This window comes from Sphingomonas sp. NBWT7 (assembly GCF_014217605.1).
GTDB lineage: Bacteria > Pseudomonadota > Alphaproteobacteria > Sphingomonadales > Sphingomonadaceae > Sphingomonas.
Window position 1 is genome coordinate 680,075 of the sequence record NZ_CP043639.1, and the last position, 446,350, is coordinate 1,126,424.

Sequence of the window (446,350 nt, forward strand, 5' to 3'; positions counted from 1 at the left end):
ACTGGGAAGGCATCGTCACACTCATGGTCGCCGACGGCAGCATCAGACAGGCCCTCTGCGGCATCACGCTGGTGCGCGGCCTCGGGTCCACTCGCGCCTTCACCCATCTGAGCGACATCACCGAACGCGAGCACACGCGCGAGATGCTCATGGAGGCGAGGGAGGAGCTCTCGCGCGCCAACAGGGCTCTCACCGTAGGCGCTCTTTCGATGTCGCTGGCTCACGATCTCGGCCAGCCGATCAGTTCGATCGCCATGGACGCGACGGTCGGGCGGCGTTCCCTCGCCAGGACGCCCTCCGATACTGCGACGGCAAGCAAGGCTCTGGACCGCGTTATCTCGTCCGCCCGTCGCGCGGCCGAGCTGCTAAATCGCGTTCGCGAGACGTCGTCCCGCAGGGAGCGTTCCGTCGAACCGGTCGGCCTAGCCGAGATCATCCGCGTCAGCGTGGGCCTTCTGGAGCACGAGGTGCGCCTTCAGGGCTGCAGCGTCCATCTGAATCTTCCTGCCGGGGCGGCACTCGTCGCGGCTGACCGGGTCGAACTTCAGCAGGTCCTCATCAACCTGATCCTGAACGCGCTGGCGGCAAGCCAGTGCTCGTCCCTGAATGATCGGACCATCGAGGTGAGGCTGACCGAAGGCGCGGACGAGGTTGTCGTCGAGGTCAAGGACGGTGGCGTCGGGCTGCCGGCGGGAGAGGAGTCACGCATCTTCGATCCTCTGTTCTCGACCCGGGCGGGTGGAATGGGGATGGGACTGGCGATCTGCCGGACCATTATCCAGGGCTTCGGCGGCGACCTGACAGCCCGCAACAATCCGCATGGTGGCGCAACCTTCGAGTTTACGCTGCCGCGGTCACGCTAGCGTCCAGAACGGCCCGTTCGTGGTCGGGTACGGCGCGCAACATCGGGCTGCGGCGAACGGCAGACCGAGATGACGGACACGAAGAGCAGGCCGCCTAGAATGATCGAGATGGCCGCGTCCTCGAACGCCTGCATCGCACCGAAGCCGGCAGCGGCACACGCGGCGGCCAGTACGGCCATTAAGGTCAGGGAGATGTCTCCACCCTGTCGAAGCATAGGGCGCTCCTGCATTCACGATCTGCACCGGCCTGCGGCCGCGAAGTGACCGGAACGGCAGGCCGACCATCTGCGGAGAGGAGGCGGTGTGGCCGGCTCGGGGGGGGGGGGCAGGGGTGCCGTCCCGGTCATCCAGAACATGTGGCCTCGATGCGTGCTGGGACAGTCGTCAGGAGGTGTGGTCGCCACCTTCCTTGGTAGGTGGCGGCTTAGACACCAGGAATGGACTTTCCTCTTGCTGAGCACGCTTCTGGCTCCAGCGCCCGCCCCGAATGGCAGGACCGCCCGCTCGGGCACGTCGCGTGACCCGCTCACGCTGCGGCGGCGGCGAGACTCCCTTCCAGCCTGTTCGCCTGAACGTGCGCCGCCTCGATAGCTGCACGACGGGCGTCTTCGCCACGACCAGTTCCCTCTGCGACGATCACCTCCACATTCGCTCCGACGAAGTCGAAGACGGATCGAAGCAGCGTCTCGGCGTGCTCGTAGGAGGCGAACGGCGAACCCTCGCTATAGACGTTGCCCCGAGCCAGCGCGATGATGACGCGCTTGCCCTTCGCCAGCCCAACGGGACCGTTTTCGCCATAGCCGAACGTCTTGCCCCGCACAGCGACGCGGTCGATCCACGACTTGAGCTGGCTCGGGATCAAAAAGTTGTAGAAGCCGGCGCCGATCACCACGACCTCCGCCTCGAGAAACTGGCTCACCTCCTCGCCGCGCTCGAGGGCGACATAGGTGTCCAGCGTTAGGTGCGTCAGAGGATCTTTCACCAGATCGCGGTAGGTGACCTCTAGATCGGAATGCGTCGTCCGGAAATGCTCGACGATTGCGGCGGAGATCGCGCGGCTTGCGGAGCCGTCGCCGGTGATGCTGGAGTCGAGATGAAGGAGCTTCATTGCACGTCCTCGGTCTGGAATTGTGACCTGGACCAGCTATGGGACCAGCATTCGTTCGCCAAGAACGTATATTTCTAGGATCAGGTCACATGGATATGCCCGCCTCCCACGGCGTGACCGAGCGCTGCCGCAGGATGAGCGGCGTGCTCACGGTCATCGGCGACAAGTGGACGGTGATGATAGTGATGGTGCTCATCGCGCGTCCACGTCGCTTCAACGAGATCAAACGCACGATCGGCGGCATTTCACAGCAGATGCTAACGCGCACGCTCAAGGCGCTCGAACGCGACGGAATGGTCAGCCGGACGGTGTATCCGACCGTTCCTCCGCAGGTCGAGTATGCGCTGACGGACCTAGGACTTTCGCTTTCGAGGCCGCTGCGGGATCTGGGCGCGTGGGCGGGTGCGCATCTCGAGCAGATCGACGAGAACCGACTGCGCTACGACGGCGAGAAGAGTGCTGGCTGAAGCCACGAGAGCGTTAATTGGCAGCCGATAAGCTACCGTTATCATCTCAGACATTCCCGGGTCGGTGTGCCAGTGTCATCGTCTGGATGCCCACCAGACGAAACGGGAGGTTTACTGCGCCTGGCTACCATGCCGGGTGGCCTGAAATGGCTACGATCGTGCCAGTTGCCGGCAGACTGCCGGAGCAAGCGCCCTCCGGCAGAACCAGCCTTGCCAAGCGTCCGCAACCCTTTTTATTCGCCGTTGTCAGTCCGTTTTGATGATGGATGCTCGACCGCACTACTTCTATGTCCGCGAGCGATCGCCTACTCGCCTGACCGACGGTCCCCGATCCGCGCACTGTCTGGACGAAGCGCTCTTCTGTTCGCTCAGGCCTCGAGAAACAGGCGCATGTGAGCCAGGAACAGCTCGGGGTACTGGAAATGCGGGGCGTGCCCCGAGTCCGGGTAGATGATCAGCTGCGCGTTCGGCAGGTGCTGCTGTAGATGGAAAGAGTTCGTCGTGTTCAGCATCACGTCCAGATGCCCGTTCGCCACCAGCGTCGGCATCGTGATCGCGGCGAGATCCGCGAAGCGCTCGCCATGCGGCTCGAGCCAGTCCCGGCCGGCGGCGACCTGCGCCATGATCGTCTGCATGCCGCTCGGCGGATCGACATCCTCGGTGCGCGCGTGGCGCCGCTCCCAGTACCTGGCCGCAGCCGCCCGCCCGGCATCCGACTGACCGAAGAAAAGCCAGGCCATGTCTTCCAGCCCGGCGTTGCCCCGCGCGCGCTGCGAAACCTCGGCAATGTACGGTGACGGATCGCCCCCGCGCGGACTTGTGCCGACCAGTACCAGACGCCGGACGCGATCGCCGTCCTTCTTGGCGAACGCCTGGGCGACCATGCCGCCCATCGAGAAGCCCAGCAGATCGAAGGTCCCGAGCTCCAGCGCGTCGACGAAGTCGCGGACGCAGTCCGCCATGCCTTCGATGGTGTTCGGGGCATCCCCGGTCGAGGCGCCCACGCCCGCGTTGTCCACGAGGATGATCTCGCGGTATTGAGCCAGACCGTTGGTGAAGGCTGGATCCCAATGATCGAGCCCGCCGGTGAAGTGCTGGAGGAGCACGATCGGCGTGCCGGTCGAGTTGCCGAACCGGCGATAGGCGTAGCGGTTCGGGCCCGCTTCGATGAACTGCGTGGGTGCGTTCTGGTGCGTCAACATGGTACGAGCTCCTTGAAGAGACCGTGGCTCACGGCGGCGTCGCTAGCGATACGGACGTCGGTATGACCTCGGCGCACCCGCGTAGGAGCCAGGGCGACGACGACGGGCTTCAGGCGCCTCGTGCCAGATCGGGGTCCGCGCGAGGCAGTTCGAACGCGAAGCTGGCGCCGCCGCTCGGCAGGTTTCGCACGGTCAGCTGTCCACCCATCGCCTCGACGGTCGCGCGGCAGATGTTCAGACCCATGCCTATGCCGGTCGACTTTGTCGTGAAGAACGGATCGAACAGTCTCGACAGGTGCTCGTCGGGAATACCCGGTCCTGAGTCCGCGACCTGGATTCGGACCGCAGCTGCCTCCGCGGTGATCTCCATCGTTATGCGGCGATGCCCTGGCTGGTCCCGCATCGCGTCGGCAGCATTGTTCACCAGGTTGACGAGAACCTGCTGCACCTCGATCGGGTCTCCCATGATCGAGGGTACGCCTTCAACGCAGGCGATCTGCAGATCCGCTCCCGCTCGCGAGAGATCGTCGCGGAGGAGATCGCGTGTCTCCTTGGCGAGACGGCAGACATCGATGGCCTTCGTAGCCGGCCGACCTGCGACGATGCTGTTTCGCGTCCGCTGCACGATGCCGGCGATGCGCTCAGCCGTCTTGTCGACGCGCTGAAGGATGCGGGATATCGCTTCGAAGTCAGGGTTCTCGCGACCTACAAGGCGCAGTCCCGTCGACGCGTCCATCAGCATGGAGGCGATCGGCTGGTTAAGCTCGTGGGCGATGGAGGCGGAGAAGGCGCCGACCGTGGCGATCCGGTTCGCGCGCGCAAGCTCCGCCTGGGCGGCTCGGCGCATGCCTTCGATCCGCTCCTGCTCCGAGAGGTCGACGTGGCTCGACAGGTGAAGTCCGTCCGGCAGCCGGGTGACGGTGAAGTAGACCGGTATTCGTCGGCCACCCTTGCCAACGAGAACGGTCCGACCATCGATGTGACCTAGTCCGTCGAAGTACATCTCAAGCTGGCGAAGCAGCACCTCAGGACCGTCGTCGGCGTTCTGAGCCGGCGGGTTGGCGACGAGCTCGGCCACGCTCTCGTAGCCCATCATGCGCGCCAACGCGTCGTTGACGCGGGTGGTCCGGACGACCGCCAGCGTGCGGGCCAGCTCGTCCGCGTGCGCCGTCATGTACGCGCGCAGATCGATGACGCCGCGCCCTTTGAGGTCATCAAGGATCCTCTCTGCCGCGCTGAAGTCCATTTCCGCAAAGGTCATGTTGCTGACGTCGAACAGCCCGGAATAGCGGCGCTCCGTGCGCATCAGCTCGGACGTCCTCTCCGTGACGCGCTGTTCGAGCGTCTCGTTGAGCTCGCGAACCTTCTGGTGCGCCGACACCTCCTCGTGGATGTCCGACAGGCCACCGTACCAGCGCAGCTCGTCCGAACCTTCCACGACGGGCACCGGGCGACCGACGTGCGACATCCAGCGGTAGCTGCCGTCGGCGTGGCGCAGCCTGTACATCGTGCGAAGCTCGGTCCCCGCCGCCATTGCCCGCTCCAGCAGCGAAACGAACGTCTCGCGGTCCTCTGGATGAAAGTCGGCCAGGTAGTCGTCGCGTTCGACCCGTTCGCCGAATTGCCGGCCCGTGAGCTCGGGATACCTGCGATTATAGAAGTCGAGAGTGCCTCGGGCATCGGCGCGCCAGAGGATCTGCGGCACGGAGTCGGTTATGTTGACAAGCTCGGCCCTGCTCGCTTCCAGCTCGCACTGTACCTTCTGCAGCTCCTCTTTGGCGACTACCTCGTCGTGCACGTCCGAGAGGCCGCCGAAGCGCTCCACCTTGCCGGTGATAGGAGAGAACGCCGGACTGTCGTAGATCTGCATCCAGCGGTAGGAGCTGTCCCGCTGCCGGACCCGGATCTTCAGATTGGTCATCGTTCGCGTGGCGACCGCGTACGATACAGATTCGTTGAGGGCGGGTATGTCCCCCGGATGGACGACGTCGTTGTAGCGCTGGTCCTTCAGCACGCTCCACCGATCGAGCCCGGTGACCGCCGTCCAACTCTCGTTAAGGTACTCGATCTCGCCTTCCGGGTTCGAGCGCCACAGGACGAAGGGCACCGAGTTGGCGAAGAGTTCGACCTCGGACCTGCTGCGGTCGAGGTCGCGCCTAATCGCCTCGAGCCGTTTGCGACTAACCAGCAGAGCAGCAGTGACGCCGATGGCGATGCAGGCGAATAGAGACCGCAGGGCACTCGCCGGAGAGGCCTGGTCGAGGTGGACGACCGTCCATGCCAGTATCGTGAGCGCTACGCAGGCCTGAGCCGCGCGAAGGACCGTTCTCTCGCCGCCTGCTGACGAGACGAGCACCAGGACCGCCAGGTAGAGGATGGAGATCGCGAAGTCGTACTTCGCGACGATGTCCACCAAGAAGACCAGCGCAGCGAGGAGCGCGGCTGCCATCAGCAGAACGGGTGTTCTTAGTCGCTCGGTCATGTGACGCCGCCCCGTTACGGCGCCGCTAATCGCGCGCCGCTTGAAGGATCATACCGCGTCAGCCTACCTGCGTCGCCATGTGATCTTGCGGGCCGTGCCGGTGGAAAGCAGCTGCGGCTGATCTCAGGAAGTCGATCCCGCCGCGAAGGATCCCGAACCTCCCAGCGGTCTGTTGGAAGCAGCCCGGGCCTCACCGCCACTATGAGGGTCATACCGCCAGCGACCCAGACGATGATACGAAGCCGGATATGTTGTCGTGGAGCCATCGGCTTGTGGAACGGGCTTCCCTGCCGGTGAGCTCGGCGACCGTGGTCGTCGTCTCCGCAAGGACGCCTTCCAGAAAGATGCGATCGAGCCCGAGAAGTAGGTCGGCGACCATCTCGCCCGTGCCGGAGGCGATGAGCACATCACGGTGCTCTTCGGGCGTTCGATGCGCGTAGGGGACGGGGCGATGAACTAGACTGGACAGTTCGTCGGCTATATCGGGCATGCTCACCGCTTTTGGTCCGGTAAGATGATAGGCTCGCTGTGAGGTGAGGAACTGCCCGTCGAGAAGGGCGATGCGTGCGACATCGGCCACGTCCCGGGTGTCGATCAGGTTGACTCGACCAGCGCCGGCCGTGCCGCCCCAAGTGCCCTTCGAGACCGGCTCCTTGGCGCGGGCGAGGACGTCCACGAAGCAGCTTGGCCGCAGGACCGTGTAGCCGATGGCCTGCTCCGCCAGATGCGCCTCGACCCGCATGTGCCAGTCGAACGGATGCAGCCTGGTCGGCGGACCCATCGCAGAGAGCTTCACGATATGCGAGACGCCGGCAGCGACCGCCGCGTCGATCATCGCAATCTCGTTTCCGACCTGCTGGTCGGACGTTCCGTGCGCGAGAAACAGGCGCTCGGTCCCCGTCAGTGCATCCAGAAGGGAGGCGGGCCGGTCGAAGTCGATCTCGACGATATTCGTGCCGACCGGCAGCCGGCTGGAGGAGCCGCGGCGCGAAAGCGCCACGATGTCGACCGCGTCATAGGCCAGGCCACCGACGAGTGCCGCTCCCACTCGGCCCGTAGCGCCGGCCACCGCGATCCGAGGTCGAGCCGTGATTGGGCCGTGACTGGACATGATCTGCCCCCTTGCATCCTTGGAAGTCGATGCAAGTTAGCCGGTCGTCGCGCCCGTTACTCACTGCACGATGGTATGGGGCAGGGCGTGCCATTGTAGAATTGGAGGAAGACGCGTCGACCGTCATCAATCGGGAAGTCCGGCAGATGCCGTAAGCTCCCGAAAGGTGTTCAAATGGTCCTTAGTTCGTGCAGCTCGGCGCAGACGGAACCGGAGGCGCGCCCCTTCGGCGGCACGTCCGCAGCGCCGCGGTCTACATCGGATGTTTCCCGGACGGAGGAATCGGTCCGACTGAACGGCGCGCGACAGGAGCTGGGACGATGACCGGCGCAGTTGGCGGTTGGTCGATCGATCTCTCCCGGCGCGAGACGCTGGCAGGGATGCTTGCCGCCGGCATCCTCTCGGGCGCGTCCCCAAGCCCCCTCTTTGCCCACCAACCCTCGATGCACGGAGACAATAACATGGCTACCATCACGACCAAGGACGGAACGCAGATCTTCTACAAGGACTGGGGATCCAAGGATGCGCAGCCGATCTTGTTCCATCACGGCTGGCCGCTCTCATCCGACGACTGGGACAACCAGATGCTGTTCTTCCTGTCGAAGGGATATCGCGTCATCGCCCATGACCGTCGCGGACACGGACGCTCGACCCAGACCGACATCGGCAACGACATGGACACGTATGTCGCGGACGTGATCGAACTAACCGATCACCTGAACCTCAGGAACGCGGTCCATATCGGCCACTCCACCGGCGGCGGCGAGGCGGCGCGGTACGCTGCCAAGGCCAAGCCGGGCCGGGTCGCCAAGGTGGTGCTGGTCTCTGCCATTCCGCCGGTCATGCTCAAGTCCGAGAAGAACCCGGGCGGACTGCCAATTTCGGTCTTCGACGGCTACCGCGAGGCGCTGGCCGCCAATCGTGCGCAGCTCTATATGGATATCGCCAGCGGACCGTTCTACGGCTTCAATCGCGAGGGCGCGAAGATCTATCCCGGCACGATCCAGAATTGGTGGCGGCAGGGCATGATTGGTAGTGCCAAGGCACATTACGACTGCGTCGCGGTCTTTTCGGAAACCGATTTCACCGAGGACCTGAAGCAGATCGCGGTGCCCACGCTCGTGATGCACGGCGACGACGACCAGGTCGTGCCCATCGCCGACGCGGCGCCCCTGGCGGTAAAGCTCCTCCGGCATGGTCAGCTCAAGGTCTACAAGGGCTACCCGCACGGGATGCTGACAACCCACGCGGACGTGCTGAATCCTGACCTACTCGCCTTCATCAAGAGCTGAGGAGCGGGAGGATGACAGTCGAAAGGTTCGACATCATCGTCTTCGGCGGCGGCAAGGCCGGGAAGACCCTTGCGATGGATCAGGCAAAGGCCGGCCGCCGCGTAGCGATGATCGAGCGTGGCCTCATCGGCGGCTCTTGCATCAACGTCGCGTGCATCCCGAGCAAGACGCTTATCCGCAGCGCGCAGGTTCGCGCTCTGATCGGAAAGGCGAGCGATTTCGGTGCGCACGCGGCGCCCCCGTTGGACATGGCGGCAGTCGCCCGCCGAACGGCTGACGTGGTCGGCGAGATGGTTTCGATGAACCAGCGGGCCTTCGAGAGCTCCGGGCTCGAACTCGTCCAGGGCTGGGGTCGCTTCGTGGGGCAGCGGATCATCGAGGTCGGTACGGCGGACGGGCCGCGCCTCCTGACGGCTCCGGCCATCTACCTCAACACAGGAACGACTGCGGACGTGCCCTCGGTCAAGGGCATGGCCGAAGCGCACCCGATCACGCACGTCGAGGCGCTTACCCTGGGCGATCTCCCCGAGCACCTTCTCGTTCTTGGCGCCGGCTACATCGGCCTGGAACTCGGGCAGGCGTACCGTCGCCTTGGGGCTGCGGTCACCATCGTCGAGCAGGGACCGCAGATCGCCGCTCGCGAGGACGCGGACATCGCATCGGCGATGCGCGCGGCCCTTGAGGAGGACGGAGTCGTCGTTCTGACCGGCTTCGAAGTGGCCGAGATTACCGGTCGCTCAGGAGATTCGGTGTCCATGGTACTCAGCGACGGCACCGTAATTTCAGGCTCTCATCTTCTCGTGGCAGCGGGGCGCCGGCCGATGACGTCAGGCATCGGACTCGAGCTCGCCGGCGTCGAGATCGACGACCGGGGCTTCGTAAAGACCGACGCGCAGCTGCGCACCACCGCCGACGGCATCTGGGCGCTCGGCGAGATCGCCGGCACGCCGATGTTCACCCATGCATCGCTAGACGACTATCGCGTGATCAAGAGCGCCATGTCGGGGGGTGGCTACCTGACGACAGGACGGCTCATTCCATATTGCGTCTTCATCGATCCGGAACTGGCGAGGGTTGGATTGAACGAACGGGAGGCCACTGCGCTTGGCGTAGACTATCGCCTCTTCTCCCTGTCCATGGACGTGGTGCCTCGGGCGCGCACCCTGGGGGAGCGCAAGGGTTTGATGAAGGCGCTGGTCGGAACCGACGACCGGATACTTGGCTTCACGATGCTGGGAGCGCAGGCGGGGGAGGTCATGACCGCCGTTCACCTGGCGATGCTCGGATCCCTTCCTTACACAGCAGTCCGAGATGCGATCATAGCCCATCCTACGCTCGCCGAGGGTCTTGGAATGCTGTTCGCGACGGTTCCAGCAAGCCGGTAGCGGCAATGGGAGACGGTGCGCTGACTGCAGCTGCCGTGGCGCATGTGGTGCAGACGGCGCTCGCGCCCGTATTCATGCTCTTGGGGGTCGGCGTGATCCTCAACGTCTTCGCGACGCGCCTGGCCCGGGTGTCCGACCAGGCCGACGACCTCTCAAAAGAGCCGTGCATTGGCGACGTTGCGGAGCGGCTTCGCAATCTGCGGTTGAGGTCTCGGGTGCTCGACTTCTCCGTGCTTGCAGCAGCGCTTGCGGCCGCACTGACCTGCACCTCGGTCTTCGTTCTGTTTGTGGGCACGCTTCTGGAGCGACCCGCCGCCGCACTGCTCTTCGGTCTGTTTGGCGGCGCGGTCCTTCTGACCATGCTTGCTATAAACGGCTTCGTGATCGAAATGCTCCTGGCTACCAGGAGCGTACGTAGTCGGGTCGACAGCCGTATGTTCTCATCTGACAGCGAAGCCCCACCCAGCGATCCCCTAGACGCTTGCTGAGTTCAGCCTAGCACCCGTATTCCGGACTGACGCTAGTCCAGCAGTTCCTCGATCTCGTCGATGAGGTTGTCGGGCGCGAATGGCTTAAGAAGAAATCTGCGGACCCCTGCGCCGTAGGCAGATCGCTCCAGCGCCGGCGTCGGATAGGCGGTCATGAGGATCACGGGCGGGCCGGCCCGCGAGCTCAGCCTCATGGCGAGCTGGATACCGTCGGTGCCAGGCATCTGCACGTCGCTAACGATGCAGGCGGCATGGGAAAGCACTGGCGAGCCGAGCAGATCGTCCGCGGACTCGAACAAGACCACGTCATGGCCGATGCTGCTGATCAGCGCCTCCAGCGAGACCCGCACGTCCTCGTCGTCGTCGACGACAGCGATCAGAGCGGGTGATCCAGACATAAATTCGCCTTCGTTGCCGCCGCTACGCTCGGCGGCGGTGAACCGGAACCTCGGAGGCCTGATTACTCCCGGGACGAGATCCTGGTTCCTGCCAACGTTAGTCGCGGCCGCATGCGATGCCGATGGGGCCACACCCCATACCCATGTATGTACGTTGTTTGACGATCCGAGGTGGAACGAAGCTGTCCGGAGCGCTAAGCAGAGGGTGGATCCGGCATCAAGCGGAGGCTGGAAGAAATGATCGCCACAAGCAACCTGAACGCGAGAGTGGTCGTCCCCGACGATGGTTCTCCCCTGCCGCTCGTGATCGTCGTAGACGACGATCCGGACGTGCGTGCGAGCCTGACGGACATGTTCCTGTCGGTAGGTATGGCGACCCTGACTTACGGATCCACCGCGGAGCTGATGACGGCGGGACTACCGGATCGGCCGAGCTGCCTCATTCTCGATCTCCGCCTTCCCGGTGCCAGCGGTCTGGAGCTCCAGGCACAGCTGTCCGAGCTGGGCATCCGCGTGCCAATCATATTCCTGACCGGCTATGCCGACGTTCCCACGTCGGTGCGTGCAATGAAGGCGGGAGCCCTGGACTTTTTGCCCAAGCCGTTTCGGGAGCAGGAACTTTTGGATGCGGTGGCAGAGGCGCTTCGGTTCGACGGGGAGCGCCGGCGAGACGACGAGGAGGTCAATGGAGTTCGCGCTCTGGCAAGCCATCTCACGCCACGCGAGCGCGAGGTTCTTCGGGGTGTCGGCAAGGGGCTGCTGAACAAGCAGATCGCCTTCGAGCTCGGCATCACCGAGATCACCGTGAAGATGCACCGGTCGAGCGCCGGCAGGAAGCTCAAGTCAGTCTCCGTTGCGGACATGATCCGCAAGATCGAGCGGCTCGGCCTGTAGTCGCTGCCGACACGGCGTCGACGGTCGGCTCGCAACTGCCTTCGTCAGCTCACCTAGTCGCCGGCCGCATCCGCCGCTTCGACGAGGGGTAGCGAAAGCGTCGACGTGACTCCTCGCCCATCCGATCGGTCCTGCACCTTGATGCTTCCGCCGTGCGCCTCGGCGATGGAACGGCAGATCGTAAGCCCCATCCCCAGACCGTCCGGCTTGCTCGTCCGGAAAGACTGATATGGAGCTGACAAGAATTCGCTCGATAGTCCCGGTCCGTTGTCAGAAACGGACACATGGACCTCGCGTTCGTCAGAACGGAGGCCGAGATCTATCCTGCGGGTCGGTCGAGCAACGTCGTCAAGCGCCTGGATGGCGTTCATCATCAGGTTCGCGAGCACCTGCTGGAGCTGAACGCGATCTCCAAGGACGGCCAGGTTTCCCGGCCCACAATCGAGGACGACCCGCACGCCTTTTTCGTTGAGCTCCTGACGAAGAAGCACCCGCGTCTCCGACAGGATATCCTCAAGGGAGAGACGTACCATCGGAACCTCGCGGTTCGCCGCCACCGCGCGTAGGCGCTGGATGATGTCGCCGACCCGAACCGCATGCTGACCGATCATGGACAGGATGTCTGCGAGCTTGTGCTTAGGCGGCTCGGGCAGGCGGGCCAGCCGCTCGGCGGCTGCGGCGTGGTTCGCGATGGCGGTGACCGGCTGGCTCACCTCGTGAACGATGGAGGCCGTCAGCTGGCCGAGCAGGGAGATACGGGACGCGTGCGCGATCTGCTGACGCATGCGCTCCACTTCGTCGCGGCCGCGGATCTGCTCCGAGATGTCGATCTGCGCGACCAAGACGTCGCTGCGGTCGGGATCCGGGTTGGACACCCGGCAGAAGAGAGTGTCGACCGGACTGCCGTCTAGACGAAACATGCGCATCTCGGACTGGAATACTGGCTCGCGCACGAAGGAGCCCTCGATCGACCGCCGCATGACCTCGCATCCGGGCGCTATGATCCCGGTCATGCTGCGATCGATGAGCTCCTTCGCCGAGGAGGCGCCGAACAGGCGCACGGCCGCCTCGTTCACCGAAGTGAGGCGAAGGTGCCCGATGACGTAGTCGATGAATTCGGGATGGCGGTCGATGTACGGGTGCAGGTCGGTCACGCCTTCCGATCGCAGCCGACGAAAGGTCACCGCAATCTCCGGTGCAGCCAGCTCCGACAGCGCGATCGTGGGCACGTCCAGGAGCATCTGCCTTCGCGCACTGACGTCCCCGAGCTGACGTGCGGCCTGGACGCGATCCGAAATGTCCGTGAAGCCGACGAGGAGCGTACCGCCGCCCACTGTTCCGGGCAGGAACGATACCGTGAAGAGTACGTCGAAAAGCCGCCCATCGAGCGCCCGCATCTTCGTCTCCGCGACGTGACGGGGCCTGTTCGTGATGGCTGAGATCACGCTGTCGGTGAAGTCGGCCGTGCTTTCCTGGGGCCAGTAAAAGTCGAGCGGCGTGGCCAGCAGCTCTCGCTTGGTACCCGGGCCGAACATCTCCAGCGAGCGGTCGTTGGTGTCGATGATGCGGGTGACACGCATCAGCTCGCGCGACATGCCGGGGTTCATCCGCAAATAGGCAGGAAGGTCGCTGATCCCGCTCCTCGCAAGCCCCTGTATGATCCGGCCGACTTCGGAGAAGTCCAGTTCCCAGAAGGAAGCCGCTACAGCACCGAACAGATTGCGATACCGGTACTGACTTGCCGCCAGGGCGCGCTCGGCGGGATGTTCCGCCTCCAGAAGGGACGATACCTCAAGCCATTCCGGCTCTTCCGGTTGCGAGCAGCGCGCCAGCCGGAGCCGTACAGTGCAGACGGAGCCGTCGCGGCGGCGGCGCTCGACCTTTCCCTCCCAGAGACCTGTAGCGCCCGCCTCTTGAGTCGCGGCTTCGGAATAGGTCCCGAGAACATCCGCGAGCTTCCGACCGACGACTTCCCGGGGCTGCCAGCCGTAGAGCGATGTCGAAGCGAGGTTCCAACTCGTGATCATGCCATCCGCCCGGCTCGAGACCATGCTCTCGCTCGACAGGTCAAGCATCTCTGCGGAGATCTGCCGCAAGTCGCTGCCTCGCCCGTCGCGCCCGTCGGCCGGGGCAGTCACACCGGCCCTGAGGGGCGCACGAAACTCAGGCCTGCAACATGCTTCACTGCTTCAACTCCGCCGTCCGGGACGCCCGCTGTAGAGGCCGTCTTCGGCAGGACAAAACAATACCTTGGTAGGGGCCAGGCGATGTCGGTCCGCGATCATGGTCGGATGCGATCAACGAGCCGACATCTGCCAATGCCCTCGACGGGCGCCACCCTGTCGATCAGCGCTTCCAGCTGATCCTCGGACCAGCCTGCGCGAAGGAAGGCAGCCATCTCGACGGGCGGAACGTGCCAGCCCCACTCGCTCGCAGCCGCGGCCATCCGGCGCAGCTCCTCGAGTCTGGCGTTGGCGAGCTGATTGGGCTGATGCCAGCCGAACAGCCTGCCGACCGCCTCCAGAAGGGGGCGGGATGGCGCGACCGAGAGCCCGTCGCGTTGCCCGATGGCGATGACCAACCATTCGAGCGGGCCGAACGTCCGACCCGAGGGAGTGTCATCGTCATCCACGGCAACGCTGCCACCTTCGGCCACTTCGAGCGGTCCCTCGCCCGATCGATCGAGGGCCAGGATCGGGGTGAAGGCGTTCATCGGCCTGCTCCTTGATACGCACCGATATTGGCGGTGCGGTGATCCTGCCCCCTGGGCAGCTCTCACGAAATCCTACGGAGGAAGCGCCCGATCCTACCTGGGTATTGGGCTGTCCAGATGCCTGACGAGCTGGTCGTCAGCCGAGAATCTTCTCCAGCTCGTCGATGAGCACATTTGGATCGAAGGGTTTGGTCAGGAAGCGGTGTACCCCGGCATCATGCGCTCGACGTTCCACGTCCTCACTCGCAAAGGCAGTAATCAGGATCACCGGAGCCGACGTCGCTAGGCGGAGCTTCCGGGCCAGCTGGACGCCGTCGGTCCCCGGCATCTGAACGTCGCTGATGAAGCAGGAGAAAGCGTTTAGGCCGCCGGCGGCAAGCAGCGCATCAGCGGATGTGAACAGCATGGCATCATGCCCGAGGCTGCCGATAAGCATCTCGAGCGAGATCCTCACGTCCTCGTCGTCGTCAACCACGGCCACAAGCGATGGGGCGCTCAAGTCGGCAATCCTTCCACCGCAACTATTCCGACCAGACGCTAGACCCGGGGCTCGGCCTCTACAAGCATACCGAGGTACGTGGTCGAAAGCCGAAGTAGCGGTGTGCTATCGTGGCAATCGGCGGTACGGGAAGGTCGAGGCGCCTTGACGTGCGCTTGGGGAAGAAGTCGACAGCTTGCCAAAGAGTGACAGCCTCGAGGGAGCCGGTCCGGACATGAGGTCGCTCGAGGTGCCAGGGTCTCAGTCCGATCCGTACGATATGCTAAACGAGAGCGTCGTGCGGATCGACGCTCGGGGCGTGATTGTCGGTTGGAACCGAGCTTCCGAGGAGCTGTATGGCCTCGTTCGCAGCTCGGCTATCGGCCAGGGCCTGGCAAATCTTCTCGATGAGGCGGAGAACGACTGGCGAGATCGACTACAAGGTGTCGACAGCTGGGAAGGGGAAGTGATCCGCTCCACGGCGATGGGCCCAATGCTGATGCAGCTGCGCTGGAGAGCGCGTCGCGATCCGTGCGGGGCCATCTCCGAGATTATCGAGACTGGGCGCAGCGCGCCGGAACTCGGTCGGCTGCGGGGGCAGCTGCGATCCGCCACTCACCGTTTCGACAACCTCTTTCAGGCTCTCGCAGTCAGCTTCTTCGAGACCGACTTCCGGATGGTCGGTAGCGAGCTGATGAGGATGCGTGATCTAGGCGTCACCGACCTCCGGGAATACCTTCTCGCCGACTACGGCAGGGTGCGTGCTCTCATGGAGCTGGAGAACGTCGTCGACGTCAATGTGGCCAGTCTCAGGCTCTTCGGCGCGAATGAGCGATCCGAGCTGATGGGTCGTCGCAGCAGCCGCCTCTGGCCCGACGAGAGCATCCCGGACTATGTCGGCGCGCTGGTCGCGGTCATGGACAAGCAGCCCCACTTCGTATGCGAGACCCGGCTGCGTGCGCTCGATGGCTCGCTCATCGACGCGCTCTTCACCGTCGCCTGGTCGCCCGAGAGCGCGAAACGTGGGATCATGGTAGTCGGCGTGGTCGACCTTCGAGCGCAGAAGCAGGCTTTCGCGGAACTGCAGCGCAGCGAGGAGAAGTTCAGGCGGCTGTTCGACGCGATGTCGATCGGCCTCCTCGAATACGACTTCTCCGAAGCCGACAGGCTACTCGCCTGCTATCGCGATGCCGGCGTGTCGGATCTTGCCGCCCATCTTCTTGCCAACCGCGCGCGGATGCAGGAGATGATCGATGCGATGCGGGTCGGAGCCATAAACGACAGGGCCCTGGAGATCTTCGGTCTTGCCAGGGAGACGGTGAGGCCGACGGGAGTTGGCTGGCTGTGGCCGCCTGAGACATGGGAGATAGTCGCCCGCGCGGTGAACGGGCGCTTCCACAAGCGGACCATTCCCCCGGAGGACAACCGCATCCGCCGGCCTGATGGTAGCGAAGTCGACATCAACATCACCCTTTGGGCGGCACCTGAGCGTCGCCCCAGCCAGCCGGTGCTGTGCGGTGTCATCGACATCAGCGCGCGGATCGCTGCACAGCAGCGGCTGGAGCTGATCCGGACCGAATTTGCCCACGCATCGCGGATTGCCACACTCGGTGAGCTAGCCGCTTCGGTCGCGCATGAAATCAGCCAGCCGCTCTCTGCGATTATCGCTAACTCGGGAACGGCGATCCGCACGCTCCACCGGGATGCTCCAAGACTGCCCCTGCTGCGGTCACTGGCCGAACACACGCTCGGCGCTGCGAAACGGGCCGCCGAGATCGTGGCTCGCATACGCTCCGTCGTCGCACCGGCAACGCAGGAGCGGCAGCCGCTTTCTCTCGAGACGATGGTCTCTGAGGCGCTGCCGTTCGTACGGCACGAACTGAAGCACGGACTGGTCGAACTGACCCTTCGCTTCGAACCGGGGTTGCCGCTTGTGTCCGGCGATCGTGTGCAGCTTCAGCAGATCGTGGTTAATCTCGTGCTCAATGCCGTCCAGGCCATGCACGAAGTTCCGGAGGACAAGAGGCGGCTGGAGATTTTCACAGGATGCGTCGACGACATGGTGACGCTCACGGTCGATGATAGCGGTCCAGGCTTTGTCCGGGGGACGGAAGAAAGACTCTTCGACTCCTTCTACACGACCAAGCCGCTTGGGATGGGAATCGGTCTGGCGGTCTGTCGCTCGATCGCCGAGTCTCACGGCGGGACGATCGCGGCGATTACCCGCCGATGCGGAGCACGGTTCGTGCTCTCACTGCCGCATCTCGCAGCGGCCGAAGACGAACCGATCTCAGCCGGAGTTCCAAGTACGCCGACGATCAAAGAGGCGATGACAGGCGTGACGTCGCCGATCGTGAGCTGAAGGTAGGCGAGGGCTCCTCGTCAGGCACTCGGCTAGTGGAACCTGGCGATCGGTCGGGCCGGCTCTAGCACATGGTGGCGACAGCTTCGGTGCAGCCGTAGAGCGTAGGAGCGTTGCATTAGTCGGTACACCGCAGCCGGACCGATCCGCTGGCGCGAGATCGCTGAACAGGCCACGGGAACCCCGTCGGCTCCCGTGCCCGCCGCTCAGGAGAAGGCGTAGTTCGTAAGGTCGATGGAAACGATGAGCGGCTCGCTCGCAGGGAGGTTGTTGGGCTGACGAGGGTAGATCCTCATTCTGCCATATAGTGTCAGTCCCTGCACATCGACGGGTCGCGACAGATAGCGCGCCGCCGGATTGCTGCCCTGAATGTCCACCTCGTAGTCGTGTCGACGCAGATGCCCTTTCCCGTCGAAGTAGTAGGTCTGGATCTTGCTGTGAGTTGCAATCTCCTCGGGGAACTCCGCGACTAGCCGGCGCCAGGTCTCTCCATCCTCGGTCCAAGGCTCAATCTCTCTTGTCGTTATGCCGGGCCGGGCCAGGAGAAAAGGGGAGGTAAGATAGGTCCACATCGTATAGCCGGCGAAGTAGCCGACCTGCGGAGCGCTCCACGGCGTTTCCATCTCGTAACCATGGAACGAAGCGCGAGGATCGAGGAGCTCCTCCACGACTTCACCCCCCGGCGTCTCGATGGCCACACGGCCAGGCGTGAAATTGGAACGGTTCTGCGTCGGGGCGAACGGCCAGTGGGAGACATGCTCCTTTCTGAGATCAATGCTGACGTGGGCGTGCTCCAGCACGGTAGGTTGGCCTTTCAATGCCCAGAGAACGCCTCCTTGGACGAGATCCGCCCGCAGATGTTGGAAGCGTTCGAAGCGTTCGAGGCCGCCGTGCGCCCTGATCGCGAAATCGAGAAGGTCGGTCATCACAGTTCTCCAGTTCTAAATCGGGCGGCGATGCCGGCGCCGCTCCGGCAGCGTCCGATCACGTATGTGCTTGGCGGCAGTCAGTGGCGGGCGGACCTCGTGGTGCGTGCGGGTCGGTGATGCGTGACGTGGCCGTCGTTGCAGTCCGCGCTCCTACCCACCGCGCCCGCTTCGGCCCGTTCACACGCTCAGAAATGCGTTCACGTCCCGGCCGAACTCAAGATTGTGCTGGAAGAGGAATCCGTGGCCGGCGTCGGGGTAGATCTTGACGAGTGCGTTCGGGATCAGACCGCCTAGCAAATGCGACAGGCTCGGCGGGATCATGGCGTCGGCGTCACCGTTCGCGACGAAGGTGGGCTGGACGATGCCGCGCAGTCGCTGAAGCGCACCGTGATCAGGGATGCCCCACTCACATACTGCGTCGTAGTGAGCGTCGCGCGTCTGGAGCGTGCTCACCACGTCCCGATCATCGGCCCTGGCGAGGAAGCGCCCGAGATACGCCTGACCCGCGGCCTGGCTGGTCTCGGTCGCCTTGAAGAAGCTGTAGAGCAGCTCCGCCGCTCCCGGTTCGTCCTGGCGCACCGCATCGGCAATGTCTTTGCGCCAGCCGTGCATGCCGGGACCGCCGCGTGGTGCGGTCGCGGCCAGCACTAGGCGGTGGACCAGATCCGGCCTAATCAGCGCCACATCCTGAGCGACGAAGCCGCCAAGGGAAAAGCCGAGGAGGTCGATCGAGCGCAGGTCCAGCGCCTCGAAGAACGAGATGATGTCGCGAGCCATTTCCGCGATGGTGCTAGGCGTGGTTCCGGCCGTCGAACTTACGCCACGGTTATTGACAAGCACCAGTTCGCGTTCCGCGGCCAGAGCATCCAGAAGTTCGGGATCCCAGGTATCGAGGTCGCCGCGGAAGCGGGGAAGAAGCACAAGTGGCACGCCCGTCGGGTTTCCGAACCGGCGATATGCGTAGCGGACGCCGTTCGCCGCTTCGACGTATCTCGTCGGAGCAGTCAGGCTCGAGTTCGAGGCATCGAGTCTCGCATGCTGGGTCATCGCACGATTCCTTGCGACTAGAGGTTGATCCCTGCGTCGGCCCCTTGCAGCCAAGCGAACCGACGCCGTCCGGGGGTTTTCGTCGAATCCGCGTAACGGTGAAATTGGACGAAGGGATCGAGGGCCGATGCCATGGTATGGGTCGCCGAACTCAGACCGGTTCGAGGTCCGCGAGATGCTGGTGAACTGCCGAGATCACGACCGATCCCTCGCCTACACCGGAGGCGACGCGCTTCACGGACTCGGAACGCACGTCGCCAACGGCAAAGACGCCGGGTAGCATCGTGGAGAAAGGAGACGTGAGCGGAGACCCGTCCGCCGCGTGACCCGTCCTCACGAAGCCTTTGACGTCGAGCGGCACACAGCCGTCGAGCCAGGCCGTATTCGGATCGGCGCCAATCATCACGAAGAGACCGGCCGCCGGACAGAGTTCGCTGACTGCTGTCAGCCGATTGGTCCAGGTTACCTCCTTGAGAAAGGGTTCTCCCTTGACCGCTGTCACCTCGGTAAAGGGATGCAGCGAAATGTTACGGGAGTCGTCGATGCGCTGCACGAGGTAGTCGGACATCGTGGAGGCGAGTCCCTCGGAGCGGACCAGAACGTGGACGTGACTGCAGGTCCGCGAGAGGAACACGGCGGCCTGACCCGCCGAGTTGCCGCCGCCGACGACGACGACCTCCTGGTCGCGGCAGAGCTGGGCCTCCATCGGCGTGGCCGCATAGTAGACGCCTCGCCCCTCGAGCCGTTCGTAGTCGGGCAGCGACAGCCGCCGATAGCGCGCGCCGGTGGCGATCACGACCGATCTTGCTCTGACCGTCTCACCACCGTCGAGCGTCAGGACGAACGGCCGTTCGGAGCAGTCAAGTTTTGCGACCCCGCGCGAGACCGCCAGCTGTGCGCCGAACTTCTGAGCCTGCACCTGAGCGCGGCCAGCCAGCGCCTGACCGGATATGCCGGTTGGAAAGCCAAGGTAGTTTTCGATGCGGCTGCTCGTCCCGGCCTGCCCACCAGGCGCCTCGCTCTCGATCACGATCGTATCTAACCCCTCGGACGCCGCATAGACGGCAGCGGCCAGCCCGGCCGGCCCGGCGCCCACCACGGCGACGTCATGGAGGCGGTCAGGACCTCCAGTCCCATCCACGCCCAACGCAGCGGCGAGCGACTGCGTGCTAGGGTTCCTGAGCGTGGCGCCTCCAGGCAGCAGGACCACGGGAAGCTCGGTATCCGCCAGGGAGAAGCCCGCGAGCGCTTCCAGCGCGGTCGCATCCGTGTCGAGATCGAGCATGCGATGCGGGTGCGCGTTGCGGGTGAGGAAGGCCCGGAAGCGGTGGACATCGGCCGACCGGGCGGAGCCGACGAGCGTCACACCGCCCTGACCCTGCGCGATCAGTTCCACGCGGCGCAGGATGAAGGCTCGCATCACCATCTCGCCAATGTCGGCCTCGGTCGAGATCATGCGGCGAAATTCCGGTCTCCGAATGCGGAGCACTCGCGTTCCTGCTGCTGTACGTCCGGTAACCAGGAGGTTGCGGTCATTGAAGAGGTGGAGTTCGCCGGTGAACTGTCCGGCGTCATAGGCGCGGAACACGGTCGTCCGATCGGTCTCCTCCTGCTCAAGGAGCTCGACGGCACCCTCCATGACGACGAAGAAGTCGACTTCGCGCTCCCCCCGCCGGAACAGGATCGTTCCGGCGGCTGGGGTCTCGACATCGCCATAGGGCAGCAGTCTGCCGATCGTCTCCCAGTCCAGACGCGGAAAAATCTGCGCCTCTCGGGCATGCGGGGCGGGCGTACGGGAAGATGCTGCCACGGGACGGTTCCTCGTCGCGTTACTTGAGAACAATGTTATCGAGATCGATCGAGACGACGAGCAGATCTGTGACCGGCTGACCGTCGGGCTGCCGAGGATAGATGCGCCGCCTGGTAGGAACTTTGATCCCCTGCACCTCGACGTAGTCGGAGACATAGTGGGCGCCCGGCGTGTTGCCTGCGATCTCGACATCGTAGTCGTGACGCTTCAGCAGACCCTGTGCGTCGACGTAGAGCGTCTGCTCTGCGCTGTGCGTCGCGATCTCAGCGGGGAAGCGGATACGAAGTCGACGCCAGGTCTCGCCCTGCTCGTCCCAAGGAGCCACCTCCGAGCTTTCGACGCCCGGGTTGGCCAGGAGAAAGGGCATATTGAGATAGGTCCACATCGCGCACCCTGCGAAATACGCAAGCTGGAGCTCGTTCCACGGGGTCTCTAGCGTATGGCCGTGGAAGGAGGCCCGGGGCGATGGCAGGGCGTCGAGCAACTCTCCTTCACGGCTCTGCAGTTCGACCCGATCGGGGCTGAACGAGGATTTCCTGTCCGCATCGTCAAAAGGCGCGTGCGACGCATGCTCGCGCCTGAGGTCGACCGTCACGTTCGTGTCGTCCAGGACGCCTGCCTGTCCTTTCATCGCCCACAGAGCCCCGCCTTGGAGCAGGTGGGCCGTAAGAGTTTCGAAGCCGCGCCAGCGGTCGAGTCCGCCATGGGCGTCGATGATTTCTTTCGCGAGGTCGTTCACAGAATGTCTCCAGCAAGGTGCATGTCGCAACTTGCCGGCTGGCCAATCCGGGGGGAACGACTACGATGGTAGGTAGAGCCCATCCTATCGGGGCGGTACGCTTGCGGCGTGTTTTCAAGGATCAGGTAACCGATCCCGAGCGAAGCCGGCACGGAGCGCGTCGAGGGTGACGTCTGCTAGACAGACGAAAGCGACGCAGATCTCGCAACCGGGCCATTGGTCGGGTGGGATGACTGGTGCGTAGCGATCATGCCGCCGTTATATGATCGAGACGGGAGACGATGGTGCGCCGCTGATGACGTGTCGTCTCCCGCAGCGATGGTCAGTTCGCCACTGCGAGGTAGCGGGGTGCAGGCTCGGCATGAGCGAGCTCGCCGGAGATACGCAGCCGCATGTCCTCGAACGCGGTCCAGAGGTCACCGTTCTGAAGCGGTGGGATAGTGACGATCTCACCTTGGTCGAGACCGGTGAGGGCGGCGTCTACCATCGCCCCGCCCCGCATGACTTTCGGGCTGTCGGCATAGGCGCCGAAGCCCGCGATCTCCCAGAAGTCGGTCGCAGTCCCGCCAGGAAGAACTGCCTGGACCCGCAGACCCTTGGGAGCGAGCTCATGATGGAGCGACTGGGTGAACGCGAGCACGAATGCCTTCGTGCCTCCGTAGACGCCGTTGAGGATCTCGGGCCCGATCGCCGCGATGGAGGAGATGTTGATGATCGTTCCTTCGCCGCGTGCAACGAAGCCAGGCGCGACGGCGTAGGACAGGCGCATGAGCGCCGTTACGTTTAGGTCGATCATGAGCTCCATTCGATCGACATCGCTGCCGAGCAGCGGGGTGACTCCTCCAAATCCCGCATTGTTAACAAGCATCGTGATCGCCGCGTTTTCCCGCAGCACCCGCTCGACGGTGAACAGGTCGTCGTGATCGGAAAGGTCGGCAGTGAGGACCTCGACCGAGCGGCCGGTCTCTTCCGAGACCCTCAAGGCAACCTCGTTCAGCTTCTCAGTATTACGCGCCACCAGTATCAGATCGTGCCCGCGGCGGGCGAGCCTATCGGCGTAGATCGCCCCGATACCGCTCGATGCACCTGTGACCAGCGCCACTTCCTTAACTGTCATGATTTGCCTTTCTCGCTGCCTGAAAGCTGCTGTCTCGTACGTCGCAAAGTTCGACCGCGGTCGAAGTAAGATCCGCACGCCTCACTCAAAGATTGGGCAGAGCCTGGCGGGCACCTGAGCATCGCATGTCCCGGCAACTAGCCGGAATCTGGCATCTAAAGACACGCCGGCCAGCGTCCGCAACGATCGTCTCCGTTCCTCATTTACGCCAGAACTTCCCAGGCGAATTGCGTCGGCTGTGGCCCCAATCAGACGCAAGCATGGAAGCACTGTTGTATGGCGAACAGCCGTGCAACGGTGTGGTACTCACCACCCTTGGTATGTGAACAGGATCCTGAGCGGTTCGGCTCGGGTGACATGATCCGGTGTTACGACAAACGAAGAGCCACCAGTCGCTCGATCCTACGATGCACGTTAGGAATTGGGTCGCACGGCATTCCAGGCAGGCAAGCTCAACGGGAGCGGATCGCTGGCTGGGAAGGACTCCGCGAGCGCCTCGTCGAGCTGGTCCTCACGATGGCGGACCGCATCGTCGTCATCTTCGTCATCAACCGGATCTAACATGGTTCAAGCCTTTGCTGTGCGGTCCAGCCGCATGTCAGGGCGCCCGAAGTTGGCCAGTCCTTGGGAGGGTAGGAATTGGCCTTGTACTTTGAGCTGCGAATCGGATCAGAGAAACTGTGCAAGCGCAGGGCGAAATTGGCGCCGCATCAGACGACTTCGGTCTAGCCGGTTCAGCCTGCGGTTTCTGCGCCCGGCGGAGGCGAGCCGGCCGGCGAGACGGCCAGCAGCTTCCAGTTAACGAACTCGCCAAAGCCGAGCTGACTCAGCTCGCGCCCGTAGCCGGAGTTCTTCACGCCACCGAACGGCATCTGCGGCGTCGACCAGGTCGGGCTGTTGACGAACGCCATGCCGCTTTCGATGGCGAGCGCGACGCGCTTGCCGCGCTCCAGATCGGCGGTGAACACCGACCCGCCCAGGCCGAAGGGCACGTCGTTGGCCAGCGCGATCGCCGCGGCTTCGTCGGGAACCACGTAAAAGGACAGGACCGGGCCGAACAGTTCTTGGCGGTAGACGGGATTGTCCGGCGTGATGTCCGTGAGGATGGTCGCTTGAAGGTAGCTGCCCGGCCGATCGATCCGCTCGCCGCCCAGCGCCACCGTCGCGCCGCCTGTGTGCGCCGCCTCGACCTGCTTCAGGAGCCCTTGCAACGCTCCTTCCGACGAGACCGGGCCGAGCGTGGTGGATGCGTCCAACGGATCGCCCGGAGTCAGTGAGGCCATGGCCGCGGTCATCGCCTCCAGGAACTGGCGGCCGCGCTCCTCGCCCACGACGATCATCCTCTTGGTGGCGACGCAGCTCTGGCCTGTGTTGTTCATGCGGCCGACCATCGCGTTCAGCACGGTGGTATCGAAGGGCGCGTCCTCCAGCACGATCATCGGATCTGAGCCACCGAGCTCCAGCACGGACTTCTTGAGACTGCGCGCAGCGCGTTCGGCGACGGTGGCACCGGCCTTCTCGCTGCCCGTCAGAGTGACGCCGCGGATGCGCGGGTCGTCGATGATGGTGCCCACCTGATCGGTGGTCGCGAAGATGTCGGCGTAGGCACCGGCAGGAACGCCGGCCCGGCGCAACACGTCCTCGAATGCCAGCGCGCTCTGAGGCACGTTGCTGGCGTGCTTGGCGACGATGACGTTGCCGACCATAAGCTGCGGCCCGGCCACGCGGGCGAGCTGGAAGAATGGGAAGTTCCACGGTTCCACCGCGAGCAACGCGCCTAGCGGCTGCGCATGTAGGGTCGCGGCCAGCGCGCCCGGCGGGGCCTTCGGCGCCAGGAAGTTGGCGGCTGTGTCGGCATAGTAGTCGAGGATGGCGGCCGATAGCTGCAGCTCGCCGATCGCCTGCGCGATCAGCTTGCCCATATCACGGGTCATGATTTCCGCGATCGACTGCTGTTCGTCGCGGATGATCTTCGCCGCCCGCTTCAGGATCGCCGCGCGCTCCGCGATCGGGCGGTGCGGCCAGTCTTCGCGAAAGCAGCAGACGGTTTCGTCCAGGATGGCACCGAGCGCCGCGTCCGAAAGCGTTTCGAACGTCTTCTCCACCTTGCCGGTAGCCGGGTTGGTCGTCGCGTAGGCCATCTGATGCCCCGTCTGGTCGCCGCTTGGCGCGTCGGTCGTGCAAAGGATGAGCTTCATGAAGCGCCCCGGCCATTGGAATGGCGTATGGGGTGACCTCGACCTTAGCGTGGGTCGGTCGCTGCGCGGCGATGACCCCATACGCAGGTACGTCTGTGCCGCCCTCCCGCTTGGCCGCTAGCGTCGTCCCGAGTGGAGGTAGCGATGACGACGATTGAGGTGAACGGCCAGGCGCGCGAGGTGACGGTCGACCTGGACACGCCGCTGCTGTGGGTCCTGCGGGACGAGCTCGGCATGACGGGCACCAAGTTCGGCTGCGGCATCGCCCAGTGCGGTGCATGCACCGTCCATGTCGAGGGTGTTCCGACGCGGTCCTGCCGATTGCCGGTGGGGCAGGTCGGCGCACGGGCAGTCACGACCATCGAGGGGATCGGCGCCACGTCGTTGGGGGCTCGGGTGCAGAAGGCTTGGCTAGACCTGGAGGTGATCCAATGTGGCTACTGCCAGTCTGGACAGATCATGACGGCCGCTGCCCTTCTGGCCTCCAATCCCTCACCTGACGACGAGGCGATAGACGCGGCGATGGCGGGCAACATCTGCCGATGCGGCACCTACGTTCGCATTCGCGAGGGCATCAAGCAGGCGGCCCGTCATGGCTGAAGCTGCGCTCACTCGTCGCCAGCTGCTGGGCACGGGCGCGCTTGGGATCGGCGGACTTCTGCTAGGCGTGAATCTCAGATCTGCAGAGGTGCAGGCTGCGCCTCTGGCAGGCGGTTTGTTCGCGCCTGACGCCTTCATACGCATCGCCTCTGACAGTCGTGCTACGATCATCATCCCGCAGACCGAGATGGGGCAGGGTATCTACACCTCGCTCACCATGCTGATCGCGGAGGAGCTCGACCTGCCGCTGGCCGGCGTAACCATCGAAGCTGCTCCGGCCAACGACGCGCTCTATGGCAACCCCATACTGAAGGTGCAGTCGACCGGCGGTTCTACGTCGATGCGGGCCTACTGGCCATTGATGCGCAAGGCCGGGTCCAGCGCGCGGTCGATGCTCCGCTCAGCAGCCGCCCGACGCTGGAAGGTTGATCCGGAAAGCTGCCGCACTGAGGCGGGAGAGGTCATTCACGACGCAAGTGGTAAGCGGGTGGCCTATGGCGCCATTGCGGTCGCAGCCATGCGGGAGCGCCCTCCGATCGATCCGCCGTTGAAGAAGCCATCGGAGTTTCGCCTGATCGGGCGATCGCAGCACCGCCTCGACACTCCCGGCAAGACGGACGGCTCGGTGCAGTATGGGATAGATGCGATGCCGGACGGCGTTCGCTTCGCGACTCTGGCCTGCTCCCCGGTGCTCGGTGGCAAGGTCGCGCATGTCGACGACAGTCAGGCGAAGGGTCTTGCAGGCGTGCGCCAGATTATCGTCATGGACGATATGGTCGCCGTGGTCGGCGAGACCAGCTGGGCCGCGATGCGGGGTCTGGCCGCGTTGGACGTCACGTGGGACGACGGGCCCAACGCATCGCTTTCCACGGAGGATCTGCGCGAGGATCTCGTCAGAGCGGGTCGGCAGGACGGGCATGTGGCTCATGACACCGGCGCGCGTGCGAAGCTGCCTGGCGATGGCCTGATCGAGGCGCACTACGAGCTTCCGCTGCTTGCGCATGCTCCGATGGAGCCGATGAACTGCACGGTGCATCTGACGCCGGGCAGATGCGAGGTTTGGGTCGGAACGCAGGTAATGACCATGGCCCAGCGTGCCGCCGCTGAAGAGGCGGGGCTGACTCCAGAGCAGGTGGTCGTCCACAATTACCTGATCGGAGGCGGCTTCGGGCGTCGGCTGGAGGTGGACGGCGTACGCAAGGCCGTCCGGATCGCCCGGCACGTCGACGGCCCCGTAAAGGTGACCTGGTCGCGTGAGGAGGACATTGGGAAGGCACCTTATCGCTCGCTTTATGGCGGCTGGCTGAAGGCGCGTCTTCAGAACGGCATGCCCGTCGCCTGGTCTCACCGCGTTGCGGGCCCGGCGGTGATCGGTCGCTGGCTGCCGCCTGCTTTTGACGGGAAGGTGGACATCGACGCGGTCGATGCGGCATCGGAAACGCCGTACGACCTGCCTGCAATGTTCGTTGATTGGGTTCGTCACGAGCCCCGCGGCATCTACACCGGCTTCTGGCGTGGGGTCGGTCCTAACATGAACGTGTTCGCCGTAGAGAGCTTTGTGGACCGGCTGGCGCACGAAGCGGGACAGGATCCGCTGCAGTTCCGTCGCGCGCTGATCGGCAAGCACGCACGTGCCCGCACAGTGCTCGACTTAGCGGCGACCAAGGCCGGCTGGGGAACGCCGCTGCCAGCTGAGAGCGGACGGGGCATCAGCCTGCAGTGGGCGTTCGGAACATATCTTTGCACGATCGCAGAGGTGTCGGTGGCGGACGACGGGGCGGTGACGGTCAGACGTCTGACGAGCGCGGTCGATTGCGGCACGCCTGTCAATCCTGACGGCATCATCTCGCAAATTCAGGGTGGTCACGTGTTCGGGCTGTCCGCCGCTCTGCATGGCCAGATCACCTTGGTGAACGGACGCACCCAGCAGAGCAACTTCCACGACTATAGGGTGCTCCGCATCGACGAGGTGCCGCTCATCGACGTCCACTTGGTGCGCAGCTCCGAGGAACCAGGGGGCATTGGCGAACCGGGCACCGTGTCCGTTCAAGGCGCGGTGAACAATGCCATCTACGCGGCAACTGGTGTCCAGCTGAGCCGGATGCCGGTCGATCGAAGCCTGCTACGCAAGGAGGTGCGCGCATGATCGCCCGTCGTCCCGCCCTGCTGCTGCTGGCAGCAGCCGTCCTGATCTTCCTGGCAGTGGTCGCGTGGCGGCTGCTGGTCTTGCCATCCGCGCTGTCTTTCGCGGGGGGCACTGAGGTCGATCTGTCAGCCTATGTCGGCGCTTCCCCGACCGGCGTGCCGGCCGAGCTGGCGGGCGCCGACGAGCTGACCAAGGGCAAGTATTTGACGGAGGCGTCGGACTGCGCAGCCTGTCACACCGCGAAGGAAGGCAAGCCATATGCGGGCGGTCGACCCTTCAAGCTCCCGTTTGGCACCATCTACACGCCCAACATTACGCCCGACCGTGAGACCGGCATCGGCGCCTGGACCAATGCGGAATTCCTGCGTGCCGTCCACAAGGGCATTGGCCGACGAGGAGAGCGGCTCTATCCGGCTCTCCCTTACGCATCCTACACGTTGCTCACCGACGCGGACGTGCTGGCCATCCGGCGCTATCTGGCGAGTCTTCCGGCGGTGCGGCAGGCCAACTTGCCGAACACCTTTTCCTTTCCATTCAGTCAGCGCTGGCTGATGGGTCTCTGGAGCGCCTTCTTCAGCCCGAACAAGCGTTTCCGACCAGTGGCCGAACGGGACGCGCAGTGGAACCGCGGCGCCTACCTGGTGGAAGCAGCCGGCCACTGTGGTGAATGCCACACGCCGAGGACGGTCGCGCAGGCAATGGACACGCGACGCAAGTTCGCCGGTGGACAGGCAGAGGGCTGGAACGCCTACAATATAACGGCCGATCGCCTCAGTGGCATTGGAGCCTGGGCGGCGCAGGATCTGTCCACCTATCTTACGACGGGATACGCTCCGGGCCACGGTGTCGCATCGGGGCCGATGGCAGAGGTGGTGGAGTTGAGCACCAGCCGAATGACCCCGTCCGACATCGCAGCGATGGTGGCCTATCTCAAAACCGTGCCGCCGGTCAGCACGAAGGAGGCACCGGCAATGGCTGGTCCCGCGCCGACAATCGCCAGCGCCGGATCGGCAGGTGGCGATCCGGCGGGCAGGCGCCTGTTCGAAGGCGCCTGTGCCAGCTGCCATGCCTGGACGGGGCGCGGCGCGATAACGCCAGACCAGCAGCTTACCGGCAACCGCGCGGTGAACGACCGAACGGCGGCTAACGTGGCGATGATCATCCTGGACGGGAGCGGCTCTCCGCAGCACGCGCGCGCTTACATGCCGAGCTTCCGCTCCTCGTACAGCGATGCCGAAATCGCTGCGGTGTCGAATTTCGTGACCGCCAGATTTGGAAGCCGGCCGTCGAGAATCGGTGCGGCAGACGTGAAGAAGATGAGGGATCAATGATGAGCGATGCGCATACGGGCGAGATGCGGAAACTTGGTCGGAAGCTCTCGTGGCTGATTACCGGCTGTTCTCGTGGACTGGGCATGGCCATGGCGGAGCGGGTGCTCGCTGAAGGCGATCTGCTGCTGGCCACGGCTCGTGATACCTCAACGCTCGAGCCACTCGCCCGACGTTTTCCGCAAACGCTGAAGAGATACACGCTTGACGTGACCGACGCCCAAGCAGCTGACGATGCGGTCTCGTTGGCTGTTGAAGCGTTCGGCGGCTTGGACGTCCTCGTCAACAATGCCGGCTACGGGCACATCGCACCGTTCGAGCAGGTTGAGGCGGATGACTTCAGAGCGCAGATCGAAGCGAACCTGTTCGGCGTCGTGAATCTTACGCGTGCCGTTTTGCCGATCATGCGGTCCCGACGCGCCGGACACATAATCAACATCTCGTCGATCGGCGGGCGGATCGGTGCTCCCGGTCTGACCGCCTATCAGTCGGCGAAGTGGGCGGTGAGCGGTTTCACCGAGTCCCTGTCGCAAGAAACTGGCGCGTTCGGTGTAAAGGTGATCTCCATCGAGCCTGGCGGGATGCGGACGGATTGGGGAGCCACCGCCCGGGGCAAAACCTTCGATATCCTTGCGGATTATGAGTCGACGGTCGGTGCGTTCCTAGCGAGAATGGACGATTTCGTCGGACAGGAGGTGGGCGATCCCGCCAAGATCGCTGGCGTCATATTCGACCTGTCCAGGCGTCAGGACCTCCCGCAGCACCTGATCCTCGGCAGCGACGCCTTGGCGGTCTTCGAGCGTGGCGACGCGGCGCGCAGAAAGGCCGCGGAGGAATGGTTGCCGGTAAGCCGATCCGTGGACGTGGACAACGCTGCCATCTCCTGAGTCGAGGGCTCCGACTTCTAAGCTGTCGCTTGTCGGACCGAACGGCTGAAGAGCGAATGCTACCGGTGGTGAATTAGGAGCGCATGTACAAGCCGATGTCATTCACCGAGCTTGGCACTCTCGCAGGGTCTCGTAATCTGTCGCAACTTCGCGGACGTCTTCGACGGACGGTTAACGGCGCCCAGTGCACCAGGCTGCGGCGCCGTGCTCCGCGTCAACCTGCGTGGCGGAGAGTGCGCTAGGGGGGCGCCAATGGCGAGCTCACAAGGCTGTATTCTGACCCTTACTCGACGGGTGTATGCCCCAGCCAATACCGACTGACGTATGGGCGCATCCCGCCTCAGGCGTCAGGGTTGGCGCAACTTTTCAGGATGAGCCACCATGACTGTCGACGCAACTTCCTCCGGCCAGTTTGCCATCGGCGGTGACCTGACCGTCACCCGCCTAGGCTTCGGCGCGATGCGGATCGTTGGCGCCGGCGTATGGGGCCCGCCCGACGATCGCGATGAAGTGTTGCGCGTACTGCGGCGGCTGCCGGAGATCGGGATCGACCTCGTCGACACGGCAGACGCTTATGGGCCCTTCGTCAGCGAGGACCTGATCGCCGAAGCGCTGGCGCCCTATGATCGCGTTACCGTCGCCACCAAAGGCGGCTTGGTCCGCTATCCAAATAATCCATCGCCCTGGCCCCAGATCGGTGATCCGCATTACCTTCGTCAATGCGTTCACATGAGCCTGCGTCGCCTCCGGGTCGAGCGACTCGATCTCTGGCAGCTGCACCGCGTAGATCCGAAGGTGCCGCAGAAGGAACAGTTCGACGTCATTCGCTCGTTTCTTGACGAAGGATTGATCCGTCACGCTGGGCTCAGCCAGGTCACCGTCGCGCAGATAGAGGAAGCGCGCACCTTCTTCCCGGTGGCCACAGTGCAGAACCGCTACAACATCGCCGACCGCTCCAGCGAAGACGTACTAGACTACTGTACCGCGCACGGCATCGGCTTCATTCCCTGGCGTCCACTCGCCCCGGGCGACCTGGGCACGCCGAATGGCGCCGTGAGCCGGATCGCGGCAGCGAAAGGGGCAACCGCCGGGCAGATCGCGCTGGCTTGGCTTCTACGGCGCAGTCCGGTCATGCTGCCGATCCCCGGCACTAGCAGCGTCTCTCATCTCGAGGAGAACGCCGCTGCCGCGTCGATCGAACTCAACGATGCGGAATTTGGGGAACTTACCGCAGGAATCTGATCGTCGCCTCGAGCCGCTCGCCCGCGCGTAGCTCTGCGTCACCTTCGATACTTAGATAAACCCACATGCATACTCTTGATCAGGCAAACGCTCGCGGATCTACCGGCGCGGCGACCACGTTAGATCTGACTACAGTGCGCGCCTATTCCGCCGCCGACGCGACCAGTCCGCGCAAGGAGGTGACCATCCGGCGCCACCCGCCTGCTCCGATGGATGTCGTGCTGTACGTGCCGTATTGCGGTGTCTGCCATAAGGACGTTCATCAGGTCCGCGATGAGTGGAATGACATGCAGCCGACTAAATATCGCAGCGCGCGGGGACATAAGATGGTCGACCGTGTGGCGGCTGTCGGCAACCACCGCTCCTCGACTCATGCAACGGTATTTCGGGTGTAGCTATATCGCACCTGTTGATGATCGGGCCACCGGGGGCCGGCAAATCGCTGATGGCGTCGTGCCTGCCGGGTATCCTGCCGCCGCTCGATCCCGGCGAGGCGCTCGAGGTGTCGATGGTGCAGTCGGTCGCTGGCACGCTCGACGGTGGGAGGCTGACACGAACGCGGCCGTTTCGTGCGCCGCATCATTCGGCATCGATGGCGGCGCTGACCGGCGGCGGGCTGAAGGTGCGGCCGGGCGAGGTAAGCCTCGCGCATCTAGGGGTGCTGTTCCTCGACGAGCTGCCGGAGTTTTAGCGCGCAGTGCTCGATTCGCTGCGCCAGCCGCTCGAATCGGGCAGCGTCAGCGTTGCGCGGGCGAATGCGCACGTCACCTTTCCGGCACGCGTCCAGCTCGTCGCCGCGATGAACCCGTGCCGCTGCGGCTATCTCGGCGATCCGGGGCTCGCCTGCGCGCGCGCGCCGAAATGCGCCGCCGACTATCAGGCCAAGGTGTCGGGGCCGCTGCTCGATCGCATCGACCTGCACGTCGAAGTGCAGGCGGTGAGCGCCGCCGATCTGATGCTGCCGCCGCCAAGCGAGGGCTCCGCCGACGTGGCGGCGCGCGTGGCAGCGGTGCGCGCGATGCAGGCCGAACGATACCGCAATCACACAGTAAGGACCAACGCGGAAGCGGAAGGCGAACTGCTCGAGGCGGTGGCGACGCCAGACGATGCGGGTCGCGCGCTGCTGGCGCAGGCGGCCGAGACGATGCGGCTGTCGGCGCGCGGCTACACGCGCATCCTGCGCGTCGCGCGGACGATCGCCGACATGGCGGGTAGCGACGCCGTTACGCGCATCCACATCGGTGAGGCGTTGAGCTACCGTCGGCAGCCGCCGCGCAACTAGCCTGCGAGGCGCCGGTCGGTGGCGGTCGGCGCCGGCACGTTCCCGAGCAGGCGGCGCTCGGCGAGCAGCCGGCGGGCGTTCGCGCCGCTCATCGGCCGACCATAGAGATAGCCCTGGCCGCGCGCGCAGCCGAGCGCGCGCATCCGCTCCTCGATCTCCTTGTCCTCGATGCCTTCCGCCGTGACGGGCAGGTTGAGGCTCGCGCCGAGGCTGGTGATCGCATCAACGATCGCCGCGCTGTCGGCGTTGTCGGCGACCGCCTGGACGAAGCTCTTGTCGATCTTGATGCGATCGAACGGCAGCGCGCGCAGGTGCGCGAGGCTGGAATAGCCGGTGCCGAAATCGTCGAGCGCGATGCGGATGCCCTGGTTCTTAAGGCTGCCGACGATCGATTGGGCAAGCGCGAGGTTTTCAAACAAGGCGCTCTCCGTCACCTCGATCTCCAGACGCTGGGCCGGAAAGCCGGTTTCGAGCAGCAGCTTGATAATCTTCTGCGGCAGCCAGGCGTCGCGCAGTTGAAGCGGAGAGACGTTGATCGCGAGCGACAGCTCGGGGGCCCAGTCGCGCGCGGCGACGAACGCTTGGCGCATGATCGATAGCGACAGATCGGCGATGAGCCCGGTCTGCTCGGCGATGGGAATGAAGCGATCGGGCGCGATCGTGCCGTGAACGGGATGCTCCCAACGCGCGAGCACTTCGAAGCCGTGTAGGCGGCCGGTGGCCAGATCGATCTGCTGCTCGAAATACGGCACGATGTGCCCGGCGGGAATCGCGTGACGCAGGCCGTTTTCGAGCTCGTTGCGGACATGCAGCGCGTGCGCCATCGCAGGATCGAACCAGACGTAGCGGTTCCGCCCGCCGTCCTTGGCGGCGTACATCGCGATGTCGGCGGCGCGCATCAGTGCATCGATCGAGCCGCGTTCGAGATCCGAGCGCGCGATTCCGATCGAGGCGGAGACATGAATCGCGGTGCCGGCGACCTGCGCCGGTCCGGCGAGCCGGCTGACGAGATCCTCGGCGATGCGCTGCACCACCGAAGGCTGCCGCGGATCGAAGACGAGGGCGCAGGCGAATTCGTCGCCGCCAAGCCGCGCAGCAAGCGCGGCGGCGGGCAGTGCCGAGGCGATGTCCGCCGCGACGCGTGTCAGGACCGCGTCTCCGGCGGCGTGGCCATGAAGGTCGTTGATCGTCTTGAAGCGATCGAGATCAATCAGCAGCAGCGCCACCGCTTGGCCGCGGCGCGCCGCTTCCTGGAGCAGCGCCGCCCCGTCCTCCAGCAAACTGCGGCGGTTGAGGAAGCCGGTCAGCGGGTCGCGTGTGCTGAGCATGCGGACGCGTTCGTTGCTTTCGACGTGCTGTTCGAGCGCGCGGACGAAGTCGCGATGCCGCCGCCAGCCGATCAGGATCAGCGCGATGTTGAGCATCAGCGCGATCAACAGGGATCGATCGAGCGCTTCGGTGCCACCGAACCATTGCCGCACGAGCGTGCTTCCCAACGTGCCGGCGATTGCAACGAAGAGCAGGATCGCGGCGCCGGTGACGAGCGTCGTCGCCGTCGCGCGTCGCGCGGTGCGTGCGTCGTCGGGCTTGCGGTTGCCGCGCTGCATCAGGTTTGCCTCCACACCGACGAAGCAGTGCGCGGCGGGAGTGTAGAAGGCGTTAAGAGCGCGGTGGGTTGCCCTGGGCGGGCGATTGACGTAGGGACCGCGCCACGTTCCGTGTTGAACGCTGAAGGAAAGCGCCCACGTGGTGCACGCTGGCCGGCGAGGTTTCGCCCGCCGGCGCTTTTGCGTTTGGCGCGGGAAGATGGAGTTTGATACGATGTTCGACAGCCTGAGCGATCGTCTTGGCGGCGTGTTCGACCGTCTGCGCGGTCGTGGCGCGCTGACGGAAGCGGACGTGCGCCAGGCGATGCGCGAGGTGCGCATCGCGCTGCTCGAGGCGGACGTGGCGCTGCCCGTCGCGCGCAAGTTCGTCGACGAGGCGACCGAGAAGGCGATCGGCCAGAACGTGCTGCGCTCGGTCACGCCGGGGCAGCAGGTCGTCAAGATCGTCAACGACGCGCTGATCGCGATGCTCGGCGGCGAGGATCCGCAGGCCGCCGAACTGAACCTCGGCGTGACGCCCCCCGCCGTCATCATGATGGTCGGCCTCCAAGGGTCGGGCAAGACGACGACGACGGCCAAGATCGCCAAGCGCCTGTCGGCCGGGCAAACGGTGCTGGGCGGCGGCGGTGCGCGCGATCGCAAGAAGGTGCTGATGGCGTCGCTCGACGTCAATCGCCCGAACGCGCAGGAACAGCTGGCGACGCTTGGCACGCAGGTCGACGTGCAGACTCTGCCGATCATTGCCGGGCAGCAGCCGGTGGATATCGCGCGGCGCGCGTTGCAGGCGGCGAAGCTGCAGGGCTTCGACGTGCTGATGCTCGACACGGCGGGGCGCCTGCACGTCGATCAGGCGCTGATGGACGAGATGAAGGCAGTCGCGGAGATTTCCCGGCCGCAGGAAATCCTGCTCGTCGTCGACAGCCTGACCGGTCAGGACGCCGTCAACGTCGCGCAGAATTTCTCCGAGCAGGTGCCGCTGACGGGCGTCGTGCTGACGCGGATGGACGGCGATGCGCGTGGCGGCGCGGCGCTTTCAATGCGGGCGGTGACGGGCAAGCCGATCAAGTTCGCGGGCACGGGCGAGAAGATGGACGCGCTGGAGGCGTTCCATGCGGAGCGTGTCGCGGGCCGTATCCTGGGCATGGGCGACGTCGTCAGCCTCGTTGAGCGGGCCGCCGAGTCGATCCAACAGGAAGACGCCGAGCGGATGGCGGCGAAACTGTCCAAGGGGCAGTTCGACCTCGACGATCTGCGCAGCCAGCTGGCGCAGATGCGCCGCATGGGTGGGCTCGGCGCGCTTGCCGGCATGATGCCGGGGATGAAAAAGGCGCAGGCGGCGATGGCGTCGGGCGCGGTCGACGAGCGCATCCTGCTGCGCATGGACGCGATGATCACGTCGATGACGCAGAAGGAGCGATCGAAGCCCGAGCTGATCAATGCCAAGCGCAAGATTCGCATCGCCAAGGGCAGCGGCACGACGGTGCAGGACGTCAACAAGCTGCTCAAGATGCACCAGGAAATGTCCACCGCGATGAAGAAGATCCGCAAGATGGGCGGCCTCAAGGGCATGCTCGCGATGCTGGGCAAGGGCGGGCCGGGCGGCGGCATGGGCGGGATCGGCAATGCGATCGGCGGCCCGGAACTCGGCGAGATGCTGGGCAAGGCGGGCGGCGGGCTGCCAGGGCTTCCCGGCGGCGGGCTTCCGCCAGGTTTTCCGAAGTTCAAGAAGTAACGTTTTCATCTATTTGGAAGGAAGAGAATACAATGGCACTCAGCATTCGTCTGTCGCGTGGTGGCTCCAAGAAGCGTCCCTACTACCGCATCGTCGTTGCCGATGCGCGCAGCCCGCGTGACGGCAAATTCATCGAGAAGATCGGCAACTACAATCCGCTGCTGGCGAAGGACGACGCGCAGCGCATCGTGCTCGATTCGGATCGTGCGAAGCACTGGCTGGGCGTCGGCGCGCAGCCGACCGATCGCGTCGCGCGCTTCCTCGATCTCGCCGGCGTGAAGGAGCGTCCGGCGCGCAACAACCCGAAGAAGGCCGAGCCGGGCGAGAAGGCCAAGGAGCGCGCCGAGGAGCGCGCCGAGAAGCTGAAGGCGCAGCAGGAAGCGGCCGCCGAAACGAGCAATGACGGTGCGTCGAGCGAGGCCCAGACGGCGGACGCGTCGGCCGAGTAAGCATCCGATCGGGTCATGGCGCGTTGCTTTGATTGGAAGGAATACGCCATGACCAATGATCCCGATCCCCGGACCGCGAATGACGACGAGCAGAAAGTCGCCAGCAACGAAGGTGTCTCCGCGACCGAACCGGTCGAAGGCGCCGACGACACCCCCGCCGGAGACGAGAACTCTCCCGAGGGATAGGACGCGCGTCGTCGTCGCGGCGGTTGCCGGCGCGCACGGCATCGCCGGCGAGGTGAAGTTGAAGCTCTTCGCCGACGATATCGCGGCGTTCGACACATTCAATGACGGGGCGCTGACGTTGCGCACCGTGCGCGGCAATATCGCGCGCTTCGCGGAGATCAGCGACCGCACCGCGGCGGAGGCGCTGCGTGGGACCGAATTGACGGTGCCACGCGCGTCGCTGCCCCCGCTGGCGGAGGGCGAATATTATCACGCCGACCTGCTCGGCCTGTCGGCGATCTCCGACGCGGGGGATACGCTCGGCGAAGTCGTCGCGGTCGAGAATTTCGGTGCCGGCGACGTGATCGAGATCGAGCGGCCGGGTGGCAAGCGCTTCATGGTGCCGATGTCGCCGCAGGCGGTTCCGGAGTGGAATACCGACCGCATCGTCGTAGCCGCGGCCTTCGCGGCGGATTGAGCGATATCAGCGCCGCAGCGGTCGGCGATCGGCGAGATCGTTGCGTATCGTCGTCGCCGCAACCCCGGCTTGCCCCATCGCGTGGCTAATCTGATCGAGCCCGCGCACCACATCCCCAGCGGCGTAGAGGCCAGGCAGCGTCGTGCGCTGATGCTCGTCGGTGACGATGCAGCCATCGTCGGTACCGCGCGCGCCGGCGGCTAACGCGAGCTCGGAGCGGATGTGTGAGCCGAGCGCGGGATAGACGCTGTCGAACGCCATCCGCCCGCGCGCGGTATCGAGCGCCAGCCGATCATCCTCGATTGCATAGCCGCCGCACGGCCCGTCGACGCGCGTCACGCCCGCGGCGTCGAGCGCGGCGGCGCATTCGGGGTCGAGCATATGCTCGGCGTCGGGCGCGATCAGCGTCACGTCGCGCGTAAAGCCGCGCAGGAAGATTGCCTCCTTCATGCCATGCTGCCCGGTGCCGATCACGCCGACGCGACGATCGGTCACCTCGTAGCCATCGCAGATCGGGCAGTAGCGCAGCTTGCCGGCCGCGAGCGCGGCGTCGTGCAGCGGATCGTCCATCTTCGGGCGATTGTTGACGACGCCGGTCGCGAGCAGGATCGTTCGCGTCTCGAACCGTTCCTTACCAGCGCGAACGGTATAGGCGTCGTCCGACGGCTCGATCGCCGTCACCGTCAGCAGGCGGCGATGGAGGCCGAAGGTGCGCGCCTGCTCGCCCATGCGCGCGAGGAGATCGCGGCCGCTGATCCCGCCCGGATAGCCGGCGTGGTTGTGCGTGCACGGAATCAGCGCAGCGCGACTCGACCCGTTGTCGAACAACGCGACATCGAGGTGGAAACGCGTCAGATAGATGGCTGCGGTGAGCCCGGCCGGGCCGCCGCCGATGATGATGCAATCCTTCATGCGCAGCGGGACGTTCGCCGCGGCGAGTGGTTCCGAACCAGGGGGCAACGGGTGATCTGGCTGTTGATGACCATAGCTGCAGTGGCGGGCACGACCGCCGGGGCCGCGTATCTGATCGTCGGCCAAGGGATAGCGGCGTCTACTATTGGTCAGGTGCTGCTGTCGGCTGCTGCCTTCCCGATCGTCACCGCGATCGTCGCTGCGCTGCTGATCGCGCTGCAATTCGCGCAACGTACGCCGCAGACGCACGGCGGTAGCTTCGGCATGACGATCTTCGCGATCTGCATGTTCTGGTTCTACGGCGTGATGGCGAGCGCGGTGATCGGCGTGCCCGCGGCGGTGATCGCGGTGCGCGCGTTCCGCGGTTGACGCCGGGTGGGGCGCGGCTAACCCGACTGGCGTAGAAGGGGATGCCAATGATCCGCGCACTGACTGCCGCCCTGATGATCGCGACGCCGGTCGCGGCGCAATCGCCAGTGGCAGCGACAAAGACGCCTGCCGCGCCAGGCGCCGCGTCGATGCAGGCGATCGAGCCGCGGGTGACGGCGGCGTTCGACGCGTGGATGCGCGAAGCGCACGTGCCCGGCTTGGTCTACGGCATCGTCAAGGACGGACAGCTCGTGCTAGTGCGCGGGTTGGGAGAGCAGGACACCGAAAGCAAACGGCCGGTGACGGCGGACAGCCTGTTCCGCATCGCATCGATGTCAAAGGCGTTCACCGCGCTCGCGATCCTGAAGCTGCGCGACGAGGGACGCGTGTCGCTGGAGGCGCCGGCGGAGACGTACGTGCCCGAGATGCGCGGCTGGCGCTATCCGACGACGGACAGCCGGCGCGTGCGGGTCGCCGACTTGCTGCATCACACGGCGGGCTTCGTCGAGGACAACCCATGGGGCGATCGGCAGCAGCCGCTGTCAGAGGCTGGCTTCACCGCGATGCTGAAGGCGGGCGTGCCCTTCGCGCAGGCACCGGGGCTGAGAATGGAATATTCCAACTTCGGCTATGCAACGCTCGGCCGGATCGTCAGCAACGTTTCCGGCCAGCGCTACCAGGATTATATCCGCGGCGCGATCATGACGCCGCTCGGCATGACGGCGACGGGCTATGACGTGCTGCGCGGCGCGCAGGATGTGCGGGCACTCGGCTATCGCTGGCAGGACGAGCAGTGGGTGCGCGAGCCGGACATGGCGGACGGCACGTTCGGTGCGATGGGCGGCGTGCAGACCAGCGCGAACGATTACTGGCGCTGGGTCGCCTATCTCTTGTCGGGCTGGCCAGCACGCGACGGCGCCGATGCGGGACCGGTGAAGCGTGCGACGCTGCGCGAGATCGTCGAGGGATCGAACTTCGTCACCGTGCAGGAACGCCGCCGGGCGGACGGCAGCATCTGCCGCGCGCCGAACGCCTATGCGATGGGCTGGTCGGTGGTGGAGGATTGCAATCGTGGGCGCATCGTCCAGCACAGCGGCGGCTATCCCGGCTATGGATCGATCGTGATGCTGCTGCCCGATGCCGGGGTGGGCGTGTTCGCCTTCGCCAACCGCACCTATGCGGCGCCGTCGCAGCCGGTCTTACAGGTGTTGCTGATGCTGCGCGAGGCCGGGCTGGCGGTCGATCGGACGATACCTGTCTCGCCCGACCTGGCGCGTGCCTACGGTGTCGCGCAGCAGGTGTGGCGGACGGGTAGCCTCGACGCGGCACCGCTGGCGGAGAATGTCGCGCTCGATCGCGACCTCGCGCGGCGGCGGCACGATCTCGCGGAGCTCAAACAAAAGGTCGGCATGTGTCGTACCGATGCGCCGATCGCGCCTGTCTCGGCGATGGAGGGTCGGTTCCGCTGGTCGTGCGAGCGCGGCACGGTGACGGGGCGGGTGCAGCGCGCGCCGACGCCGGCGCTGAGCCTGCAGGTGCTGTCGTTCGAGGCCGCGCCGCAGTGACCTTCGCCGCGACTGTCCTGACGCTGTATCCCGAGATGTTCCCCGGGCCGCTCGGCCACGCCATCGCGGGGCGCGCGCTTGCCGAGCGACGCTGGTCGCTCGACGCGGTCAATATCCGTGATTTCGCCACCGATCGGCACCGCACCGTCGACGATACGCCGGCCGGCGGCGGCGCGGGCATGGTATTGCGCGCCGATATCGTCGCGGCGGCGGTCGATGCGCAAGGGGCGGGGCGCCCCATATTGGCGATGACGCCGCGCGGGCGGCCGCTGCACCAGGCGCGCGTGCGCGACCTGGCATCGGGGCCCGGCGCGATCATCCTGTGCGGCCGGTTCGAGGGCTTCGACGAGCGGATCTTCGAGGCGCGCGCGATCGAGGAAGTGACGATCGGCGACTATATCCTGTCGGGCGGCGAGACCGCTGCGCTGGTCCTGCTCGACGCTTGCGTTCGGCTGCTGCCCGGCGTAATGGGCGCCGCTTCAAGCGGGATCGAGGAAAGCTACGAGAGCGGCCTCCTCGAATATCCGCATTATACCCGACCGCAACAGTGGGAAGGGCGCACGATCCCCGAAGTGCTGCGATCGGGGGATCATGCGAAGATCGCCGCCTGGCGCCAGCGCCGGGCGGAGGACGATACACGGCTACGGCGGCCGGACCTGTGGGAGCGCCATGTCGGCGCTCGGGTCGACCGCCCTCTGGCGCGCAGCGACGAACGGGACTGAGTTGACATGAACCTGATCCAGACGCTCGAAGCCGAGCAGATCGCGAAGCTGACCGCGAACAAGAAGCATCCGGAATTCCGCCCCGGCGACACGCTGAAGGTCGGCGTGAAGGTGGTCGAGGGTGAGCGTACCCGCGTCCAGAACTACGAGGGCGTGTGCATCGCGCGCGCGAACAAGGGCATGGGTTCCTCGTTCACGGTGCGCAAGATCTCGTTCGGCGAAGGTGTCGAGCGCGTTTTCCCGCTCTATTCGCCGAATATCGATTCGATCGAGGTTGTCCGCAAGGGCGCCGTGCGTCGTGCGAAGCTCTATTATCTGCGTGGCCGGACCGGCAAGTCGGCGCGTATCGCCGAGCGCCGCGACAACCGTCCGAAGGCTGCCGTTGCCGCCGAGTGATCGGACAGACGATCGCCGGATAACGGAGGGCGTTGGCGGGAAACCGCCGGCGCCCTTCTCTTTTGCGGCTCAGGTGATGGCGGCGCCGCGGACGATCTCGACGATACGGTCGCCGGGCTCGACGCGCGCTGCCTCGGGCTGATCGTAGCCGATGCAGCGACCGGCGCGGAACAGGCGCACGCCGAGCCCCGTGGCCAGCCCGGTGAGCGGGCGGCCGACATCGTCGGGTGTCGCGTCGCGCTCGCGCAAGGCGACGCGGCCGTAGGCGGCGGCAAGGTCGGTGAGGTAATCGGCGACATGCGGCCCGTCGGTCGAGCCGGCGAGGAGGAGGCCGGCGAAGCTCGCCGGATTGATGACGACGTCCGCGCCTGCCTGGCGCGCGAGCGGCTCGTTGTCGTCGGACCGGATCACCGCGCTGATGCGCACCTTTTCCGACAGGCGGCGGGCGGTGAGAACGATCAGGATCGTCGTATCGTCGCGTCCCGCGGCGACCATCAGCGTGCCGGCCTGCGCGATGCGCGCGGCCTCGAGCGTCGCGTCGCGCGTCGCGTCTCCGTCGAGCACCACCGCGCCGCTTTCCTCGGCATGGTCGAGCGCGTCGCGGCTGCGGTCGACGACGACGATCGTCGCTGGGTCAACGCCGCGGCGGATGAGCTCGCGCAGCGCCTCGGTGCCGCTGCTGCCGTAGCCGGCGATGACGACGTGATTGGTCAATTGCCGCTGGATCACCGACATGCGCCACCGCTGCCACGTGCGTCTGAGCAGGAAATCATAAGCGGTCCCCAGAAAGATGAGCCACACGAACAGGCGGATCGGCGTCACCACGAACGTGTCGAACATCCGCGCGCTGTCGGTGACGGGCACGATATCGCCGTAGCCGACCGTGGTGACGGTGATCATGGTGAAATAGAGCACGTCGGTGAAGCTGATGTGGCCGTCGATATTATCGCGCAGCCCCTCGCGATCGAGCCAGTGCCCGCCAAGCGCGATACTGACGAGCGCCAGCGCCAGCGCAACGCGCAGCGCGAGGCTCGCCCAATCGGGCAGGCGGCTGCGGCGGCGCAGGTGCAGATCGTGGCGAACGCGAAGGCGGCGCAGCATCGCGGTACCTTGCCGGCTCGCCGGACGCGTGTCACCCGAAGACGCGCTTTGCGCCCGCGCGCGTCTCCAGCTAACCCCCCGAACCTTCACATCAGCCGGGACGAGTGAATGCGGATATGGGTGGCAGTGATCGGGGCGGGGCTGGCGATCTGGGCGAACGGCGCGGTGGCTGAGCCAGGGATCAAGCGCTCGGCCGGGGCAGCGGCCGGGCTGACGCTGGAACGCGTGTTCGCGAGCCCGGACCTGAACGGCGACCAGCCGCAGGCGCTGCGCCTGTCGCCCGACGGCACGCTGCTGACGTCGGTGCGGCCGCGCGCCGATGAGCGCAACCGCTTCGACCTTTGGGCGACCGACACGCGCACCGGCGCGTCGCGGATGCTGGTCGATTCGCGCAAGATCGGCAGCGGGGCGGAGCTCTCCGAAGCGGAGAAGATGCAGCGCGAGCGCGACCGTTCGAAGACCGGCAAGGTCGGCATCCTCGACTACGATTGGTCGCCCGATGGCCGGACGATTCTGGTGCCGATCGACGGCGAGCTGTTCGTCGCGACGCTCGACGGCGCGGTACGCAAGCTCGAAGGCACCAAGGGCGCGCTCAACCCGGTGATCAGCCCGCGCGGCGGGCAGGTGAGCTTTGTGCGCGACCAGAATCTATGGGTGCGTGGCGCCGACGGCGGCGAAGCGCGCGCGATCACTACCGGCGGCGGTGGCACGGTACATTTCGGCGAAGCGGAGTTCGTCGCGCAGGAGGAGATGGGACGGCGCACGGGCTATTGGTGGTCGCCCGACGATCGCCTGATCGCCGTCGAGCGCTTTGACGAGGCACCGGTGCAGGTGTTCACCCGCGCATCGATCGGCGCGGCGGGGACGAGCATCTATCAGCAGCGCTATCCAGCGGCCGGCGCGGCGAACGTGCTGGTCGATCTTTTCATTTCCAAGCCCGACGGCAGCGGGCAGGTGAAGGTCGATCTGGGGCCGAACCGCGACATCTATCTGGCGCGCGTCGATTGGCTGCCCGACGGGTCGGCGCTGCTCGTCCAGCGCCAGTCGCGCGACCAGCGGATGCTCGACATGCTGCGCGTCGATCCGGCGACCGGCAAGACGACGGTGATGTTCACCGAGCGGGCGGGCGAGAAGAGCTGGGTCAACCTCACCGACGCGTATCGCGCACTGCGCGACGGCAGCTTCATCTGGCGCTCCGAACGCGATGGTTTCGGCCATCTTTACCGCTGGAAAGCAGGCACCTGGACGCAATTGACGAAGGGTGACTGGTCGGTCGAGCAGCTGGTCGCGATCGACGAGCAGACGGGCCGGCTGTTCTTCACCGGCAACCGCGACGGCGTGCTCGAACGCCACCTCTACGCGCTCGACCTCGATAGGCCGGAAGCGATCACGCGGCTAACCGAGCCTGGCTGGTGGCTCACCGGCGCGACCGCGGATGCCACGGGCACGCGCTTCATCCTCTCGCGCTCGAACCCGGATCAGCCCAAGCAGACCTATCTGGCCGATGCGAGCGGCAAACGACTGTCGTGGATCAACGAGAACTCGCTTACCGGAGTGCATCCCTACGCCCCCTATGTCACAGCGCATCGGCCGACGCAGTTCGGAACGATCAAGGCCAAGGACGGCACGACGCTGCATTGGCAGATGATCACGCCGGTGATGGAGAAGGGGCGGCGCTACCCCGTTTTTTTCCAGCACTATGGCGGGCCGCATAGCCAGGACGTCGCACGCGACTGGCCGGGCACGATGCCGCTGCGCCAGTATCTGGTGCAGCAGGGCTGGATTTTCTTCCAGGTCGACAATCGCGGCTCGGCCAATCGCGGCAAGGCGTTCGAGGACGCGATCTGGCATGCGATGGGATCGGTCGAGGTCGACGATCAGCTGGCGGGTGCGGCGTATCTGAAGACGCTGCCGTTCGTCGATGCGAGCCGGATCGCGACCTATGGCTGGTCGTATGGCGGCTATATGACGCTGAAGATGCTCGAGGCGCATCCCGGCGTCTTCGCGGCGGGCATTTCCGGTGCGCCGGTTACCGATTGGGCGCTGTACGACACGCATTATACCGAACGCTACATGGGCGATCCGACGCGCGACGCGGCGGCCTATGCCGCGTCGAGCGCGCTGCCCGATGCGGCCAAGGTCAGCGATCCGCTGCTGCTGATGCACGGCATGGCGGACGACAACGTGTTCCTCGACAACAGCACCGCGTTTGCGGCGCGGATGCAGGGGGCCAACCGGCCGTTCGAGATGATGCTCTATCCGGGCAAGGCGCACGGCGCGGCGCGTGACATCCATCCATGGACGACGATGCTCGAATTTCTCGATCGCCACGTGAAGGCGAAGGGCGCGAAGTAAAGCTTGTTGGCACGGCCGCCGCGGCGGCGGTAAGGCCGCGCACGATCTGAGTGAAGGACGGGTTCGATGGGTTACCGGGTGGTGGTCGCAGGCGCGACGGGCAATGTCGGGCGAGAGATGGTCAACATCCTCGCCGATCGCGAATTTCCGGCGGACGAAATCGCGCTGCTCGCCTCGTCGCGCTCGGTCGGCGAGCAGGTCGAATATGGCGACAGCGGCAAGATGCTCAAAGTGCAGAACATCGAGCATTTCGATCCCGCCGGCTGGGACATCGCGCTGTTCGCGATCGGCAGCGAGGCGACGAAGGTCTATGCGCCCAGGTTCGCCGCGGCGGGCTGCACCGTGATCGACAATTCGTCGCTCTACCGGATGGATCCGGACGTGCCGCTGATCGTGCCCGAGGTGAATCCGGAGGCGATCGATGGCTACCGCGCGCGCAACATCATCGCCAATCCCAATTGCTCGACCGCGCAGATGGTCGTCGCGTTGAAGCCGCTGCACGATGCGGCAAAGATCACGCGCGTCGTCGTCTCGACCTATCAGTCGGTATCGGGAGCGGGCAAGCAGGGGATGGACGAGCTGTTCGAGCAGAGCCGCAACATCTTCGTCGGCGACCCGGCCGAGCCCAAGAAGTTCACCAAGCAGATCGCATTCAACGTGATCCCGCACATCGACAGCTTCCTTGAGGACGGATCGACCAAGGAAGAGTGGAAGATGGTGGTCGAGACGAAGAAGATCCTCGATCCGAAGATCAAGGTGACGGCAACGTGCGTGCGCGTGCCGGTGTTCGTCGGCCATTCCGAGGCGATCAACATCGAGTTCGAGAACGAGCTGTCGGCGGAGGACGCGCAGAAGATCCTGCGCGAGGCGCCGGGTATCATGCTGGTCGATAAACGCGAGGACGGCGGGTACGTGACGCCGATCGAGTGCGTCGGCGAGTATGCGACCTACGTCAGCCGCGTGCGCGACGATTCCACCGTCGACAACGGCATCGCTCTGTGGTGCGTCAGCGACAATCTGCGCAAGGGCGCGGCGCTCAACGCGGTGCAGATCGCCGAGCTGCTGGGGCGGCGGCATCTGCAGAAGGGCGACTGACACTCGAGGGGAATAGGGCGGGGTGCGGTGCCGCAGCGGCGGCGGCACCCGCGCTACTCGCTATGGACGACCTCGACCTTGCCCTTGGGCTTCTGGAGCAGGAGCACTAGCGGCACCGCGGCGAACGAGATCCAGCTCATCAGGTAGAAATCGTCGAGATAAGCGATCATCGCCGCCTGCTTGTTGACCATCCCATCGGCGAACGAGACCGCCGCGTCGGCAAGTGAGCCGAACCGGTCGAGCTGGCCTAGGTCGAGACCTGCGACGACGTTGCGCGTCACGTGCTGCGACAGATCGGCGTGGCTCGTCTGGATGTTGCGCGCGAGCAGCACGGTAACCATCGAGATGCCGGCGGACTGGCCGATCGAGCGGAACAGGTTGAGCAGGCTTGCCCCGTCGGTGCGGTACTTGCCGTCGAGCGTCGCGAAGGCGAGCGCGTTGAGCGGCATGAAGACGAGCCCCATGCCGAGGCCCTGGACGAAGCCTGCCGTGACGACCGGCCAGTAATCCATCTCGAGCGAGTAGCTTGCCATCTGCCGCAGTGAGATCGCAAAGATGACGAGGCCGGTCATGATGACGAGCCGCGTATCGACCTTGCCCATCAACTGCCCGGCGAGCCACATGGTGAAAAGCACGCCGACGCCGCGCGGCGCCATCATCATCCCGGTATCGACCACCGGATAGCCGAACAAATTCTGCAGCATCGGCGGCAGCAACGCCATCGGTGCCATCGTCGAGATGCCGACGACGAGCATGAAGAACAGCCCGGTGACGAGATTGCGATTGTGGAACAGCGCCCGGTCGAACAGCGGCCGTCGCGCAGTGGCGAAGTGGACGATTGCCATCCAGGTGAAGGCGAGTGCGAGCAGCGCCTCGACGATCACCTCCCAACTGTCGAACCAGTCTTCGCTCTGCCCGCGGTCGAGCATCAGCTGGAACGCCGCGACCGCGACGCCGAGATAGACGAAGCCGGCGAGATCGAACGATCGCCGCGCCTTGGGGCGGCTCGGCAGCAGGAACCATAGGATCGCGAAGGTGAGGATGCCGACCGGCACGTTGACGTAGAACACCCAGCGCCAATTGTAGCTCTCGGTCAGCCAGCCGCCGAGCACCGGGCCCATGATCGGTCCGACCATGACGCCCATGCCCCACACGCCCATCGCCTTCGCCGCGCGCTCAGGCGGGTTGATATCGAGCATCGAGGTTTGCGAAAGCGGGTTGATGAACGCGGCGAACACCCCCTGAAAGACGCGGAACACCACCATCTCCTCGAGGCTGGTGGCGATACCGCAGAGCATCGAAGCGACGATGAAGCCGCCCACCGCGACGAGGAACAGATTGCGGCTGCCGAACCGGTCGGACAGCCAGCCGGTCGCGGGCAGCGCGATCGCGGTGGCAACGATGTAGCTCGTCAGCACCCAGGTGACGGTGTCGACGGTCGCGCTAAGGCTGGTCTGCATGTGCGGCAGCGCGACGTTGGCGATCGTGGTGTCGAGGATCTGCATGATCATCGCGCCCATGATGCCGATCGTCAGCAGCCCGCGGTTTGTGGTCGCGAGCAGTGGCTGCCCCGGCGCGGGGGCGGCTGGCGTCGCCGCGCGCGACGCGGCGGAGGGCGCGGCGGCGCTCGCCATGTCAGCGAGCCCCGGTGTCGATCTTTACGTCGGTCGACAGGCCGGCGATCAGCGGCCGCGCGGGCTTGCCCTCGATCGCGATGCGCACCGGCACGCGCTGCGTCACCTTGACCCAATTGCCGTTGGCGTTCTGCGCCGGAAGCACCGAGAATTCACTTCCCGTGCCGGCACCGATCGACTGGACGCGTCCGCGCACCGTCATGCCGGGATAGGCGTCGAGCGTGAGCTTGGCAGGCTGGCCGACGCGCATGTGATCGAGATCGGTCTCCTTGAAGTTCGCCTCGACCCACGCCGCGTCGCTAACGACAAGGCTGAGCGCCGGAACGCCCGAGGGCGTGATGTTGCCGATCTGCAGCCGGCTGGTCTGGCTGACGACGCCGTCCTTGGGCGCGCGAACGGTGGTGCGCGCGAGATCGAACGCGGCCTTCTCACGCTTCGCCAGCGCGACCTGGATTGCGGCAGGCTGACCCGTGCCGCCGCCCGAGCCGAGCTGCTGCCGCGCGCGGGCGGCTGACGCCTCGGCGGTCGCGATCTTCGCCCGCGCCGCCGCGACATCCTGAACCGCGGCGTCGAAACTGGCGCGCGTCGTGAAGCCGCGCTTCATCAGCGCGTCCTGCCGCGCATAGGTCGCCTGCGCGAGCGTCAGTTCGGCGCGCGCGCTCTGGATGTCGGCGGCGGCGCTGCCCGTGTCGGTCGCCATCGTCGCGACCTGGACCCGCGCGGTGGCGAGATCGGCGTCGGCCTGCGCGAGCGCGATGCGATAGGGCTCGGGATCGATGCGAAACAGGACGTCGCCTGCCTTTACCCGCTGGTTCTCGCGCACGTTCACCGCGACGATCCGTCCCGACACGTCGGGGCTGACCGAGACCATGTCCTGCTGCACATAGGCGTTGTCGGTCGAAATGTAGCGACCCGACGCGAGATAGAAATAACCGCCGAGTGCCGCGATCAGGATCGGTATCGCGAACATGAGCGCGAGCCGCAGCCAGCGCCGGCGCGGTGGCGACGTGGCGGGAGCGACGGGATCGAGCGTCATCGGCTTGTCCGCGACGAATTCGCGGGCGGGATCGGCATCAGCCATTGGCAGCCTCCATCGCGTCGACCGGATCGAGCAGGTTTTCGCGAATACGATTGAGCAGCATCGTCATCTCATCGACCTTCGCGGCGGGGATACCGCGAAGCGTCTGGTCGGTCAGATCGCTCGCGGTCGCGCGCAGTTCCTCGATCACGGGATGCGCCTTGGCGGTGAGGAACAACTGCCATGCGCGGCGATCGTTCGGGTCGCGGCGCCGCTCGACCAGGCCGGCATCCTGCATCCGATCGATCAGGCGGCACAACGTTATAGGCTCGACCTCGAGCAGATCGGCCAGCCCGCCCTGATTGATCCCCTCGTGCCGGCTGATGCCTAGCAGCGCCTTCCACTGCGCGCGCGTAGCGCCGTGCTGCCGCGCGCGCTCGTCGAACCTGCGCCGCAGAAGGCGCGCGGTATCGCTGAGCAAAAAGCCGAAAGTATCTGTCATGCGCCCGCATATAATAAGCACGCTTATCGATGGAAAGGTGTTTGACGTGGTGGGGCTTTGCGCGTGGCAGGCAGAACGGACAGCGGCGCTGGGCGTGGTAACGGGCGGCTGCCTATGCGGCCGCGGGCGCGACCGCCGAGGCGGCCGATGTTGACGATTACTTTTGCCGTTCCCGCATGTGTCAGTGCGCGGCCCGGAACGTTTCTAACGTGTTCAACAGCAACCAGGCCGGCGCGCCCGTCTGGGAGACCGGGCCCGATTAGTATTAGTCTTGGCCGATCACTCGGCACCCGTTCTGCGCGCAGTGCGGCACGCCGCTGGGCCTCGCGTTCCTGGCCGACGCTGAGAACGTCAGCATCACCGTCGGCAGCTTCGACGATCTGTCGCACCTCCGTCCGACGCACCACTACGCCGCGGATAACAGGTACAAAGCCTGGATCGAAACGCGAGACTTGCCACGGACGCGTCGCGACTAGAATGTGGCGGCCAACAAACGCTGGATCGAGGCCTGTGGCAGACTTCCCGACCGAAAAGCATGTGTTCGCGAGCTTCGACGGCGTCGAGCTCGCCTGGCAGGAAATGGGGGCGGGGCGCCCCGTCATCCTCATTCACGGCTATTTCTCCGACGCGGACACGAACTGGATCCGCTACGGCCATGCGGCGGCCGTGGCGGCCAAGGGCTTCCGCGTCATCATGCCCGACCTGCGCGGACATGGCGCGAGCGCCAAGCCGCACGATCCGGCGAGCTATCCGCCCGATGCGCTGGCGCGCGACGGCCACGCGCTCGTCGCGCACCTCGGGCTCGAGGATTATGATCTCGGCGGCTACTCGCTCGGCGCGCGCACGACCGCGCGGATGCTGGCGACGGGGGCAACGCCGCGCCGCATCGTCTTCTCGGGCATGGGGCTGGAGGGATTGACGATGGCGGAGCGCCGCGCCGGACATTTCCGCCACATCCTCACCAACCTTAGCAAGCACGAGCGCGGCAGCCCGGCGTGGCTGGCGGAAGCGTTCCTGAAGACGACCGGCGGTGATCCGGTCGCGCTGCTCGGCGTCATCGACACGTTCGTATCGACGCCGCCCGACGTCGTCGCCGGGTTCGACCAGCCGGCGGTGGTCGTCAACGGCGTCGACGACGACGATAACGGTTCCGCTGCGGCGCTGGCGGCGCATCTGTCCGACGCCGCGCTGGTCGAAGTGCCGGGAAACCACATGAGCGCGGTGGTCAAGCCAGAACTGGGGCAGGCGATCGCGACGTTCCTCGCGGGTTGACCGCCGATCGCGGCGGTTCCAGTGTGTCGGCATAACGCCACACCGAGGTTCTTCATGAAGCGTCACATCGTATCGGTCGCCGCGCTCGCGGCGGCACTTGCCGCGCATTCCGCGACGGCCCAGGGGCAGCAACAAGCGCAGGGGCAGGCGCAGCCGCCCGAAGCGACTCGCGCCGCCGCGCCTGTCACCGCGGCGCAGGCCGACGCCTTCGTCGCCGCGGCGGAGAAGGAATTCGCCGACACCAGCGTCGAGCTCGCGCAGATCAGCTGGGTCAACGCGACCTACATCACCGACGATACCGACGCGCTCGCCGCCAAGGCCGGCGGGCGCTTCACCGAACGACAGGTCGCGCTGGCGACCGAAGCGGCGAAATATCGCGCGGTGCCCGGCCTGTCGGCGGATACCGAGCGCAAGCTGATGATCCTTGCCAGCGGCATCACGCTGCCCGCGCCGAACCGCCCCGGCGCGGCGGAGGAGCTGTCGACGCTGACGACGCGGATGTCCTCCGCCTATGGCAAGGGGCGCGGAACGCTCGACGGCAAGCCGATCAACGGCTCCGATATCGAGGCTGCGATGGGTGACAGCCGCGATCCCGCCAAGCTGAAGGAGATGTGGGTCAGCTGGCACGACAATGTCGGCGCGCCGATGCGCGGCGACTATGCCCGCATGGCGAAGCTTGCCAACGAGGGCGCGGTCGGACTTGGCTACAAGGACACCGGCGCGCTGTGGCGCGCAGGCTACGACATGAAGCCCGACGATTTCGCCGCACTGACCGACAAGCTGTGGGGTGAGGTGGAGCCGCTCTACAAGGCGCTGCACACCTACGTCCGCGCCAAGCTCAACGAGAAATATGGCGATGCCGTCCAGCCGAAGACGGGGCCGATCCGCGCCGATCTACTGGGCAACATGTGGGCGCAGGAATGGGGCAACATCTATGATGTGGTCGCACCAGCCGGCGCCGGCGATCTCGGCTACGACATCGGCGACCTGCTGAAGGCGAAGCAGTACGATCCGATCAAAATGGTGAAGACGGGCGAGGGCTTCTATTCCTCGCTCGGCTTCAAGCCGCTGCCCGAAACCTTCTGGCAGCGATCGCAGATCGTGAAGCCCGCCGACCGCGAGGTGATTTGCCACGCCAGCGCGTGGGACGTCGACAATGTCGACGACATCCGCATCAAGATGTGCACCAAGGTGAATGCCGACGACTTCGTGACGATCCACCACGAACTCGGCCACAATTACTATCAGCGCGCCTACAACCAGCAGCCGTTCCTCTACAAGAACGGCGCGAATGACGGTTTCCATGAAGCGATCGGCGATTTCGTCGCGCTGTCGATCACGCCCGATTATTTGGTGAAGATCAACCTGCTCGATCCCGCCAAGGTGCCGGCGGCGGACAAGGATATCGGGCTGTTGCTGCGCCAGGCGATGGACAAGGTGGCGTTCCTGCCGTTCGGCCTGCTGGTCGACAAGTGGCGCTGGCAGGTGTTCTCCGGCGCGATCCCCGAGGGGCAGATGCAGGCGGGCTGGGACAAGCTGCGCCTGCAGTACCAGGGTATCGTGCCGCCCGTTGCGCGCGACGAGACCAAGTTCGATCCCGGCGCCAAATATCACGTGCCGGCGTCGACACCCTACACGCGATACTTCCTTGCACGGCTGCTGCAGTTCCAGTTCTACGAAGCGGCGTGCCGGCAGGCAGGCTGGAAGGGGCCGCTCCACCGCTGCTCGTTCTACGGCAACAAGGCGGTGGGCGCGAAGCTCGACGCGATGCTCAAGATGGGCCAGTCGAAGCCATGGCCAGACGCGTTGCAGGCATTCACCGGCTCGCGCGAGATGTCGGGCAAGTCGATGGTTGCCTATTTCGCGCCGTTGAAGGCGTGGCTCGATCAGCAGAACAAAGGTAAGCCAAGCGGCTGGTAAGCGGACACGCGAAGGGGCGCCGAACCAGCGCCGGCGCCCCTTGGACCATCGGTAAACGTATCGCCGCTCACTCCGGGATCGTGTTCTCGTCGGCGATTCCGGCGTTGAACGACTTGGTGGCGTCGGTGCCGTCGGGCGTGTGGGCCTGACCGGCGGTGTTATCAACAGGCTTGGCTTTGTCGCCATTCTTACCCGCGGTGGACGATCGCGGGGTCGAACCGCGCAGCGACAGGAGCGCCGCCGTCGCCGCCGCGCCCACTGCTGCTAGCCCACCGGCGATCGCCGCCTTGTTTTTCCAGCCGGCGCCCTTCTCGGGAGTGGCAGCCGCTTTCGGGCGGCTCGGGCGCTTGGGGGCGGGGGTTGCGCGCTTGCTCGACCGGGGCTTGGGCGGCGCCACAGCGGTCTTCTTGGTCGTCGATGCCGTACCGGACGCGGCGGCTGCGGCGGGCTTGCGGCGCGATTTCGGCGCGCTGGCCGAAGGCGTGCCGGCAGACGATGCCGTAGCGGACTTCGCCGGGCTCGTCTTGCGCGGCGCGCGGCGGGCACGCGGCTTGGGCGTGTCCGCGGGCGGTGTATCTTCGGTATCGGCCATCACTTGCTCCCCTTTTCGAGCTTCGTCGGCGGGGTAACGCAACGGCACGGCGAAACGTTTCCTCCGGCGCGTGCGCAGGAACCATCCGCGCCCGCGCCGCAAGGCCCGATCAGCGGAACGGCGGCTCGTTGAACGCGCGCAGCTTGCGGCTGTGCAGCTTGGCGCCCTCGCGCCGCAGCTCCTCGCAGGCCTGGATACCGATCCGCATATGTTCGGAAATCGCGCGCTCGTAGAAACGGTTCGCCTGACCGGGCAGCTTGAGTTCACCGTGGAGCGGCTTGTCCGAGACGCACAAGAGCGTGCCGTAGGGCACGCGGAAGCGGAAGCCCTGCGCCGCGATCGTTGCCGATTCCATGTCGATCCCGACCGCGCGGCTGAGCGAGAAACGCAGCGCCGAGCGGCTGTAGCGCAATTCCCAATTGCGATCGTCGGTGGTGACGATCGTGCCGGTACGCAGCCGGCGCTTGAGCTCGTCGCCCGATTGGCCGCTGACCGCCTCCGCCGCGCGCGCCAACGCCTGCTGCACCTCGGCGATCGCGGGCACGGGAATTTCGGGCGGCAGCATGTCGTCGAGCACGTGATCGTCGCGCAGATAGGCGTGCGCGAGGACGTAGTCGCCGATCCGCTGCGAGGGGCGCAGCCCGCCACAGTGGCCGATCATCATCCACGCGTCCGGCCGGGTGACCGCGAGGTGATCGGTGATCGTCTTGGCGTTCGACGGGCCGACGCCGATGTTGACCAGCGTGATTCCCGTGCGATCGGGCGCCATCAAATGGTAGGCGGGCATCTGCAATCGGCGCCATGCGGTATCGTCCAGAATCGCGGGATCGTCGCCCGGCTGGAACAGCACACCGCCCGGGCCCGACAGCGCGGTGAATCGGCTGCCCTCGTTGACCTGCGCCGCTGCCCAGCGGACGAACTCGTCGACGTAGCGGTGATAGTTGGTGAACAGCACGTAGCGCTGGACGTGCTCCGGCGGCGTGCCGGTATAGTGACGCAGCCGCGCAAGGCTGAAATCGGTCCGTAACCCATCGAACAGCGCAAGCGGACGTGTGCCGTCGATCGAGGCCCAAAGCCCGTCGGCAATCTCGTCACCAATATGCGCGAGCTCGGTCGCGGGGAAGTAGCGGGCGAGTTGTGCCGCCGATACTTCGTCTAGGCTGAGCGCGTGGCCGGCGTCGAGCACGTAGGGGAAGGGGATCTCGGTCGCGCTCGGCGCGGCGGTAACGGTGACGTCGTAATCCTCGATCAGCAGTTCGAGCTGCTCGATCAGATAATCGGCGAACAGCCCCGGCTTGGTGACCGAGATGCGATATTCGCCCTGCGTCACCAGTCGGCCGAACGAGCGAAGCGGGGTCGGCCGCTCGTCGCTGCCGCGGAAGCTGAGCCGGATTTCAGGGTAGGCGAACGAGCCGTCGCGGCGCATCTCGGCTGGCGGCGGGGTGCCGGTGGTGAGGTAGGTGTCCAGCGCGGCCTGAAGGCGCGACACGGCGCCGGTATACAGCCGATCGAGTTCGGCAACGATGTCCTGTGCAGTCATCGCGGATGGTTAGGTCGCGTCGAAGACGCTGGCAAGACGCCGCTTCGCGCGCAACGGCGAAGCGGCGTCTGACTCTATCCGGAGCGTTACTGCGCCGACTTGGGCTTGCTGCCGGGGCCGTCGTCGACCGAATCGCTGAGCTTCGTCGCGGCGTAGGCGGCACCGCCAACGGCGGCGGCGACACCCGCGACGATCCCGGCGGCGGCATAGGGGTGGTCCTTAGCCGCCTCGACCGTCGATGACGCAGCGGCGGCGACCTTCTCGCCGGCACTGCTTGCCGCCTCGCGTGCACGCTCGGTCAACGATGCGGCGTCGTTCGCGCCACTGATTTTCTGCGCGTTGGTCATGACTAAACTCCTTGCGTTACCGTCACGACCAACGCGCTCTTTCGTCAGAGGTTGCCGAGCAGGTGGTCGGCGGAGCTGACCTTGAACTCGCCGGGTGCCTCGACGTTGAGCTGCTCGACGACCCCGTCGTTGACGATCATCGAGTAACGCTGGCTGCGCTTGCCCATGCCGAACTTCGACCCGTCCATCGTCAGCCCAAGCTGTTCCGCAAAATCGCCGTTGCCGTCCGCCAGCATGGTGATGTCGCCCGCGTTGCTCGACTTCGACCAGGCGCCGAGCACGAACGGATCGTTGACCGAGGTGCACGCGATCTCGTCGATGCCCTTCGCCTTCAGATCCCCGCCCTTCTCGACAAAGCCGGGAAGATGCTTGGCCGAGCAGGTCGGCGTGAACGCGCCCGGCACCGCGAAGAGCGCGATGCGGCGGCCGGCGAAATACTCTTCCGAATCGATCGCCTCCGGACCGTTCTCGGTCGCCCTGACCAGGGTTGCCTTGGGCAGCTTGTCGCCGACGTTGATCGTCATATCGAAATCTCCTGAAGCACGCGAAGGTGCGGCGGCGGGTACGTCGCAAGGCTGGCGGGCGTTTTCAAGCGTGGCGAGCGTGCACAGAGCAACCTAGATGGAAGCAATGGAGACCGCGACCTTTCTTACCGGCCAGTTCCTTCTCGCGATGCCCGGCATCTGGGACCCGCGTTTTGCGCAGGCGGTGATCGCAATGTGCGCGCACGACGAGCAGGGTGCGCTCGGCATCGGCATCGGCGTGGAGATTGCCGGACTCGGGCTGCACGACGTGCTGAAGCAGGTCGATATAACGCCGGGCGATGTGCCGAATGCGCCGATCCACTTCGGTGGCCCGGTCGAGACGCGGCGCGGCTTCGTACTTCACAGTCGCGACTGGGCGGGGCAGGATACGATCGACGTTGCTGGCAAATGGTCGCTGTCGGGTACGCTCGACGTGCTGCGGGCGATCGCGGACGGCAAGGGACCGGCGCGCTGGCTGGTTGCGCTTGGCTACGCCGGCTGGGGTGCCGGACAGCTCGACGCTGAGATGACGCGGCATGGCTGGCTCAACGTCGACGACGACGAGGGTATGCTGTTCGACAGCGCGGCCGATGGCCGGTGGACGCGTGGCTTCGCGTGCGCCGGCATCGACCCGCGGCTGCTGGGCTCGGAAAGCGGACACGCCTGAGCGTCAGTGTACTCAATGAAGGCCGGTTGTTCCCTCGCGCATCCCGCGTGACGATCGCTCTTGCGCGTCTGTCTTTAAAATGACACACTCCCGTCACAAAGCTGAAACCTCGGCGTCACGAGGTTGTCATGCGGGAGATGTGGCATGCGCAAAATGGCACTGGCAGGGACGATCATTTCGGCAGCGGTCACAGCGCCGGCGGTCGCTGCGGATCGGGCGGCGTATCAGGCGATCGCGGCCGGCGATTACGCGACGGCCGAGCAGGCGCTGACGACCGAGCGGCGGATTTTCCCGCGTCGGCCCGAACTGATGATCAACCTGGCGGCGGTCTATGCGCGCACCGGTCGCTCGACCGAGGCGGCGTCGCTGTATCGTGCCGCGATCACTGCCGAGGACGTGGAGATGGCGATGCCCGACGGCGCGGTCGCTTCATCCCGCGCGGTCGCGCAGCGCGGGCTCGATCGTCTCGGCGGCGTGGCGCTCGCCGGGCGCTAACTGGGGATCAGTGCGCGCGGCTTCTGCCGCCGCACCCCCGGGCATTACAGGCGCGGCAACGTGACGCCGCGCTGACCCATGTATTTGCCCGCACGATCCGCGTAGCTCACTTCGCACGGCTCGTCCCCTTGCAGGAACAGGAACTGGCACGCGCCCTCATTGGCGTAGATCTTGGCCGGTAGCGGCGTAGTGTTTGAGAATTCCAGCGTCACATGGCCCTCCCAGCCCGGCTCCAAGGGCGTGACGTTCACGATGATGCCGCAGCGCGCATAGGTCGATTTGCCGAGGCAAATGACCAGCACGTCGCGCGGTACGCGAAAATATTCGACCGTGCGCGCGAGCGCGAAGCTGTTGGGCGGGATGATGCACACGTCGGTCTTGCGGTCGACGAAGCTGTTGGCGGCGAAATCCTTGGGGTCGACCGTTGCCGAATCGACGTTGGTGAAGATCTTGAACTCGTCGGCGACGCGCGCATCATAGCCGTAGGAGCTGAGCCCGTAGCTGATGCAGCCGTCGCGCCGCTGCGCCTCCACGAACGGCTCAATCATGCCGTTGGCGAGCGCCTGCGCGCGGATCCAGCGATCGGATTGGACGGACATGGTGGCGGCCCCTTTCTTGGCCGCTCTTCGCCGCCCGCCGGGTGCTTGGCAAGTCGCGCCGTCAGCCGGCGGCCTCGCGCCGAGGCAATGCGATCGTCGCGGCAAGCCCGCCGCCTTCACGGTTGGCCAGCGTCACCTCGCCGCCGGCATCGTGCACGATCGCCTGTGCGAGCGCGAGGCCGAGGCCGATCCCGCCGGTATCGCGGTTGCGCGACCCCTCAAGCCTGGTGAACGGATCGAACACCGCGGCGAGCTTGTCGATCGGAATGCCGGGGCCGCGATCGGCGATGCAGACGACGACGCGGGGGCCCTCGTCGTGCACCGACACCTCGACCGCACCAGCGTACTTGACCGCATTCTCGATCAGGTTGCGTACGGCCCGCCGGAACAGCGTCGGCCGCAATCGCATACGAAGCCGCGGCGACTCGTCGAATGAGACAGCGGCGCCGAGATCGCGAAAGTCGTCGACCACGGCGTCCACCAACGCGGCAAGATCGACCTCGGTCACCGCCTCGCTCGGCCGGCCGAGTCGCGCCAGTGAGAGGATATCGTCGAGCGTGCGGCTCATCTCCGCAATCGTATCGGCCATGCGGGCGCGATCGTCCTCGTCGTCGACCGATTCGATGCGGACGCGCAATGCGGCAAGCGGAGTGCGCAGATCGTGCCCGATCGCGCCGAGCATCCGGTCCTTCTCGTCGAGCATCGCCGTCATACGCTGGGTAAGCGCATTGAACGCGACGATCAGGTCGCGAACGTCGCCCGGCCCTTCGACGGTGAGCTGCGGCGGCGTCGTACGCGGTGTAAACTCGCGCGCCGCGGTAGCGAGCGCGCGCATCGGGCGCGATATGCGGCGCGCAATCCACAGGACAGGCAAGAGGATCAGCGCGTAGATGATCAGCGTCTGCCCGAGCAACGCCCAGAAAAGGCGCTGGTCGCCGCGCGGCCACGGCGCGTTGGTGACGATCCAGCCGTCGGCGCGCTCGACCGCGATCATCAGCGTATCGCCGTTGCGCATACGACGGCCGGGGCGGCGGGGCCGTGGGCGGTCCTCTAGTGGCCGGACGCCGGTATCGATCCGCCGCGCGGTGACACCGAGTTCGGTTAGCTGGCGCCGCAGTTCATCGGCGACTTCCGGGTGCCGTTCGAGCGTCGCGGGGATCGGGTTGGCGGCGCGACGACGTACCCGCCCGCGATCGGGCGCAAGCGGGCGATCGCCGGCGCGCTCGATCGCGTCGGCGATCCTGATTGCGGCGGGCCGCGTCGCCTGGGCGAGCCGGAAGTCGGCGCGGTCGCGCAACACCAGTGCGAGGTTGATCGCCTGCGCGGCAAATAGCGCGAGCGCGAGCAGAAGCGCGAGCTGCCCCGACAGGTTGCGGGGGAAGGGCACCCTCACAACCGCGTGACTTCGGCCGCCAGCGTGTAGCCGCCGCCCCACACCGTCTTGATGAGCTGCGGGTTCTTGACGTCGGGCTCGATCTTCTTGCGCAGCCGGCTGACTTGATTGTCGATCGCGCGATCGAACGCCGCCGCTTCGCGCCCCTGCGTCAGATCGAGCAACTGATCGCGGGTGAGCACCTGCCGCGGGCGCCTGACGAGCGCGTGGAGCAGATTATATTCGCCCGTCGACAGCGGCACCGCGACGCCCTCGCGATCGACCAGCGTGCGCTCGCCGCTCTTCAGGACCCAGCCAGCAAAGGTATAGGCGCCGCCCTCCGGCGCGTGCTGCCGGGTACCTCCGGCCTGGACGCGCCGCAGCACGACCTTGATTCGCGCCGCGAGCTCGCGCGGCGAGAAGGGCTTCACGACGTAATCGTCGGCACCCATCTCCAACCCGACGATGCGATCGGTCTCTTCCGTCCGTGCGGTAAGAAGAATGACGGGCACTTCGCTCGTTTCACGGATGTGACGGCACAGGCTGAGCCCGTCCTCGCCCGGCATCATGATGTCGAGCACGACGAGATCGATGGCATAAGCGCCGAGCCGCGTGCGCGCCGCTTCGGCATCGCCGACCTGCGTGACGCGGAAGCCCTGCTTGGTAAGATATTGTGCCAGCGGCTCGCGGATCGAACGCTCGTCGTCGACGAGCAGCAGATGGGGCACATCGGTCATGGGATCGACGTCTAGCATGTCGCTTTTCCGCAGGAAGCACCGGGCGGCGCGAATGGCCGCCCGGTACGGTATGGCTTGTCAGAGCCCGGTGTCGGCCGCCGCCGGGTCCGCGCCGCGACGCTGCTTCATGCGGTCGGTGATCGCGCCACGTTCGGTCTGGTCGATGCGTCCGTCGCGGTTAGTGTCGATCCGGTCGAACATCGTCTGCGTCGCTGACACAGCCTCGGCCTTGGTGATGACGCCGTCGCGGTTCGCATCCGCCATCATTAGCATGTGGCCACCGCCGCCGCGCATTGCTGGCCCGCCGCGCCGGCCGCCCTCGGCCATGCGCTTGCCGCCACGGCCGTGAAGGCCGGCGCGCTCGCTCTGTTCGATCCGGCCGTCCTTGTTGGCGTCGGCGCGATCGAAGCGCGCGACCATGCGCTGGCGCAGCTGATCACGCGTTACGTCACCGCCGCGCATATTGGGTCGCTCAGCGGCAGAGACGGTGCCGTCACGATTTTTGTCGAGTGCCGCGAAACGGGCGTCGGCCGCCTGGACGACCTCGGCGCGAGTAATGACGCCGTTCCTGTCCAGATCGAGCGCCGCGCTGCCGCGCTGGGGGCGATCCGCCGCAGCGGGTTGAGGTTGCGGCTGCGCGGCGGCGATGCCGGCGAGCGTGGTGCCGGCGAGCGCCACAGCGAGCAGAAAGCGATTCATGGACTGATCCTTCCGTGGTGGCGGGATGATCCCCACCGTCACGTCCGCTTTTCTACGCCCGATGTCGCGATATTGTGCCGTCCCGGCAGCAAAGTGTCGCAAATTGTCTTCGGATCGCTCCGCCTACGCGAACACGGCAACCGACTGCATCTGCTCCGCCACCATCTCGCCGCGACTGTTCCAGATCCCCATCAGCTGCGACGAGCTGCCGGCGCGCGCGTAATCCGCGTTCGATCGCAACAGCCACCAACCGTCCTCGGTGGACGGCGTCGGACCGAGGACGTTGAGGATCCAGGTGAGTGAGCTCATAGGTACGTTGCGACCGATTAGGCGCAGCGCCGCGGGGGGCAGGCAGTCGCCCACCGCCATCAGCTCGACGATCGGATCGAGCCCCTCGCGTTCGTTGAGGCGGGTCCAGCGCAGCCATTCGGCTGGTTGCAGATCGGGTCCGTCACGGCGATCGAGGAACTCGAAATTCTGGGTGAACGCGACGTGCGGATTGCCCTTGAACGTCTTCTCGCCGGGCTGCGGCTGCGCGAAGTCGGGCACCGACGTCACCGCATAATCCAACTCGCTCTCGATCGCGCGCATGAACACGAAGGTACAGCGCAGCCCGAGTCCAGCCTCGCTCTCGATGTCGGCCTGGATGAAGGCGGCGTTCTTGCCGCGGCGCAGGCGATGCGCGGTGACGAGGATCGGCCCGGCGAGCGGGCCGATGAAGCTGACCTGCGCCGAACGCAGCGGCGGCAGATCGGTGTCCGACTGCATCGCGCAGTGCAGCGCGATCGCGGCGGACAGCCCGCCATAGCCAGTGCGGCCCTGCAGCCACCCATCGGGGATCGTGCCGCGCCATCCCGGACCGTCGCCGAGCGGCTCGAGACCGTCGAGAATTTCCTTGAGGCTGGTCATGCAAATTCCCCCGCGGCGATGCGATCGCGCAACTCGCGCTTCAATACCTTGCCGATCGCGCTGCGCGGCAATTCGTCGGCGACGTAGAGTTTCGACAGGCGCTGCGTCTTGCCGAGCTTGGCGTTGACCGCGCCGCGCACTTCCTCCGCCGTTTCGGACGCGCCCGTGCACGGGACGTAGAAGCCGACCGGCGTCTCGCCCCATTCGTCGCTCGGCACACCGACAACGGTGCAGTCGGCGACGGCGGGATGCTGCGCGAGTATCGCCTCAAGATCGGACGGGTAGATGTTGAACCCGCCCGAAATGATCATGTCCTTCTTGCGATCCATCAGGATCAGAAAGCCGTCCTCGTCGATCCGGCCGACGTCGCCGTGGCGGATGTAGCGGTTGCCCTCGGCATCGTAATATTCGGCATCGCGCGTCGCCGCCTCACGTCCGTGATAGCCCGTCATCATCGTCGGCGAGCGACCGACGATCTCGCCCATCTCGCCCGGCGCGACCTCCTGGCCGTCCTCGTCGATCAGGATCGTCTGGTGACCGGGCGACAGCTTGCCGACGGTGTGGAGCTTGTCGGGAAACTCATCCGCGACGAGGATGAACGACGCGCCGCCCTCGGTCATGCCGTAATATTCGACGAGCTTGCCCGGCCAGCGATCGAGGATGTCGCGCTTCAGTGCTGCCTTGAACGGCGCAGAGGTGCACGTCTTGAAGCGGAATGCCGAGAGGTCGAAGCTGTCGAACTCGGGTAGCGCCATGATGCGCTGGTATTGCACCGGCACGAGCATCGTGTGGGTGGCGCGATATTTCTCGGCGAGCGCGAGATAGGTGCGCGCGTCGAACTTCTTCATGAGGACGACGGTGCCGCCCCAAGCAAGCGTCGGCAGGAAACTGACGAGCGTGGTGTTAGAGTACAGGGGCGTAGCGAGCAGCGTGACGGCGGTATCGAAGCCCGCGCCGGTGTTGCGCGACAGATGCTGCCAGCGCATCGCATGGCTCTGCACGATCCCCTTTGGGATGCCGGTGGTGCCCGACGAATAGATGATGTTGAAGCCGTGCTCGGGGGCGATCTCAACCTGCTTCGGCATCGCTCCAGCGGGCTCGAACCAGTCATCGAGCACCTCGAGCATCACGACGCGTGCCGCCAGTTGTTCGCCCTCGAGCGCTGCGGCGTTGGCGGCGTCGAGGAAGACGAGGTTCGCGCCGCTGTCGCCGATCATCCCGGCGATCTGATCGGGCGTGGCGGACGGCTGGATCGGCGCAGCGATCGATCCGGCGCGTAATGCAGCGAGGAAGATCACCGCCTGCGCGACGCTGGGGTAGCTCGCCATCGCTACCGCCTGCTGCGGATTTGTATTGTCGCGCTGGAGCGCGGCGGCGGCGCGGTCCATCAGGGTGTCGAGTTCGCGGTATGTGACTTGCGCGTCGCCATCGGCGATCGCGATCTTGTCCGGCTGGACGGCGGCGTGGTGGCGGATCAGATCGGGCAGGGTCCCGAACGGTTCCGCGAGCAACTCGTCAATGCGCTTCATGAACCATGTCGCTAGCGGCCCGGTCCGGCAAATGCCATACGCGACCTTCGAAAATTTAAGGAGCGTCAAAATGGACGGAGGGGTTGCGATCGTCACCGGCGGCGGGACGGGGATCGGCGCTGCCGTGGTGCGGCGGCTGGCGGCGCGCGGGGTGCGATCGGTGATCAACTACGCGCACAGCCGCGACGAGGCCGAGGCGCTGGCGGCGGAGGTCGGCAACGGCTCGATCGCGGTGCGCGCGGACATCGCGGACGATGCGGCGTGCCGCACGCTGGTAACCGCGGCGACCGACGCGTTCGGGCGGCTCGACTTCCTCGTCAACAATGCCGGGCGCACCAAGCATGTCGCGCACGAGGATCTCGACGGGCTCGAGGCGGACGACTTTCTCGATATCTATCGCCTGAACACCGTTGCCGCCTTTCAGATGGTCCGTGCGGCCGCGCCGGCGATGCGCGCGGGGCAGATGAGCGCGGTCGTCAACGTCGCCTCGATCGCGGGGCTGCACGGCGTCGGCTCGTCGATCGCCTATGCCGCGTCGAAGGGCGCGCTGATCACGATGACGCAGAGCCTGGCGCGCGTGCTGTCGCCTGCGATCCGCGTTAACGCCGTCGCGCCCGGCTATGTCGGCACTGGCTGGTTCGAGAAGGCGCTTGGCGCGGAGGGCAAGCTGAAGCTCGACGCGAACGTTGCCAAGCGGACGCCGATGGCGATGGCGCCGCAGGCGGAGGATATCGCCGGGCCGATCGAGATGCTGCTCGACCCCGCCGCGCGCGCGATCACCGGCGAGACGTGGCGCGTCGACGCCGGCTTCCACCTTGATACCGGGGGCAGCCGGCGGCCGGGGCGCGAGGGCTAGCGGCGATCGGTCGACAGGCGAGTGTGCGCCGTCACGCAAGCTGTCCGCGGCGCAGGACGACGCCGAACAGGAAGATCGCGAAGGTGACGACGCATAGCACGGCGGCGAGGAGGAAGCCGCCGCCGCCGAACGATCGCTCCGCGCCATAGGCGAGCGCCTGCGTCATCGCCAGCGGGCCGACGATCGCCGCGATGCTCGCCAAGCTGGCCATGCCGCCCTGCAGCGCGCCCTGGTTCGACGCATCGACGCGCGCGGAGAGAATCGCGTTGATCGACGGGAAGACGAGGCCGGTGAGCGCGCCCGCCGCGATCAGCGCGTAGATCTGCCATCCCTCGCGCGCGACGCTGTAGCCGCCGAAGACGATCGCGCCGGCGGCGAGCCCGATCAGCACGGTGCGCTCCTCGCCAAAGCGCCGGATCGCCTGGCCGGTAAGGAAGATCTGCGCGAGCATCATCGAAACCCCCGACGCGGCGAGCGACCAGCCGATCGCCCGCGCGTCCCACCCCAGCGCGATCTCGGCGAAGAACGACCAGGTTGACGGATAAACCATGTGCGCGATCTGCCACATCACCGCGCCGGCGAGCAGCGCCTTGGCGCCCCCAGCATGCAGCAACGGAGCGAACGCACCGATTGCATTGGCGCGTCGCCAGTCGAACGCGCGGCGGTTCGCCGGCGCGAGCGTCTCGGGCATGAAGGCGAGGATGACGAGCGCGTTGACGAAAGCGAGCGTGGCGGCCGCGACGAACGGCGCGCGCGCACCGTAGTTGACGAGCAGCCCGCCGATCGCGGGGCCGATGATGAAGCCACCGCCGAACGCCGCGCCGAGCAGCCCGAAGGCCTGACCGCGCCGCTCGGGCGGCGTCACGTCGGCGATCACTGCATTCGCCGGACCGTAGGTCGCCCCCGCGACCCCCGCGATCGCGCGGCCGAGGAACAGCCAGGCAAGCGTCGGAGCCACCGCCATCAGGGCATAGTCGATACCGAAGCAGGTGAGGCTGATGAGAAGGACGCGGCGACGGCCGTACCGGTCCGACAAACTGCCGATCACCGGGCCGGCGAAGAAATGCGTCACGGCGTAGACCGCCAGCATGTAGCCGCCGATCCGCGACGCTTCCGCTAGCCCCACGTTGCCCAGCTTGACGATCAGCGAGGGCAGGACGGGCAGGACGATCCCGAACCCGACCGAATCAATCAGCATCGCGACCAGCGCGATTGGTACGGCGCGGTGATCAAATCGCATCGGCTAGTCTCCCCCTGCCACCAGCCTAGCCGATCGCCGCGATGTTGTCGCTTTGCTTCGCGCCCGGAATGTGCGATGGCGCGGCCATACCCGATCTTCAGAATCGGTTTCGGAGAAGCATTAGATGGCAACTGCCGCCGAACTCGACCGCCCGACCGACACGCTGGATGCCTTCCGCCAGGAAGCGCGCGCCTGGTTGGAAGCCAATTTCCCGCAGAGCCTGCGCGGCAAGGACAATGCGATGTCCGCCGTCGATGGCCCGACCGAAGAGACCGCCGAGCAGAAGCAATGGCGCGAGGCGATGGGTGCCAAGGGCTGGGGCGTGCCGACCTGGCCGAAGGAACATGGCGGCGGCGGGCTGAGCCGCGCCGAGGCGCGCGTTCTGGGCGAGGAGATGATGCGCATCGGCGCCTGGAACCCGATCGGCGGCATGGGCGTGATGATGTTCGGGCCGACGCTGCTCGAATATGGCAACGAGGCGCAGAAGGCGCAGCATATCCCCGGCATCGTCCGCGGCGAAGTGCGCTGGTGCCAGGGTTATTCGGAGCCCGGCGCCGGATCGGATCTTGCCTCGCTGCAGACCTTTGCCGAGGACAAGGGCGACCATTATCTCGTCAACGGCCAGAAGACGTGGACCAGCGGCGGGCAGTGGGCGGACAAGTGCTTCGCGCTGGTGCGTACCGACAAGACGCAGAAGCATGCCGGCATCAGTTTCCTGCTGATCGACATGGATGCCGAAGGCGTCGAAACGCGGCCGATCAAGCTGATCTCCGGCGCGTCGCCGTTCTGCGAAACGTTCTTCACCAACGTGAAGGTGCCGAAGGAGAACCTCGTCGGTCGCGAAGGGCAGGGCTGGGAGATCGGCACGCGCCTGTTGCAGCACGAGCGCAACTCGCTGTCCGGCGGTGGCGGCTCGCAGGGCCGGATGAACCAGGGCGAGCCAATCGTGTCGATCGCCAAGAAGTATCGCGACGTCGATGCCGACGGCAAGCTTGCCGACAGCGACCTGCGCACGCGCATCATCAAGCACGAGATGGATCAGCGCGCCTTTGCGCTGACACTGCGCCGCGCGGCGCTCGAGGCGAAGGGCAACGCGGGCCCGTCCGCAGCGACCAGCGTGATGAAGAACGTCGGCGCGCGCATCACGCAGGATCGCGCCGAGCTGGCGATCGAGATCATGGGGATGCAGGGCCTTGGCTGGGAAGGCGAGGGCTTCAGTAACGAGGAACTGGCGCAGACGCGTACGTGGCTGTGGGGCAAGGCGGTGTCGATCTACGGCGGCTCGTCCGAAGTGCAGAACAACGTGATCGCCAAGCGCATCCTGGGTATGCTCGATCACCAGTAATCCATACGAGATCAACGGTTAGGCGCGGCGCAGACACGCGTCGGAGAGGGCCGGGTCGAGGAGGGGCGCGCAACGACGCTCCTCCTCCCCGGCAAGTCCTTCGAAAAGGGGTTCGGTTACATGGCAGCGTTGAACGACGAACAGGTGATGCTCCGCGACATGGCGCGCGAGTGGGCCGATAACGAATCGCCCACCACTGCCTTTCGCAAGCTGCGCGAGGCGGCGCCCGCCAAGGGGTTCGATCCGGAAGCATGGAGCACGATCGGCCAGATGGGCTGGGCCGGCGTCGTCATCCCCGAGGAGTTCGGGGGATCGGCGTTCGGTTATCTCTCGCTCGGCCTCGTCGTCGAGCAGCTCGGTCGCAACCTGGCGGTAAGCCCGCTGTCGTCCACCGCAGTCGCCGCAACGGCGATCGCGATGGGCAGCGTCGATGGGGCGAAGAGCGAGTGGCTGCCCAAGCTCGCTTCCGGTGAGGCTGTAGCGACGCTGGCGATCGACGAAGGCCCCAACCATGACGGCAAGGTGACGACGAGCGCGTCGGGCAGCACGATGAGCGGCACCAAGAAGTTCGTCGCGGAGGGCGACGGCGCCGACGTCTTCGTCGTCTCGGCGACCGACGGGCTTTACCTCGTCGCGAAGGGCGACGGCGTCACCGTCTCTACCCGCAAGATGGCGGACAGCCGCAGCCATGCCGACGTGATCTTCGCCGATGCGCCGGCGCAGAAGCTGGGCGGCACCGACCTGACGCAGGCAATCGTCGATCGCGCGACCGCGGTGACGACGGCCGAGATGCTCGGCATGGCGGAGAGCGCGTTCGAGCAGACGCTCGACTACCTCAAGCAGCGCGTCCAGTTCGGTCAGGTACTGTCCACCTTCCAGGCGCTGCAGCACCGCATGGCGAAGATGAAGACCGAGCTCGAACTGATGCGCTCTGCGGTCGAAGGCGCGCTCGAGGCGATCGATGCCGGGCGCTCTGACGTCGATCAGGCGGTCAGCCTCGCCAAGGCGATCGCAAACGATACGCTGCGCGTTGTCAGCCGCGAGATGGTGCAGCTGCACGGCGGCGTCGGCATGACCGACGAATATGACGCCGGCCTGTACCTGAAGCGGGCAGCGACGCTTGAGACGATGTGGGGCACGGCGTCCTATCATCGCGATCGGTTCGCGAAGCTGAACGGCTACTGACGCTCGTTTCATCGGAAACGGTATGGCGGCGGACATCGGGTGATGTCCGCCGCTTTTTCCACTTGCGCCCGCAACTCGCCACGAAGTCGCTTGACGCGGCGAGAAGGCCATCGTCTATTCGAGGAACCGGTACGGCACGCATAGATGCCGATCGGCAACGGGAGAGTGATGATGGCGAAGGCGACTTTCGCCCGAGCGAGCGCGTCGGCTGCGCTTGCCTGGGCTATGGCGATCGGCACGGCACACGCGCAGATCGGTGGCGATCCCCAACCGGCACAGGCCGCCACGGATCAATCCTCCAACCCCGACATCGTTGTGACCGGTACGCTGATCCGCGGCACGCCGGAGAACCTCGCGGTGCCGGTCGACGTGATCTCCAGCGAGGAACTGTCCAAGCAGGGCGCGCCGTCGGTGGTCGACCTTCTGAAAAACCTGACAGTCGCCAACGGCACGGTTGGTGACGCAAACCAGTTCGACACCCGTGCACAGGGCTCCGAAGGCGTCGCGTCGGTCAACCTGCGCGGCCTTGGTCCGCAGCGTACGCTGGTGCTCCTCAACGGCAAGCGCATGGTGCCCTCGGGGCTCGGCATTCCGATCGTCGACGTCAACATGTTCCCGGCGGGCGCGATCGGGCGTGTCGAAATCCTGAAGGACGGTGCGGCAGCGACGTACGGATCGGACGCGATCTCGGGCGTCGTGAACTTCATCACCCGAACCGATCAGGAAGGGTTCCTGGTCTCCGGCGACTATCGTTACATCGACGGATCGAAGGGCGATTATGGCGGTGCGGCCTCGTTCGGGCACAAGCAGGACGGCTTCCGCGTCTTCGGCGCGGTCGGCTACCAGCGCCGATCCGAGCTGCGCTTCACCGATCGCGATTTCGCGGTGCAGCCTTATCAAACCAACCCGCAGGGCGCCTGGACGGGCGGCGGCAATCCCGGAAACTTCGATTTCAACGGTACCGTCGGCGGGATCAATCTGACGACCGATCTTGGTTGCGCCGGTCTCGGCGGCTTTCGCAGTGCGCCGGGTTCCAATACCGACCGCTGCTTCACCAACTTCGGACAGTTCGACAATCTGGTCGAGCCCGAGGAGCGGTTCCAAGCTTATGTCGAGACCGAATTCGACGTGACCGACAACGCCACGTTGCGTTTCACCACTCTTTATTCGTTCACCAACACGCGCGTGACGAGTTCGCCGAGTTATCTGCCGACATTGCCGCCATCGGCCAATTCGGCGTTCGGCAACGGGGCTTTGTTCATCGTGCCGGGCTACGCGCCGGCGCTGCGCGATTATTGTACGCTCTACGGCGCACAGGCGGGCTGCACGCGCAATGCCGCCGGCACGCTGGATAGCGCGGCGGGCTTGCCCGTGCTGTTCCGTCCTTTCCTGCTCGGAGGCAACCCGCTGTTCGATAACGGCAGCAACGATCGTGGATCGGCGGTGTCGCGGCGCGATACCGAGGCGCTGCGCTTTACCGCCGAAGCTAACGTCAGGCTTACCGACAATCTCGATTTTTCGACCAGCTTCACCTTCAGCGAATACAACCGCGACTATGACGGCACCGACACGTTCGGCGATCTGCTGCAGAACGCGCTTGCCGGCTTCGGCGGGCCGAGCTGCGCTTATAGCTCCACCGCGTCGCGCGCAGGGTTGAGCGCCGCGCAGCTCGCCGCTTTGGCGGGCACCAACGGTTGTACGTACTTCAACCCGTTCTCGACCGGCATCCCGCGTAACGCGGTGAGTGACGTGGCGAACCCGAACTATGCTGGAACGCGCAATCCTGCTGGGTTTAATCTTGCGCCGGGGGCGGGGCTGATCAACGATCTGTCGACGATCGATCTGTTCTTCCGCACGCCCAACACGCAGGTCCGCACGCGTCAGTTCGTCGGTGACATAGCGCTGTCCGGGCGGACCGGGCTGCGGCTGTGGGCGGACGAGGATATCGGCTTCGCCGTCGGCGCGCAGTATCGCAAGAATATTTTCCGCACGCAGCTCAACGCCGATGCGAACCTTGCGACCAATCCGTGCCCCGGCACGCCGCTCAACCCCAATGCGACGTGCAATCCGCTGACTGGCGCACTCGGCTTCCTCGGCACCAATTTCGAGCGGTTCGCGGCGGCGGATGTCTACGCGCTCTTCGCCGAGCTGCAGATCCCGATCATCGACGCGATCAACCTTCAGCTGTCTGCGCGATACGAGGATTATCGCGGCAATGTGGGATCGACCTTCGATCCGCAGGCGCGCGTGAAGATCGAGCTGACCGACTGGCTGGGCCTGCGCGGCGGCGTCGGCAGCAGCTTCCGTGGGCCGCCGCCGCAGAACCTGTCGGGTTCGGGCGTCTCGTTGCAGGTGATCGGCACCGGCTTCCGCGCGGTCGAGGTATTCGGCAACCCCAACCTCGAGCCGGAGAGCGCGACGACCTATAACGGGGGCGTCCTGATCGACAGCGGGCCGTTCAATGCCAGCCTCGATTACTGGCGCTACGACTTCAAGGGGCCGATCGAATCGGAGCCGGTGTCGGGCCTTGCCACCGCGCTATTCGGCGCCAGCGGCACCGCCAATTGCGGCAATCCGGCGTTCGCCGCACTCCAATCGCGCTTCACCTTCAACGCTGCCGGCTGCGGGATCAACAACGTCAGTCGCCTGCGGACGCAGGTATTCAACAGCGCGAACGTGAAGACATCGGGCCTCGATTTCACCGCCAGTTATCGCGGCGAGCTAGGCCCGGCGCGTATTACGGTCGGCGGCGCGGCGACCTATGTCATCGATTACAAGATCGATGACCTGAACGTGGAGAATATCCTGGTGCAGCCGGCGTTCAACGCGGTCGGCCTCCTGAACTTTCAGACGACGGCGTATCCGATCCCGCAGTGGCGCGGCAATTGGTACGTGCAGGGCGATGCGGGTCCGCACTCGCTGCGGCTGCAGTTCAACTACGTGGACGGCTACACCGATCAGCGCGGCGCCGCGATCTACGGTCCGAATCTCGGCGCGCTCGGCGGCGCGTCGGTGACGCGTGGCAAAGAGATCGGTTCTTGGCGGACGTTCGACGCCACCTATCGCCTCGCGCTCGAGAGCGGCACCACGTTCACGCTGGCGGCGGTCAACATCTTCGATCGCGATCCGCCGTTCGCACGCCTTGATCCGAACTACGACAGCTTCACTGCCTCGCCGCTCGGCTTCACGCTGAAAGCGGGCGTGTCACAGGCGTTCTGACGCAAGGGTGGGGCGGCATCGTGACGAAACGTTGCCGCCCCCTCGATGCATACTGACGATTGGGCTGGCCGCCGATAGGCTGGCGTACACAAGACGTTGAGTTAGGAGAGATCGCATGGATGCCAGCACCACGTTGTCGCCCGAGGGGCGCGACGCGCGGGCGCTCCGCCGGCGCGGTTGGACACTGGCGCTCCTGACCACGGCCTATTTCTTCAGCTTCATGGATCGTCAGATCCTCTCGATCCTGCTCGAATCGATCAAGGCCGACCTCAAGCTTTCCGATACGCAGTTGGGGCTGCTGTCCGGTCTCGTCTTCGCGCTGTTCTATGCGACGCTCGGGCTGCCGATCGCGCGGCTCGCCGATCGATCGAGCCGAAGCAACATCATCGCCATCAGCCTCGCCTTCTGGAGCGTGATGACCGCGGTGTGCGGACTGGCGCAGAATTTCGTCCAATTGATGTTCGCGCGCATCGGCGTCGGCATCGGCGAGGCGGGGTTCGGCCCGCCGAGCCAGTCGATCATCGCCGACCTCTATCCGCCCGAGAAGCGTGCGAGTGCGATGGCGATCTACTCGCTTGGCGTGCTGCTGGGCGGCGGATTGGGCATCGTCATCGGCGGGTTCGTCGCGCACTCCTACGGCTGGCGCGTCGCGATGATGGTCGTCGGGCTGCCGGGCGTCGCGCTCGCGATCATCATGAAGCTGTTCGTGGTCGAGCCGCGCCGCGGCCTTTCCGACGGACCGGCGGCGACGCCGATCGCCGATCAGCCGGCGGTAAGCCTGTGGCAGGGGATCGGCGAGATGTGGCGCAACCGCGCCGCCTTCCACTTGGTGGCGGCGATCACCGTCACCTCCCTGATCGGCTATGCCGTGACGGGCTGGGGCCCGAGCTACATGCAGCGCTCACTCGGCATGTCGATGCTCGACGTGTCGAAATACGTTGCGCTTCCCGCCGCCTTTGTCGCCGGGGGATCGGCGCTGCTCGGCGGGTGGCTGTGTGATCGCGCGGCGAAGCGCCACGGCATCTTTGCGCAAAGCTACGTCGTCGCGATTATGAAGATCGTCGCATTTCCGTTCGCGCTCGCCTTCTATTTCGTCGACGATCTGTGGCTGGCCCTCGGTTCGTACTTCGTCGCGGCGATCTTTGCCGGCGCGTATATCGGGCCGACCTACGCGATGATCCAGCACTTGGCACCACTGCGGCTTCGCTCGACGTGGGCGGCGCTGACGCTGCTCGCGACGAGCCTGCTCGGTCTCGGTCTCGGGCCGTTCATCGTTGGGCAAGTAAGCGACATCCTGCGGCCGACCTATGGCGCGGAGTCGCTGCGCTGGGCGATGTTCTCGGTCGCGATGCTGACGCCGCTCGGCATCTTCCACTATTGGCGCGCGGGTGTGCTGATGCGGCGCGCCAATGTCTGACGGGTAGATAAAGGAGGGCGGTTCGCCGCCCACCTATCGGGCAACGGTAAGGGAACGGCTGAAAGCTAGCCGTCGATCACGCGATCGTCGAACATGCCGAACGCCAACGTCGAGGCGTAGAGTGCGATCGCGCGCTCGGTCGGCATCGACCAGGCCCATTTGCGCATGTCGAAGGCGGCGTTGAGGAACGCCATGACGAGCTGGCTCGCTACCAGTGGATCGACCGCGCGCAACGTGCCCTCGGCGATCCCGTCCGAGATCGTCCCTGCAAAGCGGCGCGCGATGCGGTTGGAGCGATCGACCATCGTCGCACGCTCGGCCATCGGCAGCCCGCTGAGCGCGGTCGTGCGTAGGAGCGGACCCAGTTCGGAGAATTGCACGCCGAGCAGCGTCGCGAACATCGCCGACAGCCGTTCCCACTGCGTGCCACCCTGCTCGTCGGCGAGCCGTTGTGCCGCCGAGATCGTATCGAAGCTGCGCCGGTAGCAAGCGATGACGAGATCGTCCTTTGCGTCGAGGTGATGGTAGAAGCTGCCCTTGGTGACGTTGAGCGCGCTTGCGATGCGCTGTACCGACGCGCCGCGATAGCCGAGCTCGTTGATCAGCCGCGTGGCGGCGAGCAGGAAGGCGTCGCGACCCTCGGCGGGATCGCGCGGCAGGTCCACCGGATCGGGCGCCCAGCGCGCGCCCGGGATCGCTAGGCCGTGGCGGAACACCTCCATCACGCGCGCCTCGACACGGCCGAGCTGATCGGGTTCGTACCGCGGCAGCCACACGGGCAGCCAGAAGGTGTTCTCCATCAGCACGTGCGCGCGCGCGCCGTTGAGATCGGTCTGCGCGCGGCCGTGGACCGGGCCCCACAGGCCGCGGGCGCGTCGAAACACCTCGCGCCAGCTTGCCATCAGCCGCCCGCGAACGGGCTCGTCCATGGCGCGCAGGTCGGACAGGCCGGCGATCTGGCGTTCCTCGCCGCGACGCACGCGTGCCAGCCGCGCCATGTTGAGCGCGAGATACCGCTCGACGCGGGCCTCTGGCGTCGGCGCTTCCATCGCGGTGTCGAGCATGATGAGGAGGTAATCGAGCGTATGCTCGAACGCCGCCGCCGCGAGGTCCTCCTTGCGCTTGAAATAATAGGTGACGCTGGTGGTGTTGAGCCCGACGCGGCGCGCGACGTCGGCGAACGTCATGCCCTTCGCGCTTTGTTCGTTGATCGCGTCTGCAGCGGCGGCAAGAATGGCTTCGCGCTTCGCTCGGAAGCGGCGCGTGCCGATCTCCTCTCCGTCGCCGCCCGGTTCCCCCTGAGCCTGCATCAAACAACCGTAGCAGTGATTTTTCGAAGAACCAGTCCCTTTCGCGCTTGCTCGACGCAAAGCGAGTTTCTGGGCGATCGCGCCTAAATCAGGTGCTTTACCGAAGATGCGGTACGCTTTACAGCCGCGTCAAACAGCGAGCGGAGGGATGCCATGGATTTCACCCTGACCGAACGCGAGACCTATTTCCGGGATCGCGTCCGTGCCTTTATCGAGGCGGAAATCGCGCCGCGCCAGGCCGAATATCACGAACAGGCGCATCACGGCGATCGCTGGAAGGTGATCCCGGTGATCGAGGAAGTGAAGGAAAAGGCCAAGGCCGCGGGCCTCTGGAATTTCTTCATGCCGCCGCATTCGGGGCAGGAGCATGTCGACGACACGTTCGAGTTCGAAGGCACGCAGCTCACCAACCTCGAATATGCGCTGTGCGCCGAGGAGATGGGCAAGATCGGCTGGGCGAGCGAGTGCTTCAACTGCTCGGCGCCCGATACGGGCAACATGGAAGTGCTGCACCGCTACGGCACGCTCGAGCAGAAGGAAAAGTGGCTCCGTCCGCTGATGAATGGCGAGATCCGTTCGGTATTTTTCATGACCGAGCCAGCGGTCGCCTCGTCCGATGCAACCAATATCGAGACGCGGATCGAGCGTGACGGCGACGAATATGTCATCAACGGCCGCAAGTGGTGGTCGTCTGGCGTCGGCGACCCGCGCTGCAAGATCGGCATCCTGATGGGCAAGACGAGCTTCGAAGGCTCCCGCCACCAGCAGCAGAGCCAGATCCTGGTGCCGATGGACACGCCCGGCATCAAGATCGAGCGCATGCTGTCGGTCTACGGCTACGACCACGCGCCGCACGGGCATGGCGAGGTGAGCTTTACCAACGTCCGCGTGCCGGTGGAGAACGTCCTGCTCGGCGAAGGGCGTGGCTTCGAGATCGCGCAGGGGCGGCTCGGGCCTGGCCGCATCCACCATTGCATGCGCACGATCGGCGTCGCCGAGGTCGGCATCGAGAAGATGGCGAAGCGGCTGTTGAGCCGTGTCGCGTTCGGCAAGCGCATCTCGGACCATTCGGTGTGGGAGCAGCGGATCGCGCAAGGCCGCATCGAGATTGAGATGACGCGCCTGTTGTGCCTCAAGGCGGCGCAGACGATGGATCACGCCGGCAACAAGGCGGCGCTGCAGGAAATCGCGATGATCAAGGTGTTCGCGCCCAACATGGCGCTGCGCATCCTCGACGACGCGGTACAGGCGCACGGCGGCGGCGGCGTTGCCGAGGATTACGGGCTCGCGCACGCCTGGGCATCGCAGCGCACGCTTCGCCTCGCCGACGGGCCCGACGAAGTGCACGCACGCACGATCGCGCGCAACGAGTTCGGCAAATACGGTGACTGGAAAGCCGAGACCGCCAACGATCGCGGCGCGCCGCGCACCGCCGAGGTGTCGAGCGGCGATATCGGCGTCTCGCGCTGAATCGGATGGAATAGGGTCCGTCGGTTCGAACCGTTCGGCGACCTGCTCTTCCCGCCCGGTGGGGCGACGAGGAGCAGGCCGTCGGCGGGTTTGCCCGGACGGCAGCGAAGGGGAATGAGGGTGAAGGCCGCAGTAATTTTCGAAACCAAGGCGCCGCTTCAGATCGAGGACGTCGTCGTCTCCAAGCCCGGCCCGCACGAGGTGCTGATCCGCACCGTCGCATGCGGCGTGTGCCGGTCCGACCTCCACTTTGTCGACGGCGCCTATCCACATCCGCTGCCGGCCATTCCGGGCCACGAGGCGGCCGGGATCGTCGAGGCGGTGGGCGACGAAGTGCGCACCGTGAAGGTCGGCGATGCGGTCGTCACCTGCCTCAGCGCTTTCTGCGGCCACTGCGAATTTTGCATCACCGGCCGCATGTTCCTGTGCGTCAGCGCCGAGACGCGCCGCGGGCAGACCGCCGAGCCGCGGCTGCGACTGGCGAACGGCGGCAACGTCAATCAGATGCTCAACCTGTCGGCCTATGCCGAGCAGATGCTGGTGCACGAGCATGCGTGCGTCGCGATCGACCCGGAAATGCCGCTCGACCGCGCGGCGCTGATCGGCTGCGCGGTGACGACGGGCGCCGGCGCGATTTTCAACACCACTGACGTGACACCGGGTGAGACAGTGTGCATCGTCGGCTGCGGCGGCATCGGCCTTGCAGCCGTCAACGCGGCGAAGATCGCCGGCGCCGGCAAGATCATCGCGCTCGATCCCGTGCCGGAGAAGCGCGCCGTCGCCGAGAAGCTTGGCGCGACGCACACCTTCGATCCGATGGCGAACAACGTCGTCGAGGAAGTAGTGGAGCTGACCAAGGGCGGCGTGCATCACGCGATCGAGGCGGTCGGGCGCGCCCAATCGGCGCAGACGACCGTCGACGTGCTTCGCCGCGGCGGCACCGCGACGATCCTGGGCATGATGCCGCTCGATCAGAAAGTCGGCCTCTCCGCGATGGAATTGCTGTCGGGCAAGAAGGTGCAGGGCGGCATCATGGGATCGAACCGCTTCCCGGTCGACATTCCGCGCCTGGTCGACTTCTACATGCGCGGGCTGCTCGATCTCGACACGATCATCGCCGAGCGCCTGCCGCTCTCGCGGATCAACGACGCGTTCGGCGAACTGCGCAAGGGTGATGCGACGCGCAGCGTGATCGTGTTCGATCAATGACGACGGCGATGGCGCAGGACACCAGCCTGCAGACGGAGGTTAGCGAGCGCGATCGGCTGGACACCGATCGCCTGTCAGCCTGGATGGCGGATCAAGTACCCGACTTCGCCGGTCCGCTGAGCTACGCGAAGTTTGCCGGCGGGCAGTCCAACCCGACGTACAAGCTGATGACGCCGGGTCGCAATTATGTGCTTCGGCGCAAGCCGATGGGCGAATTGCTGCCATCGGCGCATCAGGTCGATCGCGAATATCGCGTGATGGCGGCGCTCCATCCCACCGGCTTCCCGGTGCCGCGGCAGTACGGCCTGTGCGAGGACGATAGCGTCATCGGTTCGGCCTTCTACGTGATGGAGATGGTCGAGGGGCGTACGATCTGGGACGGATCGTTCCCCGGGATGGATGCCGACACCCGGCGCGCGCACTACCATGCGATGATCGACACGCTGGCGGCGCTGCACAACGTTGACCTGAAGGAAACGGGGCTCGAGGATTTCGGGCGGCCGGGCAATTACTTCGAGCGGCAGGTCAGCCGCTGGACGAAACAGTATCGCGGTGCCGAGACCGAGCATATGCCGGCGATGGAGCGGCTGATCGAGTGGCTGCCGCGGACGATCCCCGAGCAGACGCGCAGCACGATCGTGCATGGCGACTATCGCTGCGACAACATGAAGTTCGCGCCAGGATTGGAGCCGCGCGTCGCGGCGGTACTCGATTGGGAATTGTGCACCACGGGCGATCCGCTGGCGGACCTCAGTTACTTCCTGATCAGCTGGGTGACGCAGCCCGAGGGGCGTTCGGGCGTGATGGGGCTGACCGGGCCTGAGACGGGCATCCCGACGGTCGACGAAGTCGTCGCGCGCTACTGCGAGAAGACCGGGCGCGACGGCGTTCCCGATCTCGACTGGCTGCTGGCGTTCAACCTGTTCCGGCTGGCGTCGATCGTCCAAGGGATCCGCAAACGCTTCCTGATCGGTACGGCTTCCAGCGCGAGCGCCGAGGCAACCAGCGCGCGGGTGCCGATGCTTGCCGACGCAGCGTGGGACTTCGCGGTCAAGGCAGGCGCCTGAGCGGCAGCGACGGGAAGGGCGCAGCCTCTCACGGCAGCCCGTTCCCGCGTCGCCATTCACTACAATCAGCTAGGGAACAGGGTTGATGAGCCTATTCGATCTGACGAGCAAAGTCGTCGTCATCACCGGATCGTCGCGCGGGATCGGCAAGGCCAGCGCGATCGCCTGTGCCGAGCAGGGCGCGAAGGTGGTGATTTCGAGCCGCAAGCAGGACGCGTCGCAGGCGGTGGCGGACGAGATCAACGCGCGCTTCGGCGATGGTACCGCGATCGCGGTCGCCGCGAACATCTCGGACAAGGCGGCGCTGCAGAATCTCGTCGACGAGAGCCGGCGCGCGTTCGGGCGGATCGACTGCCTCGTCTGCAACGCCGCGTCCAACCCCTATTACGGGCCGCAGGAGGGGATCGCGGACGAGCAGTTCCGCAAGATCCTCGACAACAACATCCTGTCGAACCACTGGCTGATCACGATGGTCGCACCCGAGATGAAGGAGCGGGGAGAGGGATCGATCGTGATCGTCTCCTCGATCGGGGGCTTGCGCGGATCGACGGTGATCGGCGCCTATTGCATCAGCAAGGCAGCCGATATGCAGCTCGCGCGCAACCTCGCGCACGAATATGGCAAGCACGGCATCCGGGTGAACTGCATTGCGCCGGGCCTGATCAAGACCGATTTCGCCAAGGCGCTGTGGGAGGACGAAGCGGCGGTGGCCGAGCGCAACCGCACCACGCCGCTGCGGCGCATCGGCGAGCCCGACGAGATCGCGGGCGCGGTCGTCTATCTCGCGTCCAAGGCGAGCGGGTTCCTGACCGGGCAGACGCTCGTCATTGATGGCGGGGTGACGATCTAGCATCGTGCTGGCGCTGTTGGCGCGGGACGGAGGATCGGCGAAATGGAGGGTTGAATGGCAAGGTTCGAAGGTAAGTCGATCATCGTCACCGGCGCAGGGTCAGGCATCGGCCGTGCCGCCGCGACGCTGTTCGCCGCCGAGGGCGGGCAGGTGATCGTCGCCGACAAGAAGGGCGCTGACGCGACCGCGGAAGCGATCCGGGCGAGCGGCGGGGCGGCGCATGCGATCGAGATGGACGCCGGCAGCGAGGAGGATGTCGTACGCACCGTTGCGGCGGCGTGCGAGAAGTTCGGCGGGCTCGACGTGATGTTCGCCAACGCCGGGATCTCGGGCGGCATGGCCAACATCTTCGATACCGATGCCGCGCTGATCACCGAGGTGCTTCGCGTCAACGTGATCGGGCCGTTCCTGGCAATCAAGCACGCTGCGCCGCGGATTGCGGAGCGCGCGGCCCGAAATGCAGGGGGGGGCGCGATCATCCTCACCGCCAGCGTCGCCGGGATTCGCTCCGGCGCGGGATCACCGGCCTATTCGGCGTCCAAGGCAGGCGTCATCAACCTCGCGCAGGTGTCCGCGCAGCAATTGTCGGGATCGAACGTGCGCGTCAACGCGATCTGCCCGGGGCTGACCGAAACCGGCATGACCAAGTCGGTGTTCGACTATGCGCGTGATGCGGGGAAGATGGATCGGGTCGGCCGGCTCAACCCGCTGCGTCGCGGCGCGCAGCCCGAGGAACTGGCGCGCGTCGCGCTGTTCCTCGCGTCGGATGAGGCGAGCTATGTCAACGGGCAGGCGATCGCCGTCGACGGCGGGCTATCCTCCAGCCATCCGGTGACGCGGCAGGAGTACGGTCGCACCACCGCCTGACCGCAACACGGGGCGGGTGATCGATCACCCGCCCCGGTTGCCGCACGATGTTAAAGGCGCCGTCAGCGCGCCTGTGACGCGACCCAGCGGTCGACGATCTTGCCGAGCACGCCTAGCGGCATGCCGCCCGCCTGCACCACCACGTCGTTGAAGCCGCGCACGTCGAAGCGGGCGCCGAGCCTCGCCTTGGCATCGTCGCGCAGCCGGTTAATCTCATTGTGTCCCGTCTTGTAGCCGAGCGCCTGACCGGGCCACACGCAATAGCGGTTCACCTCGGACCGCGCGCGGCTCTCGGTGAAGCCGGTGGCGGCCATCAGCCAGCGGGTCGCCTGGTCCGCGGTCCAGCGCTTGTGATGCAGCCCGGTATCGACGACGAGTCGCGCGGCGCGGAAGTTCATCGATTGGAGATAGCCGATCCGGCCGAGCGGATCGTCCGCGTAATAGCCGAGCTCGTCGCCGATCTGCTCGGCATAGAGGCCCCAGCCTTCCGAATAAGCGTTGAAGCCGAGCAGCGTGCGGATCAGCGGCAGATCGAAGGTATATTCGCCCTGCCAGATATGCCCGGGGATGCCCTCGTGGAAGGTCAGCGAGGGAAGGCCGAAACGCGGCCAGTTCGCCATGTCACGCAGGTTGATATAATAGATACCGGGCGTTGACCCATCGAGCGCGCCGGGGCCGGCATAGCCATTCGGCGCGCCGTTCTGGATCGCCGGCGGAACGCGCTTGATGACGAGATTGCCGCGCGCCAGCTTGCCGAACGCCTGCGGCAAGCGTGGCCGCAGCTTTGCAACGATCGATTCGAGGTAGGCCAGCAAGGCCGCGCGCCCGGCGTCGCTGTCGGGGAATAGCAGGTCGGGGCGCTGGCCCAGTGCGGTTAGCCGCTCGCCGGCGGTGCCCTTCGACAGGCCCTGCGCGCGGAGTAGCGGATCGAGCTCGGCGGCATAGGCGCGGCACTGGTCGAGCCCCGACTGATGGATTTCCTCGGGTGTCCGCTTCGTGGTGGTGCTCGCCTCGACCAGCCAGGCGTAACGTGATGCGGCATCGGGCTGACGCCACATGCCGACATCCGCGGGTGCGCGGGCGCGCAACTCCGCGATCGCGTCGGCCTGTGCCGCCAGGGCAGGCGCGATGCGGCGCTCGACGATCGTCGTGGCGCGTGCCTGCCAGTCGGAGCCGAGCCCGGCAGCGGCGGTCTTCTCGCCGAAGCTGCGGATCATGCCCTGCTCGCGCGCCGGCTGCGCGGCGCCAGCGCGCAGCTGCGCCACGGTAATGTCGTTGAACGCCGCGGGGAGCAGGACGCCGCGCGCTGCGTCGGCGCGCACGCGCTCGGTCTCGTCGGCGAGCTGGACGGCATAGGCCTCGAGCCGCGCGATATAGGCTTCCGCATCGGCGCGACTGGCGACCCGGTGCTTGTTTTCTAGCAGGTCGGGCGTGTCGACGAACGCGCCGTTGCCCTGCGTTACGATGTAGGGTGTCGAGCGGAAGTTGTTGTTCGACAGCAGCGCCATGTCGCCCACCGGCATCCGGCGCCAACCCTCAACCCCGATCTCGTGCGCGGCAGCGACGGTTTCGACGTGAACCGCGACTGCGGGGCTAAGACCGCGCAGATCGAGCCGCCGGAGCTCTGCAAGTCGCTGCTCCGCGCCTTCGCGCCGCGCCGCGTCGGCGCCCGCGCTACGGTCGGTAAGCTTCGCCTTGAGCGCGGCGCGCTTTCCGCTGTCGAGGCCGAGGTACGCGGCGCTTTCGGGATAGTCCGCGAGCAGCGCGTCGGCGTGACGGTCGAGCAGCGCCAGCGCCTGCGTATCGGCGGTTGGCGCGGAGGCCTGTGCGCCAAACGGCGTCGTCGCAGCGAGCGCTGCCGCGCCGCCGAGGAAGCCGCGTCGATCGAGGCTCATGCGCTCACCTCGGGCTTGGGCGCGCGCTGCCGGATCAGCCCTTCCTGCGCGACCGTCGCGACGAGGCGCCCGTCGCGGGTGAAGATCTGGCCGCGGTTCATGCCGCGCGCATGGCCCGCCCACGGGCTGTCCGTGGCGTAGAGCAGCCATTCGTCGGCACGGAATGCCTCGTGCAGCCAGATCGAGTGGTCGAGGCTCGCGCTCTGGAAGCCGGGCGTGGTCCAGTTGACGCCGTGCGGCAGCATGCACGTGCCGAGCAGCGCCATGTCCGATGCATAGGAGAGGATCGCGCGGTGCATCGCAGGATCGTCGCCGATCGGCGCGACGACGCGGAACCAGCTGTGCTGGATCGGCTCGGTCGGCGTGGGATTGAACCACTTTCGCGGATAGACCGGGCGGATTTCGATCGGGCGCGGGCGGGTGACCATGCGGCGCTGCTTCTCGGGCAGATGCACCGCGTCACGCGCGCGTAGCTCCGCCTCGGTCGGCAGGCTTTCGGGCGCTGGCACATCGGGCATCGCGTCCTGGTGATGGAAGCCTTCCTCCGGCGTCTGCAGCGAGCAGGCGAGGTTCAGGATCGGCGCACCGCGCTGCATCGCGATCACCCGCCGGGTGGCGAAGCTACGCCCTTCGAAATCGCGCACGACGCGGTAGATGATCGGGAAGTTTTCATCACCCGGGCGCATGAAATAGGCGTGCAGCGAATGCGCCACCTTCGGCGCGTCGGTCGAGCGCTGCGCCGCCTGGAGCGCCTGAGCGATCACCTGGCCACCAAAGACCCGACCGACGCCGCCGCGCGATCGGCGGCCACGATAGAGGTCGGTGTCGATCTCCTCGACGTCGAGCAGATCGACGAGGTCGGCGGCGAGCGCCTCGGCGGTGGGCGGCGTATCAGTCAAGTCTTCTCTCCCCGATACGGGGAGGGGTACCACGCGAGGCAGGGTGGTGGGGAGCCACGAGCGCTTCGCCTGGGGACAGCCCCTCCACCGTTCCCTGCGACCGCGATCCTCCCGCCCGCATACGGGAAGGAGGATCGATCACGATCAGTAGCCGGCAGCCTGTGCGAGGCGATCGGCGTGGTAATTGGCATCGCCGAACAGCTCGGCGAGCACGCGCTGGCGCTTCATGTAGAAGCCGATGTCATATTCGTCGGTCATGCCGATGCCGCCGTGCATCTGGATGCCTTCCTGAACGCTGAGCATCGTGGCGAGCCCGGTCATCGCCTTGGCGACCGAGACAGCGGCGTCGGCCTTATCGTCACCCGCATCGAGCAGCTGCTGTGCCTTGAGGACCGCGGCGCGCGCCACTTCCATTTCGCTGTAGAGGTGTGCCGCGCGGTGCTGCAGCGCCTGGAAGCTGCCGATCAGCGTGCCGAACTGCTTGCGCTCCTTGATGTAGCCGATCGTCATGTCCATCGCGCCGGCACCGACGCCCAGCATCTCCGCTGCGGCGCCCGCACGGCCGGCGCGCAGCAGCCGATCGAGCGGTTTGCGGCCTGCGTCGACCTCGCCGATCACCGCGTCGGCGTCGACCTCGACGCCGTCGAACTCGATCCGCGCGGCAAGGCTCGCGTCGGTCAGCCGCTCGGCGCGCGCCGTCATTCCGGCGGCGTCCTTGGGCACCGCGAAGAGCGTGACGCCGTCCTGGTCGTCCGCCGCGCCGGCGGTGCGTGCGGACACAATGACGAAGTCAGCGACGTGGCCATGGTGGACGAACTGCTTGGCGCCGGTGAGCTTGAACCCGTTGCCCGAGCGCTCCGCCTTCATGCTGACCGAGGCGCGGAACTTGGCGCCCTCGTCGAGCGCGAGCGCGGCGACGGTTTCACCTGCGACGATGCCGGGGAACCAGCGCTCCGCGTGCGGCGTGCCCTTCAGCGCCTCGACCGCGGCGACGGCGGTCTGCAGGAAGGGGGAGGGCGACAGGTTGCGGCCGATCTCCTCAAGCACGACACCCGCCTCGACGTGGCCGAGGCCGAGCCCGCCGTGATCCTCGCCAACGAGAATGCCGGTGAAGCCCATGTCGGCGAACTGCTTCCACAGGTCGCGGCTGAAGCCGGTCTCGTCCTTGCTGTCACGCAGCTTGCGCATGTGGCTGACAGGGGCGGCATCGGCGACGAAATCGCGCGCGGTGTCACGCAGCATGGTCTGATCGTCGTTCAGGAAAAGAGGCATTTCGCACTCCGAAAAAAGAGAATGTACCAATCAGCCGTTCGTGGTGAGGAGGCGCTGAGCGAAAGCGAAGAGGCGTCTCGAAGGGCTGGTGCTTCGAGACGGCACTTCGTCTAAGGCTCAGCACCTCCTCAGCACGAACGGGTAGGGGGGTTACGCCCCCGGCAGCTCGAGGATGCGCTTCGAGATGATGTTGAGCTGCACCTCGCTGGTGCCGCCCTCGATCGAATTCGCCTTCGTGCGCAGCCAGTCGCGCGCCGGGGCGCCGCCGCGCGACCGCTCGCTCTCCCATTCGAGATTGTCCGAACCGCCCGACGCCATGATCAGCTCGTGACGCGACTTGTTGAGCTCGGTGCCGTAGTATTTCATCATCGACGGCTGCGCGGGGTGCGCGCGCCCGGCCTTGAGCTCGTCGATGAACCGCTCGGACTGCGCCGCGAACGCCTTCGAGCGCACCTCGAACTCGGCGATCTTGGCGCGCAGCAGCGGATCGGCCAGCCGGCCATCGTGGTCGAGACCGATCGTGGCGATCGCGCCGTCGATGAGCGGGTTCTTGCCGCCGCCGCCGAGGCCCATGTTCGAGATCATCTCGCGCTCGTGGCCGAGCAGATATTTCGCGACGTCCCACCCCTTGTTGAGCTCGCCGACGAGGTTCTCCTTGGGCACCTTCACATTGTCGAAGAAGGTCTCGCAGAACGGCGAATAGCCGCTGATGAGCAGGATCGGCTTGGTCGAGACGCCGGGCGTCTGCATGTCAAACAGGACGAAGCTGATGCCATTGTGCTTGTTCGTCTTGTCCGTGCGGACGAGGCAGAAGATCCAGTCGGCGTAGTTGGCGTAGCTGGTCCACACCTTCTGGCCGTTGACGAGGAAGTGATCGCCCTTGTCCTCCGCGCTGGTCGCGAGGCTGGCAAGGTCCGAACCCGCGTTGGGCTCCGAATAACCTTGGCACCAGCGGATCTCGCCGCGCGCGATCTTGGGCAGATGCTCCTTCTTCTGCTCCTCGGTGCCGTATTTCAGCAGCGCCGGCCCGAGCATCGAGATGCCGAACGAGGACAGCGGGTTGCGTGCGCGGATGCGCGCCATTTCTTCGCGCAGCACCTTGGCCTCGGCCGCCGAGAGGCCGCCGCCGCCATATTCCTTGGGCCAATCGGGCACCGTCCAGCCCTTGGCGCCCATGGCGTCCATCCACTGCTTCTGTGCCGGCGTCATCGCGCTCTGGTCGCGGCCGCCCCACACGCTGTCTTTCTCGCTGCGGATCGGCTCGCGCATTTCGGGCGGGCAATTGGCTTCGAGCCAGGCCCGCGTCTCGCTGCGGAAGGTTTCGAGATCGCTCATTGGGTCGCTCCTTGTCGGGATGGGTCCCGTACGTACTGGATGAGTTCTAGCGTATGTCCCTCGGGGTCGTCGAGGAAGGCGATGCGCATGCCGGGCAGTTCTTGCGGTGGACGGACCGCGACCGCGCCAGCAGCGATCGCGCGGTCCCACGCCGCCTGGATGTCGCGCGTCGAAAGGCCGAGTGGGCCGTGCAGCTCGCCGCGCGTTAGCGGGCGGCCGTCGGTGTGGTGATAGAGGACGAGCGTGAAGGGATCGTCGGGCAGGCCGATCAGCACTTCCTCCATCCCCCGCAGCGCGATGCGGTTGCGCTCGACGAAGCCGAACGCCCGCTCATAGAAGGCGAGCGCGGCGGGGAGATCCGCGACGACGAACTTGACGAACAGTATGCGCCCGACGCTCATCGCGCGTCTCCGGCAATAGCATCGTGCGCCGCGCGGGCGACGGCGATTGCCGTACGATCGGCGTAGAGGTCCGCGATCACCTGCACCCCGATCGGCATTCCGTCTCCATCGCGCCCGATCGGCACGCTGGTGGCCGGCAGCATCGGGAAGGTGGCGAGGCCAGGGAAGGCGAACTGGTGGAAGAACTGCGTATCCTGCCCGTCGACGTCGAGCCGGCGGGTAGCGAGCGGCGTCTCGTCGTGCGGGAAGGCGGTCATCCCGACGGTGGGGGCGATCACCGCGTCATAGGTTTCGAACAGACGACGCCACTGTCGCTGGATGCGGGCCTGTTCGTCATGGAGGTGGAACCAGCTTTCAAGCGGCGGCGGCTCCTGGCCGGGTGGCAGCGTCGCGCGGCGCGACATCGCGATGTTGAGCATCTGCCAATAGCCGGCGTGCTGGCGCTCGAGATCGGGCATTGCGTCGCTCGTCGTATCGATCACGGCGCCTTCGGCGGCGAGCCGCTGCCCGAGCGTCTCAAGCGCGGCGACGATCGCGCGCTGCACGCTCGCCATCGGGTGGCTCGTCAGCAGCAGGACGCGCCACGCGTCGCCGTGCCGCCTGGCGGGGGCGAGCGGGTGATCGGCGACGAGGCCGAGGGCCGTTTCGAGATCGTCGGGATCGCGCGCCATCGGGCCGAGCACCGACAGGACGGTACGCGCGCTATCGGTGCCAGGGAAATAATGTCCTTCGGTCGGGATCACGCCCCAGGTCGGCTTGTGCCCCCACACGCCGTTGAACGCGGCCGGCACGCGAATCGAGCCGCCGATATCCGAGCCGAATTCCAGTGGCACCATGCCCGCGGCGAGCGCCACCGCCGAGCCGCCCGACGATCCGCCCGCGACGCGATCGGGGTTCACCGCGTTGTTGGTGCGGCCGTAGACCGGATTGTTCGATTGGAGATCGGACAAGGCGGGCGGCACGTTCGTCTTGCCGAGGAAGACCGCGCCGGCCGCCTTCAGCCGCTGGACGACAACGGCATCTTCGCCTGCAACAAAATCACGATGCTCGGTGAAGCCGAACGTCGTCGGCAATCCGGCGACATCGTAGCTTTCCTTGATTGTCATCGGTACGCCGAGCAGCAGCGCGTCGAACCCGTCGGCGATCCTAGCGTCGACCGCGCGCGCCGCCTCGCGCGCTCGATCGAAGTCACGCACGACGACCGCGTTGAGAGCACCGTCGCGCTCCTCGATACGCGCGATCGCCGCCTCCGTCTCGGAGAGCGCCGACGTGGCGCCGCTGCGGATTGCCTCGGCGGTTTCGAGCGCGGTGCGTTCAGTCATGCAGCCGTCCTTTCGCTAACCGGCAGCCGCACGATCGCGCGTGGCCCGGGGCGTACCCCGGCTAGCATTGATCGTGCGGTGCCGCGGCAGATCACTTCAGCGCGGTGCCGCTCTCGGCGGCGCTCTTGAGGCTGTCGGCGACCTTGAAGCCGTGCTTCTCCAGCCCTTCGACGATCTTCTTCAGGCCGACTTCATTCTGCGCCCAGAACATCGGGCCGCCGCGATAGACCGGCCAGCCATAGCCCATGATCCAGACGACGTCGACGTCGCTCGCGCGCTGCGCCTTGCCCTCGTCGAGGATCAGCGCGCCCTCGTTGACCATCGGGTACAGCGTACGCTCGACGATTTCCTGGTCGGTGATCTCGCGCTTCGGCAGGTTCGACTTCGAGCGGAAATCCTCGATGATCTCAAGCGCGCGGGGACTCGGCGTCGCGTTGCGCTTCTCGTCATAGTCGTAATAGCCGGCGCTCTTTTTCTGGCCCCAGCGCCCCTCGGCGGCGAGCGCGTCGCGGATACTCTCGATGCGGCTCGGGTCGCGGTGCCAGCCGATGTCGATGCCGGCGAGGTCGGCCATCTGGAACGGGCCCATCGGCATACCGAAATCAAGGTGCACCTTGTCGATCTGCGCCGGCGTCGCGCCTTCCATCAGCAGCTTGTTCGCCTCGATCTGGCGCGGCGAGAGCATGCGGTTGCCGATGAATCCGTGGCAGACGCCTGCAACGACCGCGACCTTCTTGATCTTCTTGGCCAGCGCCATGACGGTGGCGAGCACGTCCTTCGCGGTCTTCTCACCGCGCACCACTTCGAGCAGGCGCATGACGTTGGCCGGCGAGAAGAAGTGCATGCCGACGACGTCCCCGGGCCGCTTCGTTACCGCGGCGATCTCATCGACGTTGAGGTAGCTCGTGTTCGAGGCGAGGATCGCGCCAGGCTTCGCAATGGCGTCGAGCTTGGTGAACAGCTCCTTCTTGACGTCCATGTTCTCATACACCGCCTCGATGATGAGATCGCAATCGGCGAGGTCCTCTAGGTTGAGCGTCGGGGTGACGAGGCCCATCGCCTTTTCCGGCGCGTCGGGCTTGATCCGCCCCTTGGCGGCCGACGCCTCGTAATTTTTCCGCATCACGCCCGTGCCGCGGTCGAGCGCCTCCTGCTGCATCTCGACGATCGTGACGGGGATGCCCGCCGACAGAAAGTTCATCGAGATGCCGCCGCCCATCGTGCCGGCGCCGATCACGCCGACCTTGTTGATCGGGCGCAGCGGCGTTTTGGGATCGACGTCGTCGATCTTGGCGGCCTGGCGCTCGGCGAAGAACAGGTGGCGCTGCGCGGCTGACTGCGTACCCTCCATCAGCTTGACGAATTCGGCGCGCTCGAACTTCATGCCCTCATCGAACGGCAGCTCGCTCGCCGCGACCACGCAGGCAATGTTGGCAGCGGGGGCATCGAAGCCGCGCATCTTGCGGCCATGCTGCTTCTTGAACGCCTCGACCGCCTCGGGATCGGGCGCCACCGTCTTGTCTCGCACGCGCGGAATCGGCTTCTTGTCGGCGACCTCGCGCGCGAAGGCGATCGCATCTGCCTCGAGGCTATCCTCGCCGACGACGCGGTCGACCAAGCCGACCTCCGCCGCCTTCTTCGCCGGAATCGGGTCGCCGATCGCGACCATTTCCAGCGCGGCCTTTACGCCGACGATGCGCGGTAGCCGCTGCGTGCCGCCGGCGCCCGGCAGCAGGCCGAGCTTCACCTCGGGCAGCCCCATCACCGCCGAAGGCACGGCGACGCGATAGTGACAGGCGAGCGCGACTTCGCAGCCGCCGCCCAGCGCGGTGCCGTGAATCGCCGCGACGATCGGCTTCTCGCTCGAATCCATCATGTTGATCACTTCGTGCAGCGACGCGCCCTTGGGCGGCTTGCCGAATTCGGTGATGTCGGCGCCGGCGAAGAACGTCTTGCCGTCACAGCGGATCACCATCGCCTTGATCGCGGGATCGTTGATCCCCTGGCTCACGCCCTCGTTCAGCCCGTCGCGCACGCCCGCGCCGAGCGCGTTAACCGGCGGCGAATCGGAGATGATGACGAGGACGTCGTCGTGGCGTTCGAAGCGGACGGGGGAGGTCATGTGAGAAAGTCTCCAATCAGATCGTAGGGTCGCACCGTGCGCAGCCGTGGTCGGCCAGCGAGAGCGCTGGTTTCAGGTCATTGCCGAGTAGATCATCGTCTTGAGCTCGCGGCGGATGGGATAGATCATGCTGGGTGACAGCTGGGTCATGAACACCATCGTCACGCGCTCGACGGGATCGATGAAGAAGGCGGTCGAGAACATCCCGCCCCAGTAATATTCGCCGACGCTGCCCGGCATCATCGAGCGCGCGGTGTCAATCGTGACGGCGAAGCCGAGGCCGAAGCCAGTGCCGGCGTTCTGCGTCTCGCTGAACAGCGACTTCGACATCGCGGAAAGGTCCGCGCCGCCGGGAAGATGGTTCTGCGTCATCAGCTCGATCGTCTTGCGGCCGAGCAGACGCACCCCGCCAAGTTCACCGCCGTTGAGGCACATCTGGCAAAACTTCTGGTAATCGAGCGCGGTTGAGACGAGCCCGCCGCCACCCGAAACGAGCTTGAACGGCGTCGACCACATGCTCTCGCTCGCCCGGTCGAATATCACGCGCCCCTTGCCGGGCACCAGCGTGTAGCAGTCCACCAGCCGGTCGAGCTTGTCAGCGGGAACGGTGAAGCCGGTGTCGTTCATGCCGAGCGGCGTGAAGATGCGCTGCTCGAAGAACTGCGGGAGCGTCATGCCCGACACGCGCTGGACGACCGCGCCGAGCACGTCGGTCGAAACCGAGTAATTCCAGCTGGTGCCCGGCGAAAATTCGAGCGGCAGCTTGCCGAGCGCGGCGACGAAGCTGTCGAGATCGTGATTGCCGTGCCAGTTCTCGAGCTTCAGCTCGCGGTGCGCGGCATCGATGTTCGACCGGTTCTGAAAGCCGTAGGTGAGGCCCGAGGTGTGGCGCAGCAGATCGACCATGCGCATCGGCTCGTCGGTCGGCTTCGTCATGAACGGCACGCCTGCGCCGCCACCGGCGTAGACGCCGAGTTTCTTGAATTCGGGCAGCACGTGATGAACGGGGGTATCGAGCGCGACCTTGCACTCCTCCACCAGCATCATGAACGCGACCGAGGTGATCGGTTTCGTCATCGACGCGATGCGGAAGATGCTGCCCTCGTCGATCGTCTTGCCGCCGCCCTCGCGCGCTGCACCTTGTGATGAGAAATGAACGGTTTCGCCGTCGCGCGCGACGAGCAGCTGGGTATGTGGCAGGTTACCCGTATCGAGGTACCGTTCTTTCAGGAACGTATCGATGGCTGCCAGGCGCTTGCCGTCGAACCCGTGCTTGTCGGGTCTCGCGATCTTCATGGCCCCTCCGTACCCCCGTTTCTAATTCCAAGACTCCCCTATCGCTTGAGCGGCAGCGGAATCAATCCTAACATGCAGCATCCGCGTGTTCGACTTTCCAGTCGTTCGACCCAAAAGCTCAAGAGAGGATCGCCGTGGCGACGCAACCTTCGGCCGCATCGTGGCCCGCGATGACCGTCAAGCAAGCCGAAGCGGCGCTGACCGCGCCGGGCGCTAAATTCGAGATGGAGACGATCGACATCCGCGGCGTGCCGACGCGCGTGTGGAAGAACGCGCCGCCGCACATGGCCGCGCTGATCGCGCTGTCGCGTACGCACGGCGATCGCGTGGCGACGATCTACGAGGACGAGCGTGTGAGCTACGACGCGCAGTTTCGCGCGATCGCGGCGCTCGCCGCCGATCTCGCCGCCGGCGGGGTGGGGAAGGGCGACCGCGTGGTGGTGGCGATGCGTAACCTGCCCGAATGGATCGTCGCGTTCTTCTCCACCACCGTGCTCGGTGCGATCGCGGTGCCGCTCAACGCGTGGTGGACGGGCGAGGAGCTCGCTTATGGCCTAGCCGATTCGGGCGCCAAGGTGCTGATCGCCGACGAGGAGCGGTGGCAGCGGATCGCGCCGTTGCGCGATACCCTACCGACGTTGCAACGCGTGCTCGTCAGCCGGGCAGCCAGCGTGCTTGACGGCACGGAGCGGCTGGAGGACGTGATCGGGACGCCGCACGACTGGACGGGCCTGCCCGCGCAGGACCTGCCCGCGTCCATGCTCGCACCCGACGACGATGCGACGATCCTCTATACCAGCGGCACCACCGGCAAGCCGAAGGGCGCGTTGGGCACGCATCGCAACTTCATGACCAATATCCTGTCGACGGGCTACGCCGCCTCTCGCACGATCCTGCGCCGCGGCGATCCTTTGCCCGAGCCGACGCCGAAAGTGGCGCTGACGGTAATCCCGCTGTTTCACGCCACTGCGCTGTCGGCCGGGCTGATGGGATCGATGGCGGGCGGACACACGATCATCTACATGCGCAAGTTCGAAGCCGTCCGCGCGATGGAAATCATCGAGCGCGAGAAGGTGAACTCGACGGGCGGCGTGCCGACGATCGCGTGGCAACTCCTCGAACATCCCGAGCGTCACCGCTACGACCTCTCCAGCCTCGAGACGATCGGCTACGGCGGTGCGCCGTCGGCGCCCGAACTGGTGCGCAAGATCGCCGGGGAACTAAATTCCGCCCCCGGCAACGGCTGGGGAATGACCGAGACGACCGCGACGGTGACGACGCATTCGGGGGAGGATTACATCAACCGGCCGGAAAGCTGCGGCCCGGCGGTGGCAGTGGCGGACCTCAAGATCATGGACGCCGACGGCCAGCGCGAGCTGCCGGCGGGCGAGGTCGGCGAGCTGTGGGCGCGCGGGCCGATGATCGTGAAGGGGTATTGGAACAAGCCCGAGGCGACCGCGGCGACCTTCGTCGACGGTTGGGTGCGGACGGGCGATCTGGCGCGCCTCGACGAGGAGGGGTTCTGCTTCATCGTCGATCGCGCCAAGGACATGGTGATTCGTGGCGGCGAGAACATCTATTCGAGCGAGGTCGAAAACGTCCTCTACGATCACCCCGCCGTCACCGATTGCGCGCTGATCGGCATTCCGCATCGCACCCTGGGCGAAGAGCCGGCGGCGGTGGTGCATCTCGCGCCGGGTACGTCCGCAAGCGAAGCCGAATTGCAGCAATGGGTGCGCGAGCGTCTCGCGGCGTTCAAGGTGCCGGTCGCGATCCGCTTCTGCGACGAGATGCTGCCGCGCAATGCCAACGGGAAAATCCTGAAGCGCGATCTCAAATCGTATTTCGAGGATCGTGCCGCCGCCTGAAGCGTTGCAAGCGCGTAACGAAAAGGGATTGATCGTGCGAACCAAGGATTTCCTGCGCGGACGGCGTCGTTCCGAGCTGTCGGAGGAAGAACTCGCGATCCTGGAACGCGCGATCGAGCGGACCGAGACATTGCCGGCCCGGCGCGTGCTGTCGCGCCGCGGCGAGGTATTGCGGCAGAGCACGCTGCTGATCGACGGCTATGTCTGCCGCTACATGGATGCGCGCGACGGTTATCGCCAGATTCTGTCCTATCAGGTGTCGGGCGACTTCGTCGATCTGCACGGATATCCGACGCGGGTCATCGATCACGACATCGCGACGATTACCGAGGCGACACTTGCCTATGTGCCGCACGAGCGGCTGGACGAGATCATGGCGTCGCATCCGCATCTGGCGAAGTTGCTCTGGTTCAGCACGCTGCTAGACGCGGCCATGCACCGCGAATGGATCTTCCGCATCGGTCGGCTGGATGCCGTCGGGCGGCTCGCGCACTTTCTATGCGAAACGCACGCCCGCATGCTCGCGATCGGGCGTGCGGATGGCGGCAAGTTCGCGCTTCCCATGACGCAGCAGGATATCGGGGAGGCGTGCGGCCTGACGAGCGTCCACGTTAACCGCGTGGTTCGCCGGTTGCGCGAAGATGGGCTTGCCTCGGTAAGCCGCGGGATGGTCGATATCGCTGATCTCGAGCGGCTCGCGCGCGTCGGTGAGTTCGACGCGAGCTATCTGTATATGCAGGACGGGCCGTGGCAGCGCCAGATGGCTGCCTGATCGACGTGCAACGCCGCTGGCGGTTGGGCGGAACCCCGGCTAGCATCGTTGCATGGCCGAAACACCGCCCCCTGGCATACCGCCGCTACCACTCGCCATCGCCCCGTCGGCCGACCTGCCGCCGGAAGATCCGCGGGTGGCGCTGCGACGTGATCGGCTGCTCGCCGCGCTGACACTAATTGCAGGCGCCGGGCTGATCGTGGGATTGCCTTTTGCGCTGAAGTCAGGTGCCGAGTTCTTCGTGCCGACGACGACGGCGCTCGTCGTTTCGATTGCGCTGATCCCGCTGCTCGAGTGGCTGGAAGCGCGACACGTCCCCTCGGCGATCTCGGCGCTTTTCTGCGTCCTACTCTTCCTCGTCGCCGCCAATGTCGCACTCGCGGCAATCGTTGTCCCGGCGACGGACTTCTTCCAGCTGCTGCCGTCGCGGATCGGGCGTATCCAGGACAATCTGGCGCCACTGCTCGATCTTTATTCGAACCTCGAACGCTACGCGAACCGGACGCTCCGCCAGCTCGCGTCGACGCCCGTCCGCCAGCCCGCAACGGCGGCGGTGTCACCGCCAAGCTCGATCCTCGAGCTCGCCGCGACGTCCGCCCCGGCAGTGATAATTCAGGTCCTTTACGCCGTCCTCGTCACCTTCTTCTTCCTCTCCGGCTGGACGACGATCCGCAAGAAGCTGATCACCAACCGCGAGAGTTTTGGCGGCGCGATGGCGACGGCGCGCGTGATCCAGGACGTCGTCGACGACGTGTCGAGCTATCTTGGCACGATCACCGCGATCAACATCGTGCTGGGGCTGGTTACGGCGGGCGCGCTCCATCTGCTTGGCATGCCGTTCCCGCTGATGTGGGGCGGCATCGTCGCGCTGTTCAACTACATTCCCTATTTTGGCCCGGTGATCGCCGCGGTGCTGGTGGCGGTAGGCGGACTGATGACCTTCTCCGACATCTGGACCGCACTCGCAGCGCCGGCGATCATGTACGGGCTGCACCTGTTCGAGGCGAACGTCGTGACGCCGCTGATCGTCGGGCACCGGCTGACGATCAATCCGGTGATGATCCTCGTCTCACTTAGTTTCTGGGGCTGGGTGTGGGGCACCGTCGGCGCACTGCTTGCCGTGCCGCTGCTGATCATCATCCAGACGATTATCAACGCCGCGGGCAAGCCTGACATCGCCGGCTTCCTGTTTGAACACGGCACGTTGGTGCGCCCGACGCGCGGTCGTTTTGCCAGAAGCGAAAAAACCGACGGATCGAGCGTTGACAGCCCCGCGCCGGTCGCATAGTGGCGCGCCTCCACGATGATCCAAGCGATCTACGCGGGTGTAGCTCAGTTGGTTAGAGCGCCGGCCTGTCACGCCGGAGGTCGCGGGTTCGAGCCCCGTCACTCGCGCCACCCTTCACCAAAGGGTGGCGCCTTCGGTGGTCAAACCTCAAAGTTGAGCTTGTCTTATCGGTGCATCCGTTGTGACGCATTGCGTCTGCCGCGCATCGGTGATCGGGCATCCCGCAAGGGCTTACCTCATACGATTTAGTCGCTAGGGTTCCGGCGTCGGGGCGGCGGGAGTTTGCGTATCATGGCCGATGCAGTGGCGCGGGGCGGGTTCGGCGCGACGGTTGCGCCGTATCTCAGGCCGCGGCCGGTCGCGGCATTCCTGCTCGGCATATCGAGCGGCTTTCCGCTGACGCTGCTACTCGGCACGATGACCTTCTGGTTGGCGAAGGTCGGCATCGACAAGAAGACGATCGGCTTCGCGATCGGGCTGACGACGCCTTATACGCTGAAGTTCCTGTGGGCGCCGCTGATCGATCGCATCCGCCTGCCCGGATTGACCGCGCTCGTCGGGCAGCGCCGGGCGTGGCTGTTCGTCGTGCAAGCGCTCCTATTCGTCTCGGTGTGGATGCTGGGCGCGAGCCAGCCCGAGCTGCATCTCGGCGTCTTCGCGTTCTGGGCGATCGCCACCGCCTTCCTCTCGGCAACACAGGACATCGTGATCGACGCCTATCGGATCGAGATCCTGCCCGATGCCGAACTCGCGCACGGCACGGCGATGAACCAGTTCGGTTACCGCACCGGGAATTTCATCGCCGGCGTCGGGACGATTGCGCTCGCATCGTCGGAAGGGTTCGGGCTCGGCTGGGCGCTGGGATACGGCCTGACCGCGCTGTGCGTACTGCCGGCGATCTTCGCCGCGCTATGGGCCGGGCCAGGGCTGCATGAGAGAGCGATGCCCCGCGATCGCGCCGGATGGTTCGCCGATACGGTCGTCAGCCCGTTCCGCGAGTTCTTCCGGCGGCGCGGCGCGATCCTGATCCTGCTGTTCGTGCTGATCTACAAGCTCGGCGATGCAATGGGGCAGGGCATGCTCAACCCGATGATCGTCGAGCTCGGCTTCTCGGACACCGAGTTTCTTGCGATCAACAAGGTCGTCGGGCTGTGGGGGCTGCTGCTCGGCACCGCGCTTGGGGCGCCGTTCCTAGCGTGGCTTGGCATGGGGCGTGCGCTGTTCGTGTCGGGGCTGCTGATGATGCTGTCCAACGTCTCCTTCGCGATCCTCGCCGCGAAGGGCCATTCGAACACCTGGCTGTTCATTGCGGTGGCGACGGAGCAGGTGACGAGCGGGATCGGCCTTACCGTGTTCGCGACGTACCTGTCCGGCCTCGCCAATCTCGCCTATACCGCGACGCAGTTCGCACTGCTGACGTCCTTCGCCGCCGTAGGGCGGACGTGGCTGTCGACGCCATCGGGCTATGTCGCGGAAGCCTATGGCTGGGTCGGGTTCTGGGTGGTTACGATGATCGTCGCGTTGCCGGGACTGGCGCTGCTGTGGGTGTTGTGGAAGCGCGGGTTCGTGGTCGATCGCGCCCGGCAGGTGCCGGCTGGCGCCAGCGAGTGGGTGGCGGAGGCGGACGCGCGCTAACCCACCCGAAGGCTCAGGCGCAGATCGGCCGCCCCTCGTCGGCGAACGCCACCGCAACGGCAGCTGCGCTGGCCAGCACACCATCGACCCGGCGCAGGCTGAGCATGTCGCCGAGCAGGAAGCGTGCCGTCTCCGGCGCCGTCTCCACGCGGCTCAGGACCGTCAGCAGTGCGGCTTCGGCATGTGTCACGCGTGGGCAGCAGCACGGCGCGATCGCAATCGGATTGGCCGCCGCGCCGGCCATATCGGCCATCAGCGCACGGATCAGCATCAGCGGCCGCCGAAAGCCCTCACCGAACGCCGTGAACAAGGCATGCGCCGCGCGTGCATCGGCGAGGCCGTGACCGCCCATCCGCCGAATCGCGAACAGCGACAGGCGTGCGTTCGGGCAGTCGGGCAGCGAATTCGGCAGCGCACTGAGGCTGATGGTAGCCGGCATGGTCATGGGTCACTCCTTCGACGTGACCAATCTTCCCCATACGCTATTGCAAGTCAATCGCAGGTTTCCGTCAGGTCGGGATCTCGTCGTTCGCTGCGAGCACTTCGCCGGCTAGGTAGAGCGACCCGGCGATCAGCACACGATCCACGGCGAGCGTACCGGCGACACGCATCGCTTCGGTGATCGAAGATGCCGTCAGCGCCGATGCCGCCCCCTCGGTCCCTGCTAGACGCGCAAGTGCGGCGGGATCGTGATGAGCGTGGCGCGGCACGGGAACGGCGATGACGTGAACCGTCCGCGCGATGCGAGCGAGATGATTCAAAACGCCTGTGGCATCCTTGTTGGCGAGCATACCAAGAATGATGACCGTAGGCCGGTCCTCAGACCAAGCATGCGCAATCGCGGCAGCGGCCGATTCGTTGTGCGCGCCGTCGAGCCATACTCCCGCCGATGGCGGATGCGGCAGGAGCGCGGTGAGTGGCCCCGGCCGCAACCGCTGAAGTCGGCCCGGCCAATGCGCGTTCTGCAGGCCCCGCCTGAACGCGTCGTCTTGAACGCGAACGGTCTGCTGATGGCGGAGCATCGCGATCGCGAGGCCGGCGTTGTGCGCCTGATGCGGCCCAAGGAGTGAGGGCAGGGGTAGCATCAGTCGTCCGCTGGCATCGACGTAGTTAAGCCTCTCAGCGCTCTCTGCGTAGTACCAGTCGCTGCCCTCGGCCATCAGCGGTGCGCCGCGCTCGCGGGCTACGGCATCGATCGAGGCGGCGGCGACGTCCGAATGGCGCTGCGTCACGAGCGGTACGCCAGACTTTGCAATACCGGCCTTTTCGAACGCGATGCGCGCCATCGGCTCGGCCGGCGTGCCTGCTTCTTCCGCCAGCAGGAACGCCTCGTGATCGATGCCGAGGCCTGCGATCCCCGTCACCAGCGGGTGGACGACGTTGGTCGCGTCGAGCCGCCCGCCGAGCCCGACCTCGACGATGCACGCGTCGGCCGGCGTGCGCGAGAAGGCGAGGAACGCGGCCGCCGTCGTCACCTCGAAGAAGCTGGCGCCGAGATCGCCGCCTGCGTCGAGCACTTCTTCGAGCAGCGCCGCCAGCGCTGGGTCGTCGATCAGCGTGCCGGCCACGCGGATACGCTCGTTGAAGCGCACCAGATGGGGGCTCGAATAGACGTGAACCCGCCGGCCGTCGGCTTCGAAGATCGCGCGCAGGAACGCGCAGGTCGAACCCTTGCCGTTGGTGCCGGCGACGTGGAACACCGGCGGCAGCCAATCCTGCGGGTTGCCGAGCCGGTCAAGCAACGCGGTAATGCGGCCGAGTCCAAGCACATCGGCGCCGGGCGACAGCGACCACAGACGGTCCAGTTGCCGCTGCACCGCGGCGTCGGTCGAGATCGCGTGATCGGGCATCAGCTCAGCTGCTCTAGTTCGACACGCGCCAGCGTGCTGTGCAGGCGAGGGAGGTTAGGCCGCCTTACGCTCCCAGCACATATAACCGATCACCGTTGCAAGCTGGTCGCGCAATTCCTTGCGGTGGACTACCATGTCGATCAGCCCGTGCTCGAGATAATATTCGCTGGTCTGGAAGTCCTCGGGCAGCTTCTCGCGGATCGTGCTCTCGATCACGCGGCGGCCGGTGAAGGCGAGCGTTGCGCGTGGTTCGGCGATGTGGATGTCGCCGAGCATCGCATAGGCGGCCATGACGCCGCCCGAGGTCGGGTCGGTCAGCACGACGATGTACGGCAGCCCGGCATCGTGAAGCATCTGGATCGCGACGGTGCTGCGCGGCATCTGCATCAGGCTCAGGATGCCTTCCTGCATGCGCGCGCCGCCGCTTGCGGTGAAGACGACATAGGGCGCGCGATCGGCGATTGCCGCCTCGACGCCCTGGACGAAGGCTTCGCCGACCGCCTGCCCCATCGAGCCGCCCATGAAGGCGAAGTCCTGCACACCGATAACGACGCGGCGATCGTGGATCCGGCCGCGCGCGTTGACGAACGCGTCCTGCTCGCCCGTCTCCGTCCGTGCGGCCTTCAGCCGATCGGCGTAGCGTTTCGAATCGCGGAACTTGAGCGGGTCTTCCGCAGCCTTCGGCGGCGTCAGGATCTCCGCACTACCGGCGTCGAGCAGCTGCTCGAACCGTGCCGCGGGGCCGATCCGCCCGTGATGGTCGCACGACGGGCAGACGGAGAGGTTCTCCTCCCACTCCTTGGTGAAGATCATCGCGCCGCACCCCTTGCACTTGTGCCAGAGATTGTCGGGCGTCTCCTTGGTCGTCGGAACGACGAAGGACAAAGCGTTGCGAACGCTGGAAAGCCAGCTCATGCGTCTTCCTTCTGTGCGGCGCGGACGGCGGCCGACAAGCTCTCAACATAGGCGCGGACGTGCTGCGGCGCATCGGCGCCGTGTGCGGCGACGAGCTCGACGATCGCCGAGCCGACGACGACGCCGTCCGCCACCCGCGCGATCGCCGCGGCTTGTGCAGGAGTCCGCACGCCGAAGCCGACCGCGATCGGCAGTCGCGTCGACGCCTTCAATCGCGCGACCGCGTCGACGATCGAGGCTTGCGCCGCCTGCTGCAGCCCGGTGATTCCGGCGACCGAGACGTAGTAGAGGAAGCCCGACGCGCCGTTCAGCACCTGCGGAAGGCGTGCCGCGTCGGTTGTCGGTGTCGCGAGGCGGATCGGATCGATCCCCGCATCGCGTAGCGCCGGCCCGAGCGCGTCGTCTTCCTCCGGGGGTACGTCGACGCAGATCACGCCGTCGACGCCGGCATCACGTGCTGCCGTGGCGAACCAGCTTGCACCGCGGCGGAGCATCGGATTGGCGTACCCCATTAGCACAAGTGGTACGGCGGGATGACGCGCGCGGAAGCCGTGCGCGATCGTCAGAATGTCCGCCGTCGTCGTGCCCGCGCCGAGACTGCGAATGTTGGCGGCTTGGATCGCCGGGCCGTCCGCCATCGGATCGGTGAACGGCATGCCGAGTTCGATCACGTCCGCGCCGCCTGCGACTAGCGCGTCGAGGACGGCGGCAGTATCGCCGTCGCCCGCCGTCACGAAGGTGACGAGCGCAGCCCGGCCTTGACCGAACGCCGCCGCCAGCCGGCTCATATCGCGACGCCCAGCGCGTGCGCGACGGTGAAGATGTCCTTGTCACCGCGCCCGCACAGATTGGCGAGGATGATCTCGTCGCGGGCCATGTCGCGCGCTTCGCGCGTCACCGCCGCGATCGCGTGCGACGGTTCGAGCGCCGGGATGATGCCTTCGGTACGGCAGAGAAGCTGGAACGCGTCGAGCGCCTCGTCGTCGGTGACGGCGGTGTAGGTAACGCGCCCGATGTCCTTCAGCCACGCATGTTCCGGACCGATGCCGGGATAATCGAGCCCCGCCGAAATCGAATGCGCCTCCGCGATCTGCCCGTCGTCGTCCTGCAGCAGATACGTCTTGTTGCCGTGGAGCACGCCGGGAAAGCCGCCCGCCAGGCTTGCCGCATGCCGACGATCGAGGCCTTCGCCGGCCGCCTCTACGCCCAGCATCGCCACCGCGTCATCGTCGAGGAACGGATGGAACAGGCCGATCGCGTTCGATCCGCCGCCGATCGCCGCGACCAGCAGGTCAGGCAGGCGCCCGGTGCGTGCCAGCATCTGCTCGCGCGCCTCGCGGCCGATCACGCTCTGAAAATCGCGGACGAGCTCGGGATAGGGGTGTGGGCCGGCAGCGGTACCGATGATGTAGAAGGTGTCGTGGACGTTGGCGACCCAGTCGCGCATCGCCTCATTCATCGCGTCCTTCAGCGTGTTCGCGCCGGACGTCACCGCACGCACTTCGGCGCCAAGCAGCTTCATGCGAAAGACGTTGGGCTGCTGCCGCTCGACATCCTTCGCGCCCATGTAGATCACGCATGGCAGGCCGAAGCGTGCGCAGACCGTCGCGGTCGCGACACCATGCTGGCCCGCGCCCGTCTCGGCAATGATCCGCGTCTTGCCCATGCGGATCGCGAGCAGGATCTGGCCGATGCAATTGTTGATCTTGTGCGCGCCGGTGTGATTGAGCTCGTCGCGCTTGAACCAGACTTCGGCACCCTTGCCATCGTCGGCATCACGCCGCAGCGCCTCGGTCAAGCGCTCCGCATAATAGAGCGGGGAAGGGCGGCCGACATAATGTTCGAGCAGATCGTCGAACTGCGCCTGGAACGCGGGGTCGGCTTTCGCCGCGCGATATTCACGCTCGAGATCGAGGATCAGCGGCATCAGCGTCTCGGCCACGTAGCGGCCGCCATAATCACCGAAATGACCGCGATCGTCGGGCTGGGCCCGGAAGGTATTCGGAGCGTTCATGATGCGGCGACCGATTGCAGGAAGGCGGTGATCTTGTCCACGTTCTTGATGCCCGGCGCCGTCTCCAGCCCCGACGAGGCGTCGACGAGTGGCGCGCCGGTGCGGCGGATCGCCTCGCCGACGTTGCCGGCATCGAGGCCGCCGGAGAGGCCCCACGGCATCGTGTGGCGGTGACCATTGAGCAGCGACCAGTCGAACCGCACCCCCATGCCGCCGGGAAGGGCCGCGTCGTCCGGCGTCTTGGCGTCGAACAGGATCGCGCTCGCCGCCCCATCATAGGCCGACGCCTGCGCAACGTCGCCGTGTGTCTTCACCGCGACGGCGGCCCAGGTTTCGAGCCCGGTCGACTGGCGCAGGTGCGCGACGCGCGCCGGTGCGGTCTTGTGCAATTGGAGGACGGTGAGGCCGGCAGCGCCTATCGCCCGCTCGATCAACGCATCGTCCGGATCGACGAACACGCCGACGCGCGCCACGTGCCCCGGGATCGCGCGGCATAGATCCGACGCTTGGTCGAAGCCGACGGCGCGGGGCGAGGGTGGGAAGAAGACGAAGCCGAGGTGGCTGGCGCCGTTCGCGACCGCCGCCTCAATCGTCGGGTGCGTCGACAGCCCGCAGACTTTGGCTTGCGTCATATCCGGCCGGTACGAACGATGGGAGTAGAGCGCATCGCCTCGCCATGCGCCGCCTTGGATGCGGCGGCAACCATCGTGCTACAGCGTCGCGGCGATCGCGCGTGCGGCGGCGTCGGGATCGTCGACCTGCGTGATCGGCCGGCCGATGACGACGATCGAGGCGCCGCCGTCGAGCGCCTGGCGCGGCGTGACGACGCGCTTTTGATCGCCAACCGCGCCATCCGCCGGCCGCACGCCGGGAACGACGAAGAAACCCTTGGGCCAGATCCGGTGCGCCGCCGCGACTTCCGCGCCCGAACAGACGATGCCGTCGATGCCCGATGCCATCGCCAACTCGGTCAGCCGCAGCACCTGATCGTGCGCGCTGCCGCTCACCCCGGTTGCGCGCAGGTCGCCTTCGTCGAGGCTGGTCAGCATCGTCACCGCGACGACCTTGGTACCCGTCGCTGCGGCGGCCTTGGCGTCTTCCAGCATCGCGCGCCCGCCGGCCGCGTGGACTGTAAGGATCGCCGGCGCGAGGCCGCGCAGCGCCTGCACCGCTTTCGCCACGGTATTGGGGATGTCGTGCAGCTTGAGGTCGAGAAACACGGGCAAGCCGAGCTCCGCCATCTCGCGTACGCCATGACGGCCGTTGGCTGCGAAGAACTCGAGTCCCAGCTTGATCCCGCCGACATGGTGGCGGACGCGCGTCGCGATCGCCTTTGCGCGATCGAGATCGGGCGTGTCGAGCGCGACGTAGATACGATTCGACATCGGTCAGGCCACCCCCGGCGGCACCGCGATCGGTGCCGCCACCGGTGGCGGAGCGGGCACAATGGCCGCGTCGGATATCGTAGACGATCGCAAATCCGACACTGACCGCTCAATGGCGCTCAACCGCTGCCGCAGCCGCCATCGGATCGTGCGCTGATAGAGAAAGGTCGGCACGAACCCGAGCAGAAAGGTGATCAGCAGCAGCAGCGGCAGATTCACTTCCGCCACCAGGTTGCCGAACAGCTGGATCGGGACCCATTTCCAATTGCCGAAGGTGAACACCGCCGCGACGAAGGCGATCAGCGCCCAAAACAGGATCTTCAGGAACTGCATCGGTAACGCTCCGTCATGGCGGGCACGCTATCGCGCGGCGGCCATCTTGACTAGCCTCAGCCGATCTCGGTGCGCAGCTGTGCGATCAGCGTGGCGGCGGTCGACAGGCGCGACTCTTCCTCGTCGAGGATCGCGACGAACGCTGCGCGCTTCGCCGCCGCCACCTGGCCGGGCCGCAACCGCATGTCGGCCGGCAGCGCGGAGACGATGATGTCGATCATCCGTTCGGCGCCGTGCAGCCGGCCCCACAGATAATCGTTCTCGCGATAGGCGCGGCTGAAGAAGGCGCCAAAGTTGCTGAACTGGATGCCCTTCAGCGTCGCCTCCGCTCCGCCGCTCCTGATCGCCGTTGAGTCGTCGGGTGAGATACGGTCGACCTTGATCGGATCATATTCGTCGATCCCTTCGCCTTGCAGCAGCGGCAGCGTGGCGAGATCGAGATAGGGGAAGCCGAGGTAGCGCAGCAGCAGCGCGCGTCGCGGGTGACGGGGCAGGGCGGCGAGCGCAGCGGCGAGACGCTCGTCGGTTTCGGCATCGAGCCGCGTCAGGTCCATCGACGCGGCCAGCCGATCGAGCAACGCCGACATATCGCCGCCGCGCCGCCGCGCGGCGCTGCGCAGCGGCTTGTGGCTCGTCGCTAACTTGCAGTCGAGATATGCCGACAATGACTGATAGATCGCGTCGCGGATCGGGCGTAGCGCCGCCTCGTCATGCTCGCCCTCGAGCTCGACCAGCCGGCGGGCGAGCAGGCGGAGGCGGCGGATGCGGAAATTGAGATCGAAGGTGCGCAGGAACGCGATCGACGCGTTGCTCGACGCGTCGGACGGCTGCGCCTCGTCATAGCCGCGCGCGAGCAACGCCGCCTCTATCCGTGTACGGATGCCGCGCCACCGCTCGGGCCCCGGCTCACCGCCGATGGCGTGGAGCAGCGCGGTGACCGTCTCGACGACGCCGTTGATCTTGAGATGCGCATATCCTGCGTAGCTGAAGCCGGCGCGTTCCGCGGCGGCGATCTGCGCGCGCCGGCGCCATGCAACGAGCCGCGCGGCGGTGGGCCGATCGAGGAAAAACGTGCGGCCGAACAGTGCCTCGACCTCGCTTTCGACCTGCGGGCGGATCGCAGCGGTGATCGCGCGCATCCGCTCGATGCGGCGCGAACGCGCGGCGATCGCGTCGAGATTGTCGCGGATCGGCTGCTTGCGCGGCAGCTCGCTGATCGCGCCGAGGATCGTCTGGAAGAAGCCGGGCGGCGCATCACCGCCGCTCGTCAGGCGAAACTTCATGCCGGGCGATGGATCGACGTAGACGAAGCGCCGATCGACCTGCCGCCGTGCCGGGCGCTGCTCGAGCGCGTCGATCGCTGGGCGGAACGGCGCGTTGGCGAGTACCGATCCGTCGATCAGCACGGCCTTCTCCGCGGCGTTGGCGGCGGCATGACGTGGCAGCGCCGACCGCAGGAACTCACGCCGCGACGGCCACGCGCGATCGCGACCGGCCAGGATCGTGTCGAGCTCGGTGACGGTGAAGGCAGGGAAGGCACCGGGGAAGCTCGACGTCGCGCGCGCCGCAAAGGCGAGTTCGGGTACCGGCGCCAGGCTCTCGCTCGCCATACCGTGATCACTGAACGACAGCACGACGCGGTGCTCGGTCTCGACGACCTCCGCGGGCGAGTGAAGCTCGAGCCGTTCGGGATGGCCGGTGAAGTCGGTTACGGTGACGAACAGATCGAGCGGTTGCCCGTCAGGCAGCAGGCGCGGGCCGCGCGGGGCGGCGGCCATCGCGTCGAACGCGTCGAGCAGCATCGCGGTGAAACCGGGGCCGTCGAACGGCGGCTCGAACCAGCGCGAGCGGACGAAATGCGACAGCTTGGCGCGCACTTCGTCGCGCGTCTGTTCGTCGAGGCTCTCCAGCTTGTCCGCGCTTCGTCCCGCTGCCATCCAGGCGAGCGGGATTGCCCACGCCTTGGACAGGCGCGACGCCGGCGCTGCGTCGGGTGCGATCAGCGCCTCGACGTCGGCGCGCTCGAGCCACAGCTCGGTCAGCGGATCGAGCGACTGACCGGCGCTGAGCGCCTGCGCTAAGAAGATGCCGTTGATCCCGCCTGCGCTAGCTCCGGCGATGATATCGGGGAGGAGGCGCAAACGCGTCACGCCGTCTTCGGCGATACTGTCGAGCAGCGCGGCGTAGACCTGTGCGCTGCCCGTCAGCGGCGTACCTTCGTGGCTGGCACGGCTGGCGCGCGCTGCGTGCCATACTTCCTTGGTAATCCCGTGCATATAGACGGCGAGGCTGATGCCGCCGTAGCAGACGAGCGCGAGCCGCAGTTCGATCTCGCGCATCATGCGGGCGACAGGTCGGCCCAGATCGGCAGGTGATCGCTTGCCTTGCGTGCCGCCGCAGTCATGTGGACGCCGCAGTCGACGATCTTAAGCCCCGGCGACACCATGATGCGGTCGAGCCGACCCACCGGCCGCCGCGCGTGAAAGCTCGGCCCGGTATCGGCGAAGGCGAAGTCGCGCGCAAAATCGCGCAGGCAGCCGGCGGCGCGGGTCCATTCGTTGAGATCGCCCATCATCACTGTCTCGCAGGGCCGCGTACAGCCTTCGACGTGCGAGAGAACCGCGGCGGCCTGTTTGCGCCGCCACAGCCCTGACAGGTCGAGGTGCATGCCGATCGCTCGCAGCGTGACGTCACCGACCTTCAGATCGGCCGACACCGCCCCGCGGGGCTCCAGCGCGGGAAGGTGGATCGTCTGGCATTCGAGCACGGTCGACGATTTGCGGACGAGCAACGCGTTGCCATGCCAGCCCATCGAACCATTCCGCACGCCGAAGGCGATCGCCTTCCAGTCGCTATGCTCGTCGAGAAGATGCGGGGTGATCACCGCCGCGCGCGCGCCGAAGCGACGGTCGGCTTCCTGCAACGCAATCACGTCGGCGTCGATCTCGCGCAACACTTCAAGGATACGTTCGGGGTTGCGGCGGCGATCGGTGCCGATCGCCTTGCGCATGTTATAGCTCGCCACCCGGATCATTGTGACAGGAAACGCCGTCGCGGCTGGCTGGTTGCCGCGAGTCACAGTTGAGAAGACAGTCCGCGAGCGATGCTAATGGGCTTTGGCTGGTGATAGGAGCCGGCGAGCAAGCTGGGTGGAGACAACAGTGCGGCTGGATTATTTTACCGGAGCGTCGGACCGATGGCGCACCGAAGCGAAGATCAGGGCGCGTCAGGTGATCGGCGACCATGCCGACGATCCGATGGGATATGTCGATCGTCGCCTCGGCATTGCGCGGTTTGGCACGTTCAAGCAACGACGGTGGCGGTACATCCGCACGCTGATCGTTGCGCATCTCGCGGCGGAGGGCCGGCGGCTCGCCCCGCCCTCGCGCAAGCGCTGATGGTGCCGGTTGCAGGAATCGAACCCGCGACCTTCGGTTTACAAAACCGCTGCTCTACCAGCTGAGCTAAACCGGCGCGTGGCGTGCCATGCGTCAGTCGACGCCGAACGTCCAGCCTTCTGTTCGTCTGACCGCTTCGGTGAGGCCAGAGGGGTGCCACAGGGACTGGTCGTTGGCGTAGGCCCGAAGCCAGGCGGCGGTTAGAATGGCGTCGGTGGCGTGATCGTCGTACGCCGACAGCCAGGCGTGCGGTGCGCTGCCGAGTGCGGCAAGCGCCTGATCGAGCGCTTCGGGCGATCGCAGCTTGCTGCGTCCACGCGGCACCCCGGCGGCACGCGCCGCGATAGTGGTGTAGATCTCGACCAGCAAAGCGCCGGTGTCCGAGCGCGGATCGAATGGCCACACCGGGACACGGCCGGCGAGATGGTGAAGCAGCCGCATGCCGGCGAAGCTCGCCTTCGCCACCTGCGCCGCCCCGATCGCGTCATAAACCGTGGTCGGCTTGGTGGCTCCGTCCGCCGCGAGTTCGCACATACGCCAGTGCAGGAAATCGCGCTTCACCCCGTCCGCCGCGCCAAGGTAGAAGTGTGTGCCGCGCCTTTGATCGAGAAAGGACGCAGCGCCGAGATCGTCGTCGCCGCTGTGCGCATCGACATAGGCCCACAGTTCGCGCGCACTCGCCGTCGTCGTTTCGCCCGGCAGGTGTGCACCGCGCGTAACGAAGGGCGCGGAGAAGCTGCAGTCGATGCCGATTAGCAGCGGCTCCTGCGCCCGGTCCACCAGCCATTCGAGAACGGCACGGCGCGACCAGTAGCGGCCGGGTGGCGTAACGAGTTGCGGCGCGTCCGATCCTGCCGCACAGATCGCGACCGCAATCCCCTTGTGCGCATTCCCCTTCGCCCCCGACCAGTCGATCGCGGCGAATTGCTCGAAGTGGGTCACCGCTGCGGTCAGAGGCTTGGCCGCGTAATGACGGACGACGAGCCGAGATCGCGGATCACGTCGGCGGTGAAGCGCGCGATGTCGAACCGCGCGGTGCCCGGATCCTCGCCGCGCCGCACGACGACCAGGCGTTCGGACGGCACGACCATGACATATTGGCCGCGATTACCCTGTGCAGAATAGCTACCGGCGGGCAGCGCCTGACTAGGCCCGAAGAGCCACAGCGTCGCGCCATAGCCGGGCCCGCTCGCCGGCTGCGGCCCCGCCGGTGTGGTCATGTAGCGCATCCACCCGGCGGGCAGCAGACGCTTGCCCTGCCACACCCCGTCCTGCAGCCAGAACTGGCCGAGCCGCGCGAGATCGCGCGCCGTTGTCCAAACCTGGCTCGACAACATGAAGTTGCCGCGCCAGTCGGTCCCGGCGGTCGTGTGCGCCATTCCCAAAGGGGCGAAAAGCTGAGCGGTCGGCCAGGCGGCGTATCGGGCGTCGTCATTGAAGGTGGCCCGGATGCCACGGATCGCGAGCAGAATGTCGTTATTGGCGTAGCGGAAGCGCGTGCCGGGCTTCACCTCGATCGGCCACGCAGTCGCCTGCTCGGTCACCGTGGTCCCGCCGAAATACAGCGCGTCGGTGCGATTGCCGTAGTGATCGCTGTGCAGCCCCGAGTTCATTCGCAGCAGGTTGTCGAGCGTGATCGACTGGCGCGGATCGCCCGGCGCGCGCCATTCCGGTACGGCGGCTGGTTGCTTAGGATCGATCCGAAGGTCACGTACCGCAATGCCCGTCAGCGTGCCCGCGATGCTTTTGGCGACCGACCAGGTGCGGTTGGGCACGAACGGGCCGAAGCCGTCGGCATAACGCTCACCGATGATCTTCCCGTCGCGCATCACGATCACGCCGATCGTCTCGCCCTTGCCGAAGCTCGTCCGATCGAACGCGCGCTGGATCGTCGTGGCGAGCGCAGGGAAGGGGCGCGGCGCGATGCCGGCATCACCCAGCGGCCAGTTCCGCGGATCGGCGCCGAGCGGCGTCTTCACGTCCGCCGGCCGGACGGAGCCCGGCCGCGCCGGCTGACCGATCGGCGCCAGAACGCAGCCGACGCGCGGTCGCCAGTCGGCGCGGCGCGGGGGCAGGTCGGCGCCGAACGGAACGGAGACGGTGCGGCGCGAGCGATCGACCGTCGCGCGCAGCCGCGGCACGATCGCGTCATATTCGGGGTAGATGCTGCGCAGCTCGACCCCTGCGATCTGTGCCTCGGTGCGGCCCGCGGCGAAGATGCCTTCACACAAGGTGAGTGCCTTGTAGCCCGCGGCGAGAGCATGCTGGTACGACGTCGACGTATCCGCCGCGATCTGCTGCGCCGAGGCTGGCGTCGCCACGCAAAGTGCTGCGAGGCTAACCGCCGCTGTTCTTTGCAGCGCGCAAATCGTCCCAGTGCGCCATCCGCTCCGCGATGCGGTGTTCGAAGCCGCGCCCGGTTGGCGTGTAATAGGATTGCGGGGGGAGGCCGTCGGGCCAGTAGCGAGCGCCGGAGAAACCATCTGCATCGTCATGGTCATAGGCGTATTTCTTGCCATAGCCGATATCCTTCATCAGCTTCGTCGGCGCGTTCAGGATCGCGACGGGCGGCATTAGCGACCCAGTCTCACGCGCGCTCCGCCACGCTGCCTTCATCGCGGTGTAGGCAGCGTTCGATTTGGGCGCCGTCGCGCAATAGAGGCACGCCTGCACGATCGCGAGTTCGCCCTCGGGCGACCCAAGGAACTCATAGGTGTCCTTGGCGGCGAGGCATTGCTGCAGCGCCTGCGGATCGGCGAGCCCGATGTCCTCGCTGGCGAAGCGTGTGATCCGCCGGAGGACGTACAGCGGCTCCTCGCCGGCTGTGAGCATTCGCGCGAGGTAGTATAGCGACGCTTGCGGATCGGAGCCGCGCATTGCCTTATGCAGCGCGCTGATCAGATTGTAATGCCCCTCGCGATCCTTGTCGTACACCGCGACGCGCCGCTGCAGAAAGGCGGACAGGCCGGCCGGATCGAGCGGCGCGGTGAGGTCGACCGAGAACAGCGTCTCGACCTGGTTGAGCAGGAAACGGCCGTCGCCGTCGGCACTGGCGATCAGGGCATCGCGGGCTGCCTGATCGAGCGGCAGGGCGCGCCCGACCGCCGTCTCGGCGCGTGCGATCAATTCCGCCAGCGCCGCCTCATCGAGCCGCCGCAGGATCAGTACCTGCGCCCGGCTGAGCAGCGCCGCGTTGATCTCGAACGACGGATTCTCCGTCGTCGCGCCGACCAGCGTCACGGTGCCATCCTCGACATAGGGGAGGAAGCCATCCTGCTGCGCGCGATTGAAGCGGTGGATCTCGTCGACGAACAGCAGGGTGCGCTTGCCTGAACGCGCGGCGTCGCGCGCCTCGGCGAACGCCTTCTTCAGATCGGCGACACCGGAGAATACCGCAGAGATCGCGACGAAGCGCAGGTCCACCGCCGCGGCGAGCAGCCGCGCGATCGTCGTCTTGCCGGTGCCGGGCGGCCCCCACAGGATCATCGACGACAACCGGCCGGCCGCCACCATCCGACTGATCGTGCCTTCAGGACCGGTCAGATGTTCCTGGCCGACGACCTGTGCGAGATCCGCCGGACGTAGCCGATCCGCCAACGGGGCGTCGGATGCTGGCGACGGCAAAGGCGGTTCGAGCGAGGCGAAGAGATCGGCCATTGCAGCAAGATAGGCGGCGTCCTCGATAATCACAGAAGCGCCTTGAAAACATTACCTCAAGATATATCTTAGAAGCAGGATCAGGAGACGAAGAATGAGTGATGAAACAGGCGATATGCCCCGCGGCGGCGGGCGTTTGGGTGGCACGGGTCCGAACGGTCCGCGTGCTGGCGGTCCGCGTGCTGGCGGTCCGCGAGCCGGCGGCCGACCCGGTGGTCCCGGACAGGGATTGGCTGGCGCAGCGAATCGCGTAGCTCGTGGTCCCGGCGGCGGGGCTGGCGCAGGCGTTGGTGCGCGTGCTGGCGCAGGGCCGAATGCCGGTCCCAAGGCAGGCTCGATAGGGCCCGGCCGCGGACCGGGGCGGGGCGCCGGTGGCGGCGGGGTGCACGCAGGTGCGGCGCGCGGTGCCGCGGCTACAGCGGCCGGCGCCGGCCGCACGCGACAGGGGCCCGGGCAGGGACCGAAGGGGGCTGGGCAAGCGGGCGCGGTGCAGCGGCGCAAGCGCATGTTCGATCCGGGGGAGTTGCGGCTCGTTCTCCTCAAGCTCGTCGGCGACGAACCGCGTCACGGATATGATGTCATCAAATCGCTCGAGGAGTTGACGAGTGGTGGCTACGCGCCGTCACCCGGCATCATCTATCCCACCCTCACGATGCTGACCGAGACCGGTCAGCTATCTAGCGCGGAGGATGGCGAAGGACGCAAGCGCTTCACCATCACCGATGCGGGGCGAACTCAACTCGCTGAGAACGGCGACGCCGTGACCAAGCTCATGGGGCGATTGTCGACGTTCGGCGAGCGTCACCAGCAAGGCGGCGGCATGACGGTTCGGCGTGCGATGATGAAGTTGCGATCGGCTGTACAGGATCGGCTCGACCGCGGAGAAGCTGACGATCAGCTGGTCAAGCAAATCGCGGCGGTGATCGACGACAGCGCCAAGAAGGTTGCCGAAATCGCATGATCGGCAGTGGCTCGGCGCGGCAACGCGCCGGGCTATTCCTGCGGCGGCACGGGCGGTGCCGCTTCCCCCGGCTGAAGGCCGTGGCGCATCAGCATCGGGACGTTCGCCAGCGCGAAGCCGAAGGTGAGGGGGATCGCGCCCCATAGTTTGAAGCCAACCCAGAAATCCGTGCTGGTCGAGCGCCAAACCGCCTCGTTCAGCACCGCCATGGCGGCAAAGAATATCGCCCAGTTGCGCGTCAACTTACGCCAGCCCATCGGCGTCAGCCCTGGATAGGCGCTCTCGAGCAGCATCTGGAGCAACGGCCTTCCTGTGGCGAGGCCGAACGCCAATGTGGCAGCGAAGATGCCGTAGACGAACGTCGGCTTCATCTTGATGAAGCGCTCGTCGTGAAACCAGATCGTCAGCCCGCCGAAAACGACGACCAAGACGGCGGAGATCAGCAGCATCGGCGGCAGATGCCGCGTCTTCCACCACGACAGGCCGAGCGCGGCGACCATTGCGACCATGAACGTCGCCGTTGCCGCGACGATGCGCGCGATCGCCGGCCCCGGCGCAAGGAAATTGACCGCGAAGAAGACCAGCAGCGGCCCGTAATCGATCGCCAGCCGAAGGCCAGGCGACGGCTTGTTCGCTACACTCACATCATACTCCGTTCGCCGTCTTGCCAGAACCGTGCAGGCCGCCTGTCCGAACGATCAGGCCCCGCCCGGGTTCACCGGCGCTCGTCGACCCCGGCGATGATCCGGCTGACCTCGTTCGCATCGAACGGACGCAGATCAGTCATCCCTTCGCCGACGCCGATCGCGTGGATCGGCAGCCCGTAACGCTCGGCGGCCGCGACGAGGACACCGCCGCGTGCCGTACCGTCGAGCTTGGTCATGACGAGCCCGGTCACCCCCGCAACCTCCTTGAAGACCTCGATCTGGCTCAGTGCGTTCTGACCCGTCGTAGCGTCGAGTACGAGGACGACATCATGCGGCGCAGCCGGATTGATCCGGCCGAGGACGCGGCGGATCTTGGCGAGCTCGTCCATCAGCTCGCGCTTGTTCTGCAGCCGCCCGGCGGTGTCGACGATCAGCACGTCGATGCCGGTCTCGGTCGCCTTCTTCACCGCGTCCCACACGACGCCCGCCGCGTCGCCGCCCTCCGGTCCGGTAACGATCGGCACGCCGACGCGGTCCGCCCAGGTGCGCAACTGACCGATGGCGGCGGCGCGGAATGTATCCCCCGCGGCGAGCATGACGCCGTAATCCTGCTCCATCAGCAGATGGGCTAGCTTCGCGATCGTCGTCGTCTTGCCCGAACCGTTGACGCCGATGACGAGGATGACCTGCGGGCGGGGAAACGCCTCGATCTCGAGCGGGCGCGCGACGGAGGCGAGCACCTTCTCCACCTCTTCGGCCACCACAAGGCGGATGCCGAGCTCTTCCATGTTCCGCTCGAAGCTGCCCTCGGACAAGCGTTCGCGTATCCGCCCCGCCGTCTGTGGGCCGAGGTCCGATCCGATCAGTGCCTCCTCGATATCGTCGAGCGTCTGCTCGTCGAGGCGCGCGGTGCCGAGGCCAGCGAGATTGCCGACGAGCCGGTCGGACGTGCGACGGAAACCGCCGATCAGCTTGTCGTGCCAGGAACGATTGTCGGTCATGCAGGGATTCCGATCAGGTGATCGTCGGCCGCCGCGACGATGCGTACGTCGGCGCAGGCGCCGATCTGGGGAAGCGGGCGGGGCAGGCGGACTTCGGCGAAGGCGGGTGTGTGGCCGCGATCGCCGGGCTTTTCCACTACGATCGTTTGCGTGGAGCCGACCAGCATGTCGAGCCAGGCGCGGCTGCGATCCGCCGCGCGACTGCGCAGGGTGGCGGCGCGCGCCCTCACGATCGACGGATCGATCTGCGGCATGCGCGCTGCGGGCGTGCCCGCGCGCGGCGAAAAAGGAAAGACGTGCGCGTGGACGATTCTGCAATCGTCGAGCAACGCCAGGGTGTTGGCAAAGGCGGCCTCGCTCTCGGTCGGGAAGCCGGCGATCAGGTCCGCGCCGATCGCGATGTCGCGTCGCGCCTTCAGCCGCGCGACCATCGCCACCGCGTCGGCGCGCGCGTGCCGCCGCCGCATGCGCTTGAGGATGAGATCGTCGCCGGACTGGAGCGAGAGATGGAGGTGCGGCATCACGCGCAGCTCGCCCGTGAGCAGGTCGAACAGTCGATCGTCGATCTCGATCGTGTCGAGCGACGACAGGCGAAGCCGCGGCAACGCCGGCACTGCGAGAAGGATCGCCTCGACCAGGGCGCCGAGACCACCCTCGTAGCTCGTCAGATCGACGCCCGTGAGGATCACTTCTTGCACGCCGCCGTCCGCGAGCGCCGCTATCCGCGCGACCACCTCACCCACGGGACTGGACCGGCTCGATCCGCGGCCGCGCGGAATGGCGCAGAAGGTACAGGCGTGGTCGCAGCCGTTCTGGACGCCGACGAAGGCGCGTGCGTGGCGGCGCGGCGGCTGACGATTCAGAAAGCCGCCCCACGTCGCAGGAAGCAGCTTTGCGGCATTGGGGACGATGCGGTCTACCTCGGGCATCGCCGCGAACGCCGCCCGATCGATATCGGAGGCGCAGCCGGTAACCACTATTTCGGCGAGCGGGCGATCGCGCCGTGCACGGCGCAGCGCCGCCCGCGTCTGCCGCATCGCCTCGTTCGTCACGCCGCAGCTGTTGACGACCACCATGTCGCGATCGCCAGCCAGCGCGCGGATCGACTCGCTCTCGGCGAGGTTGAGCCGGCAGCCAAGCGTGATCACGTTGGTCGAACGGGAGGCAAGCATCGCGGCGATCTAAGGTCCGCATGGCGGATAGTCCACGCCGGGGTGACGATCGCCATGCGCGACGAATGCACCCGCTCACCGATCGGTGATATGGAATCCGATCTTTAGCCGACTGCGACGCGTATCACCGGCCGCGGAACACCGCCTCGCGCTTCTCGAGCAACGCGTTCACGCCCTCGCGGTGATCGTCAGTCGCGTGGCTCACCGCCTGTGCGGTGGACGCCGAATCGAGCGCCTGATCGTAACTGCTCGTCTGCCCCTGACGCAGCAGCGACTTGGTAAGGCGCAGCGAGTGTGGCGGCAGCGCGGCGATCTTGGCGGCAAGAGCAAGCGCCTCGTCCATCAGCGCGTCGTGCGGCACGACGCGGCTCACGAGACCCCAGTCGGCGGCGGTCGCGGCGTCGATAACGTCACCGGTGAAGAACAATTCCGCCGCGCGGCTCATGCCGATCGTCCGCGGCAACAGCCACGAGCCACCGTCGCCGGGCACGAGGCCAAGCTTGAGGAAGGTGACGCCGAACTTCGCCTTGTCTGATGCGATGCGGATATCGGCCATACAGGCGACGTCGCAGCCGAGGCCGACTGCCGCGCCGTTGACCGCCGCAATCACCGGCATGTCGAGCGAGAAGAGCGCGCGCGCGATCCGGTGAATGTTGCGCTGATAGTGGCTGCGGATGCCAATTCCGGCGCCCGCGAACGGCCCTTCCGGATCCGCCATCTTCTTGACGTCGCCGCCGGCGGAGAAGGCGCGTCCTTCGCCGGTCAGGATGACGCAGCGGATCGACAGGTCGGCGTTCAACGCATCGCACGCTGCGCGCACCGCCTCACCGTCGCCATCCGCGCCGAGGGCGTTCATCGCATCGGGGCGGTTGAGGCGCAGGATTGCGATCGGGCCGCGGATTTCGGTGGTGACGACAGTCATTTGGATATCTCCGGATCAGCGAACGCCAAGCCCGCGGGCGATGATGCCGCGCAGGATCTCGCGCGTGCCGCCACGCAGCGAGAAGCTGGGTGCGTTGACGAGGTTATGGCCGAGTACGGCGAGGAAATCGGACGTCGCGGTATTGCCGGGCGCGGTATCGACCAAAGTGCGCGCGATGTCGGCGATTTCCTGCTCGAACGTCGCGCCCAGATCCTTGACGATCGCGGCGTGGGTATTGGGGTTCTCCCCCGCCTCGAGCATCGTCGCGACGCCGCGTGACAACCGCCGCAGGGTGATGAGATGCGCCGTCAGCCGCCCGATCGCGAGCTGCGCTGCCTCGCTATCGGCACCTTGCAGCACGCCGATGAGTTCGATCAGCAGTTGCATCGAAGACAGAAAGCGTTCGGGGCCGCTGCGCTCGAAGGCGAGCTCACTCATCACTTGTTCCCAACCGGCGCCTTCGCTGCCGATCAGCGCGTCGGCGGGGATGAAGGCGTCCTCGAAATGCACTTCGTTGAAGTGATGTTGCCCGGCGAGATCGATGATCGGCCGGATGGTGATGCCGTCGGTCGCCTTGAGATCGACGAGCAACTGGCTCGTGCCCGCCTGCCGCGATTCGACGCCGCCGCTCGTGCGGCAGAACAGGATCATATAGTCGGCGTGATGCGCGCCGGTGGTCCACAGCTTGGTGCCCGTGACGCGCCAGCCGCCGTCGACCGGCACTGCGCGCGTGCGGGTGGCCGCGAGATCCGATCCCGAGCCAGGTTCGCTCATGCCGATGCAGAACACCGTCTCGCCGGCGGCAATGCCGGGTAGAATCACCTCCTTCTGCGCTTCGGTGCCGTATTTGAGCAGGCTCGGCCCGCTCTGTCGATCGGCGATCCAGTGCGCGGCCACCGGCGCGCCCGCTGCCAGCGTCTCCTCGACGACGACGTAGCGCTCGAATGCGCTGCGCTCATGCCCGCCGTAGCGCTTGGGCCACGTCATGCCGAGCCAACCCTGCTGTCCGAGCCGGCGGCTGAAATCGCGATCGAAGCCGTTCCAGCTTTCCGCCCGCGACACCGGCCTCCGACTCGCCAATGCGTCGGCAAGAAAGGCGCGTACCTCGCCGCGTAGCGCTTCGGCAGCATCGTGACGCGGCGGGCGGGGGAAACGCAGGTCGGTCATGCTGCCACCACCATCGGCCAATAGCCCTCTCGTCCGCTGCGAAGCGCGTGCTCGCCCAGCCGGAGCGTCCAGTAGCGCTGCGAGCCGAAAGCGTCGCGCCACGCCCACAGCGCCTTGGTGTAGCGATGGAGCTGATGCTCGCGCGTGAAGCCGATCGCGCCGTGAAGCTGATGCGCGATATTGGCGGACTTGCCCGCCGCCTCGCCGATCCGCGTGCGGGCGACGGCGATCGCGAGCGATAGATGGCGGCCGTCCTCGAACGCGTCGGCGGCAAGATCCGCGGCGGCCGACGCCGCCGCCACTTCGCCGGCCAGCTTGGCGAGCTCCTGCTGGATCGCCTGGAATTTGGCGAGCGGGCGGCCGAATTGTTCGCGCGTGGACACGTGATCGACGGTCAGCTCGAGCAACCGCTCCAGCGCACCCGCGATCTGCAAGGCGCGGGCGAGTGCGCCAAGCTCACGCACCGTAGGCGCGCCTGGCGCCAACTCCCGCGTATCGCCAACATTGGTTTCAAGCAGATCGCTCGGCTGATCCGCGAGGTCGGTGCCTTGTTCCCGCACCGTCGGCGCATCAACGCGGATCAGCCGGTCGCCATCCGCGATCACCGCGACGCGCGCGTGCCGCCCCCATGCCACCGGCTCGCCGGCGACGCCGATCGCAGCCGGACCCTCGGCGAGCGGCAGACCGGCCGCGGCAAGCAAGGCATTGGCGACGATCGTATCGGCGAGCGGCAGGGCCAGGGCGTGACGGCCGGTCTGCCGGATCAGCGAGAACGCCTCGCTCGTAGGCACGCCGAAACCACCGTTCGCTTCGGGCACGAGGACGAGCGGCAGGCCGCTCTCTTCGATCGCCGCCCAAGCATCGCCGGGCCACTGTCCGTCCGACTGGGCGCGCGCGATCGCGTCACCATGGTCAAGAAAGAGCCGCTCGGCGGTATCCGCCAGCATCGTGCCGATATCGCTCATCGCGTCGGCGCCCGCTTGTCCGCTTTGCGCATGATATTCCTCTCCGCTCGCGATTGCCGCTAAAGCAGAAGCGACGGCATTGTCCACGCATGATCCCGCAGAATGCGGCATCATGGCGTTTGTGCAATATCAGACGAAGAGGGTGGTGGACGCACTTGGGCTCGAACCAAGGACCCGCTGATTAAGAGACAGCGGTTTTGCCTCGTAATTTTCCGACATTTTCACGCTCTGTACCCTGTAGCCCCCTCTGGGCGAATGGAACATGTCGGAAAACGAAAGATGATCATAAATCTATAATCTGGGACGGCTGTGCAAGGACGTGGCGATCATTCTCTGGTAGCGCGCGAGGGGGCATTTTGCCGGATGGGGGGAAGTAAGTGGTGAATTTCATTCCTAAAGCGTCGGATGACGAGCAGGTCGAATATGATCTCGCGTTCGCAAGCGGGATCATGCGCGATCTCGGCGCCGGCTACGATGTCGTGCGTTTTCGCAATCAGACAACGACCTACAGCCAGGTCCGGTTGACGTTCACCAGCGCTGAAGTTGGTAACGGTAGCGCTAATGACTCCAAGACGCTGCCAGGTCAGGACGGCCTCCTGGCGGTCCGCGTACAAGCCGAGGGGGCTGACGGTCAGGTTACCGGCCAGACGGCGCGCTTTGACGACGAGGGCATCAGCTTCGTTTCGGACGGCACCTTCACCTTCGACGTCCGTGACCTGAGCGGTACCCAGCGTGGTGACCAATTCTCGATCGTACGGCTCGGCACTTCGGGCGTCGATGTCTACAATGAGGGTAGCGAAGCGCGGAACGTCTACATCAACGGCGGCCGCGGTAACGACAATATCACTGGTGGTGCTGGAAACGACTTCCTGGTCGGCGGCGTCGGGAATGACCGACTGATCGGCGGCGCCGGGAACGACAGCCTCCTTGGGGGCGCTGGAAACGACTTCATCAGCGGCGGCGCGGGCGACGACGTCGCGATCTTCAACGTCGATACGGACGGTTTAGACACCGTCAATCTCGGCGCGGGCAATGACAACGTCGTCGTCTCAGCTAACAACACGAGGGCGATACGCCTCACCTTCACCAGCAGTGAGGTTGGGAATGGCGTCGCTACTGACAGCGGGCTACTCGCTAACCAGGACGGCAACCTTGCCGTGCGGTTGCAGGCTGAAGAAGGAATGGATGTTCCGACAGGCCCGGTTAGCCGTTTCGACGACGAAGGCATGACGTTCATTACCGGGACCGCTGGAACGTTCTTCGACGTCGTCGATCTTGTCACCGGCGAAGAAGCCAGGTTTCGGAGCGACGCTGTCCAGCTGGGGACGTCCCGTGCCGACGTGTATGATCACACTGGCGAGACGATCAGCTATTACATTAACGGTGGGCAGGGCAACGACCGCTTGATCGGTGGCCTCGGCGACGACAACCTGATCGGTGGCGAAGGAAACGATCGCCTCATCGGCGGCGCCGGGATGGACACGTTGAATGGCGGCGCGGGAAATGACACCATAAGCGGTGGCTTGGGCGACGACCTTCTGATCTTTGATGGGCTGACGGGTGGCGCGGACACCGTAAACCTTGGAGCAGGAACCGATCAGATCGAGCTGCGGGGCATCTACACGCGGTACGAATTGAGCTTTGACGGCTCCAGCGTTGGAAACGGCAGCGCGTTGTCAGCTGCGAACCCTGCCGCAAACGCAGTATCGATCACATCGTACGACATATACTCCGGTATCACGTATGCAAACGGAAGCGCCGATGACGAAGGCACGGTGTTCACTGCTGAAGCAGGATACCTGAGATTTAACGACGGCACGTCCTCTGCAGAATATAACGGCTTGTATCTAGGGTCGGCCGGAGATGACGTCTTTGGCTTCACCGGCGACGCCGGCGCTTGGTACATGAACGGTGGTAGTGGAAACGACACCCTCCTTTCCAGTTCTGGCGGCGGGATAACTCGTGGCGGTGACGGGAATGACACCATTCGCGGCTACGGTCTTGTGCTCGGTGATGCCGGCTCCGACACCTTTGTTTATGACGCCACAAGTTCTTACAGCGGCGCCACCATCGGCGACTTCACGCGGGGCGAGGACAAAATGGATCTAAGCGCGCTTGATATAGACTACAATAATCTATCATTTATCCGGGCTGAAAACTACTTAGTCGTTTTTGTGGTAGACGATGCTGGGAACTATACCGGGCAGGGTTTCGCCGCGAAAGATGTTCCTTTCCTTTTGGAAAGCGACTTCCTGTTCTAGAGGCTTCAACGGAGCGGGGTGAAAGCCCCGCTCCGGACGCCGCTCGATTAACAGTCGAGAGGAAAGGTCGCGTTTACAGTGTCGGCTATCACATATTCTCGTTCTACCCCCTCACGGTAGTCTGCTGCGTCCAGAAGTTTGTCATAACGCCGTCCGGCCGGGCGCAGCGGCACGGGGAGGGCCGCCGGCGCGCTGCCACGCGTCGAGCGCTGAATAGAACAAACGCGGAACATAGGGTATAAGCAACGTCGCTCGATTCGGAGGATGACGCGGTGCCTGAGCAGATGATGCAGATGTTCGAAGCCAAGCAGCCGTTCGGCGCCTGGCTCATCAATCAGCGGAAGCGGGGAGGGTGGCTCGGTGACTTCGCGCTTGCCGCGTCGGCCGACAGCCGATTCCCGCGCAACGGCGACGTCGAGGCGGTGAAGGGCTGGCTCAGCACCAAGATGGCCAGCGGCGACGACTGGGCGGCGCTCGACGACGCCGAGACCGACTGGCTGTGCATCTGATGTCGGGCGAGCCCCGGACTGTCGTCCAGCGGAAGGCGGAAGAGCAGGGCACGTCGCTGCACGCGCTGTCGCTGAAGATCGGCCGTAATGCCGCCTACCTGCATCAGTGGGTGCATCGGCGATCGCCCAAGCGGCTGCCGGACAACGATCGCCTGCATCTCGCGATGGCGCTCAACATCGACGAGCGGCTGCTCGGCGCGCGCGATCCGTGGAGCCCGCCGGTATAAGGGAGGCCGATCGCGACAAGCTGATTGATCTTATCTAAGCGGAAGGCCACATGTCCGCACGAAGCTCCGCCGGGACCGAGTAGCCGCGCTTGAGCAGGCGGACGATCATGTCCTCATAAGCTTTGATCGGGCTCTCGCCCCATGGCTTCGGATCGGCAATCGTGTAGCTCGCCCAGTATCCCTCGAGGACGCTTCGGTCCTGCAGGTGAGGGTAAAGCGCCCGTAGCGCGAGCCGCACCGCCTCTACCGGCACAGACGGCCGCGATCCGCTAAACGATGCGCGCTTCAGAATATGCAGGGCCAACTCGATGGTGATCATCGCCGCGCGGCGCCGGCGAAGCTCCGGCAGGCCCTGACCGAACGCTTCGATCTGCACCTTTACGTCGTAGCTGGCACACTGCGGACACCTCAGCTCCCGGCATATTACGGCCCAGTCGCTGGACTCGCCGATGCCGCGGCGCATGATGAACTCCTCTCGATCGAGGAGCGTCCTGCGCTTACACTCGCGGCAGGTGACCCGGATCGCTCCCTCGACCTTGCGCAGGTCGTATATCGTTTTCGGCGGCCCAACCACGCCCGCGACGATAGCGGAACAGAGCGGGAACGTAAGGGCTGGCGGATGTCGTTATCTCGCGTCATGCACGAATGATTCGGGGTGCCGCTGGGTGAGTTATCCACGGCTTCCACATCGGCGAGCGGAAACCCGACTCCGGCGGTTCGCGTCGGTTCGGGATGGCTACAGTAGTTGCCCCAACCACTAGCTAGGAGATCCGCGATCTGCTCGCGCACCTCCTAGCTGGGGTGACGGACGCAAGCGAAGCGACTTGGCGCCGGCGGATCGGCGCGATCGAGCGCTACCCGACATGGAAGTACGTGCGGTTCAACTGGGGCGTCACGGCCAGCAAGAGCGCTGCTGAGCGGCAAGCTATTGAGAAGGCAGTTGAGATCGTCCGAGCCGAGCACCCCTACATCAATGACCCGTTCCCGACGGACGTCGACTGGTTGCGCCGGTGACTTGCGCGCGCTGCTCCGCGGGCCGATGGTTCGCCATGGCAGCGCGAGGACAGATCGATGGACGAGGAACTGCAGACCGCGATCGAACGGCTTCACGTCTTCAGCCAGTCGTGGAATGACGATGATCTCGTCGACGAGGTTGGCCACCTTACTGGCAAGGATCTCCGCCTTGTGGTCGAGCATCTACGCGGGACAGAAGCGGCTACCGCCACCGGCATCACCGACTAGCCGTTTACCCGCATCAGCTGCGCCGGGTAGGGCGCCACCAGCTGCATCGCCTCCTCGATCGGCGCGCGCAGCCACGTCTCCTCATCCTCATCATGCAGCAGCACCGGCATCGCCTTTGGATGGATCGGCGCAACCAGTGAGTTCGGCTCGGTCGTCAGGAACGCGAACACGGCGCCGCCCTCGGCCGGGCGCCAGATCCCGGCGAAGCTGACGATCGGCCGGCTGGGCACGTCGAACCAGTGCAGTGGCAGCTTGCCGTCAGCGTCACGGGTCTGCCCGTATTCGCTGAAAACGGTGAACGGCACCAGGCAGCGGCGCTCCGGCTTCGCGAGCGCGCTCCTCCAGAACGGCGACGTGTAGTTGCGCACGTTCGTCACCTTCTTGTCGATGAGCAGCGGCTTGCCCGTCTCTTTGTCCTTCCGCTTGCCCGGCACCTTGTGCGGAAAGCCCCAACTCATCGTGTCGAGCTTGCGCGCGCCGTCCGCCTCGCGGACGACATACGCCGGCTTGTCTGGGAACAGCTCGGGTGGCGGGATCGTCAGATCGTCAGGGTAGGGCGCGACGATGCCGTAGCGGCCGGCGAGCTCGGCTTGCTTCGCTGTCATGCGGTAGCGGTTGCACATCGATCAAGCATGACGATGCGAAGAGCGCATGGAAAGGCAGGTCTGATTGATCGGTTGCATCGCTAACTGTGGATCAACTTCTGCGCGGTAGGGCCGTTGCGGCCGCAAGGAGGCAAAGCTAACGTGAGTTAAAGCTGCGTTGAACAGCTGGGGGAGGCGAGTGATGGGCGACGGCAAAAGCTACGTGACGGCCGGTACGCGGATCCACCGTGGGTTGCTTGCCGCTATGTCGGCCGTGGCACTCTTCTGGTCGGCGGTTATCGCCGAAGGGCTATCGTTGGCTCATCTTCTTTGACACCAGGCAAGCAGGCGTCTGAATAGCTTCCGCTTGTCCAGATCGAGTCGGCGCAGGCCCACAGCCGATTGTTTCCGTTGATCCGGTTGTTGCCGCGCTCGACGGCCCCGATCGCTTCCGCCAGTCGCTCGTAGACCTCCTCAAGCACGTTCCGACTGATCGTCACCTCGTCTCCGACGCGCGGCGTCGCGGTCAGCGGCTTCAGCCGCTCGGTGCGCGTGAGATCAGTCGGGCGCGCCGGCAGCGCCGGCCGCTCGGTTCGCACGCGCGACGCTTTCGTTGAGGCGGTCGCGCACGCGGTCGACAGGAGCGGCAGGGAGAGGGCGAGAATCAGCGCCGACAGGCACCGGTACGGCTGGGATCGCGTCGAACGCATCGCGGATGTCCTTTGTCACGAGATCGATGTTGATGTTGGCGTCGCGGTTGGCCCTAGCCGCCACCCCCACACCGTCCGTCTCACCGGACCCTGCGGGAGAGGAAGCATGAGCGCGGCCGAAACCGTGGCCGCCGCGATTGCCCGCGCCAAACCATTCATTGATGACGGGCCTATCGACGAAAATGCTTGGCTGCCTTCCGAGCTTCTAACGATCGGTTTCGCCATGATTGAAACAGGCCGGGGAGGCATGGAAGCGGCCGTGGCCTTCGTGGACAGTATGCTTGCCGAGGCGCGCGACCGATATGCGGCGGGTTTTTGGGCGAACCCGTTCATGGAGCCGGTGCGCGTTCGCGTAGGCCGGTCATCACAAGAGGATCGGCAATCGTGACCGCCGCATACCCGCTCCATTGGCCAGACGGGCTGGCGCGAACGAAGAACCGCGCCACGTCGCAGTTCAAGACGCAGCTGTCCGCGGCGCTGACGAACGTGCGCAAGTCACTCGAGGCGTTCGGCCGCGACAGCGGAAAGGCGGTGACAGGCATAGTGCTGTCGTCGAACGTCACGCTGGGCGAGAACACGCCGGCCGATTCCGGCGTCGCCGCCTGGTTCGTCTGGGATGGCGAGCAGCGTTGCATAGCCGTCGATCGCTACCCGAAGGTGCAGGACAACCTTCAGGCCATTCATCACATCGTTGAGGCGCGCCGTACGGAAATGCGCCACGGCGGGCTTCACGTCGTCCGGCAGACGTTCAAGGGCTTCGTCGCGCTGCCGGCGCCCGCCGCCGGCCAATGGCGCTCGTTCTTCGGCTTTGGTGAGACCGAGCCGGTCGGCATGAGTGAGGTTGAGGGGCGCTTCCGCTCCAAAGCCGCGACGGCCCACCCGGATAAGGGTGGTAGCGAGACGGCGATGATGGAGCTCAACGCTATGCGCGCCGCGGCGAAGCGGGAGCTCGCCTGATGACGGCCGGCGTTAGCGAAAAGAGAACTGACGTGACGAGCCCCCGGCGGCGCGACAATCTGCTGCGCCTTCGTGGTCAGCATCAACGCGCGCGCCGGAGTGCCGATGCAGGCGACGCGCGCGTGTTTCGAAAGGATCAGCGGTGCCGGCGGTAGTGGCGCGGCGCGCGGTGATGCCGCGGACCGCGGTAATCACGATAGGCACGGGCGTAGCGCGGCCGATCGTAGCGGCGATAGCTGCGGTACCCGCGCGAGCCACGGTAGTTGCGGTAGTTCCGGTAGCCGCGATTGCCACGGTAGCTCGGGTACCCGCGACGCTGATTGCTGTAGCGACGACCGCGATCGCGATCGTAGCCACGATCCGACCGGTAGGACTGGGCCTGTGCCTCTGTCGGCGCGGCGACGCTTACGCCCAACCCCGTGAGGACCATCGCCAAGGCGGCGAAGAAGCCCATCAGCTTTTTACGCATGAACATATCTCCCGGCGCTCTGCGCGCATGGGGAACCTAACTGCTCGCCGCCGGACATTGATCCGGGCCGGAGCGGACCTGCCTTCGAACGGACTTCGTAATGCCTGCTGACTTGCCGCCCCCATTCGTCTGTCAGGTCGTGAAGGTGCACGACGGCGATGGTCCGCTTTGGTGCGCGAACGGCCGCAAGGTGCGGGTCGCGGGCGTGCAAGCGCCGGACTACGAGAACGCCGAGCCATGCCGCCGCCGGAAGGCAGCCTACGTGTGCGATGACGCGGAGGCACGCGCGAGCCAGCGCATCGCTGCCCGCCTCACGCTCAACAAGCGCCTGACCTGCCAGCCGGTCGATCGCAGCTACACGCGAGTCGTAGCCCGCTGCACGCTGCCGGACGGTCGATCGCTGACCTGCGCGCTGCTCGCCGCCGGCGCCGCGACGCGCTGGGATAGCTACTGGCGCCGCTACAAGATGGGGGAGTGCCGCTGATGGGACTGGCGCTGAGCCGCCTTCCTGATTGGCCGGCCGGCATGAACCGCGAGATGGCGCTCGCTTATACTGGCGTCGCCGACGGGCAACTGCGTGAGTGGGAGCGCCGCGGCGTGGTGCGCTTTCGTCAGCGCGGACCGCGCGGCGCCGCAATCGCGCCGCGTGCAGATCTCGACAAAGCGCTCGCAACGCTGTTCGGCGCCGCCGACGGCGACGACCCGATCGAGTTCGACTGATGGCTCGGCCACGCGGATGGGTGCGCCTGCCGGCCTACGTGAGGGCAACGAAGCGGGCAGGGGGCGAGGTCGCCTATTATTGGGAGTTGCCCCCGTGGGCGCGTCCTGTGCGCAATCCAGACGGTACGGTCACGCCTGCGCTCCGTGATGGCCGCCGACACGCGCTGACGAACACATCGCTTGGTACCGACCTAGCCGCCGCGATGGCCAAGGCGGAAGCGCTCAACCAAGCGCTCGCGCACTGGCGCACCGGTGAGGGCGGCGACGCCATGGCGAGGGGCACTGTCGAGTGGCTGTTCGCCTGGTACCGCGAGCAGGCGCGCTTCAAGAAGAACGCAGCCAAGACGCGCAGCGACTACCGCAGGCTCATGGACATGCTCGCGGTGTTCGAGACGAAGGCCGGATCGCCGCCGCTCGGCAAACGTATGGCAGCCAAGGTCGACGCCAGCGTCGCAGACAAGCTCTATGCGAAGCTGCGCCTCCGCGGCGAACGCCAGGCTACCTACGCGATGCAGGTGTGCCGCCTCGTCTGGACGTGGGCAGTTCGGCACCACCGCGTCACCGGGGTGAAAGAGAACCCGTTCGCAGGCATGGGGCTCAAGAGCACCTCAGTGAAGGGAAACCGCGCGACGTCGCGCGCGGAGTACGACCTCTACCGCGCTACGGCCCGCAAGATGGGCTTCCAGTCGATGGCTACGGCCGCAGCTTTGTCGTTCGAATGTTGTCAGCGCGTCTGGGACGCTTTCGGCTTCGCCGATTCGGACGGGCAGGAGCACCGCGGCATCGAATGGGCTGGGTACGAGCCCGGCAAGCAGATCGCCCTCGTGCAGTCGAAGACGGGCAACAACGTCGTGCTGCCACTCACGATCGCCGTCGGTGGCGAGCTGGTGCGTCTCTATCCCGACCTGGAGGACGAGCTCGAGCGCACGCCGCGCACGGCCAGCGTCATCGTCGTCGAGGAGCGCAGCGGTGAGAAGTACAAGGAGCGTCGCATGTCATCCGTCCATCGCGCGATCTGCGAGAAGGCTGGGCTGCCGAAGGATATGACATTCACCGGCTTCCGGCACGGCGGCATCACCGAGGTCGGATCCGTCAGCGCTGACGTGCGCCCGATCTCAGGCCACGCAACGCTAGATGTCACTCGGATCTACAACAAGGCAACGGCCGACAAAGCGCGCGAGATCGCCGTCGCCCGGCGTGCTCATATCGCTGCTTTAGGCGGCGATTTGTCGGAAAACGTATCGGAACATGTCGAATAGACGCACCGCGCCCATCGAAGAAAATGGCTGTTTTCTGCGATGGAGGGTGGTGGACGCACTTGGGCTCGAACCAAGGACCCGCTGATTAAGAGTCAGCTGCTCTACCAACTGAGCTATGCGTCCGTGACCGGGAGGGCTGCTGCCCGCGATCGGGAGGCGCCGGGTACCATCGTTGGCGCACGATGCAAGCACTTTTTGTGCTTAGCGGCGCCGTTCGCCGCGATTTGCCCGATCGATCGACATCAGGATGCCGAGGCAGAGGAACGTCGTCATCTGCGCCGAGCCGCCGAAACTGACGAGCGGGAGCGGGATGCCGACGACCGGCGCTAGGCCCATCACCATCATCAGATTGATCGCGACGTAGAAGAAAATCGTCGTCGCGAGCCCCGCGGCGGCGAGCTTCGCGAAGCGGCTCCGCGCACGCATTCCGACGTCGACGCCCCAGCGGATGACCAGTAGATACGCGCCAATGATGAAAAGGCCGCCGAGCAGGCCCCATTCCTCCGCCATCGTCGCGAACACGAAATCTGTATGTCCCTCAGGCAGATAATCGAGGTGGCTCTGCGTGCCGTTGAGGAAGCCCTTGCCCGTGACGCCGCCGGAGCCGATCGCGATCTTCGACTGGCTGATATGGTATCCGGTGCCGAGCGGATCGCTTTCCGGATCCATGAAGATGAGCACGCGGTTGCGCTGATAATCGTGCAGCGCGAAGTTGACGGCGAGCGGAATGCAAACCGCGAGTGCGAGCCCGCCGCCGACGAACAGGCGCAGCGGGATGCCTGCGAGGAACATGACGGTGAGGCCGCCGGCAGTGATCATCAGCGCGGTGCCGAGATCGGGCTGGAGCATCACCAGCGCTGCCGGAAGCCCGATCAGCAGGGCGGCGGGCCAGATCGCGCCGAATCGCCGGGTCTCGTTCGGCGGCAGCATGTCGTAGAAGCGCGCGCAGGCTAGGACGATCGCCGGCTTCATGATTTCCGACGGCTGCAATCGAATGAAGCCGAGGTCGAGCCAGCGCTGGCTGCCGCCGCGCACCGCGCCGAGCAGCTCGACCGCGAACAGCATCACCACGATCACGACGTATGCGGGGAGGGCGCCCTGCCGCCATACGTCCTCGCGCACACGCGACAGCGCGATCGCGCCGACGAAGAAGACGAGGAAGCGAACACCCTGCGAGAGCGCCCAGGGGCGCAGATTGCCACCGGCTGCCGAGAACAGCACGACGAGGCCGAAACCGGCGATGCCGATGACCAGCAGCAGCATACGCCACGGCAGTGCCGCCAGCGGGGCGGGGATGATCGAGGGGCGGCTCATAGCGGGTCCGATGGCTCGGTGGTGCCGACGCTTGCGGGCCCCGCACCGTTGGCGATATCGCTGACGGTGGCTTCCTGCGTAGCGTTGGAGGCGTCGGTCGCGTTCTCGACCGCGGGCGCGCTGGTCGGTGCGGGCGCATCGGTCTCGGTCGCGGCGGCTTGCGCGGGGGGCGGTGCCTCGGTGGCGGCGCGATAGGCCGCCTCCTGTGCTGCCATGCGCGTGCGGATGTCGCCGCCCCACGTCGGCTCGACCTCTTCGAGCGATTTCAGCGCGCGCGGCTTGTCGAACAGATAGGTCATGATGTCGCGGCCAATCAGGGGCGTATCGAGATTGCGTACCGTATGGCCGTTGTGTTCTAGCACCACGGCGGCGGCGTAGCGCGGCTTGTCGGCGGGGGCGAAGCAGACGAACAGCGCGTGATCGCGCAGTTTGAACGGCAATTGCGCATTGCCGAGCACGCCCGAGCGTCGCTCCGCCATCGTGATCCGGCGAACCTGCGCGGTGCCTGTCTTCGCTGCGAGCTGGATACCCGGAACCTGGAGCCGCGAGGCGCCGCCCGTTCCGCCGCCGTTGACGACCTTCCACATCCCTTCGCGGACAATGCGCAGGTTCTCCTCGTCGTAAGGCAGCGGCGGCGCCGCACGCGGGATGCGATCCATCAGCAGGCTTGGCTTGAGCATCCGGCCCGAACCGAGACGCATTGCCATGACGGCGAGCTGCAGCGGATTGGCGAGAACATAGCCCTGGCCGATCGACGCGTTGAGCGAATCGGCCACCGTCCAGTTCGTCTTGTATTTCCGCTGCTTCCAGGCGCTGTCGGGCACCGTGCCGTAGCGCTGGGTAGAGAACGGCAGGTCGAACTTCTCGCCTAGCCCGACGGCGCGCGCAATCGGCGCGATGCGATCGTAGCCGAGCCGCCTGACCATCTCGTAGAAATAGATGTCGCAACTCTGCGCGATTGCCCCGCGCAGGTCGAGCGGTCCATGGCCGCGCCGTTTGTGGCAGTGGAACACGCCGGTGCCGACACGCATCGCGCCGCTGCAATAGACCCGATCATTCGGATCGACACCGGCTTCGAGCAGCGCGAGCCCGTTCATCGGCTTGACGGTCGATCCCGGTGGATATAGCCCCTGCGTTACCTTGTTCATCAGCGGCACGTGATCGTCGCCAGACAGCATCTTCCACTCGAAATGGCTGATGCCGTCCGAGAAGCTGTTGGGATCGTACGCCGGCATCGAGACCATGCAGAGCATCTCGCCCGTCTGACAGTCGAACACGACGGCGGAGCCCGAGTTGGTGCCCAGCCGCCGCGCAGCATATTCCTGCAGGCCGACGTCAATTGTCAGCCGCTGAGACTTGCCCGGCACATCCGGCCGGGTAGCGAGTTCGGCCACCAGCTTGCCGCGAGCGGTCACTTCGATCCGCTTCGCACCGGGTTTGCCGCGCAATTCAGTTTCTAACGTCTTCTCAAGCCCGTCCTTGCCGAGCTTGAAACCGGGTGTCAGCAGCAGCGGGTCGCGCGTCTTGCTGAACTGCTCCGCGGTCGCGCCGCCGACATAGCCGGTGAGGTGCGCGACCGCGGCGCCTGCCGGATAGTTGCGCGCGAAGCCGCGGGTCGGTGCGACCCCCGGCAATTCAGGCTGGCGGACCTGGACCGCGGCGAAGCGTTCCCAGCTGACGTTTTCGGTCACCTTGACCGGCTGAAACCCGACGGCGTGCTTCAGATCCGCGCGGATACGCAGGATATCCTCGTCGCTTAGCGCGAGCAGCTGGCGCAACGTCGCAAGCGTCTTCTCCTCGTCGACGATCCGGTCGGGGATCAGGTCTACGCGGAAGTCGGTGCGATTATCCGCGATTGGATGCCCGTGGCGGTCGAGCAGCCACCCGCGCCGCGGCGGGATCAGCGTCATGTTGACGCGATTGCTCTCGCTGAGGAGATTGTAGCGCTCGTTCTCGGCGATCGAGAGCCACGCCATGCGCCCCGCGAGCAGCCCGCCGACACCGAGCTGCGCCGCGCCGAGCAGCCATGCGCGACGCGAGAAGGTGTAGCCCTGTTGCGCCTCCGTGGCGATCCGCGGCGGCCGCTTCATTCGGCGACCCGCTTGCGATCGATCCACGCTACGACGCGCGCGGCAAGGGGGAAGAGCAGGGCAGTCACCACGATCTGGATCAATAGCACGCCATCGACGTGCGCGCCGAGCGGCGTCGCGAATACCCGCCCGCCGATCAGGCAGAAGGCGCTGATCGCTGCGGCAATCAGCCAGTCCTGCACGAAACCGCGCACCAGCGTGCGCTGATCGAACAGGTCGATGAGGAAGAAGCTGAGCGTCCACAGCAGCATCGCGCTGCCGAGCGGCTGCCCGCTAAGGCAATCGTCGAACAGGCCGAGCAGCGCCGGCGCCCAGCGCCGCAGTGACAGCGGTGCGAGCAGCCGCCAGGCCAGCAGCATCAACAGGCCGCAGGGCGGAAGCAGCGGCAACGTCGCGCCGACCGGGATGATCGTCACCAAGGAGCCCGCCATCACGCTTATCCACGGCAGCGCGCGCGCGCGGGCGGGGGGCAGGGGCGTCTGGAACGCCTTGCGCGCGACGATCACGGCGTGGCGCCTGCCGGGGGCGTGGGGGCTTTTTCAGGCGGCGGCGGGGGTGGTGGAGGGGGGAGGAAGGGGGCGCTGACGATTGCGAAGTCGAAGGTGTCGGGATGTGCGAAGGGGGTGGCGGGCGCACTGTCCGATCCCGCGCGATCGACGCGCGCGACGAGGACGCCAGGCGCGAAGATGCCGCCGGTTCCCGAAGTGATGAAGCGGTCGCCCGGCTTGAACGAAGCATTCGCGGTGCCGACCGAGCGGATCTCGACGGTGCCGTCACCGCGGCCGGCCGCGAGCGCGGGAAGCCCGTCGCCGATTCGGCGGACGGGAATGACGCTCTCCGCATCGGTGGCGAGCAGGACGCGCGCGCTGTTCGGCCCGGTCTCGATGACGCGGCCGATCAGCCCGTCGGGGCCGCGCACCGGCATACCCGGCCGCACGCCCTGCCAGCGGCCGGCGTTGAGCACCCCGAAGCGCCGCGTGCTAGACGCGGTCGAACTGACGATACGCGCCGTCGCGACGATCTGCGGCGTCGCCTCGCGCAGCTTGAGCAGTCCGCGCAGGCGACGGTTGTCGCGCACAAAGATCCGCGCCTGGACGAGGGCATCGTGCGTCCGTGCCACTTCCGCGCGCAGCGCTGCATTCTCGCCGTGGACGCGGAAATAGGTACCGATCGTCTCCGGTATCGCGGCGATCCCGCGAACGACGCTGCCAGCGCCGCTGGAAACCGGCGCGGTCAACTCGCTGGTGGCGGCGCGCAGCGCGGCAAACGCGGGCGGATTGAATTGCGACAGGACGAGCAGCACCGTTCCCACGACCGCACCGGCGATCGCGAGAATGTAGCTCAAGAAGAGCGAATATTGCGCCCGTCGCGAGAAACCCGGGCGCCGGTCCCGCGACGACGCCATGCGTAGGTCTCCGATCAGCCGCTCTGCAGGACGCCGCGGTAGAGCGGATCCTCGAGCGCGCGCCCGGTACCGAGCGCGACGCAGGTGAGCGGGTCTTCCGCCACCGTGACGGGCAGGCCGGTCTCATCACGAAGCACCTCGTCGAGCCCCTGCAGCAGCGCGCCGCCGCCGGTCAGCACGATGCCTTGATCGACGATGTCGGCGGCAAGCTCGGGTGCGGTATTCTCGAGCGCGACGCGCACGCCCTCGACGATCGTCGCTACCGGCTCGGACAGCGCCTCGGCGATCTGCCCCTGGTTGATCTGGATTTCCTTAGGCACACCGTTGACCAGATCGCGGCCCTTGATGTGGATCGTCACGCCGATTCCGTCGAGCGGCGGCTTGGCGATGCCGACTTCCTGCTTGATGCGCTCCGCCGTCGCCTCGCCGATCAGCAGGTTGTGATTTCGACGCACGTAACTGACGATCGCCTCGTCCATCTTGTCGCCGCCGGTGCGCACGCTGGTGGTGTAGGCAAGGCCGCGCAGCGACAGCACGGCAACCTCGGTCGTGCCGCCGCCGATGTCGACCACCATGCTGCCGATCGGCTCCGTCACCGGCATGTCGGCACCGATCGCCGCGGCCATCGGCTCCTCGATCAGCCACACCTGGCTGGCGCCGGCGTTCGACGCCGCGTCACGGATCGCGCGCCGCTCGACCTTGGTCGAGCCCGACGGCACGCAGATTACGATCTCCGGCCAGCGCATGAACTTGCGCTGCCCGTGCACCTTGCGGATGAAGTGCTTGATCATCTCCTCGGCGACGTCGATGTCGGCGATCACGCCGTCGCGCAGCGGACGGATCGCCTCGATCGAGCCGGGCGTCTTGCCCATCATCAGCTTGGCGTCCTCGCCGACGGCCTTGACCTTCTTGATCCCGTTCACCGTTTCGACGGCGACCACCGACGGCTCGTTGAGCACGATGCCGCGGCCGCGCAGATACACCAGCGTGTTCGCGGTCCCGAGGTCGATCGCCATGTCGTGCGACATGAACTTGAAGTAACGCGAGAAGGCCATGTTCAGATAGATTCCGTCCCCGAATCGCCAGAGGCGATTACGCCACATTCATCCCGCGGCCTCGGCCGCAAGTCGCTTCTTGGGCGGGTATCGCTGCTATCACGGGGTCGCGGGATGGCGCCGATTGGGCTAGGGCACCGGCCGTGTCAATACGCCGCCTGCCCGAACAACTGGTCAACCGCATCGCTGCCGGTGAAGTGGTCGAAAGACCGGCCAGCGCGTTGAAGGAGCTGGTCGAGAATGCGATCGACGCCGGCGCGACGCGGATCGCCGTGCGGCTGTCCGACGGGGGAATCGGACGGATCGAGGTGGTCGACGATGGCTGCGGCATGGCGCCCGCCGACATGGCACTCGCGCTCGAACGCCATGCGACGTCGAAGCTGCCGACGGACGATATCGACGCGGTGGCGACGATGGGCTTTCGCGGCGAGGCGCTGCCGTCGATCGCGAGCGTTGCGCGGCTGACGCTCGAAAGCCGGGTGCGAGGTGCCGACGGCTGGTCGCGCATCGTCGACAACGGCGAGCTCGTCGCGGAAGGTCCGGCCGCGCTGCCGCCGGGGACACGAATCCTGGTGGAGGATCTGTTCGCGCGCGTGCCCGCGCGGCGCAAGTTCCTGCGCTCGACACGCAGTGAGTATGCCGCGTGCCTCGATGCGGTGCGCCGGCTGGCGATGGCGCGGCCCGACATCGTCTTCACGCTCGAGCATGACGGGCGGCGCGCGCTGGCGGCGATGCAATCGGAAGATCGGCCGGCACGCGTCGCGGCGCTGACCGACCGCAACCTGCGCGACAATGCGGTGGCGATCGATCTTGAGCGCGCGACCGACGCAGGTGTTGTGGTGCTCGGCGGCGTCGCCGGCCTGCCGACGTTCCACCGGGGCGTGGCGGATCACCAATATTTGTTCGTCAACGGGCGTCCTGTGAAGGATCGCCTGCTGATCGGCGCGATCCGCGGCGCCTACGCCGAGATGATGCCGCGCGATCGGCACGCGGTGGTGGCGCTGTTCCTCGACGTGCCGCCCGCGCTGGTCGACGTGAACGTGCACCCGGCGAAGACCGAAGTGCGCTTCCGCGACCCCGCGATGATCCGCGGTATGATCGTGAGCGGGTTGCGCCGCGCGCTCGACGCGGCGGGGCACCGTGTCGCGCATCGGGCACCAGCGGATGTGCTCGCGATGTTTCAGGCCGAGCCGATCGGCGCCGGCGGGGAAGCGCCGGGCAGCTGGCCAACCCCTCCCGGTGGCGCCTCATTCGAACCTGGCGAGGCGTTTCCCGCCGCATCGTTCGGTGCCGCGGTGCACGAGCGCCGACCGAGCTTCTTCGCGCCCCCGCCGCAGGCACGTGCCGAGCCGGCTTGGGCGCCGCCGCCGGCGGGCGTCGCGCATCCCCTGGGCGTCGCGCGTGGACAGGTGGCGAAGACCTATATCGTCGCCGAGGCAGAGGACGGGCTGGTGATCGTCGATCAGCATGCGGCGCACGAGCGGCTGGTACTGGAACGGATGCGCGCCGCGCTTGCGGACGGGCGCGTCGCAAGCCAGGCGCTGCTTATTCCGGAAGTGGTCGAGCTCGACGAGCCGGCGTGCGACCGGCTCGACGGGCGGCTGGCGGAGCTCGCCGATCTCGGGCTCGAGATGGAGCGGTTCGGGCCGCGCGCGATGCTGGTCCGCGCAACGCCCGCGCTGCTCGGCGGGGGTGATCCGTCGGGGCTGGTCGTCGATCTGGCGGACGAACTGGCCGCCTACGATGACGCGCTGTCGCTGCGCGAGCGGCTTGACGCTGTCGCGGGAACGATGGCGTGCCACGGCTCGGTTCGTGCCGGGCGGGTACTGTCGGTCGCCGAGATGAACGCGCTGCTGCGCGAGATGGAGGCCACCCCGCACTCGGGCCAGTGCAATCACGGCCGCCCGACGTGGGTCAAACTGGCACTGGGCGATGTGGAGCGGCTGTTCGGGCGGCGTTGAGCGCGACGGACAAGCTAAGTCGTTCAGCTTACGCGGAAACCTTTGCAGATCACGGCGTTCGTCGCGCAACGTTCCTGCAAGGCGCTCGCATGAAGCACATCGTACCGCTCGTCTTCGCCCTGATCCCGTTTTGCGCCGTCGTCGGCGCTTGCGTGGCTGTGCCGTAAGCTGACTGGAGCACTGCTGCCGCACGGTAGAAAGCGAAAGGCCCGCCCGGCATGATTGCCGGGCGGGCCTTGTCGTTGCGGTCGGTGTCGTCGAACCGGAGGGCGATCAGCCCTGCGCCGGCTCCTGACGATCGTCGCGCTCGTCGGCGCTCGCGCCTGGCTCCGCGTTCGGATCGAACGCCTCGACGAAGCCGCCCTGGTCACGGCCTTCCTCGAAGACCTGCGCCATGACGTCGACGCCCTTCGCCTGCATCTCGGCCTCTTCAGGCGAGCGCGCGATGTTGACCTTCACGTTCACCGCCACCTCGGGGTGAAGCGCGACCTTCACGTCGTACAGGCCGATCGCCTTGATCGGCTTGTCGAGCACGATCGACGACTTGGCGACCTTGTGGCCGGCCTCGTTCAGCGCCTCGACCAGATCGCGCACCGCGACCGAGCCGTAGAGCTGACCGACGTTCGACGCCTGGCGAATGATCGTGACCGACGCGTCCTTGAAGGACTTCGCCTCGATCTCGGCTTCGCCGCGACGGTTGGCGTTGTCGGCTTCGATGCGGGCGCGGTTGGCCTCGAACACCTTGCGGTTCGATTCGTTGGCGCGCAGCGCCTTCTTGTTCGGCAACAGGTAGTTGCGGGCGAAGCCGTCCTTCACCTTCACCACGTCGCCGATGGCGCCGAGCTTCTCGACGCGCTCAAGCAGAATGACGTCCATCTGCTTCTCTCCTTACTTAACGACGTAGGGCAGCAGGCCCAGGTGACGGGCGCGCTTGATCGCCTGGGCGAGCTCGCGCTGCTTCTTGGCGCTCACCGAGGTGATGCGCGACGGCACGATCTTGCCACGCTCGGACACGAAGCCCTGCAGCAGGCGCACGTCCTTGTAATCGATCCGGGGCGCGTCCTTCGCGGAGAAGGGGCAGCTCTTGCGGCGGCGGAAGAAGGGGCGGGCCATTATGCGTTCTCCTCTTCGCGGCGGCGACCACGCTCGCGATCGCGCTCCTGCTTGCGCATCATCACCGACGGGCCGGCCTCATGCTCGTCGACCTTGACGGTCATGTAGCGGATCACGTCCTCACTGATCGAATGCTGACGCTCGATCTCAGCGACGGTGTCGCCCGGCGCGTCGAACTCGATCATCACGTAATGCGCCTTGCGGTTCTTCGCCATGCGATACGCCATCGACCGCAGACCCCAGGTCTCGGTCTTGACGACCTTGCCCTTGTGATCGGTGACGATCTTGCCGACGGCTTCCGCCATCGTATCCACCTGCGCCTGTGCCAAGTCCTGGCGCGCAAGGAACACGTGCTCGTACAGAGCCATGTACTTGTCCTTCCTTGGCCGATCGCTGACATGGCCCCGTGCCATGCCCCTCCGGCTGTCGTCCTCAAACGGCAAAGGGCGGGGAGACGCTGCTCCCCGCCCGTGCTGCCGGCTCCCATACGCGGGGGCCAGGAAAATGCAAGCCTTAGCGCAGCGCGTTGGCGATGACGCTGAGGATCAGCCCGTTGTTGCCGATCAGCACCGCGTCGTTGCCCGAGCGGACCCACTGCTGCCCACGACGCGGCGCGTACAGGCGACGCTGGCGGTACTGGCGATAGTCAATCACGCGATAGTTGGTGGCGTAGCGCCGGTCGAAGCGCTGGCCCTTGCGCCAGGCGCGATAGTTGTTGCGGTTGACCGTCTGGCGCTTGACCACCGTCTTGCGCACTACCGTGCCGTTCGGCCGCTGCTTGATCGTTGTCACCGTCTCGCGGCGCTGTTGCGCCTCGGCGCTGGCGGCGATCATCGGCGTGGCGACGAGCGTGGCAGCGATTCCGGCCTGGATCAGCTTCTTGAACATGATGTGGCTCCTTGATGAACTCGATACTGGCGGCGCCGTGACCGCGGCGTCGAGAACCTATCTGGGCGCCGGTTGTATCCCGCGCGTGGCATGGACGCGGTCAAATGGTCGCGAATTGTCGCAATAGTCGCGTGGCGATGAACCGCGGTTCAGGAAGCAAGCATTTCTACACGCGCGGCTGGTACGCCGCTAACATGACGACGATGCATCACCCGACCCTCCAACCTGCGACATCTGATCGCCAGCGCCTTCGCCGCGGGGGCACGCGTCCTGTGTCGACCCGCATGTGGCTCACGATCGTGGCGGTGGCGATGCTGGCGTCGCTCTATGTCGGCTGGGTCGGATTCATCGCCTCGGACGATTCGCTCTATCATCAAGGCGCGATGCGCTGGCTGACCGATCCGCCGTTCGCCGGCAGCGATCACTGGTCGACGCGCTTTCCGCTGACGCTGACCTTCGCGGCGGTGCTGGCGACGCTGGGGCAGACTTACGTCGCGTTCGGCGTGACGGCGATCCTGTTCTATGTCGTGCTGGTGGCAGTCACGGCACGGTTCGCGAGGAGCGTCGCAGGCGCGCGCGCAGGCTGGATCGCGGCGCTGCTGACGGCGACGCTTCCCGTCGTGGTCAGCCATGCGACCACCGTCAGCGTCGACCTGCTCGAAGCGGCGGCGCTGCTGGCGGGGGCGCTGCTGGTCGGCCGCGCCGGGGATGATCGCGCCGGTTGGCTGCGCGCCGCGGCGGGCGGCGGCTTGTTCGGCGTCGCGATCCTGTGCCGAGAGACGAGCGTGCTCGCGCTCGCCATATTAGGCCCGCTGCTGCTGATCGGACGGCCGATCCCGCGCCGCGTGCTGATCGCCTGTGCCGTCGGTGCCGGCGCCGTGCTGATCGGCGAGGCGCTGTTCCAATATGCGATGACGGGCGATCCGCTGCGGCGCTACACGATCGCGTTCAATCACGACGAGCACATCGACCGCGCCGCCAACAAGGAAGGCAACTTCCTGCTGTGGCCGCCGATCGATCCGCTGCTGGTGCTGATGGTGAACGACGATTTCGGCCTGCTGTTCTGGCTCGCCGGTGCCGCGATCGCGGGCGGGACGTGGCGGTCGATCGATCCGTCTCGCCGCTGTCCGCTCGCCCTGCTCTTGTGCATGGCCGCGGCAGGATTTGTGCTGGTATCGGTGCTCTACTCGAAGCTGGTGCTCAACCCGCGCTATTTCATGCTGGCCGCGCTCGCCGCGATCGTCGTGCTCGCGATCTGGCTCGATCGGCTCGAGGCGCAATGGCGCACCCTGATCCTCGCCGCATTCGTCGCGAGCAACCTTTTGCTGATGAGCGTCGGCAACGCGCACCCGCGCTGGTCGATGGAGGCGCTGGTCGACGCTGCCGCACGGTATCCGGGGGAGACAGTGGCGGGCGAGGCGAGCGACGTGCGCCGTGCCGACCTGCCGATGGCGATCCTCGGCCAGACGAACCTTCGCGGGCTGCCGGCGGCGCCCGGCGGACTTGCGGTCGTGCCCGCAGATGCCGCGCCGACGCACGGCGTGATCGCGCGCTATCCTTCGCCGCCGACGCGGCTTGGCGCGCTCCTCCGCACGCTAGGGCTCGAACCGTTCGTTCCAGCGCCGATCGCACGCCGGATGTTCGCGCCCAGCCCGGAACAGGTGCTGATCCGCACGACGGGCGGTTGACCACGACGCATCGCCGCGCCTACCGCGCGCCTCTTTGCAATGGGAGAGGCCGGTGCGCGCGTTCATCTTTCCGGGTCAGGGCAGCCAGGCGGTCGGCATGGGCCAGGCGCTCGCCGCCGCCAGCCCGATCGCCCGCGAGGTATTGCAGGAAGTCGACGAAGCGCTCGGCCAGAACCTGTCGCGGCTGATGGCGGAAGGGCCGGCGGACGAGTTGACGCTGACCGAGAATGCACAGCCCGCGATCATGGCGAATGCCATCGCGACGCTGCGCGTGCTCGAGCGCGAGGGCGGCATTCGGTTGGCCGAGAAGGCCGACTTCGTGGCTGGCCATAGCCTTGGCGAATATACCGCGCTGTGCGCCGCGGGCGCGATCGACCTTGCGACGACGGCGCGGCTTCTGAAGCTGCGCGGGCAGGCGATGCAGGCCGCCGTGCCGGTGGGCGAGGGATCGATGGCGGCCCTGCTCGGCGCGGACCTTGCCAAGGCGCAGGCGATCGCGGAAGCGGCGAGCGAGGGCGACGTTTGTACCGTCGCGAACGACAACGATCCGACGCAGGTCGTGATCTCGGGTACGGCAGCGGCGATCGACCGCGCGATCGCGATCGCCAAGGATCACGGCGCTAAGCGCGGCATCAAGCTGCCGGTGTCGGCACCGTTCCACTGCCCGCTGATGCAGCCCGCCGCCGACGCGATGCGCGATGCGCTGGCGAAGGCGCGGATCGACGCGCCGCTCGTGCCCGTCTACGCCAACGTCAGCGCCGCGCCGGCGAGCGACCCCGACACGATCCGGCGGCTCTTGGTAGAGCAGGTGACGGGCATGGTGCGCTGGCGCGAATCGGTGCTGGCGATGGCCGAGGCCGGCACGGGGAGCTTCGTCGAATTCGGCGGCAAGGTGCTGGGACCGATGGTGAAGCGGATCGTGCCCGACGCCGAAGCGATCAGCGTCGTCACGATGGACGACGTCGAAGCGCTGCTGAAGGCGCTGTAATCCAAGCCTGCATCAAGGAGCATTAATGATGTTCGACCTTACGGGCATGACAGCGCTGGTGACGGGCGCGTCGGGCGGGATCGGATCGGCGATCGCGAAGGCGCTGGCGGCGCAGGGCGCGCGGCTCGCGGTATCGGGATCCAATGCCGAGAAGCTCGACGCGTTTCGCGATACGCTAAGCGGCGATCATGTTGCGTTGCCAACCAATCTCTCCGACTCAGCGTCGGTCGATGCGCTGGTGCCGGCGGCGGTCGCGGCGCTGGGCGGGCGGCTCGACATCCTCGTCAACAACGCCGGGGTGACGCGCGACAATCTGGCGATGCGGATGAAGGACGACGAATGGTCCGACGTGATCCGTATCAACCTTGAGGCCGCGTTCCGGCTGGTACGCGCCGCCGCCAAGCCGATGATGAAGCAGCGCTTCGGCCGCGTCGTCTCGATCACCTCGGTCGTCGGGCAGACGGGCAACCCGGGACAGGCCAACTATGCTGCGTCGAAAGCAGGGCTCGTCGGCATGTCCAAGGCGCTCGCGCAGGAACTGGCGAGCCGCGGCATTACCGTCAATTGCGTCGCCCCCGGCTTCATCCGCTCGGCGATGACCGACGTGCTGCCCGACGCGCAGAAGGCAGCTTTGCTCACCAAAATCCCCGCCGGTGATCTCGGCGCGGGCGAGGACATCGGCGCCGCGGTCGTCTACCTCGCATCGCGCGAGGCGGGGTATGTGACGGGTCAGACGCTGCACGTGAACGGCGGCATGGCGATGATCTGACAGGGATTTGATGGGGACCCACCAGGCGTTGATCGGGAACTGATCGGGATCAGATGCCCCGGCGGCGGGACCGAACCACCCTTGTCACGACACGAACCCCGTTCTACCTGCGTTCAGGAATACCAACCCCCCGATCGAAAGAGGGACTGATTTATGAGCGAGACCGCCGACCGCGTTAAGAAGATCGTCGTCGAGCATCTCGGCGTCGAGGCCGAAAAGGTCACCGAGGACGCCAGCTTCATCGACGATCTGGGTGCGGACAGCCTCGACATCGTCGAGCTGGTGATGGCGTTCGAGGAAGAGTTCGGCGTCGAGATCCCCGATGATGCCGCCGAGAAGATCACCACCGTGCGCGACGCGATCACCTATATCGACGAGCACAAGGGCTGATCCTCGGAAACGGGGCGTGCCGGCCGGCCGCCCCGGTCTGGATTTTGAACGGCTCCCCGTCCCCGGCTAGAGGGCGGGGGGCCGTTTCGTTTTCGATTGTACATGGAGTAGCGCGATGCGCCGCGTTGTCGTCACCGGTCTTGGCCTCGTCACCCCGCTGGGTGCGGACGTCGAGACAGCCTGGGCCAATATCATCGCCGGCAAGTCCGGCGCCGGCCCGATCACGCATTTCGACGCGAGCGAATACAAGTGCCGCATCGCGTGCGAGGTGAAGCCGGCGGATCACGCCTACGGCTTCGACCCGGGCAAGCGCGTCGACCACAAAATCCAGCGGCAGGTCGATCCGTTCATCGTATTCGGGATCGACGCGGCGGGCCAAGCGCTCGAGGACGCCGGGCTGACCGAGATGAGCGGGGCTGAGCGGCTGCGTGCGGGCTGCTCGATCGGATCGGGCATCGGCGGGCTGCCGGGGATCGCGAGCGAATCGATCGTACTGCACACCAAGGGGCCGGGCCGCGTCAGCCCGCACTTCGTCCACGGCCGGCTGATCAATCTCATCTCGGGGCAGGTCAGCATCAAATACGGGCTGATGGGTCCCAATCATGCGGTCGTGACCGCCTGCTCGACGGGCGCGCACTCGATCGGCGACGCCGCGCGAATGATCGCGATGGACGATGCCGACGTGATGCTGGCAGGCGGCGCGGAGGGCGCGATCTGTCCGCTCGGCATCGCCGGGTTCGCGCAGGCGCGCGCGCTCAGCACCAATTTCAATGACACGCCCGAGAAGGCGAGCCGTCCGTACGACCGCGACCGAGACGGCTTCGTGATGGGCGAGGGCGCAGGCGTCGTCGTGCTCGAGGAATATGAGCGGGCGAAAGCACGCGGCGCGAAGATCTATGCCGAAGTCATCGGCTATGGCCTGTCGGGCGATGCTTATCACGTGACGGCGCCGCACCCCGAGGGATCGGGCGCGTTCCGTTCGATGGAGATGGCGATGCGCAAATCCGGGCTGCGGCTCGAGGACATCGACTATGTCAACGCGCACGGCACCTCGACGCCGCTCGGCGACGAGCTCGAATTGGGCGCCGTGCGGCGCTTGTTCGGCGAAAACCTCGGGTCGATGTCGATGTCGTCGACCAAGTCGGCGATCGGCCACCTGTTGGGCGGCGCAGGCGCGGTGGAAAGCATCTTCTGCATCCTCGCGATGCGCGATCAGATCGTGCCCCCGACGCTCAACCTCGACAATCCGAGCGAGAATTGCGTCGGCGTCGACCTCGTGCCGCATGTCGCAAAGAAGCGCGAGGTGCGCGCCGTACTAAACAACAGCTTCGGCTTCGGCGGCACCAATGCGTCGCTCGTCATGCGCGCGATCTGATCGATCGCGCGGAGAGGCGTGATGCGTAGAATCGGGTGCCTCGGGCTGCTGATCGGCGTCGTGGCGATCGCGGCGCTGTTCTGGGCGGCGCGCGATTGGTCCGGCGGAGGGCCGTCGAACAAGCCGGTCACGCTCGTCGTGCCGCAGGGCGCGAGCCTCGCGCGCGCGGCGGCGACGCTTGAGCAGCAGGGCGCGATCCGCTCGGCGTGGCGCTTCCGCGGCTACGCCCGCGTGTTCGGATCGGGCACGCCGATCAAGACCGGCGAGTATGAGATACCGGCTGGCGCCAGCGCCGCCGACATCCTGGCGCTGCTCGAATCGGGCAAGGTTCGGCAGCGGCTGGTGCCAGTCCCCGAGGGGTATCCTTCCGTTCTCGTTCACGACGCGTTGACGCGCGCCGAGGGGCTGACGGGCACGGTTGCGGTGCCGCGCGAGGGTTCGGTACTGCCCGATAGCTATGCCTATCAGCTCGGCGACACGCGCGCGGCGGTGCTCGGCCGAATGCAGAAGGCGATGCGCGATTATCTCGCGGCGGCGTGGAAGCAGCGCAAGCCGGGCATCGCGGTGACGACGCCCGATCAGGCGATCGTCCTTGCATCGATCGTCGAGAAGGAGACCGGCAAGCCGGGCGAGCGCCGCACCGTCGCCGCCGTCTATTCGAACCGGCTGAAACGCGGCATGCCGCTGCAGGCGGACCCCACCGTAATCTACCCGATCACCAAGGGGCGGCCGTTGGGCCGACGCATCCTGCGGTCCGAACTTCAGGCGCGCAACGGGTATAATACCTATGCCAGCGCGGGTCTGCCGATCGGCCCAATCGCGAACCCCGGCCGCGCGTCGATCGACGCGGTGCTCGATCCCGCGGCGAGCTCGGCGTTGTATTTCGTGGCCGACGGCACGGGCGGGCACGTGTTCGCCGACACGCTAGACCAGCACAACGCCAACGTGCGCAAATGGTATGCCATCCGGCGCGCGCGCGGCGAGATGTGAGGATAAGCTGTTCCCTTTGCGGGGCGGCAGCGTAGAACGAAAGCGTTCGTTTACGGAAGCGCCCCGTCCTTGCTGACCACCCCCATGTTGATCGCTGCCGGCGTCGTTCTGCTGCTGCTGATCGTCGGCGCGGTGATGGCGTTGCAGCGCGGCCTGGCGGCACAGGGGGCGGCGGCGCGCGAGCAGCGTGCAAGGATCGAGGCGCAGGCGCTACTTTCGGGCGCGCCGATGCAGGCGATGCTGGTCCGCGCCGATCGGCGGATCGAAATGCCGCCGCGCGTCGCCGATTTGTTTGGCCTCGTCCAACCGGCGACCGATCTCGACGGCTTGAACGCTGGCCACTGCGGCCTCTCCTCGCTCGACGCCGGGCGGCTGACGAGTGACGTCATCGCGCTGCAGCGCTCCGGCCGGCCATTCGTGCGGCAGGTGCGGCCACTCGGCGCGTCGCGCACCGTGACGCTACGCGGCGAGCGCGCGCCGCTCGGCATGAGCAGCGGCGACGTCGTCATATGGGTGAACGACGCGAGCGAGGAACACGCCGAGGTCGAACGCCTGGCGGGGGAGGAGGCGCGGATCCGCGCCGCCTACGATTCGCTGACCGGTCTGATCGAGGCGGCGCCGCTGCCGATGTGGTATCGCGGTGCTGACCTTCGGTTGGCGATGGTCAACACGGCGTACGTCCGGGCCGTCGAGGGCAGCGACGCCGCCGATGTCGTCGGGCGCGGGCTGGAGCTGATCGAGGGGTCGGGGCAGGGCGGGCCGCTGGCGGGCGCGACCAGCGCGCGCGACGCCGATCGGCCGCAGGTGCGCACGCTGCCTGCGACGATCGGAGGCGCGCGACGCACGCTGCAACTCCACGACGTACCGCTGCCGAGCGGCGGCGTCGCCGGCTTCGCGATCGACATCGAGGAGCTGGAGCAGGCGCAGGCACGCGAGAAACGCTATGCCGACGCACAGCGCGCGATGCTTGATCGCCTGTCGGCCGGGGTGGCGCAGTTCGGGCGCGATCGCGCGCTCGTCTTCTGCAACCAGCCGTTCCGGCGCATGTTCGCGATGCGCAGCGAGTGGCTGTCCGATCGACCGGAGTTCGATCGCATCCTCGAGCGGATGCGCGAGGCGAACCGCCTTCCCGAGGTGCGCGACTTTCCCGGCTGGAAGAGCGAGCGGCGCGACTGGTTCGTACGCACCGACGCCGAGACCGAGGAGACATGGCACCTGCCGGGCGGCGCTTATATTCGCGTCGTACCGCAGCTTTTGCCCGACGGCAGTTTGCTGCTGATCTTCGAGGATCGTACCGAACAGGTGCAGCTGGCGTCTGCGCGCGACACGCTGCTGCGCGTGCGCACGGCGACGTTCGACAATCTGTTCGAAGCGCTCGGCGTATTCGCCGCCGACGGGCGGTTGCAACTGTGGAACAATCGATTCCGCGCCCTGTGGGAGCTGGAAGAAGAATTTCTCAGCGGCCACCCGCGTGTCGGTAGCGTCGCCGAGAAGATCGCGCCGAAGCTGCGCACGCCGGGCCGGGCAAAGCTGATCACCGAGCTCGTCCGGTCGGCGACCACCGATCGCCAGCAGCGCGGCGGACGGGTGGCGCTAGCCGATGGGCGCCACTTCGAATTCGCCGCCGTGCCGCTGCCCGACGGCAATGCGCTCTTCACCATGCTCGACATCACCGACAGCCGGCGCGCCGAGCAGGCGCTGCGCGACCGGGCGGCCGCGCTCGAGGCGGCGGACAAGGTGAAAACCGCGTTCGTCGCCAACATGAGCTACGAATTGCGTACCCCGCTGACGTCAATCAGCGGCTTCGCGGAGATGCTCCAGGCGGGCTACGCCGGCAAACTGCCAAAGCAGGCTGACAGCTACGTCGATGCGATCCTCGAGTCGGTGGGGCGGCTGGGGCTGCTGATCGACGATGTGCTCGATCTGACGCAGCGCGACGATGCCGCCCCGTTGGCGCGCGTCGACGTCGATCTTGCGGCGACGGTCGAGGCGGCGGCCGAGCGCCTGCGCAGCCTCGCCGAGCAGCGGCGCATCAACCTCGTCGTCGATACCGCGGTGTATGCCGGCAGCATGATCGGTGACGCGCGTCGCCTGCAGGAGCTGGTTGAGCATCTGCTGCGCCATGCCTTCGACGCCGCGGGCGCGGACGGACGCGTGCTGCTGCATGTCGAGGGGGATACTGCACGGGTCCGGATCGTCGTGTCGGACGATGGGCCCGGACTGGACGCCGACGCGGCGCGGCACGCGTTCGATCGCTTCGGATGGCACGGGGCCGATGCGCGTGGCGAGCGACCGACCGATCTGGGACTGCCGCTCGCCAAGCAACTGGCCGAGGCGCATGGCGGGTCGATCTCGCTGGTAAGCGAAGTGGGGGCGGGATCGCTCGTTACCGTGGATATCCCACGGCGATGAGCGTCGATCTGCGGCTCGGTTCGCTTGCCGACACGACGGCCTTCGGCGCACGCCTCGCCGCATTGGTCGAGGCGGGCGACGTCGTCACGCTTGAAGGCGCGTTGGGTGCGGGCAAGACGAGCATCGCGCGCGGCCTGCTGGCCGCGCTGGGCCTTGAGGGCGAGGCGCCGAGCCCGACCTTCGCGATCGTCCAGCCCTATGCGCCGCCTGAGACGCGGCTGCCGGTGCTTCACGTCGATCTCTATCGCCTCGACGATCCGGCGGAGCTCGACGAACTCGGCCTCAACGATGCCGGTTACGATTCGCTGCTGATCGTCGAATGGCCCGATCGCGCCGGCGACGACGCATGGCCCGACGCGCTGCGCCTCACGCTGGCCACCGAACCGGACGGCGCGCGGCGCTTGACTTGGATCGTCCCGGCGGCATGGGAGCGGCGATGGCCGTTTCGATGACACCGCCCGCCAGTATGGACGAATTTTTGGCCGGTTGCGGCTGGAGTGATGCGGACGTGCAGCCGCTGGCCGGCGACGCGTCGTTTCGCCGCTATTTTCGTGTCGCCCAGGGGGCAAAGCGCGCGATTTTGATGGATGCGCCGCCCCCGCACGAGGATCCAAGGCCCTTCCTCGCGGTGGCGCGCTGGCTCACCGAACGCGGGTTTGCCGCGCCGGCGATCCTGGCGGCCGATGCCGAACGCGGTCTCATACTGCTCGAGGATTTCGGCGACGCCCGGATGCGCGAGGCGATTGACGCCGACGAAGCGGCGGCGCCTGGCTTCTATGCCGCGGCGGTCGATATCCTCGTCGCGCTGCGTGATCATCCGGCGGGCGATTGGCGGCCATACGATCGCACCGAGCTTCAGCGCGAAGCCGCGCTGTTCGTCGACTGGTATTGTCCGGCGATCGGGCTCGCGGTCGATACCGAGGGCTATCGTGCGGCGTGGGACGCCGTTCTCGGCGAGGTGGATGCGGATCATCCCGTCACCGTGCTGCGCGATTATCACGCCGAGAACCTGATGCTGCTCGGCGACGAGCGTCAGCTTGGGCTGCTCGACTTCCAAGACGCGCTGGTCGGCCACCCCGCCTATGACTTGGTGTCGCTGCTGCAGGATGCGCGGCGCGACGTTGATCCGGCAATCGAGGACGCGATGATCGCGCGCTATCGCTCGGCGACCGGGGAAGGCGATCGCTTCATGCGGGCCTATCACGTGCTCGGCGCGCAGCGGAACGCCAAGATCATCGGTATCTTCACACGGCTGTGGCAGCGCGACGGCAAGCCGCGCTATCCGGCGCTCTGCCCGCGCGTCTGGGCCTATCTCGAGCGCGACCTGAGCGTCCCCGTCCTCGCGCCGGTCGCGCATTGGTTCGACGCCAACGTACCGCCGGAATATCGCGGCGATCCGCTGATCCTGTCCGACCGATGACAAAGCCGCGCGCCATCCGGCCGGCGCCCGCCGCCGCCGTGCCGAGCACCGCGATGGTGATGGCCGCGGGGCTCGGCAAGCGCATGCGCCCGCTGACTGCAACGCGGCCCAAGCCGCTGATCCCGGTCGCAGGCAAGACGCTGCTCGATCACACGCTCGATCATCTGCGAGCGGCGGGTGTGAAGCGCGCGGTCGTCAACGTGCATTATCTGGCCGACACGCTGGAAGCGCATCTGCGCTCGGTCGACGGCGTCGACATCGTGGTGTCGGACGAGCGCGCGGAACTGCTCGAGACGGGCGGCGGGCTGATGAAGGCGCGATCGCTTCTGGGCGACGCGCCGATCTACGTCGTCAACAGCGACAATTACTGGCTCGACGGTCCGGTCGACGCGCTCAGCCTGCTCGCGGCACGCTGGAACCCGGCAGAGATGGACGTGTTGCTGCTCGTCGTGCCGCTCGCCCGCGCGCACTGCCACCGCGGGCAGGGGGACTTTCACCTAGCTGCCGACGGGCGGATCGCTGGGCGCCGGCGGCACGGCCGCATGGCGCCGTTCGTCTATATCGGCGTCCAGATCCTCAATCCCGCGATTCTCGTCGATGCGCCGGCGGGACCGTTCTCGACAATGCTGTTCTGGGAGCGCGCGATCGCTGCCGGACGTGCCTACGCCGTCGTGCATCAGGGTCTGTGGGTCGACGTCGGCACGCCCGAGGCGATCGCCCGGGCGGAGGCGCTGCGGCAGGATGGCTGAACCGCGCGGGCCGCGGCTCTACACGATTCCGGCGCATCGCGCCTTCGCCGATGCGCTGGTCGCGGGACTGATCCGGCGCTTCGGCGGCGAGCCGCTTGCGCTCGCGCGCGGCTTGGTGCTGCTGCCCAACAATCGCGCGCGCCTAGCGGTGACCAACGCTTTCGTTCGCGCGAGCGGCGGCGCGCTGGTGCTGCCGCGCCTCGTTGCGATCGGATCGGACGATCTGGGCGAGGCAATCGGCACGGCGCTAGACCCGATCGATGCACCCGATCCGCCCCCGCCGGCGATCGCACCGCTCGCGCGCCGTATGCGGATCGCCCGACTGGTACAAGCGGCGCAGCCCTCGCTGGACGCGGTCGAGGCGGTGCGGCTGGCGGGCGAGCTCGCGCGCGTGCTCGACCAGCTGATCGTCGAGGAGGTCGATCCGGCGCGGCTCGCCGATCTCGATCTGGGCGAACTGACGCAGCATTGGCGCGCCGCGCTGGCGTTGTTCCAGACGGTGATCGATCGCTGGCCCAACGAACTGGCGCAGGCGGGCTTGATCGATGCGGCGACACGGCGTGCGCTGCTGCTGCGGCGCCTAGCCGCGCGCTGGCGCGACGATCCGCCCGCCGGCTTCGTCTGCGCGGCTGGCATCACCGATGCCGCGCCGAGCGTCGCCGCGCTGCTCGCGCGCGTCGCCGCGATGCCACGCGGTCTCGTGGTGCTCGCCGGGCTCGATCGATCGATGGCCGACGAGGAATGGGACGAGCTCGGCCCGCACGCGCCTGATCCGACCACGGGCCGGACGAAGCGGGCGATCGAGGTGCACCCGCAGTTCCACCTCAAGCAATTGCTGCGACGCATGAACCTGCGCCGCGAGGACGTGGCGTTGTGGGTTGACGGCAGCGAGCATGACGCGTCCGCCGCGCGCGGCCGGGCGATCGCCACCGCGCTCGCCCCCGCCGCCTATACCGCGCGGTGGACGCAGCTGCGCCCGCAGCAGCGCCAGCTCGCCGGCGTGCGGATCGCGGAACTCGCGAAACCGGCGCAGGAGGCGCAGACGATCGCGCTGGCGCTGCGTCAGGCGCTGGAAACGCCGGGGCGAACCGCGGCGCTGGTCACGCCCGACCGTGCGCTCGCGCGGCGGGTGGCGGCGCATTGCGCACGCTGGGGCATCGACGTCGACGATTCCGCCGGACGTCCGTTGTCGATCACCCCGCCGGGCACGTTGCTGACAGCGATCGTCGACGCGGCGGCGGACGGCTTCGCGCCCTTGTCGCTGCTGACGCTGCTCAAGCATCCGCTGGTGCGCGCGGGTGAACGGCGGGGCGCGTGGCTCGAAGGGGTGCGGCGGCTCGATCGGCGGCTGCGCGGGCCGCGACCGGTTCCCGGTCTTGACGGTATCGCCGTGCGGCTGGGCGATCATGGCGGCGACTGGTGGCAGGAGGTCCGTGCGCTGCTCGATCCTCTGGCAGCCACTTTCAGTGGAGCTGATCGCCCGCTCGCGGCGCTTGTCGCCGGCGTGCGCGATGCTGCGAGTGCCCTTGCTGGCGATGAAGCTTGGCGCGGGGCGGCGGGGCGCGCCGCGGCGGATCTGCTGACCGAGCTGGAGGCTGAAGCGGCGAGCGGCCCGAGTGGCTTTGCAGCGGATAGCCTGTCGGCGCTGCTTCGGCTGCTGATGGACGGCGTGGCGGTGCGGCCGCCGCAGGGCGGGCATCCGCGGGTGGCGATCTACGGCCTGATCGAGGCGCGGCTGCAATCGGCGGACCTGATGATCCTGGGCGGGCTCAACGAGGGCGTCTGGCCGGCGCGTGCGGCGCCCGACCCGTGGCTGGCGCCGCGCATCCGCACGGCGCTTGGCCTGCCGGGGCTCGAGCAAGCGATCGGCGTTGCCGCGCACGACTTTGGTCAGGGGCTTGGCGCGCCGGAAGTCCTGATCACGCGCGCGCGCCGTGATGCGCGCTCGCCCGCGATCGCCTCGCGACTATGGCTGCGACTCGCCGCGATGGCCGGCGACGAGTTCGAGCGGGTGCGCGACACGGCGCTGGTCGACTGGTCGCACGCGATCGACGACGGTGGTACGCCGCAGCCTGCCGAGCAGCCCGCGCCCTGTCCGCCGGCGGCGCTGCGTCCGCGCGAAATTTCGGTGACGCAGGTCGATCGGCTCAAGGCCGATCCCTTCGCCTTCTACGCGCAACGCGTGCTTCGGCTCGCCGCGCTCGACGCGGTCGACGCCGATCCGAGTGCGGCCTGGCGGGGCGATGCGGTTCACAAGGTGTTGGAGGCCTGGGCGCGGGAGGACGGCTGCCGTGTCGACGCGCTGCAGCCGCGTGCCGCAGCGATGCTAAGCGCGCAAACGACGCACCCGCTGCTGCGCGCGCTATGGCAGCCGCGGCTATTCGCGGCGATCGGGTGGATCGCCGAGCGGATGCGCGCTGACGGTGACGCGGGGCGCGCCGTTCTCGCCGCGGAAGGGTCGGGCGCGATCCAGCTCGCCGGGGTGACGCTGTCGGGGCGCTTCGACCGCATCGACCGCTTGGCCGATGGCACGATCGGCGTCGTCGATTACAAGACCGGTAAGGCGCCGTCGCCCGCCGCCGTGCGCAACGGCTTCGCGATGCAGCTCGGCTTGCTCGGCGCGATCGCCGAGGCGGGCGGGTTCGCGGGGATCGATGGCGACGCTGCGGCATTCGAATATTGGTCGCTCGCTAAGCAGCGCGACACGTTCGGCAGCGTCACCTCACCTGTCGATCCGGCCGGACGGAACGACCGGATCCCGACGGCGGAGTTCGTCGGCCGCGCGCGCGCTGTTTTCGCCGAGGCGGCGGGCCGATGGCTCACCGGAGATGCGCCGTTCGAGGCGAAGCTGCATCCGGAATACGCCCCCTATGCGGATTACGATCAGCTGATGCGGCTCGACGAATGGTACGGCCGCGATGGCTGACGCGCTTCGCCCGCTGCCGCCGCTGCGCGGCAATCAGCGCCGCGCGAGCGCGCCCGATGCGCACGTGTGGCTCTCCGCCTCGGCGGGTACCGGAAAGACGCAGGTGCTCGCGGCGCGCGTCTTCCGCCTGCTGCTGCGGGGGGTAGATCCGTCGGCGATCCTTTGCCTGACCTTCACCAAGGCCGGCGCCGCGGAGATGGTGCATCGCATCAGCCAGCGGCTTGCCGCATGGGTGAGCATGAAGGACGCCGCACTGTTCGACGATCTCCAGGCGCTCGGTGAGCTCGCCGATCCGGTCCAGCGCGATCGCGCGCGCACGCTGTTCGCGCGCGTGCTCGATTCGCCCGGCGGCGGCCTGCGCATCCAGACGATTCATGGATTCTGCCAGAGCCTGCTGGCGGCGTTCCCGAGCGAAGCGCGGCTGACGCCCGGCTTCCGGCCGATCGAGACGCGCGAGGAGGCGGTGCTGCTGCGGTCGACGCTGGCGGACCTGCTGGTACTGGCGGAACGCGAGGGGCGAACGACGCAGATCGAGGCGATTGGCGAGCTGAGTATGCGGCTGGGCGAGGGCGGCGCGGAGCGCTTCCTCCAGCAATGCGCGCGCGCCGGACGTGCCCTCGATGCGCTGCCGAGCGGCATCCAGCCGTGGCTGCGCCGCGCGCTCGATCTCCCCGCGGGCGATATCGACGCGCATGTGCGGGCGGCGTGCGAGGACGCGGCGTTCGACATCGATGCACTGCGCGGCGTTGCCGACCGGAATCGGGCATGGGGGACAAAGAGCGGGATCGCGCGCGCCGAGACGATCGGCACGTGGCTGGCGGCCGACGCCGACGAGCGGGCGGCGACGCTGGCGCAGCTTCATCTCGTATGGGCGAAGGCCGACGGTGAGCCGCGCTCTTTCGGCAAGGGACAGGCGCCGGCCGATCCCGATTATGCCGATCTCGCGAGTCGACTGTACGCGCAGTGCGGCGCGCTGCTCGCGCTGCGTACCCGCGCCGCCTATGCCGATCTGCTCGCCGCGGGGCTCGCCGTCGGGCGGGAGTATGCGCGCGCCTACACTACGGTGAAGCATCGCGCGGGGCTGGTCGATTTCGACGATCTGATCGCCGCGACGGTCGATCTGCTCGAGACGCCGGGGATCGGCGAGTGGGTGCGCTTTAAGCTCGACCAGACGACCGAGCACGTGCTGATCGACGAGGCGCAGGACACCAACATCGCGCAGTGGCGGATCGTACGTGCGCTGGTCGATGAATATTTCGTCGGCCGCGGCATCTACGCGCCGTCGGTGCGCACCCTGTTCACCGTGGGCGACCACAAGCAGGCGATCTTCGGCTTTCAGGGCACTGATCCGATCTATTTCGCCGCCGCCGAGCGGCATTTCGCGGGCAAGGCCGCTGAGGTCGCCGGCGACGATCGCATGCCCGACGCCGAGCGCGGACTGCCGTTCGAGCAATTGTCGCTCGTCTCCTCGTTCCGCTCGACCCGACCGATATTGCAGTTCGTCGATGCCGCGATCGAGGGGCTCGGCGGTGACGCCCTGGGGCTAGGCGACGACGCGCCCGCGCACGCCAGCGAAGTGCCAGGTCCGGGCACGGTCGAGCTTTGGCCACCGATCGCCTCGGGCGCGGCGGACGACGATGGCGGCGCGGAGGAGTGGATCGACGACGCCGTGCGCGCCAATGCCACGCGTATCGCGCGGCGGGTGCGCGCGTGGCTGGATCGCGGCGCGATGCTGGAGAGCCAGGGGCGGCCGATCAGGCCGGAGGACATCATGATTCTCGTCAAGCGACGCGGGGAGCTCGCGCGGCTGATCGTCGCGCGGCTCTATGCCGAGGACGTGCCCGTCGCTGGCGTGGATCGGCTGCGCCTCAACGCGCCGCTCGCGGTACAGGATCTGCTGGCGGCGATCCGCTTCGTGCTGCAGCCGGACGACGATTTGAGCCTTGCAAGCCTGCTCGTGTCCCCGCTGATCGGATGGACACAGGACGAGCTGCTCGCACGCGCCGTCCCACGTGCCGGCAGCCTGTGGCGACACCTGTCGGCGGAACACCGCGGCCTGCTGGCGCCGCTCGACCGGATGCTCGCGCGCGCCGACTTCACGACGCCGTATCGCTTTCTGGAAGAGATCCTGTCCGGTCCGCTTGATGGAAGGCGCCGGCTGCTGGCACGGCTCGGTGAAGAGGCGCGCGATCCGATCGAGGAGTTGCTGAGCGCGGCACTCGAATTCGAGTCGACCGCGACACCCTCGCTCCAGCGCTTCCTCGACTGGTTCGATCGCGGCGAGGTGGAAGTGAAGCGCGAGGCGGAGGGCGCGCACAATGCCGTGCGCGTCATGACCGCGCACGGCGCGAAGGGCTTGCAGGCCCCCGTCGTCATCCTCGCCGACGCGACCGCCGATCCCGACGCGACGCGTAGCAGCATCCTGATGTGGACGCCCGAGGATATGCCGCTGCCAATCCCGGTGTTCGCCCCGCGCGCCGCGGAGCGGATTGGGCCGATCGAGGAGGTCGTTGCCGATGTCGCCGGGCGCGAACGGCAGGAGCATTGGCGCCTGTTCTACGTCGCCGCGACACGGGCGGAGGAGCGGCTGGTGATCGCAGGCTCGCTCGGCGTACGGCATCGCGGTACCCCGCCGGAGAGCAGTTGGTATGCCGCTGCCGACCGGGCGTTCGGCCTGCTCGGCGTTGCGGGGGAGGGCGAGCGGACGTTCGTCGGCGATCCGCCACCCGATCCCGTGCGGATTGCGCGTTCCGTGCCGGCTGCTCCCGCGCCGCGCGCGACGCTGCCCGACTGGGTTCGCCAGCCAGCGCCGGAGGAGGCGCGACCGCCGCGTCCGCTGGCACCGTCTGCGATCGGCGATGATGAAGTCGCCGATGCCCCCCCGACCCCGGCGATGCGCGCCGCGGCGGAACGCGGGCGGCTGCTCCACGGCCTGTTCGAGCGGCTACCCGCGCTCGCGCCGACCGACCGCCCGACTGCGGCCGATCGCTGGCTCGCGACGGCGGGACGGCTGGCGGACGCGCGCGAGCGCCGGGCGCTGATCGACACGGCCTGCGGCATCCTCGCCGATCCCCGTTTCGCCGACCTGTTCGGCCGCGATTCGCTGGCCGAGGCGCCGATCAGTGCGGTCATCGATGGTGGGCTCGTCATCTCGGGAACAGTCGATCGCCTGCTCGTCGAAGAGTCGCGGGTGCGATTCGTCGACTTCAAGACCGCGCGACAGGTGCCGGCGGGGATCGATGACGTGCCCGCCTATCATCTGCGCCAGATGGCGGCTTATGGCGCCGCGCTCGGCGTGATCTTTCCGGGCCGCTCGATCGAGGGCGCGCTGCTGTACACCGCCGGCCCGACGCTGATCGCGCTGCCACCCGACGTGCTCGCCGCATACAAGCCCGTCTATCGCGATGCGGAGCAAAGCTTGGTGACGGGCCGTTGAGGCGGAAGCACCGGCCCCCTAGATTGGCGGCAAGAGGAGAATAGAGCGATGGCTACCAAGAAGATCACCGACGACAGCTTCCACACCGACGTCATCCAGTCGGACAAGCCGGTTCTGGTGGATTTCTGGGCGGAGTGGTGCGGCCCGTGCAAGATGATCGGGCCGAGCCTCGAGGAAATTTCGGACGAGCTGGGCGAGCAGGTGACGATCGCCAAGATCAACATTGACGAGAACCCGGACGCACCGGGCCGCTACGGCGTGCGTGGCATTCCGACGATGATCCTGTTTAAGGGCGGCAATCCGGCCGCGACCAAAGTCGGCGCCGAGCCCAAGGGCCGGATCAAGGCATGGCTCGAGGGCGAGCTCGCCTGACCATCATCGGCGGCAATCAGCTGCCGAAAACTGCCGCGGCGCGCGCCCAGAGTTCGGGTGACGCCGCGGCGAGCAGGCCGGTCGCTGGATCGTCGATGCGATACGGACGGTCATCGAGCTGCGCGACTTTTCCGCCGGCTTCCTCGACGAACAGCGCGCCGGCGGCGTGATCCCAGGGAAAGACGCGTTCGAAGAGCGCGGCATCGTAATGGCCGTCGGTGAGCGCCGGATATTGCGCGGCCGCGCATTTCATACCGTCCTTGAGGGCCAGCCTGCCTTCGACGCGCTGTTCCAGCTGCTTGGCTTTGTCGGCCGACATCCAGTAGCGCGAGAAGGCCGCGACAGGCAGCGGGCGCCCTGTGCCGGTGGCACTGATACGTGCTCCATCGACGAATGCGCCCACGCCGCGTGCCGCATAACACAGTCGGTCCGCGACCGGATCGTACAGCCAGCCCGACTGGACGACGCCATCCTCGACAAGCGCGACGATCATGCCGAACGGCGTGCGGCCCGCCGCGAAATTGTTGGTACCGTCGAGCGGGTCAACCAGCCACAGCCGTCCGGTCCCGATATCATCAAGCAGCGACAGGGCGAGCGCGCACGCCTCCTCGCCGATCACGCGCGCGTCGGGATCGATCGCGCGCAATCCCGCATCGAGTAGCGCTTCCGCCTCTCGGTCGGCGACCGTTACCCAGTCACCGGGCGACTTTTCCTCCCGTTCGGCGTCGGCGAGCAAACCGAACCGCGGCAGGATTGCCCGGCGCGCGACGTTGGCGAGCAGGGCACGGACTTGAACGTCGAGCGCAGTCAACTGCGGTAATCGGCGTTGATCGAGATGTAGCCGTGCGTCAGGTCGCACGTCCACACCGTCGCGCGGCCGTCGCCGAGCCCGAGATCGACGCCGATCTCGATCTCTTGTCCCTTCAGGTGATCGGCGACGGGGCGCTCGTCATACCCCTCGACTGCGAGGCCGTCGCGCGCGACCTGCGTTGCGCCGAAGCGGATTGCTAGCTTGTCGCGTTCGGCCGGTTCGCCCGCCTTGCCGACTGCCATCACCACCCGGCCCCAATTGGCGTCCTCACCCGCGATCGCCGTCTTGACGAGCGGCGAGTTGGCGATCGAGAGCGCGATGCGGTGCGCGGAGCGATCGCTGTCGGCGCCCTCGACCGCAATCTCGATCAGCTTGCTCGCACCCTCGCCGTCACGCACGACGAGCTGTGCGAGCTGGTGACACAGATCCGCGAGCGCGGCGGCGAAGGCGTCGGCACCTGGCGCACCCTCCGACAACGGCTCGTTACCCGCAGCGCCCGTTGCAAACGCGAGCACCGTGTCGCTCGTCGACGTATCGCCATCGACGGTGATGCACGAAAAGGAACGCGCGTTCGCGGCGGACAGCGCCGCCTGCAGATACGCCGGCTCGACCGCGGCGTCGGTGAAGATGAAGCCGAGCATCGTCGCCATGTCGGGCGCGATCATGCCCGATCCCTTGATGATGCCGACCAGCGTCACGCGGCAGCCATCGACGATCGCGGTCGTCCGCGCGCCTTTCGCGAAGGTGTCTGTGGTGCCGATCGCATCGGCCGCGTCGCGCCAGCTGCCGGGCGATGCGGCGAAGGCGGCGTCGAGCCCGGCCTCAGCCTTGTCGATCGGCAGCGGCACACCGATCACGCCAGTTGACGCGACGAAGACGTCGGAGGGAAGGCAGCCGAGCCGCGCGGCGGTGCGCGCGGCGATCGCCTCGACCGCCGCCCGCCCGCGATTGCCGGTGAAGGCGTTCGAATTGCCGGCGTTGACCACCAGGGCGCGCGCGCGCCCGAGCACCAGCGCCTTGCGGCACCATTCGACCTCGGGCGAAGGGCATTTCGACTGCGTCAGCACGCCGGCTACAGCCGTGTTCGCGGGCAGGCTAACGAACGTCAGGTCGCAGCGATCCCAGTCCTTGTATCGCGCGCGGGCGACGCGCGGTTCGACCCCGGCGACGGGGGGAAGATCGGGAAAGGGGAGGGCGAGCGGCGAGACGGTGGTCGACATGCCTCCCGCTTAGCCCGGCATCGTCGAACCACAAGGCCGTTCCGACGCGCCGGCCGCATCGATGCGGCGCGGCTTTGGGGTTGGCCCGCTCGACGCATCATCCTATGTCGGCGGCGATGAGCCTGCTGCTGCTTCTTTCCGCGCTGCTTTCCGCGCTGACGGGCGTCGGCGCGGGTGCGCGTGCGCCGGACCGGGCACAGACCGTCGCCGAGGCATCGATCGGCGCGGTGCAGGCCGCGACGGTGCGGCGTTCGCCCGCGGTACGTCCGCTCGCCGTCTTACCGACGATCGCGGCCATCGCTCCCTTGCGTGCTGCGTGTGCTATTGCACCAGTCGCTGTCGAGCCGATCTTCGCGACCCGCCGGCGCGAATAGCGAGCCGCGCTCCGCTGCGGGCGGACCTTCACGCCTTATCTCGCGCATGGTGCCAGGGGGCGCCGGCGCTCTCCCCCTATCAGGAATCCGCCCATGTTCGGCAGCATCGCCAAATCGCTCTTCGGCTCGTCCAACGAACGCTACGTTCGCTCACTCAATCCTATCCTCGCCAAGATCGCCTCTTTCGAGCCCGCGCTCCAGGCGATGGACGATGCGACGCTCGCCAACCAGACGGTGCTGTTCCGCGAGCGTATGGCGAACGGCGAGAAGCTTGACGATCTCCTACCCGAAGGTTTCGCCACGGTGCGCGAAGCGGCGCGCCGCGTGCTCGGCCAGCGGCATTATGACGTCCAGATGGTCGGTGGCATCGTGCTTCACCGCGGCGAAATCGCCGAGATGCGCACCGGCGAGGGCAAGACGCTGGTGGCGACGCTCGCCACCTATCTAAACGCGCTGCCGGGCGAGGGCGTGCACGTCATCACCGTCAACGACTATCTCGCCGCGCGCGACGCCGAGTGGATGGGCCGGGTCTACCGCTTCCTCGGGCTCACCGTGGGCGTCATCGTGCCCAACCTGACCGACGAGCAGCGGCGCGAGGCCTATGCCGCCGACATCACCTACGGCACCAACAACGAATTTGGCTTCGACTATCTGCGCGACAACATGAAGTACGAGCGCAGTTCGATGGTGCAGCGCCCGTTCGCGATGGCGATCGTCGATGAGGTCGATTCGGTGCTGATCGACGAGGCGCGCACGCCGCTGATCATTTCCGGCCCGACCGACGACAAGAGCGACCTGTACATGCAGGTCGACGCGATCGTGAAGCAGATCACGCCCGACGATTACGAGAAGGACGAAAAGCAGAAGACGATCGTCCTGACCGAGGATGGCACCGAGCGCGTCGAGCGGCTGCTTGAAGCGGCGGGGTTGCTGGAAGGCGCGAACCTCTACGATTTCGAGAATACGCAGGTGGTGCACCACCTGAACCAGTCGTTGCGCGCGAACGTGATGTTCAAGTCCGACATCGATTACATCGTCAAGGACGGCAAGGTCATCATCATCGACGAGTTCACCGGCCGCATGATGGACGGGCGGCGCTGGTCGGACGGTCTGCACCAGGCGGTCGAGGCGAAGGAGGGTGTGCAGATCGAGCCCGAGAACCAGACGATGGCGTCGATCACCTTCCAGAACTATTTCCGCATGTACCCCAAGCTCGCCGGCATGACGGGCACGGCGGCGACCGAGGCGGCCGAATTCTTCGACATCTACAAGATGAATGTCGTCACCATCCCGACGAACAAGCCGATCCGGCGCGTCGACGAGGAGGACGAATTCTACAAGGACACGCAGGACAAGTTCCGCGCGATCGCCAAGCGAATCCGCGAGCATGCCGAGAAGGGCCAGCCGGTGCTTGTCGGCACCGTGTCGATCGAGAAATCGGAGCTGCTGAGCGAGTTCCTGCGCCAGGAAGGCGTCGACCATTCGGTGCTCAACGCGCGCTACCATGAGCAGGAAGCGCATATCGTCGCGCAGGCCGGACGGCTCGGCGCGGTGACGATCGCCACCAACATGGCCGGTCGCGGCACCGACATTCAGCTCGGCGGCAATCTCGAATTTCGCGTCGAGGACGAGCTTTCCGGCATGCCCGAGGGGCCGGAACGCGAGGCGGCGATCGCGCAGATCGACGCCGAGATCGCGGCGGAGAAGGCGCGTGTGCTCGAGGCGGGCGGCCTGTTCGTGCTCGGCACCGAGCGCCACGAGAGCCGGCGTATCGACAACCAGCTTCGTGGTCGTTCGGGACGCCAGGGCGATCCGGGGCTCAGCCGTTTCTACCTCAGCCTCGACGACGATCTGCTGCGTATCTTCGGGCCGGACACGCTGTTCGCGAAGATGATGCGCAACAACATCGAGGACGGCGAGGCGATCGGCAGCAAGTGGCTGACCAAGGCGATCGAGACCGCGCAGAAGAAGGTCGAGGCGCGCAACTACGACATCCGCAAGCAGGTCGTCGAATATGACGACGTGATGAACGATCAGCGCAAGGTGATCTACGAGCAGCGCGCCGACATCATGGATGCCGATACCGTCGGCGACGTGGTGGAGGACATGCGCGCCGAAACGGTCAATGCGATCGTCGGCGAGGCGTGCCCGGTCGGCTCGTATCCCGAGCAGTGGGACGTCGAGGGGATGAAGGCGCGGCTTGCCGACGTGCTCAACGTCCAGCCACCGATCGACTCGTGGCTGAACGAGGATGCGATCGATCCCGAACTGGTGACCGAACGCGTACAGGCTGAGGCGGACACGCTGGTCAACGGCAAGTCAGGCGAGCTCGAGCCCGCGACGTGGACGCAGATCGAGAAGTCGATCCTGCTCCAGAACCTCGACCATCACTGGAAGGAGCATCTCGCGACGCTCGATGCGCTGCGCCAGGTCGTTCACCTTCGCGCCTATGCGCAGAAAACGCCGATCAACGAGTACAAGCAGGAGGCGTTCGCGCTGTTCCAGCGGATGCTCGACAACATCCGTGAAGATGTGACCAAGACGATCGCGCATGCCGAGTTCCGCTTCCAGCCGCCACCCGAACTGCCCGAGCTGCCCGATTTCATCACCACGCACTTCGATCCGTTCACCGGTGAGGACAATTCCGCGGACGTCGATGCGGGCACGATGGGCCTGATCCAGACGCAGCTGCCCCCGCTGCAGATGGCGCCGCTGACCGAGGCTGATCTCGGCACCGATCCGGCTGGCTGGGAAGGGCAGGTCAGCCGCAACGCTCCGTGCCCATGCGGATCGGGGCGCAAGTACAAGCATTGTCACGGCGCGGTGTGACGATCACGGCGCGACCTACCGGTCGATAGATACAAAAAAGGCCCCGCTGGTCGCAGCGGGGCCTTTTCCTTTGAATGCTGCGCGGTAGGTTAGCGGCGCTGCTGCCCCGGCAGGACGATCGTCGGCCCGAGCCGTTCGGCCACGTCGCGGGCGTTGAACGCGCGGACTTCGTCGCGCGGCGGCGTGCCCTTGCGCATCACCACCTCAGCCGATGCCTCGTACCGATCGACGGTGCGAACGTCGAAATCGTTGAAGCCGCCGCCCCAACCGCCCCAGCCACCCCAGCCGCCCCACGGGCGACCGTAGTAGCGCCACGACGGACCCCAATACCCGCCGAATCCGCCGTAACCCCAGCCCGGCCCGAAACCGCTGCCGAAGCCTGTGCCAGTGGAATAGGTGCGCGCCTGGCGATCGGTCTCACGATCGACCATCACGAAGTAATCATAGCCGTTCTGCAGCGTCAGCTCGGCGGCGCGGAACAGCAGATACCGCTCGACCGTGTCGCGATCGGTGACGGTGTTGCCGGCGAAGGTGACGAGAAAGCGATTGGCTTCTACCTGGCGCTCGCTGAAGCCGGTACGGTTGAAGCCCGATCCGGTGGCGGGCCGATACGGCGTTTCGGTCGCGCAGCCTGATACCACCAGCGCGCCAGCGGCGGCCGCCGCCATCAACAGGCCGCGACCAGAACGGAAAATGTTCATCATATTGTCTCCGAGGCCGCCGATACGGCGGAGCGTGATCGGTTTAGAGCACCACAATGGAACGCCAGATGAACGAATTGGCTCCCGCACGCCTCGTTTCGCCGCAGTTCGAGTGACTTACCCGGTATTTTTCGGGCCGTCCTCGAGCACGTCCACATACGATTGCAGGACCGCCTCGTTGATCGTGTCCCAACGGTAGCCGGCGGCCTTGACGGAGCCCGCACGACCCATGGCGCAGCGTAGATCGTCGTCGGCGACGAGCGCCGCGATCGCATCGGCATATCCCGACACGTCGCGCGGCGCGACGAGCAGGCCGGTCTCGCCTTCATCGACCAGCCCGACTGCGCCCGACGCACGAGCCGCGATGATCGATACGCCCGCCGCCATCGCCTCCAGCGTCACGTTGCCGAACGTCTCGGTGACGCTGGGATTGAAGAACAGGTCCATCGAGGCCACCGCCCGCCCGAGATCGTTACCCGACTGAAAGCCGGCAAAGACCGCCTCGGGCACCTGTTCGGTGAACCAGTCGCGGGCCGGGCCATCGCCGATGACGAGCACGCGGTGCGGAACGCCGCGGCGCTTCAATTCGGCGATGACGTCGACGAAGATGTCGAGGCCCTTCTCCTTTACCAGACGGCCAAGGAAGCCGACGGCCACTTCCTCATCGCCGATCCCGAGCGAGCGGCGCCAGCATGGGTCGCGGCGATCCGGCGAGAAGCGGGCATGGTTCACGCCGCGCGACCAGATGGTAACGGGCGTCGTGACACCCCATTCGTGCAGGATGTCGCCCAGCAGCGGACCGGGGACGAGAACACGATCGGCGCGATTGTAGAAGCGCGTCAGGAGCCGCTCGAACACAGGCTCGATGAAGCCGAGACCGTAGTAGCGCGGATACGTCTCGAACCGTGTATGAAGCGAGGCGACACGCGCAATGCCGTTGCGCCGGGCATAGCTGAGCGCGCGATGCCCGAGGATATCGGGCGCGGATACATGGACGAGATTGGGCGCGAAGGCGGCAAGGTCGCGCTTGATCCGGCGCGGCAGACCGCGCGCGACGCGATATTCGCTCCGCCCGCCCGGCAGCGGCAGCGCGGGCACGCCGACAAGATCGCCAACTGCCGGAAACGCCGGCGTGGCGACGGTAGGCGAATAGACGCGGACGTTGACGCCGCGCGACAGGAGGTGGCCGACGAGCAGGTTGAGTGCCTGGCTCGCGCCGTCGCGGATATAGTTGTAATTGCCGCTGAACAGCGCAACGCGAATATCAGACGGCAGCATGGTGGCACCGCCTAGCTACAGATTGGGGCGATCGCTAGGCAAAGTCGCGCCCATTTCTCCAGCGGACGTCGAGAACTTCGTCGGGTATAGCAACAGACATCAGCAGCAGCTTCGGCCCGCGATCGGCGGCGATTGGTTGCCGTCCCCTATAGCGTGCCGAGTTCGTCCTTGCGACGGAGTCGCCTGATCCGGGGCTCGCGGTCGAGCTCGGCCTGCGCGCGGATCGTCTGGCGCAACTCGTCGCGCTTCTCGTGGATCGAGGCGATCACCGGTCCCATCGCGACGCCAAGATCGACGAGCACGGCTTCGGACAATTGCAGCGAGCTTTCGAGCGTCTCGGGCACGGCGTCGGTCACGCCGGCGCGGTACAGTTCGGCGGCATGCGTCGCATCGCGTGCGCGGGCAATGATTGGCAGCTCCGGCGCAAGCGCGCGAACGCGGCGAGCGAGGCGAACGGTCAGCACCGGATCGTCCATCGTCAGGATCAAGGCCCGCGCCTGATCGAGATCGAGCCGGTCGACCAGTTCCGGCCTGATGACGTCGCCGAACATTACGGGCTGTCCCGCGGCGCGTGCGGCTTTGACGACATCGATGTCCGCCTCGACCGCGACATAGGCGATCTGATGCTTGGTCATCATGTCCGCGACGAGCTGACCGACGCGCCCGAAGCCGATAATCACCGCGCGGCCTGGGTCCCGTGCCGGTTCCGCCGCGGGTTCGCCACCATATTCAATACGCCGCGATAGTGCGTTGCCGACCTTTGCGAGCAGCGGCGTGATCGTAAGCCCGATCGCGGTGACGGTCTGCCAGAACGCCGCCGTCGAGGGGAGGATAAGTTGCGCCTGCGCGGCGGTGGCGAGGACGATAAGGGTGGTCTCGGACGGACTACCCATCAGCAGTCCGGTCTCCGCCGCGACGCCGGCGCGCGCATTGGCGACACGAAGCAGCAGAAAGGTGACGACCGTCTTCACCGCGACCACGCCCGCGACGGCGAGCAGCAGTGTCGACCAGTTCTCCGCGATCGAGCGCAGATCGAGGCTCATGCCCACAGTGATGAGAAAGACGCCGAGCGCGAGCCCCATGAACGGGGCGGTCATGATCTCGACCTCGGTATGATATTCGGTCTCGGCGATCAGGAGGCCGGCGAGCAGCGCGCCGACGATCGGCGAGAGGCCCGCCGCCGTGGTCGCAACGCTGGCGACGATTACCACCAGGAGCGATGCGGCGAGGAACAGTTCTGGGCTCTTTGTGCGTGCCGCCTGCGCGAACAGGCGCGGCAGGACGAAGCGGCCGCCAACGTACATCGCCACTACCGTCAGCCCACCGCGCAGCGCAACGAGCCCGATCGAAGCGCTTCCGTCCGCGCCCGCCGTCGGCGCGAGCGCGCCGAGCGCGAAGATGATCGGAACGAGCGCAAGATCCTCGAACAGCAGCATCGCGAACGCCCCGCGACCAACCGCGCCGGTCGTCCCGACCAAAGGAAGGACGAGCGCCGTTGAAGAGAGAGCGAGCGCCAGGCCGAGACCGATCGCACCTGGCCATTCCTGGCCCAGCAGGTGCAGCGCGGTACCGATGATCATCGCGGAACCAATGAGTTCCGCCGGGCCGGTGCCGAACACCAGCCGCCGCATCGTCCACAAGCGGCGGAACGACAGTTCCAGCCCAATCGAGAAGAGCAGCAGGATGATGCCGAATTCGGCGAACGGCTCGATCGATTCGGGATCGGAAATCGTGACGTAATAGAGCCAGGGTGCAAGATCGACGTGCGCGCCGAGCCCGGACGGCCCGACAAGCAGCCCCACCAGAATGAACCCGATCACTGGGCTGACCCTGAAGCGGGCGAAGGCCGGAATGACCAGGCCGGCCGCCCCCAGGATCACCAGCGCGTCCGAAAAACCCTCATTGTCCAATCGTAGCGCCATAACGCTTCCGTATACGTGAATGGCGCCGCTTGTCCCGGCCCGCATGCCACTTTGGTACGAAAAAGGGCGGCCGGAACATGCCGACCGCCCCGATCCGTGCTTGACGCGGGAGCGTTAGGCCCAGTTGGCCATCTTGTTTTCAAGGTTCTGGCGAACCGCTTCGAAGAACTGCTCGGTCGTCATCCACTTCTGGTCGGGACCAATCAGGATCGCGAGATCCTTGGTCATGTCGCCGTTCTCGACCGTCTCGATGCAAACCTGCTCGAGCGTCTCGGCAAAGCGCGTGACGTCGGGCGTGCCGTCGAACTTGCCGCGATACTTGAGCCCGCCGGTCCAGGCGAAGATCGACGCGATCGGGTTGGTCGACGTCGCCTTGCCCTGCTGGTGCTGACGATAGTGGCGCGTGACGGTGCCGTGCGCCGCCTCGGCCTCGATCGTCTTGCCGTCAGGCGTCATCAGCACCGACGTCATCAGGCCGAGCGACCCGAAGCCCTGCGCGACCTGATCCGACTGAACGTCACCGTCATAGTTCTTGCACGCCCACACGAACTCGCCGCTCCACTTCAGCGCGGAGGCGACCATGTCGTCGATCAGACGGTGCTCGTAGACGATGCCAGCTGCCTTGAACTTGTCGGTGAACTCCGCCTCGAAGATCTCGGCGAACAGATCCTTGAAGCGGCCGTCATAGGCCTTGAGAATCGTGTTCTTGGTGCTGAGGTACAGCGGCCAGCCGCGGCCAAGGCTGTAGTTCATCGAGGCGCGGGCGAAATCGCGGATCGACTGGTCGAGATTGTACATGCCCATCGCGACACCGGCTTCGGGGAAATCGTAGACGTCCTTCTCGATGACGGTACCGTCCTCGCCCTCAAACTTCATCGTCAGCTTGCCCTTGCCGGGCACCTTGAAGTCGGTCGCGCGATACTGGTCGCCGAAAGCGTGACGGCCGACGACGATCGGGTGCGTCCAGCCCGGGATCAGGCGGGGGACGTTCTTGATCACGATCGGCTCGCGGAAGATCACGCCGCCCAGGATGTTGCGGATCGTACCGTTGGGCGACTTCCACATCTGCTTGAGGCCGAATTCCTCGACGCGCGCCTCGTCGGGCGTGATCGTGGCGCATTTCACCGCAACGCCGTACTTCTGCGTGGCGTACGCGCTGTCGATCGTGATCTGGTCGTTCGTCTCGTCGCGCTTCTCGACCCCGAGGTCGTAATAGTCGAGTTCGATATCGAGGTACGGCTTGATCAGGCGCTCGCGGATCCATTCCCAAATAATCCGCGTCATCTCGTCGCCGTCGATCTCCACGACGGGCGTTTTCACCTTGATCTTGGCCATGTTCGCTTGTTCCTTCGAGGGGGAGGGTTGGCGCGGCGATAGGGGGAAGGGGGCAGGGGATCAACCATCGGGCGCTGGCGATCGCACGGATGGCGCCACCCTTTCGTTGTGCGCATCGGATCGCATCGCTACACGCAGCGCCATGCCATCGCTCGAGAAACCCGAGGCCGCCGGCCTTCCCGTCACCACCACCGTAAAGTGGCGTTTCCCCGCCGTGCACCCCGAGGGGCAGAAGTTCGTTGCGATCGCGTTCGGCATCACGCTGCTGATGACGATCGTGCACAACGTATTCTTCTGGCCGCTGCTGGGACTGACGATCTGGGTCGCGGCGTTCTTCCGCGATCCGATCCGCACTACGCCGCGCGGTGAGGACCTGATCGTTTCCCCGGCGGATGGACTGGTGACGATGATCGCCGACGTACCCGTGCCCCGCGAACTGACGGGCGAGCTCGGTGAAGGCCGGCTGACGCGCGTGTCGGTGTTCATGAGCGTGTTCGACGTGCACATCAATCGCGCGCCGATCGCCGGAACGATCCGCCAGGTCGTGTACATTTCGGGCAAGTTCCTCAACGCCGATCTCGACAAGGCGTCGGAGGACAATGAGCGCCAGCATTTCGTTGTCGAGGGGCATGACGGGCGCAAGGTCGGCTTCACGCAGATCGCGGGACTGGTGGCGCGCCGCATCATGGGCTTCGTCAAGGTCGGTGACATGGTCGCCGCAGGCCAGCGCGTCGGGCTGATCCGGTTCGGCAGTCGCGTCGACGTCTATCTACCGGCGGGCTATGCGCCGCAGGTCGCGCTCGGCCAGCGCGCGATCGCCGGCGAGACGATCCTGGGACGCGCAGGCGTCGCGCCGGCGTCGGGCGTCGCGCAGTGAGGCGACCGATCCGATCGCGCCGCGGGCTGCCGCTGCGCGCCGTTGCACCGAATGCCGTCACCGCGCTCGCGCTGTGCTCGGGCCTCAGCGGCGTGCAGTTCGCGATCAAGGCCCGATCGATGGAAAACGATCTTCCGCTGCATACGGGCGTCGACCTGGTGACGCTCGCCGAGCGCGCTGCGATGCACTGGCAGCTCGCGATCGCGTTCGTGCTGCTCGCGGGTGTTCTCGACGGGATCGATGGCCGGATCGCACGCATGCTGCACGGCGAGAGCCGCTTCGGCGCCGAACTCGATTCGCTTGCCGATGCGATCTCCTTCGGCGTCTCGCCAGCGCTGATCCTCTATCTCTGGTCGCTGTCGACGCTGCCGCGGTTCGGGTGGATTGCGTCGCTGATGCTGGCGGTGTTCTGTGCGCTTCGGCTCGCGCGGTTCAACGCGGCGATCGATGCCGACGAACAGCCACACAAATCGGCCGGTTTCCTCACCGGCGTGCCGGCCCCCGCCGGCGCCGGTCTCGCCTTCCTGCCGATCTTTCTGTGGTTCTGGACCGAAGAGCCGATCCTGCGCTCGCCCTATTTGGTGGCGCCGTGGACGGCGTTCGTTGCGATCCTCATGGTGTCGAGCATCGCGACTTGGTCGTGGTCGTCGCTGCGCCTGCGTCGCAACATCCGCTTCGAAGCGCTGGCAGTGGTGGTGATTGCTGGAGCCGCTGCTGTAACAGCCCCGTGGCACACGACTAGCGCGCTAAGCCTCGGCTATTTGCTTGCGATACCGTTCAGCATCGCGAACTACGCTCGGGTCAAGCGGCTGCGCGCAACCGCTGCGACGGAACGGGGCGTGGCTGCGCCGCCCACCGCCTGACGGCGATGCGCCGCTCTGCCTGCACCAGTGTGGCGAGCGGATGGAATTGCGTCTGCGACTGCCCGCGCAGAGCGGCGACGATGCGATCGACGCGCGGCACAACGGTCGCGGCGATCGCGTAGGCGGAGATGCCGAACGTGCCGGCGAAGACACCAAAGCTAACCAACGACATCATTGTTCGCCTCCCTTTTGCCGCGAACCAGAACGCTGAAATTCGCTCAGCGAAATTTGGTTCCCTAAAATTCCGTCAACATTGAACCATTTACACGTGAAACCTGAAATTTGTTGGCTCATCGCGCTCGGTTCGCGTTCTGTTCCGACGCTTGTTCCACTTATGTTCGGGTCAGTCAAGCGTTGCATTCAGCCTGCGATCTGCTACAGGCGCGGCCCTCAACTCCGCATGGGAAGCATCATCAACCGGTGCGCCGCCTTTCAGGCTCGCGTCATCCGCTTCCCAGAGGCATAACCGGAAGGAACACAGACTATGGCGGCACCAGTCGTCACGATGCAGCAGCTTATCGAAACCGGCGCGCACTTCGGCCACCAGACCCACCGCTGGAACCCGAAGATGAAGCCGTATTTGTTCGGTGACCGCAACGGCGTCCACATCATCGACCTGTCGCAGACCGTGCCGTTGTTCGCGCGCGCGCTCGAATTCATCAGCTCGACCGTCGCCGGCGGCGGCAAGGTGCTGTTCGTCGGCACCAAGCGCCAGGCGCAGGAGCCGGTCGCCGACGCCGCGCGCCGCGCGGGGCAGCATTTCGTCAACCACCGCTGGCTGGGCGGCATGCTCACCAACTGGAAGACGATCTCCAACTCGATCAAGCGTCTGAAGGCGCTCGAGGAGCAGCTGTCGGGCAACACTGCCGGCCTTACCAAGAAGGAAGTGCTGCAGCTTACCCGCGAGAAGGACAAGCTCGAAATGAGCCTGGGCGGGATCCGCGACATGGGCGGCGTGCCCGACATCATGTTCGTGATCGACGCCAACAAGGAAGAGCTGGCGATTAAGGAAGCCAACACGCTCGGCATCCCCGTCGTCGCGATCCTCGATTCGAACGTGTCGCCGGACGGCATCGCCTTCCCGGTGCCGGCGAATGACGACGCGAGCCGTGCGATCCGGCTGTATTGCGAGGCGGTGGCGATTGCCTCGACGCGCGGCAGTAACGAGCAGCAGCGCCGCGGCGGTGTCGATTTCGGCGCGATGGCCGAGCCGCCCGCGGAGGAAGCGCTCGGCAGCGATCCGGTCGTGGCCGACGCCGGCACCGAGGAATCGCGCCAGGTCGACGCGTAACTGAAACATGGCCGGCCTAACCGCCGGCCGCCGAACCAGTCGTGCCGTGCGCGTCGCCGCCCGTCCCGCCGCTATCTGGTGGCCGGGGGAGCAGCGGCAGGCACGGCACGATCCGTTACAGACACAAGGATAGCGAAGATGGCCGATATCACGGCAGCGATGGTCAAGGAGCTGCGCGAGAAGAGCGGCGCCGGCATGATGGATTGCAAGAAGGCGCTGAACGAGACCGGCGGCGACATGGACGCAGCGATGGACTGGCTGCGCACCAAGGGCCTTGCGGCGGCCGCCAAGAAGTCGAGCCGCACCGCGGCCGAGGGGCTCGTCGGCGTCGCCACCAGCGGCACCAAGGGCGCGGCGGTCGAGGTCAATTCGGAAACCGACTTCGTGGCCAAGAACGATCAGTTCCAGCAGTTCGTTCGCGAAGTGACGCAGATCGCGCTCGCGACCAGTGGTGACGTCGATTCGCTCAAGGCACAGGCGATGCCGAGCGGCAAGACCGTCGAGGAAGTGCTGACGAACAACGTCGCGACGATCGGTGAGAACCAGTCGCTGCGCCGCGCGAAGACACTCGAAGTGTCAAAGGGCGCGGTTGTCGGCTACGTCCACAACCAGCAGTCGCCGGGCCTCGGCAAGATCGGCGTGCTCGTCGCGCTCGAGAGCGACGCGTCGGACGACGTGCTGCAGAGCTTGGGCAAGCAGCTCGCGATGCACGTCGCCGCCGCCTTCCCGAAGGCGCTGAACGAGGCGGATCTCGACGAGGCCGAGATCGAGCGCGAGCGCGCGATCGCTGCCGAGAAGGCGGGCGAGAGCAGCAAGCCGGCGGACATCATCGCCAAGATGGTCGAGGGCTCGATCGCAAAGTACCGCAAGGAGCATGCGCTGGTCAGCCAGCTGTTCGTGATGGACGGCAAGACCAAGATCAGCGACGTCGTGGCGAAGGCGGGCAAGGACGCCGGCGCGACGATCGTGCTCAAGGACTATGTCCGCTTCCAGCTCGGCGAAGGCATCGAGAAGGAAGCATCGGACTTCGCGGCGGAAGTCGCGGCTGCCTCGGGCGTGCCCCAGAACACGCAGGCCGTGCCGACGGCGTGACGCCCGTGGCGGGTCGCTCCGCCACGTAGACGAGAGCGGGTCCGGCTGCATCGTCGCACAAGCGCCGTTTGGTGCCTGTGTGGCGGTGTGGTTCGGGCCCGTTTTCTTGTTTGGTCGACCGCGCGCCGATCGCACACGCGTAGCCACACAATGGACCGAACAGCTGTTGCGGGGATTAGGCCTGATCCCTAAAGGTCTCCACCGCTTTACCTATTGATCGAGACGCATGACCGACCGGCCCTACAAACGCATCCTCTTGAAGCTGTCGGGTGAGGTGCTGATGGGCGAGGGCGGGCTCGCGATCGACCCCGCTGTCACGGCGCGCGTGGCAGAGGAGATCGCCGACGTTAAGGCGCAGGGCTACGAGCTGTGCGTCGTCGTCGGCGGCGGCAATATCTTCCGCGGGCTCGCCGCGGCGGCCAAGGGCTTCGAGCGCGCTACCGCCGATTACATGGGCATGCTGGCGACGGTGATGAACGCGCTGGCAGTGCAGAATGCGCTCGAGCAGATCGGCATCGACACGCGCGTGCAATCCGCCATTCCGATGGAATCGGTTTGCGAGCCGTTCATCCGCCGCCGCGCCGTCCGCCATCTCGAGAAGAACCGTGTCGTGATCTTCGCTGCGGGCGTGGGGTCGCCGTTCTTCACCACCGACAGCGGTGCCGCTCTGCGTGCGGCCGAGATGAACTGCGATGCCTTGTTCAAGGGCACCAGTGTAGACGGCATCTATGACGCCGATCCCAAGAAGGTGGCGGACGCCAAGCGGTACGATACGATCTCGTACGACACCGTCTTGTCCAAGAACCTCAAGGTGATGGACGCGAGCGCGGTGGCGCTGTGCCGTGATTCGAATATTCCGATCGTCGTCTTCAACATTCGCGAGCACGGCAATTTCGCCGCGGTTCTGGGTGGCGAGGGTGTGTCGACGATCGTCCAGGAACGAGCAGGAGACTGAGCATGGCCGCCTATGACAAGGCCGATCTGGAGCGCCGCATGGCAGGGGCCGTCGAGGCGCTGAAGGGCGACCTCGCGGGGCTGCGCACCGGCCGCGCGTCGACCGCGCTGCTCGATCCCGTCACGGTCGAAGTGTACGGATCGCACATGCCGCTCAACCAGGTCGCAACCGTCTCGGTGCCCGAGCCGCGAATGATTTCGGTGCAGGTGTGGGACAAGAGCAACGTTGGCCCGGTGGAGAAGGCGATCCGCTCGGCAGGCCTGGGGCTCAATCCGATCAACGACGGGCAGACGCTTCGCCTCCCGATCCCCGATCTGACCGAGGAGCGGCGCAAGGAGCTCGCGAAGCTTGCCGGCTCCTATTCGGAGAAGGCCAAGGTGGCGGTGCGCAACGTGCGGCGCGACGGGATGGATAGCCTGAAGCTCGACGAGAAGAAGGGCGTGTTCGGCGAGGACGATCGCAAGCGTCTCGAGACCGAAGTCCAGAAACTGACCGACGCGACAATCGCCGAGATCGACGTCGCCGCGAGTGCCAAGGAAAAGGAAATCCTCGGTAAGTGAGCCGAGGCTCGGCCTTCTGCCCCGCCGGGTCTTGGTCGCCGCGCCGCATTCGTGCCGCGTGGAGCGAACTGCCGCGCCGCGTGTCGCGCCGCGCTGTTGAAGGTACCCGAGGGTGAGCACGGCGCCGAAGCTCGTTGCGGGCGGGGGCGCGCTGCCGCGTCACGTTGCGATCATCATGGATGGCAACGGCCGCTGGGCGAAGAAGCGCCTGCTACCGCGCGCCGCCGGGCACAAGGCGGGTGTCGAGGCGGTGCGGCGCGTGACGCGCCACGCGCGCGCGATCGGCATCGAAGCACTCACCATCTACGCCTTCTCGTCGGAGAACTGGCGCCGGCCCGAGGAGGAGATCGGCGACCTGATGGGGCTGCTGCGGCTGTTCATCCGCAGCGATCTTGCCGAGCTCGTGCGTGAGAACGTCCGATTACGCATCCTCGGCGATTACCGCCGCTTCCCGACCGACGTCGTCGCGCTGATCGACGACGCGGTGGCGCGGTGCGCGGGCAATAGCGGCCCGATCCTGGCGATCGCGCTGAACTACGGCGCACAGGCGGAATTGGTACGCGCGGCGCAGAGCGTGGCTGCGCGCCTGGCACCCGAGCAGATCGACGCGGCGTCGATCGAGGCCGAGCTCGAGACGCGCGACCTGCCGCCGCTCGATCTGTTAATCCGTACCTCGGGCGAGCATCGCCTGTCGAACTTCCTGCTGTGGCAGGCTGCCTATGCGGAGTTGCTGTTCGTCGACACGCTGTGGCCCGATTTCGGCGCGGCGGATCTTGACGCGGCGGTTGCGGCGTTCGGCAATCGTCAGCGCCGGTTCGGAGGTTTGTGACGACACCTGACGCCAAGGTGCGCACGCCGTCGAACCTTCGCCTGCGGATGATCGCCAGCGTCGCGATGATCGCGATCGCGAGCGCGGCGCTGTGGTTCGGCGGGATCGCCTTCTGGCTGCTCGCGGTCGTGATTGCGCTGTTCATGATGGCGGAATGGTCCGATCTCCAGCATGCGCCTGCGCGGCAGAAGCGGATTACGCAATATAGCCTGTCGGTGCCGCTTGCGGTGATGGCGCCGGCATCGCTGGTGCTGGTGGTGCACGATTTCTTCTCGCTCGGTCTGCTGGCGGGCGCGGCGTTCTTCGCCGCGGCGGTAACGCGGCGCAGCGCGCTCGGCGTCGGTGTGATCTATTGCGGGCTGCCCGTTCTTGCGCTGGTGTTCCTGCGGCGGCAGGAAGAGGGGCTGCTCTGGGCGTTCTGGGCGCTGTCGCTGGTGTGGGCAACCGATATTGGAGCGTTCTTTAGCGGCCGCTCGATCGGCGGGCCGAAACTCGCGCCGAAGCTGTCGCCGAACAAGACATGGGCGGGGCTGATCGGCGGCGTGGCGGCGGCGAGCGCGCTCGCGGCGATCCTGCATGTGCGGTTTGGTCTGCCATGGCGGATGACGCTGGCGACGCCGGTGCTCGCAGTGATCGCGCAGGGCGGCGACCTTTATGAGAGCTGGCTCAAGCGTCGCGCGGGCGTCAAGGATTCGGGCAACATCCTGCCGGGGCACGGCGGCGTGCTCGATCGGCTCGACGGCGTGGTTCCCGTCGCGCCGCTCGCAGCGCTGCTCGTCGTCGCGCCCTACCTCTACCGATGAAAACGATCACTATTCTCGGCGCGACCGGATCGATCGGTACGTCGACGCTCGATCTGGTCGAGCGATCGCCCGACGCTTTTTCCGTCGTCGCATTGACCGCCAATTGCGACGTCGATCGGCTCGCCGCGGCGGCGATCCGAACGCGCGCCAAGAGGGCCGTCGTGGCAGACGAGACGTGCCTGTCTGCCCTGCGGACGGCACTCGCCGGTACGGGCGTCGAGGCAGCGGGAGGCGAGGCAGCTGTTACTGAGGCGGCGGCGATGCCGGCGGACGTCACGGTCGCGGCGATCGTCGGCTGCGCCGGCCTGCGCCCGTCGATGGCGGCGGCGGAGCAGGGCAATACGCTGGCGCTTGCGAACAAGGAGGCGCTGGTCTCCGCGGGCGACGTGATGAACGCCGCGGTCGCGTGCCACGGCGCGACGCTGCTGCCCGTCGACAGCGAGCACAGCGCAATCTTCCAGTGTCTTGATCGCGCGCTTGCCGATCGCGTGAGCCGGATCATCCTGACGGCGAGCGGCGGGCCGTTCCGCGATCGACCGCTCGACGCGATGCGCGATATCACGCCGGCGCAGGCGGTGGCGCATCCCAACTGGTCGATGGGCGCGAAAATCTCGGTCGATTCGGCGACGATGATGAACAAGGGGCTCGAGTTGATCGAGGCGTTCCACCTGTTCCCCGTCGCAAGCGAGCAGATCGAGATCGTTGTCCACCGCCAGTCGGTGATCCATTCGATGGTGGAATATGTCGACGGCTCCGTGATCGCGCAGCTCGGCACGCCAGACATGCGCACGCCGATCGCCTGCGCGCTCGCCTGGCCCGATCGCATGGCGACGCCGGGCGAGCGGCTCGACCTCGTCAAGGTCGGGCGGCTGGACTTCGAGGCGCCGGACCTCGTGCGCTTCCCCGCACTCGCGCTGGCACGTGCCGCGCTCGAGGCGGGCGGCGCACGCCCGGCGATTCTCAACGCCGCGAACGAGGTGGCGGTGGCGGCGTTTCTCGCGGGGCGGCTCGGGTTCCTCGAAATCGCCGCAATCGTCGCCGATACGCTGGCATGCTACGATCCGGCGGCACCGGATACGCTCGACGCGGTGTTGCACGTCGATCGCGAGGCGCGGGTGCTGGCGGAAGAGCGTGTGAAGGAACGCGTTGCTTGATTGAAACCCCCGGCCTGCTGCTGACGCTGCTCGCCTTCGCGCTGGTGATCGGACCGCTCGTGTTCGTTCACGAGATGGGCCATTATCTCGCCGCGCGCTTCTTCGGCGTGAAATCCGACGCCTTCTCGATCGGCTTCGGGCGCGAGATCGCCGGCTGGACCGACAGGCGCGGTACGCGGTGGAAGATCGGGTGGATGCCATTGGGCGGCTACGTCCGCTTCGCCGGCGACATGAACGCGGTCAGCCAGCCGTCGGCCGAATGGCTTGCGCTGCCGGCCGAGGAGCGCGCGCAGACCTTCCAGGCGAAACCGGTGTGGCAGCGCGCGATCATCGTCGCGGCCGGACCGATCGTCAATTTCGCGCTCGCCATTCTAATCCTGTCAGGCTTCGCGCTGGCCTATGGCGATACGCGCACGCCGCCCGTCGTCGGCGAGGTCATCGCCGGCAGCGCGGCGGCACGCGCCGGGTTGCAGGCGGGCGATCGCATCGTTCGGCTTGGCGACCGCGATATCGCGATCTTCGAAGACATGCTGTCCTACACGCGGATCCATCCCGGCGAGGCGATCGACGTCGCGTTGGAGCGCCGCGGCCAGCCGGTGACGCTGCCGGTGACGCTCGGCGTGCAGGAGCAGGTCGATCGCTTCGGCAACCGCTATCGCATCGGCATGCTCGGCATCGGCCGCGGCGAGCGCGTCACGGTGCCGGTCGGTCTGCTCGAGGCGCCTGTCGTCGGGCTGCGGCGGACGGGAGAGATCGTGTCGATGATGGTCGAGACGATCGGCCAGATCATCAGCGGGCGACGCTCGGTAAAGGAGCTTGGCGGGCCGCTGTCGATCGCCAAGGTATCGGGCGAGCAGATCACGCTTGGCCCGGATGCGTTCGTCTTCCTCATCGCGCTGGTTTCTATCAATCTCGGGTTCATCAACCTGCTGCCAGTCCCGATGCTGGATGGCGGCCACCTTCTCTTCTACGCAATCGAGGCGGTGCGACGCCGCCCGGTCGGCCCGGCAGTGCAGGAATGGGCATTCCGCGGCGGGCTCGCCGCGATCCTTGCCCTGATGCTGCTGGTGACGTTCAACGATCTTGGGAATTTCGGCCTTTGGCGCAACCTCGCCCGCTTGATCGGTTGACGAATCAAGGGCAGGGCGCGCGCGCAGGGGCTTGTTTGGGCTTACCGGGGTGGGATTGGTGACTGTTTTGAACACTTCGTCTGCTCGTTCGCGCTCGGCAGCATTGCTGCTCGGCTGCACCATGCTCGCTGGCGTACCGTCGGTCGCCGTGGCGCAGAGCGCGGCGCCTTCTGGTGCGCAACAGGCGACGCCGGCACCCGTCGCGCCGCCGGTACAGCGGGTAATCCGTTCGCTGCGCGTCGAAGGGTCGCAGCGTATCGAGCCGGAAACCGCGCTCAGCTATACCAAGCTGCGGATCGGCCAGACCTATACCAACGAGTCGCTCGATCAGGCGATCAAGGACCTTTACGCCAGCGATCTGTTCGCCGACGTGACGGTGGCCGGCGCCGAGACGGGCGACATCGTACTGCGCGTGCGCGAGAACCCGATCATCAACCGCGTGATCCTTGAAGGCAACAAGCGCCTCAAGGAAGATAAGATCACCAAGGAGATCAAGCTCAAGCCGCGGCAGGTGTTCACGCGTAGCGCGGTGCGGCAGGATGTCGCGCGCATCGTCGAACTCTATCGCCGCCAGGGCCGTTTCGCCGCCAGCGTCGATCCGAAGATGGTCGCGCTAGACCAGAACCGCGTCGACGTGGTGTTCGAGATCAGCGAGGGGCCGAAGTCCAAGGTCCGCCAGATCAACATCATCGGCAACGAGGTATTCTCCGACGACAAGCTGCGCGAGCAGATGGTGACCAAGCAGGCGCGCCTGTTCCGTCTGCTGTCGTCGAACACGACCTACGACCAGGATCGCCTCGCCTACGACCAGCAGAAGCTGCGTCAGTTCTACCTGACTGAGGGCTATGCAGACTTCCGCGTGACGAGCGCCGTCGCCGAGCTGACGCCGGACAAGGAAGACTTCATCATCACTTACGTGGTGGAGGAAGGCCCGCGCTACAAGTTCGGCGACGTGACGGTCGACAGCGATATCCGGGACTTCGACGACAAGGCGCTCGCCAAGACGCTCGCGGTGAAGAAGGGCGACTGGTACAACGCCAAGCTGGTCGAGGACACCGTCGACGGGCTGAGCCAGACGACCGGCCTGTTCGGTTACGCCTTCACCGAGATCAACCCCGAGTTCCAGCGCGACAAGGACGCGCTGACGATGTCGATCAACTTCCACATCGCGGAAGCCAAGCGCTCGTACATCGAGCGGATCGACATCACCGGCAATACGCAAACGCAGGACAAGGTGATCCGGCGCGAGATCCGCCTGGCTGAGGGCGACGCGTTCAACAGCTTCCAGGTGAAGCGCTCGCAGGACCGCATCAACAGCCTGGGTTACTTCCAGGAAAAGTTCGAGATCAAGCAGACGCCGGGCACGACGCCCGATCGCGTCATCCTGGGTGCGAACGTCGAGGAGAAGGCAACGGGCGAGCTGCAGCTGTCGGCCGGCTTCTCAAGCCTCGAGCGGTTCATCGTCCAGTTCAACATCACGCAGCGCAACTTCCGCGGCAAGGGCCAGGAATTGCGTCTCGGCGTCAATTATTCGAGCTATTCGAAGTCGGTCGAGGTCGGCTTCACCGAGCCGTATCTGTTCGACAAGAATATTGCTGTCGGCGTCGATGTGTTCCGCCGTGACTTCAACGCGTTCAACTTCGTCAACAACAACCGCGAGACGACCTATAGCCAGGTCTCGACCGGGTTCCAGCTCCGCGCGGGCGTGCCGCTGACCGAATTCTGGTCGCTGTCGGCGCGCTACGGCCTGTCGTACGATGAGGTCGGCCTCGATCGCGACACCTTCTTCCGCGACGGGCAGTGCGATCGTATTCTCGCCGGCCGCTATCTGTGCGAGGCGCTGGGCAACCGCCTGACGTCCTCGATCGGCTACTCGCTGATCTACGACAGCCTCAATAGCCGGCTTCGTCCGTCGGCGGGGCAGCGCTTCACCTTCAGCCAGGATTTCGCCGGCCTCGGCGGTGACGTGAAGTATCTGCGTACGCGCGCCGATGCCGCGAAATACTGGGGGCTGGGCGGCGGCTTCATTCTGTCCGCGCTGGCGGAAGGCGGCTACATCTTCTCGTTCGAAGGTGATCGCGGCGAAGGCGTCGACGCGGTGCGCATTACCGACCGCTTCTATCTGGGCGAACCGCAGTTCCGCGGGTTCGACATTCGCGGCGTCGGGCCGCGTGTGCAGCGTCTGCCGTACACGACCGATGCGACCGGCAAGCAGATCCTGATCACCGATCGTCAGCAGATCACCGACGACGCGCTGGGCGGCAAGGCCTATTACCTTTCGCGGCTCGAGCTCGAGATCCCGCTCGGCTCCGGCGCGCGCGAACTCGGGCTGCGGCCGTCGGTCTATGTTCAGGCGGGCAGCCTGTTCAACATCCGGCGCCCGCTGCCGACGGTGACCTTCCCGACGACGACCGATGCCGCGGGCAATACCGTCGTGCTGCCGCTGCCGATCACCGATACCGCGGGTAACCCGTTGTTCTCCTATGCCAATGCGCAGGGGTTGGCGGTGACGACGACCTGCGCTGCCGGCCTTCCCGACGGCAACGGCAATTGTAACGGCATTCTGCCCAACACGCCGCAGATCCGTGCGCAGCCGTTCCTCGAGCGGTTCCTCGGCGATTCGCCGTCGCCGCGCATCTCGGTCGGCTTCGGCGTCAACTGGACGTCGCCGTTCGGCCCGCTGCGCATCGATATCGCCCGCGCGCTGAAGAAGCAGCCGGGCGACGACGACAAGCTCATCACCTTCAACGTAGGGACTCAGTTCTGATGACCAAGATCAAGACCATGCTGCTCGCCGCCGCGCTCGTCGCGCCGGCCGCCATTGCCGCCGGTTCGGCCAGTGCGCAGGTGTCGGGCATCGCCGTCGCCAACCCCGAGCAGGCAGTCGCGAATTCGCGCGCCTGGACGGCCGCGCGCGGCCAGATTCAAACGCAGTACAAGACGCAGATCGATCAGGCGACCGCGCGCCGCACCGCGATCGAGAACGAGCTGCGCCCGCTCGTCACCGCTTATCAGACCGCCGCACGTGCGCCCGGCGCAAGCGAGGCATCGCTTCGTCCGCAGGCGCAGGCGATCCAGACCAAGCAGCAGGCAGCGCAGCAGGAGCTCGGCCGTCTGACGCAGCCGGCGCAGCGCGCCGAGGCGTATGCGATCGAGCAGATCAGCGCCAAGCTGAACGACGCCGTCCAGGCGGCGGTGCGCGCGCGCAACGTGACGCTGCTGCTCCGCCCGGAAGCCGCGCTGTTCGCGCAGCCGGCAGCCGACGTGACGCCGGCGATTACCGCCGAACTCGACAAGCTCGTCCCCAGCGTCGGTATCACCCCACCGGCGAACTGGCAGCCGGGCCAGCAGGGTCAGCAGAGCCCGGCCGCTGCCGCCCCGGCGCAGCAGCGCCAGCAGCCGCAGGGCCGCTGAGCGATAGTCGCATGAGCGAGACGACGACCAAAGCCGCCATCGGCCCGTTGGACGTAACGCGCGTGATGGCGGCGCTGCCGCATCGCTATCCGATGCTGCTCGTCGATCGCGTCGAGCGGCTGGTGCCTGATGAATCGATCACCGCGATCAAGGCGGTGACGATCAACGAGCAGTTCTTCCAGGGGCATTTCCCCGGCCGTCCGATCATGCCGGGGGTACTGATTGTCGAGGCGCTGGCGCAGGCCGCCGGCGTCCTCGCGGTCGAGAGCCTAGGGCTCGCGGGGACCGGCAAGCTGGTTTATTTCATGTCGATCGACGACGTGAAATTCCGCAAGCCGGTGGAACCGGGCGTGCTGCTGCGGCTGGAGGTGTCGTTCGTGCAGAAGCGCGCACGGGTGTGCAAGTTCGCCGGCAAGGCGCTGATTGACGGCGAGCTTGCCGCCGAATGCGCCTTCACCGCGATGATCGCGGATCCGCCTGCGGCGGCGTGATGGATCGGCTGACCGCGTTCGGGTTGGTCGCGGTCAGCCTGATGCTCGTCTGCTACGCACTGGAGGATCGATCGCGCTGGTGGGTGCTGGGGTTCGCCGGCGCCTGCGCGCTCGGATCGACCTACGGTTTCCTGCAGGGCGCATGGCCGTTCGGCGTGGTCGAAGCGATCTGGTCGCTCGTCGCGCTGCGCCGCTGGGCTACCTTGCGCTGACATTGCGTGCGCCGCGCGGCTCTGCTAGGCGCGCGCCTTCCTTTCGGCTGGTCGGTAACCAGCCATCCCGGAGACAGAATGTGAAGAAAGATACCCACCCCGATTATCACATGATCAAGGTGCAGATGACGGACGGCACCGTGTACGAAACGCGATCCACGTGGGGCAAGGAAGGCGACACGATGACGCTCGAGATCGATCCGCTGGCGCATCCGGCGTGGACCGGCGGCAAGGGTCAGATGCTCGACAGCGGTGGTCAGGTCGCGCGCTTCAACAAGCGTTTCGGCGGCGGGCTCACGCTGCGCAAGTAACCATCGATTAACCACCGCGGGCGTAGCGTTCGGCCATGTTCGCGGCGGAATTCGAAACAGCGGAAACGAATGGCCGGCGCCGCAGCCCGCGTGCGCCGGTCTCGTTCGATGCGAGCGTGGGGCAGGGCGGGCTCGGGCGTACCTTGTGCAAGGTCGTCGACATCTCGCTCCACGGCGCGCGCATTCAGAGCTATTCGGCGCTGCGTCGCGGCACGACGATCTGGCTCAACCTGCCCGAGATCGGACCGATCGCCGCCGACGTGCGCTGGGCGGATGATTTCACCGCCGGCTGCCAATTCCAGAAGCCGCTCGACAAGATCGCGTTCGAACGTCTCGCCGCCCGCTGACTGGCTGGCGGATGGGGTGGGATTCGAACCCACGGTGAGCTTCCACCCACGACGGTTTTCAAGACCGTTGCCTTAAACCACTCGGCCACCCATCCGTGCGACGCCCTGTGCCGCGGTGCGATGATACGTGCAAGCCCGGCGATGATTGGCGGTTCCGCGCGAGCCCGCCGTGTGTCACACAGCGGGGGTGAGTGGTATCAGCACAATGTTCCGTCGCCTGCGTATCGGCATCGCCGCGTCCGCGCTCGCGCTCGTTTCGGGATCCGCCGGCGCGCAAACCGACGTTTCGCGCAGCGAAGCAGGGTTTCAGGCGTATCTTTCGCAGCTGCGCGCACAGGCGCTGCGTGAGGGCGTACGCCCGGCGACGGTCGACGCCGTCCTGCCGACGCTCACCTACAATCAGCGCGTCGTCGATCTCGACCGGCAACAACCGGGCAACCCCGGCTCTACCGCCACTCCGCCGTTCGCACCGTACAAGGCGCGCCACGTCGATGCGGCGCGGATCGGCCGCGGGCGCACCGCCTATGCTGCCAATCGCGCGCGCCTCATGCGGGTCGAGGCGGAGACGGGCGTGCCCGAATCGATCATGGTCGCAATCTGGGGGCATGAAACGAACTACGGCAGCTACACCGGCAATTTCGACCTGCTGCGCAGTCTTGCGTCGCTCGCCTATGACGGGCGTCGCCGCTCGCTGTTCGCGGGCGAGTTCGTCGCGACGCTCAAGATCCTCGATCGCGGTATCCCGCGCTCGACGCTGGTCGGCAGCTGGGCCGGCGCGACGGGCAATCCACAGTTTCTGCCGTCGATCTACATTCGTCTCGCCAAGGACGGCGACGGCGACGGGCGGGCGGATATCTGGAACAGCCAGGCGGATACGCTCGCTTCGATCGGCAATTACTTCGTCAACGCCGGATGGCGGCCTGGCCAGCCATGGGGCATCGCCGTCAGCGTGCCCGCCGGCTTCGATCGCAGTGGCCAGACCAACCGTCTCGTCTCGCCGCGCTGCCCGCGCGTGTTCGAGCGGCACAGCGGGTGGCGCACGATGGCGGAGTGGCGCGCGCTCGGCATCGTGCCGCAGGGTGGCGGCTGGCCCGGCGACAACGTACTCGCGACGCTGATGGAGCCGGACGGTCCGGGTGCGACGGCGTATCTTCTTACCGGCAATTATCGTGTGATCCTCGATTATAATTGCTCGAATTTCTACGCGCTCTCCGTGGGGCTTTTGGCGGATGCCGTCGAGCGCTGAGCGTGGGGGCAGCGCTGCGGCGCTGCTCTTGCTGACGGCTTGTGGCGGCGCGCCGAGCGTGCCGCTCGCACCTGCCGCGGCAGTTGATAGTGCGGCGGTACCGGTCCAGCCGATTGCCGTCCCCGCTGCGCCGATCCGCTACGACGCGGTCGGCTATGCCAGCTGGTACGGCGAGGAGGTCGCCGGCAACGACACCGCATCGGGCAGTCGTTTCGATCCCGGTGCCATCACGGCGGCGCACCGCACTCTGCCGCTCGGCTCGTTCGTCGAGGTGACGTCGCTGGACAGCGGGCGCACGATCCTGGTGCTCGTCAACGATCGTGGCCCTGGCCGGATTGATCGCGAGATCGATCTGTCGCGCGGCGCGGCGCAGGCGCTCGGTACCAGCGATCGGGCGATGGCCCCCGTACGGGTGCGTGCCAGCGCGGCGAACGCGGCCGATGCCGCCTCACTCGCCGCGGGCCGCTCGGCGAATTTACGCCTCGATGCGCCCGCTGCGCTGCTAGGTGCGCTTCGCGCCCGTCTGCCGAGTTACACGCCGCCGATCGAACGCCCCGACATGCGCCGTTCGCTTGGCGTCGTGCCCGCCGCGATCGGCGCCGACACGCGGGTCGTCCAGGTCGCCGCTTTCTCCAACGCCGCCCGCGCGCGGGCATTGGCGGATCGGCTGCGCGGTTTGGTGACGGGAGAGGGCGGCGTGTATCGCGTCCGCCTCGGCCCGTTCGTCGACCCCGTATCCGCCGAACGCGCACGTGACGCGGCGGCGCGGCGCGGCTATGGCGATGCCACGATCATCGTCGAGCCGTGAGCGTCCCAGTTCAGTCTTCACCGTCCAGCTTCCACCGTCCAGCCCGAGTAGAGCGTCCATGTCCAAGCTTCTGTCGTATCTCGCGTTGCCCGCGATCGCGCTGTCGGTCGCCTATCCGTCCGCCGCTTCCGCCCCGCAGTTCCAGACAGTCGCGCCGGTCGCGTTCATGGAAGACCTGTCGTCGGGCGCGGTGCTCTTCGCCAAGGATGCCGACCGTCGCATGCCGCCGGCGTCGATGGCGAAGATGATGACGGTGTTCGTCGTGTTCGACATGATCAAGCGCGGCGAGCTCAAACTCGACACCGAGTTCGAGGTGCGGCCGGAGACCTGGCAGCGCTGGCACGGCCCGGCGGCCGGATCGACGATGTTCCTGTCGGTCGGCGAGAAGGTGTCGGTGGCGAACCTGCTCTACGGCATCGTCGTGCTTTCCGGGAACGACGCCTGCGTCGTGTTGGCGGAAGGGATCTCGGGAACCGAGGAAGCCTTCGTCCAGCGGATGAACGAGGTTGCCAAGCGGATCGGGCTCGACAACAGCCATTACGGCACGTCGAACGGCTGGCCCGACAACGGCGTCACCTATGTGACGGCGCGCGATCTGGCAAAGCTCGCGGCGACGACGATCCAGGAGCATCCGAGCCTCTACAAGCAATTCTATTCGCGGCGTGAATTCACCTGGGGCAAGACGCTCGGTTCGGGCAGCGACATCACGCAGGCGAACCGCGATCCGCTGCTTGGCCGCGTCGCCGGCGCCGACGGGCTCAAGACCGGCCATACCGAGGAGGCGGGCTACGGCTTCACCGGTTCGGCGGAGCAGAACGGTCGCCGTCTCGTCATGGTGCTTGCCGGGCTGACCAGCTTCAACCAGCGCATCTCCGAATCGGTGCGCTTCATGGATTGGGGCTTCCGCGCGTGGCAGGCCAAGCCGATCGTGAAGCAGGGCCGCAAAGTGGGCGATGCCGAGGTTCAATTGGGCGGCGCCTCGACCGTCGGGCTCGTCGCGCCGCGTGACTTGAAGGTTGCGCTGCCGTCGGGCGCAGTGCCGACGATGTCGGCGAAGGTCGTATATCAGGGGCCGATCAAGGCGCCGATCAAGGCCGGCGCACACGTCGCCGATCTCGTCGTCACCTCGCCCGGTCTCCCCGAGCAGACGCTGCCGCTCGTCGCGGAGGCGGATGTCGCGGAGGCGGGCTTCTTCGGCCGCGCCTGGGCCGGCCTGACGGGCATGTTCGGATGACGGGTCGCTTCCTCTCGCTCGAAGGGGGCGAGGGGGCGGGCAAATCGACACAGGTGCGCGCACTCGCGGCAGCGATCGAGGCGTGCGGCGCTACCGTGGTCGTCACCCGCGAGCCGGGCGGCAGCGAGGGGGCGGAGGCGATCCGCGGCCTGCTGATGCAGGGCGAGGTCTCACGCTGGGATGCGCGTGCGGAGGCGCTGCTGTTCGCCGCTGCGCGCGCCGACCATGTCGAGAAGGTGATCCGCCCGGCGCTGGCTCTCGGTCACTGGGTGATCAGCGACCGGTATCTCGATTCGACGCGTGCCTATCAGGGGCTCGCAGGCGGGATCGACGACGCGGCGATCATGGCGCTGCACGCATTCGGCAGCGGCGGCCTGCTGCCCGATCGGACGATCGTGCTCGACCTGCCGGTGCAGGAGGGCGCACGGCGCGCGGCGCTGCGCGACCAAGGCTTCACCGATCGGTTCGCGCAGCGCGGCAACGATTTCCACCGCCGTGTCGCTGAGGCATTCCGCGGGTTCGCCGAGCGCGAGCCGGCACGCGTGCGGATCGTCGACGCGGCGCGGCCTCCGGAGGCCGTCACCGCTGCGATTCTCGTTGAACTGGCCGACCTGCTACCATGAGTACGATCCGTGGTCATGCAGCGGCGCAGGCCGCCTTCGATGCAGCCGCCGCGAGCGGGCAGATCCACCACGCGTGGCTCCTCACCGGTGCGCAGGGCATCGGCAAGGCGACCTTCGCGCGGGAGGCGGCGATCGGCCTGCTCGCCCGAAGCGCAGGCCACGCCGCCAACGATCGCACGCGATCGCTGATCGATGCCGGCGCGCATCCCGATTACCGCATCCTCGAACGCCTGCCGAAGGACGGCAAGCCCGACGGCGATCTCGCGCGCAGCATTACCATTGCGCAGGTCCGCAGCCTCCAGCCGCTGTTCGCGACGACCCCATCGCTCGGCCCCCGCCGCGTCGTGCTGATCGACGCGATCGACGATCTCGAGCGCGCCGGTGCGAACGCTTTGCTCAAGAACCTCGAGGAACCGCCGGCGGGCACTGTGTTCCTGCTGATCAGTCACGCGCCCGGTCGCCTGCTGCCGACGATCCGGTCGCGCTGCCGCCTGCTGCGATTCGAGCCGCTGGCCGAGCGCGACATGCGCGCGGTGCTCGGCGACCTTCTGCCAGAAGCATCCGTGGAGGAGCAGGACGCGTTGGTTCGTGCCGGTTGCGGTGCCCCGGGCCGCGCGCTGCGCTTCGCCGGGCTCGATCTCGACAAGATCGACGTGGCGCTCGGCACGATCGCGCGTGACGGCGACCGCGCGAACGTTGAGCGCGTCAAGCTGATGCGCGCCTTGTCGCTCAAGGCGGCGCAACCGCGCTACGAGGCGTTCCTCGATCGCGTGCCGACGTTCCTTGCCGAGCAGGCGCCGTATCGCGCCGGTGCGGCGCTGCGCGATGCGCTCGACGCCTATGACGAGGCGCGCGCGATCGCCGCGAGCGCGCGCTCGCTGTCGCTCGATCCGGGTGGCACGGTCTTCGAACTGGCAGGGGTGGTCGCGCGGCTCGCGCGATAGTAGAGGCGCTGCCCATGGGCGAGCCCTTCTATATCACCACCGCGATCAGCTACCCCAATGGCAAGCCGCATATCGGCCACGCCTATGAGGCGATCGCCGCCGACGCCATCGCGCGTTTCCAGCGCCAGGCGGGCTGCGACGTCCGCTTCCAGACCGGGACCGACGAGCACGGGCTGAAGATGGTGCAGACCGCGCGCGACCGCGGTGTCGCCGTCGCCGATCTGGCGGCGGAAATGTCGTCGCTTTTCCGCGCGATGTGCAACGATCTGGGGATTTCCTATGATCGTTTCATCCGTACCACCGATGCCGATCACTATCGCGCGAGCCAGGCGATCTGGCGCGCGATGGAGGCCGCGGGCGATCTCTACCTCGATCGCTACGAGGGCTGGTATTCGGTGCGCGACGAGGCGTTCTACGACGAAAAGGAACTCGTTGTGGGGGAAGGCGGCGAGAAGCTGTCGCCGCAGGGGACGCCCGTCACCTGGACGGCCGAGGAAACGTGGTTCTTCCGACTGTCGAAATATCAGCAGCCGCTGCTCGACCTGTACCGCGACAATCCCGACTTCATCCGTCCTGAATCGCGCCGCAATGAGGTGATGCGCTTCGTCGAGGGCGGGTTGTCCGACCTGTCGGTCTCGCGCACCAGCTTTGACTGGGGGGTGCCGGTGCCGGACAGCCCGGGGCACGTCATGTACGTGTGGGTCGATGCGCTGACCAATTATCTGACGGGCGCCGGCTATCCCGATGAGGCCGCGCCCTATTGGCCTGCCGATCTTCATTTGATCGGCAAGGACATCGTCCGGTTTCACGCGGTCTATTGGCCGGCGTTCCTCATGTCGGCGGGCATTGCGCTTCCCAAGTCGGTGTTCGGCCACGGCTTTCTACTTCATCGCGGCGAAAAGATGTCGAAGAGCCTCGGCAACGTCGTCGATCCGGGCGATCTGGCGAGCGCATTCGGTGTGGATGCGCTACGCTACTTCCTGCTGCGCGAGGTGAGTTTCGGGCAGGACGGCAGCTATTCCGCCGAGGCGATCGTGACGCGCGTCAACGCTGAACTCGCCAATGCGTTCGGCAATCTGGCGCAGCGAACATTGTCGTTCATCGCCAAGAACCTCGCGGGCGCGCTGCCCGAGGCGGGGCGGGCGGATGACGCCGATGGCGCGCTGATCGAGGAAGTCATCGTCGCGGCAGCGGGGCTGAAGGCGGCGTTCGGCGACCTGATGTTGAGCCACGGGATCGAAGCGTGGATGCGCGGTGTCGTCGCGTGCAACCAATATATCGACGTGCAGGCGCCGTGGAGCCTGCGCAAGACGGATCCCGATCGCATGCATGCCGTGTTGCGGACGCTGGTCCGCGCGATCCGCATCCTCGCTATTGCCATCCTGCCCGTTGTGCCGAACGGCGCCGGTACGATCCTCGATCAGCTGGCCGTCGAAGAGGGCGAGCGTGATCACGCGGCGATCGACGATGACGACTGGTACGCGCGCCGTTCCGCCAGCGGCGTGCCGCTCGCGGCACCGTCGCCCGCTTTCCCGCGCCTCGAACTGCCGGCGGACGTCGCCTGATGCTCGCCGACAGCCACTGCCACCTTAACTACAAGGGACTGGTGGAGGAGCAGCAGGCGGTGCTCGCCCGCGCTCGTGCGCGCGGCGTAACGGCGATGCTCAACATCGCGACGCGCGAGAGCGAGTGGGACGACGTCCTCGCCACCGCGGAGCGCGAACCCGACGTCTGGGCGACGGTGGGTATCCACCCGCACGAGGCCGATCAGCATCCGCACGTCGATACGCAGCGCCTCGTCGCACGCGCCGCGCATCCCCGCGTCGTTGGTGTCGGGGAGAGCGGGCTCGACTATTATTACGACCATTCCGATCGCGCGCGGCAGCAGGCGAGTTTCCGCGCTCATATCGCCGCCGCGCGCGAGGCTGGGGTGCCGATCGTCGTCCACACGCGCGATGCCGAGGAGGATACCGCGGCGATCCTGCGCGACGAGCTGGGGAAGGGGGCGTTCACCGGCGTCATCCACTGTTTCACCGGCACAGGGGCCTTTGCTGATGTCGCGCTCGATCTCGGCTTCTATATTTCGCTGTCGGGCATCGTGACGTTCAAGAGCGCGCGCGATCTGCAGGAGACGGCAAAGCGGCTGCCGCTTGAGCGATTGCTGATCGAGACCGACGCGCCGTTCCTCGCGCCCGTGCCGCATCGCGGCAAGCCGGGCGAACCTGCGTTCGTTGCCGATACCGCCAGCTTCCTGGCAATGCTACGCGGTGACGATCTTGAACAATTGCATGAGGTTACCACGCGTAACTTCCATGCGCTGTTCAGCAAAACGGCGGCTACACACGGATGAAGGTGACGATGCTCGGCTCGGGGACGTCGTCGGGCGTACCGCGGATCGGCAACGATTGGGGCTCATGTGATCCCAGCGAACCGCGCAATCGCCGCACTCGCGTATCCATTCTCGTCGAAACGGCGGATACCAAGATCCTCGTCGATACCGGGCCCGACATGCGTGCGCAGCTTCTGGCGGCGGATGTCGGCAAGATCGACGCGGTAATCTGGACGCACGAACACGCTGATCACGTCTTCGGCATCGACGACCTGCGGCAGGTTTATCATCTGCTCGGCCATCCCGTGCCGGGTTATGCGCGGGTGGCGACGCGAGAGCGGCTAGAAGCGATGTTCGGCTATGTCTTCCACGGTCGCAGCGGCTACCCGCCGACGGTCGCGCTGCATGAGCTTCCTGATCAGCTCCGGATCGGATCGATCGACATCAGCGTGGTCGATCAACCGCACGGATCGATTACTTCCGCAGGTTTGAGGTTCGAACATCAGGGTGTCTCGGCAGGCTACGCGACCGATATCTCCGCGATGACCGCGGCGATGCGCACGCACTATGCAGGGCTCGACCTGCTGATCGTCGATGCGCTTCGCGATCGACCGCATCCGACGCATCCCGATCTCGGCCAGGCGCTCCGCTGGATCGAGGACTTGAAGCCCGGTCGTGCAGCGCTGACGCATATGGATCAGTCGATGGATTATGCGACGCTCGTCGCGAGGCTGCCGCAGGGCGTGGAGCCGGGCTATGACGGTTTGTCGTTCGAGCTATGACCGGCGGCGCACAGATCGTGCTGGTCGCGCTCACGTTGGTATTGCCGCTAGCGGCTCTGATTTCACGCCGGCCGCCGCTCGGCACGACGATCAAGCTTGCCGCCATCTGGATTGCGATCTTTGCGGTGGTCGTTGCGGTCGCGGCGCTGGTCGGTAGCTGACGCATCTCTCCCCTACTCACGACGGATTTAACATAATGATTATTATCGGCGTACTGTATGTTTGATCGGCAGACCCCCCTGAACCGTCTGCGCGAGATCATGGTGCGACTGCGGGATCCGGTAATGGGTTGCGAATGGGATCGCGCGCAAACCGTGCAGACGATCGCACCCTATACGATCGAGGAAGCATATGAGGTGGCCGACGCCTGCGCGCGCGGCGACATGGCGGATCTGAAGGACGAACTCGGCGACCTGCTGCTCCAAGTCGTGTTCCACAGTCGTATCGCCGAGGAAGCCGGCGCGTTCGATTTCGGCGACGTCGCAGCGGCGATCGGCGACAAGATGGAGCGGCGCCACCCGCACATCTTCGGCGAAGCGTCCGACGGTGGGCATCACCTATGGGAAGCGATCAAGGCGGAGGAACGCGCGGCCCGCAGCGATCCGAGCGCGCTCGCCGGTGTTGCGCTCGGGCTGCCTGCACTGATGCGCGCCGAGAAGCTCCAGAAGCGCGCGGCACGCGTCGGCTTCGACTGGCCGGACGCCGATGGCCCGCGCGCCAAGATCGACGAGGAGTTGGCCGAAGTTGCCACCGCATCCAGCGCTGACGCCGTGACCGAAGAAGTCGGCGATCTGCTGTTCGCGGTGACGAACTGGGCACGCCATCTTGGCGTTGATCCCGAGGCAGCGTTGCGCGCGGCGAATGCCAAGTTCGAGCGACGCTTCCGCACGATGGAGGACGTCGCCGGCGGGTCGATCGACGGCTGCGATCTCGCCGCGCAAGAGGCCCTGTGGCTTGCGGCGAAGCAGCGCGAGCGCGACGCGGGCTAGGCGCCGTCGATGTCGCGCTGCTCGCCGTGGCGCTCGACGAAGCGGCGATGATCCGCCGGGGACAGGCGCACGTCATAATGCGCCCCCGCCTCGTCCACGCTATGATCGATCACCTCGCCATGCTGATGCAGCCAGGCGGCAGCGGCACCGTTAGCGGCATCGAGCGTCAGCGCGTAGCGCCGATGCCCTTGGGTCAGTCGATCGGCGAGCGTTCGCAGCAGCGTGTCGACCCCTTCCCCACTCAGCGCCGAAAGGGCTACGACATCCTCGCGGCGGGTCGCCTCGGCAACCATTTCGTCATGCGCCGCAGGATCGAGTAGATCGACCTTGTTCCACGCCTCGATCATCGGCGTTCCTTCGGGAAGGCCGAGATCGGCGAGAACGCCTTCGACGTCGGCCTTTTGCGCCAACGTGTCGGGGTGCGCGACATCGCGGACGTGGACCAGCAGATCCGCCGAAACGACCTCTTCGAGCGTCGCCTTGAACGCGGCGACGAGCTGCGTCGGCAGTTCGGAGACGAAGCCGACGGTGTCGGACAGGATCGCCTTGTCGATGCCCGGCAGGCTGATCTGCCGCAGCGTCGGATCGAGCGTGGCGAAGAGAAGGTTTTCAGCCATCACATCGGCGCCGGTCACGCGGTTGAACAGCGTCGACTTGCCGGCATTGGTGTATCCGACAAGCGCGATCACCGGCCATGGCGCGCGCTGGCGCCGCTCGCGGTGCAGCCCGCGGGTCCGCGTCACTTGCTCGAGTTCCCGGCGCAGTCGCGCCATGCGATCGCGGATCAGGCGGCGATCGGCCTCGATCTGTGTCTCGCCCGGGCCGCCGAGGAAGCCGAAACCGCCGCGCTGCCGCTCGAGGTGGGTCCAGCTGCGCACGAGGCGGCCGGCCTGATAATCGAGGTGAGCGAGTTCGACCTGTAAACGTCCCTCAGCGGTCGCCGCGCGCTCGCCGAAGATTTCGAGGATCAGCCCGGTGCGATCGATCACCTTCGCTTCCAGGGCGGTCTCCAGATTGCGCTGCTGGATCGGCGAGAGCGATGCATCGAACACGAACAGCGATGCCTCGTGCTGGCGCCCGAGCGTCGCCAGTTGCTCGACCTGCCCCGAGCCGATCAGCGTCGCGGCGCGCGGTGCACGCACGCGCACCGCCTGCCGCTCGACAACCTCGACGCCAATCGCCGCGGCGAGCCCAGCGGTCTCTTCAAGCCGCGCCTCATTGTCGCGCGACGAGCCGCCAAGGTCGGGGAAAACAACGATGGCGCGTGCGCCGCGCGAGAACTCCTCGCGATCGCGATCGAATCCCTGGGTCAATCTTCGTCCGACCCGCTGGTCTCTTCGGCGAGATTGAGCGGTCGCGCCGGCTGAATCGTCGACACGGCATGCTTGTAGACGAGCTGCGAGGTGCCGTCGCGCTGGAGCAGCATGCAGAACAGATCGAACGCGGCGATCTGGCCCTGCAGCATCACGCCGTTGACGAGGAACATGGTGACCGAATCATCGGACTTTCGCACCGCATTGAGGAAGATCTCCTGCAACAGCGGCTGCTTCTTTCCCGTGTCGCCGAGCTGATCAACGATCGCGCCGACATCGATCTGCGCGCCCGGCATGATCGTCGAGATCGCGTGCTTGTAGATCAGCTGGCTCTGCCCGTCGCGACGCAGCAGGACAGAGAAATTGTCGAACCATGTGACGATGCCCTGGAGCTTGACACCCTTGACCAGGAACAGCGTGACGGGGGTCTTCGATTTGCGCAGTGCGTTGAGGAACAGATCCTGAAGCGAGCTCTGCTTTTCGGCCATGCCGTGATGCCCTTCGTTCTTGGCGGGGTTTGCCCCGCGATGCGCCGGTACCCGGCGTCGGATTGCGGCCCATGCGGCCTGCCAATCGCAATGTAGGAAGCCGGACCGCGCCGGTCCAGCACCTCAGTCGTCGCGCGTTTCGGTGATCCCAAGCAGCTTCAGCTTGCGGTGCAGCGCCGAGCGCTCCATCCCGATGAAGGTAGCGGTGCGCGAAATATTCCCCGAGAAGCGCCGGATCTGGACCTTCAGATACTCGCGCTCGAACGATTCGCGCGCCTCGCGCAGTGGGGCGCCCATGATCGCGTTGCCGCCCCCCCCGCTCTGCTGATCGCCCAGCACCTCCGCGGGCAGCAGATCGATGTCGATCCGGCCGATGCGATCGCCCGGCGCCAGGATGATCGTGCGCTCGACGACGTTACGCAGCTGGCGCACGTTGCCTGGCCAGTCGTACGATTGCAGCGCCACCATCGCATCCGCCGCGATTTCCGGCGTGGGAACGCGGCGGTCGGCGGCGTAGTGCGCGACGAAATGCTCGACCATCGGCGGGATGTCTTCGCGCCGCTCGGCGAGCGACGGGATCGTTACCGGCACGACGTTGAGGCGGTAGTACAGGTCCTCGCGGAACCGCCCCTCGGCGATCTCGTGCGTCAGATCGCGCCCCGTCGCCGACACGACCCGCACGTCGACCTTGACGACGCGCGTGCCGCCGACGCGAGTGAAGCTCTGGTCCGTCAGCACGCGCAGGATACGCCCCTGCGTGGTGATCGGCATGTCGGCTATCTCGTCGAGGAACAGCGTGCCGCCGTGCGCCTGTTCGAGCAGGCCGGGGCGAACGAGATCCCCGCCCTCCTCCACCCCGAACAATTCCTCCTCGACGCGCTCGGGCGTCATGTTCGCGGCGCTCACGATTACAAACGGCGCCGTCGCGCGCTGGCTCCAACCGTGGAGCAATCGTGCTGCGACTTCCTTGCCGACGCCCGCCGGACCGTTGATCATCACGCGGCTGCCCGTCGCGGCGACGCGCTTCAACGTCGCGCGCACGCCGTTGATCGCGCTTGAGCTGCCGGTGAGATCGGTGTCGCGCCCGCTCGACGCGCGCAGGCTCGCCACCTCGCGCCGCAGCCGCTCGGTCTCGGTTGCGCGCTCGACCATCAGCAGCAGCCGCTCAGCCTGGAACGGCTTCTCGATGAAATCCGCCGCGCCCTGCCGGATCGCGGCGACCGCGGTGTCGAGGTTACCGTGCCCCGAGATGACGAGCACCGCCACTGACGGATCGCGGCGCTTGATCTCAGCCAATAGCTCAAGTCCGTCGAGCCGCGACCCTTGCAGCCACACGTCGAGCAGGACGAGGCTGGGTCGGCGCTCGGCGATCGCGGCGAGCGCGGCGTCGCTGTCCGCCGCGGTACGCGTGTCATATCCCTCGTCCTCGAGCACGCCCGAGACGAGTTCACGGATGTCGAGCTCATCGTCGACGACGAGAATGTCTAGCGCCATGATTATGCAGTCCGATTGCGAGTGAGTGCGGCGATCCCCCCGCCGTCGCCGTCGGCGTGATTGTCGTCGCGCCCGTCGAGCGCGGCGAGCATCGCCATGTCGAAGGTCATCGTCACCAGCGTCCCCCCTTCTGGACGGTCGGCAAAGGTGATCGTTCCGCAATGTTCTTCGACGATCTTCTTGACGATTGCGAGCCCGAGCCCTGTGCCGCGCGCGCGCGTCGTCATATACGGCTCGACGATCCGGTCGCGTTCCACCGGCAGGCCAACCCCAGTGTCAGCGACGGTCACGATCGCGCGCGGACCCTCCTCCGCGATTGTCATGGTCACCGCGCCGTTGCTGCTCCCGGTCGCCTCGATCGCCTCAACGGCGTTCTTGACGATGTTGGTCAGCGCCTGGCCGATCTGGCGGCGATCGCACACCAGCGTCGGGCCGGGATCGTCGTGAACAATTGAGAAGCGCACGCCGGCGTGCGCCACTTCGTGGAGAAACACGGTGTTGCGGGCGATATCCACCAGTGACTCTTCGCGAAACACGGGCTTGGGCATGCGCGCGAACGACGAAAATTCGTCGACCATGCGGCGCAAATCGCCGACCTGACGGACGATCGTCTCGGTCAGCCGGGCGAACGTCGTGTCCCCGGCCTCTATCTTGTTTCCGTAGCGCCGTTGTAGGCGCTCGGCGGCGAGCTGGATCGGGGTGAGCGGGTTCTTGATCTCGTGCGCGATGCGGCGCGCGACGTCCGACCAAGCGGCGCGGCGCTGGTCGAGCAATTGCTGCGTGATGTCGTCGAAGGTCAGGATCGGTCCGGTGCCGTCCCGCGCGATCCGCACGGCAAGCGTTCGCGCCTCGCCGCCGGCGGAGATCTGCACGATCGCCTCGCGCGCCGGGCCGTCGAGCAGCGCAGCGAGCTCTGGCGCAACCGTCGCCAGCGGTTTGCCCACTGGCGGTTCGGGCAGCGCGAGCAGCGTCTCGGCCGAACTGTTGATCAGGCGAATGGTGCGATCAGGCGCGATCGAGATGACACCCGCCGACACACCTGACATGACCGCCTCGATCAGAGCGCGGCGGCTGTCGAGCTGCGCATTGGCGGTAACGAGCGCAGTATTTTGCTCCTCCAGCCGCTCGGTCATGCGGTTGAAGGTATTGGCGAGCGTACCGACCTCGTCACGCTCCTTCGTCTCGGCAACCCGCGCGGACAGATCACCGCGCTCGACCCGCCGCGCGGCGTCGACCAGCTCGCCTACCGGCCGCACGAGGCGGTCCGCCACGGCCAGCGCGATCCACACGGCAACGCCGACGATAAGGAGCGAGAGCAGCAACAGGGCGGCGTTGAAGCGAATTTGGAGAACGCGCGCGCGCGCCAGGAGCGCGCGGTAATTGGCCAGCGCTGCCTCGGCGCGCTCGGTCTGCGTCGTCATCTCCTTGGGATCGGTGACGCGGGCGGCATAGAGATAGACGCGTGCTGAGCCGGGAAGCTGCGTCACCGTCTGGATCCGGTCTCCGGTCACGGTCACGACGCTGCGCTGCCCGCGTCGCAGCTGCCCGACCGCGTCGGCCGACACCTGCCGCGCAAGGTCGAGGTCGTAGGGATTGACGAAGGCCAGCGTCTGCAACTCGCCGCGTGGCGACACCTGAAACAGCAGCGCTTCGGAGAGGCTGCGAAAATACGTCTGCTGGAACAGGAAGGCGCCGAAGCGTGGATCGTCGATCGGTCGGTCCTGCAGCTCGCGCGACACGTCGGTCGCCATCGTCACCGTCGCCTCTTCCCAGCGCTGCAGGATCTGGTTGTACGACGCGCGGGTCAGCGTGGTCGCGTTCTCGAACACGCCGCGCGCGCGATCCGAATACCAGAACTGCACGCCGTACTGGAACAGCAAGGAGGCAGCGATCGTGACCAGCACCATCGGCACTGCGGCAACGACCGAGAACAAGGCGACGAGGCGGACATGCAATCGTCCTTCCCCACCGACAGGCGAATTGGCGGCGCGGCGGCGTGCGATCCGGCGGCCTAGCAGCATCATCAGCGCCACGCCGGGAACGAGGTTGGCGACGAGCAGCAGCGCGACGACGCCCGGCGAGATCAACCCCTCGGGACGTCCGGTATGGCTCACCACCATATAGGTGCCGATCGCGACCGCTACCGCCGCAAGAAGGACGGCGAGCTCGATCAGCGGCGTCACGGAAAAACGGCGCGCCGGCAGCGAAAAGGCGGTGGCTGGTGCCGTACCGGCGTTCATCGAGATCGCTTTACAACAAAGGTGTTGCAGCGAAAACACATAATTGTGGCGTTCGCCGCCCCTAGCGGACAGCCTGCCGTGCGACCGGATCGATCCCCAGCGTGTCGAGCCGCTTGCGGAGCGTGTTGCGATTGAGGCCGATCGCGCGGGCAGCGCGTAGCTGATTGCCGCCATGGCGCGCCAGCATCGCCTCGATAAGGGGCCGCTCGACCTCGGCGAGCAGGCGGTCGTAGAGCGTGCCGTCATCGAGCGCCGCAGGTTCCGATCTCGCCAGCCGGTCGACGAACGCGCGTACCGCGGAATCAATCGCGATATCGGCAGGCTGCGCGGTTGATGCCGCCACGTCACCAAGCATCTGCGCGATCTCGCCCGCGGCGATGCGATCGTCGCGCGACAGCGCAGCAAGGCGGCGCATCAAGTTTTCTAGCTGGCGCACGTTGCCCGGCCAGTCGTGCTGCTCGAGAAGCTCAATTGCTCCGTCGTCGAGCGTCTTGCGCGGCAGTCCGGCCTCCGCCGCGCGATCTAGGAAGTGCCGCGCGAGCATCGCGATGTCGCCGCGTCGCTCCCGCAGCGACGGCAGCGTGATAGGCACGACGTTGAGACGATAGAACAGATCCTCACGAAACTGGCCGCTCGCCACCGCCGTCATCAGATCTCGGTTGGTTGCCGCGACGATGCGCACATCGGCGCGGATCGTCCGCACGCCGCCGACAGTCGTGAATTCGCCCGACTGAAGCACGCGCAGCAACCGCGTCTGTGCCTCGATCGGCATGTCGCCGATCTCGTCGAGGAACAGCGTGCCTCCGGCTGCCTGCTCAAAGCGCCCCGCCGCCCGCTGCGCCGCTCCGGTAAAGGCGCCGCGCTCGTGGCCGAATAGTTCCGCCTCGATCAGATCGCGCGGAATCGCCGCCATGTTGATCGCGACGAACGGCGCCGCGCGGCGGGGCCCGAGATCGTGGATCGCGCGCGCGACGAGTTCCTTGCCCGTTCCCGACTCGCCCGCCACCAGCACCGTCAAATCGTTCGACACGACGCGCGCGACGACGCGATACAACTCCTGCATCGCCGGCGAACGACCGATCAGCGGCAACGCGGGATCGTCGTCGATCTCCACTGCCGGCTGTGCCGCGCCTGCGCGCTGCAGGGCGGCTGCGACGGTGCGCGTCAGCGTCTCGAGATCGAACGGCTTTGGCAGATAATCATAGGCACCTGCCTCATTCGCGCGCACCGCGGTGGTGAGCGTATTGCGGGCAGACAGCACGATGACGGGCAGCTGCGGCAGCTCGGCCGCCATGCGCGCCGCGATGTCTATGCCGTCGCCATCGGGAAGCACGACATCGGTCAGCAGGACGTCCGGTGTCGCCTGCGCGATCTCACGCTCGAACTCGCCCAGGCTCGCCGCGGCGCGCACGCGGTGCCCGGCGCGGCGCAGCGCGTGCGCGATGACGGTGCGGATCGCATCGTCGTCGTCGACGAGCAGGACGTCGCCCGTCGTCACGAGGCGCGCGGCAGCAGGATGCGGAACACCGTCTCGTTCGGCGTCCCCTCACGCGAATATTGCACGATGCCGCCCATGTCGCGCACCAGCTTGTCGACCAGCGCGAGCCCGAGCCCCTTCCCCTCCGGCCGACTCGAGACGAAGGGGTCGAACAGATGTTCGGCGATGTCTTCGGGCGCGCCGGCGCCGGTGTCGACGACGCAGATCTCGATCGGCAACGGTGAGCGGGGGCGGCCGGGTCCGGCCGCGACCGCCATGCCGTGGCGGTACGACGTGGTCAGCGTGATCCGCCGCTCGCCGCGCTGGCCAAGCGCGGTGGCGGCGTTCTTCATCAGGTTGATTAGCACCTGGAGCAGCGCATCGCGATTGGCCAGCGCGCGCGGCAACGACGGATCGAAGCGCTCCTGGATGTCGATCCCGCGCGCGAAACCGGCGAGTGCCGCATCGCGCACGTGTGCCAGCAGCGGATAGATGTTGAGCGGTTCGACCGGCAGCGGGCGCGTGTCGGTGAAATCCTCCATCCGATCGATCAGCGCGGTCACGCGATCGACTTCGTCGATGACGAGCGTGGTGAGATCGCCCGGTTCAGCGCCGTCGGCGATCAGCTGCGCCGCCCCGCGGATGCTCGACAGCGGGTTCTTGATCTCGTGCGCCAGCATCGCGGCCGCGCCGACGGCCGAGCGCGCCGCCGCTGCCCGGTCGGCGGAATGGCCGAGCCGCCGCGAATTTGCCGCATGGTGCAGCGTGATCGCGCGCCAGCCGGGATGGTCGACGAGCTCGACGGCGGCGAGGTCCACCCGGATGCGCAGCCCGCGTGATGTTTCGAGCGCGAGATCGAATGCCGTGAACGCCCGCCCTTCACGGATCGCGGCTTCGTCGGGCAGCGGCAGGACGTCGCCGATCGACCGGCCGCGCATCGCGCGTTCCGACAGGTTGAGCATCAGCTCGCACTCGGCATTCGCCTGCGCGATCCGTCCGTCAGCATCGACGACCATCACTGCGACCGGCAGCGCGGCGAGCAGTTCGGCCGGCTCGGGCCCCCGCCGCGCCAGCATCACGCCGCCTGGCGGCTGCGCCACGGGGCGTAGAAGTCGGCCAGCATCGCCTTCACGCGCCGCGCATCGGGCTCCTGGTTCACCGCGTTGCGGAACTCCGCCGACCCGATCAGCCCCTTGGTGTACCAGCCGATGTGCTTGCGCGCCATGTTGACGCCGGTGACGGTGCCATAATGATCGAGCATCGCATCGTAATGTTCGGTGATCACGCGATATTGCTCGTCGAGCGATGGGTCCGGCCGGGGCGCCCGCCCGGCAAGCGCATCCATCACCTGGCCTAGCAGCCACGGGCGACCGTAGGCGCCGCGCCCGATCATCACCCCGTCCGCGCCCGACTGATCGAGCGCAGCGCGTGCGTCCGCGACCGAGCAGATATCGCCATTGACGATCACAGGCACGCTGACCGCCGCCTTTACCGACGCGACGAAACGCCAGTCGGCCGACCCCTTGTACATCTGGTTACGCGTGCGTCCGTGCACGGTAATCATCCGCGCGCCCAGATCTTCCGCTATGCGCGCGAGTTCGGGCGCATTGAGGCTTTCGTGGCACCAGCCCATGCGCATTTTGACGGTGACGGGCGCCTTCACCGCCTTCACCACCGCATCGATTATCGCGCCTGCGTTCTTCAGATCGCGCATCAGCGCCGATCCGGCGTCGCCGCTCGTCACCTTGCGAACCGGACAACCCATGTTGATGTCGACGATCGCCGCGCCCTTGTCCTCGGCGAGCTTCGCAGCCTCCGCCATCTCGTACGGCGTGCAACCGACCAGCTGCATCGACACCGGCTCTTCGGATAAGTGCCACGCGGCCTTCTGGATTGACTGACGCGTCTCGCGGATCGCCGCTTGGCTCGCGATCATCTCGGTGACGTTGAGCCCCGAGCCGTAGCGCCGGACGAGGACGCGGAACGGCTGGTCGGTGACGCCCGTCATCGGCGCGAGCACGACCGGCTCGTCGATCCGCACCGGCCCGATCTGTATGGGGGAAAGCGTACGCATAGCCATTGCCTGAAAAAGAGGCAGATACTCCGCGCTGCCCGCGCTGGCAAGGATCGCGCGATGACGCTACGGCGCGCGCGATGAGAAATATCGCGTTGATCGTCGCTGCCGGCCGCGGCGAGCGCGCCGGTGGCGGCGTTCCCAAACAATATGCCATGTTGGCGGGCCGTCCGATGATCGCCTGGAGCCACGACGCGCTCGCAGCGCATCCGGCAATCGACGAGGTCATCGTCGCGATCGCCGCAGGGCAGGAACATGCGTTTGAGCAGACGCTGCCGCACGCCGACTTCGTCATCGGCGGCACGACGCGTGCCGATACCGTTCGACGCGCGATTGGGCAGATCGAACCGGCCGATCGCATCCTGGTGCACGATGCGGCGCGCCCGTTCGTGACGGCCGCCGTGATCGATCGCCTGTTCGCAGCACTCGACGCGGCGGACGGCGCGATCCCGGTTCTGCCGGTCGCCGACACGCTGGTCGCGGCGGACGGCGGCATCGTGCCCCGTGACGGCCTGTCGCGCGTTCAGACACCGCAGGCGTTCCGCTTCGGGATGCTGGCCCGTGCCCATGCGGCCGAACACGATGGCAGTGCGACCGACGATGCGCAATTGGTGCGGGCGCTTGGCGGATCGATCGCGCTGGTGCAGGGCGATACGATGCTCGAAAAGGTTACCTATCCGGGCGACGTCGCCGCCGCCGAGGCGCGGATCGAGTGGGAAACGCGCACGGCGACCGGCTTCGACGTGCACCGGCTGGAAGACGGCGAAGAGCTGTGGCTGGGCGGCGTGCTGATCCCGCATCATCAGGGATTGAGCGGGCACAGCGATGCCGACGTCGCGCTTCACGCGATCACAGATGCGCTGCTCGGCACGATCGCGGCCGGCGACATCGGCCAGCATTTCCCGCCGAGCGATCCGCAGTGGCGCGGCGCCGAGTCGGGCCAGTTCCTGCGCCACGCCGCTGACTTAGTGCGTACGCGCGGCGGCCAGATCACCTTCGTCGACCTGACGCTGATTTGTGAGGCGCCCAAGATCGGGCCGCATCGCGGTGCGATCCAGGCTCGGATCGCGGAACTTCTCGCGCTCTCGACCGATCGCGTTAGTGTGAAAGCGACGACAACAGAGCGGCTCGGCTTCACCGGTCGCGGCGAAGGCATCGCGGCGCAGGCGGCAGCGACCGTTCGCCTGCCGGGCAACCTCGTATGAGGCGCCTCGCCTTACTCGCCGCTACGCTGCTCCTGCCGGCGCAGGCGATGGCGCAGACGCCCTGTCTGACGACGAGCGAGGCGGAGGCGATCACGCAGGTCGCGCTCCCCGACGTCATTCTCGAGACCGGCCGCATCTGCACCGCGCTCCCGGCCGGCAGCATCGTTCGCCAGACGTCGGGCGCCTTCCTGGCCAAGTATCAGGCGGAGGCCGACCGGGCTTGGCCCGCCGCACAAGGCGCGATCGCCAAGCTCAGCGACCCGCGCGTGTCGCTGCTACTGCTCCAGTCCGAATATGCTCGCCCGTTGATCACCGCGATCCTCGCCCCCCAGATCGTCGGCCGCGTCCAGCCCAGCGACTGCCCGACGATCGATCGCATCGTGACGCTGCTCGCGCCGCTGCCGCCGCGCAATGTCGCCGGCGTTGTCGTCGCTGGCCTGCAGCATCTCAAGGCGGAGAAGGCGCGTGGCAAGGCGGTGGTCGCCGACCTGCCCGACCTGCCGGTCTGCGCCGCGGGGCGGCGATGAGCGACAGTCTCCTTCCCGCCGAGCTCGTAGCCGCGGCTGAGCGCGTCGTCACCGCGAACCGCGCCGCCGGGCGACGCGTCGCAATCGCAGAGAGCTGTACCGGCGGGCTGGTCGCCGCGGCGCTGACCGAAGTCGCCGGGTCGTCGGACGTCCTCGAAGCTTCGATCGTCAGTTATTCGAACGAAGCGAAGCACGCGCTGCTGCGCGTCTCTACCGATGTCGTGGAAACGTTCGGTGCGGTCTCGATCGCGGTGGCGTGGAGCATGGCGCAGGGCGCGCTCGAGGCGACCGACGCCGATGTCGCCGTTGCGATCACCGGCATCGCTGGCCCGGGCGGCGGCAGCGAGAAGAAGCCCGTCGGTACCGTCGTTTTTGCCCGCGCCGAGAAGGGCGGCAATCCGGCCGACGTCGTTGCCGATCGGCGTCAGTTCGGCGATCTCGGCCGCGCCGGGATCAGGCTTCAGGCGGCGTTGTGCGCGCTCGAACTGCTGATGCCTGTCGAGCCGCTGCCGTAGAGCGCGCGCGCACGATCTTCGAACGCGCCGATCATCTTGCGCAGCGCCATGGTGAAGACCTGGCCCGCCAGCATCTCGAACACGCGGTTCTTGAACTGGAAGTCGACGCTGAAATCAACGAGGCAGCCGTCGCCGTCGGGGCGGAAGCGCCAGTCGTTGCGCAGATATTTGAGCGGCCCGTCGACGTAATCGACGTGAATGCGCTCGGGCGCCTGCTTCTCCACGCGCGACGTGAACGTCTCGCGCAATCCCTTGAAGCCGACGATCATATCCGCGAGAGTCTCATTCGGCTCGTCCTTGCGGACGCGCATCGCGACCACCCACGGCAGGAATTGGGGATACGCCTTCACATCCGCGACGAGATCGAACATCTGCTCGGCGGAATACGGCATCCGCCGCGTCTCGCTATGCTTTGGCAAGCTGCGCCTCGCGTGCCGCCTTCATCCGCGCGAAATCCTCACCGGCGTGATAGCTCGACCGCGTCAGCGGCGAGGCCGCGACAAGCAGGAACCCCTTGGCGCGCGCGATCGCGGCATAGGCGTTGAACGCCTTGGGTGCGACGAACTCCATCACCTTGGCGTGGCGCGGGGTTGGCTGAAGATATTGGCCCATCGTCAGGAAATCGATGTCGGCCGAACGCAGGTCGTCCATCACCTGATGGACCTCAAGCCGCTCCTCGCCCAGCCCGAGCATCACGCCAGACTTGGTGAAGATCGACGGATCGTGACGCTTGACGCTTTCGAGCAGGCGCAGCGACGCATAATAGCGCGCACCGGGACGGATCGTCGGATAGAGCCGCGGCACCGTTTCCAGATTGTGGTTGTACACGTCAGGTCGCGCCTCGACGATCGACTCGACCGCGGCCTGCGCCTTGTTGCGGAAATCGGGCGTCAGGATCTCGATCGTCGTCGCGGGGGTGTTGCGACGAAGCGCCTCGATCACCTTGACGAACTGCGACGCACCGCCGTCCGGCAGATCGTCGCGATCGACCGAGGTGATGACGATATGTTGCAGCCCGAGCTCGGCCGCGGCGACCGCGACATGCTCGGGCTCGAGCGGATCGACCGCGCGCGGCATGCCCGTCTTCACGTTGCAGAAGGCGCAGGCGCGCGTGCACGTATCGCCCAGGATCATCACCGTGGCGTGCTTCTTGGTCCAGCACTCGCCGATGTTGGGGCAGGCCGCCTCCTCGCACACGGTGGCAAGGTTGAGCCGGCGCATCAGCTGCTTGGTCTCGGCGAAGCCGACCGACGTCGGCGCCTTGACGCGGATCCAGTCGGGCTTGCGGATCCGTTCGGGCCGCGCGAGCGTAGTGAGGTCGTTCATGACCGCGGCGAGATAGCGACTGCGGCCGTCCGAAACAACGCTACGGAGGATCGATGACCGTCTTTACCGATATGATCGCCGGCTACGGCCGCTTTCGCGCGCACGGTTGGGCGGAAGAGCGCAGTCGCTGGGCGGCGCTGGCCGAAGGGCAGTCGCCCAAGGTGATGGTGATCGCCTGTTCAGATAGCCGCACCGATCCTGCGACGGTGTTCGACACGTCGCCGGGCGAGGTGTTCGTCGTGCGCAACGTCGCGAACCTCGTGCCGCCGTTCGAGACGGGCGGCGGACGGCACGGCGTGTCGGCGGCACTCGAATTCGCGGTGACGCAACTCAAGGTGGCCGAAGTCGTCGTGATGGGTCACGGCATGTGCGGCGGCGTCCACGCGGCGCTGACGCAGCGATTCGGTGATGCAGCGCCAGGCGAAGGCGGCTTCATCGCACACTGGATCGACCTGCTCGACGACGCGCGCGACCGGATCGTCGCCGAGCACGGCGAAGGTGACGAGGCGATCCGCGCGCTCGAGCTCGAAACGGTTCGCGTCAGCATCGCCAATCTGCGCACCTTCCCGTTCGTGCGCGAGGCGGAGGCGGCAGGCACGCTGGCGCTGCGCGGCGCGTGGTTCTCGATCAAGGAAGGCGTGCTGTACGTGATGGACGAGCGCGGCGAGTTCGCACCGGCCTGACCCGAATCAGGGGATGATTGCGGTCCAGCGCCGCGGGCGTAGAACCAGCAGGTAATAGCCCGCGGCGATTGCGATCTGCACCAGCGTCGCGATGATCGCGGGGCGACCCTCCTCAGGATCGAACCACGTTGCCCAGGTGATCAGCGCTAGTGCGATCAGTGTGACGATCGGCGCGAGCGGATAGAGCGGCATGCGATACCGCCCGTGGCCCGTCGTGCCCTTGCGTCGACCGACGATCGCCGCGAGGGCGATACCGGCGTAGATCGCAATCAGCCCCGCCCCGCTCCACACTTCGAGCAGTCGGAGCGGCAGGAAGCATAGCAGCATGCCGACGCCGCCGACCATCAGCGTGCCGATCCACGGGCTCTGCCAGCGCGGATGGATCGCCAGCATCCACGCATCGAACGGGCGTCCCCACGAACCGTCGCGCGCCGTGCCGTAGAAGAAGCGCGCGCAGGCCAGCACCCAGGCGATAATTGCGTTGACGATCGCGAGCGCCACGCCGAACGCAATCAGTTGCCCCGCCCGCCCCCCCCCGACGCGCGTCGCCAGCTCGCCGAACGGGTTGGACGAGGCGAGCACGGCGGGCAGATCGACCGCGCCCATCAGCGCGGCGAGCAGCGGCACCCCTTCGAGCAGCAGCGTCCAGACGAGCGCCCATAGGATCGAACGCGCGATGCGGTTCGGCGCCTCGTGCATCTCTTCGCCGAAGTAAACGGCGGCACCGTAGCCGTTGAAGGCGAAGATCGCGATCGACGCGGCGACACCGATCGAAGTCAGCGAAGCGGGCACCAGCGCGCCGCCGGCACCGAGCATCTGCGGATCGGTGAGGAATCCGAGCGGATTGGCCCCCGCCTCGACCAAGCCGAAGGCGGTAACAGCGAACAGCGCCGCGATTTCGATAAGCAGAAAGGCGCCGGTGACGATCGCATTGATGCGGATGTTGAGCAGGCCGATTAACGTGCACGCGCCGACCACGACGATCGCGGTCGGCACCTGCGGCAGGCCGGGGATCACGCCCACCAGAACCTCGCGGATGCCGAGCCCGGCGACGGGCAGAAAGATCAGGTTATTGAACACGTTGATGCCGAGCATGACGAAGCCGGCGAGCGGCCCCAGCGTCTGCGCGACCATCACATATTCGCCGCCGGCGACGGGCCAGGCGGACGACAGCTCGGCGTAGATGTACGCCGTCGCGACGCAGACGATGCCGGCGATCAGCGTTGCCCAGATCGCGCCCGTTCCGGCGACCTGAAGCATCCCGGGTACGATGACAAAAACCGAGGAGGCCGGCGTGGTGACCGACAGCGTCAGGAACAGCACGCCGGCGACACCTAGGCTGCGCGCAAGCGGCGTGGGGGACGCGGGCTGCATCCGATCTTCTAGCATCACGTCCCCCCTTGCCCCGGCGGCGTGATGACATGGTTAAAGGGTGGACGCTAGTTGACGGGAACCGGGCCGCATATGGTGGTGAGCAGTCGCGCGAGCCGATGCTCGATCGCGCGATCCTGGGCATGGTTGGCGCCAAGCGCGGCAAGCATCTCGGGCGCCTCGCTACCCGCCAATGCCAGTGCGGTTTCGATCGAGACGATCTCTGCCGCCTTTGCCTTGCGCAATGCGCCGATCAGTGCGGTATCGAGAATAGCGCCGGGCAGATGGCTTCGGGCGTCACGGTCGGCATCGTCCAGGATGCCGGCCATCCACAGGTTCGCCGGCGGATGGGCAAGGTCCGCCAGATCGTCGAGCCGCGCGGCGTGCTGGCGCGCGTTGGCGCGATCGCGTTCGATCGTATCGCGCAAGCCGAGGTCCGTCGCGGCATCCGCAAGGTTGGGCAAACGGTCGATCAGCAGCGACTTGCCGGCGCGTAGATCCTGGAGGGCGACGTGGAGCAGCGCGGCGCGCGAGGCGGTAAGCGTCATCTGCCGACAGCGCGCCCGCCGCCCCGAGGTTCCGTTTCGCGGCTCAGCCAGCGGCTGGCGTAACCGACGCCGTCACCTCCTTGGCGGTATCCGCCGTGACGCGGATGTTGAGCTCGCGCAGCTGCTTGGTAGTGGCGAAGTTGGGCGCGCCCATCATCAGGTCTTCCGCCTTCTGCGTCATCGGGAAGACGATGACCTCACGGATGTTGGGTTCGTCGGCGAGCAGCATGACGATCCGGTCGATGCCCGGCGCCGATCCGCCGTGCGGCGGCGCGCCATATTTGAACGCGTTGATCATGCCGGCGAAATTGGTGTCGACGTCCTGCTGGCTGTAGCCGGCGATCTCGAACGCCTTGTACATGATCTCCGGGCGATGGTTGCGGATCGCACCCGACGACAGTTCGATGCCGTTGCAGACGATGTCGTACTGATAGGCAAGGATATCGAGCGGGTCCTTGCTCTCCAGCGCTTCAATCTCGCCCTGCGGCATCGAGAAGGGATTGTGGCTGAAGTCGACCTTCTTCGCGTCCTCGTCATATTCGAACATCGGGAAATCGACGATCCAGCAGAATTCGAACCGGCTCTTGTCGATGAGATCGAGCTGCTCGGCAATGCGGGTTCGCGCAAGGCCGGCGAGCTTCGTCGCCTGCGCTTCCTTGCCCGCCGCGAAAAACACGCCGTCGTCGGGGCCGAGCCCGAGCGTAGCGGCGAGCGCGTTCATCTTGTCCTCGCCGTGATTCTTGGCGATCGGGCCGCCCCACTCGCCGCCCTTGCGCGTCGCATAGCCGAGTCCCGCGAAGCCCTCACCCTGTGCCCAAGCGTTCATGTCATCGAAGAACTTGCGGCTCTTCTCGGCGGTCGCGGGCGCCGGGATGGCACGCACCACGTCGCCCGCCTCGACGATCGAGGCGAACCGGCCGAAGCCAGAACCGACGAACTGCTCCGATACGTCGGAAATCACGATCGGGTTGCGCAGATCGGGCTTGTCGTTGCCGTATTTCAGCATCGATTCGCGATACGGGATGCGCTTGAACGGCAGTGGGCTGACGGTACGGCCCTTGTTCTGCCAGTTGGCGAACTCCTCGAACACGCCGTGCAGCACCGGCTCGATCGCGGCGAACACGTCGTCCTGCGTGACGTAGCTCATCTCGAAATCGAGCTGGTAGAACTCACCGGGCGAGCGGTCAGCACGCGCGTCCTCGTCGCGGAAGCAAGGCGCGATCTGAAAATAACGGTCAAAGCCCGCCACCATCAGCAACTGCTTGAACATCTGCGGTGCCTGCGGGAGCGCGTAGAACTTGCCCGGATGGACGCGGCTGGGAACGAGATAATCGCGCGCACCCTCCGGTGACGAGGCGGTGAGGATCGGAGTCTGGAACTCGGTGAAGCCCTGGTCGACCATCCGGCCGCGTATCGAGGAAATGACCTTCGAGCGCAGCATGATGTTGGCGTGCAGCTTCTCACGGCGAAGGTCGAGGAAGCGGTAGCGCAGGCGGATGTCCTCGGGATAATCCTGCTCGCCCGCGACGGGCATCGGCAGTTCCTGCGCGTGACTCTGCACCGTGGCGGCACGCGCGAACACTTCGATCTCGCCGGTCGCGAGGTTCGGATTCACCGTCGCCTCCGAACGCGCCTTCACCGTCCCGTCGATCGTCACGACTGATTCGACGCGCAGGCTCTCGAGCAGCGGAAGCGCGGGCGAATCGCTGTCGGCGACGATCTGCGTAATGCCGTAGTGATCGCGCAGATCGACGAACAGGACGCCGCCGTGGTCGCGCTTGCGGTGGACCCAGCCCGAAAGGCGGACATCCGCGCCGACATGATCGGCGTCGAGCTGGGCGCAGGTGTGCGAGCGATAGGCGTGCATGTATGTCATCTCACAAGCACCACCCCGGCGACGGGGCCGGGGTCCAGCAGCGGAAAGGCCCGCTACCGGGCCCTGGCCGTGGCCAGGACGGTAGGTTTTGGATGGCCCGCGCCCTCCCCTCCCGCCCCCTCTTTGTCAACCCGCGCCCGCGCGGCTATGGGCCGGCGCTTATGCACGTACACCCGCTCATCACCGACAGCGCGACGCTCGCCAATCTCTGTGCCCGCCTCGCCGACGCACCCTTCGTCTGCGTCGACACCGAATTCATGCGCGAGAATACCTATTGGCCCGAACTGTGCCTGATCCAGATCGCCGATACCGAGGAGGCCGCGGCGATCGATCCAAAGGCGCCCGGGCTCGACATGACGCCGCTGCTCGATCTGCTGACCGAGAACGACGACGTCCTGAAGGTCTTCCACGCCGGCGGGCAGGATCTTGAAATCATCTATAATCTGACCGGTAAGACGCCCTATCCGCTGTTTGACACGCAGGTTGCCGCGATGGCGCTGGGACAAGGCGAGCAGATCGGCTATTCCAACCTGGTCGACAGCTGGCTTGGCATCCAGATCGACAAAGGCGCGCGCTTCACCGACTGGTCGCGCCGCCCGCTCGACGATCGCCAGGTCGATTACGCGATCGGCGACGTGACGCATCTGTCGAAGATCTTTCCGCGCATGCTGGAACAACTGAAGAAGACGGGCCGCGGCGCGTGGCTCGATCAGGAGATGGAGCGGCTGGGCGATCCCGCCAATTACGCCAACGATCCCGATCTCGCGTGGAAGCGCGTGCGCATATCGGGCCGCCGCGCCGACGTGCTCGGCCGGCTGAAGGCGATCGCCAAGTGGCGCGAGCTAGAGGCGCGGTCGAAGGATTTGCCGCGCGGCCGCATCGTCAAGGACGAGACGATCGCCGACCTCGCCGGTCATCCGCCCAAGCGCCAGGCCGACCTCGCCAAGGTCCGCGGGCTTTCCGCGACATGGGCAAGCAACGACATCGGCAAGCGGCTGATGACCGCGATCGAGGGTGCCGCCCCGCTTTCCGCGGAGGAGATGCCGCCGCGCGACGATCGCAAGCCCGGGCTCGGCAAGGAAGGTGCGTTGGTCGCCGATCTGCTCAAGCTGTTGCTCAAGATCCGCGCGCGCGACATCGACGTCGCGCCGCGCCTGCTCGCGCGCGGTGAGGAGCTCGAGGCGCTGGCGGCGGGGCAGCGGGGTGATCTCGCGATCCTCGGTGGCTGGCGGTTCGATCAGTTTGGGCGCGATGCGCTCGACCTTGTCGAAGGGCGGCTGGCCTTCGCGGTCAGCGGTGGCAAGCTGACCATGACACGGACGGAGCGATTGGCATGAAGCGCATTCTGATCCTCGCGACGGCGCTGGCCGGCTGCGCCACCGCTACGGGCACGCCCCCGTCGCCGTCACCCGCTGGTGCATCCGCGACCTGCGACGCCGCAGCCGTGCAATCGCTCGTGGGTACGCCCGCCGCCGCAATCGTCGATGCGGAGGTGAAGCGCCAGACCGGCGCGGCGCTCGTCCGCCGCTACGCCACCGGCGCAATGCTGACGATGGACTATCGCGCCGACCGGCTGAGCATCGAGAGTGATGCCGCGGGTACGGTCGTCAAACTCTCCTGCGGCTGAGGCTTACGCGGCGGTAACGCGCGCCGGGAGCCCGAGCGCATTGCCAAGCGCTTTCAAACGCTTTTCCACCGCTTCTCCGGCGAGTGCGCGATCCTCGTGGTTCCAGCGTAGCTCGATCGCGTCGGTACGTCGGGCTAACGTCGTCCGCTTGAGCGGGGCGGCCACCCCGCCGGACAGGCGCTGCGCCAGGCGGATCGCCAAGCCCCAGCCGGTAGCACGCGCCAGGTCCGCCGCGGAAGCCAGGTGCGGCAGCGGCGCGGGATAAGGCGACTGTGCGCCAAGGCTTGCGGCGAGCGCCACAGCCATCATCGCGCGACCGCGGGCATCGACGCCGACCCAGTTGCCGTGAAGCGCTGTCTCGATCCCGAGCTCGACGCGAAACTCCGGATTCGCGCGCCAGCTCGTATCGGCGAGCAGGCAGGCCGCCTGCCGCAAACGCGCATCGCTTGGCGCATCGTTGTCGAACAGCGGTGCGATCCAGCGGTCGATGAGGTCGCCGTGCTCCGGGAAACGACCGAGAAGCTGCCCTTCCTCGCGCGCCGCGACGATGAGCGGATCTTGCGCCGCCTCCTCAGGGGAAAGCCGCCGGTGCAACAACCCCTCGCGGAGCCCGAACGCGGACACGATCGTCTCGGTCGCAGCGAGTACCGGCAAAATGGCTGCAAGAATGTCCGCGCCGGCTGAAAGCGTCGGAATACGTCCGCTGGACAGGTGCGGGATCACGCGGAGCGACGCCTTGTCGGCATCGCTGAGCCGCGCGCGCAGGCTATCGATCCGCACGCGCGACATGCGATAGCCGTGCAGGATCGGCAGCGGGTAGTGACAATCATACATGTCGACACGAGCGAGGGAGCGCCACGAGCCGCCAACGAGATAGAGCGGCCGCTCGACACCAGCGCCGGACCACCCAGCGTCGCTCAGTGCCTTGGCGATGCGCCGATCGAACCCGCCCTTCGCTTTAAGCGCCGCCAGCCGCAGCACGCCGAACGGAAATGAGGCGTGCTGGTGGACGGCGCCGTTGGCGACACGAACGAGCTCCAAACTGCCCCCGCCGAGATCGCCGACGATCCCGTTGGCATCGGGAAAGGCGGAGAGCACGCCGTGGCCGGCGGCATAGGCTTCGTCCTCGCCCGACAGCAGCTCGACGTCGAGCCCCGCCGCCGCGGCGCGCTCAATCAGGACGCCGCCGTTGCTCGCATCGCGCACCGCGGCGGTCGCGACGGTACGCACCTCGTCGCATTCCATCTCGCGCGCGAGCGCGGCGAAGCGGGTCAGCGCGGTGGTGGCGAGCGCCAGCGCCTGCGCGTCGATGCTGCCCGTTTGCGCAAGGCTTCGTCCTAGCCCGGCAAGCACCTTCTCGTTGAACAGGATCGCCGGCAAACGGCGCGGCCCCTGATAGACAACGAGGCGGATCGAATTGGAGCCGATATCGATGATCGCGGTGCGGGGGGTATTCAAGCGCCTCAATCCCGCAGCGTCAGTGTCGGTACCTCGCCGCCGTCGGCCAGCGCCGCGCCGCGTCCAGAAAGGGACGGGTTGGTCATAAAGTATCGGTGAAGATTGAATGGCTTGTCGCCCGCTTCTCGCCGCGTGTAGGAGCCCTCGGCGTCGAGGTCCCAGCTCTGCTCGTTATCGATCAGGTTCGCCACCATCACCTGGTCAAGCACCTGATCGTGCACCGCACCAGTATCGAGCGGCAGCAGATATTCCACGCGGCGGTCGAAGTTGCGCGGCATCCAGTCGGCCGATGAGATGTAGACGTGCGCATCGTCATTCGGCAGCGCCGCCCCGTTGCCGAAGACGGCGATGCGGCTGTGCTCCAGAAAGCGCCCGACGATCGATTTCACGCGAATGTTTTCGGAGAGGCCGGGAAGGCGCGGACGCAGGCAGCATATGCCGCGGATGATGAGGTCAATCTGCACGCCAGCGGCGCTCGCCTCGTACAGCTTCTCGATCACCGCTGGATCGACCAAACTGTTCATCTTCGCCCAGATCGTCGCCGGCCGACCGGCACGGGCGTGCGCGATCTCCGCGTCGATCTCGTCGAGCAGGCGGGTACGCAGCGAGCGCGGCGACAGGACGACGCGCTCCATGTCGTCCGGCTCGACATAGCCGGTGATGTAATTGAACATCCGCGCCGCATCGCGCCCCAGAACGGGATTGGCGGTGAAGAAGCTCAGATCGGTGTAGATCTTCGCGGTTACGGGATGGTAGTTGCCTGTACCGAAATGGCAGTAGGTACGGAACTGCCCCGCCTCGCGCCGAACGATCATCGACACCTTGGCGTGGGTCTTCCAGTCGATGAAGCCGTAGACGACCTGTACGCCGGCGCGTTCCAGCGCCGAGGCCCAGAACAGATTCTGCTCCTCGTCGAACCGCGCTTTCAGCTCGACGATCGCGGTGACCGACTTGCCTGCCTCCGCCGCCTGAATCAGCGCGTTGATCACCGCTGATTGCTTGCCCGCGCGGTACAGCGTCTGTTTGATCGCGACGACGTCAGGATCGTTCGCCGCCTGCTTGAGAAAGGCAAGCACCACGTCGAACGTCTCATACGGGTGATGAACGATGATGTCTTTCGCGCGGATCGCCGCGAAGCAATCGCCGCCGAACTCGCGCACACGCTCGGGAAACCGCGGTGTGAACGGCACGAACTTAAGATCCGGCCGGTCCTCCTCGACGATCTGGTCGAGATCGCCGATACCGAGGAACGATCCGCTCTCGGTGATCAGCGCCTGCTCGCCGAGCTCGTCGCGCAGTTCGGTCGCGAGCGATTCGGGCATGCCGATCTCGAGCTCCAGCCGGATGACGCGACCGCGACGCCGACGCTTGATCGCATTGGCGAAGTAGCGGACCAGATCTTCGGCTTCTTCCTCGATCTCGATATCGCTGTCGCGCAGCACGCGGAATTCGGCCGCACCTTCGATGCGATAGCCGGGGAAGAGGATGTCGGAGAAACGCTTGATCACCGATTCGACAGCAACGTACCGCGCGCTAGTCCCCGGCAGGCGCACGAACCGCGCCATGCCGGCGGGCACCATCACTAGTTCGCGGATCGGCTCCCCGTCCGACGTGCGGACGAGGTCGAACATCACCGCCAGCCCCTTGTTGGGCATGAACGGGAAGGGATGCGCGGGGTCGAGCGCCTGCGGGGTGAGGACGGGAAAAAGCTGCTCGCGAAAATGTGTCTGAAGCCACGCGATCTCATCGACGGTCAGTGCGCCGTCGATCTGGCTTGATCCCAGCACCTGAATTCCTGCTTCGGCCAGCGCCACGCGGATGTCGCGCCACACGCTCTCCTGCGACGCCAGCAACTCGTCCGCCGCATCGGTGATCGGCGCGAGCTGCTGCGATGGTGTCAAGCCATCGGCAGAACGCGCCTCAACGTCCTGCAACTGCTGGCCTTTTAGGCCAGCCACGCGGACCATGAAGAATTCGTCGAGGTTCGAGCCCGAGATTGACAAGAAGCGCAGCCGCTCGAGCAGCGGGTGCGCCGTATTACACGCTTCCTCGAGCACACGGCGGTTGAAGGCGAGCCATGACAGCTCGCGATTGAAATAGCGCCCCGCGCCGCGCTCCTCGAATGGATCGTCGTCGCTATCGAGTCGGGCTTGGCGGACGGATCGGGTCATCAGGGCTCCGGCAGAGGGGGGATCAACGCCGCACTTGCCAGCGTCATCCGTGCCAGAGGAATGGACAGTCGCTTGCGACGTTCCATCACCTCCTGATCGAGTGCATCGACCGTTCGCATGACAGCCACGTGACTGCGTTCGATCCGCGTCGTCAGCCAGTCGATTAGGTCGGGCCTGGCGTCCAGACCGCGGCGCGCGAACTCGCGCTCCAGTAGCGCTGCGACGAGCGCATCGTCGGGCGGCTCGATCGCCGCGATCGGCGTCGCCGCAAGCCGCGATCTAAGGTCGGGCAGCGCGACCGGCCAGTGCGGCGGCGCCGCCTCTGCAACCATCAGCAAGGGGCGGCGCTGTTCCTGCGCGCGATTCCAGGCGTGGAACAGTTCAGGCTCGGGGCGGCGTTCGGCATCGTCGATGATCGTCCCGCCGCTCTTCGCCGCAAAGATCCGCGCGAGCAGACTGCGCCCCGACTTGCGCGGGCCGACGAGCAGCGCCGCGCGTACCGGCCACGTCGCCCAATGCTCGATCATGTGCACCGCCTTGGCGTTCGACGCACCGACGACGAACGCGTCGTCGCGCGGATCCGCGGGCCAGGTCAGCGGCAGCGCGATCTGCCTCATCGCCGGGCGATCGTCGGCCGCGGCGCGATCGTCCGCGCGGTTCTTATCCGGCGGTCGCATTGTCCGGTGCCAGATCCGGCGGCAGCAGGCGCGGCGCGCGGCGGATGCGCAGCGTCGTACCCGAGCCGAACACCTGCCAACCACGAGCCTCCAGCGCGGCCTTGAACGCGGCGGGATCGCCGGCATAGCCGACCGACATCACCGATATACCGCCGAGTGCCAGACTGCTGGTTGTCGCGGACGACACGCCCGGTACCGCGCGCATCGCCCCCTCGCCCGCCGTCACGGCGCCGACGCCCGGCGTGTCGAATTGTACCGAGATCGCGATCGTCGGGGCGGCGGCAGCCACAGGCGCGTCGGTGACCACGCTCTCGCCGACCTCGTCGTCGACCGCTGGCACCTCACTGGGTGGCACGTAGGAGAGCCCGGGATCGCTGCGCAGATAGCCAGCGCGAAGCGCCCCCTGATAGGTCTCGTCGAGCCGCTTCACCCCGGCATCGAGCAGCGCCGGGATCGCGCCGACCGATCCGACGCGCAGCGTGAATTGCGACAGGACGCGGTTGTCCGGCCCCTGCCGCGCCTGAAACACGCCGATCACCGGACCGCCCGGCCACTGGCGGTAGAGCTTCACCGTCGGCACGAGCACGTCGCTGCCGCCGTACTGGTCGAGAATCGTGCGCCACCATCCGCGCCCGGGACGCTGCGTCTGCCCGAAGTTGAGCAAGAGCGGGTCGGGGCCGCTCCCCGACGGCCTTATATAGTCGATCGCGCTGCCCCCGGTGCGGTAGCGCGCCCAGGCTTCCTGCCACAGTGTGCGCTGCTCGAACCCCGTCGCGACGCCGCCCGACCAGACGAGGGGGATCACCACCATCGGCGGTGAGCGCAGCACATAGTTCGAAATGCCGAGGATAGCGCTAGCCCGGTCGCGGTCGAACAGCACGCCGAGCTTGGCGACGTAGCGCGTCGGCCCGATCTGCTCGTTCTCGACCACGATGCCGGTGACAATCGAATCGAGCGTCGAATCGCCGACCGCCCCGCCCCCAGCACCCAGGCGACGAGAGAGCTGCGCCCAGGCCTTGCGCTGCGCAATGCGCCAGCCGCCGAGCCGCGCGGTGTCCGCGTCCTTTGCCGCGACGTCGACCGCGACACCCGACACCTCATAGTCGCTCGAGCTGTCGACGGGCGCGACTCCGCCCCCGCCCCCCTCGATCTGCGCGACGCCGACACGCGCGGCGAGGACCAGCGCGAGGGCGGCGGGGACGAGGATGAGGGGTTTGACGCGCATAAGCCGGCCGCCTTTTGGCGAAGCAGGCGTGGAAATCCAAGCGCGTTGTGGCTAGGCGACCGGCATGAGCACCGATCGCCGCAACGAACCCTACACCTACGCCGACGCCGGCGTGTCGATCGCGGCAGGCAACGCGCTGGTCCGCGCGATCGCCCCGTTGGCGCGCGCGACGCGGCGGCCGGGCGCCGACGCCGATCTGGGCGGGTTCGGCGGGTTCTTCGATCTCAAGGCCGCAGGCTTCGTCGATCCGTTGCTGGTTGCCGCCAACGACGGTGTCGGCACCAAGCTGAAGCTCGCGATCGAGCACGACCGGCACGACGGCGTCGGCGTCGATCTCGTCGCGATGTGCGTCAACGACCTGATCGTGCAGGGCGCGGAGCCGCTGTTCTTCCTTGATTATTACGCCACGGCGAAGCTCGAACCGGCAGTGGCGGAGCGGGTGGTCGCATCGATCGCACACGGCTGCAGCCTGGCGGGCTGTGCGCTGATCGGCGGCGAGACTGCCGAGATGCCGGGCATGTATGCGCCGGGTGACTATGATCTTGCCGGCTTCTGCGTCGGCGCGGTCGAGCGTGACGCTGTGGTCACCGGGCAGACGATCGCGGCGGGTGACGTCGTCCTCGGGCTTGCCTCGTCGGGCGTGCATTCGAACGGCTTCTCGCTTGTCCGGCGGCTCGCGGCGGACAAGGGGTGGAAGCTCAATCGGCCGGCGCTGTTCGATCCCGAAACGCTGCTGATCGACGCGCTGATGGCGCCGACGCGCATCTACGTCAAAAGCCTGCTGCCGCTGCTGAAGCAGCACCGGGTGAAGGGGCTGGCGCACATCACGGGCGGCGGCCTGCTTGAGAACATTCCCCGCGTCCTTCCCGAGGGGGTACATGCGCGGATCGATGCCGATGCGTGGCCGCAGCCGCGGCTAATGGCGTTCCTTCAGGCGCAGGGCGCGATCGAGCCGGGCGAGATGGCGCGCACCTTCAACTGCGGAATCGGCATGGCAGTCATTGTCGCAGCGGACGAAGCGGAGGCGGTTGCGGAGGCTTTGGCGCAGGCCGGCGAGACGGTGTGGCGCATCGGCGCGATCGAGGCGGGCACCCGCGGGTGCACCGTCGTTGGTTCGGACGAGACATGGAGCGCGCGCGCCGCGTGGCACGCCACGCACCACGCATGACCGCGAAGCTCGGCATCCTCATCTCCGGGCGCGGATCCAACATGCAGGCGCTCGTCGCCGGTGCGGGCGCGGCGTACGAAGTGGTGCTGGTCGCATCCGACAATCCCACGGCGCCGGGCCTCGAATGGGCGCGCACGCACGACATCGCCACGTTCGCGCTTGCGCCGCGCGATGTCGGCAAGCCGGCGTACGAGGCTGCGGTCGATGCAGCGCTGCGCGAAAGCGGCGCGACCCACCTCGCGCTCGCCGGCTATATGCGGTTGCTGTCGGACGAATTCGTCGCGCGGTGGCGCGGACGGATCGTCAACATTCATCCCTCGCTGCTGCCGAAGTACAAGGGGCTCGACACGCATGCACGTGCGATCGCGGCGGCTGATCGGATTGCCGGATGCTCGGTTCATCTCGTCACCGAGCAGCTCGATGCGGGCGACGTGCTGGGCCAGAGCGAGGTGGCGATCCTTCCGGACGACACGCCCGAAACGCTCGCAGCGCGCGTGCTGCAGGAGGAACATCTCCTCTATCCTCGCGTCGTGCAGGCATGGTTGACCCGATGAGCCACGCTGCCGCCGCCGCGCTGCCCGAAACCGCCGAACGCTTGTCGCACGGCTCACCCGGCTTCCACATCGTCAAGGGACGCTTCTTCGCCTACTTCTGGGACAACCATCACGCTGACGGCGAGATCGCGGTGCTGGTGAAGACGAGCGGGACCGCGGAGCAGGCGATGCTGATCGAGGCCGATCCAGACTGCTACTTCAAACCGGCCTATCTCGGCCCGTCGGGGTGGGTGGCGATGCGGGTAAATGGCGCCGACACCGACTGGGACCGTGTAGAGGATCGCATCGCCGTGAGCTGGGAAATGATCGCGCCGTCGCGGCTGCTCGAGATCGGCGGCCGGTGAGCGAGAGTGCCGATCAGGCGCGCACGCGCCGCCGCTGGATTACGCTGGCCGAACTGGTCGCGGTATCGGGCGTCATTATCGCCGCACTGACTTTCTGGATGAATTGGTCCGATCATCGCGCGAGCGAACGCGATCGAGCGGTCACCGAGGAAAAGACGCGCGCCGCCGAAGCGCGCTTCGCACTCCGCGCCGAGCTGGCGAGCGACGGCGACGAGGTCCGGCTGTCCGATCCACGCCACGAACTGCTCGACACCTCGGTGATCTTTCCTGCCGCGCTGAAGCTCACGGCGCGCACGCCGGCTACGGCGCGGATCGAGCGTGACTGGTTCGCGGATGCGGTGCTGAAGGCGACCGACGGCGGTGTGGACGAGCGCGAGGGGCGGCTACCCGTCCTCGTCACCGCGAGCTATCGCGTCGGCGAGGCTACGCGCACCGGCCGGGCGATCGTCGATCTCGTTTGGCGAACGCACGGCCGTATGATCGGTGGGCGGACACTGACGATCGAGGCGGCACGGGTGCGCGAGACCGGCGGCAGCGCCGCGCGGATCGATGCTCTATGGGCCGCCGAACTGAAGCGTTAAAGCGAGCGCGCGTAGATCACGTCATCGTACCAGCCGGCACCGACATTGAAGCGCCGCGTGCCGACGAGCGCGAACCCCTGCCGCTCGTAGAAGGCGCGCGCGACATGGTTGGTGCCAAGCACGCCCAGCAACATCCGCTTTGCGCCAAGGCGTCGCGCGTCGGCGATCGCCCGCGCCATTAGGGCATGACCGAGCCCGGTGCCGCGCGTGTTCGACAGCGCGTAGATCCGCCGCAGCTCGATATCGGTGTCGAACAGATCGACTGGCAGATCGGGGGTCGTCACCACCGCATAGCCGACCGGCGCTCCGCCATCGGTATGCTCGGCGAGCGTCACCGCGCTGCGCGGATCGCCCGCCCAGGCGGCGAAGGTTTCGGGCGAACTCTTGCGCGTGCAATGCGCGACGATGTCCGCGCCCGGAAGGATACCAGAGAACGTTTCAAGGAACGTGGCAGCCGCGACCATCGCCAGCGCGTCCGAATCGGAGGCCTGTGCCGGTCGAAGCTGCCACGCGGGCATCAGCTTAGCCGACGATCTCTTCGGGCTTGAAGAAATAGGCGATCTCGATGGCGGCATTCTCGTCCGAGTCCGAGCCGTGGACGGTGTTTGCCTCGATCGATTCGGCGAGCTCCTTGCGGATCGTGCCGGGCTCTGCGTTCGCCGGGTTGGTCGCGCCCATGATGTCGCGGTTGCGCTGCATCGCATTCTCGCCCTCGAGAACCTGCACCACGACCGGACCCGAGGTCATGAACGACACGAGATCAGCAAAGAACGGCCGCTCTTTGTGGACGGCGTAGAAACCCTCGGCCTGCTCCTTTGTCATCTGGATGCGCTTCGACGCGACGACGCGAAGTCCGGCGTCCTCGAGCATCTTGGTGACGGCACCGGTCAGGTTGCGGCGCGTCGCGTCGGGCTTGATGATCGAGAAGGTACGATTGGCGGCCATGGCGGTCGCTTGCTCCTGTATCTGAGAATGTGCGTGAAAGTGCCGCGCGCGTTAGCGGGGCGATGCGCCGAGTGCAACCGCAGGAGGCATGGCGCTAAGCCGCCTGCTCCCAGCGGCCGGCATCGTTCTGCTTCCAATAGCGCCGCTCGACGCCATCGCGATCGGCGAGCGCCATCCAGGCGAGGCGGGCGTCGCGGATCGCTTCGTCGTCGAAGAAATGGAACGCGCGCTGGAAGTCGAGGGCGTCGTCGCGCCATTCGCCATCTACGAGCGCGATATGCCGCGCGCCGTTCGCCGCATTGACATCAGGCGCGATCAGCACCGGCTGCGCCCGGTCGTTGCCCGCGCCGAGCCGCGCATGCGGCAGGAAGCTCTCCGGCGCATAATCCCACAGCACCTTGTCGATCGCCGCGCGCTGCGCCTCGTCGCGCGACACGACAAGCAGCCGTTCGCCCGCCGCTAGCACGCGCTCCGCAATTCGCGGCAGCGCGCGCTCGAGCGGCATATGCGTCAGGTGGTAAAAGTCGACCTGCATCAGCCCTCGTGCTGATCGGCGATGAAGCGGTCGAGCAGGCGCACACCGTAGCCGGTCGCACCCTTGCCCCACGTCGGGCCGTCCTTCTCGGACCAGACCATCCCGGCGATGTCGAGGTGCGCCCAGGCGACGCCCTCGTCGACGAAACGCGCGATGAACTGCGCCGCCGTGATCGAGCCGCCGCCGCGCGGGCCGACGTTCTTCATGTCTGCGATCGCGCTGTCGATCAGTCTGTCGTAAGCCTTACCCATCGGGAACCGCCACAGCGTGTCGCCGCTTGCCGTGCCTGCGGCGAGCAGACCCTGCGCCAGGGCCTCGTCGTTCGCGAACAGCCCGCCGTGCTCGTTGCCGAGGCTGATGATCATCGCGCCGGTTAGCGTCGCAAGATCGACGATTGTCTTTACCTTGTGCTCGCGCTGTACCCAGGTGATGCAGTCGCACAGCACCAGCCGACCTTCGGCATCGGTGTTGATCACTTCGATCGTCTGGCCGGACATCGACGTGACGACGTCGCCCGGCCGCTGCGCATTGCCATCGGGCATGTTCTCCACGAGGCCCATGACGCCGATGACATTCGCCTTCGCCTTGCGCAGCGCGAGCGTCTTCATCGCGCCGGCCACCGCGCCTGCGCCGCCCATGTCCCACTTCATGTCTTCCATGCCGGCCGCGGGCTTGATCGAGATGCCGCCGGTGTCGAACGTCACCCCCTTGCCGACCAGTGCCACCGGCGCTCCGTCGCCCCCGCCCTTCCAGTGCAGCGCCAGGATGCGCGCCTCGCGCCGCGAGCCCTGCGATACGCCGAGCAGCGCCCCCATGCCGAGTTCGCGCATCGCCGCTTCGTCGAGCACGGTGATCTCGAGCCCAAGCCCGTCGACTTCCTTCGTCACCAGCTCGACGAAGCTCTCGGGATAGAGGATGTTCGGTGGCAGCGTGACGAGCGTCTTGGTGAGCGCCAGCCCCTGCGTCAGCGCGTCGCGCGCCGCCCACGCCGCGTCGGTGTCGTCGGGCGCGCCGACGACGGTGATCTGCTCCAGCGTCGGGCGCGCTTCCTCAGGCAGCTTGGTGCGATAGACGTCGTATCGCCACGCGCGCTGCGCCGCGCCTGCCGCGAGCCGTGCCGCGGCCTGCGGCTCGCCCGTTGCGCCCGAAAGATCGACCGTCACCGCCTTGGCGCCCGACGTCAGCAGCCGCGCAGTCAGCGCGCCGCCCGCCCGCTCGAAGTTCGCATCGTCGCCGTTGCCGACGCCAAGCAGCAACACCCGCTGCGTCACGCCATTGGCACTCACATAGGCTTCGGCCACCGTTCCTTCCGCCCCGGTGAACCGCTGACCTGCCGCCGCTGCCGTCAGCGTGGCACGCGCCGCCTCGTCGAACTCGGCCGGTGCGAGCGCCGCCACGCCGTCCTTCGCCACGGGCAGCGCGAGAACGGCGGTATCGGCGGGACGGGAGGCAGCAAAGGTGACGTTCATCGGAGATCCTTCTGGTATGACACCGCATGTAGGTGCTCGGTCGGCTGCTGGCAAAGCGTTGCAGGCTAGTGCGCACGATGCGATAGGGTCGGCTACCGACGCACCACTCCGGCTGCGAGGCGGGGGTATGGCTTTGCGGGTGACTGAGTGACGCGTCTCGACCTTTTGGCCGGTTGCGCGCTTCCGCTCGCCATGCTGCTCGCCCCCGGGGCCGCGGGACAGGTGCTGCAGGATCGCCCCGTTGCGCCGCCGCCCCCAGCCACGACGCCGCCTGCGCCCGATCAGGTCGATTTCAGCGCCGGCTCGCTCGAATACGACTATGAGGCGGACGTCGTCACCGCATTGAGCGACGTCAGGATGTTCCGCGCCGGCGAGCGGCTGCGGGCCGACAAGGTCGTCTGGAACCGCAAGACCGGCAAGGTCGTCGCGACCGGCAACATCGCCGTTACCAACCCGCAGGGCGACACCGCCTACGGCGATTCGATCGAACTCACCGATTCGCTCAAGGACGGCATCGTCGACAACATGCTCGTCGTGCTCGATCGCGGCGGGCGGCTCGCCGCAGATCGCGGAACGCGGCGCGAGGACGGCACGATCTCGCTCGATCGCGCCGCCTATACCGCCTGCTCGGTCACCGATTCGGAAGGCTGCCCGAAGGAGCCGACGTGGAAGGTCACGGCAGTGCAGGTGCTGTACCGCCCCGATCGCGAGCGGGTCTATTATACCGGCGCGCAGGTCCATCTGTTCGGCCTGCCGTCGATCCCGCTGCCGAAGTTCTCGCACTCGGTCGGCGAGGGAAATGCGAGTGGGCTGCTGCCCCCAGTGATCCGTTACGACCGCGTCAACGGCGCCGAACTCGCGACGCCCTATTTCTTTCGGCTGGCCCCGAACCGCAGCGTCACCGTCACGCCGCATATCTACTCGGCGGTGCTGCCGCTGATTCAGGCGAATTACCAGGAGCTGAGCGAGATCGGCGCGTTCAGCATCACCGGTTACGCCACGTCGAGCCGGCGCAGCGACGATCTGTCGAGCGGCTTCACTACCACCACCGAGCGCGCCTTCCGCGGCTATCTGGAGGGGGTCGGTCGCTTCCAGCTTGATCCAAACTGGAGCCTGTCAGCCTCGCTGCGCATGGTGACCGACCGCACCTTCCTGCGCCGCTACGATATCTGGGGCGGCGATCGGCTGCGTACGACGCTGGCGCTCGAGCGGATCGATCGCGACAGCTATTTCTCGCTCGCCGGCTGGGCGGTTCAGACGTTGCGTGTCGGCGAGCGGCAGGGCCAGCAGCCGGTCGCGCTGCCCGAACTCGACTATCGCCGGCGTTTCACCGAAGGGCTGCTTGGCGGCACCGTGCAGTTTCAGCTGAACTCGCTCGCGCTCGGCCGAAAGGCGGGTCAGGACACGCAGCGCGCGTTCGGCAGCGCACGCTGGGATCTGCGCCGTCTCACCAATTGGGGGCAGGAGGTGACGTTCACCGCCTTCGCCCGCGCCGATGCGTATAACACCGACGATACTGCGGCGACCGCGGTGGTGAATTATCGCGGGCTCGACGGCTTCCAGACACGCGCGATCGGCGCGCTCGCCGTCGACGTTCGCTGGCCCTTCATCGGCAGCTTCGCCGGCGGGACGCAGCGGCTGACGCCGCGGTTCCAGATCGTCGCTACGCCCAAGGTCGCCAATCTGCGCGTTCCGAACGAGGATTCGCGCGCGATCGATCTGGAGGACTCGAACCTCTTCGCGCTCAACCGCTTCCCGGGATACGATCGCTGGGAGGATTCGAGCCGCGCGACCTACGGCCTCGAATGGGGCTTCGACCTGCCCGGCTTCACTGCCGCCACGGTCGTGGGCCAGAGCTATCGCCTCGACGATCGCCCGACGATCCTGCCGCCAGGCACGGGCCTCAGCGATCGCTTCTCCGATATCGTCGGGCGCACGACAGTGCGGTTCCGGGACTTCGTTTCGCTCGTCCATCGCTACCGGCTCGACAAGGACGGGCTCGGCGTGCGTCGCAACGAGATCGACGCCACGATCGGCTCGCGTTCGTCCTACGTCCTGCTCGGCTATCTGCGGCTGAACAGAGACATCGACGAGGTCGAGGATCTGCAGGATCGTGAGGAGGTGCGCCTTGCCGGGCGCGTCCAGTTCAAGCGCTTCTGGTCGGCCTTCGCGTCGGGCGTGGTCGACCTTACCGATCGCAGCGAAGACATCTTCTCTCAGTCGGACGGGTTCGATCCGATCCGCCACCGTCTAGGCGTTCAGTACGAGGACGATTGCTTGACGCTGGGCGTGACATGGCGGCGTGACTATCGCACCACGGGGGATGCACGCCGCGGCGACAGCTATCTCTTGACGCTGGCGTTCAAGAACCTCGGGCGCTAAGCCTTGGTTCAGCTAGATCGGGGCAGTGCCGTGCGGGGCGCGACGGTGCGCAAGATGGGATTCCGGAACACGTGAGCACGATCGGGATTAAGACGGCGCGAATCGCTCGTCTGTCGGGACTGGCGTTGGCCCTCGCGGGCGCGACCGCCGCGGTGGGCCAGCAGGTGCCGCCGGCGACGGTTACCGACCAGAGCGTGCCCGACAATGCCGGGCTCGACATTCCGCAAAATCTTCAGATTTTCGGGAAGGTCGATCCGAACATCCGTAAGGCGACGGCGATCGTTAACGACAACGTCCTCACCGGCACCGATGTTGATCAGCGTCTTGCGCTGATCGTGGCGGCCAACAACGCCAAACTGACTACCGAGGAAGCAGATCGACTTCGCTTTCAGGTGCTGCGCCAGCTGATCGACGAGGTGTTGCAGATTCAGCAGGCAAAAAGTGCCGATGTCACCATCACGCCGGCGGAACTCACGCAGAGTTTCGATCGCCTGGCGAAAAACTTCAAGCGTACGCCCGAGCAGTTCCGCACCTTTCTCGTCGCGCAGGGATCCTCCGAACGATCGATGCTGCGGCAAATCGAGGCCGAACTTGCGTGGCAACGCTATCTCCGTCGCCGTGTCGAACCGTTCGTCAATGTCAGCGAGGAGGAAGTGAAGGGCATCCTCGATCGGCTTGAGGCAGCGAAAGGAGCCGACGAATTCAAGCTCAACGAGATCTATCTCGCTGCAACGCCCGACCGGGTCGAGCAGGTCTATGCCAATGCGCGTCAGCTGATCGGCGAGATCCAGAAGGGCCAGGCGCCGTTCGGCTATTATGCGCGCAACTTTTCCGAAGCGTCGACGCGCGGCGTCAACGGTGATCTCGGCTGGGTGCGCGCGGCGCAATTGCCGCCGGAGCTGGCGACTGCTGCCGCGCAGATGCAGGTCGGCCAAGTCGTCGGTCCGGTGGAGGTGCCAGGTGGCTTCTCGATCCTCTATCTCGAGGACAAGCGGCAGGTGCTAACTGCCAACGCCCGCGATGCGCGGCTTAGCCTGAAGCAGATGACGATCAAATTCCCGGCCGGCACCACGCAGGCGCAGGCATCGCAGCGTACCGCCGATTTCGCCACCACGATTCGCAAGCTGCAGGGTTGCGGCAGCGTCGAAGCGGTTGCCGCCGGCATCAATGCGGAGGTCGTTCAGAATGACGCGATCCGCGTCCGCGACCTGCCCGCGCCGCTACAGGATATCGTTCTCCAGTTGCAGGTCGGTCAGGCGACCCCGCCGTTCGGCAATCCGCAGGAGGGCGTCCGCACGCTCGTCATCTGCGGGCGCGACGACGTCGCGAGCGGGCAACTGCCCGGTGCCGAACAGATCCAGAATCAGCTAGAGCAGCAGCGCGTGAACCTTCGTGCGCAACAGGCGCTTCGCGATCTGCGGCGCGATGCGGTAATCGATTATCGCTGAGCCGCGCTCCATGCTGCCGCTAGCAGTCTCGATGGGCGATCCGGCAGGCGTCGGCCCGGAGATTATCGCCAAGTCTTGGGAAGCGCGACACGAGCGAGCGCTGCCCCCTTTCTTCGCCGTCGGCAATCCGGCGGCGATCCGCGCGGTGTGGGGCGGCCCGGTCGCGGAAATCGGTGATCTGGCGGACGTCGCCGGCGTCTTCGCCGACGCTCTGCCGATCCTTGCGGTCGACGCCGGCGGTTCGGTCACGCCGGGGACGCCCGATATCGATGGAGCACGCTGCGCGCTTCACGCACTGGAGCTCGCTTCGGGGCTGGCGCGGTCGGGTGCGGCGCGTGCGCTGGTCACTGGCCCGGTGTCGAAGGCGCAGCTGTACGCGATCGGGTTCAACTATCCGGGCCAAACCGAGTTCGTGGCGGAACGCTTCGGCGTGGCGCGCGACAATGCGGTGATGATGCTCGCCGGTCCGTCGCTGCGCGTCGTGCCGATAACCACGCACGTGCCGCTCGCGCAGGTCTCCGCGCTGCTGACGGTCGATCTTATCGTCGCCAAGGCGCATGCGACGGCGCGTGGGCTGCAACGCAATTTCGGCATCGTCGCGCCGCGCCTCGCCTTTGCCGGCTTCAATCCGCACGCCGGTGAATCGGGCGCGATCGGGCAGGAGGAGATCGACGTGATCGAACCCGCGGTCGCGCAGCTGCGCGATGCTGGCATCGATGCGACCGGCCCGTTCGCGGCGGATACGATGTTCCATCCGCGCGCACGCGAACGCTACGACGCGGCGATGTGCTGCTACCACGATCAAGCGCTCGTGCCGCTCAAGACGCTGCATTTCGACGAGGGCGTCAACATCACGCTCGGCCTGCCGATCGTGCGCACCTCGCCCGATCACGGCACCGCCTTCGCAATTGCCGGGCAGGATCGGGCGGAGCCCGGCGCGATGATCGCGGCGATTGCGATGGCGGGCGAGGCCGCGGAGCGCCGCACGGCAGCGTGCCGCCCCGCGCCATGACCGAGCTGCCTCCGCTGCGTGAGGTCATCGCGCGGCACGGGCTGACGGCGTCGAAGGCGCTGGGCCAGAATTTCCTGTTCGACGCCGGCCTGCTTGCGCGAATCGCGCGAGTTCCCGGTCCGCTCGACGATGCCGAGGTACTCGAGATCGGCCCGGGCCCGGGCGGGCTGACGCGCGCGCTGCTCGCCGCCGGCGCGCGCGTGTCGGCGATCGAGATGGATCGGCGCTGCATTCCAGCGCTTGCCGAACTCGCCGAGGCCTATCCCGGCAAGCTGACGGTGATCGAGGGTGACGCGCTGCGTATCGATGCGCGCGCGTTGTTCGCCGGCCGGCCGCACGTCGTCGCCAACCTGCCGTACAATGTCGGTACCGCGCTGCTCGTCGCCTGGCTGTCGGCGGACTGGCACCCGTGGTGGCAATCGCTGACGCTGATGTTCCAGCGCGAGGTCGCGGACCGCATCGTCGCGGCGCCGGGTAGCGACGCATACGGCCGCCTGTCCGTCCTCGCGCAATGGCGATCGACCGCGAAGATCGCGTTACCCGTTCACCGCTCCGCGTTCACGCCGCCGCCCAAGGTGATGTCGGCGGTGGTTCATATCGTCCCCACGGCGCAGCCCGATGGGGTACGGCTGGCGACGCTGGAGGCGGTAACGGCAGCCGCCTTCGGCCAGCGCCGCAAGATGCTGCGACAGAGCCTGCGCGGCGTCCTCGGCGCGCTGGCGGCGCTCGACGCGGAGGGGATCGATCCGACGCGACGGGCGGAGACGGTCAGCGTTGACGAATATGTCGCGATCGCGCGCCGCCTCGATCGCTGACCCAGCCTATTCCTTGGCGGTCGCGGCCTTCGGCGGCACCACCTGCGCAGTCGTGACCGGCGGTCCCTTCGCGATCACCGCCGCCAGCGCATTAGCCTGCGCGCAACCGCCCTTGCACAGCACCTTGACGCGCGCGAGGTTCTGCCGCGCGCGCGCAATTGCACCCTTGGCGACCAGCGCCTCCCCCTGCCCCTGCAACGCATCGACGTCGTTCGGTTCGAGCAGCAGCGCTTCGCGGTAGAGCCGGATCGCCTTGCCGGGCAGGCCGCGCGCTTCGGCCACTTCCGCCATGACAATGAATGCCTGTCGATTGCGCGGATCGACGACGACGGCGCTTTCGAGCAGATCGGTGGCGCCTTCCAGATTGCCCGCCGCACGCGCCGCTTTGCCCTGCTGCAACAGCGCGAGCGACTTCTCGTTGATCTGATCGTCGGGGCGCTGGCCGTGAAGCGATGTAGAGATCGACACCATCGTCAGGGCAGCGGCGACGGCGACGGACGTATAGCGCATCAGGGGCTCCAGCTTCGGCACGGCGGCTAAATCGCTAGCATGGCGCCAAAAGCCGCGCGACGAAAAAACCGTCGGTATGGTCGCGCGCCGGGTTGAGGCGCCGGCCCGCCCCGTGCGGCTCGCCGAACGGCCGCGCAATCGTATCGGCGTGCCACCCTGCGTGCCGCGCGAGGAAAGCGTCGACCTGCCCGCGGCCCTCGTTGTCGAGCAGCGAGCAGACGACATAGATCAGCGCGCCGCCCGGCCGCACCAGCGGCGCGGCGACATCGAGGACGTGCGCCTGCGTCTGCATCAGCCGTTCAAGCCGCGATGGCGTCAGCCGCCAGCGCGCCTCCGGATTGCGCCGCCACGTTCCCGTTCCCGAACATGGCGCGTCGACGAAGACGACGTCGGCGGCGGCGCGCAGATCGGCGAGACCCGCCATCTCGCGACCCGGATCGAGTAGCCGCGTCTCGACGGACGACAGGTCGGCCTGCTGCGCGCGCGGCGCGAGCCGGGACAGTCGCGCGCGATCGACGTCGCAGGCGATGAGGCGCGATTGCGGCGCTGTCCCTGCCGCATCGGCTTCCGCGATCGCATCTCCGATCGCCAGCGTCTTGCCCCCCGCCCCAGCACACAGATCGACGATCGTCATGCCGGGCGCGGCCTGCGCGGCGAGTGCGACCATCTGACTGCCGGCGTCCTGGATCTCCGCCCGGCCGGCGAACGCTGCCATGTCGGTCCCGGCGGGCAGGCGCCATCCGTGTTCGAGACCGGCGATGCGCGCCGCGTCCGGCACCGCCGCGATCAGTTCGGCGGACGACACATCGTGGCGCAGCCGAACGTCGAGCGGCGCACGCGAGACAAGCGCGGGCCAGCTCTCGACGTCGATTCCGGCATCCCGAAGCAGCGCGCCGATCCATGCGGGGGCGGCGGCTTCGGTCGCCACCGGCTCATCCGCGACGATCGGCGCCGGCGCATGAGCCGAGCCGTCGAAGGTCGCTGCCAGCGCCGCATCACGTCGCGCGAGCGCCAACATCGCGGCCCGCCCGCTCGGCGGCAGCTCGCCGCACGCGCGGATCGCCGCGTAGACGAGGTCGCGCACCGCACGCCGATCCTTCGATCCGGCGTAGCGGCGCGCGGCGAAATAGCGCACTATCAGCGTGTCCGCCGCCGCCCCGCCCTCGCGCGCCGCGGCGATAATCGCATCGAGCAATTCGATCGCCGCCTGCGTGCGTGCCGCGGGTCTCATCGAAGGTCAGCGCGTCGGATAATTGGGCGCCTCGCGCGTGATCGTCACGTCGTGCACGTGGCTCTCCTTCAGCCCCGCGCCAGTGATGCGTACGAAATCGGCGCGCGCCTGGAGGTCGGCGATCGTCGCCGATCCGGTATAGCCCATCGCCGCCTTAATCCCGCCGACCAGCTGATGGATCACCTCGCGCGCCGGCCCCTTGTACGGCACCTGCCCCTCGATCCCCTCGGGGACGAGCTTGAGCTGATCCTTGATCTCGCCCTGGAAATAGCGGTCAGCCGAGCCGCGCCCCATCGCGCCAACGCTGCCCATGCCGCGATACGATTTGTACGCGCGCCCCTGATAGAGGAACGTTTCGCCCGGCGCTTCCTCCGTTCCGGCGAGGAGCGAGCCGACCATGCAGGTCGCTGCGCCGGCAGCCAGTGCCTTGGCAAGATCGCCCGACGTGCGCAGCCCGCCGTCGGCGATCACCGGCACGCCCGTGTCCTTCGCCGCCTCGGCGCAGTCGAGCACCGCGGTCAGCTGCGGCACGCCGACGCCCGCGACGACCCGCGTGGTGCAAATCGAGCCCGGCCCGATGCCGACTTTGATCCCGTCCGCGCCGGCGTCGATCAACGCGCGCGTGGCGGCGCCCGTCGCGACGTTGCCGGCAACGACCTGCACCGAATTGGACAGCTTCTTCACGCGCTCGACGGCGCGCGCGACATCGCGATTGTGGCCGTGCGCGGTATCGATGACGATCAAGTCGCACTCGGCTTCGACGAGCTGCTCGGTCCGCTCGAACCCCTTGTCGCCCACCGTCGTCGCGGCGGCGACGCGCAGACGGCCCGCGGCATCCTTCGTCGCCGAGGGATAGGTGACCGCCTTCTCGATATCCTTCACCGTGATAAGCCCGACGCAGCGGTACTGGTCGTCGACCACGATCAGCTTCTCGATCCGGCGCTGATGCAGCAGCCGGCGCGCTTCTTCCTGCCCGACGCCGGCGTGAACGGTCGCGAGATTGTCGCGCGTCATCAACTCGGACACCGGCTGCAGCGGGTTCTCGGCGAAGCGGACGTCGCGGTTGGTAAGGATGCCGACGAGCTTGCCGTTCGCCTCCACCACCGGGATGCCGCTGATGCGGTGCTGCGCCATCAGCGCCTGCGCGTCCGCCAATGTCGCATTAGGCATGATGGTGATTGGATTGACGACCATCCCGCTCTCGAACCGCTTCACTTGCCGCACCGCCGCCACCTGCTCCTCGACGGTCAGGTTGCGGTGGAGCACGCCCATCCCGCCGAGCTGCGCCATGACGATCGCCATGTCCGCCTCGGTCACCGTATCCATCGCGGAGGACAGGATCGGGATGTTGAGCGCGATGTCGCGCGTCACGCGGGTTCGAGTGTCGGCTTCGCTCGGCAGCACCTCGGAAGCGGCGGGGACGAGCAGCACGTCGTCGAAGGTGAGGCCGAGGCGAATATCCATGGGGTGCCGGGTTCCGTGTCGCGCGGGGGTGGCGGGCCATGTAACCGTGCCGGCGCCGATCCGCTAGGCCCCCCGACGCACACCTGCTACGCTTGCGCCCTGTAACGAATTGGAAAGCCGCGCATGATGCTTCTTTCGGCCGCCCTCGTCCTCATCCTCGTGCTCGCCTATCTGATGGCCAGCATCAAGATCGTGCGGCAGGGCTACAAATATACGATCGAGCATTTCGGCCGCTACACGACCACCGCCGCGCCCGGCTTCAATTTCTACCCCGCCTTTTTCTACCGCGTCGGGCGGCGGGTAAACATGATGGAGCAGGTGATCGATATCCCCGGGCAGGAGATCATCACCAAGGACAATGCGATGATCGCCACCGACGGCGTCGTGTTCTTCCAGGTGCTTGATGCGGCGAAGGCGGCCTACGAAGTGTCCGATCTTCAGGTCGCGCTGCTCCAGCTCACCACCACCAATCTGCGCACGGTGATGGGCTCGATGGACCTCGACGAGACGCTGTCGAAGCGCGACGAAATCAACGCGCGTCTGCTCAACGTCGTCGATCACGCGACGACGCCGTGGGGCGTCAAGATCACCCGCGTCGAGATCAAGGACATCCGCCCGCCGGCCGACATCGTCAACGCGATGGGGCGGCAAATGAAGGCCGAGCGCGAGAAGCGCGCCAACATCCTGGAGGCGGAGGGCATGCGCGCGTCGGAGATCCTGCGCGCCGAAGGGCAGAAGCAGGCCCGCATTCTCGAGGCCGAAGGACGACGCGAATCGGCTTTCCGCGACGCCGAAGCGCGTGAGCGCGGCGCGGAGGCCGAAGCGAAGGCAACGCAGGTCGTCTCGCAGGCGATCGAGACCGGCGGAACGCAGAGCCTCAATTATTTCATCGCGCAGAAATACGTCGAGGCGATCGGCAAGTTCGCGACCAGCCCGAATGCCAAGACGATCCTCTTCCCGGTCGAGGCAACGCAGCTGATCGGGTCGCTCGGCGGGATCGGCGAGCTGGCGAAGGCCGCGCTCGGAGACGTGGCGGCGCCTGCGACACGGCCGGCGCAGACGCCCACGCCGCACGTTCCGCGCGTCAAGGGCGGCGACCCGGCGTGAGCAGCGCGTGACGGACGCCGCCTATTGGCTGATCGCGGCGGTCGTGCTTGGCATCGCCGAGCTTGTCGCGCCCGGTGTGTTCTTCGTTTTTCTCGCGATCGCCGCCGGCATCGTCGCTGCCACGCTGCTTGCGCTGCCCGATCTGCCGCCGGTCGCACAGCTTGGCGCGTTCGGCGCGTGGAGCGTCGCCACGGTGCTGATCGGCCGGCGCTGGTATCGCGACTATCCGATCGAATCGGGCGATCCGCTGCTCAACGACCGCGCGGGCCGGATGATCGGCGCGTCCGCGATCGTCAGCGAGCCGATCGTCAACGGACGGGGCCGGGTTCGCGTCGGCGACGGGGAATGGCCCGCAACCGGGCCCGATACCGCCGCCGGCACAGCCATGCGGATCACCGCCGTCCTCGATGGGGTCGTGTCGGTCGAGGTGCTTTGATCGAGCGTCAGGCGTCGGCGGTGCCGGCGGAAGCATCAACGGCCAGCAGGCGACGGCGCGGCAACGCCTCGGGCATCTCGTCGCGGATGAATGCCAGCATCGCCTCGCGCAGATCGCAGCGCAGATCGAATGCGGTGCCCGCATCTTTTGCTGTCGCAAGCACGCGAACCTCGATCGCGTCGGGCTTGGTGTCGGTCACCTGCAACACGAACGATCGGCCGTCCCAGCGTGGGTTGGCGCGCACCAGTTCCTCGTAGCGCGCGCGCAGCCGCGGGATATCGGCGGTCGGATCGAGCCAGAAGAAGGCGCTGCCTAACAACTGGCTCGTGTTGCGCGTCCAGTTCTGGAACGGCATTTCGAGGAAGCGCGACACCGGCACCACCAAGCGCCGCTCGTCCCACAGTGCGATGACGACATAGGTCAGCCGGATCTCCTCGACCCGGCCCCATTCGTTCTCGATGATCAGTACGTCGTCGATGCGGATCGGCTCGGTGAAGGCGAGCTGGATCCCGGCGATGAGGTTCTTGAGCGCCGGCTGCGCTGCCGCGCCGACCGCGAGCCCCGCGAGCCCTGCGGAGGCCATCAGCGTGATGCCGACACTTCGGATGCTCGGGATAGACAGCAGCATCAGCGCCGCCGTGAGGACGCCGATCGCGATCACCACCACGCGGCCGAGGATCGCCGCCCGCGTGCGCCGCCGCCGCGCGCGCAGATTGTCCGACACCCCGATGTCGTAGCGCAGTTCGACGGCGCGGACGTAGACCCGCACCACCGTGATCAGCAGCCAGCCGATCAGGCCTGGGACGACGAAGCCGGTGGCGAATTGCCACAGATCGTTCGACCATTCGGACAGATCGAGGAAGCGCCGCGCCGCCGCGAGCGCAACGGCAACCGCCACCCAGCGCAGCGGCCGCGCCGACAGTTCAACTACTGCATCGTCGACCGATTCGGGCGTCCGCGCCGCGATGCGCCTGCCGATCGCGAGCGCCAGTGCATGCGCGGCAAGCGCAAGCACCACCGCCGCCGCGACCACGATGAGGTTCATCAGCGCGACCGGGACTTCCCAATCGCGCCATTCGGTCCAATCGAACGTCATGCCGCCATAGCGGCTGGCCGGTGCGCGGGTTCCGCGCCCCGGCCGTGCCGTCAGGCGGGCTGTGCCACCTTCGGGGCCGAGTCGCGCACGCCCTGGTCGACGTGCTCGGCGAACTGCGCGAAATTCTCGTTGAACAGGTCGACGAGCTTCGCCGCGGTCGTGTCGTAGCCGGCCTTGTCGGTCCAGGTCGCGCGCGGATCGAGGATCGCGCTATCGACGCCCGGCACCGACACCGGCACCTTGAAGCCAAAGTTGGGATCAGTGCGGAACTCGACGTCGTTGAGGCTGCCGTCGAGTGCGGCGTTGAGCAGCGCGCGCGTCGCCTTGATCGGCATGCGGTTACCGACGCCGTACTTGCCGCCCGTCCAGCCGGTGTTGACCAGCCAGCAATCGACCCCGCCCTTCGCGATCCGCTCCTTCAGGAGGTTGCCGTAGACCGACGGGTGGCGCGGCATGAACGGCGCGCCGAAGCACGTCGAGAAGGTCGCGTCAGGCTCGGTCACGCCGATTTCGGTCCCCGCGACGCGCGCGGTATAGCCCGACAGGAAGTGATACATCGCCTGGTCGGGCGTCAGCTTCGCGATCGGCGGCAGCACCCCATAGGCGTCCGCCGTCAGGAAGATGATGTTCTTGGGCACGCCGCCCATATTCTCTTCCGACGAATTCGGAATAAAATCGATCGGATAGGCGCCGCGGCTGTTCTCCGCGAGGCTCGCGTCGTCGAGGTCGAGCGTGCGCGTCACCTGATCCATCACCACGTTCTCGAGCACCGTGCCGAAACGCTTGGTGGTGGCAAAGATCTCGGGCTCGGCATCGGGCGAGAGGCGAATCATCTTGGCGTAGCAACCGCCCTCGAAGTTGAAGACGGCGGTATCCGACCAGCCATGCTCGTCGTCACCGATCAGCGTGCGGCTCGCGTCTGCCGACAGCGTCGTCTTGCCGGTGCCCGACAGGCCGAAGAATACCGCGGTCGACCCGTCGGCGCCCATGTTTGCCGAACAGTGCATCGGCATCACGCCGCTCGGCGGCAGCAGGTAGTTGAGCAGGCCGAACACGCTCTTTTTCATCTCGCCGGCGTATTTGGTGCCGCCGATCAGGATCAGCTTGTCGGTGAAGTTGACCGCGATCACCGTCTCGCTGCGGCAGCCGTGACGCGCCGGGTCCGCGCGGAAGCTCGGGAGATCGATGATCGTATAGTCGGCGACGAAATCCTTGAGCTGCGCCTCTTCCGGGCGGACCAGCATCGTGCGGATGAACAGGTTATGCCAGGCAAGCTCGTTGATGACGCGCACACGCACCCGATGTCCGGGCTGCGACCCGCCGAAGAGGTCCTGGACGAACACGTCCTCCTTCTCGCGCAGGCAGGCGAGGAAATCTTCCTTCAGCGCCGCGAAGTGCGCCGGCTCCATCGCCTTGTTGGACTTGCCCCACCACACCGTGTCGGCGGTTTCGGCATCCTTCACGATGAACTTGTCCTGCGCCGAGCGCCCGGTATGCGCGCCCGTCTCCACCACCAGCGGGCCGTCCGCCGAAAGCTTGCCTTCGCCGCGCGCGACCGCGGCCTCCACCAGTCGCGCGGTAACAAGGTTCCAGTGCAACGTGGCGCGGATCTCGATACCCTGCGTCTCGAGACCGGCGTCAGGAATTCGATCGCTCACGTCCATTTCCCCTAATTCAATCTGCGTGCGTCCGCCCTGCATACGTATGCGGCTTTCCCGTCCGCATATCGGCGAGGGATAAGCGCGTCAAACGCCCGCGGCATTGAGCGCGTCCCTGCTTTGCACTAACTGCGCCGTGATGACGGCTACGATCGCGCTCGTCGATGATGATCGCAACATCCTCACCTCGGTTTCGATCGCGCTCCAGGCCGAGGGCTTCCTGACGCGCGTCTATTCGGATGGCGAGACGGCGCTGAAGGCGCTGGTCGACAATCCCGCCGATCTCGCGATCTTCGACATCAAGATGCCGCGGATGGACGGCCTCGAACTGCTGCGTCGGCTGCGCGAGAAGAGCCGCATCCCGGTGATCTTCCTGACCAGCAAGGACGACGAGCTCGACGAGGCGCTCGGCCTGGCGATGGGAGCGGACGATTATATCGCCAAGCCGTTCAGCCAACGGCTGCTGATCGCGCGCATCCGCGCCATCCTGCGCCGTACCGAACTGACGCAGACGGCCGATCCCGCCGCGGCCGATGCGCAGCCGCCGCTCGAGCGTGGCCGCCTCTCGATGGATCCGGCGCGTCACCGCGTCACCTGGAACGGCGAGGCGGTGACGCTGACCGTCACCGAATTCCTCATCCTCGAAACGCTGGCACAGCGGCCCGGCATCGTGAAGACGCGCAACCAGCTGATGGATGCCGCTTATCAGGACGACATCTACGTCGACGACCGAACGATCGATTCGCACATCAAGCGCGTCCGGCGGAAATTCCGCGAGGTCGATCCCGGGTTCGATTCGATCGAGACATTATATGGTGCCGGATATCGCTTCTCCGAAGAGTGACGGCAGCGATCTGGCGCTGCGCTGGTCCGGGCGCGTCTCGCTCACGCGGCGGATCCTGGCGGTCAACATCTTCGCGTTGCTGATGCTCGCCGGTGGCTTCTTCTATCTCGATTCCTACCGCAGTCGGATCCTCGACAGTCGCGTCGAGCAGGCGATGCGCGAGGCGCGGCTGGTTGCCGAGGCGCTGAGCGCGGCGACGCCCGATCGGCGCGACCTACTGATGCTCCGCCTCGCGCGCGACACCGGCGCCAGGCTGCGCCTCTACGCACCCGACGGCACGATCATCGCCGATACGCGGGCAATGGGCGACCGCAGCTTCTTGCTGCGCGATCCAGACAAAGAGGGCTGGCGCAAACGCGTCGCACGCTTCCTCGATGCCGGGATCGACACCGTGGTAGGCGCGGTCCGCGCGCCGCTCTACCGCGAGCGGCGCGGCGGCATGACGTGGCCCGACGTGCGTACCGCGACCGCCGGACGCGCGTCGGGCACCGTATGGCGCGCGCCCGATCGCACCCCGGTGATCACCGCCGCCGCGCCGCTGGTCAACCGCGCGGGATCGGTGATGACGACGACCAACGCGCGCGACGTGACGCAGACGGTACGCGTCGAGCGCCTGTGGTTGGGCATCGTCCTGCTGATCGTCACGCTGGTGTCGATCCTGCTGTCGCTGTTCCTCGCGCGCACCATCGTCCGCCCGCTGCGCCGCCTTGCGCGCGCGGCGGTACGCGTCCGGCTCGGCCGTGCGCGCGAGGTGGTGGTGCCGCGCCTGCCCGATCGCGGCGACGAGATCGGCATGCTCGCGCGCGCGCTGTCGGACATGAGCCAGGCGCTGCGTGCGCGGATCGACGCGACCGAGGCGTTCGCCGCCGACGTGACGCATGAGCTCAAGAACCCGCTGGCGTCGCTCCGCTCCGCGGTCGACGTGTTCGGCACCGTCGACGACCCTGCGCTGCGGGAACGGTTGCTGACGATCGTGCGCGACGACGTTCACCGGCTCGATCGGCTGATCAGCGACATCTCCGACGCGTCGCGCCTCGACGCACAGCTCAGTCGCGCCAAGTTCGAGCCGCTCGACCTCGCCGCGCTGCTCGCCGCGCTGGTCCGCGCGCGGATCGACCGCGGCGTCGAGCGCGATGTTCGCCTACGCCTGGACATCACCGACGATCGCGCGCTGACGGTCTTCGGCGACGGTGCGCGGCTGGAACGGGTTTTTGCCAATCTCGTCGATAATGCCATCTCCTTCTCGCCTGACGGCGGCACGGTGGCGCTCTCCGCGCTCAACAGCGACGCGGCGCTCGACGTGCGGATCGAGGACGAGGGACCCGGCGTACCCGAGGAGGCGCGCGAGGAAATCTTCCGCCGCTTCCACTCTGTGCGGCCCGATGTCGAGGCGTTCGGCCGGCACTCCGGGCTCGGCCTCGCGATTGCACGCACGATCGTCGAGGCGCATGGGGGCAGCATTCACGTCGAATCGCGCGAAGATCGCCTGGGCGGCGCTCGCTTCGTCGTTCGGCTGCCGCTCAATGACCGGAGTTGACGTGCCTCTACGCGAGACGATTCATGCCTCGACGGTGGCGATCGGCGGCCGCGCCGTGCTGATCCGCGGCGCGTCGGGCAGCGGCAAGTCCGATCTCGCACTGCGCCTCATCGATCGCGGCGCGCAGCTCGTGTCGGACGATTATACCGTGATCGAGGCGCGTGATGGCCAGCTCGTCGCCAGCGCACCGGAGACGATCGCCGGACGGATCGAGGTGCGCGGGCTCGGCATCGTCCCCTGCCCGCCCGCCGACCCAGCCGTGGTCGCGCTTGCCGTCCGCGTCGACGCGCCGCCGCAGCGCATCCCGGAAGCGGAACGTGACATCATCGGCGGGATCGCCATCCCCTGCCTCGCGCTCGATCCCCGCCCCGCCTCCGCACCTCTGCTCGTCGAGCTCGCGCTGAAGCATCGCCTGCCATGAACGATATGCCTGAGATCATGCTCGTCACCGGCCTGTCGGGTGCCGGCAAATCGACCGTCCTGCGCACGCTGGAGGATATCGGCTGGGAAGTGGTCGACAATCTGCCGCTGTCGCTGCTCGATCGGTTGCTCAGCGCCGATACGCCGGCGATTGCGAAGGGCACGTCGCGACCGTTGGCAATTGGGATCGGCGCGGCCACGCGCGATTTCGATCCTGCGCGGATCATCGATCAGGTCGCGCGACTGCGCGATCGCAATGATCTCAAGCTCACCGCGCTGTTCCTCACCTGTGCCACTGACGAGCTCGCGCGGCGCTACGACGAGACGCGTCGGCGCCACCCCTCGGCGCGCGACCGCCCCGCACGCGAGGGGATCGAGCATGAACGGACGCTGCTCGATCCGCTGTGCCGCTGGGCGACCTATCTGGTCGATACCAGCCGCCTCACCGGCGCCGATCTTGCGCAGCGCATCCGGCGCGATTTCACGCGGCCGGGCTTGGGCGAGACGATGCTGTCGGTCACCTCGTTCGGCTTCTCGCGCGGGTTGCCGCCAGATGCGGACCTCGTCTTCGACATGCGCTTCCTGCGCAATCCGTACTGGGACCCGGCGTTGCGGCCGGGCACCGGGCGCGATCCCGCCGTTGCCGCCTATGTTGCCGCGGATCCGGCGTACGAGCCGGCGGTTGCCGCGATCGAGGACCTGCTGCTGCTGCTTCTCCCCCGCTACCACGTGGAGGGCAAGGCGTACGTCAACGTCGCGATCGGCTGTACCGGCGGGAGACACCGGTCGGTGCACGTGGCGGAGCGGATCGCCAAACGGTTGCGTGAGGCAGGATTTTCGCCCACGGTCACGCATCGCGACTTGGCGGCCGTGCCGCATGATACGCTCGAGGGACAGCCGGACCGGCAATGAACGAATTGACGACGCAGATGATCGGGCTGGTGCTCGTCACGCACGGCCGGCTGGCCGACGAGTTCGTGACGGCGATGGAGCATGTCGTCGGCCCGCAGACGCAAGTCCGCACCGTCGCGATCGGGCCAGATGACGACATGGAGGCACGGCGTGCAGACATCCGCGCGGCGATCGCGGAGGTGGATGCCGGGCGCGGCGTGATCGTTCTCACCGATCTGTTCGGCGGCACGCCGTCGAACCTCGCGATCTCGCTGATGGAGCGCGGCCGGATCGAGGTCATCGCTGGCATCAACCTGCCGATGCTGATCCGGCTCGAATCGGCGCGGCGCAAGCTGGGTGTCGCCGCCGCAGTTGCCGCCGCACGCGAGGCAGGACGCAAATACATCTCGGTCGCGTCCGAGGTGCTCGGCGTAGGTGAGGCGGCGGCATGAGCGTGGTGCGCGAGGTGCTCATCGCCAACCGGCGCGGGCTTCATGCGCGCGCCAGCGCGAAGTTCGTGACGCTCGCGACGCAGCAGCCGATCCCCGTCCACGTGGCGAAGGGCGGATCGACCGTTACCGGCACGTCGATCATGGGGTTGATGATGCTCGGCGCGGCGAAGGGCGATACGATCACGATCAGTGCCGAGGGCGATGGCGCCGAGGCGGTGGTGGCGACGATGTGCGATCTCGTCGAGGCGAAGTTCGGCGAGGATTGATCGCAGCCGATGCCGCGGTCGATCACTGCCTATTCCAACCCGCTGGTGAAGCGCGTCCAGGGGTTGCGCGACAAGCGGCACCGGCGTGAGGAGGGCTTGTTCCTCGCCGAAGGGCTGCGCATCCTCACCGAGGCGCGCGAGACGGGGCGTGTGCCGGAACTGATGTTCTACGCCGCCGCGAGCGCGCGGCATCCGCTGGTAATCGCGCTGATCGACGCCGTCGAGGCGGCCGGGGGCGAAGCGATCGAGACGACCGAGGCGATCCTTTCCAAACTGTCGGGCAAGGACAATCCGCAGTCGGTGGTCGGCGCCTTCGCCACGCTCGACACCTCACTCGAGCGGCTCGATCGCACCAATAGCCCCATCTGGCTCGTCGCCGAGCGGCTGCGCGATCCCGGCAACCTCGGCACTATCCTGCGCACCGGCGACGCGGTGGGTGCCGGCGGGCTGATCCTGATCGGCGACAGCGTCGATCCCTTCTCGACCGAGGCGGTACGCGCAAGCATGGGCGCTTTGTTCACTATGCCGCTCGCGCGCACGACGTGGGATGCCTTTCTGCCGTGGCTGCGAAGCGGGCCGGGTCAGCTCGTCGGGCTCAGCCTGCGCACCGACACCGATTATCGCGCGGCGACCTATCAGGCGCCCACCTTCCTCCTCACCGGAAACGAGGCGCAGGGGCTGCCGCGTGAGGCGGAGGACGCGTGCGATCTGCTAGTCAAGCTGCCGATGCGCGGCAAGGCCGACAGCCTGAATGCGGCCGTCGCCACCGCCGTCATGGCCTATCAGGTGCTGAGCCAACACGCGCCGGCGGCAGGAGCGTCCCGATGACCGATCCGACCGACCTTCCCTATCGCCCGTGCGTCGGGATCATGCTGCTCAACCGCGATAGCGACGTGTTCGTCGGGCAGCGGCTCGATTCGACGCTCGAGGCGTGGCAGATGCCGCAGGGCGGGATCGATCCGGGCGAGGAGCCGCTGGCTACCGCGATCCGCGAGCTCGGCGAGGAGACGGGGATCGCGCCCCGCCACGTCGAACTGATCGCCGAGGCGCCGGGAGAGTTCCATTACGATCTACCGCCCGAACTCATCGGCAAGGTGTGGAAGGGCAAATACCGCGGGCAGGTCCAGCGCTGGTTCCTGTTCCGCTTCACCGGGCGTGACAGCGATATCGACATCGAAACGGCGCATCCGGAATTTCGCGCGTGGCGCTGGGCCGCGGCGGACGATCTCCCGACGATCATCGTCCCGTTCAAGCGCGGTCTTTACCAACAGGTTCTGGCCGCCTTCTCGTCTCACCTCACCTGAGCCACGATCCGCCCCCGCACGCTTCATCGCCGCGCGGCGCTGCCATATCATAACGCCGTGCGCCTCGCCCTTCTTCTCGCTGCCCCTTTTTTGCCGTCCGACGAGGCGACGGTCGCCAGCGCCGAGCCCGTAGAGGTGCCCGCCGCGATCCGCGCGATGCTCGATGCCGCGCTCGCTTCGGGCAACGAGGGTGACGTTACGACGATCGTCAAATACGCCCGTACCGCCGACCCGGCGAGCGGTGACGCCGTCGCGAGGATCGCAAACGACTGGCGCGCGGTGCGCGCGCGCGAGCGCCAGACGCGAATCGAGCGCGCCGGCCTGTTCGATCTGTGGACCGGCCGCGCTGAGCTGGGCGGCTTCGTCACCACCGGCAACACCGACAGCGCGGGCGTTACCGGCATCCTCGATCTGACACGCGAGGGCCTCGAATGGCGGCACAAGCTGCGCGCCCAGGCCGATTTCCAGCGCGCGTTCGGCATCACGACGCGCGAACATTATCTCGCGGCGTACGAGCCCAATTGGAAGATCGACGCGCGCCAATATGTCTACGGCGCCGCCCAATATGAGAGCGATCGCTTCTTCGGCTATACCGATCGCTACTCGGCCTCGGCCGGTGCCGGGCTGACCGCGATCCAGCAGCCCTCGATGACGCTCAATCTCGAGCTCGGCCCGGCGTTCCGCCACACCGAATTCACCGACAGCAATGTCGAAAGCAGCATCGCCGCGCGCGGTAGTATCGATTTCGACTGGAAGCTGTCCCCGGGCCTGACGCTGACGCAGGATACGTCGGCCTATCTACAGCGCTTCAACTCGACCATCAGCGGTACGACCGCGATCGCCGCGCGGCTGATCGGGCCGCTATCGGCGCAGGTCAGCTATACCGTCCAATATGAGAGCATGCCGCCGATCGGCCGCGTTTCGACCGACACCACCAGCCGCGCGTCGCTCGTCTATACCTTCTGACCGCCGATGCCGGCGTTCAGCGTCAGCGCAGCCCGCCCGCGAGCAGCTTGTGCAGCTTCGAATGCAGCCCGTCGTTCGCGGCGAGGAATTCGTTGCGCTCGATCGCCCGGTCGCCGCCGCGGAAATCGGTGACGAAGCCGCCGGCTTCCTTGACGAGCAGCATCCCCGCCGCGACATCCCACAGCTTGAGGTCGGATTCCCAATAGCCGTCGAACCGCCCGGCCGCGACCCAGGCGAGATCGAGCGCTGCCGATCCGAGCCGCCGGATGCCCGCCACCTGCGGCGCGATCGCGCCGAAGATTCGCGTCCACTGCGCGAAATCGCCGTGACCCATGAACGGAATTCCCGTCGCGACCAGCGATTCGGTCAGTTCGCGCCGCGATGAGACGCGCAGCCGCTGATCCTGCAACCATGCGCCACGGCCCTTTTCGGCCCAGAAACTCTCATCGGTCAGCGGCTGATAGACGAGTGCCGTCGTGATCTCGCGCTTGCCGCTCGGCATCGGCTCCTCGACCGCGATCGACATCGCGAAATGCGGAATGCCGTGGAGGAAGTTCGATGTACCGTCGAGCGGGTCGACGATGAAGCGCGGCTTGGACGGATCGCCGGCGATCTCGCCGCGCTCCTCCATCAGTAAGCCCCAATCGGGCCGCGCCTTCGACAGCTCCTCGTACAGCGTCTGCTCAGCGCGCTTGTCCGCCATCGTCACGAAGTCCGCCGGCCCCTTGCGGCTGACCTGCAACTGCTGGACTTCGTTGAAGTCGCGGCGCAGCCGCGGCGCGGCCTTGCGCGCGGCGCGCTCGATGACGGAAAAGAGGCCGGAATGGGCTGGCATGATGCTTACCTTCTGCCCGCCCGATCAGAAGGCGGGTCGGGAAGCGGCGCCAATCGGCAGCCGCTTCCATAACAAGTCGAAATCAGTCCGCGCGGCGGACGTAAGTCTGCTCGTACACGTCGACGACGATGCGCGTGCCGCTGGCGATGTGCGGCGGCACCATCACGCGCACGCCATTATCGAGCACCGCCGGCTTGTAGCTCGACGAGGCGGTCTGCCCCTTCACCACCGCGTCCGCCTCGACGATCGTCGCCTCGATCGTGTCGGGCAACTGCACGCTGATGGCTTCCTCCTCGTAGAGTTCCATCACCACGTCCATCCCGTCCTGCAGGAAGGCGGCGGCGTCGCCGAGCAGGTCGCGCGGCAGCGTCACCTGATCATAGGTTTCCTTGTCCATGAAGACGAGCCCGTCGCCGTCGGCGAACAGGAACTGGAAGTCCTTGGTGTCGAGCCGCACGCGCTCCACCGTTTCAGCCGAGCGGAAGCGGACGTTGTTCTTGCGGCCGTCGCGCAGGTTCTTGAGCTCGACCTGCATGTACGCGCCGCCCTTGCCGGGCTGCGTGTGCTGGATCTTCACCGCGCGCCAGATGCCGCCTTCGTACTCGATGATGTTGCCGGGACGGATGTCCACGCCGCTGATCTTCATGGATCTATACCTGCTGGAAAGAGCGATCCGCGCCTCTAGCGGCGCGGCGCCGATCCGGCAAGCAGCGGGTAGGGATTGCGCGGCTCGCCCTGATACCAGCGCTCGCCCGCATGCATCCGGCTGACGCCGAAATGCAGGTGCGTGTTTCCTGCTCCCGCGTTACCAGTATCGCCCACGAAGCCGAGCAGCGTGCCGCGCTTGACGCTAAGCCCTTCCTGGACGCCCGGCGCATAGCCCGCGAGATGCGCGTAATAATAGCTCCACGCGCGATCTGGCGACCGTACGTAGAGCGTGGTCCCGCCAGCGACGCTGCCGAACAGCTTTTCTACCGTCCCTGGTGCGGCGGCGACGACCGGTGTGCCGCCCGGCGCCGGGATGTCGATCGCCTGATGCGTGCGCAGCCCCCCTGCCCGGCTGTGCCCCCAGGTATCGACCAACGCCTCTGCCCGGACGCCGGCCACCGGCACGGCGAGCGGCGCGCCGACGGTCGGCAAAGCCGGCGGCGATGCCGGTGCGACGCGCCCCGGCTCGGCTTCTCGAACCGCTGAGCCGCCGCCGAACGACACCATCGAGGCGAAGCCGGCGAGCATCAGCACGATCAGCCCGAGGATCGTCGCACCGAGCCTGGTCACGGCATCACGCCTGGAAGATCACCGGCGTTCCGGATTTCACCATCAGCGCGACGCGCGCCGCATCCCAGTTCGTCAGCCGCACGCATCCGTTGCTCTCGGTGCGGCCGATCTTCTCCGGATCGGGCGTGCCGTGGATGCCGTAATGTTCGCGGCTGAGATCGATCCACACCACGCCAACCGGGTTGTTGGGGCCCGGCGGAATGATCTGCGCCTGCTTGCTGTCGCTGACGCGCTTCAGGATCTTTGGGTTCATCTTCCAATCGGGATTGGGCGAGACGTGCAGCACCTTCCAATTGCCGATCGGCAGCGGGTCGCTCGCCGATCCGATCGTCGCGCTATACTGTCCGATCAACCGCCCCTGCGCATCATAGGCCCGCAGCAGCTTGTCGGACTTGTCGACGACGATCTTGTCGGCCTTGGGCGCGGCGGCATCGACGTTAAGCTGCGCCAGCGTCTGGCGCCACTGCGGCGTGGCGTCGTCGGGGTAGGCGCGTGACGTCGGCAGCGCGTTGGGGAACACCATCTTCTGCCCCGCCGCGAGTTGCGCGCCCGGGTTGAGCGCAGCGAGCACCGCCGGCGTGGTGTGGAACATTTCGGCCAGCTTCTCGACCGGCGCCGAGTAGAACATGCCGTCGAGCTTGGCCTGATCGGCATAATCCTTTGGGATCGTCTGGACGAACGGCCCCGCCAGCGCGCGCTGATCGACCGTCAGCGTCACCGTCGGCCGGACCGAGCGATACGGATAAAGCGCGCGCAGCGTCGCCTGGTCTGTCTTCCCTGTCACCGGCAAGCCGCGCGACTGCTGGAAGCCCTTGAGTGCATTGACGAGCGACATGCCGCCACGCCCGTCGAGTACGCCCGGCCCAAAGCCGAGCTTATCGAGGATCACCTGGACGTGAAGAATCGAGCGATCGATCGGCGGCGCCGGCGTCGTCTGCGGTGCGGGGGTCGCCGCACCACGCTGCTGCTGCGCGATCGCAACGCCGGTGAGCAGGCTGCTCGCCGCGAATGCGATGACGAATTTCTTCATGCTCGATCCTCCACTGATACGCTGCGTCCCCAACGGCCTGCGCCGCAAGTGGTTTCGCTCGCGTAGCGAATGGCGAGCGGTTTCAGCCGAGCAATGCGGCGAAGGAACGGATCGCGGCGGCCTCGTCGCCGCCCCAGACGGCGTTCGATACGGCAATGAAGTCCGCACCCGCCGCCACGAGCGGGGCGGCATTGTCGGGCGTAATCCCGCCGATCGCGACGCACGGCAACTCGAACAGCGCCGACCACCACGATAGGATCACCGGCTCGGGCCGGTGCTTCACCGTCTTGGTTACCGTGGGATAGAAGCTGCCGAAGGCGACGTAATCGGCGCCCGCGTCGCCCGCCTCCATCGCAAGATGGCGGCTGTCGTGGCACGTCACGCCGATCTGCACGTTGGGGCCAAGCAGCGCGCGTGCCTCGCGCGGATCGCCGTCGTCCTGCCCCAGGTGCACGCCATCCGCGCCGATCCGCTTGGCGAGGCTGGCGCTGTCGTTGACGATGAACGCGACGTCACGATCGGCGCAAATGCGCTGCAGCGGTTCGGCCAGCCGGGCGGCGTCATGCTGGTTGACGTCCTTCACGCGGAACTGGAACGCCGCGACGGGGCCGGCGTCGAGCGCGCGCGAGAGTCGATCCGCGAAGCCGCCCGTCACGTCCAGCGGTGAGACGAGGTACAGCTGGCATGGCGGACGGCGATCGTCGCGTCGGAACGAGGCGGCGAAATCTGGATCGAGCGGGCCGAGGGGATCGTCAGTCATCCCCTGCCGGTAGCCCCCCCGTGTCTGCTACGGAAGCCGCCAGTTCGGATGGCTGGCGGGTTCATCGCGCCGTCAGCCTTCGCCGGCATAACTGGCTTGATGCACTCACCCTTGCTCATCGCGGTCCAACTCTCGGCTCTGTTATCAGCCGCGTCGGCTTCTGCCGTCGCGCCGTTAGGGCAGGCGCGCCCAATCGGCGAACTGCGGGTAACCCCGCTTCGTGTGATCGAAGATAGCCGCGGCCCTCCTCGGGTCGCCTGCATATGGGCCGGCCGGCTGATCGTACGCACACGCATCGAACGGCACGGTACGCGGATCGAACGCGACCTCACGCTCGGAGCGCCGGACACGAACGGACTTGGCGTTGTCCTAGACGAAGTCACCGGCGGAAGAGCCGTGAAGGGCGAGCAGCGGCGGCGCTATCGCTTTCACTTCGCGGCGAGCTAACCGTCAGGGACGACCAGCACCCGTTCAGCGACGGGATGAGCAACTACACCGCTTCACCAGACGTACTAACATCACACGATTGTTGGATGCGTCATGAAAACCGTCACCCGTAGCGCCACGTTCGCCCTCGCCATCGTTCTGGCGGGCTGCGCAGCGGCGCCGTCCAGGCTGGCGACCCCTGCCGCGCCCGCGTACATCCCGCCCGTCACCGCGCCTGCCACGCTGAACGCGTCGGCAGCCCTCGCCGCGGCGGCCGCGACCGTCACCAATCCGCGCGTCGGCGGCGCGGCGATGCTCGGCACGCGCACGATCGCGGACAATTGCGCCGCGGCCCCGAACCTTCGTACCCTGTCGCGCGCCATCGCATCGGCCGAGACGCGGTCGACCCTCGCCGCGCCCGGCCCGATCACCGTTTTTGCGCCGACCGATCAGGCGTTCGACCGGCTGGCGGTGGGCGCGGTCGACCAGCTGCTCGCACTTACAAACCGGCCAACGTTGCAGCGGCTGGTCGCCTATCACGTCGTGCCCGGCGCGATCACGCTCGACCAGCTTCGCGCCCGTGTCGCGGCGAGCGGGGGCGCGGCCCGACTGACAACGGTCGAGGGCGATCCGCTCACCGTCACGCGCGACGGGGAGGCGGTGGTGCTCACCGACGTCAACGGCAACAAGAGCTTCGTCGAGACGCCCGACGTGCAGCAGACCAACGGCATCGTCCACGTCGTGAACGGCGTGCTAGTGCCTCGACTCGGCTGATCAGCCGGTCCAGCGCGCCGCGGCGTCCGCGTCCGTGGCGCGCGGCTCGACCCAGCGATCGGCCTCGCCCACCGTCTCGCGCTTCCAGAACGGCGCATCGGTCTTCAGTCGGTCGATCAGATAGGCGCATGCTTCGAGCGCCGCGCCGCGATGCGCCGCAGCGGCCGCGACAAATACGATACGATCACCTGGCACCATTGGGCCGACGCGGTGGACGATTGTTACCGCGGCAAGCGACCAGCGCGTCGTCGCCGCCCGCGCCAGCGCCTCGAGCGCTGCCTCGGTCGCGCCCGGATAATGCTCCAGCGTCAGCACGCGCACCCCGTCGTCGGCCCGTACCAGCCCGGTAAAGGTCGCGACGGCGCCGCCTTGCTCGGCCAGCGCCATTTCGGCCGCGACATCGATCGGCGCCGGATCGACGCGGATGCGAATCATCCGCCCGTCACCGGTGGAAAGATCGCGATCTCACGCGCGCCGGCGATCGGCGTGTCAAGCGCGACGAACGCCTGATCGCGCGCCGCACGCAGTCGCGCCAGGTCGGCAAACGCTGCGGCATGGCCAGCGCTCCGATCGGCTAGCCAGTCGATCAACTGCGCTATCGTCTCGACGTCGCCAGGCGGGCACACCTCCTCCTCGCCCGTACCGATCCGCTCGCGTACCCACGCGAAATATACCATCCGCATCGTCAATCCATGTGCTTCAGGCCGACGCGCAGGTAATCCCACCCCGTCACCATCGTCAGCGCGGCGGCGCTCCACAGCGACACGAGCCCCGCGAGCTTGATCCATTCGAGTGCCGGCAGTGCGCCCGCCAGGATCAGCGCACCGAAGGCGACGAGCTGCAGCGTCGTCTTCCACTTGGCGAGTTGCGACACCGGCAGCGACACCTGCAGCCCGGCAAGGAACTCGCGCAGCCCCGATACCGCGATCTCGCGCAGCAGGATGACGAGCGCCGGGATGATATGGATGCCGGTGATTGCCGCGACATCGTCGTGCCGCGTTCCCACCAGCATCAGGATCACCGCCGCCACCATGATCTTGTCGGCGATCGGATCGAGGAACACGCCCAGTCGCGACACCGCGCCCTGCGCGCGTGCGAGATAGCCGTCGAAATAGTCGGTGATGCCCATCAGGCAGTAGAGCGCGAAGGCGAGCGCAAACCCCGCCTCCCACGTCGGCCACCACAATAAAGCCACCAAGGCCGGCACCGCGACGATGCGCGACAAGGTGAGCAGGTTGGGCAGCGTGAGCACGATCCGCGACTTAGCCACCCCGGCGGTCCGCGCAACCCCGGCTGCGCGGGGTTGGCAGCGCTGGCGAGGGCACGCTATGCCGCCCCGATACAGCCACAACCGGGCGCATTTCCGTCATGATCAATGCCCTTGGGCTTCTTAAACGACGACATTTCCTGCCGCTTTTCGTCACCCAGTTCCTGGGCGCCTTCAACGACAATCTTTTCAAGACCTCGATGGTCCTGTTCGCGACCTATCAGATCTTTGCCGATGAAGCGCAGGAAAGCTTCTTCAACGCGCTGGCCGCCGCGCTCTTCATCCTTCCTTTCTTCCTGCTCTCCGCGCTGTCCGGGCAACTTGCCGACAGCACCGACAAGGCGCGAATCATCCGGATGGTGAAGATCGCCGAGTTCGGCATCATGGCGCTAGGCTGCGGCGGGCTGCTGCTCGCGCGGACCGGGCAGGTGACGCTGCCGGTGGTGATGATGCTTGGCGCGGTCGTCGGGCTGGGCATTCACTCGACCTTCTTCGGCCCGATCAAATACGCCATCCTGCCGCAACACCTCGAGGAGGGCGACGTACTGGGCGGCACCGGGCTGGTGGAAGCGGGCACCTACCTGTCGATCCTGCTCGGCACGATCCTGGCAGGCTTCATCTACCACTCGATCGCAACGGTGGCGGCGGTCACCTTTGTGGTGGCACTGCTTGGGTACATCACCGCGCGCATGGTCCCCCCTGCCCCCCGCCTTGGCCCACCGCTGACGCTCGATCTCAATCCGTTCCGCGCGTCGTGGAACCTCATTGCCGCGACGATGCACATTCCGCGGCTATTCCTCGCGATCTGCGCGATCAGCTTCTTCTGGACGATCGGCTCGGTGCTGGTGGTGATCTTCCCGCCATTGGTGAAGAACGTGCTTACCGCCGATGCCAGCGTTGCCAGCCTCGTGCTCGCAATCTTCTCGGTCGGCGTCGCGATCGGCTCGGTCGTCATCAACCTGATGCTGCGCGGGCATATCTCGGCGCGCTTCTCGCCTGCCTCGGTGATCGCAATGGGCGGGGCGGTGATCGCCTTCTGGTTCGTCGTCAACGGCTGGGAGGCGGCACCCGCGGGCACACTCTACGACATCCCCGCGTTCATCGCGCACCCGGGCGCGCCACTGGTGCTGCTTGCGCTTCTGTTTGTAGCGATCTTCGGCGGCATGTTTGTGGTGCCGCTGTATGCGTTCCTCACCACGACCGTTGCCAAGGATCAGACTGCGCGCACCGTCGCGGCGAACAACGTCGTCAATGCCGGGGCGATGACGATCGGATCGGTCGCAGTCGCCGGCGTCACCGCGTTGGGCGCGACGGCGAGCCAGCTGTTGCTGCTGGTCGCCGGCATGTGCGTGATCTCGGCGTGGATCGCGCAGCGGCTGCACCGCGCCTGCGACTGAACGTCACATGATAAGCGTATAGAAGCACACGAAAAAGGCGGTGAAACTCAATACGAAGAGCTTAAGATCCTGATCGTCGTTGCGCGCGGCGGCAGGGGCCGGCGGCGGCGGCAGCGTGCGACGAAGCGGGTGCCGTGCGGTGCCGTTGGCGGGAATCATCGGGTGCTTCATGGTCGCGGATTAACGCCTTGTTTACGATTTCGCCCAGTGGATTTCCGGTGCAATTTGCCGCTGTCCGAAGATGGCACAGGAGACGATGATGCCTTTGTACGAATTTCGCGGTCAGCGACCGACCTGTCACGACACTGCCTGGGTCGCCCCCAGCGCTGATATCGTCGGCGACGTCCGCCTCGCACAGGACACCAGCGTGTGGTTCGGGGCGGTGATCCGCGGCGACAATACGACGATCCCGATCGGTGCGCGCAGCAACATCCAGGAAGGCGCGATGCTGCATTCCGATCCCGGTTCACCGCTGACGGTGGGAGAGGATTGCACGATCGGCCATCATGCGATCCTGCACGGCTGCACGATCGGCAACCGGGTGCTCATCGGTATGGGCGCAACCGTCCTCAACCGTGCCGTCATCGCAGACGACTGCATCGTCGGCGCCAATGCGTTGGTGACGGAGGGCAAGAGCTTCCCGCCCGGCAGCCTCATCGTCGGCAGCCCAGCGCGCGCCGTGAAGCAGCTCGACGAGCGCGCGATTTCTGGCCTCAAGGTCTCCGCCGCTCATTACGTCGAGAATGCCCGCGCCGCGGCGAGCGGGCTGAAGCGCGTGGACTGACCGCTGCTTTAACGAGCGTTCAGATCGACGTCGGAACGCGCTGGACAGGTCGGATCGCAAACGACATAACCTTGTTTATGTCCGTTCCCGCGATCCTATCCCGCCTGCGCCTGCCGATCATCGGCTCGCCGCTGTTCATCATTTCCGGCCCCGATCTGGTGATCGCGCAGTGCAAGGCAGGGATCGTCGGATCCTTCCCGGCGCTCAACGCGCGGCCGCAGGGGCTGCTCGACGAATGGCTGCATCGCATCACCGAGGAACTAGCCGCGCATAACCGCGCCAATCCCGATCGCCCTGCCGCACCGTTCGCGGTCAACCAGATCGTCCACAAGTCGAACGATCGGCTCGATGCCGATCTTGCCACCTGCGAGAAGTGGCAAGTGCCGATCACGATCACCTCGCTCGGCGCGCGCGAGGAGCTCAACCAAGCGGTGCACGGTTGGGGCGGCATCACCTTCCACGACGTGATCGACGATCGGTTCGCGCGCAAGGCGATCGAGAAGGGCGCCGACGGGCTGATCCCGGTGGCAAGTGGCGCCGGCGGGCACGCGGGGCGGCTCTCGCCGTTCGCGATCGTCAGCGAGATCCGCCAGTGGTTCGATGGGCCCGTCGCGCTGTCGGGCTCGATCGCCACGGGTGATGCGGTGCTCGCGGCGCAGGCGATGGGCGCGGACTTCGCCTATATCGGATCGCCCTTTATCGCGACTGCGGAGGCGAATGCCGACGAAGGATACAAGCAGGGCATCGTCGAGGGCCGCGCGTCGGACATCGTCTATTCGAACCTCTTCACCGGGGTTCACGGCAACTATCTGCGCGGCTCGATCGAGCGCGCCGGGCTCGATCCCGACAATCTGCCCGAGGGCGACTATAAGACGATGAATTTCGGCCAGGGCGACAATGCGCCGAAGGCCAAAGCCTGGCGCGACATTTGGGGCTCGGGCCAGGGCATCGGCGCGGTCGAGAAGGTCGAGAGCGTCGCCGACCGGATCGACCGGATGGAGCGCCAGTACAACGCTGCCAAGGCAAGGATCGGGCTCGCCGCCTGATCGGAGCCGACTATCGTGGCGGGTCGGCGCTTAGTGCGTCGACCAGCCGGCCGGCATCCTCGCCGTCTTGAACGATCAGCCACTGCCCGGGTCGCCGCGTATCGATCACCGCCACGCCGTGCTTCGGACATAACCCGAGGCATTTGGTTTCGATCACGCCGATATCCGCCTTGCGGCCCTTGCCGAAGCCCGGCTCGCCGTGCAGCGCAGTCGCGAGCCGGTCGCGGCCCTTGGCGCCGAACCCGCCGCCAATCTTCTTCGAACATTTGCCGCATACAAGCAGCGCGGCGCGCCAGTGCGATCGCGCGTGCTTCACGCTGGCTTCCAGCTCCGTCGCTCTTCGGCGGTTCGCAGGACGTCATAGGCCGCCTGGATTGCTTGGAACCGCGTTGCGGCCTCGGCATCGCCCGGCCGTACATCGGGGTGGTTCGACTTGGCGAGGCGCCGCCACGCGGTACGGATATCCTCGAAGCTCGCGTTGCTCTCAAGATCCAACACTTCGAGCGCGCGCATCTCGTCACGCGAGCGCGTGCCGTCGCCCGCGCCACCCCAGCCATAATGCCGCGCCTGTTCGAAGCCTGACGCGTCGCGTCGCTCGTTCTGCTCGCGCGCGGCGGCCTCCTCGGCGTTCAGGCCCTCGAAGTAATTGTAGCCGCGGTTGTACTCGCCGGCGTGTTGCTGGCAAAAATACCAGCGTTCCGGGCTGTTGGGCGATTTGGGCGCCGGGCAATTGCCCGGTTCCTCGCAGCCGTGCCGGTCGCACAGACGCACCGTTGTCGCCTCACGCTCGGCGCCATAAGGCCGCCAGCGAGGGAAACCCCAGTCGTTCGAACGGGAAGAACGCGTCATCGCGGTGCATCTAGCGATTGCGACACGAAGGTTAAAGCGGCGCACGCGCGGACGATGACACCAGAGGGCCTGTAAGCCGGGTTCTGTCCATCCCTTGCGGGATTGGGCGACCATTCCTCTAGGCGCGCCGTTGCCGACGCGCTCAAGCAACCAACCCGGGCGACGGGCGGGAACACGCCCCGGGGCATGAAGCCCCATGTCGCCCCTATTCGGTCTTGCTCCCGGTGGGGTTTGCCATGCCGCCGCCGTTGCCGGAAGCGCGGTGCGCTCTTGCCGCACCCTTTCACCCTTGCCCGGCCGAAGCCTTCATCCGAAGATTGGGCGGTCTGCTCTCTGTGGCACTTTCCCTGGGGTCACCCCCGGCGGGTGTTACCCGCCACCGTCGTTCCGCGGAGCCCGGACTTTCCTCGGCGTGCGATGAAGCACGACGCGGTCGCCCGGCCCTCTGGTGTCGGCGTCGCTGTAGCGCCCGGTTCGCTGCGGTCAATCGTCGCCCTGCGGCTTGGGCAGCAGCAGCGCGAGCAGGATCATGCGGCATTCGGCATCGATCTCGCCGTCGATCAGTTCGGGCCGGAAGCGCCGCTGGAACGCGACGATCGCCGCCATTTTGTCCGTCACATCGTAGCCGAACCGCTCCAGCGCGAGCAGGAAGCCTGCCTCCGACCACATCGGGTCCATCAAATTCTTCGTCGGACGCGGCAGCGCGAGCCGCAGCCGTGCGAGCTTGCCCCACGGAAACAGCTCGCCCGGATCGCGCTTGCGGGCCGGCGCAATGTCGGAATGGCCGACGATGTTGCCGCGGGTGATCTCGTAGCGGTCCTTCAGATCGTGGACTAGTCGGATCACCGCGTCGATCTGTTCGTCGGGAAAGGGGCGATAGCCGAACTCATGCCCGGGATTGACGATCTCGATCCCGATCGACGCGGAATTGATGTCGGTGACGTCGCGCCAGTGCGATCGGCCGGCGTGCCACGCGCGCTTGTCGTCGGGCACCAGTCGCAGCACGGTGCCGTCTTCGGCGACGACATAATGCGACGATACCTTTGCATCCGGATCGCGCAGACGAGCGATCGCCGATTCGCCATCGACCATCCCGGTATAATGCAGCACGATCATCGTGATCGGCAGCGCGCGATCGTCGAAATTGGGCGACGGCGCCTCGATCGGCGTCATTGATGTTCCTTGGCGCGAGCGGTGCGGATAGTCACGATGGCGACCCCTAGCATCGCCACCCCGCCCCCGGCCAGCATCACCGTCCCGAGCGGCGTGTCGAACCAGTAGCTCGCCGCGAAGACGGACACGACCGGGGCGGCGAGCGTCAGCGGCGTAACCGTGGAGACCGGGTGGCGCTGCAGCAGCCACACCATCGCCCCCTGCCCCAGCACGGTCGATCCGATCGCGGAGAACGCGACCCACCCCAGCGTCGCGAGGCGGAGCTGCGGGATCGCGCGCATCGCGGCCGGCTCGGCCCATGCCGCAAGCCCGCCGAGTACCAGCGCGCCGATCAGCCCGACCCAGGCATAGATCGTCAGGATTGGCACGCCGCGCAACTGGCGCTGGATCAGCGAACAGATCGCCCAGATGAAGCTGCCGATCGCGGTCAGCGCGATGCCCGGCCCCTCGCGCGCCGCGGCCGGATCGAAGACCAGCAGGCCGACGCCGGCGAACGCCAGCACGATGCCGATGATGCGCGGGCCATGGATCCGTTCCTTGAAGACGATGATCGCGAGTAGCATCGAGAAAGGCACGCCGAGCTGCCCGGCGATCGCCAGCGCGCCGACGTTGTCGGCCACCACCAGCGACAGATTGATGGCGACGTAGAACAGCCCGCCCGAAAGGAAGCCGAGCGCGAGCAACGCGCGCATCCGACCCGGCACGATGCGCAGCGACCCTGCGCAGACGAGCAGCACGATCGCCTGGCGCAGAAAGCCCGCGGTCAGCGGTGCGATCTCGCCGACCGCCATCTTCACCGCGATGATGTTGAACCCCCACAAGAGGTTCATCGCGACGACGACAAGAAGGTCGCGCGGGCCGAAGGGTGCGGGCGGGGCGGACGTCATCGCCGCCCCGGTGCGGCGCTCAGCCGGCCTTGTAAACCACGTTCGGGTCGCCCGACGCGATTTCGTATAGGCCGCGGAAGCGCCGGCTCGGCACGAACGCGTCCGATTGGCCGATCACCGTTTCGCCCGCGCCGAGGATCAGCAGCCCGTCGGGGCGCAGCGCCTGCGCGATCGCGCCGAGCACCTGCGCGCGAAGGCCGGGCGCAAGATAGAACAGGACGTTGCGGCAGAATATCGCATCGTATCGCCCGCCGGGCGGCAGGTCCGCGACGAGGTTCTGGCGCCGCCACGAGATGCGCTGGAGCAGATCGGGACGCGCGATCCACGCGCCGTCGCTTTCCTCGAACCAGCGGATCAGGCGCCTGATCGGCAGGCCGCGTTGCACCTCGAACTGGGTGAAGCGGCCGGTACGCGCCCGCGCGATCGCGGCCTTCGACACGTCGGTCGCGACGATTTCGGGAACGACGCCGCCGCGCTCGGCGAACGCCATCGCGAGCGACAGCGGCTCCTGTCCGGTCGAGCAGCCGGCGCACCAGATGCGCGGCGCCGGTGCGTCGAGCGCGGCGATCGCGTTGGCGGCGGCTTCGATCACGCCGGCATCGCGGAAAAAGGAGGTTTCCTGGTTGAGCATCGCGTCGATCACGCGATCGGTGAGCGCGGCGTCGCGGCCGTCAAGCAGGCGCGTAACCAGTGCGTCGACGTTGGGAAGTGCGCGTTCATGCGCAATCGGGCGCAGCGCGGTATCGATGCGCCAGGTGCGATTGGCCGCGATCTGCTGGCCGGTGCGCGCCTCCAGCAAAGCTGCAAGCACGTTGATAGTGCCGGGGCTCGCCTCGCCCGCGGTTTCGCGCAGCGCCGTCACGCGACGCCCTCCCGCGGCGCGATGAAGCGGGCAATCGCGTCTGGGGACAGTACGGCGTCGGCAAGCCCCGCCCGAACTACCGCGCCGGGCATGCCCCAGACGACCGAGGTCGCGGCGTCCTGCGCGACGATCGTGCCGCCGGAGGCCCGCACAAGGGCCGCACCGTCAATGCCGTCGCGTCCCATGCCGCTGAGGATTACCGCGAGCAGACGAGCGCCGTAACAGGCGGCGAGCGAGGCGAACATCGGATCCACCGACGGCAGATTGCCGTTGGGAACTGGCTCGCGGCTAAGCCTGATCGTGGCGCCGCCGCGCGGATGGGGAACCGCAACGACGTGTGCGTCACCGGGCGCGACGATGATCGCGCCGTCGATCGGCGTCATGCGATCGGTGGCGACATGGCACGGCCTGCCGGTCATGGCGTGAAGCTGATCGGCGAAATAGGGGATGAAGGCGCGCGGCAGATGCTGCGTCACGACGATTGGCGCGCTGAACGTCCGCGGCAACGCGCGCAAGAGGCTGCCGATCGCATGAATGCCGCCGGTGGAGGCGCCGATCGCGACGAGATCGAAGCTACGACGTGGCAACGGAAGTGCGCGTAGCGATCTGGGCGCGCATTGGTCGGTCTCGGTCAGGCGAATTAGCTTGTCGATCAGCGCCTGCGCGAAGGCGGCGGGGCTGCGCCCCTGCCCCGGTTTCTCCAGCGTATCGGCCGCGCCGAGGGCGAGCGCCTCGACGGTCGACGCGGCGCCGTCGCCGGCAATCGAGGAGACGATCAGCACCTTCGCCCCCCGCCCCGCGGCGAGCAGCGCAGGCAGGCCGGCCAGCCCGCCGACGCCGGGCAGTTCGAGGTCGAGCAGGATCACGTCGACCCGCTCGGCGGCGAGGAATTCCAGTGCCCGGGCGACGCTCGACACGGCGCCCGCAACGACAAACGAGGCGTCCGCCGAGATCGCGCGCGCCAACACGGCGCGCGCAACCGTCGAATCGTCGACGATCAGCAGGCGCTGCGGCGCTGGGCCACGCACGGCCCGATTAATCGACGAGGTCGCCACGGCAGCTGTCAGGCGACGCCGACGATCTGAAGCTTGCTCTCGAGCGTCTCGCGATCGAACGGTTTCATGACATATTCGTCGGCCCCGGCCTCGATCGCGGCGCGAATGTGCGCCATGCCGTTCTCCGTCGTGCAGAAGACGACCTTGGGCCGGCTGGGCAGCGCCGACTCGCGCAGGGCACGCAGGAAGTCCATGCCGCTCATCACGGGCATGTTCCAGTCGAGCAGCACGACGTCGGGCGGGCTGGCGACGCAGGCTTCAAGCGCCTCGCGCCCATCGGCCGCTTCGGACACGGCGAAGTCGAGACCTTCCAGGATGTGCCGGGCAACCTTGCGGATCACCTTGGAGTCGTCGACGACGAGACACGATTTCATCACGCAACTCCGCGAGTAATTTACAGGCTAGCGTCTTGGGGCATCAACGGTAAGCACCGCGTTAATCGGCGCGCCCCATGGTGCGAACGAGCGCGGCGATATCGACGATGAGAAGCGGTTCGCCGTCGTGCACCGACGCTCCGACGACGATCGGGCCCCATCTGGGGCCTAGCGGCATGCCTGCCGGAACCGGCTCCACCGCAAGTGTCAGCACGTCGTGAAGCGTATCAACCAGAATGGCGTGATGATGGCCGTCGACGACGGTCAGGATCGCGCGGCGCACGTCGAGCGGCGCGTTGCCGAGACCCAGCAGGTGCCAGCTGTCGACCACCGTCACCACCCGGCTACGCAGCGCGGCGAGCCCACGCACCGCGGGATGCGCGCGCGGCGCCGGGACGATCGCGGGCACGTCCACCACCGAATCGACCATTGCCGCCGGCACGGCGATCGCGCGATCCGCAACGCGCGCCAGCAGATGCAGCGCTTCGTTCACCGCGTTCCTCCCGCGGCCTTCGTCGAAACAGAACGTACCGAGGGTTCCGAGGTACCGGGCGCGATCGTATCGACCCGATAGCCGGCGGTCTCGATCGTCCGGCGCAGCAAGCTGTCTCCCGTATCCGCCGTCTCGGCCTCGATCAGGCAGACCGGACGCGTCGCGCCCGGCTCCGGCACTGTCACTGCGATCCGGCGCGGATCGATCACCTCGATCGGCTTCCCATCGATCACCGCGACCGCCACCACGGCGCCCGGCGTGTCGACCGGCATGATCTCTCCGCCAAGGCTGACGATATCGCTCGCCGCGCGGATCAGATAGCCGGTCGGTGCTTCACCTTCGTCGCGCGAATGCAGCAACAGCATCGATAGCATCTCCGCGGGGGGCTGCGTGTCGACGATCAGCGGCACGGTGCCGGAATGGTCGCTCGCCCACCAGCGCCCGCCGGCGAAGCTCAGTCGTGCCGGCGGCACCGGCTCGATACGGTCGACGGCGTCGAGCGCGATCAGGCGACGCTCACCGTCGAGCGCGACGAACATCAGCGCCGCGAAGGCCGGCGCGGCAATCTCTTCCGGTGTATCCTCAATTGTCGTCGCTGCGTAGAACATGACACCGGCGGTGCTCGCCAGCCCGGCGCAATCGAGTAGCAGCAGCGGCTCGCCCGTCTCGAGCAGCATCTGCCCGGCGTAGATTCCCGCCGCCATCACGGCCGGTGCTGCCGGCTTCACGACGAGTTCCTGCGCGTCGATCACGGCGTCGACCGCGAGCGCGAAGCTGCCGCCGGGCAGGTTGACGATCATCAGCCGCGTACCCAGCCGATCACCGGCTTCGATCACGGCGTTGAAGGCAACGACCGGCAGGCGGCGGTCGCGCACTGTCGCGAGCAGGGCGTCACCGATCCGGTCGATCCGCACCGCGGACGCACCCACCGCCACGATCTCTTCGATCGCCTGCCGCGGCACGGCGTAACGGCTGCCACCGGCCTCGATTACGATCGCCGACAGGATCGACAGCGTCAGCGGCACCGCGATCGTCGCGGTCAATCCGCGGCCGAGCGTATTGGCCAGTCGGATCGACCCGCCGATCTGCTCGACGTTGGTCCGCACCACATCCATGCCGACGCCGCGCCCGGACAGCGCGGTCGCCTCGTCGCGCGTCGAGAGGCCCGGCTCGAAAACGAGCTCGAGCCACTCCCGCTCACCGAGCGCGTTCAGCGCCGCGGCGCGGGCCGGCTCCTGAACGATCCGCTTCGCCAGCAGCCGCGCGGTATCGATCCCGCGTCCGTCATCGGTGATCTCAACGATGATTTGATTGCCGCTCTGGCGCGCCGCAATGGTCAGGCGACCAGTCTCCGGCTTGCCGCTGCGCCGCCGCTCCTCGGGCGTCTCGATCCCGTGATCGATCGCGTTGCGCACCATGTGGACGAGCGGATCGCGCAGCAGTTCTATCATCTCGCGATCAAGCTCGACGTCCGCGCCGTCGATCGTCAGCGTCACCTTTTTGTCCAGTTGCGCGGCGGTGTCGCGTACCAGCCGCGGCAGCGGCGAGAACAGAGCGTCGATCGCCTGCATCCGCGTGCGCGTCACGGTGTCGCGCAGATCGGCCACCGTCAGCGAGAGGCGATCGACCGCTGCCTCGAGCGCGGGATCGCCGGTCTCGCGCAGGCGCCGCGCGAGGTCGTTGCGCGCCAGCACCATCTCTGACACGCCGCTCATCATGCGGTCGAGCAGGTCGACCGACAGGCGAATGCTGCGCACTGGCGCGCGCGATGCAGCGCTCGGTGCGCTCTTCGCCTTGATCGGTGTGACGGGTTCGCCGGCCAGAGCAGCGAGCAGCAGATCTTCGGCCGAATCGTCTAGCGCCACACCGGCATCGATTGCCTCGACGATCTCGCCGATCCGGTCGATGATCGAGAGGACGGCGTTGACGAGCGTGGCGTCGGGCACACGATCGCCCGATCGCACGGATTGCAGCACGTCCTCCGCCGCGTGGCTCAGCCGCGCGAGCCGTGGAAGGTCGAGGAAGCCACAGCTGCCCTTCACCGTGTGGACGAAGCGGAAGATCGAATCGAGCCGTGCGCGGTCGGCGGGATCGGCCTCCCACGCGACGATTTCACCCGAGATTGCGGCGAGCGTCTCGCGAGTCTCGGCGATGAATTCCTGCAGCAGATCGTCCATGGCCGCCGACATCTGCACCGGCAGCGGTAAATACCGCGTTTACCGCAGGCGCGATGCCGAGGACGTCGTCACTGCGCGCGCATCGCGGCGCCGAACAGAAGCACATTTTCCCCCGGTGCGCTCACCAGCACCTTGCCGTCCGCCCCCGCGACCATCTCGTGGACCAGGAATGCCGCCGCGGCGCGCGCTGTCACCGTCTCCCCCGCGGCGCCGTTGACCAGCGTCGCGCGAAGTTCGTCGTCGAGCGTGACACGCGGTCCTTCGGCCTTGAGCACGATCTCGATCGCGCCCTCGTTCGCCTCGCCGCCGATATCGAGCGTGCCACCGCGCACCAGCGCATCGCCCGCGATCATCGCGAGGTTGAGCAGCACCTTGACGGCCGTCTTGGGCAGGAATTGCTCGTCTACCATCCAGTTGATCGTCAGCCGCTTCGCTTCGCCGAACAGCCCCTCGATCGCCTGCTGCGCCTCGCGCGTGTCGACCATTTCGCCGAACCCGCCGGCCGCGCCGAACGCGAGCCGGAAGAACTTGAGCTTCGCCGCCGAGGTCCGCGCGCTCTCCGCCAGAAGTTCCATGCACCGTTCGCGCATCGCCGGATCGGTCTCGTCGGCGAGTAGCTCGAGCCCGTTGTTGAGCGCGCCGATCGGCGACAGCAGATCGTGGCACAGGCGCGAGCAGAGCAAGCTGGCGAAATCGACGGGATCGATGGTCATGTCTGGTCCATGACGCAGGCGAGTCTAGCGCGCAATGGCAAGCGCCACCGGATCGAAGCGGCCATGCACCGTCCCGTCGCGCACCGCGCGCCACGCCGCCACGCCGCCGTCCGCCGCGATGATCCAGAACGCGCCGTCCGCCGCAGCGGCGGCGGCATCGGTCGTTGAGGGCATGGTGCTGCCGGTCGGGTGCGAGTGATAGTGACCGATCACCGCCGGACCGCCCGCCCGCGCCGTGCGCAGCGCGTGGAACAGCACGGTGGGATCAAGTTCGAAGTGCGTCGCCGGCGTCGGATGCACGTTCGCGCACGCCACCGCGTCGCTCACTGTTGCTCCCTCGCCGAGCAGCAGGCCGCAAATCTCATCCAGCGAAGCCGTCGCCTCGGCAATGATCCGCTCCCGCAACGATCTTGAAATCTGCAGCCTGATCCCCATGTACGAGAGACATGGACCGGGGGGTTTCCATCATTCAAGCGACGATCGCGGCGGCGGCTGATGGCTGGCGCCTCGATCGCGCGCTTGCCGACGTCGTGCCGACGCTATCGCGCGAGCGGTTGAAGGTGCTGATCAACGCCGGCCAGGTGACGCGCGACGGTGTGGCGGTACGCGATCCCGCAAAGCGCGCGACCGCCGGCGATCTGTTCGCGGTCGCCGTCCCTGCCCCCGCGCCGGCGCACAACGAGGCGCAGGACATACCGCTCGTCGTCGCGTTCGAGGACGAGCATTTGATCGTCGTCGACAAGCCCGCCGGCCTCGTCGTCCACCCGGCCGCAGGCAATCTCGACGGTACGCTGGTGAATGCATTGCTGCACCATTGCGGCGGCTCGCTTTCCGGCATCGGCGGCGTTGCGCGGCCGGGAATCGTCCATCGCATCGACAAGGACACGTCGGGGCTGATGGTCGCCGCCAAGACCGATCGGACGCACGTCGGACTGGCGAAGCAGTTCGCCGACCACTCGATCGATCGGCGCTACAAGGCGATCGTCGCCGGGCGGCCAATGCCCCCCGACGGGAAGGTCGACGCGCCGCTCGCCCGTTCGCCGCACAACCGCAAGAAGGTGGCGATTGTCGCCAACGGCAAGCGCGCCGTCACCCATTTTCGCACCGAGCATCGCCTGCGTGACGCGGCGCTGATCGAATGTCGCCTCGAAACCGGGCGGACGCATCAGGTGCGCGTGCACATGGCGTCGATCGGCCACGCCTTGCTGGGAGACCCGGTTTATAGTAGAACGAAACAGGTTCATAAGCGTACACTTGATGAACTGGCGTTCCACCGTCAGGCGCTCCACGCGGCCCGGCTCGGGTTCGTTCACCCGATAACGAACGAAATGCTGACCTTCGACAGCGTGATGCCTGCGGACATGCAGGAACTGTTCAGTCAACTCGACGTATAGGATCAAAGCGTTTCGCTGCGACGCGGCAAACGCTTCTCCGGAAAGGGAGACGACGTACCATGGCAAGCGGAAACGTCCCTGCGACGATCCCCGCACTCGGCGGCGAGCAGAGCCTCAACCGCTATCTCGCCGAGATCAAGAAGTTCCCGATTCTGGCACCCGAGCAGGAATATATGCTCGCCAAGCGGTTCCAGGAACATGGAGATCCGGAGGCGGCGGCGCAACTCGTCACCAGCCACCTGCGGCTCGTCGCCAAGATTGCGATGGGCTATCGTGGCTACGGCCTGCCCGTGTCCGAGCTGATCAGCGAGGGCAACATCGGGCTGATGCAGGGTGTGAAGAAGTTCGAGCCCGATCGCGGCTTCCGCCTGGCGACGTACGCGATGTGGTGGATCCGAGCCTCGATCCAGGAATTCATCCTGCGCTCGTGGAGCCTCGTGAAGATGGGCACCACCGCGGCGCAGAAGAAGCTGTTCTTCAATCTGCGCCGGATGAAGGCGCGGCTCGACGCGTTCGAGGACGGCGATCTGTCGCCTGAGAACCTTCAGAAGATCGCGACTGACCTCGGCGTCAGCGAGGCGGACGTCGTCAGCATGAACCGCCGTATGGCGATGGGCGGCGACACGTCGCTCAACGTCTCGATGCGAGAGGATGGTGAGGGCCAGTGGCAGGACTGGCTGCAGGACGATGCACCCTTGCAGGATCAGGTCGTTGCCGAGGCGCAGGAAGCCGACGTGCGCCACGGCATGCTCGTCAACGCGATGGACAGTCTCAACGATCGCGAGAAGCATATCCTGACCGAGCGGCGTCTCACCGACGATCCCAAGACGCTTGAGGAGCTGAGCCAGGTCTACGGCGTCAGCCGCGAGCGCGTTCGCCAGATCGAGGTCCGCGCGTTCGAAAAGCTTCAAAAGGCGATGATGAAGATCGCCGGTGAAAAGAGGCTGCTGACCGCCTGATCACGACAGCCTGCGCTTGCCAGCCCCGCCCTGCCCGGCCATTCCCACCGTGCAAGGCGGGGCTTTAACATGTGGGCTGATATCAGGCGTCTCTATCATGACAGCGCGGCTTTCGCGGTGGCGCTGCCGATCCTCTTCTCGATCCCTGTCATCCTCGAATTCACTCAGCACGTCGTCGAGATCGACCTTGGCATGTTCGACGGCCATCGCATGGCGGCCGCGCTTGATAACCGGCGGCTAACACTCGGCTTCGCCAAGACCCTGGCGCTGATCCTGCCGGGCTATTGGTTTGTGCGGTACATGGCCTGGGATCGCGACGCGGCGCGTGCCAAGCGCGTCGTATGGCCGGCAGCCGGCCTGTTCGCGTTTCAGTTCGTGATACAAGCCTCGTTTCAATGGTACGCGCTGTTCGGCCCGTCGATTGCGGCGGCCATGGCACTGGATGGCTCGTCGGCGACCTATGTGTCGGCTGCGTCGATTGCGCTCGCAACGATCGGCGGCGTGTATCTGACGGCATTGTTCGTCGCGTGGCCGCTCGGCAATGCAAGCATCGGCCCCCTCCGCTCGATCGCCATCATGGCTGGCAGCTTCTGGCGCGCGATCGGCTACACGATTGCCGGCGCCGTCCCGCTGATGGCCGTCCATTACGCGCTTAACTATGGTGCGATGGGCCGGCCGCGTGCGCTCGTCTGGATCCTGCTCGGCTTGGACGCCTTGGTCGTCGGCTTCCTCGCGCTGACGACGGTCGGCGCGCATTATCTTGCCGCGCACCACGCCGCTGCGCGTAAAGGCGTAAGACTTCTACCCTCGTCCAAAATCGATTGAGCGCCTGAGATACGCGTGGCATCGACGCGCGCGGCAGGAGATCGGGCGGACGTGTCATTCGGCGACATTGAAACTGGTGGATTGCGCGACTTTCTAGTCGCCGATCGCTTCGTCGATCAATTGTGCGTGTTCATCCACGTTCCCAAGACTGCGGGTTCGTCTCTATCCGCGGAACTCGCGCGGATGCGCGCGCCGTATCACAATATCCACCGTCGATACTTCCACGGCGGTGATACCGTGACCTTCTCCTCACTCGAAGAAGAGATCGACACGATCATCGATAGCGGCGCATTGGCCGCGGCTCGATCGTGCTCAGGACATTTCACTTGGGATCAGGCGGCCCCGATTCGTGCGGCCCGCCCCGATGCACGCTTCTTCACCTTCCTGCGCGATCCGGTGCAGCGGGTGATCTCCGACTATCGCTACTCGCGCACGCCGACCCACCCGACCTATCGCGAGACGATCGCCCGCTTCCCGACGATCGAATCCTACGTCGAAGCGCGTGAGACGCAGGATAAGATGGCGCGCTTCCTACTGCCCGGGGATGTTCGCGACCGAGATGCCATCGAAGCGTTCCTCACCAGCCGCTATGCCTTCGTCGGCCTGCTGGAAATGTATCCGCTGTCGTTCAATATCCTGTCGCGACTGCTCGGCGAGAATTTGCTCCCCTCAGAGCATAGGCGCAGGACCGAGAACACCGGCGACAACGAAGTCGCCGATACGCCTGAATTGCGCGCTTTCATTCTAGATCATAACAAACGCGATCGCGACCTTTACGTAGCGGCCCATCGCCGCTTGCTGGCGATTCGAGACGAATGGCGTACGCTGCGCGCTCACGAAATGGTCGATGATCAATGACGTCAACCATTCGCGCATTGTGACCGCCGAACAGGAGGCTGCATGAGATTTGCGTCGATTGACTGGGAATCGGATTCGATCATCTTTTTTGCAGCGATGCTTTTCCTCGTCATGATCGTCGCGGTCGCGCTGGAGCGTCATTCTCCGCGCCGCCAGTCGCGGCGGCGTGTCCGCCGCGATGACCGTGACCGCGCGGGCGAGCTGATAGACTGATAGACTAGAGCAATCAGACGAACCAGCTGCCCGGTCCCGCGGCAGGTGCCAGGTCAAGCATGTCGCGGCGCATATTGGGCGGCAGTGCCGGATCGTCAGACAGCCAATCCTGCCAGCGGCTGAGGAACAGCGCCAGCTGCTCGCCCGACGGCGCAAGCTCGCCACGCGATTTCTTCTCCGAATGGATCAGTTCGGCAACCGGGTTGTACACGATACGCAGACCTAGCTGACGGATCTTGAGACACAGATCGACATCGTTGAACTCGAGCGTGAAACGTTCGTCGAAGCCACCTACCGCCTCCAGCACGCTGCGGCGGGTCGCGATCATCGCTCCCGTCACCATCGACAGCTCGCGCTGCGTCACCGCCCAGTCCATGTATGTCGCCGCGCCTGCGCGCCGCCCCAGCCAAGCATGGACGCTCGTTCCCATTACCCCGCCGTAGATCCCTGCGTGCTGAACGGTACCGTCATCGAACAGCAGGCGCGCACCTACCGCCCCGATGTCGCGATCGACCGCAAAGCCGACAAGCGCACGCAGCCAATTGCGCTGCGTCGCCACGATATCGTCGTTGACGAGGAGCACGATCTCGCTGTCGGCTGCGCGCCACAGCTGGTTCATCTTTGCAGAAAAATTGAACGGCTCGTCGGGCGTTCGCGGCGTCTCTATCCGTCGTACGGTGAACGGCCAGTCGGCCCTCTCCCACGTCGGCTCACCGATAACGTCGTCGCCGATCAGCACCGTCAATCGATCGAACGGCCAATCAACGTCCTTCAAGCTGTCCAGCAGCCGCTCGACATAGGTGCCGACCCCGCCCTCGATCACCGACCGACGCGTCGGCACGCATAGCGTGACTGGCGGAAGATCGCCATTCAGTCGCGGCTTGAGATGCAGGCTTTCCTGTGTCGGCCCGTCCACGGCATGATAGGCGGCGTACAGCGGTGAACGATCGATCAACCGGCGACGTATGTCGCGCGGCGCAATGACGCGCTTGCCCGTCGTAACGACGAGCACTTCAGGGATTCGATCGATCGAGCGGCCTTGTTCGGCTGCGCGCAGCACGAGATCGTACAGCGCTGCGTCACCTTGGGCTGTATCCCATCCGCCAAGTTCGTGCAGCACCGAGGCGCGCACGAAGAGCGGCACCCCGATATAATCCTGCGCGGCGAACATCGTTCGATCGAAATGCGGCTTCAGACGGACCTGCTCGATCAATGTCGGTGCGCCGAACGCTGCATCATCGGCGTAGAAAATCGCAACATCGGGACGCGCTGCGACCTGCCGCATCAGGAGGCGCTGCGTCAGCGGATGCAGCCCGCAGTCTTCCGGGACGAACAGGATCCATTCGTCAGACCTGTCGGAGATTTCACCAGGCCATTGCTCCTTCGGCTTCAAGGTGCCGGCTTTCAGCGGCACCACCGACAGGCCCGGCCCGGGTTCGAACGACGCAAGCGGCACGCCCGTCGCGCCCTCCTCGATGCGGGGGGGCATCCGCCTGATGTCACGCGACTGTCGGACGACATCGTCGAAACTCGCGCCGATCGCCGCGCCGATGGTCTCGATCGACAATGTTGTCGCGATCCGCGAGCGCGCAGCGTCTCCAATCGATGTATCGCCAGCGTCGATCAAAACAGTTGCTTTCACCAACGCGTCGGCAAGGGCATTCTCGTCGATCCGGCCCCAGGTTCCACCCATGGTGTAATGGCCAAAATCCTCGTCGAGCGTCCAGCGGTTTGCCTTCACCGGAAAGCCGCACGAGTCGTCGAGGAACTGCATCGTGCCGCTATAGTCGGTCGCTACCACAGTCCGCCCAGTCGCCATTGCCTCCGCAACGGTAAGACCAAAACCCTCGGCGCAATGTGGCGACGCGTAGATGTCGCACGCGGCAACGAGATCGTGGAGTTCGTGCGTGTCGAGCGAGCGATCGAGCAATACGACGTCATCGATCGCCGCCGCCTGCTTCGCCAGCGCGCGTCCGTCGCCTGGACGGTCCATGAGGTTCTTCGTCTTGAGCACAAGTGACCAGCCACGTTCGGCAAGGCCGCTCGCTTCAAAGGCCCGCAGCAGCGCGGCCGGGTTCTTCCGCACGAGATAGCTCGCGCCGTCGAAGACGTAGAGGATCAGGCGCCGATCGGTCGGCAGTCCCAGCGCGTTCCGGATCGCATCACCACCGTTTGGCGCGTCATGTGTCACCGGAACGAGATGTGGTATGACGTCGACCGGAGCTTCATCCTGCGCTTCGAACAGGGCGGCATTAAACCCGCTCGGCGCCCAGATCCGGTCAACCGACGAAAAGTCGCGCCGCCAAGCCGGCGGCAGATGTTCCATCTCCCACACCCAGTAACCGATGCGGCGACCCGCGCGTGCGATTTCTCCGCGCTGATCGTCCGTCAGCAGGTGCCAAGAGTCTGGATTGAGGTGGACGATCGCGATGTCCGCCGGGCCGTCGAAATCGATCACGTCGAGCGGCGGGGTCAGCGGCTTATGGACATGGAACGGCTTTCGGATCGGGTAGAGATTGAGCCGCACGCCGGTGTTGCGGATCGCGCTGATGATGCCGCGACTCGCCGATCCCAGACCGTTGTCGTAGTTCCAAGGACCGAAGAAGGCGACCTTATAAGGTTTAGTCGGCACCGGATCGTCGTCGCGGCTCGACGGGCGGACGCGGGCAAGCAACGGAAACTCTCCGTCGGGTTGAGGCTCGTCAGTTCCGTAGTCGAGCGTTGCGTCGAGCAGCTGGCGATCGAAGCCGGCGTGGCGCAGCGCCTTCCCCAACCCCTTCGTCGATATATGCGGGAACCTGCCGCGAAGCAGCAGCAGCTTGACGAATGGGAAGCCGGCATCGAGCAGCCGTCGCCACGCGAACAGTGTCGGGTTACGCGCTTCGTCCACCTTGAATACCGCGTCCGCGGTGAAGCCCGCATCGCAGATCCGCGTGGTCAGCGGCACCTCGAAGGCGTTGATCACCTCGTCCTTGTCGGACACGACGTGCACCGAGTTGACGAACAGCTGGAAGGCGTAGGACGACAACAGATCAGCACTGATGCGCAAAAAATAGCTCTGGATGTGCCAACCGCGCTCCAGCGTCTCGGAAAGCCCGGCGAGGTCAGCGGGGTTTGCTCGCAGCGCGGCTATCGCCTCGCCGAATGCCGCTTCGGTCGTCGGCCCGAAGATGCTGTCGTTGATGATGTAGAGCGAGCGTGCACCGTAAAGCTGGGGCGCCACCCGAAGCATATGGGCCCACGCGCCGAAATCGTAGCCACGGTTGTCACGCACCATCGCACTGGCGACGCTTGCCAACAGGTCATCGTCAAGCAGCACGGGCCGGTCCGCGTTGATAACCAGCGAGACAGCGATATCCTGATCCGCCAGCAACCGCAGGAACCGGCGAACGAATGGCTGGAGCATGCCGGTGGGCGCATAGGCAACGAAGATAGCATGCTCGCCGCCGACGGCCTCGAGTGGCCTAGCAAAGGTGTAGCGCGCGTTGGTTATCCTGCGTTCGGCGATCTGATCCGCCGGCAGCGGCAAAGCGATCGTCAGCGGCGAACCGTCGAGCTGCTCACCCGTAGAGGCGAGACGCGCCTCCACGGTAATCGTCTCGCCGGCAAGGTCATCGGCATCGAGGATCATCGTAAATCCGGCTGGACCCTCGGTTATACCAGCGGCGACGATATCGGCGCGATGCTGCGTCGCGATCGCCCGACCGATCACCCTTCCGCCTGCTAGGCTCATCAAGATTCGGGCCGGCTCGCCGCTACCGTACGGCTCGACCGCCCATCCGCGTACCGCATAGCCATCGACCCGATCGATCGCTCCAATTGGCGCGCCATTTGATCGCTCGGCGACGACGGCAAGGTCGCGTCGTGGACTTATCCCGAAAGATACAAGTTCGGCACGGGCGGCGTCGTTTCCATCTAGGTCGAAGCTGCGACGGTAATAGCGCTCCGCCTCCTCGCGGCGACGCAACGATTTGAGCAGATGACCAAGATTGAGCGCGAGATCGGCATTATCCGGTTCGATCGCCTCGGCACGGCGATAGGCTTGCTCGGCACCATCGAGATCGCCGGCCTCCTTGGTCGCGTGACCGAGTTGAACCCAAATCGCGAACACCATTGGTTGCGCCTCGAGAAAGCGACGATAGTGTTCCATCGCGCCGCGCCAATCGCCGCGATCGCGCGCCTGATCGCCAAGCGTTCGATGCTTCGCGGCACCAGTTCGATGCGCGCCCGTGCCGAACAACGTCGCCGCTCGCCTGATCAGATCGTTCGCCATGCTAACCTATTCGAATTCGGAAACGGTGATGACAATATTTCTAGCCTGGTAAGGCAGAGCCGCCATAGTCGCTCTCGCTCGCCGGCCGCCACGGCATCGGACTAACGCTGCGATCGATATGCGCGAGAATTTCGCGAATGCTTGGTTCACGCAGCGTCGTGAACGGTACGGCGCCGCGCTGCCAATAGGGGCTGATGCCCGGATCGTCGTTCAGTGCCATACCCCAGCGGTTGATCAGGTCTGCGCGCTCACCTTCGTCCCACGCGATTTCGGCTTGGCTTCGATTGACACCGCGCGTGGCACCTTCGGCATGTATCGCTTCGATCGCCGGACAATAGCGGATGACAAGACCGCGCTCACGCAGCTTGAAACACAGATCGACATCGCTGTGCGCAACCATCAGTCGCTCGGCGTCGAACCCGCCGATCGCATCGAATGCCTCACGCCGAACGCCGAGGAAGGCACCGGTCACTGCGGCGACGTTATGCGCCAAGACATAGCGCCCGCCAGGCCCACGATCTCCCGCCGCCACGCCACGCCCCTCGTGCTCGATCCCCGTCGGACCGAAACCGGCCACCATGCCGGCGTGCTGAACGGTTGCGTTCGGATACAGCAACCGCGCGCCCAGCGCCCCCACGGCAGGATCTGCGAGCACCTGTGCGTAGATGTCGTCCCAGCCGGACGCCAGCATTTCGACATCGTCGTTGACGAAGGCGAGCAGTGGCGCAATCCCCACCGCGGCTCCCAGATTTGATGCTAGCGACCAATTGAATGGGGCGTCGAGCGGGATCACGCGTGCGATACGATCACGCGCCAGCGCTTCGAAAAGGGCTAAAGTCTCGGCTTCACGGCTCCGATTGTCGACAACGACGATATCCAACCGATCGGGCGCACGTGCCGTCGCCCTGAGCGACGTGATGGCGCGCGCGAGGAGCGCCGGCGAATCGCGCGTCGGTATGACGATGGTTATCGCGGTGTCGTCCATTGGCGTGGATGCTGCGCCCGACTGCATGTGCTGCGTGTGCGACCGCGACATCTCGCTATCCACCAGCCCTGAACGCGCCACGAGTGGCATCTCCATACGCGTCGCCAGTATGCGTGGGATGGCGGCAACCCGACCTGCGGCCACCCCTGCCGCCAAGAGCGCAGCACGAAGCTCACTCCCGGTTGCCGCTTTGCTTACAGCATCACCGGGGCGCTGCATGCCTGCAACCAGGGGCGGCGGGCCGTTCGCAAGCAATGCCGGATCGAACACCCCGTGTAACGCAGGATTGACACGCAGGATGTGATGCATCGGATCGGCGATGCCGTAATCATGATCCACCGTTACAGCCGCCGCACCGGTACGCACGAGGGCGAAAGCAATCCATCTCAGTCCCTCGGGATCGATAACGGTGCCGGCGTCCAGTACGACGACGGTTGCCTGATGGTCCTTCGACGCCGCCGACGTCATTCGATCGGTGTACGAGATTCGCGGATCAGTGGCGGCAAAGGCGCCGACGGGGTGATCGCGGATCACCGCAGGCGCAGCGACGATCGCGCGCCAGTCGCCATGCGATTGATCCTGCAGACTACGCAGTGTCGCACGCAACAGAAAGGGCTCGGTATCTAGGGCGTCGACCAGCACCAGCATCGGCGGGAGCGGCGCAGCGCTGGCTTGCGGCGGTGGTCGCACCGGAACGTCGCGTCGAAAAAGGTCATAGGCGGCGACCGGGTACCCCGATCGGGCGGACAGTCGATCACCGATGTCTCGCATGTCCGCGTGGCTTTCCGCTATGGCGGCGATATGCCGCCATCGCTCCGCCGAGTGCGCTTCTTCCGCATTATCATGCGGTAGCACGGCCTCGCGTAGCGCGCTTCTCATTGCCGGTCGGGGCAGTTTGGCAAGCGGCGGCAACGGCGGCATTACCGGCAACGGCGCCGCGCGCCGCGCGCGTCTTCCCCAGCCGATCATGCTGTCCCCAACATCGCGGTTGCATGGCGTAGCACCCGCGTCGTGACAAGCCGTCTCAACGCGATTGCCACCGGCGGCGGGGGTCGATTAGGGACAATCGTGATGGCCTCGATCACGCCCTTTTCGAACCCCGGAACGCCGGCCGCGAGCGGGCTAGCGCTCGACCCCTTCGGCTATTGGCCGGCACAGCGCAGCCGTATCAGGGGACTGGGCGGGCCGGAAAGGTCGGCAGACGTCAATTACGTTTTCCATACGCCCTATGTCGAAGTGCCGGCCGGCCCGTCGCGAGCCATCGTGTCATTCGAGGGACTGACGGCCGAAAGCGGGATGATCGCGGTCCGCATCTTTCAGCATCTGGAAAGCGGTAAGCCGGCCGTTACCGAACAGGGGAAATTGACCGCGCTTCTGCCTTCGATCGCCAAGACGCAACGCCCCATACGAATAGCGTTTACCGCGGTACCAGGCGCGAAATACGCTGTTACCGGATACGTCTTCGGTGAGTGCGCCGCGGAAGCGGCAGCGATCGGCGTTAACATCAGCGGACGTCACGCAGGTGCGGACGACGTATCACTGATACGCAGCGCGTTCGGACGGCTGCGTGCAAGACGCGTGGCCTCCTTGGCATCGGGTGATGTTCCGACGCTTTCCTGGCCGGTGTCGCAGGGTTTCACCCCCGAGCAGGCACGCGAGCCTCAGTTCCAGCAGATTGCCGCCGATCACCCGCGCACAGGTTCACTCGTTGACCAGTGGGAAACAGCCTACATCCTTCGCGTTCTTGATACGTACGGTCGGCTGACCAGTGGGGCGCGCGGCCTTTCGATCGCCACCGGGACGGACGAAGCGGCGACGCTTGCGCGAAAGGCAGGTTGCGAGATTGCCACCACCATCGCTTCTACCCCCGCCGGCGGTGGAACGGCTTGCTCATCAACTGCCTTGGCTGACACTCTCAACGACTTCATTTGGTCGCGCAGCGACGTATTGGGTGATCGTGGATCCGCTGCGGTGATTGGTGCGATCGAGGAATTGCTCGATCGGCTGCGTCCGGGTGGGCTTGCGATACAGATGGTCCGGCTGTCGGATGCGATCGATCGCCACGCGATCAACCGCATTGTGCTCGGCCTCGCCGCGCTCGGCCATATCGTCGCGCAGGTACGCCACGCAGATAGCGCCGGAAACGGGACGCCGTTCGGCATCGTCGTCCGCAAGTCGACCGACGACGACACCGCCTGAAGGTGATAGCGGGGTGCGTTCGGCCGCAAGTCGTCGGGCCTGTGAGGTAGATTGATGCGTTTCCTGGATCAGCAGGCGACCCCCGCCGATGTTCGTCGCCACAGCGAGGCACAGGGCGCCATCTTCGACATCTGGACGTTGCGTGGCGGCGCACGCTGGCGTCACGAAGCGGTGATCCGCGGCTTGTGCCACTCGGCCTATCTTGGCGAAGGCCGCGCGTTGTGCCGCGTGCTCGGTCGGTACAAGATGTATGTCGACACGAATGACGTAGGCATCGCCAGCCACCTGATGCTCGACGGTTATTGGGAGATGTGGAACACCGAGGCGATCATCTCACTCATCAAACCCGGAATGACCGTGCTCGATGTCGGCGCGCATTGCGGCTATTTCTCCGTGCTGATGGCCGATCTGGTCGGTGTGACCGGCCACGTCCACTCGTTCGAGCCAAACCCGCCGATCGCCGACCTGTTACGCCGATCGATCGCGGTGAACGGTTTCGCCGAACGCACGACGGTGCATGAAGTAGCGCTGGGTGACGTGGCCGGCATCGCCGCGCTGGACGTACCGGCGAACGAGCCGAAGAACGCGCATATCGTGCCGGGCGGTGTCGGAGAGACACTGCTGCAAGTGCCCTTGGTTCGCGCGGATCAGATCCCCGGCGCTGGCGCGGCCGACTTCATCAAGATCGATGCCGAAGGCGCGGAGGAATCGATCTGGCGCGGGTTGCGCGATATTCTCGCCGCGGATCGCCCGCTGACCATCCTGCTGGAATTCACGTCGGGGCGATATGCCGATCCCGCCGCATTTCTGGACGAGATCCTATCACATGGCTTCTCGCTTGGTATCATCGACCTCGAACACGGGATAGAGATGCGAACGGCGCGCCAGGTTCTCGAGCATTCGCCGGTCGACGATCAGATGCTGCTTCTCACGCGCGACTGATCAGCCGCGACGGTCGGCGAGTTCGTCGACAACCTGCAGAACAGTTTCGATATGGCTGCCCCAGCCAACCGGCGACCATTCGAGCAGGCGGTCGTATTGCGCTGCCCGGCGTGCCGAATCGGGTTTGGCGTAATCGAGGATCATGTCGAGCCAACCCAGCCCGTCGAGTGGATCAAGATATTCCGGAACATTACCGCCGACTTCACGCAACGAGGAAATGTCGCTGGCGATCACCGGCACGCCGGCGGCAAGCGCCTCCGCCACCGGCATGCCATATCCTTCGACAAACGACGGTAGCAGAACGGCGCGCGCGCCCGCGACCAGCTGCGCAAGCCTACGATCGTCGAGGTCTGCGTGTTCGATGACATGATCGCGCAGCAACACTGATCGCTCGAGTACGTCGATGACGTTCTCGTTTTCCCAGCCCCGCCGGCCAATCAACACGAGCTGCGGCGCCCCCTCCCCCATCCGCTCGACCATCCGGCGCCAGACGTTGAGCAGCAGCAGGTGATTCTTGCGCGGCTCGATCGTGCTGATGCACACGAAATACGGTCGCTCGTCCGTCTGCGCCAGCGATAACATTGGCGTGTCGCCCCACTCGCAGCCGAGATGCGCCACGCGCAGAATGCGGTTGCGCCTTGGGGTCAGGCGCGCGGCGAGGGCATCCAGCGTCGATTGCGAGTTCGCGATGATCCCGTCGGCGAAAGTATCGATCGATCGCACCCGTCGGGCGTGCTGCGCTGCCCCATTGGGGCGCGCGAATTCCGGGTGGGTCAGCGGGATCACGTCATGCACCAGCGCCACCATCCGCGCCCGCTCGGTCCGCAGGATGTTCCGCACCAGCAGCGTGTCCTCAAGGTGATGCGGCGAGGCCTGGATGTAGATGCGTGGGCCCAGCGGTACCGGTACCGCTCGCGGCCGCAGGGCGAAGAGATGCCGGATCGCCTGGGCGCGTACGTCGGCGGCGGCCTCACCCCGCGTTTGCCAACGCGCCTGGGTGAAGGCCAGAAACTGCCGAACGGCGCCGATCGGCAGCCGCCCGTAATAGCCGCCAGCGGGATGGACCGCCGCAAAGCGCAAGCGTTCGGGCACGCGGTTCAGAAGCTCGACCGCATAGGCGTATTCGACGCGGTCGATACCTGTCGGGGTCGTGAAATAGGCTCGGCTTAATAGGCGCGACAGATCGAACACGATCGGCCGGCGCGCGCGTTGATCGTGCCGCCCCGTCCCCGGCAGGCCCTTGCTGAACAACATTTTCGCTGGTGCGCGAAACGGTTTCAGCGCCAACGGACGATCCGTGTCACGTTGTCGGCGATCGGGCGAACCGGAGCCGTCAGCCGCGGGATGGCGTTCTCGACCAGCATCGCCAAGCCCTCCTCGCTAAGGAAGCCGCCACGGATTAACGAGCGATCGACGAAGACGCGCCGGACCGACGACCAGAGCGCCTCGTCGGGACGCGGCGGCGCCTGCCAGAAATCCTCCAGCGCGCCGCGATGCACCACGCCGTCGACATCGTAGACCGCCCGGCCAATCACCGCGACCGGGATGCCGAGATTGAGTGCCAGCGTGCCGACCGTACTGTTGACCATCACTGCGCCGGCGCTGTTGGGAAGGATCGCATTGAGATCCCCATCACCGATATAGACCACACGATCGCCGACCCCGTGCCGGCGGGCTAGCCGGGCGGTGATAGTACGCCACGGGACCAACCCGTTGTCCAACGGGTGCCGCTTCACCAACAGCTGCGCGTCGCGCGGCGCCGCCTCCGCGAAGTTCTTGATGATGAAACGCAGCGCAGCCCGCATATCATTGAACGGTGAATGGACGCGCAATTGGTAATCGGAATTCAGTTGCAGCGGCACGAGGAAGATGGGGCGCTGATCGCGTTCCTCGAGCACCCGGCGCAATGTTCGCCGTGACAGGCGGCGCTCAATCCCGCTGTTCGCCGCCCACAGAAACCAGCCGATCGCCTCGATCAGCGGACTATATGGCCGATGCGTCCGATAGAAGGGGTAGAGGGGCATCAGGAACATTGTCGCGAGCAGGTGACATATCGTTTCGATGGCACGGCGACGGAAGCTCGCCGCGATCGGCGGCCCGGCCGGTTCTGGAGGCAGCCGCTGCGCCTCCGCACGAAACCACGCCGGATCGCGAGGCAGGCGCGAATGGCCGTTCACCCCGCCCTCTTCCAATGTCACGAAATCCGGGCGGATATAGCCTTCTTCCAGGACATGAACGCGCAGGTCACGCACCTTTGCCATGCCGTGCGCGCTGGTGTGATGCGGCCGGCAATCGCCGAACAGAACGAGATCGGTGATTTCGTGCTTCACAAGATAATCGTCGACGAACACGGGCCACGACCGCAGCGTGCCACGATAATTCGTCGCCTGCCCCGGCCAGTCGAGCTGGTCGCCGCCGCACAGGTTGATCCGGTGCACCACGTGACCCCGCGACGCGAGCGCGCCGGCGAGCCGCGCGAAATACGACCCATGCGGACCTTGCAGAAACAGAAAGACGCGCCGCTCACCGTCCATCAGGCGCGGCCTTCGATCCGTCGCATCACACGACGCGTCGCGCCCAGCGTCCTGCGAAATCCAGTCAGCAGCGTATCCGAGCCGACCGCGTTGGCCGCGAGCCGATCGACCAGCACCTCGACCGGGCATGGCAGCAGCGTTACCGGATCGCGATAACGCGGCGCGAGAATGAGGCTGGTGGCGACCAGTGCGTCGAGCGCGAGGCGGCGCGTCCGACGTACCGGCATCGGGGCAAGATCGCGCGTCAGCCCCCAACCTGCGTAGAACGGAACGCCGTGCACGGTCACCGGTACGTCGCGCAGCAGTGCTTCGAAGCCGGTGAGCGATGAAACGACATGCACTGCATCTACGCGTTCGATCAGTGAGAGCAGCGATCCACCCCCCAATGTCAGATCGACGTGACGATCGCCGGCCAGATCACCGGCGCGCAGGCCAGTGCACACATCGGGATGCGGGCGATAGATGATGAATGCATCCGGCTCGCTCGCACGCACGCGTTCCACGAAACGCGCCGTGCCCGACGGCCCGCCGGCGTGCCTTACCGAAAGGTCGTCCGACACCTGCCCCACGGCCAGCACGATCCGGCGATCGGACGGAAGCGGGGGCAACGGCGTGGCGCGGTCGATCCCGTACTTGCCGATCCGTGCGGTGATGATGCGGCGCCGTAGCCGTGCTGCCCGCTCCAGTATATCGTCGTCGAACGCATGGTGTTGCAGCAGCTGTTCCACACTGCTTTCCCGCGTGGGATCGTAATGGATCCCACCCGTCGGATCGACGATGACGGACATCGGGGGACGGCATTCGACGCCGAGGCCCGAAGAGCGAATAAAGCCGTCCTCCACCTGCCACGCCGCACCGCCCCCGCGATCGATCTGCGTGGCGAAGCCGGGCGGTACACGCGACGGCCAATAGGCAATCGCCGCATCGGCAGCGGCGCCTCCCGTCATATCGCCGGCAGCGGCGAAAAGCAGCGACTTGCGACCGTTCCACAGAAATTGACGCATCGCGTCGCGTTTCCAAGCCGCCATGCCAACGGCCGCGCCGATCCGGCAATTTGCGTCGATCGTCCGTCGCCAATCGGCCAGGATGGTGATGGCCGCCTGTACGTCGATCGGCTCGCCGCTGAAGGGATCGCGGTAGGATGCGCCTTCCAGCGCGGCGATGACGGTTGCCGTCTTATCGCCCTCGCGGACGGCGCGCACGATCCGTGCGTCGGGGCCGTCGCTTTTTTGGTGTCGCCAGGGGTCATCATCGGACCAGAAGGCCCCGCCTACCTGAGCCGATCGAAGCAGTGCCAGCGTCCCATCGATGTCGTCGACCCGCGATCGTCCAGGGACCGACACCGCGGCGACGTGACGCGGCACCCACGGAAAGGGCGGCGACCGCAGGAAAAAGGAGGGCGTCGGCACCCTTCAGCCTCGCTCGTGGTCGCCTACGCTGCGTGCTCGCGCACGCCTGCGGCAATCAGCCAGCCGATCGCATAGACGACGAGCAGACCGCAAAACACCGTCAGAAGCGTCAACGCGCGCTTGGGATATAGTGATTTGACCGGCCTGTTCGGCTCGACGATTCGCGCGACATACAGCTGCTGGCGTACCGCATTCTGCCGCGCCGCCTCGTAGCTAGCGCTCGCCGCTTCATACCTTTTGGCAAGCAATTCCTGCTGGATGCGCAGCCGTTCATAACCGCCAAGTCCGGCGGCGATCGTGCTGGATCCCCCCGTCAGCCGCCCGTTCTGCGCCGCCAATTGGCGCTCGAGGCTGCGGATCTGCTGCTGCAATGCCTCAACCTGTGGGCTGGCCCCGCCGATCAGCGCCTGCGTCGTTGCAAGCTGCGCACGCGCCGCGGACAGTTCCTGCGACAGGCGGGAGACAAGGGCGATCTGCGCCTGGGCGGTCCCCGCCGGATCGACGTCGCGCTCCGACTGGCGGAAACGGGTCATCTGCGTTTGGACCTGCCCCAATGCACGTTCCGCCTCGTCGAGCTGGCGACGGGACAGCGCCACAGCGTCGGCGAACCCGCGGATGTTGATCTCGTTCACCCGCTGCTCCCCCAGCATTAGCAGCGTGCTGGTGAGACGATAGGCATCGTCCGGACGAAAGGCCCGCGCCTTCAGCGTGGTGATGCCGGTATCGGTGTCGTAGTAAACGTCGACCTGCTTCTGATAATAGCGCAGCAGATACTCGGGCGTCGGTGATTCCATCGGCAAACGGCTGCCGATATCCGCTTCCGGTCGCCGGAACAGTTTCACCAGATCGAGTCGCTTCTGCAGGGTGTCGACCACGTCGTGCGACGTCAGATAATCAGACACGCTCTGTGCTTCGCCCGATGCAGCGCCGCCCGCCGCCCCGCCCAGTCCGAGCGCGGCGCCAATCCCGCTGGCAGGCGCAGCGGTCGTTCCGCCCTGCGTGCGCACCAGGAAATGGGCTTCGGACACATATTGGTTCGACGCGAGCGCGTAGAGATAGGTCGCCAGTAGCAGCGTCGGCGCCACGACCACGAGGAGGAACCATTTGTTGCGCCGAGCGAAGCGCGCCAGGCGCTCGCCCGGCGAAAGCGACGGCGCGGCCTGGACTTCCGCCGGCGTCATGAAACCGTGCACGTAGTTTTCCCCTCGTCCGCCCGCTCGCCGCTGACGACGCGCCCTACGGCTTGTGAATACGCTGGCGCGCCGTCGAAATCAAAAGAAGACCGATCAGCAGTGTGCCGAGAATCCAAGCAGCGAGATAATAGCCGTCGATATATTCGGGATGTGCCGATTTGAACCAGCCGTAGCGCATGATCTCATAGATGTGGACGAGCGGAATCTTCAGCAGGAAATCGCGAATACCGCCCGGCAACCCGTTCATCACGAAGAAGGCGCCGGACAACGGCATCATGATATAGACCATCGGATGGATCAGCCGCCCGACCGCGGGGCGCTCGTGCGTCAATCCGCACACGACGAGTGAAAGCGCAAAGGATTGCAGAAACATCAGTGCGACACCGAACAGGTAGATGAGCGGCCGTTCGGGCGGATTGGCAATGCCGGTGGCGACGGCCAACCCCATGAGAATGGTGAATGCCATGAAGGTGCCCGCCTGTTCGAGCAACGCGCGCGACACCAGAATGTCGATCGGCTTGATGATCCGGTGATAGAATAACGACAGACTACTCTCGAGCGCGCCCTCCGATCGGCTGACCATCGAACGGAAGGTCATGAAGTTGCAATAGCCGATCAGCGCCATCGGAACCGGCTTCATGTCCCCCGAGAAATGATTTGGCGTGCGCGAATGCAGCAGGCCGATCGCGCTGGCGAGCAGCAGCGGCTCGAGGATCAGCCAGAGATATCCGATATTCTGGCGGCCATAGCGCGTGTGCAAGTCGCGCAGGATCAACGCGGCGATAACACGGCGCTGAACGCGAAAACCACGACGGAGCGATCCGTGCATTCGCGGCCGATCGTCGATCACGCTCGCCATGTTATACGCACTGCCCCCGGGTTTTACTGAAGGACGGCTAGCCGATCGCAGGCTCAGCGAAAAGGGCCGTGCGTCGCCGGGGCCTCGAGGACACGCGTATAGAGTGCGTGCAGCGCTCGACGATGCGCGTCGAGGCCATAACGCGCCGATTGGGCGTAGCCGGCGGCGGAGAGCCGCAATCGCAATGCCGCCGACGCGTCGATCCGCCGTATTGCACCCGCCAGCGCCCCGACATCGTACGGATCGATCAACAGCGCAGCGTCCCCCGCCACTTCGGGCAGCGACGCCCTGTCGCTGGTGATGACCGGCACCCCACGCTGCATCGCCTCGAGCACCGGAAGTCCGAACCCTTCATAGAGCGACGGAAACACGACGGCGCGGGCATTGGCGACGAGATGCATCAGCAGCCGCCGTGGCAGGTAATCGAGCTGGACGATCCTCGCGCCGCCTGCCCCGCCGCGCTTGGCGATCGCCTCGGCGAGCCGCAATTCCTCGGTTTGCTGCCAGCCGCGCGCACCGACGATGACAAGCGGCGCTGCACTGTCCGTCGATAGATACGCCTCGATCAGCCGTGCGATATTCTTCTTCGGCTCGATCGCGCCGAAATAAAGGAAGTAGCCACCGGGTGGCAGGCCGAATACCGCGCCAACGTCGACCGCCTCGTCAACATCGCTCTCCGGGACCGGGGCGTGCTGGTAGGTATTGGTGATCCGATCAGGGTTGGCGCCAAACAGGTCGATGATGTCGCGGCGACTTGATTCGGAAACCGTCACCACATGGTCGCCTTGCGCGATGCAGCGTTCGATCAGCCGGAAATAGAGACGCTTTCGGTCGAGCGTGGCGAAGGGCAGTTTCAGCGGCACCAGATCATGCAGCGTATAGATGTTGCGCGCGCCAGCTATCCGCACCGGAACCGGATAGGTCCAGTGCATGATGGCAGGCGGCCTGGACACCTCAACCTCAAGCAGGCGCTGGGTGCGACGGAAGTAACGGTCGGCGCGCTCGAACAAGAAGGCAGCGCTGTACAAGCGGTCGAACGTCGGCAGGCGGTCGGCGAAACCCTGTCGCTCGATCGCATCGCTCTGTGGTATGTCGGTTAAAGCCAACCCGCGCCGGGTAGTTACACGATCGATCAGGCCACGGGCCCAGGCGGGTCCGCGCCGCGGCGGCAGGCCGCGCCCCAGTGCTTCGTAATAGAGGATTTCGCGTAGCCTGGGGTCGCGACCCACCGGCATCCCGAATATGCCATGCAGCGGCAGGCCAAGGGCGCGCACGGCCTCCGCCACCGCCAGTCCATAGGTAGCGACACCCGTACCATGCGGCAGGATCAGATTGTAGCCGTCGATCCCGATCGCCGGTACGTCGGCAGCGCTATCCCCCATGGTTGCCACGCCTAACTCACCAAACGGGAATCGCCAGCGAATTCGCGGTGCAGCGCGCGAACACGTTCGCCGAAGGCGATCGGCGTGAACCTGGCCACGTGGCCCAGTCCGCGCTCGCTGAGCGCGCGCCGGAGGTCCCGGTCCCGGCTCAAGGCGAGCAGGCCGCCCGCGATCGCGTCGACGTCGCTCGGATCGACGAGCAGCGCCGCGCGGCCAGCGATCTCGGCGACGGCGCCGTTATTCGACGCGAGCACAGGCGTTCCCAGCGCCATCGCCTCGATCACCGGCAAGCCAAATCCTTCCGCGAGCGACGGCAACAGCAGTGCGCGAGCCTGGCAGATCAGCGATACAAGTGCGTCGCGCGGCTGATAGGGCAGGACGATTACACCGTCCGGCATCGGCACACCGGCAAACGATGGCCCTGCGAGGACGAGCGGCTCGACGACGCCGCTTGCCTGCCACCCCGCAATCAATCGCGGCAGGTTTTTTCTGGGTTCTGCCAAGCCGCAGAATAGAAAATAGTCCTTGCCCACCAGACCGGCCGGCAGTGGCCGCGACGGCTGATCGAGGTCGCTCACCGCGGCGCCAGCGTTGACGATACGATCGGACGAGATCGAAAGCGTCGCGATTATCGCATCACGCGCATGGTCCGATACCGTGACGATGCGGTCAGCGACCGATGCGACCGCCTCAAGGCGTCGGCGCAGTCCCGCCGGCCCGATAGGGGACAGGGACGGATCGGTCAGCGGGATGACGTCGTGCACGGTGTACAGATTGATCCAGCCGGCCACACGCGCAGGGATTGGGTACGTCCAATGCATGATGCCCGGCCGCCCGGGCGCCTGCAGCTCCAGCAATTTGCCGGTGGCCGCGAAGCGCGCATGCGCTAGCCTGAATACGTCGCTGGCGAGAAACCGCTGGCCATCATCTTCGAGACGGACCGCCCCCGGCCATCTTGCGCGAAGCCCGCGCCACACGATTTCCGGCCAGTGATTGCCTGCATGCAGCGCTCCGCGCCGCGCGTCATCGAGGATCATCGCCGCCGGGCCGGTGGCGGCCAGCGCCGTGCAAAGTCCGCGTGCGTAACTTGCCACGCCCGTCGCCTCTGTCGCCGCCAGTCGTCCGTCGACGCAAACCGGCACCTTTTGCATAGCGTCACGATCCACTATCGTTGGCCGACACAATCGATTGGCCCGCGATGATCGTCCTCGACAACGTTTCCAAGGTCTATCACGGGCATAACGTCGACAACGAAGTGCTGCGCGATGTCAACCTCGTCATCCGCCCCGGCGACTCGATCGGCGTCTGCGGCGCCAACGGTGCGGGCAAATCGACGCTGATGAAGCTGCTGGCGGGGGTCGAGCGGCCGACGACCGGCAGAATCTCGCGAACGATGTCGGTTTCGTGGCCGATCGGATATACCACGGCCTTCCACCCCAGCCTGACGGGCGCCGACAACGCGAAGTTCATCGCCCGCATCTACGGCGTCGATGAGCGCGAGCTGCTTGCCTTCGTGAGCGATTTCGCGCAGCTCGGCTCTTACCTGCATGAGCCGATTCGTACCTATTCGGCCGGTATGTCGGCCCGGCTGGCGTTCGGCGTCTCGCTCGCTATCAAGTTCGACTGTTACCTCGTCGATGAAGTCACCGGCGCGGGTGACGAGCGGTTCAAGGTAAAGTCCGAGGAAGCACTGCATGAGCGCCGTGAGCGCGGAACTCTGGTGATGGTGTCTCACGATACCAACACGCTGTTCCGTTATTGCCAGCGTGGCGCTGTAGTCTACGGCGGTGCCGTCACGCTTTACGATACCATCGCGGAGGCGGCGGACGTTCATCATCGACTGCAAAGCCTTGGAGCGCGCGCACGCGAAGTCGAGCGTGCGGACGCTGTGGCATAGCCTCTGTACGCGAGGCGGATTGTCTTCGTCACGTCCACGCGATACCTGCTTTTCCTTGCGGGGTACCGGGCCGTGCAGGGCCTATGGGTGGGGATTCTTTATGCGCATTGCCGGTTTTCTCGGATCGTCGCGTGCGGTTATCGCCGCGCTCACGGCCGGGCCGTTGCTGGCGGGCTGTTCGACGCTGCCCAGCGCGGGGCCGACGGCGGCGCAGATAAACCAGGCGCTGGTTTCGCATAACCAGACCGGCTTCACGATCGTCGATATCGACGCTCAGTCGGCCCCCGCGCTGGCCTTCACCCCGCCCGCGCCCGGTGCGCTCGCAAGCTTGGCACGCGAAGGGCGGATCGACACGATCGGTCCGGGTGACGTGCTCGACGTCAATCTCTTCGAGGTGGGGGTTACGCTTTTTACGGCACAGACGACGGGCCCGGCTCAGGGAGGTACCTTCAATCCCTCTGCGCGCGGTACCCCGCTCGGTCCGGTGCGTGTCGATGCGGGCGGCAATATCCAGCTTCCGTACATCGGTCGCCTCGCGGTCAGCGGCAAGACGCCGGGCGAGGTGGAAGGAATGATCGAACGCGGACTGCGCGGCCTGTCGCAGCGGCCGCAGGCGCTCGTGTCGATCCGCAACAACGCCTTCAACGTCTTCTACGTCTCGGGCGACGTCCGCACGCCTGGCCGGTACGAACTCGCTCTTCCGCGCGAACGATTGCTGGATGCCCTCGCGCGCGCCGGCGGCACCGTGAACCAGCCCGATGACATGGTCGTCCGCATCACCCGTGATGGCGTGTCGGCCGAGACCCGCCTGTCGGCGGTCGACGTAGCCGGGCCTCAGAACGTCGCTTTGCTGCCGGGCGACCGGGTCGAACTGTTCAATCGTCCGCGCACTTTCCTGGTCTTCGGCGCGAGTGAAAAGGTCAGCCAAGTCGCTTTCGGCGCGAACCAGCTTTCGCTCGCGGAGGCGCTTGCCCGCGTCGGCGGCCCTAGCGAGCGGATTGCCGACGCCTCCGCCGTCTATCTCTTCCGCTACACGCCAACGGCGAGCGGGGCCGACGGCACGACGCCCGTCATCTACCGCCTGAACATGATCCGCCCCGACAGTTATTTCCTATCGCAGCGGGTGGGGATGCACGACAAGGACGTCATCTATATCGCCACTGCGCGCGCCAATGCGCCAGCGAAGCTCGCACAGATCCTTGGCCAGCTCTTCTCGCCGATCCTCGCGGTACGGGCGGTCACCAACTGATCGGATCGTTGGAGATGATCTGCCGATCCGACATGAGGCGGGCGGTTCCCTTTAAACGGGTGCCTAACCTCTCGCGGCCGCTCTCGGGCTTTCCTGCGAGTGACCGAAAGTGACGATGATCGACGATAACGTCCGTCCGGTCCGGGCGCGGGCTGGCCGCCGGTCGGTTGCGGCACACACGGTGGCCCTGGCGGTTGACGGTCTCGTGGCGCTCGAAACGGCTTTCTCGGATGCTGATTTCGTTGCTCGGTTCGAACGGCTCGTCACCACGATCGTCGAAGCCCCCGGGCGCGTGATCCTGGCAGGAATGGGCAAGAGCGGAATCATCGCGCGCAAGATCACGGCAACGCTGACCTCGACCGGCGTGCCCGCGATGTTCCTGCACCCGGCGGAGGCGGGTCATGGTGACCTAGGCATGGTCACGGAGGGTGATGTCGTCGTCATCCTGAGCCGTTCAGGCGAGACCAGCGAGCTCGCGACGATCTTCGCCTATTGCAAGCGTTTCGCAATCAAAACGATAACGATTACCGCCCGCCTTAATTCGACGGCGGCACGCGCGGCAGATTTCGCGATACGCCTGCCCGTCGTCCGCGAGGCATGCCCGATCGAGCTGAGTCCGACGACATCGACGACGCTGCAATTGGTCTTCGGTGATGCACTTGCCATGACGCTGATGGCGCGGCGCGGGTTCTCGACCGACGACTTTCACAATTTCCATCCTGCCGGTCGGCTCGGCGCCAGGCTGCTGCGCGTGCGCGACATCATGGCGCGCGGCGGGGATGTACCGCGCGTCGCGCCCGATGCGACGCTGCTCGACGCGACGATCGAGATGACGCGAACGCGGCTCGGTGCAACGGCGGTGGTGGATGGCATGGGGTTGCTCGTCGGCGCGTTCACCGACGGCGATCTGCGACGATCGGTCACCCTGGAACGCGGCCTCACCGAAGCCGTCGGTCGCTTCATGAGCCCGAATCCGCTGTGCATCGGACCGAACGAACTCGCCTCGGAGGCGCTTCGCCTGCTGCAGGAACGCAACGTCCTTCTGCTGTTCGTCAACGATGGCGATCGGCTGGTCGGTGTCGTTCACATGCACGACGTGCTGCGCGCCGGCGTGGCCTGATCGCCGCGCGCCAGCCATGAGTGTTCTCGTCGTCATTCCCGCCCGCGCCGGATCGACCCGGCTGCCGATGAAGCCGCTGCGCGCGATCGCGGGCGTCACGTTGCTTCATCGGACCATCGCGCTGGCCCGCCGAGGCATGATCGGCGACGCCGCAAGCTTGGTGGTCGCAACCGACGATGCGCGCATCGCCGATCACGCCGCTGTCGTCGGATGCGCGGCAGTGATGACGGATTGCGCGATCTCGTCCGGCTCCGGTCGGGCGCTGGCCGCGGCACTGACGGCGCCGACCCCGCCTTCGATCGTCATCAACATGCAGGGGGACGCGCCGTTTCAGCCTGCGACCGCGCTTCCCGCCGTGATCGCCGCGTTGAGCGATAGCGCGATAGCGGTGGCGACGCCGGTGGTTCGGCTCACGTGGTCGGCGCTGGATTCGCTGCGCGCCCACAAGCTGATCGAGCCGTTCAGCGGGACGACCTGTGTTCGGGCGCCGAACGGTCGTGCGCACTGGTTTTCCAAGACGATCCTGCCCGTGATCCGCAACGAAGCCACCTTGCGCGCTTCGGGCGCACCCTGCCCCATATGGCGCCACGTCGGCCTCTACGGCTATCGCATGTCTGCACTACAGGATTTCGAGGCTGCCCCGCCTTCATCACTCGAACGCCTCGAAGGGCTTGAACAATTGCGCTTCTTCGATCTCGACATCGCGATCGATACCGTCGAAGTCACGCCAGCGCCGTTCGACATTTCCGGCATCGATACCGAAGCCGATATCGCGCGTGCCGAAGCGATGATCGCCCTTCACGGTGATCCGCATCAGCCATGAGGGCAATCATCGTCCGCCATGGCGATACCTTCCGGCATGACGAGGAACCGCGTCGGATCGGCGCGCGAACCGATCTGCCGTTGGTCGAAAGCGGGCGTGCACAGGCACAACGCCTCGCAGCGTCCTTTGCAGGAATGGCGATCGACGCCTGCCTGACCTCGTCCTTGCGGCGCACCCGCGAGACCGCTGCGATCGTCGCACCCGGCCTTCGCGCAAGACCTACAGATTGGCTGCGAGAGATCGACCACGGGCCGGATGAAGGCCTGCCTGAAACGGCGGTGCGAGCCCGGATCGGCGCCGCCGCATTGCTCGCTTGGGAAACCCGCGCTGTGGCGCCGACCGACTGGATCGTCGACGCCGCGGCGCGCCTGAAAGCCTGGCAAACCTTTTTTGCCACCGCGCACGGTACGATCCTGCTCGTCACGAGCAACGGCGCTGCCCGGTTCGCCCTCCTCGCGCTTGGCATGCCGCCTGCAAAGCTGCGGACGGGGGCATATGGCGAAATTGTCGACGGCCGCCTCATCGCGTGGGATGTCCGACCGGACGAACAGAGTCGATGCTAGGACCGCTCCTTTGCCACCGCGTCGATCCGCCGCAGCGTATCGATAAGCCCGGGCATCCAATCCAGCGGTAGCATCACCGGCCCGTCCGACGGGGCATTGTCCGGATCGTCGTGCGCCTCGGCGAATACGGCCGCCACGCCGACCGCGACGGCGGCGCGCGCCAGCGCCGGCGCGAAGCGCCGTTCGCCCCCCGATGATTGCCCCATGCCGCCCGGCGCCTGCACCGAATGCGTCGCGTCGTACATCACTGGATAACCGGTCTCGGCCATGATCGGCAGCGCGCGCAGATCGCTGACGAGCGTGTTGTAGCCGAAGCTGGCGCCACGATCGGTGAGAATGATCCGCGCGTTGCCCGTCGATGCGATCTTCGCCGCCACCGCCGCCATATCCCACGGTGCGAGGAACTGCCCCTTCTTGACGTTGATCGCCGCGCTCGTGCGACCCGCCGCGAGCAGCAGATCGGTTTGCCGGGACAGGAACGCGGGGATCTGCAGAATGTCCACCGCCTGCGCGGCTGCTTCTGCCTGCTCAGGTGCGTGAATATCGCTCAGCACCGGGCACCCGAGTGCCGCACGTACGTCAGCCAGGATCCGCAACCCCTCGTCGATGCCGACGCCGCGCCGCCCCGAAAGCGACGTTCGGTTCGCCTTGTCGAAGGATGCCTTGAAGACGAACGGCACGCCCGCCGCGCGCGCCACGTCGGCGAGCGCCTCGGCCAGCCTAAGGCAATGATCGCGACTCTCGATCTGGCACGGTCCGCTGACCAGCACGAATGGCCGATCGTTGCCGAATGTCACATCACCTACCGCGACATCGCTCATCAGCCGCGCGCCTTGACGAAGCGGCGTAGCAGCTGCCCACGCCAGGGCCAGGGTGCCGTATGGTAGTTCCAAAAGAACCATCCGAAGACCACGCAGGCAAGGTATGACGGCAAAGCCATCGGATCGCCGTTCGCGCGCATCGTTTGCAGGAATTGCCGATCGACCGACCAGCGTTGCCACTCACTGCCGCCGCCATTGATGCCGTACAGATTGTCGTGTCGACGGCAGCCGGCGTTGCGATTGTATTTGGTCGGATTAAGTAACAGACAGTAATTCCGTTCTCGCGCGGCCATTCGATCGTGTAGGCAGGCGCGATGGCGGGGTTCAAGCGCAAAGTCTTCTACGTCGGTGGGTTCGACCCCCGCGGAGTGCGCTTCTACCACGCGCTCGCTGTCGAGCAGATTGCCCGTTTTGCCGCGCTTACCGGTCGCCCCGCCGCGGTTTCAACGCGGCGCACGATCAGCGATCATCGCACCGATTGGTCGATCGAAGATTCCTCGGTCGGGACCACCACCGATTACAGCTTCCTGCGCTGGGACGATCTCGTCCGCGACGCCTGGATCCGCAATCCCTTCACGCTCGCGGTACGGGCGTGGCGCGCCTATAGCGCGAACCTGCGCCACCTCGATTTCGCTACCGGCAAACGGCTCGGCAAGGGGCCGCTCGTCACGCTATTCTATCCGCCGGTACTCACGCTAGCTTTCCCCATCCTCCTGGCACTGGTGATCTTTGCGATCGCCGCGATCTGGCTGCCCGCCACCATTGCATTGATCGTCGGCTTGCTTTTGGGAATTGCTATCGCTTCGCCGCTGCTGACGCGCTGGCATGCGCCCTGGCTGCTGCGTTTTTTCGTCTTCAACAGCGAGTTCGTCAGCGAGGTAGCCCAGCCCCGCCTCGAAGCCCGGTTGGACGCCTTCGCCGACGAAATCATCGCGAGCTTCGCCGAAGATTGGGACGAAATCCTGCTGCTCACGCACAGCAACGGCTCGATCCTTGCCGTACCACTGATGAACCGGCTGCTTGATCGATGCGCTGATACGCTGCCGCCGAACTTCGCGTTGGTGACGATGGGGCATTGCATTCCGCTCGTCGCCTGTCGGCGCGACGCGACGCGTTTTCACGATCAGCTGCGCCGTCTGGCGAACGTGGATTTACGGTGGGTGGACATCGGATCGCCGCCCGACGGGGCGGCCTATTTCGGTGTCGATCCGATGGCGATCGTCGCACCCCACACCCGGCCGCGCCTCGACCTGCTCAGCCCGCGTTTCCATCTGTTCTACGATCCGGCGACGTACCACAGCGGCTACGCGAACAAGTACGAGATTCATTTCGACTATCTGCGCATGGGGGACCGCGTCTCGCCGCTCGACTTCCCCAGCCTCATGACGGCGTCGCGTCCGATCGACGCATCGATCGCGGCGTTCCGCGAGATCGCCTAGTCGCATGTCCCTGCCCAACATCGGCGGTGAGCATCGTGACGGTCGCTTCACGCCGCCATTCCCCGATCCCCATCCGAAGAAATCATCGCTCTTCTGGCGCTTCGTGCGTGGGTGGAATTCGTGGATCCACGTGCTGTTCGCGAAGAGCTATACGATGAAGATGGGGGAGATCCGCACGCCGGGTCTCCACATGTATATCGCGAACGAGCTGCCGTTGGTGAAGCGGATCATGGCGAACTGGCGCGAGTTTCCCAAGCACCGCCTGCTCGTCCGCACGCTTGGGCCAGCGATCGGGAACAGCGTCTTTTCCGCCAATGGCGACGACTGGGCGACGCAACGTGCGATGATCAATCCGGCGTTTCAGCAGACCGCGCTCGGCCACACGCTGCCGATGATGCGGGCTGCGGCCGACGCGCTGGTCGAACGGCTTCGTGCGTGCGATCCGCTGCGCCCCGTCGATATCGATCCGCTGATGACGCACGTCGCCGCGGACGTTATTTTCCGGACGCTCTTTTCGGTGCCGCTCGATGCCGCGGGCGCGCAGCGCATCTACCGCGGGTTCAACCGGTTCCAGCGCCACGCCCAATCGGCGTCGATGATGCGCTTCTACCGCCTGCCCTCGTTCGGCTTCTTCCACCGCTCGCGGCGCGCGGCGGCCGCGATCCACGCCGTTTTTCAACCGATCGTGCAGGCGCGCTACGACGCCTATCACGCGGGAGCCGCGGCGCCGGCCGACGATATCCTCGCCGCGCTGCTTGCCGCCCGACATCCGGAGAGCGGCCGCCCGTTCACCTTCCACGAGCTGATGAGCCAAGTCTCGACGATCTTTCTCGCCGGCCACGAGACGTCGGCAAGCGCGATGAGCTGGACACTCTACTGTCTCGCCGAGGATCGGGCGACGCAGGCCGCCGTGCGCCGCGAAGTGGAGGCGATCAGTGGGGACGATCCGATCGACGCGGAGGCGATCAGGCGCCTATCCCTAACCCGCAACGTCTTCCGCGAGGCGCTACGCCTGTATCCGCCGGTCGCCTTCATGCCACGCGAGGTGACATGCCCCACACAGATGCGCGACAAGCAGCTCGCGCCTGGCGCGATGCTCGTCGTCTCGCCGTGGCTGATCCAGCGCAACGAGGACAATTGGGCCTGCCCCCACACGTTCGATCCAACGCGCTTCGACGATGCAGCGAACCGCGCCGCGATGCGTGAGGCATGGTTGCCGTTCGGCGCCGGCCCGCGCACCTGCGTCGGCCAAGGTTTCGCGATGCAGGAGGCTGTGGTCATCCTTGCCAGCGTGATCCGCGCGTTCGATTTCGCGCCGGTTCCGCGCGACGTGCCCGAACCGGTGAGCCGTCTGACCCTGCGCCCGAAGAACGGCATCCGGCTGCGCGTCACCCCACGCTGACCACGCAGGTGGAGCGTCCGGCGTCCGCGCCCTATATCGCTCACCGTGAGCGACGCCGTGCGCAAGATTATCCATATCGACATGGACGCCTTCTATGCGTCGGTCGAACAGCGCGACGAACCGGCGCTGCGCGGTCGGCCCGTCGCGGTGGGCGGATCACGGGCGCGCGGGGTAGTGGCCGCCGCCAGTTATGAAGCGCGCGCCTTCGGCGTACGCTCGGCGATGCCGTCGGTCACCGCGCTCCGGCGCTGTCCCGACCTAGTCTTCGTACCGCCACGGTTCGACGTCTATCGCGCGGTCAGCCGCCAGATCCACGAGATCTTCGCCGACTACACCGACCGCATCGAACCGCTAAGCCTCGACGAGGCCTATCTCGACGTTACCGAAGATCGCCACGGCCTGGGCTCCGCACGCGCGATCGCGGAGCAGATCCGCGCGCGTATCCGGGAAGCGACCGGCCTCACCGCCTCCGCCGGCGTCAGCTACAACAAATTCATCGCCAAGCTCGCCTCCGATCAGAACAAGCCCGACGGGCTATGCGTTATCCCGCCACGGCACGGCGCGGCTTTCGTCGCGGGGCTGCCGGTCAAACGCTTCCACGGCGTCGGGCCGGTCACGGCGGAAAAAATGGCGAGGCTCGGCATCGCGACCGGCGCAGACCTCGCGGCGCATCCGATCGCCTTCCTGCGCGCGCATTTCGGGAGCCACGCCGACTATTTGTTCGGCGCAGCTCGCGGCGTCGACGATCGGCCGGTGCGCGCTCACCGCCAGACGAAATCGATCGGTGCGGAACGCACGTTCGAGGTCAACATCACCGACGCCGCGGAGGCGGCAGCGGCGCTCGCCCACGTCGCCGACGCCGCCTGGATCCGCATCGCGCGCAGCGGTGAGCAGGGCCGCACCGTCACGCTCAAGCTGCGCGACGCGGCGTTCAACACGCGCACCCGTGCGCGCTCGCTGACGCGGCCGATCGCCGATACCGCCGAATTCCTGAGCATCGGCCAGGACCTCTTGTCACGCGAGCTTCCTGTCGCGGGCGGCATCCGGCTTCTAGGCCTGACGCTCTCGGGCATCCTCGATCACGTGCCCACCGTGCAGCCAACGCTGCCGCTCTAGGCCCCAATCTTCGCCCCCGCTGGACGTCGAGTCCGCGACGCGATAGCGTGGTTAACGGGGCGTTTAGGGGTTCAGGTCATCGACGATCCGTGGTTCTTCGTCGCGGTGGTGGCCAGCTTCGCGGGATATGCGATCTACCTCGCCGGTCTGCGTCAGCGCCTCGTCGAGCCAAACCGTGCGTCCTGGCTGATCTGGGGCACATCGACGACGATCGAGGCGGTCACCTATGCAGCGCTCAATCCCCGCACGCCACAATCCTACGTCTTCCTCCTGTCCGCCGCCGCGTGCCTCGGTATCGCGCTGGCGCTGTGGCGGCGCTCGCGCTGGAGCGCGCCCGACACGGTCGAAAGCCTTTGCATGGGGGCCAGCCTCGCAGCGATCGTGCTGTGGCTCGTGTTTCGCGAGGCGTTCTGGGCACACATGCTGGTGGTCGCGGTGGTGCCGATCAGCTTCTGGCCGACGTGGCGCTCCGCGATCGCCGATCGCGCGCGCGAACGATCCCCGGCATGGGGCTTGTGGACGGTCGGCGACCTCGCGACGCTGCTGCTCGCGACGCGATCGGGCAGCCAGGATGTCGGCGAATACGCCTATGTCTTCGTCGAGCTCGTCTGCCACGCCAGCGTGTGGTTCATCATCGGTCTGGCGACGATCAACCCGCTGCGCTCGTTCGGCTGGCGCGACGGGCGGCTACGTGTGCTGGACGCCTATGCCCCCGCGGTGAACCCGTTCCACATCGCGGAGAATCATCTCGGCAAGGCGGTCTATGCCGCACAGGGCTTCGTCGCGGGCGAGCGGATCGTGCGCTTCGGCGGCCGGCGCGTTTCGGCGAAGCGGCTGCCGCGCCGGCTGCTTGGGTCGCGTGACCGCTATCTGCAGGTGGCGCACGACGCGTATCTGGGGCCGTCCGGCGGAATCGACGATCTCGTCAACCACAGCTGCGCGCCCAACGCCGGCCTGCGCTTCGCCGCCGACGAGGTCGTGCTGATCGCGATCCGCGACATCGCGCAGAACGAGGAGATCACGTGGGACTATTCGACCACGCTGGCGGACGACGGCTGGTCGATGGGGTGCCGGTGCGGCGCCCCGATTTGTCGCGGCGTGGTGCGCGCCTTCGTCACACTGCCACCCGAACGGCAGCATTGGTATCTCGCGCGGAATATTGTCGCGCCCTATCTGCGCGGCACCAAGCCGCCTGCGACCAATCGCCGCGCTCTATGCGGCTTGGGATAGAAGCACCGGCGCCGGCGCGCGCAGTGTCAGGATCGCCACCGCACCGCGGCCGCGGCCCTCGCTTTCCAACCGCAGCGATCCCTCCATCGCGGTCATCGAATTGGCGCACCAGTGTAGCCCGAGCCCGCCCGATTTGTGTCGGCGGGTCGAAAAGCCGCGCTGGAACAAGGTAGCGCCTGTGTCGGGGTCGAAGCCCTCGCCGTCGTCACGGATCCTGACGATGACGGTATCGTCCGCCTCGCTCACCGATACCGCCAGCGATCCGCTCTGCCGCCCCGCCGCCGCGATCGCCTCGGCCGCATTGGCGAAGAGATTGCCGATCACCTGGCTCAGGATCACGCGATTGGCGAGCACCGGATGCGGTTGCGCGGGGAAGCTGAAGGCGATCGAGGTTCCCGCCGAATAGCGCGCGATCGTCGCGTTCTGCGCGATGATGTCGGTTACGTCGCACGCGGCCAGCGCGGGCCGCTCGTGCGCGTGCGCCTGCTGCTCGCCGATGATGTCGAGCACGTGCGCCATTGCCTCACGGCCGATCCCCAGCTGCAGCACCTGTTCGCGCCGCGCGGTGTCGAGCGCCTCGATCGCGGCGGCAACGAACGCCGCCAGCTTCGCGCGCCGGGCCGCAGGTATATCGTCGCGCGCCAGCTCGGTCGCCGCGCGGTCGAGCGTCGCGCGGTCGATCGGTGCGGCCTGCGCGATCCCGCGCCCGATGATCGTCGAGATCGGGTTCAGCGCGTTACGCACATTGTGCATCACCGCCACCGCGCTCTCCGATCGGCCAAGGGCAAAGGATTGTACCTCGACCTGCTCGCGCAGATCCTTGAGCTGGCTCAGCATCGCGTTGAAGCTTCGCACGAGCGAGCCAAGTTCGTCGCGTCGCCCGTCGTCGTCCAACAACGTCATCGATCCTGAGGCCCGAACGCGCAGCATATGCGTCTCGACCCGGGCGAGCGGCTTCAGCACCAGCCGCGCGATCATCCGGCGAAGCACCACCAGCACCACCAGCAGCAGCATCGTCGAACCGGCGACCGCGAGCAGCAGCATCCGTCGTCCCAGCACCGACACGTCACGCGGCACGACGAAATGGGCCCGCGCCACCGCACGTCCATCGGCACCGGTGATCGGCACCGCGATCGCCATTCGCGTCGGCGTGTTGCGTCCGCCCGGCAGCGTTTCGGTGCCAAGCTCGATCCGTGCGTTCAGCTGCAACAGCTCGCTTAGCTGTGCGGAGGTTATCTCGCGCGCCATGAGGACATAGCCACGCGGCGTGCCGGTTCCGTCGCTGCGCCGCACCTGCGCCACGCCGACCGCGGCGACGACGTCACCCAGGCGAGTGTAGTAATAGGTGGCATTGCGCCCCTTCAGCAACGCGGCAAGGTCGGTCCGATCGATCTCATCGATCAGCCGCCGCCGCATCGCGGCGCGCTCCTTGCGATCATCGTCGATCCAGCGCGCGATCAAGACACGGCGATCGGCGCCGACATAGGCCATGCCGTTGATATCAAGGTTCGCCATCGCCAATGGCGAGAAGCTTTCGCGCTCGAACGCCGCACTCGGCGTCGCCATGTAGTCGTAGCTGGCGTTCCAGTCGCCATAATCCTTGACCGCGCTCTCCACTTTGGAGGCATATTCGATCAGCGCGGCGCGCGTGCGATCGATATGCGCGGCTACCGCACGCTGCTCGAGCTCGTTGAAATTCGGGGTGATGACGCCGGCGAGCAGCATCGTGATGCCCAACGCGCCGGCGATACCGACGGCGGTCATGATAAGGACGAGTCGCGCCCCGAGCGATGACGGTTGACGCAGCCGGGTGATCAGCGAAGCCATGGCGCGGCGCACCGTCAGCCGTTGGTGCCGGTCGCGGCAAGTTCCTCGTCGTCAGGCGGGCCCGCAAGGTAGCGCGCTTCCGCCATCGCACGTGCCTCGTCGGCGGCGACCGGGCGCGAAAAGAGATACCCTTGCAGATGGCTCGCGCCCGCGGCGCGCAGCAGCGCGACCTGCATCTCGGTCTCCACCCCTTCCGCGATGACGCCAAGGCCAAGCGCGCGGCCGAGGTGAATGATCGAGTGGACGATCGCCGCCGATTCGCGCTCGCGGCCCATGCCGTCGATGAAGCTGCGATCGATCTTCAGGCTGTCGAGCGCGAATTTGCGGATGTTGTAGAGGCTGGAATAGCCGGTGCCGAAATCGTCCAGCGCGATGCGGAACCCCATCTGGCGCAGCTTGTACAGCGTCTCCAACGCACGCTCGGCATCATCGAAGATCGCCGTCTCGGTGATCTCGATCTGCAGCCGATGCGGCTCAACGCCAGCGCGCTGCACCTGCTCCATCACGTGACCGACGAAATTGTGCCGGCGGAACTGGCGCGGCGAGAAGTTGACCGACACATATTGCCCCGGCCACTGGCTCAACACCTCCAGCGACTTGGCGAGCACCCAATCGCCGAGTTCGTGAATGAGGTTCGATTCCTCGGCGATCGGAATGAAGATCGCCGGGCTGATCGGGCCGTGCTCCTTGGTGTACCAGCGCAGCAGCGCCTCGAACCCGACGATCTCGAACGTCCCGTTGGCGACGATCGGCTGATACACCATGCCCAGCTCATCGCGCGCGATCGCCTGCGACAGGCCATTCTCGATTCGGCGGCGCACGCGAATGCCCTCGTCCATGCTTTCGTCGAACAGGCGCGCGGTGTTGCGGCCCTGACGCTTGGCATCGTTGAGCGCGAGATCGGCACGCCTCATCAGATCGACCGGATCGCGCGCGCCCTCTTCGTCCGCGGTCACTACGCCCGCGGAGGCGGAGCCCTGCACGGAGTGGCCAAGCACTTTGATCGTCGTGCCGCAGGCCGCCACCACGCGATCGCACGCCATCACCGCCGCTTCGTCGCCCGCGGTGTCGAACAGCAGGCCGAATTCGTCGCCGCCCAGCCGTGCCATCATGCCGCCTTCGGGCAGCGCGCCCTGCAGCACGCCGCAGATCGCGCGGATCAGCTCGTCACCTGCCAGGTGCCCAAGCGTATCGTTGATAAGCTTGAACCGGTCGAGATCGACCATCGCGACCGCGAACCGGCCGGGCCGCCGCACCCGCTCGCCAAGCGCGCGCTGGAAGGCGAGCCGGTTGGGCGCATCGGTCAGCGTGTCGTGATTGGCGATATGGACCGCGCGGCTCTCGTTCGCGGCAAGTTCCGCCGCCTGCTCCTCCAGTTGGATCACCTGCTGCGCCAGTCTGGCGCGCGCCGCCTCGAGCTCTTGATCAACCTGCCAGCGGCGGCCGAGCGCGGTTGCAGTCTGCACGATTTCCGCCACTTCGAACGGTTTGGCGAGGTAAAAGATCTTGTCGGCCGGGCCGGCGACGCGGCTGATCTCGACCGGGGAAAAATCGGAATAGCCGGTGACGATCACGATGTTGATGTGCGGATCGAGCGCCCGGATGCGGGCCGCCGTCTCCTTGCCATCGATCCCCGGCGGCATGCGCACGTCGATGAATGCGACGGCGAAGGGATGGCCATCATGCATCGCCACCTCCACCGCAGCGACGGCGTCGAGCCCCTGTAGGTGATGAACGCACTCGAACGCCGGGACGTCCGGTGTCGCTCCGGCGTCGTCCGCCCCTTCCCCGAACAGGTCGCTCGCCATCGCCGACAGGGCGGTCGCGGCACCGTCGCCGATCGGCGCGAAGCTGCGCCGATACGATTCGTGCATCGCGGGTTCGTCGTCAACGATCAGCAAACGCATCAGCCATACCTCGAACGCCGGGCGACAGACCGCCCGAACTGATGTGTCATGCGTAAGCGGACGAGGTTACCGCTGCGTAAACGATGATTTTCATCAGCTTGCGCGAACCGCGCTCAGCCGGCGCGCAGCGCCTGTTCGCCGAGAACGATCGCGCCGAGCGGCCCGGCATTGTTGCCCAGCGCTGGGGGCACGACGAACGTGTCGACATCCTCCACCTCGGCAATCGCGATATAGCCGCCAAGCGATTGGCGCAGAGCGGCGCGCACGCGCGGGAAAAGGAATTGGCTTCCCACCATCACGCCCCCGCCCATCACGATGCGCCGCGGCACGCCGGTCAGCACCACCATGTGCAGCATCTGCGCCAGCGCGTGCACCACTCCGTCCCACGCGGGATGATCGGGCGGCAGATCCTCCCCCTTTATCCCGCTGCGCGCGGCGATTGCCGGGCCCGACGCCAGCCCTTCGACACAGGCGCCGTGGAACGGGCACACTCCGCTCCAGTCGTCACCGCCAAGGCGCTGCGGGCGAACATGGCCGAGCTCGCTGTGCGTCAGCCCGTCGACGGGTCGCCCGTGTGCCACCAGACCGACACCAATCCCGGTCCCGACGGTGACATAGGCGAGATCGTCGAGCCCCGCCGCCGCGCCCCATCGCGCTTCGCCCAGCGCCGCGCCGACAACGTCGCTGTGGAACCCCGTCGGCAAGCCGTACCGTGCCGCCAAACGGCGCGCGACATCGGTGCCCGCCCAGCCCGGCTTGGGCGTCGAGGTGATGCGGCCATAGTCGCCCGCTTTGGGGTCGATCGATACCGGCCCGAAGCTCGCGATGCCGAGCGCCGCATAGCCGCGCCAGCCGTCGATCACCGCTTTGATCGCCGCCAGGGTCTCGTCGGGCTTGGTCGTCGGCAGCTCGACGCGCTCGTGAACCGCTTCCGGCCCGCTCGCCAGCATGACGATGCACTTGGTGCCGCCCAGTTCAACCCCGGCGATCAGCGGCGCGTCGTCCATCGTCATTCCTCCAACGCCGCGGCGTCGATCCGCCGCAGCATCGCGACGAAATTGTCGAGTTCGGCCCTGGTGAAGCGTGCGAACACCTTCGCCTCCAGCTCGATCGCCTTGGGCGCGACGCTGGCGTAAAGGTCCCGCCCCGCATCGGTCAGCAACAGATGGTGCGATCTCTTGTCGCCGGGGTTGGGTGCGCGCACCAGCAGTCCGCGATCGACGAGTGCAATCGCGGCGCGACTCACCGTCACCTTGTCCATCCGCGTCCGCTCGCCGATCTCTGCCTGGGTGATCGCCGCCGCCTCCGCCACCACCGCGACGAGCCGCCACTCGGGGATCGTCAGCCCGAACAGCGATTCGTACGCACGCGCGATGCGATCGCTGACGAGGTTCGACGTGATCGAGAGGCGATACGGCAGGAACCGGTCGAGCACGAGCTGGTTGGTCATGATGCCAGCGGTAGCATTTGACACGATCCGCTCAAGGCGCGATGATGGTTTCAAATGATACCATTTGAGGATGCCGCCATGTCGACTGTCGCTTCGCTCGAGACGCCGCTGAGCCCTGCCGCCGATAATCCGCTCGGCCTCAACGGCTTTGAGTTCGTCGAATTCACCTCGCCCGATCCCGAGGCGATGGCGCGACAGTTCGAGCAGCTGGGCTTCGTCGCGACGCATCGCCACCCGACCAAAAACATCACGCGCTACAAGCAGGGCCGCATCAACCTGATGCTCAACCGCGACGAGGCGGGCCGGGTGAAGCAGTTTCGCAACGAACACGGCGCCTCGGCCAGCGCGATGGCGTTCCGTGTCGCCGATCCGGCCAAAGCGGTCGAGTGGGCCGTCGCCAACGGCGCCGAGCTGACGGACGAGGACGATACCGTCATCAAGGGGATCGGCGGCTCGTACCTTTATTTCATCAAGGACGATGCGGATCTTTACGCCAATTGGGCGAAATATCCGGGCTGGCAGGAGGCCGAGGCCAAGAATAACGTCGGGCTCGACCTGCTCGATCACCTCACCCACAATGTCCGCCGCGGCCAGATGCAGGTGTGGAGCCAGTTCTACCGCACGCTCTTCAATTTCGAGGAGCAGAAGTATTTCGACATCAAGGGCAAGGCGACGGGCCTGTTCAGCCAGGCGATGATCGCGCCCGACAAGGCGATCCGCATCCCGCTGAACGAGAGTCAGGACGACAATTCGCAGATCGAGGAATTCATCCGCGAATATCAGGGCGAAGGCATCCAACACCTCGCGCTGACCACCGACGATATCTACGACACCGTCGAGCGGCTGCGTGCCCGCGGCGTGAAGCTGCAGGACACGATCGAGACCTATTACGAGCTGGTTGACAAGCGCGTGCCCGGCCACGGCGAGGATCTCGAACGGCTGCGCAAGAACCGCATCCTGCTCGACGGCTCGATCGAGAATGGCGAGGGCATCCTGCTCCAGATCTTCACCGAGAACATGTTCGGCCCGATCTTCTTCGAGATCATCCAGCGCAAGGGCAACGAAGGCTTCGGCAACGGCAACTTCCAGGCGCTGTTCGAGTCGATCGAGCTCGATCAGATCCGTCGGGGCGTCATCAAGGTCGATGCCTGACCGATGATCGGGGCGCCTGCCTCGATCGAGGTGCGGTGCTTCGGCGCCGCCATCGACCGGCCAGCGCGGCAAAGCCGGCGCACAAGGCGCGGCTGTGCCGCGTCTGACGCGTCGGCGAGCCACACCACCCGAAACCCGTAATCAAAACAAGAACCCGCCCGAGGTGAGGATGCCCAACGACACCACCGCCCCCTACACCCCCGGCTTCGGCAACCATGTCGCGACCGAAGCAGTACCGGGCGCCCTCCCCATCGGCCGCAACTCGCCGCAAAAGCCGCCCTTCGGCCTCTACGCGGAGCAGCTCTCCGGCACCGCCTTCACCGCGCCGCGCCACGAAAACCGCCGCTCGTGGCTCTATCGCCTGCGCCCCTCCGCCGAGCACCCGCCCTTCACCCGCTACGAAGGCGCCCCACGATTTGCGCCGGGCACCGTCAAGGAACCGCTCGCGCCCAATCGCCTGCGCTGGGATCCCGTCGCCGGTGACACTGGCGTCGACCTGATCGACGGCATGACGACGATGCTCGCCAACCGCGATCCCGCCGATCTCGAAGGCGTCGCGATCCACCTCTATGCCGCCGACCGCGACATGGAGAACCGCGTCTTCGTCGACGCGGACGGCGAACTGCTGTTCGTGCCGCAGGAAGGTCGGCTGACGCTGCTCACCGAGCTTGGCCGCATCGACATCGCACCGGGCCAGATCGCGCTGGTGCCGCGCGGCGTGCGCTTCCGCGCGCTTCTGCCCGATGGCCTGGCGCGCGGCTATGTGATGGAAAACCACGGCGCGATGTTCCGCCTGCCCGATCTCGGGCCGATCGGCGCAAACGGCCTTGCCAACCCGCGCGATTTCGAAACGCCGACCGCCTGGTTCGAGGATCGCGACGAGCAGGTCGAGGTGATCCAGAAGTATCTCGGCAACCTGTGGCGTGCCGAGCTTCATCACTCGCCGCTCGATGTGGTCGCCTGGCACGGCAATCTCGCGCCGTGGCGCTACGATCTGGCGCATTTCAACACCATCAACACCGTCAGCTTCGACCATCCCGACCCGTCGATCTTCACCGTGCTGACTTCGCCGTCGGACGTGCCGGGCCGCGCCAACGCCGATTTCGTGATCTTCCCGCCGCGCTGGATGGTGGCGGAGGACACGTTCCGCCCACCCTGGTTCCACCGCAACATCATGTCCGAAGCGATGGGCCTCATCACCGGCGCCTATGACGCCAAGGCGGAAGGGTTCCGCCCCGGCGGACTCTCGCTCCATAATCTGCTGAGCGGGCACGGGCCGGACAAGGCGACGTGGGACGCCGCTTCCAATGCCGATCTCAAGCCGCACAAGATCGGCGGAACGATGGCGTTCATGCTCGAGAGCTGCTGGCCCTATCGCCCGACAGCCTTCGCGCTCGAGCACGCCCAGCCCGATTATGACGCCTGCTGGGCAGACTTTCCGAAGGCACGCCTGCCCTGACCGAGCGGCTCACCGCTACGCCTGCCGGTGTCACGCTCGGCGCGCTCGATCAGATCGCCGACGGTACCGCGCGCGGCTTCGTCCTCGAGATGCGCGCCGGCCGCTTCCACGGCTTCGTCGTTCGCCGCGGCGACAGCGCCTTCGGCTACGTCGATCGCTGCCCGCACATGGGCCTGCCGCTCGCGCAGAAGCTCGAAGATTACGTTGCCGGCGATCGCATCGTGTGCAGCTGGCACGGCGCGCTGTTCGATCCGGAGAGCGGCGCGTGCCTCGGCGGGCCGTGCCCCGGCACGCGCTTGACGCCGTGGCCCGTTCGGGTGGAGGCTGGCACCATCGTCACGGCGTGAGGGAGAGGCCATGAAGGCGCGCGCGAACGGCATCGAACTCGAATATGAGAGCTTCGGCGATCCCGCCGATCCCACCATCCTGCTCATCATGGGGCTTGGCGCGCAACTCACCCTATGGCCGCTGCCGCTGATCGAGGCGCTTGTCGCGCGCGGCTTTCGCGTCGTGCGATACGACAATCGCGATGTCGGCCTGTCGACCAAGCTCGACCGCGCCGGCCGTCCGCGCCTCGGGCTGATGATGATGCAGCGGCTGCTGCGCATGCAGCCGCGCGTCGCCTACACGCTCGGCGACATGGCCGCCGATGCGATCGGCCTGCTTGACTACCTCAAGGTGCGCCAGGCGCACATAGTCGGCGCCTCAATGGGCGGGATGATCGCACAGCTCGTGGCGGCGACCTATCCTGATCGCACGCTGTCGCTCACCTCGATCATGTCAACGACGGGCAATCCCGCACTGCCGCGCGCGACTCGCGAGGCGATGGACGTGCTCATCAACCGGCTGAAGACGACCGATATCGACGCGCTCGTCGCGCACGGCATCCGCGCGGCGCAGGTCACCGGCAGCCCGGCCTATCCCGTCGCGCCGGATCTCCTTGCGACCCGCATCCGCGAGACGATCGAGCGGTCGACCTATCCCGACGGCTTCGCACGGCAGATGGCGGCGATCATCGCCGACGGCGACCGCCGTCGGCGGCTGCAGGCGATCAAGGCGCCCACGGTCGTCATCCACGGCGCCGCCGATCCGCTCGTTCCGGTCGAGGGCGGGCGCGATACCGCGTCGAGCATCCCGGGCGCGCGGCTCGTCGAGCTCCCCGGCATGGGCCACAATTTGCCGGTCGAGCTAGTGCCGCAGATCGTCGCCGCGATCGAAAGCGTGGCGCGGCCATGAGCGCCGACGTTCCGCCGTCCCGTCGGTTGCGGATCGACTTCGTCTCCGACGTCGTCTGCCCGTGGTGCCTGATCGGCCTCGCCAACCTCGAACGTGCGCTCGCCGAGGTGGAGGACGAGGTCGACGTCGATCTCGTCTTTCACCCGCTGCAACTGAATCCCGGCCTGCCGCCCGAGGGAGAGGCGGCCGCGGACAATATGGCGCGCAAGTACGGCATCACGCCTGACGAGGCGCGCTCGCGCGGCGGCGCGGTGCGCGCCGCTGCGGAGGAAGCCGGCGTGTCCTTAGCCGGCCGCCCCGACCGGCTCTACGACACGTTCGACGCACACCGCCTGCTCCACTGGGCCAGCGCGAAAGGCCAGCAGCGCGCGCTCAAGCACGCGCTGCTCGCCGCGCATTTCACGCACGGCCGCAACGTCTCCGATCACGCCGTCCTCGCCGACACCGCGGCAGAGGCGGGGCTAGATCGTAACGAGGCGGTCGAGGTCCTTGTTAAGGGTCGCTACGCCACCGCGGTCCATGACGACGAGATCGCGTGGCGTGCCGAAGGAATCACCGCGGTTCCCACGATGGTGATCGATCGCGAGTTCGTGATCAGCGGCGCGCAGGCACCCGAGCGGATCGCGCGCGCGCTGCGCAAGCTCGCCGCGCGCTAGACCGCCAGCTCGCCCTTCTGCGCCGCCTTGGCGCGCGCGAAGCCGTCGCGCGCCTTCAGCCGCTCCCAATAGGCCGCGGTCGCCGGCGGAAAACCGTTGTCTATCTTGAGGCTCTTGGCGAGCAGCAGCGCGTAGCCGATCGAGATATCGGCCATGGTGAAGCGATCGCCGACCAGCCAGTCGCGCCCGTCGAGCGCGCGCTCGACGTGGCGGAGCCGCGAGTGGAACCACTGCGCGTAGTCGTCCGCGGCCTGTGGCAGGCGTCGCTCGGGCGGCTCGAGCATGCGGTAGCGCAGCACCAGGGTCTGCGGGAAGGTCAGCGTCGCCTCGCCGAAATGCAGCCAATTGAGCCACGCGCCGTAATCTGCGTCGTCCGACGCGACGGCGAGGTCGCTCGGCCCGTGCCGCACTGCCAGATATTCGAGCATCGCCGCCGATTCGCTCATCCGCGTCGCACCGTCGACCAGCAGGGGGATCGTGCCGAGCGGATTGACGTCGAGGTACGCCGGCTCCCGCACGCGCGGTGGAAAGGGCAAAAGATGCAGCCCGTACGGTAGCCGCATCTCCTCCAGCGCCCACAAAGGGCGGAACGATCGCGCATCGGCGCAGTGGTAAAGCTCGATCATCGTCCGCAATCCTACCAGGTATCGATGTAACGGCCCGATCGCCGCACAGGGGTCGAGGCGAGGCCGCGCAGAAGCCAGGTGCGCGTGTCGGCGGGATCGATCACCGCGTCGATCTCGAGATACTGAGCAACCGAGACGGCCTTGCCGCGCGCGTAAGAGCTCGCCACCAGCTCGCGATAGCGTTCGTCGCGCGCCGCCGGATCGTTGATCGCCTCCAATTCCTTGCGGTATCCCAGTCGCACCGCGCCCTCGAGCCCCATGCCGCCGAACTCCCCCGTCGGCCATGCCACCGTGAACGGTCCGGCGTGAAGCGATCCCCCCGCCATTGCCTGCGCGCCGAGCCCATAGGCCTTGCGCAGAACGACGGTGAAGACCGGCACACCCAGCGCCGCACCGACGATGAACATGCGCGATGCACGGCGGATCGGCGCGCTCTTCTCCGCCTCCGGCCCCACCATGAAGCCGGGCGTATCGCACAGCGACACTATCGGCACGCCGAACGCGTCGCACAGCTGGAAGAAGCGCGCCGCCTTGTCCGCCCCCTCGGCGTCGACCGCGCCCGAGAGGTAGCGGCAGTCGTTGGCGATCACGCCGACCGCACGCCCGTCGAGGCGTGCCAGCCCGGTGATCATCCCCCTGGCATAGCCGCCGCGCAGTTCGACGAAGCTTCCCGTATCGACCAATCCGTCGATGGCGCGGCGCACGTCGAACACGCGCAGCCGATCCTCGGGGACGACGTGGCGCAGCAAGCGCTGGTCGGGCGCGCTGCCGCCGTGCACCCGCCCCTGGAAGAACGACAGCAGCCGCCGCGCGAGATCGGTCGCTTCCGCCTCGTCCACGGCGAGCACGTCGATCGCACCGCTCGCCCAATGCACGTCGACCGGCCCCACTTCCTTCGGCGAATAGACGCCGAGCCCGCCACCCTCGATCATCGCCGGCCCGCCGACGCCGATATGCGCGTCGCGCGTCGCGATGGTGATGTCGCAGCTGCCGAACAGCACCGCATTGCCGGCGAAGGCATAGCCCGACGTGATGCCGATCCGCGGCGCGACGCCCGACAGCGCGGCGAAGCTCTTGAACGTCGGCACGTCGAGCCCGGTCGCGCCGACCGAATCGACGTCGCCCGGCCGCCCGCCCCCGCCCTCGGTGTAGAAGACGATCGGCAGCTTGAGGTCACCCGCGATGCCGAGCAGGCGATCGGTCTTGCGGTGATTGTTGTGCCCCTGCGTGCCCGCCAGAACCGTATAGTCATAGGCGAGGCCAAGGCACTTGGCCGCCTCCTCGCCGTGGTCGGCGGCGTTGACGGTGCCGATCCCGCCGATCATCCCGTCGGCAGGCGTGTTGCGCATCAGATCGTCGAGGCTGCGGCGCCGGCGCTGCGCCGCGATTGTCAGCGCGCCGTATTCGATGAAGCTACCGTCATCGAACAGGTCGGCGATATTCTCGCGCGCGGTGCGCTGCCCCGTCTTGCGGCGCCGCTCGACCGAAGCCGGCCGATGCTCGTCCAGCCCGAGCGCGTGTCGCTCGCGCACCTCGGCAAGATCGGCGCGGATCAGGTCGGGATCGATCGACGCCGCGGCTCGCACTTCACCGCCGTCGTCGTCTGCCGCGTCGAAGTGAAGGAACGGCGCGCCCTCGTCGATCACCTGCCCCGCCGCCGCCGCGATCGCGCGGACCACCCCGCCGCGTTGCGCGACGACCGCGTGCTGCATCTTCAGCGCCTCGATCGTGCCCACCTCGGCGCCCGCGGTGATGCGCTCGCCGACCGCCGCGGTGATCTGTACGACGACGCCCGCCAGCGGCGCCGCGATCGCCTCCGCGTCCGCCGGCATGCTCTCGGCGGATACTGGCGGCGCCAGGGCGGCGATATTCTCGTCGAACCATCGCGTGTTGACCGCGCCCGTTGCCACCTCCGCGCGATCGAGAAGCGTCGCGAGCAGCGGCAGGTTCGTCGCCATCCCGGCGATGCGATATTCCGCCACCGCGCGCCGTACGCGCGCGACCGTCGTCGCCCAATCGGGCCCGTGCACGATCAGCTTGGCAACCATCGGGTCGAAGCGCGGGTTCGCCCTGGTCCCGATCGCGATCGCGCCGTCGATCCGTATTCCCGGTCCGCCCGGCGGATCGAGCCGCGAAACCGCTCCGCCCGCCGCGCGCGATATGCCGTCGGGCCCGATCGTTTCGGCGTTGACGCGTAGTTGAACCGCCACACCGCGCGCAGCGGCGGGGACCGTCGGCAGCGGCTCGCCCATCGCCAGCCGCAGCTGTAGCGCGACGAGATCGATCCCAAACACTTCCTCAGTGACGGTATGTTCGACCTGAAGGCGCGGATTGACCTCGAGAAACGCGAAGGCCTCCGCGTCGTCCGCGGCGCGCGTGCGATCGACCAGGAATTCCGCGGTCGCGAGACCGACGTAGCCGGTGCCGTCGAGCAGCCGCAGCGCCGCCCCCTCGATCCGCGTGCGCAGCGCATCGTCCAGGCTGTGCGCCGGAGCGATCTCGATCACTTTCTGGTGCCGCCGCTGCACCGTGCAGTCGCGCGTGCCGAATGCCGCAACCCGCCCCGCCGCATCGCCCGCCAGCTGCACCTCGATATGCTTGGCATCGGCAATGTAGCGCTCGACGATCACACCGTCCGATCCGAACGCCGCCAGCGCCTCAGCGCCCGCCGCCGCGATCTGCGCGGGCAGCGTCGCGCGATCGGTCACCACGCGGATGCCGCGGCCGCCGCCCCCCGCCACCGCCTTGACGATGACCGGCCCGTCCGCCGCGTCGCCCTCGGCTAGCACCGGTACCCCGGCCCCGGCCGCGTGCCGCTTCGCCGCCGCCTTGTCGCCGAACAGCGCCAGCAGGCGCGCGCCGGGCCCGACGAACGTCAGCCCGGCCGCCGCACATGCCGCGGCGAAATCAGCATTCTCGCTCAAGAAGCCGTAGCCGGGGTGAATCGCATCGCACCCCGCCTCACGCGCCGCCGCGACGACGGCCGCGATGTCGAGGTACGCCGCCGGCCCGTCCCCCGCCAAGGCGATCGCGCGATCGGCGGCAGCGACGTGCAGCGCGTCGGCATCGTCGGCGGAATGGATCGCGACGGTCTCGATGCCCAGTGCGGCGGCGGTGCGCGCGATGCGGATCGCGATCTCGCCGCGGTTGGCGATCAACAGGCTTCGGATGGCCCCTCTCCTTTCATCGTCCTTTCGAGCCGATCGCCCCTTTGCATCAACTCTTTTTTGCTGGCACGCCGTCGCGCAGCCGAGCCGACGGCAGGGGGATCGACGAGACATGCAATTCGAAACCGCGGCCACCCCGCGCACGCCGATCGCGTGGTATCGGCAGCTCTACGTCCAGGTACTGATCGCAATCGCGCTCGGCGTTGCGATCGGCCACATCTACCCCGATGCCGGCGCCGCGCTGAAGCCGCTCGGCGATGGCTTTATCAAGCTCGTCAAGATGATCATCGCGCCGGTCATCTTCCTCACCATCGTCACCGGCATCGCCGGGATGCGCGATCTCGCGCGCGTCGGGCGCGTCGCCGCCAAGGCATTCGGCTATTTCCTGTTCTTCTCGACGCTCGCGCTGATCGTCGGACTGATCGTCGCCAACGTCGTGCAGCCCGGCGCCGGGCTCGACATCGATCCAGCAACGCTCGATGCCGGCGCCGTATCGGGCTATGCCGCCAAGGCGCATGAAACGACGCTGACCGGCTTCCTGCTGTCGGTCATCCCGGACACGTTCGTCTCCGCGCTCACCGCCGGCAACATCCTCCAGGTGCTGTTCGTCGCGATCCTGTTCGGCATCGCGCTCGCCTCGATTGGCGATCGGGGAGACCGCATCGTATCGGTGCTCGAGGATATTTCGATCGCAGTGTTCAAGCTTGTTTCGATCCTGATGCGCGCGGCGCCGATCGGGGCGTTCGGCGCGATGGCGTTCACCATCGCCACCTATGGCGTCGGCACGCTCGCCAACCTTGCCGGGCTCGTCGCGACCTTCTATCTCACCTCGTTGCTGTTCGTTCTGCTCGTACTTGGAACGGTCGCGTGGATGTGCGGCTTCTCGATCCTGCGCCTCATCGTCTATCTCAAGGCCGAGCTGCTGCTCGTCCTCGGCACATCGTCGTCCGAAGCGGCACTGCCGGCGCTGATCGAGAAGATGCAGCGTGCCGGCGCGCCGAAGTCTATCGTCGGGCTCGTCGTCCCGGCGGGCTATTCATTCAATCTCGACGGCACCAACATTTACATGACACTCGCCGCCCTGTTCATCGCGCAAGCCACCAACACCGATCTGTCGCTCGGCGAGCAGCTGCTGCTCCTTGTCGTCGCGATGCTCTCGTCCAAGGGGGCGGCGGGTGTCACCGGCGCGGGCTTCATCACGCTCGCCGCGACGCTGTCGATCGTGCCGACTGTCCCCGTCGCCGGCATGGCGCTGATCCTCGGCGTCGATCGCTTCATGTCCGAATGCCGCAGCCTCACCAATTTCGTCGGCAACGCCGTCGCAACGCTCGTCGTCGCGCGCTGGGAGGGCGAGCTCGACCGCGCGCAGCTTGACGCCGCGCTCGCCGGGCGGCTGCCGCCGATCGAGAATTTGCCCGATGGCGAGGTCGCACCATGAACCCGCGGCTCAAGTCGATCGTCGGCGGATCGACCGGCAATCTCGTCGAATGGTACGATTGGTACGCCTATTCCGCCTTCACGCTGTATTTCGCGCCGCATTTCTTCCCCGCCGGCGATCGCACCGCGCAACTGCTCAGCGCCGCCGCGGTCTTCGCGGTCGGCTTCGTCATGCGGCCGATCGGGGCGTGGATCATGGGCATTTACGCCGACCGCCGGGGCCGCAAGGCGGGGCTGACGCTGTCGGTGACGCTGATGTGCGCGGGCTCGTTCCTCATCGCGGTCACGCCGGGGTACGAGACGATCGGCGTCCTCGCCCCCGCGTTGCTCGTCGTCGCGCGGCTGATGCAGGGGCTGTCGGTCGGCGGTGAGTACGGCGCGAGCGCGACGTATCTGTCCGAGATGGCGGGCAGGCAGCACCGCGGTTTCTTCTCGAGCTTCCAGTACGTCACGCTGATCGCGGGGCAGCTCGTCGCGCTGCTTGTCCTGCTATTGCTGCAATCGACGATGAGCGAGGCCGCGCTAGACGCCTGGGGCTGGCGCATCCCCTTCGCGATCGGCGGCGTGCTCGCGATCGTCGTGTTCCGCATCCGCCGCGGGCTCGCCGAAACGGAGAGCTTCAAGCGCGCCGAAGGGCCCAAGTCGGGGTTCTGGACGCTGGTGACGCAGCACCCGCGCGAGACGGCGACCGTCATGCTGCTCACCGCCGGCGGCACGCTCGCATTCTATGCATACTCGATCTACATGCAGAAGTTCCTGGTCAACACCAGCGGCTTCGATCGCGCGGTGGCAAGCCGGATCAACGCCGCGACGCTGTTCGTCTTCATGTGCCTCCAGCCGCTCGCCGGCGCGCTCAGCGATCGCATCGGGCGCAAGCCGCTGATGGTCGGCTTCGGCATCCTCGGCTGCCTCGCGACCTATCCGATCTTCGCCGCGCTGGAGACGGTGAGGAGCCCGCTCGTCGCCGGCCTGCTCGTGATGGCGGCGCTGGTGATCGTCACCGGTTACACGTCGATCAACGCGGTGGTGAAGGCGGAGCTGTTCCCCGCCAACATCCGCGCGCTCGGCGTCGCGCTGCCCTACGCGCTCGCCAACACGCTGTTTGGCGGCACCGCCGAATATGTCGCGCTGCGCTTCAAGAACGCGGGTTGGGAGCGCGGCTTCTACTGGTACGTCACAGCGATGATCGGCGTGTCGCTCGTCGTCTATCTGCGCATGCGCGACACGCGCGCGACCAGCCGCATCAACGAGGATTAACGGCCGACAGACTTACGGCCGCGGCGCCAGCGCCGGCACGCCGCGCGCCGCCTCGTGCGGCTCGATCCCCGGCCGCGCACCCGCCGCCAGCGTCTCGTCGCCGCGCGCCACCCGAGCCGCGCGCTGGATTGCCTCCACCAGTCGCGGATAGACGCCGCAGCGGCAAAGGTTGGTGATCGACTGGCGGATCTTCGCCTCCGAAGGATCGCGATCGTTCTTGATCAGCACCGCCGCCGCCATGACGATTCCGGGGATGCAATAGCCGCACTGAACGACATTCTCCGCCAGCATCGCGAGCTGCACCGGATGTGCCCGGTCGCGCGACAGCCCCTCGATCGTCGTCACGAAGCTGCCCTCGACCGACGCGATCGTCACCTGGCACGAACGCACCGCACGCCCGTCGACGTCGACGGTACACGCCCCGCACGCGCCCGTGCCGCAGCCGTATTTCGCGCCGGTCAGGTTCGACGCGTCGCGCAGCGCCCACAGCAGCGGGGTGGCGGGGTCGAGGCGATATTCGATCGCCTCGTTGTTCACCGTCAGCTTCGTCATCTAGCGCTCAATAGCCGAGCGCGGCGACCTCCGCATCATCGAAGCCCAGGCTGCGCAGCACGCCCGCGTCGTCGCGGTTGCCGCCCATGTCGGGCGCCACCGTGCCGCTCTTCGAGTAGCGCGGTGCCGGCGCGGGCTGCTTGATCCCGCCCGCTTCGACGAAGGTGCCGCGCGCCTTGTTGTGCGCATCGTCATATGCCTCGTCGAAGCCCAGCACCGGCGCGAAGCACACGTCGTGGCCCTTGAACGCGGCAACCCATTCGTCGCGGCTCTTCGTCTTGAACAGCTGCGTCAGCTCGTCCTTCAACGCGGGCCATTGCCGCGCGTCCATCTGCGCCGCCCATTTGTCATCGCCGAGGCCCATCACCTGGCGGAACTCCGCGTAGAATTGCGGCTCGATCGCGCCCAGCGAGATGAACTTGCCGTCGCTAGCCTCGTAGGTGTCGTAGAAGTGCGCGGCGGTATCGAGCAAATTGGTGCCGCGCTCGTCGCTCCAGCGGCCCATGCCGCGGAAGCCCCACATCATCGTCATCAGCACCGCCGACCCGTCGGTCATCGCCGCGTCGACCACTTGCCCCTCTCCGGTGCGCGCGGCGTGGAGCAGCGCCGCCAGCATGCCGTAGGCAAGGAACATCCCGCCCCCACCGAAATCGCCGACCATGTTGATCGGCGGCGTCGGCTTCTCGCCCTTGCGGCCGAACGCGTGCAGCGCGCCCGAGATCGCGATATAGTTGATGTCGTGCCCCGGCTCGGGCGCCATCGGGCCGTACTGCCCCCAGCCGGTCATGCGCCCGTAGACGAGCTTGGGGTTGTCGGCGAGCAACACGTCCGGCCCAAGGCCAAGCCGCTCCATCACGCCCGGCCGGAAGCCCTCGATGATCGCATCGGCGCTCTTCACGATCTTGCGCACCGCGGCGATCGACTTCGGGTCCTTCAGGTCCATCCCGATCGACTTGCGACTGCGCAGCAGCGGGTCCTGCTCCGCCACCGCATTGCCCTGCGGCTTGCCGGGTCGATCGATACGGATCACCTCCGCACCGTGATCGGCGAGCATCATGCCCGCGAACGGCCCCGGGCCGATGCCGGCAAATTCGACGATGCGGATGCCGGCGAGGGGTGGCGTGCTCACGGATGCTCTCTCCTGGTTACGTTTCCGGCAGGAGGTATCGCGCCGTCGCGGCAAGCACAACAAAAGTTATGGCGGGGCGTATTGCCTATCGTGCGAGCGGCGGTGCGCCGCGGTCGAGCGCTAGATCAGCGTCGGAAAATCGGATCGGCGTCCGCAGCCCGGCGATCGGCCGCGTTGCATTCGGCGCCAGCACCATCCCGCGTGCCACGACCTGCGGATCGTTCAACGCCTGCGCCACCGTGTTGATCGGCCCCGCCGGCACGCCCGCGGCCTCTAGCCGTGCGAGCAGATCGTCGCGATCGAACAGCCGGCAGCGTTCCTCGATCAGCGCGAACAGCGCGTCGCGATGCTCGATGCGCCCGGCATTGCTGTCCCACCGCGCATCGGGGGCGATCCCGACGATGCCGGCGAAGCGGTGATATTGCGCGTCGTTCCCCACCGCCAGGATGAACCAGCCGTCGCGCGTTGGAAACACGGCATAGGGACTGACGTTCGCGTGCGCATTGCCCATCCGCGGCGGGTTCTCGCCGCTCGCGAAATAGTTGGCCGCCTGGTTGGCGAGCACTCCCACCATCGTGTCGAGCAGCGCGCAGTCGACGTGCTGCCCCCTGCCTGTCCGCTCGCGCATTGTCAGCGCTGCCTGGATGCCGATCGTCGCGTACAGCCCGGTCATGATGTCGGCGAAGGCAACACCGATCTTCTGCGGCGCCCCATCGGGTTCGCCGGTCAGCGACATGATTCCCCCCATCCCCTGGACGATGAAATCGTAGCCGGCGCGCGCGGCATAGGGCCCGTCCTGCCCGAAGCCAGTGATCGAGCAATAGACGAGCCGCGGATGCTCGGCTGCCAGGCTCGCGTAATCAAGGCCGTATTTGGCCAGCCCACCGACCTTGAAGTTCTCGATCACCACGTCGGCATCCGTGATCAGCGCCTTCACGCGGGCGACATCGTCGGGATTGGTGAAATCCGCGACCATGCCGGTCTTGCCGCGGTTGCAGGCGTGATAATAAGCCGCGGCGCGCTCGCCGCTGTGCTCAACGAACGGCGGCCCCCAGGTGCGCGTATCGTCCCCCGCGGGGCTTTCTACCTTGATCACCTCGGCACCGAGATCGGCGAGGATCTGCCCTGCCCACGGCCCAGCCAGGATGCGCGCGAGCTCGACGACCTTGATGCCGCGCAGCGGAGGCTCACGCATGGCTCAGAACGCCGCGATCCCCGTGATCGCCCGCCCCAGGATCAGCGCGTGAACGTCGTGCGCGCCCTCGTAGGTGTTGACCGTCTCGAGGTTCATCACGTGGCGCATCACCTGATACTCGCCCGAGATGCCGTTGCCGCCGTGCATGTCGCGCGCGACGCGCGCGATATCGAGCGCCTTGCCGACGTTGTTGCGCTTCACGATCGAGACCATCTCGGGCGCGAACCGCCCCTCGTCCATCAGTCGTCCGACGCGTAAGGACGCCTGCAGGCCGAGCGCGATCTCGGTCTCCATGTCGGCGAGCTTCTTCTGGTAGAGCTGCGTCGCCGCGAGCGGCCGGCCGAACTGCTGGCGGTCCAGCCCGTACTGCCGCGCGGCGTGGAAGCAGAATTCCGCCGCACCGAGCGCCCCCCACGAAATGCCGTAGCGCGCGCGGTTGAGGCAGCCGAACGGCCCCTTCAGCCCCTGCACGTCGGGCAGCAGCGCGTCCTCGCCGACTTCTACCTCATCCATCACGATCATGCCGGTGATCGACGCGCGCAAGCTCAGCTTGCCCTGAATCTTCGGCGCCGACAGCCCCTTCATGCCCTTCTCAAGCACGAAGCCGCGAATGCCGCCGCCGTGCGCGTCGCTCTTCGCCCAGACGACGAAGACGTCGGCGATCGGCGCGTTCGAGATCCACGTCTTACTACCCGAGATACGATAGCCGCCATCAGTCTTCAACGCGCGCGTCTTCATGCCCCCGGGATCGGAGCCGGCATCGGGCTCGGTCAGGCCGAAACAGCCGATCCACTCGCCGCTCGCCAGCTTCGGCAGGTATTTGCGCTTCTGCGCCTCCGAGCCGTAGGCGTTGATCGGGTACATGACGAGGCTCGACTGCACGCTCATCATCGAGCGATAGCCCGAGTCGATCCGCTCCACCTCGCGCGCGACCAGTCCGTAGGCGACGTAACTCGCGCCGACCCCGCCATATTCGTCCGGAATCGTTGGACCGAGCAGTCCCAACTCGCCCATCTCGCGGAAGATCGCGGGATCGGTATGCTCGTTGGCGAAGGCGTCGATGATCCGCGGCGCCAGTTTTTCCTGCGCATAGGCGCGCGCGCTGTCGCGCACCATCCGCTCGTCCTCGCTCAGCTGCTCGTCGAGCAGGAACGGATCAGCCCAATCGAACGCGCCCATGCCGGCCATGCACTCACTCCACCTGACGTGCGGGCATCATGCCCTGTCCCGCCGAACCGGACCGGCATGGCCGATCGGCCACGCAGCCCTGCCCGCGATCTGCGCGGCACCGGGCCGGCGGGTTTGCGAAGTGGCTATAGCCGCTCAGCCAGGCGAGCCAAGCGTGTGTGCATATTTCGGCTGGTCGATCGCGATCGTATCGAGCGCCGTCGCCTTGAGATGCGCGATCAGCGCCGGATCGTCTGGCGCCACCGTGCCGGACCGGATCGCTTCCACCAGCGCCCGGTCGAGCTCGTCACGATCGCCGTCGCGTCCGAGCAAGGCGCTCATCCGCGTCACCGCACGCGCGTCGGCGGCGGGGCTCAGCGCCATGTCGCGCGCCGCGATCTCGAGCGCATTGCGCGCGACGCGCAGCCCGAACACGCTCGCGCTGCCGTCGACCGGCAGCCACGTCGCAACGCCGGCGACCAATTCCTGCGCCGTCGGATGCGTAATCATGCCGCATTCCTCTCGATGATCGCGACGATGTCGGCCTCGGTCTCCGACAAGCGCCGCCCGATCACGCCGCGCTCGGGCCCGGCGGTCGGATCGGCGGCGAAGCTCGCGTACATTCCCATCGTCATCACCCCCCATTTGAGGCTGCCGAGCATCGACCAGAAATCGACGCGCGCCGCCGAGATCGGCTCGCCCCCCGCCTCGACATAGCCGGCGAGCAGATCCTCGATGTCGCCGAAGCCGCCGACGTAGCGGTCGGGCCGCCCGAACTTCCAGCTACTGGTGCACAGCCAGCCGAGATCCTCCGCCGGATCGCCGATGTGGACCAGCTCCCAGTCGAGCACCGCCGCGAGCCCCGCCTCGGGATCGACCATGATGTTGCCGTTGCGGAAGTCGCCGTGCACGAACCGCGGCGTCACCGGCTCGGTCGGCAGCCGCTTCTCGAGCCAGCGGAACGCCGCCTCGATCGTCGGGCGGACGTTGCCCGTCGCGCGCCAGGTCGCCTCGTAATTGGCGAGCGTCGTCGCCGCATCGGTGCGGTCGAGCCCGTCAAGCGGTTCGACCGCGTGGATCCGCGCCAGCGCCGCGCCGCACTGCCGCGCCAGCTTGCCGCGCGCCGGCTCGAACGCGGGATCGCTGGTGATCTTCTTGCCCAGCGTCTCGCCGCCGATACGGCGCATGACATAGGCCTCGTCAAGCCCGTCCGCCGCCTCGTCACACACGTAGGTGACATCGGGCGCCGGCACTCCGCCCGCCACAGCGCGCGCGATCGCCTCCGCCTCGCGGCGCAGCGGCGGCTTGTTCACGGCAGTGCTTTCCACCGCGCGCGTGCGCCGCCGCAGGATCAGCGGCACCGCGCCTCCCGGTCCCACCGCGTCGAACGCCCATGTCTCCATGCTCGCCCCGCCGGTCAGCCGTACCAGATTGTCGATTCGCTCGGCGCCCTCGGCCATGCGTGGAGCGAGCGTCGATAGCCGCCGTGCCAACTCGTCCTTCGAAAGCCTCTCCGCCATGGTTCCCCGGCACCGTTGATTTAGGGGCTGTAAATCCTGCCTGAGCGCGCTACGCAAGTTAAAAGGATCGACTTAATTCGGGAGAGGGCCATGGATTTCGGACTGCCGCAGGATCTGCTCGACTATCTCAAGGAGCTGGATGCCTTCATCGAAGCGGAGATCAAGCCGCTCGAGGATGCCGACGACAACGTCCGCTTCTTCGACCACCGCCGCGAATATGCGCGTACCGATTTCGAGGCCGGCGGCCTGCCGCGCCACGAATGGGAAGAATTGATGCGCGAGGCGAAGCGCCGCGCCGACAAGGCCGGCCATCTGCGCTTCGCGATGGACCCCAAGTTCGGCGGCAAGGGCGGTTCTAATTTGTGGATGTGCGTGATCCGCGAATACCTCGCCGCCAAGGGCCTCGGCCTCCACAACGACCTGCAGACCGAGCATTCTATCGTCGCCAACAACCCCTTCGCCAAGATGTTCGACGATTTCGGCACCGAGGAGCAGAAGGAGGAGTTCATCACCGGCACGCTCAATGGCACGCGGCGCGTGACCTTCGGTTTGACCGAACCGTATCACGGATCGGACGCGACCCACATGGAGACGCGCGCCAAGCCCGAGTCGCGCAACGGCGTGCCTGGCTACGTCATCAACGGCGAGAAGATGTGGACGACGGGCATGCACGTCGCGACGCACTGCGCGCTCTTCGCGCGTACCAGCGGTGACGACGGCGCGGCGAAGGGCATCACCTGCTTCCTGGTGCCGACCGACGACGAAGGCGTGAAGATCGAGGAATATCTCTGGACCTTCAACATGCCAACGGATCACCCGCGCGTCAGCTTCACCGACGTATGGGTGCCGGAAACGACGATCTTCGGCGATCCGGAGAACGGCCTGCCCGTCGCGCAGGCCTTCGTGCACGAGAACCGCATCCGCCAGGCCGCTTCTTCATTGGGCGCCGCAACCTACTGTATCGAGGAATCGATCCGCTACGCGCGACAGCGTAAGCCGTTCGGCGAGGATCTCGCGCGCAATCAGGCGATCCAGTTCCCGCTGGTCGAGCTCGCGACGCAGGCCGAGATGCTGCGCCTGCTGATCCGCAAGACCGCGTGGGAAATGGATCAGATGCCGCACCATGAGGTTGAGAAGCGCCTCTCGGACAAGGTGTCGATGTGCAATTACTGGGGCAATCGCCTGTGCTGCGAGGCGGCCGATCGCGCGATGCAGGTCCATGGCGGCATCGGCTATTCGCGCCACAAGGCGTTCGAGCACATCTATCGCCACCACCGCCGCTATCGCATCACCGAGGGCGCGGAGGAGATCCAGATGCGCAAGGTCGCCGCATTCCTGTTCGGCTACCTCGGCCCGCGCCGGCAGGAGTTCAAGGAACTCGACTGGAACGACGTCGACTATCGCAACAGCCAGATCCGACCACGCTCGGGCAAGCAGGCGCTCGGCAGCGTCTTCTGATCGGCACGCGCCGCCGCGGCACGGTATTCGGCCGCGGCGGCGATTCCAGCTTATTGGTGGAGGCTTGCGAGACGGGCCGATCCGCCATAACATCTGTTACGTTAGCGCGCCGGTGACGGCGCCTTTGGGGAGAGGACAATGCTCAAGACGCGGTTCACCGAAACCTTCGGTATCGAATATCCGATCGCCCAGGGCGGTATGCAGTGGGTCGGCAAGGCGCACCTCGTTGCCGCCGTCGCCAATGCCGGCGCGCTCGGCTTCATCACCGCGCTGACGCAGCCGTCGCCCGAGGCGTTGGCGGACGAGATCAAGCGCGCACAGGATCTCACCGACAAGCCGTTCGGCGTCAACCTCACTGTCTTCCCGACGATCAACGCGCCCGATTACAACGCTTATGCACAGGTGATCATCGACGCCGGCATCAAGGTGGTCGAGACCGCCGGCACGCCCGCGGTCGCCGAGCAGTGGGAGATGTTCAAGGCCGCCGGTGTCAAGATCATCCACAAGTGCACCAGCGTGCGCCACGCGCTGTCGGCCGAGCGCAAGGGCGTCGACGCGATCTCGATCGACGGCTTCGAATGCGCCGGCCATCCGGGTGAGGACGATATCCCCGGCCTGATCCTCATTCCCGCCGCGGCGAACAAGGTGAAGATCCCGATGCTCGCGAGCGGCGGGTTCGCCGACGGGCGCGGGCTCGTCGCCGCGCTCGCGCTCGGTGCCGACGGCATCAACATGGGCACCCGTTTCTGCGTCACGCAGGAGGCGCAGATCGCCGACAGCTTCAAGCAGAAGATGGTCGAGAACGACGAGCGCGCTACCAACCTCATCTTCCGCACGATGCACAACACCGCGCGCGTGATGAAGAACGCCGTGTCGGACGAGGTGGTCAAGATCGAGCGTGCCGGCGGGGCGCAGTTCAGCGACATCCAGCATCTCGTCGCCGGCAAGCGTGGACAGGACGCGATGCACGCCGGTGATACCGATGGCGGCATCTGGTCCGCCGGCATGGTGCAGGGCCTGATCGACGACGTACCGACGGTGAAGGAACTCGTCGACCGTATCGTCGCCGAGGCCGAGCAGATCATCGAGAGCCGCTTGCAGGCGATGGTCAGTCGCTACGCCGAGGCCGCGGAGTAGGCGTTAAGCTGATTCAGATCAGTTGCAAGGCGTCGGCCGCTTTGCCATGCGTCGCCGGAGCAGTGTGGTTTCGCTGCTCCGGAGTGGCGTAAAGGAGCCGAATGGCAACGCGCAGCGAGCGGGCGGCGCCCGATGTTACTGAGTGCGATCGTGAGCCGATCCACATCCCCGGCGCGATCCAGCCGCACGGCCTCGTCCTGATCGCCGATCCTGCGACGCGGCGCGTCGTGGCAGGAGCCGGGCGCCTCGAGCAGGTGTTCGGCGACGATTGGCTGGGCGGATCGCTCGACACGATGATCGCGCAGGACGTTTCGGCGCTCCTCTCGACACTGGTCGCCGGGCCCGGCGGCACGATCCGCGGCGCCACGATCATGCTGCAGGATCGCCGGTTCGACGTCACAATCCATCAGGCGGCGCCGTGGCTGATCGTCGAACTCGAGCCTGCGTCGGCCGAACCGCTTCTCGCCGGTGAGATGCTGTCGTGGATGGATTCGATTGCCGCAGGCTTCGAACGGGCGGCAACGATCCCCTCGCTCTGCGCCCGCGCGGCGATCGCCTTTCGCACGCTGACCGGGTTCGACCGGGTGATGATCTATCGCTTCCTCGACGACGATGCCGGGCGCGTCGTCGGCGAGGATCGCGATCCCGCGCTCCACAGCTTCATGAACCATCACTTCCCGGCTAGCGACATCCCGCGCCAGGCGCGCGCGCTCTACGTGCGCAATCGCACGCGCGTCATCCCCGATGCCGGGTACGAGCCCGCTCCGCTTCGCCCCGCCGGGTTCGAGACGGTCGATCTCAGCGACGTCGCGCTGCGCAGCGTGTCGCCGATCCACGTCCAATATCTGCACAACATGGGCGTCGCCGCCTCGGCATCGATCTCGATCGTCAAGGACGGCATCCTGTGGGGCATGATCGCGTGCCATCATCGCACGCCACGCATCATGCCGCTCGACGTGCGGCTGGCGGGCGCGGCGCTCGCCGGCGGGCTTGCCCGGCAGATCCGCACCAAGGAAGAAGCGGAAAGCTATCGCGAGCGGCTGGCGCTCCGCATGGCCGAAGACTCGCTCGTGCCTGCGCTCAAGCCGTCGCTGCGGCGCGCTGTGGCCGACCGGCACGAAGAAATCCGCCGCATGATCGACGGCGACGGGCTCGCTCTGATCCACTCCGACGGCATCGAGATGTATGGCCACTGCCCGGAGCGCGCCGACGTCGCCGCGCTTGGCCGCTGGCTCGTCGGACGCAACAATACAGATATCCTGGCGACCCGTCATCTGACCGAGCTGATGCCGGGGTCGGAACGCTTCGCCGACCGCGCAAGCGGCATTCTCGCGCTACCGGTACCCGAAGAAGGCGCGACGCTGATCTGGTTCCGCGTCGAACAGGTCGAGGAGATCGAGTGGGCGGGCAATCCGCACAAGGGCGTCGCGCTCGATAGCAACGCGCAGCTGACGCCGCGCACGTCGTTCGAATCGTGGCGCGAGTCGGTGCATTGCCGCTCGCGGCGATGGACGCTCGAGCAGGTCGAGGCCGCGCACCGGTTGCGCCGCGCGATGCGCGAGGCGAGCGATGCGCGCGAGCGGCTACGTCTCTATCGCGATCTCGAGCGTGCGATCGTCGAAAAGGACGCGGCACTCGTCCAGAAGGACGTGCTGATGAAGGAGGTGGACCACCGCGTCCAGAACAGCCTCCAGCTCGTCCAGGCGTTCCTTACGCTGCAGGCGCGCGACGCCGGCCCCGGCTCCGTCGCCGATCAGCTGATCGAGGCGGGCTCGCGGCTGTCTGCGGTCGCGCTGGTCCACCGCCGGCTTTATCGCGACGATCAGATCGAAACGATCGACCTTGCGCGCTACCTAGAGGATCTGGTCGAGGATCTGAAGGGCTCGCTCGGCATGCAATGGGCGCCGCACATGTCGATCAACCTCGATCCGATCCTGATCCCCACCGATCGCGCCGTGAACCTGGGCCTCATTGCCGCCGAGCTCGTCATCAACGCCACCAAATATGCCTATCCCGGCGGTACCGGCCCGATCGAGATCGCGCTGGAACAGCATCGCAACCGGTTGCGGCTGATCGTCGCGGATCACGGGGTCGGCGTATCGGGGGATCGGCGCGGCTTCGGCAGCCGAATGATGAACGCGGTGATGGCGCGGCTCGGCGGCGAGTTGGAGCAGGTCGACAATGCGCCCGGCCTGCGTACGATCGTCACCGCGCCGATCGAGGACGCGACGAGCTAGCCCACCGGCGCATGCTCGGCGCGGGCGGCAGCATCGTAGAGTTCGAATGTTCGAAGCGCGCCGTCCACCATCGCGGCGTGCCAGGCGTCGTCCTCGCCCGCAGCGGCCGCATCGATCGCTTCGCGAATCAGACGCCACTCGCCCGGCAGGTGTGTCGCGCCGAGATAGGCGCGCGGAAGTCCGGGACCGACCATCTTGGCGAGCATCCCGCCGCCGAGCCGTGATCCCTCGATGACGTACAGCGCGCCCCAAGCGGCTGCAGCACCGCGGCTTAGTGTCACAGCCGCGGGCGGCATCGCAACGTCGAGCGCCGCCAAATCGGCAGCCAGTGCCGGCATACGGCGCCGAAGCGTCGGCCATATTGTCGCGGCCTGCGTCTCGGCTGCCGGCAGCGCACGGGCATGCGATCGCAGGAAGGCGGCATAGGCCATGTGATCATGTAAATCATGCGATCCGAACGCGGCGTCGACCATCGCGTGTGCGGCAGCGGTTTGGGAACGGAGCAAGGCGATCGCGGACATCGCATGCGCGATGCCGTATCGGGCAGCGAACGTCGAGCACGATCATCGCCTGGAGGGCGTCGCGCCTTGATCGTGGTACGGGCGGTCGGACTCGAACCGACAAGTTGTTGCCAACGGCGGATTTTGAGTCCGCTGCGTCTACCATTCCGCCACGCCCGCGTGGTTCAGGCCCGCGCCATTGCCACGATCGGCGGGCGCGCGTCCAGCCTTGTCAGCGTTTAAGCAGGAAAGCGCATGCGCCGGGGGGCGCCATCATCCTTGGCAAGCCCGACCGGCTTGCGCGCGCGCTGCGGATCGATCGTGCGATCGAATGCGATGCCGGCGCGCCCCTCGGTTTGCCAAGCTACGCGGCCGGTAAGCCAGCCCAGCCCGCGCAACTCGATCTCGACAGCCGAATCAGGTTCAACCGGCTCCGGCAGTTCAGCCATCAGCCCGCCGGCGGACAGGTTGCGCACCCGCACCTGCCGCTCCTCGCGCCACCCATTCACCTTCAGCCGCGCGTGAAGAAAGAGGCTGTCACGCCCGCGCGGCTCGCCATCGGCGGAAACAGCCTCGGTGAAGACACTGGCACGAACGGATTCCATGATCGCTGACTATGGCCCCAATGATTGACGAAGTCTCAACAACGCCCGCGATCAATCCTCGCGCGACACCTTTTCATGCCGCTCGTGCCGTTCCTGCGCCTCAACCGTCATCGTGGCGATCGGCCGCGCTTCCAAGCGACCCAGGCTGATCGGCTCGCCCGTCACCTCGCAATAGCCATATTCGCCGTCTTCGATACGGCGCAGCGCGGCGTCGATCTTGCCGATAAGCTTGCGCTGACGATCACGCGTACGAAGCTCGATCGACCAGTCGGTCTCGCTGGACGCGCGATCGTTGAGGTCCGCCTCACGCAGCGAATCGACTTGAAGTTGCGATAGCGTTCCCAGCGATTCGCGCAGGATCGCTTCCTTCCATGCAAGCAGCTTGTTGCGGAAATACAGCTGATGACGCGGATTCATGAACGGCTCGTCGGCGTGCGGGCGATACCCGTCGTCTGCGTCGTTTGCCGCATCACGGCCCTGGTAGTCCGGTTCGTCCACGCGATTATACGCCGTCGCCATCGACTATCTCCCCGCCCGCGTCAGGGTGTCGTCAGCACCACCGCGCCCCTTGCGGGGCCTATAGTGATGCGTTTTCGAACCCACAAGCGCCCGCGAACGCAACTTTTGCGATGGCGGACAGGCGCTTGACGTAAGCTGAACGTCGCACACCAACGCGCGGCCGTGTCCTGAAGCGTCCCCTGCTGGTACGTTAACCATGATCCGGCCGGCGCATTACCGCAAGAATCGTCCATGGACGTCGCAATGATGGTTAACGGCGTTGCGCTTAATTCTTTGTTCCGCACTTTAGCTCATAGCAGCCTCGTCGTTGCGACAGGACCAGAACGGCGGTGACGTCGTCATTGAGCGAAGAGAGTGACATCATGTCGGTGCGGATGGCTTTAGCGAAACTCTGTGCATGCACCGTCGGTGGCGCAGTCGTCGGCGGCGGCGCGGTCCACGTGGCGGAAACGCAGAAGGCACGAACGGCGTACACCAAGGTCGCGAAGGTCGCGCCGAAGCGGGTTGCGAAGCGCGTCGTCCGCCGCAGCAAGGTACGCCGCATCGTCACCACGACGACCGCATCCTGTGCGCCGGCCGTCGTCACCGTAGCGTCGCAGGCAGCGCCAATCCCCGTTCCGCTGCCGGCCAGCCCGGTGCTGGCCTCCGGCGGTGGACAGGTGGCGCCGGTGATCGGCGGCGGCGGCGGTTTTGGTGGCGGTGGCTTCTTCGCCGGCGGGTTCTTCGGCGGCTCGGGAGGAAGCGGGTCGAGCGGCATCGTCATCTCGTCCACGTCGAGCTCGAGCAGCTCGTCGTCGAGCAGCGGCGGCAAGATCGATATCGACATCGATAACAAGAACGAGAGCAACAACCACAATTCGAACCACAACGAAAACAACAACAGCAATCACCAGGAACAGAACCAGGGGCAGCAGCAGGGCCAGCAACAAGGTCAGCAGCAGGGGCAAGGCCAGGTCCAGATCGACTACGGATCGTCGTCGAAGGGCTGGGGATCGGATCACGGCGGGTCAAAGCCTCCGGTGCCCAGCAGCAGCGGTAACAGCAGCGGCAATCCGTCGCCGGTTCCCGCGCCGCCGATGCTGGTCCTGTTCGGTGCTGCCGCGGCAGCGTTGATCGCGCGGCGCAAGCTGGCCAAGCCTATCGCCGCCTGACCCAGTCGCCGACAAGCAAAAGGGCATCGCGCCACCCGGCGCGGTGCCCTTTTTCATTTCCAGTCGCGGGAAGATCAGCCGTCGAGCAGCGCCTTTTCGATGTCTGCGATAGGATGACCGGTCAGGTCCTTTGACAGCTCGCCGCTCAGCCGGTTGCTGACCTCTTTGTGATAGTGTTTGCGCAACTCGCCCAGCGTCTTGGGCGGCGCGACGACGATCAGTTTCTCGAAGTCGTTCGCCAGTGCGCGCTTCTTCAGCAATTCAGCGGCATCGGCCGCGAAGCGATCCTCTTCCAGCTGGTGAAAATCGGTCTCGCCCAGCGATCCGCGCGACGGCGCGAATTGCGCCCCGCCGCCGCGTGCGTGGTTCGATCCGTTCTGCGCCACCGCTGGCGCGCCCGGCCCCGACTGCGTCGACGAAGCGGCGCCGGCGGCATCGGTCTTCTGGTCGCGGTCGGCGGGATTGCTGCGTTCCTCGGCATGTTCAACCGTCAGGTTCGGATAGACGTCGTCACCCTCGTTGCGAAGGAACAGCAGCTTGCGCCCGTCGGCGACCAGAACGACGGAATTGTGCGGCACGTGCATGGCATTGGCTCCTGTGGTTGCTGTTCGCGGTACGAACGCCCCGCTTGGCGGCTGGGTTGCCTCCCCCCGACCGCCCCGGCATAGCGCCCGCGCCATGCTCGACATCCGCTTCATCCGTGACGATCCCGCCGCCTTCGACGCCGCCATGCAGCGTCGCGGCAATGCAACCCGTGCCGATGCGGTGCTCGATCTCGATCGTCGCCGCCGCGAGGTCGTGACCGAGCTTCAGGTCGGTCAGGCACGCCGCAACGAGGCATCGAAGGCGATCGGCGCCGCCAAGGCGGCCAAGGACGAGGCAGCGGCCGCCGCGCTGATGGCGGAGGTCGCGACGCTCAAGCAGCGGCTGCCCGAGCTTGAGGCGCAGGACGGCGCGCTGACGACCGAGCTCGACGGCCGGCTCGCGACGCTCCCCAACTTGCCGCTCGCCGACGTGCCCGACGGCGTGGACGAGAACGACAACTTGCTGATCCATGAGCGTGGCACCCGACCGGCGTTCGACTTCACGGTGCGCGAGCATGACGCGATCGGCCCCGCGATCGGCCTCGACTTCGAAACCGGCGCGCTGCTCTCGGGTGCGCGTTTCACGTTGGTGCGCGGCCACGCGGCGCGTCTCGCCCGCGCGCTCGGCCAGTTCGGGCTCGACGTGCTGACGCGCGATCATGGCTATGAAGAGGTCGTGCCCCCGCTCCTCGTCCGCGACGAAACGATGTTCGGCACCGGCCAGCTGCCCAAGTTCGCCGAGGACCTGTTTCGCACCACCGACGGGCGCTGGCTGATCCCGACCAGCGAGGTCAGCCTCACCAACATCGTGCGCGAGAAGATCCTCGCCGCGACCGATCTGCCGCTGCGTTTCACCGCCCTCACCCCCTGTTTCCGCTCGGAAGCCGGCGCGGCGGGGCGCGATACGCGCGGCTTCATCCGCCAGCATCAGTTCGATAAGGCCGAGATGGTCTCGATCGTCGAGCCCGATCAGTCAGAAGCCGAGCACGAGCGGATGACCGGCGCCGCTGAGGACGTTTTGACGCGGCTCGAACTGCCCTTCCGCCGCATGAAGCTGTGCACCGGCGACATGGGCTTCTCCGCCGCGCGTACCTACGACATCGAAGTATGGCTGCCCGGCCAGGATCGCTACCGCGAAGTATCGTCTTGCTCGACCTGCACCGACTTCCAGGCACGCCGCATGAATGCCCGTTTCCGCCCGGATGGCGAAAAGGCGACTCGCTTCGTCCACACGCTCAATGGCTCGGGGCTGGTGGTCGGCCGCACGATCGTCGCGATCCTCGAGAATTACCAGCAGGCCGACGGATCGGTCGCGGTGCCGGCGGTGCTGCAGCCGTATCTCGGCGGGCTCAACCGGCTGGAGCCGCGCTGATCGCCGCGCTAGATCAGGCGTCGATGCGGATCACCCTTCCATCTGCGCTGCTGCTCGCGTCCACGCTCGCGGCGTGCATCCCGTCGGTCGACCGGCCGGCCTATCCGGCCGACGCCCCACCGCCGGCCGATCGCCCCCGCGACATGCCGCGCGCGTGGGATCGTCCCGGCGAGGATGACGATCGCCGGGAACAGGCGCCGCGCGACGGTGACGCCAGCCCGCGCCAACCGGACGAGGTTGCGAAGCTGCCCGCGCCGCGCCCCGCGTGGGAGGCGCGTTCGGTTGCCGCTGACGCGCGCGACGTTGCCGATCAGGTCTATGTCGTGCGCCCCGGCGACTCGCTGCGGCTCGTTGCCGAACGGCTTGGTGTCGGGGCCGACGCGGTCGCGCGCGCCAATGGGCTGGAGGCGCCCTACACGATCCGCACCGGTCAGCGGCTAACCATCCCTGGCGGCCGCTACCATCTCGTCCGCGCCGGGCAGACCGGTATCGCGATCGCGCGCGCCTATGGCGTCGAATGGTCGCGGATCGTCACCGCCAACGCGCTTGTCGAACCTTTCATCCTGCGGACCGGCCAGCGCGTGCTGATCCCCGGCGACGCGCGCCCGCGCTCCGCGGCCGAGCGTGCCGCCGCCTTCCGGCTCGAGATTGACGACATCATCACCGGCGGCGAGCCCGCGATCGCCGCCAATCAGGCGCCCGCCAAGCCTGTCACCACCGCGCGTCGCGTGCTGCCGGCGACCGTCGCGGTCGCCGCGCCAACCGCGAGCCCCGGTCGTTTCCTCTGGCCGGTCGACGGACGCATCGTCAGCCGCTTCGGCGCGGGCGCGAGCGGCGAGCGCAACAATGGCATCAAGATCGCCGTTCCGGTCGATACGCCGGTGAAGGCGGCAGCGGACGGCACCGTCGCCTATGTCGGCGACGGCATCGCCGCGCTCGGCGGGCTCGTCATCGTGCGTCACGGCGACAATTGGACCAGCGTCTACGGTCACGCCTCCAAGCTGCTCGTTCAGCGCGGCCAGGCGGTGAAGAAGGGCCAGACGATCGCGCTGTCAGGCGACACCGGCTTCGCCGACCGCCCGGAAGTCCATTTCGAGCTGCGGCGCGGCCGCACGCCGGTCGATCCCACCGGGCAGCTGCCGCGCCGCTGATCCGCGGCGCGGCGGCGTGCCGTGCCGCCTCCCTTGCGACGCGCTGCCGGGACGGGCATGTGCCCGCACGTCATGACCGATCATCAGTCCGATTTGCTCCGCACGCTCACCGAGCGCGGCTACGTCCATCAGATGACCGACGCGGCGGCGCTCGATGCGCTCGCCGCGCGCCAGGTGGTGCCCGGCTATATCGGCTTCGATCCGACCGCACCGTCGCTCCACGTGGGCAGTCTCGTCCAGATCATGCTGCTGCGCCGGTTGCAGCAGACCGGTCACAAGCCGATCGTGCTGATGGGCGGCGGCACCGGCAAGATCGGCGATCCGTCGTTCAAGGAAGAGTCGCGCCAGCTGCTCACCGACGATCGCATCGCACACAACGTCGCTTCGATCCGCCGCATCTTCGAACGCTTCCTAACGTTCGGTGACGGCCCGGCCGATGCGGTGATGGTCGACAATGCGAACTGGCTCGACACGCTCGAATACATCCCCTTCCTGCGCGAGGTCGGCCAGCATTTCTCGGTCAACCGCATGCTGTCGTTCGATTCGGTGAAGTTGCGGCTCGAACGCGAGCAATCGCTCAGCTTCCTCGAATTCAATTACATGATTCTGCAGGCCTACGACTTCCGCGAGCTGTCGCAGCGCCACGGCGTGCGGCTGCAAATGGGCGGCAGCGATCAATGGGGTAACATCGTCAACGGCATCGAGCTCGCGCGTCGTATGGACGGCACCGAGGTGTTCGGCGTGACCACCCCGCTGCTCACCACCGCCGATGGCACCAAGATGGGCAAGACGGTGGCGGGCGCCGTCTGGCTGCACGAGGATCAGCTGCCACACTTCGATTACTGGCAGTTCTGGCGCAACGCCGACGACCGCGACGTCGGCCGCTTCCTGCGCCTCTACACCGACCTGCCGATGGACGAAATTGCCCGCCTCGAGGCGCTGCAAGGCGCAGAGATCAACGAGGCGAAGAAGATTCTCGCCAACGAAGCCACTGCCATGTGCCGCGGCCGCGAGGCAGCGGAGCAGGCGGCGGAGACCGCGCGCCGCACGTTCGAGGAGGGCACCAGCGGTGACGGGCTCCCGACCTTCGCTGCAAGCGGCGAAGTGGCGCTAGTGGACGTGCTCGTCGGCCTCGGCTTCTGCGCGTCGAAGGGCGAGGCCCGCCGCCTGATCAAACAGGGCGGCGCGCGTGTGGGTGCAGACAAGGTGACCGACGAAGCGGCGACCGTGACGGTCGGGGCCGAGCCGGTGCGCGTCTCGGCCGGGAAAAAGAACCACGGGCTGCTGATCGCCGGGTAGCCTCAAGTCTTCCTTCCTATCATAGCGAAGGAGGAAAACTGAGCCTGTTGGACGTGGTGGCGGGTATAGCGAAGAGCGCCATCAGCGCCGAACCAGGAACACCCCCGCCACCACGAGCGCCAGCCCGGCCAACCTCGTCAGCGTCACCGGCTCCTGCTTCAATCCCAGCCACCCGAAGTGATCGAGCACCACCGCCATCGACAGCTGCGCCGCAAGCGTCACCGTCAGCGTCACCGCCAGCCCGAGCCGCGGCGTCGCATAAGCCACTGCCGCCACGAACACGACGCCGTACAATCCGCCGATCCACGCCCACGGCGGCGCCTGGCGAACCATCGCCACCGGTGTGCGGTCGAACAACGCCCAGATCGCCAACAATAGGGTCACCCCGCCGGTGAACGACACGAGCGAGGCGAACCATATTGAGCCGGTCGACCGCGCCAGCATCGCGTTGCTCGGCGATTGCATCGCCACGCACAGGCCAGCGAAAGCGGCGAAGAGCAGCGGGAAAAAAGCAGCCATGGCCGGCGCGGCTATCAGCCCGACCGCAGCAGCGCCACACCCGCCTCGCGCTCGAACAGGTAGAGCGCCACCCGCGCCGCCTGCCCGCGCGCGCCCGCCAGCCCGCCGTCGCGATCGATCAGCAGCCGCGCATCGTCCGCCGCGATCGGCAGCAGCTCACCCAGCAATTCCGGCGTCGCGAGCCGGAACGCCGCTTCACCCGACTGCCGCGTGCCGAGAAGCTCGCCCCCGCCGCGCAGCCGCAGATCCTCCTCGGCGATGCGGAACCCATCGTTGGTTTCGCGCATCAGCGCCAGCCGCGCACGCGACGTCTCGCTCAGCGCATTGCCGCGCATCAGCAAACACCGCGATTGCCCCCCGCCGCGCCCGACGCGCCCGCGCAGCTGGTGCAATTGCGCCAGCCCGAAGCGATCGGCATGTTCGATCACGATCAGCGTCGCATTGGGCACGTTGACGCCGACCTCGATCACCGTCGTCGCCACCAGCACGCCTAGCTCACCGCCGGCGAAGCGCGCCATCACCGCGTCCTTCTCCGTCCCGCGCATCCGCCCGTGAACGAGGCCTACGCGATCCCCGAACCGCGCCGCCAGCGTCGCCGCACGATCCTCGGCCGCGGCAAGATCGCTTTTCTCGCTCTCCTCCACCAGCGGGCACACCCAATACGCCTGCTTGCCCTCGGCCAGGTGCCGGCCGAGCGCGTTGACCACCTCATCGAGCCGCTCTTCGCTGATCACCCGCGTCTCGACCGGCTCGCGGCCCGGCGGCATTTCGTCGAGCCGGCTCTGGTCCATCTCGCCATGCTGCGCGAGGACGAGCGTGCGCGGGATCGGCGTCGCAGTCATCGCCAGCAGATGCGGCGTCGTCTTGCCCTTCGCCGACAGCGCCAGCCGCTCGGCCACGCCGAAGCGATGCTGTTCGTCGACCACCACCAGCCCCAGGTCGCGATAGGTCACCGCCTCCTGGAAGATCGCGTGCGTGCCGATCAGGATATCGATCGAGCCGTCCGCCAGTCCCATCAGCGTGCTCTCGCGCACGCGTCCCTTGTCGCGCCCGGTGAGCACCGCGAGATTGATCGGCAAGCCGGCGAGCGTCTCGCGCAGCGTCTCGTAATGCTGCCGCGCAAGGATCTCGGTCGGCGCCAGCAGCGCGCCCTGCGCCCCCGCCTCCACCGCGATCAGCAGCGCGAGCGCCGCGACCAGCGTCTTTCCCGATCCGACATCGCCCTGCAGCAGCCGAAGCATTGGCGCGTCCTGCGCCAGGTCGCCCTCGATCTCGCTAATCGTGCGCGCCTGCGCACCCGTCAGTGCATAGGGCAGGTTCAGCCGGTCGCGCAGCCGCCCGTCGCCGCGCAGCCCCCGCCCGCGCCGCTTGCGCGTATCCTGCCGCACCAGCGCCAGCGCGAGCTGGTTGGCGAACACCTCGTCATAAGCGATTCGCGCCCGCGCGACCGCATCGGACGGATCGGCGTGAATGCGCGCCAGCGCGTCCTTCCACGCCGGCCAGTCGCGCTGCGCGAGCAGGCTCGGCTCGATCCACTCGGGCAGGTCGGGCGCGCGCTCGATCGCCTGCGCGACGAGCCCGCCGACCCGCCGGGAGGTCAATCCTTCCGACAGCGGATAGATCGCCTCGCGCTCCCTGAACCCGGCACCTTCCTCGAGGACCTCGGGATGGATGATCTGTAAATCCTGGCCGTATTGCTCGACCTTGCCCGAAATACGCACCTGCTCGCCGACAGTGTAGAGCTTGCGCACCAGTCCGCCCGAGCGCCCGAAATAGACGAGGCTGACGATGTTGCCGTGCCTGTCCGCCGCCTGCACCCGCGTCGGCGCGCGCGGGCTGGATGAGGTACGCACGTCACGCACCGTCAGCGTGATCGCGATCGTGCGGCCAACGTCTTGCCCCATCAGCTCGTCGCGCGGAATCCGATCGATCCACCCGCTCGGTAGGTGGAACGCGACGTCGACGACGCGTGCCAGCCCCAGCCGCTCCAGCGGCTTGGCGAGCGCCGCCCCCACCCCCTTCAGGGCGGTTACCTCGGCGAACAGTGGATTGAGGATATCGGGACGCATGACTATCTCTGCCCCGATAGCCCCTAAGCCGACCGCGCGAAACCGCGGCCGGCCCATCGCCGTTGGAGCCTGCATGGATCAAGACACCCGCCTGAAGCGCACCCGCTTCCGCGCCTGGCACCGCGGCACGCGCGAGGCCGATTTCATGATCGGCGGTTTCTTCGATGCGCATCACACGGACTGGAGCGAGGAGCAGCTGCAATGGTTCGAGCGGCTGCTTGAGCAGCAGGACGTCGACATCATGGGATGGGCGATCGGATCGATCCCCTGCCCGCCCGAATGGGACGGCGAGATGATGCAGGCGATGCGCGCGGTTGATTTCGCCGTCGCCATTCCTGGCAGCCAGCCCGGCGCCTGACCCTTCGCCGCTCATCACGAACGGACACGCTTTGCCTGATCTGAAGACGATCCTCACCGCCGCTGCGCCCCTCACTTTGTCGGGCGTGCCGAGCGGCTTTCTCCCCAGCCTGCTCGCCGATCTTGCCCGCGCCGCGAAGAGCCGCGCGGTCTTCATCGCCTCCGACGAAGCCGCAATGCGTGCGATCGCCGCCACCGCGCATTATTTCGCGCCCGAGATCGAGATCGTCGAATATCCGGCGTGGGACTGCCTGCCCTACGACCGCGCCTCCCCCACCCTGCGCGTCATGGCCGAGCGCATCGGCGCGCTCCACAAGCTGCAGGCGAAGCCCAAGGGCCCGCAGCTCGTCCTCACCACCGTCAACGCCGCCACGCAGCGCACGCTGACCCCGTTCCGCATCCGCCAGCTCGTCGCCAATTTGAAGCCGGGGGAGCGCATCGCCCGCGACAAGCTCGCCGCGCTCCTTTCCGCCAACGGCTACGTCCGCACCGACACCGTCCACGACGCGGGCGAATATGCCGTTCGCGGCGGCTTGGTCGACCTTTTTCCCTCGGGCGAAACCCAAGCGCTGCGCCTCGACTTCTTCGGCGACGAGATCGAGAGCGTCCGAACCTTCGATCCCGCCGACCAGCGCACCACCGGCAAGATCCCCGGCTTCACCCTCCTCCCCGCCTCCGAGGCGCTGCTCGATGAGGAAAGCATCAAGCGCTTCCGCAGCCGCTATCGCGAGACGTTCGGCGCCACCGCGACGGGTGACCCGCTCTACCAGGCAGTCAGCGAAGGCCGCCGCCTCGCCGGCATGGAGCATTGGCTGCCGCTGTTCGAGGAGCGACTGGAGACCCTCTTCGACCATCTCGGCGACGACGCACTGATCGTCCGCGACGGCGGCGTGAAAGCGGCGGGCGAATCCCGCTTTGAGGCGGTCGCCGACTATTACGAGAACCGCAAGCGCGCCGAAGCCGCCCAGCCCGGCAGCTACCGCGCGCTCCCTGCCAAGACGCTCTACCTGCCGCCCAAGGAGTGGGAGGACGCGCTGCTTGCTGCGACCGCGCACGTCACCACCCCGTTCCACGAGCCCGAATCCGCCACCGTCATTGACTTCGCCGTCGCCGGCCCGCGCGATTTCGCGCCCGAACGCGCCGCCAACACCAACGTCTACGAAGCCGTCGTCGATCACCTCAAGGCGCTGCGCAAGGAGGGCCGCACGCCCGTCCTCGCCAGCTACTCCCCTGGCGCGCGCGATCGGCTCGGCAATCTACTCAAGGATCACGGCCTCTCCGGCGCGAAGGCGGTCGAAACGTGGCAGGAGGCGCAGGGCGTTGGGGAAACGCAGACCGCGCTGATCGTCCTCCCGCTCGACCACGGCTTCACCGCCCCCAAGGTCGCCGTCCTCACCGAACAGGACATGCTCGGCGACCGCCTGGTGCGCCGCGCCAAGCGCCGCAAGTCAGCCGACGCCTTCCTCGCCGAGCTCGCCACGCTCTCGCCGGGCGATCTCGTCGTCCACACCGATCACGGCATCGGCCGCTACGTCGGGCTGACGCAGGTCCCCGTGGCCAAGGCGCCGCACGATTGCGTGCAGCTCGAATATGCCGGCGGCGACAAGCTCTACGTGCCCGTGGAGAACCTCGAAGTCCTCTCCCGCTACGGCTCGGGCGAGGAAGGCGCGAGCCTCGACCGGCTCGGCGGCGAGGCATGGCAGCGCCGCAAGTCCAAGATGAAGGAGCGCATCCGCGAGATCGCGGGTGAACTTATCGCCACCGCCGCGCTGCGCGCGCTCCGTCAGGGCGAAGTCGCCGAACCGGACTCGAGCGGCTACCCCAGCTTCGTCGATCGTTTCCCCTATCAGGAAACGGACGACCAGGACCGCGCGATCGAGGAAACGCTGGCGGACCTGTCCGCCGGCAAGCCGATGGACCGGCTGATCGTCGGCGACGTCGGCTTCGGCAAGACCGAGGTCGCGCTCCGCGCCGCCTTCGTCGCTGCCATGGCCGGCATGCAGGTCGGAGTGGTCTGCCCCACCACACTCCTTGCGCGCCAGCATTACAACAACTTCACCGCCCGCTTCGAAGGCTTCCCGATTCAGGTCGGCCGCGTCTCGCGCCTCGTCACCGCGGCGGAGACCAAGCGCGTCAAGGAAGGCCTCGCAGACGGGACGATCGACGTTGTCATCGGCACCCACGCCCTCCTCGCCAAGAACGTCGACTTCAAGCGCCTCGGCCTCGTCATCGTCGACGAGGAACAGCGCTTCGGCGTCACGCACAAGGAACGCCTCAAGACGCTCCGCGCCGACGTCCACATCCTCACGCTCACCGCGACGCCGATCCCGCGCACGCTGCAGATGGCGATGTCGGGCCTGCGCGAACTCTCCGTCATCCAGACGCCCCCGGTCGATCGCCTCGCGGTGCGCACCTATGTCATGCCCTGGGACCCGGTCGTCCTGCGCGAGGCGCTGCTGCGCGAACATTATCGCGGCGGGCAGAGTTTCCTCGTCACCCCGCGCGTCGCGGACCTGCCCGACATCGAGGAGTTCCTGCGCAAGGAAGTGCCCGAGATCCGCTACGTCATCGCCCACGGCCAGATGGCGGCGAGCGAGGTCGAGGAGCGGATGAGCGCCTTCTACGACAAGAAGTTCGAGGTGCTCGTCTCCACCACCATCATCGAGAGCGGCATTGACATCCCGTCTGCCAACACGATGATCGTCAATCGCGCCGACCGTTTCGGTCTGGCGCAGCTCTATCAGCTGCGCGGCCGCGTCGGCCGGTCGAAGACGCGCGCCTACGCCTATATGGTCACGCCCCCTGAGCGGATGATGACCGACGCCGCCGAAAAGCGCCTCAAGGTCCTCTCCGATCTCGACAGCCTCGGCGCCGGCTTCCAGCTCGCCAGCCACGATCTCGACATTCGCGGCGCGGGCAATCTGCTCGGCGACGAACAGTCCGGCCACATCAAGGAAGTCGGCTACGAACTCTACCAATCGATGCTGGAGGAGGCGATCATGGACGCCAAGGCCGGCGGACTCGCCAACCGCCCGCGCGATTTTTCGCCGCAGATCACCGTCGACGCGCCGATCCTGATCCCGGAGGAATACGTTCCCGACCTCGACCTGCGCATGGCGCTCTACCGCCGCCTCAATGAGCTCGACGAGAAGCGCGAGCTGGAGGCCTTCGCGGCGGAAATGATCGACCGCTTCGGGCCACTGCCGGAAGCGACCGACAATCTCGTCAAGGTCATCGAGATCAAGATGAACGCCAAAGTCGCGTGCGTGGCCAAGATGGACGTCGGCCCCAAGGGCGCGCTCGTCAGCTTCCACGACGACAAGCCGCCCAACATCCCGGGCCTGCTGGCCTACGTCGACAAGCTTGGCGGCATCGCGAAACTGCGCCCGGACTCGAAACTGGCGCTGACCCGCAACTGGTCCGACCCGGCCGCGCGGCTGCACGGCGCGCTGCAACTGTCGAAGGGACTGGCGAAGGCGGCAGGGTAGAGATCGCTTAATCGATCAACTTAGACGCTTGTCCCTCGTCGTACGATCTTGACGGTGCCTACGGAGGTGTAGGCGCCGGTGGAGCCGAGCGGATTGGCTCTCAAACCTAAGCATTAACAAACAAGAGATATTTTTCTGAGTATCGATACAGTTGTATAAGCCGTTTTAATTAGCTGCGGCAGCGCGCGGCCCATCAATCGTTCGGCCCTACGCCCGGCCAACTCATAGACAGCGTCGCGAGCCGATCTGTCAGAGCAATCGCAATTTCTAGCTCAGCATACGCTTCGATCATAACCGAGTGGAGCCTAGCTCCTTGAAGCATGGCACTGGCCATCATCATCAGGTGCATCTTCCGCTCTAACTTACTTATCTCTCTCTGGCCTGCATCCATTCTTGGATTGGTCACGCCACGGAGGATAGACAATCCCGTAACATGTGACGAGACACTCGATAGCATCTTATGGAAGCTGTATAACTGAGGCACCCCACCTCGTTCCGCAAGCTCTCTCCAACGCAAAGTAGCGGGCTTAGCTCCCTCTGGAAGTCTAGCCTGTAGAAAGCGCAGCGTCGCCTCTCCCTCCCTTACTAGGTCATAAGCCTCTTCACCTCGATGAACCTTGATCTGCCCCTGAATCGTAGCAGCAGCATCCCTGCTCATTAGAAGAACGAATTCCTCTCTGAGCTTTTCATTGGCGGCGAGACATATAGCGGTTTCAACAGCAGACCTTAGTACTATATTTGCCTCGACATGTAAGTTCATCTTCCATAAGGCAGTATATCCCCGTTGATTGCTCCAAAGACGCTTATAAAGCATGATAGAAAACATTTTTGGATCAGTATTTAGCCCCTCGATGGCGGTTGATATCCTCCAAAGCCTTTCGGCTAGCTTTGAGATATCGTCATATATCAAGAGCTCATCAGCGGAGGGTTCGATCATGAGAGTAACTTACCGCCGTCCTTCGATCCCGCCAAACCCCTTACGACCAATTTTCGAGTGAGATTTGCGAGAGGGCAATCAGACAGTTCTGCGCGACCATTTACCCCCGTACTCGACCTGCCCAACCTTACACGATTATGACACGCCTAGCGCGACCGGCATTATTCCGCGCGATCCATTTTCCCGGCGTTAGCGTGTCACGGTAGCAGGACCATGGCTGGATCGGCCTTGTCCAGAATAACCAAATAAGGCTTAGAAAATGGTCGGTGTCGCAAGCTGTTCTACGCGCCCGCCGCGACTTAAACTCGTATCCATTCGCCACCCCATCCAAACCGCGAATGTTGACATCCGTAGTAGAAAACACCTCCAGCGCCTCAACTTTCTCAACATTCGCGCCAACATCGCCCCCGCAACCCACCCGTTCCCTTCCCTCCGCAACCCGCCTAAATGCCCACGATGACCCACGACATCCACGTCATCGGCGGCGGGCTCGCCGGGAGCGAGGCCGCCTGGCAGCTCGCCGAGGCCGGCCACAAGGTCCGCCTCTCCGAAATGCGCGGCTCTGGGGAGAACACCCCCGCGCACCACACCGATCACCTCGCCGAGCTCGTCTGCTCGAACAGCTTCCGCTCCGACGATGCGGAGAGCAACGCCGTCGGCCTGATCCACCAGGAGATGCGCGCATTGGGCTCGCTGATCTTGACGCAAGGCGACCGGCACAAGGTCCCCGCCGGCTCTGCACTGGCGGTCGACCGCGACGGCTTCTCCGCTGGCGTCACCGCCGCGCTCAACGCGCACCCCAACATCACGATCGTGCGCGAGCGGATCGACACGCTTCCGCAAGGCCCCGCGATCATCGCCACCGGCCCGCTCACCGCCCCCGGCCTGTCCGAGGCGATCGCCGGCGAGACGGGGAAGGACGCGCTCGCCTTTTTCGACGCCATCGCGCCCATCGTCCACCGCGACACGATCGACATGGACAAGGCCTGGTTCCAGTCGCGCTGGAACAAGGGCGACGGCACCGATTACATCAACTGCCCGCTCACCCGCGAACAGTATGACGCCTTCGTCGAAGGGCTGCTGGCGGGCGAGAAGAGCGTGCCGCGCGAATGGGAGAATGTGCCCTATTTCGAAGGCTGCATGCCGATCGAGGTAATGGCGGAGCGCGGCCGCGAGACGCTGCGCTTCGGCCCGATGAAGGGCGTCGGCCTCGACCAGCCCGGCACCGCCTCGGACAAGCACCCGCAGGGCCGCTGGCCCTATGCCTGTGTCCAGCTGCGCCAGGACAATGCCGCCGGCACCTTGTGGAACATCGTCGGCTTCCAGACGAAGCTCAAGCATGCCGAGCAGGTCCGCCTGTTCCGCACCATCCCGGGCCTGGAAAAGGCCGAGTTCGCGCGCCTCGGCGGCCTCCACCGCAACACCTTCCTGCGCTCGCCCGAGCTGCTCGATCCCGAGCTGCGGCTGAAGTCGCGCCCGAACGTCCGCTTCGCCGGGCAGATCACCGGCTGCGAAGGCTATGTCGAAAGCGCCGCGATCGGCCTCTTGGCCGGCCGCTTCGCCGCGGCGGAGCTTGCGGGTGGGTCGATGGCCCCGCCCCCCGTCGAGACGGCGCTGGGCGCTCTCCTCAATCACATCACCGGCGCCGCGGTGGCGGAAACGTATCAGCCGATGAACGTCAACTTCGGCCTCTTCCCGCCGATCGAGGGCCGCACCAAGAAGGCCGATCGCAAGAAGATGTACACCGATCGCGCACGCGCCGCGCTGGCGGGGTGGCTCACCGCCTAATTACCGTCGTCGGCGCTCGCTTGGGGACAGACGCATCGCGGCTTCGCCTTGCGCTTCACTGCCGTAGTGGCGAACTCGGCGCGGTCCATCACGCCCGACTTGTCGCGATCGGCAGCGGCGAACTTCGCCGTCGTCTTCGCCGCCCACTCGTCGAACGACAGCCGGCCGTCACCGTTGGCGTCGAGCTTCGCGAACGCCTTGCGCCGGGAGACGAGATATTCGTCGCGCGTGATGCGGCTGTCGCGATCCTTGTCGTAGCGGTCGAAGCGCTTCTCCTCGCGCGTCCGCTCGGTCGCTTCGGGCACCGGAGCCGCGGGCTCATCGCCCGCCGTGTCGGCGCGCAGGGGGGCGGGCGGCGGGGGCGGCAGCACGGGATCGCTTGTTGCGCGGCTCGAGAACAGCAGCCAGCCCGCCGCCACCATCAGCAGCGCCGCCATACCTCCCGCCAGATATCGCCACATCGCCCCGCTCCCCCCGTCGGCCGATGCTAGCGCACCCCGCGGCGACCGCAAGCCTACCGTCCGGTCAGCCGGTGCCAGGCGAGCCGCGCGACACGGCGCGGCGCGCCCGGCGGCGCGGCGCCTGCGAGATCCGCCCGCGCGACATGAACCAGTGCCCCTAGGAAGCGCCCCGCCCCGCTCCATCGCTGCGCCGCGGCCGCCTGCAACGACGGCATTGCCAACCGCGTCGCCGCGGCCACACGCGCCGGCTCCGCACTACGCAGCGCGAGATCGGCCAGCGCCCACCCGCGACCGGCCGCCGAGACATCGTCGCGCGCACCTGCGAGCCGCGCCGCCTCGTTGAAAACGCTCGCCCGCGCCGCCGCGAACGCCTCCAGATCGCCGTCGCCGATCTCGGCGGGCAGCAACAGCTCCCAGCCTTCGGCTACCTTCATCAGCGCCGCCGCGTCCGCTCCCTCGTCGCGCAAGGTCCGCAGGATCGGTTGCGCCGGCACGACGCCCTGCGCCAGATCACCCAGCGCCTCGTACCACCACGTCAGCCGCAGCTGCGCCACCATCGCATCGCGCGTCCCCAGCGCGAGCCGCGCCAGCGTCGCATCGAGCGCGAACACCGCCGCCACGCCCGCACGCGCCGCCCGTGGCGCATAGGACAGCGCAAGCGCCCGCTCGGGATGCCCGTCCGTGGGATCGATCCCCAAGGTTTCCGCGTCGTTAACCATGTCGCTTGAGGCCGGTTTAGCCGCTCATCGTGTATCGCGCCACGCGAAGCCAACCAGATCGATACGAGTGACGATGCGCGCGCGCGAGAACATCATGGCGACTTTCCTCGGCCGCCTTCGCCGCGACCGCCGCGGCAACACGCTCGCGATCATGGCCGCAGCGATGATCCCGCTGATCGCGATGATCGGCTCGGGCATCGACATGACGCGCGCCTACATGGCGCAGAACCGATTTCGTCAGGCCTGCGACGCGGGATCCTTGGCCGGCCGCCGCCTGCTCAGCGGTCTCACCGTCACGCAGAACGTGCGCGACGAGGCGACCAAATATTTCACTTTCAACTTCCCGCAGGGCCAGTTCCAGTCCGCCGCCTACACGCTCGCCATGTCGATCCCGACGGCGGGCACGCTGCGCATTGCGAGCGAGACGACGATCCCGACGACGCTGATGAAGATCTTCGGCTTCAACACGCTGCCCATTTCGGCGACGTGCTCGGCGACGCAGGATTTCGTCAATACGGATCTAATGCTCGTCTTCGATCTTTCGGGATCGATGAACTGCGCTCCAGGAGGCGTTGGTGACTGTGGAGGCGTTAATCAGCCGAACTCTAAGCTCGACGCGTTAAAGGCCGCCGCAAAGGCACTTTATGCAACGCTAGAACCGGCTCAAGATCAGCTTTACGCTAACAATCTCCGTATGCGGTACGGTTTTGTAAATTATTCAAGCGGCGTAAATGTGGGAGAGGCTCTTTACCAGAAGAACTCATCAAATTTTGTGACGAGGTCTTCATATCAATCAAGAATTCCAGCATTGGACGACAATAGCAAGACACGTGCATGGTGCGATGCCAAATTGGGAAATTTCACCGAGGGGTACGTGTATAACTTTTGGACAGGACGAAACGAATATTATCGTAACTGTCGATACCCTGTAGATTACAATACAGGCACGTGGTTGTACAGAGAAATTGAACATGACGTTACAAGCTATCTTGCGGGTGGAACGCCATTTCTTCTAAGTAGGAATCGAGCCTCGACACGCTGGGCGGGGTGTATCGAAGAACGTCTAACCGACTCCGCCATAATTGATGGGGGGGCTGCAACGACTGCTCCAACTTCGGCTTATGATCTCGATATCGACCTTCCGCCCAACGACGACTCAAAGCGCTGGCGACCGGCTTGGCCGGATACATATTTCGAACCCAATTCATTAAGGCCGACCAGCAGTTTCTATTGTCCAACTGCCGCACGGCGATTGCGCAATTACTATGGGGATAAATCCGGCTTTGAAAACTATGTCGATAGTCTGGATGCAATAGGTGGAACCTATCACGATCTTGGAATGATTTGGGGAGCGCGTTTTATCTCGCCCACAGGGATCTTTGCGGCCTCTCCATCCGAAACCAATGACCTCACAACGCCGGACAATCCCGTGAAGATCAGGGGATTCGGTGTAAAGAAGTACATCATCTTCATGACCGACGGCGAAATGAAGCCCGAATATTTTCTTTACTCTCCATATGGAGTCGAGAGTCTGGATCAACGGGTGACTGCAGGTGCATCGAATTTGCTCGACCGCCACCTCCAGCGCTTCCGCATGGCGTGCAACGCTGCGAAGGCGAAAGGCATCGACGTCTGGGTCATTGCCTTCGCCACGACGTTGACGACCGACATGCAGAATTGCGCGTCGAAGCCCGAGCAGGCTGCCGGACTGTCAACGAACGCTGCCCTCATCGCCAAATTCCAGGAGATCGGCTCCAAGATCGGCTCGCTGAGGCTCAGCCAGTGATGCTGCGACGGCTTCGCAGTGACGAACGCGGCGCGACAATCCTCGAATTCGCGCTGATCATCCCCGTGGTCTGTTCGCTACTCGCGGCGGGGTTCGAGCTCGGCTACCGCGTGTATCTCGGCGCAATCGTGCAAGGCGCGCTGCTCGAGGCGTCGCGTCGCGCGACGATCGGCGATCGTACCGCCGCGCAGATCGATCAGATCATCAAGGATCGCGTCGCGATGCTGTCGAACGCGATGAACGTGAAAAGCATCAAGAAGGAGAACTTCTACAACTTCACGAACGTCGGAAAGCCGGAGAAAATCACTTTCGATAAGAACAACAATAATAGCTACGACGCCTCTGATGACTGTTACGAGGATGCCAACAACAACAGCGTCTACGACGTCAACCTAAATACCGGGTTGGGCACGGCGGACGATATCGTCCGCTATACGGTCGAAGTCGAATATCCTAACATCATGCCGGTGAACGCACTGATGGGTTGGGGCACGAAGCAATACATCACCGCCTCCACCGTGCTGCGCAACCAGCCGTTCACGTCTCGCGCGATACCGACGGTGCGCTGCCCGTGAGCGCAATAGCCATGGCTGCGGCCGCCACGCTGCGCCGTCTACGCGCTGACCGCCGCGGTCTGGCGCTGCTCGAATTCGCCTTCACGCTGCCGCTGGTGCTGACGTTGCTGCTCTATGGCCTCGAGATCGCGAACTACGGCCTCGCCTCGCTGCGGGTGCACCAGATCGCCGCCACCGCCGCCGACAACGCCGCGCGTGTCCGCGATTCGATCAACGAGGCCGACGTCAACGAAGTGCTGATCGGCGGCAAGATCGTCGGCGAGCGCATGGATTTCGCCAGTCGTGGCCGCATCATTCTCAGCGACGTTATGCCGAACGGTCAGACGGGCACCAACGCCGGTCAGAAGATCCTGTGGCAGCGTTGCACCGGCGCGCTCAACACGCCCGAATCGCAGCCCAAATACGGTGCCGAGGGCAAGGGCGCGACCGACGGCACGCTACAGGCGATGGGCGCCGCCGGCCGCCAGATCGCGGCGAGTCCGAATTCGGCGATGATCTTCGCCGAGGTGACCTATCGCTACAAGCCGGTGGTCTCATCCACGCTGCTCGGCACGCCGATCCTGCGCTCCGAAGCGTCGTTCACCGTTCGCGAACGCAACGCGGAGACGCTGAAAGCCGCGACCGGTGCAACGGCGAGCGTCTGCGCGAACTATACAGCCTAATTCGCGCAGATGTCTCGGCTATCTCACCCGCGATACGTTACGTTCTTCACCGCCTCGACGATGCGGTCGGACGAGATCAGCGCCAGCTTCTCTAGGTTCGCCGCATAGGGTAGCGGCACGTCCTCGTTGCAGACGCGGATCACCGGCGCGTCGAGATCGTCGAACCCTTCCTCCATGCAGATCGCCACGATCTCGCTCGCGATCGAGCAGGTCGGCCAGCCTTCCTCGGCGACGACCAATCGGTTGGTCTTGGCGAGGCTTTTCAGCACCGTCTGCTTGTCGAGCGGGCGCAGCGTGCGCAGGTCGATCACTTCCGCCTCGACGCCTTCCTCGGCGAGCTTGTCCGCCGCCTCGAGCGCCAACCCCACGCCGATCGAGTAGCTGACGATCGTCACGTCGCGGCCTTCGCGCATCACCCGCGCCTTGCCGATCGGCAGCACCCAGTCGTCGAGCTTGGGCACGTCGAACGAGCGGCCATAGAGCAGCTCGTTCTCGAGGAACACGACCGGGTCCTCGGTGCGGATTGCCGCCTTCAGCAACCCCTTGGCATCCGCCGCATCGTACGGCGCGATCACGATCAGCCCGGGAACGCTTGCGTACCAGGGACCATAGTTCTGCGAGTGTTGCGCGCCGACGCGGCTCGCGGCGCCATTGGGGCCGCGGAACACCATCGGGCAGCGCATCTGTCCGCCGGACATGTAGTTCGTCTTGGCAGCCGAATTGACGATATGATCGATCGCCTGCATCGCGAAGTTGAACGTCATGAACTCGACGATCGGGCGGAGCCCGCCCATCGCGGCGCCCGTGCCGACGCCGGCGAAGCCGTATTCGGTGATCGGCGTGTCGATCACGCGCTGTTCGCCGAACTCGTCCAGCAAACCCTGCGTTACCTTGTACGCGCCCTGATATTGCGCGACTTCCTCGCCCATCACGAACACGCGGTCGTCGGCGCGCATCTCCTCCGCCATCGCGTCGCGCAGCGCCTCGCGGACGGTCATCTTGACCATCTCGGTGCCTTCCGGGATCGCCGGATCGGCGACCTCGGCATCGTGCTTCGCCGCCTCGAACATCTGGCGCGCGCCGGTCTCGACCTTCTCCTGCGCGGGATGCGCGGAATCCTCGACCTTGTCGTCCTTCTTCGCGTCGGCCTTGGCCTTCGCGTCGGGCGCGTCGTCCTTGGTCTCTTGCGGCGCGGTGTCGGCATTGCCCGCATCCTCGCCCTCGCCGTTCAGCTGCATGATGACGGTGCCGACCTTCACGTTGTCGGTACCCTCGGCGACGAGAATCTTGCCAACGGTCCCCTCGTCGACCGCCTCGAACTCCATCGTTGCCTTGTCGGTCTCGATCTCGGCCATGATGTCGCCCGACTTCACCGTGTCGCCTTCCTTGACGAGCCACTTGGCGAGCGTGCCCTCTTCCATCGTCGGCGACAGCGCCGGCATCTTGATGTCGATCGCCATCTCAGTACGTCTCCACCAGCACGTCGGTATACAGCTCCTGCGGTTCGGGTTCGGGCGTGCTTTCGGCGAAATCGGCCGCCTCGCCCACGGTCTTGCGGATCTCCGCCTCGAGCTTCTTGAGCTCGTCCTCCTTCACGCCTTCCGCCTCGAGCAGCTTCTTGACGTGCTCGATCGGATCGGACTTGTCGCGCACCGCCTGCACTTCCTCGCGGCTGCGATACTTGGCAGGGTCGGACATCGAGTGGCCGCGGTAGCGATAGGTCTTCATCTCGAGGATGATCGGCCCCTTGCCCGCGCGCACCCAGGCGAGCGCCTCCTCGGCTGCGCCGCGCGCCGCCAGCACGTCCATCCCGTCGACCTGGATGCCGGGGATGCGGAAACTCTCGCCGCGGCGGTACAATTGGTCCTCGGCCGACGCGCGGTTCACGCTGGTGCCCATCGCATATTGGTTATTCTCGATGACGAAGATCACCGGCAGCTTCCACAGCTCCGCCATGTTGAAGCTCTCGTACACCTGGCCCTGGTTCGCGGCACCGTCGCCGAAATAGGCGAGGCACACGCCGCCGTCACCGCGATACTTATGCGCGAACCCAAGCCCGGTGCCGAGCGACACCTGTGCCCCAACGATGCCGTGCCCACCGTAGAACTTATGCTCGACGCTGAACATGTGCATCGAGCCGCCCTTGCCCTTCGAGATGCCTGCCTGCCGCCCGGTCAGCTCGGCCATCACGTCCTTGGGCGGGATCCCGCACAGCAGCATATGGCCGTGATCGCGATAGCCGGTGATCACGCTGTCCTTGTCCGACAGCGCAGATTGCAGCCCGACCGCCACCGCCTCCTGCCCGATGTACAGGTGGCAAAAGCCGCCGATCAGGCCGAGCCCGTAGAGCTGCCCCGCCTTTTCCTCGAAGCGGCGGATCAGCAGCATGTCCTTGTAGAATTGTATCAGCTCGTCGCGCGATGCCTTGTACGGCTGCGGCTCGTTGGGCCGCTCGCGATTGGTGATGGCTGGTTCGGCGCTCTTCGCGCTTGGCGTTTTTGCCACGGGGTTGGACCTCGCAGGTTCCTGGGGGGAGAGGGATGCGGCGCGTATAGGCGCGAACCCGCGAAACGTGCAATTGCCAGGCACGGCGCAAGCACGCGCGGCGTTTCTTGTGCCCCGCCGGTCCGCACTCTAAGCCCGACCGCGATGTCCACCGTACACCCGCTTCGGATCGCCAATTATCGAAGCTACTGGCTGGCGCGGCTCGCCAGTACGATCGCCCAGTCGGCGCTCGCGATCGTGCTCGGCTGGCAGGTATACAGTATCGCGCGCGAGACGATGGACATTCGCGACGCGGCGTTCCTGCTCGGCATGATCGGCCTCGCGCAGTTCGTGCCGCTGTTCGTCCTGACGCCGATCGTCGGGCTGATCGCGGATTCGATCGATCGCCGCTGGATCGTACGTAGCACGACGACGCTGCTCGCGCTCACCACCGGCATGCTCGGCTTCGCGACGTGGGAGGGGTGGCTAGGCCTGCCCGTCCTGTTCGGCGCCGCAGTGTTCGTCGGCGTGGCACGCGCCTTCGCCGGCCCCGCCTATTCGGCGCTCGCCCCCAATCTCGTCCCGCGCGAGAGCCTGCCGACGGCGATCGCGCTGGGATCGATCGCGATGCAGGTCGGCTTCATCGCCGGGCCCAGCGTCGGGGGGCTGCTGTTCGCGATCGGCCCGATCGTCGCTTACGCCGGCATGTCGGCGATGTTCCTCGTCGCGCTGCTGCTCCTCCTCACGATCCGGCGCGTGCCCCAACCGGCCGCGCAGAAGGATCGCCGCCCGCTCGCGCGGATCGTCGACGGCTTCGCCTATGTGAAGCGCAACCGGCTGGTGCAGGCGGCGATCACGCTCGATCTGTTCGCCGTGCTGCTCGCCGGCGCAACCGCGCTGTTGCCGATCTACGCGCGCGATATCCTGCACGTCGGCGCGACCGGCCTCGGCTTCCTCGCCGCGGGCATGGGGATCGGCGCGTCGTTGACCGGCATCTACCTTTCCTTCCGCCCGATGACGACGGACGTCGGGCGCAAGATGCTGATCTCGGTCGTCGTGTTCGGCCTCGCCATCATCACATTCGGCATCTCAAAGATCTTTGCACTCAGCCTCGTGGCGCTGATCGTCGCGGGCGGGGCGGACATGGTGTCGATGTACGTCCGCGGCTCGCTGATTCAGCTGCACACGCCCGACGAGATGCGCGGCCGCGTCAGCGCGGTCAGCCAGCTCACCATTTCGGCGTCGAACGAGCTGGGTGAGGCGGAGAGCGGGCTGATGGCTTCGCTACTCGGCCCGGTCGCCGCGGTGGTCGTCGGCGGGGTGGGTGCGATCGCGGTAACCTTGCTGTGGGCGCGGCTCTTTCCGGAACTCAAGAACGCGCGGACCTTTGATCCCCCAGAACAACCCCTGGCGGTCATCCCGCCCGAAACACAGCACGGAGTGAGCCAGCCATGAAGGCGAACACGATCCTCGACACGATCGGCAACACGCCGCACGTCCGCATTCAGCGCCTGTTTCCGGGATCGGAGGTGTGGATCAAGTCCGAACGATCGAACCCCGGCGGTTCGATCAAGGATCGGATCGCGCTCGCGATGATCGAGGCGGCCGAGGCGTCGGGCGATCTCACGCCCGGGGGCACGATCATCGAGCCGACCAGCGGCAACACCGGCATCGGCCTCGCGATGGTGGCAGCGGTGAAGGGCTACAAGCTCGTCCTCGTCATGCCCGAAAGCATGTCGCTCGAGCGGCGCCGGCTGATGCTCGCCTATGGCGCGACCTTCGATCTTACCCCGCGCGAAAAGGGCATGAAGGGCGCGATCGAGCGCGCGCTCGAGCTCGTGTCGAGCACGCCCAACGCCTGGATGCCGCAGCAGTTCGAGAATGCGGCGAACATCGAGGTGCACGTGCGGACGACGTCGCAGGAGATCCTGAACGACTTCCGCGATGCGCCGATAGACGTGCTGATCACCGGCGTCGGCACCGGCGGCCACATCACTGGCGTCGCCGAGACGCTGAAGAAGGAGTGGCCAAACCTCAAGGTCTTCGCCGTCGAGCCCGCCGCCTCGCCCGTCATCGGCGGCGGCCAGCCCGGTCCGCACCCGATCCAGGGCATTGGTGCGGGCTTCATTCCGGCCAATCTTCACACCCAGGCGCTCGACGGCGTGATCGAGGTCGATGCCGCCGTCGCGAAGGACATGGCACGCCGCGCTGCGACGCAGGAGGGCATGCTCGTCGGCATCTCGTCGGGCGCGACGCTCGCCGCGATCCTTCAGAAGCTGCCCGACCTGCCCGACGACGTTCGCGTGCTCGGCTTCAACTACGACACGGGCGAGCGTTACCTGTCGGTGCCGGATTTCCTGCCCGAGGCCTGACGCCTGACTGCCACATCCGCGTCCCGTTCTGATAACCGGCGGGACGCGGATGGCGCGGCGGCAGCTATTCGCCGTCGCGCGCTTTTGCGCTAAGCGCCCGCGCCGTGTCTTCCCTGCGTCCGCTTCACCTCGTCCTCGGCGTCATCGCACTCGTCGCCATGCTGCTCCCGCTCGTCGTCGTTCGGCTCGTCCCGGCCGTCCCGCCGCCGCCCGCAATCGCCGCCGCGCTGCCCAAGCGGCAGGTGATCCCCGCCAAGCAGCTTCCACCGGTCGAGCCGGTCGAATATGCCGCGATCGCGCCCGATGATGCGCGCTCGATCAACGCCAAGGTGCCCTTCGTGGCGGGCCCCGTCCCGCCCGCGCGCCCGTTCCGCTTCGTCGGCACTGCTGACGACTTCACCCGCGCGACCGATTGCCTCGCCGCTGCGGTTTATTACGAGGCGGGCGACGACGCGATCGGGGAACGCGCCGTCGCGCAGGTCGTCCTCAACCGCCTGCGCCATCCCGCCTTTCCGAAGACGGTGTGCGGTGTCGTTTTCCAGGGATCGGAACGCAGCACCGGCTGCCAGTTCACTTTCACCTGCGACGGCGCGCTTGCGCGCACGCCCTCGCCCGCCGCCTGGACCCGCGCGCGCGAGATCGCGACCAGAGCGCTGCGCGGCGACGTCTACAAGCCGGTCGGCTGGGCGACGCATTATCACACCGACTGGGTCGTGCCGTACTGGAGCTCCAGCCTCGACAAGATCGCTGCGGTCGACACGCATTTGTTCTTCCGCTGGACAGGCTGGTGGGGCACCGGCGGCGCGTTCAACCGCAACCAGCTGCCCGGCGAGGGATCTGTCGCCAAGCTCGCCGCATTGTCGGAGGCGCATCGCACCGGCGCGGTGCTCGCTGATGCCGATGCCGCGATCGTCGAGGCGACGCCGTTCTTCGGCCGCACGCCGATGCCGCTCGCCAGCGATCAGAACACGTTTCTGACGATGCTCAACCCCGCGCAGGCGGATACGTTCGCCAGCATGGCGCAGGCATCGTGCGGGGAACGCGCGAAGTGCAAATTCATGGGCTGGACCGAGCCCGACGCGATGGCGTTCACGATGCCGCTGTCGCCCGACCAGATGAACGCGATGTCGTTCAGCTATATCCGCGACCGGGCGAGCGGGCTCGAGCGGACGCTATGGAACTGTGTCGAGTTCAAGAAGCGCACACCCTGCATGAAGCGCTTCATGATCCGCGCGATGCCCGTCGCCGAACCCGCCGCGGGCCCCGCCGAGCTAGAAGGCGTGCGCCGCAAGACGGTGGTGGCGGAGCCGCCCGAGGGCAACTCCGCCAGCCCCGAATAACCTCACGCCCTGCCCCGCCGGTCCGCCGGCGGAGCAGCGCACATTCGTCAGGCGGCGCGGAACATCGCCACCGGCAGCGCCATCACCGCGTCGGCCCCGCCCTCGATCTGGCGGCGGTACGATCCGGCCTCCGGCAGCGCGCGCTCGGCGAAGAAGCGCGCGGTGACGAGCTTCGCGTTGAGGAACGCCGCGTCGCCCTCGCCTGCGTCCTTGAGCGCGGCCGCCGCGACCGCCATGCGCAGCCACATCAGCCCGACCGCGACGACACCGAGCAGGTGCATGTACGGCACGGCACCGGCGCCGACGTTGTTCGGGTTCGACAGATTGCCCATGAACCACATCGTCGCCGCCTGCAGATCGCCGAGCGCCTTCTCGAGCCGCGTTGCGAAATCGGCCACTGCACCGCCCTTTGCCGCCGCGCATTCCTCCGCCACGATCTTGAAGAACAGCTGAATCGCGCGCCCGCCGCCCATCGCCAGCTTGCGCCCGACGAGGTCCATCGCCTGGACGCCGTTCGTCCCCTCGTAGATCATCGCGATCCGCGCATCGCGCACATATTGCTCCATCCCCCATTCCTGGATGTAGCCGTGCCCGCCGTAGACCTGCTGCGCATCGGTCGCGATTTGATAGCCCTTGTCGGTGCCGACGCCCTTGATGACGGGGGTGAGCAGCCCGATCAGGTCCGCCGCCTCTTGCCGCGCCGCCTCGTCGGGTGCCGAATGCTCGAGATCGACCTGCAGCGCGCCCCACAGGCACAGCGCGCGCAGGCCTTCGGTCCACGCCTTGGCGTTCATCAGCATGCGCCGCACATCGGGGTGGACGAACAGCGTGTCGGCCTTCTCGTTAGGCTCGGCAGCTCCGGTAAGCGCGCGGCCCTGACGGCGATCGTCCGCATATTGCACCGCATTCTGATACGCCGTCTCGGCAACGCCCAGCCCTTGCAGGCCTACGCCGAGCCGCGCCGCATTCATCATGATGAACATCGCGGCGAGGCCCTTCATCTCCTCGCCGACCAGCCACCCGGTCGCACCGTCATAATTGAGCACGCACGTCGCATTGCCGTGGATCCCCATCTTGTGCTCGATCGATCCGCACGACACCGCGTTGCGTGCGCCCAGCGAGCCATCCTCGTTCACCAGCACCTTGGGCACCACGAACAGGCTGATCCCCTTCGAGCTTTCCGGCGCGCCCGGCGTCTTGGCGAGGACGAGGTGGATGATATTGTCGGTCAGGTCGTGCTCGCCCGCCGAGATGAAGATCTTGGTACCGGTGATCTTGTACGATCCATCGCCCTGCGGCTCGGCGCGCGTGCGGATGAGCCCCAGATCGGTGCCGCACTGCGGCTCCGTCAGGTTCATCGTGCCGCCCCATTCGCCCGACACCATCTTGGGCAGGTACATCGCCTGCTGCTCGGGCGAGCCCTTGGCGATCAGCGCCGCGATCGCGCCGTGCGCCAGCCCCGGGTACATGGCGAACGCCATGTTGGCCGAGATCATATATTCCTGGAACGCCGTCGACACGACGTGCGGCATCCCCTGCCCGCCCCATTGCTCGGGCGCCGCCAGCGTGCCCCAGCCCGATTCGACGAACTGCTTGTACGCTTCCTTGAAGCCCGCCGGCGTCGTCACCGATCCGTCGGCGTGCCGCGTGCAGCCCTCTTGGTCGCCCGACTGGTTGATCGGGAACAGCACCTCCGCGACGAACCGACCGCCCTCCTCCAGCACCGCGTCGACCGTATCGGGGGTCGCGGCGGCGAAGCCGGGGACGTTGGCGTGGCCGGAGAGGCCGACGACGTGTTCGAGCACGAAGCGCGTGTCGCGCACGGGGGGCGTATATTGCGGCATGTTCAGTCCCTGGCTTGATCGAGTAAGCTGACAAATTGGTCGAGTTCTGCGATCGCGGCGTCGATGTCGCGCTTCTGCGCCTCGAGCGCGTCGATCCGCGCGCGGCACCGCGCAACCGTGACCGCGCGCTGCGTGTTGCGCCCGTCGCCGATGTCGTAGAGGTCGATCATCTCGCGGATCTCGCCGAGGCTGAAGCCCACGCGTTTGCCGCGCAGGATCCACGCGAGCCGCGCGCGATCGCGATGCGAGTAGATCCGGCTCGTCCCGCGGCGACCGGGCGCGATCAGCCCTTCGTCCTCGTAGAAGCGCAGCGCGCGCGGCGTCACGTCGAACTCGGCCGACAGATCGGTGATGGTGAAATGGGTTCGATCCTCGCGCGGCGGGATCGAGTCGAAGGCGGCAGCGACCGACATGTCGTTCGCCTATCTTCCGTTTACGTGAACGTCAATCGCACAGCACCTCGTTGTCCACGCCGACCATGCTGCGCGCTTCGGCGACGGCGCCGCTCAGCCGCGCCGCCGACAGCGCCGCCATCGTCGTTCGCCCAACGCACCGCCGGGCGCATGTGCCGGGCAATGTCGCGGGAAACACGATCCGCGTCCCGTCGTACCGTGCGTCGAACCGACAATCGTCGCCGAGATCGAAGGTGATGGTCGCTTGCCCGCTCGCGGTGCCACGTGCGACGCAGTTCTGCCCTTCGCCATAATCGATGCTGGCGCCGACGCGATAGCTGCCCGCCTGCGGGACGATACATATGCGATCGGTCTCGGTGGCATAGGCGCCGACGGGGTCGAGGTCCGCAGGATCGGCAATGATCCCGCTCGCGATCGCACGCGTTTCCAGCGCCGCCCCGGCAGCGCTGCGCCGTTCGGCCTGCTCTGCGCCCCGCCCGCATCCGCTGAGCAACAGCAGCACCGCAATTACCGCCGCGCCGCACGTCCTCAATCGATCGGCTCCAGAGCGCGCTCGCCGATCCGACGATAGAAGCAGCTTCGCGCGCCGGTATGACACGCGGGACCGACCGGTTCGGCGATGACCCAGATCGCATCCTGATCGCAGTCGATGCGCAGGTCGACGACGTGCAGCGTGTTGCCGGTGGTTTCGCCCTTGACCCACAGCGCCCGCCGGCTGCGCGACCAGAACGTCGCCTTCTTCGTAGCGCGTGTCGCCGCCAGCGCATCGGCGTTCATATGCGCGACCATCAGCACCTCGCCGCTTCGCCGATCGGTCACCACCGCGGTTACGAGACCGGCGGCATCGTACCGCGGGTCGAGATCGAGACCGGTTTCGCGCGCTTCGTCCATCCCGCCGCTTTAGCGCCGCGGCACGCCCACGCGCCAGAGGGCGGCACGACGCGCTATTTGTGGGTGCGGATCGCCTCCACCAGCTCTGCCTTGCTCATCCGTGATCGGCCGGCGATCCCGATCTCCTGCGCTTCCTCGTACAGATCGTCCTTGGTGCGATCCTCCAGCCGCTCACCGCGATGGTCGAGCGTGCCCGCCGCCTTGGCATTGGCGATGCGCGCCGCCTTTTCCTTCGATTCGCCTTGCCGGCGCAGGTCTTCGTACAGCTTGTCGTCCTTGATCTGCGGGCCATGATCCTTCGCACCGTGATCCTTCGCCATCGTCGCGCCTCCTGTCACCGCAGGACAACCATTCGCCCGGCGCTTCGCTCCAAGCCGATGACAAACGCGCGACAGCCGCTATATCGGCGGCGCACGATGCGAGCCCCCACGCTATGCTGACCACCAATCCGTTCGACGACGACCATCTGCACGAAGAGTGCGGCATTTTCGGAGTTTCCGGCTCGGCCGGCGCCGCCGCGCTCGTTGCGCTGGGGCTCCACGCCCTGCAGCACCGCGGGCAGGAAGCCGCCGGCATCACCAGCTTCGACGGCGCGAACTTCCATACGCGCAAGGCGATGGGCCACGTCGCGGGCAATTTCGACAGCGAAGCCGTGATCGGCGCGCTGCCGGGCGAGGTCGCCTGCGGCCACGTGCGCTACTCGACCACGGGCGAGACGGCGCTGCGCAACGTCCAGCCGCTCTATGCAGAGCTGGCGAGCGGCGGCTTCGCGGTCGCGCACAACGGCAACATCTCCAACGCGATGAAGGTTCGGCGCGAGCTGATCCGCCGCGGCTCGATCTTCCAGTCGACCAGCGATACCGAGACGATCATTCACCTCGTCGCGACGTCGAACTATCGCACGCTGCTCGATCGCTTCATCGATGCGCTGAAGCAGGTCGAAGGCGCCTATGCGCTGATCGTCATGACGCCCGAGGGGATGATCGCCTGCCGCGATCCGCTCGGTATCCGCCCGCTGGTGATGGGTAAGCTCGGCGACGCGGTGATCTTCGCGAGCGAGACGGTCGCGCTCGACGTCGTCGGCGCGGAATTCGTGCGCGACGTGCAGCCGGGCGAGCTCATCATCGTCCAGGGCACCGACATTCGTTCGATCCGCCCGTTCGGCCCGGTCGCACCGCGCCCGTGCATCTTCGAGTGGGTCTATTTTTCGCGTCCCGATTCGATCGTCAACGACCAGTCGATCTATTCGGTGCGCAAGGCGATCGGCGAGCAGCTCGCGATCGAATCGCCGGTCGATGCCGATCTCATCATCCCGGTGCCCGACTCGGGCGTGCCCGCCGCGATCGGTTACGCGCAGCAGAGCGGCATTCCGTTCGAGCTTGGCATCATCCGCTCGCACTATGTAGGCCGCACCTTCATCCAGCCGGGCGACAAGGTCCGCCACCTCGGCGTCAAGCTGAAGCACAACGCCAACCGCGCGCTGATCCAAGGTAAGCGTGTCGTGCTGATCGACGATTCGATCGTGCGCGGCACCACCAGCCTCAAGATCGTGCAGATGATGCGCGAGGCCGGCGCGGCGGAGGTGCACATGCGCATCGCCAGCCCGCCCACCAAGCACAGCTGCTTCTACGGCGTCGACACGCCCGAACGCGCCAAGCTGCTCGCCGCGACGCACGATCTGGCATCGATGACCGACTTCATCCACGCCGACAGCCTTGCCTTCGTCAGCATCGACGGGCTCTACAAGGCGCTCGGCAAGGAAGGGCGCGCGCCGATCCGTCCGGGCTATTGCGACGCGTGCTTCACCGGCGATTATCCGACCTCGCTGACAGATCACGACGACAGTGCCGACGTTGATCAGTTCGCGATGCTCGAGGAACGCGTCGCCTAGCGTCCGCAACTCCGACGGGTGTTGGGTACGACGGCCGTCATCATCAACGCGGGATGCGACGTCCCGACAGCCTGCCGGGATGCCGATCTTGACCAAGCCGCTCGAAAATCAGCTCGCCCTCGTTACCGGGGCCAGCCGCGGGATCGGCGCTGCAACCGCCCTCGCGCTCGCGGCACAGGGCGCGCACGTCATCGTCACCGCGCGCTCGGCCAAGGCGCTCGAGGAGGTCGAGCAAGCGATCTTCGACGCCGGCGGATCGGCCACGATCGCCCCGCTCGACCTGACTGAGAACGACGCCATCGCGCGGCTTGGGACGGCGATCGGCGAGCGCTGGCAGGCGCTCGACCTCTTGGTGCTCAACGCGGGGACGCTCGGCTCACTCGCCGCGGTGCCGGCGATCGATGCGAAGGAGCTTGCCGCCGTGCTGACGCTCAACGTGTCGGCGCAGGTCGCGCTGATCCAGGCGTTCGATCCGATGCTGCGCCGCGCCGCAGCGGGCAAGGTCATCGGCGTGACGTCGTCGGTTGGGCGCAAGCCACGTGCCTATTGGGGCGCGTACGGCGCGTCGAAGGCGGCGTTCGAGACGATGCTCGGCGCCTATGGCGACGAAGTGGCCGAGATCAGCCGCATCCGCACCGCAATTGTCGATCCGGGCGCGACGCGCACCGCGATGCGCGCGCGCGCCTATCCGGGCGAGAATCCCGCCTCGGTGAAGCCGCCCGAGACGGTCGCGGCACGCATCGTCGCGCTTGCGACCACGGGCTTCGACACCGATCATTTCGAGCGCGTCGAGGCCTGATCGGTCAGCGATAGGGGCGTGCGATCAGCGCCCCTTCGCGGCCACGAACAGCTTTTCAAGAAACTCCAGCCGCGCGCGCGACAGCGCCGGATCAGTCGCCTTGGGCCATGCGGAGACCATCGCCACCACCGTCTTGGTCGCGGGATCGATCGTGATGCTCTGCCCGAAGATGCCCTGTCCGCCGAACCGGCCTTCGGGATAGGTCCACCATTGATAGCCGTAGCCGAACCCCGGCCGCCCGATCGACGCATGCGGCTTGGTCGCGTCGGCGAACCAGCCCGGCGCGACGATTCCTGCGCCGCCCCCCAGCGCCACTTGCCCCATCCGCGCATAGTCGCGCAGCGAGACTGACAGGCAGCAGCCCGCCACTTCGCGACCCGTCGCATCGACCATCCAGAAAGCGTCGCGCTCCATGCCGAAGCGCTGCCACACCGTCTCGCTGAGATACGTCGCCAGCGGCTTCTTCACCGCCGCGCTCACCAGCACGCCGATCAGGTTGGTCTCGCCCGTCTTGTACACCCACTTCGCGCCCGGCGCCGTCTCGCGCGGCAGCGTGCGCATATAGGCGACGGTCGGGTCCATCCCGGCCGGCACGGGGATCGAGAACATCCGCGCGACGTCCGACTGCGGATCGGTGTAATCCTCGTTCCAGCGCACGCCCGACGTCATCGTCAGCAGCTGCGCGATCGTCACCCCGTCATACGCGCTTCCGGCCAGGTCGGGAATGTAGCGCGTCACCGGCTCCTCCACCGACTTGATATAGCCATCCCGGATCGCCGCGCCGACGAGCGTCGAGGTGAACGACTTGGCGACCGAGAAGCTCGTCCAGCGTCCCTCGCGCGTCAGCCCGCGGGCGTAGCGCTCGAGCCGCACCGATCCGTTCTGCACCACGATCAGGCCGGCGACATTGTTGGCGGCGATATAGGCGTCGACGTCCGCCTGCGGCACCGGCAGCGGCAGCCCCACCGGCAGCGGTGACGGCTTGCGGCCCGCCTTCACCACGTGGCCGGGAAACATCCCCTCCATCGCCGGGAAGTTGCGATCGCGCTGCTCCTGCGACCAGAACAGGATCTCCGCCCCGATCTGCTTCAGCTTGTCGCGATTGCCGTCGGTGATCGGCACGCCCGCGGCCACCGCGCTAGGCGTGCCCGCCGCCGAAATCTGCCGCTGCTGCGCGCACCCGCCGAGCAGCGCTGCCACCAGCGCCGCAACTCCGATCGCTTTCATGCCCCCTCCTTCACCAAGGTTATCTGGACGACATCGATCCCGCCCCCGCGGAACCCGCCCTCGCAATACATCAGATAATAGCGCCACAGCGCCGCGAAGCGAGCGTCGAAGCGTGTCGGCAGGCGTCCTTCGGCGATCGCCGCATCGAACCGCTCGCGCCACAGCCGCAGCGTCTCGGCATAATGGAGCCCGAACGCCCGGCGATCCGTCCACGACAGCCCATATTGCGTCGCGAGGGCGGCGAACTCCGGCTCGTGGATCAGCATCCCACCGGGAAAGACGCATGCCTGGATGAAGTCGACGTTGCTCGAATAGGCCGGCCAGATATCGTCAGCGATCTTGATGAACTGGATTGCCGCGCGGCCCCCCGGCTTCAGCAGCCGCGCGATCGCCGCGAGATAGTCCGACCAATATTCCGCCCCCACCGCCTCGACCATCTCGATCGAGACGATCCCGTCGTATGTCCCGCGAACGTCGCGATAATCGGTGATCGACACCGCCACGGGCATGCCGCGGGTACGCTCGGCGACGAAGCGCTGCTGCTCGGCGGCAAGCGTGATCGCGCGTACCTTGATGCCGCGCCTCGCCGCCGCCTCGGCGAGCGATCCCCAGCCGCAGCCGATCTCAAGCAGCGATCCGCCTGCGGGCACGGCGGCCCGGTCAAGCACCGCCGTCAGTTTGCGCTCCTGCGCCGCTACAAGTGTGTCCCCGTCGTCGAACAGCGCGCTCGAATAGGTCAGCGACGGATCGAGCCATGCTTCGTAGAAATCGTTGCCGAGATCATAGTGCGCCGCGATGTTGCGTCGCGCATTGCCGCGATCGTTGCGGCGCAGGATGTGCAGCACTCTCGCAACGAGCCGGGCGCCGCGCTTCGCGCGCGCGACATCACCCAGCGTCGCCCGATTGCGCATGAACAGGTCGAAGATCGGCACCAGATCCGGGCTGGTCCAGTCGCCCGCCATCCACGCTTCGTACCAGCCGATCGACCCGCCGGTGATCAGCCGCCGCAGCGCCCGCCAGCGCATCAGGGTGACGATCGCGACTGGCCCATCGTTCCGCCCGCCGAGCAGTCGTCGCGTCCCGTCGGGCAGCATCGCGTCGATCGCGCCGCTTTCGAGTCCGGCGTCGATCCGATCGAGAATCCGGTGGAAGATCGGCGCGACACGGCGCGCCCATCGGCTGGTACGGCTCGGCTGATCCACCATGGCATGCATCGCGCGCGCTCATGCACGCTCGCGCCCGCCGCGCAAAGTGGTCAGCGTGCGTCGCGCGCCGCCGCCAGCGCTCGCTCGCGCGCCTCGCGGTGGCCGATGATCTTCGCCGGATAGGCGTCGGGGCGGCATCCGGCCTCTTCCGGATCGTGGATCGCGGCGTCTGGCACGTCCTTCAACTCGGGCACCCAGCGGCGAATATAGTCGCCAGCGTCGAACTTCTCCGATTGTGACAGCGGCGCCATGATGCGCGAGAACATGTTCGAATCGATCCCCGTCCCCGCGACCCACTGCCAGTTGACCGAATTGTTGCCGTAATCGGCATCAACCAGCGTATCCCAGTACCAGCGTTCGCCCTCACGCCAGTCGATCAGCAGGTGCTTGATGAGAAAGCTCGCGGCGATCATGCGGACGCGGTTGTGCATCCAGCCGGTGGTCCACAGCTGGCGCATGCCGGCGTCGACGACCGGATAGCCCGTCTGGCCCTTCTGCCACGCGGTGAAGTCGCGCTTCGACCGGCGCCACTTGAGCTTGTCGAACTTCGGCCGCCCGTTTGCCTCGGCATAATCGGGCATCGCCAGGATCACGCCCGAAGTGAAATCGCGCCACGCCAGCTCGCGGCGGAACGATTGTACCCCGGTGCCCCGCCCGTGCAGCGCATGCCATGCCGCGCACGCCGATATCTCGCCGTGATGCAGGTGCGGGGACAGGCGAGACGTTCCCTCGACCGACGGCAGGTTGCGCGCGGTGTCATAGTCGCCAACCGCGTCGACAAACGTCTCCAACGCCTTGCGCGCGCCGTCCTCGCCGGGTGTCCATTCGTCGAAACCCGCCGACCAGTCGGGCTCGGTCGGCAGCAGCTTCCACGCGTCCAGCTTGTCGCTCTTGGGCCATTTCGCCGGCGCCTTGATCGATCGCGGCGCATCCTGCGGCTCATCGGGCGGCGCCATCGCCGACAGCGCCTTCCAGAACGACGAGAATATCTTGAACGGCTTGCCGGCGCCGGTGGTGACCTCCTCGATCGGCTTCAGGTGATTGCCGTCGTGCAGGCACAGGTCATCGGCAAGCTTGCCCTCAATCTCGCGCCACCATGGTTCGTAGTGGCGTAGCGCGTGTATCCGCTCGGCCCCCGTTTCCTCGCACAGATCAGAGAGAACATCAGCGCAATCGCCGCGCCGCAGGACCAGGCGGCTGCCCTTGTCCCGCAGCGCCTTGTCGAGCGACTTCAGGCTGTGATGCAGCCACCAGCGCTGCGCGCCGCCGATGCGCCAGGCACCCGGCGCCTCGTCGTCCAGTATAAAGACCGGCACCACCTCGCCGTCCTCGATCGCGGCGAGCAGCGCGGGTTGGTCGTGGAGGCGGAGATCCTGGCGGAACCAGAGCAGGGTCGGCATCGCAACATTACGCCGCGAGCCGACCGATGTTCCTAACTCAGATCGTATGCGGCTGCTTGTCGACCATCCACGTCTGCCCCTTGGCGAGCAGCTTCTGCAGATCGGGCTTCTTGCCCTCGCTCACGCGGCGGTTCTGCTCCACCACCGCGCTCTCGAACGTCGGGGCGGGATCATCGAAGATCACGCCGAGCGCCATCGGGAAGGCACCGAACGGCATCTCGACCAGCATGTGCGCGAGCCCCCGGTTGGTCTGATCGTGAACGATCACGCTCGCCGCCTGCCAATCGTTGTCGGCAACGTCGACCACCTTGAGCACCAGCCGCTCGGTATCGAGGGCGAGGCCCTTCTTGCCGCCGTCGAACAGCAGCGGCTTGCCGTGCTCGACCCACAATTGATTAGGGACCGCATTGGGCTTGGCGGCGAAGGGCGCGAACACGTCGTCGTTGTAGACGATGCAATTCTGGAAAATTTCGACGAAGCCGGTGCCCTTGTGCGCATAGGCTGCCTTCAGCACCGTCGGCAGATTCTTGTGCACGTCGATCCCGCGCGCGACGAACCGTGCGCCCGCGCCCAGCGCAAAGGCGCAGGGATTGGCCGGGCGATCGACCGACCCGAATGGCGTCGACGGCGATTGCGTGCCGACACGACTGGTCGGTGAATACTGCCCCTTGGTCAGGCCGTAGATCTCGTTGTTGAACAACAGCACCTGGCAATCGAGATTGCGGCGGATGAGGTGCATCGTGTGGTTGCCGCCGATCGACAGCGCGTCGCCGTCACCGGTGATGATCCACACGTCGAGCTCGGGATTGGCGAGCTTGACGCCCGTCGCCACCGCCGGCGCACGGCCGTGGATCGTGTGGAAACCGTAGGTCTCCATATAATAAGGGAAACGCGACGAGCAGCCGATGCCGCTGACGAACACGGTGTTCTCGGGCCGTGCGCCGATCTCCGGCATCGTGCGCTGAACCGCCTTTAGGATCGCGTAATCGCCGCAACCCGGGCACCAGCGGACTTCCTGATCGGTCTCCCAATCCTTCGGGAGCGATTTCTTGACGGGCGTCATGTCGTTCATGATGCGGCCTTCACTGCGAGAAAATTGAAACGTGGGAACGAAAGGACAGACGGCCGGCGATCACGCCGATTGCGGCGACGTCGCCTCGCGCAGCGAGCCGTCGTCGTGCCCCTGCTCCGATCCGGGCAGCTGCGTCGCATCGACCGGCACATCGCCGCCCTCATTGCCATCGATCCCGTCGAAATAGGTCGCGATCGCTTCCTCGATCTCGACGATGCGGAAAGGCTGACCCGACACCTTGTTGAGCGGCTTCGCATCGACCAGGAACTGGTCGCGCAGCACCGTCTTAAGCTGCCCGGTGTTCATTTCCGGCACCAGCACATTGTCGTAGCTCTTCAGCAGCGCGCCGAGGTTCGCCGGCATCGGCCAGATGTGCCGCAGGTGGATGTGGCTCACGTCATAGCCGCGGCGCCGCATCCGCCGCACCGCCTGATGGATCGGCCCGAAGGTCGAGCCCCAGCCGACGACCGCGAGCTTGCCGCCCGCCTCGCCCGCCTCGACCTGCTGGTCGGGCACCGCGATGTTGGCAATCTTCGCACGACGCGACTCGGTCATCGCCTGGTGGTTGGCAGGCGAATAGTCGATGTTGCCCGTGCCGACCGCCTTCTCGATCCCGCCGATGCGGTGAAGCAGCCCGGGCGTGCCCGGCTTCACCCAAGGGCGCGCGCCGACCGCGTCGCGCCCGAACGGCTTGAACCCATCCGCCGGCGCCTCCTCGAGATACTTCTTCGGGAATGGCTCGAGCGTGTCGACGTCGGGCACCTTCCACGGCTCGGCCGCGTTCTGGATATAGCCGTCGGTCAGCAGCATCACGGGCGTCATGTACGTCGTGGCGATGCGCACCGCCTCGATCGCGACCTCGAAGCAATCCGAGGCCGAACGCGCGGCGATCACCGGCACCGGCGCGTCGCCGTTGCGGCCATACACCGCCTGGTAGAGGTCCGACTGCTCGGTCTTGGTCGGCAGCCCGGTCGACGGCCCACCGCGCTGCGCGTTGACGATGACGAGCGGCAGCTCGGTCATGATCGCCAGCCCGATCGCCTCGGTCTTGAGCGCGATGCCCGGCCCCGACGACGAGGTGACGCCGAGCTGCCCGGCGTAGCTGGCGCCGATCGCCGAGGCGATCGCGGCGATCTCGTCCTCCGCCTGGAAGGTCGTGACGCCATATTCCTTGAGCCGCGACAGCGCGTGAAGGATCGCCGACGCCGGCGTGATCGGGTAGCCGCCGAAGAACATCGGCAGCTCGGCGAGCTGCGTGCCGGCGACAAGGCCGAGGCTGATCGCGTCCGCTCCCGTCACCGTGCGGTACAGGCCCGGCTCGGCCGGCGCGGCGGGCAGCGCGTGCTGCTTCATCGGCCCGGCAAGCTCGGCGGTCTCGCCATAGGCATGCCCGGCGTTGAGCGCGGCGATATTGGCTTCGGCGAGTGTCGGCGCCTTGGCGAACTTGTTCTTCAGCCAATCGATCAGCGGCTGACGATCGCGGTCGAACATCCAGAGCGCAAGGCCGAGCGTCCACATGTTCTTGCAGCGCAGCGCGTCCTTGTTGCCAAGGCCGAAGGGCTTCACCGCGTCGACGGTCAGCTGCGAGATGTTGAGCCGGATGACCTGCCACTTGGCGAGGCTGCCGTCGTCGAGCGGGTTGGCGTCATACTTCGCCTTGGCGAGGTTGCGCTCGTTGAACTCACCCTCGTCGGCGATCACCAACCCGCCAGGGCGCAGCGCCTGAACGTTGGTCTTGAGCGCCGCCGGGTTCATCGCGACGAGGACGTCGAGATCGTCGCCGGCGGTCTCGATCTGGGTCGAGCCGAAGTTGATCTGGAACGCGCTGACGCCGAACAGCGTGCCGAGCGGCGCGCGGATCTCGGCCGGAAAATCGGGGAAGGTCGCCAAGTCGTTGCCGGCGAGCGCGGTCGACAGCGTGAACTGCCCGCCGGTCAGCTGCATGCCGTCGCCCGAGTCCCCGGCGAAGCGGACGACCATCGATTCAGCGGGCGGATTGGCGGACGCGTCGGTCGGCGTCACTTCATGCGCGGCAGTCGCCATATGTCTTCCTGCAATTCCCTAGACGAGGCGCTCTCTATGCCTGCGGCGCCTGCGCCTCCAACGTAGAATGATCATGCCCCGGTGCAACCCACGCTTTTTCGTACGCCGCGCCGAGCCGAAGGATGACGTCGACGTGGCGTTGCGCGATAGCCAACACATCATCGCCATAGCCGCCGCCAACGGTGCTCGCGATCGGCAACCCGCGCCCAAGCGCCAGTTCGGCCACGATGCCGTCGCGCTGCGCGAGGCCATCGTCGCTCAGCGCCAGCCGACCGAGCCGATCACCGGCATAGGGATCGACCCCGCCCTGGTAGAGGATGAGGTCGGGACCGAACCCCGCGATCATGGGCGTCAGGCTGTCGCGCAACGCCGCGCAATAGTCGTCGTCGCCGATCCCGTCCGTCAGCGCCACGTCGAGCGTCGATCGTGCCTTGCGCGCCGGGAAGTTCTTCGCAGCGTGGATCGAATAGGTGGCGATGTCGGGAAAGCCCGCCGTCAGCGCGGCGGTGCCGTCACCCTGGTGCACGTCGACGTCAACGATCAGCACCCGCCGCCCCTCCTGCGCCAGCCTGATCGCCGCCACCGCGAGATCGTTGAACACGCAATAGCCCGCCCCAGTATCGGCGAGCGCGTGGTGGCTGCCCCCCGCCGTATTCGCGGCGAACCCGTGCCGCAATGCAAGCTGCGCGGCGCGATACGTGCCGCCGGGCACCACCTGCGCGCGGCTGGCAACGACCGGCGTGACGGGAAAGCCGATCCGCCGTGCCTTCTCGTGCGGCACGCGCGCCTCGATCACCTCCGCGACATAGTCGGCGTCGTGCGCCGCCTCCAGCCACGCGCGCGGCGAAGGCTCGGGCACGTGCCACGCGATCCGCTCGCCCTCGGCGACCAGCAGGTCGCGGATCGCGCCGTTCTTGCCCCAGCGATAGGTCGAACGCGCCGGCGCCTCGGCAACGTAATCGGGGTGATGGACGACGTGGATCATCTGCGCCAAGATAGGTAGCAAAAGCGAACGTTAGGAGAGCCGCATGACCGATACGCTGATCGACGACGACCGGACGCAGGCGCCCGCCGCGGCGGCCGGTCCCTATGTCCGCGCCGACGTGCGCGGCTTCCTCGATTATCTCAACAGCGTTCCCGGCCCGAAGACACACGAGGGCACGGCGGAAGCGGCGCGCGCGATGTATCTCGCGATGAAGGACATCGCGGATCCGCCGATCGGCACGCTCGGCACGGTCAAGGATCTCACCATCCCCGGGCCCGCCGGCGATATCCCGGCGCGCCTGTTCGATCCGCGCGATAGCCGCGAGCCCGGCCCGGTGGTCGTCTTCTTCCATGGCGGCGGCTTCGTCATCGGCAACATCGATACCCATGCGAGCTTCACCGCTGAGATGGCACGGCAGCTCGATTTGCCCGTCGTATCAGTCGATTACCGGCTGGCGCCCGAAGCCAAATGGCCAGCTGCACCGGAAGATTGCGAGGCCGCCGCACGCTGGGTCGCGTCGAACCCGGCCGAGCTCGGCCGCCGTGCGACCGGCCTCATCCTGTCGGGCGACAGCGCCGGCGGCACGCTGACGATCACCACCACGATGGCGCTACGTGATACGCCCGCCGACGTGCCGGTCATCGTCCAGGCGCCGATCTACCCCGCCGCCGACATGAACAAGGAATATCCTTCGTTCAACGATTTCGCCGAAGGCTTCCTGCTGACGCGCGACACGATGACGTGGTTCGCGGACCATTATCAGGCTGATTTCACGCACTTCCGCGGCTCGCCGATGGTCGGCAGCCTCGTCGGTCTGCCCCCGGCGGTGGTCATCACCGCCAGCCTCGATCCGATCCGCGATCAGGGCCGCGCCTATGCTGCAGCGCTCGTCCTCGCCGGCGTGCCGGTGACGTATCGCGAGGCTGTCGGCAACGTCCACGGCTTCATCACGCTGCGCCAAGCGGTGCCGTCGAGCGCCGGCGACGTGGCCGGTTACCTCGCCGCGCTGAAGGACGTCATCGTCGAACCGGAAGGCGCCCGCGTCATGAAGCAGGCCGCCGGCGCGTAACCGACAATGGGAAAGGGGCCGGAACATCGCTGTTCCGGCCCCTCCCTATCTCGTTTCGCCCGATCAGGAGATCGAGTCGAGCGCGATCCGTGCGCCGGCGTAGAAGTACCGCCCGATCGGCGAATTCACCGGTTGAGTTCGGGATGCCAGCCTGACCTACCTCGGCTCATCGTCAGCCTGTCGACTGTCGCCCGTTAGCAACATGGCGTCGACACGACAGCGGCGGCCGCCCCGCTGCCGGGACGACCGCCGCCATTACTGATCAAATATCGATCAGTAGCGATAGTGATCCGGCTTGAACGGCCCCTCGACCGGCACGCCGATGTAGCCGGCCTGCTTTGCCGTCAGCTTCGACAGCTGCACGCCCAGCTTCTCGAGGTGCAGCGCCGCGACCTTCTCGTCGAGGTGCTTCGGCAGGACGTACACTTCGTTCTTGTAGTTCTCGCCCTTGGTCCACAGCTCGATCTGCGCAAGCGTCTGGTTGGTGAACGACGCGCTCATCACGAACGACGGGTGGCCCGTCGCGCAGCCCAGGTTCACCAGGCGCCCCTTGGCGAGAATGATGATCTGCTTGCCGTCGGGGAACTTCACCAGATCGGTGCCCGGCTTCACCTCGGTCCAGTCGTAATTGTCGAGCGCCGCGATCTGGATCTCGCTGTCGAAGTGGCCGATGTTGCACACGATGCTCATGGGCTTCATCGCCTTCATGTGATCGGCGGTGATCACGTCGGCATTGCCCGTCGCCGTCACGAAGATGTCGGCGCGCTTCACCGCCTCGTCCATCGTCACGACCTCGAAGCCTTCCATCGCCGCCTGCAGCGCGCAGATCGGATCGACCTCGGTCACCATCACGCGCGCACCGCCGTTGCGCAGCGACTGCGCCGAGCCCTTGCCAACGTCACCGAAGCCGGCGACGCAGGCGACCTTACCCGCGAGCATCACGTCGGTGGCGCGGCGGATCGCGTCGACCAGCGATTCCTTGCAGCCGTACAGGTTGTCGAACTTCGACTTGGTCACCGAGTCGTTGACGTTGATCGCGGGGAACGGCAGCTCGCCCTTCTTCGCGATTTCGTACAGCCGGTGGACGCCGGTCGTCGTCTCTTCGCTGACGCCCTTCAGGTTCTTGACCGTCTCGGTGAGGTAGCCCGGATACTTCGCGATGAACGCCTTGAGCGCCCGCTGGAACTCGACCTCTTCGGCGTTCTCCGGCTCGCCGAGCGTCGCGCCTGCCTCGAGCTTCGCGCCCCACAGTGCGAACATCGTCGCGTCGCCGCCGTCGTCCAGGATGATGTTGGCGGTGGTGCCGTCACCATCGGCGCCCCAGTTGAAGATCGAGCCGACATAGTCCCAATATTCGGCCAGGCTCTCGCCCTTCACCGCGAACACCGGAATGCCGGCAGCAGCGATCGCGGCGGCGGCGTGATCCTGCGTCGAGAAGATGTTGCACGTCGCCCAGCGCACGTCGGCGCCGAGCGCGGTCAGCGTCTCGATCAGCACCGCGGTCTGGATCGTCATGTGCAGCGAGCCGGTGATGCGCGCGCCCTTCAGCGGCTGCGACGCGCCATATTCCTCGCGCAGCGCCATCAAGCCGGGCATCTCGGTCTCGGCGATGTTGATCTCGGCGCGGCCGAAATCGGCGAGGCCGATGTCCTTGATGACATAGTCGGCATTGGTGGGGCGATCGAGCACGGTGGCCACAACGGGTCTCCAGGGATTGTGAAGCCGACCAAGGCACGTCTTACCGGCCGGCATGGCCGCGCACATAGCGACAGCGCGACAGCGTTACAAATATAAAGATATCTTTATATGTCGCCTGCTGGACTGAAATTCGATTACCGGCCGGGGCGCGTCCTCATCTCTGCGCGGTGGGCGTGCGTTCCCGCCTTCCGCATCGCTGGAGAAATCACCAGCACGCTATTGCGGATTAGGTGCGACCACCGCTTTCCACTTCTTCGCCATCTAATAGGCGACGAAGTGTCGTACTCAAGCCTCTGACAAATCTGGGCTGCGTTGCGATCCGGCATCCGGTGACAAGCAGGCTTAGCAGCTGGGAGCGGGAGGACCACGCTCGGGTGCGGCGCCTTCGATCGACCAGCCTGTCCGGTTAACCGCATCAGGCCACGAACAAAAAAAGGGCGGCTCGAAGGCCGCCCGTGATCGTCGCTTTGCCAGCGCGATCGTGGATTCGATCACCCGAGGGAAATCAGAATTCCTTGTAGAACTGCTCGTTCCCGATGAAGCCGAGCTTGGTGATGTTCGACCGCTTGATCACCGCAAGCGTCCGATCTACCGAGTCGTAGCGAACCTGCGGATCGGGCTGGAAGTGCAGCTCGGGCTCCGGGTTCATCGCCGCCGCAACGTCGAGATACTGGCGCAGGCGAACTTGGTCCACTGGGGCGCCGTTCCACGCGACGGTGCCGTCGGTCGAGATCGTGATCTTGTTCTTCTGCGGATCGACCGGCGGGGGCGTGTTGTTCGCCGCGTTCTGCGGAAGGTCCACCTTCACCGCGTGGGTCTGGATCGGGATCGTGATGATGAACATGATGATGAGCACGAGCAGGACGTCGATCAACGGCGTCATGTTCAGGTCCATCATCGGCTCGCCGTCATCGCTGCCGCCACTCATTGCCATGTCAAATACTCCTGGTGGCTCTGCTTACAGACGCTCGACCGTGGTGCCCGCCGGCGGCTCGGAAATGAAGCCGACCTTGGCGAAACCTGCCATCTGCATATTGTAGATCGCACCCGCCACGCACTTCCAGGGCACATTCACGTCGCCGCGGATATGCGCCTCGGGCAGTTCGAGATCGGGGTTGTTGACCCCGCCCTGCTTCTCGATCTCGAGCTTCAGCTTGGCCACCGCGCGATCGAGCAGCTCCTGCTGCGTCACCGGGGACATACCCCAATATACCGCGCAACCGCCGTCCGGTTTGGTAGTGACCGAGAGCGAGACGTTCTCGGGCTTGGTCGTCGTCGGATCGAAGCGGACCTGCGGCAGCTTCACGTCCACCGTCTGGATCACGACGGGAACCGCGATCAGGAAGATGATCAGCAACACCAGCATGACGTCGACGAGCGGCGTCGCATTGATGTCCGACAACGGTTTCTCTGTGGAATCTCCACCGACATTCATCGCCATGCGCGATTGATCCTATCCTTTTGCGCCCGTCCGAACAGCGGAGGGGCGGGATCGGGGCCGCCGGTGGGCAGCCCCGACATCATTCAGCCGCGGGTCTGCACGCCGCCGACCTGGCCGGCCGTGGTCGTATTCGGCACGGCCTTGTTGGCGACGGCCGGCGCCGGCTTGGTCGCCGCACCGGCGAACGCCGGACGAACCGCGCCGCCCGAGGCGAGGTAGCCGAGAACGTCGTTCGAGAAGGACGACAGGTCTTCCGCGATCGCCTTGTTGCGGCGCTGCAGCCAGTTGTACGCGAGCACCGCGGGAACCGCGACGACGAGGCCGAGCGCGGTCATGATGAGCGCCTCACCGACCGGGCCGGCAACCGCGTCGATCGACGCCTGACCGGCCGCACCGATCTTCACCAGCGCGCGGTAGATGCCGACCACCGTGCCGAACAGGCCGATGAACGGTGCGGTCGCGCCCACCGTTGCGAGGAAGGCGAGACCGCCGCCCAGCTTCGAGTTGATCGCGGCTTCCGAACGGTTCAGCGAACCGTGCAGCCAGTCATGCGCCTCGACCGGATCGGTCAGCTTGCTGTGCTGCTCCTGCGCGGCGAGACCGTCGTCGACGATCTGCTTGTACGCCGAGTTCTTCTCCAGCTTCGCCGAGCCTTCGCGCAGCGAGTTCGAGCTCCAGAACGACGAGCGCATGCGCTTGTACTGGTTGATGATCTTCTGCTGCTCGAACAGCTTGGTGAACATGATGTAGAACGAGACGACCGAGAACAGCACCAGGATGCCGAACACGGACTGGGCGATAATGCCGCCCTGCTCGAGCGCGGCGCCCAGGCCGTAGGGGTTTTCCGCCGGGGCTGCCGGCGCCGCGGCAGCGGCGAGGATGGTGGTGATCATTCGAATGGTATCCCTCTGAAAATCGCAAATCGTAAGTGGAAGATCGTCATTCGCTCGGCAGACGCCACACCACGCGGCGGGTCTGCGTCGTGGCGATCGGGTTGCCCGCTGCGTCCGTTGCCGGCGCGTAGCGACCGCGGCGCGTCAGCGCGCGGCAGGCGGCCTGATCGAGCGCGTTGGAACCGCTGGACGCGGTAACGACGCAATTCTCGACACGACCCTGGGTGTTGATCGTCCACTTGATCGCGGTGGTGCCTTCTTCCTCGGCCCGGATCGAGCTCGGCGGATAGTCGTCGTTGGTGATCCACTGCGCCGGATCACCCTTCGCGCCTGCTGCCTTGCTGACGACCGGCGGTGCGGGCGGAGCGGGAGGCGGCGGGGCCGGAGGAGCGACCGGGGTCGGGATGTACACCGGCGGCGGCGTCGGAACCGACTGGATCACCGGCGCCTGCGACGGCGTCGACACGATCGGCGGCGGCGTCACGACGGGCGGCGGCGTCATCGGAACGTCCGGCGGCGGGGGCGGCGGTTCGTCCGGCGGCGGGGGTGGTGGTTCCTCCACGTCGAACGTGTTCAATTTCTCCGAAACCTTTTTCACGTACTGGAACGCGAGGCCGGTGACGAAGGCGTAGCCGAGAGCAGCATGGATGAGCGCCACGATGACAATCGCGACGACCTTGCTCCCGCTCATCTTCTGGTCAGAGTAGGCCATTCAGCAAAAGCACTCCCTAATCCCTATGGCCCGAAGGGGCCGGGCGGCCTGCCACGGCTCCCGCTAGGCGGAATGGGCGTGCCGGTCCGTCCGCAAGGGCTAAACGACACCCTTGCAGTCCGCGAGTCCTAACTTGGCGTTTAACGACACGCAAACGCTTTGTCGGACGCAACAAACGTACAATCGCCCTATCGCGGATTTATTTCTGTATCGCGGCATGGCGATCGATTAACCGAAACGCATGGCCAGCAAACCAATCTGTTCGCTCGCGCTGCTTCTGGCGAGCGCCCTTCCCGCGTGCGCGCAGCCCGCTTCGCCCCCGGCCCTCGCAGCGGAGAATGTCGCCGCGCCCGCCTATGCCGATGTCGCCGACCTGGTGATCGCCAGCGATCTGGTGATCGACGCGGCGATCGCGTCCACCGTCCGGATCAAGGGCGCGGAGGCGGCGAACGTGCCGCCGGGCGTCACGCGCTATTATGTAGAGGCGGACGTCACCGCGCTGATCCGCGGCATCAACGCGGTGGCACCGCGCGTCGGCTACGTGCTCGACGCGCCGCTCGGCCCCGATGGGCGGCAACCGAAGTTCAAGAAGGCGCGCGTCCTTTTGTTTGCGCGCGCGGTGGCCGGCAGCCCCGGCCAGATCCAGCTCGTTACCCCCGATGCGCAGCGCGGCTGGACGCCCGCGCTCGACGCCGTGACGCGTCGCATCGCAGGCGAACTCGTCGCCGGTGACGCGCCCCCCGTCGTCACCGGGATCGGCAACGCCTTCCACGTCCCCGGCTCGCTTCCCGGCGAGGGCGAGACGCAAGTGTTCCTGACCACGCGCGACAATCGCCCCGTATCGCTCAGCATCCTGCGGCGACCGGGCGAGCAGCCGCGCTGGGCGGTCGCGCTGTCGGAGATCGTCGACGATGCCGCCGGCCCGCCGCCGCGCGATTCGTTGCTGTGGTATCGCCTCGCCTGCGCGCTGCCGCCCGTGCTTCCCCAACGCAGTACGCACGCGCTCGACGCGAACGATGCGCGCATCGCGCAGGATGATTATCGCTTCGTCGTCGCTCAGCTGGGCCCGTGCCGCCGCGATGGCGCCGGCGGCTGATCGCCGTCGACCGCCGCGTCAGCGGCGGTGGCGCACCAGCGTGATACCGATCGATTCGCCGGCCTCGGCGATCGCCAGCTTGACGATCTTCACTTTTACCCGCTGCACGCGCTTGTCCTGCAGGAACAGCGTCTCGGCGATGTGATCAGCGACCCCCTCAATCAGCGTGAAGTGCACGCCGGGGGGCAGCGCCGCCGTCGCCGCATGCTTCAGGTCGAGGTAGTTCTTCGATCCCGACAGCGGCGTGTCGGGCGCATAGTGTGCCGGCGCATCGAGCAGCACGGTCAGCGATATCCGCAGCGGCTGCGGCAGGTGCGTTTCCTCCGAATAGACGCCGGTCAGCACCGGCACTTCCAGATCGTGCACTTCGAGTTCGAGCGTGTCTTCCACGCCGGCGCGCTTAGCGACTGATCGCGGGCAGCGCCATTCCGCTTGCGTTCAGATCGGCAGCGGCTAGAGCGCGGCGCCTTTCGGCCGGGTTTGCGCGGCCGCGGTTGGAGCGGGGAATGGTCGAACTGGTCGCGCTGGAGACGGTGGATGCCGCCGCGGTGGAGGGTCTGCTCGACCGCGCGTTCGGCCGCGATCGCCACGCGCGCACCGCCTATCGCCTGCGTGACGGTGTCGACGCGCTACCCGGCCCCAGCCTCGCCGCGATCGACAACGGCGGGCTGGTGGGGACGATCCAGCTGTGGCCGATCGTTTTCGCCGGCGACGACGGCCGGCGCGTGCCGCTTACGTTGGTCGGCCCCGTCGCCGTCGTGCCCGAGCGGCAGCGCGATGGGATCGGCCGGCTGCTCGTCGCTGCGGCGATCGAGCGGATGGGCGAGTCGCCGCTGATGCTGATCGGTGATCCCGGATATTACGGCCGCTTCTTCGGCTTCACCGCCGCGCGCACCGGCGCGTGGCGCCTCCCCGGCCCGTTCGAGCGCCACCGCCTGCTCGCGCGCGGCCCCGGCGTGCCTGACGGTGCCGGCGCGATCGGGCCGCACGTGCGCACCCCCGTCTGATCGGCGCCTGATCGCCGCCAGCCTTTACCCGCACGCCCGCGCGCCCTACCTCGGCACCATGCCAATGACCCCGCAACCCGATTTCGACACGCTGACCGTTGCGGATATCGCGCGGTTGGCGGACAGCGACCGCCTGCCCCCGGTTGACCGCTGGCACCCGGACCATTGCGGCAACAGCGACATGCGGATCGCGCGCGATGGCACCTGGTATCACCAGGGCAGTCCGATCGGGCGCGCGGCGATGGTGCGCGCGTTCAGCCGCATCCTGCGCCGCGAGCCGGACGGCGGCTACGTCCTCGTTACTCCGGTCGAGAAGCTCGACATCGCGGTCGAGGACGCGCCCTTCGTCGCAGTCGAGCTCAAGGCAGAGGGTGAGGGCCGCAACGCTACGCTCGCCTTCCGGCTCAACACCGGCGACGTGGTCACCGCCTCGGCCGATCACCCACTGCGTGTCGTCGCGCATGACGATGGGCCCCACCCCTATGTTCACGTGCGCGGCGGGCTGGAGGCGCTGATCGCCCGGCCGGTCTATTACGAGCTCGCCGAACGCGCGCTCGCCGGCGAGGATGGTGCGACGCCGGGCGTGTGGAGCGCGGGCACGTTCTTCCCCATCGCACCGTGACCTCGCTCGTCGACCGGCTCGGCCGCGCGCTCACCGATGGCATGGGGCAGCAGACGATCCTGCTCGCCGGCGATCACGTCGATCTCGACGCTGCGCCCGAGGATACGCTCACGCCGGCCGCGGTGCTGGTGCCAGTCACCGATCGCCCGCGCCCCGGCGTGATCCTGACGCAGCGCACCGAGACGCTGCGCCGCCACGCGGGGCAAATCGCCTTTCCCGGCGGCCGTCTTGATCTTGGCGAGGATGCGATCACCGCGGCGCTGCGCGAGGCTGACGAGGAGATCGCACTGCCCCCGTCGGCGGTAACGGTGGTGGGAGAGGCCGACCGCTATCGCACCGTCACCGGCTACACTGTCATCCCCGTCGTCGCCGTGGTGCCGCCCGATCTCCCGCTCGTGCCGTCGGAGGCGGAAGTCGCCAGCGTGTTCGAGGTGCCGCTCGATTTCCTCCTCGACGTCGCCAATCACGTCGAGGCCACCGTCGACTGGCAGGGCCGCGAGCGGCGCTATTACGAGATCATGTGGCAGGATCGCCGCATCTGGGGCGCCACGGCGGCGATGATCGTCAACCTCGCACGGCGGCTGCGATGGCAGGGGTGATCCTGCCGCGCGCCGTGTGGCGCGACCGCCCCGGCCTCGACGCGCTCGCCGACGCGCTCGGCGCGGCGAACGGCGACGCGCGCTACGTCGGCGGCGCGGTGCGCGACACGCTGCTCGGCCTCGACGTCGCCGATATCGACATCGCAACGCGCCACACACCGGCTGATGTCGTCGCGCGGCTCGAGGCGGCCGGCATCCGTGCAATCCCTACCGGCATTGCCCACGGAACCGTCACCGCCGTGTCCGCCGGCACGGTGGTGGAAGTGACGACGCTGCGCGAGGACGTCGAGACCGACGGGCGCCACGCGACGGTCGCCTTCACCGACGATTGGCAGGCCGATGCCGCGCGGCGCGATTTCACGATCAACGCGCTCTACGCCGATCCGCTGACCGGCGCGGTGTTCGACTATTTCGGTGGCCTGGACGATCTCGCCGAACGGCGCGTGCGTTTCATCGGCGATCCCTACCGCCGGATCGCGGAGGATCACCTGCGGATCCTGCGCTTCTTCCGCTTCCACGCGCGTTTCGGCGACGTGATCGATCGGCCGGGGCTAGACGCCTGTACCGATCGCGCGAACGACCTGATGGCGCTGTCGCGCGAGCGGGTGGCGGCAGAGCTGCTTAAGCTGCTCGTCGCGCGCAATGCCGTGCCCGTCGTCGCGCTGATGATCGAGCGCGGCATTTTCCGCCCCGTCCTGCCCGAAATCACCGACGCTGCCGCACTGGCCGCCCTGGCCGCGCGCGAGCAAGCCGCGGGCGTCGCACCCGATCCGATCCGCCGCCTCGCAACGCTGATCCCGTGTGCAGATGCCGAAACCATCGGCGCGCGGCTTCGGCTGTCGAACGCCGATCGCAAGCGGCTCGTCGCCGCATCGGCCGGTGCGGGTGACGAGGGCGCGCGCGCGCTCGCCTACCGCTACGGCACCACCCAGGCGATCGATCGGCTGCTCGTCGCCGGCGCCCCGCTCGACGACATCGCCGAATGGACGCCCCCGCGCCTGCCGATCGGCGGCGGCGAGATCGTCGCGCGCGGGGTCGCGCGGGGTCCGGACGTCGCGTGCGTGCTGCGTGAAGTCGAGTCGCGCTGGATCGCGGAGGGTTTCCCGGAAGCCGATCGCGTGGCAGCGATCGCCGACGCCGTCACGGCTCAGTCGGTGCACGCCGCCAGTAACGCATAGGCCTCGTCCGCGGCCAGCGGCCGGGCATAGGCATAACCCTGGCCATAGGTGCAACCGAGCGCCGCCAACGTCTGTCCCAGCTCCTGCGTCTCGATCCCCTCGGCCACCGTCTCCATGCCAAGCGCACTGGCGAGCCCGAGCACCGCGCGTACGATCGCGATTTTGTCGCGATCGGCGAGCATGCCGGTAACGAAGCTGCGGTCGATCTTGAGGATGTCGATCGGCAGTTTCTGGAGATAGGCGAGGTTCGAATAGCCCGTCCCGAAATCGTCCATCGCGATCGTCGCGCCGGTCGCCTTCAGCGCGCGCAACACCTCGGCGTTGCCGTCCGGATCGGCGATCAGCGCGCTTTCGGTCAGCTCCAGCTTCAGCCGCTCGCCCGCCAATCCGTGACGCGCCAGCGCTTCCGTAACCAGCGGCGCGACGCCGTCGCGTTGCAGCTGGATCGGCGACAAATTCACCGCCACCGCGACGCCGCAATCGCCCCCCGCTCGCGCGTCCCACGCTGCCAGCGTGCGCAGCGCCTCGTCGATGGCCCATCGGCCCAGCGGCACGATCAGCCCCGATTCCTCGGCGACCGGAATGAATTGCGCCGGCGGCACGTCGTTGCCATTCTCGTCCACCCAGCGGGCGAGCGCCTCGAATGCTACGATCCGTCTGGTCGATAGGTCACAGATCGGCTGATAGTGAAGACGAAGCTGTTTCGCCTCGATCGCACGGCGTAGCGCTGTCTCCATCGCGAACTGCTCGCGCGCACGATCGAGCGCGTCGGTCTGGTACGCCTCGGCCTGGCCCGTTTCCTTGGATCGGCGCACCGCGAACTGCGCGTGGCGGATGATGTCCTCGGCATCGCCGATCGCGTCCGCGCCGAAGGCGACACCGATCGAGCACGATACCCGAATCTCGAACTCGCTGAGCCGGAACGGCGTCGCAAGCACTTGGCGAACGCGGCGCGCGACGTTGTCGGCCTCCGATCGGTCCTGATCGAGCGCCAGCAAGATGCCGAATTCGTCGCCGCCGATCCGCCCCAATCCGTCGCAGGCACGCAGGGCGCCCTTGATCCGCCGCGCGACGGTGATCAGCAGCTCGTCGCCGGCCATGCTGCCCAGGCACGAATTGACCCGCCCGAACCGGTCCAGATCGACGACCAGCACGGCATAATCGGTGGTCCCTGCCTCGATCATTTGCTCCAACCGGTCACCGAAGCCGGCGCGGTTCGGCAGCCCGGTCAGGCTGTCGGTCGTCATCTCGCGGCGCAAATTGACTTCGGTGCGCATCTCGCCCGTCTGATCGATCAGCGTCACCAGACAGCGCGGGCCGTTGGCGGTCGCGACCCGCGCCAGCGTCACCTCGAAATGACGCTGCTCGACCGCGTCTCCGACCGCCCACGGCAGTTGCAGCCGCAGCGCCTGCCCGGCGAGGAACGCGACGATTCTCGCCCCCAGATCGCGCGCCAGGATCGATGTGTCCGCCGTGCTTCCAAGTCCCAGCCGGCGAAACGTGCCGTTGGGTAGGTCGAACCGTAGCCCGTCGTCCGTGACGCTCACGACCACCGCCGCGATCGGCAGCAGCTCGAGCGCGCCCTCGGCCGCCGTATTCCCGGGCGGCAGGGTCGGCTCGTCGGCAGGCAGCCGGGGGGCGACGGATAAGCGCATTAGCCCCGCGCTAGAGCGTGCCCGGTTAAGGTTCGCCTAATCCATTCTAACGACTTAGGCGAAGCGATTGTCGCGCGGGAAGCCCGTCGGCGGCATCCGACCCGCCGCGCCGCGCGCGGTGCGCCACGCCGTCAGATCGGTCTCGGTCCGGGTGCGTCCCGTATCGCCGCCCATCGGCCAGCTCAGCCCGTCCGCGAAGCGGAAGGTGATCGCATCGCTTAAGCCCCCGTCGCGATACCGTTGCAGCTGCGCGCCCTGCCCGCGGCTCATCTGCGGCAGTTCGCCGAGCGGGAAGACCAGCATCTTGCGGTTGTCGCCGATCGCCGCGACGTAATCGTCGCCCGCGGCGATCGGCCGCACGATGATCAGTTTCGCGCCGACCCGCGGCGTCAGTACCGTCTTGCCCTTGCGCGTCTCGGCGACGACGTCGGCCACCGGCACGACGAAGCCACGCCCGTCGCTCGCCGCCACCAGCAGCCGCCCGTCGCGCTCGGCGCGCAGCAGCCGCGTGATGCCGACCCCGCCGTCGAGGTCGATGCTCGCGCGCACCGGCTCGCCAAAACCGCGCCCGCCCGGCAGCTTATCCGCCGCCAGCGTGTAGAAACGCCCGTTCTCCGCCGCGAGCAGCAGCTTGTCGGTGGTCTGCGCGTGAAACGCGAACGCCGGACCATCGCCCTCCTTGAACTTAAGCGTCTCGGCGGAGGCGAGGTCGACGTGCCCGCGCATCGCACGGATCCAGCCGCGCTGCGACAGGATCACGGTGATCGGCTCGCGCTCGATCATCGCCTCCAGCGGGATCTCGCGTGCGGGCGCCGCCTCCTCGATCGTCGTGCGCCGTTTGCCCAGCACCGTCTCGGGGCCGTAGCGGTCGCGCACCGCGGCGAGATCCTTCTTCAGCCGTGTCCGCTGGCGCTGCTCCGATCCCAGCAACAGCTGCAGGCTGGCCTGCTCCTTCTCCAGGCTCGTCTGCTCGCGCCGCAGCGCCATTTCTTCCAGCTTGCGCAAGCTGCGCAGCCGCATGTTGAGGATCGCCTCGGCCTGCCGATCGGTCAGCGCGAATTCGGCGATCATCACCGGCTTGGGCTCGTCCTCGTTGCGGATGATCTCGATCACCCGGTCGAGGTTGAGGAAAGCGGTGATATATCCCGCTACCAGCTCCAGCCGGTCGGCGATCTTCGCTAGCCGATGCTCGGTGCGCCGCCGCAGGACGACGAACTGATGTTCGGTCCACGCCTGCAACGCCTCGGCCAGGCTCATCACCCGCGGCGTGCGCCGCGCGTCGAGCACGTTCAGGTTGAGCGGCACGCGCGTCTCGAGGTCCGACAGGCGGAATAGTCCATCCATCAGCAGCTGCGGATCGACCGTGCGGCTGCGCGGCTCGAGCACCAGTCGGATCGCGGCATCCGATTCATCGCGCACGTCGGCCAAGATCGGAAACTTCTTGTCGTTCACCAGCCCGGCGATCTGCTCGATCAGCTTGCCCTTCGCGATGCCGTACGGAATCTCGTCGACGACGATCTGCCAGCCGCCGCCCTTCTCCTTCTCGACCTGCCAGCGGCAGCGCACGCGGAACGATCCGCGCCCCGTGGCATAGGCCTCGCGAATGATCGCCGGCGGATCGACGATGATCCCGCCGGTCGGGAAATCCGGCCCCGCGACGAACGCCAGCGGATCGGCCGCGGGATCGTCGATAAGCGCGATCGCGGCGTCGATCAGCTCGGCGGCATTGTGCGGCGGAATGCTCGTCGCCATCCCCACCGCGATGCCGCTCGCACCGTTCGCCAGCAGATTGGGGAACAGGCCGGGGAACAGCTCGGGCTCCTGCTCCTCGCCGTTGTAGGTCGGGCGGAAGCCGACGGCGTCCTCGTCGAGCCCGTCCATCAGGTCGATCGCGACCTGCGTCAGCCGCGCCTCGGTGTAGCGGTAGGCGGCGGCGTTATCGCCGTCGATGTTGCCGAAATTGCCCTGTCCGTCGACCAGCGGATAGCGCAGCGCAAAATCCTGCGCGAGCCGCACCATCGCATCATAGACCGATTGGTCGCCGTGCGGATGGTATTTGCCGATCACGTCACCGACGACGCGCGCGCATTTCTTATACCCTTGGCTAGGATCGAGCCGCAGCAGGCGCATCGCCCACAGCAGGCGCCGGTGCACAGGCTTCAGGCCGTCGCGCACATCGGGAAGTGACCGCGCGGTAATCGTCGACAGCGCGTAGACGAGATAGCGCTCGGACAGCGCCGAATCGAACGGCGCATCGAATATCCCGACGGGCGGATTGTCGGGCGGCAGGATCGTCGCGTCGGTCGGCATCCCCGCGTGCTAGCAGCACCGACGCTTGTTCCACAACCGTTCCGCCCTGATCGACCCGCGACCCGCGGACCGCCTCAGCGCTTCGCGCGGCTCAGTCGGCACGCAGACATGCCGCGAGCGTGACCAAGCAAGGTAGCGTCGCTTCCGACAAGCCGTCATGGTGCCGGCCGACTTCGCCCAGCATATTTGGATCAAACGCCCGTGCCCCGATACCTGCGCACCATCTTCGCCGGCAACATCTGCGTGCTGCTTGCCACGGCGCTGTGCGTCGCGTCATGTTCGCCGACGACGATGACGCGCACGTCCGAACCTGCGCCTGCAAAGGCGTTCACCCCGCTCACCTGGGCGGATCTCACCGTACGCCCGCGTCCGAAGGCGGACGCGACGATCGCCTACGGCAGCGATCAGATGCAGAAGATCGACCTGTGGCGTCCGTCCGGCGAGGGGCCGCACCCCGTCGTGCTGATGGTTCACGGCGGCTGCTGGCAGACGAAGATCGCCGATCGCTCGCTGATGGACTGGATCGCCGGCGATCTGCGCGACGCCGGCATCGCGGTGTGGAACATCGACTATCGCGGCGTCGATCGCGCCGGCGGCGGCTATCCCGGCACCTTCGCCGATGCTGCCGCTGCCGCCGATCGGCTGGCGACCGCCGCGCAAGAGTACGACCTCGATCTCACCCGCGTCGTCGCCGTCGGCCATTCCGCGGGCGGGCATCTCGCCTTGTGGCTCGCCGCTCGCGTGAAACTCTCTTCGAAAAGCCCGCTCGTCGCCGCCAACCCGCTCAAGATCGCGCATGTCGTCAGCCTCGGCGGCCTGCCCGATCTCGAAGCTACCGCCGCCAGCCCCGACAACGGCTGCGGTACCGACGTTGTCGCGAAGCTCGTCGGCACCGACCGGGCAGACCCCTATGCCGATACCTCGGTCCCCCGCCTCCTCCCGCTCGGCGTGCCGCAAACGCTCGTCAACGGCCGCGAGGACAGGATCATCCCTTATCGCATGGCGACCGACTACGTCGCCCGCGCGACGGCGGCGGGGGACCGCGTCGAGCTGGTGACCATTCCCGCCACCGGGCATGTCGAGCTCGTCACGCCGGACAGCGCGGCGTGGCAGGACACGAGGCGCCGCATCCTCGCCCTGCTCGGCCGTCCCGCCGCGCGCTGATTGCGCGGCGCCCCCCCGTCGCATATAGCCCGCGGCGACTATCAGCCCCGGCCGCGCGGCATAGGCTCGCGCATGCCGGGGCGCTTCGTTTGACGGGAAGGGCACGCGGATGGCGCGCAGGCGGCAGATCTACGAAGGCAAGGCGAAGATCCTCTACGAGGGTCCCGAGCCCGGCACGCTGATCCAGTATTTCAAGGACGACGCCACCGCCTTCAACGCGCAGAAGAAGGGCACGATCAACGGGAAGGGCGTGCTCAACAACCGCATCAGCGAGCACATCTTCACGCTGCTCGGCACAATCGGCGTGCCGACCCACTTCATCCGTCGGCTCAACATGCGCGAGCAGCTGATCCGCCAGGTCGAGATCGTCCCGATCGAGGTGATGGTGCGCAACGTCGCCGCGGGTACGCTGTCGAAGCGGCTCGGGATCGAGGAAGGGACTCAGCTGCCCCGCACGATCATCGAATATGCCTACAAGTCGGACGAACTCGGCGATCCGATGATCTCGGACGAGCATATCGCGGCGTTCGGCTGGGCCAGCCAGGAGGAAATGCACGACATCGCGGACCTGGCGATCCGCGTGAACGATTTCCTGTGCGGCCTGTTCGCGGGCGTCGGCATCCGCCTCGTTGACTTCAAGCTCGAGTTCGGTCGCATCTGGGACAATGACTACGGGCGCATCATCCTTGCGGACGAGATCAGCCCCGATTGCTGCCGCCTGTGGGACATGACGAGCAACGAGAAGCTCGACAAGGATCGCTTCCGCCGCGATCTCGGCGGCGAGGTCGAGGCGTATCAGGAGGTTGCGCGTCGCCTCGGCCTGCTGCCCGACGGCGGCGAGACGGCGGTGCTCGACATGGCCGAACATCGCGAGCGGCGCGGCAAGTAAGTCGCGCGGCCGGGCGCATGCATCGTCCGGCAACGGTTGCGATCGGACGAGGCATCTTATAGCGGATCGGCCATGAAATTGCGCATCCACGTCACGCTCAAGCCCGGCGTCCTCGATCCCCAGGGCAAGGCGATCGAGCACGCGCTCGCCGGGCTCGGCTTCACCGGCATTGCCGGCGCGCGCGTCGGCAAGCTGATCGAGCTCGACGTCGCCGACGAGACCGACGACGCGCAGGTCGATGCGATGTGCCGCCAGCTGCTCGCGAATACGGTGATCGAGAACTACCGGATTGAGCACGCATGAAGACGGCGGTCGTCGTCTTCCCGGGGTCGAACTGCGATCGCGACATCGCCGTCGCGCTGGAAAGCGTTACGGGCCGCAAGCCCGACATGGTCTGGCACGGCGAGACGTCGCTGCCCGACGGCGTGGGCCTCGTCGCGCTGCCGGGCGGCTTCTCCTACGGCGATTACCTGCGCTCGGGCGCGATGGCGGCACGCTCGCCGATCATGCGTGCCGTGGCGGACGCATCCGCGCGCGGCCTGCCGATCCTCGGCATCTGCAACGGCTTCCAGGTGCTGACCGAGGCGGGGCTGCTGCCCGGCGCGCTGATGCGCAACGCGGGACTCAACTTCGTCTGTCGCGACGTGCCGCTAACGGTGGAGAATGCCGACAGCCGCTTCACCTCGCGCTACATCGCGGGCGAGACGATCCTCGTCCCCGTCGCGCATCACGACGGCAATTACGTCGCCGACGCCGACACGCTCGACCGGATCGAAGGGGACGGCCGCGTCGCCTTCCGCTATGCCGGCGAGACCAACGGCTCCGCGCGCCGTATCGCGGGCATCCTTAACGACGCAGGTAACGTTCTGGGAATGATGCCCCACCCCGAACGCCGCATCGAACCGGCCCATGGCGGCACCGACGGCCGCCGCCTGTTCGAAGGGCTGCTGGAGCTTGTCGGTTGACGGATACGTCGGAGACGGAACTCGCCACCGCGGACCGTTTCGACGCAGATCGTTATTGCGCCGCCAACCCCGACGTTGCCGATTATGTCGCGGCCGGCGGCGATGCGCGGCAGCATTTCGTCGATTACGGAATGGCGGAGCGGCGTCGGCAAATGACCGCCGAGGCGTTTGACCGGCAGGCGAAGCTTCCGGAGCTTCGCTACGCGGCGTTCAGGTCGATCCTCGAGCCCTTAGCCGGCGCAGGCGGCGATTTCCGCTTTGCAGTGTGCGAGAACGCCTTCCCGATCGTGTATGGCGACACCGCCTACGATCTCAACATGTACGATCGCGAGTCGGCGAACTGCGGCTTCGGGCCGTTCGTCGAAGAAGTGCGCGCCAACCCCAACAAGCTCTACGCCGATATCGGTTGCGGCCGGCGCGATGCGAAGGAAGACAATTGCCTCTATCTAGAGGTCTATCCTTCAGTCTCTGCCGACCTAGTGATGGCCCCGTCGACCCGCTATCCGATCGCGTCGAACTCGCTCGATGGGATCGGCTGTTTCGCCGTGCTCGAACATGTCGAGGATCCGTGGGCGGTGGTCGCCGAATTTCATCGCATGCTCAAGCCGGGGGGTAAGGTCTTTATCGACTGGCCGTTCCTGCAGCCGGTTCACGGCTATCCCTCGCACTTCTACAATGCGACGCGCGACGGGCTGCGGCGGATGTTCGAGGGTCGGTTCGCGATTGATGAGCTCGATACCTTTCCGAACCAGACGCCAGCGCACACGCTACATTGGATTTTGTCGGTGCTGCTGGGCGACTTAGCCGAGCGCGCGCCCGACACCTTTGCCAAAGTTCGCGACATGTCGGTTGGCGCGCTCGCCGGCGCACCGCCGGAAGATGCGCTGTGGCGGGGCATCGTCGATCAGCTTTCGCCCGAAACGGTGATGGCGCTCGCCTGCGGCAATTCGCTGATCGGTCGCAAGCTCGACTAACATTCAAACCTTGGCGCCGAACGGGGTAAAGTCGGTCGCGTCGTCGAACACGTCGATCCCCTCGGCGCGCTTCAGCCAGCCGATGACCAGATAGGTCAGCGGCGTCAGCACCACCTCCCACGCGACCTTCAGCGCCCATTGCGTGAACAGCACGGTCACGACCAATTCTGTCGTCCAACCCTGCGCACCGAGGAAGGCGAGCGGATAGAAGATCAGGCTGTCGATCCCCTGCCCCGCGATCGTCGAGCCGATCGTGCGCATCCACAGGTGCCGGCCGCCGGTCGCGAGTTTCATCCGCGCGAGGACGTATGAATTGACGAACTCGCCCGCCCAAAAGGCGCACATGCTCGCAAAGACGATCCGCGGCACTTGGCCAAAAACCGATTCATATGCCGCCTGGTTGGTCCAGTCGGGCGCAGGGGGCAGCGCGACGACCACCCATGCCATCAGCGCCATGAACACCGTCGCTGCGAACCCCGCCCAGATCACCCGCCGCGCCCGCGCATAGCCGTATACCTCGGTCAGCACGTCGCCGATCACATAGCCGACGGGAAAGAACAGGATGCCCGCCCCGAACGGCCAATAGCCGACGCCGGGCAGCCAGATTTGCGCCACCTTGCCGGCGCCGAGCACGTTCGACAGCAGCAGGATCGCGACGAACGCCGCCATCACGAAATCGTAGAAGCGCAGCGCCCGCCCGCGCAGCGCATCGGCCGACACGCGGCCCACCGTTTCCCCCTCGATCATGGCCGCAATCATGCCGACGGTTTCGCCCGCCCGCAATCCGCGCTAACGCCCGTTCCCGCGCGCGCCCGTAGCTCAGTTGGATAGAGCACGAGCCTTCTAAGCTTGGGGCCGCAGGTTCGATTCCTGCCGGGCGCGCCAACAGGGAACAGGCGATGGCCGTTTACGTCGACGATGCGCGCAACCCGTTTCGCGGCCACCTGATGTGCCACATGATCGCCGATACGCTCGACGAGCTGCACGCGATGGCAGACGCGATCGGGATGGAGCGGCGCTGGTTCCAGCCGCGCAGCTTTCCGCACTACGATCTGCCGCAGGCACAGCGCCGCGCGGCGCTCGACCTCGGCGCCGTACCGGTCGATCGGCGCGGCATCGTCCATGTCATGCGGCGGCTGCGCGCCGATCCGACGTTCGTCGCCGCGATGCATCACGCGCGCGGGGAAACGTTCCCGCAGGCGGCCGATCCGCGCTGATCCACGTCAAGTCCCGCAACGGGCGCCTCGCCGGCGAGTTGTTTGCGCAGGACAAGGGGAAACAGCGATTGACGAAGGCTGCCGATGGTTCAAACGCGCCGACCGGCGCCGGGCGTGACGCCGCGACCCCGTGGCAGATGCCGCGGCCAGCGTGGAAGCAGGTGCTGGTGCGCGCGTGGCGCGAGGGCAGCGACGACAATATCGGGCTGATCGCCGCCGGCGTCGCCTTCTACGGCTTCCTCGCGATCGTCCCGCTGCTCGGCGCAGTGGTGATGCTCTACGGCCTCGTCGCGGATCGGCAGACGGTGATCGACAACGTCCAGGCGCTCGCGCAGGTGATGCCCGCCGACGCCGCGCGGCTCGTCGGCGAGCAATTGCTCAACGTCGTCGATACGTCGGACGGGAAGAAGGGCTTCGGCCTTCTCCTCGCGCTTGCCACCGCGCTGTTCGGCGCGCGCAACGGTGCGGGCGCCGTCATGTCGGCGCTCAACATCGCCTACGAGGAGAAGGAGACGCGCGGCTTCATCGCGACGAACCTCACCGCGATCGGCATCACCGTCGGCGCGGTGGTCGTCGCAATTCTTGCCGGCGTCGCGATCGCCGCGCTCGGTCATCTCGACACACTGCTGCCCTGGGCACCGGCGGCGTTGCTCGCGCTCGGCAAAATTCTCTCCTACGTCCTGCTGCTGCTCGGCGGCGCGGCGGGAGCGGCGACGCTCTACCGCTACGGCCCCGCGCGTGATCGCGCGCGCTGGGTGTGGCTCACGCCCGGTTCGCTCCTCGCCGCGCTGCTGTGGCTCGCACTCAGCCTCGGGTTCGGCCTCTACGTCGCCAACTTCGGCAACTATAACGCGACCTACGGCTCGCTCGGCGCGGTCGTAGTGATGCTCACCTGGCTCTATCTGTCGAGCTACATCCTGCTGTTTGGCGCCGAACTCAATTCCGAGCTCGAGCACCAGACCGCGCGCGACACCACGCGCGGCGCGCCCACCGCGCTCGGCACCCGCGGCGCGTGGGTCGCCGATCACGTCGCCGGTGGCACCGGCTCTATCAAGGATGCGGAGGCCCCGGCTGCCGACGCCGCCTCGCCCGGTCAGCATTTCGCCGCCGCGCGCGGTACTGCCCGCCTCGCGCATGGTGCTGGCACGGCCAAGGTCGGCGTGGTCCTGTCGTCGACCGCCACGCTCGGCCTCGCGCTGATCCGCACTCGCGATCGCGCGCTGATCGGCACCGCGCTACTCGGCGCCGCGACGCTGGTCGCGTGGATGGGCCGCGACCGCGCAGGCGTAGACGAGCGCTGATGCTTGCGCTGCAGGCCGGGCTGTGGGGCCTAGTCGGCGGATCGGCGCTGCTGATCGGCGCGGCGATCGCCTGGTTTGCCAGTCTGCCGCAGCGGCTGATCGCGGCCGTCATGGCGATCGGCTCGGGCGTGCTCATCTCCGCCGTCGCGTTCGATCTGATGGACGAGGCCTATGCCGCGGGCGGGTTCGACAGCACCGCGCTCGGCTTCGTCGGCGGCGCCGCGGTCTACACGCTCGCCAACGTCCTCGTCTCACGCGCCGGTGCGCGGCACCGCAAGCGCTCGGGCTCGAACGCCGCCGAAAGCCAGGACGGCTCCGACAGCAGCGGACTAGCGATCGCGATCGGCGCACTGCTCGATGGCATTCCCGAATCGATCGTCATCGGCGTCAGCCTGCTCGATGGCAGCGGGGTCAGCACCGTCACGGTCGCCGCGGTGTTCCTGTCCAATCTGCCCGAAGGGCTGTCGAGCGCCGCCGGCATGAAGAAGGCTGGGCGCAGCGCCGCCTACGTCTTCGGCGTGTGGGGCGCGATCGCGGTTGCCTCGGGCATCGCCGCGCTGCTCGGCAACCTGCTCCTCGCCGACGCGGGCAAGGACACGATCGCCGCCGTCACTGCGGTCGCCGCCGGTGCGATCCTCGCGATGCTCGTCGACACGATGATCCCCGAAGCGACGGAGGAAACACACGAATATTCCGGCTTCATCGCCGTGATCGGCTTCCTCGCGGCCTTCATCCTCTCCAAGCTTGGCGGCTGACCGGCGCACTAGCCGCCTTGACTTTGCGCCCCCCGCCCCCGTACGTGTCGGGCGATTAGGTCGATCGACTTAGTCGCCGATCCACCGCTCGAACTGGGCGGGGACGGCAGGAGAGCGGGCATGACGTACGACCTCATCATCGTCGGGGGTGGCATCGGCGGATCGGCGCTGGCGGCGGTGATGGCACGCGCCGGGCGATCGGTGTTGCTGCTCGAGAAGACCACCGTCTACGAAGACAAGGTGCGCGGCGAGTGGATCGCGCCGTGGGGAGTTACCGAGACGAAGCGGCTCGGCCTCTACGGCACGCTCGTCGCCGTCGGCGGACACCACCTCACAAGCCACGTCACCTACGACGAGACGCGCGATCCCGCCGCGGCGGAGGCGAGCGCGCTGCCGCTCGGGATCTTCGCGCCCGACGTCCCCGGCCCGTTGTGCATCCGCCACCCGGTCCACTGCCAGACGCTGTTCGACACCGCCGCCGCGGCGGGCGCGACCGCGCTGCGCGGCGTCGATGTGAAGGCGATCGCCTGCGGATCGGCGCCCAGCGTCACCTATCTCCACGACGGCGCCGAGCACGTCGCGCACGCCCCGCTCGTCGTCGGTGCCGAGGGGCGCCAGTCAGCCGTTCGCCGCGCCGCCGGGCTGACGCTGCATCAGGACAAGCCGCACCACTGGTTCGCCGGGCTGCTGGTCGACGGCGTCGACGCCTGGGATCAGACGCGCCAGGCGATCGGGACGGAGGACGATTTCGCCTTCCTCGCCTTTCCGCAGGGCGGTGGGCGGATGCGCGTCTACGGCGGCTGGCACCTTTCGGAGACGAAGCGGTTCGCCGGCAGCGAGGGCCCCGCCCGCTTCCTCGACGCCTTCCGCATGAAATCGGCGCCGCACAATGCCGCGATCGCCGGCGGCACGCCCGCAAGCCCGCTGTTCGCTTATTACAACAATTCCAGCGCCGCCGATCGCCCCTATGCGCCCGGCGCCGTGCTCGTCGGCGACGCCGCCGGGTGGAACGATCCGATCCTCGGCCTCGGCCTGTCGATCACCTACCGGGACGTGCGCAGCGTCAGCGACATCCTCAAGGAAACGCCCGCCGGCGCCCAGCCTGATTTCCGCAGCTACGCCGCCGAGCGCGCCGAGCGGATGCGCCGGCTCAAGATCGCGGCCGAGATGCAGGCGACGCTCGACATGGAATTCGGCGAGCCAGCGCGCGCGCGCCGCCGCCGCTATCACGAACAGTCCGCGCTCGATCCGACGCTCGGCCTCCACGGCGTCGCGACCATGGCGGGGCCGGAGGCCGTGCCGCCCGAGATCTTCGAGCCCGCGCACGTCGCACGCGTCGTCGGCGCACCGATGGTGGCGGCATGAGCGTCGATATCGCCCGCTACAATGCCGATTGGCTCGCGGCGTGGACGGCGAAGGACGTGCCCGCGCTGCTCGGCTTTTACGCCCCCGATTGCCGCTACTTCGATCCGCAGACCGCCGCCGGCATCACCGGCCACGATGCGCTGCGCACCTATCTGACCGGGCTGTTCGCCGCGACGCCGGCGATGACCTACACCCCCGACGAGACGTGGCCGATCCCCGGCGGCTTCTGCGGCCGCTGGTATTGCGACGTCGCGGATGGCGGCGGGCGGCTGCGCGGGTTCGACATGGTGCTGCTCGACGGTGATCGGATCGCGCACAACGAAGTCTACGTCCACCAGCTACCGCAGGATTGAGGGAGGGGATCGATGCAGTTCGATTTCAGCGAACAACAGAATGAATTCCGTCAGGAGGCGCGCCGCTTCCTCGCCGCCGAATGCCCCACCGATCGCGTCCGCAAGGCGCTGGAAGGCGGCGGCTTCGACCGCAAGCTGTGGCAGGGCGTGGCTGAGATGGGCTTCCTCGGCATCGCCATTCCCGAGGAGCACGGCGGCCTTGGCCTCGGCTATCTCGAACTGTGCGCGGTCGCGGAGGAATTCGGCCGCGCGCTCGCCCCACTGCCGATCCTGTCGTCGATCTACCTCGCGGCCGAAGCGATCAAGTCGTTCGGCACGCCCGAACAGCAGGCTGCGTGGCTGCCCAAAATGGCAGCCGGTGCGACGATCGGCTGCGTCGCCAGCGCGGAGGGCGAGCGACTGACCGAGAAGAGCGTGCGCCTCGCCTTCGCCAACAGCACGCTCAGCGGCACCAAGGCGCCCGTGCTGGACGGTGATATCGCCGACGTCGCGGTCGTGCTCGCCAAGGAAGGCGACGCGCTCAGCCTCGTCCTCGTCGATCTGTCGCAGGACAAGGTGCAGCGCCGCGCGCTCGACACCGTCGATCCGACGCGCGGCCAGGCCGAACTCACCTTCAACAGCGCCGCGGCGGAGCGGCTGGGCGAGCGCGGCGAAGGCTGGGCGAATCTCCAGATCCTGCTCGATCGCGCGGCCGTGCTGCTCGCCTTCGAGCAGATCGGCGGTGCCGACCGCGCGCTTGAGATGGGCCGCGACTATGCGCTCGAGCGCATGGCGTTCGGCCGCCAGATCGGCAGCTTCCAGGCGATCAAGCACATGCTCGCCGACATGTACGTTTCGGCGACGCTGGCGCGCTCGAACGCCTATTACGGCGCCTGGGCGCTCTCCACCGGCGCGGCCGAACTGCCGCGCGCCGCCGCCACCGCGCGCGTGTCGGCCACCAACGCCTTCCGCCACTGCGCGAAGAACAACATCCAGGTGCACGGCGGCATGGGCTTCACGTGGCAGATGGATTGCCACCTCTTCTATCGCCGCGCGAACCAGCTCGCGCTCGCCATCGGCGGCCTGCCTGATTGGGAAGAGAAGCTCGTTACACGCCTCGCCGACGCCAACATGCCAATCGCCGCCTGAAGGAGGCCAGACCGATGAACTTCGACGATACCCCCGAAGAAGCCGCCTTCCGCGCCGAAGCGCGCGCCTGGATCGATGCCAACGCGCCCAAGCACCTCCACCCGATCCTGTCGGGCTCGGGTCACGGCACCGCCGGCGACATCGCCGATTTCGACATGCTCGCCGAGAGCAAGGCGTGGCAGCAGAAGAAGTACGACGCCGGCTGGGCGTGCCTCCACTGGCCCAAGGAATATGGCGGCCGCGGCGCTACGCCGATGCAGCGCGTCATCTGGAACCAGGAGGAAGGCGTCTACGCCACCCTCTCCTTCACCTTCATCATCGGCCAGGGAATGTGCGGCCCGACGGTGATGGCATGGGGGAATGAGGACGACAAGCAGGCGCTGCTCCCGCCGCTCGCCGCCGGCCAGGACATCTGGTGCCAGATGTTCTCCGAGCCCGCCGCCGGCTCCGATCTCGCGGGTCTTCGCACCCGCGCGGTGAAGGACGGCGACGAGTGGGTCATCAACGGCTCCAAGATCTGGACGTCGGGCGCCCACATCTCGCAATACGGCATCCTCCTTACTCGCACCGATCCCACCGTCGCCAAGCACAAGGGGCTGACGATGTTCTGGGTCGACATGCGCTCGCCCGGGATCGAGGTGCGCCCGATCCTTCAGGCGCACGGCCAGTCGGGCTTCAACGAAGTGTTCTTCACCGATCTGCGCGTGCCCGATAGTCAGCGCCTCGGCGGCGTCGGCCAGGGCTGGACGGTGTCGCTGACGACGCTGATGAACGAGCGGCTGTCGATCGGCGCCGGCATGTCGACGGGGTTTGAGACGCTGCTCGACTATGCCGTCCGCGCGCCGGGCAGCGAGGGCGGCCGGCTGATCGACGATCCGTCGATCCGCTCGCGCGTCGCCGATTGGGCGACCAAGGCGAGCGGCCTCAAATACACCTCGATGCGCGCGCTGACCGCGCTGTCGAAGGGTCAGGAGCCGGGTCCGGAGAATTCAATCGGCAAGCTCGTCGCCGGCGCCACAAGCCAGGATATCGCGACCTTCGCGATGGATCTGCAGGGCGAGGCGGGCGTCCTGACCGACCCTGCGCGTGCCGCGCACGCCGCCCGTTTCCAGGCGACGCTGATGCGCTCCCCCGCGACGCGGATCGAGGGCGGCACCGACGAGATCCTGCGCAACATCATCGCCGAACGCGTGCTCGGGCTGCCCGGCGACGTGCGCGTCGACAAGGACGTGCCGTTCGAGAAAATCCCGACCCGCGCCTGATCCCTTCCGCGTCCGGCGGTGCGCGCGAGCGTCGCCGCCGGACGCGGCTATTCATTCATGCCACAGCCCAGCAGCGGAGCATGTGAGCACCGTCTCCGGTCTGCCGATCGACGCGGGCTTTGGCCCCTCCATCGTGAGCCTAGCCGCCGCGCTCGCCCGCGCCGTCGCGTCCGTCGCTTCAGACTGATGCCGCTATTTCTTCGCTTCGCCCTGTAATGCAATGACACCGCCGCACCGCCTCCGGCAAACCAATCATCGCCCGACGCTGCGACTCCTTCGGGTCGCCGCCCGGCGCTGTCGACCCCGCAAATGATGCGTCCAGCAGTCCGATCGCCGCCGAACGTGGCTACTCCTTCGGCTCGCCGCCCGGCGCGATCAAGACCTCGATCGCCGCCTCCGGCGCACTGATCTCCGCTCGACTCTGCTACTCCTTCGCCTCGCCACCCGACGCGATCGACACCGCGATCGCCGCCCCCGGCAGTCCGATCGCCGCCCTTAGGTTCGCGCCTATCATCGCGGTTATAGCGGCACGATCGTTCGCGGGACTGATGCGTCGCGCGACCAGCATCGCGCGCTCGTGCCCGCGCGCCAGCGCCAGATGGACGTCCCGTGCCCGGAGGTCGGTCGATCGCCGCGCCGCCTCACGCTCCGCCGCTGCTCGGTCGCGGTGATAGGCCGCCTGCAGTCTCCCGCTATCCTCCGGCACTCGTCGATCCCCTCCTGCCGCCGTGAACAGCAAAGGTCGGTGGAGGGTGTAAAGATTTCGTTACTAAGGCGAAAATGCGCCACGATCTGAACCGTTTGCAACCATTAAGTCGACAAAGCGCGGTTCGCGCACGAAACGATACGCCCCATCGCGCTCCCATGGTGCCTGATTTCGCGGGACGGCGCCAAATGTCGGCACCGTCCCGCCATCCGTCTTACCGCTCGGACGCCCCGCGCAGCGGCGCCACCGCTTCGCGGCCGAAGCGCATGATGAGTTCGCCGATCTCGCGCGCCTGCGTCATGTTGCGCTGGTTCTGCTCGCGCAGGTAATCCCCCTGGATCTTCATCACCTGCGACAGGTCGTTCGCACCCGCCGCCGCGCGCATCGCCGCGAACGCCTCGCGCGCATTCTGCTCCGCCTGGTCGATCATCGCGAGGCCGATCGTCTTGTTACCCTCGGCCACCTTCTCGCCTGAGGCCTTCATCGCCGCGCCCGCGCGTCGCGCCGGATCGGCGACCTTTTCCTCGAACGTCTCGCGCGCCTTCTGGGCGCCGGCCTTCATCCGATCGGCCGCAGCGTCCGCGCCGCCGGCGTCCGTCGTCGTGCCCTGCGCACCCGCCGTCTCCGTATTTTTCTCGTCAGCCATCACTTCGCTCCTTTGCGGTTCGCCGCCTTCTTCATGCCGAGCGGCTTGTCGACGATCTGCGCGGACGGCACCGGCACCGGGCCCGCCGCCGCCGCGCGCAGCGCGTCGAACGTCGAACGCAGCGCCGTGGCATAAGTCGCAGGATCGGGCAGCATGTTGCGATCCGCGGTGAAGCTGATCGCGATCGTATCGCCGTAGCTGTAGACCGGGTGGATGATCCCCATCCCGTCGAACACCGGCCCGGTGCCATACATGCCAACCATCTTGGCGCCGCAGAAATACAGCGGCACGCGGCTCCCGGGCACGTTGGTGACGACGCAGTTGAACACCGGCGCGTGCGTGTTCGCCGCCCCCACGCGCGTGTAGAGCCGCGCGCCCAGCCCGGCGAGCGCGCTCGGCATCAGCTGCGAATAATCGGCGAGGTTTTTCGCCCCAACCGCATTGGTCATCGCCTTGGAATTCTTCGCCTCGTCATGCACGAAGCGCAGCCGCTCGAGCGGGTCCTCGATCTGCGTCCCCAGCCCGACGACCATTGCCGAGACGAGATTGCCCATCGCCGCCTTCTCACCCTCGCCGCGGACCGAGATCGGCGCCATCGCCGTCATCGTGTCCTTGGGCAGCTCGCCGCGGCCGATCAGATAGCTGCGCAGCGCCCCGCCGACGATCGAGAGCACCACGTCGTTCACCGTCGCGCCGGGCACCGCATCCTTGATCGCGCGTATGTCCTTCAGCGGGAAGGGCACCGCGTCCCACACGCGGTGTGCACCGACCTTGCCGTTGAAAGGCGTGCGTGGCGCGGGCCGCGCATTGCGCACCGAAACGTCACCTTTGCCCACCTGCGCCGCGAGCTTGCCCATCCCGGGCAGCGACCGGCCGATCGTCTCCATCACCCGCATCGGCTGGACGAGGTTGTTGAGGTAGCTGCGCGCAAGCAGATCGGCGACCTGCGGCATGTTCTCCGCCTTCCACGGATCCTCTCCCTCGGGCGGCGTCACGTCGGGAGAAATCGAGTGCACCGCGGCGGACATTTCCACGCCGCTCATCCCGTCGATCGCCGCATGGTGCACCTTGCTGACGATCGCGAAGCAGCCCGGCGGCAGCCCCTCGATATTGTCGAGCCCCTCGACGATGGTGAACTCCCACAACGGCTTGGTCAGATCCATCGGGCGCGAGTGCAGCCGCGCTGCCTGGATGCACAATTGCCGCCAGTCCCCGGGCTTGGGCAACGCGATGTGGCGGACGTGATATTCGATGTCGAACTCGGGATCCTCGATCCAATAAGGATGATCGAGGTCGAACGGCACGCGCACCAGCCGCTGGCGGAACGATCGCGCCCCACGCAGCCGCGCCTCGATGAACGCCAATATGTCCTTGAACCGCACGAACCCGCTCGGCGCGGTCGACGGATCGTAAATCGCCACCGATCCGATATGCATCGGCGTATGCGGCGTTTCGAGATAGACGAACGACGCATCCTGCGCCGACAATTGCAGCATCCGGCCTCTCCCCTGTTCGCCCTTTTCGGGCCTTATGACGACGCTGCGCGGTCGGCGTCCGCGGATCAAGCCCGTTTCAGGTTATCGAGGCGGTAAGCGCCAACGACGGCGCTTTGGTTCCGAAGCGGGACAGGGACACGGCTTTAGATCCCGCCTATTTGCCGAAGCCGAACACGTCCTGGTGGAAGCGGCCCTGCGCGATCAGCCCTTCGAGCCACGCCGATCCCTGCGCATGCTCGTCGCCCACCTGCTGCATCTGGATGCGGATCAGCGTGTCGCGCACGGCGGGCGCCATGAACTTGCCGTCACCGCACAGATAGATCGACGCGCCCGCCTGAAGCGCCGCCCACACCTTATCCTGCTCGGCCCACAGCACATCCTGCACGAATTTCCAAGGGCTTGCGGGCACCGCCGAGAACGCGGTGTAAAGATCGACCACCCCGTCAGCCGCCCGGCCTTCCATCTCGTCACGGCAGAACCAGTCATGCTCTGGATGGCGGCAGCCGAAGAACAGCAGGCTCGTCGCCACGTCCTCGCCCGCCGCCTTCTGCTGCGCGCGCTCCTGCAGAAAGCCGCGCAGTGGGGCAAAGCCCGTCCCCGGGCCGATCAGGATCATCGGCACCGACACGTCCGCCGGCGGCGCGAACGGCGGGTTGGGCCGGCGAACGTAGCCGAACACATGATCTCCTGCCCGGACGCCGCCCATATAGCCCGAGGCGAAGCCGCGATGTTCGCCAAGCCCTGACCAAGCGGGCGCCGCCATCGTGCCGACGATCAGGTCGGCGACATCCGGCGCCACCAGCGGTGAAGAGGCGATCGAATAGAAGCGCGGCGCAATCGGCGCCGACAGCTCGACTAGGCTCTCGAATGACAATTCCGCCGCCGGGTGCGCGTCGAGCAGGTCGATCAGCGTCAGCCGCTTCGCCGCCACCGCATCTTCGTACTCGGCCTCAAGCGCCGCGAGCTTGCGCTTGGTATCCGGGCACCGCGTCTGCGCCGCGACGACGCCGAACGCGCGCTTCGGTAGCGGATCGGAGAGTTCGATGAAATCGGTCAGCAGCTGCGCGACGGTCACCGTCTGGCCGAGCGGCAGATGCTTGAACCGCCCACCTTGCCCCCCATCGGTCTTGGCAAGCCGCACCTGCCGTACGCCGTCCAGCCCAAGCCGGTCGATCGCGCGCGCCACCAGCTCAGGCCGGTTGCGCGCATAGACCGCGATATGGTCGCCAGTATGATACACCTGTCCTTCGGGCAGACGGATGCGGATCAGCCGGGTCGACGGGCGCGGCGGTTCCTGCGCGAAATCCCACAGCCCGTCCGCCGGTCGGACCAGCTCGTCGTTGCTCACGATCTCCAGCCGCTGCGCGTGCTCGGGCAGCGCCTGCGCGCGCGTGTCAGCGGCATCGACCAACGTTAGCGAAAGCGACGCCATGGCCTCGCTCGGCCCGCTCTCGCTGCCCAGCGCCTGCCACACGCCGCGAACGAAGTCGCTCACCGCGCCGTCGAAATCGCCCTGCCCGTCCGCCTCTGCGCGCGGCACGAGGATCGTCGCGCCAGCCTTCTCAACGGCGGCTGCGATACGCTTCGGAAATACCTGATAATTGGGCCATTGGCTGTTGCCGACGCCAAGCACGGCGACGCGCGCGCCGCTCCAGTCGGCATCCTCGAACAGCCCGGCGTCGAGCGCACGCTCGACTTCCACCGCGCTGTCGGGCGCGCGGCCGTTGTAGGTCGCGGTGACGATCACGATCACCTTGTCCTGCGGTGCCGCGCCGCCCTTGAAGCTCTCGTCGAGCGAGCGGACGACCACCTCGAACCCGTCGAGCCGCGCGCGCTCGGCGATCTCCTCGGCGATGTCGCGCGCGGTGCCCAGCGACGATCCGTAGAGCACGGCGAACTGCAGCCCCGTCCCCGCGACCGATCCGACCGCGGCATCGTTCGCGGCTTCCGGCGGCGGGCTCGCCAGCTGGAGCCGCTCGTGCGGCTGGCGCAGCCGAATGCGCATCCAGAAATCGTCGGGCTTGATCGACAGCGTTTCCTTGATCGCCAGCTTGTACGAATGCGGATCGCCGATCGCGAAGCGCCGCAGCAGCATCGCCATCGCAATCTTCGCCTCTACCATCGCGAACTGGCGCCCGATGCACGCGCGCTCGCCATTGCCGAATGGCTTGTAGGCGTGCGGATGCCGCGCCGCCTCGTTCTCGGGCAGCCAGCGATCGATGTCGAAGCTTTCCGGGTCGGGCCACGCAGCGGGGAAGCGGTGCAGCCCGGGTGCGAAGACGTTGACCGGGCGATCCTTGCGCATCAGCCACTTGCCGCCGATCATTTCGTCCTCGAACGGCGCGACGCTGAACGCCGGCGCGGTCGGCCACAGCCGCAGCGCCTCCTTCAGGATACGTTCGATCACCTCGAGCTTTGCGACATGCACATAGTCCGGCCGCACATCGCCCGCCATCACGCGATCGACCTCGGCGTAAGCCTGCGCCAGGATCGCAGGATTGCGCAGCAAGTAACTGAACGCGAACGTCAACATCCCGCTCGTCGTCTCGTGGCCGGCAATCAGGAAGGTGAGCACCTGATAGCGGATGTTGATGTCGTCGAGCCCCTCGCCCGTCTCGGGGTCGACGGCGGTCAGCATCAGGTTGAGCAGGTCCTTGCCGTCGGTCGGGTGCACGCGGCGGTCGGAGATAATGCCGTCGACCAGCGCGTTCATCTCCTCGATATCGGCCTCGTATTGTGCCTTGGCTTTCTTGGCGAAGCGGTTCTGGATCGGCAGCCGCGTGATCGTCGACAAGGCCTCGCTCAGCGCCCGGCCGAGCGCCAGCAGGAAGCTGTCGAGCTCCTCGCGCTCGAACGAGTTGAAGCGGTGGCCGAACCCCGCGATCGCGATCGAATCGAGCGTCAGCCGCGTCATGTCGTCGGCGACGAGCACGTCGGTCCCCGCCGCGCGCTCCCACTTGGCGACGAGTTGGTCGCACACCTCGACGATCATGTCGAAATAGCCGCGCATCGCGCGCTGGCTGAACGCGGGCAGCAGGATGCGGTGCGCCTTGCCCCAATTCGGCTCCTCGCTGAACGCGGTGAACAGACCGTCCCCCGCGAACTTACGCACCACGCGCAGGCCAGGCCCCGGCATTTTGCGAAACCGCGTCTCGTCGGAAAGCTCGGCGACGAGATCGGGATTGGTAACGAACAACGACACGCGGCTGCCAAAGCGTAGCTTGAAGATGCCCTCCGGAAAATCGCGGCTGACGCGCAGCAGATGCCCGATCAGCCCGGCGCGCGCGATCTGGTGGAGGTGGCCGACAACGGGCAGTCCCGGCGGCGCGGGGATCGGGGTGCGAGCCTCGCGCGGTTCGCTCGCGTTGGTCGCCATGTCACACTCTCCTGCTGCCGCTCGCCTTGAGCTTCCGACACGCTCGTACGTCGCCCGGCAAAGAACACAGCCACCCGATGCGCGCAAGTTGCCGCCGGGGAAGGCTGCGCGCTTCCCGCCGCCGGTGAAGCAGGGTAGGTTGTCGGCACCCTTGAAGGATCGATCGATGCCCCGCGTACCTGCCCGATATCTAACCATGCTCGCCCTCGTGGCGCTGCCGGCGTCCGCCTCCGCGCAAGCCGCGGCTACGGATCCGGCCTGCGCCACCGTCCGCGTCGCGATGCCGCCCGAGCTTGCCGGTTGGTCGCAGCAGCAGCCGGTCAGCGCGGGCACGAAGCCCGGCGAGGGCGCGACGGTATCGGTCGGTCAGGCCGCGTTCGTCTCGCTCCATCCGGCGCGCCACCTCGCGCTTGCCCGTGCCGCGAAGGTGGCGGACGGCAATGGCGGCACGCTGTCGCTCGCGATCACCGCATCCGGCACCTATCGCATCGCGCTCGGCGGCAAGGCATGGGTCGATCTGGTGCAGGGCGGCAAGGCGGTCACGTCCGTCGCCCATGCGCACGGCCCGCGCTGCAGCGGCGTCCAGAAGATGGTCGACTTCAAGCTTGCTCCTGGCACCTATGCGATCCAGCTGTCGGGCAGTCCGGACGAAACGATCGCGCTGCTCGCGGCGAAACTCGCATGACGCGCGCGTCGTTCGTCCTCGCCGCCGGGCTCGCAACGCTCGCGACACCGCTCGCCGCGCAGACCGCAACCAACGTACCACCGCCGACGGCACCGGGCGCGCTACCGGCCGCGCAAACACCCCCGCAGCCTACACCAACCCCTCCCAAACCCCTCACACGCGTCACGATCACCACCGCCGCCGGCCCGATTGTGCTCGCGATCGAGCATCAAAAGGCCCCGATCACCGCCGCGAACTTCCTCAAATATGTTGATGGAAAGCGGCTCGACGGCACGGTCTTCTACCGCACGGTAAAGGTGCAGCCCGGCTACGGCTTTATCCAGTTCGGCACGCAGAACGATCCCAAGCGCACGCTGCCCCCTATCGCTCACGAACCGACCACGAAGACCGGGCTAACCCATTCGGACGGCGCGATTTCAATGGCGATGGCGTCACCCGGCACGGCGCGCGGGGATTTCTTCATCATCGTCGGCAACACGCCCGGCATGGATGCTACCGCGACCGATCCCGGCTATGCAGTTTTCGGCCACGTCGTCGAGGGGATGAACGTCGTCCGCCGCATCATGGACATGCCGACCTCGCCGACGAAGGGCGAAGGCATCATGAAGGGCCAGATGCTCGAGCCGACCGTCCCGGTAAAAACCGCGCGTCGCACCGCGCCCGCACCATCGGAGCCAGCCAAGTGAAAGCCGTCACCCTCGCTGCACCCGGCGGCCTCGATAAGCTCGCCTTTTCCGACCTGCCCGATCCCGGTCAGCCCGGGCGTGGAGAAGTCCGCGTAGCGCCCCACGCCAGTTCTCTGAACTTCCACGATTATCTTGTCTGCGCAGGAATGTCGCCGACTGCCGACGGCCGCATCCCGCTCGCCGACGGTGCGGGCACCGTCGAGGCCGTCGGCGAAGGCGTGACCGATTTCGGTGTCGGCGACGCTGTCGTTTCCTGCTTCTTCCCGGAGTGGCAGAGCGGCCCGCCGCGCGTCGGCGACTTCCGTGGCGTTCCCGGCGACGGGATCGACGGCTTCGCGCGCGAACGCGTCGTTCTTCCCGCCACCGCTTTCACCAAGGCGCCGGCGGGCTGGAGCCACGCGGAAGCCGCGACAATCACCACCGCCGGCCTCACCGCATGGCGCGCACTGGTGGTCGACGGCGGGCTCAAGGCGGGTGACAAGGCGCTCGTCCTCGGCACCGGCGGCGTGTCGATCTACGCGCTCCAGATTGCCCGCGCGATGGGCTGCGAGGTCATCGTCACATCTTCCTCGGACGAGAAGCTTGCACGGGCCAAGGCTCTCGGCGCGACACATACGGTGAACTACAAGCAGCAGCAGAAGTGGGGCCGCACCGTCCGCGATCTTACCGGCGGACGGGGCGTCGACATCGTCGTCGAGGTTGGGGGGCCGGGCACGCTAGCGCAGTCGATCGAGGCGGTCCGCATCGGCGGCCATATCGCATTGATCGGCGTCCTCACCGGCGCGGCGGGCGAGGTTCCGACTGCTGCGCTGATGGTGAAACAGGCGCGATTACAGGGGCTTGTCGTCGGCAGCCGCGATGAGCAGGAAGATTTCGTACGTGCCCTCGAGGCAGCGGCAATCCGCCCCGTCATCGATCGGACCTTCTCGCTCGCCGATCTCGCCGAGGCTTTCCGCTACCTGGAAGGTGCGGGGCACTTCGGGAAGATCGCCGTCACCTGGTAGCCCAGGTTTGCGCCCGGCCGTGACGCGGCTTAGGGTGGCGGCTCAGCGAAAGGATAGCGCATGAACGCCCCCCTCACCCGCATCGACTGGCGCGCTGCCGGCGCAGCGGAGCTAGCCGACGCCGTCGCCCTGCGCCGCGCGATCCACGCCGAGCCCGAGATCGGCAACGACTGCCCGAAGACGTCGGCGAAACTGAAGGCGGCGCTCACGGGGTTGCCGCTCGAAATCCACGACAGCACCTCGACGACGGGCTTCGTCGCAATCCTGCGCGGCGGACGCGCGGGGGCATCGGGCAGCAACATGCGCACGGTGCTGCTGCGTGGTGACATGGATGCGCTGCCGATGACGGAGGAAACCGGGCTCGATTTCGCGTCGACCATCCCCGGCGCGATGCACGCCTGCGGGCACGACGCGCATTCGGCGATGCTCGCCGGCGCCGCGCGCGCATTGTGCGCCCGCAAGGATCAGCTGCCTGGAACGGTCGTCTTCATGTTCCAGCCGGGGGAGGAAGGCCATCACGGCGCCCGGCATATGATCGAGGACGGCCTGCTCGATATCGCGCGTCCCGAAGCTGCCTTCGCGTTGCATATCTCGCCCAACGCGCCCGCCGGTGTCTTCGTTGGCCGCGAGGGGCCGCTGCTCGCCTCAACCGACACGCTGCACGCGACGATCCGCGGCAAGGGCGGCCACGCCGCAATGCCGCACGACGCGATCGATCCCGTACCGGTCGCGTGCGAGATTGTCGGCGCCTTGCAGAGCTACGTCGCGCGCCGCGTTCCAGTCGCAGATCCTGCCGTGCTGACGATTACCCAGATCCACGCCGGGAGCAGCCACAACATCATCCCCGACGATGTGACGTTGATGGGCACACTTCGCACCTTGTCTGAACATACGCGCGAAGGTGCGCGGGCAGACTTTGGCGAGATCGCGCGCGGCATCGCTGCCGCTCACGGCTGCACGGCGGACGTGTCGATCGACGCCGGCTATCCGGTCACCTTCTGCGATCCGCGCGCCACCGCCATGATGCGCGACGTGGCGGGCACGCTGTCGGGCGAGCGCGGCTGGTCACAGATGCCCGCGCCGATGATGGGCGGCGAGGATTTCTCCTACGTCCTTCGCGACATCCCGGGGGCGATGGCATTCGTCGGCGTGGCGGCAGCTGGCTCGGATCCCCGGACCAACCCGCCGTTGCACAATACGCGCATGACGATCGACGAAAACGTCATGGCGACGGGCATCGCCATGCACTGCACGCTCGCCGAGCGTTTCCTCGAACGCGGCTTCGACTAGAAACAGGCGCCCCCCTTTTCCGGGGGGACGCTCGGTGTCACTCGACGGTAACCGACTTCGCCAGATTGCGCGGCTGATCGACGTCGGTGCCTTTCGCCACGGCGACGTGATAGGCGAGAAGCTGCACCGGTACGGCATAGACCAGCGGCGCGATCAGCGGGTGCACCTTGGGCATCTCGATCGTGGCGATGGTGTTCTCACCTGCCTGCGCGATACCCTCGGCGTCGGAGATCAGCACCACCTGCGCGCCGCGCGCCTGCGCCTCCTGCATGTTGCTCACCGTCTTGTCGAACAGCGGCCCCGAGGGCGCGATGACGATAAGCGGAACCTGATCGTCGATCAGCGCGATCGGGCCGTGCTTCATCTCACCCGACGCGTAACCTTCGGCGTGAATGTAACTGATTTCCTTGAGTTTCAATGCGCCTTCCAGCGCCAGCGGAAACTCCGGGCCACGGCCAAGGTAAAGCACGTCCCGCGCCGCCGCGATCTTGGGCGCCATCTGCTCGATGTCCTGATCGTGCGCCAGCGCGAGGCTCATCGCTTCCGGCACCTGCTGAAGATGCCCGACGACGTCCGCCTCGTCAGCCAGCCGGCCCTTGGCGCGCGCCAGATTGGTCGCCAGCGCCGCCATCACCGCCAACTGGCAGGTGAAGGCCTTGGTCGATGCAACGCCGATCTCCGGGCCGGCGTGGGTCGGTAGCAGGAGGTCGACCTCGCGCGCCATCGAGCTGGTCGGCACGTTGATGATCCCGCCCGTGGTGACGTTGCCTGCCTTCATGTGGCGCAGCGCAGCCAGCGTATCGGCGGTCTCGCCCGACTGCGAGATCACCAGCCCAAGGGTATTGGGCAGCAGCACTGGATCGCGGTAGCGATACTCGCTCGCGACATCGACCTCGACGGGGATGCGCGCGAGCTGCTCGATCCAGTATTTTCCGATCATGCCGACGTAGCTGGCGGTCCCGCAGGCGACGATGACCACGCGCTCGACGGTGGAAAGGTCGAACTCCATGTCAGGGAGCGCGACCTTCGCCTCGAGCGGCCGCAAGTACGAGCGCAGCGTCTGCGCGACGACGACGGGCTGTTCGTAGATCTCCTTTTGCATGAAGTGGCGATGATTACCCTTATCGATCATCTGCCCCGACGCGCCGGAGTTGACGATCGGCCGCTCGACACGCTGATTGTCGCGATCGTAGATCTCGACGGCATCGCGCGTGATGGCGACCCAGTCGCCCTCCTCGAGATACGCGATCCGCTGCGTCAACGGCGCGAGCGCGAGCGCGTCCGACCCCAGGAAGTTCTCGCCCTCGCCGAACCCCACGGTCAGCGGCGCGCCGAGCCGCGCGCCGAGCAGCAGATCGGGATGCGTACGAACCATCACGCCCAGCGCGAACGCGCCGTGGAGGCGCGGCAGCACAGCGGCGAGAGCGGCGCGCGGCTCGGCCCCGCCTTCCACCTCGCGCGCAATCAGATGCGCCACCACTTCGGTATCGGTCTGACTGCGGAACTCGCGGCCCTCGGCGATCAGCTCGTCGCGCAGCGGCTTGAAGTTCTCGATGATGCCGTTGTGCACGATCACCACGTCGCCAACGATATGCGGATGCGCGTTGTCGACTGTCGGCGCGCCGTGCGTCGCCCAGCGCGTATGCGCGATCCCGCTGTCGCCCGGCAGCGGATCCTCGGCGAGCCGCTGCGCCAGATTCTTCAACTTGCCCGGCGCGCGGCGGCGTTCGAACGCGCCATCGTTGATGGTACAGATCCCGGCGGAATCATAGCCGCGATATTCCAGCCGCTTGAGCCCGTCGAGCAGCCGATCGGCAACCGGCCCCTGCCCCAATACCCCAACGATCCCACACATTTAGCGAGCTTCCTTTCGCGCGCGCATCACGTCGCGAAAGCGCGATGCCCAATTCTTCTTCGTCGTCTGTGGCGGCCGGACAAGCGCCAGCGCATCGGCCTCGACATCGGCGGTGATCGTCGATCCCGCCGCGATGATCGCGCCGTCGCCGATCGTCACCGGCGCGACCAGCGCGGTGTTCGAGCCGATGAAGGCGCCCGCCCCGATGACCGTCCGGTATTTCAGGAACCCGTCGTAATTGCAGGTGATCGTGCCGGCGCCGATGTTCGCCCCGGCGCCGATCTCGGCATCGCCGAGATACGTCAGGTGATTGGCCTTGGCGCCCGCGCCCAGCACCGCTTTCTTCATTTCGACGAAGTTGCCGACGCGCGCGCCACGCTCCATCACTGCACCCGGCCGTAGCCGCGCGAACGGGCCGACCGAAGCGCCTGTGCCGACGCGCGCGCCTTCCAGATGGCTGAACGCATGGATCGTCGCGCCGTCGTCCACAGCGACGCCGGGTCCGAAGACGACGTTCGGCTCGATCACGACGTCGCGGCCGAGCGTGGTGTCGTGGCTGAACCAGACGGTGTCCGGTGCGATCAGGCTGACGCCGTCAGCCATCGCGGCGGTGCGCCGGCGCTTCTGCCACTCGCCCTCGACCGCGGCGAGTTCACCACGGCTGTTAACCCCGGCTACCTCGTCTTCCGCCGTTTCGATCACTGCCGACGCGTTTCCGTCCGCGCCCGCGAGCATGACGATATCAGGGAGGTAATATTCGCCCGCGGCGTTGGCGTTGCCGATCCGTGCGAGCAACGCGAACAGTTGCTCGCCGCGCACCGCCATCAGGCCGGAGTTGCACAGCGTTTCGGCCCGCTCTTCGTCGGTCGCGTCCTTGAATTCGACCATCCGGTCGATCCGCCCGTCAGCGTCGGCGATCACACGGCCGTAGGCGCCGGCTTCGGCAGGGCGGAACCCGAGCACCGCCGCCGCCGGGGCGTCCGCCGCGTGCAACCGCTCGATCATCCGCCGCATCGTTGCCGCCGTCACCAGCGGCACGTCGCCGTAGAGGATCAGTACATCACCGACGAATCCGTCGAGCGCGGCCTCAGCCTGCCGCACCGCATGGCCGGTGCCGAGTTGCTCAGCTTGGTGCGCGACATGTACGCCGAGCGGCGCGACGGCGCGCTCGACCTGCTCTCGGCCGGCGCCGACCACCACCACGGTCCGCTCGGGCTCGAGCGCGGCGACGCTGTCGAGCAGATGCAGCAGCATCGGCCGGCCGGCGAGCGGATGCAGCACCTTGTGCAGATCGGATTTCATGCGCGTGCCCTTGCCGGCGGCAAGGACGATGGCGGCAAGCGGGCGGTTCATCCGCGCGCCTGTGCCACCAGATGCTTGCCATTTCCATAGCTTGTCGCCACCGCTTCCGCGCGATGGCCCGCTTACCCTTTGACATCGTCGGCTTCGACCTCGACGGCACGCTTCTCGACACCAGCGGCGATCTTGCCGCCGCGGTCAATTATGCGCTGGCACAGGACGGCCGCCCTCCGCTGTCGGTCGCCGCAATCAAGCCAATGATCGGTGGTGGGGCGCGGCACATGCTGGCGCAAGGGCTGACAGCGACGGGGGGCGGCGACGATGCGCTGCTCGATCGGCTGCACCGCATCCTGCTCGATCATTACCAGGCGAACATCTGCGTGCTTACCGCGCCCTATCCCGGCGCAGTCGCCGCGCTCGACGCGATCGCGGCGCGCGGCGCGCGGGTGGCGGTGGTGACCAACAAGCTGGAAGGTTTCGCGCTGGAGGTCCTGCGCGGTGTCGGCCTTATCGATCGCCTCGCCTGCGTCATTGGCGGCGACACGATGGGGCCCGGGAATGCCAAGCCGTCGCCCTTACCGATCCAGGCGATGATCGAGCGGTCGGGCGGTGGGCACGCGGTGTTCGTCGGCGATTCGATCTACGACGTGTCGGCCGCGCACGCTGCCGGCGTTCCCGCGATCGCCTGCCGCTTCGGCTTTCTGATGCAGCCGGTCGAGGAGCTCGGCGCTGAGGCGATCATCGACCACTTTGACGATCTGGTGCCGACGCTCGAGCGGTTCGCATGAGCGCCATGCATCGCGGAGGTTGGCAGCTGCTACTACTCGGCGCGACGCTTTTTGCCGTGACGATGGCGGTCCTTCCCCATCCGCCGCACGTGCCGATCGACGGCGACAAATATCAGCATATGCTGGCGTTCGGCACGCTCACGGTACTGGCGGTCGCCGCCTATCCTGCCACCCCGCTGCTGCGGATCGGTGAGCGCCTGTCGTTCCTCGGCGCGATGATCGAAGTCGTCCAGTCGATCCCGGCGCTGCACCGCGACTGCGACATCATGGACTGGATCGCCGATACCGCGATCATCGCCGGCGTCCTGGTGGTCGTCGCGCTCAGCCGCCGGCGGCGCCGCGTTGCCACTTGATCCATAGATGCCGGGCGAGCAGCGCCGGCGGCATGCGCATCCAGTGCGACCGGACGTAGAACGCCAGCCGCGTCGCCGGGCGCGTCCCCCTGCCCCAGCCGTCGCGGGCGAGCAGGCGGCGGATGAACAGCCGGTCGGTGGCTGTCGCACGTCGCCAAGCCGCGGGCACCGGCGTCCGGAACAAGGCGTGACTCAATCGCAGCGCGCGCGCGACGACTGGCTCCGCATCATGTTCCGCCGCGCGCGCCGCCAGCTTCAGCCAAAACGTCTCGTCGCCGTTGCGGAACTCGCGCAGCAGGCGGTCGATGTCCCACAGGTTGCGCAGCCCGCCGCTGAGATCGCCATCGGCGAAGAGGTGGATCGCCGCGTGGATCACAATATCCTCGGCCGAAAGCATCGCGAGGCCGTTACCGAGCGGTACGGCCGCAGCGATCAGCTTATCGGCATCCGGTGACAGCCGCGCGGTCGGCGGCAGGATGGTATGATGCACGTCGATCATGCGGTCGCGCTCGGGATGGAGCATTGGGGGCAGTTCGTGCATCCAGCGCCGGTAATAGGCGTCGTCGTACGGATCGGGCTTGACCCACATCCATCCGCCGGCGAGCAACGCCTGCTCCGCGACGTCCAGCATCGGCCGCGGTACCAGAATGTCGAGATCGCCGATCGATCTTCCCTGCCCCGCGTCGAGCCCGGCAGCGACAAACGCCGTTCCCTTCAGCAGGATCAGCGGCGCGACGACACCCGCGAGCGCACGGCGCCCCATCTCCGCCTCCCACAGCGCCTGTCGCCTGCCCTCGAGCGCGGTTGCGCGCGCCCCGTCGAGAACCGACAGGACGCTTGGCGGCAGATCCATACCCGCCAGTCGTATCGCGAGCGTGCCGATCAGTTGCTCGGCGCGCGCTACTGCAAGGATTTCGGTCCATGCACCCGGCCCGACCGTCCCGGCTTGGGCGGGATCGATGAGCAGCGCGACGAGCCTCGCCGCCGCGATCACCACAAGTCCTCGATCATCGCCGCCGCCGATGCCGTATCGGGATAATCGATCGCCGCACGCGTCACATCGCGCACCAAGCGCGTCAGCGCGTCGAACCCCCGTTCGCCGAGCCCGACGTAGTTGGTCGACGCCTGCGTCAGCCGAACGAACGCCTCGCCCGCCCCCACGGCGCGCGTTTCCGCCGCGCGGCCGAATTGCGGGAACAGCAGCAGCATCGGCTTTACCGCCTCGGTCATGGCCGCGATAGCTTCGGGCTGCGGCAGCAGATGGCGGATGTCACCCTTCGGCGTACCTGTCAGCAGCGGCCCGAACGTCGCATCGGGCAGCGCTGCTCGCGCCACCCCGATCGCCGCATTCTTCAAGCTCACCGGCCGGGGAAAGGGGTGCACGAGCCCGGTCGCGGGATCGATCAGCACGAACTCGTCGGCGAGCAGCCGCCAACCGCGCGTCTGCAGCAGTGCGGCGAGCGTCGACTTCCCCGCGCCCGACTCGCCCGTCATGATCACGGCCCGCCCCTTGCGCGCGACCGCTGCGGCGTGAAGCAGCAGGAACCGCCGCTGGCCGAGCGCCATCTGCAGGTTCATTCCCATTTCCGCGGCGAGCAGACCGTGCCGCAACGGCAGCGGCGCAGCGTCGGGTATCGCATAGTCGCCCGCGATCGTCACAGACGGGCGGACCCAGCGTCGCCACGGTCTTGAGGCTTCGAGCCGCACGGTAAAGTCGGGCACACCGTCGAGGCGTGGGTAGTCACGATAGAGCGCTTGCAGTGCCGCGATCGGCGCGCGCCATTCGGACCCTACGCGAAAGCCGATCGGGCCGACGCGAACCGCGAAGCGATGTCTCATGCCCGCTCGATCAATCCGGCGACGGTGAGCGCGTCGAGCGTTTCCAGAAGCGCGGTACGGCCGCCCTCGACCAGCTCGAACGTCTGCTCCACCGCGTCCAGCGTCAGCCACCGCCCGCCGAGCGCGTCGAGCAGGTCGAGCGTCGTCGGCGCGATAAGATGCGTGATCCCCGACGCGCGGTGGAAGACCGCCGTCAGGTCGTCGAGCGCGACGATCGCCAATCCGTCCGCTGGCGGCGCGCGATAGCGCGTCGCGCCGGCCATCCTACTTGCGCGGCATCTGCAGCGAGGCGAAGCAGGTGAACCCCGCCGATCCGCTGCGCAGGCTCTGAACGTATTTGAGATAGGCACGGCTGCGCTCGTAATCGACGCCGGGAAGCGTGCCCCCGGTCGCTAGGGCGCGACGGACGTCCTCGCCCTTCAGCGGACGACCCGGCGGCGCGAACGCACCCTGCGTCCCCGCGGGCACCACCTTGCCGTCCTTGTTGATATACCCGCCGGTGCGGCCCGGATCGGGCACCGGGATCTCGCACGTTAGGATCGATCCATACGCCTGCGCCATCGCCGGGCGGATCGAGACGACCGCGACCGCGCCGACCGCGCCAAGCCGCAGCACACGTCGGCGCTGCGGCGCGACGGGATCGTCTTGGCTTTCGGGTTCGCTCATCGGACGCTTATCCACCATTTCGCCCTTCCATAATCCTAATGCGGACACAAGAAGCCCCGCAGCGGCGTTCCGATGCGGGACGTTAACCATCGTCGCGCGCGCGACTGTCGTTGCTCGCGCGGCCGTGCCATAGCCGCCGCGCAGATCAGGGCGGGCCGGGCAAGGAACTTAAGCGACATGGGCGAGATCATCTCTCCGCGTGGCTGGACCGCGATGAGCATCGTTCTGGTGACGGCGCTCGCCGTGGCGTTGATCGGCGCAGGGCTCGACGCCGTCGCGCTCGTCGTAGTCGGCGGCGCGGCGGCGGTGCTCGCCACGACCGCCGGGCGCCGACCCGACGTCGAGCCGGACGCACTCATGCCCGCCCCAAGCCACGAGCAACCTGCGCCGCTCCTCGACGCGCTTGCCGATCCGCTGCTCGTCCTCGCCGGATCGCGCGTGACCGCCGCGAACAGTGCCGCGCTCGCCCTGCTGGGCACGCATATCGTGGGCGAAGACACGCGCACCGTGATCCGCCATCCGGCGGCCACGGCGGCACTGGCGGGCGACGATGACGAAGGAGCGGTCGAACTCGTCGGTCTGGGCACCGCCGACCAGCGCTGGGAGATGCGCGTCGCGCCGCTCGACGGGGGGCGCCGACTGGTCCATCTCGTCGATCGCAGCGGCAGCCACGCCGCCGAGCGGATGCGAGTCGATTTCGTCGCCAACGCGAGCCACGAACTGCGCACGCCGCTCGCCTCGATCCTCGGCTACGTCGAGACGCTATCAGACGCGGCCGGCGAAGATCCTGCGATCCGCGCGCGCTTCCTCAAGATCGTGTTCGACGAGGCGCGTCGCATGGAGCGACTGGTCGACGATCTGATGAGCCTGTCGCGGATCGAAGCGGACAAGTTTCGTGCACCGTCGGAGGCGGTCGACCTCGCGGCGCTGGTGGACGAAACGCGCGACGCGCTGGCGGACGGACACGACGGGCGCGGCCGCGACATCATCCTCGAGCATGAACCGGCCCCGATCCCGGTGCTCGGCGACCGCGTTCAACTCTCCCAATTGCTTCACAACCTCATCGGCAACGCGATGAAATACGGGCGAGCGGGCACACCGATCCGGGTCTCGCTAACGCATGGCGGTGACGTCGTCCGCCTCGTCGTCGCCGATCAGGGCGAAGGCATCGCGCCCGAGCATATTCCGCGGCTGACCGAGCGTTTCTACCGCGTCGATCCCGGCCGCAGCCGCTCAGTCGGCGGCACCGGCCTCGGTCTCGCGATCGTCAAGCACATCGTCGAGCGGCATCGCGGGCGGTTCGACATCACCAGCCGCCCGAACGAAGGCACGCGCGTCACGGTCACCCTGCGCACGCCCTCCGCGGCGGCGCGCGCACCCGCCGCCACGGGTGTCATTAACCGGTAACGCTGGTGTCACACAGGCGCGGCGTCGCCTCGGTGCGACGGATACCGGGATGCCAATGATTCGTGCCGCCATGCCGATCGTGCTGCTAGCGCTTGCCACGGCGTGCCACGATCAGGCGAGCGGTGGCGCTGGCGCGCGCGCGCAGATCACCGCGGTCGGATCGTCGACGGTCTATCCGTTCACAACGATCGTCGCCGAACAATATCTCGCCAACAATCCACAGGCTCGCCCGCCGGTGATCGAATCGACCGGCACCGGCGCCGGGATGAAGCTGTTCTGCACCGGCATCGGCGCGGCGCACCCCGATATCGAGAACGCGTCGCGCCGGATGAAGCGCAGCGAATATGACGCCTGCGCGCGGAACGGCGCGCGCGACCTGCTCGAGATTCAGATCGGGATCGACGGCGTCGCTTTCGCCGAGGCGAAGAACGGCCCGCGCATGACGCTAACGCCAGCCGATCTCTATCGCGCGCTGGCAGCGACGCCGGGCGGGCGACCGAACACTGCGCGGACGTGGCATGACGTCGATCGATCGCTGCCGGCGATCCCGATCCAGGTCTACGGCCCGCCGGCGACGAGCGGAACGCGCGACGCGCTCGCCGAACTGATCCTCGCGAAGGGATGCGAGGCGGTGGATCCGCAGGCCAAGGCGCTGAAGGCGCGCAACGAGGAGGCATTCAAGGCCCGCTGCCAGCGCGTGCGCGAGGACGGCGCCTATGTCGACGCCGGCGAGAACGACAATCTCATCGTGCAGAAGCTCACCGCCAATGCCAATGCGATTGGGGTCTTCGGCTATTCCTATCTCGAGGAGAATGCCGGCGCGGTTAACGCCGTGCCGATCGCCGGCGTCGCGCCGACCGACGCGTCGATCGCCGACGGCAGCTATCCCGGCGCCCGCCCGCTCTACCTTTACGTAAAGAAGGCCCATCTCGACGCCGTACCGGGGCTCCGGCAGTTCATCCGTCATTATGCCCGGCTGTGGAGCGCGGACGGGCCCCTGGCGCGTCGTGGCCTGATTGCGGCGCCCGCCGACGTCCAGGCACGCGCCGCGGCGATCGTGCGCAGCGAGACGCCGCTCGATCCAGCCGCGCTGCCGTGACCCTCGGCGTCCTGTTCCTCGTCGTCGTCGCACTTGGGCTGATCGCGTGGTTCGTCGCCCGCGCGCGCGCCGCGGTATTCCGCAGCGGCTCGGTCGGCCGGTTCAGCGCGCTGCCGGCGCACCACGGCTGGTACGTCGCCCTGTGGACGATACTGCCACCGCTCGTTTTTCTCACAATCTGGTGGTTCGTGTCGCCCGCGCTCGTCACCGATGCGGTGCTCGCCACCCCCGCCGCTGCCGCCCTCCCCCCGCCCGGCTTCGCGCGCGCTGCCATCCTGTCCGAAGCGCGCTACCTGTCGCGCGGCGATGCCTTCGGCGCCTTCCATAATCTGTCGGAGGTGCTTGCGCCCGCCTATGCGACCGCGCAGCGCCGTTACGACTGGATCGCGACCGGGCTTGCCGCACTTCTCGCCTTCGCCGGCTTCGCCTTCGCGATCATCCGCGTCCGACCCAATTTCGCCGCGCGTACCAAGGTCGAACGGATCGTCATGCTCGCGCTGCTCGCCGCATCGCTGATCGCGATCCTGACCACCGTTGGCATCGTCGCCAGCCTGCTGTTCGAGAGTGCGCGCTTCTTCGCGATCGTGCCGATCACCGACTTTCTGTTTGGCACGCACTGGTCGCCGCAAGTGATCGACGCGCGCGATCCCGGCGCGAGCCTCGGCGCGGTGCCGCTGTTCTGGGGCACGTTCTTCATCGGCGCGGTGATCGCGATGATCGTGGCGATTCCGTTCGGCTTGATGAGCGCGATCTACCTCACCCAATATGCCAAGGCATCGACGCGTCGCTGGATGAAGCCGCTGCTCGAAATCCTCGCCGGCGTGCCGACCGTCGTCTACGGCTATTTTGCCGCGCTCACCGTCGCACCCGCGGTGCGCGATTTCGCGGTCGCGATCGGCATCACCTGGGCCAGCAGCGAGAGCGCGCTCGCCGCCGGGCTCGTCATGGGCGTGATGATCATCCCCTTCGTCTCCTCGATGGCGGACGATTCGCTCGCCGCGGTGCCGAGCTCGATGCGCGACGGCAGCCTCGCGATGGGCGCAACCCCGTCCGAGACGATCCGCCGGGTCCTCGTGCCCGCGGCGCTGCCCGGCATCGTTGGCGGTGTGCTCCTCGCCGTCAGCCGTGCGATCGGCGAGACGATGATCGTCGTCATGGCGGCGTCGGGTGTCGCCGCGCTGACACTCAACCCCTTCGCCAGCACCACCACCGTCACCAAGCAGATCGTCGACCTGCTCACCGGCGAGGCGGAGTTCAACAGCGCCAAGACGCTCGCCGCCTTTGCGCTCGGGCTGACGCTCTTCGTCGTGACGCTGCTGCTCAACATCGTCGCGCTCGTCGTCGTCAAACGCTATCGTGAAGCCTATGACTGAGCGCGCGCCGACCGATTGGCGGACCGATGCGATGCGCCGCCGCATCGCACGGCGCTACGCCGCCGAGCGTCGCTTCCGCGCGCTTGGGCTGGGCGCGATCCTGCTGTCCGCCGGGTTCCTCGCCTTTCTCATCGTCACCATGATCGCGCAGGGCGCCTCGGGCTTCACCGAGACGCGCCTCGCGCTGCCGATCGATTTTGCGCGCGCGACGCTCGCCGTCACGCCCGAGCAGCTGCGCGGCCAGCGCGCCGATCTCGCGCTCGCCGGGGCGGGGCTCGAAGGCGTCGTCGACAGCGCAGCGGGCGCGACCTTCGGGGCAAGTGGCGGCGCGGCGCTGCTGTCGGACGGCGCATGGCTGCGCGTGCGCGACGCGATCAAGGCTGATCCCTCGCTGCTGCGCCGCAAGGCGACGCTCGACGTGCCCGTCGCGAGCGACATTGACATGGCGTATAAGGGTGCCGGCGGCGCGACCGCCGAACAAACCGTTGCCGTCCTGCGCGGCTCACTGTCGCGCGGCCTTAACATCGGCTTCTTTGACGGCGCGGATTCGACCGATCCGACGCGTGTCGGCATCTGGGGCGCGCTCAAAGGATCGCTGCTGACGATGGCGGTCACGCTGATCCTCGCCTTTCCGATCGGCGTCCTTTCCGCGCTCTATCTCGAGGAGTACGCGCCGCGGAATCGCTGGACGGATCTCATCGAAGTATCGATCAACAACCTCGCCGCCGTCCCCTCGATCATCTTCGGGCTGCTCGGCCTCGCGGTGTTCCTCGGCACGCTCGGCCTGCCACGTTCGGCGCCGATCGTCGGCGGGCTCACCCTCGCGCTGATGACGATGCCCGTCATCGTCATCGCCGGGCGTAACGCGATCAAGGCGGTGCCGCCCTCGATCCGCGACGCCGCGCTCGGCATCGGCGCCAGCCCGGTGCAGGTCGTCTTCCACCACGTTCTGCCGCTCGCGCTGCCGGGCATTCTCACCGGCACGATCATCGGCATGGCGCGCGCGCTCGGCGAAACTGCGCCGTTGCTGATGATCGGCATGCGCGCCTTCATCGCCGCCCCGCCCGCCGGGCTGGGTGATCCCGCGACGGTGCTGCCCGTGCAGATCTTTCTCTGGTCGGACGAGGTGCAGCGCGGGTTCGTCGAGAAGACGTCCGCCGCGATCATCGTCCTTCTCGTCTTCCTGCTCGCGATGAATGGCCTCGCCATCTATCTGCGCAACCGCTTCGAGACCCGCTGGTGACGCACAAGATCACGGCCCACAACGTCAACGTCTTCTACGGAGACAAGCAGGCGATCAACGACGTCTCGATCGACGTCGATCAGGAGGACGTCACCGCCTTCATCGGTCCGTCGGGGTGTGGCAAGTCCACCTTTCTGCGCACGCTCAACCGGATGAACGACACCGTCGCCGCGGCGCGTGTCACCGGCGATATACGCCTCGATGGCGAGGATATCTACGCGCGCGAGATGGACGTGGTGCAGCTGCGCGCGCGCGTCGGCATGGTGTTCCAGAAACCCAATCCCTTCCCCAAGTCGATCTACGAGAACGTTGCCTACGGCCCCCGCATCCACGGCCTGGCGAGCGGCAAGGGCGATCTCGATCGGATCGTCGAACAGTCGCTCACCCGCGCCGGCCTTTGGGGCGAGGTGAAGGACCGCCTGGCGGACAGCGGCACCGCGCTGTCGGGCGGCCAGCAGCAGCGGCTGTGCATCGCGCGCGCGATCGCGGTCGATCCCGAAGTTATCCTGATGGACGAGCCGTGCAGCGCGCTCGATCCGATCGCCACCGCGCGGATCGAGGAGCTGATCCACGATCTGCGCGGGCGCTACGCAATCGTCATCGTCACGCACAACATGCAGCAAGCGGCACGCGTCAGCCAGAAGACCGCCTTCTTCCACCTCGGCGAGCTGATCGAGTACGGCGACACCAACGACATCTTCACCAATCCGCGCGAGCGGCGCACCACCGATTACATCACCGGCCGGTACGGCTGAGAGGGCAGACGATGGCCGCAGGACAGCAACATACCGTCAAGGCGTTCGACGAGGATATCGGGCGGCTGCGCGGGCTCATCAGCCAGATGGGCGGCCTTGCCGAACACGCGATCGAGGGGGCGATGCGCGCGCTCCAGCGCGGCGACCTCGGTCTCGCGCTCGAGGTACGCAGCGCGGATCGTCAGATCGACGCGATCGAGGCCGAGGTCGAGCGGCTCGTCGTGCGCATCATCGCGCTGCGCGCGCCGATGGCGAACGACCTGCGCGAAGTCGTCGCCGCGCTGAAGATCGCCGCGGTGGTCGAGCGGATCGGCGATTATGCCAAGAACATCGCCAAGCGCGTGCCGCTGATCGAGGGCGAGCACCGCATCGAGCCGATTTCGGTCATCCAGGCGATGGGCCGCATGGCCGCCGAGATGGTGCACGATGTGCTCGACGCCTTCGCGCAGCGCAACGCCGACGCCGCGGTCGAGATTTGCGAGCGCGACGTCGCGCTCGACGATTTCTACGACGCGATTTTTCGTACGCTCGTCACCTACATGGTCGAAAACCCGAAGACGATCAGCGAGGTCGCGCACCTCCTGTTCGTCGCCAAGAATCTCGAACGCATCGGCGACCACGCGACCAACGTCGCCGAGATGGTCTATTTCGCAGCGACCGGCACGCAGATGGCCGATCGCGAAAAGGGGGAATGATGGCACGCGCCCGCATGTTGCTGGTCGAGGACGACGCATCGCTCGCCGAGCTGCTCGTCTGGCATTTCTCGCGCGAGGATTTCGACGTCGCGCACACGATCGACGGCGAGGAAGCATTGCTCCTCGCGCGTGAGAAGGTGCCTGATATCGTCCTTCTCGACTGGATGGTGGAAGGCATTTCGGGGATCGAGGTCTGCCGCCGCCTGCGCCGCACCCCGGAAACCGCCAACGTCCCGATCATCATGCTCACCGCGCGCGGCGAGGAGGAGGATCGCATCCGCGGGCTCGAGACGGGCGCCGACGATTACGTCACCAAGCCGTTCAGCCCGCGCGAGCTCGTCGCCCGCGTCAGCGCGGTGCTGCGCCGCGTCCGCCCCGGGCTCGCAGGTGAAGCGCTCAGCTACGCCGATCTCGAAATGGATACCGTCGGCCACAAGGTGCGGCGCAGCGGCGAGGTGATCCCGCTCGGACCGACCGAATTCCGCCTGCTCAAGCACTTCCTCGAACATCCAGGGCACGTCTTCTCGCGCGAGCGGCTGCTCGACAGCGTGTGGGGGCACGACAGCGATATCGAGAGCCGCACGGTGGACGTCCACATCCGCCGCCTGCGCAAGGCGATCAACGAGGGCGGGCGGCCGGACATCATCCGCACCGTGCGCTCCGCCGGCTATGCGCTCGACGCGGGGCATTGATGTCGGGCGGCAAATCCAGCGGTTGCCGGGGCGGGTCGTTGAATCGCTAGCGAAACGAAGGATACTTCGCGCCGCTAGCGCGTTCCCCGGCTGCGTTTCTACGCATTCAAGCGTATCCAGACGGGAGAAATCCGCATGAAGTCCCTCTTCCTGGCAGCAGCCGCGATCATCGCGGTGCCCGTGTCCGCACAGATGCAGCCGGCTGCCCCCGCCGACCAGACGGCGCCCGCCGCTACCCCTGACACCGCGGCCACGCCGCCGGCCGATCCGGCTGCGATGCCGGCCGATCCGGCGATGCAGGCCCCGCCCGCGCCGGCCGGCAGCGATACGATGTCGACCACCAACAGCACCGGCATGAACAACGGCATGGCGCCGGCCGCGCCGATGGGTGATCCGAACGCCGCGGACCCAGCCGGCGGTTATCAGCCGAGCGCCCCGCCGATCCAGGGTACGCCGGCCGCAGGCGCCACCGTCCGCTTCCAGCCGGCAGCCGACCCCAACACCGCCTATCCGCCGCCGGCGCCGATGAAGAACTACCCGATCTGCAAGAAGGGTCAGTACGACAATTGCATGCAGCGCGGCGGCAAGTAAGCCCGCGGCAGGCACGCTGATCGACGGGTGGTTGCACCCGTTCGAATGACCAGTATGGAAAGGCGCTCCAGTTCATATGAGGGGAGCGCCTTTTCCATGTCCATACGCTTCGACGACAAGGTAGCCATCGTAACGGGCGCCGGCGGCGGCCTCGGTCGCGAATATGCGCTCGAACTCGCGCGACGCGGTGCCAAAGTCGTCGTCAACGATCTCGGCGGCGATCGTACCGGCTCCGGCGCCTCCGATGCGGCGCACAAGGTGGTCGAGGAGATCAAGGCCGTGGGCGGCGAAGCGATGGCCAATGGCGCCAGCGTCACCGAATACGAGCAGATGGTCGAGATGGTCGCCAAGGCCAAGGAAGCCTGGGGCGGCGTTCACGTCCTCATCAACAACGCTGGCGTGCTTCGCGACAAGTCGTTCACCAAGATGGACCCGGCCGACTTCGCCTTCGTGGTGCAGGTCCACCTGCTCGGCTCGGCCAACGCCACCAAGGCGGTGTGGGACACGATGCGCGAGCAGAATTACGGCCGCATCCTGATGACCGCCTCGTCGACGGGCCTCTACGGCAATTTCGGCCAGACCAATTACGGCGCCGCAAAGCTCGGGCTCGCCGGCTTCACCAAGTCGCTCTACCTCGAAGGTGCGAAGAACAACATCAAGGTCAACACGCTGGCGCCCGTCGCGGGCACGCGCATGACCGAGGATCTGTTCCCCGAACAGTTGTTCCAGGCCTTCTCGCCCGACAAGGTCGTCCCCGCTGCGCTCTATCTCGTCAGCGAGGACGCGCCGACCAACCAGATCGTCGGCGCCGGCGCCGGCGTCTTCCAGGCCGCCTATGTCACGCTGACGCCGGGCATCGCGCTGCAGGGTGACGATCTGTCGCCCGAGGGCATCGCCAAGCACTGGGCCGAGATCACCGATCGCAACGGCGAGATCGTCCCCGATTCGGGCGCGGGCCAGTCGCAGATGATCGGCAAGAAGCTGCAGGGCGGCTGATCGGCCGTTCGAAGAGCATGATGCGGTAAATCGCCGGGTGATGAGCAACGGTTGCTTGCTCCTCACCCGGCGTACCGTTGGGCATCATCGGTCCGCGACGGATCGGTGCGAACCGCCCTACGGCGCTGCGTTAGGCCTCAAGCGCGGCGATGCAGCGCGCCAGATTGTCCCGCGCGCGTGCTTCCCACCGGTCGTGGGCCCATTGCGTGATGAATAACCGCTCGCGCCCCAAGAAGCGCTGCAGCACACCGCTGCGCCCCGTCTTATACGCGTCGGACTGGACATGCGCATATTCCGTCGCGATCCCCGCGTCGTAGCGATCGAACTTATCCGCCTCGGCACCGAGGATCGCCAGATCGATGTCGAGCAGCAGCGCCGCATCCGGGCAGTCGCTACCGTCCGGAACGCGATGATCGATCGTTGCCACTATTGCTGCGCACGCGTGAGCAACGCTGCGCTCGTTCGCAATGCCGGCAAACTCCGCTGCGCATAGTGCTGCACTTAATCGCTCGTTGCGCCCCGGTGCGGCCTGCGGATCATACACCGCGTCATGCCACAGGATGAAGCCGATCGCGGCGACGGGGTCGGCGATCGCCACGCCGTCCGCTTCGGCGGCTGCGAGCGAGGCGAACATTGCCAGCGGATGTGACCAGTCGTGATAGCGCCGCCACGGTTCGTCATAGCGGCAGCGTATCGCCATTCCCGCCGGCGTGGCGCACAGCTCTGCCGCGAGTGCGGCGATCGGCATCAATCCTCGACCAGCTTCATCAGCCGGCGTTCGATCGGCGCGAGTACTGGGCCAAGCTCGTGTCCGCGCTTCACCACCTGCCCCGCCTCGCCGATCAGCGCCCACATCCCCTGTCGGTTGCGCAGCGCCGGGTTCTTTTCCACGCGGAACTCCGGTCGCTCGGTCGCGCGCCGGAACGCCGCGAAGACCGCCACATCGCGACCCAGATCAATCGCATAGTCGCGCCAGTGCCCCGCCGCGACCATCCGGCCATAAAGATCGAGGATACGATTCAGCTCGGGCCGCTCGAACGCGACCTGCCCCGGCCGGCCGACGTTGGGAAAGGGAGTGACGACGCCCATCAGACTCGGTTACGCGCCACGGGCGGGGTCTGTTCCCCCGCAGCCCCGTCGGCGACCAGCGCGTCGAGCCGGGCCTTCATCATTTCGAGCTCGCAACGCAGGATCTCCACCTTCTGCGTCGCCGGATCGAACAGCTCGCTGCACGGCGTGCCATAGGCCATGAACGGACGCTCGGGCGCCTTCCCGCCCTCTACCATCGTCGGCCGCGCCGGGATGCCTACCATCACCGCGCCCTCAGGCACGTCACGCGTCACCACCGCATTGACACCGACGCGTGCGCGTCGCCCGACGGTGATCGGCCCCAGCACCTGCGCGCCCGATCCGATGATCGCCCCGTCGAGCAGCGTCGGATGCCGCTTGCCCGCGACGCCGTTGTCGGGGCTCGTCCCGCCCAGCGTCACATACTGGTAGATGGTGACGTCGTCGCCGATCTCCGCAGTCTCGCCGATCACGACGAAGCCGTGGTCGATGAAGAAATTGCGTCCGATCGTTGCGCCGGGATGGATGTCGATCGCGGTCAGGAAACGCGACAGGTGATTGATCATCCGCGCCAGCAGGAAAAGCCGGCGACGGTACAGCCAGTGCGCGACGCGATGCCAGCCGAGCGCCCAAACGCCCGGATAAGTTAGCACCTCAAGCCGGGAATGCGGCGCGGGATCGCGCGCGCGGATCGAATCGAGGTAGTCGGCCAGTCGCGCCATCAGCGCCCCCCATGTCACTGGCCACGATCTAGGTTGGGGGCGGAACGATTTCCAGCGACGGCGAAGTTATCGCTTCTTGTCGCAAAGCACATCGTTCTTGTAGGATATGGATGGTTACGCCAAGCGGCGATCTCTCAACCGCCGTGGGGGAACGGGCTTGGACTTGTCGTTGGTCACCCTCGAAGGACTGATACCGTTCATCCTCGTCGGGTTCGGCGCGCAGATCGTCGACGGGGCGCTCGGCATGGCATTCGGGGTCATCTGCAACACGTTGCTCGTCGCAGTGATCGGCCTGCCGCCGGCACGCGCATCGGCGAACGTTCATATCGTCGAGGCATTCACCACCGCCGTCTCCGGCATCAGCCACGTCCTCCACGGTAACGTCGACCGTTCGCTGTTCCTGCGGCTGCTGATCCCCGGCATGATCGGCGGTATCGGCGGCGCGTATCTCATCACAAGTGTCGACGGCGACACGGTGAAGCCGTTCGTCCTCGCCTATCTCGTCGCGATCGGCGTCTACCTCCTCGTCCGCGGGCTGTTCTTTCCGCCCAAGACGCAGAAGCCCAAGGTGGTCGAGCCGCTCGGCCTGATCGGCGGCTTCCTCGATGCCGCAGGCGGCGGCGGCTGGGGCCCGGTCGTGACCTCGAACCTGCTCGTCCAAGGCGTCGAGCCGCGCCGGGTGGTCGGCACCGTCAACTCGGTCGAATTCTTCCTGACGATCACCGTCTCGGCGACGTTCATCTACCATCTTGGGCTCAACGATTTCGCAATGGCCACCGTCGGGCTGCTGATCGGCGGCGTCTGTGCCGCGCCGTTCGGGGCGATCGCCGCCAAGCGGATTCCCACGCGCACCATGCTGATCCTCGTCGGCGTCGTGCTGATGATCACCAGCATCTACGGCTTCATCAACGCCGTCTTGTGACGGCCGAATAGCGCTGTTCGCAATTGATCGGGCAAGTTAAGCGGACGCGCATGATCGATCGAGACGATTGATGGCCGCGACCTACCTGCCGACGCTCAAGCAGCTGCAATATCTCATCGCCCTGAAGGACCAGGGCCATTTCGGCCGCGCGGCGGAGAGCGTCTTCGTTACCCAGTCGACGCTGTCGGCGGGCATCCGTGAGCTCGAGACGCTGATCGGCGTCACGCTGGTCGAACGCACGCGGCGCGTCGTCCGCTTCACGCCGCTCGGCGAGGCGATGGTCGCCAAGGCGCGCCGCGTCGTGCGCGAGGCGGAGGAATTCGGCGACATGGCACGCGCCGCGGGACGCCCGCTGTCTGGCGAGTTGCGGATGAGCGTCATCCCCACCATCGCGCCGTTTCTGCTGCCGCGGGTACTTCCGCGGCTGCGCGCCGACTTCCCGGACCTGCGGCTGTTCCTGCGCGAGGAGACGAGCGCCGCGGCATGCGACTCGCTACAGAGCGGCCGCGCCGACTGCGTCCTTCTCGCCCTGCCCTATGCATGCGGCGAAGTGACCGCCGCGCCGCTGTTCGACGATCGCCTGTTCCTCGCCTTTCCGGAGGGCGAGTTGCCCGAGGGCGCGGCGCCGATCTCCCCCGCCGATATCGACGAGACGCGACTGCTGCTGCTCGAGGACGGGCATTGCCTCAAGGATCACGCGCTCGCCGCGTGCAACCGCCCCGAATTGCGCGCCGAGGCGACGATGATGGGCACATCGCTCCACACGATCGTCCAAATGGTCGACAACAGGCTCGGCATGACGATGCTGCCCGAGCTCGCGATCAGCGCGGGCATCCTCGATCACACCGGCATTGCCGCGCGCCCGCTCGGCGGCGAGAATCCGAAGCGCACCGTCGCGCTCGCCTGGCGCCGCGCCAGCCCGCGCGAGCGCGATTTCCGGCTCCTCGCGGAAATCCTCGCCACCTTTCACTGACGCGCTTTTCCCGCTTCATTTCCCCGCCCGGTTCGCGCTAGGTGAAATTAAGCCGTCCGCATTAATCGGCGGCGGTCGGGAGAGCGTTCATGGTCACACGTCGGGCAATCATGGCATGAGCGGCTCGTCGGGCGCGAGGCTCAGCGAAGTCGGCGAACGGCATCGCTTCGATGAGGCGAAGCTCGCCGACTGGCTCGATCGTAACGTCGACGGGTTCGGCCACGGGATGCAGGTCCGCCAGTTCGTCGGCGGCGCGTCGAACCCCACGTTCATGCTGTCGACCGACGCGGGCGACTATGTCCTGCGCAAGAAGCCGCCCGGCCAGCTCCTCGCCAGCGCGCATCAGGTCGATCGCGAATATCGCGTGATGGCCGCGCTGCGTGACACGCCCGTCCCCGTCCCCAATATGCGTGCGCTGTGCGACGACCCGGCGATCATTGGCACGCCCTTCTACGTGATGGATTATCTCGAAGGGCGCATCTTTCGCGACGCAACGCTCCCCGATCTGACGCCTGCCGAGCGCAGCGCGGTCTACGATCAGCTCAACCAGACGCTCGCAGCGCTCCACCAGGTTGATCACCGCGCTGTCGGGCTGGAGGATTACGGCCGGCCGACCGGCTATTTCGACCGCCAGATCGCGCGCTGGATCAAACAGTATCGCGGTGCCGAGACGCAGCCGATCCCGGCGATGGAGGCGCTGATCGCCGAGCTTCCCGGCCGCGTGCCGCGCGACGAGGCGGTCTCGATCGCGCACGGCGACTACCGGCTCGAGAACGTCATGTTCCATCCCACCGAACCGCGGCTGATTGCGGTGCTCGATTGGGAGCTGTCGACAATCGGCCATCCGCTCGCCGATCTCGGCTACAATTGCTTCATGTGGCATTCGACGTCGCCAACTTGGGGCACGTTGCAGGGCGTCGACTTCGCCACTAGCGGCATCCCGACCGAGGCGGACTATGTCGCGGCTTACTGTCGCCGCACCGGCCGCGGCGACACGATCGAGGACTGGAACTTCTACCTCGCCTTCGCCGTCTTCCGCCTCGCGTCGATCAGCCAGGGGGTCTACGCCCGCGCGCTCGCCGGGATCACGCCGAACGCCGGCGAGGCGATCAACGGCACGCCGATGCTCGCCGAGCAGGCGCTCGCGATCCTGCGCAGGGATTGAGATAGATGACTGACGCGATCGACCCGTTCGTTCTCGATGTGCCGCAAGCGGCGCTCGACGATCTTGCCGCCCGGCTCGCGCTTACGCGCTGGCCGGAACGCGAGACGGTCGACGGCTGGCAACAGGGTGTCCCGCTCGACGCCGCGCGCGCGCTGGTCGATTACTGGCAGCACGAATATGACTGGCGCCGCTGCGAGGCCGCGCTCAACGCCATCGGCCAGTTCACGACCGTCATCGACGGGCTCAGGCTGCACTTCCTCCATCGCCGCTCGCCCGAGCCGAACGCTTTGCCGATCGTCATTACGCACGGTTGGCCTGGTTCGGTTATCGAGTTCTTGAAAGTCATCGGTCCGCTGACCGATCCCGTCGCCCACGGCGGCCGCGCCGAGGACGCCTTTCATGTCGTCTGCCCGTCGCTGCCCGGCTACGGCTTCTCGGAGCGCCCGACCGAGGGCTGGCCGGTGCCGCGCATCGCCAAGGCGTGGATCGCGCTGATGAAGCGGCTGGGCTACGACCGCTTCGTCGCGCAGGGCGGCGACTGGGGATCCGCCGTCACCACCGCGATCGGCGCGAGCGGCGATCCAGCGGTCGCCGGCATCCACCTCAACATGCTCGTCGTTCGCCCCACGCCCGAGGACATGGAGGATCTCACCGCAGAGGAGAAAGACTCGCTCGAGCGCCTCCAGCGCTACATGAAGGACGGCAACGGCTATTCGCAGCAGCAGGCGACGCGACCGCAGACGCTAGGCTACGGCCTCGTCGATTCGCCCGTCGGTCAGGCGATGTGGATCTACGAGAAGTTCCGCGAGTGGGCCGATTGCGACGGTACGCCCGAGAACACGCTGACCCGCGACGAGATGCTCGACGACATCATGCTCTACTGGCTCACCGGCACCGGCGCCTCATCGGCGCGGCTCTACTGGGAGAGCTTTGGATCGTTCGGCGCGGGCGAGGTCAAGGTACCGACCGGCCACAGCATCTTCCCGAAGGAGATCTTCAAGGCCTCGCGCCGCTGGGCCGAGCGGCAATATACCGACATCATCCACTGGAACGAATTGCCACGCGGCGGCCATTTCGCGGCGTTCGAGCAGTCCGACCTGTTCGTCGAAGAGGTCCGAGCGACGTTCCGGTCGCTCCGCCGGTAGCTGGGGATCAAGGCCCGTTTGCGGGTTCTTAAAGCGAGCGGCCATCTTCCCGCTGGCGCTACGCTCCCGCCTCCGGCGCGCAATGCACCCGCGACGCTCGCGCCTTACCCCAGCGCCTTCTTCAACAGCGCGTTGACGACGCCGGGATTGGCCTTGCCGCCCATCGCCTTCATCGTCTGACCGACGAAGAAGCCGAACAGCGCCTCCTTGCCGCCGCGATACTGTTCGAGCTGGTTCGGGTTCTTCGCCAGCACCTCGGCGATCACCCCCTCGATCGCGCCGGTGTCGCTGGTCTGCTTCAGCCCGCGCTCTTCGACGATCTTGCCCGGTGCGTCGCCCGTCTCGAGCATCACCTCGAACACCTGCTTGGCAAGGCTGCCGGACAGCGTACTGTCCGCCACCAGCGCGAGCAGCTCGGCCGCCTGCCCCGGCGTCACCGGGGACTGGGTGATATCCTTGCAGATGCGGTTGAGCGCGCCGAACAACTCGCCCGTCACCCAGTTCGACGCTGCTGCCGGCGCGGCACCCGTTTCGAGCAGCGCATCGAACCAGCGCGCCGTCTCTACCTCGGCGGTCAGCACGTCGGCATTGTACGGTGTGATGCCGAGCCCCTCGTAGCGCTTGCGCTTGGCGTCCGGCAGCTCGGGCAGCGACGCGCGGCACTCGTCGAGAAACGCATCGTCGAGTTCGAGCGGAAGGAGGTCGGGGTCGGGGAAGTAGCGATAATCGTGCGCATCTTCCTTCGAGCGCATCGACCGCGTCGTCCCGCTGTCGGGATTGAACAGCCGCGTCTCCTGCACGATCCGCTCGCCGGCCTCGATCGCGGCGACCTGACGCTTCGCCTCATATTCGATCGCCGCCATCACGAAGCGCACCGAATTGACATTCTTGGTCTCGGTCCGCGTGCCGAACTCGTCGCCCGGCTTGCGCACGCTGACGTTGACGTCGGCGCGCATCGATCCCTGGTCCATGTTGCCGTCGCACGAGCCGACGTACCGCAGGATCGCACGCAGCTTCGTCAGATAAGCGCCTGCTTCGGCTGGGGATCGCATATCGGGCTTTGACACGATCTCCATCAGCGCAACGCCCGAGCGGTTGAGATCGACGTACGATAGACGCGGATGCTGATCATGCATCAGCTTGCCCGCGTCCTGCTCGACGTGGATGCGCTCGACGCCGATCGTCTTGACGGTGTCGCCGTCCTCGATCTCCACCACGCCTTCCCCGACCAGCGGATGGTAGAGCTGCGAGATCTGGTAGCCCTGCGGCAGATCGGCGTAGAAGTAGTTCTTGCGATCAAATCGCGACCATTTGTTGATCTGCGCTTCGATCGCCATGCCGGTGCGCACCGCCTGACGGATGCATTCGCGGTTCGGCACGGGCAGCATGCCGGGCATCGCCGCGTCGATCAGGCTCACCTGCGAATTGGGCTCTGCGCCGAACGCCGTCGCCGCGCCCGAGAAAAGCTTGGCGTTCGATGTCACCTGCGCGTGCACCTCAAGGCCGATCACGACCTCCCACTCGCCGGTGTCGCCCTTGATGCGATACGGTGCGCTTGCGTCAGCCATTGGCCTCATTCCCGAATACGAACGTCATAATCGTGGTCACCACCACGCCTGCGGCCGGGCGACGAAACCGGCGCGCTCCTCGATCGCCAACGCCGCGTTGAGCACACCCTGCTCGTCGAGCGCCTTGCCGATCACCTGCAAGCCGAGCGGCAGGCCGTGCTTGTCGAGCCCGCCCGGCACGCTCATCGCCGGCAGTCCGGCGAGGCTCGACGGCACGGTGAACACGTCGTTGAGGTACATCGCGAGCGGATCGGCGCTCTTCTCGCCGAGCGCGAAGGCGGCCGACGGCGCGGTCGGCGTCAGCAGCACGTCGCACGTCCCCCACGCGCGGTCGAAATCCTGCGCGATCAGCGTGCGCACCTTCGATGCCTGCGTGAAATAGGCGTCGTAGAAGCCCGCCGACAGCACGTAGGTGCCGATCAGGATGCGCCGCTTCACCTCCTCGCCGAAGCCCGCGGCGCGCGTCGCGGCGTACATCGCCTGAAGGTTCGCGCCATCGGGCAGGTCGCGCTGGCCGTAGCGCACGCCGTCATAGCGCGCGAGGTTCGACGAGGCTTCGGCCGGCGCGATGATGTAATAGGCCGGCAGCGCGTATTTGGTGTGCGGCAGCGATACCTCGACCACCTCCGCGCCGGCGTCCTTCACCCACGCGATGCCCTGCTGCCACAGTGCCTCGATCTCCTCGGGCATGTTGTCGACGCGATATTCGCGCGGAATGCCGACGCGCTTGCCGGCGAGGCTCGCGTTCAGCCCCTGCTCCCACTTCGGCACCGCGACGTCTAGCGAGGTCGAATCCTTCGCGTCGAAGCCGCTCATCGCCTCCAGCATGATCGCGCAGTCGCGCACATCGCGCGCCATCGGCCCGGCCTGGTCGAGGCTCGAGGCGAAGGCGATCACCCCCCAGCGCGAGCAGCGGCCATAGGTCGGCTTGATCCCGGAAATGCCCGTGAATGCGGCGGGTTGGCGGATCGACCCGCCGGTGTCAGTGCCGGTCGCACCGGGGCACAGCCGCGCCGCAACTGCCGACGACGATCCGCCGGACGACCCGCCCGGTGCCAGCGCCGCGTTGCCGCCGTCGTTGCGCCGCCACGGTGAGACGACGTTGCCGAACGCACTCGTCTCGTTCGACGAGCCCATCGCGAACTGGTCCATGTTGAGCTTGCCGAGCATGCCCGCACCCGCTTCCCACAGGCGCTGCGACACGGTCGATTCATATTGCGGCGTGAAGCCTTCGAGGATGTGGCTCGCGGCGGTCGACGGCACGCCCTTGGTGCAGAACAGGTCCTTCATGCCGATCGGCACGCCGGCGAGCGACCCCATCGTCTCGCCCTTCGCCCGCGCGGCGTCCGCGGCGTCCGCTGCCGCCAGCGCATGGTCGGGCGTCTCCACCAGAAACGCGTTGAGCGGCTTAGCCGCCGCCACCGCTGCGTTGAAGGCGGTCGCTACCTCGCGCGCCGAGAAGCTGCCGTCGCGCACGCCGTCGCGGATCTCGCGAATGCCAAGGTCGGTAAGGTCGGTCATGATCGAAACTCGATAGAAGAAAATGGCCGGTGCGGCATCGCCCGCGTCACTCGATCACCTTTGGCACGGTGAAGAATCCGTGCTCGGCTTGCGGCGCGTTCGCCAGCACCGCCTCTCGGATGCCGCCGCCGGTCAGCGCATCGGCGTTGATCACATCGTCGCGCAGGCGTTGCTTGTTGGCGATGACTGCCGTCATCGGCGCGACGCCGCTGGTGTCGACTTCGCCCAGCTGCTCGATCCAGCCGAGGATGTTATTGAGCTCGGGTACGAGGCGTTCGGCGCTCTCGTCGTCGATCGCGATGCGGGCGAGGCTCGCGACTTTCTTCACGGTGGCGGTATCTACGGACATGGCCGGCGCGCTACCATTGCTGCGCTGCGCAACGCAATGCCGCACTGTTGCGTACGCTGCCCGGGTCGGGCAGGCGCAGGCGGTCATGGCCCGCAAGTTCCTCTACGTCGTCGCATTCCTCATCGCGCTCGTGATCGCCGGGGCGCTCGCCTATCGCATCTGGGGCAACGACATCATCCGCTGGACCTTCGTTCCCAGTCGCCCGTTCGAGGAACAGGCGCAGGTCGCCGAGCGCCGTTACGACCGCCCCGACATGTGGCTGTCGCGCCCAGGGATTGCCAACGATCCGTCGCGCTGGACGCCGGCCGGCTACGCGCCGCGCAAGGATGCCGGCGGGGCGGCGGTGTTCTTCATCCACCCCACTTCCTACCTAAGCGACGATCACTGGAACGCGCCGCTCGGCGACAAGGAGGCGAACGATCGCGCCGCGCTGTTCCTGCGCGGCCAGGCGAGCGCCTTCAACCAGGTCGGCGAGATCTGGGCGCCACGCTATCGTCAGGCGACGTTCGGCTCCTTCCTTACCGATGCCGCCGATGCGCAGCGCGCACTCAACCTTGCATACGGCGATATCCAGGTCGCGTTTGCCGCCTTCCTGCGCCAGATCGGCCCCGATCGCCCGATCGTGCTCGCCGGGCACAGCCAAGGCGCGCTGCACCTCACCCATCTGCTCAAGGACAAGGTGGCGGGCACGCCGCTCGCACGCCGCATCGTAGCCGCCTATGTCGTGGGCTGGCCGGTCAGCCGCACCACCGATCTCGCCGCGATGGGCTTTCCGGAATGCACGCAGGCGACGCAGCGCGGCTGCATCCTGTCGTGGGAGACCTTCGCCGAGCCGGCCGACACCGCGCTCATTACCGACACGTACGATCGCACGCGCGGGTTCGACGGCCGGCCCCGGCGCGGCACGCCCTTCGTCTGCACCAATCCGCTGACCGGCACCGCCAATGCCGCCGCGCCCGCCAGTGCCAATGCCGGCACGCTCTTCCCCGCCGCCGATCTCGCCACCGCGCAGATCACCGCCGGGCGCGTGCCCGCGCGCTGTGGCGATCGCGGCTTTCTTCTGATCGGCGACGCGCCCGACGTCGGCCCCTACGTACTGCCCGGCAACAACTATCACGTCTACGACTACAGCCTTTTCTGGGCCAACGTCCGCGCAGACGTGGCGCGCCGCGCCGCCGCGCGATGATCACCCTCGCCGCCGCCGACTTCCGCGCGGCGCTGCCGAACGGCGGCCGCCTCCTTGGGCTCGATCTCGGCACCAAGACGATCGGAACCGCGCTGTGCGACGCCGGCTGGACCTTCGCCAGCCCAGCCGCGCTGATCCGTCGCCGCAAATTCATGCAGGACAAGGCGGAGCTCGCCGCCGTGATCGCCGCGCAGCACGTCGCCGGCATCGTGCTCGGCCTGCCGCTCAACCTCGACGGCAGCGAGAGCCCGCGCAGCCAGTCGACGCGCGCCTTCGCCCGTAACATCGCCGATCTCGGCCCAATCCTGCTGTGGGACGAACGCTGGTCCACCGTCGCAGTCGAGCGCGTGATGATCGAACAGGACATGAGCCGGGCGAAGCGCGCCGAGCGGATCGACAGCCTCGCCGCTGCGCATATCCTGCAGGCTGCAATCGACGCACTCGTCCAGGGCTAAAGGCAACGCCGCCGCCATTTCGCAGGCTTGCCACCCCCCCGCCACGCCACTATCCCGCCCCCTCGATGCCCCGATCGGATCACCGCCCCGCCTCGCTCATCCCCGGCGGCGCCGTTTTTCCGCATCGCCATCTCACCGGGATCGAGGGGCTTCAGCCGCACGAGATCACCTTCCTGCTCGACGAGGCCGAAGGCTGGATCGCCGCCAACCGCGATCGCGCCGCGCCCGACAAGCGGCTCGCCGGCCTCACCCAGATCAACGCATTCTTCGAGAATTCGACGCGCACGCTGCTGAGCTTCGAGATTGCCGGCAAGCGGCTCGGCGCCGACGTCGTCAACATGCACGCCGCGCAATCGAGCGTGAAGAAGGGCGAGACGCTGATCGACACGGCGATGACGCTCAACGCGATGCGCGCCGACGTCATCGTCATCCGCCACATGTCGTCGGGCGCGGTGCGGCTGATCGCCGACAAGGTCGACTGCCCCGTGCTTAACGCCGGCGACGGTCGCCACGAACATCCGACGCAGGCGCTGCTCGACGCGCTGACGATCCGCCGCCGCCGCGGCACGATCCACAATCAACGCGTCGTCATCTGCGGGGATCTTCTCCACAGCCGTGTCGCGCGCTCCAACATCCTCGCGCTCACCGCGCTCGCTGCCGAGGTACGCGTCTGCGCGCCATCGACGCTGATGCCCGCCGCGATCGAGCGGATGGGGGTGACGCCGTTTACCGATTTCGATGCCGCACTCGACGGGGCGGATGTCGTCATGATGCTGCGCTTGCAGACCGAGCGGATGGCCGGCGGCTACGTGCCGTCCAGCCGCGAGTACCGGCTGCGCTACGGCCTGACGCTCGAACGCCTGGCGCGTGCCAAACCCGACGCGCTCGTCATGCACCCGGGCCCGATGAACCGCGGCGTCGAGATCGATTCGGCCGTCGCCGATCACGACCGCTCGGCGATCACCGAGCAGGTCGAGATGGGCGTCGCCGTGCGTATGGCATGCCTCGACGTGCTGACTCGCCGCGCGCGGGGCGTGGAGGGTTGGGCATGAACGGCGCGCTGCACTTTCGCAATGCGCGCATCGTCTGCCCAGTCGGGGGCGAGCGCGAGGGTGACCTGTTTGTCGCAAACGGCCGCATTGTCGACCAGGCGTCGGATGTCACGATTGTCGAGTGCCGCGGCAAGCTACTACTGCCGGCGATCGTCGATCTCGGGGTCGCCGCGATCGATCGCGCCGCGTTTCGCGCCGGTGGGATCGTGCGCGTCGGGCTGATGCCCGATCAGAGACCCGTCCTCGACGAACCCGGCATCGTGCAGCGATCGGCGCTGATCGGCCGGCCCGATCTGTGGATCCACCCGATCGCGGCGGCGACGCGCGGCCTCGCGGGTACCGATCTTGCCGAAATGGCGATCTGCGCCTCGGCGGGTGCGCGCGCCGTCGGCACCGGGCGGCGCTGGATCGCCGACACCGGCGTGATGGCGCGCGTACTCGCCTACGCCCGCGATCTCGATCTTACCGTCATAACCCATGCCGAGGATGCCGGGCTGGTCGGCGACGCCGTCGTCACCGCCGGAGAGACGGCGACGCGGCTCGGCCTCCCTGCCGCCCCAGCACTCGCAGAGCCGCTGGCGATCTCGCGCGACCTGATGCTCGCCGAGGAGGCCGACGCCAGGCTCCACCTGCGCCAGGTCACCACCGCCGCCGGGTTCGATCTCGTTCGTGCCGCCAAGCGCCGTGGCGTCCGCGTGACCTGCGGAATTACGCCCGCGCACCTGCTGCTGTCGGACAATGCGATGAGCGATTTCCGCTCGTTCGCGCACCTCTCGCCGCCGCTGCGCAACGACGCGGATCGACACGCCGCGCTCGCCGCGCTCGCCGACGGCACGATCGACGTCCTGTGTTCGGGTCACGATCCGCGCGGTCCGGAGGAGAAGCGCCTGCCGTTCGCCGATGCCGGCGTGGGCGCGGCGGGCGCGACGACGCTGCTGCCGCTCGCGCTCGGCCTCGTTCGGGACGAGCGGATTTCGCCCGCTGAGCTCGCCACACTCCTATCGCGTAATCCCGCCGCCGTGCTCGGGCTCGATGCCGGCACGCTTGCGCCTGGATACGAGGCCGACCTGATGCTGGTCGATCCCGATGCGCCGTGGCAGATCGATGCGGATACGCTGCCCGGACTCGCCGGCAACACGCCGTTCGACGGGCTGCCGGTGCAGGGCCGTGTCCTGCGGCTCTTCAAGGGCGGCCGCGAACTTCTCTGATCGCGGGTAACAGGTGACGCGCCAGTCGGCGCGCCATCGGTCGACTATCAGCGCGACGCCATCTGCACCTTGGCAGGCGCCGCCCAGCGCGCGACCTGATCGCCCGCCGCGGTGCGAACGAAGCACGTACCTCCCGTCGCGCGATAGCCGCGGCACAGCGCGTTGGCGTCACCCTTGGCGAAGCCGCCGACCGACAGGCGATAGAAGGATTTGAACGTCACACCCGCCGGCGTCTGTTCGGCGAACGCCGGGTAGCGGCGAGTCGCACGGCCCCACGCGTCCTTCGCGACGCCCGCCGATTCATAGGCGCCGAGCTGGACGAACCAATTGCCCTTGGCGAGTGCGCGCGCGCTGGATGAAGACGCGCGATCGGCGCTGACCGCAGCGACCTGGACCGGCGCCGCCTTGCTTGTTGCGGCCGCGGCGGGTCGCGCGGCGGCGACTGCCGTCGCGGGCAGTGGCTGCACCACTTCGCGGCGCGTTGCGAAACTCACGCCGCTCATATCGGCCGGCGTTGCGGCGACGGCAGCGACTTCGACAGGCATTTCCATCCCTGGTGCCGCCTCTTCAGGTGCCGGCGCCTCCGGCTCAACGGCGGCGACCGCGGTCACCGGCACGGTGGCGTTCAATGCCAGCGCGACCGGCCGGCCGGGGTCCTTGACCGGCACGACGCCGAGCAGCGCCGAAACCTGGTCCGCCGCACCAGCGGGCCGCGCGAACGCGGCCCATTCGACGATCCGCGCATCGACGGCGGCAGGCGCCATGTCGACCCCCGCAACGCTGCGCGCCACCTGCCACTGCCCGGCGAGCGCCAGCACCAGCGCCAGGTTCTGCCGCGTCCTGGCATCGGCCTCGGGTGTGCGCGCCGCCGCGGTCAGCAGTTCGACGCCGCCCGTGGGATCACCCGCCAGCGCGATCGCCAGCCCTCGGTCACGCGCCGGAATCGTATCCGCATGATCGTCGAGTGTCTTGCGCGCCTCGTCCCACTGCCCTTCGGCGATCATCGCAAGCGCGAGATTGAGCGCTGCCTTGCCGTTCCCGGGCGCCAGCGACAATACATCGGCATAGGCTTGATGCGCCGAGGTAAAACGCCCCGCCTTGAGATAGGCCGCACCGAGCAGCGCGCGATAATCGGCGTTCTGCGGCATCCCCGCCACCGCGGCTTCGGCGAAGCCGATCGCCTTGGCCGCCTTGCCGCCCGCCATCGCCTTTGCCGCCTTATCGGCGTTGTTGGCGGCGTTCCTCGCAAGCGCGCTATCGCTGCGGCTACTGGCAGAGGCAAGGCCACCGTTGGCACAGCCGACCATCGTTCCGCCCAGCATCAGCGCGGACAGGCTGAGCCCGACAAGCGTGTTCGTCTTCATGATCAATTCCCCGATCGATCGAAAGGTGGAGTGAAGGGCATCCGCGCGCCTGCGCGCCCGCCCCGGCTCAAAGTTCTTGTCGAAGCGCACCGCGTCGCACGATTGATGAAGCTCGTGTTCCGGCAGTCGTGCAGGCCGCCGGCCGGATCGGTCCCGATCCGCGTCACAGGTCGTGCGCCCATATGCTGCGGCCGCACCGCCAGGTGCCCCGTCAGCATCGTCTTGCCGGAGCCTCCCTGTTGCGATGTAAACGCGAGAACGCGCATCGGCCGTGTGACACCTTATTCCTGTTCACCATCTGCCCTGGCACGAAGGTGGCTAAGGAAGCGTAAAGGAGGCGCTGGCGGGCCGATCGCCGGCCGGCTATCCGGCCCTAGTCGGCCGCGGCTATCTCGGGCATGTAGCAGCCGGAACGGCGCGCGTGATGGGGTGCAACGAATGAACAAGACGTATCTGATCTGCCTCGCCGGTCTCGTGATGGCGGCGCCGGCGCTTGCCGACGTCAAGCAAGGCGTCGATGCGTGGAGCCGCGGCGACTATCGCACCGCCGTCGATACGTGGCGGCCGCTCGCCGCAGCGGGAGACGCCGACGCGCAGTTCAATCTGGGTCAGGCGTACAAGCTTGGCCGCGGCGTTCCCGTCGACCTGCCCGTCGCGATCGAGTGGTTCCGCAAGGCCGCGGCGCAGGGCCACATGCAGGCGATCGACAATTATGGCCTCGCGCTGTTCCAGGACGGCAAGAAGAGCGAGGCACTGCCGTGGCTCGAGAAGTCCGCCGCGCGCGACGAGAAGCGCACGCAGCTGGTGCTGGGCACGATGCTGTTCAACGGCGATGGAATGCCCAAGGATTGGGTGCGCGCCTACGCGCTCGTGACCCGTTCCTCACAGCAGGGGCTGCCGCAGGCGTCGCAGACGCTGGCGCAGATGGACCAATATATCCCGGAGGCGCAGCGCCAGCAGGGTTTGACGCTCGCGCGCAAGTACGAGACCGATGCGCGCGCGCTCGCCGCCACGATGCCGCCGCCACCCACCGATCGTGCGGTCGGCGCGGCGGCGCCCGTGCCGACGAAATCCGTGACGCGTCCGACGCCGGGTTCGGGACCGGGTGCGGGCTATTCCGTACCTGGCCGCCCCGCCTCGGACGACCGCGCTACACCTGCGCCCGCAAAAGTTGCAGCGGCAAAGCCCGTCCCCACGCCGCGCCCCGTTCCGGCGACACGCCCGCCCGCCACGCCGAAGCCGGCATCCGGCGGCGCCTGGCGCATCCAGCTCGGCGCGTTCCGCGACGAGGGCAACGCGCGCTCGCTCTGGTCGAAGGTCGGCGGGCGCACCGGCGGCAGCGCGAGCTATGCCAAGGCGGGCGCCGTCACGCGGCTTCAGGCGACGGGATTCGCCTCCAAGGCGGCAGCGCAGGCCGCATGTCGCAAGTCGGGCGTCAGCTGCGTCGTCGTCGCGCCCTGACGTCGCAGGTTTAGTCGGCCGCCCAGTCGCGGCGGCCGATCCCTTGCGCCCAAAGCAACGCGGTGAGATCGCCATGGTCGATCCGCGCCGCGGCCGCCTCGGCCACCACCGGCTTCGCGCGATAGGCGACACCCAGCCCGGCGACGCCGATCATCGCCAGATCGTTGGCGCCGTCGCCCACCGCCAGCGTCGCCGAATCTGATAGCCCGAGGTCCGCCCGCTCGGCGCGCAGCGTCGCTTCCTTGGTGCGTGAATCGACGATCGGCTTGCCGACGGTGCCAGTTAGCCGACCGTCCGTGATCGTCAGCGTGTTGGCGATCACGCGATCGAAGCCGATTTCGGCACCCACCGCATCGGCGAATGCGGTGAAGCCGCCCGACACCAGCACCGTCCGGGCGCCGTGCGCTCGCATCGTGCGCACCAGCGCCCGCGCGCCCGGCATCAGCCGCACGCGCTCACGGCGGCACCGCTCGATCGCCACCGCATCGAGCCCGGCGAGTAGCGCAACGCGCGCGTTCAGCGCGGCGGCGAAATCGAACTCGCCGCGCATCGCCGCCTCGGTGATCGCGGCGATCTGCGGCTTGATGCCGGCATAATCGGCCAGCTCGTCGATGCACTCGACGGTGATCATCGTCGAATCCATATCGGCAACGAGCAGCCGCTTCGCCCGCCCTTCCAGCGGCTGGACGACCACGTCGACGCAGTCGAAGACGCTCTCCAGCGCCGACCGCGCCGCCGCCGGCGCGCTGGCGAACACGATGTCGGCCGCATCGCCCTCGTCGATCCAACCGGCATTGGTCGGCACGCAGCCAGCGTCAGCGAGCCGGTCCTGCGCCTCCGACAGAGTCTGTGGCATCAGCCGCCCGGCTGCTATCAGCGTTGCAGTGAACAAGGACGATCCCCTTCCGAAGCTCGCGCTCATCGCAGGGCCCACCGCGAGCGGCAAGTCGGCGCTCGCACTCGCGCTGGCCGAGCGGACCGACGGCGTCGTCATCAACGCCGACGCGAGCCAAGTGTACCGCGATCTGCGCATCATCACTGCGCGTCCGACACCGGCGGATGAGGCGCGCGCCGAGCACCGGCTCTATGGTCACGTTGATGCGGCTGCCGACTGGTCGGTGGCGGCGTGGGCGGCAGAGGCACGCGAGACGATCGCGCAGGCGCAGGCGCAGGCACGGCTGCCGATTCTGGTCGGAGGCACCGGTCTCTACCTCCGCACCCTGCTAGACGGGATCGCGCCGGTGCCGGCAATCGATCCCGCGATCCGGGAAGCGGTCCGCGCGCTGCCCGTCGCGCTGGCGCACGCCGAACTACGCCTCGCCGATCCTACGGCTGCCGCGCGTCTCGCCCCCGCCGACACCACCCGCGTCGCCCGTGCGCTTGAGGTGGTGCGCTCGACAGGCCGGCCGCTCGCCGAGTGGCATGCGGAGCGCGTCGGCGGGATCGGGGATCGCGTCCAATTGCTGCCGCTCATCGTCCTGCCGGATCGCGCCGAGCTGTTCGCGCGGATCGACCGACGCTTGGCCATGATGTTCGATGAGGGCGCCATAGAGGAGGTCGCGGCGCTGGTCGCGCGCCCGGACGTACCCGCAGAGGCGCCCGCGCGGCGCGCGATCGGCGTCGCCCAGATCGCGGCCATGCTCGCCGGCACAATCGATCGCACCGCGGCAATCGCCGATGCGCAGGTGGCGACGCGCCGATATGCCAAGCGCCAATATACGTGGTTTCGCCATCAGCCACCCTCGTCATGGCCGCGAACAGCTTCCACCAATCCAAGTGAATTGGAATTATATTTCAACGATTGCGGTTGACGCGTAATTTTATATGGCCTAGCGCGCCGCCACTCTACGCGGCTAATGGGCTCGCATCTGGCGAAGGAATTGAATTGTGACTGAGAAGAGCGGAGCCGACATCTTGGTCGAGGCGCTGTGCGATCTCGGCGTGGAGGTCATCTTCGGCTATCCCGGCGGCGCGGTTCTCCCGATCTACGACGCGCTCTTCCGGTCCAAGCGCATTCGCCACATCCTGGTGCGCCACGAACAGGCGGCGACCCACGCGGCGGAGGGCTATGCGCGCTCGACCGGCAAGCCCGGCGTCGTGCTCGTCACTTCGGGCCCCGGCGCGACCAACGCCGTCACCGGCATCACCGATGCGCTGCTCGATTCGATACCGATGGTCGTCATCACCGGCCAGGTGCCGACGACGCTGATCGGCTCCGACGCGTTCCAGGAGGCCGACACCGTCGGTATCACGCGCCACTGCACCAAGCATAATTACTTGGTGAAGGATCCCGCGCTGCTCGGCAGCGTGATCCACGAGGCGTTCCATATCGCCACCTCCGGCCGCCCCGGCCCGGTCGTCGTCGACGTGCCCAAGGACGTGCAGGTCGCCACTGCCAAATACAGCAAGCCCGGCCCGATCCAGCACAAGACCTATCGCCCGGCAGTGAAGGCGGATCGCAGCGAGATCGAGCAGGTCGTCGACATGCTCGCCGCGGCGGAGCGGCCGATCCTCTACACCGGCGGCGGGATCATCAATTCAGGTCCAGGCGCGTCGCAGCTGCTGCGCGAGCTCGCCCGCATCACGGGCGCACCGGTCACCTCGACGCTGATGGGGCTTGGCTGCTTCCCGGCAAGTTCGCCACAGTTCCTAGGCATGCTCGGCATGCACGGCACCTACGAAGCCAATATGGCGATGAACCAGGCCGATCTGATCGTCGCGATCGGCGCGCGGTTCGACGATCGCGTCACCGGCCGCCTCGACGCCTTCTCGCCCAACAGCCGCAAGGTGCACATCGACGTCGATCGTTCGAGCATCAACAAGACGGTGCGGATCGATCTCGGCGTCGTCGCCGATGCCGGTCACGCGATGGAGGACATGGTCCGCATCTGGAAGGCGCGCCAGCATCCCAAGCCCGATACCGGCGAATGGTGGCGGCGGATCGAGGGGTGGCGCGCGGTCCAGTGCCTCAACTTCCCCAAGGACGACGAGATCATCATGCCGCAGCGCGCGGTCCGTGCGCTGTGGGAGGCGACCCACGCGCGTGATCCAATCATCACCACGGAGGTCGGCCAGCACCAGATGTGGGCCGCGCAGCATTTTGGGTTCGAGAAGCCTAATAAGTGGCTGACGAGCGGCGGGCTCGGCACGATGGGCTACGGTCTGCCTGCTGCGATCGGCGCGCAACTCGGCAATCCCAATGCGCTGGTGATCGACATCGCGGGCGAAGCGTCGATCCAAATGAACATCCAGGAGCTGGCGACGGCGACGCAATATCGCCTGCCGGTCAAGGTCTTCATCCTCAACAACGAATATATGGGGATGGTCCGCCAGTGGCAGGAGCTGACCTACGAGAGTCGCTACGCCGAGAGCTACTCCGATTCGCTGCCCGATTTCGTCAAGCTGTCCGAAGCCTATGGCTGGAAGGGCATCCGCATCGAGCATCCCGACGCGCTCGAGGCGGGGATCGCCGAGATGCTCGCGCATGACGGGCCGGTGATGGTCGACTGCATGGTGGCGAAGCTTGCCAATTGCTTCCCGATGATCCCGAGCGGCGCGGCGCATACCGACATGATCCTGCAGGCGAACGAGGTATCGGGCACGATGGACGACGAGGCCAAGGCGCTCGTCTGATCCCGCCGTCTGCCGGCTCCGCCTCAAACCTGCCCCGCCCTCGCGCACCCCGCGCGGGGTAGAAGGACTTCGACAGTGCACATCAAATCCGAGAAAGCCGAGCGCCACACGCTCGCCGTCATCGTCGACAACGAACCTGGTATCCTCGCGCGGATCGCCGGCCTGTTCACCGCGCGCGGCTATAATATCGAAAGCCTGACGGTCAGCGAGATCACCGCCGACAAGTCGGTCAGCCGGATTACTATCGTCACGTCGGCGAGCGCGCCGATGCTCGAGCAGATCGTCGCGCAGCTCGATCGGCTGGTGCCGGTGCACAAGGTCCGCGATCTCACCGCCGAGGGCGCGCACGTCGAACGCGAGCTCGCGCTGGTCAAGGTGCAGGGCACGGGCGATCACCGGATCGAGGCGCTTCGCCTCGCCGAGGTCTATCGTGCGCGCGTCGTCGATGCGACCACTTCGTCGTTCGTGTTCGAGGTGACCGGCGGGATCGAGAAGATCGACAAGTTCGTCGAACTGATGGGTGAGGTCGGGCTGATCGAGGTCGCCCGCACCGGCATCGTCGCGATCGCGCGCGGCAAGGACGCCGCCTGACATTTTTCCGTCCTCCCTGCCGGAGCGGGGATCGATAATCACTGACGGTCGCGGGGCAAGGCTTCCCGCCGCCGGGAGACTGACGAAGGGGTACAACAATGCGTGTCTACTACGATCGCGATGCCGACCTGAACCTGCTGGCGACGAAGAAGATCGCCATCGTCGGCTACGGCAGCCAGGGCCACGCGCACGCGCAGAACCTGCGCGACAGCGGCGTCAAGGATGTCGCGATCGCGCTGCGCGAGGGCTCGGCGACCGCAAAAAAGGCTGAAGGCGCGGGGTTCAAGGTATTGAGCAACAAGGAAGCGGCCGGCTGGGCGGACATCCTGATGATCCTCGCCCCCGACGAGCATCAGGCCGCGATCTGGGAAAGTGACCTGAAGGGCAACATGAAGCCCGGCAGCGCGCTCGCCTTCGCGCACGGCCTCAACGTTCACTTCGGGCTGATCGAGGCACCCGCCGACATCGACGTTATCATGATCGCGCCCAAGGGCCCCGGCCACACCGTGCGCAGCGAGTACACCAAGGGCGGCGGCGTCCCCTGCCTCATCGCGATCCACCAGGACGCGAGCGGCAATGCGCACGATATCGCGCTCGCCTATGCCAGCGGCGTCGGCGGCGGTCGGTCGGGCATCATCGAGACCAACTTCAAGGAAGAGTGCGAGACCGACCTGTTCGGCGAGCAGGCGGTACTGTGCGGCGGCATCACCCACCTGATCCAAGCCGGGTTCGAGACGCTGGTCGAGGCCGGCTACGCGCCCGAGATGGCGTATTTCGAGTGCCTCCACGAAACCAAGTTGATCGTCGATCTGCTGTACGAGGGCGGCATCGCGAACATGCGCTACTCGATCAGCAACACCGCCGAATATGGCGACATCACCACCGGCCCGCGGATCATCACCGACGAGACCAAGAAGGAGATGAAGCGCGTTCTCGCCGACATCCAGTCGGGCCGCTTCGTCAAGAATTTCGTGCTCGACAACCGCGCCGGCCAGCCGGAGCTGAAGGCCGCGCGCAAGGCGGCAGAAGCGCACCCGATCGAGAAGACCGGCGCCGAACTACGCGCAATGATGCCGTGGATCGGTGCCAACAAGCTGGTCGACAAGGCGAAGAACTGATCGCCTTGGCGGCAAACTGATCGCCCCCGCATTGTTCCTGCTGCCCGTTGCGACTAGGCGGCGGGGCGATGCGGCCGGCGTCCCTCATCCACTCGACTTATGTTGCCCGGCCGACGTGGCGCAGCCGCGCCGCCTCGCTGTCGATCGCGCTCGCGCTCGTCGCGCTGCTCGTCCTGGTGCTCGTCCGCATGGGCGGATTGCGCCTCCCGCCCCCCGGCGGCGGTCGCCCGCTCACCACGTTCGACGTCGCACCGCCCGGGCCGAAGGCCGAGCCCGCGCAGCGCCGCACGCAGCGGCAGGAGAAGCGCGCCGAACGTCGCGTCACGCCGCCGCGCGCCGCGCCGCCGCCGCCCGCGCTGCCCCCGCCGCCGATCGTCCTGCCCGGCGTCATCAACCTGTCGCGCGCCGATTTCGCCGCGTCGAACATCGGCCGCATCCCGCGCGCTGCCGATGACGCGGGCGGCGCGACGGCGCTCGCGGACAGCGGCGGCGGATCGCCCGATGGTGGCGCTGGCGGCGGCGGACCCAACGGCGAGCGGCTCTACAATGCCGAATGGGTGCGCGAGCCGACCCGCGCCGAGCTCGTCACCTATCTGCCGCCGCAGCGCGACTCCGGCTGGGGCATGGTCATGTGCCGCACGATCGAGCGCAACCGCGTTGAGGACTGCCGCGAGATGGGCGAGACGCCGGGATCGGGCATCGCGCGCGGCCTGCGCCAGGCGGCATGGCAGTTCCTGGTGCGCCCGCCGCGCGTCAACGGCCGCCCGTTGGTCGGCGCCTGGGTGCGGATCCGCTTCGACCTGAAAGTCGGCGTTACCGGCTGATCGAAACGCGGCGTTTCGCGTCGTCGCGCTTTCCTTTGTCATGAAGCTATGGTCTGCTCGCACAACGATATTCTGGGAGACCTCTCGATGCGCTTCGCCCCCGTCCTTCTGCTCTCCACCCTGCTGACCGCCGCGGTCGTCGCGCAGCAGCCGCCGACGCAGGCGCCCGGCAGCAAAAATCCCGCCGCCATCACCGGCGGCACCTACACCGCCGACGCGGGCCATACGCTGGTCGAATGGACCGTCGATCACCTCGGCTTCACGCCCTATTTCGGGCTGTTCGGCAACATCACGGGCACGCTGACGCTCGATCCCAAGAACCTCGCCGCCGCCAAGGTCGACGTCTCGATCCCGGTCGCCGAAGTTACCACCGCGAGCGCGGGCCTCACCAAGCATCTGCTGAAGCCCGCCGACGCCGGCAAGGCCGCGGACTTCTTCGGCGCCGCGCCCGCGCCCGCGCGCTTCGTGTCGACGCGCGTCACGCCTTCGGGCCAGACCGCGAAGATCGCCGGCAACCTCACGCTCAACGGCGTCACCCGCCCGGTAACGCTCGACGCCGCCTTCTACGGCGCGGGCAAGATGCCGGCGCAGATGGGCGGCAAGGAGAATGTCGGCTTCACCGCCACCACGTCGATCCGCCGCAGCGAGTTCAACGTCGGCTACGGCATTCCGATGGTGTCGGACGAGGTGAAGCTGAAGATCACTGCCGCCTTCCAGAAGTAATCCGGCCGGCGGTTACGCGGCGCGGCGAGCGGCGATCAGCCCTTCGAACGTGCCGCGTACTGTTGATGAGGCGGCGGCGAGATGCTGCGTCATGCGTGCGTCGAATGCGTCCGCGTCGTCGTTCGGCCCGCGCCGCGACATTTCCCACGCGCCAAATTCGCGTGCCGCGACGGTGCGGTCGTGCAGCACGACGATCGCGCGGTGGCGGGGATCGCGGCGGATGCGGTCGAGCACCCCCTGGACTGCGGCGTCCTGCCCCTCCAGCACCTGTAGGAAGCGCCGCTCGTCGGTCCACAGCAGCCCGGTCACGCCCTCGCGCCGATTGTTGCGCATCGACTGGGCGAGGATCGCGGCGACGTCGATGTCGGCCGATGGCGCCGCCGTGCTGATGTAGAGGATCTGTCGCACGGGGTTCCTTTCGGGTTGCTTGCTTGGCGAAGGCTCTGCGCTATCGGCCAAGCCGTTACGAAAGCATGAAATTCCTGCGGCGCTGGACATCGCGGCGAAACTGCGCCACGCCCTCGTTCCGATGATCTGCCGCCACGGCCTCCTTCTTCGACTTACGCGCCCTTAGGCGCGAGCACCGCCGTGCGCCCGTGGGGCGGCACGCGATCCGCCTAAGGGCCACGCCTCCGACACGCCCCTCCCGCGATGCGAGACACCCATGCTGCGCGATCCATCGACTAAATACCGCCCCTTCCCCACCATCGACATGCCGGACCGCACTTGGCCGTCGACGACGATCACTCGCGCGCCGCGCTGGCTTTCCACCGATCTGCGCGACGGCAATCAGGCGCTGATCGACCCGATGGACGCCGAAAAGAAGACGCGATTTTTCGACCTTCTCGTCAAGATCGGCCTGAAGGAGATCGAAGTCGGCTTTCCCTCCGCCGGGGCTACCGAGTTCGATTTTATCTCGGGCCTGATCCGCGCGGACCGCATCCCCGACGACGTCGCAATCCAGGTGCTGACGCAGTCGCGGCGCGATCTGATCGAAACGAGCTTCCGCAGCCTCGCCGGGGCGCGGACCGCAATCGTTCACCTCTACAACGCCGTCAGCCCGGCGTGGCGCCGGATCGTTTTCGGGATGAGCCGCGCCGAGGTGAAGGCGATCGCGATCGAGGGCGCGAAGGTGCTGCGCGACGAAGCGGCAAAGAAACCCGATACGCGCTGGCAGTTCGAGTACAGCCCGGAGACCTTCTCCACCGCGGAAGTCGATTTCAGCCTGGAAGTCTGTGCCGCGGTGATGGACGTGCTGCGCCCGACGCCGGCCGATCCGATCATCCTCAACCTGCCTGCCACGGTCGAATGCGCGACGCCCAACGTCTATGCCGACCAGATCGAATATTTCGGGCGCCACATTCCCAATCGCGAAGCGGTCGTCATCAGCCTCCACACGCACAACGATCGCGGCACCGGCGTCGCCGCCGCCGAGCTGGGCCTGATGGCGGGCGCCGATCGCGTCGAGGGCTGCCTGCTTGGCAATGGCGAGCGTACCGGCAATTGCGATCTCGTGACGGTCGCGCTCAACATGTACACGCAGGGCGTCGACCCTGGGCTCGACCTGTCGGATATCGACGGCATTGTGAAGACGGTGGAATATGCCACCAACATCACCGTTCATCCCCGCACGCCCTATGCGGGTGACCTCGTCTTCACCGCTTTCTCCGGCAGCCACCAGGACGCGATCAAGAAGGGGTTCGCCGCGCAGGAGGCGCGCAACGACGATCTGTGGGAAGTGCCATACCTGCCGATCGACCCCGTCGATCTCGGTCGCAGCTACGAGGCAGTGATCCGCGTCAACTCGCAGTCGGGCAAGGGCGGCGTCGCCTGGGTGATCGAGCAGGACAAGGGGTTGAAGCTGCCGAAGCGGTTACAGGCCGATTTCAGCCGCCACGTCCAGGCGCTGGCGGACGAGACGAGCCGCGAACTCAACGCCGCAGATATCTGGGGCGCGTTCGAGCGCGCCTACCTGCCGACGGCGGCGGATCGCTTCGTGCTGCGTGACTATGACGAGACGGGCAGTGTCGGGGATCGCCTGTTCGTCGGGCGTATCGCGATCGACGGCGAGGAGCGCTCGCTGTCGGGGCGCGGCAACGGCCTCATCTCGGGCGTGATCGCCGCACTCGCCGAATCGACCGGACCCAGCCTCGACGTCGTCGATTATACCGAACACGCCATCGGCCACGGCGCCGGTGCGCAGGCGGTGGCCTATCTCGAATGTCGCAGCGCGGACGGCCGCACGATCTGGGGCGTCGGCATCGATACGGACATCGCCACCGCCAGCGTCCGCGCCGTGCTCAGCGCGGCCAATCGCGTCTGACGGCGCGGGCGTGCGCCGCGTGGGGCGGAGGAACGGGACCAACCCGGCGGATCACAGGCGATCGCGCGCCACTCGCGCTGCAGGTTACATCGCAGTCCGCGCTCTCGCTGGGCTCGCCCTCGCCTGCTGCTCGGTCGCCGTCCACCGCGATCTCGTCTTCGCCAGCGAGGCAAGCTTCGGCGGCGGCTGGCCGCTCGTCTTCCTCATCGACCGGCCGGGCGTGTCGGTGACGGGCAGATTGTCGCTGATCGAGGACGCGTTCAATTCAGCGGCGTTCGCGATCGATTGGCTGGTCTGGTCGGTCCTCTTTACCGTCGCGGCAGCGACATGGCGCAGGCTCGCGCGCCGCGAAGACGACTAGCGGCGGCGGACGATCTCGCAGGCGACCCGTGCATCGGGGTAGACGTCGAGCTTCATCGATCGCACGCGTACCTGTTGCACGCGCCGATCGCCCAGGCACAGCGCGGCGATCGCCTCTACAAACGTCTCCTGCAGCGCGAAGGCGCGCCCCGCCGCCAAGGCGTGGATACCGTCGCGCACGAAATCGTAATTGAACACCTCGTCGATCGCATCGGCGCTCGGCGGCGTCGCGTAGCTGACCGTCATCTCGACCGCGATGCGGATCCGCTGCGGCGCTTCCTCGTGCGGATGAATGCCGAGCCGCATGGCGATATCGAGCCGATCGAGGATGATCGTATAGTCAGCCATTCGCGGTTCCGCCCATCGCAGCGCGATCGCGCCCGTCGAACATAATGTCGCCGTCGCGCTTCACGAAGCGCTGCCCGGCGTCGACATAGATCGTCTGCCCGGTAACGCTCGGCGCGTCGAGCAGATACGCGACCGCCGCCGCGACGTTGGCCGCGCCGACCGGGCGCTCGAGCAGGTTGGCGCGTGCCACGCGAGCGAATTCGTCGACGCTTTGGTCACCGCTCGGCAGCGTCAACCCGGGCGCCACCGCATTGACGCGGACGCGCGGCGCAAAGGCCATCGCCATCATCTCGGTCGCGCCGGCGAGCGCGTATTTGGTCAGGCTGTAGGAGAAAAAATCGGGGTTGGGATTGGCGAGCTTCTGGTCGAGCAAATTGACGACCGCGCCCCGCTCCAGCGTCGGCTGCGCGGCGAGCGCGGCGGCGAGCAGCGCGGGCGCTGTGCAGTTGATCGCGTACAGCCGCGCAGCAAGATCGGCATCGATCGCCTCGGGGCGATCTTCCTCGAAGCGCGATGCGCTGTTGACGAGCGCATCAATCGGCCCGCCGTTCGCCGCGACCGCACGGTCGAAAAGATTACCGATGGTCGCCAGATCGCCCTCGACCGTCACGCCGCCGATCTCGATCGCCAGCGCCTCCGCCGCCTCCTTCGAGCGGCCGTAATGGATCACGACCCGCCAGCCGCCCGCGGCACAGGCGCGGGCGATTGCGGCGCCTAGCCGCTTCGCCCCGCCCGTCACCAAGACGCTGCGCGTCACGCGCGGCCCTGCATGCCCATCAGCGCCAGCACTTCCTTGCGACTGCGCTCGTCGTCGCGGAACACGCCCATCATCCGGCTCGTCACCATCGATACGCCCGGCGTTCGCACGCCGCGCGCCGTCATGCACGCATGGCTCGCCTCGATCACCACCGCCACGCCCTCGGGCTTCAGCCCGTTCCAGATGCAGTCCGCGATCTCCGCGGTCAGCCGCTCCTGCACCTGCAACCGGCGGGCATAGGCGTGCAGCACGCGCGCGAGCTTCGATATCCCGACCACGTGGTTGCGCGGCAGATAGGCGATGTGCGCGCGACCGATGATCGGCGCCATGTGGTGCTCACAGTGCGACTGGAACGGAATATCGCGCAGCAGCACGATCTCGTCGTATCCGCCCACTTCCTCGAATACCCGCGACAGATGGTGCGCGGGATCGTCGGCATAGCCCGCGCAATATTCCTTCCAGGCCCGGGCGACGCGGCGCGGCGTGTCGATCAGCCCTTCACGCGCCGGATCGTCGCCGGCCCAGCGCAGCAGCGTGCGGATCGCGTCCTCGACATCCGGCGGCACCACGATCTTGCCGTCGCTGCCGATAAGATCGCCATCCTCGGGCGTACCGTGCGCAGTCATTGCCTCTCAAACCCCTTCCGAGCGCTGTCCGATGCCACCCGCCATACGATGCCGGTTCGTTATTGCTACTGTTTCATTTGAGACACAGGCGTGAGGCAGCGCGCACGATCATAACGCAAATTCAATTGACGAGTGAAATTTTCGGGCGCTACGGTCCATACCGAACCATTGAACATCCGCAGATCGGTACGAAGCCGACGCGGACATCAGGAGAGGATGCCGATGCGCAGGATTGAGCTTTTTGCCGCTACAGCCATGGCCTTGGTCGCCATGCTGCCCGCCGCCGCGATGGCACAGAGCACGCCTGCCCCCGAGAATACCACACCTACGAACGCGCCCAACATGGCGACGCCGGATGGTGCGGGCGATGCGGCACAGGGCAACTCGGGCTATGGCTCGGACATCGTCGTCACGGCGCAGCGCCAGTCGCAGACGCTGCAGGAAGTGCCGATCGCGGTCAGCGCCTTTTCCGCAGAAACGCTGCAGGCGCAGCAGATCGACAATGCCTCCGATCTCCAGCTGACGTTGCCCAACGTTACCTTCTCGAAGGGCAATTTCACCGGCTCCAGCTTCACCATCCGCGGCATCGGCGACCTGTGCGTCGGCATCTCGTGCGATGCGGCAACCGCGATCCACATCAATGGCACCCCGCTGCTCGCCACCCGCATCTTCGAGACCGAATATTTCGATCTCGAGCGCGTCGAAGTGCTGCGCGGCCCGCAGGGTACGCTGTTCGGCCGCAACGCGACGTCGGGCGTCATCAACTTCATCTCGGCGAAGCCGCGCACCGACGCCTTCTCGGCCTCGGGCGAGCTTGAGTACGGCAATTACGATTCGATCCGCGCCAAGGGCGTGATCAACGTGCCGCTGGGTGACACGATGGCGGTCCGCGTCGCCGGTTTCTATCTCAACCGCGACGGCTATACCAAGAACACCTTCCTCAACACGCGCATCGACGGCCGCGACATGTACGCGATCCGCGGGTCCTTCCGTTGGGAGCCGTCGGTCGACACGACGTTCGACCTGATGGGCTATTATTTCCGCGAAGATGACAACCGCCTGCGCATCCAGAAGCAGGTCTGCCAGCGCGATACGACGGGTACGCTGGGCTGCCTCAACGGCCGCCGCGATCCCTCGCGCAGCAACACCAATTCGAGCTTCACCGGCACGCTCGGCAGCCGCGAGTTCCTCGCTATTTCCGGCGGTCCGACCTTCGCCGCGCTCGGTCTCAACAGCCTCTACGGGCCGGACGCTTATGCCGGCTATCTCGACTCGCCTGATCCGCGCGTGATCGCCTCGGCAACCGATCCGACCTATTTCACCGACGAACTGCAGATCCAGGGCCGCCTCGAGCACAATTTCGGCCCGATCAAGGCGCAGATCACCGGCTTCTATCACGAGACCAAGGTTGAATCGTCGCAGGACTATTCGCTAGGTGTCGGCAATTCGTCCGGCATCATTCCCGGCCTTACCGCGCTGTCGGCCTTCGCCGCCAATCCGGCGCTCGCGCCTTATTTCCGCCCGATCGCGAACGCGTTGATCCCCAACGGCGTCAACGGCGGCGTCTGCACCTCGCTGCCGGAGGAGACCGGGCTCGGCTCGTACGGCGGGTTCAAGCGCTGCGCCGCCACCCCGCTCGCCTACGATCGCTCGAACCAGCGTACCAAGGCGTGGTCGGCAGAAGGCATCGTGTCGTCGGACTTCGACGGGATGTTCAACTTCCTGATCGGCGGCATCTACGTGCAGAACAAGCTGCGCGACGGCGACTATTACGTGAACGCCTTCCCGATCGACTATGTCACCGGCGTGCTCGGCAGCTTGCAGAGCCTCGGCGGCGCGGCGGCGGGCATTCCGCCGAGCTTCCTCGGCACGCCGTTCTTCCGCAACGGTACGCCGGAATTCAAGCTTAAGTCCTACGGCATCTTCGGCGAAGCCTATTTCGACTTCAACGATCGCCTCAAGCTGACGCTGGGCATCCGCTACAACAACGACGAGAAGACGGTGCGCGCGCGCAGCACGCTCGCCAGCTTCCTGGTGCCGTACAACCAGACCGGCACGGCCTACGACTCGCCCTATTTCGGCCTGTACGATGCCGATCCGGTGACGCCCGGCGTCCAGTCCGAGCAGTTCCGCAACCGCACGTTCGACGCCTTCACCGGCCGCGCGGTGCTCGACTACAAGATCACCGACGACAATCTGCTCTACGCGTCCTACTCGCGCGGCTACAAGTCGGGCGGCTTCAACCCCGCAGTGCAGGTCGCCGGCCTGACGATCCCAGACTCGTTCCAGCCGGAGAGCATCGACGCGTTCGAGATCGGATCGAAGAACACCTTCGCCAACGGCAAGCTGACGCTCAACCTCACCGGCTTCTACTATAAGTACAAGAACCTGCAGCTGAGCCGCATCGTCGCGCGCTCGTCGATCAACGACAATATCGATGCCAACATCTGGGGCGTCGAGGCGGAAGCGGTCGTGCGGCCGGGTCCAGGCTGGGTCGTCAACTTCGGCGCAAGCTACCTGAACACCAGTGTCCAGGAAGAAAGCCCGTTCATCAATCAGCGCGATCCGTCGGGCGGCGATCCCAATACGGTGATCATCAAGGACATCGGCGCGGCGTTCAACTGCGTCGTCCGTGGCCCGAACGCCGCAGCAGCCGAAGCCTTCGTCACCGCGGCGAACAACCAGATCAATGCCTCGCGCGGCCTCACCGCCGCCAACGGGCTGCGCGGGCCGCAAGCATTTGCTGCAGACGCCAACATCGGCGCACGCAGCGGTGCGTTCAGCCAATGCAGCACGCTGACGACGCTGGCATCGAACGGCGCGTTCAATCCGGGCGGTCTCATCCAGGTGGTCGACGGCGTGGGCGTGAGCATCAAGGGCAATTCATTGCCGCAGGCGCCGATCGCCAAGTTCTCCGCCGGCGTTCAAAAGACGTTCGACTTCGACAACGGCATGAGCTTCGTGCCGCGCCTTGATGTTACCTACACCGGCGAAAGCTACGGCAACATCTTCAACGGCCGGGTCAACCGGATCGAGGGATATGAGCAGGTCAACGCCCAGGTGCAGCTGAACGGCGCCGAGGAGAAATGGTACCTGCGCGGCTTCGTGTCGAACGTGTTCGACAACAATGCGACGACCGGCCTGTACCTCACCGATCAGTCGTCGGGCCTGTTCACGAACATCTTTACGCTGGAGCCGCGCCGCTACGGCATCGCCGCCGGCTTCAAGTTCTGATCGACTGCCGCCGGCCCGTTTCGACGGGCCGGCGCTGGTGCTTCCTTCGAAGGCGGGTCGGCTACGGCCCGCCTTTTTCATTTCAGCCGCTGGGCGGCCCAGGCGACATGGTCGGCCATGAAGGTCGAGATGAAGTGGTAGCTATGATCGTACCCAGGCTGCATCCGCAGCGTTAGGTCGATCCCCGCATCGGCGCACGCCCGGGCCAGCAAATCGGGTTTCAGTTGCTCGTCGAGGAACGCGTCCGCATCCCCCTGATCGACCAAGATCGAGTCCAGTCGCGCGCCGCCCGCAATCAGCGCGCACGCATCATACGCCTGCCACGCAGCGCGATCGGTGCCTAGATACGCGGCCAGCGCCTTCTCGCCCCAGGGGCAGTTCATCGGCGAGGTGATCGGCGCGAAGGCGGAGACGCTGCGGAACCGCTCCGAATTGCGCAGCGCGATCGTCAGCGCGCCGTGCCCGCCCATCGAATGGCCCGAGATCGATTGCCGCGTCAGATCGGCGACGGGAAATTCAGTCGCGATCAGCGTTGGCAGCTCGTCCTCGACGTACCGACGCATACGGTAATTGTCCGCCCATGGCGCCTCGGTCGCATCGACGTAGAAGCCCGCGCCCTGCCCCAGATCCCACGCCGGATCGTCGGCGACGCCGTCGCCGCGCGGGCTGGTATCGGGCGCGATGAAGATGACGCCGTGTTCGGCGCAGGCCCGGCGATACTCGCCCTTGTCGGTGACGTTGGCATGCGTGCACGTCAGCCCCGACAGGAACCATAGCACCGGCAGCCGCGCGCCGTCGGCATGCGGCGGCACATAGACCGAGAAGGTCATGTCGGTGCCGGTCGCCTCCGACGCGTGACGATACACGCCCTGGATGCCGCCGAACGCCTTGCTCTCGCTAATCGTATCCATTCTCGCCTGCCTTTCGCTGCGTGGCTTCCCTACGCGACTGCCCGTAACGCGTGACAAGCGCGTCGGGGCAGCGCAGAAGACCCGGCGCGCTCTGTACAGCGTGATTCCGCGAGATGCCGAATGACCGGCGCAACAGGAAGGAAAGTAATGGCTACCAAGACCAAGACCGGCGAAGAGGCCAAGAAGACCGGCGGCATCCACGCCCCGGTACAGCCCTCGCCCGAACTGGGTGCCGTCGTCGGCAACGACAAGCTGCCGCGCAGCGAGGTGATCAGCAAGGTTTGGGCTTACATCAAGTCGAACAACCTGCAGAACCCCGAGAACAAGCGCGAAATCCTGGCCGACGAGGCGCTGAAGAAGGTCTTCGGCAAGGACAAGGTGACGATGTTCGAGATGAACAAATACATCTCGGCACACGTCAAGGCCTGACGATTTCGGGGCGCTGCACCTCGCAGCGTCCCACCCGCGGCGGATCTCGGCGGCGATTGGTGCCCCCGGCGCGATTCGAACGCACGACCTGCGGTTTAGGAAACCGTCGCTCTATCCTGCTGAGCTACGGGGGCACTGCCCGGCCTAGCTACGGCCGCCCGCCCGGCCGGTCAATCGCGATGCGGCGGGCGCTCAAGCTCAGTCCTCGAACGAGCTGTCTAGAGACTTCCACAGCTTCTGCGTCCCCGCTTCCTGCGCACGGTTGACGTATTGCGATGCGACCAGCCACCCCTTGATCGGCCGCAGTGGGAGCAGGCACCCGAGCACCATCACGGGCACGGAGGTGACAAGGTGCACCCACGCCGGCGGCTCGAAGCGCACCTGCAGCCATACGACGAAGAAGATCAGCGGCAGCGCGATCAAGCAGAGCGAGAAGAAGGCCGGCCCGTCGTCGGGTGAGGCGAAACGATAGTCGAGTCCGCACGCGGGGCAGCGATCGACGATGCCCAGCCACGACTTGAACATCGGGCCGTTGCCGCATCGTGGGCAACACCCCTTCCACCCGGTACGCAGGATCCAGCCGAACTTGCCCTGCGCCCCCGCGGGATCGGGCGCTTCGGCCGCTTTGTCTTGATCCACGTCAACGTTCCTCGACCAGAAAACACCGGCTTAGCGCCGTGACGATCGTTGTCGCTTGGACAAATCGTCCATGCCCGGTTCACGGCGGGCACCCTCGACGAACAGATGCCTAGTTCGACTGTTCCGGCGGCACGATCGGCAGCGGCAAGGGCGCAACCGCAACACCGTCATCGACCAGTGCCTTGGCTTCGGCGATCGTCGCCTGGCCGTGAATCGTCTCGTGTGGCTGCGCGCCGTCGTGCATCGCGCGCGCCTGCGTCGCGAAATCCTTGCCCACCCAGCGCGATCCTTCGAGCACCTTGCGTTGCGCCGCCGCGAGCGCACGAAGCGCGACCTTGACGTCAACTGGTGCGGCGGGCGCACGGCTGTTCGCCTTAGCCGATACGTTGGGCGCCATCACCGACTTCTCGATCGTCGTGTCGCCACACAGCGGGCAAGCGATCAGCTTGCGCTCGCGCTGGTGGTCATACGCCGCAGAAGATGCGAACCACGCCTCGAACACGTGCTCACCGCCGCAGCGCAGATCGAATACGATCATTGCGGCATGCCCGCCGCCAGCGTCACCGGCGGGATCGCCCGGCGATGATCGAGTACCGGGATCCGGGCGCGAACCTCGCCAATCCGCTCGCGATCGATCGGCACAAACGCCAGGCCCGCCGTCTCGCCGAGATCCGCCACGACCTCGCCCCAAGGATCGACCGCCAGCGAATGGCCGAAGGTCGCCCGGCCATCGGCGTGCGCGCCTGTCTGGGCCGCCGCGATCACGAAACACGCCGCCTCGATCGCCCGCGCACGCAGCAGGATGTGCCAGTGCGCAGCGCCAGTCGGTCGGGTAAAGGCGGCCGGCACCGTCAGGATCGTCGCGCCGGCGTCGCTCAGCGACCGGAACAGGTCAGGGAAGCGCAGATCGTAGCAGATCGTCAGCCCTAGCCGGCCGAGCGGCGTATCGACCACCACGGCCGCCTCGCCGCCTGCATAGGCCGCAGACTCGCGCCAGCTCTCGCCAGTCGGCAGATCGACGTCGAACAGGTGGATCTTGTCGTACCGTGCTCGAATCGAGCCGCTGCCGTCGATCAAGAAGCCGCGGTTCGCCAACCGGCCGTCGGCTCGCCGGACAGCCAGGCTGCCGATATGCACCCATATCCCCGTCCGTGCCGCAGCATCGCGTACCGCCGCGAGCACACGATCATCCTCCTCGGCGACGATCGACCGCGCCGCCCGTACACGATCACGATCGAGCAGGCCCGACATCTCCGGCGTGAATAGCATCGCCGCCCCGCCCTGAGCCGCCTCGTCGATCGCGCGCACGATCACATCGGCGTTCGCCGCCGGATCGATCCCGCTCGTCATCTGCAGGATCGCTGCCGTCGCCGTCCTCACCGTCGACGAGCCTGTCGCTGCGGGGCTCGGTGTCACGTCGCTGCGAGAAGCGGGTCCAGCCCGCCGGTGCGCTCCAGTGCGGCGAGATCATCCGATCCGCCGATATGCTTTCCGTCGATGAAGATCTGCGGCACCGTGGTGCGTCCGCCGGCACGATCGATCATCTCGGCGCGCTTCGGCCCGCCCATCGTGATGTCGTACTCGGCGGGCTCGACGCCCTTCGCCGACAAAAGCTGCATCGCGCGGGTGCAGTAGGGGCACCACGCCTTGGTATAGATTTCGACCTGCGCCATACGTTCCGAGTTGTGGACGCGGCCGCCGATTGTCAATCCGCGGCGGTCGGATCGAGCACGCGCGCCCAACACAGGACGTTCACCCGCGCCGCCCCCGCCGCCAGCAGCGCGCGCACGCAGGCGTCGCTTGTTGCGCCGCTGGTGTGGACATCGTCGACCAGCACGATCCTGCGCCCCCGCAGCGTGGCGCCTTGAGCGATCGCGAACGCGCCCGATACCGCGCGGCGACGCCCCGCCCTGCCCAATCCGCGCAGCACCGGTGTCGCGTGACGGCGCACCAGGGCGCCATTGTCCGCCGGGACGCCCGACAGGCGGGACAGCGCGGTCGCGATCAGCCCCGCCTGATTGTAGCCGCGCGACCATAAGCGCCAGCGATGCAGCGGCACCGGAACGATCAGCTCGGCATCCGCGGGAAGGTGTCGCAGCATCAGACGCGCGGCGGTCTCGGCGAACGCCGCCCGCCCGGCATATTTAAGCCGGAGCGCCACCGTGCGGGCAACGGCGCCGTAGGCGACCGCGGCGTCGAGACCGGCATGTCGCGGCGGCGCGGTGAGGCAGTCGCCGCATCGCGCGTCCGCCCCGCGATCGAACGCGAAGGGTGTGTGGCACGCGGCGCACCATGGCGGCGTGAGGAACTGGAGCGATGACCAGCACGCGCTGCAGAACCGATGCGGCCGGTCGGTCACCGCGCCGCAACCCGGGCAGCGCGGCGGCAGCGCAAGCGACAGCAGCGGTTCGGCGATGTTCAACGCCATCGGCGACGCTTGTCGCGCGCCGTGCGAAAGCGCACAAGCCGCCGCCATGTCCGCCCCCGAGATCTTTGACCGTGCGGCACGTCGGCACCGGCGCGACCGCGCGGCACCCGACTATGCGGCGCACGATTTCCTGCGGGCGGCGATGCTCGACGGCATCACCGAACGGCTGGCGTCGGTGAAGCGCGCGTTTACCGATGTGCTCGATCTCGGCAGTTTCGACGGCGCGTTCGTCCCGCCACCAGGCGCACGCATAACGCGGCTCGACTCTGGCCACGCCTTCGCGCGGACCAGCGGCGGCGTGCAGGCGGACGAGGATCGGCTGCCTTTCGCCGACGCGTCGTTCGACCTCGTGATATCCGCCGGCATACTCGATCAGCTCAACGACGTGCCCGGAGCGCTCGCGCTCACGCGTCGCGTACTGAAGCCGGACGGGCTGTTCCTCGGCGCGATGCTCGGGGCCGGCTCGCTGAGCGCGCTGCGCGCCGCGTTGCGTGCTGCCGAGACGGAACGTCCGGTGGCGCGGCTCCACCCGCAGATCGACGTTCGCTCGGCCGGTGATCTGCTGATGCGCGCCGGCTTTGCACTGCCCGTTGCGGATACCGAGCGACTGCGTGTGCGCTATGCGTCGATTGGACGGCTGCTGGGGGACCTTCGCGGCATGGCGGCGACCAACGTCCTTGCAACCCGCCATCCGCTCGGCCGCGCAGCGCTGGCGCGCGCTGCCGCCGCGTTCGCCGGGACGGCCGATGCCGATGGGCGGACGAGCGAGACGTTCGAGATCGTCTTTCTCACCGGCTGGTCGCCGTCCCCCGATCAGCCGCAGCCGGCGAAACGGGGCAGCGCGACGGCATCGCTTGCTGCCGCCTTACGCGACCGCAAGTAAGGGTCAGGCGTCGGCGCGTCGGTTAAGATCGTGGCCGAAGGCAAGCACGCCGACCCCGATGATCGTCCAAAGCGCCTCGCCATGCTCCATCAGCCCGGCATCGTGCGGCAGCGTCATCGCGCCGGCCATCATCCCGAGCCCAAGCGAGCCGACTCCGAGCGGCAGGAGATAACCATGCTGCAACGCCCCGCGCCCAAGCCCCAGAGCGCCAAGGGCGATCGCTACTGTCAGCCCGATCTCGTGAAAGATCGGATCCACCAGCATCCCGCCGACCGCGGAAAGCATCGCCACCAGCACCGCGCTGGCGATGCAGTGCACGACGCACAGCCCGGATACGATGATCGCCAGCCGATCAAACCCGGTCGAACGGTCAAAGCGAAGCGTGGTCGTCATCCGCAACCCATGTAGCGCGGCTATGGCGACGTTACAATATCACATCATGCTGAAACATCGTCGCGCCATTGCCGCTGCGCAGCACCGACCGTACATGGGCGCATGCTGCAGCCAAGCCCAGGTTTCCGCGTGTCCGCCCGCCCCCGCTCGCTCGCGCGATGGCTGTACATCGTCGCCGCGCTGATCGTCGCGATGGTGGCGGTCGGGGGCATCACGCGACTGACCGAATCAGGCCTGTCGATCACCCAATGGAAGCCGATCAGCGGCATCATCCCGCCACTCAATGACGCGCAATGGCAGGCGGAATTCGCCAACTATCAGCGCATCCCCGAATATCAGCAAATCAACCAGGACATGACGCTCGCCGGGTTCAAGGGCATCTTCTTCTGGGAATATGTCCATCGCCTGCTCGGCCGCGTCATCGGCCTCGCCTTCGCGCTGCCGCTCCTGTGGTTCGCGGTGCGCCGGCAGATCCCGCGCGGCTTCGGCTGGCGCCTGACGGTGCTTCTGATGCTCGGTGGGCTGCAGGGCGCCATCGGCTGGTGGATGGTCGCCTCCGGGCTGTCGGAGCGTACCGACGTCAGCCACATCCGGCTGGCGACGCATCTGTCGGCCGCGCTGCTGATCCTCGGCGGCATCGTCTGGACCGCACTCGATCTGCGCACTCTCGCCGCGAACCCGCTCGCGCGGCCCGCACGGTTGCACTGGCTGGGCAGCTTCGCGCTGGCGATGCTCGCACTCCAGATCGTGCTGGGCGCGTTCACGGCAGGGCTCGATGCGGGCTATGCGTTCAGCAGCTGGCCGCTGATGGGCGATGCTTTCTTCCCCGCCGATGCACCGATGCTGGTGCCGGCGTGGCGCAACGTCGTCGACAATCCCGTCGTGGTTCAGTTCGTTCACCGATGGTTCGCCTTCGCCGCCACCGGCGCGCTCGTGTGGCTCGCGATGGCGGCGCGGCGCCGCGGCGCAGTCAATGCTTGGGGCGCAGTGATCCTGCTCGTCGGGCTACAGATCGTTCTGGGGATCGCCACCCTGCTGAGCGGCGTCGAGATCGTCGTTGCCGTCGCCCATCAGGTTAACGCCGCGATCCTGCTGATCGCCGCGGTCGCCGCTGCACACGCGCTCGGACACAGGCATGGCGCGCCGCTCTCGACCGGAACGAAGCAGCTGGTATCATAATACCCGTCATGCGGGTGGCGGTTTTGTTGACTTTCCGGGCGCTTCTCTACAAAGGAGCGCGCAACGCGCTGCGCCGGTTCCGGGGCGGCGTCTTGGTTCAATGAAAAGGTCAAAGCTCCCATGAAGGCGCTGATGAAGACCACCAAGGCGGCAAAGCCCGCCGAGGTGGAGAAGAAGTGGCACATTGTCGATGCCACCGATCTGGTGGTCGGCCGCGCTGCGGTGGTGATCGCCAACGTCCTGCGCGGCAAGCACAAGACGTCGTTCACCCCGCACGTCGATTGCGGTGACAACGTCATCGTGATCAACGCCGACAAGGTGAAGTTCACCGGCAACAAGCTGGCGGACAAGGTCTATTACAAGCACACCGGCTATGCCGGCGGCATCAAGGGCGTCACCGCCGCAAAGGTGCTAGAGGGTCGCTTCCCGGAGCGCGTGCTCGAGAAGGCCGTCGAGCGGATGATCCCGCGTGGCCCGCTCGGCCGCCAGCAGATGCGCAACTTGCGCATCTTCAAGGGCACCGAGCATCCGCACGAGGCGCAGAACCCCGAAGTTCTCGACATCGCCGGCATGAACCGCAAGAACAAGGTGGGCGCATAATGTCCGACAATCGCCAGTCGCTTTCCGATCTCGCCGCGCTGACGCAGCAGTCGTCGCAGCCCGCTTCGCCCGCCGCCTCGTCGGGTGATTCGTCGGCCGATGCCTATCTCGCTGGACAGGTCGAGGCGCCGACGCAGCCGACCACGCCGCTGCGCCAGCAGGAGCTCGATAAGTACGGTCGCGCGTACGCCACCGGCCGCCGCAAGGACGCCGTCGCGCGCGTTTGGCTGAAGCCCGGCTCGGGCAAGATCACGATCAACGGTCGCGATCAGGAAACCTATTTCGCGCGTCCGACGCTGCGTCTCGTCATCAACCAGGTGTTCGGCATCACCGAGCGCGAGGGCCAGTATGACGTGATCTGCACCGTCAAGGGCGGCGGCCTGTCGGGCCAGGCCGGCGCGGTGAAGCACGGCATCAGCCAGGCGATCACCAAGTACGAGCCGGTCCTGCGTGCACCGGTGAAGGCGGCGGGCTTCCTCACCCGCGACAGCCGTACGGTCGAGCGCAAGAAGTACGGCCGCGCCAAGGCACGCCGCAGCTTCCAGTTCTCGAAGCGCTGAGGTTGCCGTCCCGGGCCATGCGCCCGGGCTCGCCGAGGCGAACAAAGGGGCGGTCCTTCGGGGCCGCCCTTTTTCGTTTACGCCTACCCCGCTCATCGCAGCGCAAGCACCGCGTGCCTATATCGGTGGCATGCCGACTCTCGCAGATGTTACCCCGCACCTTCCGCTGATCGGGGCGCTGTTCGGCGTCGTCATCGTCGCCAGCCTGCTGCGCCGGATCCCGATCGTTGGGCGCATCTTCGGCGCGCTGACGTGGCTCGTGCTGCTCGGCGCGCTGGCAATGGTGATCGTCCGGCGCGAGCGGTTCGATCCCTATCTCGGCAGCGTCGCCAGAATGCTCGATCTGTCGAGCCAGCAGGTGGCGGGTGAGGAAACGCGGATCCGCATGAGCCCCGACGGGCATTTCTGGGCCAACGTGCGCTTCGGTGGCGTGGATCGGCGGATGCTGATCGACAGCGGCGCCACCGTCACCGCGCTGTCGCTTGCCACCGCGCAGGCGGCCGGGCTCGACGTGCGTGAGGCGGGCTTTCCGATGCTGCTGCGCACGGCCAACGGCACGATCCGCGCGCAGACCGCCGACATCGCCGAGCTGCGGCTCGGAAACGTCGTGGCGCGCGATCTGCCGGTGGTCGTCTCGCCCGCGTTCGGAAACACCGACGTGCTCGGCATGAACTTCCTGTCACGCCTCAAATCATGGCGCGTCGAGGAGCGGACGCTGATCATGACGCCGCATCATCCGCAGCCCGTCACATCGGGATGACGCGCGCGCACAGGCGCTCGGCCTCGGCAGCGTCGTGCGTCACGATCAACATCGGCAATCGCAACTCGTCGCGCACCCGCTCGATTGCCTGCATCGCCTCCTCGCGCCGCGCCGGATCGAGCGACGACAGCGGCTCGTCGAGCAGCAGGAAATCGGGATCGCGCAGCAGCGCGCGCCCGATGGCTACGCGCCGCGCCTCGCCCCCCGACAAAGTGCGCGGCCAACGATCGAGCAGCGTCGTGATGTCGAGCGTCTTCGCCACCTCGACGAGCCGTCCGGCATCGGGCGCGCCGTACAGCAGGTTGCGGCGCACCGAGAGATGCGGGAAGAGCCGCGGCTCCTGAAAGACGACGCCTGCGCGCCGGTGCTCGGGCTTGAGATCGATGCCTTGCGTTGCATCGAACAACGTGCGCTCGGCGACGCGGACGTGCCCGCAGTCGGGCTTCAGCAGGCCCGCGATCATCATCAGGACGCTGGTCTTCCCCGCGCCCGATGGCCCGACGAGCGCGTTCGCGCCGCTCGGCACTCGGAACGTCGCGCCGACGACGCGCCCGGCGCGGCGCGTGCAGACATCGACGTCAAAGGACATGCAGCCCCCGTCCCTGCCGTCGCGCGAGCCATTCCGACAACAGCAACGCGACGAGGCTGATCGCCACCGACACACCGGCGAGCCGCCACACCGCATCTTCGCCCCCCGGGCGCTGCAACGCCGCATAGATCGCCAGCGGCAGCGTCTGCGTCTCGCCCGGCACGTTCGACACGAAGGTGATGGTGGCGCCGAACTCGCCCAGCGATCGCGCGAAGCCGAGCACGGCGGCGGCGAGCACGCCCGGCAGCGATAGCGGCAGCGTGATCGTCGCAAAGGTGCGCCACCACCCGGCGCCGAGCGTCCGCGCCGCCTGTTCGAGGCGTCGATCGACCGCCTCGAGCGAAAGTCGCATCGCGCGCACCATCAGCGGCAAGGCCATGACACCGGCCGCAATCGCGGCGCCGGTCCAGCGGAACAGCACGCTGACGCCGAACAGCCGCGCGAGCATCGCCCCGATCGGCCCGCCCGGCGCAAAGGCGAGCAGAAGCAGCCACCCCGTCACCACCGGTGGCACGACAAGCGGCAAGTGAATCAAGGCGTCGAGCAGGGCCTTGCCGGCGAACCGCCCGCGCGCGAGCAGCCAAGCCAGCCCGAAGGCGATCGGCAGCGTCACCGCCGTCGCGACGCCGCCGACGAGCAGCGACAGCCAGACGATTGACGCGAGATCCCCGGTCACGCGCGGCGCGCCGTCAACGCGCGGCGAAGCCGTGTCGGCGCAGGATCGCCTTGCCGTCCGGCGATAGCAGGAAGCGGCGAAAGCCCTCCGCAGCCGCGCTGCGGCCGCCGCGCAATCGCGCGATCGGATAGATGATCGGCGGGTGGCTGCGCGCGGGAAAGACGCCGGCGACCATCAGGCCAAGGGCGACCCGCACGTCGGTCGCGTAGACGATGCCGTAGGGCGCCGCGCCGCGCTCGACCAGCGCGAGTGCGGCACGCACGCTCTCGGCACCCACCACCTTCGATCGCACGGCATCCCATGCGCCCAGCCGCTGCAGCGCCGCCCGGCCATAGCGCCCCGCCGGTACGGCATCGGGATCGGCCATTGCTAGCGGACCAGCCCCAAGGATCCGTCCGAGCGCCGCGCCCCGCAATCGCCCGACCCGCGTACTGCCTTTCGGCGCGACGACGACGAGGCGATTGCCTGCCAGCACCCCGCGGGTGCCGGGCACGACGAGTCCGCGCTTTGCGAGATCGTCCATCCACTCGGCGTCGGCCGACACGAAGATGTCCGCTGGCGCCCCCGCCGCCGCCTGACGCGCGAGCGCGGATGATGCGGCGAACGACAACGTCGGCCGCGCGTGACCGCGCCTCGCCCAGGTGTCCGCGGCATCGCTAAGCGCCTCCTGCATGCTCGCTGCGGCGAGAACCCGCGGTGCACGTATTTGCGCGCGCGCAGCGACCGGCAGCAGCCCCGCGAGGAGCAGCACGAGCGCGGGCAGCCACATGGTCAGACCGCGCGATGGCGAAGCGGAGGCTGGGAGGCGATCGGAAACCGTCATCGGCACTCTGTCCCTACCAGACTGGCACGCCTCGCGTTCCCACGCGGCGCCGCCCGTCCATGCCTCAGCGCGTCAGCTTCTTGTACGCCAGCCGCGTCGGACGATCCGCCGCGTCGCCCAGACGACGCCGCTTGTCCTCCTCATACGCCTCGAAATTGCCTTCGAACCACTCGACATGGCTGTCGCCCTCGAATGCCAGGATGTGCGTGCAGAGCCGATCGAGGAAGAAGCGGTCGTGGCTGATGACCACGGCGCAACCGGCGAACGTCTCCAGCGCCTCTTCGAGCGCGCGCAGCGTCTCGACGTCGAGGTCGTTGGTCGGCTCATCGAGCAGCAGGACGTTGCCGCCCTCCTTCAGCATCTTGGCCATGTGCACGCGGTTGCGCTCACCGCCCGACAGCTGGCCGACCTTCTTCTGCTGATCCGGCCCGCGGAAATTGAACGCACCGACATAGGCGCGCGTCCCCATCTCCTGCTTGCCGAAGCGGAAGACCTCGAGCTCGTCGGAGATTTCCTGCCAGACGTTCTTGTTCGGATCGAGATCGTCGCGGCTCTGGTCGACGTAGCCGAGCTTAACCGTCGAGCCGACCTCGATCGTCCCGCCATCGGGCTTGTCCTGCCCGGTGATGAGCTTGAACAGCGTCGACTTGCCCGCGCCGTTCGGCCCGATCACGCCGACGATCCCGCCCGGCGGCAGCATGAAGTCGAGGTTCTCGAACAACAGCTTGTCGCCGTACGACTTGGTCAGCCCCTTGGCCTCGATCACCTTGCCGCCGAGCCGCTCGGGCAGCTGAATCAGGATCGCAGCCTTGGAAGCGACACGACTCTCCTGCTTCTCCATCAGCTCGTCGAACGCGCGGATACGCGCCTTGCTCTTGGTCTGGCGTGCCTTGGGGGTCTGCCGCATCCAGGCGAGCTCGTCGGCGATCGCCTTCTGCTTGCCCGCCTCCTCGCGCTCCTCCTGTTCGAGCCGCTTGGCCTTCTTCTCCAGATAGCCCGAATAGTTCGATTCGTAGGTATAGTAGCGCCCGCGATCGAGCTCGAGCACCCAGTTGACGACGTTGTCGAGGAAGTAGCGGTCGTGGGTGACGAGGATGACGTTGCCGGTATATTCCTTGAGGAAATTCTCCAGCCAGCTGACGCTCTCGGCGTCGAGGTGGTTGGTCGGCTCGTCGAGCAGCAGGATGTCGGGCTTCTCGAGCAGCAGCCGAACCAGCGCCACGCGGCGCCGCTCGCCGCCCGACAGGTTGGTCACCGGCGAGTCCGACGGTGGGCAGCGCATCGCCTCCATCGCCTGTTCCAGCTGCGAATCGAGGCTCCAGCCGTCGGCGGCATCGATCTTCGCCTGGAGATCGCCCATTTCCTCCATCAGCGCGTCGAAGTCGGTGTCGTCCTTGGGATCGCCCATCTCGGCCGAGATCGCGTTGAAACGATCGACCATCGCCGCGATCGGCCCCGCACCCAGGCGCACGTTCTCGATCACCGTCTTGTCGGGGTCGAGCTGCGGCTCCTGCGGCAGATAGCCGACCTTCACGCCCTCGGCCGCCCAGGCCTCACCGGTGAAGTCGGTATCGATCCCGCCCATGATCTTCATCAGCGTCGACTTGCCCGACCCGTTCGGGCCGATGATCGCGATCTTCGCGCCCGGGATGAACTGCAGGTGGATGTTGTTGAGCACCGGCTTGTTGGCACCCGGAAAGGTCTTGGTCAGACCCTTCATGACGTAGGTATACTGGACGGCCATCGGTCGCCTGTGCTCCGGAATGAAGATAAGGGAAAATGTCGCGGCATATGTAATGGCGCGCTCGGCCGTTGGCAAACCGCCGCCAGCGACCTAGGCGATGGCAATGATCACGCGCCTCCCACTCGCCGCCCTGCTCCTCGCCACCGCCGCGCCGGCACTGGCGCAGCGCGCGGCACCCTCCGCCCCCGCCCCGGTCGATCCGCAGGTCGCGGCGCTCCGCGATGCGGCGCTCGGCGATACCGTCGCCTATGACATCGTCGAGGGCATGACGACCGAGGTCGGCCAGCGGCTTGCCGGCACCGAGGCGGAAGCGCGGGCGCGACGCTGGAGCGAGGCAAAATTGAAGGCGCTCGGTTTCAGCAACGTGCGGATCGAGACGTATCGCATGCCCGTATGGGTTCGCGGCGAGGAACGGGCAGAAATCCTCGCGCCCTTTCCCCAAAAACTGAATCTAGTCGCGCTGGGCAACTCGGGCGCTACTCCGGCGAAAGGGATTGACGCCGAGGTAGTGATCTTCCCGACCTACGGCGATCTCGCTGCGGCGCCCGCCGGCAGCCTGAAAGGCAGGATCGCCTATGTTGGCAATGCGATGATGAGGACGCAGGACGGCTCGAGCTACGGGCAGGAAGGCGTGGCACGCTTCGCCGGTCCGGCGCTGGCTGCCCGCAAGGGCGCCGCCGCGATCGTCATCCGCTCGATCGGCACCGACACGCATCGCCTGCCGCACACCGGCACGACCAATTTC

General features: G+C 66.7%; 436 protein-coding genes, 8 tRNA genes, 1 other RNA gene and 2 pseudogenes (2 of these 447 cut by a window edge). 227 read left to right on the forward strand and 220 right to left on the reverse strand.

All coding sequences use genetic code 11. From position 1 onward, the window contains the following. On the forward strand, positions 1-863 hold the 3' portion of the coding sequence (locus F1C10_RS03410; protein ID WP_185208804.1) for an ATP-binding protein. It extends 859 nt beyond the left edge of the window; the window shows 863 of its 1,722 coding nt (coding positions 860-1,722); its start codon lies beyond the left edge, outside the window; the stop codon is at positions 861-863. A 526-nt stretch (positions 864-1,389) separates the two neighbouring features. Here F1C10_RS03410 and F1C10_RS03415 read toward each other — a convergent pair. Then, a complete protein-coding gene (locus F1C10_RS03415) occupies positions 1,390-1,971 on the reverse strand; it encodes an FMN-dependent NADH-azoreductase (protein WP_185208806.1) in 582 nt (193 codons plus the stop codon). 89 nt (positions 1,972-2,060) lie between these two features. Here F1C10_RS03415 and F1C10_RS03420 point away from each other — a divergent pair, with 89 nt between their 5' ends. Next, positions 2,061-2,438 carry a helix-turn-helix domain-containing protein gene (locus F1C10_RS03420; RefSeq protein ID WP_185208808.1) on the forward strand — a complete coding sequence of 126 codons (378 nt, stop codon included), beginning with the start codon at positions 2,061-2,063 and terminating at the stop codon, positions 2,436-2,438. Between the two features lie 368 nt (positions 2,439-2,806). Here F1C10_RS03420 and F1C10_RS03425 read toward each other — a convergent pair whose 3' ends face one another. From F1C10_RS03425 to F1C10_RS03435, 3 genes are all read right to left on the reverse strand, one after another. Beyond that, positions 2,807-3,640: an alpha/beta fold hydrolase gene (locus F1C10_RS03425; protein ID WP_185208810.1), complete on the reverse strand. Its 834-nt coding sequence runs from the start codon at positions 3,638-3,640 to the stop codon at positions 2,807-2,809. A gap of 109 nt (positions 3,641-3,749) precedes the next feature. Continuing rightward, a complete protein-coding gene (locus tag F1C10_RS03430; RefSeq protein WP_219729783.1) occupies positions 3,750-6,122 on the reverse strand; it encodes an ATP-binding protein in 2,373 nt (790 codons plus the stop codon). Positions 6,123-6,330: 208 nt separating this feature from the next. After that, positions 6,331-7,233 (reverse strand): NAD(P)H-binding protein, encoded by a 903-nt coding sequence (locus tag F1C10_RS03435; RefSeq protein ID WP_185208813.1) that lies wholly within the window; start codon positions 7,231-7,233, stop codon positions 6,331-6,333. Between the two features lie 461 nt (positions 7,234-7,694). On the opposite strand from F1C10_RS03435, the gene F1C10_RS03440 reads away from it, so the two are divergent. Genes F1C10_RS03440 through F1C10_RS03450 form a run of 3 tightly spaced genes read left to right on the forward strand, consistent with a single transcriptional unit; the run spans position 7,695 to position 10,398 of the window. Next, complete coding sequence (locus tag F1C10_RS03440; RefSeq protein ID WP_185210049.1) at positions 7,695-8,525, forward strand: alpha/beta fold hydrolase; 831 nt, start codon at positions 7,695-7,697, stop codon at positions 8,523-8,525. 11 nt (positions 8,526-8,536) lie between these two features. Further along, positions 8,537-9,910, forward strand: a complete 1,374-nt coding sequence (locus F1C10_RS03445; protein WP_185208815.1) for an NAD(P)/FAD-dependent oxidoreductase — start codon at positions 8,537-8,539, stop codon at positions 9,908-9,910. A 47-nt stretch (positions 9,911-9,957) separates the two neighbouring features. Beyond that, entirely contained in the window at positions 9,958-10,398 is a 441-nt protein-coding gene (locus F1C10_RS03450) for a DUF2721 domain-containing protein (protein WP_219729784.1), read from the forward strand. Positions 10,399-10,430: 32 nt separating this feature from the next. Here the strand turns inward: F1C10_RS03450 and F1C10_RS03455 are convergent, their stop codons facing one another. Then, positions 10,431-10,796, reverse strand: a complete 366-nt coding sequence (locus F1C10_RS03455) for a response regulator (RefSeq protein WP_185208819.1) — start codon at positions 10,794-10,796, stop codon at positions 10,431-10,433. 237 nt (positions 10,797-11,033) lie between these two features. On the opposite strand from F1C10_RS03455, the gene F1C10_RS03460 reads away from it, so the two are divergent. Then, positions 11,034-11,690, forward strand: a complete 657-nt coding sequence (locus F1C10_RS03460; RefSeq protein WP_185208821.1) for a response regulator transcription factor — start codon at positions 11,034-11,036, stop codon at positions 11,688-11,690. A gap of 53 nt (positions 11,691-11,743) precedes the next feature. On the opposite strand, the gene F1C10_RS03465 is transcribed toward F1C10_RS03460, so the two are convergent. The 3 genes from F1C10_RS03465 to F1C10_RS03475 all read right to left on the reverse strand — a co-directional run bounded on the left by F1C10_RS03465 (position 11,744) and on the right by F1C10_RS03475 (position 14,902). Beyond that, a complete protein-coding gene (locus tag F1C10_RS03465) occupies positions 11,744-13,786 on the reverse strand; it encodes an ATP-binding protein (RefSeq protein ID WP_185208823.1) in 2,043 nt (680 codons plus the stop codon). A 185-nt stretch (positions 13,787-13,971) separates the two neighbouring features. Continuing rightward, the gene (locus tag F1C10_RS03470; RefSeq protein WP_185208824.1) at positions 13,972-14,403 is read right to left on the reverse strand and encodes a hypothetical protein; all 432 of its coding nucleotides are present in this window, start codon (positions 14,401-14,403) and stop codon (positions 13,972-13,974) included. Between the two features lie 136 nt (positions 14,404-14,539). Then, positions 14,540-14,902, reverse strand: coding sequence for a response regulator (locus F1C10_RS03475; protein ID WP_185208826.1), 363 nt, complete (start codon positions 14,900-14,902; stop codon positions 14,540-14,542). A 277-nt stretch (positions 14,903-15,179) separates the two neighbouring features. Here F1C10_RS03475 and F1C10_RS03480 point away from each other — a divergent pair, with 277 nt between their 5' ends. Next, positions 15,180-17,243, forward strand: a complete 2,064-nt coding sequence (locus F1C10_RS03480; RefSeq protein WP_185208828.1) for an ATP-binding protein — start codon at positions 15,180-15,182, stop codon at positions 17,241-17,243. Between the two features lie 206 nt (positions 17,244-17,449). Here the strand turns inward: F1C10_RS03480 and F1C10_RS03485 are convergent, their stop codons facing one another. From F1C10_RS03485 to F1C10_RS03515, 7 genes are all read right to left on the reverse strand, one after another. Then, a complete protein-coding gene (locus tag F1C10_RS03485; RefSeq protein WP_185208830.1) occupies positions 17,450-18,169 on the reverse strand; it encodes a hypothetical protein in 720 nt (239 codons plus the stop codon). Between the two features lie 180 nt (positions 18,170-18,349). Further along, positions 18,350-19,219: an alpha/beta fold hydrolase gene (locus F1C10_RS03490; protein WP_185208831.1), complete on the reverse strand. Its 870-nt coding sequence runs from the start codon at positions 19,217-19,219 to the stop codon at positions 18,350-18,352. A 151-nt stretch (positions 19,220-19,370) separates the two neighbouring features. Continuing rightward, on the reverse strand, positions 19,371-21,029 hold the full coding sequence (locus F1C10_RS03495) for a cyclic nucleotide-binding domain-containing thioredoxin-disulfide reductase (RefSeq protein ID WP_185208833.1): 1,659 nt from the start codon (positions 21,027-21,029) through the stop codon (positions 19,371-19,373). A gap of 19 nt (positions 21,030-21,048) precedes the next feature. Then, on the reverse strand, positions 21,049-21,768 hold the full coding sequence (locus F1C10_RS16640) for a hypothetical protein (protein WP_185208834.1): 720 nt from the start codon (positions 21,766-21,768) through the stop codon (positions 21,049-21,051). Between the two features lie 322 nt (positions 21,769-22,090). After that, a complete protein-coding gene (locus F1C10_RS03505) occupies positions 22,091-22,885 on the reverse strand; it encodes an SDR family oxidoreductase (protein WP_185208836.1) in 795 nt (264 codons plus the stop codon). Between the two features lie 414 nt (positions 22,886-23,299). Continuing rightward, positions 23,300-23,449 (reverse strand): hypothetical protein, encoded by a 150-nt coding sequence (locus F1C10_RS03510; protein ID WP_185208838.1) that lies wholly within the window; start codon positions 23,447-23,449, stop codon positions 23,300-23,302. A gap of 170 nt (positions 23,450-23,619) precedes the next feature. Continuing rightward, on the reverse strand, positions 23,620-25,083 hold the full coding sequence (locus F1C10_RS03515; protein WP_258043039.1) for an NAD-dependent succinate-semialdehyde dehydrogenase: 1,464 nt from the start codon (positions 25,081-25,083) through the stop codon (positions 23,620-23,622). Between the two features lie 144 nt (positions 25,084-25,227). On the opposite strand from F1C10_RS03515, the gene F1C10_RS03520 reads away from it, so the two are divergent. The 7 genes and pseudogenes from F1C10_RS03520 to F1C10_RS03550 all read left to right on the forward strand — a co-directional run. Next, entirely contained in the window at positions 25,228-25,683 is a 456-nt protein-coding gene (locus F1C10_RS03520) for a (2Fe-2S)-binding protein (protein WP_185208857.1), read from the forward strand. Further along, positions 25,676-27,829 carry a molybdopterin cofactor-binding domain-containing protein gene (locus F1C10_RS03525; RefSeq protein WP_185208859.1) on the forward strand — a complete coding sequence of 718 codons (2,154 nt, stop codon included), beginning with the start codon at positions 25,676-25,678 and terminating at the stop codon, positions 27,827-27,829. The genes F1C10_RS03520 and F1C10_RS03525 overlap by 8 nt, the downstream gene beginning before the upstream one ends. Then, on the forward strand, positions 27,826-29,160 hold the full coding sequence (locus tag F1C10_RS03530) for a cytochrome c (protein ID WP_185208861.1): 1,335 nt from the start codon (positions 27,826-27,828) through the stop codon (positions 29,158-29,160). Before F1C10_RS03525 ends, F1C10_RS03530 begins: the two co-directional genes overlap by 4 nt. Then, on the forward strand, positions 29,160-30,044 hold the full coding sequence (locus F1C10_RS03535; RefSeq protein WP_258043040.1) for an SDR family NAD(P)-dependent oxidoreductase: 885 nt from the start codon (positions 29,160-29,162) through the stop codon (positions 30,042-30,044). The genes F1C10_RS03530 and F1C10_RS03535 overlap by 1 nt, the downstream gene beginning before the upstream one ends. Positions 30,045-30,425: 381 nt before the next feature. Continuing rightward, the gene (locus F1C10_RS03540; RefSeq protein ID WP_185208863.1) at positions 30,426-31,286 is read left to right on the forward strand and encodes an aldo/keto reductase; all 861 of its coding nucleotides are present in this window, start codon (positions 30,426-30,428) and stop codon (positions 31,284-31,286) included. 134 nt (positions 31,287-31,420) lie between these two features. Then, positions 31,421-31,681 carry an alcohol dehydrogenase catalytic domain-containing protein gene (locus F1C10_RS03545; protein WP_219729786.1) on the forward strand — a complete coding sequence of 87 codons (261 nt, stop codon included), beginning with the start codon at positions 31,421-31,423 and terminating at the stop codon, positions 31,679-31,681. Between the two features lie 8 nt (positions 31,682-31,689). Next, positions 31,690-32,568, forward strand: a pseudogene (locus F1C10_RS03550) (YifB family Mg chelatase-like AAA ATPase); the annotation flags it as partial. Here F1C10_RS03550 and F1C10_RS03555 read toward each other — a convergent pair. Further along, positions 32,565-34,175, reverse strand: coding sequence for a bifunctional diguanylate cyclase/phosphodiesterase (locus F1C10_RS03555; RefSeq protein WP_185208867.1), 1,611 nt, complete (start codon positions 34,173-34,175; stop codon positions 32,565-32,567). The pseudogene F1C10_RS03550 and the gene F1C10_RS03555 overlap by 4 nt on opposite strands. A 214-nt stretch (positions 34,176-34,389) precedes the next feature. Between F1C10_RS03555 and ffh the strand changes: the two genes are divergently transcribed. From ffh to rimM, 4 genes are read left to right on the forward strand one after another with little or no spacing between them, the layout of a single operon-like run. Then, positions 34,390-35,907: a signal recognition particle protein gene (ffh, locus tag F1C10_RS03560; RefSeq protein ID WP_185208869.1), complete on the forward strand. Its 1,518-nt coding sequence runs from the start codon at positions 34,390-34,392 to the stop codon at positions 35,905-35,907. A 32-nt stretch (positions 35,908-35,939) separates the two neighbouring features. Next, positions 35,940-36,356, forward strand: coding sequence for a 30S ribosomal protein S16 (gene rpsP / locus F1C10_RS03565; protein WP_185208871.1), 417 nt, complete (start codon positions 35,940-35,942; stop codon positions 36,354-36,356). A 48-nt stretch (positions 36,357-36,404) separates the two neighbouring features. Then, complete coding sequence (locus tag F1C10_RS16645; protein WP_258043041.1) at positions 36,405-36,542, forward strand: hypothetical protein; 138 nt, start codon at positions 36,405-36,407, stop codon at positions 36,540-36,542. 52 nt (positions 36,543-36,594) lie between these two features. Next, positions 36,595-36,999, forward strand: coding sequence for a ribosome maturation factor RimM (gene rimM / locus F1C10_RS03570; RefSeq protein WP_258043042.1), 405 nt, complete (start codon positions 36,595-36,597; stop codon positions 36,997-36,999). Positions 37,000-37,005: 6 nt separating this feature from the next. Here the strand turns inward: rimM and F1C10_RS03575 are convergent, their stop codons facing one another. Further along, positions 37,006-37,911 (reverse strand): NAD(P)/FAD-dependent oxidoreductase, encoded by a 906-nt coding sequence (locus F1C10_RS03575; RefSeq protein ID WP_185210052.1) that lies wholly within the window; start codon positions 37,909-37,911, stop codon positions 37,006-37,008. Between the two features lie 66 nt (positions 37,912-37,977). Between F1C10_RS03575 and F1C10_RS03580 the strand changes: the two genes are divergently transcribed. The 4 genes from F1C10_RS03580 to rplS are packed head-to-tail and all read left to right on the forward strand — an operon-like array spanning position 37,978 to position 40,963. Then, a complete protein-coding gene (locus F1C10_RS03580; protein ID WP_185208875.1) occupies positions 37,978-38,280 on the forward strand; it encodes a hypothetical protein in 303 nt (100 codons plus the stop codon). Between the two features lie 47 nt (positions 38,281-38,327). Continuing rightward, positions 38,328-39,845 (forward strand): serine hydrolase, encoded by a 1,518-nt coding sequence (locus tag F1C10_RS03585; protein WP_185208877.1) that lies wholly within the window; start codon positions 38,328-38,330, stop codon positions 39,843-39,845. Next, the gene (gene trmD / locus F1C10_RS03590) at positions 39,842-40,567 is read left to right on the forward strand and encodes a tRNA (guanosine(37)-N1)-methyltransferase TrmD (RefSeq protein ID WP_185208879.1); all 726 of its coding nucleotides are present in this window, start codon (positions 39,842-39,844) and stop codon (positions 40,565-40,567) included. The genes F1C10_RS03585 and trmD overlap by 4 nt, the downstream gene beginning before the upstream one ends. A 6-nt stretch (positions 40,568-40,573) precedes the next feature. Then, positions 40,574-40,963, forward strand: coding sequence for a 50S ribosomal protein L19 (rplS, locus tag F1C10_RS03595; protein WP_085809560.1), 390 nt, complete (start codon positions 40,574-40,576; stop codon positions 40,961-40,963). Between the two features lie 69 nt (positions 40,964-41,032). Here the strand turns inward: rplS and F1C10_RS03600 are convergent, their stop codons facing one another. Then, positions 41,033-42,064, reverse strand: a complete 1,032-nt coding sequence (locus F1C10_RS03600) for a TrkA family potassium uptake protein (RefSeq protein ID WP_185208881.1) — start codon at positions 42,062-42,064, stop codon at positions 41,033-41,035. Positions 42,065-42,172: 108 nt separating this feature from the next. Here F1C10_RS03600 and F1C10_RS03605 point away from each other — a divergent pair, with 108 nt between their 5' ends. Both F1C10_RS03605 and F1C10_RS03610 read left to right on the forward strand, forming a co-directional pair. Further along, on the forward strand, positions 42,173-44,419 hold the full coding sequence (locus tag F1C10_RS03605) for a S9 family peptidase (protein ID WP_185208883.1): 2,247 nt from the start codon (positions 42,173-42,175) through the stop codon (positions 44,417-44,419). Between the two features lie 66 nt (positions 44,420-44,485). Beyond that, positions 44,486-45,514: an aspartate-semialdehyde dehydrogenase gene (locus F1C10_RS03610; RefSeq protein WP_085809563.1), complete on the forward strand. Its 1,029-nt coding sequence runs from the start codon at positions 44,486-44,488 to the stop codon at positions 45,512-45,514. Between the two features lie 53 nt (positions 45,515-45,567). Here the strand turns inward: F1C10_RS03610 and F1C10_RS03615 are convergent, their stop codons facing one another. Genes F1C10_RS03615 through F1C10_RS03625 form a run of 3 tightly spaced genes read right to left on the reverse strand, consistent with a single transcriptional unit; the run spans position 45,568 to position 48,668 of the window. Beyond that, positions 45,568-47,148 (reverse strand): DHA2 family efflux MFS transporter permease subunit, encoded by a 1,581-nt coding sequence (locus tag F1C10_RS03615; RefSeq protein ID WP_185208885.1) that lies wholly within the window; start codon positions 47,146-47,148, stop codon positions 45,568-45,570. Between the two features lies 1 nt (position 47,149). After that, the gene (locus F1C10_RS03620; RefSeq protein ID WP_185208887.1) at positions 47,150-48,229 is read right to left on the reverse strand and encodes an HlyD family secretion protein; all 1,080 of its coding nucleotides are present in this window, start codon (positions 48,227-48,229) and stop codon (positions 47,150-47,152) included. Continuing rightward, the gene (locus tag F1C10_RS03625; RefSeq protein WP_185208889.1) at positions 48,222-48,668 is read right to left on the reverse strand and encodes a MarR family winged helix-turn-helix transcriptional regulator; all 447 of its coding nucleotides are present in this window, start codon (positions 48,666-48,668) and stop codon (positions 48,222-48,224) included. Before F1C10_RS03625 ends, F1C10_RS03620 begins: the two co-directional genes overlap by 8 nt. Positions 48,669-49,178: 510 nt before the next feature. On the opposite strand from F1C10_RS03625, the gene F1C10_RS03635 reads away from it, so the two are divergent. After that, the gene (locus F1C10_RS03635; RefSeq protein WP_258043043.1) at positions 49,179-49,940 is read left to right on the forward strand and encodes an alpha/beta fold hydrolase; all 762 of its coding nucleotides are present in this window, start codon (positions 49,179-49,181) and stop codon (positions 49,938-49,940) included. Positions 49,941-49,994: 54 nt separating this feature from the next. After that, positions 49,995-51,860, forward strand: a complete 1,866-nt coding sequence (locus F1C10_RS03640; protein WP_185208893.1) for a M2 family metallopeptidase — start codon at positions 49,995-49,997, stop codon at positions 51,858-51,860. A gap of 67 nt (positions 51,861-51,927) precedes the next feature. Here F1C10_RS03640 and F1C10_RS03645 read toward each other — a convergent pair whose 3' ends face one another. The 4 genes from F1C10_RS03645 to F1C10_RS03660 all read right to left on the reverse strand — a co-directional run bounded on the left by F1C10_RS03645 (position 51,928) and on the right by F1C10_RS03660 (position 54,863). Continuing rightward, positions 51,928-52,452 (reverse strand): hypothetical protein, encoded by a 525-nt coding sequence (locus F1C10_RS03645; protein WP_185208895.1) that lies wholly within the window; start codon positions 52,450-52,452, stop codon positions 51,928-51,930. A 109-nt stretch (positions 52,453-52,561) separates the two neighbouring features. After that, positions 52,562-53,992 carry an AMP nucleosidase gene (locus F1C10_RS03650; RefSeq protein WP_185208897.1) on the reverse strand — a complete coding sequence of 477 codons (1,431 nt, stop codon included), beginning with the start codon at positions 53,990-53,992 and terminating at the stop codon, positions 52,562-52,564. An 86-nt stretch (positions 53,993-54,078) separates the two neighbouring features. Continuing rightward, entirely contained in the window at positions 54,079-54,339 is a 261-nt protein-coding gene (locus F1C10_RS03655; protein ID WP_185208898.1) for a hypothetical protein, read from the reverse strand. A 44-nt stretch (positions 54,340-54,383) separates the two neighbouring features. Next, the gene (locus F1C10_RS03660) at positions 54,384-54,863 is read right to left on the reverse strand and encodes a peroxiredoxin (RefSeq protein ID WP_185208900.1); all 480 of its coding nucleotides are present in this window, start codon (positions 54,861-54,863) and stop codon (positions 54,384-54,386) included. A gap of 106 nt (positions 54,864-54,969) precedes the next feature. Between F1C10_RS03660 and F1C10_RS03665 the strand changes: the two genes are divergently transcribed. Together F1C10_RS03665 and F1C10_RS03670 are read left to right on the forward strand one after the other, a co-directional pair. After that, positions 54,970-55,530: a YqgE/AlgH family protein gene (locus F1C10_RS03665; protein ID WP_185208902.1), complete on the forward strand. Its 561-nt coding sequence runs from the start codon at positions 54,970-54,972 to the stop codon at positions 55,528-55,530. Between the two features lie 144 nt (positions 55,531-55,674). Further along, positions 55,675-56,025, forward strand: coding sequence for a tetratricopeptide repeat protein (locus F1C10_RS03670; protein ID WP_185208904.1), 351 nt, complete (start codon positions 55,675-55,677; stop codon positions 56,023-56,025). 44 nt (positions 56,026-56,069) lie between these two features. On the opposite strand, the gene dcd is transcribed toward F1C10_RS03670, so the two are convergent. From dcd to F1C10_RS03700, 6 genes are all read right to left on the reverse strand, one after another. After that, positions 56,070-56,624 (reverse strand): dCTP deaminase, encoded by a 555-nt coding sequence (gene dcd / locus F1C10_RS03675; protein ID WP_185208906.1) that lies wholly within the window; start codon positions 56,622-56,624, stop codon positions 56,070-56,072. Positions 56,625-56,685: 61 nt separating this feature from the next. Next, positions 56,686-58,017, reverse strand: coding sequence for an ATP-binding protein (locus F1C10_RS03680; RefSeq protein WP_185208907.1), 1,332 nt, complete (start codon positions 58,015-58,017; stop codon positions 56,686-56,688). Beyond that, positions 58,014-58,733, reverse strand: a complete 720-nt coding sequence (locus tag F1C10_RS03685) for a response regulator (protein ID WP_185208908.1) — start codon at positions 58,731-58,733, stop codon at positions 58,014-58,016. Before F1C10_RS03685 ends, F1C10_RS03680 begins: the two co-directional genes overlap by 4 nt. Positions 58,734-58,811: 78 nt before the next feature. Further along, the gene (locus F1C10_RS03690; protein WP_185208910.1) at positions 58,812-59,432 is read right to left on the reverse strand and encodes an EF-hand domain-containing protein; all 621 of its coding nucleotides are present in this window, start codon (positions 59,430-59,432) and stop codon (positions 58,812-58,814) included. A 123-nt stretch (positions 59,433-59,555) separates the two neighbouring features. After that, entirely contained in the window at positions 59,556-60,341 is a 786-nt protein-coding gene (locus tag F1C10_RS03695; protein WP_185208911.1) for a thioesterase family protein, read from the reverse strand. Then, positions 60,338-61,870 (reverse strand): class I adenylate-forming enzyme family protein, encoded by a 1,533-nt coding sequence (locus tag F1C10_RS03700; protein ID WP_185208912.1) that lies wholly within the window; start codon positions 61,868-61,870, stop codon positions 60,338-60,340. Before F1C10_RS03700 ends, F1C10_RS03695 begins: the two co-directional genes overlap by 4 nt. A 70-nt stretch (positions 61,871-61,940) precedes the next feature. Between F1C10_RS03700 and F1C10_RS03705 the strand changes: the two genes are divergently transcribed. Continuing rightward, entirely contained in the window at positions 61,941-62,726 is a 786-nt protein-coding gene (locus F1C10_RS03705; RefSeq protein ID WP_185208913.1) for an SDR family NAD(P)-dependent oxidoreductase, read from the forward strand. A gap of 31 nt (positions 62,727-62,757) precedes the next feature. Here F1C10_RS03705 and F1C10_RS03710 read toward each other — a convergent pair whose 3' ends face one another. Beyond that, positions 62,758-63,966 (reverse strand): MFS transporter, encoded by a 1,209-nt coding sequence (locus F1C10_RS03710; RefSeq protein WP_185208914.1) that lies wholly within the window; start codon positions 63,964-63,966, stop codon positions 62,758-62,760. Between the two features lie 124 nt (positions 63,967-64,090). Here F1C10_RS03710 and F1C10_RS03715 point away from each other — a divergent pair, with 124 nt between their 5' ends. The 4 genes from F1C10_RS03715 (at position 64,091) to F1C10_RS03730 (ending at position 71,132) form a co-directional block, all read left to right on the forward strand. Beyond that, on the forward strand, positions 64,091-65,311 hold the full coding sequence (locus tag F1C10_RS03715) for an acyl-CoA dehydrogenase family protein (protein WP_185208915.1): 1,221 nt from the start codon (positions 64,091-64,093) through the stop codon (positions 65,309-65,311). A 120-nt stretch (positions 65,312-65,431) separates the two neighbouring features. Then, on the forward strand, positions 65,432-66,496 hold the full coding sequence (locus tag F1C10_RS03720; protein ID WP_185208916.1) for an acyl-CoA dehydrogenase family protein: 1,065 nt from the start codon (positions 65,432-65,434) through the stop codon (positions 66,494-66,496). A gap of 171 nt (positions 66,497-66,667) precedes the next feature. Further along, positions 66,668-69,715, forward strand: a complete 3,048-nt coding sequence (locus tag F1C10_RS03725; RefSeq protein ID WP_185208917.1) for a TonB-dependent receptor domain-containing protein — start codon at positions 66,668-66,670, stop codon at positions 69,713-69,715. A gap of 115 nt (positions 69,716-69,830) precedes the next feature. Continuing rightward, positions 69,831-71,132 (forward strand): MFS transporter, encoded by a 1,302-nt coding sequence (locus tag F1C10_RS03730; RefSeq protein WP_185208918.1) that lies wholly within the window; start codon positions 69,831-69,833, stop codon positions 71,130-71,132. Between the two features lie 65 nt (positions 71,133-71,197). Here the strand turns inward: F1C10_RS03730 and F1C10_RS03735 are convergent, their stop codons facing one another. Continuing rightward, entirely contained in the window at positions 71,198-72,442 is a 1,245-nt protein-coding gene (locus tag F1C10_RS03735) for a TetR/AcrR family transcriptional regulator (RefSeq protein WP_185208919.1), read from the reverse strand. A gap of 153 nt (positions 72,443-72,595) precedes the next feature. Here F1C10_RS03735 and F1C10_RS03740 point away from each other — a divergent pair, with 153 nt between their 5' ends. From F1C10_RS03740 to F1C10_RS03760, 5 genes are all read left to right on the forward strand, one after another. Continuing rightward, positions 72,596-73,912 (forward strand): acyl-CoA dehydrogenase family protein, encoded by a 1,317-nt coding sequence (locus tag F1C10_RS03740; protein ID WP_185208920.1) that lies wholly within the window; start codon positions 72,596-72,598, stop codon positions 73,910-73,912. 114 nt (positions 73,913-74,026) lie between these two features. Further along, positions 74,027-75,121, forward strand: a complete 1,095-nt coding sequence (locus F1C10_RS03745) for a Zn-dependent alcohol dehydrogenase (RefSeq protein WP_185208921.1) — start codon at positions 74,027-74,029, stop codon at positions 75,119-75,121. Beyond that, a complete protein-coding gene (locus F1C10_RS03750) occupies positions 75,118-76,188 on the forward strand; it encodes a phosphotransferase family protein (RefSeq protein WP_258043044.1) in 1,071 nt (356 codons plus the stop codon). The genes F1C10_RS03745 and F1C10_RS03750 overlap by 4 nt, the downstream gene beginning before the upstream one ends. An 85-nt stretch (positions 76,189-76,273) precedes the next feature. Further along, positions 76,274-77,038 (forward strand): SDR family NAD(P)-dependent oxidoreductase, encoded by a 765-nt coding sequence (locus tag F1C10_RS03755; RefSeq protein WP_185208922.1) that lies wholly within the window; start codon positions 76,274-76,276, stop codon positions 77,036-77,038. 54 nt (positions 77,039-77,092) lie between these two features. Further along, positions 77,093-77,905: an SDR family NAD(P)-dependent oxidoreductase gene (locus tag F1C10_RS03760; protein ID WP_185208923.1), complete on the forward strand. Its 813-nt coding sequence runs from the start codon at positions 77,093-77,095 to the stop codon at positions 77,903-77,905. 62 nt (positions 77,906-77,967) lie between these two features. On the opposite strand, the gene F1C10_RS03765 is transcribed toward F1C10_RS03760, so the two are convergent. From F1C10_RS03765 to F1C10_RS03800, 8 genes are all read right to left on the reverse strand, one after another. Next, positions 77,968-79,800 carry a DUF885 family protein gene (locus tag F1C10_RS03765; protein WP_185208924.1) on the reverse strand — a complete coding sequence of 611 codons (1,833 nt, stop codon included), beginning with the start codon at positions 79,798-79,800 and terminating at the stop codon, positions 77,968-77,970. Next, the gene (locus F1C10_RS03770) at positions 79,797-80,699 is read right to left on the reverse strand and encodes an acyl-CoA thioesterase II (protein WP_185208925.1); all 903 of its coding nucleotides are present in this window, start codon (positions 80,697-80,699) and stop codon (positions 79,797-79,799) included. The genes F1C10_RS03765 and F1C10_RS03770 overlap by 4 nt, the downstream gene beginning before the upstream one ends. 144 nt (positions 80,700-80,843) lie before the next feature. Next, entirely contained in the window at positions 80,844-81,971 is a 1,128-nt protein-coding gene (locus tag F1C10_RS03775) for an acyl-CoA dehydrogenase family protein (RefSeq protein ID WP_185208926.1), read from the reverse strand. 150 nt (positions 81,972-82,121) lie between these two features. After that, entirely contained in the window at positions 82,122-83,306 is a 1,185-nt protein-coding gene (locus F1C10_RS03780) for an acyl-CoA dehydrogenase family protein (protein WP_185208927.1), read from the reverse strand. Next, complete coding sequence (locus F1C10_RS03785; protein WP_185208928.1) at positions 83,303-83,707, reverse strand: VOC family protein; 405 nt, start codon at positions 83,705-83,707, stop codon at positions 83,303-83,305. Before F1C10_RS03785 ends, F1C10_RS03780 begins: the two co-directional genes overlap by 4 nt. Then, positions 83,704-85,029, reverse strand: a complete 1,326-nt coding sequence (locus F1C10_RS03790) for an amidase family protein (protein WP_185208929.1) — start codon at positions 85,027-85,029, stop codon at positions 83,704-83,706. The genes F1C10_RS03785 and F1C10_RS03790 overlap by 4 nt, the downstream gene beginning before the upstream one ends. Before the next feature lie 91 nt (positions 85,030-85,120). Then, complete coding sequence (locus tag F1C10_RS03795; RefSeq protein ID WP_185208930.1) at positions 85,121-87,151, reverse strand: 3-hydroxyacyl-CoA dehydrogenase NAD-binding domain-containing protein; 2,031 nt, start codon at positions 87,149-87,151, stop codon at positions 85,121-85,123. A gap of 72 nt (positions 87,152-87,223) precedes the next feature. Further along, on the reverse strand, positions 87,224-88,447 hold the full coding sequence (locus F1C10_RS03800) for a serine hydrolase (RefSeq protein ID WP_185208932.1): 1,224 nt from the start codon (positions 88,445-88,447) through the stop codon (positions 87,224-87,226). A 170-nt stretch (positions 88,448-88,617) separates the two neighbouring features. Here F1C10_RS03800 and F1C10_RS03805 point away from each other — a divergent pair, with 170 nt between their 5' ends. The 5 genes from F1C10_RS03805 to F1C10_RS03825 all read left to right on the forward strand — a co-directional run bounded on the left by F1C10_RS03805 (position 88,618) and on the right by F1C10_RS03825 (position 94,010). Then, the gene (locus tag F1C10_RS03805) at positions 88,618-90,315 is read left to right on the forward strand and encodes a class I adenylate-forming enzyme family protein (protein WP_185208934.1); all 1,698 of its coding nucleotides are present in this window, start codon (positions 88,618-88,620) and stop codon (positions 90,313-90,315) included. A gap of 34 nt (positions 90,316-90,349) precedes the next feature. Beyond that, positions 90,350-91,087, forward strand: a complete 738-nt coding sequence (locus F1C10_RS03810; protein WP_185208936.1) for a Crp/Fnr family transcriptional regulator — start codon at positions 90,350-90,352, stop codon at positions 91,085-91,087. 52 nt (positions 91,088-91,139) lie between these two features. Further along, on the forward strand, positions 91,140-92,375 hold the full coding sequence (locus F1C10_RS03815) for an AI-2E family transporter (protein WP_185208938.1): 1,236 nt from the start codon (positions 91,140-91,142) through the stop codon (positions 92,373-92,375). Positions 92,376-92,408: 33 nt separating this feature from the next. Next, positions 92,409-92,485: transfer RNA gene (locus F1C10_RS03820), tRNA-Asp, on the forward strand. A gap of 181 nt (positions 92,486-92,666) precedes the next feature. Then, entirely contained in the window at positions 92,667-94,010 is a 1,344-nt protein-coding gene (locus F1C10_RS03825; protein WP_185208940.1) for an MFS transporter, read from the forward strand. A 13-nt stretch (positions 94,011-94,023) separates the two neighbouring features. Here the strand turns inward: F1C10_RS03825 and F1C10_RS03830 are convergent, their stop codons facing one another. The 10 genes from F1C10_RS03830 to F1C10_RS03875 form a co-directional block, all read right to left on the reverse strand. Next, positions 94,024-94,455, reverse strand: a complete 432-nt coding sequence (locus F1C10_RS03830) for a DUF6628 family protein (protein ID WP_185208942.1) — start codon at positions 94,453-94,455, stop codon at positions 94,024-94,026. A gap of 64 nt (positions 94,456-94,519) precedes the next feature. Beyond that, on the reverse strand, positions 94,520-95,860 hold the full coding sequence (locus F1C10_RS03835; protein ID WP_185208944.1) for a folylpolyglutamate synthase/dihydrofolate synthase family protein: 1,341 nt from the start codon (positions 95,858-95,860) through the stop codon (positions 94,520-94,522). A 54-nt stretch (positions 95,861-95,914) separates the two neighbouring features. Continuing rightward, entirely contained in the window at positions 95,915-96,775 is an 861-nt protein-coding gene (gene accD / locus F1C10_RS03840) for an acetyl-CoA carboxylase, carboxyltransferase subunit beta (protein WP_185208946.1), read from the reverse strand. Continuing rightward, positions 96,772-97,563 (reverse strand): tryptophan synthase subunit alpha, encoded by a 792-nt coding sequence (gene trpA / locus F1C10_RS03845; protein ID WP_185208947.1) that lies wholly within the window; start codon positions 97,561-97,563, stop codon positions 96,772-96,774. The genes accD and trpA overlap by 4 nt, the downstream gene beginning before the upstream one ends. After that, positions 97,560-98,789, reverse strand: a complete 1,230-nt coding sequence (gene trpB, locus F1C10_RS03850; RefSeq protein ID WP_185208949.1) for a tryptophan synthase subunit beta — start codon at positions 98,787-98,789, stop codon at positions 97,560-97,562. Before trpB ends, trpA begins: the two co-directional genes overlap by 4 nt. Continuing rightward, positions 98,786-99,421 carry a phosphoribosylanthranilate isomerase gene (locus F1C10_RS03855; RefSeq protein ID WP_185208951.1) on the reverse strand — a complete coding sequence of 212 codons (636 nt, stop codon included), beginning with the start codon at positions 99,419-99,421 and terminating at the stop codon, positions 98,786-98,788. The genes trpB and F1C10_RS03855 overlap by 4 nt, the downstream gene beginning before the upstream one ends. A gap of 78 nt (positions 99,422-99,499) precedes the next feature. After that, on the reverse strand, positions 99,500-100,174 hold the full coding sequence (gene pyrF / locus F1C10_RS03860; protein ID WP_185208953.1) for an orotidine-5'-phosphate decarboxylase: 675 nt from the start codon (positions 100,172-100,174) through the stop codon (positions 99,500-99,502). 3 nt (positions 100,175-100,177) lie between these two features. Further along, positions 100,178-100,507 carry a hypothetical protein gene (locus F1C10_RS03865; RefSeq protein ID WP_185208955.1) on the reverse strand — a complete coding sequence of 110 codons (330 nt, stop codon included), beginning with the start codon at positions 100,505-100,507 and terminating at the stop codon, positions 100,178-100,180. A gap of 56 nt (positions 100,508-100,563) precedes the next feature. Continuing rightward, the gene (locus F1C10_RS03870; protein ID WP_185208956.1) at positions 100,564-102,846 is read right to left on the reverse strand and encodes a patatin-like protein; all 2,283 of its coding nucleotides are present in this window, start codon (positions 102,844-102,846) and stop codon (positions 100,564-100,566) included. Next, entirely contained in the window at positions 102,846-103,541 is a 696-nt protein-coding gene (locus F1C10_RS03875; RefSeq protein ID WP_185208958.1) for an endonuclease/exonuclease/phosphatase family protein, read from the reverse strand. The genes F1C10_RS03870 and F1C10_RS03875 overlap by 1 nt, the downstream gene beginning before the upstream one ends. Positions 103,542-103,668: 127 nt before the next feature. Between F1C10_RS03875 and F1C10_RS03880 the strand changes: the two genes are divergently transcribed. Further along, positions 103,669-103,905 carry a hypothetical protein gene (locus F1C10_RS03880; RefSeq protein ID WP_185208960.1) on the forward strand — a complete coding sequence of 79 codons (237 nt, stop codon included), beginning with the start codon at positions 103,669-103,671 and terminating at the stop codon, positions 103,903-103,905. Here F1C10_RS03880 and F1C10_RS03885 read toward each other — a convergent pair. From F1C10_RS03885 to F1C10_RS03900, 4 genes are all read right to left on the reverse strand, one after another. Continuing rightward, positions 103,906-103,981: transfer RNA gene (locus F1C10_RS03885), tRNA-Thr, on the reverse strand. It lies immediately after the preceding gene. Between the two features lie 17 nt (positions 103,982-103,998). Then, entirely contained in the window at positions 103,999-104,847 is an 849-nt protein-coding gene (locus F1C10_RS03890) for a hypothetical protein (protein ID WP_185208961.1), read from the reverse strand. Positions 104,848-104,855: 8 nt separating this feature from the next. Then, a complete protein-coding gene (locus F1C10_RS03895) occupies positions 104,856-106,226 on the reverse strand; it encodes a serine hydrolase (RefSeq protein WP_258043045.1) in 1,371 nt (456 codons plus the stop codon). A gap of 16 nt (positions 106,227-106,242) precedes the next feature. Beyond that, a complete protein-coding gene (locus F1C10_RS03900) occupies positions 106,243-107,562 on the reverse strand; it encodes a replication-associated recombination protein A (RefSeq protein ID WP_185210055.1) in 1,320 nt (439 codons plus the stop codon). Between the two features lie 487 nt (positions 107,563-108,049). On the opposite strand from F1C10_RS03900, the gene F1C10_RS03905 reads away from it, so the two are divergent. After that, positions 108,050-108,523 carry a PadR family transcriptional regulator gene (locus F1C10_RS03905; protein WP_258043046.1) on the forward strand — a complete coding sequence of 158 codons (474 nt, stop codon included), beginning with the start codon at positions 108,050-108,052 and terminating at the stop codon, positions 108,521-108,523. A gap of 32 nt (positions 108,524-108,555) precedes the next feature. Here the strand turns inward: F1C10_RS03905 and F1C10_RS03910 are convergent, their stop codons facing one another. The 7 genes from F1C10_RS03910 to F1C10_RS03940 all read right to left on the reverse strand — a co-directional run bounded on the left by F1C10_RS03910 (position 108,556) and on the right by F1C10_RS03940 (position 114,611). Continuing rightward, on the reverse strand, positions 108,556-109,167 hold the full coding sequence (locus F1C10_RS03910; RefSeq protein WP_185208963.1) for a septation protein A: 612 nt from the start codon (positions 109,165-109,167) through the stop codon (positions 108,556-108,558). Between the two features lie 71 nt (positions 109,168-109,238). Next, positions 109,239-110,171, reverse strand: coding sequence for a signal recognition particle-docking protein FtsY (gene ftsY, locus F1C10_RS03915; protein WP_085809613.1), 933 nt, complete (start codon positions 110,169-110,171; stop codon positions 109,239-109,241). After that, positions 110,168-111,343, reverse strand: coding sequence for a MiaB/RimO family radical SAM methylthiotransferase (locus F1C10_RS03920; protein ID WP_185208965.1), 1,176 nt, complete (start codon positions 111,341-111,343; stop codon positions 110,168-110,170). Before F1C10_RS03920 ends, ftsY begins: the two co-directional genes overlap by 4 nt. Before the next feature lie 124 nt (positions 111,344-111,467). Beyond that, entirely contained in the window at positions 111,468-112,265 is a 798-nt protein-coding gene (locus F1C10_RS03925; RefSeq protein ID WP_185208967.1) for a crotonase/enoyl-CoA hydratase family protein, read from the reverse strand. A gap of 15 nt (positions 112,266-112,280) precedes the next feature. Continuing rightward, the gene (locus F1C10_RS03930) at positions 112,281-113,432 is read right to left on the reverse strand and encodes an acyl-CoA dehydrogenase family protein (protein ID WP_185208969.1); all 1,152 of its coding nucleotides are present in this window, start codon (positions 113,430-113,432) and stop codon (positions 112,281-112,283) included. After that, positions 113,429-114,397 (reverse strand): acyl-CoA dehydrogenase family protein, encoded by a 969-nt coding sequence (locus F1C10_RS03935; protein WP_185208971.1) that lies wholly within the window; start codon positions 114,395-114,397, stop codon positions 113,429-113,431. Before F1C10_RS03935 ends, F1C10_RS03930 begins: the two co-directional genes overlap by 4 nt. 143 nt (positions 114,398-114,540) lie before the next feature. Continuing rightward, a tRNA-Lys gene (locus F1C10_RS03940) sits at positions 114,541-114,611 on the reverse strand. 166 nt (positions 114,612-114,777) lie between these two features. Here F1C10_RS03940 and F1C10_RS16860 point away from each other — a divergent pair. From F1C10_RS16860 to F1C10_RS03960, 3 genes are all read left to right on the forward strand, one after another. Further along, positions 114,778-116,658: a calcium-binding protein gene (locus F1C10_RS16860; RefSeq protein ID WP_219729787.1), complete on the forward strand. Its 1,881-nt coding sequence runs from the start codon at positions 114,778-114,780 to the stop codon at positions 116,656-116,658. 272 nt (positions 116,659-116,930) lie between these two features. Further along, on the forward strand, positions 116,931-117,167 hold the full coding sequence (locus F1C10_RS03955) for a hypothetical protein (RefSeq protein ID WP_258043047.1): 237 nt from the start codon (positions 116,931-116,933) through the stop codon (positions 117,165-117,167). Further along, entirely contained in the window at positions 117,167-117,394 is a 228-nt protein-coding gene (locus F1C10_RS03960; RefSeq protein WP_185208973.1) for a hypothetical protein, read from the forward strand. Before F1C10_RS03955 ends, F1C10_RS03960 begins: the two co-directional genes overlap by 1 nt. Positions 117,395-117,428: 34 nt before the next feature. Here the strand turns inward: F1C10_RS03960 and F1C10_RS03965 are convergent, their stop codons facing one another. Beyond that, positions 117,429-117,857 (reverse strand): hypothetical protein, encoded by a 429-nt coding sequence (locus tag F1C10_RS03965; protein WP_185208975.1) that lies wholly within the window; start codon positions 117,855-117,857, stop codon positions 117,429-117,431. A 338-nt stretch (positions 117,858-118,195) separates the two neighbouring features. Between F1C10_RS03965 and F1C10_RS03970 the strand changes: the two genes are divergently transcribed. Together F1C10_RS03970 and F1C10_RS03975 are read left to right on the forward strand one after the other, a co-directional pair. After that, on the forward strand, positions 118,196-118,408 hold the full coding sequence (locus F1C10_RS03970; protein ID WP_185208977.1) for a hypothetical protein: 213 nt from the start codon (positions 118,196-118,198) through the stop codon (positions 118,406-118,408). A 57-nt stretch (positions 118,409-118,465) separates the two neighbouring features. Beyond that, entirely contained in the window at positions 118,466-118,636 is a 171-nt protein-coding gene (locus tag F1C10_RS03975; protein ID WP_185208979.1) for a hypothetical protein, read from the forward strand. On the opposite strand, the gene F1C10_RS03980 is transcribed toward F1C10_RS03975, so the two are convergent. Together F1C10_RS03980 and F1C10_RS03985 are read right to left on the reverse strand one after the other, a co-directional pair. Beyond that, positions 118,633-119,241: an SOS response-associated peptidase gene (locus tag F1C10_RS03980; RefSeq protein WP_258043048.1), complete on the reverse strand. Its 609-nt coding sequence runs from the start codon at positions 119,239-119,241 to the stop codon at positions 118,633-118,635. The two genes, F1C10_RS03975 and F1C10_RS03980, sit on opposite strands and share 4 nt — an antisense overlap. 275 nt (positions 119,242-119,516) lie before the next feature. Continuing rightward, on the reverse strand, positions 119,517-119,930 hold the full coding sequence (locus F1C10_RS03985) for a hypothetical protein (protein ID WP_185208982.1): 414 nt from the start codon (positions 119,928-119,930) through the stop codon (positions 119,517-119,519). Between the two features lie 106 nt (positions 119,931-120,036). Here F1C10_RS03985 and F1C10_RS03990 point away from each other — a divergent pair, with 106 nt between their 5' ends. Continuing rightward, positions 120,037-120,318, forward strand: a complete 282-nt coding sequence (locus F1C10_RS03990; protein WP_185208984.1) for a hypothetical protein — start codon at positions 120,037-120,039, stop codon at positions 120,316-120,318. Further along, complete coding sequence (locus F1C10_RS03995) at positions 120,315-120,887, forward strand: J domain-containing protein (RefSeq protein ID WP_258043050.1); 573 nt, start codon at positions 120,315-120,317, stop codon at positions 120,885-120,887. Before F1C10_RS03990 ends, F1C10_RS03995 begins: the two co-directional genes overlap by 4 nt. A gap of 136 nt (positions 120,888-121,023) precedes the next feature. Here F1C10_RS03995 and F1C10_RS04000 read toward each other — a convergent pair whose 3' ends face one another. After that, on the reverse strand, positions 121,024-121,356 hold the full coding sequence (locus F1C10_RS04000) for a hypothetical protein (protein ID WP_258043051.1): 333 nt from the start codon (positions 121,354-121,356) through the stop codon (positions 121,024-121,026). 100 nt (positions 121,357-121,456) lie between these two features. On the opposite strand from F1C10_RS04000, the gene F1C10_RS04005 reads away from it, so the two are divergent. The 3 genes from F1C10_RS04005 to F1C10_RS04015 all read left to right on the forward strand — a co-directional run bounded on the left by F1C10_RS04005 (position 121,457) and on the right by F1C10_RS04015 (position 123,335). Continuing rightward, positions 121,457-121,840: a thermonuclease family protein gene (locus tag F1C10_RS04005; protein ID WP_185208986.1), complete on the forward strand. Its 384-nt coding sequence runs from the start codon at positions 121,457-121,459 to the stop codon at positions 121,838-121,840. Continuing rightward, a complete protein-coding gene (locus F1C10_RS04010; protein ID WP_185208988.1) occupies positions 121,840-122,076 on the forward strand; it encodes a hypothetical protein in 237 nt (78 codons plus the stop codon). The genes F1C10_RS04005 and F1C10_RS04010 overlap by 1 nt, the downstream gene beginning before the upstream one ends. A 203-nt stretch (positions 122,077-122,279) precedes the next feature. Then, entirely contained in the window at positions 122,280-123,335 is a 1,056-nt protein-coding gene (locus tag F1C10_RS04015; RefSeq protein WP_185208990.1) for a hypothetical protein, read from the forward strand. 47 nt (positions 123,336-123,382) lie between these two features. Here F1C10_RS04015 and F1C10_RS04020 read toward each other — a convergent pair. From F1C10_RS04020 to F1C10_RS04045, 6 genes are all read right to left on the reverse strand, one after another. After that, positions 123,383-123,458 (reverse strand) — tRNA-Lys (locus tag F1C10_RS04020). Positions 123,459-123,536: 78 nt separating this feature from the next. Beyond that, positions 123,537-124,649 carry a rod shape-determining protein RodA gene (gene rodA / locus F1C10_RS04025; protein ID WP_185208991.1) on the reverse strand — a complete coding sequence of 371 codons (1,113 nt, stop codon included), beginning with the start codon at positions 124,647-124,649 and terminating at the stop codon, positions 123,537-123,539. Further along, positions 124,646-126,739: a penicillin-binding protein 2 gene (mrdA, locus tag F1C10_RS04030; protein WP_185208993.1), complete on the reverse strand. Its 2,094-nt coding sequence runs from the start codon at positions 126,737-126,739 to the stop codon at positions 124,646-124,648. The genes rodA and mrdA overlap by 4 nt, the downstream gene beginning before the upstream one ends. Beyond that, on the reverse strand, positions 126,736-127,245 hold the full coding sequence (locus tag F1C10_RS04035; protein ID WP_185208995.1) for a rod shape-determining protein MreD: 510 nt from the start codon (positions 127,243-127,245) through the stop codon (positions 126,736-126,738). The genes mrdA and F1C10_RS04035 overlap by 4 nt, the downstream gene beginning before the upstream one ends. Next, a complete protein-coding gene (mreC, locus tag F1C10_RS04040; protein ID WP_374939363.1) occupies positions 127,242-128,084 on the reverse strand; it encodes a rod shape-determining protein MreC in 843 nt (280 codons plus the stop codon). The genes F1C10_RS04035 and mreC overlap by 4 nt, the downstream gene beginning before the upstream one ends. A 74-nt stretch (positions 128,085-128,158) precedes the next feature. After that, complete coding sequence (locus F1C10_RS04045) at positions 128,159-129,199, reverse strand: rod shape-determining protein (protein ID WP_085809829.1); 1,041 nt, start codon at positions 129,197-129,199, stop codon at positions 128,159-128,161. 143 nt (positions 129,200-129,342) lie between these two features. Between F1C10_RS04045 and mutL the strand changes: the two genes are divergently transcribed. Continuing rightward, positions 129,343-131,160 (forward strand): DNA mismatch repair endonuclease MutL, encoded by a 1,818-nt coding sequence (mutL, locus tag F1C10_RS04050; RefSeq protein WP_185208999.1) that lies wholly within the window; start codon positions 129,343-129,345, stop codon positions 131,158-131,160. A 273-nt stretch (positions 131,161-131,433) separates the two neighbouring features. Here the strand turns inward: mutL and rplI are convergent, their stop codons facing one another. From rplI to F1C10_RS04070, 4 genes are all read right to left on the reverse strand, one after another. Next, positions 131,434-132,036: a 50S ribosomal protein L9 gene (rplI, locus tag F1C10_RS04055; RefSeq protein ID WP_185209000.1), complete on the reverse strand. Its 603-nt coding sequence runs from the start codon at positions 132,034-132,036 to the stop codon at positions 131,434-131,436. Positions 132,037-132,048: 12 nt separating this feature from the next. Continuing rightward, positions 132,049-132,273: a 30S ribosomal protein S18 gene (gene rpsR / locus F1C10_RS04060; protein ID WP_007403456.1), complete on the reverse strand. Its 225-nt coding sequence runs from the start codon at positions 132,271-132,273 to the stop codon at positions 132,049-132,051. Then, on the reverse strand, positions 132,273-132,641 hold the full coding sequence (gene rpsF / locus F1C10_RS04065; RefSeq protein ID WP_185209002.1) for a 30S ribosomal protein S6: 369 nt from the start codon (positions 132,639-132,641) through the stop codon (positions 132,273-132,275). The genes rpsR and rpsF overlap by 1 nt, the downstream gene beginning before the upstream one ends. Before the next feature lie 145 nt (positions 132,642-132,786). Then, positions 132,787-133,161, reverse strand: a complete 375-nt coding sequence (locus F1C10_RS04070; protein WP_185209004.1) for an RcnB family protein — start codon at positions 133,159-133,161, stop codon at positions 132,787-132,789. Between the two features lie 284 nt (positions 133,162-133,445). On the opposite strand from F1C10_RS04070, the gene F1C10_RS04075 reads away from it, so the two are divergent. The 13 genes from F1C10_RS04075 (at position 133,446) to trxA (ending at position 150,676) form a co-directional block, all read left to right on the forward strand. Continuing rightward, positions 133,446-134,849: a glycosyltransferase family 39 protein gene (locus tag F1C10_RS04075; RefSeq protein WP_185209006.1), complete on the forward strand. Its 1,404-nt coding sequence runs from the start codon at positions 133,446-133,448 to the stop codon at positions 134,847-134,849. A 52-nt stretch (positions 134,850-134,901) separates the two neighbouring features. Continuing rightward, entirely contained in the window at positions 134,902-135,837 is a 936-nt protein-coding gene (fabD, locus tag F1C10_RS04080; protein ID WP_185209008.1) for an ACP S-malonyltransferase, read from the forward strand. Positions 135,838-135,865: 28 nt separating this feature from the next. Further along, positions 135,866-136,606 (forward strand): 3-oxoacyl-[acyl-carrier-protein] reductase, encoded by a 741-nt coding sequence (gene fabG, locus F1C10_RS04085; RefSeq protein WP_185209009.1) that lies wholly within the window; start codon positions 135,866-135,868, stop codon positions 136,604-136,606. Between the two features lie 153 nt (positions 136,607-136,759). Continuing rightward, complete coding sequence (locus tag F1C10_RS04090) at positions 136,760-136,996, forward strand: acyl carrier protein (RefSeq protein ID WP_085809628.1); 237 nt, start codon at positions 136,760-136,762, stop codon at positions 136,994-136,996. A 115-nt stretch (positions 136,997-137,111) separates the two neighbouring features. Further along, positions 137,112-138,371: a beta-ketoacyl-ACP synthase II gene (gene fabF / locus F1C10_RS04095; RefSeq protein WP_185209011.1), complete on the forward strand. Its 1,260-nt coding sequence runs from the start codon at positions 137,112-137,114 to the stop codon at positions 138,369-138,371. Between the two features lie 21 nt (positions 138,372-138,392). After that, positions 138,393-139,361: an endolytic transglycosylase MltG gene (gene mltG / locus F1C10_RS04100; RefSeq protein WP_185209013.1), complete on the forward strand. Its 969-nt coding sequence runs from the start codon at positions 138,393-138,395 to the stop codon at positions 139,359-139,361. A gap of 84 nt (positions 139,362-139,445) precedes the next feature. After that, positions 139,446-141,773, forward strand: coding sequence for a PAS domain-containing sensor histidine kinase (locus F1C10_RS04105; protein ID WP_185210062.1), 2,328 nt, complete (start codon positions 139,446-139,448; stop codon positions 141,771-141,773). Further along, a complete protein-coding gene (gene tsaE, locus F1C10_RS04110) occupies positions 141,770-142,225 on the forward strand; it encodes a tRNA (adenosine(37)-N6)-threonylcarbamoyltransferase complex ATPase subunit type 1 TsaE (protein WP_185209021.1) in 456 nt (151 codons plus the stop codon). Before F1C10_RS04105 ends, tsaE begins: the two co-directional genes overlap by 4 nt. Continuing rightward, positions 142,222-143,193: a phosphotransferase gene (locus F1C10_RS04115; RefSeq protein ID WP_185210063.1), complete on the forward strand. Its 972-nt coding sequence runs from the start codon at positions 142,222-142,224 to the stop codon at positions 143,191-143,193. Before tsaE ends, F1C10_RS04115 begins: the two co-directional genes overlap by 4 nt. Beyond that, entirely contained in the window at positions 143,190-143,942 is a 753-nt protein-coding gene (locus F1C10_RS04120) for a nucleotidyltransferase family protein (protein ID WP_185209023.1), read from the forward strand. Before F1C10_RS04115 ends, F1C10_RS04120 begins: the two co-directional genes overlap by 4 nt. Then, on the forward strand, positions 143,935-146,868 hold the full coding sequence (gene addB, locus F1C10_RS04125; protein ID WP_185209025.1) for a double-strand break repair protein AddB: 2,934 nt from the start codon (positions 143,935-143,937) through the stop codon (positions 146,866-146,868). The genes F1C10_RS04120 and addB overlap by 8 nt, the downstream gene beginning before the upstream one ends. Next, a complete protein-coding gene (gene addA / locus F1C10_RS04130) occupies positions 146,861-150,304 on the forward strand; it encodes a double-strand break repair helicase AddA (RefSeq protein WP_185209027.1) in 3,444 nt (1,147 codons plus the stop codon). The genes addB and addA overlap by 8 nt, the downstream gene beginning before the upstream one ends. Positions 150,305-150,352: 48 nt before the next feature. Beyond that, positions 150,353-150,676 (forward strand): thioredoxin TrxA, encoded by a 324-nt coding sequence (trxA, locus tag F1C10_RS04135; RefSeq protein ID WP_085809636.1) that lies wholly within the window; start codon positions 150,353-150,355, stop codon positions 150,674-150,676. Between the two features lie 16 nt (positions 150,677-150,692). Here the strand turns inward: trxA and F1C10_RS04140 are convergent, their stop codons facing one another. After that, complete coding sequence (locus F1C10_RS04140) at positions 150,693-151,487, reverse strand: inositol monophosphatase family protein (protein ID WP_185209029.1); 795 nt, start codon at positions 151,485-151,487, stop codon at positions 150,693-150,695. Then, entirely contained in the window at positions 151,484-152,707 is a 1,224-nt protein-coding gene (argJ, locus tag F1C10_RS04145) for a bifunctional glutamate N-acetyltransferase/amino-acid acetyltransferase ArgJ (RefSeq protein WP_185209031.1), read from the reverse strand. Before argJ ends, F1C10_RS04140 begins: the two co-directional genes overlap by 4 nt. Before the next feature lie 116 nt (positions 152,708-152,823). Between argJ and F1C10_RS04150 the strand changes: the two genes are divergently transcribed. Together F1C10_RS04150 and secA are read left to right on the forward strand one after the other, a co-directional pair. Next, positions 152,824-153,081: a hypothetical protein gene (locus tag F1C10_RS04150; RefSeq protein WP_185209033.1), complete on the forward strand. Its 258-nt coding sequence runs from the start codon at positions 152,824-152,826 to the stop codon at positions 153,079-153,081. A 93-nt stretch (positions 153,082-153,174) separates the two neighbouring features. Continuing rightward, complete coding sequence (gene secA / locus F1C10_RS04155; RefSeq protein ID WP_185209041.1) at positions 153,175-155,910, forward strand: preprotein translocase subunit SecA; 2,736 nt, start codon at positions 153,175-153,177, stop codon at positions 155,908-155,910. Between the two features lie 89 nt (positions 155,911-155,999). Here secA and F1C10_RS04160 read toward each other — a convergent pair whose 3' ends face one another. The 4 genes from F1C10_RS04160 to F1C10_RS04175 form a co-directional block, all read right to left on the reverse strand. After that, positions 156,000-156,611 carry a hypothetical protein gene (locus F1C10_RS04160; RefSeq protein ID WP_308458076.1) on the reverse strand — a complete coding sequence of 204 codons (612 nt, stop codon included), beginning with the start codon at positions 156,609-156,611 and terminating at the stop codon, positions 156,000-156,002. Positions 156,612-156,728: 117 nt separating this feature from the next. Beyond that, positions 156,729-157,889 carry a glycosyltransferase family 1 protein gene (locus F1C10_RS04165; protein ID WP_185209045.1) on the reverse strand — a complete coding sequence of 387 codons (1,161 nt, stop codon included), beginning with the start codon at positions 157,887-157,889 and terminating at the stop codon, positions 156,729-156,731. 146 nt (positions 157,890-158,035) lie between these two features. Then, positions 158,036-159,811 (reverse strand): cation:proton antiporter, encoded by a 1,776-nt coding sequence (locus tag F1C10_RS04170; RefSeq protein ID WP_185209047.1) that lies wholly within the window; start codon positions 159,809-159,811, stop codon positions 158,036-158,038. 114 nt (positions 159,812-159,925) lie between these two features. Then, positions 159,926-161,146, reverse strand: a complete 1,221-nt coding sequence (locus tag F1C10_RS04175; protein ID WP_185209049.1) for an NADP-dependent isocitrate dehydrogenase — start codon at positions 161,144-161,146, stop codon at positions 159,926-159,928. A gap of 142 nt (positions 161,147-161,288) precedes the next feature. Between F1C10_RS04175 and F1C10_RS04180 the strand changes: the two genes are divergently transcribed. Next, complete coding sequence (locus F1C10_RS04180; protein ID WP_185209050.1) at positions 161,289-162,023, forward strand: phosphatidylserine decarboxylase; 735 nt, start codon at positions 161,289-161,291, stop codon at positions 162,021-162,023. Continuing rightward, positions 162,020-162,886: a phosphatidylcholine/phosphatidylserine synthase gene (locus F1C10_RS04185; RefSeq protein ID WP_185209052.1), complete on the forward strand. Its 867-nt coding sequence runs from the start codon at positions 162,020-162,022 to the stop codon at positions 162,884-162,886. The genes F1C10_RS04180 and F1C10_RS04185 overlap by 4 nt, the downstream gene beginning before the upstream one ends. Here F1C10_RS04185 and F1C10_RS04190 read toward each other — a convergent pair. After that, the gene (locus F1C10_RS04190) at positions 162,825-163,061 is read right to left on the reverse strand and encodes a hypothetical protein (RefSeq protein WP_185209054.1); all 237 of its coding nucleotides are present in this window, start codon (positions 163,059-163,061) and stop codon (positions 162,825-162,827) included. The two genes, F1C10_RS04185 and F1C10_RS04190, sit on opposite strands and share 62 nt — an antisense overlap. A gap of 309 nt (positions 163,062-163,370) precedes the next feature. Between F1C10_RS04190 and rpsB the strand changes: the two genes are divergently transcribed. The 14 genes from rpsB (at position 163,371) to F1C10_RS04260 (ending at position 175,475) form a co-directional block, all read left to right on the forward strand. Beyond that, positions 163,371-164,177, forward strand: a complete 807-nt coding sequence (rpsB, locus tag F1C10_RS04195) for a 30S ribosomal protein S2 (RefSeq protein ID WP_085809645.1) — start codon at positions 163,371-163,373, stop codon at positions 164,175-164,177. A 138-nt stretch (positions 164,178-164,315) separates the two neighbouring features. Then, positions 164,316-165,269, forward strand: coding sequence for a translation elongation factor Ts (gene tsf / locus F1C10_RS04200; protein WP_185209056.1), 954 nt, complete (start codon positions 164,316-164,318; stop codon positions 165,267-165,269). Between the two features lie 226 nt (positions 165,270-165,495). Then, a complete protein-coding gene (gene pyrH / locus F1C10_RS04205) occupies positions 165,496-166,224 on the forward strand; it encodes a UMP kinase (RefSeq protein WP_185209058.1) in 729 nt (242 codons plus the stop codon). Positions 166,225-166,226: 2 nt separating this feature from the next. Then, on the forward strand, positions 166,227-166,784 hold the full coding sequence (gene frr, locus F1C10_RS04210; protein ID WP_185209060.1) for a ribosome recycling factor: 558 nt from the start codon (positions 166,227-166,229) through the stop codon (positions 166,782-166,784). A gap of 175 nt (positions 166,785-166,959) precedes the next feature. Then, on the forward strand, positions 166,960-167,613 hold the full coding sequence (gene uppS / locus F1C10_RS04215; protein ID WP_258043139.1) for a polyprenyl diphosphate synthase: 654 nt from the start codon (positions 166,960-166,962) through the stop codon (positions 167,611-167,613). Between the two features lie 47 nt (positions 167,614-167,660). Then, positions 167,661-168,416 carry a phosphatidate cytidylyltransferase gene (locus tag F1C10_RS04220; protein WP_185210064.1) on the forward strand — a complete coding sequence of 252 codons (756 nt, stop codon included), beginning with the start codon at positions 167,661-167,663 and terminating at the stop codon, positions 168,414-168,416. Next, positions 168,413-169,570: a 1-deoxy-D-xylulose-5-phosphate reductoisomerase gene (locus F1C10_RS04225; RefSeq protein ID WP_185209064.1), complete on the forward strand. Its 1,158-nt coding sequence runs from the start codon at positions 168,413-168,415 to the stop codon at positions 169,568-169,570. Before F1C10_RS04220 ends, F1C10_RS04225 begins: the two co-directional genes overlap by 4 nt. Continuing rightward, complete coding sequence (gene rseP, locus F1C10_RS04230; RefSeq protein WP_185209066.1) at positions 169,567-170,700, forward strand: RIP metalloprotease RseP; 1,134 nt, start codon at positions 169,567-169,569, stop codon at positions 170,698-170,700. Before F1C10_RS04225 ends, rseP begins: the two co-directional genes overlap by 4 nt. A 121-nt stretch (positions 170,701-170,821) precedes the next feature. Then, the gene (bamA, locus tag F1C10_RS04235; protein WP_185210065.1) at positions 170,822-173,467 is read left to right on the forward strand and encodes an outer membrane protein assembly factor BamA; all 2,646 of its coding nucleotides are present in this window, start codon (positions 170,822-170,824) and stop codon (positions 173,465-173,467) included. Then, positions 173,467-174,114, forward strand: coding sequence for an OmpH family outer membrane protein (locus F1C10_RS04240; protein ID WP_185209068.1), 648 nt, complete (start codon positions 173,467-173,469; stop codon positions 174,112-174,114). Before bamA ends, F1C10_RS04240 begins: the two co-directional genes overlap by 1 nt. Before the next feature lie 11 nt (positions 174,115-174,125). Further along, positions 174,126-174,605 (forward strand): 3-hydroxyacyl-ACP dehydratase FabZ, encoded by a 480-nt coding sequence (fabZ, locus tag F1C10_RS04245; protein ID WP_185209069.1) that lies wholly within the window; start codon positions 174,126-174,128, stop codon positions 174,603-174,605. After that, entirely contained in the window at positions 174,605-174,817 is a 213-nt protein-coding gene (locus tag F1C10_RS04250; RefSeq protein ID WP_185209071.1) for a hypothetical protein, read from the forward strand. The genes fabZ and F1C10_RS04250 overlap by 1 nt, the downstream gene beginning before the upstream one ends. A gap of 80 nt (positions 174,818-174,897) precedes the next feature. Next, positions 174,898-175,128 (forward strand): 50S ribosomal protein L31, encoded by a 231-nt coding sequence (gene rpmE, locus F1C10_RS04255; protein WP_085809655.1) that lies wholly within the window; start codon positions 174,898-174,900, stop codon positions 175,126-175,128. A gap of 35 nt (positions 175,129-175,163) precedes the next feature. Beyond that, the gene (locus tag F1C10_RS04260; protein WP_185209073.1) at positions 175,164-175,475 is read left to right on the forward strand and encodes a PilZ domain-containing protein; all 312 of its coding nucleotides are present in this window, start codon (positions 175,164-175,166) and stop codon (positions 175,473-175,475) included. A gap of 5 nt (positions 175,476-175,480) precedes the next feature. On the opposite strand, the gene F1C10_RS04265 is transcribed toward F1C10_RS04260, so the two are convergent. After that, positions 175,481-175,570, reverse strand: a tRNA-Ser gene (locus F1C10_RS04265). Between the two features lie 110 nt (positions 175,571-175,680). Between F1C10_RS04265 and F1C10_RS04270 the strand changes: the two genes are divergently transcribed. Genes F1C10_RS04270 through mazG form a run of 10 tightly spaced genes read left to right on the forward strand, consistent with a single transcriptional unit; the run spans position 175,681 to position 184,430 of the window. After that, positions 175,681-176,721, forward strand: coding sequence for a lytic transglycosylase domain-containing protein (locus tag F1C10_RS04270; protein ID WP_185209074.1), 1,041 nt, complete (start codon positions 175,681-175,683; stop codon positions 176,719-176,721). Then, complete coding sequence (locus F1C10_RS04275) at positions 176,705-177,529, forward strand: septal ring lytic transglycosylase RlpA family protein (protein ID WP_185209076.1); 825 nt, start codon at positions 176,705-176,707, stop codon at positions 177,527-177,529. The genes F1C10_RS04270 and F1C10_RS04275 overlap by 17 nt, the downstream gene beginning before the upstream one ends. A 58-nt stretch (positions 177,530-177,587) precedes the next feature. Then, the gene (locus tag F1C10_RS04280) at positions 177,588-178,763 is read left to right on the forward strand and encodes a D-alanyl-D-alanine carboxypeptidase family protein (protein WP_185209078.1); all 1,176 of its coding nucleotides are present in this window, start codon (positions 177,588-177,590) and stop codon (positions 178,761-178,763) included. Further along, on the forward strand, positions 178,760-179,386 hold the full coding sequence (gene tmk / locus F1C10_RS04285; RefSeq protein WP_185209080.1) for a dTMP kinase: 627 nt from the start codon (positions 178,760-178,762) through the stop codon (positions 179,384-179,386). The genes F1C10_RS04280 and tmk overlap by 4 nt, the downstream gene beginning before the upstream one ends. Beyond that, positions 179,383-180,330, forward strand: coding sequence for an AAA family ATPase (locus F1C10_RS04290; protein WP_185209082.1), 948 nt, complete (start codon positions 179,383-179,385; stop codon positions 180,328-180,330). The genes tmk and F1C10_RS04290 overlap by 4 nt, the downstream gene beginning before the upstream one ends. A gap of 14 nt (positions 180,331-180,344) precedes the next feature. After that, entirely contained in the window at positions 180,345-181,895 is a 1,551-nt protein-coding gene (gene metG / locus F1C10_RS04295) for a methionine--tRNA ligase (RefSeq protein WP_185209084.1), read from the forward strand. Continuing rightward, positions 181,895-182,680, forward strand: a complete 786-nt coding sequence (locus F1C10_RS04300; RefSeq protein ID WP_185209086.1) for a TatD family hydrolase — start codon at positions 181,895-181,897, stop codon at positions 182,678-182,680. The genes metG and F1C10_RS04300 overlap by 1 nt, the downstream gene beginning before the upstream one ends. Further along, positions 182,677-183,441, forward strand: a complete 765-nt coding sequence (locus F1C10_RS04305; RefSeq protein ID WP_185209088.1) for an MBL fold metallo-hydrolase — start codon at positions 182,677-182,679, stop codon at positions 183,439-183,441. Before F1C10_RS04300 ends, F1C10_RS04305 begins: the two co-directional genes overlap by 4 nt. After that, on the forward strand, positions 183,438-183,602 hold the full coding sequence (locus F1C10_RS04310) for a hypothetical protein (RefSeq protein ID WP_185209090.1): 165 nt from the start codon (positions 183,438-183,440) through the stop codon (positions 183,600-183,602). The genes F1C10_RS04305 and F1C10_RS04310 overlap by 4 nt, the downstream gene beginning before the upstream one ends. A gap of 57 nt (positions 183,603-183,659) precedes the next feature. Continuing rightward, on the forward strand, positions 183,660-184,430 hold the full coding sequence (gene mazG, locus F1C10_RS04315) for a nucleoside triphosphate pyrophosphohydrolase (RefSeq protein ID WP_185209092.1): 771 nt from the start codon (positions 183,660-183,662) through the stop codon (positions 184,428-184,430). Here the strand turns inward: mazG and hflX are convergent. From hflX to dusB, 7 genes are all read right to left on the reverse strand, one after another. Next, positions 184,427-185,743 (reverse strand): GTPase HflX, encoded by a 1,317-nt coding sequence (gene hflX, locus F1C10_RS04320; RefSeq protein WP_185209094.1) that lies wholly within the window; start codon positions 185,741-185,743, stop codon positions 184,427-184,429. The two genes, mazG and hflX, sit on opposite strands and share 4 nt — an antisense overlap. Continuing rightward, a complete protein-coding gene (hfq, locus tag F1C10_RS04325) occupies positions 185,740-186,231 on the reverse strand; it encodes an RNA chaperone Hfq (RefSeq protein WP_185209096.1) in 492 nt (163 codons plus the stop codon). Before hfq ends, hflX begins: the two co-directional genes overlap by 4 nt. Before the next feature lie 123 nt (positions 186,232-186,354). Next, a complete protein-coding gene (locus tag F1C10_RS04330; protein WP_085809668.1) occupies positions 186,355-187,725 on the reverse strand; it encodes a sigma-54 dependent transcriptional regulator in 1,371 nt (456 codons plus the stop codon). Positions 187,726-187,727: 2 nt separating this feature from the next. Further along, positions 187,728-189,965: an ATP-binding protein gene (locus F1C10_RS04335; protein ID WP_185209097.1), complete on the reverse strand. Its 2,238-nt coding sequence runs from the start codon at positions 189,963-189,965 to the stop codon at positions 187,728-187,730. 61 nt (positions 189,966-190,026) lie between these two features. After that, a complete protein-coding gene (gene ntrC, locus F1C10_RS04340; RefSeq protein WP_185209099.1) occupies positions 190,027-191,463 on the reverse strand; it encodes a nitrogen regulation protein NR(I) in 1,437 nt (478 codons plus the stop codon). Further along, the gene (locus tag F1C10_RS04345) at positions 191,460-192,542 is read right to left on the reverse strand and encodes a nitrogen regulation protein NR(II) (RefSeq protein WP_374939364.1); all 1,083 of its coding nucleotides are present in this window, start codon (positions 192,540-192,542) and stop codon (positions 191,460-191,462) included. The genes ntrC and F1C10_RS04345 overlap by 4 nt, the downstream gene beginning before the upstream one ends. Beyond that, complete coding sequence (gene dusB / locus F1C10_RS04350; RefSeq protein WP_185209101.1) at positions 192,518-193,516, reverse strand: tRNA dihydrouridine synthase DusB; 999 nt, start codon at positions 193,514-193,516, stop codon at positions 192,518-192,520. The genes F1C10_RS04345 and dusB overlap by 25 nt, the downstream gene beginning before the upstream one ends. Positions 193,517-193,596: 80 nt before the next feature. On the opposite strand from dusB, the gene F1C10_RS04355 reads away from it, so the two are divergent. From F1C10_RS04355 to F1C10_RS04365, 3 genes are read left to right on the forward strand one after another with little or no spacing between them, the layout of a single operon-like run. Beyond that, entirely contained in the window at positions 193,597-194,721 is a 1,125-nt protein-coding gene (locus tag F1C10_RS04355) for a bifunctional 2-C-methyl-D-erythritol 4-phosphate cytidylyltransferase/2-C-methyl-D-erythritol 2,4-cyclodiphosphate synthase (protein WP_185209103.1), read from the forward strand. Then, on the forward strand, positions 194,718-195,248 hold the full coding sequence (locus tag F1C10_RS04360) for a hypothetical protein (RefSeq protein ID WP_185209105.1): 531 nt from the start codon (positions 194,718-194,720) through the stop codon (positions 195,246-195,248). The genes F1C10_RS04355 and F1C10_RS04360 overlap by 4 nt, the downstream gene beginning before the upstream one ends. Beyond that, complete coding sequence (locus tag F1C10_RS04365) at positions 195,245-195,763, forward strand: CinA family protein (RefSeq protein ID WP_185209107.1); 519 nt, start codon at positions 195,245-195,247, stop codon at positions 195,761-195,763. Before F1C10_RS04360 ends, F1C10_RS04365 begins: the two co-directional genes overlap by 4 nt. On the opposite strand, the gene F1C10_RS04370 is transcribed toward F1C10_RS04365, so the two are convergent. After that, positions 195,709-196,182 carry a type II toxin-antitoxin system RatA family toxin gene (locus F1C10_RS04370; RefSeq protein ID WP_185209109.1) on the reverse strand — a complete coding sequence of 158 codons (474 nt, stop codon included), beginning with the start codon at positions 196,180-196,182 and terminating at the stop codon, positions 195,709-195,711. The genes F1C10_RS04365 and F1C10_RS04370 overlap by 55 nt on opposite strands. After that, the gene (gene lipA, locus F1C10_RS04375) at positions 196,169-197,089 is read right to left on the reverse strand and encodes a lipoyl synthase (RefSeq protein WP_185209110.1); all 921 of its coding nucleotides are present in this window, start codon (positions 197,087-197,089) and stop codon (positions 196,169-196,171) included. Before lipA ends, F1C10_RS04370 begins: the two co-directional genes overlap by 14 nt. 53 nt (positions 197,090-197,142) lie before the next feature. Here lipA and F1C10_RS04380 point away from each other — a divergent pair, with 53 nt between their 5' ends. Further along, complete coding sequence (locus F1C10_RS04380) at positions 197,143-197,772, forward strand: carbonic anhydrase (RefSeq protein ID WP_185209112.1); 630 nt, start codon at positions 197,143-197,145, stop codon at positions 197,770-197,772. Between the two features lie 6 nt (positions 197,773-197,778). Here the strand turns inward: F1C10_RS04380 and F1C10_RS04385 are convergent, their stop codons facing one another. Genes F1C10_RS04385 through aspS form a run of 3 tightly spaced genes read right to left on the reverse strand, consistent with a single transcriptional unit; the run spans position 197,779 to position 201,558 of the window. Then, a complete protein-coding gene (locus F1C10_RS04385; protein ID WP_185209114.1) occupies positions 197,779-199,161 on the reverse strand; it encodes an APC family permease in 1,383 nt (460 codons plus the stop codon). Between the two features lie 50 nt (positions 199,162-199,211). Beyond that, the gene (locus tag F1C10_RS04390) at positions 199,212-199,691 is read right to left on the reverse strand and encodes a DUF892 family protein (RefSeq protein ID WP_185209116.1); all 480 of its coding nucleotides are present in this window, start codon (positions 199,689-199,691) and stop codon (positions 199,212-199,214) included. 43 nt (positions 199,692-199,734) lie between these two features. Then, positions 199,735-201,558, reverse strand: coding sequence for an aspartate--tRNA ligase (gene aspS, locus F1C10_RS04395; RefSeq protein WP_185210067.1), 1,824 nt, complete (start codon positions 201,556-201,558; stop codon positions 199,735-199,737). 170 nt (positions 201,559-201,728) lie between these two features. On the opposite strand from aspS, the gene rnd reads away from it, so the two are divergent. Further along, complete coding sequence (rnd, locus tag F1C10_RS04400; RefSeq protein ID WP_185209118.1) at positions 201,729-202,904, forward strand: ribonuclease D; 1,176 nt, start codon at positions 201,729-201,731, stop codon at positions 202,902-202,904. Next, entirely contained in the window at positions 202,901-203,194 is a 294-nt protein-coding gene (locus tag F1C10_RS04405; protein ID WP_185209120.1) for an I78 family peptidase inhibitor, read from the forward strand. The genes rnd and F1C10_RS04405 overlap by 4 nt, the downstream gene beginning before the upstream one ends. A 3-nt stretch (positions 203,195-203,197) precedes the next feature. On the opposite strand, the gene F1C10_RS04410 is transcribed toward F1C10_RS04405, so the two are convergent. The 4 genes from F1C10_RS04410 to F1C10_RS04425 are packed head-to-tail and all read right to left on the reverse strand — an operon-like array spanning position 203,198 to position 208,725. Continuing rightward, positions 203,198-204,652, reverse strand: a complete 1,455-nt coding sequence (locus tag F1C10_RS04410; protein ID WP_258043059.1) for a Ppx/GppA family phosphatase — start codon at positions 204,650-204,652, stop codon at positions 203,198-203,200. Between the two features lie 5 nt (positions 204,653-204,657). Next, entirely contained in the window at positions 204,658-206,823 is a 2,166-nt protein-coding gene (locus tag F1C10_RS04415) for an RNA degradosome polyphosphate kinase (protein WP_185209124.1), read from the reverse strand. Then, on the reverse strand, positions 206,823-207,440 hold the full coding sequence (locus tag F1C10_RS04420; protein ID WP_185210068.1) for a DnaA ATPase domain-containing protein: 618 nt from the start codon (positions 207,438-207,440) through the stop codon (positions 206,823-206,825). Before F1C10_RS04420 ends, F1C10_RS04415 begins: the two co-directional genes overlap by 1 nt. 43 nt (positions 207,441-207,483) lie before the next feature. After that, positions 207,484-208,725 carry a heavy-metal-associated domain-containing protein gene (locus F1C10_RS04425; protein ID WP_185209125.1) on the reverse strand — a complete coding sequence of 414 codons (1,242 nt, stop codon included), beginning with the start codon at positions 208,723-208,725 and terminating at the stop codon, positions 207,484-207,486. A 64-nt stretch (positions 208,726-208,789) separates the two neighbouring features. On the opposite strand from F1C10_RS04425, the gene purM reads away from it, so the two are divergent. From purM to F1C10_RS04445, 4 genes are read left to right on the forward strand one after another with little or no spacing between them, the layout of a single operon-like run. Then, the gene (purM, locus tag F1C10_RS04430; RefSeq protein ID WP_185209127.1) at positions 208,790-209,893 is read left to right on the forward strand and encodes a phosphoribosylformylglycinamidine cyclo-ligase; all 1,104 of its coding nucleotides are present in this window, start codon (positions 208,790-208,792) and stop codon (positions 209,891-209,893) included. After that, the gene (gene purN / locus F1C10_RS04435) at positions 209,890-210,447 is read left to right on the forward strand and encodes a phosphoribosylglycinamide formyltransferase (RefSeq protein WP_185209129.1); all 558 of its coding nucleotides are present in this window, start codon (positions 209,890-209,892) and stop codon (positions 210,445-210,447) included. The genes purM and purN overlap by 4 nt, the downstream gene beginning before the upstream one ends. After that, positions 210,444-210,791, forward strand: coding sequence for an MmcQ/YjbR family DNA-binding protein (locus F1C10_RS04440; protein WP_258043060.1), 348 nt, complete (start codon positions 210,444-210,446; stop codon positions 210,789-210,791). Before purN ends, F1C10_RS04440 begins: the two co-directional genes overlap by 4 nt. Next, positions 210,788-211,372 (forward strand): hypothetical protein, encoded by a 585-nt coding sequence (locus tag F1C10_RS04445; protein ID WP_185209133.1) that lies wholly within the window; start codon positions 210,788-210,790, stop codon positions 211,370-211,372. Before F1C10_RS04440 ends, F1C10_RS04445 begins: the two co-directional genes overlap by 4 nt. Here the strand turns inward: F1C10_RS04445 and F1C10_RS04450 are convergent. From F1C10_RS04450 to F1C10_RS04465, 4 genes are all read right to left on the reverse strand, one after another. Continuing rightward, positions 211,369-211,890 carry a GNAT family N-acetyltransferase gene (locus F1C10_RS04450; protein WP_185209134.1) on the reverse strand — a complete coding sequence of 174 codons (522 nt, stop codon included), beginning with the start codon at positions 211,888-211,890 and terminating at the stop codon, positions 211,369-211,371. The two genes, F1C10_RS04445 and F1C10_RS04450, sit on opposite strands and share 4 nt — an antisense overlap. 4 nt (positions 211,891-211,894) lie before the next feature. Then, positions 211,895-212,317 (reverse strand): nucleoside-diphosphate kinase, encoded by a 423-nt coding sequence (gene ndk / locus F1C10_RS04455; RefSeq protein ID WP_185209136.1) that lies wholly within the window; start codon positions 212,315-212,317, stop codon positions 211,895-211,897. A 94-nt stretch (positions 212,318-212,411) separates the two neighbouring features. Then, on the reverse strand, positions 212,412-212,852 hold the full coding sequence (locus F1C10_RS04460; protein WP_185209138.1) for a DNA polymerase III subunit chi: 441 nt from the start codon (positions 212,850-212,852) through the stop codon (positions 212,412-212,414). Further along, positions 212,852-214,321: a leucyl aminopeptidase gene (locus tag F1C10_RS04465; RefSeq protein WP_185209139.1), complete on the reverse strand. Its 1,470-nt coding sequence runs from the start codon at positions 214,319-214,321 to the stop codon at positions 212,852-212,854. Before F1C10_RS04465 ends, F1C10_RS04460 begins: the two co-directional genes overlap by 1 nt. A gap of 147 nt (positions 214,322-214,468) precedes the next feature. On the opposite strand from F1C10_RS04465, the gene F1C10_RS04470 reads away from it, so the two are divergent. From F1C10_RS04470 to rsmA, 4 genes are all read left to right on the forward strand, one after another. Beyond that, the gene (locus tag F1C10_RS04470) at positions 214,469-216,703 is read left to right on the forward strand and encodes an LPS-assembly protein LptD (protein ID WP_374939365.1); all 2,235 of its coding nucleotides are present in this window, start codon (positions 214,469-214,471) and stop codon (positions 216,701-216,703) included. A gap of 71 nt (positions 216,704-216,774) precedes the next feature. Beyond that, positions 216,775-218,151, forward strand: a complete 1,377-nt coding sequence (locus tag F1C10_RS04475) for a peptidylprolyl isomerase (protein ID WP_258043061.1) — start codon at positions 216,775-216,777, stop codon at positions 218,149-218,151. A 31-nt stretch (positions 218,152-218,182) separates the two neighbouring features. Then, positions 218,183-219,163 carry a 4-hydroxythreonine-4-phosphate dehydrogenase PdxA gene (gene pdxA / locus F1C10_RS04480; protein ID WP_258043140.1) on the forward strand — a complete coding sequence of 327 codons (981 nt, stop codon included), beginning with the start codon at positions 218,183-218,185 and terminating at the stop codon, positions 219,161-219,163. Continuing rightward, positions 219,160-219,978 carry a 16S rRNA (adenine(1518)-N(6)/adenine(1519)-N(6))-dimethyltransferase RsmA gene (gene rsmA, locus F1C10_RS04485; RefSeq protein ID WP_185209143.1) on the forward strand — a complete coding sequence of 273 codons (819 nt, stop codon included), beginning with the start codon at positions 219,160-219,162 and terminating at the stop codon, positions 219,976-219,978. Before pdxA ends, rsmA begins: the two co-directional genes overlap by 4 nt. 6 nt (positions 219,979-219,984) lie before the next feature. Here rsmA and F1C10_RS04490 read toward each other — a convergent pair whose 3' ends face one another. From F1C10_RS04490 to guaB, 3 genes are read right to left on the reverse strand one after another with little or no spacing between them, the layout of a single operon-like run. Further along, positions 219,985-220,488: a hypothetical protein gene (locus F1C10_RS04490; protein WP_185209145.1), complete on the reverse strand. Its 504-nt coding sequence runs from the start codon at positions 220,486-220,488 to the stop codon at positions 219,985-219,987. Between the two features lie 34 nt (positions 220,489-220,522). Next, positions 220,523-221,719: an RsmB/NOP family class I SAM-dependent RNA methyltransferase gene (locus F1C10_RS04495; RefSeq protein ID WP_185209146.1), complete on the reverse strand. Its 1,197-nt coding sequence runs from the start codon at positions 221,717-221,719 to the stop codon at positions 220,523-220,525. A 6-nt stretch (positions 221,720-221,725) separates the two neighbouring features. Continuing rightward, a complete protein-coding gene (guaB, locus tag F1C10_RS04500) occupies positions 221,726-223,183 on the reverse strand; it encodes an IMP dehydrogenase (RefSeq protein WP_185209148.1) in 1,458 nt (485 codons plus the stop codon). A gap of 123 nt (positions 223,184-223,306) precedes the next feature. Between guaB and F1C10_RS04505 the strand changes: the two genes are divergently transcribed. Together F1C10_RS04505 and F1C10_RS04510 are read left to right on the forward strand one after the other, a co-directional pair. Next, the gene (locus F1C10_RS04505) at positions 223,307-224,290 is read left to right on the forward strand and encodes an SPFH domain-containing protein (protein ID WP_258043062.1); all 984 of its coding nucleotides are present in this window, start codon (positions 223,307-223,309) and stop codon (positions 224,288-224,290) included. Between the two features lie 7 nt (positions 224,291-224,297). Continuing rightward, positions 224,298-224,726, forward strand: coding sequence for an NfeD family protein (locus tag F1C10_RS04510; RefSeq protein ID WP_185209151.1), 429 nt, complete (start codon positions 224,298-224,300; stop codon positions 224,724-224,726). Positions 224,727-224,733: 7 nt separating this feature from the next. Here F1C10_RS04510 and F1C10_RS04515 read toward each other — a convergent pair whose 3' ends face one another. Together F1C10_RS04515 and F1C10_RS04520 are read right to left on the reverse strand one after the other, a co-directional pair. Beyond that, positions 224,734-225,822, reverse strand: coding sequence for a mechanosensitive ion channel family protein (locus F1C10_RS04515; protein ID WP_185209161.1), 1,089 nt, complete (start codon positions 225,820-225,822; stop codon positions 224,734-224,736). A gap of 50 nt (positions 225,823-225,872) precedes the next feature. Next, positions 225,873-227,486, reverse strand: coding sequence for a phosphoenolpyruvate carboxykinase (locus F1C10_RS04520; RefSeq protein ID WP_185209162.1), 1,614 nt, complete (start codon positions 227,484-227,486; stop codon positions 225,873-225,875). A 133-nt stretch (positions 227,487-227,619) separates the two neighbouring features. Here F1C10_RS04520 and F1C10_RS04525 point away from each other — a divergent pair, with 133 nt between their 5' ends. The 9 genes from F1C10_RS04525 to F1C10_RS04565 are packed head-to-tail and all read left to right on the forward strand — an operon-like array spanning position 227,620 to position 234,160. Further along, entirely contained in the window at positions 227,620-228,324 is a 705-nt protein-coding gene (locus F1C10_RS04525; protein WP_085809702.1) for a response regulator transcription factor, read from the forward strand. After that, entirely contained in the window at positions 228,293-229,861 is a 1,569-nt protein-coding gene (locus F1C10_RS04530; protein ID WP_185209164.1) for a stimulus-sensing domain-containing protein, read from the forward strand. Before F1C10_RS04525 ends, F1C10_RS04530 begins: the two co-directional genes overlap by 32 nt. A 1-nt stretch (position 229,862) precedes the next feature. Beyond that, positions 229,863-230,282 (forward strand): HPr kinase/phosphorylase, encoded by a 420-nt coding sequence (locus F1C10_RS04535; protein WP_258043063.1) that lies wholly within the window; start codon positions 229,863-229,865, stop codon positions 230,280-230,282. Beyond that, positions 230,279-231,193 carry an RNase adapter RapZ gene (gene rapZ / locus F1C10_RS04540; RefSeq protein ID WP_185209168.1) on the forward strand — a complete coding sequence of 305 codons (915 nt, stop codon included), beginning with the start codon at positions 230,279-230,281 and terminating at the stop codon, positions 231,191-231,193. Before F1C10_RS04535 ends, rapZ begins: the two co-directional genes overlap by 4 nt. Before the next feature lie 17 nt (positions 231,194-231,210). Next, positions 231,211-231,624: a PTS sugar transporter subunit IIA gene (locus F1C10_RS04545; protein WP_185210071.1), complete on the forward strand. Its 414-nt coding sequence runs from the start codon at positions 231,211-231,213 to the stop codon at positions 231,622-231,624. Further along, positions 231,621-231,890, forward strand: a complete 270-nt coding sequence (locus tag F1C10_RS04550; RefSeq protein WP_085809705.1) for an HPr family phosphocarrier protein — start codon at positions 231,621-231,623, stop codon at positions 231,888-231,890. The genes F1C10_RS04545 and F1C10_RS04550 overlap by 4 nt, the downstream gene beginning before the upstream one ends. 9 nt (positions 231,891-231,899) lie before the next feature. Further along, on the forward strand, positions 231,900-232,718 hold the full coding sequence (locus tag F1C10_RS04555; RefSeq protein ID WP_185209170.1) for an RNA methyltransferase: 819 nt from the start codon (positions 231,900-231,902) through the stop codon (positions 232,716-232,718). Then, complete coding sequence (locus F1C10_RS04560; protein WP_185209172.1) at positions 232,715-233,194, forward strand: RNA pyrophosphohydrolase; 480 nt, start codon at positions 232,715-232,717, stop codon at positions 233,192-233,194. The genes F1C10_RS04555 and F1C10_RS04560 overlap by 4 nt, the downstream gene beginning before the upstream one ends. 57 nt (positions 233,195-233,251) lie before the next feature. Continuing rightward, entirely contained in the window at positions 233,252-234,160 is a 909-nt protein-coding gene (locus tag F1C10_RS04565) for a YdiY family protein (protein ID WP_258043064.1), read from the forward strand. A 22-nt stretch (positions 234,161-234,182) separates the two neighbouring features. Here F1C10_RS04565 and F1C10_RS04570 read toward each other — a convergent pair whose 3' ends face one another. From F1C10_RS04570 to thiE, 5 genes are all read right to left on the reverse strand, one after another. Then, the gene (locus tag F1C10_RS04570; RefSeq protein WP_185209174.1) at positions 234,183-234,995 is read right to left on the reverse strand and encodes an inositol monophosphatase family protein; all 813 of its coding nucleotides are present in this window, start codon (positions 234,993-234,995) and stop codon (positions 234,183-234,185) included. A gap of 82 nt (positions 234,996-235,077) precedes the next feature. Next, positions 235,078-235,641 carry an elongation factor P gene (gene efp / locus F1C10_RS04575; RefSeq protein WP_085809709.1) on the reverse strand — a complete coding sequence of 188 codons (564 nt, stop codon included), beginning with the start codon at positions 235,639-235,641 and terminating at the stop codon, positions 235,078-235,080. A gap of 35 nt (positions 235,642-235,676) precedes the next feature. Continuing rightward, positions 235,677-236,273 (reverse strand): M23 family metallopeptidase, encoded by a 597-nt coding sequence (locus tag F1C10_RS04580; RefSeq protein WP_185209176.1) that lies wholly within the window; start codon positions 236,271-236,273, stop codon positions 235,677-235,679. A 4-nt stretch (positions 236,274-236,277) separates the two neighbouring features. Then, positions 236,278-237,303, reverse strand: a complete 1,026-nt coding sequence (locus F1C10_RS04585; protein WP_185209177.1) for a L,D-transpeptidase family protein — start codon at positions 237,301-237,303, stop codon at positions 236,278-236,280. A gap of 82 nt (positions 237,304-237,385) precedes the next feature. Further along, positions 237,386-238,063 (reverse strand): thiamine phosphate synthase, encoded by a 678-nt coding sequence (gene thiE / locus F1C10_RS04590; RefSeq protein ID WP_185209179.1) that lies wholly within the window; start codon positions 238,061-238,063, stop codon positions 237,386-237,388. A gap of 540 nt (positions 238,064-238,603) precedes the next feature. Here thiE and F1C10_RS04595 point away from each other — a divergent pair. Then, entirely contained in the window at positions 238,604-239,263 is a 660-nt protein-coding gene (locus tag F1C10_RS04595) for a fasciclin domain-containing protein (RefSeq protein ID WP_185209181.1), read from the forward strand. Here F1C10_RS04595 and F1C10_RS04600 read toward each other — a convergent pair whose 3' ends face one another. The 3 genes from F1C10_RS04600 to pgsA are packed head-to-tail and all read right to left on the reverse strand — an operon-like array spanning position 239,264 to position 240,515. Continuing rightward, the gene (locus F1C10_RS04600; protein ID WP_185209183.1) at positions 239,264-239,698 is read right to left on the reverse strand and encodes a molybdenum cofactor biosynthesis protein MoaE; all 435 of its coding nucleotides are present in this window, start codon (positions 239,696-239,698) and stop codon (positions 239,264-239,266) included. Next, complete coding sequence (locus tag F1C10_RS04605; protein WP_185209185.1) at positions 239,695-239,946, reverse strand: MoaD/ThiS family protein; 252 nt, start codon at positions 239,944-239,946, stop codon at positions 239,695-239,697. The genes F1C10_RS04600 and F1C10_RS04605 overlap by 4 nt, the downstream gene beginning before the upstream one ends. Positions 239,947-239,948: 2 nt before the next feature. Then, on the reverse strand, positions 239,949-240,515 hold the full coding sequence (gene pgsA / locus F1C10_RS04610; protein ID WP_085809716.1) for a CDP-diacylglycerol--glycerol-3-phosphate 3-phosphatidyltransferase: 567 nt from the start codon (positions 240,513-240,515) through the stop codon (positions 239,949-239,951). Between the two features lie 116 nt (positions 240,516-240,631). Between pgsA and F1C10_RS04615 the strand changes: the two genes are divergently transcribed. Continuing rightward, the gene (locus F1C10_RS04615; RefSeq protein WP_185209187.1) at positions 240,632-241,927 is read left to right on the forward strand and encodes an MFS transporter; all 1,296 of its coding nucleotides are present in this window, start codon (positions 240,632-240,634) and stop codon (positions 241,925-241,927) included. A gap of 3 nt (positions 241,928-241,930) precedes the next feature. Here the strand turns inward: F1C10_RS04615 and F1C10_RS04620 are convergent, their stop codons facing one another. Next, a complete protein-coding gene (locus tag F1C10_RS04620) occupies positions 241,931-242,098 on the reverse strand; it encodes a hypothetical protein (RefSeq protein WP_185209189.1) in 168 nt (55 codons plus the stop codon). 88 nt (positions 242,099-242,186) lie between these two features. Between F1C10_RS04620 and F1C10_RS04625 the strand changes: the two genes are divergently transcribed. Together F1C10_RS04625 and F1C10_RS04630 are read left to right on the forward strand one after the other, a co-directional pair. Next, positions 242,187-242,711 (forward strand): gamma carbonic anhydrase family protein, encoded by a 525-nt coding sequence (locus F1C10_RS04625; protein WP_185209190.1) that lies wholly within the window; start codon positions 242,187-242,189, stop codon positions 242,709-242,711. 77 nt (positions 242,712-242,788) lie between these two features. Next, positions 242,789-243,757 (forward strand): nitronate monooxygenase family protein, encoded by a 969-nt coding sequence (locus tag F1C10_RS04630; protein WP_185209192.1) that lies wholly within the window; start codon positions 242,789-242,791, stop codon positions 243,755-243,757. A 10-nt stretch (positions 243,758-243,767) separates the two neighbouring features. Here F1C10_RS04630 and F1C10_RS04635 read toward each other — a convergent pair whose 3' ends face one another. From F1C10_RS04635 to F1C10_RS04690, 12 genes are all read right to left on the reverse strand, one after another. Continuing rightward, complete coding sequence (locus F1C10_RS04635) at positions 243,768-244,073, reverse strand: (2Fe-2S) ferredoxin domain-containing protein (protein ID WP_185209194.1); 306 nt, start codon at positions 244,071-244,073, stop codon at positions 243,768-243,770. Beyond that, on the reverse strand, positions 244,070-244,606 hold the full coding sequence (locus F1C10_RS04640; protein WP_185209196.1) for a J domain-containing protein: 537 nt from the start codon (positions 244,604-244,606) through the stop codon (positions 244,070-244,072). The genes F1C10_RS04635 and F1C10_RS04640 overlap by 4 nt, the downstream gene beginning before the upstream one ends. Before the next feature lie 56 nt (positions 244,607-244,662). Beyond that, positions 244,663-245,055: RNase P RNA component class A (gene rnpB / locus F1C10_RS04645), an RNA gene on the reverse strand. 34 nt (positions 245,056-245,089) lie between these two features. After that, a complete protein-coding gene (locus F1C10_RS04650) occupies positions 245,090-245,779 on the reverse strand; it encodes an N-acetylmuramoyl-L-alanine amidase (protein WP_185209197.1) in 690 nt (229 codons plus the stop codon). Next, a complete protein-coding gene (locus F1C10_RS04655; RefSeq protein WP_185209199.1) occupies positions 245,776-246,666 on the reverse strand; it encodes a DMT family transporter in 891 nt (296 codons plus the stop codon). Before F1C10_RS04655 ends, F1C10_RS04650 begins: the two co-directional genes overlap by 4 nt. A gap of 19 nt (positions 246,667-246,685) precedes the next feature. After that, positions 246,686-247,528: a protein-glutamate O-methyltransferase CheR gene (locus F1C10_RS04660; protein WP_308458077.1), complete on the reverse strand. Its 843-nt coding sequence runs from the start codon at positions 247,526-247,528 to the stop codon at positions 246,686-246,688. Then, positions 247,525-248,556: a chemotaxis protein CheB gene (locus F1C10_RS04665; RefSeq protein WP_258043066.1), complete on the reverse strand. Its 1,032-nt coding sequence runs from the start codon at positions 248,554-248,556 to the stop codon at positions 247,525-247,527. Before F1C10_RS04665 ends, F1C10_RS04660 begins: the two co-directional genes overlap by 4 nt. 35 nt (positions 248,557-248,591) lie before the next feature. After that, positions 248,592-248,957, reverse strand: coding sequence for a response regulator (locus F1C10_RS04670; RefSeq protein ID WP_085809724.1), 366 nt, complete (start codon positions 248,955-248,957; stop codon positions 248,592-248,594). Between the two features lie 61 nt (positions 248,958-249,018). After that, positions 249,019-249,450 carry a chemotaxis protein CheW gene (locus tag F1C10_RS04675; protein ID WP_185209201.1) on the reverse strand — a complete coding sequence of 144 codons (432 nt, stop codon included), beginning with the start codon at positions 249,448-249,450 and terminating at the stop codon, positions 249,019-249,021. Continuing rightward, positions 249,447-251,627 carry a chemotaxis protein CheA gene (locus F1C10_RS04680; RefSeq protein ID WP_185209203.1) on the reverse strand — a complete coding sequence of 727 codons (2,181 nt, stop codon included), beginning with the start codon at positions 251,625-251,627 and terminating at the stop codon, positions 249,447-249,449. The genes F1C10_RS04675 and F1C10_RS04680 overlap by 4 nt, the downstream gene beginning before the upstream one ends. Before the next feature lie 68 nt (positions 251,628-251,695). Further along, entirely contained in the window at positions 251,696-252,340 is a 645-nt protein-coding gene (locus tag F1C10_RS04685) for a histidine phosphotransferase family protein (protein WP_185209205.1), read from the reverse strand. 24 nt (positions 252,341-252,364) lie between these two features. Next, on the reverse strand, positions 252,365-252,775 hold the full coding sequence (locus F1C10_RS04690; RefSeq protein WP_185209206.1) for a M67 family metallopeptidase: 411 nt from the start codon (positions 252,773-252,775) through the stop codon (positions 252,365-252,367). Between the two features lie 11 nt (positions 252,776-252,786). Here F1C10_RS04690 and F1C10_RS04695 point away from each other — a divergent pair, with 11 nt between their 5' ends. The 5 genes from F1C10_RS04695 (at position 252,787) to F1C10_RS16660 (ending at position 256,589) form a co-directional block, all read left to right on the forward strand. Then, complete coding sequence (locus tag F1C10_RS04695) at positions 252,787-253,734, forward strand: RluA family pseudouridine synthase (RefSeq protein ID WP_185209208.1); 948 nt, start codon at positions 252,787-252,789, stop codon at positions 253,732-253,734. A gap of 59 nt (positions 253,735-253,793) precedes the next feature. Next, complete coding sequence (rpoH, locus tag F1C10_RS04700; protein ID WP_185209209.1) at positions 253,794-254,693, forward strand: RNA polymerase sigma factor RpoH; 900 nt, start codon at positions 253,794-253,796, stop codon at positions 254,691-254,693. Between the two features lie 117 nt (positions 254,694-254,810). Then, positions 254,811-255,518: a hypothetical protein gene (locus F1C10_RS04705; protein ID WP_185209211.1), complete on the forward strand. Its 708-nt coding sequence runs from the start codon at positions 254,811-254,813 to the stop codon at positions 255,516-255,518. Between the two features lie 15 nt (positions 255,519-255,533). Further along, positions 255,534-256,376 (forward strand): sulfotransferase family 2 domain-containing protein, encoded by an 843-nt coding sequence (locus F1C10_RS04710; protein WP_185209213.1) that lies wholly within the window; start codon positions 255,534-255,536, stop codon positions 256,374-256,376. Positions 256,377-256,418: 42 nt separating this feature from the next. Then, a complete protein-coding gene (locus F1C10_RS16660) occupies positions 256,419-256,589 on the forward strand; it encodes a hypothetical protein (RefSeq protein ID WP_258043068.1) in 171 nt (56 codons plus the stop codon). Positions 256,590-256,602: 13 nt separating this feature from the next. On the opposite strand, the gene F1C10_RS04720 is transcribed toward F1C10_RS16660, so the two are convergent. The 3 genes and pseudogenes from F1C10_RS04720 to F1C10_RS04725 form a co-directional block, all read right to left on the reverse strand. Beyond that, positions 256,603-260,301, reverse strand: coding sequence for a rhamnan synthesis F family protein (locus tag F1C10_RS04720; protein WP_258043069.1), 3,699 nt, complete (start codon positions 260,299-260,301; stop codon positions 256,603-256,605). A gap of 237 nt (positions 260,302-260,538) precedes the next feature. Continuing rightward, a pseudogene (locus F1C10_RS16910) lies at positions 260,539-260,610 on the reverse strand (hypothetical protein); the annotation flags it as partial. Positions 260,611-260,902: 292 nt separating this feature from the next. Beyond that, a complete protein-coding gene (locus F1C10_RS04725; RefSeq protein ID WP_185209217.1) occupies positions 260,903-262,816 on the reverse strand; it encodes a glycosyltransferase in 1,914 nt (637 codons plus the stop codon). A gap of 102 nt (positions 262,817-262,918) precedes the next feature. Here F1C10_RS04725 and F1C10_RS04730 point away from each other — a divergent pair, with 102 nt between their 5' ends. Continuing rightward, a complete protein-coding gene (locus tag F1C10_RS04730; RefSeq protein WP_185209219.1) occupies positions 262,919-264,046 on the forward strand; it encodes a hypothetical protein in 1,128 nt (375 codons plus the stop codon). 54 nt (positions 264,047-264,100) lie between these two features. Beyond that, entirely contained in the window at positions 264,101-264,988 is an 888-nt protein-coding gene (locus tag F1C10_RS04735; RefSeq protein WP_185209221.1) for an FkbM family methyltransferase, read from the forward strand. Here the strand turns inward: F1C10_RS04735 and F1C10_RS04740 are convergent, their stop codons facing one another. The 5 genes from F1C10_RS04740 to F1C10_RS04760 form a co-directional block, all read right to left on the reverse strand. Then, on the reverse strand, positions 264,989-266,275 hold the full coding sequence (locus tag F1C10_RS04740) for a glycosyltransferase family 4 protein (protein ID WP_374939366.1): 1,287 nt from the start codon (positions 266,273-266,275) through the stop codon (positions 264,989-264,991). Continuing rightward, on the reverse strand, positions 266,266-267,522 hold the full coding sequence (locus F1C10_RS04745) for a capsule biosynthesis protein (protein WP_185209223.1): 1,257 nt from the start codon (positions 267,520-267,522) through the stop codon (positions 266,266-266,268). The genes F1C10_RS04740 and F1C10_RS04745 overlap by 10 nt, the downstream gene beginning before the upstream one ends. Further along, positions 267,522-268,724 (reverse strand): beta-3-deoxy-D-manno-oct-2-ulosonic acid transferase, encoded by a 1,203-nt coding sequence (locus F1C10_RS04750; RefSeq protein ID WP_185209225.1) that lies wholly within the window; start codon positions 268,722-268,724, stop codon positions 267,522-267,524. Before F1C10_RS04750 ends, F1C10_RS04745 begins: the two co-directional genes overlap by 1 nt. 230 nt (positions 268,725-268,954) lie before the next feature. Beyond that, positions 268,955-270,124, reverse strand: a complete 1,170-nt coding sequence (locus F1C10_RS04755; protein ID WP_258043070.1) for a lipopolysaccharide biosynthesis protein — start codon at positions 270,122-270,124, stop codon at positions 268,955-268,957. A 43-nt stretch (positions 270,125-270,167) separates the two neighbouring features. Beyond that, positions 270,168-270,899: an ABC transporter permease gene (locus tag F1C10_RS04760; protein WP_219729791.1), complete on the reverse strand. Its 732-nt coding sequence runs from the start codon at positions 270,897-270,899 to the stop codon at positions 270,168-270,170. Here F1C10_RS04760 and F1C10_RS16550 point away from each other — a divergent pair. Beyond that, entirely contained in the window at positions 270,795-271,013 is a 219-nt protein-coding gene (locus F1C10_RS16550; RefSeq protein ID WP_219729821.1) for a hypothetical protein, read from the forward strand. The two genes, F1C10_RS04760 and F1C10_RS16550, sit on opposite strands and share 105 nt — an antisense overlap. Before the next feature lie 23 nt (positions 271,014-271,036). On the opposite strand, the gene F1C10_RS04765 is transcribed toward F1C10_RS16550, so the two are convergent. Both F1C10_RS04765 and F1C10_RS04770 read right to left on the reverse strand, forming a co-directional pair. Further along, positions 271,037-272,269: a glycosyltransferase family 1 protein gene (locus tag F1C10_RS04765; RefSeq protein ID WP_258043071.1), complete on the reverse strand. Its 1,233-nt coding sequence runs from the start codon at positions 272,267-272,269 to the stop codon at positions 271,037-271,039. A 107-nt stretch (positions 272,270-272,376) separates the two neighbouring features. Beyond that, positions 272,377-273,516 (reverse strand): glycosyltransferase family 1 protein, encoded by a 1,140-nt coding sequence (locus F1C10_RS04770; protein WP_185209231.1) that lies wholly within the window; start codon positions 273,514-273,516, stop codon positions 272,377-272,379. A gap of 47 nt (positions 273,517-273,563) precedes the next feature. Here F1C10_RS04770 and F1C10_RS04775 point away from each other — a divergent pair, with 47 nt between their 5' ends. From F1C10_RS04775 to F1C10_RS04795, 5 genes are all read left to right on the forward strand, one after another. Then, entirely contained in the window at positions 273,564-274,262 is a 699-nt protein-coding gene (locus F1C10_RS04775; protein WP_185209233.1) for an ABC transporter ATP-binding protein, read from the forward strand. Positions 274,263-274,362: 100 nt separating this feature from the next. Then, on the forward strand, positions 274,363-275,511 hold the full coding sequence (locus tag F1C10_RS04780; RefSeq protein ID WP_185209235.1) for a polysaccharide biosynthesis/export family protein: 1,149 nt from the start codon (positions 274,363-274,365) through the stop codon (positions 275,509-275,511). Between the two features lie 115 nt (positions 275,512-275,626). Beyond that, the gene (locus tag F1C10_RS04785) at positions 275,627-276,631 is read left to right on the forward strand and encodes an SIS domain-containing protein (RefSeq protein WP_185209237.1); all 1,005 of its coding nucleotides are present in this window, start codon (positions 275,627-275,629) and stop codon (positions 276,629-276,631) included. A 16-nt stretch (positions 276,632-276,647) separates the two neighbouring features. Then, positions 276,648-277,454, forward strand: coding sequence for a 3-deoxy-manno-octulosonate cytidylyltransferase (kdsB, locus tag F1C10_RS04790; RefSeq protein ID WP_185209239.1), 807 nt, complete (start codon positions 276,648-276,650; stop codon positions 277,452-277,454). Beyond that, positions 277,451-278,017, forward strand: a complete 567-nt coding sequence (locus tag F1C10_RS04795) for a histidine phosphatase family protein (protein ID WP_185209241.1) — start codon at positions 277,451-277,453, stop codon at positions 278,015-278,017. Before kdsB ends, F1C10_RS04795 begins: the two co-directional genes overlap by 4 nt. Here F1C10_RS04795 and kdsA read toward each other — a convergent pair. Both kdsA and F1C10_RS04805 read right to left on the reverse strand, forming a co-directional pair. Further along, positions 278,014-278,838, reverse strand: coding sequence for a 3-deoxy-8-phosphooctulonate synthase (gene kdsA / locus F1C10_RS04800; RefSeq protein WP_185209243.1), 825 nt, complete (start codon positions 278,836-278,838; stop codon positions 278,014-278,016). The two genes, F1C10_RS04795 and kdsA, sit on opposite strands and share 4 nt — an antisense overlap. Continuing rightward, entirely contained in the window at positions 278,838-279,131 is a 294-nt protein-coding gene (locus tag F1C10_RS04805; protein WP_185209245.1) for a hypothetical protein, read from the reverse strand. The genes kdsA and F1C10_RS04805 overlap by 1 nt, the downstream gene beginning before the upstream one ends. 21 nt (positions 279,132-279,152) lie before the next feature. On the opposite strand from F1C10_RS04805, the gene F1C10_RS04810 reads away from it, so the two are divergent. The 4 genes from F1C10_RS04810 to F1C10_RS04825 all read left to right on the forward strand — a co-directional run bounded on the left by F1C10_RS04810 (position 279,153) and on the right by F1C10_RS04825 (position 284,025). Continuing rightward, positions 279,153-280,277: a hypothetical protein gene (locus F1C10_RS04810; protein ID WP_185209247.1), complete on the forward strand. Its 1,125-nt coding sequence runs from the start codon at positions 279,153-279,155 to the stop codon at positions 280,275-280,277. Positions 280,278-280,281: 4 nt separating this feature from the next. Further along, positions 280,282-281,679 (forward strand): cytochrome P450, encoded by a 1,398-nt coding sequence (locus F1C10_RS04815; protein ID WP_185209257.1) that lies wholly within the window; start codon positions 280,282-280,284, stop codon positions 281,677-281,679. 81 nt (positions 281,680-281,760) lie between these two features. Continuing rightward, the gene (gene dinB, locus F1C10_RS04820) at positions 281,761-282,795 is read left to right on the forward strand and encodes a DNA polymerase IV (protein ID WP_185210078.1); all 1,035 of its coding nucleotides are present in this window, start codon (positions 281,761-281,763) and stop codon (positions 282,793-282,795) included. A gap of 105 nt (positions 282,796-282,900) precedes the next feature. Further along, complete coding sequence (locus F1C10_RS04825) at positions 282,901-284,025, forward strand: SET domain-containing protein (protein ID WP_258043073.1); 1,125 nt, start codon at positions 282,901-282,903, stop codon at positions 284,023-284,025. On the opposite strand, the gene F1C10_RS04830 is transcribed toward F1C10_RS04825, so the two are convergent. The 4 genes from F1C10_RS04830 to F1C10_RS04845 form a co-directional block, all read right to left on the reverse strand. After that, positions 284,008-285,789: a CHASE4 domain-containing protein gene (locus F1C10_RS04830; RefSeq protein WP_258043074.1), complete on the reverse strand. Its 1,782-nt coding sequence runs from the start codon at positions 285,787-285,789 to the stop codon at positions 284,008-284,010. The two genes, F1C10_RS04825 and F1C10_RS04830, sit on opposite strands and share 18 nt — an antisense overlap. Positions 285,790-285,866: 77 nt before the next feature. Continuing rightward, complete coding sequence (locus tag F1C10_RS04835) at positions 285,867-287,759, reverse strand: bifunctional diguanylate cyclase/phosphodiesterase (protein ID WP_185209261.1); 1,893 nt, start codon at positions 287,757-287,759, stop codon at positions 285,867-285,869. A 113-nt stretch (positions 287,760-287,872) separates the two neighbouring features. Further along, positions 287,873-288,766 carry an ROK family protein gene (locus F1C10_RS04840; protein ID WP_185209263.1) on the reverse strand — a complete coding sequence of 298 codons (894 nt, stop codon included), beginning with the start codon at positions 288,764-288,766 and terminating at the stop codon, positions 287,873-287,875. Positions 288,767-288,768: 2 nt separating this feature from the next. Next, on the reverse strand, positions 288,769-289,209 hold the full coding sequence (locus F1C10_RS04845; RefSeq protein ID WP_185209265.1) for a MarR family winged helix-turn-helix transcriptional regulator: 441 nt from the start codon (positions 289,207-289,209) through the stop codon (positions 288,769-288,771). Positions 289,210-289,287: 78 nt separating this feature from the next. On the opposite strand from F1C10_RS04845, the gene hppD reads away from it, so the two are divergent. The 5 genes from hppD to F1C10_RS04870 all read left to right on the forward strand — a co-directional run bounded on the left by hppD (position 289,288) and on the right by F1C10_RS04870 (position 293,712). Then, complete coding sequence (gene hppD, locus F1C10_RS04850; RefSeq protein ID WP_258043075.1) at positions 289,288-290,361, forward strand: 4-hydroxyphenylpyruvate dioxygenase; 1,074 nt, start codon at positions 289,288-289,290, stop codon at positions 290,359-290,361. A gap of 169 nt (positions 290,362-290,530) precedes the next feature. Next, positions 290,531-291,820: a homogentisate 1,2-dioxygenase gene (hmgA, locus tag F1C10_RS04855; protein WP_185209268.1), complete on the forward strand. Its 1,290-nt coding sequence runs from the start codon at positions 290,531-290,533 to the stop codon at positions 291,818-291,820. Next, on the forward strand, positions 291,817-292,167 hold the full coding sequence (locus F1C10_RS04860) for a Rieske (2Fe-2S) protein (protein WP_258043142.1): 351 nt from the start codon (positions 291,817-291,819) through the stop codon (positions 292,165-292,167). The genes hmgA and F1C10_RS04860 overlap by 4 nt, the downstream gene beginning before the upstream one ends. A 10-nt stretch (positions 292,168-292,177) precedes the next feature. After that, positions 292,178-293,056 carry an alpha/beta fold hydrolase gene (locus F1C10_RS04865; protein ID WP_185209272.1) on the forward strand — a complete coding sequence of 293 codons (879 nt, stop codon included), beginning with the start codon at positions 292,178-292,180 and terminating at the stop codon, positions 293,054-293,056. Continuing rightward, on the forward strand, positions 293,053-293,712 hold the full coding sequence (locus tag F1C10_RS04870) for a DsbA family oxidoreductase (RefSeq protein ID WP_185209274.1): 660 nt from the start codon (positions 293,053-293,055) through the stop codon (positions 293,710-293,712). Before F1C10_RS04865 ends, F1C10_RS04870 begins: the two co-directional genes overlap by 4 nt. On the opposite strand, the gene F1C10_RS04875 is transcribed toward F1C10_RS04870, so the two are convergent. Both F1C10_RS04875 and F1C10_RS04880 read right to left on the reverse strand, forming a co-directional pair. Then, entirely contained in the window at positions 293,709-294,338 is a 630-nt protein-coding gene (locus F1C10_RS04875) for a glutathione S-transferase family protein (RefSeq protein WP_185209276.1), read from the reverse strand. The genes F1C10_RS04870 and F1C10_RS04875 overlap by 4 nt on opposite strands. Before the next feature lie 11 nt (positions 294,339-294,349). After that, the gene (locus tag F1C10_RS04880; RefSeq protein WP_219729792.1) at positions 294,350-297,496 is read right to left on the reverse strand and encodes a carboxyl transferase domain-containing protein; all 3,147 of its coding nucleotides are present in this window, start codon (positions 297,494-297,496) and stop codon (positions 294,350-294,352) included. A 121-nt stretch (positions 297,497-297,617) separates the two neighbouring features. Between F1C10_RS04880 and F1C10_RS04885 the strand changes: the two genes are divergently transcribed. Then, entirely contained in the window at positions 297,618-298,943 is a 1,326-nt protein-coding gene (locus tag F1C10_RS04885) for a dicarboxylate/amino acid:cation symporter (RefSeq protein ID WP_185209280.1), read from the forward strand. Beyond that, entirely contained in the window at positions 298,940-300,199 is a 1,260-nt protein-coding gene (locus F1C10_RS04890; RefSeq protein WP_185209282.1) for an MFS transporter, read from the forward strand. The genes F1C10_RS04885 and F1C10_RS04890 overlap by 4 nt, the downstream gene beginning before the upstream one ends. Before the next feature lie 12 nt (positions 300,200-300,211). On the opposite strand, the gene F1C10_RS04895 is transcribed toward F1C10_RS04890, so the two are convergent. From F1C10_RS04895 to F1C10_RS04920, 6 genes are all read right to left on the reverse strand, one after another. Next, positions 300,212-300,751: a (2Fe-2S)-binding protein gene (locus tag F1C10_RS04895; RefSeq protein WP_185209284.1), complete on the reverse strand. Its 540-nt coding sequence runs from the start codon at positions 300,749-300,751 to the stop codon at positions 300,212-300,214. A 7-nt stretch (positions 300,752-300,758) separates the two neighbouring features. Beyond that, entirely contained in the window at positions 300,759-301,880 is a 1,122-nt protein-coding gene (locus F1C10_RS04900) for a CaiB/BaiF CoA-transferase family protein (RefSeq protein ID WP_185209286.1), read from the reverse strand. An 85-nt stretch (positions 301,881-301,965) separates the two neighbouring features. Continuing rightward, positions 301,966-303,075 (reverse strand): CaiB/BaiF CoA-transferase family protein, encoded by a 1,110-nt coding sequence (locus F1C10_RS04905; protein WP_185209288.1) that lies wholly within the window; start codon positions 303,073-303,075, stop codon positions 301,966-301,968. Between the two features lie 3 nt (positions 303,076-303,078). Beyond that, complete coding sequence (locus F1C10_RS04910) at positions 303,079-304,263, reverse strand: acyl-CoA dehydrogenase (RefSeq protein WP_185209290.1); 1,185 nt, start codon at positions 304,261-304,263, stop codon at positions 303,079-303,081. 135 nt (positions 304,264-304,398) lie between these two features. Continuing rightward, positions 304,399-304,752, reverse strand: coding sequence for a DUF6285 domain-containing protein (locus tag F1C10_RS04915; protein ID WP_185209292.1), 354 nt, complete (start codon positions 304,750-304,752; stop codon positions 304,399-304,401). After that, positions 304,749-305,762 carry a phosphotransferase family protein gene (locus F1C10_RS04920; RefSeq protein ID WP_185209294.1) on the reverse strand — a complete coding sequence of 338 codons (1,014 nt, stop codon included), beginning with the start codon at positions 305,760-305,762 and terminating at the stop codon, positions 304,749-304,751. The genes F1C10_RS04915 and F1C10_RS04920 overlap by 4 nt, the downstream gene beginning before the upstream one ends. Positions 305,763-305,852: 90 nt before the next feature. On the opposite strand from F1C10_RS04920, the gene F1C10_RS04925 reads away from it, so the two are divergent. The 3 genes from F1C10_RS04925 (at position 305,853) to F1C10_RS04935 (ending at position 310,594) form a co-directional block, all read left to right on the forward strand. Continuing rightward, positions 305,853-307,220: an acyl-CoA dehydrogenase family protein gene (locus tag F1C10_RS04925; RefSeq protein WP_185209296.1), complete on the forward strand. Its 1,368-nt coding sequence runs from the start codon at positions 305,853-305,855 to the stop codon at positions 307,218-307,220. 138 nt (positions 307,221-307,358) lie between these two features. After that, a complete protein-coding gene (locus F1C10_RS04930; protein WP_185209298.1) occupies positions 307,359-308,357 on the forward strand; it encodes a nitronate monooxygenase family protein in 999 nt (332 codons plus the stop codon). Positions 308,358-308,458: 101 nt separating this feature from the next. After that, positions 308,459-310,594: a histidine kinase dimerization/phosphoacceptor domain -containing protein gene (locus F1C10_RS04935; RefSeq protein WP_185209300.1), complete on the forward strand. Its 2,136-nt coding sequence runs from the start codon at positions 308,459-308,461 to the stop codon at positions 310,592-310,594. Here F1C10_RS04935 and F1C10_RS04940 read toward each other — a convergent pair. From F1C10_RS04940 to dksA, 4 genes are all read right to left on the reverse strand, one after another. Further along, a complete protein-coding gene (locus F1C10_RS04940) occupies positions 310,591-311,115 on the reverse strand; it encodes a hypothetical protein (protein WP_258043076.1) in 525 nt (174 codons plus the stop codon). The genes F1C10_RS04935 and F1C10_RS04940 overlap by 4 nt on opposite strands. Positions 311,116-311,188: 73 nt before the next feature. Beyond that, positions 311,189-311,274: transfer RNA gene (locus F1C10_RS04945), tRNA-Leu, on the reverse strand. Between the two features lie 59 nt (positions 311,275-311,333). Further along, positions 311,334-311,699 (reverse strand): PilZ domain-containing protein, encoded by a 366-nt coding sequence (locus F1C10_RS04950; RefSeq protein WP_185209302.1) that lies wholly within the window; start codon positions 311,697-311,699, stop codon positions 311,334-311,336. A gap of 51 nt (positions 311,700-311,750) precedes the next feature. Next, positions 311,751-312,218, reverse strand: coding sequence for an RNA polymerase-binding protein DksA (dksA, locus tag F1C10_RS04955; RefSeq protein ID WP_185209304.1), 468 nt, complete (start codon positions 312,216-312,218; stop codon positions 311,751-311,753). 362 nt (positions 312,219-312,580) lie between these two features. Here dksA and F1C10_RS04960 point away from each other — a divergent pair, with 362 nt between their 5' ends. Next, positions 312,581-313,369, forward strand: a complete 789-nt coding sequence (locus F1C10_RS04960; protein WP_258043077.1) for a hypothetical protein — start codon at positions 312,581-312,583, stop codon at positions 313,367-313,369. A 74-nt stretch (positions 313,370-313,443) separates the two neighbouring features. Here F1C10_RS04960 and F1C10_RS04965 read toward each other — a convergent pair whose 3' ends face one another. After that, on the reverse strand, positions 313,444-313,953 hold the full coding sequence (locus F1C10_RS04965) for a host attachment family protein (protein ID WP_185209306.1): 510 nt from the start codon (positions 313,951-313,953) through the stop codon (positions 313,444-313,446). Between the two features lie 94 nt (positions 313,954-314,047). On the opposite strand from F1C10_RS04965, the gene serS reads away from it, so the two are divergent. The 3 genes from serS (at position 314,048) to tyrS (ending at position 317,775) form a co-directional block, all read left to right on the forward strand. Further along, positions 314,048-315,325 (forward strand): serine--tRNA ligase, encoded by a 1,278-nt coding sequence (serS, locus tag F1C10_RS04970; RefSeq protein ID WP_185209308.1) that lies wholly within the window; start codon positions 314,048-314,050, stop codon positions 315,323-315,325. A gap of 23 nt (positions 315,326-315,348) precedes the next feature. Next, complete coding sequence (locus F1C10_RS04975) at positions 315,349-316,476, forward strand: M23 family metallopeptidase (protein ID WP_185209310.1); 1,128 nt, start codon at positions 315,349-315,351, stop codon at positions 316,474-316,476. A gap of 72 nt (positions 316,477-316,548) precedes the next feature. Then, entirely contained in the window at positions 316,549-317,775 is a 1,227-nt protein-coding gene (tyrS, locus tag F1C10_RS04980; RefSeq protein ID WP_185209311.1) for a tyrosine--tRNA ligase, read from the forward strand. Positions 317,776-317,856: 81 nt separating this feature from the next. On the opposite strand, the gene F1C10_RS04985 is transcribed toward tyrS, so the two are convergent. Beyond that, a complete protein-coding gene (locus F1C10_RS04985) occupies positions 317,857-318,294 on the reverse strand; it encodes a DMT family transporter (protein WP_185209313.1) in 438 nt (145 codons plus the stop codon). A gap of 14 nt (positions 318,295-318,308) precedes the next feature. Then, positions 318,309-320,363 (reverse strand): ATP-dependent DNA helicase RecG, encoded by a 2,055-nt coding sequence (gene recG / locus F1C10_RS04990; RefSeq protein ID WP_185209315.1) that lies wholly within the window; start codon positions 320,361-320,363, stop codon positions 318,309-318,311. 73 nt (positions 320,364-320,436) lie between these two features. Here recG and F1C10_RS04995 point away from each other — a divergent pair, with 73 nt between their 5' ends. Both F1C10_RS04995 and mfd read left to right on the forward strand, forming a co-directional pair. Continuing rightward, the gene (locus F1C10_RS04995) at positions 320,437-320,721 is read left to right on the forward strand and encodes a succinate dehydrogenase assembly factor 2 (RefSeq protein ID WP_185209317.1); all 285 of its coding nucleotides are present in this window, start codon (positions 320,437-320,439) and stop codon (positions 320,719-320,721) included. Between the two features lie 31 nt (positions 320,722-320,752). Then, a complete protein-coding gene (mfd, locus tag F1C10_RS05000) occupies positions 320,753-324,208 on the forward strand; it encodes a transcription-repair coupling factor (RefSeq protein ID WP_185209319.1) in 3,456 nt (1,151 codons plus the stop codon). 193 nt (positions 324,209-324,401) lie between these two features. On the opposite strand, the gene F1C10_RS05005 is transcribed toward mfd, so the two are convergent. Continuing rightward, complete coding sequence (locus F1C10_RS05005) at positions 324,402-325,145, reverse strand: hypothetical protein (protein WP_258043078.1); 744 nt, start codon at positions 325,143-325,145, stop codon at positions 324,402-324,404. A gap of 456 nt (positions 325,146-325,601) precedes the next feature. Here F1C10_RS05005 and trmFO point away from each other — a divergent pair, with 456 nt between their 5' ends. Next, on the forward strand, positions 325,602-326,933 hold the full coding sequence (gene trmFO, locus F1C10_RS05010; protein ID WP_185209321.1) for a methylenetetrahydrofolate--tRNA-(uracil(54)-C(5))-methyltransferase (FADH(2)-oxidizing) TrmFO: 1,332 nt from the start codon (positions 325,602-325,604) through the stop codon (positions 326,931-326,933). Here the strand turns inward: trmFO and F1C10_RS05015 are convergent. Beyond that, positions 326,930-327,394, reverse strand: a complete 465-nt coding sequence (locus F1C10_RS05015) for an EF-hand domain-containing protein (protein WP_185209323.1) — start codon at positions 327,392-327,394, stop codon at positions 326,930-326,932. The genes trmFO and F1C10_RS05015 overlap by 4 nt on opposite strands. Before the next feature lie 53 nt (positions 327,395-327,447). Then, entirely contained in the window at positions 327,448-328,113 is a 666-nt protein-coding gene (locus tag F1C10_RS05020; protein ID WP_185209325.1) for a squalene/phytoene synthase family protein, read from the reverse strand. Between the two features lie 73 nt (positions 328,114-328,186). Between F1C10_RS05020 and F1C10_RS05025 the strand changes: the two genes are divergently transcribed. From F1C10_RS05025 to F1C10_RS05035, 3 genes are read left to right on the forward strand one after another with little or no spacing between them, the layout of a single operon-like run. After that, positions 328,187-329,899 (forward strand): TadE/TadG family type IV pilus assembly protein, encoded by a 1,713-nt coding sequence (locus F1C10_RS05025; protein WP_185209327.1) that lies wholly within the window; start codon positions 328,187-328,189, stop codon positions 329,897-329,899. Next, a complete protein-coding gene (locus tag F1C10_RS05030; protein WP_185209329.1) occupies positions 329,899-330,474 on the forward strand; it encodes a TadE/TadG family type IV pilus assembly protein in 576 nt (191 codons plus the stop codon). The genes F1C10_RS05025 and F1C10_RS05030 overlap by 1 nt, the downstream gene beginning before the upstream one ends. A gap of 11 nt (positions 330,475-330,485) precedes the next feature. After that, complete coding sequence (locus F1C10_RS05035; RefSeq protein WP_185209331.1) at positions 330,486-331,136, forward strand: TadE/TadG family type IV pilus assembly protein; 651 nt, start codon at positions 330,486-330,488, stop codon at positions 331,134-331,136. Positions 331,137-331,159: 23 nt separating this feature from the next. Here F1C10_RS05035 and F1C10_RS05040 read toward each other — a convergent pair whose 3' ends face one another. Together F1C10_RS05040 and pdhA are read right to left on the reverse strand one after the other, a co-directional pair. Then, positions 331,160-332,596 carry a pyruvate dehydrogenase complex E1 component subunit beta gene (locus F1C10_RS05040; RefSeq protein ID WP_185209333.1) on the reverse strand — a complete coding sequence of 479 codons (1,437 nt, stop codon included), beginning with the start codon at positions 332,594-332,596 and terminating at the stop codon, positions 331,160-331,162. Position 332,597: 1 nt separating this feature from the next. Continuing rightward, positions 332,598-333,641 carry a pyruvate dehydrogenase (acetyl-transferring) E1 component subunit alpha gene (gene pdhA, locus F1C10_RS05045; RefSeq protein ID WP_185209335.1) on the reverse strand — a complete coding sequence of 348 codons (1,044 nt, stop codon included), beginning with the start codon at positions 333,639-333,641 and terminating at the stop codon, positions 332,598-332,600. Positions 333,642-333,785: 144 nt separating this feature from the next. Between pdhA and F1C10_RS05050 the strand changes: the two genes are divergently transcribed. From F1C10_RS05050 to F1C10_RS05060, 3 genes are all read left to right on the forward strand, one after another. Beyond that, positions 333,786-335,075: an MFS transporter gene (locus F1C10_RS05050; RefSeq protein ID WP_185209337.1), complete on the forward strand. Its 1,290-nt coding sequence runs from the start codon at positions 333,786-333,788 to the stop codon at positions 335,073-335,075. Then, positions 335,072-335,992: a cysteine synthase A gene (gene cysK, locus F1C10_RS05055; protein ID WP_185209339.1), complete on the forward strand. Its 921-nt coding sequence runs from the start codon at positions 335,072-335,074 to the stop codon at positions 335,990-335,992. Before F1C10_RS05050 ends, cysK begins: the two co-directional genes overlap by 4 nt. A gap of 104 nt (positions 335,993-336,096) precedes the next feature. Continuing rightward, positions 336,097-337,332 carry a cell wall hydrolase gene (locus F1C10_RS05060; protein WP_258043079.1) on the forward strand — a complete coding sequence of 412 codons (1,236 nt, stop codon included), beginning with the start codon at positions 336,097-336,099 and terminating at the stop codon, positions 337,330-337,332. A gap of 47 nt (positions 337,333-337,379) precedes the next feature. Here F1C10_RS05060 and F1C10_RS05065 read toward each other — a convergent pair whose 3' ends face one another. The 5 genes from F1C10_RS05065 to F1C10_RS05085 are packed head-to-tail and all read right to left on the reverse strand — an operon-like array spanning position 337,380 to position 340,800. Then, on the reverse strand, positions 337,380-339,176 hold the full coding sequence (locus F1C10_RS05065) for an acyl-CoA dehydrogenase C-terminal domain-containing protein (RefSeq protein WP_185209341.1): 1,797 nt from the start codon (positions 339,174-339,176) through the stop codon (positions 337,380-337,382). Between the two features lie 2 nt (positions 339,177-339,178). After that, positions 339,179-339,589, reverse strand: coding sequence for a MerR family DNA-binding transcriptional regulator (locus F1C10_RS05070; RefSeq protein WP_185209343.1), 411 nt, complete (start codon positions 339,587-339,589; stop codon positions 339,179-339,181). A 31-nt stretch (positions 339,590-339,620) separates the two neighbouring features. After that, entirely contained in the window at positions 339,621-340,121 is a 501-nt protein-coding gene (locus F1C10_RS05075) for a hypothetical protein (RefSeq protein ID WP_258043080.1), read from the reverse strand. After that, complete coding sequence (gene hisI, locus F1C10_RS05080; RefSeq protein ID WP_185209345.1) at positions 340,118-340,480, reverse strand: phosphoribosyl-AMP cyclohydrolase; 363 nt, start codon at positions 340,478-340,480, stop codon at positions 340,118-340,120. Before hisI ends, F1C10_RS05075 begins: the two co-directional genes overlap by 4 nt. Positions 340,481-340,533: 53 nt before the next feature. Beyond that, positions 340,534-340,800 (reverse strand): Rho termination factor N-terminal domain-containing protein, encoded by a 267-nt coding sequence (locus F1C10_RS05085; RefSeq protein WP_185209347.1) that lies wholly within the window; start codon positions 340,798-340,800, stop codon positions 340,534-340,536. 113 nt (positions 340,801-340,913) lie between these two features. Between F1C10_RS05085 and purF the strand changes: the two genes are divergently transcribed. Next, on the forward strand, positions 340,914-342,371 hold the full coding sequence (purF, locus tag F1C10_RS05090) for an amidophosphoribosyltransferase (protein WP_185209349.1): 1,458 nt from the start codon (positions 340,914-340,916) through the stop codon (positions 342,369-342,371). A 79-nt stretch (positions 342,372-342,450) separates the two neighbouring features. Next, positions 342,451-343,170 carry an SDR family NAD(P)-dependent oxidoreductase gene (locus F1C10_RS05095; RefSeq protein ID WP_185209351.1) on the forward strand — a complete coding sequence of 240 codons (720 nt, stop codon included), beginning with the start codon at positions 342,451-342,453 and terminating at the stop codon, positions 343,168-343,170. 24 nt (positions 343,171-343,194) lie between these two features. Here the strand turns inward: F1C10_RS05095 and F1C10_RS05100 are convergent, their stop codons facing one another. The 6 genes from F1C10_RS05100 to F1C10_RS05125 are packed head-to-tail and all read right to left on the reverse strand — an operon-like array spanning position 343,195 to position 351,102. Continuing rightward, complete coding sequence (locus F1C10_RS05100) at positions 343,195-344,397, reverse strand: serine hydrolase (protein WP_185209353.1); 1,203 nt, start codon at positions 344,395-344,397, stop codon at positions 343,195-343,197. Further along, positions 344,394-345,602 (reverse strand): cyclopropane-fatty-acyl-phospholipid synthase family protein, encoded by a 1,209-nt coding sequence (locus tag F1C10_RS05105; protein ID WP_258043143.1) that lies wholly within the window; start codon positions 345,600-345,602, stop codon positions 344,394-344,396. The genes F1C10_RS05100 and F1C10_RS05105 overlap by 4 nt, the downstream gene beginning before the upstream one ends. A 50-nt stretch (positions 345,603-345,652) precedes the next feature. Beyond that, positions 345,653-347,002 carry a deoxyribodipyrimidine photo-lyase gene (locus F1C10_RS05110; RefSeq protein ID WP_185209357.1) on the reverse strand — a complete coding sequence of 450 codons (1,350 nt, stop codon included), beginning with the start codon at positions 347,000-347,002 and terminating at the stop codon, positions 345,653-345,655. Between the two features lie 37 nt (positions 347,003-347,039). Then, entirely contained in the window at positions 347,040-348,074 is a 1,035-nt protein-coding gene (locus tag F1C10_RS05115) for a 2-oxoacid:ferredoxin oxidoreductase subunit beta (RefSeq protein WP_185209359.1), read from the reverse strand. Between the two features lie 60 nt (positions 348,075-348,134). Next, positions 348,135-350,117: a 2-oxoacid:acceptor oxidoreductase subunit alpha gene (locus tag F1C10_RS05120; RefSeq protein ID WP_185209361.1), complete on the reverse strand. Its 1,983-nt coding sequence runs from the start codon at positions 350,115-350,117 to the stop codon at positions 348,135-348,137. A gap of 34 nt (positions 350,118-350,151) precedes the next feature. Further along, positions 350,152-351,102 carry a histone deacetylase gene (locus F1C10_RS05125; RefSeq protein ID WP_185209363.1) on the reverse strand — a complete coding sequence of 317 codons (951 nt, stop codon included), beginning with the start codon at positions 351,100-351,102 and terminating at the stop codon, positions 350,152-350,154. 43 nt (positions 351,103-351,145) lie between these two features. Here F1C10_RS05125 and F1C10_RS05130 point away from each other — a divergent pair, with 43 nt between their 5' ends. Continuing rightward, the gene (locus F1C10_RS05130; RefSeq protein ID WP_185209365.1) at positions 351,146-352,171 is read left to right on the forward strand and encodes an alpha/beta hydrolase; all 1,026 of its coding nucleotides are present in this window, start codon (positions 351,146-351,148) and stop codon (positions 352,169-352,171) included. A gap of 273 nt (positions 352,172-352,444) precedes the next feature. On the opposite strand, the gene ahcY is transcribed toward F1C10_RS05130, so the two are convergent. The 5 genes from ahcY to F1C10_RS05155 form a co-directional block, all read right to left on the reverse strand. Continuing rightward, positions 352,445-353,860, reverse strand: coding sequence for an adenosylhomocysteinase (gene ahcY / locus F1C10_RS05135; protein ID WP_185210085.1), 1,416 nt, complete (start codon positions 353,858-353,860; stop codon positions 352,445-352,447). 514 nt (positions 353,861-354,374) lie between these two features. After that, positions 354,375-354,803 carry a biopolymer transporter ExbD gene (locus F1C10_RS05140; protein ID WP_185209367.1) on the reverse strand — a complete coding sequence of 143 codons (429 nt, stop codon included), beginning with the start codon at positions 354,801-354,803 and terminating at the stop codon, positions 354,375-354,377. 24 nt (positions 354,804-354,827) lie between these two features. Next, a complete protein-coding gene (locus F1C10_RS05145) occupies positions 354,828-355,310 on the reverse strand; it encodes a biopolymer transporter ExbD (protein WP_085810132.1) in 483 nt (160 codons plus the stop codon). 83 nt (positions 355,311-355,393) lie between these two features. Then, positions 355,394-356,203 (reverse strand): MotA/TolQ/ExbB proton channel family protein, encoded by an 810-nt coding sequence (locus F1C10_RS05150; RefSeq protein WP_185209369.1) that lies wholly within the window; start codon positions 356,201-356,203, stop codon positions 355,394-355,396. A gap of 46 nt (positions 356,204-356,249) precedes the next feature. Next, complete coding sequence (locus tag F1C10_RS05155; RefSeq protein ID WP_185209371.1) at positions 356,250-356,915, reverse strand: energy transducer TonB; 666 nt, start codon at positions 356,913-356,915, stop codon at positions 356,250-356,252. A gap of 241 nt (positions 356,916-357,156) precedes the next feature. On the opposite strand from F1C10_RS05155, the gene F1C10_RS05160 reads away from it, so the two are divergent. Further along, entirely contained in the window at positions 357,157-358,011 is an 855-nt protein-coding gene (locus F1C10_RS05160) for a hypothetical protein (RefSeq protein ID WP_185209373.1), read from the forward strand. A gap of 18 nt (positions 358,012-358,029) precedes the next feature. On the opposite strand, the gene F1C10_RS05165 is transcribed toward F1C10_RS05160, so the two are convergent. Continuing rightward, positions 358,030-358,401 (reverse strand): dihydroneopterin aldolase, encoded by a 372-nt coding sequence (locus tag F1C10_RS05165; RefSeq protein ID WP_085810136.1) that lies wholly within the window; start codon positions 358,399-358,401, stop codon positions 358,030-358,032. A 116-nt stretch (positions 358,402-358,517) separates the two neighbouring features. Between F1C10_RS05165 and F1C10_RS05170 the strand changes: the two genes are divergently transcribed. The 4 genes from F1C10_RS05170 to F1C10_RS05185 are packed head-to-tail and all read left to right on the forward strand — an operon-like array spanning position 358,518 to position 361,417. Beyond that, positions 358,518-359,018, forward strand: a complete 501-nt coding sequence (locus tag F1C10_RS05170) for a GNAT family N-acetyltransferase (protein WP_185209374.1) — start codon at positions 358,518-358,520, stop codon at positions 359,016-359,018. Between the two features lie 58 nt (positions 359,019-359,076). Beyond that, positions 359,077-359,640 (forward strand): DUF1285 domain-containing protein, encoded by a 564-nt coding sequence (locus F1C10_RS05175; protein ID WP_185209376.1) that lies wholly within the window; start codon positions 359,077-359,079, stop codon positions 359,638-359,640. Positions 359,641-359,681: 41 nt separating this feature from the next. After that, entirely contained in the window at positions 359,682-360,239 is a 558-nt protein-coding gene (locus F1C10_RS05180) for a CoA pyrophosphatase (protein ID WP_185210086.1), read from the forward strand. Continuing rightward, entirely contained in the window at positions 360,227-361,417 is a 1,191-nt protein-coding gene (locus F1C10_RS05185) for a CCA tRNA nucleotidyltransferase (RefSeq protein ID WP_185209378.1), read from the forward strand. The genes F1C10_RS05180 and F1C10_RS05185 overlap by 13 nt, the downstream gene beginning before the upstream one ends. On the opposite strand, the gene F1C10_RS05190 is transcribed toward F1C10_RS05185, so the two are convergent. Together F1C10_RS05190 and parC are read right to left on the reverse strand one after the other, a co-directional pair. Next, positions 361,387-363,072: a bifunctional diguanylate cyclase/phosphodiesterase gene (locus F1C10_RS05190; RefSeq protein ID WP_185209380.1), complete on the reverse strand. Its 1,686-nt coding sequence runs from the start codon at positions 363,070-363,072 to the stop codon at positions 361,387-361,389. The two genes, F1C10_RS05185 and F1C10_RS05190, sit on opposite strands and share 31 nt — an antisense overlap. A 54-nt stretch (positions 363,073-363,126) precedes the next feature. Then, on the reverse strand, positions 363,127-365,382 hold the full coding sequence (gene parC / locus F1C10_RS05195; RefSeq protein WP_185209382.1) for a DNA topoisomerase IV subunit A: 2,256 nt from the start codon (positions 365,380-365,382) through the stop codon (positions 363,127-363,129). A 201-nt stretch (positions 365,383-365,583) separates the two neighbouring features. Between parC and F1C10_RS05200 the strand changes: the two genes are divergently transcribed. The 5 genes from F1C10_RS05200 (at position 365,584) to F1C10_RS05220 (ending at position 369,374) form a co-directional block, all read left to right on the forward strand. Next, positions 365,584-366,546 carry a S9 family peptidase gene (locus tag F1C10_RS05200; RefSeq protein WP_258043082.1) on the forward strand — a complete coding sequence of 321 codons (963 nt, stop codon included), beginning with the start codon at positions 365,584-365,586 and terminating at the stop codon, positions 366,544-366,546. Between the two features lie 109 nt (positions 366,547-366,655). After that, entirely contained in the window at positions 366,656-367,435 is a 780-nt protein-coding gene (gene purC / locus F1C10_RS05205; protein WP_085810142.1) for a phosphoribosylaminoimidazolesuccinocarboxamide synthase, read from the forward strand. A gap of 72 nt (positions 367,436-367,507) precedes the next feature. After that, complete coding sequence (gene purS / locus F1C10_RS05210) at positions 367,508-367,738, forward strand: phosphoribosylformylglycinamidine synthase subunit PurS (protein WP_185209384.1); 231 nt, start codon at positions 367,508-367,510, stop codon at positions 367,736-367,738. After that, entirely contained in the window at positions 367,735-368,400 is a 666-nt protein-coding gene (purQ, locus tag F1C10_RS05215) for a phosphoribosylformylglycinamidine synthase subunit PurQ (RefSeq protein ID WP_185209386.1), read from the forward strand. The genes purS and purQ overlap by 4 nt, the downstream gene beginning before the upstream one ends. Next, a complete protein-coding gene (locus F1C10_RS05220; RefSeq protein ID WP_258043083.1) occupies positions 368,397-369,374 on the forward strand; it encodes a class I SAM-dependent methyltransferase in 978 nt (325 codons plus the stop codon). Before purQ ends, F1C10_RS05220 begins: the two co-directional genes overlap by 4 nt. A gap of 3 nt (positions 369,375-369,377) precedes the next feature. On the opposite strand, the gene F1C10_RS05225 is transcribed toward F1C10_RS05220, so the two are convergent. After that, positions 369,378-370,121 (reverse strand): queuosine precursor transporter, encoded by a 744-nt coding sequence (locus F1C10_RS05225; RefSeq protein ID WP_185209388.1) that lies wholly within the window; start codon positions 370,119-370,121, stop codon positions 369,378-369,380. 61 nt (positions 370,122-370,182) lie between these two features. Here F1C10_RS05225 and F1C10_RS05230 point away from each other — a divergent pair. The 8 genes from F1C10_RS05230 to F1C10_RS05265 all read left to right on the forward strand — a co-directional run bounded on the left by F1C10_RS05230 (position 370,183) and on the right by F1C10_RS05265 (position 376,755). Beyond that, a tRNA-Arg gene (locus F1C10_RS05230) sits at positions 370,183-370,259 on the forward strand. Positions 370,260-370,273: 14 nt separating this feature from the next. Next, positions 370,274-370,591, forward strand: coding sequence for a DUF4031 domain-containing protein (locus tag F1C10_RS05235; RefSeq protein ID WP_185209390.1), 318 nt, complete (start codon positions 370,274-370,276; stop codon positions 370,589-370,591). Between the two features lie 68 nt (positions 370,592-370,659). Further along, on the forward strand, positions 370,660-371,892 hold the full coding sequence (locus F1C10_RS05240) for a YihY/virulence factor BrkB family protein (protein WP_258043084.1): 1,233 nt from the start codon (positions 370,660-370,662) through the stop codon (positions 371,890-371,892). Then, complete coding sequence (locus tag F1C10_RS05245; RefSeq protein ID WP_185209392.1) at positions 371,892-372,647, forward strand: ZIP family metal transporter; 756 nt, start codon at positions 371,892-371,894, stop codon at positions 372,645-372,647. Before F1C10_RS05240 ends, F1C10_RS05245 begins: the two co-directional genes overlap by 1 nt. 120 nt (positions 372,648-372,767) lie before the next feature. Beyond that, positions 372,768-374,012 carry an NAD(P)/FAD-dependent oxidoreductase gene (locus F1C10_RS05250; protein WP_185209394.1) on the forward strand — a complete coding sequence of 415 codons (1,245 nt, stop codon included), beginning with the start codon at positions 372,768-372,770 and terminating at the stop codon, positions 374,010-374,012. Beyond that, positions 374,009-374,365, forward strand: a complete 357-nt coding sequence (locus F1C10_RS05255) for a nuclear transport factor 2 family protein (RefSeq protein WP_185209396.1) — start codon at positions 374,009-374,011, stop codon at positions 374,363-374,365. The genes F1C10_RS05250 and F1C10_RS05255 overlap by 4 nt, the downstream gene beginning before the upstream one ends. Positions 374,366-374,377: 12 nt before the next feature. Beyond that, the gene (locus F1C10_RS05260; RefSeq protein ID WP_185209398.1) at positions 374,378-375,493 is read left to right on the forward strand and encodes an acyl-CoA dehydrogenase family protein; all 1,116 of its coding nucleotides are present in this window, start codon (positions 374,378-374,380) and stop codon (positions 375,491-375,493) included. Between the two features lie 14 nt (positions 375,494-375,507). Then, positions 375,508-376,755 carry an acyl-CoA dehydrogenase family protein gene (locus tag F1C10_RS05265; protein WP_085810163.1) on the forward strand — a complete coding sequence of 416 codons (1,248 nt, stop codon included), beginning with the start codon at positions 375,508-375,510 and terminating at the stop codon, positions 376,753-376,755. Between the two features lie 424 nt (positions 376,756-377,179). Here F1C10_RS05265 and F1C10_RS05270 read toward each other — a convergent pair whose 3' ends face one another. The 4 genes from F1C10_RS05270 to F1C10_RS05285 all read right to left on the reverse strand — a co-directional run bounded on the left by F1C10_RS05270 (position 377,180) and on the right by F1C10_RS05285 (position 382,979). Beyond that, on the reverse strand, positions 377,180-377,461 hold the full coding sequence (locus tag F1C10_RS05270) for a hypothetical protein (protein ID WP_185209400.1): 282 nt from the start codon (positions 377,459-377,461) through the stop codon (positions 377,180-377,182). A 214-nt stretch (positions 377,462-377,675) separates the two neighbouring features. Then, complete coding sequence (locus F1C10_RS05275) at positions 377,676-378,107, reverse strand: phasin family protein (protein WP_185209402.1); 432 nt, start codon at positions 378,105-378,107, stop codon at positions 377,676-377,678. Next, positions 378,107-379,603 carry a wax ester/triacylglycerol synthase family O-acyltransferase gene (locus F1C10_RS05280; protein WP_185209404.1) on the reverse strand — a complete coding sequence of 499 codons (1,497 nt, stop codon included), beginning with the start codon at positions 379,601-379,603 and terminating at the stop codon, positions 378,107-378,109. The genes F1C10_RS05275 and F1C10_RS05280 overlap by 1 nt, the downstream gene beginning before the upstream one ends. A 154-nt stretch (positions 379,604-379,757) precedes the next feature. Beyond that, positions 379,758-382,979 (reverse strand): bifunctional cytochrome P450/NADPH--P450 reductase, encoded by a 3,222-nt coding sequence (locus F1C10_RS05285; protein WP_185209406.1) that lies wholly within the window; start codon positions 382,977-382,979, stop codon positions 379,758-379,760. A 196-nt stretch (positions 382,980-383,175) separates the two neighbouring features. Between F1C10_RS05285 and F1C10_RS05290 the strand changes: the two genes are divergently transcribed. The 4 genes from F1C10_RS05290 to F1C10_RS05305 are packed head-to-tail and all read left to right on the forward strand — an operon-like array spanning position 383,176 to position 386,644. Continuing rightward, on the forward strand, positions 383,176-383,664 hold the full coding sequence (locus tag F1C10_RS05290) for a homogentisate 1,2-dioxygenase (RefSeq protein ID WP_185209408.1): 489 nt from the start codon (positions 383,176-383,178) through the stop codon (positions 383,662-383,664). Further along, the gene (locus F1C10_RS05295) at positions 383,661-384,350 is read left to right on the forward strand and encodes a peptidylprolyl isomerase (RefSeq protein ID WP_185209410.1); all 690 of its coding nucleotides are present in this window, start codon (positions 383,661-383,663) and stop codon (positions 384,348-384,350) included. The genes F1C10_RS05290 and F1C10_RS05295 overlap by 4 nt, the downstream gene beginning before the upstream one ends. Beyond that, positions 384,347-385,354 carry an NAD(P)-dependent alcohol dehydrogenase gene (locus F1C10_RS05300; RefSeq protein WP_185209412.1) on the forward strand — a complete coding sequence of 336 codons (1,008 nt, stop codon included), beginning with the start codon at positions 384,347-384,349 and terminating at the stop codon, positions 385,352-385,354. The genes F1C10_RS05295 and F1C10_RS05300 overlap by 4 nt, the downstream gene beginning before the upstream one ends. 60 nt (positions 385,355-385,414) lie before the next feature. Continuing rightward, positions 385,415-386,644, forward strand: a complete 1,230-nt coding sequence (locus F1C10_RS05305; RefSeq protein ID WP_185209414.1) for a M20 family metallopeptidase — start codon at positions 385,415-385,417, stop codon at positions 386,642-386,644. Between the two features lie 37 nt (positions 386,645-386,681). On the opposite strand, the gene glmS is transcribed toward F1C10_RS05305, so the two are convergent. Continuing rightward, positions 386,682-388,499, reverse strand: a complete 1,818-nt coding sequence (gene glmS, locus F1C10_RS05310; RefSeq protein ID WP_185209416.1) for a glutamine--fructose-6-phosphate transaminase (isomerizing) — start codon at positions 388,497-388,499, stop codon at positions 386,682-386,684. After that, complete coding sequence (gene glmU / locus F1C10_RS05315; RefSeq protein WP_185209418.1) at positions 388,500-389,852, reverse strand: bifunctional UDP-N-acetylglucosamine diphosphorylase/glucosamine-1-phosphate N-acetyltransferase GlmU; 1,353 nt, start codon at positions 389,850-389,852, stop codon at positions 388,500-388,502. Between the two features lie 62 nt (positions 389,853-389,914). Between glmU and F1C10_RS05320 the strand changes: the two genes are divergently transcribed. Next, positions 389,915-390,586, forward strand: coding sequence for an HAD-IA family hydrolase (locus tag F1C10_RS05320; RefSeq protein ID WP_185209420.1), 672 nt, complete (start codon positions 389,915-389,917; stop codon positions 390,584-390,586). Then, positions 390,583-390,939 (forward strand): hypothetical protein, encoded by a 357-nt coding sequence (locus F1C10_RS05325; RefSeq protein ID WP_258043085.1) that lies wholly within the window; start codon positions 390,583-390,585, stop codon positions 390,937-390,939. The genes F1C10_RS05320 and F1C10_RS05325 overlap by 4 nt, the downstream gene beginning before the upstream one ends. Here F1C10_RS05325 and F1C10_RS05330 read toward each other — a convergent pair. From F1C10_RS05330 to F1C10_RS05345, 4 genes are read right to left on the reverse strand one after another with little or no spacing between them, the layout of a single operon-like run. Next, a complete protein-coding gene (locus tag F1C10_RS05330; RefSeq protein ID WP_185210090.1) occupies positions 390,908-391,930 on the reverse strand; it encodes a nucleotidyltransferase family protein in 1,023 nt (340 codons plus the stop codon). The two genes, F1C10_RS05325 and F1C10_RS05330, sit on opposite strands and share 32 nt — an antisense overlap. After that, positions 391,930-392,778 (reverse strand): HprK-related kinase A, encoded by an 849-nt coding sequence (locus F1C10_RS05335; protein ID WP_185209422.1) that lies wholly within the window; start codon positions 392,776-392,778, stop codon positions 391,930-391,932. Before F1C10_RS05335 ends, F1C10_RS05330 begins: the two co-directional genes overlap by 1 nt. Continuing rightward, positions 392,775-393,041: an HPr-rel-A system PqqD family peptide chaperone gene (locus F1C10_RS05340; protein ID WP_185209424.1), complete on the reverse strand. Its 267-nt coding sequence runs from the start codon at positions 393,039-393,041 to the stop codon at positions 392,775-392,777. The genes F1C10_RS05335 and F1C10_RS05340 overlap by 4 nt, the downstream gene beginning before the upstream one ends. A 1-nt stretch (position 393,042) precedes the next feature. Continuing rightward, a complete protein-coding gene (locus tag F1C10_RS05345) occupies positions 393,043-393,444 on the reverse strand; it encodes a hypothetical protein (RefSeq protein ID WP_144037230.1) in 402 nt (133 codons plus the stop codon). A gap of 177 nt (positions 393,445-393,621) precedes the next feature. On the opposite strand from F1C10_RS05345, the gene F1C10_RS05350 reads away from it, so the two are divergent. From F1C10_RS05350 to F1C10_RS05390, 9 genes are all read left to right on the forward strand, one after another. Next, positions 393,622-394,851, forward strand: coding sequence for an ATP-binding protein (locus F1C10_RS05350; protein WP_185209425.1), 1,230 nt, complete (start codon positions 393,622-393,624; stop codon positions 394,849-394,851). A 55-nt stretch (positions 394,852-394,906) separates the two neighbouring features. Further along, positions 394,907-395,950, forward strand: a complete 1,044-nt coding sequence (locus F1C10_RS05355) for a substrate-binding domain-containing protein (protein ID WP_185210092.1) — start codon at positions 394,907-394,909, stop codon at positions 395,948-395,950. Then, complete coding sequence (gene pstC, locus F1C10_RS05360; protein WP_185209427.1) at positions 395,947-397,323, forward strand: phosphate ABC transporter permease subunit PstC; 1,377 nt, start codon at positions 395,947-395,949, stop codon at positions 397,321-397,323. The genes F1C10_RS05355 and pstC overlap by 4 nt, the downstream gene beginning before the upstream one ends. Next, the gene (pstA, locus tag F1C10_RS05365; RefSeq protein WP_258043086.1) at positions 397,316-398,566 is read left to right on the forward strand and encodes a phosphate ABC transporter permease PstA; all 1,251 of its coding nucleotides are present in this window, start codon (positions 397,316-397,318) and stop codon (positions 398,564-398,566) included. Before pstC ends, pstA begins: the two co-directional genes overlap by 8 nt. Continuing rightward, positions 398,563-399,321: a phosphate ABC transporter ATP-binding protein PstB gene (pstB, locus tag F1C10_RS05370; RefSeq protein ID WP_185209429.1), complete on the forward strand. Its 759-nt coding sequence runs from the start codon at positions 398,563-398,565 to the stop codon at positions 399,319-399,321. Before pstA ends, pstB begins: the two co-directional genes overlap by 4 nt. Before the next feature lie 11 nt (positions 399,322-399,332). Continuing rightward, the gene (phoU, locus tag F1C10_RS05375; protein ID WP_185209431.1) at positions 399,333-400,016 is read left to right on the forward strand and encodes a phosphate signaling complex protein PhoU; all 684 of its coding nucleotides are present in this window, start codon (positions 399,333-399,335) and stop codon (positions 400,014-400,016) included. Then, positions 400,016-400,708, forward strand: coding sequence for a phosphate regulon transcriptional regulator PhoB (gene phoB / locus F1C10_RS05380; RefSeq protein ID WP_085810183.1), 693 nt, complete (start codon positions 400,016-400,018; stop codon positions 400,706-400,708). The genes phoU and phoB overlap by 1 nt, the downstream gene beginning before the upstream one ends. A gap of 135 nt (positions 400,709-400,843) precedes the next feature. Then, positions 400,844-401,299 carry a hypothetical protein gene (locus tag F1C10_RS05385; RefSeq protein ID WP_185209433.1) on the forward strand — a complete coding sequence of 152 codons (456 nt, stop codon included), beginning with the start codon at positions 400,844-400,846 and terminating at the stop codon, positions 401,297-401,299. 96 nt (positions 401,300-401,395) lie between these two features. Beyond that, positions 401,396-402,295 (forward strand): SDR family NAD(P)-dependent oxidoreductase, encoded by a 900-nt coding sequence (locus tag F1C10_RS05390; protein ID WP_185209435.1) that lies wholly within the window; start codon positions 401,396-401,398, stop codon positions 402,293-402,295. A 130-nt stretch (positions 402,296-402,425) separates the two neighbouring features. Here the strand turns inward: F1C10_RS05390 and F1C10_RS05395 are convergent, their stop codons facing one another. From F1C10_RS05395 to epsC, 3 genes are read right to left on the reverse strand one after another with little or no spacing between them, the layout of a single operon-like run. Next, positions 402,426-403,043: a hypothetical protein gene (locus F1C10_RS05395; RefSeq protein ID WP_185209437.1), complete on the reverse strand. Its 618-nt coding sequence runs from the start codon at positions 403,041-403,043 to the stop codon at positions 402,426-402,428. After that, positions 403,043-403,384, reverse strand: coding sequence for a DUF2794 domain-containing protein (locus F1C10_RS05400; protein ID WP_185209439.1), 342 nt, complete (start codon positions 403,382-403,384; stop codon positions 403,043-403,045). Before F1C10_RS05400 ends, F1C10_RS05395 begins: the two co-directional genes overlap by 1 nt. Beyond that, positions 403,384-404,085 (reverse strand): serine O-acetyltransferase EpsC, encoded by a 702-nt coding sequence (epsC, locus tag F1C10_RS05405; protein WP_185209440.1) that lies wholly within the window; start codon positions 404,083-404,085, stop codon positions 403,384-403,386. Before epsC ends, F1C10_RS05400 begins: the two co-directional genes overlap by 1 nt. Before the next feature lie 106 nt (positions 404,086-404,191). Between epsC and F1C10_RS05410 the strand changes: the two genes are divergently transcribed. The 4 genes from F1C10_RS05410 (at position 404,192) to F1C10_RS05425 (ending at position 408,290) form a co-directional block, all read left to right on the forward strand. After that, positions 404,192-405,007, forward strand: a complete 816-nt coding sequence (locus F1C10_RS05410) for a sulfite exporter TauE/SafE family protein (protein WP_185209442.1) — start codon at positions 404,192-404,194, stop codon at positions 405,005-405,007. Positions 405,008-405,077: 70 nt separating this feature from the next. After that, positions 405,078-405,980, forward strand: a complete 903-nt coding sequence (locus F1C10_RS05415; protein ID WP_185209444.1) for a hydrogen peroxide-inducible genes activator — start codon at positions 405,078-405,080, stop codon at positions 405,978-405,980. Positions 405,981-406,095: 115 nt separating this feature from the next. Beyond that, positions 406,096-407,145 carry a phosphotransferase family protein gene (locus F1C10_RS05420; protein WP_185209446.1) on the forward strand — a complete coding sequence of 350 codons (1,050 nt, stop codon included), beginning with the start codon at positions 406,096-406,098 and terminating at the stop codon, positions 407,143-407,145. A 5-nt stretch (positions 407,146-407,150) separates the two neighbouring features. Beyond that, the gene (locus tag F1C10_RS05425; RefSeq protein WP_185209448.1) at positions 407,151-408,290 is read left to right on the forward strand and encodes an epoxide hydrolase family protein; all 1,140 of its coding nucleotides are present in this window, start codon (positions 407,151-407,153) and stop codon (positions 408,288-408,290) included. Between the two features lie 104 nt (positions 408,291-408,394). On the opposite strand, the gene gatB is transcribed toward F1C10_RS05425, so the two are convergent. From gatB to gatC, 3 genes are read right to left on the reverse strand one after another with little or no spacing between them, the layout of a single operon-like run. Then, positions 408,395-409,858: an Asp-tRNA(Asn)/Glu-tRNA(Gln) amidotransferase subunit GatB gene (gene gatB / locus F1C10_RS05430; RefSeq protein ID WP_185209450.1), complete on the reverse strand. Its 1,464-nt coding sequence runs from the start codon at positions 409,856-409,858 to the stop codon at positions 408,395-408,397. Between the two features lie 36 nt (positions 409,859-409,894). Further along, complete coding sequence (gene gatA, locus F1C10_RS05435) at positions 409,895-411,379, reverse strand: Asp-tRNA(Asn)/Glu-tRNA(Gln) amidotransferase subunit GatA (protein WP_185209452.1); 1,485 nt, start codon at positions 411,377-411,379, stop codon at positions 409,895-409,897. A gap of 46 nt (positions 411,380-411,425) precedes the next feature. Continuing rightward, positions 411,426-411,728, reverse strand: coding sequence for an Asp-tRNA(Asn)/Glu-tRNA(Gln) amidotransferase subunit GatC (gatC, locus tag F1C10_RS05440; RefSeq protein ID WP_185210094.1), 303 nt, complete (start codon positions 411,726-411,728; stop codon positions 411,426-411,428). 85 nt (positions 411,729-411,813) lie between these two features. On the opposite strand from gatC, the gene F1C10_RS05445 reads away from it, so the two are divergent. From F1C10_RS05445 to F1C10_RS05460, 4 genes are all read left to right on the forward strand, one after another. Then, complete coding sequence (locus F1C10_RS05445) at positions 411,814-412,914, forward strand: DUF3089 domain-containing protein (protein ID WP_185209454.1); 1,101 nt, start codon at positions 411,814-411,816, stop codon at positions 412,912-412,914. Further along, on the forward strand, positions 412,911-413,369 hold the full coding sequence (gene ruvX / locus F1C10_RS05450; RefSeq protein WP_185209456.1) for a Holliday junction resolvase RuvX: 459 nt from the start codon (positions 412,911-412,913) through the stop codon (positions 413,367-413,369). The genes F1C10_RS05445 and ruvX overlap by 4 nt, the downstream gene beginning before the upstream one ends. A gap of 65 nt (positions 413,370-413,434) precedes the next feature. Continuing rightward, the gene (locus F1C10_RS05455) at positions 413,435-414,421 is read left to right on the forward strand and encodes an aspartate carbamoyltransferase catalytic subunit (RefSeq protein ID WP_185209458.1); all 987 of its coding nucleotides are present in this window, start codon (positions 413,435-413,437) and stop codon (positions 414,419-414,421) included. Next, positions 414,418-415,629: a dihydroorotase family protein gene (locus F1C10_RS05460; RefSeq protein WP_185209460.1), complete on the forward strand. Its 1,212-nt coding sequence runs from the start codon at positions 414,418-414,420 to the stop codon at positions 415,627-415,629. Before F1C10_RS05455 ends, F1C10_RS05460 begins: the two co-directional genes overlap by 4 nt. A 47-nt stretch (positions 415,630-415,676) precedes the next feature. Here F1C10_RS05460 and F1C10_RS05465 read toward each other — a convergent pair whose 3' ends face one another. Next, positions 415,677-416,993, reverse strand: coding sequence for an SPOR domain-containing protein (locus F1C10_RS05465; RefSeq protein WP_185209462.1), 1,317 nt, complete (start codon positions 416,991-416,993; stop codon positions 415,677-415,679). A 438-nt stretch (positions 416,994-417,431) separates the two neighbouring features. Between F1C10_RS05465 and F1C10_RS05470 the strand changes: the two genes are divergently transcribed. Beyond that, positions 417,432-418,454: an SPOR domain-containing protein gene (locus tag F1C10_RS05470; RefSeq protein WP_185209463.1), complete on the forward strand. Its 1,023-nt coding sequence runs from the start codon at positions 417,432-417,434 to the stop codon at positions 418,452-418,454. Between the two features lie 10 nt (positions 418,455-418,464). On the opposite strand, the gene serB is transcribed toward F1C10_RS05470, so the two are convergent. Beyond that, positions 418,465-419,346 carry a phosphoserine phosphatase SerB gene (gene serB, locus F1C10_RS05475; protein WP_185209465.1) on the reverse strand — a complete coding sequence of 294 codons (882 nt, stop codon included), beginning with the start codon at positions 419,344-419,346 and terminating at the stop codon, positions 418,465-418,467. Here serB and miaA point away from each other — a divergent pair. The 6 genes from miaA to F1C10_RS05505 all read left to right on the forward strand — a co-directional run bounded on the left by miaA (position 419,339) and on the right by F1C10_RS05505 (position 425,343). After that, positions 419,339-420,265 (forward strand): tRNA (adenosine(37)-N6)-dimethylallyltransferase MiaA, encoded by a 927-nt coding sequence (gene miaA / locus F1C10_RS05480; RefSeq protein WP_185209467.1) that lies wholly within the window; start codon positions 419,339-419,341, stop codon positions 420,263-420,265. The genes serB and miaA overlap by 8 nt on opposite strands. 76 nt (positions 420,266-420,341) lie before the next feature. Continuing rightward, on the forward strand, positions 420,342-422,087 hold the full coding sequence (locus F1C10_RS05485) for an acetolactate synthase 3 large subunit (RefSeq protein WP_185209469.1): 1,746 nt from the start codon (positions 420,342-420,344) through the stop codon (positions 422,085-422,087). 75 nt (positions 422,088-422,162) lie between these two features. Then, positions 422,163-422,678 (forward strand): acetolactate synthase small subunit, encoded by a 516-nt coding sequence (gene ilvN, locus F1C10_RS05490; protein WP_085810205.1) that lies wholly within the window; start codon positions 422,163-422,165, stop codon positions 422,676-422,678. A gap of 98 nt (positions 422,679-422,776) precedes the next feature. After that, a complete protein-coding gene (gene ilvC / locus F1C10_RS05495; protein ID WP_185209471.1) occupies positions 422,777-423,796 on the forward strand; it encodes a ketol-acid reductoisomerase in 1,020 nt (339 codons plus the stop codon). Between the two features lie 68 nt (positions 423,797-423,864). After that, a complete protein-coding gene (locus F1C10_RS05500) occupies positions 423,865-424,620 on the forward strand; it encodes a hypothetical protein (protein WP_185209473.1) in 756 nt (251 codons plus the stop codon). An 87-nt stretch (positions 424,621-424,707) separates the two neighbouring features. Continuing rightward, entirely contained in the window at positions 424,708-425,343 is a 636-nt protein-coding gene (locus tag F1C10_RS05505; RefSeq protein WP_185209475.1) for a YceI family protein, read from the forward strand. A gap of 12 nt (positions 425,344-425,355) precedes the next feature. On the opposite strand, the gene F1C10_RS05510 is transcribed toward F1C10_RS05505, so the two are convergent. Then, entirely contained in the window at positions 425,356-425,751 is a 396-nt protein-coding gene (locus tag F1C10_RS05510) for a BLUF domain-containing protein (RefSeq protein WP_185209477.1), read from the reverse strand. A gap of 256 nt (positions 425,752-426,007) precedes the next feature. Here F1C10_RS05510 and leuA point away from each other — a divergent pair, with 256 nt between their 5' ends. Together leuA and F1C10_RS05520 are read left to right on the forward strand one after the other, a co-directional pair. After that, positions 426,008-427,666 carry a 2-isopropylmalate synthase gene (leuA, locus tag F1C10_RS05515; RefSeq protein WP_185209479.1) on the forward strand — a complete coding sequence of 553 codons (1,659 nt, stop codon included), beginning with the start codon at positions 426,008-426,010 and terminating at the stop codon, positions 427,664-427,666. Positions 427,667-427,685: 19 nt separating this feature from the next. Then, positions 427,686-428,027, forward strand: a complete 342-nt coding sequence (locus F1C10_RS05520) for a hypothetical protein (protein ID WP_185209481.1) — start codon at positions 427,686-427,688, stop codon at positions 428,025-428,027. Here the strand turns inward: F1C10_RS05520 and F1C10_RS05525 are convergent. From F1C10_RS05525 to folE, 3 genes are read right to left on the reverse strand one after another with little or no spacing between them, the layout of a single operon-like run. Beyond that, on the reverse strand, positions 428,024-428,374 hold the full coding sequence (locus F1C10_RS05525) for a dihydroneopterin aldolase (protein ID WP_185209482.1): 351 nt from the start codon (positions 428,372-428,374) through the stop codon (positions 428,024-428,026). The two genes, F1C10_RS05520 and F1C10_RS05525, sit on opposite strands and share 4 nt — an antisense overlap. Continuing rightward, on the reverse strand, positions 428,367-429,131 hold the full coding sequence (locus F1C10_RS05530; RefSeq protein WP_185209484.1) for an SDR family oxidoreductase: 765 nt from the start codon (positions 429,129-429,131) through the stop codon (positions 428,367-428,369). Before F1C10_RS05530 ends, F1C10_RS05525 begins: the two co-directional genes overlap by 8 nt. After that, positions 429,128-429,757, reverse strand: a complete 630-nt coding sequence (folE, locus tag F1C10_RS05535; protein ID WP_185209486.1) for a GTP cyclohydrolase I FolE — start codon at positions 429,755-429,757, stop codon at positions 429,128-429,130. The genes F1C10_RS05530 and folE overlap by 4 nt, the downstream gene beginning before the upstream one ends. A gap of 255 nt (positions 429,758-430,012) precedes the next feature. Here folE and F1C10_RS05540 point away from each other — a divergent pair, with 255 nt between their 5' ends. Then, positions 430,013-432,991, forward strand: a complete 2,979-nt coding sequence (locus tag F1C10_RS05540; protein ID WP_258043088.1) for a TonB-dependent receptor — start codon at positions 430,013-430,015, stop codon at positions 432,989-432,991. 77 nt (positions 432,992-433,068) lie between these two features. On the opposite strand, the gene fghA is transcribed toward F1C10_RS05540, so the two are convergent. Further along, on the reverse strand, positions 433,069-433,902 hold the full coding sequence (fghA, locus tag F1C10_RS05545; RefSeq protein WP_185209490.1) for an S-formylglutathione hydrolase: 834 nt from the start codon (positions 433,900-433,902) through the stop codon (positions 433,069-433,071). Between the two features lie 147 nt (positions 433,903-434,049). On the opposite strand from fghA, the gene F1C10_RS05550 reads away from it, so the two are divergent. Further along, entirely contained in the window at positions 434,050-434,331 is a 282-nt protein-coding gene (locus tag F1C10_RS05550) for an SWIB/MDM2 domain-containing protein (protein ID WP_085810215.1), read from the forward strand. Between the two features lie 57 nt (positions 434,332-434,388). Here F1C10_RS05550 and F1C10_RS05555 read toward each other — a convergent pair. The 6 genes from F1C10_RS05555 to F1C10_RS05580 all read right to left on the reverse strand — a co-directional run bounded on the left by F1C10_RS05555 (position 434,389) and on the right by F1C10_RS05580 (position 437,398). Next, positions 434,389-434,465: transfer RNA gene (locus tag F1C10_RS05555), tRNA-Arg, on the reverse strand. 64 nt (positions 434,466-434,529) lie between these two features. Further along, positions 434,530-434,970, reverse strand: coding sequence for a DUF983 domain-containing protein (locus F1C10_RS05560; protein ID WP_258043089.1), 441 nt, complete (start codon positions 434,968-434,970; stop codon positions 434,530-434,532). Positions 434,971-435,079: 109 nt separating this feature from the next. Then, complete coding sequence (locus F1C10_RS05565; RefSeq protein WP_185209492.1) at positions 435,080-435,508, reverse strand: DUF1178 family protein; 429 nt, start codon at positions 435,506-435,508, stop codon at positions 435,080-435,082. After that, positions 435,505-436,320, reverse strand: coding sequence for a carbon-nitrogen hydrolase family protein (locus F1C10_RS05570; protein WP_185210096.1), 816 nt, complete (start codon positions 436,318-436,320; stop codon positions 435,505-435,507). Before F1C10_RS05570 ends, F1C10_RS05565 begins: the two co-directional genes overlap by 4 nt. Positions 436,321-436,382: 62 nt before the next feature. Continuing rightward, a complete protein-coding gene (gene grxC, locus F1C10_RS05575; protein ID WP_185209494.1) occupies positions 436,383-436,643 on the reverse strand; it encodes a glutaredoxin 3 in 261 nt (86 codons plus the stop codon). A 32-nt stretch (positions 436,644-436,675) separates the two neighbouring features. After that, a complete protein-coding gene (locus F1C10_RS05580; protein WP_185209496.1) occupies positions 436,676-437,398 on the reverse strand; it encodes a double zinc ribbon domain-containing protein in 723 nt (240 codons plus the stop codon). A gap of 46 nt (positions 437,399-437,444) precedes the next feature. On the opposite strand from F1C10_RS05580, the gene F1C10_RS05585 reads away from it, so the two are divergent. Further along, a complete protein-coding gene (locus F1C10_RS05585) occupies positions 437,445-438,281 on the forward strand; it encodes a class I SAM-dependent methyltransferase (protein ID WP_185209498.1) in 837 nt (278 codons plus the stop codon). A gap of 3 nt (positions 438,282-438,284) precedes the next feature. Here F1C10_RS05585 and F1C10_RS05590 read toward each other — a convergent pair whose 3' ends face one another. Beyond that, on the reverse strand, positions 438,285-438,674 hold the full coding sequence (locus F1C10_RS05590; protein ID WP_185209500.1) for a MerC domain-containing protein: 390 nt from the start codon (positions 438,672-438,674) through the stop codon (positions 438,285-438,287). Between the two features lie 102 nt (positions 438,675-438,776). Here F1C10_RS05590 and F1C10_RS05595 point away from each other — a divergent pair, with 102 nt between their 5' ends. The 4 genes from F1C10_RS05595 (at position 438,777) to F1C10_RS05610 (ending at position 441,773) form a co-directional block, all read left to right on the forward strand. Next, positions 438,777-439,853 (forward strand): COX15/CtaA family protein, encoded by a 1,077-nt coding sequence (locus F1C10_RS05595; protein WP_185209502.1) that lies wholly within the window; start codon positions 438,777-438,779, stop codon positions 439,851-439,853. Positions 439,854-439,973: 120 nt separating this feature from the next. Continuing rightward, the gene (rplM, locus tag F1C10_RS05600) at positions 439,974-440,453 is read left to right on the forward strand and encodes a 50S ribosomal protein L13 (RefSeq protein WP_085810221.1); all 480 of its coding nucleotides are present in this window, start codon (positions 439,974-439,976) and stop codon (positions 440,451-440,453) included. Next, positions 440,453-441,013, forward strand: coding sequence for a 30S ribosomal protein S9 (rpsI, locus tag F1C10_RS05605; RefSeq protein ID WP_185209504.1), 561 nt, complete (start codon positions 440,453-440,455; stop codon positions 441,011-441,013). The genes rplM and rpsI overlap by 1 nt, the downstream gene beginning before the upstream one ends. A 130-nt stretch (positions 441,014-441,143) precedes the next feature. Next, positions 441,144-441,773: a TIGR02281 family clan AA aspartic protease gene (locus F1C10_RS05610; protein ID WP_185209506.1), complete on the forward strand. Its 630-nt coding sequence runs from the start codon at positions 441,144-441,146 to the stop codon at positions 441,771-441,773. Here the strand turns inward: F1C10_RS05610 and F1C10_RS05615 are convergent. The 4 genes from F1C10_RS05615 to ettA all read right to left on the reverse strand — a co-directional run bounded on the left by F1C10_RS05615 (position 441,760) and on the right by ettA (position 445,605). Continuing rightward, the gene (locus F1C10_RS05615) at positions 441,760-442,362 is read right to left on the reverse strand and encodes an ATP-binding cassette domain-containing protein (protein WP_185209508.1); all 603 of its coding nucleotides are present in this window, start codon (positions 442,360-442,362) and stop codon (positions 441,760-441,762) included. The two genes, F1C10_RS05610 and F1C10_RS05615, sit on opposite strands and share 14 nt — an antisense overlap. Further along, the gene (gene modB / locus F1C10_RS05620; RefSeq protein WP_185209510.1) at positions 442,352-443,038 is read right to left on the reverse strand and encodes a molybdate ABC transporter permease subunit; all 687 of its coding nucleotides are present in this window, start codon (positions 443,036-443,038) and stop codon (positions 442,352-442,354) included. The genes F1C10_RS05615 and modB overlap by 11 nt, the downstream gene beginning before the upstream one ends. 13 nt (positions 443,039-443,051) lie before the next feature. Next, positions 443,052-443,807, reverse strand: coding sequence for a molybdate ABC transporter substrate-binding protein (gene modA / locus F1C10_RS05625; protein ID WP_185209512.1), 756 nt, complete (start codon positions 443,805-443,807; stop codon positions 443,052-443,054). A 118-nt stretch (positions 443,808-443,925) separates the two neighbouring features. Next, positions 443,926-445,605 (reverse strand): energy-dependent translational throttle protein EttA, encoded by a 1,680-nt coding sequence (gene ettA, locus F1C10_RS05630; protein ID WP_185209514.1) that lies wholly within the window; start codon positions 445,603-445,605, stop codon positions 443,926-443,928. A 103-nt stretch (positions 445,606-445,708) separates the two neighbouring features. Between ettA and F1C10_RS05635 the strand changes: the two genes are divergently transcribed. After that, positions 445,709-446,350, forward strand: partial view of a M20/M25/M40 family metallo-hydrolase gene (locus tag F1C10_RS05635; RefSeq protein ID WP_185209516.1) — the 5' end (the start) only. It continues 765 nt past the right edge of the window; the window shows 642 of its 1,407 coding nt (coding positions 1-642); the start codon lies at positions 445,709-445,711; its stop codon lies off the right edge, out of view.

What these genes read in the sequence shown, in the direction of transcription:
- F1C10_RS03425 (WP_185208810.1), bottom strand. Translation starts at nt 3,640, where the DNA reads ATGTTGACGCACCAGAACGCACCCACGCAGTTCATCGAAGCGGGCCCG.
- F1C10_RS04490 (WP_185209145.1), bottom strand. Translation starts at nt 220,488, where the DNA reads ATGCGCTATACGTCCGTCGCCGTCGCCGCTGCCCTGACGATGGTGTCG.
- fabZ (WP_185209069.1), top strand. Translation starts at nt 174,126, where the DNA reads ATGAGCGAGACGACGACCAAAGCCGCCATCGGCCCGTTGGACGTAACG.
- F1C10_RS05390 (WP_185209435.1), top strand. Translation starts at nt 401,396, where the DNA reads ATGTCCATACGCTTCGACGACAAGGTAGCCATCGTAACGGGCGCCGGC.
- F1C10_RS04330 (WP_085809668.1), bottom strand. Translation starts at nt 187,725, where the DNA reads ATGGCGCTAGACATTCTCGTCGTCGACGATGAGCTCGACATCCGTGAA.
- F1C10_RS03730 (WP_185208918.1), top strand. Translation starts at nt 69,831, where the DNA reads ATGGATGCCAGCACCACGTTGTCGCCCGAGGGGCGCGACGCGCGGGCG.
- F1C10_RS04440 (WP_258043060.1), top strand. Translation starts at nt 210,444, where the DNA reads ATGAGCCACGCTGCCGCCGCCGCGCTGCCCGAAACCGCCGAACGCTTG.
- F1C10_RS04270 (WP_185209074.1), top strand. Translation starts at nt 175,681, where the DNA reads ATGTTCCGTCGCCTGCGTATCGGCATCGCCGCGTCCGCGCTCGCGCTC.
- F1C10_RS03695 (WP_185208911.1), bottom strand. Translation starts at nt 60,341, where the DNA reads ATGACCAGCCTCAAGGAAATTCTCGACGGTCTCGAGCCGCTCGGCGAC.
- F1C10_RS04010 (WP_185208988.1), top strand. Translation starts at nt 121,840, where the DNA reads ATGGGACTGGCGCTGAGCCGCCTTCCTGATTGGCCGGCCGGCATGAAC.
- F1C10_RS04620 (WP_185209189.1), bottom strand. Translation starts at nt 242,098, where the DNA reads ATGAAGCACCCGATGATTCCCGCCAACGGCACCGCACGGCACCCGCTT.
- F1C10_RS03670 (WP_185208904.1), top strand. Translation starts at nt 55,675, where the DNA reads ATGCGCAAAATGGCACTGGCAGGGACGATCATTTCGGCAGCGGTCACA.
- hppD (WP_258043075.1), top strand. Translation starts at nt 289,288, where the DNA reads ATGTCGACTGTCGCTTCGCTCGAGACGCCGCTGAGCCCTGCCGCCGAT.
- hisI (WP_185209345.1), bottom strand. Translation starts at nt 340,480, where the DNA reads ATGGACGAAGCGCGCGAAACCGGTCTCGATCTCGACCCGCGGTACGAT.
- kdsA (WP_185209243.1), bottom strand. Translation starts at nt 278,838, where the DNA reads ATGAGCGATGTCGCGGTAGGTGATGTGACATTCGGCAACGATCGGCCA.
- F1C10_RS05465 (WP_185209462.1), bottom strand. Translation starts at nt 416,993, where the DNA reads ATGAAGACGAACACGCTTGTCGGGCTCAGCCTGTCCGCGCTGATGCTG.
- F1C10_RS03660 (WP_185208900.1), bottom strand. Translation starts at nt 54,863, where the DNA reads ATGACGATCAACGTCGGCGACAAGCTGCCCAAGGCAACCCTGGTCAGG.
- rsmA (WP_185209143.1), top strand. Translation starts at nt 219,160, where the DNA reads ATGACCGAGCTGCCTCCGCTGCGTGAGGTCATCGCGCGGCACGGGCTG.
- guaB (WP_185209148.1), bottom strand. Translation starts at nt 223,183, where the DNA reads ATGGATATTCGCCTCGGCCTCACCTTCGACGACGTGCTGCTCGTCCCC.
- rplS (WP_085809560.1), top strand. Translation starts at nt 40,574, where the DNA reads ATGAACCTGATCCAGACGCTCGAAGCCGAGCAGATCGCGAAGCTGACC.
- thiE (WP_185209179.1), bottom strand. Translation starts at nt 238,063, where the DNA reads ATGACTGACGATCCCCTCGGCCCGCTCGATCCAGATTTCGCCGCCTCG.
- F1C10_RS04150 (WP_185209033.1), top strand. Translation starts at nt 152,824, where the DNA reads ATGAGCCTGCTGCTGCTTCTTTCCGCGCTGCTTTCCGCGCTGACGGGC.
- F1C10_RS05500 (WP_185209473.1), top strand. Translation starts at nt 423,865, where the DNA reads ATGCGGCCGGCGTCCCTCATCCACTCGACTTATGTTGCCCGGCCGACG.
- F1C10_RS05350 (WP_185209425.1), top strand. Translation starts at nt 393,622, where the DNA reads ATGGGCGAGATCATCTCTCCGCGTGGCTGGACCGCGATGAGCATCGTT.
- F1C10_RS05265 (WP_085810163.1), top strand. Translation starts at nt 375,508, where the DNA reads ATGAACTTCGACGATACCCCCGAAGAAGCCGCCTTCCGCGCCGAAGCG.
- F1C10_RS04415 (WP_185209124.1), bottom strand. Translation starts at nt 206,823, where the DNA reads ATGACCCGATCCGTCCGCCAAGCCCGACTCGATAGCGACGACGATCCA.
- F1C10_RS03535 (WP_258043040.1), top strand. Translation starts at nt 29,160, where the DNA reads ATGAGCGATGCGCATACGGGCGAGATGCGGAAACTTGGTCGGAAGCTC.
- F1C10_RS04190 (WP_185209054.1), bottom strand. Translation starts at nt 163,061, where the DNA reads ATGATGTCGTTGGTTAGCTTTGGTGTCTTCGCCGGCACGTTCGGCATC.
- F1C10_RS05295 (WP_185209410.1), top strand. Translation starts at nt 383,661, where the DNA reads ATGACGCGCGCGTCGTTCGTCCTCGCCGCCGGGCTCGCAACGCTCGCG.
- F1C10_RS05420 (WP_185209446.1), top strand. Translation starts at nt 406,096, where the DNA reads ATGAGCGGCTCGTCGGGCGCGAGGCTCAGCGAAGTCGGCGAACGGCAT.
- F1C10_RS05260 (WP_185209398.1), top strand. Translation starts at nt 374,378, where the DNA reads ATGCAGTTCGATTTCAGCGAACAACAGAATGAATTCCGTCAGGAGGCG.
- ndk (WP_185209136.1), bottom strand. Translation starts at nt 212,317, where the DNA reads ATGGCCGCCAATCGTACCTTCTCGATCATCAAGCCCGACGCGACGCGC.
- F1C10_RS04425 (WP_185209125.1), bottom strand. Translation starts at nt 208,725, where the DNA reads ATGCGCGTCAAACCCCTCATCCTCGTCCCCGCCGCCCTCGCGCTGGTC.
- F1C10_RS03685 (WP_185208908.1), bottom strand. Translation starts at nt 58,733, where the DNA reads ATGACCGATGTGCCCCATCTGCTGCTCGTCGACGACGAGCGTTCGATC.
- F1C10_RS03505 (WP_185208836.1), bottom strand. Translation starts at nt 22,885, where the DNA reads ATGACAGTTAAGGAAGTGGCGCTGGTCACAGGTGCATCGAGCGGTATC.
- F1C10_RS04225 (WP_185209064.1), top strand. Translation starts at nt 168,413, where the DNA reads ATGAAAACGATCACTATTCTCGGCGCGACCGGATCGATCGGTACGTCG.
- F1C10_RS04830 (WP_258043074.1), bottom strand. Translation starts at nt 285,789, where the DNA reads ATGACCGCCGTCGGTATCGCCGGCGCGTTGGGCATCACGATGCTGCTC.
- F1C10_RS04885 (WP_185209280.1), top strand. Translation starts at nt 297,618, where the DNA reads ATGCAATTCGAAACCGCGGCCACCCCGCGCACGCCGATCGCGTGGTAT.
- ilvC (WP_185209471.1), top strand. Translation starts at nt 422,777, where the DNA reads ATGCGTGTCTACTACGATCGCGATGCCGACCTGAACCTGCTGGCGACG.
- F1C10_RS03430 (WP_219729783.1), bottom strand. Translation starts at nt 6,122, where the DNA reads ATGACCGAGCGACTAAGAACACCCGTTCTGCTGATGGCAGCCGCGCTC.
- F1C10_RS05100 (WP_185209353.1), bottom strand. Translation starts at nt 344,397, where the DNA reads ATGAAAGCGATCGGAGTTGCGGCGCTGGTGGCAGCGCTGCTCGGCGGG.
- F1C10_RS03775 (WP_185208926.1), bottom strand. Translation starts at nt 81,971, where the DNA reads ATGCCTCTTTTCCTGAACGACGATCAGACCATGCTGCGTGACACCGCG.
- F1C10_RS05470 (WP_185209463.1), top strand. Translation starts at nt 417,432, where the DNA reads ATGAACAAGACGTATCTGATCTGCCTCGCCGGTCTCGTGATGGCGGCG.
- F1C10_RS04930 (WP_185209298.1), top strand. Translation starts at nt 307,359, where the DNA reads ATGCTCAAGACGCGGTTCACCGAAACCTTCGGTATCGAATATCCGATC.
- lipA (WP_185209110.1), bottom strand. Translation starts at nt 197,089, where the DNA reads ATGAACGACCTCACTACGCTCGCGCGGCCCGAACGGATCCGCAAGCCC.
- F1C10_RS05125 (WP_185209363.1), bottom strand. Translation starts at nt 351,102, where the DNA reads ATGATCCACGTCGTCCATCACCCCGATTACGTTGCCGAGGCGCCGGCG.
- secA (WP_185209041.1), top strand. Translation starts at nt 153,175, where the DNA reads ATGTTCGGCAGCATCGCCAAATCGCTCTTCGGCTCGTCCAACGAACGC.
- F1C10_RS05415 (WP_185209444.1), top strand. Translation starts at nt 405,078, where the DNA reads ATGGCCGCGACCTACCTGCCGACGCTCAAGCAGCTGCAATATCTCATC.
- phoU (WP_185209431.1), top strand. Translation starts at nt 399,333, where the DNA reads ATGGCCGCAGGACAGCAACATACCGTCAAGGCGTTCGACGAGGATATC.
- F1C10_RS05400 (WP_185209439.1), bottom strand. Translation starts at nt 403,384, where the DNA reads ATGGGCGTCGTCACTCCCTTTCCCAACGTCGGCCGGCCGGGGCAGGTC.
- addA (WP_185209027.1), top strand. Translation starts at nt 146,861, where the DNA reads ATGGCTGACGCGCTTCGCCCGCTGCCGCCGCTGCGCGGCAATCAGCGC.
- F1C10_RS04735 (WP_185209221.1), top strand. Translation starts at nt 264,101, where the DNA reads ATGCGTTTCCTGGATCAGCAGGCGACCCCCGCCGATGTTCGTCGCCAC.
- F1C10_RS05130 (WP_185209365.1), top strand. Translation starts at nt 351,146, where the DNA reads ATGACCGATACGCTGATCGACGACGACCGGACGCAGGCGCCCGCCGCG.
- rapZ (WP_185209168.1), top strand. Translation starts at nt 230,279, where the DNA reads ATGAACGATATGCCTGAGATCATGCTCGTCACCGGCCTGTCGGGTGCC.
- F1C10_RS04560 (WP_185209172.1), top strand. Translation starts at nt 232,715, where the DNA reads ATGACCGATCCGACCGACCTTCCCTATCGCCCGTGCGTCGGGATCATG.
- F1C10_RS03925 (WP_185208967.1), bottom strand. Translation starts at nt 112,265, where the DNA reads ATGACTGTCGTCACCACCGAAATCCGCGGCCCGATCGCAATCCTGCGC.
- F1C10_RS05185 (WP_185209378.1), top strand. Translation starts at nt 360,227, where the DNA reads ATGGCAGGGGTGATCCTGCCGCGCGCCGTGTGGCGCGACCGCCCCGGC.
- F1C10_RS04105 (WP_185210062.1), top strand. Translation starts at nt 139,446, where the DNA reads ATGTTGATCGCTGCCGGCGTCGTTCTGCTGCTGCTGATCGTCGGCGCG.
- F1C10_RS03830 (WP_185208942.1), bottom strand. Translation starts at nt 94,455, where the DNA reads ATGACCATGCCGGCTACCATCAGCCTCAGTGCGCTGCCGAATTCGCTG.
- pyrH (WP_185209058.1), top strand. Translation starts at nt 165,496, where the DNA reads ATGACCGACCGGCCCTACAAACGCATCCTCTTGAAGCTGTCGGGTGAG.
- dksA (WP_185209304.1), bottom strand. Translation starts at nt 312,218, where the DNA reads ATGGCGACGGCGTATAATCGCGTGGACGAACCGGACTACCAGGGCCGT.
- F1C10_RS05155 (WP_185209371.1), bottom strand. Translation starts at nt 356,915, where the DNA reads ATGGCCTACTCTGACCAGAAGATGAGCGGGAGCAAGGTCGTCGCGATT.
- F1C10_RS04355 (WP_185209103.1), top strand. Translation starts at nt 193,597, where the DNA reads ATGAGAAATATCGCGTTGATCGTCGCTGCCGGCCGCGGCGAGCGCGCC.
- F1C10_RS05190 (WP_185209380.1), bottom strand. Translation starts at nt 363,072, where the DNA reads ATGCGCTTATCCGTCGCCCCCCGGCTGCCTGCCGACGAGCCGACCCTG.
- F1C10_RS03455 (WP_185208819.1), bottom strand. Translation starts at nt 10,796, where the DNA reads ATGTCTGGATCACCCGCTCTGATCGCTGTCGTCGACGACGACGAGGAC.
- F1C10_RS03530 (WP_185208861.1), top strand. Translation starts at nt 27,826, where the DNA reads ATGATCGCCCGTCGTCCCGCCCTGCTGCTGCTGGCAGCAGCCGTCCTG.
- F1C10_RS16660 (WP_258043068.1), top strand. Translation starts at nt 256,419, where the DNA reads ATGAGATTTGCGTCGATTGACTGGGAATCGGATTCGATCATCTTTTTT.
- F1C10_RS05325 (WP_258043085.1), top strand. Translation starts at nt 390,583, where the DNA reads ATGAGCGCCATGCATCGCGGAGGTTGGCAGCTGCTACTACTCGGCGCG.
- F1C10_RS04380 (WP_185209112.1), top strand. Translation starts at nt 197,143, where the DNA reads ATGACCGTCTTTACCGATATGATCGCCGGCTACGGCCGCTTTCGCGCG.
- F1C10_RS03525 (WP_185208859.1), top strand. Translation starts at nt 25,676, where the DNA reads ATGGCTGAAGCTGCGCTCACTCGTCGCCAGCTGCTGGGCACGGGCGCG.
- F1C10_RS05095 (WP_185209351.1), top strand. Translation starts at nt 342,451, where the DNA reads ATGCCGATCTTGACCAAGCCGCTCGAAAATCAGCTCGCCCTCGTTACC.
- F1C10_RS04965 (WP_185209306.1), bottom strand. Translation starts at nt 313,953, where the DNA reads ATGCACGTGCCGCACAATTCCGTCGTTCTGGTCGCCGACGGGCGCAAG.
- F1C10_RS03765 (WP_185208924.1), bottom strand. Translation starts at nt 79,800, where the DNA reads ATGAGCCTCGATCGACGCGGCTTCCTCGGCGGCGCGGCAGCGCTCGCT.
- F1C10_RS03930 (WP_185208969.1), bottom strand. Translation starts at nt 113,432, where the DNA reads ATGACCGACCTGCGTTTCCCCCGCCCGCCGCGTCACGATGCTGCCGAA.
- F1C10_RS04775 (WP_185209233.1), top strand. Translation starts at nt 273,564, where the DNA reads ATGATCGTCCTCGACAACGTTTCCAAGGTCTATCACGGGCATAACGTC.
- F1C10_RS04975 (WP_185209310.1), top strand. Translation starts at nt 315,349, where the DNA reads ATGCGGATCACCCTTCCATCTGCGCTGCTGCTCGCGTCCACGCTCGCG.
- F1C10_RS04280 (WP_185209078.1), top strand. Translation starts at nt 177,588, where the DNA reads ATGTCCAAGCTTCTGTCGTATCTCGCGTTGCCCGCGATCGCGCTGTCG.
- purN (WP_185209129.1), top strand. Translation starts at nt 209,890, where the DNA reads ATGACCGCGAAGCTCGGCATCCTCATCTCCGGGCGCGGATCCAACATG.
- rpoH (WP_185209209.1), top strand. Translation starts at nt 253,794, where the DNA reads ATGGCAAGCGGAAACGTCCCTGCGACGATCCCCGCACTCGGCGGCGAG.
- F1C10_RS03960 (WP_185208973.1), top strand. Translation starts at nt 117,167, where the DNA reads ATGTCGGGCGAGCCCCGGACTGTCGTCCAGCGGAAGGCGGAAGAGCAG.
- glmU (WP_185209418.1), bottom strand. Translation starts at nt 389,852, where the DNA reads ATGAACCGCCCGCTTGCCGCCATCGTCCTTGCCGCCGGCAAGGGCACG.
- F1C10_RS04160 (WP_308458076.1), bottom strand. Translation starts at nt 156,611, where the DNA reads ATGAACATTTTCCGTTCTGGTCGCGGCCTGTTGATGGCGGCGGCCGCC.
- F1C10_RS04625 (WP_185209190.1), top strand. Translation starts at nt 242,187, where the DNA reads ATGCCTTTGTACGAATTTCGCGGTCAGCGACCGACCTGTCACGACACT.
- ffh (WP_185208869.1), top strand. Translation starts at nt 34,390, where the DNA reads ATGTTCGACAGCCTGAGCGATCGTCTTGGCGGCGTGTTCGACCGTCTG.
- F1C10_RS03435 (WP_185208813.1), bottom strand. Translation starts at nt 7,233, where the DNA reads ATGTCCAGTCACGGCCCAATCACGGCTCGACCTCGGATCGCGGTGGCC.
- F1C10_RS05180 (WP_185210086.1), top strand. Translation starts at nt 359,682, where the DNA reads ATGGGGCAGCAGACGATCCTGCTCGCCGGCGATCACGTCGATCTCGAC.
- hfq (WP_185209096.1), bottom strand. Translation starts at nt 186,231, where the DNA reads ATGGCCGAAAAGCAGAGCTCGCTTCAGGATCTGTTCCTCAACGCACTG.
- F1C10_RS05590 (WP_185209500.1), bottom strand. Translation starts at nt 438,674, where the DNA reads ATGACGACCACGCTTCGCTTTGACCGTTCGACCGGGTTTGATCGGCTG.
- F1C10_RS04405 (WP_185209120.1), top strand. Translation starts at nt 202,901, where the DNA reads ATGAAGCGCATTCTGATCCTCGCGACGGCGCTGGCCGGCTGCGCCACC.
- F1C10_RS04385 (WP_185209114.1), bottom strand. Translation starts at nt 199,161, where the DNA reads ATGCTAGAAGATCGGATGCAGCCCGCGTCCCCCACGCCGCTTGCGCGC.
- F1C10_RS03585 (WP_185208877.1), top strand. Translation starts at nt 38,328, where the DNA reads ATGATCCGCGCACTGACTGCCGCCCTGATGATCGCGACGCCGGTCGCG.
- F1C10_RS04730 (WP_185209219.1), top strand. Translation starts at nt 262,919, where the DNA reads ATGGCCTCGATCACGCCCTTTTCGAACCCCGGAACGCCGGCCGCGAGC.
- F1C10_RS03520 (WP_185208857.1), top strand. Translation starts at nt 25,228, where the DNA reads ATGACGACGATTGAGGTGAACGGCCAGGCGCGCGAGGTGACGGTCGAC.
- fabG (WP_185209009.1), top strand. Translation starts at nt 135,866, where the DNA reads ATGTTCGACCTTACGGGCATGACAGCGCTGGTGACGGGCGCGTCGGGC.
- F1C10_RS05245 (WP_185209392.1), top strand. Translation starts at nt 371,892, where the DNA reads ATGCTTGCGCTGCAGGCCGGGCTGTGGGGCCTAGTCGGCGGATCGGCG.
- F1C10_RS05340 (WP_185209424.1), bottom strand. Translation starts at nt 393,041, where the DNA reads ATGGCCGGCGCGACGCGCTATCGCGCGCCGCCAGCGGACGGATTGGCG.
- F1C10_RS04000 (WP_258043051.1), bottom strand. Translation starts at nt 121,356, where the DNA reads ATGCGTAAAAAGCTGATGGGCTTCTTCGCCGCCTTGGCGATGGTCCTC.
- F1C10_RS04680 (WP_185209203.1), bottom strand. Translation starts at nt 251,627, where the DNA reads ATGGACGATCTGCTGCAGGAATTCATCGCCGAGACTCGCGAGACGCTC.
- F1C10_RS04070 (WP_185209004.1), bottom strand. Translation starts at nt 133,161, where the DNA reads ATGTTCAAGAAGCTGATCCAGGCCGGAATCGCTGCCACGCTCGTCGCC.
- F1C10_RS04465 (WP_185209139.1), bottom strand. Translation starts at nt 214,321, where the DNA reads ATGAACGTCACCTTTGCTGCCTCCCGTCCCGCCGATACCGCCGTTCTC.
- F1C10_RS03485 (WP_185208830.1), bottom strand. Translation starts at nt 18,169, where the DNA reads ATGACCGACCTTCTCGATTTCGCGATCAGGGCGCACGGCGGCCTCGAA.
- serS (WP_185209308.1), top strand. Translation starts at nt 314,048, where the DNA reads ATGCTCGACATCCGCTTCATCCGTGACGATCCCGCCGCCTTCGACGCC.
- mltG (WP_185209013.1), top strand. Translation starts at nt 138,393, where the DNA reads ATGCGTAGAATCGGGTGCCTCGGGCTGCTGATCGGCGTCGTGGCGATC.
- F1C10_RS04810 (WP_185209247.1), top strand. Translation starts at nt 279,153, where the DNA reads ATGGCGGGGTTCAAGCGCAAAGTCTTCTACGTCGGTGGGTTCGACCCC.
- ettA (WP_185209514.1), bottom strand. Translation starts at nt 445,605, where the DNA reads ATGGCCGTCCAGTATACCTACGTCATGAAGGGTCTGACCAAGACCTTT.
- F1C10_RS05115 (WP_185209359.1), bottom strand. Translation starts at nt 348,074, where the DNA reads ATGAACGACATGACGCCCGTCAAGAAATCGCTCCCGAAGGATTGGGAG.
- F1C10_RS04530 (WP_185209164.1), top strand. Translation starts at nt 228,293, where the DNA reads ATGGTGCCGGATATCGCTTCTCCGAAGAGTGACGGCAGCGATCTGGCG.
- F1C10_RS04015 (WP_185208990.1), top strand. Translation starts at nt 122,280, where the DNA reads ATGGCCAAGGCGGAAGCGCTCAACCAAGCGCTCGCGCACTGGCGCACC.
- F1C10_RS03420 (WP_185208808.1), top strand. Translation starts at nt 2,061, where the DNA reads ATGGATATGCCCGCCTCCCACGGCGTGACCGAGCGCTGCCGCAGGATG.
- F1C10_RS05275 (WP_185209402.1), bottom strand. Translation starts at nt 378,107, where the DNA reads ATGGCTGACGAGAAAAATACGGAGACGGCGGGTGCGCAGGGCACGACG.
- phoB (WP_085810183.1), top strand. Translation starts at nt 400,016, where the DNA reads ATGGCACGCGCCCGCATGTTGCTGGTCGAGGACGACGCATCGCTCGCC.
- F1C10_RS04365 (WP_185209107.1), top strand. Translation starts at nt 195,245, where the DNA reads ATGAGCGACAGTCTCCTTCCCGCCGAGCTCGTAGCCGCGGCTGAGCGC.
- F1C10_RS05335 (WP_185209422.1), bottom strand. Translation starts at nt 392,778, where the DNA reads ATGAGACATCGCTTCGCGGTTCGCGTCGGCCCGATCGGCTTTCGCGTA.
- F1C10_RS05110 (WP_185209357.1), bottom strand. Translation starts at nt 347,002, where the DNA reads ATGCCGACCCTGCTCTGGTTCCGCCAGGATCTCCGCCTCCACGACCAA.
- recG (WP_185209315.1), bottom strand. Translation starts at nt 320,363, where the DNA reads ATGCGTCCCGATATCCTCAATCCACTGTTCGCCGAGGTAACCGCCCTG.
- F1C10_RS04905 (WP_185209288.1), bottom strand. Translation starts at nt 303,075, where the DNA reads ATGCGTGAGCCTCCGCTGCGCGGCATCAAGGTCGTCGAGCTCGCGCGC.
- F1C10_RS05355 (WP_185210092.1), top strand. Translation starts at nt 394,907, where the DNA reads ATGATTCGTGCCGCCATGCCGATCGTGCTGCTAGCGCTTGCCACGGCG.
- F1C10_RS03805 (WP_185208934.1), top strand. Translation starts at nt 88,618, where the DNA reads ATGACCGTCAAGCAAGCCGAAGCGGCGCTGACCGCGCCGGGCGCTAAA.
- F1C10_RS05140 (WP_185209367.1), bottom strand. Translation starts at nt 354,803, where the DNA reads ATGGCAATGAGTGGCGGCAGCGATGACGGCGAGCCGATGATGGACCTG.
- F1C10_RS05580 (WP_185209496.1), bottom strand. Translation starts at nt 437,398, where the DNA reads ATGGCGTTGAACATCGCCGAACCGCTGCTGTCGCTTGCGCTGCCGCCG.
- dusB (WP_185209101.1), bottom strand. Translation starts at nt 193,516, where the DNA reads ATGCGTACGCTTTCCCCCATACAGATCGGGCCGGTGCGGATCGACGAG.
- F1C10_RS04835 (WP_185209261.1), bottom strand. Translation starts at nt 287,759, where the DNA reads ATGCGTTTGCTGATCGTTGACGACGAACCCGCGATGCACGAATCGTAT.
- F1C10_RS03720 (WP_185208916.1), top strand. Translation starts at nt 65,432, where the DNA reads ATGGCAGCGTTGAACGACGAACAGGTGATGCTCCGCGACATGGCGCGC.
- F1C10_RS03825 (WP_185208940.1), top strand. Translation starts at nt 92,667, where the DNA reads ATGGCCGATGCAGTGGCGCGGGGCGGGTTCGGCGCGACGGTTGCGCCG.
- fghA (WP_185209490.1), bottom strand. Translation starts at nt 433,902, where the DNA reads ATGGATACGATTAGCGAGAGCAAGGCGTTCGGCGGCATCCAGGGCGTG.
- F1C10_RS03740 (WP_185208920.1), top strand. Translation starts at nt 72,596, where the DNA reads ATGGATTTCACCCTGACCGAACGCGAGACCTATTTCCGGGATCGCGTC.
- F1C10_RS03640 (WP_185208893.1), top strand. Translation starts at nt 49,995, where the DNA reads ATGAAGCGTCACATCGTATCGGTCGCCGCGCTCGCGGCGGCACTTGCC.
- F1C10_RS03985 (WP_185208982.1), bottom strand. Translation starts at nt 119,930, where the DNA reads ATGCGTTCGACGCGATCCCAGCCGTACCGGTGCCTGTCGGCGCTGATT.
- F1C10_RS16645 (WP_258043041.1), top strand. Translation starts at nt 36,405, where the DNA reads ATGACCAATGATCCCGATCCCCGGACCGCGAATGACGACGAGCAGAAA.
- F1C10_RS05425 (WP_185209448.1), top strand. Translation starts at nt 407,151, where the DNA reads ATGACTGACGCGATCGACCCGTTCGTTCTCGATGTGCCGCAAGCGGCG.
- F1C10_RS04805 (WP_185209245.1), bottom strand. Translation starts at nt 279,131, where the DNA reads ATGGCCGCGCGAGAACGGAATTACTGTCTGTTACTTAATCCGACCAAA.
- F1C10_RS05280 (WP_185209404.1), bottom strand. Translation starts at nt 379,603, where the DNA reads ATGCTGCAATTGTCGGCGCAGGATGCGTCGTTCGTCTATCTCGAAACG.
- F1C10_RS04865 (WP_185209272.1), top strand. Translation starts at nt 292,178, where the DNA reads ATGAAGGCGCGCGCGAACGGCATCGAACTCGAATATGAGAGCTTCGGC.
- F1C10_RS04335 (WP_185209097.1), bottom strand. Translation starts at nt 189,965, where the DNA reads ATGAACGCCGGTACGGCACCAGCCACCGCCTTTTCGCTGCCGGCGCGC.
- F1C10_RS05255 (WP_185209396.1), top strand. Translation starts at nt 374,009, where the DNA reads ATGAGCGTCGATATCGCCCGCTACAATGCCGATTGGCTCGCGGCGTGG.
- F1C10_RS04745 (WP_185209223.1), bottom strand. Translation starts at nt 267,522, where the DNA reads ATGGACGGTGAGCGGCGCGTCTTTCTGTTTCTGCAAGGTCCGCATGGG.
- F1C10_RS04695 (WP_185209208.1), top strand. Translation starts at nt 252,787, where the DNA reads ATGGACCGGGGGGTTTCCATCATTCAAGCGACGATCGCGGCGGCGGCT.
- F1C10_RS05585 (WP_185209498.1), top strand. Translation starts at nt 437,445, where the DNA reads ATGTCCGCCCCCGAGATCTTTGACCGTGCGGCACGTCGGCACCGGCGC.
- F1C10_RS04390 (WP_185209116.1), bottom strand. Translation starts at nt 199,691, where the DNA reads ATGACGCTTACCGCCTCGCGCGCCGCGCTGCTCCACGTCGCCCTCCAG.
- purF (WP_185209349.1), top strand. Translation starts at nt 340,914, where the DNA reads ATGCTGACCACCAATCCGTTCGACGACGACCATCTGCACGAAGAGTGC.
- F1C10_RS05570 (WP_185210096.1), bottom strand. Translation starts at nt 436,320, where the DNA reads ATGACGAGCGGGATCGATCCGGCGGCGAACGCCGATGTGATCGTGCGC.
- bamA (WP_185210065.1), top strand. Translation starts at nt 170,822, where the DNA reads ATGCTCGCTGGCGTACCGTCGGTCGCCGTGGCGCAGAGCGCGGCGCCT.
- F1C10_RS04845 (WP_185209265.1), bottom strand. Translation starts at nt 289,209, where the DNA reads ATGACCAACCAGCTCGTGCTCGACCGGTTCCTGCCGTATCGCCTCTCG.
- rpsP (WP_185208871.1), top strand. Translation starts at nt 35,940, where the DNA reads ATGGCACTCAGCATTCGTCTGTCGCGTGGTGGCTCCAAGAAGCGTCCC.
- frr (WP_185209060.1), top strand. Translation starts at nt 166,227, where the DNA reads ATGGCCGCCTATGACAAGGCCGATCTGGAGCGCCGCATGGCAGGGGCC.
- F1C10_RS04725 (WP_185209217.1), bottom strand. Translation starts at nt 262,816, where the DNA reads ATGATCGGCTGGGGAAGACGCGCGCGGCGCGCGGCGCCGTTGCCGGTA.
- F1C10_RS03855 (WP_185208951.1), bottom strand. Translation starts at nt 99,421, where the DNA reads ATGACGCAAGCCAAAGTCTGCGGGCTGTCGACGCACCCGACGATTGAG.
- F1C10_RS03870 (WP_185208956.1), bottom strand. Translation starts at nt 102,846, where the DNA reads ATGCGCGAGATCGAACTGCGGCTCGCGCTCGTCTGCTACGGCGGCATC.
- F1C10_RS03575 (WP_185210052.1), bottom strand. Translation starts at nt 37,911, where the DNA reads ATGAAGGATTGCATCATCATCGGCGGCGGCCCGGCCGGGCTCACCGCA.
- F1C10_RS05015 (WP_185209323.1), bottom strand. Translation starts at nt 327,394, where the DNA reads ATGTGGCGATATCTGGCGGGAGGTATGGCGGCGCTGCTGATGGTGGCG.
- F1C10_RS03865 (WP_185208955.1), bottom strand. Translation starts at nt 100,507, where the DNA reads ATGCAGTTCCTGAAGATCCTGTTTTGGGCGCTGATCGCCTTCGTCGCG.
- gatC (WP_185210094.1), bottom strand. Translation starts at nt 411,728, where the DNA reads ATGTCCGTAGATACCGCCACCGTGAAGAAAGTCGCGAGCCTCGCCCGC.
- purC (WP_085810142.1), top strand. Translation starts at nt 366,656, where the DNA reads ATGGCGCGCAGGCGGCAGATCTACGAAGGCAAGGCGAAGATCCTCTAC.
- F1C10_RS04995 (WP_185209317.1), top strand. Translation starts at nt 320,437, where the DNA reads ATGGATCAAGACACCCGCCTGAAGCGCACCCGCTTCCGCGCCTGGCAC.
- argJ (WP_185209031.1), bottom strand. Translation starts at nt 152,707, where the DNA reads ATGTCGACCACCGTCTCGCCGCTCGCCCTCCCCTTTCCCGATCTTCCC.
- trpA (WP_185208947.1), bottom strand. Translation starts at nt 97,563, where the DNA reads ATGAGCCGGCTGGCGGCGGCGTTCGGTCAAGGCCGGGCTGCGCTCGTC.
- F1C10_RS04875 (WP_185209276.1), bottom strand. Translation starts at nt 294,338, where the DNA reads ATGATCGAGCTTTACCACTGCGCCGATGCGCGATCGTTCCGCCCTTTG.
- F1C10_RS05550 (WP_085810215.1), top strand. Translation starts at nt 434,050, where the DNA reads ATGGCTACCAAGACCAAGACCGGCGAAGAGGCCAAGAAGACCGGCGGC.
- F1C10_RS05120 (WP_185209361.1), bottom strand. Translation starts at nt 350,117, where the DNA reads ATGGCGACTGCCGCGCATGAAGTGACGCCGACCGACGCGTCCGCCAAT.
- F1C10_RS05025 (WP_185209327.1), top strand. Translation starts at nt 328,187, where the DNA reads ATGCGCGCGCGCGAGAACATCATGGCGACTTTCCTCGGCCGCCTTCGC.
- F1C10_RS05040 (WP_185209333.1), bottom strand. Translation starts at nt 332,596, where the DNA reads ATGGCGATCGACATCAAGATGCCGGCGCTGTCGCCGACGATGGAAGAG.
- F1C10_RS05065 (WP_185209341.1), bottom strand. Translation starts at nt 339,176, where the DNA reads ATGCCGCAATATACGCCCCCCGTGCGCGACACGCGCTTCGTGCTCGAA.
- F1C10_RS03705 (WP_185208913.1), top strand. Translation starts at nt 61,941, where the DNA reads ATGGACGGAGGGGTTGCGATCGTCACCGGCGGCGGGACGGGGATCGGC.
- F1C10_RS03515 (WP_258043039.1), bottom strand. Translation starts at nt 25,083, where the DNA reads ATGAAGCTCATCCTTTGCACGACCGACGCGCCAAGCGGCGACCAGACG.
- F1C10_RS05035 (WP_185209331.1), top strand. Translation starts at nt 330,486, where the DNA reads ATGGCTGCGGCCGCCACGCTGCGCCGTCTACGCGCTGACCGCCGCGGT.
- F1C10_RS05145 (WP_085810132.1), bottom strand. Translation starts at nt 355,310, where the DNA reads ATGGCGATGAATGTCGGTGGAGATTCCACAGAGAAACCGTTGTCGGAC.
- F1C10_RS05385 (WP_185209433.1), top strand. Translation starts at nt 400,844, where the DNA reads ATGAAGTCCCTCTTCCTGGCAGCAGCCGCGATCATCGCGGTGCCCGTG.
- F1C10_RS04935 (WP_185209300.1), top strand. Translation starts at nt 308,459, where the DNA reads ATGGCAACGCGCAGCGAGCGGGCGGCGCCCGATGTTACTGAGTGCGAT.
- F1C10_RS03440 (WP_185210049.1), top strand. Translation starts at nt 7,695, where the DNA reads ATGGCTACCATCACGACCAAGGACGGAACGCAGATCTTCTACAAGGAC.
- tsf (WP_185209056.1), top strand. Translation starts at nt 164,316, where the DNA reads ATGGCCGATATCACGGCAGCGATGGTCAAGGAGCTGCGCGAGAAGAGC.
- cysK (WP_185209339.1), top strand. Translation starts at nt 335,072, where the DNA reads ATGAAGGCGAACACGATCCTCGACACGATCGGCAACACGCCGCACGTC.
- grxC (WP_185209494.1), bottom strand. Translation starts at nt 436,643, where the DNA reads ATGGCGCAGGTCGAAATCTATACCAAGGCGTGGTGCCCCTACTGCACC.
- F1C10_RS04550 (WP_085809705.1), top strand. Translation starts at nt 231,621, where the DNA reads ATGAGCGTGGTGCGCGAGGTGCTCATCGCCAACCGGCGCGGGCTTCAT.
- F1C10_RS03655 (WP_185208898.1), bottom strand. Translation starts at nt 54,339, where the DNA reads ATGACCAACGCGCAGAAAATCAGTGGCGCGAACGACGCCGCATCGTTG.
- F1C10_RS04915 (WP_185209292.1), bottom strand. Translation starts at nt 304,752, where the DNA reads ATGATTACGCATCCGACGGCGCAGGAATTGGTCGCCGGCGTTGCGACG.
- uppS (WP_258043139.1), top strand. Translation starts at nt 166,960, where the DNA reads ATGGATGGCAACGGCCGCTGGGCGAAGAAGCGCCTGCTACCGCGCGCC.
- tyrS (WP_185209311.1), top strand. Translation starts at nt 316,549, where the DNA reads ATGACCGATCATCAGTCCGATTTGCTCCGCACGCTCACCGAGCGCGGC.
- modA (WP_185209512.1), bottom strand. Translation starts at nt 443,807, where the DNA reads ATGTGGCTGCCCGCGCTCGTGCTGCTCCTCGCGGGGCTGCTGCCGGTC.
- purQ (WP_185209386.1), top strand. Translation starts at nt 367,735, where the DNA reads ATGAAGACGGCGGTCGTCGTCTTCCCGGGGTCGAACTGCGATCGCGAC.
- F1C10_RS03600 (WP_185208881.1), bottom strand. Translation starts at nt 42,064, where the DNA reads ATGCTGCGCCGCCTTCGCGTTCGCCACGATCTGCACCTGCGCCGCCGC.
- F1C10_RS05150 (WP_185209369.1), bottom strand. Translation starts at nt 356,203, where the DNA reads ATGATCACCACCATCCTCGCCGCTGCCGCGGCGCCGGCAGCCCCGGCG.
- F1C10_RS05235 (WP_185209390.1), top strand. Translation starts at nt 370,274, where the DNA reads ATGGCCGTTTACGTCGACGATGCGCGCAACCCGTTTCGCGGCCACCTG.
- F1C10_RS03650 (WP_185208897.1), bottom strand. Translation starts at nt 53,992, where the DNA reads ATGACTGCACAGGACATCGTTGCCGAACTCGATCGGCTGTATACCGGC.
- F1C10_RS05290 (WP_185209408.1), top strand. Translation starts at nt 383,176, where the DNA reads ATGCTCGCCCTCGTGGCGCTGCCGGCGTCCGCCTCCGCGCAAGCCGCG.
- F1C10_RS03785 (WP_185208928.1), bottom strand. Translation starts at nt 83,707, where the DNA reads ATGAGCGTCGGGCGCATACTGTTCGTCAAGTTCGTCGTCGCGGATCTC.
- F1C10_RS03490 (WP_185208831.1), bottom strand. Translation starts at nt 19,219, where the DNA reads ATGACCCAGCATGCGAGACTCGATGCCTCGAACTCGAGCCTGACTGCT.
- F1C10_RS05460 (WP_185209460.1), top strand. Translation starts at nt 414,418, where the DNA reads ATGAACGGCGCGCTGCACTTTCGCAATGCGCGCATCGTCTGCCCAGTC.
- F1C10_RS04785 (WP_185209237.1), top strand. Translation starts at nt 275,627, where the DNA reads ATGATCGACGATAACGTCCGTCCGGTCCGGGCGCGGGCTGGCCGCCGG.
- F1C10_RS04045 (WP_085809829.1), bottom strand. Translation starts at nt 129,199, where the DNA reads ATGGCCTTCTCGCGTTACTTCAAGTTCATGTCGCACGACATGGCGATC.
- F1C10_RS04460 (WP_185209138.1), bottom strand. Translation starts at nt 212,852, where the DNA reads ATGCAGGTCGACTTTTACCACCTGACGCATATGCCGCTCGAGCGCGCG.
- F1C10_RS05320 (WP_185209420.1), top strand. Translation starts at nt 389,915, where the DNA reads ATGGCCCGCTTACCCTTTGACATCGTCGGCTTCGACCTCGACGGCACG.
- F1C10_RS04985 (WP_185209313.1), bottom strand. Translation starts at nt 318,294, where the DNA reads ATGGCTGCTTTTTTCCCGCTGCTCTTCGCCGCTTTCGCTGGCCTGTGC.
- F1C10_RS04520 (WP_185209162.1), bottom strand. Translation starts at nt 227,486, where the DNA reads ATGGACGTGAGCGATCGAATTCCTGACGCCGGTCTCGAGACGCAGGGT.
- fabF (WP_185209011.1), top strand. Translation starts at nt 137,112, where the DNA reads ATGCGCCGCGTTGTCGTCACCGGTCTTGGCCTCGTCACCCCGCTGGGT.
- F1C10_RS04770 (WP_185209231.1), bottom strand. Translation starts at nt 273,516, where the DNA reads ATGCAAAAGGTGCCGGTTTGCGTCGACGGACGACTGGCGGCGACAGAG.
- F1C10_RS05595 (WP_185209502.1), top strand. Translation starts at nt 438,777, where the DNA reads ATGCTGCAGCCAAGCCCAGGTTTCCGCGTGTCCGCCCGCCCCCGCTCG.
- F1C10_RS05250 (WP_185209394.1), top strand. Translation starts at nt 372,768, where the DNA reads ATGACGTACGACCTCATCATCGTCGGGGGTGGCATCGGCGGATCGGCG.
- metG (WP_185209084.1), top strand. Translation starts at nt 180,345, where the DNA reads ATGGGCGAGCCCTTCTATATCACCACCGCGATCAGCTACCCCAATGGC.
- F1C10_RS05005 (WP_258043078.1), bottom strand. Translation starts at nt 325,145, where the DNA reads ATGATCGAACCCTCCGCTGATGAGCTCTTGATATATGACGATATCTCA.
- F1C10_RS04275 (WP_185209076.1), top strand. Translation starts at nt 176,705, where the DNA reads ATGCCGTCGAGCGCTGAGCGTGGGGGCAGCGCTGCGGCGCTGCTCTTG.
- folE (WP_185209486.1), bottom strand. Translation starts at nt 429,757, where the DNA reads ATGACTGCGCACGGTACGCCCGAGGATGGCGATCTTATCGGCAGCGAC.
- F1C10_RS05615 (WP_185209508.1), bottom strand. Translation starts at nt 442,362, where the DNA reads ATGTCCTTTGACGTCGATGTCTGCACGCGCCGCGCCGGGCGCGTCGTC.
- F1C10_RS03920 (WP_185208965.1), bottom strand. Translation starts at nt 111,343, where the DNA reads ATGCTTGCCTCCCGTTCGACCAACGTGATCACGCTTGGCTGCCGGCTC.
- F1C10_RS04115 (WP_185210063.1), top strand. Translation starts at nt 142,222, where the DNA reads ATGACACCGCCCGCCAGTATGGACGAATTTTTGGCCGGTTGCGGCTGG.
- dinB (WP_185210078.1), top strand. Translation starts at nt 281,761, where the DNA reads ATGGACGCCTTCTATGCGTCGGTCGAACAGCGCGACGAACCGGCGCTG.
- F1C10_RS04940 (WP_258043076.1), bottom strand. Translation starts at nt 311,115, where the DNA reads ATGTCCGCGATCGCCTTGCTCCGTTCCCAAACCGCTGCCGCACACGCG.
- mrdA (WP_185208993.1), bottom strand. Translation starts at nt 126,739, where the DNA reads ATGAAGCGGCCGCCGCGGATCGCCACGGAGGCGCAACAGGGCTACACC.
- F1C10_RS04525 (WP_085809702.1), top strand. Translation starts at nt 227,620, where the DNA reads ATGACGGCTACGATCGCGCTCGTCGATGATGATCGCAACATCCTCACC.
- F1C10_RS04075 (WP_185209006.1), top strand. Translation starts at nt 133,446, where the DNA reads ATGTGGCTCACGATCGTGGCGGTGGCGATGCTGGCGTCGCTCTATGTC.
- F1C10_RS03540 (WP_185208863.1), top strand. Translation starts at nt 30,426, where the DNA reads ATGACTGTCGACGCAACTTCCTCCGGCCAGTTTGCCATCGGCGGTGAC.
- F1C10_RS03665 (WP_185208902.1), top strand. Translation starts at nt 54,970, where the DNA reads ATGGAGACCGCGACCTTTCTTACCGGCCAGTTCCTTCTCGCGATGCCC.
- trpB (WP_185208949.1), bottom strand. Translation starts at nt 98,789, where the DNA reads ATGAACGCTCCGAATACCTTCCGGGCCCAGCCCGACGATCGCGGTCAT.
- pdxA (WP_258043140.1), top strand. Translation starts at nt 218,183, where the DNA reads ATGGGCGATCCGGCAGGCGTCGGCCCGGAGATTATCGCCAAGTCTTGG.
- F1C10_RS05085 (WP_185209347.1), bottom strand. Translation starts at nt 340,800, where the DNA reads ATGGCGAAGGATCACGGTGCGAAGGATCATGGCCCGCAGATCAAGGAC.
- F1C10_RS03750 (WP_258043044.1), top strand. Translation starts at nt 75,118, where the DNA reads ATGACGACGGCGATGGCGCAGGACACCAGCCTGCAGACGGAGGTTAGC.
- F1C10_RS03745 (WP_185208921.1), top strand. Translation starts at nt 74,027, where the DNA reads ATGAGGGTGAAGGCCGCAGTAATTTTCGAAACCAAGGCGCCGCTTCAG.
- F1C10_RS05505 (WP_185209475.1), top strand. Translation starts at nt 424,708, where the DNA reads ATGCGCTTCGCCCCCGTCCTTCTGCTCTCCACCCTGCTGACCGCCGCG.
- F1C10_RS04585 (WP_185209177.1), bottom strand. Translation starts at nt 237,303, where the DNA reads ATGAAGAAATTCGTCATCGCATTCGCGGCGAGCAGCCTGCTCACCGGC.
- F1C10_RS03645 (WP_185208895.1), bottom strand. Translation starts at nt 52,452, where the DNA reads ATGGCCGATACCGAAGATACACCGCCCGCGGACACGCCCAAGCCGCGT.
- F1C10_RS04910 (WP_185209290.1), bottom strand. Translation starts at nt 304,263, where the DNA reads ATGGCCGGCATGGGCGCGTTCGATTGGGCTGATCCGTTCCTGCTCGAC.
- F1C10_RS03510 (WP_185208838.1), bottom strand. Translation starts at nt 23,449, where the DNA reads ATGTTAGATCCGGTTGATGACGAAGATGACGACGATGCGGTCCGCCAT.
- glmS (WP_185209416.1), bottom strand. Translation starts at nt 388,499, where the DNA reads ATGTGTGGGATCGTTGGGGTATTGGGGCAGGGGCCGGTTGCCGATCGG.
- F1C10_RS04495 (WP_185209146.1), bottom strand. Translation starts at nt 221,719, where the DNA reads ATGAGACCCGCGGCACGCACGCAGGCGGCGATCGAATTGCTCGATGCG.
- F1C10_RS03715 (WP_185208915.1), top strand. Translation starts at nt 64,091, where the DNA reads ATGGCAACTGCCGCCGAACTCGACCGCCCGACCGACACGCTGGATGCC.
- F1C10_RS04175 (WP_185209049.1), bottom strand. Translation starts at nt 161,146, where the DNA reads ATGGCCAAGATCAAGGTGAAAACGCCCGTCGTGGAGATCGACGGCGAC.
- F1C10_RS05020 (WP_185209325.1), bottom strand. Translation starts at nt 328,113, where the DNA reads ATGGTTAACGACGCGGAAACCTTGGGGATCGATCCCACGGACGGGCAT.
- F1C10_RS03625 (WP_185208889.1), bottom strand. Translation starts at nt 48,668, where the DNA reads ATGACAGATACTTTCGGCTTTTTGCTCAGCGATACCGCGCGCCTTCTG.
- F1C10_RS05170 (WP_185209374.1), top strand. Translation starts at nt 358,518, where the DNA reads ATGGTCGAACTGGTCGCGCTGGAGACGGTGGATGCCGCCGCGGTGGAG.
- mazG (WP_185209092.1), top strand. Translation starts at nt 183,660, where the DNA reads ATGTTTGATCGGCAGACCCCCCTGAACCGTCTGCGCGAGATCATGGTG.
- F1C10_RS03975 (WP_185208979.1), top strand. Translation starts at nt 118,466, where the DNA reads ATGGACGAGGAACTGCAGACCGCGATCGAACGGCTTCACGTCTTCAGC.
- pyrF (WP_185208953.1), bottom strand. Translation starts at nt 100,174, where the DNA reads ATGTCGAATCGTATCTACGTCGCGCTCGACACGCCCGATCTCGATCGC.
- F1C10_RS04090 (WP_085809628.1), top strand. Translation starts at nt 136,760, where the DNA reads ATGAGCGAGACCGCCGACCGCGTTAAGAAGATCGTCGTCGAGCATCTC.
- rpsI (WP_185209504.1), top strand. Translation starts at nt 440,453, where the DNA reads ATGTCCGACAATCGCCAGTCGCTTTCCGATCTCGCCGCGCTGACGCAG.
- rplI (WP_185209000.1), bottom strand. Translation starts at nt 132,036, where the DNA reads ATGGACGTCATTCTGCTTGAGCGCGTCGAGAAGCTCGGCGCCATCGGC.
- epsC (WP_185209440.1), bottom strand. Translation starts at nt 404,085, where the DNA reads ATGGCGCGACTGGCCGACTACCTCGATTCGATCCGCGCGCGCGATCCC.
- F1C10_RS04240 (WP_185209068.1), top strand. Translation starts at nt 173,467, where the DNA reads ATGACCAAGATCAAGACCATGCTGCTCGCCGCCGCGCTCGTCGCGCCG.
- F1C10_RS03445 (WP_185208815.1), top strand. Translation starts at nt 8,537, where the DNA reads ATGACAGTCGAAAGGTTCGACATCATCGTCTTCGGCGGCGGCAAGGCC.
- F1C10_RS03725 (WP_185208917.1), top strand. Translation starts at nt 66,668, where the DNA reads ATGGCGAAGGCGACTTTCGCCCGAGCGAGCGCGTCGGCTGCGCTTGCC.
- F1C10_RS04005 (WP_185208986.1), top strand. Translation starts at nt 121,457, where the DNA reads ATGCCTGCTGACTTGCCGCCCCCATTCGTCTGTCAGGTCGTGAAGGTG.
- addB (WP_185209025.1), top strand. Translation starts at nt 143,935, where the DNA reads ATGGCTGAACCGCGCGGGCCGCGGCTCTACACGATTCCGGCGCATCGC.
- F1C10_RS03700 (WP_185208912.1), bottom strand. Translation starts at nt 61,870, where the DNA reads ATGAAGCGCATTGACGAGTTGCTCGCGGAACCGTTCGGGACCCTGCCC.
- F1C10_RS03580 (WP_185208875.1), top strand. Translation starts at nt 37,978, where the DNA reads ATGACCATAGCTGCAGTGGCGGGCACGACCGCCGGGGCCGCGTATCTG.
- kdsB (WP_185209239.1), top strand. Translation starts at nt 276,648, where the DNA reads ATGAGTGTTCTCGTCGTCATTCCCGCCCGCGCCGGATCGACCCGGCTG.
- F1C10_RS04925 (WP_185209296.1), top strand. Translation starts at nt 305,853, where the DNA reads ATGGATTTCGGACTGCCGCAGGATCTGCTCGACTATCTCAAGGAGCTG.
- dcd (WP_185208906.1), bottom strand. Translation starts at nt 56,624, where the DNA reads ATGTCCGTCCAATCCGATCGCTGGATCCGCGCGCAGGCGCTCGCCAAC.
- parC (WP_185209382.1), bottom strand. Translation starts at nt 365,382, where the DNA reads ATGCCGACCGACGCGACGATCCTGCCGCCCGACAATCCGCCCGTCGGG.
- F1C10_RS04250 (WP_185209071.1), top strand. Translation starts at nt 174,605, where the DNA reads ATGGATCGGCTGACCGCGTTCGGGTTGGTCGCGGTCAGCCTGATGCTC.
- F1C10_RS04220 (WP_185210064.1), top strand. Translation starts at nt 167,661, where the DNA reads ATGATCGCCAGCGTCGCGATGATCGCGATCGCGAGCGCGGCGCTGTGG.
- aspS (WP_185210067.1), bottom strand. Translation starts at nt 201,558, where the DNA reads ATGCACGCCTATCGCTCGCACACCTGCGCCCAGCTCGACGCCGATCAT.
- F1C10_RS16550 (WP_219729821.1), top strand. Translation starts at nt 270,795, where the DNA reads ATGCAGCAGGCCGATCGCGCTGGCGAGCAGCAGCGGCTCGAGGATCAG.
- rpsB (WP_085809645.1), top strand. Translation starts at nt 163,371, where the DNA reads ATGGCGGCACCAGTCGTCACGATGCAGCAGCTTATCGAAACCGGCGCG.
- F1C10_RS04655 (WP_185209199.1), bottom strand. Translation starts at nt 246,666, where the DNA reads ATGACGTCCGCCCCGCCCGCACCCTTCGGCCCGCGCGACCTTCTTGTC.
- trxA (WP_085809636.1), top strand. Translation starts at nt 150,353, where the DNA reads ATGGCTACCAAGAAGATCACCGACGACAGCTTCCACACCGACGTCATC.
- F1C10_RS04120 (WP_185209023.1), top strand. Translation starts at nt 143,190, where the DNA reads ATGACAAAGCCGCGCGCCATCCGGCCGGCGCCCGCCGCCGCCGTGCCG.
- F1C10_RS03610 (WP_085809563.1), top strand. Translation starts at nt 44,486, where the DNA reads ATGGGTTACCGGGTGGTGGTCGCAGGCGCGACGGGCAATGTCGGGCGA.
- F1C10_RS05525 (WP_185209482.1), bottom strand. Translation starts at nt 428,374, where the DNA reads ATGGCTGACTATACGATCATCCTCGATCGGCTCGATATCGCCATGCGG.
- F1C10_RS04780 (WP_185209235.1), top strand. Translation starts at nt 274,363, where the DNA reads ATGCGCATTGCCGGTTTTCTCGGATCGTCGCGTGCGGTTATCGCCGCG.
- F1C10_RS04630 (WP_185209192.1), top strand. Translation starts at nt 242,789, where the DNA reads ATGTCCGTTCCCGCGATCCTATCCCGCCTGCGCCTGCCGATCATCGGC.
- F1C10_RS04960 (WP_258043077.1), top strand. Translation starts at nt 312,581, where the DNA reads ATGTCGGTGCGGATGGCTTTAGCGAAACTCTGTGCATGCACCGTCGGT.
- F1C10_RS05445 (WP_185209454.1), top strand. Translation starts at nt 411,814, where the DNA reads ATGGCCCGCAAGTTCCTCTACGTCGTCGCATTCCTCATCGCGCTCGTG.
- F1C10_RS05345 (WP_144037230.1), bottom strand. Translation starts at nt 393,444, where the DNA reads ATGAGCGAACCCGAAAGCCAAGACGATCCCGTCGCGCCGCAGCGCCGA.
- F1C10_RS04870 (WP_185209274.1), top strand. Translation starts at nt 293,053, where the DNA reads ATGAGCGCCGACGTTCCGCCGTCCCGTCGGTTGCGGATCGACTTCGTC.
- F1C10_RS04570 (WP_185209174.1), bottom strand. Translation starts at nt 234,995, where the DNA reads ATGCCAGCCCATTCCGGCCTCTTTTCCGTCATCGAGCGCGCCGCGCGC.
- F1C10_RS03415 (WP_185208806.1), bottom strand. Translation starts at nt 1,971, where the DNA reads ATGAAGCTCCTTCATCTCGACTCCAGCATCACCGGCGACGGCTCCGCA.
- F1C10_RS04505 (WP_258043062.1), top strand. Translation starts at nt 223,307, where the DNA reads ATGATGCTTCTTTCGGCCGCCCTCGTCCTCATCCTCGTGCTCGCCTAT.
- F1C10_RS03790 (WP_185208929.1), bottom strand. Translation starts at nt 85,029, where the DNA reads ATGACTGAACGCACCGCGCTCGAAACCGCCGAGGCAATCCGCAGCGGC.
- F1C10_RS04605 (WP_185209185.1), bottom strand. Translation starts at nt 239,946, where the DNA reads ATGCGGATGGTATATTTCGCGTGGGTACGCGAGCGGATCGGTACGGGC.
- F1C10_RS04310 (WP_185209090.1), top strand. Translation starts at nt 183,438, where the DNA reads ATGACCGGCGGCGCACAGATCGTGCTGGTCGCGCTCACGTTGGTATTG.
- leuA (WP_185209479.1), top strand. Translation starts at nt 426,008, where the DNA reads ATGCTGCGCGATCCATCGACTAAATACCGCCCCTTCCCCACCATCGAC.
- F1C10_RS04685 (WP_185209205.1), bottom strand. Translation starts at nt 252,340, where the DNA reads ATGACCATCGATCCCGTCGATTTCGCCAGCTTGCTCTGCTCGCGCCTG.
- F1C10_RS03470 (WP_185208824.1), bottom strand. Translation starts at nt 14,403, where the DNA reads ATGAACGCCTTCACCCCGATCCTGGCCCTCGATCGATCGGGCGAGGGA.
- F1C10_RS04670 (WP_085809724.1), bottom strand. Translation starts at nt 248,957, where the DNA reads ATGAAATCGTGTCTCGTCGTCGACGACTCCAAGGTGATCCGCAAGGTT.
- F1C10_RS04615 (WP_185209187.1), top strand. Translation starts at nt 240,632, where the DNA reads ATGATCAATGCCCTTGGGCTTCTTAAACGACGACATTTCCTGCCGCTT.
- purM (WP_185209127.1), top strand. Translation starts at nt 208,790, where the DNA reads ATGAGCACCGATCGCCGCAACGAACCCTACACCTACGCCGACGCCGGC.
- rodA (WP_185208991.1), bottom strand. Translation starts at nt 124,649, where the DNA reads ATGAGCCGCCCCTCGATCATCCCCGCCCCGCTGGCGGCACTGCCGTGG.
- ruvX (WP_185209456.1), top strand. Translation starts at nt 412,911, where the DNA reads ATGATCACCCTCGCCGCCGCCGACTTCCGCGCGGCGCTGCCGAACGGC.
- F1C10_RS05070 (WP_185209343.1), bottom strand. Translation starts at nt 339,589, where the DNA reads ATGTCGGTCGCTGCCGCCTTCGACTCGATCCCGCCGCGCGAGGATCGA.
- F1C10_RS03815 (WP_185208938.1), top strand. Translation starts at nt 91,140, where the DNA reads ATGGCCGAAACACCGCCCCCTGGCATACCGCCGCTACCACTCGCCATC.
- F1C10_RS04260 (WP_185209073.1), top strand. Translation starts at nt 175,164, where the DNA reads ATGTTCGCGGCGGAATTCGAAACAGCGGAAACGAATGGCCGGCGCCGC.
- accD (WP_185208946.1), bottom strand. Translation starts at nt 96,775, where the DNA reads ATGAGCTGGCTTTCCAGCGTTCGCAACGCTTTGTCCTTCGTCGTTCCG.
- gatA (WP_185209452.1), bottom strand. Translation starts at nt 411,379, where the DNA reads ATGACCGACCTTACCGACCTTGGCATTCGCGAGATCCGCGACGGCGTG.
- F1C10_RS03835 (WP_185208944.1), bottom strand. Translation starts at nt 95,860, where the DNA reads ATGCCCGATCACGCGATCTCGACCGACGCCGCGGTGCAGCGGCAACTG.
- F1C10_RS03900 (WP_185210055.1), bottom strand. Translation starts at nt 107,562, where the DNA reads ATGGCCGATCTCTTCGCCTCGCTCGAACCGCCTTTGCCGTCGCCAGCA.
- F1C10_RS04545 (WP_185210071.1), top strand. Translation starts at nt 231,211, where the DNA reads ATGATCGGGCTGGTGCTCGTCACGCACGGCCGGCTGGCCGACGAGTTC.
- F1C10_RS03615 (WP_185208885.1), bottom strand. Translation starts at nt 47,148, where the DNA reads ATGGCGAGCGCCGCCGCGCCCTCCGCCGCGTCGCGCGCGGCGACGCCA.
- F1C10_RS04840 (WP_185209263.1), bottom strand. Translation starts at nt 288,766, where the DNA reads ATGGACGACGCGCCGCTGATCGCCGGGGTTGAACTGGGCGGCACCAAG.
- F1C10_RS03795 (WP_185208930.1), bottom strand. Translation starts at nt 87,151, where the DNA reads ATGACCTCCCCCGTCCGCTTCGAACGCCACGACGACGTCCTCGTCATC.
- F1C10_RS04890 (WP_185209282.1), top strand. Translation starts at nt 298,940, where the DNA reads ATGAACCCGCGGCTCAAGTCGATCGTCGGCGGATCGACCGGCAATCTC.
- F1C10_RS04180 (WP_185209050.1), top strand. Translation starts at nt 161,289, where the DNA reads ATGCCATCGCTCGAGAAACCCGAGGCCGCCGGCCTTCCCGTCACCACC.
- F1C10_RS04650 (WP_185209197.1), bottom strand. Translation starts at nt 245,779, where the DNA reads ATGACGCCGATCGAGGCGCCGTCGCCCAATTTCGACGATCGCGCGCTG.
- F1C10_RS04165 (WP_185209045.1), bottom strand. Translation starts at nt 157,889, where the DNA reads ATGCTGCCGTCTGATATTCGCGTTGCGCTGTTCAGCGGCAATTACAAC.
- F1C10_RS05105 (WP_258043143.1), bottom strand. Translation starts at nt 345,602, where the DNA reads ATGGTGGATCAGCCGAGCCGTACCAGCCGATGGGCGCGCCGTGTCGCG.
- F1C10_RS03755 (WP_185208922.1), top strand. Translation starts at nt 76,274, where the DNA reads ATGAGCCTATTCGATCTGACGAGCAAAGTCGTCGTCATCACCGGATCG.
- F1C10_RS05395 (WP_185209437.1), bottom strand. Translation starts at nt 403,043, where the DNA reads ATGCCGATCGCCGCACTCGCGGCAGAGCTGTGCGCCACGCCGGCGGGA.
- F1C10_RS04305 (WP_185209088.1), top strand. Translation starts at nt 182,677, where the DNA reads ATGAAGGTGACGATGCTCGGCTCGGGGACGTCGTCGGGCGTACCGCGG.
- F1C10_RS03980 (WP_258043048.1), bottom strand. Translation starts at nt 119,241, where the DNA reads ATGACAGCGAAGCAAGCCGAGCTCGCCGGCCGCTACGGCATCGTCGCG.
- F1C10_RS03780 (WP_185208927.1), bottom strand. Translation starts at nt 83,306, where the DNA reads ATGAGCGATCTCGAAACCTTCCGCAGCGAGACGCGGGCCTGGCTCGAA.
- F1C10_RS03460 (WP_185208821.1), top strand. Translation starts at nt 11,034, where the DNA reads ATGATCGCCACAAGCAACCTGAACGCGAGAGTGGTCGTCCCCGACGAT.
- F1C10_RS05305 (WP_185209414.1), top strand. Translation starts at nt 385,415, where the DNA reads ATGAACGCCCCCCTCACCCGCATCGACTGGCGCGCTGCCGGCGCAGCG.
- hmgA (WP_185209268.1), top strand. Translation starts at nt 290,531, where the DNA reads ATGCCCAACGACACCACCGCCCCCTACACCCCCGGCTTCGGCAACCAT.
- F1C10_RS05540 (WP_258043088.1), top strand. Translation starts at nt 430,013, where the DNA reads ATGGCCTTGGTCGCCATGCTGCCCGCCGCCGCGATGGCACAGAGCACG.
- F1C10_RS05030 (WP_185209329.1), top strand. Translation starts at nt 329,899, where the DNA reads ATGCTGCGACGGCTTCGCAGTGACGAACGCGGCGCGACAATCCTCGAA.
- F1C10_RS04290 (WP_185209082.1), top strand. Translation starts at nt 179,383, where the DNA reads ATGAGTACGATCCGTGGTCATGCAGCGGCGCAGGCCGCCTTCGATGCA.
- F1C10_RS04920 (WP_185209294.1), bottom strand. Translation starts at nt 305,762, where the DNA reads ATGGCGGAGAGGCTTTCGAAGGACGAGTTGGCACGGCGGCTATCGACG.
- purS (WP_185209384.1), top strand. Translation starts at nt 367,508, where the DNA reads ATGAAATTGCGCATCCACGTCACGCTCAAGCCCGGCGTCCTCGATCCC.
- F1C10_RS03760 (WP_185208923.1), top strand. Translation starts at nt 77,093, where the DNA reads ATGGCAAGGTTCGAAGGTAAGTCGATCATCGTCACCGGCGCAGGGTCA.
- ftsY (WP_085809613.1), bottom strand. Translation starts at nt 110,171, where the DNA reads ATGACCGACAATCGTTCCTGGCACGACAAGCTGATCGGCGGTTTCCGT.
- F1C10_RS05610 (WP_185209506.1), top strand. Translation starts at nt 441,144, where the DNA reads ATGCCGACTCTCGCAGATGTTACCCCGCACCTTCCGCTGATCGGGGCG.
- F1C10_RS03965 (WP_185208975.1), bottom strand. Translation starts at nt 117,857, where the DNA reads ATGCGCCGCGGCATCGGCGAGTCCAGCGACTGGGCCGTAATATGCCGG.
- F1C10_RS04795 (WP_185209241.1), top strand. Translation starts at nt 277,451, where the DNA reads ATGAGGGCAATCATCGTCCGCCATGGCGATACCTTCCGGCATGACGAG.
- F1C10_RS03735 (WP_185208919.1), bottom strand. Translation starts at nt 72,442, where the DNA reads ATGCAGGCTCAGGGGGAACCGGGCGGCGACGGAGAGGAGATCGGCACG.
- F1C10_RS04555 (WP_185209170.1), top strand. Translation starts at nt 231,900, where the DNA reads ATGCCGCGGTCGATCACTGCCTATTCCAACCCGCTGGTGAAGCGCGTC.
- F1C10_RS04640 (WP_185209196.1), bottom strand. Translation starts at nt 244,606, where the DNA reads ATGACGCGTTCTTCCCGTTCGAACGACTGGGGTTTCCCTCGCTGGCGG.
- F1C10_RS04690 (WP_185209206.1), bottom strand. Translation starts at nt 252,775, where the DNA reads ATGGGGATCAGGCTGCAGATTTCAAGATCGTTGCGGGAGCGGATCATT.
- F1C10_RS05175 (WP_185209376.1), top strand. Translation starts at nt 359,077, where the DNA reads ATGCCAATGACCCCGCAACCCGATTTCGACACGCTGACCGTTGCGGAT.
- F1C10_RS03990 (WP_185208984.1), top strand. Translation starts at nt 120,037, where the DNA reads ATGAGCGCGGCCGAAACCGTGGCCGCCGCGATTGCCCGCGCCAAACCA.
- rpsF (WP_185209002.1), bottom strand. Translation starts at nt 132,641, where the DNA reads ATGGCTCTGTACGAGCACGTGTTCCTTGCGCGCCAGGACTTGGCACAG.
- gatB (WP_185209450.1), bottom strand. Translation starts at nt 409,858, where the DNA reads ATGGCTGACGCAAGCGCACCGTATCGCATCAAGGGCGACACCGGCGAG.
- F1C10_RS05160 (WP_185209373.1), top strand. Translation starts at nt 357,157, where the DNA reads ATGGCCAGCAAACCAATCTGTTCGCTCGCGCTGCTTCTGGCGAGCGCC.
- rnd (WP_185209118.1), top strand. Translation starts at nt 201,729, where the DNA reads ATGCACGTACACCCGCTCATCACCGACAGCGCGACGCTCGCCAATCTC.
- tmk (WP_185209080.1), top strand. Translation starts at nt 178,760, where the DNA reads ATGACGGGTCGCTTCCTCTCGCTCGAAGGGGGCGAGGGGGCGGGCAAA.
- F1C10_RS04595 (WP_185209181.1), top strand. Translation starts at nt 238,604, where the DNA reads ATGAAAACCGTCACCCGTAGCGCCACGTTCGCCCTCGCCATCGTTCTG.
- F1C10_RS04815 (WP_185209257.1), top strand. Translation starts at nt 280,282, where the DNA reads ATGTCCCTGCCCAACATCGGCGGTGAGCATCGTGACGGTCGCTTCACG.
- F1C10_RS05455 (WP_185209458.1), top strand. Translation starts at nt 413,435, where the DNA reads ATGCCCCGATCGGATCACCGCCCCGCCTCGCTCATCCCCGGCGGCGCC.
- F1C10_RS05225 (WP_185209388.1), bottom strand. Translation starts at nt 370,121, where the DNA reads ATGATCGAGGGGGAAACGGTGGGCCGCGTGTCGGCCGATGCGCTGCGC.
- F1C10_RS04300 (WP_185209086.1), top strand. Translation starts at nt 181,895, where the DNA reads ATGCTCGCCGACAGCCACTGCCACCTTAACTACAAGGGACTGGTGGAG.
- F1C10_RS05565 (WP_185209492.1), bottom strand. Translation starts at nt 435,508, where the DNA reads ATGATCGTATTCGATCTGCGCTGCGGCGGTGAGCACGTGTTCGAGGCG.
- rpsR (WP_007403456.1), bottom strand. Translation starts at nt 132,273, where the DNA reads ATGGCCCGCCCCTTCTTCCGCCGCCGCAAGAGCTGCCCCTTCTCCGCG.
- F1C10_RS04950 (WP_185209302.1), bottom strand. Translation starts at nt 311,699, where the DNA reads ATGGAATCCGTTCGTGCCAGTGTCTTCACCGAGGCTGTTTCCGCCGAT.
- efp (WP_085809709.1), bottom strand. Translation starts at nt 235,641, where the DNA reads ATGAAGATCAGCGGCGTGGACATCCGTCCCGGCAACATCATCGAGTAC.
- F1C10_RS03935 (WP_185208971.1), bottom strand. Translation starts at nt 114,397, where the DNA reads ATGAGCGATATCGGCACGATGCTGGCGGATACCGCCGAGCGGCTCTTT.
- F1C10_RS04450 (WP_185209134.1), bottom strand. Translation starts at nt 211,890, where the DNA reads ATGCCCGCGTGGCAGCTTCGACCGGCACAGGCCTCCGATTCGGACGCG.
- F1C10_RS03620 (WP_185208887.1), bottom strand. Translation starts at nt 48,229, where the DNA reads ATGGCTGATGCCGATCCCGCCCGCGAATTCGTCGCGGACAAGCCGATG.
- F1C10_RS03800 (WP_185208932.1), bottom strand. Translation starts at nt 88,447, where the DNA reads ATGAAGATCGCGAGACCCGACAAGCACGGGTTCGACGGCAAGCGCCTG.
- F1C10_RS04515 (WP_185209161.1), bottom strand. Translation starts at nt 225,822, where the DNA reads ATGACGTTCGATTGGACCGAATGGCGCGATTGGGAAGTCCCGGTCGCG.
- F1C10_RS04600 (WP_185209183.1), bottom strand. Translation starts at nt 239,698, where the DNA reads ATGATTCGCATCCGCGTCGATCCGGCGCCGATCGATGTCGCGGCCGAA.
- F1C10_RS03690 (WP_185208910.1), bottom strand. Translation starts at nt 59,432, where the DNA reads ATGAATCGCTTTCTGCTCGCTGTGGCGCTCGCCGGCACCACGCTCGCC.
- F1C10_RS05285 (WP_185209406.1), bottom strand. Translation starts at nt 382,979, where the DNA reads ATGGCGACCAACGCGAGCGAACCGCGCGAGGCTCGCACCCCGATCCCC.
- F1C10_RS05410 (WP_185209442.1), top strand. Translation starts at nt 404,192, where the DNA reads ATGGATGGTTACGCCAAGCGGCGATCTCTCAACCGCCGTGGGGGAACG.
- pstA (WP_258043086.1), top strand. Translation starts at nt 397,316, where the DNA reads ATGACTGAGCGCGCGCCGACCGATTGGCGGACCGATGCGATGCGCCGC.
- tsaE (WP_185209021.1), top strand. Translation starts at nt 141,770, where the DNA reads ATGAGCGTCGATCTGCGGCTCGGTTCGCTTGCCGACACGACGGCCTTC.
- F1C10_RS04420 (WP_185210068.1), bottom strand. Translation starts at nt 207,440, where the DNA reads ATGAGGCAGATCGCGCTGCCGCTGACCTGGCCCGCGGATCCGCGCGAC.
- F1C10_RS03555 (WP_185208867.1), bottom strand. Translation starts at nt 34,175, where the DNA reads ATGCAGCGCGGCAACCGCAAGCCCGACGACGCACGCACCGCGCGACGC.
- F1C10_RS05050 (WP_185209337.1), top strand. Translation starts at nt 333,786, where the DNA reads ATGTCCACCGTACACCCGCTTCGGATCGCCAATTATCGAAGCTACTGG.
- F1C10_RS03710 (WP_185208914.1), bottom strand. Translation starts at nt 63,966, where the DNA reads ATGCGATTTGATCACCGCGCCGTACCAATCGCGCTGGTCGCGATGCTG.
- F1C10_RS04170 (WP_185209047.1), bottom strand. Translation starts at nt 159,811, where the DNA reads ATGGCGCTACGATTGGACAATGAGGGTTTTTCGGACGCGCTGGTGATC.
- rplM (WP_085810221.1), top strand. Translation starts at nt 439,974, where the DNA reads ATGAAGGCGCTGATGAAGACCACCAAGGCGGCAAAGCCCGCCGAGGTG.
- trmFO (WP_185209321.1), top strand. Translation starts at nt 325,602, where the DNA reads ATGACCCACGACATCCACGTCATCGGCGGCGGGCTCGCCGGGAGCGAG.
- F1C10_RS03875 (WP_185208958.1), bottom strand. Translation starts at nt 103,541, where the DNA reads ATGATCCGGGTGGCGAGCTATAACATGCGCAAGGCGATCGGCACCGAT.
- F1C10_RS04895 (WP_185209284.1), bottom strand. Translation starts at nt 300,751, where the DNA reads ATGACGAAGCTGACGGTGAACAACGAGGCGATCGAATATCGCCTCGAC.
- F1C10_RS03605 (WP_185208883.1), top strand. Translation starts at nt 42,173, where the DNA reads ATGCGGATATGGGTGGCAGTGATCGGGGCGGGGCTGGCGATCTGGGCG.
- F1C10_RS04360 (WP_185209105.1), top strand. Translation starts at nt 194,718, where the DNA reads ATGAGGCGCCTCGCCTTACTCGCCGCTACGCTGCTCCTGCCGGCGCAG.